This window comes from Bacillus sp. JZ109 (assembly GCF_053903135.1).
Genome location: NZ_CP096388.1, coordinates 2350914 through 2812286, shown reverse-complemented (window position 1 = coordinate 2812286; position 461373 = coordinate 2350914). Strand labels below are relative to the sequence as shown.

At 43.4% G+C, this 461373-nt stretch carries 475 protein-coding genes, 7 pseudogenes, 9 riboswitches and 2 other annotated features (1 of these 493 cut by a window edge); of the genes and pseudogenes, 384 read left to right on the top strand and 98 right to left on the bottom strand.

The features are described 5' to 3' along the window. Nucleotides 1-71 precede the first annotated feature (71 nt). The 4 genes and pseudogenes from manR (at nucleotide 72) to M1D94_RS14785 (ending at nucleotide 5731) form a co-directional block, all read left to right on the top strand. Nucleotides 72-2017, top strand: a pseudogene (manR, locus tag M1D94_RS14800) (mannose transport/utilization transcriptional regulator ManR). A gap of 148 nt (nucleotides 2018-2165) precedes the next feature. Continuing rightward, entirely contained in the window at nucleotides 2166-4118 is a 1953-nt protein-coding gene (manP, locus tag M1D94_RS14795) for a PTS mannose transporter subunit IIABC (RefSeq protein ID WP_103803749.1), read from the top strand. A gap of 14 nt (nucleotides 4119-4132) precedes the next feature. Further along, entirely contained in the window at nucleotides 4133-5080 is a 948-nt protein-coding gene (gene manA / locus M1D94_RS14790; protein WP_326243190.1) for a mannose-6-phosphate isomerase, class I, read from the top strand. A 168-nt stretch (nucleotides 5081-5248) separates the two neighbouring features. Continuing rightward, nucleotides 5249-5731 carry a YjdF family protein gene (locus M1D94_RS14785; protein ID WP_124048317.1) on the top strand — a complete coding sequence of 161 codons (483 nt, stop codon included), beginning with the start codon at nucleotides 5249-5251 and terminating at the stop codon, nucleotides 5729-5731. A gap of 45 nt (nucleotides 5732-5776) precedes the next feature. On the opposite strand, the gene M1D94_RS14780 is transcribed toward M1D94_RS14785, so the two are convergent. Together M1D94_RS14780 and M1D94_RS14775 are read right to left on the bottom strand one after the other, a co-directional pair. Beyond that, the gene (locus M1D94_RS14780; RefSeq protein WP_124048318.1) at nucleotides 5777-6283 is read right to left on the bottom strand and encodes a GNAT family N-acetyltransferase; all 507 of its coding nucleotides are present in this window, start codon (nucleotides 6281-6283) and stop codon (nucleotides 5777-5779) included. Nucleotides 6284-6501: 218 nt separating this feature from the next. Continuing rightward, nucleotides 6502-6897 carry a hypothetical protein gene (locus tag M1D94_RS14775; protein WP_009967031.1) on the bottom strand — a complete coding sequence of 132 codons (396 nt, stop codon included), beginning with the start codon at nucleotides 6895-6897 and terminating at the stop codon, nucleotides 6502-6504. A 228-nt stretch (nucleotides 6898-7125) separates the two neighbouring features. Between M1D94_RS14775 and ybaK the strand changes: the two genes are divergently transcribed. Further along, nucleotides 7126-7605 carry a Cys-tRNA(Pro) deacylase gene (gene ybaK / locus M1D94_RS14770; RefSeq protein ID WP_041850956.1) on the top strand — a complete coding sequence of 160 codons (480 nt, stop codon included), beginning with the start codon at nucleotides 7126-7128 and terminating at the stop codon, nucleotides 7603-7605. 41 nt (nucleotides 7606-7646) lie between these two features. On the opposite strand, the gene M1D94_RS14765 is transcribed toward ybaK, so the two are convergent. From M1D94_RS14765 to cotT, 4 genes are all read right to left on the bottom strand, one after another. Continuing rightward, complete coding sequence (locus M1D94_RS14765) at nucleotides 7647-7841, bottom strand: DUF4177 domain-containing protein (RefSeq protein ID WP_003232825.1); 195 nt, start codon at nucleotides 7839-7841, stop codon at nucleotides 7647-7649. Between the two features lie 131 nt (nucleotides 7842-7972). Then, complete coding sequence (locus M1D94_RS14760; RefSeq protein WP_003232822.1) at nucleotides 7973-8302, bottom strand: YjdJ family protein; 330 nt, start codon at nucleotides 8300-8302, stop codon at nucleotides 7973-7975. Between the two features lie 605 nt (nucleotides 8303-8907). Next, the gene (gene cyoE / locus M1D94_RS14755) at nucleotides 8908-9897 is read right to left on the bottom strand and encodes a heme o synthase (RefSeq protein ID WP_249852638.1); all 990 of its coding nucleotides are present in this window, start codon (nucleotides 9895-9897) and stop codon (nucleotides 8908-8910) included. Nucleotides 9898-10019: 122 nt separating this feature from the next. After that, entirely contained in the window at nucleotides 10020-10253 is a 234-nt protein-coding gene (gene cotT / locus M1D94_RS14750; RefSeq protein WP_014479515.1) for a spore coat protein CotT, read from the bottom strand. 252 nt (nucleotides 10254-10505) lie between these two features. Here cotT and pdaC point away from each other — a divergent pair, with 252 nt between their 5' ends. Then, the gene (gene pdaC / locus M1D94_RS14745; RefSeq protein ID WP_032725486.1) at nucleotides 10506-11909 is read left to right on the top strand and encodes a peptidoglycan-N-acetylmuramic acid deacetylase PdaC; all 1404 of its coding nucleotides are present in this window, start codon (nucleotides 10506-10508) and stop codon (nucleotides 11907-11909) included. A gap of 39 nt (nucleotides 11910-11948) precedes the next feature. Here pdaC and M1D94_RS14740 read toward each other — a convergent pair whose 3' ends face one another. Then, on the bottom strand, nucleotides 11949-12422 hold the full coding sequence (locus M1D94_RS14740) for a YjfA family protein (protein ID WP_014476498.1): 474 nt from the start codon (nucleotides 12420-12422) through the stop codon (nucleotides 11949-11951). A gap of 128 nt (nucleotides 12423-12550) precedes the next feature. Next, a complete protein-coding gene (locus tag M1D94_RS14735; protein WP_014476499.1) occupies nucleotides 12551-12718 on the bottom strand; it encodes a YjfB family protein in 168 nt (55 codons plus the stop codon). A 125-nt stretch (nucleotides 12719-12843) separates the two neighbouring features. Between M1D94_RS14735 and M1D94_RS14730 the strand changes: the two genes are divergently transcribed. Continuing rightward, complete coding sequence (locus M1D94_RS14730; RefSeq protein ID WP_249852639.1) at nucleotides 12844-13743, top strand: DUF2268 domain-containing protein; 900 nt, start codon at nucleotides 12844-12846, stop codon at nucleotides 13741-13743. Nucleotides 13744-13751: 8 nt separating this feature from the next. Here M1D94_RS14730 and M1D94_RS14725 read toward each other — a convergent pair whose 3' ends face one another. Both M1D94_RS14725 and M1D94_RS14720 read right to left on the bottom strand, forming a co-directional pair. After that, on the bottom strand, nucleotides 13752-14150 hold the full coding sequence (locus tag M1D94_RS14725) for a ribosomal maturation YjgA family protein (RefSeq protein WP_017697549.1): 399 nt from the start codon (nucleotides 14148-14150) through the stop codon (nucleotides 13752-13754). A gap of 100 nt (nucleotides 14151-14250) precedes the next feature. Continuing rightward, nucleotides 14251-14826 (bottom strand): YjgB family protein, encoded by a 576-nt coding sequence (locus M1D94_RS14720; protein ID WP_282627452.1) that lies wholly within the window; start codon nucleotides 14824-14826, stop codon nucleotides 14251-14253. A 145-nt stretch (nucleotides 14827-14971) separates the two neighbouring features. On the opposite strand from M1D94_RS14720, the gene fdhF reads away from it, so the two are divergent. The 4 genes from fdhF to M1D94_RS14700 all read left to right on the top strand — a co-directional run bounded on the left by fdhF (nucleotide 14972) and on the right by M1D94_RS14700 (nucleotide 20026). Further along, nucleotides 14972-17929, top strand: a complete 2958-nt coding sequence (fdhF, locus tag M1D94_RS14715; RefSeq protein WP_282627453.1) for a formate dehydrogenase subunit alpha — start codon at nucleotides 14972-14974, stop codon at nucleotides 17927-17929. After that, nucleotides 17922-18482 carry a DUF1641 domain-containing protein gene (locus M1D94_RS14710; RefSeq protein WP_003232799.1) on the top strand — a complete coding sequence of 187 codons (561 nt, stop codon included), beginning with the start codon at nucleotides 17922-17924 and terminating at the stop codon, nucleotides 18480-18482. Before fdhF ends, M1D94_RS14710 begins: the two co-directional genes overlap by 8 nt. A gap of 197 nt (nucleotides 18483-18679) precedes the next feature. After that, nucleotides 18680-19321 (top strand): DUF4352 domain-containing protein, encoded by a 642-nt coding sequence (locus M1D94_RS14705; protein ID WP_003244850.1) that lies wholly within the window; start codon nucleotides 18680-18682, stop codon nucleotides 19319-19321. 78 nt (nucleotides 19322-19399) lie between these two features. Then, entirely contained in the window at nucleotides 19400-20026 is a 627-nt protein-coding gene (locus M1D94_RS14700; RefSeq protein WP_085186244.1) for an NUDIX hydrolase, read from the top strand. Nucleotides 20027-20055: 29 nt separating this feature from the next. On the opposite strand, the gene M1D94_RS14695 is transcribed toward M1D94_RS14700, so the two are convergent. Continuing rightward, a complete protein-coding gene (locus M1D94_RS14695; protein ID WP_064671266.1) occupies nucleotides 20056-20334 on the bottom strand; it encodes a hypothetical protein in 279 nt (92 codons plus the stop codon). Nucleotides 20335-20722: 388 nt separating this feature from the next. Here M1D94_RS14695 and yjiB point away from each other — a divergent pair, with 388 nt between their 5' ends. Further along, the gene (gene yjiB, locus M1D94_RS14690) at nucleotides 20723-21913 is read left to right on the top strand and encodes a monooxygenase YjiB (RefSeq protein ID WP_103803751.1); all 1191 of its coding nucleotides are present in this window, start codon (nucleotides 20723-20725) and stop codon (nucleotides 21911-21913) included. Between the two features lie 22 nt (nucleotides 21914-21935). Continuing rightward, on the top strand, nucleotides 21936-23114 hold the full coding sequence (locus tag M1D94_RS14685) for a glycosyltransferase (protein WP_103803752.1): 1179 nt from the start codon (nucleotides 21936-21938) through the stop codon (nucleotides 23112-23114). 40 nt (nucleotides 23115-23154) lie between these two features. On the opposite strand, the gene M1D94_RS14680 is transcribed toward M1D94_RS14685, so the two are convergent. Continuing rightward, complete coding sequence (locus M1D94_RS14680; RefSeq protein ID WP_003232781.1) at nucleotides 23155-23343, bottom strand: hypothetical protein; 189 nt, start codon at nucleotides 23341-23343, stop codon at nucleotides 23155-23157. A gap of 173 nt (nucleotides 23344-23516) precedes the next feature. On the opposite strand from M1D94_RS14680, the gene M1D94_RS14675 reads away from it, so the two are divergent. After that, on the top strand, nucleotides 23517-24329 hold the full coding sequence (locus M1D94_RS14675) for a uroporphyrinogen-III synthase (RefSeq protein WP_003245334.1): 813 nt from the start codon (nucleotides 23517-23519) through the stop codon (nucleotides 24327-24329). 45 nt (nucleotides 24330-24374) lie between these two features. Here the strand turns inward: M1D94_RS14675 and M1D94_RS14670 are convergent, their stop codons facing one another. The 3 genes from M1D94_RS14670 to M1D94_RS14660 all read right to left on the bottom strand — a co-directional run bounded on the left by M1D94_RS14670 (nucleotide 24375) and on the right by M1D94_RS14660 (nucleotide 26973). Then, nucleotides 24375-25127, bottom strand: a complete 753-nt coding sequence (locus M1D94_RS14670) for an ABC transporter permease (RefSeq protein WP_049140748.1) — start codon at nucleotides 25125-25127, stop codon at nucleotides 24375-24377. Continuing rightward, nucleotides 25127-25879, bottom strand: a complete 753-nt coding sequence (locus M1D94_RS14665) for an ABC transporter ATP-binding protein (protein ID WP_424934972.1) — start codon at nucleotides 25877-25879, stop codon at nucleotides 25127-25129. Before M1D94_RS14665 ends, M1D94_RS14670 begins: the two co-directional genes overlap by 1 nt. A gap of 119 nt (nucleotides 25880-25998) precedes the next feature. Beyond that, nucleotides 25999-26973, bottom strand: a complete 975-nt coding sequence (locus M1D94_RS14660; protein WP_277709522.1) for a DMT family transporter — start codon at nucleotides 26971-26973, stop codon at nucleotides 25999-26001. 131 nt (nucleotides 26974-27104) lie between these two features. Between M1D94_RS14660 and M1D94_RS14655 the strand changes: the two genes are divergently transcribed. The 13 genes from M1D94_RS14655 to M1D94_RS14595 all read left to right on the top strand — a co-directional run bounded on the left by M1D94_RS14655 (nucleotide 27105) and on the right by M1D94_RS14595 (nucleotide 42189). Beyond that, complete coding sequence (locus tag M1D94_RS14655; RefSeq protein WP_029317652.1) at nucleotides 27105-27602, top strand: cupin domain-containing protein; 498 nt, start codon at nucleotides 27105-27107, stop codon at nucleotides 27600-27602. Between the two features lie 388 nt (nucleotides 27603-27990). Continuing rightward, nucleotides 27991-28413 carry a DUF1641 domain-containing protein gene (locus M1D94_RS14650; RefSeq protein WP_003220510.1) on the top strand — a complete coding sequence of 141 codons (423 nt, stop codon included), beginning with the start codon at nucleotides 27991-27993 and terminating at the stop codon, nucleotides 28411-28413. Nucleotides 28414-28452: 39 nt separating this feature from the next. Beyond that, complete coding sequence (locus M1D94_RS14645) at nucleotides 28453-29631, top strand: NAD(P)/FAD-dependent oxidoreductase (protein ID WP_003232765.1); 1179 nt, start codon at nucleotides 28453-28455, stop codon at nucleotides 29629-29631. Nucleotides 29632-29827: 196 nt separating this feature from the next. Then, on the top strand, nucleotides 29828-31249 hold the full coding sequence (gene uxaC, locus M1D94_RS14640) for a glucuronate isomerase (protein ID WP_456270267.1): 1422 nt from the start codon (nucleotides 29828-29830) through the stop codon (nucleotides 31247-31249). Nucleotides 31250-31316: 67 nt separating this feature from the next. Beyond that, complete coding sequence (locus M1D94_RS14635) at nucleotides 31317-32696, top strand: MFS transporter (protein WP_103803754.1); 1380 nt, start codon at nucleotides 31317-31319, stop codon at nucleotides 32694-32696. A 104-nt stretch (nucleotides 32697-32800) separates the two neighbouring features. Further along, entirely contained in the window at nucleotides 32801-33814 is a 1014-nt protein-coding gene (gene allD / locus M1D94_RS14630) for an ureidoglycolate dehydrogenase (RefSeq protein ID WP_456270266.1), read from the top strand. Nucleotides 33815-33819: 5 nt separating this feature from the next. Further along, nucleotides 33820-34839, top strand: coding sequence for a zinc-binding alcohol dehydrogenase family protein (locus M1D94_RS14625; RefSeq protein WP_128740266.1), 1020 nt, complete (start codon nucleotides 33820-33822; stop codon nucleotides 34837-34839). A gap of 24 nt (nucleotides 34840-34863) precedes the next feature. Beyond that, nucleotides 34864-35943 (top strand): mannonate dehydratase, encoded by a 1080-nt coding sequence (uxuA, locus tag M1D94_RS14620; protein ID WP_232567432.1) that lies wholly within the window; start codon nucleotides 34864-34866, stop codon nucleotides 35941-35943. Continuing rightward, nucleotides 35940-36776: an SDR family oxidoreductase gene (locus M1D94_RS14615; protein WP_072174213.1), complete on the top strand. Its 837-nt coding sequence runs from the start codon at nucleotides 35940-35942 to the stop codon at nucleotides 36774-36776. The genes uxuA and M1D94_RS14615 overlap by 4 nt, the downstream gene beginning before the upstream one ends. A 47-nt stretch (nucleotides 36777-36823) precedes the next feature. After that, nucleotides 36824-38092, top strand: a complete 1269-nt coding sequence (locus M1D94_RS14610; protein ID WP_072174215.1) for an MFS transporter — start codon at nucleotides 36824-36826, stop codon at nucleotides 38090-38092. Nucleotides 38093-38179: 87 nt separating this feature from the next. Continuing rightward, complete coding sequence (locus M1D94_RS14605) at nucleotides 38180-39181, top strand: LacI family DNA-binding transcriptional regulator (protein ID WP_021479486.1); 1002 nt, start codon at nucleotides 38180-38182, stop codon at nucleotides 39179-39181. A 75-nt stretch (nucleotides 39182-39256) separates the two neighbouring features. Then, a complete protein-coding gene (locus tag M1D94_RS14600) occupies nucleotides 39257-40699 on the top strand; it encodes a tagaturonate reductase (RefSeq protein WP_456270265.1) in 1443 nt (480 codons plus the stop codon). Then, nucleotides 40696-42189 (top strand): UxaA family hydrolase, encoded by a 1494-nt coding sequence (locus M1D94_RS14595; RefSeq protein ID WP_456270264.1) that lies wholly within the window; start codon nucleotides 40696-40698, stop codon nucleotides 42187-42189. The genes M1D94_RS14600 and M1D94_RS14595 overlap by 4 nt, the downstream gene beginning before the upstream one ends. Nucleotides 42190-42227: 38 nt before the next feature. On the opposite strand, the gene M1D94_RS14590 is transcribed toward M1D94_RS14595, so the two are convergent. Beyond that, a complete protein-coding gene (locus M1D94_RS14590) occupies nucleotides 42228-42992 on the bottom strand; it encodes a sulfite exporter TauE/SafE family protein (protein ID WP_014476525.1) in 765 nt (254 codons plus the stop codon). Between the two features lie 223 nt (nucleotides 42993-43215). Next, on the bottom strand, nucleotides 43216-43680 hold the full coding sequence (locus M1D94_RS14585) for a DinB family protein (protein WP_014479541.1): 465 nt from the start codon (nucleotides 43678-43680) through the stop codon (nucleotides 43216-43218). Between the two features lie 148 nt (nucleotides 43681-43828). On the opposite strand from M1D94_RS14585, the gene yjoB reads away from it, so the two are divergent. From yjoB to phrA, 3 genes are all read left to right on the top strand, one after another. Further along, complete coding sequence (gene yjoB, locus M1D94_RS14580) at nucleotides 43829-45100, top strand: ATPase YjoB (RefSeq protein WP_003245490.1); 1272 nt, start codon at nucleotides 43829-43831, stop codon at nucleotides 45098-45100. Nucleotides 45101-45244: 144 nt separating this feature from the next. After that, nucleotides 45245-46381, top strand: a complete 1137-nt coding sequence (rapA, locus tag M1D94_RS14575; RefSeq protein WP_015252291.1) for a response regulator aspartate phosphatase RapA — start codon at nucleotides 45245-45247, stop codon at nucleotides 46379-46381. Then, nucleotides 46371-46505 carry a phosphatase RapA inhibitor PhrA gene (gene phrA / locus M1D94_RS14570; RefSeq protein WP_003245487.1) on the top strand — a complete coding sequence of 45 codons (135 nt, stop codon included), beginning with the start codon at nucleotides 46371-46373 and terminating at the stop codon, nucleotides 46503-46505. Before rapA ends, phrA begins: the two co-directional genes overlap by 11 nt. 30 nt (nucleotides 46506-46535) lie before the next feature. On the opposite strand, the gene M1D94_RS14565 is transcribed toward phrA, so the two are convergent. Next, nucleotides 46536-46793 carry a YciI family protein gene (locus M1D94_RS14565; protein ID WP_003232731.1) on the bottom strand — a complete coding sequence of 86 codons (258 nt, stop codon included), beginning with the start codon at nucleotides 46791-46793 and terminating at the stop codon, nucleotides 46536-46538. A 120-nt stretch (nucleotides 46794-46913) separates the two neighbouring features. On the opposite strand from M1D94_RS14565, the gene M1D94_RS14560 reads away from it, so the two are divergent. Continuing rightward, nucleotides 46914-47867: an N-acetylmuramoyl-L-alanine amidase gene (locus tag M1D94_RS14560; protein ID WP_049140759.1), complete on the top strand. Its 954-nt coding sequence runs from the start codon at nucleotides 46914-46916 to the stop codon at nucleotides 47865-47867. A 39-nt stretch (nucleotides 47868-47906) separates the two neighbouring features. On the opposite strand, the gene M1D94_RS14555 is transcribed toward M1D94_RS14560, so the two are convergent. Next, nucleotides 47907-48284: a PH domain-containing protein gene (locus M1D94_RS14555; protein ID WP_049140760.1), complete on the bottom strand. Its 378-nt coding sequence runs from the start codon at nucleotides 48282-48284 to the stop codon at nucleotides 47907-47909. A 155-nt stretch (nucleotides 48285-48439) separates the two neighbouring features. Continuing rightward, nucleotides 48440-48814, bottom strand: a pseudogene (locus tag M1D94_RS14550) (PH domain-containing protein); the annotation flags it as partial. Nucleotides 48815-48918: 104 nt separating this feature from the next. Here M1D94_RS14550 and M1D94_RS14545 point away from each other — a divergent pair. Together M1D94_RS14545 and M1D94_RS14540 are read left to right on the top strand one after the other, a co-directional pair. Continuing rightward, nucleotides 48919-49521: a poly-gamma-glutamate hydrolase family protein gene (locus tag M1D94_RS14545; RefSeq protein WP_014479547.1), complete on the top strand. Its 603-nt coding sequence runs from the start codon at nucleotides 48919-48921 to the stop codon at nucleotides 49519-49521. 76 nt (nucleotides 49522-49597) lie between these two features. Beyond that, on the top strand, nucleotides 49598-50434 hold the full coding sequence (locus M1D94_RS14540) for a manganese catalase family protein (protein ID WP_003245071.1): 837 nt from the start codon (nucleotides 49598-49600) through the stop codon (nucleotides 50432-50434). 43 nt (nucleotides 50435-50477) lie between these two features. On the opposite strand, the gene M1D94_RS14535 is transcribed toward M1D94_RS14540, so the two are convergent. After that, the gene (locus tag M1D94_RS14535) at nucleotides 50478-51074 is read right to left on the bottom strand and encodes an ImmA/IrrE family metallo-endopeptidase (RefSeq protein ID WP_015715727.1); all 597 of its coding nucleotides are present in this window, start codon (nucleotides 51072-51074) and stop codon (nucleotides 50478-50480) included. A 162-nt stretch (nucleotides 51075-51236) separates the two neighbouring features. Then, nucleotides 51237-51578 (bottom strand): HTH-type transcriptional regulator Xre, encoded by a 342-nt coding sequence (gene xre / locus M1D94_RS14530; RefSeq protein WP_003232719.1) that lies wholly within the window; start codon nucleotides 51576-51578, stop codon nucleotides 51237-51239. Nucleotides 51579-51756: 178 nt separating this feature from the next. Between xre and M1D94_RS14525 the strand changes: the two genes are divergently transcribed. The 36 genes and pseudogenes from M1D94_RS14525 to M1D94_RS14350 all read left to right on the top strand — a co-directional run bounded on the left by M1D94_RS14525 (nucleotide 51757) and on the right by M1D94_RS14350 (nucleotide 79971). Then, nucleotides 51757-51936: a hypothetical protein gene (locus tag M1D94_RS14525; RefSeq protein ID WP_021479481.1), complete on the top strand. Its 180-nt coding sequence runs from the start codon at nucleotides 51757-51759 to the stop codon at nucleotides 51934-51936. Next, entirely contained in the window at nucleotides 51923-52759 is an 837-nt protein-coding gene (locus tag M1D94_RS14520) for a phage-like element PBSX protein XkdB (RefSeq protein WP_021479480.1), read from the top strand. Before M1D94_RS14525 ends, M1D94_RS14520 begins: the two co-directional genes overlap by 14 nt. Beyond that, on the top strand, nucleotides 52659-53459 hold the full coding sequence (locus tag M1D94_RS14515) for an ATP-binding protein (protein WP_015252287.1): 801 nt from the start codon (nucleotides 52659-52661) through the stop codon (nucleotides 53457-53459). Before M1D94_RS14520 ends, M1D94_RS14515 begins: the two co-directional genes overlap by 101 nt. After that, complete coding sequence (locus M1D94_RS14510; protein ID WP_003245588.1) at nucleotides 53459-53626, top strand: hypothetical protein; 168 nt, start codon at nucleotides 53459-53461, stop codon at nucleotides 53624-53626. Before M1D94_RS14515 ends, M1D94_RS14510 begins: the two co-directional genes overlap by 1 nt. 84 nt (nucleotides 53627-53710) lie before the next feature. After that, on the top strand, nucleotides 53711-54061 hold the full coding sequence (gene xkdD / locus M1D94_RS14505; protein ID WP_133953395.1) for a phage-like element PBSX protein XkdD: 351 nt from the start codon (nucleotides 53711-53713) through the stop codon (nucleotides 54059-54061). Further along, a complete protein-coding gene (gene xtrA, locus M1D94_RS14500) occupies nucleotides 54058-54264 on the top strand; it encodes a phage-like element PBSX protein XtrA (RefSeq protein ID WP_133953393.1) in 207 nt (68 codons plus the stop codon). Before xkdD ends, xtrA begins: the two co-directional genes overlap by 4 nt. A 115-nt stretch (nucleotides 54265-54379) precedes the next feature. After that, on the top strand, nucleotides 54380-54889 hold the full coding sequence (locus M1D94_RS14495; protein ID WP_014479550.1) for a sigma-70 family RNA polymerase sigma factor: 510 nt from the start codon (nucleotides 54380-54382) through the stop codon (nucleotides 54887-54889). 117 nt (nucleotides 54890-55006) lie between these two features. Further along, nucleotides 55007-55804 (top strand): phage terminase small subunit, encoded by a 798-nt coding sequence (gene xtmA, locus M1D94_RS14490; RefSeq protein WP_282627460.1) that lies wholly within the window; start codon nucleotides 55007-55009, stop codon nucleotides 55802-55804. Then, nucleotides 55801-57102, top strand: coding sequence for a PBSX family phage terminase large subunit (locus tag M1D94_RS14485; protein WP_282627461.1), 1302 nt, complete (start codon nucleotides 55801-55803; stop codon nucleotides 57100-57102). Before xtmA ends, M1D94_RS14485 begins: the two co-directional genes overlap by 4 nt. Before the next feature lie 3 nt (nucleotides 57103-57105). Continuing rightward, the gene (locus M1D94_RS14480) at nucleotides 57106-58593 is read left to right on the top strand and encodes a phage portal protein (RefSeq protein ID WP_003232695.1); all 1488 of its coding nucleotides are present in this window, start codon (nucleotides 57106-57108) and stop codon (nucleotides 58591-58593) included. Nucleotides 58594-58612: 19 nt separating this feature from the next. Further along, nucleotides 58613-59440: an XkdF-like putative serine protease domain-containing protein gene (locus M1D94_RS14475; RefSeq protein WP_282627462.1), complete on the top strand. Its 828-nt coding sequence runs from the start codon at nucleotides 58613-58615 to the stop codon at nucleotides 59438-59440. A 25-nt stretch (nucleotides 59441-59465) separates the two neighbouring features. Beyond that, the gene (locus tag M1D94_RS14470) at nucleotides 59466-60401 is read left to right on the top strand and encodes a phage major capsid protein (RefSeq protein WP_003232690.1); all 936 of its coding nucleotides are present in this window, start codon (nucleotides 59466-59468) and stop codon (nucleotides 60399-60401) included. A 21-nt stretch (nucleotides 60402-60422) separates the two neighbouring features. Then, nucleotides 60423-60806: a protein YqbG gene (gene yqbG / locus M1D94_RS14465; protein WP_021479474.1), complete on the top strand. Its 384-nt coding sequence runs from the start codon at nucleotides 60423-60425 to the stop codon at nucleotides 60804-60806. Continuing rightward, nucleotides 60803-61159: a YqbH/XkdH family protein gene (locus tag M1D94_RS14460; RefSeq protein ID WP_049140763.1), complete on the top strand. Its 357-nt coding sequence runs from the start codon at nucleotides 60803-60805 to the stop codon at nucleotides 61157-61159. The genes yqbG and M1D94_RS14460 overlap by 4 nt, the downstream gene beginning before the upstream one ends. Further along, the gene (locus M1D94_RS14455; RefSeq protein ID WP_049140764.1) at nucleotides 61156-61641 is read left to right on the top strand and encodes an HK97 gp10 family phage protein; all 486 of its coding nucleotides are present in this window, start codon (nucleotides 61156-61158) and stop codon (nucleotides 61639-61641) included. The genes M1D94_RS14460 and M1D94_RS14455 overlap by 4 nt, the downstream gene beginning before the upstream one ends. Nucleotides 61642-61653: 12 nt before the next feature. After that, nucleotides 61654-62094: a phage-like element PBSX protein XkdJ gene (locus M1D94_RS14450; protein ID WP_003232680.1), complete on the top strand. Its 441-nt coding sequence runs from the start codon at nucleotides 61654-61656 to the stop codon at nucleotides 62092-62094. 3 nt (nucleotides 62095-62097) lie between these two features. Beyond that, a complete protein-coding gene (locus M1D94_RS14445; RefSeq protein WP_003232679.1) occupies nucleotides 62098-62316 on the top strand; it encodes a hypothetical protein in 219 nt (72 codons plus the stop codon). Continuing rightward, entirely contained in the window at nucleotides 62313-63713 is a 1401-nt protein-coding gene (locus M1D94_RS14440) for a phage tail sheath family protein (RefSeq protein ID WP_003245369.1), read from the top strand. Before M1D94_RS14445 ends, M1D94_RS14440 begins: the two co-directional genes overlap by 4 nt. Nucleotide 63714: 1 nt before the next feature. Continuing rightward, nucleotides 63715-64158 (top strand): phage tail tube protein, encoded by a 444-nt coding sequence (locus tag M1D94_RS14435; RefSeq protein WP_003232677.1) that lies wholly within the window; start codon nucleotides 63715-63717, stop codon nucleotides 64156-64158. Between the two features lie 91 nt (nucleotides 64159-64249). After that, nucleotides 64250-64696 (top strand): phage tail assembly chaperone, encoded by a 447-nt coding sequence (locus tag M1D94_RS14430; RefSeq protein ID WP_014479556.1) that lies wholly within the window; start codon nucleotides 64250-64252, stop codon nucleotides 64694-64696. 41 nt (nucleotides 64697-64737) lie between these two features. Then, entirely contained in the window at nucleotides 64738-64878 is a 141-nt protein-coding gene (locus M1D94_RS14425) for a hypothetical protein (RefSeq protein ID WP_014479557.1), read from the top strand. After that, a pseudogene (locus M1D94_RS14420) lies at nucleotides 64879-70368 on the top strand (transglycosylase SLT domain-containing protein). Further along, the gene (locus M1D94_RS14415; protein ID WP_038828716.1) at nucleotides 70361-71020 is read left to right on the top strand and encodes a LysM peptidoglycan-binding domain-containing protein; all 660 of its coding nucleotides are present in this window, start codon (nucleotides 70361-70363) and stop codon (nucleotides 71018-71020) included. Before M1D94_RS14420 ends, M1D94_RS14415 begins: the two are co-directional and overlap by 8 nt. A 15-nt stretch (nucleotides 71021-71035) precedes the next feature. Continuing rightward, complete coding sequence (locus tag M1D94_RS14410; RefSeq protein WP_003245730.1) at nucleotides 71036-72013, top strand: phage-like element PBSX protein XkdQ; 978 nt, start codon at nucleotides 71036-71038, stop codon at nucleotides 72011-72013. Next, nucleotides 72013-72279, top strand: a complete 267-nt coding sequence (locus tag M1D94_RS14405; protein ID WP_046160310.1) for a DUF2577 family protein — start codon at nucleotides 72013-72015, stop codon at nucleotides 72277-72279. Before M1D94_RS14410 ends, M1D94_RS14405 begins: the two co-directional genes overlap by 1 nt. A gap of 57 nt (nucleotides 72280-72336) precedes the next feature. After that, a complete protein-coding gene (locus M1D94_RS14400) occupies nucleotides 72337-72762 on the top strand; it encodes a DUF2634 domain-containing protein (protein ID WP_014663657.1) in 426 nt (141 codons plus the stop codon). Then, nucleotides 72755-73801, top strand: a complete 1047-nt coding sequence (locus M1D94_RS14395; RefSeq protein WP_124048337.1) for a baseplate J/gp47 family protein — start codon at nucleotides 72755-72757, stop codon at nucleotides 73799-73801. Before M1D94_RS14400 ends, M1D94_RS14395 begins: the two co-directional genes overlap by 8 nt. Beyond that, entirely contained in the window at nucleotides 73785-74363 is a 579-nt protein-coding gene (locus M1D94_RS14390) for a YmfQ family protein (RefSeq protein WP_282627328.1), read from the top strand. Before M1D94_RS14395 ends, M1D94_RS14390 begins: the two co-directional genes overlap by 17 nt. Next, a complete protein-coding gene (locus M1D94_RS14385; protein WP_070548850.1) occupies nucleotides 74360-74632 on the top strand; it encodes a hypothetical protein in 273 nt (90 codons plus the stop codon). Before M1D94_RS14390 ends, M1D94_RS14385 begins: the two co-directional genes overlap by 4 nt. Before the next feature lie 2 nt (nucleotides 74633-74634). Beyond that, the gene (locus M1D94_RS14380; RefSeq protein ID WP_282627329.1) at nucleotides 74635-77076 is read left to right on the top strand and encodes a pyocin knob domain-containing protein; all 2442 of its coding nucleotides are present in this window, start codon (nucleotides 74635-74637) and stop codon (nucleotides 77074-77076) included. A 17-nt stretch (nucleotides 77077-77093) separates the two neighbouring features. Beyond that, nucleotides 77094-77420 carry an XkdW family protein gene (locus tag M1D94_RS14375; protein WP_144500803.1) on the top strand — a complete coding sequence of 109 codons (327 nt, stop codon included), beginning with the start codon at nucleotides 77094-77096 and terminating at the stop codon, nucleotides 77418-77420. Continuing rightward, on the top strand, nucleotides 77417-77581 hold the full coding sequence (locus M1D94_RS14370; RefSeq protein ID WP_014479563.1) for an XkdX family protein: 165 nt from the start codon (nucleotides 77417-77419) through the stop codon (nucleotides 77579-77581). The genes M1D94_RS14375 and M1D94_RS14370 overlap by 4 nt, the downstream gene beginning before the upstream one ends. A 46-nt stretch (nucleotides 77582-77627) precedes the next feature. Further along, nucleotides 77628-78467, top strand: a complete 840-nt coding sequence (xepA, locus tag M1D94_RS14365) for a phage-like element PBSX protein XepA (RefSeq protein ID WP_021479461.1) — start codon at nucleotides 77628-77630, stop codon at nucleotides 78465-78467. Between the two features lie 52 nt (nucleotides 78468-78519). Next, nucleotides 78520-78789 (top strand): hemolysin XhlA family protein, encoded by a 270-nt coding sequence (locus tag M1D94_RS14360; protein ID WP_014479565.1) that lies wholly within the window; start codon nucleotides 78520-78522, stop codon nucleotides 78787-78789. Between the two features lie 12 nt (nucleotides 78790-78801). Then, nucleotides 78802-79065 (top strand): phage holin, encoded by a 264-nt coding sequence (locus M1D94_RS14355; RefSeq protein WP_003232653.1) that lies wholly within the window; start codon nucleotides 78802-78804, stop codon nucleotides 79063-79065. Between the two features lie 12 nt (nucleotides 79066-79077). Then, the gene (locus M1D94_RS14350) at nucleotides 79078-79971 is read left to right on the top strand and encodes an N-acetylmuramoyl-L-alanine amidase (RefSeq protein WP_021479459.1); all 894 of its coding nucleotides are present in this window, start codon (nucleotides 79078-79080) and stop codon (nucleotides 79969-79971) included. A 36-nt stretch (nucleotides 79972-80007) separates the two neighbouring features. Here M1D94_RS14350 and spoIISC read toward each other — a convergent pair whose 3' ends face one another. The 6 genes from spoIISC to steT all read right to left on the bottom strand — a co-directional run bounded on the left by spoIISC (nucleotide 80008) and on the right by steT (nucleotide 84480). Continuing rightward, nucleotides 80008-80145, bottom strand: coding sequence for a three component toxin-antitoxin-antitoxin system antitoxin SpoIISC (spoIISC, locus tag M1D94_RS14345; RefSeq protein WP_003232648.1), 138 nt, complete (start codon nucleotides 80143-80145; stop codon nucleotides 80008-80010). A gap of 85 nt (nucleotides 80146-80230) precedes the next feature. Then, a complete protein-coding gene (gene spoIISB, locus M1D94_RS14340) occupies nucleotides 80231-80401 on the bottom strand; it encodes a three component toxin-antitoxin-antitoxin system antitoxin SpoIISB (RefSeq protein WP_003232646.1) in 171 nt (56 codons plus the stop codon). Beyond that, the gene (gene spoIISA, locus M1D94_RS14335; RefSeq protein ID WP_003244695.1) at nucleotides 80401-81147 is read right to left on the bottom strand and encodes a toxin-antitoxin-antitoxin system toxin SpoIISA; all 747 of its coding nucleotides are present in this window, start codon (nucleotides 81145-81147) and stop codon (nucleotides 80401-80403) included. Before spoIISA ends, spoIISB begins: the two co-directional genes overlap by 1 nt. 109 nt (nucleotides 81148-81256) lie before the next feature. Continuing rightward, nucleotides 81257-82258, bottom strand: coding sequence for an inorganic phosphate transporter (locus tag M1D94_RS14330; RefSeq protein ID WP_021479458.1), 1002 nt, complete (start codon nucleotides 82256-82258; stop codon nucleotides 81257-81259). A gap of 12 nt (nucleotides 82259-82270) precedes the next feature. Beyond that, a complete protein-coding gene (locus tag M1D94_RS14325) occupies nucleotides 82271-82888 on the bottom strand; it encodes a DUF47 domain-containing protein (RefSeq protein ID WP_003218470.1) in 618 nt (205 codons plus the stop codon). A gap of 275 nt (nucleotides 82889-83163) precedes the next feature. Beyond that, nucleotides 83164-84480 carry a serine/threonine exchanger gene (steT, locus tag M1D94_RS14320; protein ID WP_015252262.1) on the bottom strand — a complete coding sequence of 439 codons (1317 nt, stop codon included), beginning with the start codon at nucleotides 84478-84480 and terminating at the stop codon, nucleotides 83164-83166. Between the two features lie 388 nt (nucleotides 84481-84868). On the opposite strand from steT, the gene M1D94_RS14315 reads away from it, so the two are divergent. The 4 genes and pseudogenes from M1D94_RS14315 to M1D94_RS14300 all read left to right on the top strand — a co-directional run bounded on the left by M1D94_RS14315 (nucleotide 84869) and on the right by M1D94_RS14300 (nucleotide 89188). Further along, a complete protein-coding gene (locus tag M1D94_RS14315) occupies nucleotides 84869-85819 on the top strand; it encodes a ring-cleaving dioxygenase (RefSeq protein WP_282627330.1) in 951 nt (316 codons plus the stop codon). Nucleotides 85820-85883: 64 nt separating this feature from the next. Further along, nucleotides 85884-86029, top strand: a pseudogene (locus M1D94_RS14310) (hypothetical protein). A 7-nt stretch (nucleotides 86030-86036) separates the two neighbouring features. Further along, nucleotides 86037-88205 carry a glycosyltransferase family 39 protein gene (locus tag M1D94_RS14305; RefSeq protein WP_282627332.1) on the top strand — a complete coding sequence of 723 codons (2169 nt, stop codon included), beginning with the start codon at nucleotides 86037-86039 and terminating at the stop codon, nucleotides 88203-88205. 11 nt (nucleotides 88206-88216) lie between these two features. Continuing rightward, nucleotides 88217-89188 (top strand): glycosyltransferase family 2 protein, encoded by a 972-nt coding sequence (locus M1D94_RS14300; RefSeq protein WP_015715747.1) that lies wholly within the window; start codon nucleotides 88217-88219, stop codon nucleotides 89186-89188. Nucleotides 89189-89378: 190 nt separating this feature from the next. Here the strand turns inward: M1D94_RS14300 and M1D94_RS14295 are convergent, their stop codons facing one another. Both M1D94_RS14295 and htrA read right to left on the bottom strand, forming a co-directional pair. Continuing rightward, entirely contained in the window at nucleotides 89379-89549 is a 171-nt protein-coding gene (locus M1D94_RS14295; RefSeq protein ID WP_021479453.1) for a hypothetical protein, read from the bottom strand. Nucleotides 89550-89706: 157 nt separating this feature from the next. Next, nucleotides 89707-91065 (bottom strand): serine protease HtrA, encoded by a 1359-nt coding sequence (htrA, locus tag M1D94_RS14290; RefSeq protein ID WP_015715749.1) that lies wholly within the window; start codon nucleotides 91063-91065, stop codon nucleotides 89707-89709. 168 nt (nucleotides 91066-91233) lie between these two features. Here htrA and proG point away from each other — a divergent pair, with 168 nt between their 5' ends. From proG to M1D94_RS14240, 10 genes are all read left to right on the top strand, one after another. Continuing rightward, nucleotides 91234-92052: a pyrroline-5-carboxylate reductase ProG gene (gene proG, locus M1D94_RS14285; RefSeq protein WP_014479575.1), complete on the top strand. Its 819-nt coding sequence runs from the start codon at nucleotides 91234-91236 to the stop codon at nucleotides 92050-92052. A gap of 129 nt (nucleotides 92053-92181) precedes the next feature. After that, nucleotides 92182-93006, top strand: a complete 825-nt coding sequence (dppA, locus tag M1D94_RS14280) for a D-aminopeptidase DppA (protein ID WP_014479576.1) — start codon at nucleotides 92182-92184, stop codon at nucleotides 93004-93006. A gap of 16 nt (nucleotides 93007-93022) precedes the next feature. Then, nucleotides 93023-93949, top strand: a complete 927-nt coding sequence (gene dppB / locus M1D94_RS14275; RefSeq protein ID WP_003245446.1) for a dipeptide ABC transporter permease DppB — start codon at nucleotides 93023-93025, stop codon at nucleotides 93947-93949. Nucleotides 93950-93954: 5 nt separating this feature from the next. After that, nucleotides 93955-94917 carry a dipeptide ABC transporter permease DppC gene (gene dppC / locus M1D94_RS14270; RefSeq protein WP_014476568.1) on the top strand — a complete coding sequence of 321 codons (963 nt, stop codon included), beginning with the start codon at nucleotides 93955-93957 and terminating at the stop codon, nucleotides 94915-94917. A 4-nt stretch (nucleotides 94918-94921) separates the two neighbouring features. Beyond that, nucleotides 94922-95929 (top strand): dipeptide ABC transporter ATP-binding subunit DppD, encoded by a 1008-nt coding sequence (gene dppD, locus M1D94_RS14265; protein ID WP_153256708.1) that lies wholly within the window; start codon nucleotides 94922-94924, stop codon nucleotides 95927-95929. Nucleotides 95930-95931: 2 nt separating this feature from the next. Next, complete coding sequence (dppE, locus tag M1D94_RS14260) at nucleotides 95932-97581, top strand: peptide ABC transporter substrate-binding protein (protein ID WP_213407786.1); 1650 nt, start codon at nucleotides 95932-95934, stop codon at nucleotides 97579-97581. 87 nt (nucleotides 97582-97668) lie between these two features. Next, a complete protein-coding gene (locus M1D94_RS14255; RefSeq protein ID WP_424935197.1) occupies nucleotides 97669-98628 on the top strand; it encodes a S66 peptidase family protein in 960 nt (319 codons plus the stop codon). Then, nucleotides 98625-99725: an L-Ala-D/L-Glu epimerase gene (gene ykfB / locus M1D94_RS14250; RefSeq protein WP_456270263.1), complete on the top strand. Its 1101-nt coding sequence runs from the start codon at nucleotides 98625-98627 to the stop codon at nucleotides 99723-99725. Before M1D94_RS14255 ends, ykfB begins: the two co-directional genes overlap by 4 nt. Further along, nucleotides 99722-100612 (top strand): gamma-D-glutamyl-L-lysine dipeptidyl-peptidase, encoded by an 891-nt coding sequence (gene eepC / locus M1D94_RS14245; protein ID WP_167569069.1) that lies wholly within the window; start codon nucleotides 99722-99724, stop codon nucleotides 100610-100612. The genes ykfB and eepC overlap by 4 nt, the downstream gene beginning before the upstream one ends. A gap of 12 nt (nucleotides 100613-100624) precedes the next feature. Then, nucleotides 100625-101614 carry an ABC transporter ATP-binding protein gene (locus tag M1D94_RS14240; RefSeq protein WP_038829050.1) on the top strand — a complete coding sequence of 330 codons (990 nt, stop codon included), beginning with the start codon at nucleotides 100625-100627 and terminating at the stop codon, nucleotides 101612-101614. A gap of 43 nt (nucleotides 101615-101657) precedes the next feature. Here the strand turns inward: M1D94_RS14240 and pgl are convergent, their stop codons facing one another. Further along, nucleotides 101658-102707: a 6-phosphogluconolactonase gene (pgl, locus tag M1D94_RS14235; protein ID WP_072175407.1), complete on the bottom strand. Its 1050-nt coding sequence runs from the start codon at nucleotides 102705-102707 to the stop codon at nucleotides 101658-101660. An 89-nt stretch (nucleotides 102708-102796) separates the two neighbouring features. After that, on the bottom strand, nucleotides 102797-103657 hold the full coding sequence (locus M1D94_RS14230) for a dimethylarginine dimethylaminohydrolase family protein (protein WP_003232597.1): 861 nt from the start codon (nucleotides 103655-103657) through the stop codon (nucleotides 102797-102799). Between the two features lie 159 nt (nucleotides 103658-103816). Between M1D94_RS14230 and M1D94_RS14225 the strand changes: the two genes are divergently transcribed. Beyond that, entirely contained in the window at nucleotides 103817-104335 is a 519-nt protein-coding gene (locus M1D94_RS14225; protein ID WP_003232595.1) for an acyl-CoA thioesterase, read from the top strand. Between the two features lie 240 nt (nucleotides 104336-104575). Beyond that, nucleotides 104576-105775, top strand: coding sequence for an NO-inducible flavohemoprotein (gene hmpA, locus M1D94_RS14220; protein ID WP_038829047.1), 1200 nt, complete (start codon nucleotides 104576-104578; stop codon nucleotides 105773-105775). A 76-nt stretch (nucleotides 105776-105851) separates the two neighbouring features. On the opposite strand, the gene M1D94_RS14215 is transcribed toward hmpA, so the two are convergent. Then, nucleotides 105852-106076, bottom strand: coding sequence for a hypothetical protein (locus M1D94_RS14215; RefSeq protein WP_032725555.1), 225 nt, complete (start codon nucleotides 106074-106076; stop codon nucleotides 105852-105854). A 148-nt stretch (nucleotides 106077-106224) separates the two neighbouring features. Between M1D94_RS14215 and M1D94_RS14210 the strand changes: the two genes are divergently transcribed. The 9 genes from M1D94_RS14210 (at nucleotide 106225) to M1D94_RS14170 (ending at nucleotide 113191) form a co-directional block, all read left to right on the top strand. Beyond that, nucleotides 106225-106956, top strand: a complete 732-nt coding sequence (locus M1D94_RS14210) for a DUF421 domain-containing protein (RefSeq protein WP_015715759.1) — start codon at nucleotides 106225-106227, stop codon at nucleotides 106954-106956. A 91-nt stretch (nucleotides 106957-107047) separates the two neighbouring features. Then, a complete protein-coding gene (locus tag M1D94_RS14205) occupies nucleotides 107048-107575 on the top strand; it encodes a DinB family protein (RefSeq protein WP_049139777.1) in 528 nt (175 codons plus the stop codon). Then, on the top strand, nucleotides 107565-108083 hold the full coding sequence (locus M1D94_RS14200) for a GNAT family N-acetyltransferase (protein WP_021479443.1): 519 nt from the start codon (nucleotides 107565-107567) through the stop codon (nucleotides 108081-108083). The genes M1D94_RS14205 and M1D94_RS14200 overlap by 11 nt, the downstream gene beginning before the upstream one ends. Before the next feature lie 32 nt (nucleotides 108084-108115). Beyond that, nucleotides 108116-108227: riboswitch (guanidine-I (ykkC/yxkD leader) on the top strand. Between the two features lie 77 nt (nucleotides 108228-108304). Further along, nucleotides 108305-108643 (top strand): multidrug efflux SMR transporter subunit YkkC, encoded by a 339-nt coding sequence (gene ykkC, locus M1D94_RS14195; RefSeq protein ID WP_003232583.1) that lies wholly within the window; start codon nucleotides 108305-108307, stop codon nucleotides 108641-108643. Then, on the top strand, nucleotides 108643-108960 hold the full coding sequence (gene ykkD, locus M1D94_RS14190; protein WP_015252242.1) for a multidrug efflux SMR transporter subunit YkkD: 318 nt from the start codon (nucleotides 108643-108645) through the stop codon (nucleotides 108958-108960). Before ykkC ends, ykkD begins: the two co-directional genes overlap by 1 nt. Nucleotides 108961-109030: 70 nt before the next feature. Then, nucleotides 109031-109933 (top strand): formyltetrahydrofolate deformylase, encoded by a 903-nt coding sequence (gene purU, locus M1D94_RS14185; RefSeq protein WP_021479442.1) that lies wholly within the window; start codon nucleotides 109031-109033, stop codon nucleotides 109931-109933. Nucleotides 109934-110020: 87 nt separating this feature from the next. After that, nucleotides 110021-110231 (top strand) — a binding site (T-box leader). Between the two features lie 52 nt (nucleotides 110232-110283). Continuing rightward, nucleotides 110284-111381: a glutamate 5-kinase gene (gene proB / locus M1D94_RS14180; protein ID WP_017695098.1), complete on the top strand. Its 1098-nt coding sequence runs from the start codon at nucleotides 110284-110286 to the stop codon at nucleotides 111379-111381. An 11-nt stretch (nucleotides 111382-111392) separates the two neighbouring features. Then, nucleotides 111393-112640 carry a glutamate-5-semialdehyde dehydrogenase gene (gene proA, locus M1D94_RS14175; RefSeq protein WP_014476586.1) on the top strand — a complete coding sequence of 416 codons (1248 nt, stop codon included), beginning with the start codon at nucleotides 111393-111395 and terminating at the stop codon, nucleotides 112638-112640. Between the two features lie 125 nt (nucleotides 112641-112765). Continuing rightward, entirely contained in the window at nucleotides 112766-113191 is a 426-nt protein-coding gene (locus M1D94_RS14170; protein WP_003232574.1) for an organic hydroperoxide resistance protein, read from the top strand. A gap of 30 nt (nucleotides 113192-113221) precedes the next feature. Here M1D94_RS14170 and ohrR read toward each other — a convergent pair whose 3' ends face one another. Further along, nucleotides 113222-113665 carry an organic hydroperoxide resistance transcriptional regulator OhrR gene (ohrR, locus tag M1D94_RS14165; RefSeq protein ID WP_014476587.1) on the bottom strand — a complete coding sequence of 148 codons (444 nt, stop codon included), beginning with the start codon at nucleotides 113663-113665 and terminating at the stop codon, nucleotides 113222-113224. 142 nt (nucleotides 113666-113807) lie between these two features. On the opposite strand from ohrR, the gene M1D94_RS14160 reads away from it, so the two are divergent. Further along, the gene (locus M1D94_RS14160; protein WP_038829042.1) at nucleotides 113808-114218 is read left to right on the top strand and encodes an organic hydroperoxide resistance protein; all 411 of its coding nucleotides are present in this window, start codon (nucleotides 113808-113810) and stop codon (nucleotides 114216-114218) included. A 15-nt stretch (nucleotides 114219-114233) separates the two neighbouring features. Next, nucleotides 114234-114422: pseudogene (locus M1D94_RS14155) on the top strand (hypothetical protein). A 48-nt stretch (nucleotides 114423-114470) separates the two neighbouring features. Here the strand turns inward: M1D94_RS14155 and guaD are convergent. The 3 genes from guaD to isp all read right to left on the bottom strand — a co-directional run bounded on the left by guaD (nucleotide 114471) and on the right by isp (nucleotide 118776). Continuing rightward, nucleotides 114471-114941, bottom strand: coding sequence for a guanine deaminase (gene guaD, locus M1D94_RS14150; protein ID WP_038829040.1), 471 nt, complete (start codon nucleotides 114939-114941; stop codon nucleotides 114471-114473). Nucleotides 114942-115113: 172 nt separating this feature from the next. Continuing rightward, nucleotides 115114-117402 carry a 5-methyltetrahydropteroyltriglutamate--homocysteine S-methyltransferase gene (metE, locus tag M1D94_RS14145; protein ID WP_032725563.1) on the bottom strand — a complete coding sequence of 763 codons (2289 nt, stop codon included), beginning with the start codon at nucleotides 117400-117402 and terminating at the stop codon, nucleotides 115114-115116. A gap of 127 nt (nucleotides 117403-117529) precedes the next feature. Further along, nucleotides 117530-117685, bottom strand: a riboswitch (SAM riboswitch). A 131-nt stretch (nucleotides 117686-117816) separates the two neighbouring features. Then, nucleotides 117817-118776, bottom strand: a complete 960-nt coding sequence (isp, locus tag M1D94_RS14140) for a serine protease Isp (RefSeq protein ID WP_003232562.1) — start codon at nucleotides 118774-118776, stop codon at nucleotides 117817-117819. 222 nt (nucleotides 118777-118998) lie between these two features. On the opposite strand from isp, the gene rsbRB reads away from it, so the two are divergent. Next, nucleotides 118999-119832 (top strand): RsbT co-antagonist RsbRB, encoded by an 834-nt coding sequence (gene rsbRB / locus M1D94_RS14135; protein WP_003232560.1) that lies wholly within the window; start codon nucleotides 118999-119001, stop codon nucleotides 119830-119832. A 30-nt stretch (nucleotides 119833-119862) separates the two neighbouring features. On the opposite strand, the gene thiX is transcribed toward rsbRB, so the two are convergent. Genes thiX through thiU form a run of 4 tightly spaced genes read right to left on the bottom strand, consistent with a single transcriptional unit; the run spans nucleotide 119863 to nucleotide 123435 of the window. After that, nucleotides 119863-120627: an HMP/thiamine ABC transporter permease ThiX gene (gene thiX, locus M1D94_RS14130; RefSeq protein ID WP_424935196.1), complete on the bottom strand. Its 765-nt coding sequence runs from the start codon at nucleotides 120625-120627 to the stop codon at nucleotides 119863-119865. Continuing rightward, nucleotides 120602-122245: an ABC transporter ATP-binding protein gene (locus M1D94_RS14125; RefSeq protein WP_326352740.1), complete on the bottom strand. Its 1644-nt coding sequence runs from the start codon at nucleotides 122243-122245 to the stop codon at nucleotides 120602-120604. The genes thiX and M1D94_RS14125 overlap by 26 nt, the downstream gene beginning before the upstream one ends. Then, nucleotides 122232-122831 carry an ECF transporter S component gene (locus M1D94_RS14120; RefSeq protein ID WP_003232554.1) on the bottom strand — a complete coding sequence of 200 codons (600 nt, stop codon included), beginning with the start codon at nucleotides 122829-122831 and terminating at the stop codon, nucleotides 122232-122234. Before M1D94_RS14120 ends, M1D94_RS14125 begins: the two co-directional genes overlap by 14 nt. Nucleotide 122832: 1 nt before the next feature. Beyond that, on the bottom strand, nucleotides 122833-123435 hold the full coding sequence (thiU, locus tag M1D94_RS14115) for an HMP/thiamine ABC transporter substrate-binding protein ThiU (protein WP_411225724.1): 603 nt from the start codon (nucleotides 123433-123435) through the stop codon (nucleotides 122833-122835). A gap of 96 nt (nucleotides 123436-123531) precedes the next feature. After that, a riboswitch (TPP riboswitch) is annotated at nucleotides 123532-123644 on the bottom strand. 101 nt (nucleotides 123645-123745) lie between these two features. Between thiU and ykoG the strand changes: the two genes are divergently transcribed. From ykoG to mgtE, 7 genes are all read left to right on the top strand, one after another. Next, entirely contained in the window at nucleotides 123746-124432 is a 687-nt protein-coding gene (gene ykoG / locus M1D94_RS14110; protein WP_041850911.1) for a two-component system response regulator YkoG, read from the top strand. Nucleotides 124433-124435: 3 nt separating this feature from the next. Then, on the top strand, nucleotides 124436-125800 hold the full coding sequence (gene ykoH, locus M1D94_RS14105; RefSeq protein ID WP_072174121.1) for a two-component system sensor histidine kinase YkoH: 1365 nt from the start codon (nucleotides 124436-124438) through the stop codon (nucleotides 125798-125800). Then, nucleotides 125797-126477 carry a PepSY domain-containing protein gene (locus M1D94_RS14100; RefSeq protein ID WP_282627347.1) on the top strand — a complete coding sequence of 227 codons (681 nt, stop codon included), beginning with the start codon at nucleotides 125797-125799 and terminating at the stop codon, nucleotides 126475-126477. The genes ykoH and M1D94_RS14100 overlap by 4 nt, the downstream gene beginning before the upstream one ends. 91 nt (nucleotides 126478-126568) lie before the next feature. Next, entirely contained in the window at nucleotides 126569-127081 is a 513-nt protein-coding gene (locus M1D94_RS14095; RefSeq protein WP_282627348.1) for a PepSY domain-containing protein, read from the top strand. Nucleotides 127082-127163: 82 nt separating this feature from the next. Continuing rightward, nucleotides 127164-127301 carry a transcriptional regulator SplA domain-containing protein gene (locus tag M1D94_RS14090; protein WP_003218541.1) on the top strand — a complete coding sequence of 46 codons (138 nt, stop codon included), beginning with the start codon at nucleotides 127164-127166 and terminating at the stop codon, nucleotides 127299-127301. Between the two features lie 107 nt (nucleotides 127302-127408). Continuing rightward, nucleotides 127409-127574, top strand: a riboswitch (M-box (ykoK) riboswitch). 92 nt (nucleotides 127575-127666) lie between these two features. Then, the gene (locus M1D94_RS14085; protein WP_009967087.1) at nucleotides 127667-127789 is read left to right on the top strand and encodes a hypothetical protein; all 123 of its coding nucleotides are present in this window, start codon (nucleotides 127667-127669) and stop codon (nucleotides 127787-127789) included. Between the two features lie 17 nt (nucleotides 127790-127806). Then, nucleotides 127807-129162, top strand: coding sequence for a magnesium transporter (mgtE, locus tag M1D94_RS14080; protein WP_003232543.1), 1356 nt, complete (start codon nucleotides 127807-127809; stop codon nucleotides 129160-129162). A 42-nt stretch (nucleotides 129163-129204) separates the two neighbouring features. On the opposite strand, the gene tnrA is transcribed toward mgtE, so the two are convergent. Next, nucleotides 129205-129537 (bottom strand): MerR family transcriptional regulator TnrA, encoded by a 333-nt coding sequence (tnrA, locus tag M1D94_RS14075; protein WP_003232541.1) that lies wholly within the window; start codon nucleotides 129535-129537, stop codon nucleotides 129205-129207. A gap of 194 nt (nucleotides 129538-129731) precedes the next feature. On the opposite strand from tnrA, the gene M1D94_RS14070 reads away from it, so the two are divergent. The 3 genes from M1D94_RS14070 (at nucleotide 129732) to M1D94_RS14060 (ending at nucleotide 130754) form a co-directional block, all read left to right on the top strand. After that, nucleotides 129732-129887, top strand: a complete 156-nt coding sequence (locus M1D94_RS14070) for a hypothetical protein (RefSeq protein WP_003232538.1) — start codon at nucleotides 129732-129734, stop codon at nucleotides 129885-129887. An 87-nt stretch (nucleotides 129888-129974) separates the two neighbouring features. Next, on the top strand, nucleotides 129975-130157 hold the full coding sequence (gene ykoL / locus M1D94_RS14065; RefSeq protein ID WP_003245766.1) for a stress response protein YkoL: 183 nt from the start codon (nucleotides 129975-129977) through the stop codon (nucleotides 130155-130157). Between the two features lie 132 nt (nucleotides 130158-130289). Beyond that, a complete protein-coding gene (locus M1D94_RS14060; protein ID WP_003232536.1) occupies nucleotides 130290-130754 on the top strand; it encodes a MarR family winged helix-turn-helix transcriptional regulator in 465 nt (154 codons plus the stop codon). Nucleotides 130755-130768: 14 nt separating this feature from the next. Here the strand turns inward: M1D94_RS14060 and M1D94_RS14055 are convergent. Beyond that, a pseudogene (locus M1D94_RS14055) lies at nucleotides 130769-131889 on the bottom strand (MGDG synthase family glycosyltransferase). A 90-nt stretch (nucleotides 131890-131979) separates the two neighbouring features. Between M1D94_RS14055 and M1D94_RS14050 the strand changes: the two are divergent. Next, entirely contained in the window at nucleotides 131980-132531 is a 552-nt protein-coding gene (locus M1D94_RS14050; RefSeq protein WP_282627350.1) for a YkoP family protein, read from the top strand. A gap of 27 nt (nucleotides 132532-132558) precedes the next feature. On the opposite strand, the gene M1D94_RS14045 is transcribed toward M1D94_RS14050, so the two are convergent. Next, the gene (locus tag M1D94_RS14045; RefSeq protein WP_015483151.1) at nucleotides 132559-133371 is read right to left on the bottom strand and encodes a metallophosphoesterase; all 813 of its coding nucleotides are present in this window, start codon (nucleotides 133369-133371) and stop codon (nucleotides 132559-132561) included. Between the two features lie 192 nt (nucleotides 133372-133563). Between M1D94_RS14045 and M1D94_RS14040 the strand changes: the two genes are divergently transcribed. Both M1D94_RS14040 and M1D94_RS14035 read left to right on the top strand, forming a co-directional pair. After that, the gene (locus tag M1D94_RS14040) at nucleotides 133564-135258 is read left to right on the top strand and encodes a DUF6044 family protein (RefSeq protein ID WP_014479610.1); all 1695 of its coding nucleotides are present in this window, start codon (nucleotides 133564-133566) and stop codon (nucleotides 135256-135258) included. Nucleotides 135259-135270: 12 nt separating this feature from the next. Continuing rightward, nucleotides 135271-136284, top strand: a complete 1014-nt coding sequence (locus tag M1D94_RS14035; protein ID WP_015252230.1) for a glycosyltransferase family 2 protein — start codon at nucleotides 135271-135273, stop codon at nucleotides 136282-136284. Between the two features lie 25 nt (nucleotides 136285-136309). On the opposite strand, the gene M1D94_RS14030 is transcribed toward M1D94_RS14035, so the two are convergent. The 3 genes from M1D94_RS14030 to M1D94_RS14020 all read right to left on the bottom strand — a co-directional run bounded on the left by M1D94_RS14030 (nucleotide 136310) and on the right by M1D94_RS14020 (nucleotide 141523). Continuing rightward, nucleotides 136310-138145 carry a DNA ligase D gene (locus M1D94_RS14030; protein WP_424926188.1) on the bottom strand — a complete coding sequence of 612 codons (1836 nt, stop codon included), beginning with the start codon at nucleotides 138143-138145 and terminating at the stop codon, nucleotides 136310-136312. Nucleotides 138146-138148: 3 nt separating this feature from the next. After that, nucleotides 138149-139033 (bottom strand): non-homologous end joining protein Ku, encoded by an 885-nt coding sequence (ku, locus tag M1D94_RS14025; RefSeq protein WP_024572505.1) that lies wholly within the window; start codon nucleotides 139031-139033, stop codon nucleotides 138149-138151. Between the two features lie 87 nt (nucleotides 139034-139120). Beyond that, nucleotides 139121-141523 carry an EAL domain-containing protein gene (locus M1D94_RS14020; protein ID WP_041850903.1) on the bottom strand — a complete coding sequence of 801 codons (2403 nt, stop codon included), beginning with the start codon at nucleotides 141521-141523 and terminating at the stop codon, nucleotides 139121-139123. Between the two features lie 180 nt (nucleotides 141524-141703). On the opposite strand from M1D94_RS14020, the gene M1D94_RS14015 reads away from it, so the two are divergent. The 4 genes from M1D94_RS14015 (at nucleotide 141704) to rsgI (ending at nucleotide 145581) form a co-directional block, all read left to right on the top strand. Next, nucleotides 141704-142369 (top strand): DedA family protein, encoded by a 666-nt coding sequence (locus tag M1D94_RS14015; protein ID WP_026113618.1) that lies wholly within the window; start codon nucleotides 141704-141706, stop codon nucleotides 142367-142369. 256 nt (nucleotides 142370-142625) lie between these two features. Next, nucleotides 142626-143420, top strand: coding sequence for a TerC family protein (locus tag M1D94_RS14010; protein WP_003245669.1), 795 nt, complete (start codon nucleotides 142626-142628; stop codon nucleotides 143418-143420). A gap of 263 nt (nucleotides 143421-143683) precedes the next feature. Then, nucleotides 143684-144439 carry an RNA polymerase sigma factor SigI gene (gene sigI / locus M1D94_RS14005; protein ID WP_003245855.1) on the top strand — a complete coding sequence of 252 codons (756 nt, stop codon included), beginning with the start codon at nucleotides 143684-143686 and terminating at the stop codon, nucleotides 144437-144439. Then, the gene (rsgI, locus tag M1D94_RS14000) at nucleotides 144436-145581 is read left to right on the top strand and encodes an anti-sigma-I factor RsgI (protein ID WP_032725586.1); all 1146 of its coding nucleotides are present in this window, start codon (nucleotides 144436-144438) and stop codon (nucleotides 145579-145581) included. Before sigI ends, rsgI begins: the two co-directional genes overlap by 4 nt. A 10-nt stretch (nucleotides 145582-145591) precedes the next feature. Here rsgI and sspD read toward each other — a convergent pair whose 3' ends face one another. Then, complete coding sequence (gene sspD, locus M1D94_RS13995; RefSeq protein WP_003218568.1) at nucleotides 145592-145786, bottom strand: acid-soluble spore protein SspD; 195 nt, start codon at nucleotides 145784-145786, stop codon at nucleotides 145592-145594. Between the two features lie 130 nt (nucleotides 145787-145916). Then, the gene (gene htpK / locus M1D94_RS13990) at nucleotides 145917-146618 is read right to left on the bottom strand and encodes a transcriptional regulator HtpK (RefSeq protein WP_021479421.1); all 702 of its coding nucleotides are present in this window, start codon (nucleotides 146616-146618) and stop codon (nucleotides 145917-145919) included. A 170-nt stretch (nucleotides 146619-146788) separates the two neighbouring features. Between htpK and htpX the strand changes: the two genes are divergently transcribed. The 4 genes from htpX (at nucleotide 146789) to M1D94_RS13970 (ending at nucleotide 149693) form a co-directional block, all read left to right on the top strand. Then, on the top strand, nucleotides 146789-147685 hold the full coding sequence (htpX, locus tag M1D94_RS13985; RefSeq protein WP_003232513.1) for a protease HtpX: 897 nt from the start codon (nucleotides 146789-146791) through the stop codon (nucleotides 147683-147685). Between the two features lie 173 nt (nucleotides 147686-147858). Then, a complete protein-coding gene (ktrD, locus tag M1D94_RS13980) occupies nucleotides 147859-149208 on the top strand; it encodes a Ktr system potassium transporter KtrD (protein ID WP_159376780.1) in 1350 nt (449 codons plus the stop codon). Nucleotides 149209-149352: 144 nt separating this feature from the next. Beyond that, a complete protein-coding gene (locus M1D94_RS13975) occupies nucleotides 149353-149508 on the top strand; it encodes a hypothetical protein (RefSeq protein ID WP_003232510.1) in 156 nt (51 codons plus the stop codon). Between the two features lie 2 nt (nucleotides 149509-149510). Further along, complete coding sequence (locus M1D94_RS13970) at nucleotides 149511-149693, top strand: hypothetical protein (RefSeq protein ID WP_015715779.1); 183 nt, start codon at nucleotides 149511-149513, stop codon at nucleotides 149691-149693. A 41-nt stretch (nucleotides 149694-149734) separates the two neighbouring features. Here M1D94_RS13970 and M1D94_RS13965 read toward each other — a convergent pair whose 3' ends face one another. Continuing rightward, a complete protein-coding gene (locus tag M1D94_RS13965) occupies nucleotides 149735-150757 on the bottom strand; it encodes an acyltransferase family protein (protein WP_003245573.1) in 1023 nt (340 codons plus the stop codon). A gap of 252 nt (nucleotides 150758-151009) precedes the next feature. On the opposite strand from M1D94_RS13965, the gene kinE reads away from it, so the two are divergent. The 3 genes from kinE (at nucleotide 151010) to M1D94_RS13950 (ending at nucleotide 153935) form a co-directional block, all read left to right on the top strand. Continuing rightward, nucleotides 151010-153226 carry a sporulation two-component system sensor histidine kinase KinE gene (gene kinE / locus M1D94_RS13960; protein ID WP_046160326.1) on the top strand — a complete coding sequence of 739 codons (2217 nt, stop codon included), beginning with the start codon at nucleotides 151010-151012 and terminating at the stop codon, nucleotides 153224-153226. Then, nucleotides 153223-153720, top strand: coding sequence for a methylated-DNA--protein-cysteine methyltransferase (ogt, locus tag M1D94_RS13955; RefSeq protein ID WP_021479418.1), 498 nt, complete (start codon nucleotides 153223-153225; stop codon nucleotides 153718-153720). Before kinE ends, ogt begins: the two co-directional genes overlap by 4 nt. 89 nt (nucleotides 153721-153809) lie before the next feature. Further along, nucleotides 153810-153935, top strand: a complete 126-nt coding sequence (locus tag M1D94_RS13950) for a hypothetical protein (protein ID WP_003232500.1) — start codon at nucleotides 153810-153812, stop codon at nucleotides 153933-153935. A 33-nt stretch (nucleotides 153936-153968) separates the two neighbouring features. On the opposite strand, the gene mtnA is transcribed toward M1D94_RS13950, so the two are convergent. The 3 genes from mtnA to M1D94_RS13935 all read right to left on the bottom strand — a co-directional run bounded on the left by mtnA (nucleotide 153969) and on the right by M1D94_RS13935 (nucleotide 157343). Beyond that, nucleotides 153969-155030, bottom strand: a complete 1062-nt coding sequence (gene mtnA, locus M1D94_RS13945; RefSeq protein WP_021479417.1) for an S-methyl-5-thioribose-1-phosphate isomerase — start codon at nucleotides 155028-155030, stop codon at nucleotides 153969-153971. A gap of 7 nt (nucleotides 155031-155037) precedes the next feature. Beyond that, a complete protein-coding gene (gene mtnK, locus M1D94_RS13940) occupies nucleotides 155038-156231 on the bottom strand; it encodes an S-methyl-5-thioribose kinase (RefSeq protein WP_021479416.1) in 1194 nt (397 codons plus the stop codon). A 92-nt stretch (nucleotides 156232-156323) separates the two neighbouring features. Further along, nucleotides 156324-156480, bottom strand: a riboswitch (SAM riboswitch). 83 nt (nucleotides 156481-156563) lie between these two features. Then, on the bottom strand, nucleotides 156564-157343 hold the full coding sequence (locus M1D94_RS13935) for a carbon-nitrogen family hydrolase (RefSeq protein ID WP_038829015.1): 780 nt from the start codon (nucleotides 157341-157343) through the stop codon (nucleotides 156564-156566). Between the two features lie 94 nt (nucleotides 157344-157437). Here M1D94_RS13935 and mtnE point away from each other — a divergent pair, with 94 nt between their 5' ends. From mtnE to mtnD, 5 genes are all read left to right on the top strand, one after another. Beyond that, on the top strand, nucleotides 157438-158634 hold the full coding sequence (gene mtnE, locus M1D94_RS13930) for a methionine-glutamine aminotransferase (protein ID WP_003244774.1): 1197 nt from the start codon (nucleotides 157438-157440) through the stop codon (nucleotides 158632-158634). A gap of 38 nt (nucleotides 158635-158672) precedes the next feature. Continuing rightward, nucleotides 158673-158773: riboswitch (SAM riboswitch) on the top strand. A gap of 84 nt (nucleotides 158774-158857) precedes the next feature. Next, a complete protein-coding gene (gene mtnW, locus M1D94_RS13925) occupies nucleotides 158858-160075 on the top strand; it encodes a 2,3-diketo-5-methylthiopentyl-1-phosphate enolase (protein ID WP_015483161.1) in 1218 nt (405 codons plus the stop codon). Next, nucleotides 160072-160779 carry a 2-hydroxy-3-keto-5-methylthiopentenyl-1-phosphate phosphatase gene (mtnX, locus tag M1D94_RS13920; protein WP_003232486.1) on the top strand — a complete coding sequence of 236 codons (708 nt, stop codon included), beginning with the start codon at nucleotides 160072-160074 and terminating at the stop codon, nucleotides 160777-160779. Before mtnW ends, mtnX begins: the two co-directional genes overlap by 4 nt. Further along, a complete protein-coding gene (locus M1D94_RS13915; RefSeq protein ID WP_038829012.1) occupies nucleotides 160737-161366 on the top strand; it encodes a methylthioribulose 1-phosphate dehydratase in 630 nt (209 codons plus the stop codon). Before mtnX ends, M1D94_RS13915 begins: the two co-directional genes overlap by 43 nt. A gap of 14 nt (nucleotides 161367-161380) precedes the next feature. After that, a complete protein-coding gene (gene mtnD / locus M1D94_RS13910) occupies nucleotides 161381-161917 on the top strand; it encodes an acireductone dioxygenase (protein ID WP_003232483.1) in 537 nt (178 codons plus the stop codon). 40 nt (nucleotides 161918-161957) lie between these two features. On the opposite strand, the gene M1D94_RS13905 is transcribed toward mtnD, so the two are convergent. Continuing rightward, nucleotides 161958-162278 carry a YkvA family protein gene (locus M1D94_RS13905; RefSeq protein WP_003232481.1) on the bottom strand — a complete coding sequence of 107 codons (321 nt, stop codon included), beginning with the start codon at nucleotides 162276-162278 and terminating at the stop codon, nucleotides 161958-161960. Nucleotides 162279-162480: 202 nt separating this feature from the next. Between M1D94_RS13905 and spo0E the strand changes: the two genes are divergently transcribed. Continuing rightward, nucleotides 162481-162738: an aspartyl-phosphate phosphatase Spo0E gene (gene spo0E, locus M1D94_RS13900; protein ID WP_003218598.1), complete on the top strand. Its 258-nt coding sequence runs from the start codon at nucleotides 162481-162483 to the stop codon at nucleotides 162736-162738. A gap of 85 nt (nucleotides 162739-162823) precedes the next feature. Beyond that, nucleotides 162824-163255 carry a hypothetical protein gene (locus M1D94_RS13895; RefSeq protein WP_003245685.1) on the top strand — a complete coding sequence of 144 codons (432 nt, stop codon included), beginning with the start codon at nucleotides 162824-162826 and terminating at the stop codon, nucleotides 163253-163255. Nucleotides 163256-163282: 27 nt separating this feature from the next. Here the strand turns inward: M1D94_RS13895 and kinD are convergent, their stop codons facing one another. Continuing rightward, nucleotides 163283-164803 carry a sporulation kinase KinD gene (gene kinD / locus M1D94_RS13890; RefSeq protein ID WP_015252216.1) on the bottom strand — a complete coding sequence of 507 codons (1521 nt, stop codon included), beginning with the start codon at nucleotides 164801-164803 and terminating at the stop codon, nucleotides 163283-163285. A gap of 192 nt (nucleotides 164804-164995) precedes the next feature. Here kinD and mhqR point away from each other — a divergent pair, with 192 nt between their 5' ends. Further along, a complete protein-coding gene (gene mhqR / locus M1D94_RS13885; RefSeq protein ID WP_003232475.1) occupies nucleotides 164996-165433 on the top strand; it encodes a MarR family transcriptional regulator MhqR in 438 nt (145 codons plus the stop codon). A gap of 39 nt (nucleotides 165434-165472) precedes the next feature. Here mhqR and motB read toward each other — a convergent pair whose 3' ends face one another. The 3 genes from motB to clpE form a co-directional block, all read right to left on the bottom strand. Beyond that, entirely contained in the window at nucleotides 165473-166258 is a 786-nt protein-coding gene (motB, locus tag M1D94_RS13880; RefSeq protein ID WP_003232473.1) for a flagellar motor protein MotB, read from the bottom strand. After that, entirely contained in the window at nucleotides 166230-167042 is an 813-nt protein-coding gene (motA, locus tag M1D94_RS13875) for a flagellar motor stator protein MotA (RefSeq protein WP_003244739.1), read from the bottom strand. Before motA ends, motB begins: the two co-directional genes overlap by 29 nt. Nucleotides 167043-167424: 382 nt before the next feature. Then, complete coding sequence (gene clpE, locus M1D94_RS13870) at nucleotides 167425-169524, bottom strand: ATP-dependent protease ATP-binding subunit ClpE (RefSeq protein WP_029317717.1); 2100 nt, start codon at nucleotides 169522-169524, stop codon at nucleotides 167425-167427. Nucleotides 169525-169888: 364 nt separating this feature from the next. On the opposite strand from clpE, the gene M1D94_RS13865 reads away from it, so the two are divergent. The 5 genes from M1D94_RS13865 to queF all read left to right on the top strand — a co-directional run bounded on the left by M1D94_RS13865 (nucleotide 169889) and on the right by queF (nucleotide 173585). After that, complete coding sequence (locus M1D94_RS13865; protein WP_038829006.1) at nucleotides 169889-170932, top strand: YkvI family membrane protein; 1044 nt, start codon at nucleotides 169889-169891, stop codon at nucleotides 170930-170932. Between the two features lie 138 nt (nucleotides 170933-171070). Beyond that, a riboswitch (PreQ1 riboswitch) is annotated at nucleotides 171071-171115 on the top strand. Nucleotides 171116-171244: 129 nt separating this feature from the next. Further along, nucleotides 171245-171904 (top strand): 7-cyano-7-deazaguanine synthase QueC, encoded by a 660-nt coding sequence (gene queC, locus M1D94_RS13860; RefSeq protein ID WP_032725593.1) that lies wholly within the window; start codon nucleotides 171245-171247, stop codon nucleotides 171902-171904. Further along, on the top strand, nucleotides 171897-172346 hold the full coding sequence (gene queD / locus M1D94_RS13855; protein WP_003232462.1) for a 6-carboxytetrahydropterin synthase QueD: 450 nt from the start codon (nucleotides 171897-171899) through the stop codon (nucleotides 172344-172346). Before queC ends, queD begins: the two co-directional genes overlap by 8 nt. Continuing rightward, the gene (gene queE, locus M1D94_RS13850) at nucleotides 172339-173070 is read left to right on the top strand and encodes a 7-carboxy-7-deazaguanine synthase QueE (protein ID WP_003232460.1); all 732 of its coding nucleotides are present in this window, start codon (nucleotides 172339-172341) and stop codon (nucleotides 173068-173070) included. Before queD ends, queE begins: the two co-directional genes overlap by 8 nt. A gap of 17 nt (nucleotides 173071-173087) precedes the next feature. After that, nucleotides 173088-173585 (top strand): preQ(1) synthase, encoded by a 498-nt coding sequence (gene queF / locus M1D94_RS13845; protein ID WP_003218613.1) that lies wholly within the window; start codon nucleotides 173088-173090, stop codon nucleotides 173583-173585. Between the two features lie 498 nt (nucleotides 173586-174083). Here queF and M1D94_RS13840 read toward each other — a convergent pair whose 3' ends face one another. Further along, on the bottom strand, nucleotides 174084-174440 hold the full coding sequence (locus M1D94_RS13840; RefSeq protein WP_022553431.1) for a winged helix-turn-helix transcriptional regulator: 357 nt from the start codon (nucleotides 174438-174440) through the stop codon (nucleotides 174084-174086). A gap of 168 nt (nucleotides 174441-174608) precedes the next feature. On the opposite strand from M1D94_RS13840, the gene M1D94_RS13835 reads away from it, so the two are divergent. The 5 genes from M1D94_RS13835 (at nucleotide 174609) to M1D94_RS13815 (ending at nucleotide 179313) form a co-directional block, all read left to right on the top strand. Continuing rightward, complete coding sequence (locus tag M1D94_RS13835; protein WP_032725594.1) at nucleotides 174609-175355, top strand: SDR family NAD(P)-dependent oxidoreductase; 747 nt, start codon at nucleotides 174609-174611, stop codon at nucleotides 175353-175355. A 481-nt stretch (nucleotides 175356-175836) separates the two neighbouring features. Then, complete coding sequence (gene ykvP, locus M1D94_RS13830; RefSeq protein WP_072174112.1) at nucleotides 175837-177036, top strand: spore protein YkvP; 1200 nt, start codon at nucleotides 175837-175839, stop codon at nucleotides 177034-177036. A gap of 15 nt (nucleotides 177037-177051) precedes the next feature. Then, a complete protein-coding gene (locus M1D94_RS13825; protein ID WP_017695061.1) occupies nucleotides 177052-177279 on the top strand; it encodes a LysM peptidoglycan-binding domain-containing protein in 228 nt (75 codons plus the stop codon). A gap of 96 nt (nucleotides 177280-177375) precedes the next feature. Further along, the gene (locus M1D94_RS13820) at nucleotides 177376-178311 is read left to right on the top strand and encodes a glycosyl hydrolase family 18 protein (RefSeq protein WP_064671321.1); all 936 of its coding nucleotides are present in this window, start codon (nucleotides 177376-177378) and stop codon (nucleotides 178309-178311) included. A 711-nt stretch (nucleotides 178312-179022) separates the two neighbouring features. Next, a complete protein-coding gene (locus tag M1D94_RS13815; protein ID WP_003245399.1) occupies nucleotides 179023-179313 on the top strand; it encodes a YkvR family protein in 291 nt (96 codons plus the stop codon). Between the two features lie 119 nt (nucleotides 179314-179432). Here M1D94_RS13815 and M1D94_RS13810 read toward each other — a convergent pair whose 3' ends face one another. Further along, on the bottom strand, nucleotides 179433-179618 hold the full coding sequence (locus tag M1D94_RS13810) for a YkvS family protein (protein WP_003232446.1): 186 nt from the start codon (nucleotides 179616-179618) through the stop codon (nucleotides 179433-179435). Between the two features lie 165 nt (nucleotides 179619-179783). Between M1D94_RS13810 and M1D94_RS13805 the strand changes: the two genes are divergently transcribed. The 5 genes from M1D94_RS13805 (at nucleotide 179784) to pfeT (ending at nucleotide 185055) form a co-directional block, all read left to right on the top strand. Continuing rightward, nucleotides 179784-179978 (top strand): hypothetical protein, encoded by a 195-nt coding sequence (locus tag M1D94_RS13805; RefSeq protein WP_003218622.1) that lies wholly within the window; start codon nucleotides 179784-179786, stop codon nucleotides 179976-179978. 298 nt (nucleotides 179979-180276) lie between these two features. Next, nucleotides 180277-180903: a cell wall hydrolase gene (locus M1D94_RS13800; protein ID WP_015252205.1), complete on the top strand. Its 627-nt coding sequence runs from the start codon at nucleotides 180277-180279 to the stop codon at nucleotides 180901-180903. A gap of 117 nt (nucleotides 180904-181020) precedes the next feature. Next, the gene (ykvU, locus tag M1D94_RS13795) at nucleotides 181021-182358 is read left to right on the top strand and encodes a sporulation protein YkvU (RefSeq protein ID WP_038829000.1); all 1338 of its coding nucleotides are present in this window, start codon (nucleotides 181021-181023) and stop codon (nucleotides 182356-182358) included. A gap of 50 nt (nucleotides 182359-182408) precedes the next feature. Continuing rightward, on the top strand, nucleotides 182409-182906 hold the full coding sequence (gene stoA / locus M1D94_RS13790) for a sporulation thiol-disulfide oxidoreductase StoA (protein WP_003245444.1): 498 nt from the start codon (nucleotides 182409-182411) through the stop codon (nucleotides 182904-182906). 235 nt (nucleotides 182907-183141) lie between these two features. Beyond that, on the top strand, nucleotides 183142-185055 hold the full coding sequence (gene pfeT / locus M1D94_RS13785) for a metal-transporting ATPase PfeT (protein ID WP_273797368.1): 1914 nt from the start codon (nucleotides 183142-183144) through the stop codon (nucleotides 185053-185055). A 38-nt stretch (nucleotides 185056-185093) separates the two neighbouring features. On the opposite strand, the gene M1D94_RS13780 is transcribed toward pfeT, so the two are convergent. Beyond that, a complete protein-coding gene (locus M1D94_RS13780; protein WP_014476643.1) occupies nucleotides 185094-185297 on the bottom strand; it encodes a hypothetical protein in 204 nt (67 codons plus the stop codon). Nucleotides 185298-185462: 165 nt separating this feature from the next. Between M1D94_RS13780 and papB the strand changes: the two genes are divergently transcribed. The 8 genes from papB (at nucleotide 185463) to splB (ending at nucleotide 194574) form a co-directional block, all read left to right on the top strand. Further along, complete coding sequence (gene papB, locus M1D94_RS13775; RefSeq protein ID WP_121591735.1) at nucleotides 185463-186557, top strand: di/tri-peptidase; 1095 nt, start codon at nucleotides 185463-185465, stop codon at nucleotides 186555-186557. 282 nt (nucleotides 186558-186839) lie between these two features. After that, nucleotides 186840-187805, top strand: a complete 966-nt coding sequence (locus M1D94_RS13770) for a LacI family DNA-binding transcriptional regulator (RefSeq protein ID WP_038827528.1) — start codon at nucleotides 186840-186842, stop codon at nucleotides 187803-187805. A 62-nt stretch (nucleotides 187806-187867) separates the two neighbouring features. Further along, nucleotides 187868-188734, top strand: a complete 867-nt coding sequence (gene glcT / locus M1D94_RS13765) for a glucose PTS transporter transcription antiterminator GlcT (RefSeq protein ID WP_003218635.1) — start codon at nucleotides 187868-187870, stop codon at nucleotides 188732-188734. Nucleotides 188735-188962: 228 nt separating this feature from the next. Beyond that, a complete protein-coding gene (gene ptsG, locus M1D94_RS13760) occupies nucleotides 188963-191062 on the top strand; it encodes a PTS glucose transporter subunit IIABC (RefSeq protein WP_064671323.1) in 2100 nt (699 codons plus the stop codon). 97 nt (nucleotides 191063-191159) lie between these two features. Beyond that, on the top strand, nucleotides 191160-191426 hold the full coding sequence (locus M1D94_RS13755) for a phosphocarrier protein HPr (protein WP_003154654.1): 267 nt from the start codon (nucleotides 191160-191162) through the stop codon (nucleotides 191424-191426). Further along, a complete protein-coding gene (gene ptsP, locus M1D94_RS13750; RefSeq protein WP_003218638.1) occupies nucleotides 191426-193138 on the top strand; it encodes a phosphoenolpyruvate--protein phosphotransferase in 1713 nt (570 codons plus the stop codon). Before M1D94_RS13755 ends, ptsP begins: the two co-directional genes overlap by 1 nt. Before the next feature lie 90 nt (nucleotides 193139-193228). Continuing rightward, a complete protein-coding gene (splA, locus tag M1D94_RS13745; RefSeq protein ID WP_072174297.1) occupies nucleotides 193229-193468 on the top strand; it encodes a splAB operon transcriptional regulator SplA in 240 nt (79 codons plus the stop codon). A gap of 77 nt (nucleotides 193469-193545) precedes the next feature. After that, nucleotides 193546-194574 (top strand): spore photoproduct lyase, encoded by a 1029-nt coding sequence (gene splB, locus M1D94_RS13740; RefSeq protein WP_003232425.1) that lies wholly within the window; start codon nucleotides 193546-193548, stop codon nucleotides 194572-194574. Here splB and M1D94_RS13735 read toward each other — a convergent pair. Further along, the gene (locus M1D94_RS13735; protein WP_282627356.1) at nucleotides 194567-195268 is read right to left on the bottom strand and encodes a GNAT family N-acetyltransferase; all 702 of its coding nucleotides are present in this window, start codon (nucleotides 195266-195268) and stop codon (nucleotides 194567-194569) included. The two genes, splB and M1D94_RS13735, sit on opposite strands and share 8 nt — an antisense overlap. 134 nt (nucleotides 195269-195402) lie before the next feature. Between M1D94_RS13735 and mcpC the strand changes: the two genes are divergently transcribed. The 3 genes from mcpC (at nucleotide 195403) to M1D94_RS13720 (ending at nucleotide 199658) form a co-directional block, all read left to right on the top strand. Next, entirely contained in the window at nucleotides 195403-197370 is a 1968-nt protein-coding gene (mcpC, locus tag M1D94_RS13730) for a methyl-accepting chemotaxis protein McpC (protein WP_282627357.1), read from the top strand. A gap of 137 nt (nucleotides 197371-197507) precedes the next feature. Next, nucleotides 197508-198374 carry an NAD(P)-dependent oxidoreductase gene (locus M1D94_RS13725; RefSeq protein WP_015715802.1) on the top strand — a complete coding sequence of 289 codons (867 nt, stop codon included), beginning with the start codon at nucleotides 197508-197510 and terminating at the stop codon, nucleotides 198372-198374. A 393-nt stretch (nucleotides 198375-198767) separates the two neighbouring features. Then, nucleotides 198768-199658: a Vgb family protein gene (locus M1D94_RS13720; RefSeq protein WP_041850890.1), complete on the top strand. Its 891-nt coding sequence runs from the start codon at nucleotides 198768-198770 to the stop codon at nucleotides 199656-199658. Nucleotides 199659-199983: 325 nt separating this feature from the next. Here M1D94_RS13720 and M1D94_RS13715 read toward each other — a convergent pair whose 3' ends face one another. Then, entirely contained in the window at nucleotides 199984-200757 is a 774-nt protein-coding gene (locus M1D94_RS13715; protein ID WP_003232419.1) for a CAP domain-containing protein, read from the bottom strand. 336 nt (nucleotides 200758-201093) lie between these two features. Here M1D94_RS13715 and M1D94_RS13710 point away from each other — a divergent pair, with 336 nt between their 5' ends. Then, the gene (locus M1D94_RS13710) at nucleotides 201094-203208 is read left to right on the top strand and encodes a peptidoglycan D,D-transpeptidase FtsI family protein (RefSeq protein WP_125121328.1); all 2115 of its coding nucleotides are present in this window, start codon (nucleotides 201094-201096) and stop codon (nucleotides 203206-203208) included. A 163-nt stretch (nucleotides 203209-203371) separates the two neighbouring features. Next, nucleotides 203372-205192, top strand: coding sequence for a sporulation histidine kinase KinA (gene kinA, locus M1D94_RS13705; protein WP_015252197.1), 1821 nt, complete (start codon nucleotides 203372-203374; stop codon nucleotides 205190-205192). Between the two features lie 9 nt (nucleotides 205193-205201). On the opposite strand, the gene M1D94_RS13700 is transcribed toward kinA, so the two are convergent. Continuing rightward, nucleotides 205202-206383 carry an aminotransferase A gene (locus tag M1D94_RS13700; RefSeq protein WP_049139858.1) on the bottom strand — a complete coding sequence of 394 codons (1182 nt, stop codon included), beginning with the start codon at nucleotides 206381-206383 and terminating at the stop codon, nucleotides 205202-205204. Nucleotides 206384-206584: 201 nt separating this feature from the next. Next, nucleotides 206585-206746 carry a hypothetical protein gene (locus M1D94_RS13695; RefSeq protein WP_014476654.1) on the bottom strand — a complete coding sequence of 54 codons (162 nt, stop codon included), beginning with the start codon at nucleotides 206744-206746 and terminating at the stop codon, nucleotides 206585-206587. 203 nt (nucleotides 206747-206949) lie between these two features. On the opposite strand from M1D94_RS13695, the gene cheV reads away from it, so the two are divergent. Then, nucleotides 206950-207861 (top strand): chemotaxis protein CheV, encoded by a 912-nt coding sequence (gene cheV, locus M1D94_RS13690; RefSeq protein WP_014476655.1) that lies wholly within the window; start codon nucleotides 206950-206952, stop codon nucleotides 207859-207861. A 43-nt stretch (nucleotides 207862-207904) separates the two neighbouring features. Here cheV and M1D94_RS13685 read toward each other — a convergent pair whose 3' ends face one another. The 4 genes from M1D94_RS13685 to M1D94_RS13670 all read right to left on the bottom strand — a co-directional run bounded on the left by M1D94_RS13685 (nucleotide 207905) and on the right by M1D94_RS13670 (nucleotide 211274). Next, nucleotides 207905-208369, bottom strand: a complete 465-nt coding sequence (locus M1D94_RS13685; protein WP_003232406.1) for a YkyB family protein — start codon at nucleotides 208367-208369, stop codon at nucleotides 207905-207907. Nucleotides 208370-208494: 125 nt separating this feature from the next. Next, nucleotides 208495-209787 (bottom strand): MFS transporter, encoded by a 1293-nt coding sequence (locus M1D94_RS13680; RefSeq protein WP_014479656.1) that lies wholly within the window; start codon nucleotides 209785-209787, stop codon nucleotides 208495-208497. A gap of 75 nt (nucleotides 209788-209862) precedes the next feature. Beyond that, on the bottom strand, nucleotides 209863-210357 hold the full coding sequence (locus M1D94_RS13675) for a L,D-transpeptidase family protein (RefSeq protein ID WP_072174092.1): 495 nt from the start codon (nucleotides 210355-210357) through the stop codon (nucleotides 209863-209865). A gap of 56 nt (nucleotides 210358-210413) precedes the next feature. Beyond that, nucleotides 210414-211274, bottom strand: coding sequence for a metallophosphoesterase (locus tag M1D94_RS13670; RefSeq protein WP_049139861.1), 861 nt, complete (start codon nucleotides 211272-211274; stop codon nucleotides 210414-210416). A gap of 142 nt (nucleotides 211275-211416) precedes the next feature. Here M1D94_RS13670 and fadH point away from each other — a divergent pair, with 142 nt between their 5' ends. The 13 genes from fadH to M1D94_RS13605 all read left to right on the top strand — a co-directional run bounded on the left by fadH (nucleotide 211417) and on the right by M1D94_RS13605 (nucleotide 221152). Further along, the gene (gene fadH, locus M1D94_RS13665; protein ID WP_015383534.1) at nucleotides 211417-212181 is read left to right on the top strand and encodes a 2,4-dienoyl-CoA reductase; all 765 of its coding nucleotides are present in this window, start codon (nucleotides 211417-211419) and stop codon (nucleotides 212179-212181) included. A gap of 63 nt (nucleotides 212182-212244) precedes the next feature. Beyond that, nucleotides 212245-213468, top strand: coding sequence for an EAL domain-containing protein (locus M1D94_RS13660; RefSeq protein WP_021479390.1), 1224 nt, complete (start codon nucleotides 212245-212247; stop codon nucleotides 213466-213468). A gap of 616 nt (nucleotides 213469-214084) precedes the next feature. After that, complete coding sequence (locus tag M1D94_RS13655) at nucleotides 214085-214324, top strand: YkuJ family protein (RefSeq protein ID WP_003218671.1); 240 nt, start codon at nucleotides 214085-214087, stop codon at nucleotides 214322-214324. Between the two features lie 109 nt (nucleotides 214325-214433). After that, a complete protein-coding gene (locus M1D94_RS13650) occupies nucleotides 214434-214952 on the top strand; it encodes a ribonuclease H-like YkuK family protein (RefSeq protein WP_021479388.1) in 519 nt (172 codons plus the stop codon). A 133-nt stretch (nucleotides 214953-215085) separates the two neighbouring features. Further along, the gene (gene abbA, locus M1D94_RS13645; RefSeq protein WP_010886502.1) at nucleotides 215086-215283 is read left to right on the top strand and encodes an AbrB antirepressor AbbA; all 198 of its coding nucleotides are present in this window, start codon (nucleotides 215086-215088) and stop codon (nucleotides 215281-215283) included. A gap of 137 nt (nucleotides 215284-215420) precedes the next feature. Then, a complete protein-coding gene (gene cbpB, locus M1D94_RS13640; protein ID WP_003218674.1) occupies nucleotides 215421-215864 on the top strand; it encodes a cyclic-di-AMP-binding protein CbpB in 444 nt (147 codons plus the stop codon). A gap of 146 nt (nucleotides 215865-216010) precedes the next feature. Continuing rightward, entirely contained in the window at nucleotides 216011-216892 is an 882-nt protein-coding gene (ccpC, locus tag M1D94_RS13635; RefSeq protein WP_003232387.1) for a transcriptional regulator CcpC, read from the top strand. 113 nt (nucleotides 216893-217005) lie between these two features. Continuing rightward, nucleotides 217006-217482, top strand: a complete 477-nt coding sequence (locus M1D94_RS13630; RefSeq protein ID WP_041850883.1) for a flavodoxin — start codon at nucleotides 217006-217008, stop codon at nucleotides 217480-217482. Continuing rightward, complete coding sequence (locus M1D94_RS13625) at nucleotides 217472-218365, top strand: WD40/YVTN/BNR-like repeat-containing protein (protein ID WP_161985961.1); 894 nt, start codon at nucleotides 217472-217474, stop codon at nucleotides 218363-218365. Before M1D94_RS13630 ends, M1D94_RS13625 begins: the two co-directional genes overlap by 11 nt. 15 nt (nucleotides 218366-218380) lie before the next feature. After that, on the top strand, nucleotides 218381-218836 hold the full coding sequence (locus M1D94_RS13620) for a flavodoxin (protein ID WP_032721472.1): 456 nt from the start codon (nucleotides 218381-218383) through the stop codon (nucleotides 218834-218836). Between the two features lie 104 nt (nucleotides 218837-218940). Continuing rightward, entirely contained in the window at nucleotides 218941-219651 is a 711-nt protein-coding gene (gene dapD / locus M1D94_RS13615; protein ID WP_003218680.1) for a 2,3,4,5-tetrahydropyridine-2,6-dicarboxylate N-acetyltransferase, read from the top strand. Between the two features lie 69 nt (nucleotides 219652-219720). Further along, nucleotides 219721-220845: an N-acetyldiaminopimelate deacetylase gene (locus tag M1D94_RS13610; protein ID WP_015252188.1), complete on the top strand. Its 1125-nt coding sequence runs from the start codon at nucleotides 219721-219723 to the stop codon at nucleotides 220843-220845. A 61-nt stretch (nucleotides 220846-220906) separates the two neighbouring features. Next, nucleotides 220907-221152 (top strand): YkuS family protein, encoded by a 246-nt coding sequence (locus tag M1D94_RS13605; protein ID WP_003232382.1) that lies wholly within the window; start codon nucleotides 220907-220909, stop codon nucleotides 221150-221152. Between the two features lie 36 nt (nucleotides 221153-221188). Here the strand turns inward: M1D94_RS13605 and mscT are convergent, their stop codons facing one another. Next, nucleotides 221189-221992, bottom strand: coding sequence for a small-conductance mechanosensitive channel protein MscT (gene mscT / locus M1D94_RS13600; protein ID WP_003244994.1), 804 nt, complete (start codon nucleotides 221990-221992; stop codon nucleotides 221189-221191). Between the two features lie 236 nt (nucleotides 221993-222228). Between mscT and ahpA the strand changes: the two genes are divergently transcribed. The 3 genes from ahpA to rok all read left to right on the top strand — a co-directional run bounded on the left by ahpA (nucleotide 222229) and on the right by rok (nucleotide 224337). Next, complete coding sequence (ahpA, locus tag M1D94_RS13595; protein WP_003245371.1) at nucleotides 222229-222771, top strand: biofilm-specific peroxidase AhpA; 543 nt, start codon at nucleotides 222229-222231, stop codon at nucleotides 222769-222771. Between the two features lie 69 nt (nucleotides 222772-222840). Continuing rightward, entirely contained in the window at nucleotides 222841-223287 is a 447-nt protein-coding gene (gene ykuV / locus M1D94_RS13590) for a thiol-disulfide oxidoreductase YkuV (RefSeq protein WP_041850881.1), read from the top strand. Between the two features lie 465 nt (nucleotides 223288-223752). After that, nucleotides 223753-224337, top strand: a complete 585-nt coding sequence (gene rok / locus M1D94_RS13585) for a transcriptional regulator Rok (RefSeq protein ID WP_014113628.1) — start codon at nucleotides 223753-223755, stop codon at nucleotides 224335-224337. Between the two features lie 40 nt (nucleotides 224338-224377). On the opposite strand, the gene cse15 is transcribed toward rok, so the two are convergent. Beyond that, on the bottom strand, nucleotides 224378-225343 hold the full coding sequence (cse15, locus tag M1D94_RS13580; protein ID WP_021479381.1) for a spore protein Cse15: 966 nt from the start codon (nucleotides 225341-225343) through the stop codon (nucleotides 224378-224380). A 136-nt stretch (nucleotides 225344-225479) separates the two neighbouring features. Here cse15 and M1D94_RS13575 point away from each other — a divergent pair, with 136 nt between their 5' ends. From M1D94_RS13575 to sipT, 16 genes are all read left to right on the top strand, one after another. Then, the gene (locus M1D94_RS13575; RefSeq protein WP_021479380.1) at nucleotides 225480-226079 is read left to right on the top strand and encodes a molybdenum cofactor guanylyltransferase; all 600 of its coding nucleotides are present in this window, start codon (nucleotides 225480-225482) and stop codon (nucleotides 226077-226079) included. Between the two features lie 50 nt (nucleotides 226080-226129). Then, the gene (locus M1D94_RS13570) at nucleotides 226130-227149 is read left to right on the top strand and encodes a molybdopterin-synthase adenylyltransferase MoeB (RefSeq protein ID WP_041335765.1); all 1020 of its coding nucleotides are present in this window, start codon (nucleotides 226130-226132) and stop codon (nucleotides 227147-227149) included. A 17-nt stretch (nucleotides 227150-227166) separates the two neighbouring features. After that, on the top strand, nucleotides 227167-228459 hold the full coding sequence (locus tag M1D94_RS13565; protein WP_161985963.1) for a molybdopterin molybdotransferase MoeA: 1293 nt from the start codon (nucleotides 227167-227169) through the stop codon (nucleotides 228457-228459). After that, nucleotides 228420-228941 (top strand): molybdopterin-guanine dinucleotide biosynthesis protein B, encoded by a 522-nt coding sequence (gene mobB, locus M1D94_RS13560; RefSeq protein ID WP_172851023.1) that lies wholly within the window; start codon nucleotides 228420-228422, stop codon nucleotides 228939-228941. Before M1D94_RS13565 ends, mobB begins: the two co-directional genes overlap by 40 nt. Further along, nucleotides 228941-229414 (top strand): molybdenum cofactor biosynthesis protein MoaE, encoded by a 474-nt coding sequence (locus tag M1D94_RS13555; protein ID WP_172851022.1) that lies wholly within the window; start codon nucleotides 228941-228943, stop codon nucleotides 229412-229414. The genes mobB and M1D94_RS13555 overlap by 1 nt, the downstream gene beginning before the upstream one ends. Then, nucleotides 229407-229640 carry a molybdopterin converting factor subunit 1 gene (gene moaD / locus M1D94_RS13550; RefSeq protein WP_041850877.1) on the top strand — a complete coding sequence of 78 codons (234 nt, stop codon included), beginning with the start codon at nucleotides 229407-229409 and terminating at the stop codon, nucleotides 229638-229640. Before M1D94_RS13555 ends, moaD begins: the two co-directional genes overlap by 8 nt. A 223-nt stretch (nucleotides 229641-229863) precedes the next feature. Continuing rightward, nucleotides 229864-231621 carry an ABC transporter ATP-binding protein gene (locus tag M1D94_RS13545; RefSeq protein WP_038829592.1) on the top strand — a complete coding sequence of 586 codons (1758 nt, stop codon included), beginning with the start codon at nucleotides 229864-229866 and terminating at the stop codon, nucleotides 231619-231621. Nucleotides 231622-231632: 11 nt separating this feature from the next. Continuing rightward, entirely contained in the window at nucleotides 231633-233447 is a 1815-nt protein-coding gene (locus M1D94_RS13540; protein WP_151870255.1) for an ABC transporter ATP-binding protein, read from the top strand. 109 nt (nucleotides 233448-233556) lie between these two features. Then, nucleotides 233557-234252 (top strand): toxin SDP protection protein YknW, encoded by a 696-nt coding sequence (gene yknW / locus M1D94_RS13535; protein WP_122894577.1) that lies wholly within the window; start codon nucleotides 233557-233559, stop codon nucleotides 234250-234252. 4 nt (nucleotides 234253-234256) lie between these two features. Continuing rightward, nucleotides 234257-235390 (top strand): efflux RND transporter periplasmic adaptor subunit, encoded by a 1134-nt coding sequence (locus M1D94_RS13530; protein ID WP_038829597.1) that lies wholly within the window; start codon nucleotides 234257-234259, stop codon nucleotides 235388-235390. After that, nucleotides 235391-236083, top strand: coding sequence for an ABC transporter ATP-binding protein YknY (yknY, locus tag M1D94_RS13525; protein ID WP_072174084.1), 693 nt, complete (start codon nucleotides 235391-235393; stop codon nucleotides 236081-236083). Continuing rightward, nucleotides 236080-237273, top strand: coding sequence for a sporulation-delaying-protein transporter subunit SkiZ (gene skiZ, locus M1D94_RS13520; protein WP_015252177.1), 1194 nt, complete (start codon nucleotides 236080-236082; stop codon nucleotides 237271-237273). The genes yknY and skiZ overlap by 4 nt, the downstream gene beginning before the upstream one ends. Nucleotides 237274-237552: 279 nt before the next feature. Beyond that, complete coding sequence (locus M1D94_RS13515; protein WP_014476685.1) at nucleotides 237553-238308, top strand: DeoR/GlpR family DNA-binding transcription regulator; 756 nt, start codon at nucleotides 237553-237555, stop codon at nucleotides 238306-238308. Further along, on the top strand, nucleotides 238305-239216 hold the full coding sequence (gene pfkB, locus M1D94_RS13510; protein ID WP_003244923.1) for a 1-phosphofructokinase: 912 nt from the start codon (nucleotides 238305-238307) through the stop codon (nucleotides 239214-239216). Before M1D94_RS13515 ends, pfkB begins: the two co-directional genes overlap by 4 nt. Before the next feature lie 14 nt (nucleotides 239217-239230). Then, nucleotides 239231-241138: a PTS fructose transporter subunit IIABC gene (locus tag M1D94_RS13505; protein WP_038829599.1), complete on the top strand. Its 1908-nt coding sequence runs from the start codon at nucleotides 239231-239233 to the stop codon at nucleotides 241136-241138. A 144-nt stretch (nucleotides 241139-241282) separates the two neighbouring features. Continuing rightward, on the top strand, nucleotides 241283-241864 hold the full coding sequence (gene sipT, locus M1D94_RS13500) for a signal peptidase I sipT (RefSeq protein ID WP_003232348.1): 582 nt from the start codon (nucleotides 241283-241285) through the stop codon (nucleotides 241862-241864). A 33-nt stretch (nucleotides 241865-241897) separates the two neighbouring features. Here sipT and M1D94_RS13495 read toward each other — a convergent pair whose 3' ends face one another. Next, nucleotides 241898-242167, bottom strand: a complete 270-nt coding sequence (locus tag M1D94_RS13495; protein ID WP_003232345.1) for a hypothetical protein — start codon at nucleotides 242165-242167, stop codon at nucleotides 241898-241900. A 180-nt stretch (nucleotides 242168-242347) separates the two neighbouring features. Here M1D94_RS13495 and M1D94_RS13490 point away from each other — a divergent pair, with 180 nt between their 5' ends. After that, nucleotides 242348-243970, top strand: a complete 1623-nt coding sequence (locus M1D94_RS13490) for an ABC-F family ATP-binding cassette domain-containing protein (RefSeq protein ID WP_003232344.1) — start codon at nucleotides 242348-242350, stop codon at nucleotides 243968-243970. A gap of 57 nt (nucleotides 243971-244027) precedes the next feature. Next, nucleotides 244028-244939: a ketopantoate reductase family protein gene (locus M1D94_RS13485; RefSeq protein WP_103803558.1), complete on the top strand. Its 912-nt coding sequence runs from the start codon at nucleotides 244028-244030 to the stop codon at nucleotides 244937-244939. Nucleotides 244940-244972: 33 nt separating this feature from the next. Here M1D94_RS13485 and M1D94_RS13480 read toward each other — a convergent pair whose 3' ends face one another. The 3 genes from M1D94_RS13480 to mreBH all read right to left on the bottom strand — a co-directional run bounded on the left by M1D94_RS13480 (nucleotide 244973) and on the right by mreBH (nucleotide 247556). Then, a complete protein-coding gene (locus tag M1D94_RS13480; protein ID WP_003232341.1) occupies nucleotides 244973-246205 on the bottom strand; it encodes an aminopeptidase in 1233 nt (410 codons plus the stop codon). A 108-nt stretch (nucleotides 246206-246313) separates the two neighbouring features. After that, entirely contained in the window at nucleotides 246314-246448 is a 135-nt protein-coding gene (locus tag M1D94_RS13475; RefSeq protein WP_003238865.1) for a protein YkpC, read from the bottom strand. Nucleotides 246449-246548: 100 nt separating this feature from the next. Next, nucleotides 246549-247556 (bottom strand): cell shape-determining protein MreBH, encoded by a 1008-nt coding sequence (gene mreBH, locus M1D94_RS13470; protein WP_003245743.1) that lies wholly within the window; start codon nucleotides 247554-247556, stop codon nucleotides 246549-246551. Nucleotides 247557-247839: 283 nt separating this feature from the next. On the opposite strand from mreBH, the gene abhA reads away from it, so the two are divergent. The 5 genes and pseudogenes from abhA (at nucleotide 247840) to ade (ending at nucleotide 253053) form a co-directional block, all read left to right on the top strand. Next, entirely contained in the window at nucleotides 247840-248118 is a 279-nt protein-coding gene (gene abhA / locus M1D94_RS13465) for a transcriptional regulator AbhA (RefSeq protein WP_003244728.1), read from the top strand. 189 nt (nucleotides 248119-248307) lie between these two features. After that, nucleotides 248308-249594: a two-component sensor histidine kinase KinC gene (gene kinC, locus M1D94_RS13460; RefSeq protein WP_003232333.1), complete on the top strand. Its 1287-nt coding sequence runs from the start codon at nucleotides 248308-248310 to the stop codon at nucleotides 249592-249594. 15 nt (nucleotides 249595-249609) lie between these two features. Beyond that, on the top strand, nucleotides 249610-250437 hold the full coding sequence (locus tag M1D94_RS13455) for a gamma-glutamylcyclotransferase (RefSeq protein ID WP_085186118.1): 828 nt from the start codon (nucleotides 249610-249612) through the stop codon (nucleotides 250435-250437). A 62-nt stretch (nucleotides 250438-250499) separates the two neighbouring features. Next, nucleotides 250500-251165: a Ktr system potassium transporter KtrC gene (gene ktrC / locus M1D94_RS13450; protein ID WP_003222311.1), complete on the top strand. Its 666-nt coding sequence runs from the start codon at nucleotides 250500-250502 to the stop codon at nucleotides 251163-251165. A gap of 155 nt (nucleotides 251166-251320) precedes the next feature. Further along, nucleotides 251321-253053 (top strand): annotated as a pseudogene (gene ade, locus M1D94_RS13445) (adenine deaminase). A gap of 33 nt (nucleotides 253054-253086) precedes the next feature. Here ade and rnjA read toward each other — a convergent pair. After that, nucleotides 253087-254754 carry a ribonuclease J1 gene (gene rnjA / locus M1D94_RS13440; protein WP_003245660.1) on the bottom strand — a complete coding sequence of 556 codons (1668 nt, stop codon included), beginning with the start codon at nucleotides 254752-254754 and terminating at the stop codon, nucleotides 253087-253089. A gap of 5 nt (nucleotides 254755-254759) precedes the next feature. Beyond that, nucleotides 254760-254969, bottom strand: coding sequence for an RNA polymerase subunit omega 1 (rnpZA, locus tag M1D94_RS13435; protein WP_003222303.1), 210 nt, complete (start codon nucleotides 254967-254969; stop codon nucleotides 254760-254762). Nucleotides 254970-255355: 386 nt separating this feature from the next. Here rnpZA and M1D94_RS13430 point away from each other — a divergent pair, with 386 nt between their 5' ends. Further along, on the top strand, nucleotides 255356-256129 hold the full coding sequence (locus M1D94_RS13430) for a Cof-type HAD-IIB family hydrolase (RefSeq protein WP_021479366.1): 774 nt from the start codon (nucleotides 255356-255358) through the stop codon (nucleotides 256127-256129). A gap of 35 nt (nucleotides 256130-256164) precedes the next feature. Here M1D94_RS13430 and def (M1D94_RS13425) read toward each other — a convergent pair whose 3' ends face one another. Next, nucleotides 256165-256719 carry a peptide deformylase gene (gene def, locus M1D94_RS13425; RefSeq protein ID WP_003245474.1) on the bottom strand — a complete coding sequence of 185 codons (555 nt, stop codon included), beginning with the start codon at nucleotides 256717-256719 and terminating at the stop codon, nucleotides 256165-256167. A 109-nt stretch (nucleotides 256720-256828) separates the two neighbouring features. Then, nucleotides 256829-256987 (bottom strand): YjcZ family sporulation protein, encoded by a 159-nt coding sequence (locus tag M1D94_RS13420; protein ID WP_014476697.1) that lies wholly within the window; start codon nucleotides 256985-256987, stop codon nucleotides 256829-256831. Between the two features lie 213 nt (nucleotides 256988-257200). Here M1D94_RS13420 and M1D94_RS13415 point away from each other — a divergent pair, with 213 nt between their 5' ends. The 5 genes from M1D94_RS13415 to lpdA all read left to right on the top strand — a co-directional run bounded on the left by M1D94_RS13415 (nucleotide 257201) and on the right by lpdA (nucleotide 263252). Continuing rightward, nucleotides 257201-257872, top strand: coding sequence for a YkyA family protein (locus M1D94_RS13415; protein WP_021479365.1), 672 nt, complete (start codon nucleotides 257201-257203; stop codon nucleotides 257870-257872). Nucleotides 257873-258295: 423 nt separating this feature from the next. After that, the gene (gene pdhA, locus M1D94_RS13410; RefSeq protein ID WP_003222294.1) at nucleotides 258296-259411 is read left to right on the top strand and encodes a pyruvate dehydrogenase (acetyl-transferring) E1 component subunit alpha; all 1116 of its coding nucleotides are present in this window, start codon (nucleotides 258296-258298) and stop codon (nucleotides 259409-259411) included. Between the two features lie 3 nt (nucleotides 259412-259414). After that, complete coding sequence (pdhB, locus tag M1D94_RS13405) at nucleotides 259415-260392, top strand: pyruvate dehydrogenase complex E1 component subunit beta (RefSeq protein WP_014113660.1); 978 nt, start codon at nucleotides 259415-259417, stop codon at nucleotides 260390-260392. A gap of 114 nt (nucleotides 260393-260506) precedes the next feature. After that, complete coding sequence (gene pdhC, locus M1D94_RS13400; RefSeq protein WP_103803449.1) at nucleotides 260507-261835, top strand: pyruvate dehydrogenase complex dihydrolipoyllysine-residue acetyltransferase; 1329 nt, start codon at nucleotides 260507-260509, stop codon at nucleotides 261833-261835. A gap of 4 nt (nucleotides 261836-261839) precedes the next feature. Then, entirely contained in the window at nucleotides 261840-263252 is a 1413-nt protein-coding gene (gene lpdA / locus M1D94_RS13395; protein ID WP_003232309.1) for a dihydrolipoyl dehydrogenase, read from the top strand. A gap of 44 nt (nucleotides 263253-263296) precedes the next feature. On the opposite strand, the gene slp is transcribed toward lpdA, so the two are convergent. Then, nucleotides 263297-263671, bottom strand: a complete 375-nt coding sequence (slp, locus tag M1D94_RS13390; protein WP_003245672.1) for a peptidoglycan-associated lipoprotein Slp — start codon at nucleotides 263669-263671, stop codon at nucleotides 263297-263299. A gap of 418 nt (nucleotides 263672-264089) precedes the next feature. On the opposite strand from slp, the gene M1D94_RS13385 reads away from it, so the two are divergent. After that, nucleotides 264090-264209: a GapA-binding peptide SR1P gene (locus M1D94_RS13385; protein ID WP_003232305.1), complete on the top strand. Its 120-nt coding sequence runs from the start codon at nucleotides 264090-264092 to the stop codon at nucleotides 264207-264209. A 39-nt stretch (nucleotides 264210-264248) separates the two neighbouring features. Here the strand turns inward: M1D94_RS13385 and speA are convergent, their stop codons facing one another. Next, a complete protein-coding gene (gene speA / locus M1D94_RS13380) occupies nucleotides 264249-265721 on the bottom strand; it encodes an arginine decarboxylase (protein WP_014479695.1) in 1473 nt (490 codons plus the stop codon). A 184-nt stretch (nucleotides 265722-265905) separates the two neighbouring features. Between speA and M1D94_RS13375 the strand changes: the two genes are divergently transcribed. Then, entirely contained in the window at nucleotides 265906-266172 is a 267-nt protein-coding gene (locus tag M1D94_RS13375; RefSeq protein WP_014479696.1) for a UPF0223 family protein, read from the top strand. Between the two features lie 32 nt (nucleotides 266173-266204). On the opposite strand, the gene M1D94_RS13370 is transcribed toward M1D94_RS13375, so the two are convergent. Next, the gene (locus M1D94_RS13370) at nucleotides 266205-266843 is read right to left on the bottom strand and encodes a YktB family protein (RefSeq protein WP_014479697.1); all 639 of its coding nucleotides are present in this window, start codon (nucleotides 266841-266843) and stop codon (nucleotides 266205-266207) included. Between the two features lie 239 nt (nucleotides 266844-267082). Here M1D94_RS13370 and M1D94_RS13365 point away from each other — a divergent pair, with 239 nt between their 5' ends. The 3 genes from M1D94_RS13365 to M1D94_RS13355 all read left to right on the top strand — a co-directional run bounded on the left by M1D94_RS13365 (nucleotide 267083) and on the right by M1D94_RS13355 (nucleotide 268662). Next, a complete protein-coding gene (locus M1D94_RS13365) occupies nucleotides 267083-267271 on the top strand; it encodes a hypothetical protein (RefSeq protein ID WP_009967148.1) in 189 nt (62 codons plus the stop codon). Between the two features lie 139 nt (nucleotides 267272-267410). Next, a complete protein-coding gene (suhB, locus tag M1D94_RS13360; RefSeq protein WP_014476703.1) occupies nucleotides 267411-268208 on the top strand; it encodes an inositol-1-monophosphatase in 798 nt (265 codons plus the stop codon). 25 nt (nucleotides 268209-268233) lie between these two features. Further along, nucleotides 268234-268662 (top strand): GNAT family protein, encoded by a 429-nt coding sequence (locus M1D94_RS13355; RefSeq protein ID WP_072174091.1) that lies wholly within the window; start codon nucleotides 268234-268236, stop codon nucleotides 268660-268662. A 78-nt stretch (nucleotides 268663-268740) separates the two neighbouring features. Here the strand turns inward: M1D94_RS13355 and M1D94_RS13350 are convergent, their stop codons facing one another. Both M1D94_RS13350 and nprE read right to left on the bottom strand, forming a co-directional pair. After that, entirely contained in the window at nucleotides 268741-269655 is a 915-nt protein-coding gene (locus M1D94_RS13350; protein WP_049139907.1) for a class I SAM-dependent methyltransferase, read from the bottom strand. Between the two features lie 350 nt (nucleotides 269656-270005). Then, nucleotides 270006-271571 (bottom strand): neutral metalloprotease NprE, encoded by a 1566-nt coding sequence (gene nprE / locus M1D94_RS13345; RefSeq protein WP_456270262.1) that lies wholly within the window; start codon nucleotides 271569-271571, stop codon nucleotides 270006-270008. 284 nt (nucleotides 271572-271855) lie between these two features. Between nprE and M1D94_RS13340 the strand changes: the two genes are divergently transcribed. The 4 genes from M1D94_RS13340 to sigQ are packed head-to-tail and all read left to right on the top strand — an operon-like array spanning nucleotide 271856 to nucleotide 274866. Continuing rightward, entirely contained in the window at nucleotides 271856-273796 is a 1941-nt protein-coding gene (locus M1D94_RS13340) for a hypothetical protein (protein ID WP_120028054.1), read from the top strand. Then, complete coding sequence (locus tag M1D94_RS13335; protein WP_120028055.1) at nucleotides 273786-274055, top strand: hypothetical protein; 270 nt, start codon at nucleotides 273786-273788, stop codon at nucleotides 274053-274055. Before M1D94_RS13340 ends, M1D94_RS13335 begins: the two co-directional genes overlap by 11 nt. Then, complete coding sequence (gene ylaC / locus M1D94_RS13330; RefSeq protein WP_424926204.1) at nucleotides 274055-274576, top strand: RNA polymerase sigma factor YlaC; 522 nt, start codon at nucleotides 274055-274057, stop codon at nucleotides 274574-274576. Before M1D94_RS13335 ends, ylaC begins: the two co-directional genes overlap by 1 nt. Continuing rightward, nucleotides 274573-274866 (top strand): anti-SigP sigma factor SigQ, encoded by a 294-nt coding sequence (gene sigQ, locus M1D94_RS13325; RefSeq protein WP_286317547.1) that lies wholly within the window; start codon nucleotides 274573-274575, stop codon nucleotides 274864-274866. Before ylaC ends, sigQ begins: the two co-directional genes overlap by 4 nt. 38 nt (nucleotides 274867-274904) lie before the next feature. Here the strand turns inward: sigQ and M1D94_RS13320 are convergent, their stop codons facing one another. Further along, nucleotides 274905-275516 (bottom strand): hypothetical protein, encoded by a 612-nt coding sequence (locus M1D94_RS13320; protein WP_286317548.1) that lies wholly within the window; start codon nucleotides 275514-275516, stop codon nucleotides 274905-274907. Nucleotides 275517-275787: 271 nt separating this feature from the next. Further along, a complete protein-coding gene (locus M1D94_RS13315; protein ID WP_003245500.1) occupies nucleotides 275788-275976 on the bottom strand; it encodes a YlaF family protein in 189 nt (62 codons plus the stop codon). 112 nt (nucleotides 275977-276088) lie between these two features. Here M1D94_RS13315 and typA point away from each other — a divergent pair, with 112 nt between their 5' ends. Both typA and M1D94_RS13305 read left to right on the top strand, forming a co-directional pair. After that, a complete protein-coding gene (typA, locus tag M1D94_RS13310; protein WP_003232278.1) occupies nucleotides 276089-277927 on the top strand; it encodes a translational GTPase TypA in 1839 nt (612 codons plus the stop codon). 56 nt (nucleotides 277928-277983) lie between these two features. Further along, nucleotides 277984-278301, top strand: coding sequence for a YlaH-like family protein (locus M1D94_RS13305; RefSeq protein WP_456270261.1), 318 nt, complete (start codon nucleotides 277984-277986; stop codon nucleotides 278299-278301). Between the two features lie 55 nt (nucleotides 278302-278356). Here M1D94_RS13305 and M1D94_RS13300 read toward each other — a convergent pair whose 3' ends face one another. Next, nucleotides 278357-278566, bottom strand: a complete 210-nt coding sequence (locus M1D94_RS13300) for a YlaI family protein (RefSeq protein ID WP_003232271.1) — start codon at nucleotides 278564-278566, stop codon at nucleotides 278357-278359. An 82-nt stretch (nucleotides 278567-278648) separates the two neighbouring features. Continuing rightward, entirely contained in the window at nucleotides 278649-279278 is a 630-nt protein-coding gene (locus M1D94_RS13295) for a YhcN/YlaJ family sporulation lipoprotein (protein WP_038827801.1), read from the bottom strand. Nucleotides 279279-279432: 154 nt separating this feature from the next. Here M1D94_RS13295 and M1D94_RS13290 point away from each other — a divergent pair, with 154 nt between their 5' ends. Then, nucleotides 279433-280761 (top strand): PhoH family protein, encoded by a 1329-nt coding sequence (locus tag M1D94_RS13290; RefSeq protein WP_003245272.1) that lies wholly within the window; start codon nucleotides 279433-279435, stop codon nucleotides 280759-280761. Nucleotides 280762-280763: 2 nt separating this feature from the next. On the opposite strand, the gene M1D94_RS13285 is transcribed toward M1D94_RS13290, so the two are convergent. Then, on the bottom strand, nucleotides 280764-281249 hold the full coding sequence (locus M1D94_RS13285; protein WP_003245279.1) for a hypothetical protein: 486 nt from the start codon (nucleotides 281247-281249) through the stop codon (nucleotides 280764-280766). A 102-nt stretch (nucleotides 281250-281351) separates the two neighbouring features. Between M1D94_RS13285 and glsA the strand changes: the two genes are divergently transcribed. The 4 genes from glsA to pyc all read left to right on the top strand — a co-directional run bounded on the left by glsA (nucleotide 281352) and on the right by pyc (nucleotide 287598). Continuing rightward, a complete protein-coding gene (gene glsA, locus M1D94_RS13280; RefSeq protein WP_041850863.1) occupies nucleotides 281352-282281 on the top strand; it encodes a glutaminase A in 930 nt (309 codons plus the stop codon). 97 nt (nucleotides 282282-282378) lie between these two features. Then, nucleotides 282379-282660, top strand: a complete 282-nt coding sequence (locus M1D94_RS13275) for a YlaN family protein (protein ID WP_003245286.1) — start codon at nucleotides 282379-282381, stop codon at nucleotides 282658-282660. Nucleotides 282661-282865: 205 nt separating this feature from the next. Further along, nucleotides 282866-284077 (top strand): cell division protein FtsW, encoded by a 1212-nt coding sequence (gene ftsW, locus M1D94_RS13270; protein WP_021479353.1) that lies wholly within the window; start codon nucleotides 282866-282868, stop codon nucleotides 284075-284077. A gap of 74 nt (nucleotides 284078-284151) precedes the next feature. Beyond that, the gene (gene pyc / locus M1D94_RS13265; RefSeq protein WP_424935192.1) at nucleotides 284152-287598 is read left to right on the top strand and encodes a pyruvate carboxylase; all 3447 of its coding nucleotides are present in this window, start codon (nucleotides 284152-284154) and stop codon (nucleotides 287596-287598) included. 411 nt (nucleotides 287599-288009) lie between these two features. On the opposite strand, the gene ctaA is transcribed toward pyc, so the two are convergent. Beyond that, complete coding sequence (gene ctaA / locus M1D94_RS13260; protein WP_021479351.1) at nucleotides 288010-288930, bottom strand: heme A synthase CtaA; 921 nt, start codon at nucleotides 288928-288930, stop codon at nucleotides 288010-288012. A 354-nt stretch (nucleotides 288931-289284) separates the two neighbouring features. On the opposite strand from ctaA, the gene cyoE (M1D94_RS13255) reads away from it, so the two are divergent. The 6 genes from cyoE (M1D94_RS13255) (at nucleotide 289285) to ctaG (ending at nucleotide 295291) form a co-directional block, all read left to right on the top strand. Then, the gene (cyoE, locus tag M1D94_RS13255; RefSeq protein WP_003232250.1) at nucleotides 289285-290202 is read left to right on the top strand and encodes a heme o synthase; all 918 of its coding nucleotides are present in this window, start codon (nucleotides 289285-289287) and stop codon (nucleotides 290200-290202) included. Nucleotides 290203-290441: 239 nt separating this feature from the next. Continuing rightward, nucleotides 290442-291512 (top strand): cytochrome c oxidase subunit II, encoded by a 1071-nt coding sequence (gene coxB, locus M1D94_RS13250; RefSeq protein ID WP_014663859.1) that lies wholly within the window; start codon nucleotides 290442-290444, stop codon nucleotides 291510-291512. Between the two features lie 32 nt (nucleotides 291513-291544). Further along, nucleotides 291545-293413 (top strand): cytochrome c oxidase subunit I, encoded by a 1869-nt coding sequence (gene ctaD / locus M1D94_RS13245; RefSeq protein ID WP_021479350.1) that lies wholly within the window; start codon nucleotides 291545-291547, stop codon nucleotides 293411-293413. After that, nucleotides 293413-294036 carry a cytochrome c oxidase subunit III gene (gene ctaE, locus M1D94_RS13240; protein ID WP_038828405.1) on the top strand — a complete coding sequence of 208 codons (624 nt, stop codon included), beginning with the start codon at nucleotides 293413-293415 and terminating at the stop codon, nucleotides 294034-294036. Before ctaD ends, ctaE begins: the two co-directional genes overlap by 1 nt. Before the next feature lie 2 nt (nucleotides 294037-294038). Then, a complete protein-coding gene (gene ctaF, locus M1D94_RS13235) occupies nucleotides 294039-294371 on the top strand; it encodes a cytochrome c oxidase subunit IVB (protein WP_003232242.1) in 333 nt (110 codons plus the stop codon). 26 nt (nucleotides 294372-294397) lie between these two features. Beyond that, complete coding sequence (gene ctaG / locus M1D94_RS13230; RefSeq protein WP_015715837.1) at nucleotides 294398-295291, top strand: cytochrome c oxidase assembly factor CtaG; 894 nt, start codon at nucleotides 294398-294400, stop codon at nucleotides 295289-295291. Nucleotides 295292-295322: 31 nt separating this feature from the next. Here the strand turns inward: ctaG and M1D94_RS13225 are convergent, their stop codons facing one another. Then, nucleotides 295323-295685: a YugN family protein gene (locus M1D94_RS13225; protein WP_003232238.1), complete on the bottom strand. Its 363-nt coding sequence runs from the start codon at nucleotides 295683-295685 to the stop codon at nucleotides 295323-295325. 139 nt (nucleotides 295686-295824) lie between these two features. On the opposite strand from M1D94_RS13225, the gene M1D94_RS13220 reads away from it, so the two are divergent. From M1D94_RS13220 to coaD, 8 genes are all read left to right on the top strand, one after another. Then, nucleotides 295825-296271: a CBS domain-containing protein gene (locus tag M1D94_RS13220; RefSeq protein WP_003221362.1), complete on the top strand. Its 447-nt coding sequence runs from the start codon at nucleotides 295825-295827 to the stop codon at nucleotides 296269-296271. 83 nt (nucleotides 296272-296354) lie between these two features. After that, entirely contained in the window at nucleotides 296355-297395 is a 1041-nt protein-coding gene (locus M1D94_RS13215) for a CAP domain-containing protein (RefSeq protein WP_041850862.1), read from the top strand. Between the two features lie 230 nt (nucleotides 297396-297625). Next, nucleotides 297626-298024 (top strand): YlbD family protein, encoded by a 399-nt coding sequence (ylbD, locus tag M1D94_RS13210; protein ID WP_032725642.1) that lies wholly within the window; start codon nucleotides 297626-297628, stop codon nucleotides 298022-298024. Nucleotides 298025-298039: 15 nt separating this feature from the next. Further along, the gene (locus M1D94_RS13205) at nucleotides 298040-298279 is read left to right on the top strand and encodes a YlbE-like family protein (RefSeq protein ID WP_003232231.1); all 240 of its coding nucleotides are present in this window, start codon (nucleotides 298040-298042) and stop codon (nucleotides 298277-298279) included. 115 nt (nucleotides 298280-298394) lie between these two features. Next, on the top strand, nucleotides 298395-298844 hold the full coding sequence (gene ricF, locus M1D94_RS13200; protein ID WP_456270260.1) for a regulatory iron-sulfur-containing complex subunit RicF: 450 nt from the start codon (nucleotides 298395-298397) through the stop codon (nucleotides 298842-298844). A gap of 54 nt (nucleotides 298845-298898) precedes the next feature. After that, entirely contained in the window at nucleotides 298899-299171 is a 273-nt protein-coding gene (locus tag M1D94_RS13195; protein WP_009967171.1) for a YlbG family protein, read from the top strand. 322 nt (nucleotides 299172-299493) lie between these two features. Further along, nucleotides 299494-300048 carry a 16S rRNA (guanine(966)-N(2))-methyltransferase RsmD gene (gene rsmD, locus M1D94_RS13190; protein ID WP_124073195.1) on the top strand — a complete coding sequence of 185 codons (555 nt, stop codon included), beginning with the start codon at nucleotides 299494-299496 and terminating at the stop codon, nucleotides 300046-300048. 4 nt (nucleotides 300049-300052) lie between these two features. Further along, nucleotides 300053-300538 carry a pantetheine-phosphate adenylyltransferase gene (coaD, locus tag M1D94_RS13185; protein WP_003245283.1) on the top strand — a complete coding sequence of 162 codons (486 nt, stop codon included), beginning with the start codon at nucleotides 300053-300055 and terminating at the stop codon, nucleotides 300536-300538. Nucleotides 300539-300548: 10 nt separating this feature from the next. On the opposite strand, the gene spoVV is transcribed toward coaD, so the two are convergent. Next, nucleotides 300549-301775 carry a dipicolinic acid transporter SpoVV gene (gene spoVV, locus M1D94_RS13180; RefSeq protein WP_227057438.1) on the bottom strand — a complete coding sequence of 409 codons (1227 nt, stop codon included), beginning with the start codon at nucleotides 301773-301775 and terminating at the stop codon, nucleotides 300549-300551. A 180-nt stretch (nucleotides 301776-301955) separates the two neighbouring features. Between spoVV and M1D94_RS13175 the strand changes: the two genes are divergently transcribed. Further along, complete coding sequence (locus M1D94_RS13175) at nucleotides 301956-302738, top strand: patatin family protein (RefSeq protein ID WP_064671351.1); 783 nt, start codon at nucleotides 301956-301958, stop codon at nucleotides 302736-302738. A gap of 1 nt (nucleotide 302739) precedes the next feature. Continuing rightward, nucleotides 302740-303765 (top strand): protease DdcP, encoded by a 1026-nt coding sequence (gene ddcP / locus M1D94_RS13170; RefSeq protein WP_003245451.1) that lies wholly within the window; start codon nucleotides 302740-302742, stop codon nucleotides 303763-303765. 16 nt (nucleotides 303766-303781) lie between these two features. Here ddcP and M1D94_RS13165 read toward each other — a convergent pair whose 3' ends face one another. Then, a complete protein-coding gene (locus M1D94_RS13165; RefSeq protein WP_041850860.1) occupies nucleotides 303782-305029 on the bottom strand; it encodes a nucleotidyltransferase in 1248 nt (415 codons plus the stop codon). Beyond that, entirely contained in the window at nucleotides 305026-305211 is a 186-nt protein-coding gene (locus M1D94_RS13160; RefSeq protein ID WP_003232215.1) for a hypothetical protein, read from the bottom strand. Before M1D94_RS13160 ends, M1D94_RS13165 begins: the two co-directional genes overlap by 4 nt. 27 nt (nucleotides 305212-305238) lie before the next feature. Here M1D94_RS13160 and M1D94_RS13155 point away from each other — a divergent pair, with 27 nt between their 5' ends. The 3 genes from M1D94_RS13155 to gerR all read left to right on the top strand — a co-directional run bounded on the left by M1D94_RS13155 (nucleotide 305239) and on the right by gerR (nucleotide 306685). After that, the gene (locus M1D94_RS13155; protein ID WP_014479718.1) at nucleotides 305239-305757 is read left to right on the top strand and encodes a YceD family protein; all 519 of its coding nucleotides are present in this window, start codon (nucleotides 305239-305241) and stop codon (nucleotides 305755-305757) included. Nucleotides 305758-305778: 21 nt separating this feature from the next. Next, nucleotides 305779-305958 (top strand): 50S ribosomal protein L32, encoded by a 180-nt coding sequence (gene rpmF / locus M1D94_RS13150; RefSeq protein ID WP_003154457.1) that lies wholly within the window; start codon nucleotides 305779-305781, stop codon nucleotides 305956-305958. A gap of 145 nt (nucleotides 305959-306103) precedes the next feature. Further along, nucleotides 306104-306685 (top strand): sporulation specific transcriptional regulator GerR, encoded by a 582-nt coding sequence (gene gerR / locus M1D94_RS13145; protein ID WP_015383592.1) that lies wholly within the window; start codon nucleotides 306104-306106, stop codon nucleotides 306683-306685. A 56-nt stretch (nucleotides 306686-306741) separates the two neighbouring features. Here gerR and M1D94_RS13140 read toward each other — a convergent pair whose 3' ends face one another. Further along, entirely contained in the window at nucleotides 306742-307224 is a 483-nt protein-coding gene (locus M1D94_RS13140; RefSeq protein WP_014476736.1) for an N-acetyltransferase, read from the bottom strand. Between the two features lie 159 nt (nucleotides 307225-307383). Between M1D94_RS13140 and M1D94_RS13135 the strand changes: the two genes are divergently transcribed. The 53 genes from M1D94_RS13135 (at nucleotide 307384) to sirC (ending at nucleotide 366065) form a co-directional block, all read left to right on the top strand. After that, nucleotides 307384-308280, top strand: coding sequence for a 2-dehydropantoate 2-reductase (locus tag M1D94_RS13135; protein WP_003232206.1), 897 nt, complete (start codon nucleotides 307384-307386; stop codon nucleotides 308278-308280). A gap of 70 nt (nucleotides 308281-308350) precedes the next feature. Further along, nucleotides 308351-309970 (top strand): bacillithiol biosynthesis cysteine-adding enzyme BshC, encoded by a 1620-nt coding sequence (gene bshC, locus M1D94_RS13130; RefSeq protein ID WP_163117364.1) that lies wholly within the window; start codon nucleotides 308351-308353, stop codon nucleotides 309968-309970. Between the two features lie 125 nt (nucleotides 309971-310095). Further along, nucleotides 310096-310527: a division/cell wall cluster transcriptional repressor MraZ gene (gene mraZ / locus M1D94_RS13125; protein WP_003221402.1), complete on the top strand. Its 432-nt coding sequence runs from the start codon at nucleotides 310096-310098 to the stop codon at nucleotides 310525-310527. A gap of 69 nt (nucleotides 310528-310596) precedes the next feature. Next, the gene (gene rsmH / locus M1D94_RS13120) at nucleotides 310597-311532 is read left to right on the top strand and encodes a 16S rRNA (cytosine(1402)-N(4))-methyltransferase RsmH (RefSeq protein WP_014479723.1); all 936 of its coding nucleotides are present in this window, start codon (nucleotides 310597-310599) and stop codon (nucleotides 311530-311532) included. A 39-nt stretch (nucleotides 311533-311571) separates the two neighbouring features. After that, nucleotides 311572-311925: a cell division protein FtsL gene (gene ftsL, locus M1D94_RS13115; protein ID WP_003232200.1), complete on the top strand. Its 354-nt coding sequence runs from the start codon at nucleotides 311572-311574 to the stop codon at nucleotides 311923-311925. Between the two features lie 5 nt (nucleotides 311926-311930). After that, nucleotides 311931-314072, top strand: coding sequence for a penicillin-binding protein 2B (gene pbpB, locus M1D94_RS13110; RefSeq protein WP_069322578.1), 2142 nt, complete (start codon nucleotides 311931-311933; stop codon nucleotides 314070-314072). Nucleotides 314073-314188: 116 nt separating this feature from the next. Beyond that, a complete protein-coding gene (locus tag M1D94_RS13105) occupies nucleotides 314189-316129 on the top strand; it encodes a stage V sporulation protein D (protein WP_043940111.1) in 1941 nt (646 codons plus the stop codon). A 175-nt stretch (nucleotides 316130-316304) separates the two neighbouring features. Beyond that, the gene (locus M1D94_RS13100; RefSeq protein ID WP_041850857.1) at nucleotides 316305-317789 is read left to right on the top strand and encodes a UDP-N-acetylmuramoyl-L-alanyl-D-glutamate--2,6-diaminopimelate ligase; all 1485 of its coding nucleotides are present in this window, start codon (nucleotides 316305-316307) and stop codon (nucleotides 317787-317789) included. A gap of 111 nt (nucleotides 317790-317900) precedes the next feature. Further along, nucleotides 317901-318875, top strand: coding sequence for a phospho-N-acetylmuramoyl-pentapeptide-transferase (gene mraY, locus M1D94_RS13095; RefSeq protein WP_003232192.1), 975 nt, complete (start codon nucleotides 317901-317903; stop codon nucleotides 318873-318875). Continuing rightward, nucleotides 318876-320231: a UDP-N-acetylmuramoyl-L-alanine--D-glutamate ligase gene (murD, locus tag M1D94_RS13090; RefSeq protein ID WP_003232189.1), complete on the top strand. Its 1356-nt coding sequence runs from the start codon at nucleotides 318876-318878 to the stop codon at nucleotides 320229-320231. 60 nt (nucleotides 320232-320291) lie between these two features. Beyond that, the gene (spoVE, locus tag M1D94_RS13085) at nucleotides 320292-321392 is read left to right on the top strand and encodes a stage V sporulation protein E (protein ID WP_003244810.1); all 1101 of its coding nucleotides are present in this window, start codon (nucleotides 320292-320294) and stop codon (nucleotides 321390-321392) included. Between the two features lie 120 nt (nucleotides 321393-321512). Beyond that, on the top strand, nucleotides 321513-322604 hold the full coding sequence (murG, locus tag M1D94_RS13080) for an undecaprenyldiphospho-muramoylpentapeptide beta-N-acetylglucosaminyltransferase (protein ID WP_021479337.1): 1092 nt from the start codon (nucleotides 321513-321515) through the stop codon (nucleotides 322602-322604). Nucleotides 322605-322635: 31 nt separating this feature from the next. Further along, complete coding sequence (murB, locus tag M1D94_RS13075; RefSeq protein ID WP_021479336.1) at nucleotides 322636-323547, top strand: UDP-N-acetylmuramate dehydrogenase; 912 nt, start codon at nucleotides 322636-322638, stop codon at nucleotides 323545-323547. A gap of 129 nt (nucleotides 323548-323676) precedes the next feature. Then, complete coding sequence (gene divIB, locus M1D94_RS13070; RefSeq protein WP_021479335.1) at nucleotides 323677-324468, top strand: cell division protein DivIB; 792 nt, start codon at nucleotides 323677-323679, stop codon at nucleotides 324466-324468. Beyond that, the gene (locus M1D94_RS13065) at nucleotides 324465-325160 is read left to right on the top strand and encodes a DUF881 domain-containing protein (RefSeq protein WP_015483203.1); all 696 of its coding nucleotides are present in this window, start codon (nucleotides 324465-324467) and stop codon (nucleotides 325158-325160) included. The genes divIB and M1D94_RS13065 overlap by 4 nt, the downstream gene beginning before the upstream one ends. Before the next feature lie 22 nt (nucleotides 325161-325182). After that, on the top strand, nucleotides 325183-325890 hold the full coding sequence (locus M1D94_RS13060; RefSeq protein ID WP_282627365.1) for a DUF881 domain-containing protein: 708 nt from the start codon (nucleotides 325183-325185) through the stop codon (nucleotides 325888-325890). Between the two features lie 17 nt (nucleotides 325891-325907). Then, nucleotides 325908-326273: a small basic family protein gene (locus tag M1D94_RS13055; protein WP_003238683.1), complete on the top strand. Its 366-nt coding sequence runs from the start codon at nucleotides 325908-325910 to the stop codon at nucleotides 326271-326273. A 173-nt stretch (nucleotides 326274-326446) separates the two neighbouring features. Continuing rightward, nucleotides 326447-327769 carry a cell division protein FtsA gene (gene ftsA / locus M1D94_RS13050; protein WP_003232169.1) on the top strand — a complete coding sequence of 441 codons (1323 nt, stop codon included), beginning with the start codon at nucleotides 326447-326449 and terminating at the stop codon, nucleotides 327767-327769. Between the two features lie 35 nt (nucleotides 327770-327804). Next, entirely contained in the window at nucleotides 327805-328953 is a 1149-nt protein-coding gene (gene ftsZ / locus M1D94_RS13045) for a cell division protein FtsZ (protein ID WP_003232167.1), read from the top strand. Between the two features lie 302 nt (nucleotides 328954-329255). Then, a complete protein-coding gene (locus M1D94_RS13040) occupies nucleotides 329256-333557 on the top strand; it encodes a bacillopeptidase F (protein WP_424935191.1) in 4302 nt (1433 codons plus the stop codon). A 193-nt stretch (nucleotides 333558-333750) separates the two neighbouring features. Then, nucleotides 333751-334680 (top strand): sigma-E processing peptidase SpoIIGA, encoded by a 930-nt coding sequence (spoIIGA, locus tag M1D94_RS13035; protein WP_077670811.1) that lies wholly within the window; start codon nucleotides 333751-333753, stop codon nucleotides 334678-334680. Nucleotides 334681-334742: 62 nt separating this feature from the next. Further along, nucleotides 334743-335462 (top strand): RNA polymerase sporulation sigma factor SigE, encoded by a 720-nt coding sequence (gene sigE / locus M1D94_RS13030; RefSeq protein WP_003221446.1) that lies wholly within the window; start codon nucleotides 334743-334745, stop codon nucleotides 335460-335462. Nucleotides 335463-335601: 139 nt separating this feature from the next. Continuing rightward, on the top strand, nucleotides 335602-336384 hold the full coding sequence (sigG, locus tag M1D94_RS13025; protein ID WP_009967190.1) for an RNA polymerase sporulation sigma factor SigG: 783 nt from the start codon (nucleotides 335602-335604) through the stop codon (nucleotides 336382-336384). Nucleotides 336385-336531: 147 nt separating this feature from the next. Beyond that, nucleotides 336532-337326, top strand: coding sequence for an ABC transporter ATP-binding protein (locus M1D94_RS13020; RefSeq protein WP_077670714.1), 795 nt, complete (start codon nucleotides 336532-336534; stop codon nucleotides 337324-337326). Between the two features lie 12 nt (nucleotides 337327-337338). After that, a riboswitch (TPP riboswitch) is annotated at nucleotides 337339-337440 on the top strand. A gap of 87 nt (nucleotides 337441-337527) precedes the next feature. After that, nucleotides 337528-338808 carry an N-formyl-4-amino-5-aminomethyl-2-methylpyrimidine deformylase gene (gene ylmB / locus M1D94_RS13015; protein ID WP_046160531.1) on the top strand — a complete coding sequence of 427 codons (1281 nt, stop codon included), beginning with the start codon at nucleotides 337528-337530 and terminating at the stop codon, nucleotides 338806-338808. Between the two features lie 82 nt (nucleotides 338809-338890). Then, complete coding sequence (locus M1D94_RS13010; protein WP_003232153.1) at nucleotides 338891-339136, top strand: YlmC/YmxH family sporulation protein; 246 nt, start codon at nucleotides 338891-338893, stop codon at nucleotides 339134-339136. Nucleotides 339137-339298: 162 nt separating this feature from the next. After that, entirely contained in the window at nucleotides 339299-340135 is an 837-nt protein-coding gene (gene pgeF / locus M1D94_RS13005; RefSeq protein WP_015483207.1) for a peptidoglycan editing factor PgeF, read from the top strand. A gap of 6 nt (nucleotides 340136-340141) precedes the next feature. Next, nucleotides 340142-340834, top strand: a complete 693-nt coding sequence (locus tag M1D94_RS13000; protein WP_014479734.1) for a YggS family pyridoxal phosphate-dependent enzyme — start codon at nucleotides 340142-340144, stop codon at nucleotides 340832-340834. After that, nucleotides 340831-341286, top strand: coding sequence for a cell division protein SepF (gene sepF, locus M1D94_RS12995; RefSeq protein ID WP_015483208.1), 456 nt, complete (start codon nucleotides 340831-340833; stop codon nucleotides 341284-341286). Before M1D94_RS13000 ends, sepF begins: the two co-directional genes overlap by 4 nt. Nucleotides 341287-341292: 6 nt before the next feature. Next, nucleotides 341293-341565 (top strand): YggT family protein, encoded by a 273-nt coding sequence (locus tag M1D94_RS12990; RefSeq protein WP_014479736.1) that lies wholly within the window; start codon nucleotides 341293-341295, stop codon nucleotides 341563-341565. A gap of 60 nt (nucleotides 341566-341625) precedes the next feature. Further along, the gene (locus tag M1D94_RS12985; protein ID WP_038828187.1) at nucleotides 341626-342399 is read left to right on the top strand and encodes a YlmH family RNA-binding protein; all 774 of its coding nucleotides are present in this window, start codon (nucleotides 341626-341628) and stop codon (nucleotides 342397-342399) included. Nucleotides 342400-342492: 93 nt separating this feature from the next. Beyond that, nucleotides 342493-342987 carry a septum site-determining protein DivIVA gene (gene divIVA / locus M1D94_RS12980; RefSeq protein ID WP_003221468.1) on the top strand — a complete coding sequence of 165 codons (495 nt, stop codon included), beginning with the start codon at nucleotides 342493-342495 and terminating at the stop codon, nucleotides 342985-342987. Nucleotides 342988-343049: 62 nt separating this feature from the next. Beyond that, nucleotides 343050-343276, top strand: a binding site (T-box leader). A 52-nt stretch (nucleotides 343277-343328) separates the two neighbouring features. Further along, nucleotides 343329-346094 carry an isoleucine--tRNA ligase gene (gene ileS, locus M1D94_RS12975; protein ID WP_041850853.1) on the top strand — a complete coding sequence of 922 codons (2766 nt, stop codon included), beginning with the start codon at nucleotides 343329-343331 and terminating at the stop codon, nucleotides 346092-346094. Between the two features lie 143 nt (nucleotides 346095-346237). Next, on the top strand, nucleotides 346238-346612 hold the full coding sequence (gene ylyA / locus M1D94_RS12970) for a sporulation-related RNA polymerase-binding protein YlyA (RefSeq protein WP_014476755.1): 375 nt from the start codon (nucleotides 346238-346240) through the stop codon (nucleotides 346610-346612). A gap of 102 nt (nucleotides 346613-346714) precedes the next feature. Next, nucleotides 346715-347179: a signal peptidase II gene (lspA, locus tag M1D94_RS12965; protein ID WP_003245047.1), complete on the top strand. Its 465-nt coding sequence runs from the start codon at nucleotides 346715-346717 to the stop codon at nucleotides 347177-347179. A gap of 1 nt (nucleotide 347180) precedes the next feature. After that, nucleotides 347181-348092: an RluA family pseudouridine synthase gene (locus M1D94_RS12960; RefSeq protein WP_003245307.1), complete on the top strand. Its 912-nt coding sequence runs from the start codon at nucleotides 347181-347183 to the stop codon at nucleotides 348090-348092. Nucleotides 348093-348274: 182 nt separating this feature from the next. After that, a complete protein-coding gene (gene pyrR, locus M1D94_RS12955) occupies nucleotides 348275-348820 on the top strand; it encodes a bifunctional pyrimidine operon transcriptional regulator/uracil phosphoribosyltransferase (protein WP_003232127.1) in 546 nt (181 codons plus the stop codon). A gap of 173 nt (nucleotides 348821-348993) precedes the next feature. Continuing rightward, on the top strand, nucleotides 348994-350301 hold the full coding sequence (gene pyrP, locus M1D94_RS12950) for a uracil permease PyrP (RefSeq protein ID WP_003221479.1): 1308 nt from the start codon (nucleotides 348994-348996) through the stop codon (nucleotides 350299-350301). Between the two features lie 145 nt (nucleotides 350302-350446). Then, nucleotides 350447-351361: an aspartate carbamoyltransferase catalytic subunit gene (locus M1D94_RS12945; protein ID WP_003245123.1), complete on the top strand. Its 915-nt coding sequence runs from the start codon at nucleotides 350447-350449 to the stop codon at nucleotides 351359-351361. After that, complete coding sequence (locus tag M1D94_RS12940; protein ID WP_172849776.1) at nucleotides 351345-352631, top strand: dihydroorotase; 1287 nt, start codon at nucleotides 351345-351347, stop codon at nucleotides 352629-352631. The genes M1D94_RS12945 and M1D94_RS12940 overlap by 17 nt, the downstream gene beginning before the upstream one ends. Then, nucleotides 352628-353722 (top strand): carbamoyl phosphate synthase small subunit, encoded by a 1095-nt coding sequence (locus tag M1D94_RS12935; RefSeq protein WP_003232115.1) that lies wholly within the window; start codon nucleotides 352628-352630, stop codon nucleotides 353720-353722. The genes M1D94_RS12940 and M1D94_RS12935 overlap by 4 nt, the downstream gene beginning before the upstream one ends. Beyond that, nucleotides 353707-356922 carry a carbamoyl-phosphate synthase (glutamine-hydrolyzing) large subunit gene (gene carB, locus M1D94_RS12930; RefSeq protein ID WP_131227402.1) on the top strand — a complete coding sequence of 1072 codons (3216 nt, stop codon included), beginning with the start codon at nucleotides 353707-353709 and terminating at the stop codon, nucleotides 356920-356922. The genes M1D94_RS12935 and carB overlap by 16 nt, the downstream gene beginning before the upstream one ends. After that, the gene (gene pyrK, locus M1D94_RS12925) at nucleotides 356919-357689 is read left to right on the top strand and encodes a dihydroorotate oxidase B electron transfer subunit (RefSeq protein WP_032725668.1); all 771 of its coding nucleotides are present in this window, start codon (nucleotides 356919-356921) and stop codon (nucleotides 357687-357689) included. The genes carB and pyrK overlap by 4 nt, the downstream gene beginning before the upstream one ends. Continuing rightward, nucleotides 357689-358624 carry a dihydroorotate dehydrogenase gene (locus M1D94_RS12920; protein WP_103803460.1) on the top strand — a complete coding sequence of 312 codons (936 nt, stop codon included), beginning with the start codon at nucleotides 357689-357691 and terminating at the stop codon, nucleotides 358622-358624. Before pyrK ends, M1D94_RS12920 begins: the two co-directional genes overlap by 1 nt. Then, on the top strand, nucleotides 358593-359312 hold the full coding sequence (pyrF, locus tag M1D94_RS12915; RefSeq protein WP_003232107.1) for an orotidine-5'-phosphate decarboxylase: 720 nt from the start codon (nucleotides 358593-358595) through the stop codon (nucleotides 359310-359312). Before M1D94_RS12920 ends, pyrF begins: the two co-directional genes overlap by 32 nt. Further along, complete coding sequence (pyrE, locus tag M1D94_RS12910; protein WP_015715860.1) at nucleotides 359309-359941, top strand: orotate phosphoribosyltransferase; 633 nt, start codon at nucleotides 359309-359311, stop codon at nucleotides 359939-359941. The genes pyrF and pyrE overlap by 4 nt, the downstream gene beginning before the upstream one ends. Nucleotides 359942-360085: 144 nt before the next feature. Next, nucleotides 360086-360191, top strand: a riboswitch (SAM riboswitch). A gap of 164 nt (nucleotides 360192-360355) precedes the next feature. Further along, nucleotides 360356-361057 carry a phosphoadenylyl-sulfate reductase gene (locus M1D94_RS12905; protein ID WP_003221498.1) on the top strand — a complete coding sequence of 234 codons (702 nt, stop codon included), beginning with the start codon at nucleotides 360356-360358 and terminating at the stop codon, nucleotides 361055-361057. A gap of 11 nt (nucleotides 361058-361068) precedes the next feature. Then, nucleotides 361069-362133 carry a sulfate permease gene (cysP, locus tag M1D94_RS12900; protein ID WP_029317784.1) on the top strand — a complete coding sequence of 355 codons (1065 nt, stop codon included), beginning with the start codon at nucleotides 361069-361071 and terminating at the stop codon, nucleotides 362131-362133. Nucleotides 362134-362181: 48 nt separating this feature from the next. Further along, a complete protein-coding gene (gene sat, locus M1D94_RS12895; RefSeq protein WP_072174059.1) occupies nucleotides 362182-363330 on the top strand; it encodes a sulfate adenylyltransferase in 1149 nt (382 codons plus the stop codon). A gap of 12 nt (nucleotides 363331-363342) precedes the next feature. Next, nucleotides 363343-363936 carry an adenylyl-sulfate kinase gene (cysC, locus tag M1D94_RS12890; protein ID WP_015252120.1) on the top strand — a complete coding sequence of 198 codons (594 nt, stop codon included), beginning with the start codon at nucleotides 363343-363345 and terminating at the stop codon, nucleotides 363934-363936. Nucleotides 363937-364034: 98 nt separating this feature from the next. Then, nucleotides 364035-364808, top strand: a complete 774-nt coding sequence (gene cobA / locus M1D94_RS12885) for a uroporphyrinogen-III C-methyltransferase (protein ID WP_015715864.1) — start codon at nucleotides 364035-364037, stop codon at nucleotides 364806-364808. Nucleotides 364809-364810: 2 nt separating this feature from the next. Beyond that, complete coding sequence (sirB, locus tag M1D94_RS12880) at nucleotides 364811-365596, top strand: sirohydrochlorin chelatase (RefSeq protein WP_172849778.1); 786 nt, start codon at nucleotides 364811-364813, stop codon at nucleotides 365594-365596. Beyond that, the gene (gene sirC / locus M1D94_RS12875; RefSeq protein WP_120028081.1) at nucleotides 365577-366065 is read left to right on the top strand and encodes a precorrin-2 dehydrogenase; all 489 of its coding nucleotides are present in this window, start codon (nucleotides 365577-365579) and stop codon (nucleotides 366063-366065) included. The genes sirB and sirC overlap by 20 nt, the downstream gene beginning before the upstream one ends. A gap of 39 nt (nucleotides 366066-366104) precedes the next feature. On the opposite strand, the gene rqcH is transcribed toward sirC, so the two are convergent. Continuing rightward, nucleotides 366105-367817 carry a tRNA modification protein RqcH gene (rqcH, locus tag M1D94_RS12870; protein ID WP_021479315.1) on the bottom strand — a complete coding sequence of 571 codons (1713 nt, stop codon included), beginning with the start codon at nucleotides 367815-367817 and terminating at the stop codon, nucleotides 366105-366107. 121 nt (nucleotides 367818-367938) lie between these two features. On the opposite strand from rqcH, the gene M1D94_RS12865 reads away from it, so the two are divergent. The 17 genes from M1D94_RS12865 to spoVM all read left to right on the top strand — a co-directional run bounded on the left by M1D94_RS12865 (nucleotide 367939) and on the right by spoVM (nucleotide 385500). Next, entirely contained in the window at nucleotides 367939-370611 is a 2673-nt protein-coding gene (locus M1D94_RS12865) for a calcium-translocating P-type ATPase, SERCA-type (RefSeq protein ID WP_424935190.1), read from the top strand. Between the two features lie 82 nt (nucleotides 370612-370693). Continuing rightward, entirely contained in the window at nucleotides 370694-371569 is an 876-nt protein-coding gene (locus tag M1D94_RS12860) for a YicC/YloC family endoribonuclease (protein ID WP_009967215.1), read from the top strand. Between the two features lie 76 nt (nucleotides 371570-371645). Then, nucleotides 371646-371915, top strand: a complete 270-nt coding sequence (gene remA / locus M1D94_RS12855; RefSeq protein WP_003154355.1) for an extracellular matrix/biofilm regulator RemA — start codon at nucleotides 371646-371648, stop codon at nucleotides 371913-371915. A gap of 7 nt (nucleotides 371916-371922) precedes the next feature. Continuing rightward, nucleotides 371923-372537, top strand: coding sequence for a guanylate kinase (gene gmk / locus M1D94_RS12850; RefSeq protein WP_003232083.1), 615 nt, complete (start codon nucleotides 371923-371925; stop codon nucleotides 372535-372537). Between the two features lie 3 nt (nucleotides 372538-372540). Then, on the top strand, nucleotides 372541-372744 hold the full coding sequence (gene rpoZ, locus M1D94_RS12845; protein ID WP_003221520.1) for a DNA-directed RNA polymerase subunit omega: 204 nt from the start codon (nucleotides 372541-372543) through the stop codon (nucleotides 372742-372744). Nucleotides 372745-372824: 80 nt separating this feature from the next. Next, nucleotides 372825-374045: a bifunctional phosphopantothenoylcysteine decarboxylase/phosphopantothenate--cysteine ligase CoaBC gene (gene coaBC / locus M1D94_RS12840; protein WP_017694849.1), complete on the top strand. Its 1221-nt coding sequence runs from the start codon at nucleotides 372825-372827 to the stop codon at nucleotides 374043-374045. Then, nucleotides 374042-376459, top strand: a complete 2418-nt coding sequence (priA, locus tag M1D94_RS12835; RefSeq protein WP_172849782.1) for a primosomal protein N' — start codon at nucleotides 374042-374044, stop codon at nucleotides 376457-376459. Before coaBC ends, priA begins: the two co-directional genes overlap by 4 nt. A gap of 26 nt (nucleotides 376460-376485) precedes the next feature. After that, the gene (gene def / locus M1D94_RS12830; protein WP_015383630.1) at nucleotides 376486-376968 is read left to right on the top strand and encodes a peptide deformylase; all 483 of its coding nucleotides are present in this window, start codon (nucleotides 376486-376488) and stop codon (nucleotides 376966-376968) included. Nucleotides 376969-376972: 4 nt separating this feature from the next. Further along, entirely contained in the window at nucleotides 376973-377926 is a 954-nt protein-coding gene (gene fmt / locus M1D94_RS12825) for a methionyl-tRNA formyltransferase (protein WP_021479312.1), read from the top strand. After that, nucleotides 377913-379256 carry a 16S rRNA (cytosine(967)-C(5))-methyltransferase RsmB gene (rsmB, locus tag M1D94_RS12820; RefSeq protein ID WP_021479311.1) on the top strand — a complete coding sequence of 448 codons (1344 nt, stop codon included), beginning with the start codon at nucleotides 377913-377915 and terminating at the stop codon, nucleotides 379254-379256. Before fmt ends, rsmB begins: the two co-directional genes overlap by 14 nt. A gap of 3 nt (nucleotides 379257-379259) precedes the next feature. Then, the gene (gene rlmN, locus M1D94_RS12815) at nucleotides 379260-380351 is read left to right on the top strand and encodes a 23S rRNA (adenine(2503)-C(2))-methyltransferase RlmN (RefSeq protein ID WP_021479310.1); all 1092 of its coding nucleotides are present in this window, start codon (nucleotides 379260-379262) and stop codon (nucleotides 380349-380351) included. 6 nt (nucleotides 380352-380357) lie between these two features. After that, on the top strand, nucleotides 380358-381122 hold the full coding sequence (gene prpC / locus M1D94_RS12810) for a protein-serine/threonine phosphatase PrpC (RefSeq protein ID WP_014479762.1): 765 nt from the start codon (nucleotides 380358-380360) through the stop codon (nucleotides 381120-381122). Beyond that, nucleotides 381116-383062: a serine/threonine protein kinase PrkC gene (gene prkC, locus M1D94_RS12805; RefSeq protein WP_015252109.1), complete on the top strand. Its 1947-nt coding sequence runs from the start codon at nucleotides 381116-381118 to the stop codon at nucleotides 383060-383062. The genes prpC and prkC overlap by 7 nt, the downstream gene beginning before the upstream one ends. Nucleotides 383063-383076: 14 nt before the next feature. Then, nucleotides 383077-383973, top strand: coding sequence for a ribosome small subunit-dependent GTPase A (gene rsgA / locus M1D94_RS12800; protein WP_014479764.1), 897 nt, complete (start codon nucleotides 383077-383079; stop codon nucleotides 383971-383973). 4 nt (nucleotides 383974-383977) lie between these two features. After that, the gene (rpe, locus tag M1D94_RS12795) at nucleotides 383978-384631 is read left to right on the top strand and encodes a ribulose-phosphate 3-epimerase (protein ID WP_003232058.1); all 654 of its coding nucleotides are present in this window, start codon (nucleotides 383978-383980) and stop codon (nucleotides 384629-384631) included. Between the two features lie 72 nt (nucleotides 384632-384703). After that, entirely contained in the window at nucleotides 384704-385348 is a 645-nt protein-coding gene (locus M1D94_RS12790; RefSeq protein ID WP_172849784.1) for a thiamine diphosphokinase, read from the top strand. 71 nt (nucleotides 385349-385419) lie between these two features. Next, nucleotides 385420-385500, top strand: a complete 81-nt coding sequence (gene spoVM, locus M1D94_RS12785) for a stage V sporulation protein SpoVM (protein WP_003221545.1) — start codon at nucleotides 385420-385422, stop codon at nucleotides 385498-385500. A 72-nt stretch (nucleotides 385501-385572) separates the two neighbouring features. Here the strand turns inward: spoVM and rpmB are convergent, their stop codons facing one another. After that, the gene (gene rpmB, locus M1D94_RS12780; protein ID WP_003221548.1) at nucleotides 385573-385761 is read right to left on the bottom strand and encodes a 50S ribosomal protein L28; all 189 of its coding nucleotides are present in this window, start codon (nucleotides 385759-385761) and stop codon (nucleotides 385573-385575) included. A gap of 276 nt (nucleotides 385762-386037) precedes the next feature. Between rpmB and M1D94_RS12775 the strand changes: the two genes are divergently transcribed. The 13 genes from M1D94_RS12775 (at nucleotide 386038) to ftsY (ending at nucleotide 401103) form a co-directional block, all read left to right on the top strand. Next, nucleotides 386038-386400: an Asp23/Gls24 family envelope stress response protein gene (locus M1D94_RS12775; protein WP_003232054.1), complete on the top strand. Its 363-nt coding sequence runs from the start codon at nucleotides 386038-386040 to the stop codon at nucleotides 386398-386400. 15 nt (nucleotides 386401-386415) lie between these two features. Beyond that, nucleotides 386416-388077, top strand: a complete 1662-nt coding sequence (locus M1D94_RS12770) for a DAK2 domain-containing protein (protein WP_456270259.1) — start codon at nucleotides 386416-386418, stop codon at nucleotides 388075-388077. 138 nt (nucleotides 388078-388215) lie between these two features. After that, entirely contained in the window at nucleotides 388216-388878 is a 663-nt protein-coding gene (sdaAB, locus tag M1D94_RS12765; protein WP_072175954.1) for an L-serine ammonia-lyase, iron-sulfur-dependent subunit beta, read from the top strand. A gap of 25 nt (nucleotides 388879-388903) precedes the next feature. Next, nucleotides 388904-389806: an L-serine ammonia-lyase, iron-sulfur-dependent, subunit alpha gene (gene sdaAA / locus M1D94_RS12760; RefSeq protein ID WP_032725684.1), complete on the top strand. Its 903-nt coding sequence runs from the start codon at nucleotides 388904-388906 to the stop codon at nucleotides 389804-389806. Next, nucleotides 389784-391832: an ATP-dependent DNA helicase RecG gene (gene recG / locus M1D94_RS12755; RefSeq protein WP_032725686.1), complete on the top strand. Its 2049-nt coding sequence runs from the start codon at nucleotides 389784-389786 to the stop codon at nucleotides 391830-391832. The genes sdaAA and recG overlap by 23 nt, the downstream gene beginning before the upstream one ends. Before the next feature lie 108 nt (nucleotides 391833-391940). Then, the gene (fapR, locus tag M1D94_RS12750) at nucleotides 391941-392507 is read left to right on the top strand and encodes a transcription factor FapR (protein WP_003232044.1); all 567 of its coding nucleotides are present in this window, start codon (nucleotides 391941-391943) and stop codon (nucleotides 392505-392507) included. A gap of 13 nt (nucleotides 392508-392520) precedes the next feature. Then, a complete protein-coding gene (plsX, locus tag M1D94_RS12745; RefSeq protein WP_003232041.1) occupies nucleotides 392521-393522 on the top strand; it encodes a phosphate acyltransferase PlsX in 1002 nt (333 codons plus the stop codon). Nucleotides 393523-393540: 18 nt separating this feature from the next. Continuing rightward, complete coding sequence (gene fabD, locus M1D94_RS12740; RefSeq protein ID WP_172849786.1) at nucleotides 393541-394494, top strand: ACP S-malonyltransferase; 954 nt, start codon at nucleotides 393541-393543, stop codon at nucleotides 394492-394494. Beyond that, on the top strand, nucleotides 394487-395227 hold the full coding sequence (gene fabG / locus M1D94_RS12735) for a 3-oxoacyl-[acyl-carrier-protein] reductase (protein ID WP_003232035.1): 741 nt from the start codon (nucleotides 394487-394489) through the stop codon (nucleotides 395225-395227). Before fabD ends, fabG begins: the two co-directional genes overlap by 8 nt. Nucleotides 395228-395310: 83 nt before the next feature. After that, entirely contained in the window at nucleotides 395311-395544 is a 234-nt protein-coding gene (gene acpP / locus M1D94_RS12730) for an acyl carrier protein (protein ID WP_003154310.1), read from the top strand. A 139-nt stretch (nucleotides 395545-395683) separates the two neighbouring features. Beyond that, nucleotides 395684-396433: a ribonuclease III gene (rncS, locus tag M1D94_RS12725; RefSeq protein ID WP_003232030.1), complete on the top strand. Its 750-nt coding sequence runs from the start codon at nucleotides 395684-395686 to the stop codon at nucleotides 396431-396433. A 100-nt stretch (nucleotides 396434-396533) separates the two neighbouring features. After that, nucleotides 396534-400094, top strand: a complete 3561-nt coding sequence (gene smc, locus M1D94_RS12720; RefSeq protein ID WP_014479770.1) for a chromosome segregation protein SMC — start codon at nucleotides 396534-396536, stop codon at nucleotides 400092-400094. 19 nt (nucleotides 400095-400113) lie between these two features. Continuing rightward, complete coding sequence (gene ftsY, locus M1D94_RS12715) at nucleotides 400114-401103, top strand: signal recognition particle-docking protein FtsY (RefSeq protein ID WP_003232026.1); 990 nt, start codon at nucleotides 400114-400116, stop codon at nucleotides 401101-401103. Between the two features lie 35 nt (nucleotides 401104-401138). Here ftsY and M1D94_RS12710 read toward each other — a convergent pair whose 3' ends face one another. Next, a complete protein-coding gene (locus M1D94_RS12710; protein WP_003245834.1) occupies nucleotides 401139-401624 on the bottom strand; it encodes an Ig-like domain-containing protein in 486 nt (161 codons plus the stop codon). Between the two features lie 177 nt (nucleotides 401625-401801). Between M1D94_RS12710 and M1D94_RS12705 the strand changes: the two genes are divergently transcribed. From M1D94_RS12705 to M1D94_RS12395, 63 genes are all read left to right on the top strand, one after another. Continuing rightward, the gene (locus M1D94_RS12705; protein ID WP_021479302.1) at nucleotides 401802-402134 is read left to right on the top strand and encodes a putative DNA-binding protein; all 333 of its coding nucleotides are present in this window, start codon (nucleotides 401802-401804) and stop codon (nucleotides 402132-402134) included. 13 nt (nucleotides 402135-402147) lie between these two features. Beyond that, on the top strand, nucleotides 402148-403488 hold the full coding sequence (gene ffh / locus M1D94_RS12700; RefSeq protein ID WP_014113771.1) for a signal recognition particle protein: 1341 nt from the start codon (nucleotides 402148-402150) through the stop codon (nucleotides 403486-403488). A 105-nt stretch (nucleotides 403489-403593) separates the two neighbouring features. Continuing rightward, nucleotides 403594-403866, top strand: coding sequence for a 30S ribosomal protein S16 (gene rpsP / locus M1D94_RS12695; protein ID WP_003220815.1), 273 nt, complete (start codon nucleotides 403594-403596; stop codon nucleotides 403864-403866). Further along, on the top strand, nucleotides 403866-404111 hold the full coding sequence (locus M1D94_RS12690; RefSeq protein ID WP_014476792.1) for a KH domain-containing protein: 246 nt from the start codon (nucleotides 403866-403868) through the stop codon (nucleotides 404109-404111). Before rpsP ends, M1D94_RS12690 begins: the two co-directional genes overlap by 1 nt. A 121-nt stretch (nucleotides 404112-404232) precedes the next feature. Beyond that, on the top strand, nucleotides 404233-404619 hold the full coding sequence (locus M1D94_RS12685; RefSeq protein WP_014476793.1) for a YlqD family protein: 387 nt from the start codon (nucleotides 404233-404235) through the stop codon (nucleotides 404617-404619). A gap of 4 nt (nucleotides 404620-404623) precedes the next feature. After that, nucleotides 404624-405148: a ribosome maturation factor RimM gene (gene rimM / locus M1D94_RS12680; protein ID WP_003232013.1), complete on the top strand. Its 525-nt coding sequence runs from the start codon at nucleotides 404624-404626 to the stop codon at nucleotides 405146-405148. Further along, a complete protein-coding gene (trmD, locus tag M1D94_RS12675) occupies nucleotides 405145-405876 on the top strand; it encodes a tRNA (guanosine(37)-N1)-methyltransferase TrmD (RefSeq protein ID WP_003232011.1) in 732 nt (243 codons plus the stop codon). Before rimM ends, trmD begins: the two co-directional genes overlap by 4 nt. 139 nt (nucleotides 405877-406015) lie before the next feature. After that, entirely contained in the window at nucleotides 406016-406363 is a 348-nt protein-coding gene (gene rplS, locus M1D94_RS12670; protein ID WP_003220825.1) for a 50S ribosomal protein L19, read from the top strand. A gap of 142 nt (nucleotides 406364-406505) precedes the next feature. Then, nucleotides 406506-407354 (top strand): ribosome biogenesis GTPase YlqF, encoded by an 849-nt coding sequence (gene ylqF, locus M1D94_RS12665; RefSeq protein WP_014479772.1) that lies wholly within the window; start codon nucleotides 406506-406508, stop codon nucleotides 407352-407354. A 70-nt stretch (nucleotides 407355-407424) separates the two neighbouring features. After that, complete coding sequence (gene rnhB, locus M1D94_RS12660) at nucleotides 407425-408192, top strand: ribonuclease HII (protein WP_003245658.1); 768 nt, start codon at nucleotides 407425-407427, stop codon at nucleotides 408190-408192. A gap of 30 nt (nucleotides 408193-408222) precedes the next feature. Beyond that, nucleotides 408223-409953, top strand: a complete 1731-nt coding sequence (locus M1D94_RS12655; RefSeq protein WP_103803467.1) for a hypothetical protein — start codon at nucleotides 408223-408225, stop codon at nucleotides 409951-409953. Further along, nucleotides 409950-410231: a FlhB-like flagellar biosynthesis protein gene (locus tag M1D94_RS12650; protein WP_003232001.1), complete on the top strand. Its 282-nt coding sequence runs from the start codon at nucleotides 409950-409952 to the stop codon at nucleotides 410229-410231. Before M1D94_RS12655 ends, M1D94_RS12650 begins: the two co-directional genes overlap by 4 nt. Nucleotides 410232-410403: 172 nt before the next feature. Continuing rightward, the gene (gene sucC / locus M1D94_RS12645; protein WP_015715881.1) at nucleotides 410404-411561 is read left to right on the top strand and encodes an ADP-forming succinate--CoA ligase subunit beta; all 1158 of its coding nucleotides are present in this window, start codon (nucleotides 410404-410406) and stop codon (nucleotides 411559-411561) included. Between the two features lie 28 nt (nucleotides 411562-411589). Then, nucleotides 411590-412492 (top strand): succinate--CoA ligase subunit alpha, encoded by a 903-nt coding sequence (gene sucD / locus M1D94_RS12640; protein WP_003238566.1) that lies wholly within the window; start codon nucleotides 411590-411592, stop codon nucleotides 412490-412492. 60 nt (nucleotides 412493-412552) lie between these two features. Then, nucleotides 412553-413446 carry a DNA-processing protein DprA gene (gene dprA / locus M1D94_RS12635; protein ID WP_015715882.1) on the top strand — a complete coding sequence of 298 codons (894 nt, stop codon included), beginning with the start codon at nucleotides 412553-412555 and terminating at the stop codon, nucleotides 413444-413446. A 187-nt stretch (nucleotides 413447-413633) separates the two neighbouring features. Further along, complete coding sequence (topA, locus tag M1D94_RS12630; RefSeq protein WP_003245599.1) at nucleotides 413634-415709, top strand: type I DNA topoisomerase; 2076 nt, start codon at nucleotides 413634-413636, stop codon at nucleotides 415707-415709. 75 nt (nucleotides 415710-415784) lie between these two features. Further along, a complete protein-coding gene (trmFO, locus tag M1D94_RS12625; protein ID WP_015715883.1) occupies nucleotides 415785-417092 on the top strand; it encodes an FADH(2)-oxidizing methylenetetrahydrofolate--tRNA-(uracil(54)-C(5))-methyltransferase TrmFO in 1308 nt (435 codons plus the stop codon). A gap of 67 nt (nucleotides 417093-417159) precedes the next feature. Next, on the top strand, nucleotides 417160-418074 hold the full coding sequence (gene xerC / locus M1D94_RS12620; RefSeq protein ID WP_003231988.1) for a tyrosine recombinase XerC: 915 nt from the start codon (nucleotides 417160-417162) through the stop codon (nucleotides 418072-418074). Nucleotides 418075-418086: 12 nt separating this feature from the next. Next, on the top strand, nucleotides 418087-418632 hold the full coding sequence (gene clpQ / locus M1D94_RS12615; protein ID WP_003238555.1) for an ATP-dependent protease subunit ClpQ: 546 nt from the start codon (nucleotides 418087-418089) through the stop codon (nucleotides 418630-418632). Nucleotides 418633-418648: 16 nt separating this feature from the next. Continuing rightward, a complete protein-coding gene (hslU, locus tag M1D94_RS12610) occupies nucleotides 418649-420052 on the top strand; it encodes an HslU--HslV peptidase ATPase subunit (protein WP_043857494.1) in 1404 nt (467 codons plus the stop codon). Between the two features lie 39 nt (nucleotides 420053-420091). Then, the gene (codY, locus tag M1D94_RS12605; RefSeq protein WP_003220850.1) at nucleotides 420092-420871 is read left to right on the top strand and encodes a GTP-sensing pleiotropic transcriptional regulator CodY; all 780 of its coding nucleotides are present in this window, start codon (nucleotides 420092-420094) and stop codon (nucleotides 420869-420871) included. Nucleotides 420872-421250: 379 nt separating this feature from the next. After that, a complete protein-coding gene (gene flgB / locus M1D94_RS12600) occupies nucleotides 421251-421640 on the top strand; it encodes a flagellar basal body rod protein FlgB (protein WP_003245656.1) in 390 nt (129 codons plus the stop codon). Beyond that, nucleotides 421640-422092 carry a flagellar basal body rod protein FlgC gene (gene flgC / locus M1D94_RS12595; protein ID WP_021479294.1) on the top strand — a complete coding sequence of 151 codons (453 nt, stop codon included), beginning with the start codon at nucleotides 421640-421642 and terminating at the stop codon, nucleotides 422090-422092. The genes flgB and flgC overlap by 1 nt, the downstream gene beginning before the upstream one ends. A gap of 10 nt (nucleotides 422093-422102) precedes the next feature. Then, on the top strand, nucleotides 422103-422423 hold the full coding sequence (gene fliE / locus M1D94_RS12590; protein WP_003238544.1) for a flagellar hook-basal body complex protein FliE: 321 nt from the start codon (nucleotides 422103-422105) through the stop codon (nucleotides 422421-422423). Between the two features lie 45 nt (nucleotides 422424-422468). Beyond that, nucleotides 422469-424079 carry a flagellar basal-body MS-ring/collar protein FliF gene (fliF, locus tag M1D94_RS12585; RefSeq protein WP_043940114.1) on the top strand — a complete coding sequence of 537 codons (1611 nt, stop codon included), beginning with the start codon at nucleotides 422469-422471 and terminating at the stop codon, nucleotides 424077-424079. Nucleotides 424080-424091: 12 nt separating this feature from the next. Then, entirely contained in the window at nucleotides 424092-425108 is a 1017-nt protein-coding gene (fliG, locus tag M1D94_RS12580) for a flagellar motor switch protein FliG (protein ID WP_003231981.1), read from the top strand. Further along, complete coding sequence (fliH, locus tag M1D94_RS12575) at nucleotides 425101-425853, top strand: flagellar assembly protein FliH (RefSeq protein ID WP_003244804.1); 753 nt, start codon at nucleotides 425101-425103, stop codon at nucleotides 425851-425853. Before fliG ends, fliH begins: the two co-directional genes overlap by 8 nt. Further along, entirely contained in the window at nucleotides 425850-427166 is a 1317-nt protein-coding gene (fliI, locus tag M1D94_RS12570) for a flagellar protein export ATPase FliI (protein WP_032725698.1), read from the top strand. Before fliH ends, fliI begins: the two co-directional genes overlap by 4 nt. Before the next feature lie 2 nt (nucleotides 427167-427168). Then, entirely contained in the window at nucleotides 427169-427612 is a 444-nt protein-coding gene (fliJ, locus tag M1D94_RS12565) for a flagellar export protein FliJ (RefSeq protein WP_003231977.1), read from the top strand. Nucleotides 427613-427623: 11 nt separating this feature from the next. Next, complete coding sequence (locus M1D94_RS12560; protein WP_032725699.1) at nucleotides 427624-428238, top strand: MotE family protein; 615 nt, start codon at nucleotides 427624-427626, stop codon at nucleotides 428236-428238. 12 nt (nucleotides 428239-428250) lie between these two features. Continuing rightward, nucleotides 428251-429714, top strand: a complete 1464-nt coding sequence (locus M1D94_RS12555) for a flagellar hook-length control protein FliK (protein WP_032725700.1) — start codon at nucleotides 428251-428253, stop codon at nucleotides 429712-429714. Next, entirely contained in the window at nucleotides 429711-430133 is a 423-nt protein-coding gene (flgD, locus tag M1D94_RS12550; RefSeq protein ID WP_003231970.1) for a flagellar hook assembly protein FlgD, read from the top strand. The genes M1D94_RS12555 and flgD overlap by 4 nt, the downstream gene beginning before the upstream one ends. Before the next feature lie 21 nt (nucleotides 430134-430154). Continuing rightward, nucleotides 430155-430949, top strand: a complete 795-nt coding sequence (gene flgG, locus M1D94_RS12545) for a flagellar basal body rod protein FlgG (RefSeq protein ID WP_003231968.1) — start codon at nucleotides 430155-430157, stop codon at nucleotides 430947-430949. 39 nt (nucleotides 430950-430988) lie between these two features. Then, nucleotides 430989-431204 carry a swarming motility protein SwrD gene (gene swrD / locus M1D94_RS12540; RefSeq protein ID WP_003231966.1) on the top strand — a complete coding sequence of 72 codons (216 nt, stop codon included), beginning with the start codon at nucleotides 430989-430991 and terminating at the stop codon, nucleotides 431202-431204. Then, a complete protein-coding gene (fliL, locus tag M1D94_RS12535; protein WP_003231964.1) occupies nucleotides 431201-431623 on the top strand; it encodes a flagellar basal body-associated protein FliL in 423 nt (140 codons plus the stop codon). The genes swrD and fliL overlap by 4 nt, the downstream gene beginning before the upstream one ends. A gap of 33 nt (nucleotides 431624-431656) precedes the next feature. Continuing rightward, the gene (fliM, locus tag M1D94_RS12530) at nucleotides 431657-432655 is read left to right on the top strand and encodes a flagellar motor switch protein FliM (RefSeq protein ID WP_003220879.1); all 999 of its coding nucleotides are present in this window, start codon (nucleotides 431657-431659) and stop codon (nucleotides 432653-432655) included. After that, entirely contained in the window at nucleotides 432645-433781 is a 1137-nt protein-coding gene (fliY, locus tag M1D94_RS12525) for a flagellar motor switch phosphatase FliY (protein ID WP_014479788.1), read from the top strand. The genes fliM and fliY overlap by 11 nt, the downstream gene beginning before the upstream one ends. Nucleotides 433782-433806: 25 nt before the next feature. Continuing rightward, on the top strand, nucleotides 433807-434169 hold the full coding sequence (gene cheY / locus M1D94_RS12520; protein WP_014476812.1) for a chemotaxis protein CheY: 363 nt from the start codon (nucleotides 433807-433809) through the stop codon (nucleotides 434167-434169). A 14-nt stretch (nucleotides 434170-434183) separates the two neighbouring features. Continuing rightward, nucleotides 434184-434843, top strand: coding sequence for a flagella biosynthesis regulatory protein FliZ (gene fliZ / locus M1D94_RS12515; protein ID WP_038828244.1), 660 nt, complete (start codon nucleotides 434184-434186; stop codon nucleotides 434841-434843). Next, a complete protein-coding gene (gene fliP / locus M1D94_RS12510; RefSeq protein WP_003245692.1) occupies nucleotides 434836-435501 on the top strand; it encodes a flagellar type III secretion system pore protein FliP in 666 nt (221 codons plus the stop codon). The genes fliZ and fliP overlap by 8 nt, the downstream gene beginning before the upstream one ends. Nucleotides 435502-435515: 14 nt before the next feature. Continuing rightward, entirely contained in the window at nucleotides 435516-435785 is a 270-nt protein-coding gene (fliQ, locus tag M1D94_RS12505; RefSeq protein WP_003220888.1) for a flagellar biosynthesis protein FliQ, read from the top strand. Nucleotides 435786-435792: 7 nt separating this feature from the next. Next, a complete protein-coding gene (fliR, locus tag M1D94_RS12500) occupies nucleotides 435793-436572 on the top strand; it encodes a flagellar biosynthetic protein FliR (RefSeq protein ID WP_003245510.1) in 780 nt (259 codons plus the stop codon). Continuing rightward, on the top strand, nucleotides 436572-437654 hold the full coding sequence (flhB, locus tag M1D94_RS12495; RefSeq protein ID WP_014479790.1) for a flagellar biosynthesis protein FlhB: 1083 nt from the start codon (nucleotides 436572-436574) through the stop codon (nucleotides 437652-437654). Before fliR ends, flhB begins: the two co-directional genes overlap by 1 nt. Before the next feature lie 32 nt (nucleotides 437655-437686). Beyond that, entirely contained in the window at nucleotides 437687-439720 is a 2034-nt protein-coding gene (gene flhA, locus M1D94_RS12490; RefSeq protein WP_043940115.1) for a flagellar biosynthesis protein FlhA, read from the top strand. Continuing rightward, nucleotides 439720-440820: a flagellar biosynthesis protein FlhF gene (gene flhF / locus M1D94_RS12485; RefSeq protein ID WP_003231945.1), complete on the top strand. Its 1101-nt coding sequence runs from the start codon at nucleotides 439720-439722 to the stop codon at nucleotides 440818-440820. Before flhA ends, flhF begins: the two co-directional genes overlap by 1 nt. Further along, nucleotides 440811-441707 (top strand): flagellum location/number ATPase FlhG, encoded by an 897-nt coding sequence (flhG, locus tag M1D94_RS12480; RefSeq protein WP_072174242.1) that lies wholly within the window; start codon nucleotides 440811-440813, stop codon nucleotides 441705-441707. The genes flhF and flhG overlap by 10 nt, the downstream gene beginning before the upstream one ends. Nucleotide 441708: 1 nt before the next feature. Next, nucleotides 441709-442782: a protein-glutamate O-methylesterase CheB gene (gene cheB, locus M1D94_RS12475; RefSeq protein ID WP_003245823.1), complete on the top strand. Its 1074-nt coding sequence runs from the start codon at nucleotides 441709-441711 to the stop codon at nucleotides 442780-442782. Between the two features lie 5 nt (nucleotides 442783-442787). Further along, the gene (gene cheA, locus M1D94_RS12470) at nucleotides 442788-444806 is read left to right on the top strand and encodes a chemotaxis protein CheA (RefSeq protein WP_014476817.1); all 2019 of its coding nucleotides are present in this window, start codon (nucleotides 442788-442790) and stop codon (nucleotides 444804-444806) included. 21 nt (nucleotides 444807-444827) lie between these two features. After that, on the top strand, nucleotides 444828-445298 hold the full coding sequence (cheW, locus tag M1D94_RS12465) for a chemotaxis protein CheW (RefSeq protein WP_003231938.1): 471 nt from the start codon (nucleotides 444828-444830) through the stop codon (nucleotides 445296-445298). An 18-nt stretch (nucleotides 445299-445316) separates the two neighbouring features. Continuing rightward, nucleotides 445317-445946 carry a CheY-P phosphatase CheC gene (cheC, locus tag M1D94_RS12460; RefSeq protein WP_003231935.1) on the top strand — a complete coding sequence of 210 codons (630 nt, stop codon included), beginning with the start codon at nucleotides 445317-445319 and terminating at the stop codon, nucleotides 445944-445946. Continuing rightward, nucleotides 445943-446443 carry a chemoreceptor glutamine deamidase CheD gene (gene cheD / locus M1D94_RS12455; RefSeq protein ID WP_003244852.1) on the top strand — a complete coding sequence of 167 codons (501 nt, stop codon included), beginning with the start codon at nucleotides 445943-445945 and terminating at the stop codon, nucleotides 446441-446443. The genes cheC and cheD overlap by 4 nt, the downstream gene beginning before the upstream one ends. A gap of 22 nt (nucleotides 446444-446465) precedes the next feature. Beyond that, a complete protein-coding gene (gene sigD / locus M1D94_RS12450; RefSeq protein WP_032725704.1) occupies nucleotides 446466-447230 on the top strand; it encodes an RNA polymerase sigma-28 factor SigD in 765 nt (254 codons plus the stop codon). A 28-nt stretch (nucleotides 447231-447258) separates the two neighbouring features. Continuing rightward, complete coding sequence (gene swrB, locus M1D94_RS12445) at nucleotides 447259-447762, top strand: swarming motility protein SwrB (RefSeq protein WP_038828246.1); 504 nt, start codon at nucleotides 447259-447261, stop codon at nucleotides 447760-447762. 143 nt (nucleotides 447763-447905) lie between these two features. Further along, the gene (rpsB, locus tag M1D94_RS12440; RefSeq protein ID WP_003220918.1) at nucleotides 447906-448646 is read left to right on the top strand and encodes a 30S ribosomal protein S2; all 741 of its coding nucleotides are present in this window, start codon (nucleotides 447906-447908) and stop codon (nucleotides 448644-448646) included. Nucleotides 448647-448747: 101 nt separating this feature from the next. Then, complete coding sequence (tsf, locus tag M1D94_RS12435; protein ID WP_003231929.1) at nucleotides 448748-449629, top strand: translation elongation factor Ts; 882 nt, start codon at nucleotides 448748-448750, stop codon at nucleotides 449627-449629. 145 nt (nucleotides 449630-449774) lie between these two features. Continuing rightward, nucleotides 449775-450497 carry a UMP kinase gene (pyrH, locus tag M1D94_RS12430; RefSeq protein WP_003220923.1) on the top strand — a complete coding sequence of 241 codons (723 nt, stop codon included), beginning with the start codon at nucleotides 449775-449777 and terminating at the stop codon, nucleotides 450495-450497. A 1-nt stretch (nucleotide 450498) separates the two neighbouring features. After that, nucleotides 450499-451056, top strand: coding sequence for a ribosome recycling factor (gene frr, locus M1D94_RS12425; protein ID WP_003231927.1), 558 nt, complete (start codon nucleotides 450499-450501; stop codon nucleotides 451054-451056). A 130-nt stretch (nucleotides 451057-451186) separates the two neighbouring features. Continuing rightward, a complete protein-coding gene (locus M1D94_RS12420) occupies nucleotides 451187-451969 on the top strand; it encodes an isoprenyl transferase (RefSeq protein ID WP_003231925.1) in 783 nt (260 codons plus the stop codon). Nucleotides 451970-451972: 3 nt separating this feature from the next. Continuing rightward, complete coding sequence (gene cdsA / locus M1D94_RS12415) at nucleotides 451973-452782, top strand: phosphatidate cytidylyltransferase (RefSeq protein WP_072174243.1); 810 nt, start codon at nucleotides 451973-451975, stop codon at nucleotides 452780-452782. Between the two features lie 61 nt (nucleotides 452783-452843). Further along, nucleotides 452844-453995: a 1-deoxy-D-xylulose-5-phosphate reductoisomerase gene (dxr, locus tag M1D94_RS12410; RefSeq protein ID WP_003245155.1), complete on the top strand. Its 1152-nt coding sequence runs from the start codon at nucleotides 452844-452846 to the stop codon at nucleotides 453993-453995. 6 nt (nucleotides 453996-454001) lie between these two features. After that, nucleotides 454002-455270, top strand: coding sequence for an RIP metalloprotease RseP (gene rseP / locus M1D94_RS12405; RefSeq protein ID WP_085186057.1), 1269 nt, complete (start codon nucleotides 454002-454004; stop codon nucleotides 455268-455270). A gap of 32 nt (nucleotides 455271-455302) precedes the next feature. Then, a complete protein-coding gene (gene proS, locus M1D94_RS12400) occupies nucleotides 455303-456997 on the top strand; it encodes a proline--tRNA ligase (protein ID WP_003231918.1) in 1695 nt (564 codons plus the stop codon). 108 nt (nucleotides 456998-457105) lie between these two features. Then, nucleotides 457106-461373, top strand: partial view of a PolC-type DNA polymerase III gene (locus M1D94_RS12395; RefSeq protein ID WP_015715890.1) — the 5' portion only. Its footprint extends 46 nt past the window's final position; the window shows 4268 of its 4314 coding nt (coding positions 1-4268); its start codon is at nucleotides 457106-457108; its stop codon lies off the right edge, out of view.

The following is a 461373-nucleotide window of genomic DNA, read 5'->3' as shown; positions in this document are numbered from 1 at the left end:
GGTTTCTTATATAGTATACTTATACTATCAATTTGCTCAAGTAGATACTGACAGGAAGGATAGAAAAACAGATGGAATACATAAATACAAGACAAAAAGAGATTTTGTATCTGTTGTTATCTGAACCTGATGACTATTTAGTTGTGCAAGATTTCGCAGATAGGGTACAGTGTTCTGAAAAAACAATCCGAAATGATTTGAAAGTGATCGAGGATTATCTCAATGAGCATTCTCATGCACAGCTTATTCGAAAACCAGGGTTGGGCGTTTATTTACATATAGAAGAACAAGAAAGGACCTGGCTAAGCCAACAATTACATACTGAACATTTTTCTTCTAGGCAGCGGAGCGATGAAGAAAGAATGCTGCACATTGCTTATGACTTATTAATGAATCCGAAGCCTGTTTCCGCAAAAGACATTGCTGCTCGGCATTTTGTCAATCGATCTTCCATAAAAAAGGATTTATACGCAGTAGAAGAGTGGCTGAAGCGTTTTGATCTCACACTGGTTTCTAGGCAGCGGCTTGGATTAAAGGTTGAAGGGAACGAAAGAAATAAAAGAAAAGCATTGGCAAGAATATCTGATTTGATTCACAATACAACGTTTACGAGCCAATTTATTAAAAGTAAGTTTTTACATTATGAAGTAGACTTTGTGACGAAAGAAATCAAATCACTACAAAAAAAGCATTCCCTCTATTTCACAGACGAAACGTTTGAAAGTTTGCTGCTGCATACATTGTTAATGGTCCGCCGCATCAAAATGAAGCAGCTGATTTCATTGTCCCCAAAAGAAATGGCGGCAGTAAGAAAGAAGAAAGAATATCAATGGACATTTGCTTGTTTACAGCGGCTTGAACCGGTTTTTGCAATCCGCTTCCCTGAAGAAGAAGCCGTGTACTTAACATTACATATATTGGGCGGTAAAGTTCGTTATCCATTGCAGACAGAAGAGAATTTTGAAAATGCTGTGCTTCCTAAGGTTGTAGGGCATTTAATCAATCGTGTTTCAGAGCTGAAAATGATGGATTTTCATAAGGATCAGGATTTGATCAATGGTTTGAACATTCATCTCAATACTGTGCTACAACGGCTGAGCTACGATCTTTCTGTAGCAAATCCTATGCTCAATGACATCAAAAAGATGTACCCTTATTTGTTCCACCTCATCATTGATGTTTTGGAAGACATCAATCAAACTTTTGATCTTCATATTCCTGAGGAAGAGGCAGCATATTTGACATTGCATTTTCAGGCAGCGATCGAACGGATGCAGGGCAGCAGCGAGACACATAAAAAGGCGGTTATCGTCTGCCACATGGGGATTGGGATGTCACAATTGCTGCGGACAAAAATTGAACGGAAATATCACCAAATCGCTGTAATGGCTTGTATTGCAAAGGCCGATTTAAAGGATTATATCAAAAAGCATGAGGATATTGATCTTGTCATATCCACCATTGCGCTGGAGAATATAACGGTTCCCCATATTGTTGTGTCTCCGCTTTTAGAGCCTGGCGAAGAGAAGAAATTAAGTGCGTTTATATGTCAGCTGGGCGAATCACACCGCCAAAAACAAAAAACGTTTCAGATGCTGAACAATACGACTCCTTTTTTGGTTTTTTTGCAGCAGGAGGCAGAGCACCGCTACAAGTTAATCGAACAGCTGGCGACAGCTTTGTTTGAGAAAGGCTATGTTAATAAGGACTATGCGGTTCATGCGGTGATGAGGGAAAAAATGTCGGCGACAAATATTGGATCAGGCATTGCCATTCCTCATGCAAACGCTAAATTTATTAAACAATCAGCAATCGCGATTGCCACATTAAAGGAGCCGCTTGAATGGGGAAATGAAAAAGTTTCGCTCGTTTTTATGCTGGCTGTCAAACACGAGGATCAAACCATGACAAAGCAGCTGTTTAGCGAGCTTTCATATCTTAGCGAGCAGCCGGCCTTCGTCCAGAAGCTGACGAAGAAGCCAATGTCATGACATTTTTATCTCATTTGGATTATTAAAGCAGGGATTATTCCTTGCTTTTTTTTGTTATAGGGAAAAATGCCTTTATTACCGGAACCTATGGTAAAAAAAAGCGATTTTAATGAGCTGATTTCGGTATACAGTTGAGACAAGATCTTATTATTCACACTTTAAAGGAGGTTTCCTATGAAACTGTTAGCGATTACATCTTGTCCGAATGGAATCGCCCATACGTATATGGCAGCGGAAAATCTGCAAAAAGCTGCTGACAGACTGGGCGTTAGCATCAAAGTTGAGACCCAGGGAGGGATTGGTGTCGAAAATAAGCTAACCGAAGAGGAAATTCGCGAAGCGGACGCAATCATTATTGCTGCAGACCGCTCGGTAAACAAAGACCGGTTTATAGGCAAAAAACTGCTGTCTGTGGGGGTACAGGACGGCATCCGCAAACCGGAAGAATTGATTCAAAAAGCTCTTAACGGGGATATACCGGTCTATCGTTCCGCTTTAAAATCGGAATCCGGTAATCATCAGGAGAAGAAACAAAATCCAATTTACCGTCATTTAATGAACGGCGTTTCATTTATGGTTCCTTTCATTGTCGTCGGTGGATTATTGATAGCGGTTGCATTAACGCTTGGAGGGGAGAAAACACCTAAAGGCTTAGTTATTCCGGATGATTCCTTCTGGAAAACGATTGAACAGATCGGCAGTGCTTCATTTTCATTTATGATTCCGATTTTAGCCGGCTATATCGCCTATAGCATCGCTGATAAACCGGGGCTTGTGCCAGGGATGATCGGCGGTTATATTGCGGCGACTGGAAGTTTTTATGACAGCGCAAGCGGCGCCGGATTCCTCGGGGGGATTATTGCCGGGTTTTTGGCTGGATACGCGGCACTTTGGATCAAAAAATTAAAAGTTCCAAAAGCAATCCAGCCGATTATGCCGATTATTATTATTCCGGTGTTTGCATCACTGATTGTAGGTTTAGCGTTTGTGTTTTTGATCGGCGCGCCTGTAGCTCAAATTTTCGCCTCTTTAACAGTTTGGCTGGCGGGGATGAAAGGGTCGAGCTCGATCCTTCTGGCATTGATTTTAGGGGCGATGATCTCATTTGATATGGGCGGTCCCGTAAATAAGGTGGCGTTTCTGTTTGGATCGGCAATGATTGGAGAAGGGAATTATGAAATTATGGGACCAATTGCTGTCGCCATTTGTATCCCCCCGATTGGCCTTGGCATTGCGACGTTTTTAGGAAAAAGAAAATTCGAGGCATCTCAAAGAGAAATGGGGAAAGCGGCATTTACGATGGGGTTATTCGGCATTACTGAAGGAGCGATTCCATTTGCGGCGCAGGACCCTCTGCGCGTTATTCCAAGTATTATGGCAGGCTCAATGACAGGTTCTGTGATAGCCATGATTGGCAATGTGGGAGACAGAGTGGCGCACGGCGGACCTATCGTTGCAGTGCTTGGCGCAGTTGATCATGTCCTGATGTTTTTTATTGCTGTGATTGCAGGATCTCTTGTCACTGCTCTGTTCGTCAATGTACTAAAAAAGGATATTACGGCGTCTCCTGTGCTCAGTGAAACTGCACCGCCCTCCGCGCCAAGTGAAGCTGCGGCAGCAAATGAAATAAAGCAGCCAATTCAAAGCCAAAAAGCTGAGATGTCGGAATTTAAAAAACTGACAGACATTATCAGCCCGGAATTAATTGAACCAAATTTATCGGGGGAAACGAGGGATGACATCATAGATGAATTGATTCAGAAATTGTCCCGAAGAGGTGCGCTGCTTTCAGAGAGCGGGTTTAAACAAGCCATTTTGAATCGTGAACAACAGGGAACAACGGCGATTGGCATGAATATCGCGATTCCGCACGGAAAGTCTGAGGCGGTCAGGGAGCCGAGTGTTGCCTTTGGGATCAAACGATCAGGTGTTAATTGGAATAGCCTGGATGGATCAGAAGCTAAATTAATCTTTATGATTGCTGTACCGAAAGAGAGCGGGGGAAACCAGCATCTCAAAATACTGCAGATGCTATCTCGAAAGCTAATGGATGACAATTATAGGGAACGGCTGCTCTCCGTGCAAACAACAGAAGAAGCATACAAGCTGCTAGAAGAAATCGAATAAAGCGGGGGATTTTCATGACGATTGAACCGTTATTTTTCAAGCCTGTTTTCAAAGAAAGAATTTGGGGCGGGACCGCTTTAGCTGATTTTGGCTATACCATTCCGTCACAACGAACAGGAGAGTGCTGGGCTTTTGCCGCGCATCAAAATGGTCAAAGCGTTGTTCAAAACGGAATGTATAAGGGGTTCACGCTCAGCGAATTATGGGAACATAATAGACATTTATTCGGACAGCTTGAAGGGGACCGTTTCCCTCTGCTTACAAAAATATTAGATGCTGACCAGGACTTATCTGTTCAGGTGCATCCGAATGATGAATATGCCAACATACATGAAAACGGTGAGCTTGGAAAAACAGAATGCTGGTACATTATTGATTGCCAAAAAGATGCCGAGATTATTTATGGCCACAATGCAACAACAAAGGAAGAACTAACTACCATGATAGAGCGTGGAGAATGGGATGAGCTCTTGCGCCGTGTAAAGGTAAAGCCGGGGGATTTTTTCTATGTGCCAAGCGGTACTGTTCATGCGATTGGAAAAGGAATTCTTGCTTTGGAGACGCAGCAGAACTCAGACACAACCTACAGATTATATGATTATGACCGAAAAGATGCAGAAGGCAAGCTGCGCGAGCTTCATCTGAAAAAGAGCATCGAAGTGATAGAGGTCCCGTCTATTCCAGAACGGCATACAGTTCACCATGAACAAATTGAGGATTTGCTTACAACGACATTGATTGAATGCGCTTACTTTTCGGTGGGGAAATGGAACTTATCAGGATCAGCAAGCTTAAAGCAGCAAAAACCATTCCTTCTTATCAGTGTGATTGAAGGGGAGGGCCGTATGATCTCTGGTGAGTATGTCTATCCTTTCAAAAAAGGAGATCATATGTTGCTGCCTTACGGTCTTGGAGAATTTAAACTCGAAGGATATGCAGAATGTATCGTCTCCCATCTGTAACATGGCAGGGCTTGAGAAATAAATTTGCGAGTGAAGACGCCTATTCTCCAGCAATATCTAAATAAAATAAGAGTTTAATAGTCGGAGAAGAAATGTTACACTCTTTTCTGTATATGGTAAAGAATGAAAAAACACGATTCGGTTGGTAGTCCGGATGCATGATTGAGAATGTCAGTAACCTTCCCCTCCTCGGGATGTCCATCATTCTTTAATATCTTTTATGAGGAGGGAATCGTTATGAAATTAACGATTTACTACGATGGTCAGTTTTGGGTAGGCGTTGTTGAAGTTGTGGACAATGGAAAGCTAAGAGCCTTTCGTCATCTTTTTGGCAAAGAGCCGAGGGATTCTGAAGTATTAGAGTTTGTTCATAACCAACTCCTGAATATGTTGGCCCAAGCTGAGCAGGAAGGAGTGAGTTTACAAGGCAGACGTCAAAAAAAGATCAATCCAAAAAGATTGCAGCGCCAGGTTTCAAAAGAGTTGAAAAACGCCGGAGTAGCTTCTAAAGCTCAAGAGGCGATAAAGCTAGAGCTTGAAGCAAGAAAGCAAAAGAAAAAACAAATAATGAAAGAACAACGAGAACATGTAAAAGAGCAAAGGTATATGTTCAAAAAGCAAAAAGCGAAAAAGAAGCACAGAGGTAAATAATCCAAACAAAAGCAGGCGCAGTGCCTGCTTTTGTAATTAAGAACTCTACTTTGTAACATATATCCAATGCATATAATCCGCTGATTTATGATCCAATATAAACCCTAACTTCTCCAAAGTTTTTTGTGAACCTAGATTATCATGTTCGCATCTTGCGGTGATCCGGTTAACTGTTTCTTGGCTTAATGCCCAGTTTATTAGTCTTTGGGCGGCTTCCACACAATAACCCTTGCGGCGATGACTTTTATTTGTTGCAAAACCAATTTCAATCATGCCATTCTCGTCTGGATCACCTAAAAATCCAGTTCCTCCAACAATTTCATGATTGTCCTTCTTTACAATAATCCATGAATCAAATCCTTTTGTTCCATTGTTTTTAACTAAAATCTCGCGGAAATAAGGTATCGCTTCAAAAAAATCAGAATTTGGCCATTCACCATTTGTTTCATAACCTAAGTCTTTGATAGCCTGATGATCTTGTTTAGACGCGGCGTCAAGAAGGGGAATATCAATCGTTTTTAATCGTAATCGATTCGTCTCAAGGAGAACCATATATCTAATCCTCTTTTCTTTTTACTGGGAATAATGATAACATATAACAATTTTCTCTGATACCTTGGCAGTAGAGAAAGATGAAGAAATTGAGGGGAATTGAAAGAGTGACAGGTAAGAGTTTGCCCAGACCAAAAACGGGTAGGAAAATACCGATGTTAATGTGTCCCTACCCGTTTTTCTGTTCCTGAATGCAGGGTTTCTGATAACATGTTGTGCTACCTTTTCGCAATCAAATAAAGCGATATGGCTCTTTGGGTTTGCACAGGATTATGAATGATAATGACCCATTGGTTTCTTCGTCTTGGAAAGCTTGCTACAGCATACAATGGAGCAGTATCGCGCGGAGTGAATCCACCATTTATCACGTTGATATCTCTTCCTTCAAGATGACAAACTAAGTATTCACCTGGATTGATGACCTGTTGGTTCGTCCATGCGTAAGAATAAAAGCCGTCTCCAAGATCTTCGGTGGAAGATGGGGGGACAAAGCCATCTACAGTCAATGTGATTTCTCTTCTTCGCTGTCTTTCTGAGAAGTCTGGACTTCTTTGAGGGTTATGAGTATGTGAAAAGTAAGGAATTAACGCAGGGCCATAAAAGTAATGATACAAAGCAACCACTCCTTTATTTTCCATTCATACAAATTGTATGTGAGAGTTATTTGTTCATTCCTGTTTTGTTCCATGTAGTCTAATAATGGGCTATAGGCGTCCAAGGAAATCAATTTGTCCTTTCGTTGATTCAATGCTAGTAACCTTGAAAATGCAGGTTAGGATGATAGAATTTACATATTACTGCAAGAAGTTAGACATACATCATTTTGATAGTGGGTGAAAACAATGGCGAAAAAAATGGCGAAAACAAATGCGGTTCGTCTGATAGAACAGCAGAACATCTCTTATGAGGTATTAGGGTATAAAACAGACGGCCAGCCGGTAGATGGCATCTCTGTTGCGGAAAAAATCGGTTATCCTTTGAAATATGTATATAAAACGTTGGTTGCAGCAGCAGGAACAAATCATTATTATGTCTTTGTTGTACCCGTTGCAGAAGAGTTAGATGTAAAAAAGGCAGCAAAGGTGACAGGGGAAAAGAAAATAGAAATGATTGCAATGAAGGAGCTATTAGCGGTAACTGGCTATCTTCGCGGCGGCTGCTCGCCAATTGGCATGAAAAAATTGTTCCCGACCTATATTGATGCATCTGCAGAAACGCTTGATTTTATCATTGTCAGTGCAGGGAAAATCGGTATGCAGCTAAAGTTGGCGCCACAAGATTTAGCCAAATCATGTGATGCCGCATTTGCAGAAATTGTATAGATGCAGATATAGGGGGAAACAAAAAAGCTTAGTCATATCGATTAAGCTTTTTCCGCATCCCTTTCAAATATGATTTCAAAATAAGCAGCTGCCCCATACCCATCTATACTGGGAGCGAAAATCTGAACAAATCTCCAGCCTCTTTTCGCATAATCATGGATGATTTGCTGGTAGTCTTCTTTAGGCCTTCTTCTCATCGTACTCAGTTCAACTCTTACGAATTCATATTCTTTCATCGTTTGATCCCTCCTATTAAGGTATACGCATAATTGTGCAAGAAGTTCCAAAAACCTAGGTTAAGGTCTGCCTCACTAAACACAGGAACATCTTGAAGAGTTAAGGGGCTATAAAAACGAATTTCACCGGGTCAGCAGTCCAAATGAATCTCTTGCTTATTGCATTTGACTGAGTATATAAGTAAAAAAAGAGCGGCCAGAACATATAAGAAGGAGATGATCATTAACGCACTCATAACAGGGTAGTGTTTAGCGGAGTAAATGAAAAAATCAAGCTGTGAAATTTGTTTGGGGCTGCTGACGGCATCAATTCCATTAAGCAGTTTTGAGAGTTTAGCAGTATAGTTCCAATCAAATCGATCTGAAACAAGCTCGCTTCCTTGATACCAATTAACAGCAGCTAAAAACAGAAATACCATAATAGAAAATCCAAGCTGAACAACTAAAAATATTCCCTTCACTTTTGTATGACCTCCAAATCTATGAATATGGGAAAATCAAACAATATATTACCACCGTATGGGTTATTCTTGCAATTTCACTTCCATACAACTCAAACGCAAGTCTATTTTTTTGTTTGTTTTTGGCTTATAATACCTGATGATGGAAAAAGAGTGAGGGTTTATAGATTAGAGAAACAAATGTATTTATTTGTGGAGAGAGTATAGAAGCATTCGATTAATCTGCTTTTTCACAGAAACGGTTTTCATCTGTTTGCCTGAGCTTTACAATTGGCTGGCAAAAAAACAATGATTTCTTTCAATCAAAACATGCAACGATGCGACATATTTTATATCTTGATGACTTATCTCATTGCCTTTAAGTCATCCTATCGAGAAAGCGATGGTATTTTATGAACAAAGAAACCCTAAAAAACATACTCATGATTTTTTCAATATGCGCAATCCTCCGAGAAACCGATGGTATGCGCATAGCTGATAGCTGGATTTTGAGTGAGATTATACGATTTTTGATTTGCATGGTTGTGTTTTTTGCCATGACATTTCTATTAGATGCTGTTTTTCCAAACAAAAAAGAGTCACATTAATGTGTGGCTCTTTTTGCATCATCTGATCAGAAACATCATAAATGAATCGATCATCATGATGAAGAACAGCAAGCAAAAATAAATAAGTGAGTAGACAAACATATCCTTTGCCCACTTCACGTCATCGTCTGTTTTGAATCCTTTGATGCTTTTTTTGATCCATATGCCTCCGAGAACCAAGGCGGCTAAAAAATAAAATGGGCTTATATGGCCGGTGCCGAGAGAGAAAGGAAATAATAGCGTGACCGGCACCAGGACGGCAATATATTGCATCATTTTTATTTTTGTTACATGGTTGCCTTTGACTACTGGCAAGAGCGGAACGCCAGCGGCACGATATTCCTCTTTGCGTCTTATCCCAATCGCCCAAAAATGCGGCGGCTGCCACAGAAACATAATCGTGTACAACAGCACTGCTGTCATACTGAGGTCACCGGTTACGGCACAATACCCCATCAATGGCGGCGCAGCACCTGGAAAGCTCCCGACAAATGTGCTCCACACAGACGTTCGTTTCACCCATACCGTATAGATGATCGCATAAAAAATAAAGGCGGCCAGTCCGAGAAAGGCCGTTAATGGATTGAGGGAATAAAGCATGGCAAGACCTGCGATCCCTAAAACAGAGCCATATGTTAAGATCATGGCTGGCGGCATTTTCCCTGTGACCGAGGCCCTGCTGCGAGTGCGTGCCATTTTTGCGTCCATATGCCGATCAAAATAGTTGTTATAGACAGTGCCGGAAGCCATCACAAACGCGGTTCCCAACATTGCTGTTACCATTGTCATCAAAAAAGCCATGCCGGTTAACGTTTTTTCTGCGCTTGCAAACGCGATCCAAAACCCGCCGAAGGCTGCTATCGAGTTTGATATGATAATGCCGGGTTTTGCAAGTTTGATAAAATCGTAAATGGTTACCCGGTTCGAAGCTTTTATGTATTTTGTTTCAGATATGGCTGCAGAATCTCTTGTATTCTCCAAAAATAGACGCCTCCCCCAAAACTGCATGCTTTTGTTATCGTAACAAGAGGGGGGCGGAATCACAATTATTTCCTATATTTGTCATGATATTGTCATTTTTAAAACAAAAAAATGGGGAGCTGGACTGCCCCCATTTTGATATGCGGCGACTAGTAACCGTAACCTCCGCCATATCCTCCGCCATAACCGCCGCCGTAACCGTACCAAGGGTAGTAAGGCGGGCGCGGGCGCGGGTAGTAATAAGGCGGGCGCGGATAAAACGGGTAGAACGGATAATAATAAGGCGGATAAAATGGCCGTCTCGGGCGCGGATAATAATAGGGCTGTCTTTCATCATAAGGGGTAATTTGTTCAAATGGCTGTTCATTCAAAGGGTAATCCAAGAGGAAAACCTCCCTAGCTTTTTTTATTCCTTTTACCATATTCTTGATGCTTAAGTTGGGTGTATGTACATTTATGAAACTCGGTTTTTTTATGATGAAATTCCTTAAAAAGGATTGACATGAACTTCTAAATCTCATAGTATTACAAATGTGAAATAAATGTTACTACAATGTTACAAAAGCATTTCTAAATAGATACAGTTCCAACTGATGAAGAGTAAATCGAAATGGCTACGAAAGAAGGAGTTTTTGTTGTTGGCAAAAAGAATCAAATGGTTTCATGTATTAATAGCAGTTGTATGTGTGGTGGGCCTTATCGGCTTTTTCCATAATCATTCATTGAAAAAAGAAACGGTCATGAATAAAGTAAGAACTGATTCTCAATATGGGAATGTTGAGATCGCAACGCTTGTGAATGACGGGAAAACTTTTAATTACGCGGTTAACTATCCCGTTTTCAAAAATGAAAAAATGGATTCGGCATTAAAAAGATTCGCAGAAAAAGAGGTTCGTCAATTTCAAAAGGAAACAAAAGACGTTGACCAAGAGCATACGACAAAACGCAACGAATTAAATGTTGATTATAAAATTGTCCATTATGCCAAACAGACAGTGGCGATTGTATTTAATGAATATAAATACATCGGCGGGGCACACGGGCAAACCGTGAAAAAAACGTTTAACTATGATTTTAGTAAACAAGCGTTTCTTTCCATTGATGATATTTTCAAAGAGGACGCTGACTACTTACATAAGCTTTCGTTAATCGCTTATCACGAACTGAAAAAGAATAAGGACATTGCAGCGGACGATGCACTGTTAAAGGAAGGGACGGCTCCGAAAAAAGAAAATTTCAGCCGCTTTGCCATCAAGGAGGATTATATCGAACTTTACTTTGACACATATCAGGTTGCAGCAGGCTATCTTGGAGAGCAATCGATTGCCATTAAGAAAAGTCTTTTGAAAGACATTCTGAAAGAACAATATATTGATAAAGCAAAAAATAAAAATAAAATCAAAGAACAAAAGCCGAAGCATGAAGTGATTTCTTTACCCAAAGAGGAAACGGTTGATCCAAATCAAAAAGTCATTGCGCTTACTTTCGACGACGGCCCGAATCCTGCGACAACAAATCAGATTCTAGACTCCTTGAAGAAATATAAGGGTCATGCCACGTTTTTTGTTTTGGGGAGCAGGGTTCAATATTATCCGGAAACGCTAATAAGAATGCTGAAAGAAGGAAATGAGGTGGGGAACCATTCATGGAGCCATCCACTTCTCACAAGGCTTTCAGTGAAAGAAGCGTTAAAGCAGATCAATGACACGCAAGACATCATTGAAAAAATAAGCGGATACCGCCCGACGCTTGTAAGACCCCCATACGGCGGCATTAATGATGAACTGCGGAGTCAAATGAAAATGGATGTTGCGTTATGGGATGTTGACCCGGAAGATTGGAAAGACCGTAACAAAAAAACAATCGTTGACCGTGTCATGAGTCAGGCGGGAGATGGAAGAACCATTTTAATTCACGATATTTACCGCACCTCTGCTGATGCGGCCGATGAAATTATGAAAAAGCTCACCGATCAAGGATATCAATTGGTGACGGTTTCTCAGCTTGAAGAGGTTAAAAAACAAAGAGAAGCGAAATAAATTACAAAAGGCTGTCCGTACGGACAGCCTTTTTTCTATTTAATAAGAGCCTGTGGTGGCCCAAACATTTAAGTTTGGTCCTGAATACTTGCCAAAAGCGTAAGAAGTCCTTGGATCTAAATCATATACCATCGGTGTATAGCAAGACTTTTGGCCGGCCACCGCTTTTCCATTGCCGCCTGCAGAATCACAATTATATCTCTTGCCGTCCGTGTTTCGGGTAATCTCCGCATTTGCTTCAAAGCCAGACGTCAATGTATTATTCATCGTGATTTTTGCCCAAGCCGTTTTACATGTACTGCTGAATTTAAGCTCGACTACTCCGATGACTTGATTGCTGGCATTCACTAAGTTTGAGGATTTTTTTGTAGAGCCGGTGGACGCACAATCATTGTAATAAGGGCTTTTTCCATCGTAGGCATGGGTTTCCGCATTGGCGGGTACTCCTTTGACGGCAAAAACAAATACTACTGCGAATAACACCAATGAAGCCTTCGTAAACAGTCTTTTCATATCCTTTATGACCTCCTTAATATGGCAAACAATAAATCATACGGAGGAACAATCAAAACATGCATGCTTTTTTGTGAACAATAAAGGCGGCCGGGAGGATGGAGTTATTGGCCGCCTTTGGTGTGAGGTTAAGCTTTTACATCAATAGTTTGTCCGAGAGTCGGATGCTGAATCATCTTTAAGGTTTGATCGGCATTTTGCTGGGCGGTGTCCAGCATTTTTTTCGTTAAAGCAATATTAACATTCTGGGCAAGGGATGCTTGATGCATCGCAACTGATAAAGCAGGAATATCCATCGTTCCACCTCCTATGCCTTACCTATCGGCGGCTTTGTATCATTTTACAGTGAAAAATGGCTTAATTTCTCCTGTTGACCCTTACGCTAGAGCATACCGTATGTTTTTGACAAGGAGGGATCAGGATGAATCTTGTAATGGAAAAGACCTTTGAGCAATACGAAAAGCTGTTTTCAATGGAAGAACAGAAAAGAGAAGATGAATTTCGGTATACGATGATGAGGCCGTTTGAAAAGATGTGGACCGCCATCCAAGTTCCGCTGAAAGCGAAGGAGCCAAACGGCTATGATGTGATCATGGCTGCGAAAATGCTGGGCTATTTGGATGTCCGTGATGCTGAAAGCGGCCAGAAAGCACTGCAAATACTGAAAGAATCACATGTTTCAGAGACAGCTGAATCTGCACTTCGGCAATGCATATTTTTTGCTGAGCGCGAACAGCTGCGGGTGAATGCAGAGGAGATCAAATTCGGCCTTTATATCGCTGATCCAAATAAACTTCAGCTGCAAAAAGGCTACTGCGGGTTTGGCGGGATACCGGGCTTTATTCATGTATGGATTGATCCGAACCGTTATAACCTGCCAAGGATTCCTTCAATTATTGCTCATGAGTTTCATCATAATGTGCGGTTTTCGTATATAGATTTTCATCATGGCTCTGTAAGTGTCGGGGATTATCTTGTGATTGAAGGATTGGCGGAATCATTCGCCAGAGAGCTGTTTGGTACGGAACGATTGGGCCCTTGGGTAACTCGTTTTGATCATGAAGATTTGCAATATTCCATTGATGTGATCAATGAGGTGCTGGATGTGAAAGGATTTTCGGAAGTCAGCCGTTATATGTTTGGTGATCCAATTGCTAACGACCAAGGCTTTAAGCCTGCAGGTTTATCGGCTTTTGCAGGTTATGCGGTTGGATATCATGCCGTTCAGTTATTTATGAATCAACATCATATCACGATAAGCGAGGCCACGCGTTTGGATGCGAAGACCATTCTTTCTCAATGCGGGCTGTTTTCTACATGAAAAAAGCGTCACATACAGCGGCGCTTTTTGATTCCCAAAACCAGCAGTTCTATGGCGGCGCAGGCGGCAATTCCGATTGTATATGCTTCGATATCGCTCCATAAAAAACCGTACCCCAGTACAAGCCCGCCAAGAGAAGTATCCCTAATCTGGTCGATCCATTCGGCATGATAGAGCTGGCTGAATTCAATGACAAAACAGAAAGAAAGACTGATAATGCCCGTTATCATTGTCTTCAGCTTCCGAAATAGAAATCCGCATCCCGTAAAGATCATGGCGGCCCACAACGAGTCTCCCAGATAAGTATTGAGGGTATCAGGAAGAACACTGGAGAATGCTCTGGATCCAAGCCCCAGCCCAATGATCAGTACGGTGAAAACTGCATATATCCAACGATTTCGCTTCATTGCGAATTGATACCCCGTCTCTGCTTCATCTCCCTGTATTGTAAGGAATATAGCTTTTATTTGTCCACTAAAAAAGCGGCTGAATAGCCGCGTAGGGTGTTTATTTTGCTTTTAGGTTTACATGGTCGGCTGTCTGATCCGTGCCTATTACAAAATGGAGTTCATAGCGGCCTGTATCATATACATAATCGATTTCATCGGTAAACGGGACGGTTAACACCCGATTTGCTGGTCCTAATTGCTTCTGCAGCACTTCCGGCGTAACTCCGCCTAAATTCAGCTGCCGTTCCACACCGGTTCCAAAGTAGCGGATTTCTGAAATTGTCATGTCTTTATGATAGGAAAATCCGTAGCCCGGCTGTCCCATATTCCAGTGATATAAATCAAATCGATTGTCTCCCCCGACGGGTCTTTCCGGTTCCCCAAACGCAGCGTGGACATCCCCTTTTGTGCTTTTGTTAATGGTAAGGCCTTGCGCCTGCTGAGGCATTTCCCCTTTATAGGCGGTGTTATAGAGGTTTTTGACAAGCTCGGCGGCTGATTGATTCGTGTTTTCTGAGAGCGTGTTTGTTAGAGCTGCGGCCTTTGCCGGTGCTGAAAAGGACGCAGCCCCAAAGCCGGTAAAACAGCTTGTTACTGCTGCCGCAGCGGTAATAGCAGACATTGTCTTTTTCATGTTGATCCCTCCTTATTGATCTACCATCCCGTTTCCCGGTGTTAGTGCAATAAAACATGTGAGTGCGCTTTGTATGTTTTATTGAGTTGTTGTAAGGGAACTGAAATAGGTAATTCGGTATATAAAGCAAGAAAGGGGAATGGAGATGGCTGGCAAGAAAAAAATCACAATAAACGGCGTTGAAATGGAAGCGTCCGAGGAACAGACGGTGCTGCAGCTTTTGAATAACAGCTCGATTGAAGTGCCGCAAGTTTGCTATCATCCAAGCTTAGGGCCGATTGAAACATGTGATACGTGCATCGTCAGCATCAATGGTGAGCTGAAGAGGTCGTGCTCCGCTGAATTAAAGGATGGGGATATCATTGATACGCTCTCACCTGACGTGAAAAAAGCGCAGGTCATCGGGATGGACAAGATTTTATATAATCATGAGCTTTATTGTACAGTTTGCGATTACAACAACGGGGGATGCGAAATACATAATACGGTGAAGGAAATGAAAATCAATCACCAAAGCATCCCGTTTGATCACAAGCCCTACCACAAGGATGAATCCCATCCGTTTTACCGCTACGATCCGGACCAATGTATTTTGTGCGGCCGCTGTGTCGAAGCGTGCCAGGATGTTCAGGTAACTGAAACACTGACCATTGACTGGGAGCGGAAACGCCCGCGCGTCATTTGGGATAACGATGTGCCGATCAACGAGTCGTCATGTGTGTCATGCGGCCACTGTTCAACCGTCTGTCCATGCAACGCGATGATGGAAAAAGGAATGGAAGGGGAAGCCGGATATTTAACAGGCATCAATAATGAAACCCTGCGTCCGATGATCGAGATCACAAAAGGCGTAGAGACAGGCTACGGCTCGATTCTTGCCATTTCTGATATGGAATCGGCCATGCGTGATGAACGAATCAAAAAAACGAAAACCGTCTGCACGTATTGCGGCGTCGGCTGCAGCTTTGATGTCTGGACAAAGGGAAGAGACATTCTGAAAGTAGAGCCGCAGGAGGAGGCGCCAGCCAACGGTATTTCTACCTGTGTAAAAGGGAAGTTCGGCTGGGATTTCGTCAACAGTGAGGAACGCCTGACAAAGCCGCTGATCCGGGAAGGCGATCATTTCCGTGAAGCAGAGTGGGAGGAGGCGTTATCGCTGATCGCCAGCAAGTTCACTGAATTAAAAGAGGCGTTTGGCCCGGATTCTCTCGCTTTTATTACATCTTCTAAATGTACAAATGAAGAATCCTATCTTATGCAAAAGCTGGCCAGAGGGGTCATTGGCACAAATAATGTGGACAACTGCTCTCGCTATTGCCAATCTCCTGCGACTGCCGGCCTGTTCCGGACAGTCGGCTATGGCGGTGATTCAGGATCAATTACAGATATCGCGCAAGCGGACCTTGTTTTGATTATCGGTTCGAACACGTCTGAGTCGCATCCAGTCTTATCCACTCGGATTAAACGGGCTCATAAGCTGAGAGGGCAGAAAGTGATCGTCGCGGATATCAGAAAACACGAAATGGCAGAACGCTCCGATTTATTTGTCCAGCCGCGTGCCGGATCGGATATCGTCTGGCTGAATGCGATCGCCAAATATTTAATAGAAAACGGCAAGGCCGATGAACGATTTTTGAGAGAAAGAGTGAACGGACGGGATGAATATGTAAAAAGCATCGCGCCGTACACACTTGAATATGCTGAGGAGAAAACCGGGATTGATCGAGAAACCCTTATCCAAATGGCAGAGATGATCGGGCAAGCTGACAGTGTGTGCGCATTGTGGGCGATGGGCGTGACACAGCATATTGGAGGAAGCGACACGAGCACGGCGATCTCTAACCTGCTGCTTGTGACAGGAAACTACGGAAAACCGGGAGCAGGTTCTTACCCATTGCGCGGTCATAATAACGTGCAGGGAGCAAGTGACTTCGGAAGCATGCCTGACAGAATGCCAGGCTATGAAAAAGTGACGGATGAACAAGTCCGCCAAAAATACGAGCGTGTGTGGGGTGTGCCGCTGCCGAAAGAGCCGGGTATGACCAACCACGAAATGATTGAAAAAATCCATTCCGGACAGCTGAAAGCGATGTATGTAAAAGGTGAAGAAATGGGCCTGGTGGATTCCAATATCAATCATGTACACGCCGCATATGAAAAGCTTGATTTCTTTGTGGTGCAGGACATTTTCCTTTCACGTACAGCGGAGTTTGCTGATGTGGTTCTTCCTGCGAGCCCAAGCCTTGAAAAAGAAGGAACGTTTACAAACACAGAACGCCGGATTCAGCGTTTGTATCAGGTATTTGAACCGCTGGGTGAATCAAAGCCGGATTGGCAGATTATTATGGAGGTTGCCAATAAGCTTGGCGCCGACTGGCACTATAAGCATCCTGCAGACATTATGGAGGAAGCAGCCAAGCTGTCGCCGATTTATGCCGGTGTCACCTATGAACGTCTTGAGGGCTATAATTCCCTGCAATGGCCTGTAAATGCTGATGGAAAGGATTCGCCTTTACTCTTTACAGAGCGCTTCCCTTTCCCGGACGGCAAGGCCATTCTCTACCCTGTCCAGTGGACAGAGCCTGAGGAATTCGGTGAGGAATATGATATCCATGTCAACAATGGGCGGCTCTTGGAGCATTTCCACGAAGGGAATCTGACTTACAAATCAAAAGGGATTTCGGAGAAAACACCGGAAGTGTTCTTAGAAATTTCTCCTGAGCTTGCGGCAGAACGAGGGATTCAGGACGGAACCCTCGTCAGGCTCACATCGCCTTTCGGAAATGTCAAAGTGAAGTGCCTGATTACTGATCGAGTCAAAGGGAAGGAAGTATATCTGCCAATGAACGATTCAGGGGAAGCGGCGATCAACCTGTTAACAGGCAGCCATGCCGATAAGGATACCGATACGCCTGCTTACAAAGAAACATCGGCCAAGATGGAAATTTTGAAGCACGACGGAATCAGCCCGCTGCCTAAGATCAACCACCGCAACGGCAATCCGCAGCCGCAAATCGGTGTGCAGGTTCAAAAGAAATGGGCGCGGAAGGATTATATTTTCCCTGGTGACGCTGTGAAAAGGGGGATGGGCCATAATGGCTAAAGCGATTAAACGAATCCAAAAAATCGAGGTAACAGAAGAGGATCAGCGAAAGCGTGATTTGCGGGAAATTGAAGATGCTCTAATTGACCACAAAGAAGCGATTCTCGAAACCTTGCATATGCTGGGCCATATGAACGAGCGCGGTGTCCTGCCGTTGCTCCGCGGCCTTTTTGGCCAAGGAGATAAAGTTCTTGACATCTTAGTGAAAAAGGCTGATACAGAGGAAACGGCCAACACATTGAAAAATCTATTGCTTCTGTTTGGAACCCTCGGCATGCTGGACGTGAAGCAGCTGGAGCCCCTCATTTTGAAAGTGAATGCGGGTGTGGCAAGCGCTGTAGAGCAGAAAAACAGTGAAGAAAAGACAGGTTATTTTGATATTATCCGCTCGCTAAAAGACCCAGAAATCAACAAATCAATTACACTACTCTTTTCTTTTTTAAAAGGAATGGGACAAGATACAAAGGAGCTGGAACGCACGACGCAGCCTCCGGAACACCAAAAACATCATCAGGAACCCCGAGAGAAAAGAGGAATGAACAAGCGAGATTGACCTCCCGCCCGAGCCGGCTTCAGCCAGCTCGGGTTTTTTGATGAAAAGGTCTAATGGACTAGTAAAAAATATTCAAATACTAGGAAGAAGTAAGATTGTGATGAATGAGATAGAAATAATCGTTACTTTCTTACCTGTTAGGAAAAGGAAAAATCTGATTATAATAGAAATCGATTACTTTAGATGGGGGAACAATCATGAAAAAAGTCTTATTACTATTATTTGTCTTGACGATCGGGTTAGCGCTTTCAGCGTGCAGCCAATCGAGCGATGCGTCAGAGAAGGAAAAACCGAAAGAGAAAAAATCGCAAGAAGAGCTTGAAAAGGAACTTGATAAGGAATTGAAAAAAGGCGGTGAGCCGAAGACCAAAAAAGATGATCAAATACATAAAATAGGAGAAACATTTAAAGCAGGACATACGAATTTTACAGTGAATAAAGTTGATAGAGTGCAAAAAGGTGAATATATGAATGTTGGCGGAGCTGTAAATGAGGAGACAAAAACAATAAAAGATGATGAGGAACGGCTTATTATAGAAGTTACGATGGAAAATATAGGGGAAGATTCAATAAGCTACAATTTTATCGGGTTTGATTTAAGAGATAAGAATGATCAATCAGTACGGCCTGTTTTTTCTATAGAAGAGAAGGGCAGAATCCTTATGGGAGGAACACTAGTATCGGGGAAAAAGGTTACAGGTGTACTCAGTTATGTCATCCCTAAAGGAGAACAGAAACATTACACACTGGTATATAATCCGTTTTTAGCTGATACAAATAGCAGTAATACAGAAGAGAGAGTAAAGGACGATATTGATTACTTGGTGAAGTTAGATTAGAAGCTAATTTACAGTTGCACGTTTTTCATCTGTGGAAAACGTGCATTTTTTATAGCGAAACTTGACTTGAAAGGATGAGTGATAAAAGTGCAAACCAAATGGCTGGAACGGGCACAGCGGATTCGGGCGATCGCACAGGCGGGGCTTGCTTTTTCCAAGGATGTGTACGACAGGGAGAGGTATGAAGAGCTAATGAAGCTCAGCGCGGAAATGATGGCGGATTACTCACAGACGAACATTGAAGTTATCACTGATTTATGGAGTGGGGAGAGCGGCTATCCAACACCGAAAGCGGATGTGCGCGGCGCAGTATTCCGAGAGAATCAGATTTTGCTTGTCCGGGAGAAGCATGATGAGCTGTGGTCGCTGCCGGGTGGATTTTGCGAGATTGGTTTATCGCCAGCTGAAAACGTCGTCAAGGAAATCAAAGAAGAGTCGGGGTACGATACAGAGCCGTCTCGATTGCTGGCCGTGCTAGACAGCCATAAACACTCTCATCCCCCTCAGCCTTATCACTATTATAAAATCTTCATCGCATGCAGCATGACGGGCGGGCAGGGGGAAACAGGGATCGAGACGAATCATGCCGCTTTTTTTCCGGAAGACAGCCTCCCGCCGCTTTCTCCAAAACGAAACACACCCTCACAGCTTAGCATGCTGTTTGACTTTTTGCGCCATCCGGACAAGAAAACGATATTTGACTAAAAAGAAAGAGCCTATGGGCTCTTTCTTTTTTAAAATGTAATGTGTTTCTCGTTGGCGAGTTTCAGAAGGGTCAAAATAGAATCGGCTTGTTTATGGCCGAGTTTTTGCTTTAATTTGTTTTCTTCAACTAATCGGCTGCCATAAATTTTGACAGAGGCTTTGTCGACGACAGTATGCCAGTTTTCCTGTTTTTTTCCCTCAACAAGCGGTTTTTCATGTCTCTCAGAAAAAGAGAACACAAAGAGTACGAATGCAAGTGAAAGTAGGATTCCGACAACTTGTTTTTTGTAATCAGTCTGTGCTGCCACGTTGTTCTCTCCTTCACCTTTTACCTTCTATTTAATCATAGAACCAAATTATTTTACATAATGGGAAAGTCATTTTTGGAGTTAGTGCATTTGGTTGAAAACAGTGACGTTTTTTGAGCGGAGCGGTGCAATTGAATCCATATTGGATTTGCGTGCTTATGCCTAAGGTCACGTTGTGAGCCAAAACAGCAGTGCAGAATAGAAAAAAATTGAAAGATTATGGTAAGATGAACGAAATTCGAGGGGGAATATATGATGCCTGCATCGAACATCGTGATCGCCTGCCTGCTGTTATCAATTTAATTATTTGTGGTAGTCCCTCTCTTTTTCGAAAGCGGGAGGTGAAGTGGAACATTCATTGCTGAATTTTTTCAAGGGAGTGACCATAATGAGTGTGTTAAACCGCCGGCAAGCCTTGCAGCGAGCGCTGCTCAATGGGAAAAACAAACAGGATGCGTATCATCCGTTTCCATGGTACGAATCGATGAGAAAGGATGCGCCTGTTTCCTTTGATGAAGAAAACCAAGTGTGGAGCGTTTTTCTTTATGATGATGTCAAAAAAGTTGTTGGGGATAAAGAGCTGTTTTCCAGTTACATGCCGCAGCAGACAAGCTCTATTGGAAATTCCATCATTAACATGGACCCGCCGAAGCATACAAAAATCCGTTCAGTCGTGAATAAAGCCTTTACTCCGCGCGTGATGAAGCAATGGGAACCGAGAATTCAAGAAATCACAGATGAACTGATTCAAAAATTTCAGGGGCGCAGTGAGTTTGACCTTGTTCACGATTTTTCATACCCGCTTCCGGTTATTGTGATATCTGAGCTACTGGGAGTGCCTTCAGCGCATATGGATCAGTTTAAAGCATGGTCTGATCTTCTGGTCAGTACACCGAGGGATAAAAGTGAAGAAGCTGAAAAAGCCTTTTTGGAAGAACGAGATAAGTGTGAGGAAGAACTGGCTGCGTTTTTTGCCGGCATCATAGAAGAAAAGCGAAACAAACCGGCGCAGGATATTATTTCTATTTTAGTGGAAGCGGAAGAAACAGGCGAGAAGCTGTCCGGTGAAGAGCTGATTCCGTTTTGCACGCTGCTGCTGGTGGCCGGAAATGAAACCACTACAAACCTGATTTCAAATGCGATGTACAGCATATTAGAAACGCCAGGCGTTTATGAGGAACTGCGCAGCCATCCTGAACTGATGCCTCAGGCAGTGGAGGAAGCCTTGCGTTTCAGAGCGCCGGCCCCGGTTTTGAGGCGCATTGCCAAGCGGGATACGGAGATCGGTGGGCATCTGATTAAAGAAGGTGATATGGTTTTGGCGTTTGTGGCATCGGCAAATCGTGATGAAGCAAAGTTTGACAGGCCGCACATGTTTGATATCCGCCGCCATCCCAATCCGCATATTGCGTTTGGCCATGGCATCCATTTTTGCCTTGGGGCTCCGCTTGCCCGTCTTGAAGCAAATATCGCGTTAACGTCTTTGATTTCTGCTTTTCCTCATATGGAGTGCGTCAGTATCACTCCGATTGAAAACAGTGTGATATACGGATTAAAGAGCTTCCGTGTGAAAATGTAATAGATAAGGAGACTGGAGATTCATGAAAAAGTACCATATTTCGATGATCAATATCCCGGCATACGGACATGTCAATCCTACGCTTGCTTTAGTAGAGAAGCTTTGTGAGAAAGGGTACCGTGTCACGTACGCGACGACTGAGGAGTTTGCGCCCGCTGTTCAGCAAGCCGGTGGAGAAGCATTGATCTATCATACATCCTTGAATATTGATCCTAAGCAAATCAGGGAGATGATGGAAAAGAATGACGCGCCCCTCAGCCTTTTGAAAGAATCACTCAGCATTCTGCCGCAGCTTGAGGAGTTATATAAGGATGATCAGCCTGATCTGATCATCTATGACTTTGTTGCGCTGGCTGGTAAATTGTTTGCTGAAAAGCTTAATGTTCCGGTCATTAAGCTCTGTTCGTCATATGCCCAAAATGAATCCTTTCAGTTAGGAAATGAAGACATGCTGAAAAAAATAAGAGAAGCAGAGGCTGAATTTAAAGCCTACTTGGAGCAAGAGAAGTTGCCGGCTGTTTCATTTGAACAGTTAGCTGTGCCAGAAGCATTAAATATTGTCTTTATGCCGAAGTCTTTTCAGATTCAGCATGAGACGTTCGATGACCGTTTCTGTTTTGTCGGCCCCTCTCTCGGGGAACGGAAGGAAAAAGAAAGCCTGTTGATTGACAAGGATGATCGCCCGCTTATGCTGATTTCTTTGGGTACGGCGTTTAACGCATGGCCGGAATTTTACAAGATGTGCATCAAGGCATTTCGGGATTCTTCATGGCAAGTGATCATGTCTGTTGGGAAAACGATTGATCCAGAAAGCTTGGAGGATATTCCTGCTAACTTTACCATTCGCCAAAGTGTGCCGCAGCTTGAGGTGTTAGAGAAAGCTGATTTGTTCATCTCTCATGGCGGGATGAACAGTACGATGGAAGCGATGAACGCAGGTGTGCCGCTTGTCGTCATTCCACAAATGTATGAGCAAGAGCTCACTGCAAATCGGGTTGATGAATTAGGCCTTGGCGTTTATTTGCCGAAAGAGGAAGTGACTGTTTCCAGCCTGCAGGAAGCGGTTCAAGCTGTATCCAGTGATCAAGAGCTGCTCAGCCGCGTCAAGAATATGCAAAAGGATGTAAAAGAAGCTGGCGGAGCGGAGCGTGCGGCAGCTGAGATTGAAGCGTTTATGAAAAAATCCGCTGTCCCGCAGTAAAAACATAAAAACCGAAATCAATTTGATTTCGGTTTTCTGTTTAAATATTTTTTTTCATCCCGCATCTCCGGCATTCTCTAAGAAATTTTCCGCCTTTTACAGAGCTTTTGAACAGTGTGTAATCACAGTTGTCGCAGCGCCCGCTGCGGGCGTCCGGATATTCATTGAATTCGTAAACAATCGATGTATCGTAGCCTTTTGTTTCATATTCTTCTTTTTTTGTTTCCATGTCGATCCTCCGTTACAAGACGTGTCTGCTGTTTATCTTACAGCAAGCTTCCGGCGTATTCAATGGATTTTAGGAGGTGGGGTTTATCTTGATTTCTTCCTTGGTTTGCGCCAAAATAGCTTTATTAAGCTTATATACATAAAAAGCCTATGCAAAGAGGAGAGGAAACGGGTATGGGAAAAGGGTTACTTGGAAAACGCGTGGCAATCGGTGGCTCACGAAAAACGGAAGAAATTAGTACAATCATTGAAAAACAGGGCGGAATACCTGTCATCCGGCCTCTCCAAGGTACAGTTTACTTAGCAGAGAAGCAGGTGGAGCCGGATTTGCGGACGTTTGCGGAAGAAAAAGCTGACTGGGTCATTTTCACGACAGGCATCGGGTTGGAGACTCTTGTCGATATGGCAGAGAAAATTGGACTGAAAGATGAGTTTCTGCAGGCCATTCGCCAAGCGAAAGCGGCATGCCGGGGATACAAAACGCTGTCTGCGCTGAAAAAGCTTGGAATCACACCGGAAGCTTCGGATGAAGACGGGACAACAAGAGGCTTAATCCGTTCCTTGGAGCCTCACGACTTTTCAGGAAAAACAGTCATGGTGCAGCTTCATGGCGAAAAAGCGCCGGCTCTCATGGCATTTCTTGAAGAAAAAGGCGCGTCTGTCCTGCCGATTCTGCCTTATCAGCACATCCCGCCGGAGGAGGAAACGGTGGAGCGGTTATGCCGAGAGCTGATGAACGATGAGGTCGATGCCGTTTGTTTTACAACGGCCATTCAGGTTCGTTCCCTGTTTGATTTTGCCAAGGGGCGAGGTTATATCAATGAAGTGAAGAAGGTATTCGAAGAACGCGCCATCGCAGCTGCTGTCGGAAAAGTGACTGCTGAAGCACTGCGGGAAGAGGGCATTACGAGACTGCTTGCGCCAGAGATTGAGCGGATGGGTGCGATGATTGTTGAGCTGGCCAAGTATTATGAAGAAAAGGAATAACAAGTACAAAAAGCCGCTTTTCCCTCGGAAAGCGGCTTTTGTCTGTCATTCATTCTGCTTCAGCTGCAGATGAACGGTGAATAATGATGGGTATGTCAGCACGCTTAAGATTACACAAGTCAGCGCGGCTGAGGCCATCGTTGTAAACACGATTAAGAGTTGAAAGCGTACTGCCTGAATCGGGTCCGCGCCGGCTAGAATCTGGCCAGTCATCATGCCGGGAAGCTGGACAAGACCCAGTGTTTTCTGGCTTTCGAGCGTCGGGATCATACTCATTTTCATCGCTGAGGTAAGAATGCGCTGTATGGATTGCTTCGGTGTGCCGCCAAGTGACAATATTAATTGAATTTCTTCTTTGCGAACGCCGACTTCTGAGTTAAGCCGGTTTAGAAACAAACTTGAGAGCACCATCGAATTTCCGATGACCATCCCGCTGATCGGAATGACATATCGTGCCGTAAGCGGAATGATATGAAGAGACAGCAGAATTCCCTGCGTCACAATTTCTACGATTGCTAACGCGGCAAACACCCTCCAAAACGAACCGATAGTATTTTTCTTTCGCTTGATGACATTTTGCGCCGCCACCGCGAGCATTAACAGCACCATCAGCAGGATAAAAACAGGGTGGTCTCCGCGAAAAATCAGCGACAAAACATAACCGATGATAAGCAGCTGCACCGCGGCCCGGATGGTGGCGATGATCATGTCTTTTTCTACACCGGCTTTAAAGGATTTTGATAAAAACAAGGCGATCAATACAAAGATCATCGTTAAAGAGAGAGAAAGGTAATCCATTACCGGGTCCCTCCCTTCAAAAATTCTTTCGTTGCTTCATGCTGCGGAGCGGAGAAAAATGTGTCGGTTTCTGCGATTTCAAGCAGCCGGCCATCTGCCATAAACCAAATGGTATCGGCTACTCGTTTTGCCTGCTCCATATTATGAGTGACCCACATGACTGTCCATTTTTTCTCTTGATGCTGACGTTTGATCAGTTCTTCAATCTCAAGAGCAGAAACTGGGTCCAAGGCCGATGTGATTTCGTCCAACAATAGAATGGAGGAAGGATTTGAGAGCGTTCGGGCCAGTGACAGTCTTTGCCGCTGCCCGCCCGATAAGTCTCTGGCGCTTCTGTCTAACAGCTCTGGCGGCAGCCCTGCAAGCGAAGCCAGCTTTTCAGGAGAGTACAGCTGGGATTGATGCAGCCTTTGTACAAGACTTAAATTGTCACGCACTGTCCCGTCGAGCACGGGAGCCGATTGAAACGCGAGGGCTGCCGTTCGCCTCAGCTCATTGACATTCCATTCTCTGACTTCCTTTCCGTATATGTTGACTTCGCCGCTGTCAGGCGTTCTCATTAAATTACACATAGAAAGGAGGGTGCTTTTGCCTGAGCCGGAAGGACCTAAAACGGCTACGATTGCGCCCTGTTGAATGTCTCCGGTGACATCCTGCAGCACATCATAGGTTTGTCCATCTTGTTTATAGCTTTTTCTGACTGATCTGAAGGAGATGGCTGGTATGTTTTGTGTTTGATCGTTTGCTTCCATTACAATAATCACCTTTCAATATAAGTAGGCTGACATTATATTTAACTATAACGTGAAACAGATTCCTTTTGGTAGCACAAATAAAGGAGAACAGGCTTTCACCCATTCTCCTGCAGATGCTACGCAGTCAGATTTGACTGTGCTTTCTTTTTCGGTTTTCTCGGCTGTGAAGCGAAGGTATGTAACATCATCCCCGCTATTATAATGAACAAACCGGCAAATGATAAAAGAGATGGGAAAACGCCTGACAGCAGAACAATTTCACCAAGCAGCGCGAAAATCACTTCACCGGCTTGAGTGGCTTCAACAGCTGCGAGTTTTTGCGGATTGTCTCTTACCATATCAGTGGCCCAGAAAAATAAAACCGTCGCAATGATGCCTGAGCTGACGGCAACGATAAAGGATTGAACGGTTTGACTTGCTGTTGGAAGGCCATCTGACCACCAGCCGTAAGCTGCTAATATAAGCCAGAATGGAAGGCTTGCCAATGTCATTCCAAGCACGCGCTGAAATGTATCAAGCCGGCCTCCGTATTCTTCGAGCATTCTCCTGTTTCCTAACGGATAGGCAAAAGCCGCAATGACAACCGGCAGCACACTGAAAAGCAGCATCCTCCCAGAAAGCGATTCTGCATGCTGAAGCTGAATCAGAGCCGCTCCAATCAGGATGATCATGGAAGTGCCAAGTGAAACCAGGGGAATCTTTTGGCGAACGAGCTGCGGACCGCCCGGCATATCTTGTTTGACATAGAACAAAGGAGATAAGAGCACCCCGGCTACAATTGTAATTTGCCAGGTTCCGGCTATGAGCCACCCCGGACCGTATGTAGCCGCAAATGTAATCGGCGCGTAAAAAAGCACGAAGCCGACGAAGCTCCATTTGATCCAATAAAACGGCTTTTTCCTCATCTCTAGTAAGAGAGGCGTGAATGTCCCTCTCATGATGACAATCAAACATAAAAACGGCACCATAAAAATAAAGCGCAGCGAAGAGCTCCAAAGCCAGCTGCCTCCTGATAACTCCATCGCTCTGTTTAATATAAAGGTAACGGCGAAAAAGAGTGAAGCCAATATTCCGATAACGATAGCTTTCATGATATCCCTCATTCTGGCATTATTTTTTTATACTATACTATTCGGTATCATGCAGATCAATGGAATCATGAGAAAAACATCATGTTTTGCGAACCGCTATGTGTGGAAGACAAAAAAGGGAGGTGTAATTGATGGAAAAAGAGACACAGACATACTTCTTTCCGGATGACGGCAGGATTCCGAATCACCCTGATTTTCCGCTCGTGGTGTATCAAAACGCGCTTAAGGACACCGGACTGGCAGAGCGGATCGTCATCCGGCATGGCTGGTCAAACAGCTGGTCAGGGAGTGTTTTTCCATACCATCATTATCACAGCAATACGCATGAAGTCCTGATTGCCCTTAGGGGAGAGGCTGTGATTCAGTTTGGGGGAGAAAAAGGGGCTGCCATCCCTTTCAAATCAGGCGACGCAGTCGTGATTCCAGCCGGAGTCGGACATAAAAAGCTCAGCTCAAGCCCCGATTTTACTGTCCTTGGCGCCTATCCCGGAGGCGTTCAGTATGATATGAAGACGGGGAAGCCCAATGAGCGGGAGGAAGCGGTCAAACAGATTAAGCAGGCGGCGTTGCCGGCGAATGATCCGATCACAGGAAAAAGAGAGCCTCTATTGGAAATATGGGTAAAGTGAAGGGGAGAAATTGCTGGATTGTCAATAACTAGTGCCGCAGAAACGATATGACATGAGCTCCATATAAATTAATTTCATAATCGAAGCAATTCACGTTCAAATTTTGTTCAAAAAGTGTTATCATATAGAAGGTAATCGAATTGGAGTTTTTTGTGTTTGCTATTTTCAGAGAGAGTAAAGGATTTTGACTTATTCAATTGTTTATTTTTAGATAAAAATAATACTGAATATGGCAAGATGAAAAACTGGGTAGTAAACATTTATTTTTGTAAATGATTGTGCACGAATTCACAATCCTTATTCTTATGCCTTAAAAGCGTGAGACAGGGAGAGGCACTACCCTTTCCAAAAAAATCAGCAAACTGCTTATAGTAAAGGAGAATTGGATATGCCAGAAACAATCGATCAAACAAATGCGTCTGTCAGCCAAAGCCAGCAAGATCTTATTGATCAGCTATTAAAGCCAGAAGTTCAAGAATCATTGACTGTTTTAGTTGACCAGCTTCCGAAGCTGACTGAGTTAGTGAATATTTTAACGAAGTCTTATGATTTCGCTCAGTCTGTAGCGACTGACGAAGTGTTAAAAAGCGACACAGTCGGTGCGATCACTGAAATTCTTGAGCCTGTAAAAGAAACAGCGAAAGAAGTAGCTGCGACTGCGATCGAAGCAAAAGACCGCGCGGAAGCAAGCAACGAAACAATTGGTCTTTTCGGCCTATTGCGTATGCTGAAAGATCCTCAAGCTCAAAAGCTGTTCCGTTTTGCTAACAGCTACCTTGAAGTCATGAACGAACGCGAAAACCAAAAATAATCTCAGATTCAAATTGATATAAAGGACGGAGGATATACGATGTCAAAACATATTGTCATTCTAGGCGCTGGTTATGGCGGAGTTCTTTCTGCTCTAACAGTTCGCAAACATTACACAAAAGAACAAGCACGCGTGACAGTGGTAAACAAATACCCTACTCACCAAATCATTACGGAATTACACCGCCTTGCTGCAGGCAACGTGTCTGAAAAAGCGGTTGCAATGCCATTAGAAAAACTTTTCAAAGGCAAAGACATTGATCTTAAAATTGCGGAAGTAAGCTCTTTCTCTGTTGATAAAAAAGAAGTTGCGCTTGCTGACGGTTCTACATTAACTTACGATGCGCTTGTTGTAGGTCTTGGTTCTGTAACGGCTTACTTCGGCATCCCAGGTCTTGAAGAAAACAGCATGGTATTGAAATCTGCTGCTGATGCGAACAAAGTCTTCCAACATGTTGAAGATCGTGTGCGCGAGTACTCTAAAACGAAAAACGAAGCAGATGCAACAATCCTTATCGGCGGCGGCGGCTTAACAGGTGTTGAGCTTGTTGGTGAGCTTGCTGACATTATGCCGAACCTTGCGAAAAAATACGGCGTAGACCATAAAGAAATCAAATTGAAACTTGTTGAAGCAGGTCCGAAAATCCTTCCTGTTCTTCCGGATGATCTTATCGAACGTGCGACTGCAAGCCTTGAAAAACGCGGCGTTGAGTTCTTAACAGGTCTTCCTGTTACAAATGTAGAAGGAAACGTAATTGATCTGAAAGACGGATCTAAAGTTGTTGCCAACACATTTGTTTGGACTGGCGGCGTACAAGGTAACCCATTAGTCGGTGAATCAGGTCTAGAAGTGAACCGCGGACGCGCGACTGTAAATGACTTCCTGCAATCTACATCTCATGAAGATGTATTCGTTGCTGGAGACAGCGCAGTTTACTTCGGTCCAGACGGCCGTCCATACCCGCCAACTGCACAAATCGCATGGCAAATGGGTGAGCTGATCGGTTACAACCTATTCGCTTACCTGGAAGGCAAAACGCTTGAAACATTCAAGCCAGTAAACTCTGGTACACTTGCAAGCCTTGGACGCAAAGACGCGGTTGCCATCATTGGTGCTAATTCTACACCGCTTAAAGGTCTTCCTGCTTCCTTGATGAAAGAAGCAAGTAACGTACGCTACTTAACTCACATTAAAGGACTTTTCAGCCTGGCTTACTAATCCTTTTAATGAATCTGACATTGCCAAAAGCGTTCCTTACCGAGTGCTTTCTGGCAATGTCTTTTTTATGTTTATGACAGCGTTAACATTTCATTTTCAAAAAAGAGATTGATCCCAGAGGAATATAAAGGTAAAATAAAAACAAATCAAAATGTTAACGTTAACATTTTGAAATAGAATGAAAGACGGTGAGGACATGGAACCCTTCATGGGCGAAAACTTTTTATTGAAAAATGAAACCGCTGTCAGCCTCTATCATAATTATGCGAAAGACATGCCAATTATTGATTACCACTGCCACTTAAGTCCGAAAGAAATCTATGAAAATAAGACATTTCAAAACATCACGGAAGCCTGGCTGTATGGTGACCATTATAAATGGCGCATCATGAGAGCCAATGGAATTGAGGAGACATACATCACCGGAGATGCGCTTGATGAAGAGAAATTTATGGCTTGGGCGAAAACCGTGCCGATGGCGATTGGCAATCCGCTCTATAACTGGACTCACTTAGAATTGCAGCGTTTTTTTGGCATTTATGAGATTTTAAACGAGAAGTCTGGGCCGGCTATATGGAAACGGACAAATGAACTGCTCAAAGGGGAAGGCTTCGGGGCAAGGGATTTAATCGTGAAATCAAATGTAAAGGTCGTGTGTACAACAGATGACCCTGTCGATTCTCTTGAATACCATTTATTGTTAAAAGAAGACAAAGACTTTCCTGTCAGCGTGCTGCCTGGATTTCGGCCGGATAAAGGACTTGAGATCAATCGTGAAGGCTTTCATGAGTGGGTGCAGGCGCTTGAAGATGCCGCCGCCATATCGATTACAACCTATGATGAGTTTTTAAAGGCGTTGGAAAAACGAGTGCGATTCTTCCACTCAGCCGGCGGCAGAGTTTCTGATCACGCGATAGATTCAATGGTATTTGCCGAAACAACAAAAGAAGAAGCTGGACGGATTTTTTCTGACAGATTACAAGGAACAGAGGTTTCTTATGAAGATGAGAAGAAATTTAAGACACTTACGCTTCAGTTTCTTTGCGGTTTGTATGCGGAGCTTGATTGGGCGATGCAGTTTCATATCAACGCTTTAAGAAACACGAATACAAAAATGATGAAAAGGCTCGGACCTGATACAGGCTATGATTCAATGAACGATGAAGAAATTGCTAAGCCTTTATACAAGCTGCTGAACTCAGTTGAGATGAAGAACCAGCTGCCGAAAACGATTTTATATTCATTGAATCCAAATGATAACTATGTCATCGCCAGCATGATTAACAGTTTTCAGGACGGTATTACCCCAGGAAAAATACAATTCGGCACAGCCTGGTGGTTTAACGATACTAAAGACGGGATGCTCGACCAAATGAAAGCGTTATCAAATGTTGGCCTTTTCAGCCGTTTTATCGGCATGCTCACCGATTCCAGAAGCTTTCTTTCGTATACGCGTCACGAATATTTCAGGCGGATCGTCTGCAATTTGATTGGAGAATGGGTGGAAAACGGCGAAGTGCCGCGCGATATGGAACTTCTGGGAAGCATCGTTCAGGGGATTTGCTATGACAATGCGAAACACTACTTTCAATTTCAAGAAGAGAAAGTAAACGTGTAACAAAGTGTCCGCTCAGTATCGCTGAGCGGACCACTATCCGAAAATTCTTAAGGCACAGAGGTGGAACATGCGAACTGAACTGGCAAATAAGGTTGTGTCGGTCGAAACGGAAAAAAGGCTTTCATTGAAAGAGAAAATGTCCTATGGTTTTGGTGATTTTGGCAATGGTTTTATGTTTGATCTCGGCCAGATTTATTTATTGAAGTATTTCACTGATGTAGCGGGAATCCCCGCTGCGATGGCCGGCGGCATTTTTTTAGTCAGTAAGCTGTTTGCGGCGATAACAGATCCAATTGTCGGCTCATCAATCGATTATCGCAAAAATATCGGCAAACGGGGGAAATTCAGGCCTTATCTATTAATTGGCAGCATCGTGCTTGCGGTGCTTACTGTTCTTATTTTTCTGTCTCCCAATGTATCAACGACCGGAAAACTGATTTATGCATATGCATCCTATATGATTTGGGGCATCGGCTATTCATTTGTGAATATTCCGTACGGCTCATTAGGGGCAGCGATGACTCAAAATTCTGAGGACCGGACCTCCATTTCGACGTTCCGCCAAATCGGATCACTTGGCGCCTTGTTTATCACAAGTGTTGCCGTGATGCCGCTGCTCGTCAAGTTTGATAATCCGAAGGTCGGCTACCCGGTGGTCATGGGCTTATTCGCCGCGCTCGGTGTGATTTGGTTTTATATTTGCTACCGCAACTGCAAAGAGCGTATTGTCATATCGGAAGCACCAAAAGAAAAATTAACACTCTCATCTGTCGTCAAAACATTTATTACAAATAAACCGCTGTTAACCCTTGTCCTGATGACGATTTTTTCAATTTCCGCATACAACATTAAATCCGCCATGCTCGTCTATTTCGCACAATATAACTTGGGCAATGTTGAATTAATGGCTTATATGAACTTCATCATTATTGGTTCTTCCTTTTTGGGCGTCGTATTCCTTCCAAAGCTCGTCAAGATGTTTGGAAAGAAACGAACGGCAATGATCGGCTTCGGCATCAGTGTGGCCGCGGATCTGATCAACTTTATGCTTCCATCTAACGTTTATGTGTTTACAATTCTCGCCAGTATCGCCTTTATCGGAATCAGTATCCCAAATGGCATCACGTGGGCTCTTGTCTCCGATATTATCGACTATGGCGAATGGAAATCCGGTGAACGGAAGGAAGCAACGACATATTCACTTTTCAATTTCTCAAGAAAGCTTGCTCAATCTTTGTCTGGCTTTCTCTCAGGGATCGGTTTGGGGATTATCGGCTATGTGCCGAATGCAGTCCAGACAGCACAGGCGCTGATTGGCATCAAAGCGCTTCTGCTTCTGTATCCGGCCATTGCTTTGGCATTAGCGATGATCATTATCGGCTTTCTTTATAAACTCACAGACCAGCAGCATGCTCAGATCGTTCAGGATCTTCAGCAAAAGATCTGACAATATAATATAGAGAATATTTAAAATAATTTATAAATAAAATGTGTTTGTAGGGGGTTCGCTAGGAGAGTGCCCAAAAAACTGAAAAGGAAGGAGGCACTTGCTTGAGAACGATAACAATTGCAGCTAAAGAAGCAAAGGAACTCGTTCGGCAAAAGCTGGCCGGTGCCGGTTTGAATGAACGAGATGCTGAAAAAGTAGCAGATGTTCTCGTGCACGCTGATTTGCGCAATGTACATTCGCATGGCGTGCTGCGCACAGAACACTATGTGAACAGGCTTTTAGCGGGAGGGATCAATCCTGGGGCACAGCCTGTTTTTAAAGAAACGGGGCCTGTGACCGGGGTGCTTGACGGAGACGATGGTTTCGGTCATGTGAATTGCGACATGGCGATGGACCATGCAATTGACATGGCGAAGAAAAAAGGAGTCGGCATGGTCACGGCCGTAAACAGCAGCCATTGCGGAGCGCTAAGCTATTTTGTGCAAAAAGCGGCTGACGAAAAGCTGATCGGAATAGCAATGACGCATACAGACAGTATCGTTGTCCCGTTTGGGGGGAGGACTCCTTTTTTAGGGACAAATCCGATTGCTTACGGTGTTCCGGCTAAGCATAAAAAACCGTTTATCCTAGATATGGCGACATCCAAAGTGGCTTTTGGGAAGATTCTGCAGGCCCGTGAAGAGGGCAAAGAAATTCCTGAAGGATGGGGAGTCGATGAAAGCGGAGAAGCAGTAACTGATCCTGACAAGGTCGTCTCACTTTCAACATTCGGGGGCCCGAAAGGCTATGGACTATCGATTGTGGTGGATGTATTTTCAGGATTGCTGGCGGGCGCGGCTTTTGGCCCTCATATTGCCAAAATGTACAGCGGCCTTGATCAAAAAAGAAAGCTGGGGCATTACGTTTGTGCGATCAATCCAGCCTTTTTTACTGACTGGGATACGTTTTTAGAGCAGATGGATGCCATGATTGATGAACTGCAGCAATCACCGCCGGCTGTTGGATTCGAAAGAGTGTATGTGCCCGGCGAGATCGAGCAGCTGCATGAAGAAAGAAATAAGAAAAACGGAATTTCTATCGCCCGGAGCGTGTATGAATTCTTAAAAAGCAGGTGAGTAAAATGAAAGCGGTTCAAGTGCGAAAAGCGTATGATCTGGTGACAGCGGAGGTGAAGAAGCCAGTTCTTTCAAAGGAAGATGAAGTGCTCGTGAAAGTCAAGCGAGTCGGCATTTGCGGTTCAGACATGCACATTTATCATGGAACGAATCCGCTTGCTACCCTCCCGAGAGTTATCGGACACGAGGTAACGGGACTAGTGGAGGAAGTTGGTGCGAAAGTTCAGAGCCTAAAACCCGGTGACCATGTGGTGATTGAGCCGATTTCTTATTGCGGCACATGTTACGCCTGCCGCAAAGGGCGGCCGAATGTTTGCGCCAAGCTTTCTGTATTTGGCGTACATGAGGACGGAGGCTTGCGGGAATATATTGTGCTTCCGGAAAGGCAGCTTCACGCGGTCTCAAAGGACTTGCCTTGGGAGGAAGCGGTCATGGCCGAGCCTTATACGATAGGCGCCCAGGCAGTGTGGAGAGGCCAGGTGAAAAAAGGTGATACCGTCCTGATCCAGGGAGCGGGGCCCATCGGGATCTGTGTGTTGAAAATGGCAAAGCTGGCGGGCGCTGCTGTCATGATGACTGACTTGAACAACGAGCGGCTGGCATTTGCGAAAGAAAACGGCGCCGATGCTGTTGTAAATGTCCAAGCAGAACATGTTGCCGAGCGTGTCCTTGAATGGACTGGGAATGAAGGAGCAAACGTGGTCATTGATGCTGTTTGCCTGCCGGAGACTTTTGCACTTTCAATTGAGGCTGTGTCACCGGCGGGACATGTGGTTGTGCTTGGATTTGATGAAAGAGCGGCTCAGATTTCACAGCTGCCGATTACAAAAAAAGAAGTCACGATAACCGGATCGCGATTGCAGACCAATCAGTTTCCAAAAGTAGTAGAGCTTTTGAATGGAGGCCGGTTAGTGCATAACGGGCTGGTGACCCATACATTTTCAGTTGATGACGTTCATCACGCATTTCAGTTTATTAAGGAGCATCCAGATCAGGTGCGGAAAGCCGTCATCACGTTTGATTAAATGACTGAATCCGGAGGTGCGAGCATGAATATGACATTCCGATGGTATGGACGAGGCAACGATACAGTCACACTTGAACACGTGAAGCAAATTCCCGGAGTCAAAGGCATCGTTTGGGCTCTCCATCAAAAGCCTGTCGGCGACGTGTGGGAAAAAGAAGAAATCAGAGCCGAGACCGAATATATTCAATCCTATGGTTTTCATGCTGAAGTTGTAGAAAGCGTGAATGTTCACGAAGCGATTAAACTTGGGAACGAAGAACGCAGCCGGTATATTGAAAACTACAAGCAAACGATCCGCAACCTTGCCGGATTTGGCGTGAAAGTGATCTGCTATAATTTTATGCCGGTTTTTGACTGGACACGCACGGACATGTTCCGGCCGCTAGAAGATGGATCGACCGCTCTGTTTTTTGAAAAGGCCAAGGTGGAAAGCCTTGATCCTCAAGAGCTGATTCGGACGGTGGAGGAAGCATCTGACATGACACTGCCGGGGTGGGAGCCCGAAAAATTGGCTCGGATCAAAGAGCTTTTTGCTGCCTACAGAACGGTCGATGAAGAAAAGCTATGGGACAATTTATCATTCTTTTTGCAGGAAATTCTTCCTGTTGCTGAGGCCTATGGTGTTCAAATGGCCATTCATCCGGATGACCCGCCGTGGCCGATTTTCGGACTGCCGCGCATTATCACAGGAGAGGCAAGCTATAAGAAACTGCGGGCGATATCAGATTCACCGTCTAATTGTATCACCCTTTGTACAGGTTCAATGGGAGCCAATCCCGCTAACGACATGGTGGAGATCGCTAAAACGTATGCCGGCATCGCTCCATTTTCACATATTCGCAATGTGAAAATTTATGAGAATGGTGATTTTATTGAAACATCTCATTTAACAAAGGATGGTTCGATCAACATTCAAGGCGTGATGGAAGAACTGCATAAGCAGGATTACGAAGGATATGTCAGACCGGATCATGGGCGACATCTTTGGGGCGAGCAATGCCGCCCGGGATATGGCTTATACGATCGGGCACTTGGCATCATGTATTTGAACGGGCTGTGGGACGCCTATGAAGCAATGGCAAAAAAAGAGGTGGGCGTATGATCCCGCTGCATGAGAACCAGGCTGGTAAAACGGCTGTCATCACTGGCGGCAGCGGCGTGCTTTGCTCTGCGATGGCACGGGAGCTAGCCCGTCATGGCATGAAGGTGGCGATATTGAATCGGACGGCTGAAAAAGGCCAAGCGGTCGTGAAGGAGATAACGGCGGCTGGCGGCACAGCGTGCGCTGTTGCTGCGGATGTGCTGGACAGGATGTCACTGGAGCGGGCAAAGGAAGACATCCTTGGCCAATTTGGCGCTGTTGATCTGTTAATTAACGGGGCTGGCGGCAATCATCCTGCCGCGATAACCGATGTGGAGACATATGAAGAAGCGGGAGAAGGCCAATCCTTTTTTGATATGGATGAGAGGGGCTTTCTAACTGTATTCTCCACCAATTTCACCGGTGCGTTTCTGGCCTCGCAAGTGTTTGGAAAAGAGCTGCTGAAAGCCGATTCACCGGCGATTATCAATCTTTCTTCGATGAGTGCTTATTCACCTATGACGAAGGTTCCGGCATACAGTGCCGCCAAAGCATCGATCAATAATTTTACGATGTGGATGGCTGTTCATTTTGCCGAAACCGGGCTGCGGGTCAATGCGATTGCCCCAGGCTTCTTTCTGACAAAACAAAATCATGATCTGCTGATCAACCAAGACGGAACGTTCACCAGCCGATCTCACAAAATTATTGCGGGAACACCGATGAAGCGCTTCGGAAAACCCGAGGATTTGCTCGGTACGCTTCTTTGGCTGGCGGATGAATCCTATTCCGGTTTTGTCACTGGGATCACCGTTCCTGTCGATGGAGGATTTATGGCTTATTCAGGTGTGTAACGAAAGCGATGCAACAGAAACTGAACCAACATAGGGGTGAGGTTGAGATGTTTTCAAAAGATAAGCTTCCCGTTATCCTTTTTTTGTTCCTGGCAGGGGTGATTAATTACCTGGATCGCTCGGCGCTTTCCATTGCAGCTCCTTTTATTCAGGATGATCTCACATTGTCTGCAACGCAAATGGGCTTGATTTTCAGCAGTTTTTCGATTGGTTATGCGATTTTTAACTTTCTTGGGGGCGTGGCATCCGACCGCTATGGGGCAAAGCTGACCTTGTTTGTCGCGATGGTTGTTTGGTCGCTGTTTAGCGGAGCAGTCGCCCTTGCTTTTGGCTTTGTCAGTCTGCTGATTATACGCATTCTCTTCGGAATGGGAGAAGGCCCGCTTTCGGCGACCATCAACAAGATGGTGAACAACTGGTTCCCGCCGACCCAGCGGGCGTCTGTTATCGGTGTAACCAACAGCGGCACGCCGCTCGGGGGAGCCATTTCTGGCCCGATAGTCGGCATGATCGCAGTGGCGTTCAGCTGGAAGGTATCCTTCGTTCTCATTATGATTATTGGATTGATATGGGCAGTGCTCTGGTTCAAGTTTGTCAAAGAAAAGCCGCAAGAGACGATGAAGGAAGCACCGGCAATAAAAGCAGAAACGTCTCCCGGAGAAAAAATTCCGCTCACCTTTTACCTGAAGCAAAAAACGGTCCTGTTCACGGCGTTCGCTTTTTTCGCTTACAACTACATCCTCTTCTTCTTTTTGACGTGGTTTCCGAGCTATCTTGTCGACGAACGGGGATTAAGTGTTGAATCGATGAGTGTCATTACGGTCATCCCGTGGATTTTAGGCTTTATCGGGCTGGCTGCGGGGGGATTTGTTTCTGACTATGTGTACAAAAAAACGGCCCGAAAAGGTGTGCTGTTCTCGCGCAAGGTTGTGCTTGTCACGTGTTTGTTTTCATCAGCTGTCCTGATTGGTTTTGCCGGGCTTGTGGCAACGACTGCGGGGGCTGTCACTCTTGTCGCTCTGTCAGTGTTCTTTCTTTATTTGACCGGTGCTATCTATTGGGCTGTCATTCAAGATGTGGTTGATCAAAACAATGTCGGTTCTGTTGGCGGCTTCATGCATTTCCTCGCCAACACGGCAGGAATTATCGGCCCGGCTCTAACCGGATTTATTGTTGACCAAACAGGCACGTTTTCTGGAGCATTTTTGCTTGCCGGAGGGCTGGCTGTCTTGGCTTCACTTGCTGTGATTCGTTTTGTCCGTCCAATCATTGGCAAGCCAGCAGGAACAGAAGCTGAGAATCCTGTGTCTTATTAATCTGGAAATATAGTGGGAGAGGCGGTATGTTTGATGATACAATATACAGTAAATAATCGCAGCCGGTATGATAAGGAAGGGAATTAGATGGTAACCATAAAAGATATCGCAAAACTCGCAAACGTATCCCACACAACCGTTTCCAGAGCACTCAACAACAGTCCTTACATCAAAGAACATACGAAGAAAAAGATATTAGAGCTAGCAGAGCAGCTCAACTATACACCAAATGTAAATGCGAAAAGCCTGGCGATGCAAAAGTCGCATACGATCGGGCTATTCTTTACAAGCATTACAAACGGAACCTCACACAGCTTCTTTGCAGACACAATCAAAGGCGTCAATCAAGCCATAAGTGAGGATTACAATCTGTATGTGCGCGGCATTGATGATCTGAAAAACTATGACTCCGTTACACCGATGAGGTATGACGGCATCATTTTAATGAGCCAAAGTGACATTGATAATTCTTTCATTTACCATATTCGCGAAAAAAACATTCCGCTTGTCGTGCTGAATCGTGATATTGATGATCGCACCATCACGAATATTTTGTCCAATGACAAGGAAGGCTCTCAAGAAGCTGTAGAATACTTCATTCAGTCCGGCCATCAAGACATCGCCATCATCGAGGGAATCGAAGGCTTTAAATCCTCCCAGCAGCGAAAGGAAGGCTACTTATCTGCACTGATTCAACATCATATTCCGATCAAGCATGAATACAGTGTCAAAGGACAGTACGATATGGAAAGCGGCTTTCAAGCGATGGAGAGGCTGCTGGCACTGCCGAATCCTCCAACCGCTGTTTTTTGTTCGAATGATGACATGGCAATCGGAGCGATGAATGCGATATTCGCAAAGGGCCTGCGCGTTCCTGATGATATTTCGGTGATCGGGTTTGATGATATTGGGTTTTCACAGTACATCACGCCAAGACTTACAACAGTAAAGCGCCCAGTGGAGAAAATCAGCGTGCTCGGTGCGCAAAAACTCTTGTCTCTGATCAGCGAGCCCGAAACAAAAGCAGAAAAAATCTTGGAAAACACAGAATTCATGGTGCGTGATTCAGTCAGACGATTGACGACGTGATGCCCCGTTTTTCAGCGGGCATTCTTTTATAAAGAAAAATGTTAACGTGTGCATGAAAAGAGGGAGGCAATAAGGATGCAGAAACTGAATAAAAATGTGTACGATCACTATACTCGGTATCCAGAAAAAATTCTCCAATTCGGAGAAGGAAACTTTCTTCGGGGATTTGTCGATTGGCAGATTGATCAATTGAATCAACACACTGATTTTAATGGGAGCGTGGCAGTTGTCCAGCCAAGAGGCTCAGAAAAAATCAAACGATTAAATCAGCAAGATGGATTATATACGCTTTTTTTACAAGGAATGAAAGACGGAGAAGCGGTAAACGAGCATATGATTATCAACTCAATCAGCCGGGGAATTGACCTGTTTTCTGATTATAAAGCATACAAAGAATTGGCATCAAGCGAAAGGCTTCGGTTTATTATCTCCAACACCACTGAGGCTGGGATTGTATGTGATGAAAAAGATCGTTTAGAGGATAGGCCGCAAAAAACATTCCCTGGGAAATTAACTGCATTTCTCTACTTCCGCTATCAGGCTTTTAAAGGAGATCAGACAAAAGGGTGTGTCCTAATCCCATGTGAACTGATTGAGAACAACGGCGAAAAGCTGAAGGAAACGGTTCTTCATTATGCAGGTCTGTGGAAGCTGGAGGAAGGATTTACACAGTGGATTCATGAGGCCAATACATTCTGTAATAGTTTAGTAGACCGGATTGTTCCGGGTTTTCCCGTCGACAGCATTGATGAGATCACGGCGGATCTTGGCTATCAGGATGATTTGATAGTTGTGGGAGAGCAATATTATTTATGGGTTATCGAGGGGCCTGATTGGATTGGAAAAGAACTTCCCTTTGCGGCTGCAGGGCTCCATACAAAGATCGTCAGCGACCTCACCCCATACCGGACTAAAAAAGTAAGAATTTTAAATGGCGCTCATACAGCAATGACGGCAGTGGCTTTATTATACGGCTTAAAAACTGTTAGGGATGCTGTCGAGCATCCGGAAGTTGGGCGATTTATAAGAGAGCTGATTGACGACGAAATTCTTCCTGTTTTAAAAATGGAAGGTCTTTCTCAGTATGCTGACGATGTGCTGAACCGTTTTAAAAACCCGTATATTAAGCATTACCTGGAAAGCATTGCATTGAACTCCGTTTCCAAATTCAAAACGAGAAACCTGCCGACTCTTAAGGAATATGCTGAACAAAAGGGACAGCTTCCTGAACGCTTGGTGTTTTCTTTCAGCGCTCTTCTGTATTTTTATCATGATAACGAGACATTGCAGGATGATCCGGCAGTTCTTCAATTTTTCAAAGAGGTTTGGTGTCAGGAGGATGGCGACATGCTTCGGATTGCATCAAGAGTGTTAGGCGAACAGCGGATGTGGGGGGCAGATCTCAATGAGATACCGAAGCTGACTGATAGAGTCGCTGTTTACTTGAATCTTATTCATGAGCTGGGCATGCAGCGGGCTCTTGAACAATACTGCATACAAGGGGGAGAGGTACGTTGAAGTCGTTTATAAAGATTCATAAGCAAGATAATGTCCTTCTTGCTCTGCGGGATATCCAAAAGGGAGAGAGGCTGCATGCGGACGGCGTGTCGATTGAAGTAAAGGATGATATAAAAAGAGGCCATAAGATTGCATTGCAGCCTATTAAAGAAAACGACAGCATCATCAAGTACGGGTTTCCAATCGGTCATGCATCACAAGATATCTCGATCGGAGAGCATATTCATGTCCATAATACGAAAACAAACCTGTCTGAAATCCAATCATACAGCTATACACCAAGATTTGATGAAAATCCGTATACTAATGAGAACCGGATGTTTAAAGGTTTTAGAAGAGAAAACGGAGATGCGGGTGTACGGAATGAATTGTGGATTGTCCCAACTGTCGGCTGTGTCAATGGAATAGCAGAAAAAATGCTGCAGCGTTTTGTCAGAGAAACAGGGGATATCGCTCCATTTGATAACGTACTGGTGTTAAAGCATCAATACGGATGCTCGCAGCTTGGCGACGATCATGAAAATACGAAGCAAATCCTGCTGAATGCCATTCGCCATCCAAATGCCGGCGGCGTCTTGGTGTTAGGGCTTGGCTGTGAAAACAATGAGCTGGCAAGAATGAAGGAAGCACTGCAAGATGTGAACTTGAAGCGGGTGAAGTTTCTGGAATCCCAGTCGGTGACCGACGAAATGGAGGCAGGCGTTGCTTTGCTGAAGGAAATTCATGAAGCGGCCAAAGGAGATAAGAGAGAAGACATTCCGCTGTCTGAACTGAAGATCGGGCTGAAATGCGGAGGTTCGGACGGTTTTTCCGGCATAACCGCAAACCCGCTGCTTGGACGTTTTTCAGATTATCTCATTGCACAGGGAGGGAGCACGGTGCTGACGGAAGTACCGGAAATGTTCGGCGCAGAAACCATCCTGATGCAGCGGGCTGCCAATGAAGAAGTGTTTCATAAGATAGTCCAATTAATCAATGATTTTAAACAATATTTTATCAAACATGATCAGCCGGTGTACGAAAATCCTTCACCGGGCAACAAAGCAGGCGGCATTTCTACACTTGAGGATAAATCGCTGGGCTGTACGCAAAAAGCGGGGATTTCTCCTGTCACGGATGTCTTGAAATACGGGGAAGTGCTCAAGACAAGAGGGCTGACGCTTTTGAGCGCGCCAGGCAATGATTTGATCGCCTCCTCCGCATTGGCGGCGGCCGGCTGCCAAATTGTCCTCTTTACAACGGGGAGAGGCACGCCGTTTGGCACCTTTGTCCCGACGGTGAAAGTAGCGACAAACACCGAGCTGTATGAAGCGAAGCCGCATTGGATTGATTTTAACGCAGGCCTTTTAGCAGAGGATGATGTTCATGAGGAATATGTGCTGCGTGAGTTTATCCACTATATGGTTGAGGTGGCAAGCGGCCAGCTTGTGAACCATGAAAAAAATGATTTCAGAGAACTCGCCATTTTTAAATCGGGTGTGACGCTATAATAAGAAAAGGCTATCCTTCAAGCGGATAGCCTTCTTCATTAAATCAATTTTAAACCGCTGACTAAAATAATGGACGCCATAATAAATTGCAGCGGACGCGGGGAGAATCGAGGCGAAAGATGGCTTCCGATCAGCACGCCGGGAATTGAACCAATGAGCAGATTAGCTGCCAGCATGTAATCCACGCTTCCGAAGCTAGCGTTCAAAATGCCTGCTGCCGTAACAAGAAGAAATGCATGCGCGATATCGGTTCCGACAATCTGTGACGCTTTCATGTTAAATAAGTAAATCATGGCAATTGCAAATAATGAGCCAGAACCGATTGATGTTAAGCCGACGATAAACCCAAACACAACACCAATAAGAATCGTCAGCGCCCGCTTATTTTCAAGCGGCATCAGCTGCCAGCGGTTGGGACGAAGTTTTCTATCCAAAAACAAACGAACGATGATTGAAATGGCAACCAGCGTTAACACATATCCTAGAGCGTGCTTAATAATTTCTTCCTGATGCTGGTGAAAGGCGGGGAACAAATGCAAGATGCCAATGGCTAGCGAAGCACTCGGAATACTGCCGATGGCTAAGTATTTTACCAATTTAAAGTTAATCGTTTTCTGCCGCCAATGGGAGGCAACGCCAAACAGCTTTGTGATCGAGTTATATACAAGATCTGTACCGACCGCGATGGAAGGATTAATTCCAAGCACAATTAAAAGGGGAGTTAATAAGGCCGCTCCACCCACTCCCGTCAATCCGACTAAGGCTCCGACAAACAAACCCATCAATATGATGCTTACACTCATGATAAAGGCCTCCTGAAAACCCGACTATTTTTATCAGATTATAAATGATTAGGACGCGTTAATCAATTAAATTTTTTGAATTTTTGCACGTTAGCTGCTTGAAATTTTGGTATGCTCAATATCTCTATTCATTTGCCCTATAATGAGTGTCTGGACGAAATCGAGAAGTACTAAAGGCGCAAAAAAAGATACCTCTTAACAGGTATCTTTTTTCTTGTTTACGCTACATGCGCTGCTGATAGAAAGGAAGCTCAGTGTGACCCATTTCCCGCACATACACGAACAGGTTGCCTTTATGGTGAATTTCATGCTCCATTGCAAGCTGAAGCAGCGCGCGGCCTGTGACTTTTCTGCCGAAAGCGGATGTCAGATCAATTTCTCTGTCCAGCTGCTCTTCAGTCAGCTGTTCAAGGATAGCGGCCGTTTTTTCTGTATATGTTTTTGCCAGAACATTGAGATCTGTTTCTGTTTCTTCCTGCTTGTTTTGAAATGGTGAGGCATTGCCTTCCTTAATGACATTTGCGAACAAGTGGAAAGACGTAAGAATGTGTTTGACCAGCTCTTCTGCTGACATTGATGTTTCTGCCGGTTTGTAGCTGTAATGGTCTTTGCTGATTTTTTCGGCAAGCTCATTGGTCACGTTTCGATGGGATAAAAAATGGCTGACAATTTGATTGGATTGGCTCATTATGATCTCCTCCATATGTAAAAATAAATGGTGCAATGAAATCCTATATCAACGGTTACGAATTCACAAGTAATATGCTGTGTGATGAAACAAAATGCTATGTCAATCGTATATATAATGTTCACAAAACATGAAATGGAGTATAAACATGACTAACATACCTTTCATTTATCAGTACGAAGAAAAAGAGAATGAAAGAGCTGCGGCGGGCTACGGCACTTTCGGTTACCTTATCACACGGATTGAAGAAACGCTTTATGATCAATACGGTGTATTCTATGAGCTCTATGCCAGTGATGATCCAAATACGGAATACTGGGAGCTTCTTGTAGAAGATGTCCGCAGCGGTTCATTGGAGCCAGAGCATGTGGCATATATATTTGAAAAGCTTGAAAAGAAAACCTTTGCTTACGATGAAGATGAGAAAGAACCGGATTATACCGTCCATAAGTCTATAAGAAACAGTGTATACGCGTATCCTGAAAAGGGAGTTGCTTTTGCCAGAATTCCATATTTTCAAGATGGGAGCATTATGAGTTTTGATTGTCTGTTTGCGGTTAACGATGAAAAGATGCGTGCATTTCTGGAGGGAGTCAGACCGCGTCTTTGGGAAAAAAGCAAGCGGAAAGTGACCGTGTTTACGGATGGAGATGGAGGGACTTCAAGAGAGCAGGAAGCCATTGTCAGAGAGGTTCAGCGGAGTCAAGTCATCATGAATCCGCTATTGAAAAAGGAGATATACAGATCAATTGATCAGTTTTTTCATAGTGATAAATCGTTTTATCAAACATATGACATCCCTTACAAGCGCGGCATTCTGTTATATGGACCTCCTGGAAACGGAAAGACGACGTTAGTGAAGTCGATCGCAGGCAGTATCGATGCACCTGTTGCTTATTGGCAAATTACTGAATTTACGTCGAGCGAGACAATAGAAGAAGTCTTTCAGGCAGCGAGACGCCTCGCTCCTGCAGTTCTGGTCATCGAGGATATAGATTCGATGCCGGAAGATGTGCGGTCCTTTTTTCTCAATACGCTGGACGGCGCGACATCAAAAGAGGGGCTATTTCTCATCGGTACGACAAACTATCCCGAAGAGATCGATCCAGGTTTGATGAATCGTGCAGGGCGATTTGACCGTGCCTATGAAATCGGGCTTCCGGATGAAGAGCTGCGGCTGGAATATATGAAAATGAGAGGCTTTGGCATCTTTTTGAGTGAAGGAGAAATAAAAAACGCCGCAAAACTTACAGAAGGCTTTTCCTTTGCACAGCTGGGAGAATTATATGTATCTTCAGCCCTTCAATGGCACCAAGAAGGGAATCACCATATTGAAACCATGGTGAAAGACATGACAGGAGAGCAAAGAAAAAGCCAGCGGGGAAGCTGGATGGAAAGAAACAAAGTCGGTTTTCACTAAAAGAAAGCACGGGTGTTTGAAAAACCCGTGCTTTTTTGTTGCGGTTAGCCGAAATTCGACAATTGCGGTTATTTTGCGTTCTTCTTTTTCTTGTAAATATGATAAAATATGACATATCTCGGGTAATTCAAAAGGGGGGATTAATTGAGGATGAAGCAGACGATTCCGTCCTCTTATGTCGGGCTTAAAATTAATGAATGGTATACTCATATCCGGCAGTTCCACGTCGCTGAAGCCGAACGGGTCAAGCTCGAAGTAGAAAGAGAAATTGAGGATATGGAAGAAGACCAAGATTTGCTGCTGTATTATTCTTTAATGGAGTTCAGGCATCGTGTCATGCTGGATTACATTAAGCCTTTTGGAGAGGACACGTCGCAGCTAGAGTTTTCAGAATTATTAGAAGACATCGAAGGGAATCAGTACAAGCTGACAGGGCTTCTCGAATATTACTTTAATTTTTTTCGAGGAATGTATGAATTTAAGCAGAAGATGTTTGTCAGTGCCATGATGTACTATAAACGGGCAGAAAAGAATCTTGCCCTCGTCTCGGATGATATTGAGAAAGCCGAGTTTGCTTTTAAAATGGCTGAGATTTTTTATAATTTAAAACAAACCTATGTTTCGATGAGCTACGCCGTTCAGGCATTAGAAACATACCAAATGTATGAAACGTACACCGTCCGCAGAATCCAATGTGAATTCGTTATTGCAGGTAATTATGATGATATGCAGTATCCAGAAAGAGCATTGCCCCACTTAGAACTGGCTTTAGATCTTGCAAAGAAAGAAGGCAATCCCCGCCTGATCAGTTCCGCCCTATATAATCTCGGAAATTGCTATGAGAAAATGGGTGAACTGCAAAAGGCAGCCGAATACTTTGAGAAATCTGTTTCTATTTGCAAGTCGGAAAAGTTCGATAATCTTCCGCATTCTATCTACTCTTTAACACAAGTTCTGTATAAACAAAAAAATGACGCCGAAGCGCAAAAAAAGTATCGTGAAGGATTGGAAATCGCCCGTCAATACAGTGATGAATTATTCGTGGAGCTTTTTCAATTTTTACATGCGTTATACGGAAAAAACATAGACACAGAATCAGTCTCACACACCTTTCAATTTCTTGAAGAACATATGCTGTATCCTTATATTGAAGAGCTGGCGCATGATGCTGCCCAATTCTATATAGAAAACGGACAGCCCGAAAAAGCACTTTCATTTTATGAGAAAATGGTGCACGCACAAAAACAAATCCAGAGAGGAGATTGTTTATATGAAATCTAAATGGATGTCAGGTTTGTTGCTCGTTGCGGTCGGGTTCAGCTTTACTCAGGTGATGGTTCATGCAGGTGAAACAGCAAACACAGAAGGGAAAACATTTCATATTGCGGCACGCAATCAAACATGATGCATAAAAAAAGACCCTTAGGGGTCTTTTTTATTTCTTCAGCTTCCATTCTTTTATCGTCAGCTCAGAAGATCCACTTGCCACCAGCGGATCCGCATGGCCGATTTCTGCTGCCTCTTCCAGTGAATCTGCTTCGATGACATACGCTCCGCCTGTGGCGTCGCTAAATGGCCCAAACATTTTTAAACGTTTTTCTGCTTGTAAACGATCCAGAAATTCATAGTGCCCAGCCACATGCTCCTGATTAAATTTCTCCGTTCTCATTGTCAGCATTAAATATGTATACATATTTAGACCCTCCGTGAACTTCATTTTAACACATTTATCCATATTACGGTGATAGATGATATGAGCTTTTCGTCCTACGAATGCCACCTATTTATGAAAAAAGAAAAGGAGAGATGATAGGTGAGCATTCCAGTAAAGAAAAATTTGGTTTCTGAGGCGAAATACGCGTTGAAGTGTCCTAATGCAATGTCCGCTGAATACATTACCATTCACAACACGGCAAACGATGCATCAGCGGCCAATGAAATCAGCTATATGATCGGGAACACAAGCTCGACAAGCTTTCATTTTGCGGTCGATGATCAAGAGGTGATTCAAGGTCTGCCGCTTAACCGAAACGCTTGGCACACTGGTGACGGCACAAACGGTCCGGGAAACCGCAAATCAATCGGTGTTGAGATTTGCTACAGCAAATCGGGAGGCCCGAAGTATGAGGCAGCTGAAGCCTTGGCGATTTCATTTGTTGCACAGCTTTTGAAGGAGCGCGGCTGGGGCATCGATCGTGTGAGAAAGCACCAGGACTGGAACGGAAAGTATTGCCCGCACCGCATTTTATCAGAGGGGCGCTGGGATCAAGTGAAGGCGGCAATTGAAAAGGAATTAAACGGGGGCATATCAGCTAAAAAAGCTGCAGTCTCTTCTTCAGCGTCTGTATATCATGTGAAAAAAGGCGACACATTGTCAGGGATTGCCGCATCACACGGAGTCAGTGTGAAAACGCTGCAAAGCATCAATCATATTACTGACCCGAATTACATTAAAGTCGGACAAGTGATCAAACTGCCTCAGACGGCATCTGCTTCTAAAAGCCATGCCGCATTCTCATATCCGCTCCCATCCGGCGTGATCAAAGTGACAAGCCCGCTGACGAAAGGGACAAAAGTAAAGCAGGTGCAGACCGCTTTAGCCGCTCTTTATTTTTATCCTGATAAAGGAGCGAAAAATCACGGCGTTGACGGCGTTTATGGCCCGAAAACAGCAAATGCAGTGAAACGTTTTCAGTCTGTCAGCGGTTTAACGGCTGATGGGATTTACGGTCCGAAAACGAAAGCGAAGCTGGAGGAAAAGCTGTAAATGAAAAGACGGAAGCTGTGAAGCTTCCGTCTTTTTATCTTACATACAGACTGCGGCAAGCACCTTTTGAATATCATAAATGCTCTCATCTTTTTTAAACTGCTTTGAGACGGCAGGAAGTTCTGCGCCGGAGATCCAAATTTTCAGCTCTGAATCGAGATCAAAGCGGCCGGCCGTTTCCACGCTGAATCTGGAAATGCTTTTGTACGGAATCGATTGAAACTCCGTTTTCTTGCCTGTGATTCCCTGCTTGTCCACAAGAATAAGCCGCTTGTCAGTGAAGACAATCAAATCGCGAACCAGCTTAAACGCGGCTTCAACCTTCTCACCCTCAAGTAAAATATAAGCAAGCTCTTCTTTTACAGCAGCCGTTGACAGTGTTGACGCATTGCCGAGTAATCCATCAATAAACCCCATCATATACCTCCTCTGCGTATTCTATCAAATCATACTATAAAAAAGGTTTTCATTCATGGATGAGTAGAGTAAACTTGTGCTGACTGGTAAAGGGGGCGTTCAAAATGAAAGATATGTATGACAGCTTTGCAGCCCTTTCTGCTTCTGAGTCGGAACATACAGACTGCGGCAAGCACCTTTTGAATATCATAAATGCTCTCATCTTTTTTAAACTGCTTTGAGACGGCAGGAAGTTCTGCGCCGGAGATCCAAATTTTCAGCTCTGAATCGAGATCAAAGCGGCCGGCCGTTTCCACGCTGAATCTGGAAATGCTTTTGTACGGAATCGATTGAAACTCCGTTTTCTTGCCTGTGATTCCCTGCTTGTCCACAAGAATAAGCCGCTTGTCAGTGAAGACAATCAAATCGCGAACCAGCTTAAACGCGGCTTCAACCTTCTCACCCTCAAGTAAAATATAAGCAAGCTCTTCTTTTACAGCAGCCGTTGACAGTGTTGACGCATTGCCGAGTAATCCATCAATAAACCCCATCATATACCTCCTCTGCGTATTCTATCAAATCATACTATAAAAAAGGTTTTCATTCATGGATGAGTAGAGTAAACTTGTGCTGACTGGTAAAGGGGGCGTTCAAAATGAAAGATATGTATGACAGCTTTGCAGCCCTTTCTGCTTCTGAGTCGGAGTACCGGATTATTTATGAGGAGAAAAACGGAAGTGAGCTTATCGTCCTCGGTCCCCACGGCGGCAGAATTGAGCCTGGCGTCAGTGAACTGGTGCGGGCATTTTCGGATCGATGCTCCATCTATTTGTTTGAGGGTGTAAAACAGCGAAACAATCGTTCCTTGCATCTCACCAGCATTCGTTTTGATGAGCCGCTGGCTTTAGAAAAAGTGAATGCCCACCATTACGCATTAGCGTTTCACGGGTATTATGATCCAAACATCCCGCATACTTTGGTCGGCGGGGCTGATCGAAAAAAAGCCAAGCTCATTTGTGAGCGTCTGAATGAAGCGGGTTTTAGCGCCGAGCTAACTAATGAGAAAGACCGCCTGGCAGGTGTACACCCAAGCAATATTGTCAATCGGACGAAAAGAGAAATGGGGCTGCAATTGGAGGTGAGCACGGCACAAAGAAACGCGCTGTTCTGCAATTTTGGGTGCCGTGATAAAAGCTACATACAAAACGACTTGTTTGATCGATATGTGGAAGCCGTCAAGCTTGGCTTTTATACATAAAACGAAACGGGACCTGCACTGTCAGCCTATTCCTTCATACGCTGGGATTGTGCGAAAGTGTAGGGAGGAATGATTCATGTTTTATCATATAAAAGAGCTTCAATATCAAGCAAAGCCAGCTCATCCCGATCCGGTTTATGCGAAAAAACTTCAAGAGGTGCTCGGCGGCCAATTCGGTGAAATTAGCGTCATGATGCAGTATTTGTTTCAAGGGTTTAACTGCAGGGCGGATGCTAAGTATAAAGATTTGTTATATGATGTGGGTACCGAAGAGATCGGGCACGTAGAAATGCTGGCAACGATGATTTCCAGGCTTCTGGACAATGCACCCGCGGATGTACAGGAGGATGCTTATAAAAGCAATCCTGCTATCGCAGCAGTCATGTCAGGGATGAATCCTCAGCACGCGATTGTGTCCGGATTGGGGGCGATGGCATCAGATAGTGAGGGCTATCCGTGGAATGCAAAATACATTATCTCAAGCGGAAACCTGCTGGCCGATTTTCGCGCTAACTTAAATGCGGAGGCCCAAGGACGCCTTCAGGTGACACGGCTTTATGCCATGACCGATGATCCAGGGGTAAGAGATATGCTGTCATTTTTGATTGCAAGGGATACCTATCATCAAAATATGTGGTACGCGGCCATTAAAGAGCTGGAGGAAAGAGAACGGGATATTGTCGTCCCGACGACGTTTCCGCGTGAGCTCGAAAAGCAAGAAGTCTCCTATGATTTGTTTAACTTTTCCAGGGGGGATGAAAGCTCGCAAGGAAGATGGGCACATGGGGAAGCCTTTGACGGCCGGGGTGAATTCAGGTATATCCCGGCTCCGATTGCGTTCGCATCTGCGCCTCATCTTAAACCGGCGCCCATGTGGCTGCATAATACAGTTCCCCCAATGTCGAAATGTTAGGTTCTCTTCTGGGCTGAGGAATATATCCTTAGCCCGTATTTGATCAGATGTTTTTGCCAATATGATATAACGCTTTTTCCTCAGCGACCTGCAAGTGCTGCTGATCTCCTTCCTCGTACGCATGTGGCCGCTTGTGAGATAATAAATAAGCGAGCCGCTTCTGAAATTGAATACCTGCTTTACGCCGTTCAAACATGTCAAGCCTTTTATCAGCAAATTCCTTTGTTACCCGGAATACCGCCGCAATTGTGGCGAGTGCCTGGCTTCTCCATTGCGGCAGTTCCATCTGCAACAGCATAAAGGTTGGCACACAGAAGTGGTACATAAATTGATTTGCCTGGAATTCTTGAAGCTCTCTGAAGAGCTTGTTCATCTGAAAATGATTGCCTGCATGCTTTAACACGTGGCACAGCTCATGGCCAAAATCCTCCCATTGCTCTTCCCGTGACTTTTTTTGGTTCAATACGATACTGTACATGCCGTCGTATTTCACCATCATGCTCCCCATATCCTCAAAATGCACCCAAATATCCAGATCCTTTGCGATTTTCAGCATGTCAATGTGATGAGGGGATGTGATGCCCAGCCGGCCGTATAAATTTTTAACGTATTCTTCCAGATGTGATAAGTAATCGCCCAATTGAATACTCCCTTTCGAACATTTGTTCTGTTTTTAGCGAGAAAGAAAAGCCCGTATAGGACTGGAAAGTAGTGTAGAAATCTTTCCCTTTTCTTTAAAAAATAAACACTTTTTTCTTTATATCGGTCTACTTTTTATATGTTTTAGAGAACAGAGAACGATTTATTTATTTTTCGGTTTGCGGTTTTTCTCTTTTTCTTTTAAATAGTTGATAAATTCGATGGCCTGCTGTTTGCTTTCTGGGGAAAAATCCTGCATATCGCGGTATGCAAGCTGCAGGTCCGGATCTGAGAACATATCGTCATCGGATTTTTTGTCTTTTCCCGTTAATAAGTAATCAGTCGTTACTTGAAAGTAATCAGCCAGCTTTTGGAGTGTGTCGTAATCAGGTTCGCTTCGCCCATTTTCATAGTGGGAATATCGTGCCCGTGACACACCGATGTGTGATGCGATTTCTTCCTGTGTCCTTTTCCCTCTGAGACTCTTCAATCTGCCGCCTATCATACTATGACCTCTCTTTTTTAAACTCCCTACGTTACTTATGATTATAGATACAATATGTATCAAAATAAAGTTATGATAAAAAAAGTATCAAAAATAACTTGATGATACAGTTCGTATCGTTTATACTTGGTAACAGTTGATACGAAATGTATCGAAAACAAACCAGGAGAGTGATCACATGTATCCAATCCAAATTGTTTTTAGTGAAAATCCCATAGATCAGCGCCATCTCGGACAATCCGGCGGCACCATTTCGTTTACGGCATGCGGCCTTCCGGTGTTCCACTTTGAAACGCAAGAGCAGTTTCAAGCATACATGATGTTAAAGGGAGAAGCGGTGTACAATGAAAAACGATAAAAGCTATCCTTTTCCGACGTATTCAGGGTTATTGAATTCAGAACATTATGACAAAATGGGCCCGGCGCTATGGCTGTTTCTCTGGTTTATCAGCTCAACAACAAAAGAAATCGAAAAAGACGGCGTAAGCTGGGGCATCGTACTCGGCCATAAGCCGTTAAAAGCGAGAGAAATGGCGGCAGTCTTCGGCGTAAGTGAAAAAACCGTCAGAAGATGGCTGGAGCTTCTCGAAAACCATGATTACATAAAGGCCGTCCGTGCGCCATACGGACTGATGATTTCGGTCAAGCATTCCAAAAAATTCAGCTTCAGATCGGACAATACTGTACACGGGAGTCTAAAAGAACGGCCATTTTCGCCGCAGACACCGGACACAAACGACCGTACAGATATAGATAAAACAAACAAATATACTGCTGCTGATGATGCAGTGGATCACATTGCGAAGCGGTTTACACAATTACGGTCGGCTCAAGAAGGACGCACCGTGTATCCTTCCTCAAGAGATTATCAAGCCATCGCCCGCATTGTTGCCATCGGCGTTCCTGTCACGCAAACAATCAAATGGCTTGAAGAATGCTTTCAGGCTTTTGAAAACCGGCGGACCGCCGCTTCTGAAACAATCAAGGCTTTTCGCTACTGCTCGAAATTCATTGAAGACAGATTTTTCGCGCAGCAAGCCAAAAAGAATGCCGCAATTCAGCATGAGAGGATGAAAAAACATGACAAAACGAACAATCGAACAGATTTTGGACGAGCTGAGAAGAGGGAGACGTCCATTACTGGCGGACAAACCGGCCGAATCAGACGCAAGCAGGTATGATTGCCTGCGCTGCAAGGATCAGGGAGGTTATCTCGTCAGGCAGAATGGCCTGGAAGTCTGGACGATGTGCAGCTGCATGGCAGAACGGAAAGTGAAGCGGCTGCTGGGTGCAAGTGAGATTACCCACGCTTTCAGACAGCTCGGCTTCAAGGAATTCCGCACGGAGGGAAAGCCGCAGGCCATAAAAGACGCATTTGAGTGTACAAAAGAGTATGTTGCCGATTATGAACAAATCAAGGATTGCCGAAAAAACAGCATTGCCCTTTTAGGACAGCCCGGATCAGGGAAAACACACCTTTTGACTGCCGCTGCCAACGAATTAATGAGAACATGCTATGTGCCTGTCATTTATTTTCCGTTCGTGGAAGGCTTTACTGATCTGAAAAATGATTTTGCCCTATTAGAAGCGAAGCTGAACCGGATGAAGCAGGCGGATGTGCTGTTCATTGATGATCTGTTTAAACCGGTTAACGGCAAACCCCGCGCTACAGATTGGCAATTAGAGCAAATGTATTCGGTACTCAACTATCGCTACTTAAATCATAAACCGATTTTGCTTTCGAGCGAGCTGACAATTGAAGCACTTGTACGGGTCGATGAAGCGCTCGGCACGAGAATCTATGAGATGTGCAGTGACTATTTAGTGATTATCAAAGGAGCAGCCTACGAGCTTAACCATAGATTGGAGGGCGTCAGATAATGTGCAAGCTTTGTCAAACAAAGAAAGTCATTGTGGAACATACCGGTATTGGAGTCGTTTTTCATCCATGTCCGAACTGCCGATCCGGCACTGACTTAACGCCTGTCATTCAAAAGCTGGAGCAAATGCTGACAGCGGGAAAAGCGAGGCTGAATATCTATGATTAAACAGCTGACTGCTCTAATCACTTTGCTGTTTCGGGCAAAGCGAACAGAAAAAAACATTGAACAATGGTATAAGGACGACGGGAAGTGAAAGTGTTGGCAAAGACAAAACAGACAGAGAAAAGCCCTGCGCCGTGGCGTGCTGTCCCGTGCGGGGATACGAAACCGATCTATATTTATTCAGCTTACAGTGAAGAAGAAAAAGAAAGATTTCCGTACTCAAACGGGCGGCTGATTGCAGCTGTATTTGACCTCAGCTCTTATTCGCAAAAAAGCAATGCCGCTTTGATGGCCGCTGCGCCTGAATTGCTGGAAGCGTCTAAAGCAGCACTTGATTTTCTGAAAGGGAATTCTGTTCATTCAAAGGAGCGCATCATTCAGCTATTAGAAAAAGCTGAAGCAAGCGCTGCACCGAAAAGGGGAGGAAAAGAAACATGATTTATCCTAAAAAACTGCTGCATATCGATTCCATCACGCTTAAGAGCCAGCTGGAGGAAGGGAAAATCCGTGTCATTATTGTGGATGGCATCAAGCAAGAAGCATGGATCACAGAAGCGCCCGAGCATGGAAAAACGCTCGTCGAAACAAGAAAGGGCGATCTTGCCCGTGTGGAATTTGAAATCGGCTACAAATTAAATTAAAGCGAAAACAGAATACGTCCAAGACGGAAAGCCTGCGGACACTGATCAACTGCACAGCATTTGTGCGTTGATTGGTGTCCGTTTTTTATTTGCCAAAAATAAGGAGGATCATAGAATGCAAGACTTACTATTTGAATATAAACGCACGCTCAAACAAACAAGAATACAATATAAACCACTCGCTGAGGCAGATGAATCCGTGCTCTCAGCTGAAGAGCTGAAGGATAAAAAAATCATCAGAAATATGATTACTGATCTTGAATATGTAACAGAATGGCTTGAAAAAGGAAGGCAGCCCGGCATCAGACGGGCGATTGACCGGCGTGATGCCTACCAGCGGCTGATGATCAAAGACCCGAGAATCATCGAATCATTTTCCAGCGCTATGATGTTTGAGCCGGACGGACAGGTATCAGAAGAAGACAGAGAGAGAATTCGAGAAGCATTAGCCCTGTTAACGGACAGAGAAAAGGAAATGTTTTTGCTGCATAAGGTAGAATGTTTTTCTTATGAACGGATCGCCGATCTTCTCGGCGTAAAAAAATCGACAGTGCAAACGACGATTAAACGGGCGAGTTTAAAGATGCAAAGACAGCAGGAAGAAATGAATCGATCACTTGCCTGAAAGCTTGTCATACGTTTGCCACCTATAAGTGAATAGAGCATGACACATAAGCGGTTGGCATTATCAGCCGCTTTTATGAATAAACAACCATGCTGGAGGTGGCGGTGATGCCGTAGCATGAAAACACAACAGCGCGAACAAGCATTAGCAATCTATCAACAACATCAAGGAAAGATCACAAATCGGGCGATTGCGGACACAATCGGTGTTTCCGCGAAAACAATCGGCATCTGGAAAAAACAAGACAATTGGAAAGAGGCCCTGTTTTCTGCGTCCAAAAACGAACAAAAACAGCGCCCTATAGACAACGATGAATTAAATGAACGCCAGCGGCTGTTTTGCCTGTATTACGTCAAAAGCTTCAATGCCACACAGTCAGCAATCAAAGCGGGCTATTCTCCGGACAGCGCTCATGTGACGGGCAGCCGGCTCTTAAAAAACGAAAAGGTCGCTGCTGAAATCAGACGCATAAAAAAAGAAATGGTCAATGAGATGTTTATTGAAGCGATGGATGTGCTGCAGGTTTATATCAAGATCGCGTTTGCGGATATTACGGACTATGTGACCTTTGGAAAAAAAGAGGTCCAGGCTGTCGGGAAATCGGGTCCGCTGTTTGATGAAGATGATAACCCGATTATGAAGGAAATCAGCTTTGTCGATGTCAAAGACTCGGGGCTCGTGGACGGCACCATTGTAACGGAAGCAAAGCTTGGCAAAGAAGGCATTGCCATCAAGCTTGCAGATAAAATGAAGGCGCTTGAGAAGCTGTCCCTATATTTTGATTTGTTTCCAGATCAATTTAAACAAAAAATTGAAAATGAGAAATTGAAGCTTGCCAAACAAAAAGCGGAGAAAACAGATGACAGCCAGGAACCGATTGAAATTATGATCAAACGAAAAGAGGGCAAGTCATGATTTTAAAAGAAATCAACCCTCATTTCGAAGATTACGTGTTCAATTGGGAGCAGACGTACCAGTTTCTCGTCGGCGGCTACGGCTCATCCAAAAGCTATCATACGGCATTGAAAATCGTGCTAAAGCTGCTGAAGGAAAAACGGACGGCCCTTGTGATCCGGGAGGTGTTCGATACCCATCGGGATTCGACCTTCGCCTTGTTTCAAGAGGTGATCGAAGAGCTCGGTCTCACAAAGGCTGTGGCATCTCTTTCTTCCCCGCTGCAGCTGCGATTTCACAATGGCAGCCGGATCATGTTCAAAGGAATGGACAATCCGGCAAAATTAAAATCGGTTCATAACATTTCATTAATATGGATTGAAGAGTGCTCAGAGGTGAAGTATGAGGGGTTCAAGGAGTTAATCGGACGTCTTCGCCATCCTGAGCTGAAGCTTCATATGATCTGTACCACCAATCCCGTCGGCACCTCCAATTGGACGTATAGGCATTTTTTTCGGGATGAACGCAAGAAACGGTTTGTGCTGGATGACAGCGAACTTTACGAAAAGCGGACGATTGTGAAGGGAGATACGTATTACCATCATTCCACCGCTAACGACAATCTTTTTCTCCCGGAAAGCTATCTGAAACAGCTTGACGGACTCAAAGAGTATGATCCCGACCTGTACCGGATTGCCCGCAAAGGACGATTCGGCGTCAACGGGATCAGGGTGCTGCCGCAGTTCGAGGTACTCCCGCATAATCAAATGAAAAAATGTATCGCAGCCATCAGCAAGCCAATCTTTCGTACAGGCATGGATTTTGGATTCGAGGAATCCTATAATGCCGTCGTCCGGCTTGCTGTAGATCCTGAAAAAAAATACCTCTACATTTATTGGGAGTATTATCAAAACAAAATGACAGATGACAGGACGGCTGAGGAGCTGCGTGAGTTTATTGAGACACAGGAATTGATCAAAGCCGACTCGGCTGAGCCGAAAAGCATTCAATATTTCCGCCAGCAGGGCTTTCGGATGGTTGGAGCCAGAAAGTTTCCCGGCTCCAGGCTTCAATATACCAAAAAGGTAAAACGGTTCAAAAAAATCTTCTGTTCGGATCGCTGTGAAAATGTCATCTATGAGCTCAAGACACTTACGTATGCCAAAGATAAAAACGGAGCTCTGATTGAGGATGAATTCACGATTGACCCGCATACGCTTTCTGCCATTTGGTATGCGCTTGATGATTATGAGGTTGCTGATATGAAAGAGACAGCACACAAACGAATCCGGCCGAACAGAGAAAGGAGGAGGTCATAAATCATGCACAATCAAACAGTCAGAGCAACTGTATTTAAAGCCAATGCCGCGGCTCCACAAACAAAGCAAATCTATGAAGATGACTTTTCTGAGCTGTACGGAGAGGACATTATCGCTCCGCCCTACAATATCATCGAGCTCAAAACCATTGCCGAATACTCGACCATTCTTCAGCAATGCATTGATGCGTACAGAGTGAATATTACAGGCTTTGGATTCGATGTTGAGTACACATTTGATGTCAACGCAAGTGATGTCGATCAGGCAAAAAAGAAAAGAGCGGAAAAAGACTGGGCCAGACTCGAAGCCTTTTATAAATGTCTTCACTTTGATGAATCAGCTGAAATGATTTTAGGCTATGCCATCGAAGACAGAGAAAAAACAGGCAACGGATTTATGGAAGTGCTTCGCGACGGGGCGGGAAAACCTGCCGGCATCGAATATTTAGATGTGAAATATATGCGTGTATGCGGAGCAGGCGAGCCTGTAGAGGTTTCATTTGTATATGAAGAAAACGGGAAAATGAAAAGGATCAAAAGGCAAAAACGCTTCCGAAAATATGTGCAGATGATCAATGGAAAGAAAGTATTTTTTAAAGAATACGGCGATCCGCGAAAAATGGATATGCGCACAGGTGAATATGTAAACACATTGGCAGAGAAGTATCAAGCAAATGAAGCCATTCACCTCAAAATCGGAAGCGGCGTATACGGTGTACCCCGCTGGATTGGCAATATTGTCAATTTATACGGGGCCCGAAAAGCAGAAGAGCTCAATTTTATGTATTTTAAGCAGGGACGGCACGTCCCCGCTGCGATTACAGTGGAAAACGGGATGCTGTCTGAAGCTTCTTACCGGGAGCTGCAGGAATACATGAATGATCTTGAAGGCGTGGAAAACGCCCATAAATTTCTCCTGATCGAAGCGGAAGGAATCGCAAAAGAAAAGGATCTCCACGGAGGCGAGGATATTACGCCGGTTTCCGTGGAAATCAAATCCTTGGCTGAAATTCTCCAAAACGACGCCTTGTTTCTTGAATACGATGAAAAAAGCAGAAATAAGCTGCGTTCCGCGTTCCGTCTCCCGCCGCTGTATACAGGCGAGGCCCAGGAATACAACCGGGCGACAGCTGATACTGCTAGAAAAATTACGGAGGAGCAGGTTTTTCAGCCGGAGCGAAAAACGCTCGTGAATAAACTGAATACGCTGCTTTTGCCGGAGCTGAATATCCATGACGTCAGGCTGACATTAAAAGGACCGGACTTTCGTGATCCGCTTGAGATTGCGAAGGTGCTCGGTCCTTTTATTACAGCAGGAGCAGTCTCGCCGAATGATTTACGCGACCTTGCCGGACGGGTGCTTGGCAAAACACTGGAGGAGTGGCCGGAGGACATTTATAAACGGCCTGCAGGACAGGATGCGGAAAAGACAAACCTGACTGCGCTCATGCAGGAGTTGAAAGAAAGCATCGAAGATATCAAAACGTCCTGAAGGGAGGTGAATCAAACAGGTGGCGCGAGAATTAAGAAATGCCAAAATCAGCTTTGTCAGTTATGTGGACAAGGCGGCTAACCAGACAGAATTTTTCTTTACGAAGTCAGCCGAACCTCCGTCATTTGAAAAAAAGGTTCGGCTGTTTACAAAAAGTGAGCAGGATGAACAAAAGCTCGTGTACGGAATCGTGTATGAGCCTGATGTTCCTGATGCCCACGGCGATTTTATGACCGCCGAGGAAATTGAAAAAGCGGCGCACGGTTTTCTCGCGGAGGCACGGGAGATTGATATCAATCACAGCTTTGAGGGCGGAACCGGCGTCGTGGTCGAGTCCTATGTGGCGCCCGATGATTTTATGATCGGGCCAAAGCTGATTACAAAGGGCTCATGGGTACTCGTGACAAGAGCGTCTGACGAGGTGTGGGAACAGATTAAGGCTGGAATTATCACCGGCTACAGCATGGCTGGCACTGCAGATGTGTATGAAGAAGAACCGGTCGAAAAAGCAGGGTTCTTTAGTGTATTCAAGCAAATGCTTGCTGACAAAACAGGGAAGGAGACTGAAGAAATGAGAAAAGAAGACATGAAAGAATCATTCGAGCATGCGCTTTACCCTCTGCTCAAACGGCTTGAGCGGATTGAAAAAAACACAGACACGGAGGAAAAGCCGGAGCAGACGGGTGATGACGAGCGTCTGAAAAAGCTCGTTGAAGACATGCTTGCCCCGCTGATCGAACGCATCGAGGCTTTGGAAAAAGCGCGAGGCGCGTCTAAGCAGACAGCGGACGATACGGGCGGCAATACAGAGCAAGTCAAAAAAACAATCTGGAGCGGACTGCTGTAAAACCAGTCAAGGAGGAGGAAATCAATTGAGAAATCAAGAGATCATTCGGAAAGCGGAAATGTCGCTTTCTGCTTTAAAAAGCGGCGGGCTTATGAACCCTGCGCAAGCATCGGCTTTTATCCGCATGGTGCAAAACACGCCGACCATTTTCAGTGAATCCCGCGTGATTCAAATGGAAAATGACTCGCAAAAATTTGAGAAAATCGGCTTCGGCCAGCGTATTCTGCGGGCTGCGCAAGAAGGAAAAGCACTGTCAAACGACGAGCTGACAGTTCCAACGACAAGCACTGTCCAGCTGAACACGAAGGAAGTCATTGCGGAAATTAACATTACGTATGACACACTTGAAAACAATATTGAAAAAGACGGCCTGCAGCAGACAATCATGCAAATTTTAGCAGAGCGCGCAGCAGTTGATATTGAAGAGCTGATCGTTAACGGTGATACAGCATCAGCTGATCCGTATCTGGCACAGCTGGACGGCATCCGTAAACAGGCGGTTTCCCATATCGTTGACATGAACGGTGAAGAACTGTCCAGAGCGACATTCAAGAAAGGCTTAAAGGCAGTTCCGCCAAAATATTTGCGCATCCCTCAGGAATTCAGATTCTATACGTCTCACGGCTTAGAAGTTGAATGGAAGGACCGCGTGGCAGACCGCCAGACAAACCTTGGGGACCAGGCTGTTCAGGGCGGCTTGTCAACAGCATTCGGCGTACCGGTCAAAGGAGTATCCAATATTCAGCCGTACACAGTCGGTGAGGGAGACGCGCAATATGACGCTTCTGATATCATTCTCACACATCCGAAAAATATCATTCTCGGCTTCTCCCGCAATATCCGAATTGAAGTCGACAAAGACATCCGCTCCCGTAAATTCATTATTGTCTTAACGGCCAAGCTGGACAGCAAGTTCGAGGAAGAGGATGCCTGCGCGAAATTAATTAACGTAAAAGAATAATAGAAACGAGGTGGTCAGCTCATGCTCATTGAACCGACTGACGTAGCCTCCTATTCGGTCTATGATCGGGTGAAAAACAGGCCGGAAGAGCTGCTGGCGCAGGATATCATCGAGGCGGAAGCAGAAGCGGCTCTCATCACGGGCCACCGCTTTGAAGACAGCTTGTATGATCCGCTGCCCGGTAAGGTGAAGCTGGCTTTAGTAAAGCTTGCCCAGTATTTTGCGCTTGTCAACAGCGATGAATCTGCCTCATCAAGCTATCAGTCTGAGAAAATGGGGGATTATTCCTACACGGTTTCCGGAGAAGGCGGGATTCAGCGGCCTGAGGTGTATCATTTGCTCGAAGAGTTTATCAAGCCGGGCTACGTCCCTGAATCCTCCAGACTGAAGGTGAGATCTTTATGAGCTACAAGCAGATGCTCATTCACCGTTGCGACATTTATCATGAAGCAGCCCAAGCGCCGTCTGCAGGCCGATTTGGGATTCCGGCAGACAGGCTGCAGCCGGTGATTTCATATCCCGATACACCCGATGAACAAGATGTCCCTTGTTATTTTACCGAAAAAACACAGCAGCTGATTCAGGAGAAGCCGGATCAAACTGTATATCATAGCTTTCTCGTCCATTTTCCGTTGTCAGCGGACATCCGCGTGAACGATAAAATCATTTGGGAGAATCATAAATATATACTAAAGCTGCCGAATAGGATCAGGCATCATCATTGGGAGGTCGTCGCAGTCAGGGATGAAAGCCTATGAAAATAGCGGGATTGAAACAGCTGAACACGGCATTAAAAGAAGCGGCTTCAGGCGGTTTTTCCAGACAGGCGTCCCGGTGGCTTGAGGAGTGCGGGCAAGATTTTCTGGAGATCGTCCAATCTGAACTCATCAGCACACAAACAATTGATACAGAAAAACTGCTCAGTTCCTTTGAGAAAGGCGCAGAGGACAATCTCTGGATTGTGCAAAGCGGCGGGCTTTCGCTTGAGGTGGGGACACAGCTTGATTACGCCTCATTTCTTAATGACGGCCATTGGACGTCAAAACAAGATGTGAGATGGGTGCCGGGGCGTTTTCAAGGCTCACGGTTTATTTATGATCCGGCGGCTTCAACGGGAATGGCGCTCAAGAGAAAATGGATACCGGGCACGGGCTACTGGGATCATGCACTGCTTTTATATGAAAAGCTGTTTGAAAAATCGCTGGAAAGCAAACTGCGCCAGTGGCTGAAGAAGCTGTAAAGGAGGAGCAGGATGAACAGTGAAACAGGATCGATCATGGCGTTTTTGTACAGCCGGTGGTCTGTTCCCATTTATGAACGCGAGCTTCCTGATCACTTTCAGGTGCCGTCGTTATACGTCCCGCCACCATCTGTTTTCGAGGAAACAGATACGGTCTCCACATTTAAAAAAACCTACAGTCTCAATGTAAAACTGTTTCATCTGGACTCCGTTCAGGCGCTGGATGAAGCGGACAGGCTCGCGGATGCCATCAGAGAAGCGAGAAATATGATTCCGCTGCTGAGTGAATCCGGTGAGAAGACGGGGGATATGGTTCGCATCTCCCAAATCGAGACAAGGGTAGGAGACAGGGGCGAGGCGGCCATGGTGATCAGGTGGAGCAGCCGATATTATTATCACAAAACAGAACAGCCTGTCTTACAGGATATCGACATGAACAGCGGGGTGAAATAAACGGTGTCAAAGGACAAACAACAGAAGAAGGCTGTACATACAAAGAGCCGGGAAGCTCTATTTGATACAGCGGATTTGATTAAGCACGCGAAGGAACTGTTCGGCGTTAAGCCGGATATTCTTCAGGGGGCTTTATTTGGCGTGGATCAACCACGTATGACGAAATCAGAAGCCAACCAATTGATTCAAACATTTCTAACCAAGGAGGTCATGTCATCATGAATGGCGGAACATTTACAACAGGCAAAGAAAAAGAACGTGCAGGCATTTATTTTAACTTTAAAACGACGGCACAGGAGCGGGTATCACTCAGTGAACGGGGAACAGTCGCACTTCCGGTCGCATCAAGCTGGGGCGAAGCGAAAACGTTCGTCTCCATTTCCAGTGTTGAAGACCTAAACAAAAAAGTGGGCCTCAGCATTGATGACCCGTCTTTATTGCTGCTGCGTGAAGCGAAGAAAAATGCGAAAACGGTATTGATGTACCGTCTAACCGAAGGTGTCCGAGCGTCTGCTGATATTGCTGAAGGCGTCAAAGCAACTGCAGTATATGGCGGAACAAAAGGAAATGACATTATCATCCGCATCAATCAAAATGTGCTGGATGCTAATTCTTTCGATGTGACAACATATATGGACGAATCAGAGGTTGATAAACAGACTGTCAAAAAGGCTGAAGAATTAACAGCTAACGGCTATGTCACTTTTACCGGAACAGGCGATCTTTCTTCAACGATTCCTCTCACTGGATCAGAAGGAGACACTGCAGCTGAGACGCTGAATGCATCCGCGGGAATCCGTTTATCTGGCGGTACGGATAAAGCCCCTGTCAACTCCGACTATACAGATTTCTTAGCCGCGGCTGAAACGGAGAGCTTTGATGTGATTGCGCTGCCTGTTGCAGAAGGTGACCAGTTGAAGGCGACGTTTGCTGCTTTCATTAAACGCCTGCGCGACGGCCAAGGACAAAAAGTGCAAGGCGTCACAGCCAATTATGCCGGTGATTATGAAGGCATCATCAACGTAACCGAGGGTGTGCTGCTTGAAGATGGCACGGAAGTTACACCGGACAAAGCAACAGCTTGGGTAGCTGGAGCGAGTGCAGGAGCAACCTTTAACCAATCACTTACATTTGTAGAGTACGAAGGCGCAGTTGATGTGTTACACCGCCTTGACCACGATACGATTGTTGAACGTCTGGGCAAGGGTGAATTTTTATTCACATTCGACGCCCGTGATAAATCCGTCAGCGTAGAAAAGGACATTAACTCACTCGTGACGTTCACAGCTGAGAAAAACAAGAAATTTGCAAAGAACAAAATCGTTCGTGTCCTGGATGCTGTGAATAATGATTTAACACGCGAGCTGAAAGCCTTAATTAAATCAAGAAAAGGCAGCGGAAGCGATATCCCGGCATCTGAAGACGGACTGCAGTATGTAAAAACGATGATCACGCAATACATGACAACACTTCAGGATGCAGGCGGCATCACTGGCTTTGATTCCGATGAAGATATCACAATTTCAATGAATGAAGATCGTGACGGCTTCTTGATTGACCTGGCTGTACAGCCTGTCGACGCAGCAGAAAAATTCTACTTTAATGTGGAGGTAAACTAATATGGCATTAAAAGCACAAAACACAATTTCAGGAAAAGAAGGCCGTTTATTCCTCGATGGCGAGGAAATGGCGCACATCAAAACATTTGAAGCAAACGTTGAGAAAAACAAATCTGAAGTCAACATTATGGGCCGCCGCATGACAGGCCATAAAACAACAGGGGCAAATGGAACAGGGACCGCGACGTTTTACAAAGTCACATCAAAATTCGTGCTATTGATGATGGACTATGTCAAAAAAGGCAGCGACCCTTATTTCACGCTCCAAGCCGTGCTGGATGATCAATCCTCCGGCCGGGGCACAGAGCGAGTCACGCTGTACGACGTCAACTTTGACTCTGCCAAAATCGCAAGCCTTGATGTCGATTCAGAAGCGTTAGAGGAAGAAGTTCCATTTACATTCGAAGACTTCGACGTCCCTGAAAAGCTATCTGACACGTTTTAATCAAAGCTGAATCAAGCCCATACGCAGACCTTTCTCAGAAAGGTCTGTTTTTTAAAGATGAAACCAAACAATAGACAAGGGAGTTTTTTACATGAGCGAGAAGAACGAAAACGTATATGATCTTTCCTTTTTTATGCCGGGAAAAACAATTGAAGCTGAGGAAATCAAAGTGCCGATCTCAAAGCGTTTTGTTGATAAAAAAGGGAACATCGTGCCATTTATTTTTAAAGCGATCACGACGGAGCGCATTGATGAATTGGAGAAAGAAACAACAACGTATAAAAATGTCAAAGGCAGAGGCCGTGTAAAAGATTTAGACAGCCAACGCTTTTATGCCCGAATCGCAGTTGAATCAACCGTTTATCCGGACTTCCGTTCAAAAGAGCTTCGAGAAGCTTACAAAACGGCTGACCCGGTAGAAGTTGCGAAACGCGTGCTCTCAGTTGGAGGCGAGTATGCGAACTGGTTAAACAAAGCGATTGAGATTAATGGATTTGAAGATGAATTAGAGGATCTGGAAGACGAAGCAAAAAACTAATCAAGGATGGGCATAAAGAAGCCGTGTATCTCTACTATGCGATGCACGAGCTTCACTATTCCCCATCAGATTTATTGGCGCTCTACGAAGCGCCCAGAAACTATAAAGCGCTGTTGTATGGACTGATCGGATATAAGCTCGATCTCCTTGAAAAACAAGCAAAGAAAGGAGGGGCATCGTAATTGGCAAAGCTGACAGCAAGGTTTGAAATGGAAGACCGTGTAAGTAAAAAGTTAAGAAAGATCCAGAATGGGTTTAGAGCACTTGAAAAATTTAGAAAAATGGTGCAGCGAAAAAGCGCTATTGATGTACGAAAAGAAAGCAAAACTGTATTAAGGACAATTGATCGCATACAAAAATCATTAAAGAAAAAGCTTGGCTCCCAAATGATCTCCATTTCAACTGAGGATAAAGCCAGCAGTATCATTCAGCAGGTTAATGTTCAATTGCAGGGATTGCCGTCATCTGTATCTATTAAAATAGATGCTAGTGACCAAGCAACCGAAAAGTTTGAACGATTAAGAGAGCTCGTGGCAGGTTTTAAAGGCTTTACGATTATGCTGAGTGCAGAAGATCAAGTGTTGCCGGCTGTGCAAAAAATACAGCGCTATATGGAAACTGCACTTAAAAATGGTTACTCTGTTACGATACGCGTGATTGATCACGTCATGAAAACAGTCGGTCGTATTTCTGCTGGTATTGATGCCTTAACAGGAAAAGACAACAAACTTGAGCTCGCTATTAATGACAAGGTGTCAAATAAGCTGGATTCATTGCAGAAAAGAATTGACAGCATGGGAAGCTCAGGTCCCTCCGAGAAAGGAGCGCCTTCAGCAGGAGGAAATACAGGAGATATTGCGAGCATGTTTGATCCAGAAACGATTTTGACAGCACTGGACAAATTTGCTGCTTCATTCATGGAAAAGGTGGATGAAATCGCTACAAAGTTCAGCCCGGAAACAATCTTAACAGAACTGGATAAATTTACAACATCGTTCATGAATAAGGTGGATGAGATCGCCACAAAATTCAGCCCGGAAACAATCTTAACAGAGCTGGATAAATTTACAACATCGTTCATGAGTAAAGTGGACGCAATTGCAACGAAGTTCAGTCCAGAAACGATTCTGGCACAGCTGGATAAGTTCACAGCATCGTTCATGAGCAAAGTTGATGCGATTGCGACAAAGTTCAGTCCAGAGACAATTTTGTCGCAGCTGGATAAGTTCACAACATCGTTCATGAGCAAGGTGGACGCAATCGCGACAAAGTTCAGTCCAGAGACAATTTTGTCCCAGCTGGATAAATTCACAACATCGTTCATGAGTAAAGTGGACGCAATCGCAACAAAGTTCAGTCCAGAGACGATTTTGGCACAGTTGGATAAGTTTACAACATCGTTCATGAATAAAGTGGACGCAATCGCAACAAAGTTCAGTCCAGAGACGATTTTGGCACAGTTGGATAAGTTTACAACATCGTTCATGAATAAAGTGGACGCAATTGCAACGAAGTTCAGTCCAGAAACGATTCTGGCACAGCTGGATAAATTTACAACATCGTTCATGAGTAAAGTGGATGCAATTGCGACAAAGTTCAGTCCAGAGACAATTTTGTCGCAGCTGGATAAGTTCACAACATCGTTCATGAGCAAGGTGGACGCAATCGCGACAAAGTTCAGTCCAGAGACAATTTTGTCCCAGCTGGATAAATTCACAACATCGTTCATGAGTAAAGTGGACGCAATCGCAACAAAGTTCAGTCCAGAGACGATTTTGGCACAGTTGGATAAGTTTACAACATCGTTCATGAATAAAGTGGACGCAATTGCAACGAAGTTCAGTCCAGAAACGATTCTGGCACAGCTGGATAAATTTACAACATCGTTCATGAGTAAAGTGGATGCAATTGCGACAAAGTTCAGTCCAGAGACAATTTTGTCGCAGCTGGATAAATTCACAACATCGTTTATGAGTAAAGTGGATGCAATTGCAAGTAAATTCAGTCCAGAAGCGATTTTTAAGCAGCTTGACAAGTTTACAGATTCCTTTATGAAATAAGTGGATGATATCGCAAGCAAATTCAGTCCAGAAGCGATTTTTAAGCAGCTTGACAAGTTTACAGATTCCTTTATGAAAAAAGTGGATGATATCGCAAGCAAATTCAGTCCAGAAGCGATTTTTAAGCAGCTGGATAAGTTTACAGATTCCTTCATGAAAAAAGTGGATGATATCGTAAGTAAATTCAGCCCGGAAACAATCTTTAATGAGCTTGACAAGTTTACAGATTCCTTCATGAAAAAAGTGGACGATGTCGTAAGTAAATTCAGCCCGGAAACCATTTTTAACGAGCTTGACAAGTTTACAGATTCCTTTATGAAAAAAGTAGATGATGTCGCCAGCAAATTCAGTCCAGACGCCATTATTACTAAAGCGGAAGACTTTGTAACAAATATTGTTGACAAAATTTCAGAGAAATTTAATTTCCTGAATCCGGATAAAATCGCTAATAAAGCAGAAAAGTTTGTTGATAACATTGTTTCAAAAATCGCCAAGAAATTCGAGAAATTCAGCCCTGATAAAATTATTGAAAAAGTGGGAGAGTTTTTTGAAAAAATTATAAAAGGCATTGCTGAGAAGCTGGGGAATCTGGATATTGGCGGGTTGCTTGGCGGCAAATCCAGCGGAAGCAAAGGCAAACAAAAAGCTTCAAAAGCCAATACAAAGAACTCAACTTCTAACAATTCAAACCGCACTAAAAAACCTTCTATGAACCAAAAATCTTCAGGTTCAAAATCGAAAAAGTCAGGCGGCAAATGGGGCGGGGCTTGTGGTTGCTGCTGTGCCGGAATCAGTACAGGCAAAAGCAAAAAAGTCAAAAATAGAAACGGTTCATCAACAAAAGGGAATAAAACAAATCCTGTGAATACACCTAAATCTGCTAAAGGAGCATCAGGCAAAGGTTTTTCAGGCCTTCTGAAAACATTGGGTGAATCAAAAGGCTTAAAAGGCGGACTGAAGGGCTTAAAAGGAGCGGCAAAAGGAATACCAGGATTAGGCGAAATACTGTCCCTTACTGACTTAGCCGGTATCAATAAGGATAATGCTGGTGAAAAAGTAGGTTCAGCCGGCGGAGGTTTAGCAGGAGCCGCTGCAGGAGCGGCTATTGGAAGCGTTGTGCCGGGAGTCGGGACCGCTATTGGCGGTGTTGTAGGAGGAATTGCCGGTACTTTCGGCGGTGAAAGTTTAGGCAAGGCAATTGATGCTGGCGCTCTAGAAGATACATGGAACAGCATTACAGAGGGTGCGCAAAATGCCTGGTCAGCCATTCAGGATACTTGGGGAACTGTATCAACATGGTTTATGGACAATGTCTGGACGCCAGTATCAACTGCAGTTGTGGGTGTAGCAACAAGCATATGGTCCAACATCGTAAATGCATGGACAACGATTCAAACGATATTCAGCACGGTGGCAACATGGTTTATGGACAATGTCTGGACGCCGGTTTCATCAGCAGTTGTGGGTGTAGCAACAGCAATATGGTCTAAAATCGTAAATGCATGGACGACGATTAAAAATGTGTTCAGTACAGTTGCTTCATGGTTTATGAGTAATGTGTGGGGGCCAGTCAAATCTGCTGTAATAGGAGCGGCAACTACAATCTGGGATAAAATGACCGGTGCTTGGAATAAGATTAAGAGTGTTTTCAGTACGGTATCGGGATGGTTCATGGATACAGTTTGGAACCCGGTCAAAAATACAGTCTCAGATGTAGGCAAGGGAATCTCAGATGCTTTCAAAAAAGCGATAGACACCGTTAAGAACATTTGGAAAGGCCTGAGCGGCTGGTTTAAAAAGAATATTCAAGAACCTCTTACAAAGGTGGGAGAAGCGATTTCAGAAGCTTTTTCTAAAGCGTTCGGCTGGGTGAAGCAAATCTGGGATAAAGCTGGCGGCGTAGCTAGTAAAGTAATTAATTTTGTAACCGGCGGCGGTGATCCGAATAAAGGTAAGGATCCGGATAAAAATGCCACAGGCGGCTACATCACCAAACCAACCATCTCGTGGATCGGTGAAGCCGGCAAGGAATTCGTTATCCCGGTTGATAACAACCGAGGCCGGGGGAAGATGCTTCTTTCACAAGCGGCGTCTAAGCTGGGTATGCAAGTTGTAGACGACATGGGAGCAGCTTCGTCTTCTGGCGGAAGTCCAGCATCTGTTTCAGGAGGAGCAGCTGTCAGTCCTCTATCAGGCTCAGCCTCCCCAGCAATGAACACTGTAAATCTTACAGGCCAAGCGTCCACACTCGGACAGCAATTTTCAGAAGGCTTTGGTAAAGGCATCAGCGATCAGCCGGTCAAAATGGAAGACTGGAAAAAGAAAAACATCAATACGCCATTTACACAAATGATTTCTGCTTCACCAAATTACGGTAAACAAATGGTAAGCGGGTATGCCAAGGGCCAAAACGGTACAGCAACCGGAACGGACGGCTTTTTGCAATCAAAAGTTAAAACGCCGTATCAAGCCACTGTGAACAAATCGTCTTCATGGGGCACAGGAACGGTCAAAGGCTTTGCGCAAGGACAAAACTCAACCCAAACAGGGACTGCACAGTATGTGAGTACACATGTTGACAAACCGTTCCTGCGATCAAAAGACACATCGAACAGCTGGGGCTCCGGTTTGATCGGAAACTTTGTGACAGGTATGAATTCTAAATCCAGTGAAGTAAAACAAGCAGCAAAGGATATGGCCAAGAGAGTGGAGCAGGCTTTCCGTGAGGAGCTAGATATTCATTCACCTTCCCGTGTCATGATGAGCTTGGGGCGTTTTGCTTCAATTGGTGTTGTCAAAGGACTTGGCTCAGTAGATGTAAAGAAATATGCTGAAAAACAAGCTGGATCACTGGCGGCTGCCTATTCCGGAATGGGAGCCATGGGCGGGAACGTAAAACAATGGATTATGGCTGCTCTCATGGCCACCAAGACACCGATGAGCTGGCTTCCGGGACTCATGACGATTGCGCAGCATGAGTCCGGAGGCAATCCGAATGCAATTAACTTGTGGGACAGCAACGCAAAAGCAGGGCATCCGTCACAGGGGCTGATGCAGACGATCCCAAGTACCTTTAATGATCACAAAGCGCCGGGCATGGGTAACATTAGAAACCCGATTCACAATGCAGCTGCTGCGATCGGCTACATTAAAAGCAGATATGGGTCAATCAATAATGTGCCGGGTATTAAAAGCCTGAATCATGGCGGTCCGTACGTTGGTTATGCCAACGGCGGACTGATTACGAAAGAACAAATTGCACGTGTCGGAGAAGGAAACAAGCGGGAATGGATCATTCCGGAGGAGCGAGGCATCCGCGGCCGCTACCTCCTTCAGAGAGCTGCGCAAGCTCTTGGTATGGAAGTGACAGATCCGTCTCAATCCCAGCAGTCTGAGCTTTCTTCAGGACAAGTTTCAGCAGTTACATCCGGTACACGGCAAACGATACAAACAGCCGGAACGAAAGAAATAAAGATTGAGTTTAACGGCGATCAGCATTTCCATAATGGACAGGATGCTGATGGCCTGGTTGCGAAAATCAAGCAGGCATTACTTGATGAATTACAAAATGACATTAACACCGGAACAAAGGGGGTCGTGGCTTTTGACTAAGTCTATCTATGAATTTTGGATATCACAGGGGAAAGAAAAGCTGCGATTCCCTGTTCTTCCTGAAGCGATTGATATAGCGAATAGTGTACAAAATGACTCAGTAAAGATAACGGGATTGGGTGAACTAACTTTTATTGAAGAACCCGGAGCAAAAGAAATTTCATTTTCTTCTTTTTTTCCAAAAAAGTATACGCCGATAGCTGAATATCAAAATCTCCCGTCTCCGGAAAATGCCATTGCGAAAATTGAAAAATGGATGAAGGCAAAAAAGCCTGTTCAATTTTTAATTACGGGAACAAAAATCAATATGACATGCAGTATTGAAAGCCTTAAATATAGTGAGGGAGACAATGAAATAGGAGATCGGGATTTTGATATTGTATTAAAAGAATACAAAACCGCTTCCCCGCGGAAAATCAAGCAGAAGAAAAAAACAAAGGCAAAACGTCCGTCGAAGGCTGCGCCGAAGACGTACACAGTGAAAAAGGGAGACACGCTATGGGACATTGCAGGCAGATTTTACGGGAACAGCACTCAATGGCGCAAAATTTGGAACGCCAATAAAACAGCAATGATCAAACGAAGCAAACGGAACATCAGGCAGCCGGGCCACTGGATTTTTCCCGGCCAAAAATTAAAGATACCGCAATGAAACAGGTGATGTATGATGATAGAACTGTTCGTCATTAAAGACACAGAGTGGCTTGAGCTGGTTGCAGAAAGCGTATCGCTTGAAGGCCATCGTTATCAGGCGCCGCGCTCCATTGAAGCGACCATCGTCACCAAACAGGGCGACCAGACGTATTACAGTGTCTCAGAAGGAGATACGGTCTTGTTTAAATGGAAGGGAAAAGAGCTGTTTCGGGGCATTGTTTTTGCAAGAACCCCGGACGAGCATACGCTTGCCTTCAGCGCTTATGACATGCTGCAGTACCTGGTCAAAAACCAGGATATGTACGTGTTTTCCAATCAGCGGGCCGACCAGATCATCAGAAGGATTGCTAGTGACTTCCAGATACCGACAACCTCGATCGCAAACACAGGCCATACGATCAAAAGTCTTGTCATTAAAAATGATACGACATTGTATGACATTATATTAAAAGCGCTGAAACAGACGAAAAGCCAGACAGGACGACATTACCAGCTGTATTCGGAAAAAGGAAAGCTCGGTCTGCGCGCTTGGCCAGATCCGTCAGAGGTATGGGTGCTTGAAACGGGCGTCAATATCACAGGCTACCAATACAGCACTTCTATAAACGACACTGCTACTCGGGTGGTGCTTCGCCGGCAAAAGGACAATAAGACATATAAAGCCTCTGCTAAGGACAGTTCAGGCTTAAATAAATACGGTGTGCTTCAATATACGGAAACGGTCACGGATGACATCAACCAGGCACAGCTTCAGCAGCGGGCAGATGTACGCCTTGCTGAAAAAAAGGGCGTGAAAAAAGAACTGAAAAATATTCAGGCAGTGGGCATCCCGGAAGTGCAGAGCGGCTTGCCCGTCTATATTTCGATTCCAGAGGCCGGTATCAAGAAAACCTATTGGGTAGATACGGACCGGCATGAATTTAAAGGAACGAAACATACGATGACGATCGATGTTGTCGAAAAGAATACGATGCCGGAAGGAGTATCCTGATGAGATTAAGTGAGGCTATAAAACATTTGGCAGTCGGCGCAATTGACGCTGAGTCTCCGGTAGAACTGCTCCCGGCTGAAGTCGTTTCAGTTTCTCCTGTGGAAATCAAATTAAAAGAAAACAGCAAACTGATCATACCGGAAGACGCCATCATTATCCCAAAACGAATGCAGTCCGGAGGAGACGATGCACTCGAGCTGGGGGATCGCCTCATGACCGCGGCTCTGACTGGCGGGCAATCGTTTTTTATTTTAGATAAGGTATAGACAAAACCGCTTCAGTACGAAGGGGTTTTTATTTAGCATGTAAAAGGAGTGGGCATCATGGCCCTGACACCAGAAGTGGAGTTTGAGGATTTTGAAGATGAGAGCGAAGTCATTGAAACCTCGCAAACGTATAAAATAGATTTTGAAAACGGAAGAATTACGAATGAGCTGATTACAGGGCTTGAAGCGATCAGGCAGTTCGTGTATATCGCCTTACAGACAGAACGCTATGCGTATTCCGTATATAGCCATAATGTCGGTAATGAGCTTCAGGACGTGCTGACAGATCATGAGACGACGGATGCCTATAAAAAGATGGAGATTCCGAGGCTGATAGAAGAGGCGCTGGTTTATGATGACCGGATATCTGCTGTAACAGATTTTGAGATTGAAAAACAAGGCGATGCGTTTCATGTGTCCTTCGTGGTGGAGACGGATGAAGGAACGCTTGAGATTGAGGAGGTGATTGGCGAAGATGTTTGAAGATCAGACTTTTGAAGCGATTATGGAGCGTATGCTGAACAGCATTTCCGCAGATATTGACACAAGAGAAGGCAGCGTCATTTATAATGCGTTAGCCCCAGCAGCGGCCGAGCTTGCGAAGTCTTATATATGGCTGGATACTGTGCTTGAGCTAGTTTTTTCTGATACCGCACAAGGCGAATTTTTAGACAGGCGTGCAGCGGAAGCGGGAATTGAACGGACAGCCGCGACAAAGGCGGTCAGAGCGGGAGAGTTTACATCTGGAGTTACTATTCCTGTCGGCTCCCGCTTTTACGTGGATAATCTTTATTTTCAATATACGGCAGACGGGACGCTCATCTGTGAAACACCTGGTGAAGCGGGAAACGCCAATCTGACCGGACGCAATTTACTGTCATTGGATACCATTCCCGGTTTAGAAACGGCCATAGTCAAAGAAATCCTGATTCCGGGGCGCGAGGAAGAGAGAGATGACAGCTTGCGAGAACGGTATTTTACAAGGGTTCGGCGTGAGGCCGTCAGTGCCAATAAAATGCATTATAAAGAGTGGGCTGAGGAAGTGGACGGTGTGGGAAAGGCAAAGATCTTCCCGCTTTGGAACGGTGAAGGCACGGTCAAAATTGTCGTCACCAATGCGAATCTTGAGCCCGCTTCTCATATTTTAATTCAAAAAGTGAAAGATTATATCGACCCTGAACCAGGACAGGGAGAGGGACAGGCGCCAATCGGAGCCGTTGTCACAGTGGAGAGCGCGGTCTGGAAAGAAGTTGAGATTTCTGCCGAAGTGCTGCCTGAGATCAATCACTCAATTGATGAAGTGAAATCAGAAATTGAGGAAGGCGTTTTAAATCTCTTTAAGAAAATGGCGTTTGAAGATAACGTCATCCGCCTTTCTCAAATTAACAATATCGTCTATAATTCACCATCAGTCAGTGACTACTCCAATATTCAAATCAACGGCACGTCTGAAAATCTGGTGCTGAGCGACGTGGAAATTCCTAAGCTTGGGCAGGTGAAGATCATTGAGCAAACAAGATGACATGACAGCGTATCTGCCGCCGTTTCTTACCAGCCTTAAAGAAATGGCTGAGCTGCTGAAAGCGGAAGCGCCTGAGTTTGATAAACAAAATGACAGCATATTTGATCTGACGGATCAGTTATTCATACCGACGGCGACATGGGGGCTCAGCCGCTGGGAAAAGATTTTAAACGTACCGCGGGAATCAGGTGACACTGATAAGATCAGACGATTGAGGCTCATTTCCAAAATGTCGAACATCCCGCCAATCACATACAGGGCCATTGAGCAGGCGGTAAACCGTTTCTTGAAAAACCCGTCTGCACAGGTCCGCCTGATTCCCGGCGAATACCGATTTAACGTCGATATCAATGTTGATGACCTCCAGCACATGAATGAGCTGATCGAAGCGATAGAAAACATGAAGCCCGCTCATTTGGCGTATACGCTCAGAGGCGGATTAAATGAGACGCTTCAAATCAAAGATACTGTCATCCTGAATCACCGCAGATACCGAACAGCCAGTGAGCTCAAGGTCGGTTATTCTGTCACTCTTAACAACAATGAGGTGGTTTTAACTTGATTTCAAGCATATACAGAGAACGCACAGCGGCAGATCTGAAAAGCAGGATTGATCACGTGCTGCTCAACGGCCAAAAAACAGAAATAGTAGATCTCACCATTGACGGTGCGACCGTCACCGTTCTGACAAAACGTGAGGAAGACATCAAGCATATCGAAACGGTACAAATTTTTGACGAGCTGGGCAATGTGATCACAGAGAGAAAGACTGACCTGGACGTCAGCGAAAACAGAACACTCGATTTCAGATTTACCTTTGAGGTGGTGTAAACATGGCATACGAAGAAAAAACAGACTGGCTTCCGGACGACCCAATCAACGAAGATGACGTCAACCGTTGGGAAAAAGGAATAAAAGACGCCCACACCGACCTGGCCGCCCACAAAAACGACATGAACAACCCCCACAACACAACAAAGGCGCAAATCGGTCTGGGGAAAGTGGATAATGTGCAGCAGGCGGCGAAGAAGGATTTTGACAAGCATGAGCAAGATCAGGTGCGGCATGTTACTGAGGAAGAACGAGAGAAATGGAACGGCAGTCAGTTATCTAAGATTACGAAAGATGATGGTTCAGTCTTTATCACTATTGGTAATGGACAAGACTTTAACGAGGTAGCTGCTCAACAAAAGAGATCATTTACTTTTTATACAGCAAAAACAGGTCTGAATACACCTCCGCAACCTACTAAAGGCATTTACTTGTACTCTTCTGAAAAAGAAGGGGAAGCAGTTGCTATGACAAATGATGGGGGCATCTGGAGAAAGACTCTAACGGGGGGAGAATGGTCGGAGTGGAATGCTTTCGAGACAGAAAGTGGATCTAAACTGAAGGCTGATCAAGCTGAAACAAATGCTAAATCTTATACGGACAATCATACTACTAACAGTAGCATACACATAACAAATACTGAACGTACGAAATGGAACGGGGCTCAACTGACAAAGTTAACGAAAGATAACGGCAGAAGAACTTGGGTACCTGATGGGACGGATATTCTATCATTATCAACGGGGTATTATTATGGTGTAGGTAAGAATTTAGTAAACAATCCAGTTAATGATGATAATGCTTGGTATAACTACGATGTGATAGAGGGTGAGAGCGGCAGAAAAACAATTGTTGCTTACCAAAGCTTTGAAGTCACCATGTGGATTGGGATGGTGCATACCGATGGAGAATTCAGAGGATGGAAACGTCTGATCACATCAGAAGAATTGAATAGTGAAAATATCAATAAAATTGGCGATGAGTCACTTTATCAGGACGCATCATACTCTGGAAACAACTATCCTATTGGTATTACCACAGTCGGAATTCTTCAAGGGTCTACAGGATATCCTCATGAATACGGTGAAGTGCTGAATATAAAATCTAGTAAATACCGTTTTGCTCAGTTTTTCTTTTATGCTGGAAATACAGGCCAAAAGAAAATATTTATTCGTCATTGGTATGATAGTGTAGGCTGGACTGAGTTTATTACCATTCCTTCATCAGATGAACTAGAATCTGTTTTAAATACAGCAAGGCTTTATACTGACAGTCATGCGAATAACACGGAAATCCATGTTACGGAGAACGATAAAACAAAATGGAATAACAGCCAGATTTTCAAATTGACTCAAGATGACGGAACGTTGGGAAAATTCTACAATGAAGATTTAAATAATATTATTAAAACAGGATTTTATTATATTTATTCTTCTACGACTGAATTAAATGCTCCTATTAATAGAAATGGGTATTTGCTTGTATATAATGTTGGTACCTATCCGTATCAAGAATTTACTACTTATTCGGGAGAAACAGCTTCTATTCCAGACAACAGAAGAAAATTTATCCGAAATAAAAAGCAAGATTCAGAAGAATGGACTCCGTGGATGGAGATTGAAAATTCACAAGGAGCACAGGCAAAAGCAGACAAAGCTTTAGCTGATGCTAAAACCTATGTAGATACAAATTATACAAATCAAAAATTAACCAAACTTTCAGGTTCTGATGCAATAACAGATGCTAGAACTGGAGGGGATGAGTATCCTCAGGGATTAACTTTAATAGATATTGGTCAAGGAAATAATACCGGTTATCCGCTTCGTTACGGCTTCGTGAAAAATGAGAAACACAGTGATTTTAGATTTGTTCAATATTTTTATGGCACTGGAAATGAATCTGGCAGTTACATTGATAGTACTGGTACATGGATACGGCACTGGTGGAGTGGGTCAGGCTGGACAGCTTGGCATAAAATTTCTGGATTTGCTCACGCAAATATAGGAACTACAGGCATACAGTATTTGGATAAAAAAGCCCACACAAAAATTCAATTTAATCGCAAAAGAAAAGATAGTCACAATGCATTTGATACAAAAAATAGTAGATTCGTTGCTCCTAATGATGGAATGTTTTTAGTAGGAGTGGGGCTGTATATGATAAATACACCGGCTTACATCAATTTTCATCTGAAACTCTATCTAAATGGATCATTGTATAAACCAATTGACCATTTGAGGGGGGACTTTAATGATAAGGAAAGTGAAATGAACCTTGACTTAAATGGTACTGTAACCGTTCCTATGAACAAAGGTGATTATATAGAAATCTATTGCTATTGCAATTATAGCGGTGATGATAGAAGAGGTGTATCCGATTATAACGAGGCATACAACTATATAGACATTCAAGAACTTGGAGGGCTTAACTATCCTACAGTATAAGTATAGGAGGAAAAACGATGATCGCAGAAGCAATCATGTATAAATACCCCAATGCAGATCCAACAAAAGATTTTATCGTTCAGAATGACGGGGAAGGGTCTTATATAGCCGAGTGGAACCTGCGCGCCCCCATCCCAACCCAAAAAGAACTCGAAACCTGGTGGGAGGAGCTGCAAAAAAACCCGCCGTACGAGCCGCCCGATCAGGTAGAGCTTCTCGCTCAGGAGTTGTCGCAGGAAAAGTTGGCACGCAAGCAGCTTGATGAGCTGAACAAAACTTTGGGAAGCGAGCTGGCAGGTATTAAGCTTTCACTACTTTCTTTGAAAGGAGATTACTCTGAATGAATTATTGGGTGCTTGCCCTCTATTATGAGTGGGCGACAGCAGATATGGTAAAGCAAGCATTAGCATATAAAGACTGTTCAATTGAGGATCTGGCAGAGGGTGTGAACAAAAAGCTGATCACAGCTGACCAGTATAAAGAAATTACCGGTAAAGCCATGTAGTAAGGCTTTTTTATTTTGCCTGTTTTTAGATCAAAGGAGGATGAAGATGGTGAAGTATCAATATGAATTTCCTCTCGATAGGACTGGAAAAGCCGGCGCTGTAAAGCCCTATCGAGGAGAAAAAAATGATTTTGTGACACCTGTTTCGAATTTGTCAGGCGTAGCGGAGATTTTAACAAATGCTTCCTTAAAGGCGACTGAGGCATACAGTCAGCTCGGGCAGGACAGGCTTGGCGCAGTTCTGATTTCGAAAGTGAAGGGCTGGGCGTATGCAGATCGTGAAGGTACGCTCTTTATAGAAGAAAGCGACAACAACAATGTTTGGACAACGACAGCAGCAGTTAATGTCGCAGCAGGTGTCCTGACAGCGACGGACTGGGTATACCTTTCTAAACGCTATTACCGCTTCCGTTATGTGAACGGGAATCTTCAGCAATCTGAGTTTGTATTATACCAATCAGTCGGTGCGGGTGAGATGGATGTGCGTGTCAATGGAAAAACGCCTTTACAGATTGACTTTGCGGAGAATCAAACACACGATGGACGGCTGAAAGTCGAGGCTCGCAAAACATTTGACTTTGTCTTTCATGAAAATGCAGAGTCCGCCGGCGAGGGGACTGCCTTACCTGTTGACGGTGCCGCGCATTTACTCGTTGAAGTCTACGGCACAGCAGAAATGAGCGAAGTCAAATTTTGGGGCAAATCGGTGTCAGGACAGAAACTGCCGATCAGAGGCGTGAAAACTGATGATGCTACCACTGCCTCCAGTACATTAGGAAAAGCCGAGGCATGGGCCTTTGATATAAAAGGGTTTAAGGAGATTATCATGGAGATTATCAGTATCACCGGCGGTACTCTTTCGGTAAAAGGGACCGCGGTTTCATAACAGTCTCGGCCCTCGGAAGGGAGGTGATCTGCATGTGAAGGAGGAGTGAGAGATGCAGCAAGAGGCAGATGTGAATGTGTTTCAGCAAGATTTATTAGACATGAAAGGCGAGCACAAAGCACTTGAGCAGAGGGTTTCTGCATTAGAACGCGTGTCTGACCGGCAAGACCAGCAAATCATGACGCTGAACGAAAAATTAAACAAAATTGAAGAAAACACCACGTGGATTAAACGCACCATCACAGGTGCCATCATTACAGCAGTGTCTACAGGCATCATTGGCGGAGCCATCGCCATTATGTACAGCCTGCTGCAGCATTAAAGGGGGATTTTCATGAACACGTTTGACAAGGGCACGGTCATCAGGACGGTGCTTCTTTTAATTGCTTTAATCAACCAGACCATGCTGATGCTCGGCAAATCACCATTGGACATTCAGGAGGAGCAGGTCAATCAGCTCGCTGACGCTCTTTATTCAGCCGGTTCCATCGCATTTACAATTGGAACGACACTTGCCGCTTGGTTTAAAAACAACTATGTAACAGAAAAAGGGAAAAAACAGCGCGACTTGTTAAGGGACAATAATCTGACGAAATAAGGAGAGATGAAAATGGTTAACATTATTCAAGACTTTATTCCGGTTGGCGCAAATAACCGTCCAGGCTACGCAATGACGCCGCTCTACATTACGGTGCACAATACAGCGAATACCGCAGTAGGAGCAGATGCTGCGGCCCATGCCCGCTATTTGAAAAATCCTGATACGACGACAAGCTGGCATTTTACAGTTGATGATACAGAAATTTATCAGCATCTGCCTTTGAATGAAAACGGCTGGCATGCGGGAGACGGAAATGGCAGCGGCAACCGGGCTTCTATCGGAATTGAAATTTGCGAAAATGCCGATGGCGATTTTGCAAAAGCAACAGCAAATGCCCAGTGGCTCATCAAAACATTAATGGCTGAACAAAATATCAGTCTCGCCAATGTCGTCCCTCATAAGTATTGGTCAGGGAAGGAATGTCCGCGAAAATTGTTAGATACGTGGGATTCGTTCAAAGCAGGAATTGGGGGAGGCGGCAGCCAAACTTACGTCGTGAAACAGGGCGACACACTTACATCCATAGCGAGAGCATTTGGTGTTACGGTTGCTCAGCTGCAAGAGTGGAACAATATCGAAGACCCGAATCTTATTCGCGTTGGTCAAGTATTAATTGTAAGTGCTCCATCGTCCACTGAAGAACCCGAGCTCTATCCGCTCCCTGATGGTATCATTCAATTGACAACACCTTATACCTCAGGAGAACACGTCTTTCAGGTGCAACGAGCACTTGCGGCTCTGTATTTTTACCCTGATAAAGGCGCTGTCAACAACGGAATTGACGGCATTTACGGCCCGAAAACAGCTGACGCAGTCGCGCGTTTTCAGTCTGTTAACGGCCTGACTGCCGACGGTATTTACGGACCTGCGACGAAAGCGAAGATCGCAGCGCAATTAAGCTGATCACAGACCACAAAAATCCCGGAGCCGCTCCGGGATTTATTTTTTCTTCTTCAACTTTTTAATAATTCCAGCACTGCGCTCCCTCACCCGAAGCGAGTACCCGGAAAGCCCAAACCTTCCGTAATCAACAAACTTCACACGCCTCACCAATTTTTTCACTGTATCACCTGACATTATCCTCTGTTTGTATTTATTATATGTAACCCTTTAAGAAAAGGAATAAGGACAAGAGCTGTTTTCCCTTGTCCTTTTAGTGTGATCATGCTTTTTTTCGTTTATACTCGTCAATCAGCCGTTCGTTTTCTTTGAATATTCTTGCTGTATGCGGACTGACTTGATAGCTTGCGACACTGGTGGTTGAACGTTTTTTCAGGATTTTAAACGGCTTCGCCGCTCTGGGCTCGCATCTGTTTTGAAACGCACGTTCCATTATCCTTCACCTTCCTCCTCAATTGGCAGCACCAAATCATATATGCTCGTTAATGACGTAAATAGCAAATAATCAAATTCCGTGACAATGCTGTCAGACGTCAGCTTGATGACATAGTTCTGTGTCTCGATGGTAAAGGGGATGAGAACCACTTTTCCGTATTGGTCGTAATAAACATCCTTTCGATCGAGCCGTGTTTGTACATCTGCCGGATCATCCATATGCTCGGTTAACCGGTCTTTATCAGCCTGTGTCGAATAGTGGCAAAGAGAGGCCGTTAAGTTCATTTTATCAGCATAGGTTTTCAGCAGCTTATCAATACCTTCAGCATAAGCATCTATACTTCCATAATAAACATGGATCGGTTCGTTTTTCAATAGGTATTGGTATGTTTTCAGCCGATTGAGGTACATGTGGAGCATTTCGTTGTTTTCTTCAAGAATTTCTCTTGTGTCTGTTTCAAGCTCGCTGCCGGCCAGTTTTTTGACGTATGCACTTAAGAAGATAAAAGCATCAATCAAAGCAAAACTGACTGCGACAATGAGATACCGTTCCCAGTGGGTAAATAGGGAAGTGGGCTCATATGTCCAGTATACCATAGCGCCCAGAACAAACAGCAAATACCAAGTTTTCCGGATGGCGGACATTTTTTCTTTGACCTTCGCTTCGAAACGCCACGTGGCATACACGTATAACCCCAGTCCGGCCACGATGCACCAGACCATGATCTGAAAGAATAAAACCATATTCGAATCCCTCACATCTGAAATAGGTTCTGCTTATTGTATTCGAGAGATCCGGATGGTTTTCCTGTTCCATCAAAAAAACCGCTCCTTTGACAGAAGCGGTGTGACATTAAAATATCATATTTAAAATAAAGTAGGCGATGGCACCAAGTGTCGCTGAAATAGGAAGCGTGATGACCCATGTAATGAGCATTCGCTTGGCCGTACCCCAGTTTACGCCTTTTACGCGGTGGGACGCACCGACGCCAAGAATTGATGAAGAAATGACGTGGGTTGTACTGACCGGCAAATGAATAAACGTGGCGCCGAAAATAATGGCTGCTCCGGTTAAGTCAGCGGAAACACCGTTTACCGGACGGATTTTCATGATCTTTCCGCCAACGGTTTTGATGATTTTCCAGCCGCCGATTGATGTTCCGAGACCCATGGCTGTCGCGCAGGCGAATTGCACCCAGGTAGGAATATCATTAGCAGAAGTATGTAAATTCGCTGTGATGAGAGCCATTGTGATAATTCCCATTGCTTTTTGCGCATCGTTTGTTCCGTGTGTATACGATTGCAGGGCAGCTGTTACAATCTGCACTCTGCGGAATTGCTTATTCGTTTTCGCCAAGTTGCTGTCTTTGAAAATCAGCTTAACGATGCTATAAAGAATAAAACCAAGGACAAAGGCAATAATTGGTGATAGAATCAGTGCTTCAATGATTTTAATGAAGCCCTTATAGTTTAACGCTGTAAATCCGGCTGCCGCAATGGCTGCACCGGCAATAGCGCCGATGATGGCATGGGATGAGCTGCTTGGGATACCGTAGTACCATGTGATAAGGTTCCAGGCAATTGCAGCGAGTAGCGCAGCCAAAATGACAACAGAGCCATTTTCCAGCGTATAAGGATCTACGATGTCTTTCGTAATGGTTTTGGCAACACCTGTAAACGTCATTGCTCCGATAAAGTTCATCACAGCCGCCAATATAATGGCATGGCGCGGTTTCAACGCTTTTGTTGATACTGAAGTCGCAATTGCGTTTGCCGTATCATGAAACCCGTTGATGAAATCAAACGCCAGAGCACAAATGACTATTAGTATCGTTAATATTAATAGAATATCCATTTTTACCCCTCGTTACGCGTTTTTCATAATGATGGTTTCAAGATTATTGGCAACACTTTGACAAGAGTCGGCGATTTCTTCAAGCGTTTCGTAAATTTCACGATATTGAATGACTTTGATTGGGTCTGTTTCATTTCCGAAAAGATTCTTTAATGATTTTCTGTGCAAGTTGTCACAGCTGTGCTCATACTCTTTTATTTTGATTGCGTGAGGCTGAATATCCTTTAAGCGATTTTCTGCCAGCAGCTCGATCGTAATCAAAATCTCTTTCGCGCATTCTCTGATGTATCCGCTGAATTTATCGATATGCTCGTCTGATGAAGTAATTGAGAAAATCTCCATCATGGCAGAGAAATGTTCGATTCCGTCAAGCACATCATCCAAGCTGTTTGTCAGCTGAAGGATATCTTCGCGCTCAATAGGAGTGATGAACGCTTTGTTAAGCTCTTTAATCATGACATGAACATGATTGTCACCTTTTGTTTCATATTCCTTTAACGTATCTGCAAATTCTTTAAGAGTCGTTTGGTTAGTGACCTTAAAATTCACAAAATATTCTGCAGTTTCGTCTATGTTCTTTGCAATTTCTGTTAAAAGGAGTGAGAACTTATCTTTTTTTCTTCTTATCATTAAAAACCCTCCATAGTTTGAATGAACAATGCACACATCAAATTATTATATAGCCTTTTGTCGAAAAAAAACAGGTAAAGTCGAAAAAAACGTATCTTGACTTTTTTGATAAATCGTGTCTCCTTATTTTGACCTACTTCGCTTTAAAAAAACGACCCAAGTTTGCAAAAACTTTCTGCTTAACGTAAAAAGTATATCAAAAGTTGTGTTTTTCCTGTCAACTTTTATCTTCTGTTTCACCAAAAAACGGTTCCCTAAACAAGGGAACCGTTTTATCAGCTTGCTTTTCGTTTTTTCATCCCGTAATAGACAGGCAGTCCGGCAAGGCCGATGAGGATGGATAATCCGCAGCTCATTGTATCTGTAATGAGTGTGCTGCCTAACACAAAGAAGGAGCCCGCGATTGCCAGAATTGGCATAAATGGATAAAGCGGAACACTGTAGGCGCGCTTTTTTCCCTTTGCTCGCTTGCGGAGAATAAACACTGCAAAAAAGGCCATCACATAAAAGATGTAGATCATGAAAATGGAGATTTCTGAGAGCTTATCAGGGTTGCTGATCAGCATCATAATCAAAGCTAAAGCAATTTGAAAAGAAATTGCAATCCATGGTGTGCGGAACGACGGGTGTACATGTGACAGTTTTTCAGCAAATGGAAGCTGTTTGCGTTCCGCCATTGCAAATGAAACACGCGGGAAAGAAAGCACCTTTCCATTTAAGCACCCAAAGATGCTGACGATAATCCCTACACTGATCAGCTTTCCGCCAATTGACCCGAACAGCATGGTTGCCGCGGTGCTTGTCGCATTTTCACCAAGCGTGACAATTTCGTTCGCTGACAGGATGTGGAGCAATGCAAAATTAATGAAAATATAGATCGCCGTTACAATTAATAATCCGCCCGTCATTGCACGCGGCAGCAGCTTTTCGGGATTTTTCATTTCTCCGCCGAGAGCGGCAAGGAGAATCCATCCGTCATAAGCAAACAACGTAGCTAAAATAGCCGCCCCGAAGTTCATATCGGAAATGCTTTCGTTTACTGCTGTGAAGATGTGCTGATCGCCTTTCCAAAGGCCAAAGATGATGATGCAGGCAATCGGAATCAGTTTTCCGATTGTTGTCAGCGTTTGGACAAAACCGCCATATTTTGTACCAATAATATTAATGACGCATAAAAAGAGAACTGCTATGATTCCAATGACTTTTGATAGTCCAGATCCCCAGCCGAAAAGATTCGCCATTAAAGATCCAAAATATAAACCCAGCGCGCCGATAATCGCTGGACCGTAAATGATAATTTGCACCCAGCCGCATAAAAATCCCCAAAACTCGCCGTACACTTCTTCAAGGTACGTATAAAGCCCGCCGGTTTTTGGAATCTGCGTTCCGATTTCCGCGATTGTCAAACCGCCCGCCAGTGTTAAAATACCGCCTAACAGCCAGGCGAAAAGCGCCGTTTTTGAATCACCTGAATAAGCAAGCACAGCGCCGGGCTTCATAAAAACACCAGAACCGATAATGGTTCCGATGACAAGAGTAAGGGCAAACAAGAGGCCTATCTCTTTTTTCAAACCGTTGTCTTCAGTATGCATGTCCTTAACCTCCTATGATGTTGAAGCTTCATGTTGAAGAATCTATTTTTTCATATTGTAAACCCTATTTTAGAAAAGTGAAATAAAATAAATTTTCTGATTTTCGAAATTTGCTTTGTGTACAGCAGATAAAACTGTGGAAACACCTGTTTTAACAATCTATAAACGAATAAACTTCATGATTTTTATTTGTAAAGTTCGTGTTTTCTGTATTAGGATTTTAGCCGGTACAGAGGGGAGATGAGAATTCAGAAAATGAACGAACCTTCGGTGAAGCTGATATGTTGACTTTCTCATGCGAATAAAATACTTTGTTATTAGAACAATAAATATACAATTATGATATGATATCTCGAAATCGAGATAAAATAACCTGGAGGGACAGCATATGAAAGTTAACGGCATTCACCACGTATCGGCATTAACGGCCGACGCACAAAAAAACTTGGATTTCTATAAGAAAGTATTAGGATTAAAGCTCGTCAAAAAATCCGTCAATCAGGATGAACCGACAATGTACCATCTGTTCTACGGAGATGAAGTGGCAAACCCGGGAACTGAGCTGACGTTTTTCGAGATTCCCCGCATTGCACCGTTTCATGCGGGAACAAACAGTATTTCTTCTATTGGTTTGCGCGTCCCAAGCACAGAAGCCCTGCATTACTGGAAAGAACGTTTTGAAGAGCAGCAAGTAACGCACAGCGGCATCTCCAAAAGATCCGGACGTGACATATTGGCATTTCAAGATCATGAAGGGCAGCGACTTGTGCTGACTGCTGATGAGGAAGGAAAAGGATATGGCCTGCCTGTTAAACAGAGCGGCATTCCGGAAGAATTTTCGTTTCGCGGGTTAGGGCCGGTTGAACTGACTGTGCCATATGCTGAACCAACCTTACACGTATTGACGAATATTCTTGGATTTACAGAAATCAGCCGTGAACCAGTCGAAGGGCAAGGAACCGTCGTTATTCTGGAATCAGGAGAAGGCGGTGCTGCAACGGAAATCCATTTAATAGAAAGAAACGATCTTCCGCGCGAGCGTCAAGGCAAAGGAAGTGTCCACCACGTCGCATTTCGGGTAAGAGATGAAGAAGAACTTGCCGGGTGGCACCGGATCATCAGCCGGGAAGGCTTTAGCAATTCCGGCATTGTGGAGCGCTACTATTTCAAGGCGCTGTATTTCAGAGAACCGAACGGCATTTTGTTCGAGTTATCAACAGACGGACCGGGCTTTATGGTAGATGAAAATCTTGATGAGCTTGGCCAAACGATCGCTCTTCCGCCGTATCTTGAGCATCGAAGAGCTGAAATTGAAGCGAAATTGAAACCGATCCAGTAAATTGTGATTCATTTGCCTTCCGGCGCGCCGGAGGGCTTTTTTATTTTGGGAAAACGCATCGCCGATTACGATTTGGAGAAAGGGCTTGAAACCAGCTGTATATAGGATGATTGGCATGAAATGGCCTCGGCAAAAATATTGTCTTTGTTTATTAATAGTTTATTCATATTTGCTTGTTACACTATTTCAAAGTTAGACAAAAAGGAGTGAAAAATAAGTGGAAAAGAAAAAACGCGAGCTGGATATCGTCCTCCTCCTCATTTTGCTCGCATCTGCATTCTTAAATATCTATAACATTTGGAAGGACGACACGGTGAATCCTTATTACACCGCGGCAGTTACAAGTATGATGCAAAGCTTTCATAATTTCTTTTATGCTTCGTTCGATGCTGCCGGCTTTATAACAGTAGATAAACCGCCTGTTACATACCAAATCCAAACGATCAGCGCACTGATATTCGGTATGCACGGCTGGAGCGTCATTCTGCCTCAGGCATTGGCGGGTGTAGGTTCAGTCCTTCTTATGTACTTGCTGATAAAGCCGACATTCGGAAAAACGGCGGCGCGTATTGCCTCATTTGTTATGGCATGTACGCCGATAGCTGTAGCTGTAGCACGTACAAACAATGTTGATGCATTACTGGTATTTTTCTTATTGCTTGCTACATGGCTTCTCTTTAAAGCGATCAGAACAGGAAAGCTGATCTGGCTGTTAGCGGCGTTTTTCGTTGTTGGAGTAGGTTTCAATACAAAAATGCTGCAGGCTTACATGATTTTACCGGCCTTCCTATTGTTCTATTTGATTGCGGCAAATGCCGCGGTGAAGAAAAAAATCATTTCGCTGGTAAGTGCGTTAGCCGTATTAGCAGCCGTTTCGTTATCGTGGCCGCTCATTGTCGACAATATCCCTGCAAGCAAGCGGCCTTATATCGGAAGCAGCCAGACCAACTCTGTTTTGGAATTGGCTTTTGGCTATAACGGAATCCAGCGGCTGACAGGCCAAAATTCAGGCGGCGGCCAGGGTGCGCCAAACAAAGACGCTTCAAAAGAAATGTCTTCTTCTGATAACACTCAAGCACCGCCTAATCAGTCATCAAGCAGTAGCTCATCAAGCGATGGTAAATCCTCAAATGGCAATATGACGGCACCTCCATCCAATGGCCAAATGCCAAGCGGAGGAGAAATGCCAAGCGGCGGTCAAGGAGGCCCTCCAAGCGGCGGAGATGGCGGCCAAGGCGGACCCGGCGGAGACGGAGGGAAAGGCGGTACAGGAACCGGTTCGAAAATGCAATCAGGTTCAGGGATGTTTGGAACGGGAACACCTGGTCCACTGCGGCTTTTCCAACAAGAGTTATCTGATCAAATCAGCTGGCTTCTGCCATTTGCGATATTTGGAATCGCAGGCTTACTGATCGCTGGCGCAAGAGAAAGAAGAAGATTATCTATAGAGCAGAAGGAAACGGTGTTCTGGGTTGCGTGGCTTGTACCGATTGCCGGATTCTTCAGTGTCGCAGAATTTTTCCATCATTATTATCTCATCATGCTGGCACCGCCGATTGCGGCTCTTGTCGGTGCGGGATGGGTTGCTCTTGTTCATCTGTACCGCAATCAGACAGGCTGGAAAGCATGGCTTTTGCCGGGAGCAATTATTGCGACAACTGGATTTGAATTGTTTATTCTCAGAAACTACAACGATCAAATCGGTGCAGGCTGGAGCATCGGTGTAGGTGTTATCGGCGTGTTGTCAGCGATTGCTTTGCTGCTGTTTAAACAGCGCCAAAAACCGTTCAGTTATTATGTTTCACTTGCAGCTCTCCTCGCATTGCTGGTGATGCCGATTTATTGGGCAAGTACACCGCTTCTGTACGGAGGCAACAGCTCACTGCCTGAAACAGGCCCTCAGCTCGCATCAATGAGCGGAAAAGGCATGGGAATATCTGATGCGACTGTAAATGAAAAACTGATCAAATATCTAGAGGAGAATAACTCCGGAGCTGAATACCTATTCGCCACAACCGATTCGAACACAGCGGCACCATATATCATTAAAACGAAAAAAGCTGTCATGGCTATTGGCGGATACAGCGGTTCTGACCCGGCGATCACACTGACTCAATTCAAAAAGCTTGTAAAAGAAGGAAAAGTGAAATACTTCTTGGCTTCTGGAATGGGAAGAGGCGGAAACAATGACATTGTTGAATGGGTTGAGAAAAATGGAAAAGAAGTAGCATCAGAAAAATGGCAATCAAGTTCTGATCAAAAAACAGAAAATACTGATTCGGCTGATACATCAAGCAGCAAGGCTTCAGGTGAAAACGGCAAAATGGGCGGACCTGGCGGAATGAATCAGTTAGCAACATTATACGAACTACATGCTGATGAATAGGAGGCAAAAACATGAGCAGACATATTCAATATTCAATTGTTGTACCTGTGTATAATGAAGAGCTTGTCATTCATGAAACCTATCAGCGCTTAAAAGAGGTCATGGATCAAACGAAGGAAAACTACGAGCTGCTTTTTGTCAACGATGGCAGCAAAGACCGCAGTATTGAGATTTTAAGAGAGCACAGCCTGATCGATCCGAGAGTGAAAATTATTGATTTTTCAAGGAATTTTGGACACCAGATCGCCATTACGGCGGGTATGGATTATGCACAGGGGAATGCAATCGTCGTCATTGACGCCGATTTGCAGGACCCTCCTGAACTGATTTTAGATATGATTGAAAAGTGGAAGGAAGGCTATGAGGTCGTGTACGCCGTGCGGACTAAACGAAAAGGGGAAACCTTTTTCAAAAAACAAACCGCGGCTATGTTTTACCGGCTTCTCAGCGGTATGACAGATATTGATATCCCGATTGATACGGGGGATTTTCGTCTCATGGACAGAAAAGTCTGTGATGAAATGAAGAGATTAAAAGAAAAAAATCCATTTGTCAGAGGGCTAGTCAGCTGGGTGGGCTTTAAACAGACAGCGGTCGAGTATGTACGTGATGAAAGGCTTGCCGGAGAAACAAAGTACCCGCTCAAGAAAATGCTGAAGCTGTCAATGGACGGCATCACGACATTTTCACATAAACCGCTGAAGCTGGCAAGCTATGCGGGGATTTTAATGTCAGGTGCTGGATTTCTGTATATGTTTATCGTGCTGTATCTGAAGCTATTCACAGACAGCACGATTACCGGCTGGTCATCACTTATTGTGATCCAGCTCCTGTTCAGCGGCATTGTCCTTCTGATTTTGGGCGTGATCGGCGAATATATCGGCAGAATCTACGATGAAGCCAAAGACAGGCCGCTTTACATCGTCCAAAAATCGTATGGAATTGAAAATAAAAGACTCTATAGAGACCAGCATATGTCATAACCTTAAACCCCCTGTCCGTTACGGACAGGGGGTTTTTATGCTCTGAGCACGATCTAAAGCAAAAGATGCTGATAGATATATGGAAATTGGGTAAAGAAGAGATTGTGAGCTTGTACTGCGGTTCAGTCATGCTGAAATAAAAACAGCAAAACTTAAAGATTTCGTCATCGGCTTTGCTGCATGTCAGCTGTTAGATTGGGGGGGCTTTTAAGAAACGCATGATTAGAGCCGTACCAGTTATGTTTAATAGAATACTGGTACCCAATACAATTCCCCACGTCAACGTCGATTCAGAGAGAAGAAAGCTCAGCAAAAGAAAAGCCAATCCTGCGCAGATCATACTCAGTCCCACGGTTTTCATGTTCATGCCTCCTAGCAAACGATGTTTCTAGCGTCTGATGAGAATGATGTCAATCTGTATGATATACGGATATCTCGTCAGAAAGTTTCATAGAACAATTAGGTCTTTTATCTAATAAAAAGCCTCAGACCGCTTTTGCGGCCTGAGGCATTATGTCTTACGAAGTTTTCTCTTCTTTTTGATCAAGTTTAATTTTTTTCGTCATTTCTTTGCCGTTTCGGAGAATTTTCACTTCAACGGTATCACCGATCTTTGCGTCTTTATATAAGATATTGCGCAATTCACTGCCTGTATCAATTTCTTTACCTTTTAGGCCGATGATAATATCCTCCGCTTTTAATCCGGCCTTTTCAGCAGGAGAGCCTGAAGCGACCTCACGGATGTAAACACCTTTATTCAGCTGGCTGCCGAACAGGCCGAGTGTGCCTTCTTGGTAATTTTGCGGCACTTGTTCTAAATCAAGCATGCTGACACCGATATATGGACGTTCAATTTGTCCTTTAGACAGCAGTTCTTCAGCAATCGGTTTTACGTCATTGCTTGGAATGGCAAATCCGATGCCCTCAACATCATCCTCACTGATTTTCATACTGTTAATGCCGACAATTTTGCCGTCTGTATTTAACAAAGGACCGCCGCTGTTACCTGGATTAATTGCTGCGTCTGTCTGAATGACGTTAATGCTCGTTTCGCCGGCTGATGTAGACATTGAAACCGTTCTGTCCACGCCGCTAACAATTCCTTGTGTTACTGTGCGGGACAGATCTTTTCCAAGCGGATCCCCAATCGCAATAACGGTCTCGCCTGTTCTGAGATCAGATGAATCACCGAAGTTTGCCACTTTTGTGACGTGGTCATCACTGATTTGGAGGACGGCTAAATCAGTTAACGAGTCACTGCCTACCAGCTTTGCAGTAACCTCAGTGCCGTCATATAAAGATACCTTCAGTGATGATGCCCCTTCTACGACATGGTTATTTGTAATGATATAAGCCTTGCCATTCTCTTTTTTGAAAATGACACCTGACCCTGAACCGCTTTCTGTATCTTCGCTGGAATTAGAAGAACTAGAGCCGAACAAAGAGCTGTTTGATTGTGCCTGAAGATTTGTAATGCCGACAATCGCTGGTGAAAGGTCTTCTACCATATCTGAGATTTTAGAAGAGTCCTCGCTCTTGAATGCAGATGAACTGCTTGAGCTTGATGAGCTTTTTTTAGATTCAGAGGAGGTGCTTGTTGCTGTAACAGATTGCGTTTGCTGCTGGCTGGATGATTGTTTTGCAGTGTCCTGAGAATCATGGTCGCCAAGCGGTGTAAACGTGTAAATGCCAAGGGCAAGACTGCCGCCGATCACTCCGCCAAGCAACGGTCTGAACCATCCGAATCCTCGTTTTTTCTTCTCCTGATCATGAATGACATTGCGGGCCGAGTAGGAGGTGCTCTGATCGTTCTCTTTCGTTAAAAAGACCTCATTCTCATTACCTTTCGTTCTGTTTTCATCACGATAGTTATCCATCATGTTCACTCCGTTTCTCTATTTTCACATGTCTATTTATATTGATAGGTTTATGACTTGAGTTTATCATAAACAAAAACTGTGGGATAAAAATGAAAAGATTATGGGAAATTGTGAAAAAGTGCGGAAAACGGTACACTTCATATTGTATATGAAAGGACTGAGTCGATGGAACAGATTGGATTGATTGGATATGGCAGCATGGCGGATATGATCGCCAGACAGCTGTTGAAACATGAACAAATAAAAGAGAATGAGCTATTTATTGAGACGAGAACGAAGGGGGAGCGGCTGCGGGCACTCCTGTCAGATTATCCAAACGTATCGGCTGATCCGTTGGAGAATTGGGCAAATACGTGCCAATTGATTTTGATATGCGTCCCGCCGCTCCATGTCATCGAAACAATGCGCCGTCTGCACCCGTATGTGAACAGAAATACTCACATCGTATCCATAGCTGCCGGTGTGCCGCTGCGTCTTTTGGAGGCAGAAACAGAAGCGGGTATCTCACGTGTTATTCCTGCCATTACGTCCGAAGCAGAAGCTGGCATCTCACTTGTCGTTCACAGTGAAGCACTGGCTGCAGAGAAAAAAGAACGTCTGAATGAATTGTTATCGGTTTTCAGCCGTGTTCGAGAAATCAAAGAATCGAATGTTGATGCGGCCAGCAATTTAACGAGCTCGGCACCGGGATTCATAGCTGCAATCTTTGAAGAGCTGGCACTGTCTGCCGTCAGAAACAGCAGCCTGTCCAAAGAAGAAGCCTTTGATTTTCTGATTCATTCGCTATACGGAACTGGCAAGATGCTGATCGAAAAAAATATGTCTTTCGAGGAGACGCTGGAACGTGTTGCAACCAAAGGCGGAATAACGGGAGAGGGAGCTGAGGTGATACACGCCTCTGTGCCGGACGTTTTTGATGAGGTGTTTGAAAGAACCCTGAAAAAATATGAACTGCTTACAGAACAGGTTGGTAAACAAACATGAATCCTTGAAAGAGGATTCTTTTTTTTATCACTGAATGATTGAGATTTTTCCCAGTTATATTGCATTTTTCCTCTTTTTTTAATATAATTTGTTAGAATATTCATAATTTAGTAAAAAAGGAGGAGCGTTATGAAATTGTACATGTCAGTAGATATGGAAGGTATTTCGGGTCTTCCGGACGATACCTTTGTGGATTCCGGCAAGCGGAATTATGAACGCGGACGGCTTATCATGACTGAAGAAGCAAACTACTGTATTGCTGAAGCGTTTAACAGCGGGTGTACCGAGGTGCTGGTCAATGACAGTCATTCGAAGATGAATAATCTGATGGTTGAAAAGCTTCACCCTGAAGCAGACTTGATTTCTGGTGACGTCAAACCATTTTCAATGGTGGAGGGACTGGATGATACGTTTACAGGCGCTTTGTTTCTCGGTTATCATGCGAGAGCCTCGACTCCTGGTGTCATGTCACACAGCATGATTTTCGGCGTCCGTCATTTTTACATAAACGATCGGCCTGTCGGTGAGCTTGGATTAAATGCATACGTTGCCGGTTATTATGATGTCCCGGTATTAATGGTAGCCGGGGATGACCGGGCGGCGAAGGAAGCGGAAGAGCTTATCCCGAACGTGACGACAGCCGCAGTCAAACAAACCATTTCAAGATCCGCAGTGAAGTGCTTGTCCCCTGCGAAAGCCGGACGGCTGTTGACAGAAAAAACTGCGTTTGCCCTGCAAAACAAGGACAAAGTCAAGCCGCTCACCCCGCCTGACAGGCCAGTTCTGAGCATTGAATTCGCCAATTATGGCCAAGCAGAATGGGCGAATCTGATGCCGGGAACGGAAATCAAGACGGGAACTACAACCGTTCAATTTCAGGCGAAGGACATGCTTGAAGCCTATCAGGCGATGCTTGTCATGACTGAGCTTGCGATGCGGACATCATTCTGCTAAAGGGGTGTTTTAGGCTTTGGCGCGATACATGATAAAGCGTTTTTGGGCAATGGCAGCTACGATTTTGGTGATTACCACCCTGACTTTTGTTCTCATGAAGGTCATTCCCGGATCTCCTTTTAACGAGGAGAGAGGCACAAATGAAGCCGTTCAAAAAAATCTCGAAGCCTACTATCACTTAGACGATCCTCTCATTTTCCAATACATTTTCTACTTAAAATCCATCATTACATTCGATTTCGGACCTTCAATTAAAAAACCGTCGGACAGCGTAAATGATATGCTGGAACGCGGATTTCCCGTTTCCTTTGAGCTTGGGATGACAGCGATTGTCATTGCTGTGATTTCTGGGCTGGTGCTGGGCGTAATCGCTGCACTCCGCCGCAATGGCTTTTTGGACTACGCCGCGATGAGTCTTGCAGTACTCGGCATCTCCATCCCGAATTTTATTCTGGCAACATTGCTCATTCAGCAATTTGCTGTCAATCTCAAACTATTTCCCGCTGCGACATGGACGAGCCCGATTCATATGGTGCTTCCGACCGCAGCGCTTGCTGTAGGGCCAATGGCGATCATTGCCAGGCTGACACGGTCGAGCATGGTTGAAGTTCTGACACAGGATTATATCCGCACAGCAAAAGCAAAAGGGCTTTCTCCGTTCAAAATTATCGTAAAACACGCACTCAGAAATGCGCTCATGCCCGTCATTACCGTCCTGGGCACACTCGTCGCCAGCATCTTAACAGGAAGCTTTGTCATTGAAAAAATCTTTGCCATTCCGGGAATGGGAAAATATTTTGTTGAAAGCATTAATCAGCGGGACTACCCCGTGATTATGGGAACGACCGTTTTTTACAGCGTCATTCTGATTATCATGCTGTTTTTGGTCGATTTGGCCTACGGTCTCTTAGACCCGCGCATTAAACTGCATAAGAAAGGGTGAAGCGTGTGAATCTCCCTGTACAAACGGATGAACGCCAGCCAGAACAGCACAATCAGGTGCCTGATGAGTGGTTTGTCTCGAATCAGGAAAAAAATCGGGAAGCCGATTCGGTCAAGCGGCCGAGTTTATCATACACGCAGGATGCCTGGAGGAGGCTGAAAAAAAATAAATTAGCGATGGCCGGACTCTTTATTCTTTTATTTCTTTTTGTCATGGCAGTTATCGGGCCCTTTTTATCGCCCCATAGTGTCGTACGCCAATCGCTGACAGAACAAAATCTTCCGCCCTCAGCCGATCATTGGTTCGGCACCGATGAACTCGGCCGGGATGTGTTTACCCGAACATGGTATGGCGCGAGAATCTCGTTGTTTGTCGGCGTGATGGCAGCACTGATTGATTTTTTGATCGGTGTCATTTACGGAGGCGTTGCCGGCTATAAAGGCGGCAGGATTGACAGCATTATGATGCGGATTATCGAAGTGCTGTACGGACTGCCGTACCTGCTTGTTGTCATTTTGCTGATGGTGCTCATGGGACCGGGACTGGGCACGATTATTGTGGCGCTGACTGTGACCGGGTGGGTCGGCATGGCGAGAATTGTAAGAGGCCAGGTGCTTCAGATTAAAAATTATGAATATGTGCTCGCCTCGAAAACCTTTGGCGCGAAAACCTTTCGCATCATCCGAAAGAATTTGCTGCCGAATACTATGGGAGCGATCATCGTACAAATGACATTAACCGTACCTGCCGCCATATTCGCAGAATCATTTTTAAGCTTTCTCGGCCTCGGCATACAGGCTCCGTTTGCAAGTTGGGGCGTGATGGCGAATGACGGCCTGCCTACGATTTTATCTGGGCATTGGTGGCGCCTGTTTTTTCCGGCCTTTTTCATATCTCTGACGATGTACGCGTTTAATGTGCTGGGGGACGGATTGCAGGATGCGCTTGACCCTAAGCTGAGGAGGTAGCTGTATGGAAAAAGTTCTGTCAGTCCAAAATCTGCACGTGTCTTTTACGACTTACGGCGGGACGGTTCAGGCGGTCAGAGGGGTGAGCTTTGATTTGTATCAAGGAGAAACCTTTGCGATCGTCGGCGAATCCGGCTGCGGCAAAAGCGTTACCTCCCAAAGCATCATGGGCCTGCTTCCGCCTTATTCGGCGAAGGTGACAGACGGCAGCATTCTATTTAAAAACAAAGACCTTTGCCGTCTCTCTGACAAAGAAATGAGAGGTATCAGGGGAGCCGACATTTCTATGATTTTTCAAGACCCGATGACGGCGTTAAACCCTACGCTGACTGTCGGCGACCAGCTGGGGGAAGCGCTATTGCGCCACAAAAAAATGAGCAAAAAAGCGGCACGGAAAGAGGTGCTTTCCATGCTGTCATTGGTTGGTATTCCAGATCCCGAAGAGCGCCTAAAGCAATATCCCCACCAATTCAGCGGCGGCATGAGACAGCGGATTGTCATTGCGATGGCGCTGATTTGTGAGCCTGACATCTTAATTGCGGATGAACCGACCACCGCCCTGGATGTAACCATTCAGGCACAGATTTTAGAGCTGTTTAAAGAGATTCAGAGAAAAACGAATGTGTCTGTCATCCTGATTACACATGATTTAGGGGTCGTTGCCCAGGTATCTGACAGAGTCGCAGTCATGTATGCCGGGAAAATCGCGGAAATCGGCACGAGAAAAGATATTTTTTATCAGCCGCAGCACCCTTATACAAAAGGACTGCTGGCTTCTGTCCCGCGGCTGGATTTAGATGGCGCTGAGCTGATCCCAATCGACGGAACGCCGCCGGATTTATTTTCGCCTCCGCCGGGCTGCCCGTTTGCCGCCCGCTGTCCGAACAGGATGGTTGTGTGTGACAGGGTGTACCCGGGCCAGACGATCAGATCTGACTCGCACACCGTCAACTGCTGGCTGCAGGATCAACGAGCAGAGCATGCGGTGCTGTCAGGGGATGCGAAGGATTGAACATGAAAAGGGGGAAGAGGATGAAACGAGTGAAAAAGCTATGGGGCATGGGTCTTGCATTAGGACTTTCGTTTGCGCTGATGGGGTGCACAGCAAATGAACAGGCCGGAAAAGAAGGCAGTCATGATAAGGCAAAAACCAGCGGAGAAAAGGTGCTGTATGTAAATAATGAAAATGAACCGACTTCATTCGATCCGCCGATCGGCTTTAATAATGTGTCATGGCAGCCGTTAAATAACATCATGGAGGGGCTGACGCGTCTTGGCAAAGATCATGAGCCCGAGCCGGCAATGGCGGAGAAATGGTCTGTTTCGAAAGATAAAAAAACTTACACATTTACGATTCGGGAAAATGCGAAATGGACAAACGGAGATCCTGTAACAGCCGGAGACTTCGAATACGCGTGGAAGCGGATGCTTGATCCGAAAAAAGGCGCTTCATCGGCATTCCTAGGTTATTTTATTGAAGGCGGCGAAGCATATAACAGCGGGAAAGGGAAAAAAGATGATGTGAAGGTGACGGCAAAGGATGATCGAACCCTTGAAGTTACACTGGAAGCACCGCAAAAATATTTTCTGAGCGTTGTGTCCAATCCTGCGTATTTTCCGGTAAATGAAAAGGTCGATAAAGACAATCCAAAGTGGTTTGCTGAGGCGGATACATTTGTCGGAAACGGCCCGTTTAAGCTGACGGAATGGAAGCATGATGACAGCATCACAATGGAGAAAAGCGACACGTATTGGGATAAAGATACAGTGAAACTTGATAAGGTGAAATGGGCGATGGTCAGTGACAGAAATACAGATTACCAGATGTTTCAATCAGGGGAACTTGATACCGCTTATGTCCCTGCTGAGCTGAGTGATCAGCTGCTTGATCAGGATAACGTCAATATTGTTGACCAGGCGGGTCTCTATTTCTATCGATTTAATGTCAACATGGAGCCGTTTCAAAATGAAAACATCAGAAAAGCCTTTGCGATGGCTGTGGATCAAGAGGAAATTGTAAAGTATGTCACGAAAAATAATGAAAAACCGGCGCGCGCCTTTGTATCGCCTGGGTTTACGCAGCCTGACGGCAAAGATTTCCGTGAAGCAGGCGGAGACCTGATCAAGCCTAACGAAAGCAAAGCGAAGCAGCTGCTCGAAAAGGGCATGAAGGAAGAAAACTATAATAAGCTTCCTGCGATCACGCTTACTTACAGCACAAAGCCGGAGCATAAAAAGATTGCCGAAGCTATTCAGCAAAAATTGAAAAATAGCCTTGGAGTCGATGTAAAGCTGGCCAATATGGAATGGAACGTATTTTTAGAGGATCAAAAAGCGCTGAAATTCCAATTCTCTCAAAGCTCATTTTTGCCTGATTACGCGGACCCTATCAGTTTTCTGGAAGCCTTTCAAACGGGAAATTCGATGAACCGCACAGGCTGGGCCAATAAAGAATACGATCAGCTGATCAAACAGGCGAAAAATGAAGCCGATGAAAAAACACGGTTCTCTCTTATGCATCAAGCTGAAGAGCTGCTCATCAATGAAGCGCCGATCATTCCGGTTTATTTTTATAATCAGGTTCACCTGCAAAATGAACAAGTAAAAGGAATTGTCCGTCACCCTGTCGGCTATATCGATTTAAAATGGGCAGATAAAAACTGATGGCGGTGATTGAGGAAATACTGCTTCTTTATGCGAAGGAGCGGTATTTTTTCTCTTTCTTGCACGTATACGTAGGGTGCAGAGCAAATGAAAGGAGTGTTTTCGTTGAATTACAAGCCGAAAGCGCTGAAAAAGGGTGATACAGTCGGAGTGATCGCGCCCGCAAGTCCGCCGGATCCAAAAAAGCTTGACACCGCGCTTTTATTTTTAGAAGAGCTCGGTCTTCAGGTGAAGCTGGCCAAGGCGCTGAAAAACCAGCACGGCTATTTAGCGGGACAGGATGATGAGCGGCTGGCAGATCTCCATGAGATGTTCAGAGAAGAGGAGGTAAAAGCAGTGTTGTGCGCATGCGGGGGTTTTGGGACAGGACGTATCGCCGCGGGCATTGATTTCAGCTTGATCCGCAAACACCCTAAAATCTTTTGGGGATACAGCGATATTACGTTTTTACATACTGCCATTCATCAAAACACAGGTCTTGTCACCTTCCATGGCCCAATGCTCAGCTCGGATATTGGCCTTGACGACGTTCACCCGCTGACAAAAGCGTCATATAAGCAGCTCTTCCAGGAGACGGAATTCACCTATACAGAAGAGCTTTCTCCGCTGACCGCACTTGTTCCTGGAAAAGCGGAAGGCGAGCTTGTCGGGGGAAATCTGTCTTTGCTGACGTCTACACTGGGCACGCCATTTGAAATTGATACGAGAGGAAAGCTTCTGTTTATTGAAGATATTGACGAGGAGCCTTATCAAATCGACCGGATGCTGAATCAGCTGAAAATGGCGGGGAAGCTGACGGACGCTGCGGGAATTCTAGTTTGTGATTTTCACAATTGTGTCCCGGTGAAGCGAGAGAAGTCTCTCTCGCTTGAGCAGGTGCTGGAAGACTATATTATTTCTGCGGGCAGGCCTGCTCTGAGAGGATTTAAAATCGGCCACTGCTCCCCAAGCATTGCCGTTCCGATCGGTGCGAAAGCTGCTATGTATACAGCAGAAAAAACAGTCGTAATAGAGGCGGGGGTTTCAGAAGGGGCGCTGAAGACATGAAAATCATTCGAATCGAAACAAGCCGAATCGCCGTTCCACTGACAAAGCCGTTTAAAACCGCGCTTCGCACTGTGTATACGGCTGAATCAGTCATAGTAAGGATTACTTATGACAGCGGTGCAGTCGGATGGGGAGAAGCACCCCCGACGTTAGTGATTACAGGAGACAGCATGGATAGCATTGAAAGTGCCATTCACCATGTGTTGAAACCGGCATTGCTTGGAAAAAGCCTGTCCGGCTGTGAGGCCATTCTGCACGACATCCAGCATCTTCTTACAGGAAATATGAGCGCGAAGGCTGCTGTAGAGATGGCGCTATACGACGGCTGGGCGCAGATGTGCGGGCTGCCGCTTTATCAAATGCTTGGCGGATACCGGGATACGCTGGAAACAGACTATACCGTCAGTGTCAACTCACCTGAAGAGATGGCAGCTGATGCCGAGAATTATCTCAAACAAGGCTTCCAAACGCTGAAAATAAAGGTCGGAAAAGATGATATTGCAACTGATATCGCCCGTATCCAGGAAATCAGAAAACGTGTCGGATCAGCTGTGAAACTGCGTTTAGACGCTAATCAGGGGTGGACGCCGAAGGAAGCGGTAACTGCCATTCGGAAAATGGAGGATGCGGGTCTAGGCATTGAGCTTGTCGAGCAGCCTGTCCATAAAGATGATCTCGCTGGGCTTAAAAAGGTGACAGATGCAACAGATACGCCGATTATGGCTGATGAAAGTGTTTTTACACCGCGCCAGGCGTTCGAAGTTCTGCAAACCCGGAGCGCAGACTTGATCAATATTAAATTGACGAAAGCAGGCGGCATCAGCGGAGCAGAGAAAATTAATGCCATGGCGGAGGCCTGCGGGGTGGAGTGTATGGTCGGCAGCATGATCGAAACGAAGCTGGGCATTACGGCCGCGGCGCATTTTGCGGCAAGCAAGAGAAACATCACACGCTTTGATTTTGACGCGCCGCTGATGCTGAAAACAGATGTATTCAAAGGCGGCATAACATATAGCGGCAGCACGATTTCGATGCCTGGCAAACCGGGCCTCGGAATCACCGGGACTGCGCTTTTGAAAGGGGAAAAAAAGCAATGATGCACACTGTCATATCAGCAGTGGCCAACATCTGGACAGCGCCTGATTCACCGCGTCTGTCTGATCAATTCATGCTTCAACCGACTGTAAGGATCAGAGACTGGCTGGAGCGCATGACGTATGATGAACGGCTTGGATTATGTACAGACAATGTAATCCAAACTCAGGTTCTCTTTGGCGAAAAGGTACTTGTGATGGCAGAACAGGGGGAATGGGTTTCTGTGATCGTGCCTAGCCAGCCATCCCGAAAGGATCCGCGCGGATACCCAGGCTGGATGAAAAAGAACCAGCTGGAAAAATCTATGCCCATCCATTCACAACACGATGTGATGATCAGCAAACCTGCTGCCTTTTTGTACAAAAGCAATGGAGAAAAGGAGATCGAATTGAGCTTTTTGACAGTTCTCCCCCTTATTGCAGAAGAAAAAGGATATTTTAAGGTTTCGACCGTTTTGGGAGAAAGGTTTGTGAAGCAAAGTGATGCAGTGCCTGTCAGCCAACAGAAAGGGACTGCTGAAGACATCATTCAAACGGGTGCGTTTTTCCTTGGCCTTCCCTACCTGTGGGGAGGGATCAGCGGGTTTGGGTTTGATTGCTCCGGATTTATGTACAGTATATTTAAGGCAAATGGATATAGCATCCCCCGTGATGCGGGAGATCAGGCTAAGGCGGGGAAGGGTGTCCCGCTTGATGATATGAAAGCCGGTGACCTGCTGTTTTTTGCTTATGAGGAAGGAAAAGGAGCGATTCATCACGTCGGTCTCTCCGTTGGCGGCGGGAAAATGCTTCATTCTCCAAAGACAGGAAAATCAATCGAAATCCTTACATTAAAAGGCACAATCTATGAAAAAGAACTTTGTGCGGTGCGCCGCTGTTTTTCAGAATAAGGAGGGAGACAAATGACGCCACTGCCTTTGTTAGAGGTCAGCCAGCTGAAAATGCATTTTGACGCAGGGAAAAAGCGGACAGTCAAAGCCGTCGACGGGGTCACCTTTCAGATTCGTGAAGGAGAAACGTTCGGGCTAGTCGGGGAATCAGGGTGCGGGAAATCAACCTTGGGGAGAGTGCTGATGCGCCTTTATCAGCCGACAGAAGGAAGCGTGACATACCGCGGCACAAATCTTCATGCACTAAGTGAAAAAGAGCAGTTTGCCTTCAACCGCAAACTGCAGATGATTTTTCAGGACCCTTATGCTTCACTTAACCCGCGCATGACCGTTCGAGAAATTATTTTGGAGCCGATGGAGATTCACAATCTCTACAATACCCATAAAGCGCGGCTTCTCGTCGTGGACGAGCTGCTTGAGGCAGTTGGGCTTCATCCCGATTTTGGCAGCCGTTATCCGCATGAATTCAGCGGCGGGCAAAGGCAAAGAATCGGGATTGCGAGAGCACTGTCGCTGAATCCGGAATTTATCGTGGCGGACGAACCGATTTCTGCTCTTGATGTCTCTGTTCAAGCGCAGGTGGTCAACCTGCTGAAGCGGCTTCAAAAAGAGAAAGGGCTAACGTTATTATTCATTGCCCATGATCTTTCGATGGTGAAGCATATCAGTGACAGGATCGGTGTTATGTACTTAGGGCACATGATGGAAATTACAGAGAGCGGCACCTTGTATCGTGAACCGCTTCATCCCTATACAAAGGCGCTTTTGTCCTCGATTCCGATTCCGGATCCCGAATTGGAGGACAAGCGTGAGCGTATTCTCTTGAAAGGGGAGCTGCCGAGCCCAGTGAATCCGCCGAGCGGCTGCGTGTTTCGGACCCGTTGTCCGGAGGCGATGCCTGAATGTGGAGAATCTCGTCCCCAGCTTCAAGAAATCGAACCCGGCCGTTTTGTCGCTTGCCATTTGTATCGAAATGCTGAAACGAAGGAAAAAGTGAGATAAATAAAAAGAGTGGCTCCTTTTTACTAGAGCCACTCCATTTGTTTTATACTTGATGTAAAAACTTTACACAAACCGGGTAAGGGACAGAAACCGTTGATGGGAGGAGTGTCAATCGGCCGGTTTCTTTGTCTCTTTCAAACAAGACAAGGTTGCCTGTTTCTTCATTTGAAGCAACGAGGAACCCTTCCGTTGGGTCAAGTACAAAGTCACGAGGCCAGTTTCCTTCTGTCGACACTCTTTCTACGAAAGCCAGCTCTCCTGAATATTGATTCACTTCAAATACGGCGATACTGTCATGGCCGCGGTTTGCGACATAAACAAAACGTCCATCCTGCGTGACATGAATTGCGCTTCCCTGGCTGTTATCTGTAAAATCATCAGGGATGGCAGAAACGACTTGGATTTCTCTAAATTCGCCGGCTGTCGGGTTGTATTCAAGCGCAATCACTTCATTGCTTAATTCTGTCATGACATAAGCGTATTTTTCTTTCGGATGAAAAGCGATATGGCGAGGTCCTGCACCGGGAGCGAAGGAATGGCTTCCGGATTCAGTCAACACGCCGTCTTTCAGCTTATAGGTGTACAGCTTATCTATACCTAAATCAACCGCTACCACATAATTGTGTTCAGGTGTGAACCCCGCGTAGTGTGTATGCGGTTTTTCTTGTCTTTCGTGCGGCCCTTTTCCTGTGTGAGCGGCCTCTGAAACAGGTGATTGCAAGCTGCCGTCTTCCTGAACCGGAAAAACGTGTACCTTCCCGCTGTGATAATTGGCAGTCAGGACGAATTGATTTTGATCATCAATGCTTACGTGGCATGGCGAAGGGCCATCAATTAACTGATGATTCAGAAATGTCAACTCGCCGCTGTTTTTATCGATTTGATAGGTAGCAACTCCGCCTTGGCCGTCTGCTTTTTCGATGGAATAAAGGATGGTGTTGTTTTTATTCGGCGCCACATATGTCGGGTTGCCCAGCTTAGCGGCCAGCTTTGGCTCGCTGAGTGCTTTTTTCTCAGTATCAAGCTCAAATGAATAAATTCCTTCGCTTCCGCCTTTTGTATACGTCCCGACATATCCTATGTATTTTGTCATGCGATTTCCCCCTTAAAAATGATGTCACCTCTATATTAACGTATCTTGATAAAATAAGCTGTTCAAAACATGAAAAAGGGGAAGATTCTTCATTCGCCTCGAATCAGCGGCATTGTGCAGCACCTGAAGGAGCCGCCTGATTTAATAATTTCTGACAGGTCAATTTCGATAATGTGATAGCCTCTTTTCGATAGCTGTTGATTGACATGGCGGTTGCCAGGGAGACTGATGATCGTTTTTTTTCCGATTGAAAGGACGTTGGTGCCAAGCGTAAATTGTTCGTCCTCGGGCACCTCAATAAGATCATAACGTTTTGCCAGCATATCGGCTGCATCTGGCTCAATGGCCTGTGGATAAATTAACGCTTCGCTTTCAGATACAATGTTAAATACGCAGTCCAAATGCAAAAATTTTTCATGAAGCTTCACTGGAACGATCGTATATTCAGGAAGTGCCTCTTCCAGCTGGCCGATAGCTGAAATGTCGGTGCGCTGGCTGATTCCGACATAGACAATGTCATCATCGATAATGACGTCTCCGCCTTCAATACTCGTATCAAGCATGCGGGTGTAAGAGATACCTTGGCTGTGAAAAAAATCTTTTATAACGGCTTCTTCTCCTTGGCGAATCGGTTCAGTCATGCTTGACAGAAAGGCTTTTTCTCCGATGACAAATCCTATGTCCCTAGTAAAAACCTGCTCTGGTAGTCCGTCGCGAACGGGCAAAAGGACGACCTCAACGTTGTGTGACCTAAGTGCCTCCACTAAGCGGCTGTGCTGGTCGTTAGCGGTTTTTACATGAATATTGTCATCTTCAAAATGTTTTTGTGTTTCGTTTATAACATCTTTTATGGTCATGTGCTCAGGTTTGCATAAGATCACTTTCTGAAGTGTGCCGTATTCCGTTCGGCATACCGTTTTGTGCTGAGATTTCGGGATGGATACGTCCATTTGTTTTTCCTCCTAAAGTGTGAAGAATACATTTATTATTCCCTCATCATGAAAATCATTAAACCATTTTAAATTTTAGACAAATGGAAGAGAATATTGTTTAATAGGAGAATATAAGTGCATTTAGCTAAAAGATCAGACATCAAAGGGGAGAAAGGTATGGAAACACCGGAAACAAGATTTTGTAAAGAGTCAAAGGTTGTGAAAACCAGCAGGGTGTTCCCGCTTGACACGAACAACCATAATACGCTGTTTGGCGGAAAATTAATGAGCTACATAGACGACATTGCCTCTATTTCAGCGGCGCGCCATTGCAGACGTGAAACGGTAACAGCTTCAATGGATTCTGTAGATTTTTTAAAGCCGATCGGGCAAAAGGATTCTGTCTGCCTAGAGTCATATGTGACATGGGTCGGCACATCTTCCATGGAAGTATTTGTGAAAGTTATTAAGGAGCATTTGATGACTGGCGAACGGGAACTCGCTGCCACATCCTTTTTGACATTTGTCGCATTAGATTCAAATGGCAAGCCGGTGCCTGTACCGAGGGTTGTACCGGAAACAGAAGAAGAAATCATGCTGCATAATACAGCTGTACAGCGTGCTAATGAACGTAAGAACCGCAAGAAACACAGCCAGGCGCTTGCAAATGCGCTTGGAACTGATAAGCCTTGGTGAACGTTAAACCCAAAACATAAGTTGTTTTGGGTTTTTTTTTGTACTTTTCAATGGTGATTATTGCAATGGTTAGTCCGTATTTGCTAGGGGATTCTATAAAAAAGCAACAAATGTCATGTTAAATTGATAATTTTGTGACAACTTTATTAAAGATTCATTTTAGATATATCTTTTATTCGTAAGATCATGTATTTTAAAGATATATTATGAATACATCTTTTCGAAAGGATTGTTTATAAAATGTTAGATAACAAAACAATCGAAATTATTAAAAGCACTGTACCCGTATTGCAACAGCATGGAGAAACAATCACTGGCCGTTTTTACGATCGGATGTTTCAAGACCATCCAGAGCTTTTGAACATTTTTAATCAAACAAACCAAAAGAAAAAAACACAGCGAACTGCACTGGCAAATGCCGTTATTGCAGCTGCGGCAAACATTGACCAATTAGGAAACATCATTCCGGTTGTCAAACAAATCGGCCACAAGCACCGCAGTATCGGAATTAAGCCTGAGCACTACCCAATCGTCGGTAAATATTTGCTGATTGCGATTAAAGATGTATTGGGAGACGCTGCAACTCCTGACATTATGCAGGCATGGGAAAAAGCGTACGGAGTCATTGCTGACGCGTTCATCGGAATTGAAAAAGACATGTATGAACAGGCTGAAGAGCAAGCCGGCGGCTGGAAGGAGTATAAGCCATTCGTTATCGCAAAAAAAGAGCGGGAAAGCAAAGAAATTACATCCTTCTATTTGAAACCGGAAGACGGCAAGCCGTTACCTGAATTCCAAGCAGGGCAATATATCAGCATCAAAGTGCGGATTCCTGATTCTGAATATACGCATATCCGCCAGTACAGCCTGTCTGATATGCCGGGAAAAGACTATTATCGAATTTCAGTGAAGAAAGATGGTGTCGTGTCTTCTTACTTACACGATGGGCTGCAGGAGGGAGATTCAATAGAGATCAGCGCACCGGCAGGGGACTTTGTTTTAGATCATGCATCACAAAAAGATCTCGTTTTGATCAGTGCCGGAGTTGGCATTACACCAATGATCAGCATGCTTAAAACATCTGTTTCCAAACAGCCTGAACGGCAAATTCTGTTCATTCATGCGGCGAAAAACAGTGAATATCATGCATTGCGCCATGAAGTAGAAGAAGCAGCAAAACATTCTGCTGTTAAAACAGCATTTGTGTATCGCGAGCCGACAGAGGAAGACCGTGCAGGTGATCTGCATTTTCATGAAGGACAGATTGATCAGCAATTCCTCAAAGAACTGATTGCCAACACAGATGCGGATTACTATATTTGCGGTTCATCGTCGTTTATTACGGCAATGCATAAGCTTGTATCAGAGCTCGGATCAGCGCCGGAATCTATCCATTACGAGCTATTCGGCCCGCAATTAAGTTTGGCGCAGTCCGTTTGAACACATACATGAAACTCTTCTCCTTTCAGAGAAGAGTTTTTTATTGAGATATAAGAAGGTAGACAAGCGCCGGTTTCTACATCCGGACAATCACAGACCCGCCGCCATTTGTGCATACACGGTTTTGCTGTTCTTGCATTGTTCTCAGTAATTCATTGTTTACCTCAATCGCTCTAATTAGTTGCTCCATCCTTAGCTCCAAACCGGCCAGCCTGTCAATTGTTTGCTGCTGGTAGCCCGCGGGTTGGGGAGCCAATGGCAGATCAAAGGGCCAATGGGTATTCGACTTCTGATTTTTCATATTGCGTATTGCGCCTCCAATCGGTGTCACTTTCTATTATGTTATGTTCAGGCGATGTGCACGTTCGCCTATTTAGACACTGATGCATAGCGGGCCTGCCACGGGGCACAATAGGCTCAATATGACCAGCGGATGGAGGTAAAGATCGGTGTTATGGATGGTATGGGTATTTTTACTGAAGCCAGTTATCGTATTTTCGATTGCATATATTTTGTTTCGGCTTGCAGGTAAAAAAGCTGTGTCACAAATGAACAATTTTGATCTGCTTTTGACCTTCGCAATCGGAACCATTATCAGTGAGCCGATCCTTACATCCAAGCTGCCGATGTCAATTTATTATGCGGGTGCTTTTTTGGTGCTTTATCTTATCATGAGCAAGCTCTCTTTATCTAATAAATGGCGATGGCTCCTGGTCGTGAGCCCGACTGTCCTAATCCGAAACGGGGATATTGATGAACGCGGCCTTCGTAAAGAAAGGCTGACTGTTAATGAGCTGCTTGGAAAGCTGAGGGAAAAGGGCTATGCCGACCCGGCTGACATTGATCTTGCTATCATTGAAGAAACGGGAGAAGTAAGCGTCATCCCGAAAGAGGAAGCGAGAGCGGTGCAGGTGCGGGATTTGAATATGGAAGCTGAACGGAATTTTATCCCGATTCCGCTCATACTGGATGGCGAAATCCTTGATCATAATTTGAAATATCTCCAAAAAAACCGATCCTGGCTGTTTGAGAAGCTTGAGGAAAAAGGGTACAGCCCCAAACTGCTGTCTTCGATTACCCTTGGCACGATGAATGCACGCGGTGATATATCCCTTGATTTAAATACCGCTAATGAACCGCAGCATGATCCTTACTTATATAAACCGGGAAATAACAATTAAGATGGCTCTCTCTTGTAATGAGAGCTTTTTTCTTTTTTAAAGGGAATTTTTGTTTGGTGTCAAATGTACCTAGTTAGGAGGGGAACTGAACATGAAGGACTTATCCATAAGAAACGACATGGCGCCAACGGTCAGTTTGCTGTATTCCGCAGTGGAAGAAAACAGTCTCCGTCTGGCTTCCATCGTAAGCCATATGACACACAGTGAACTTTACTATAAGGGGCGCTGCCAAACAAAAAACAGCACGGCTCAGCTTTTGCACCATATCACAAATGTTGATATCAGATGGGTCTGGCGTATCAAGGAAAATCGGATACCGGACCATATTGAACAGGCATACGGCCCGATGACAGATGAAAGCGGACGGCTGCCTGAACCGGTGAATCAGCCAGACTTAGATGAACTCCTGAAAAGACATCAGCATGTAGTTGAGGAGTTGAAATCGGTATGCTTCACTTTAACTGAAAATGCTTTGAACCAGCCGCTTTCTTTTGAAGGTGACACCGCGACGATACGATGGGGAATTTGGCATATGGCAGATCATAACCGCTATCATCAGGCACATATTGAAGCTCTCAAAAAAGAATGGAAGCAGGATGTGGCGAAATATGAACGCTAAAACGAAGCTTGTGACTGATCGAATTCGTTTGCGCTGTATGGAAGATCGGGATCAAGCCACTTTGTTTGGGCTGCTTTTTAATGATCCTGACGTCATGAAATATTATTCCGGTTTAAAAGATAAGAGGCAAACCCGCGAGTGGGTCAATTGGAACCAACGAAATGAAAAAGGGTACGGCGTTAGTCTGTGGATCGCCGAAGATAAGCGGACAGGGGAGTTTTTGGGGCAATGCGGCATCGTTCCCCAGCAGATCGAAAATCAAACCGTAATGGAAATTGGCTATATGTTTGCCCGCCGCCACTGGGGGAACGGCTATGCCCAAGAAGCGGCTCGGGCCTGTCTGGACTATGGCTTTAACGAGCGGCAGTTCGGCAAAATGACGGCTTTGATTGATCCAGGTAACAAAGCGTCCATACGGGTAGCGGAGAAAATCGGCATGCATTACAGCAAAACGATCAGAAAATGGAATAAACCGATCGCGGTATATGAAAGAAAATCTTACAATTGAAAGATAGAGATGAGTTTAGTATCATGATATCATGTAAAGTTTTCTAGGGTTCCGCATGTCAATTGACATGGACTGGTCCGAGAGAAAACACATACGCGTAAATAGAAGCGCGTATGCACACGGAGGGAAAAAAGCCCGGGAGAGTCAATCTCATGTGAGACGACTGTCCGGGGTTTTTTTGTTTTCGGAGAATCCTAATAGATAGAAAGGAATGACTCAAAATGAAATGGGGATTGGTCGTGCTTGCCGCTGTTTTCGAGGTTGTTTGGGTGATAGGCTTAAAGCACGCTGACTCAGCCTTAACATGGAGCGGCACTGCCATCGGCATCATATTCAGCTTTTACCTTCTAATGAAGGCGACTCACAGTCTGCCTGTTGGTACCGTGTATGCCGTCTTTACCGGGCTCGGCACAGCGGGAACAGTACTTAGTGAAATCGTTCTCTTTCATGAACCGGTTGGATGGCCGAAGCTATTGTTAATTGGCGTGCTCTTAATCGGTGTAATCGGGTTGAAGCTTGTGACACAGGATGAGACAGAGGAAAAAGGAGGCGAGGCATAATGCTGCACTGGATCAGTTTATTGTGCGCGGGCTGTTTAGAAATGGCCGGCGTGGCCCTTATGAATCAATATGCGAAAGAAAAAAGCGTGAAATGGGTGCTGTTGATCATTGTTGGTTTTGCCGCTTCATTTTCCTTGCTGTCGTACGCAATGGAAACCATTCCGATGGGAACGGCTTACGCGGTCTGGACAGGAATTGGCACCGCCGGCGGGGCGCTTATCGGCATCCTCTTTTACAAGGAGCAGAAAGACGCCAAACGGATCTTCTTTATCGCGTTGATTTTATGCTCAGCAGTTGGTTTAAAAATTCTGTCATAAATTGATTTTTATCAAATCTTCAGTATAATGGATAAATAGTTTAGACTTACAAAGATAAGAGGGATTATTCATGAAATCATATATGACTCAGCGGTTGGACGAATACCGTGACGGAAATGAGGATAAAGGGCGGCTCTTGGTCAGCTGCCCCGATCAGCCGGGTATCGTCTCTGCAGTTTCCGCGTTTTTATTTGAACACGGTGCCAATATTATAGAATCAAATCAATATACGACAGACCCTGAAGGCGGCCGGTTCTTCCTGAGAATCGAATTCGACTGCGCAGGCATTCGTGAGAAAAAAACATCACTTCAGGCAGCGTTTGCCTCTGTTGCGGAAAAATTCGACATGACATGGAGCTTAACTTTGGCGAGCGAACTGAAGCGTGTCGCCATTTTCGTTTCAAAGGAGCTCCACTGCCTGCATGAGCTGATTTGGGAATGGCAAACCGGCAACCTGATGGCGGAGATCGCTGTTGTCATCAGTAACCATGAGGAAGCGAGAGAGCTGGTTGAGCGCCTGAACATTCCATTCCACTATATGAAAGCGAACAAAGACATCAGAGCGGAAGTCGAAAAGAAGCAGCTTGAACTGCTGGAGCAGTACGATGTTGATGTCATCGTTCTCGCACGCTATATGCAGATTCTAACTCCTGATTTTGTTTCGGCTCATCCGAATCGCATCATCAATATCCACCATTCATTCCTGCCAGCTTTTATCGGTGCGAATCCGTACAAACGGGCCTACGAGCGCGGCGTGAAACTGATCGGTGCGACATCTCATTATGTGACAAACGATCTTGATGAAGGGCCGATCATTGAACAGGATATTGAGCGTGTGGACCACCGCGATAATGCGGAAGCGCTGAAAAACATCGGAAGAACAATTGAGCGCAGCGTGCTTGCCCGTGCTGTGAAATGGCATTTGGAAGACCGTGTCATCGTTCATGAAAATAAAACAATCGTCTTTAACTAGACTGCAAGAGGCCCGCGCAATGCGGGCTATTTTTGATGACAAAAAACCTTGACAAGTGTCTTTTTTCTTTGCATAATATAAAAAAATCATTGAGCGTTGAAGAGGATTAGTAAGCAGACCTTTCTGTGACAGAGAGCAAAATGAATCGCTGAAACATTTTGCCGCATGAAACCTGCCGAACCTGCCTTGGAGTCCTAGGGGGAAAACCTAGGCGCATAACCTGGCGTTACAGGAGAGCGGAGCGTGCACAAGCGCGTTCAATCAAGGTGGTACCACGGAAACCCATTTCGTCCTTATGAATCAGGATGAAATGGGTTTTTTTATTGTAGAAGAGCCGCGGAGGAGAATAAATGAAAAAACAAAGAATAGTAGTGAAAATAGGAAGCAGTTCGCTCACGAATAGCAAAGGAAGCATTGATGAGGCAAAAATCAGAGAGCATGTTCAGGCGATTTCCGTGTTAAAAAAAGCGGGGCATGAAATGATTCTGATTACCTCGGGTGCCGTAGCGGCGGGGTTTTCCAGCCTCGGTTATCCATCTCGTCCCGTTACCATCAAAGGAAAACAGGCGGCGGCCGCGGTCGGACAAACACTGTTAATGCAGCAATATATGAATCAATTTAAACAATACTCACTGACTCCGGGACAAATCCTTTTAACGAGAAATGATTTTTCGAAAAGAGAACGGTACCGAAACGCGTATGCTACGATAATGGAATTATTGGAACGCGGCGTCATTCCGATTATCAACGAGAACGATTCTACGTCTGTTGAAGAATTGACATTCGGAGATAATGATATGCTTTCTGCGTTAGTCAGCGGATTGATTCACGCGGACCAGCTCATGATTCTCACCGACATTAACGGACTGTATGATGCCAATCCAAATGAAAATCCTGAGGCGAAACGATTTGATTATTTGCCGGAGATCACGCCTGAATTGCTTGGATATGCAGGTTCAGCTGGATCAAAGGTCGGCACCGGCGGAATGAAATCAAAGCTGTTAGCCGCACAAACCGCGCTGTCTCTGGGAGTGAAAGTATTCATTGGAACTGGCAGCGGAGAGCAAAAACTTGCGGACATTTTGGACGGCAGGGGAGACGGCACTTATATCGGAGACAAAGAACTATCTTCGGTTAACAACACAAGGCAGTGGATTCAGTTCCACTCGCCGATATCGGGAGAAATTATCATTGATGCGGGTGCCGAGGAGGCGATGATCCATAATGGAAGCAGCCTTTTGCCCGCTGGCGTTGTGGGTGTGAACGGAAGCTTTCCGAAAGGGGCGGTCGTGGAAGTCAGGGGACCGGGCGGCGTGATCGGCAAAGGCCAAACCCATTACTCCTCTGAGGAGATTATGGAAGCCAAAGGAAAACGCAGTGACGAACTTGATTTTGAGAAAACGTTTGAGGTTATTCATAGGAATGACTGGGTCAATGTAAACGACTAGGAGGCGGAAAAATGAGTGAAGTTTCTGTAAAAGCGAAGCTGGCGAAAGAAGCAGCAGCCGAAATGATCATGAAAACAACAGCCGAGAAGGATGAGGCGCTCAGCCTCATTGCAAACGGACTCCGCAAAGAACTTGATTTTCTCTTGGCGGAGAATGCAAAAGACATTGAGAACGGAAAAGAGAATGGTTTAACACCGGACATCATTGACCGTCTCACACTGGATGAGAAACGGATACGCGATATCGCGGACGCGGTGGAGCTCTTAATCGACTTAGCGGACCCAATCGGCGACTCTCTTGAAACGATTGAAAAAGAAAACGGCCTGTTTATTGAAAAAATCCGTGTGCCGCTCGGTGTCGTAGGAATGATTTATGAGGCGAGGCCAAACGTCACAGTTGATGCGGCTACCCTTTGCCTGAAGACAGGGAACGCGGTTGTGCTGCGGGGAAGCTCCTCAGCCATCCACAGCAACAAAGCGCTCGTCAGTGTCATTCACAGAGCACTTGAGCAATCAGCGCTTCCGATTCACGCTGTGCAGCTGATTGAGGATACGAGCAGAGAGACAGCAAAAGAGCTCTTTACGTTAAATGATGGCTTAGACGTATTGATTCCGCGCGGAGGCAAGAAACTGATTGATCTCGTTGTGAGAGAATCAACAGTTCCTGTATTAGAAACGGGAGCAGGAAACTGCCACATATTCATTGACGAAACAGCCAAACCGCAAATGGCAGAAAAGGTTGTCGTAAATGCCAAAACGCAACGCCCTTCCGTATGCAACGCGATTGAATCATTGCTGATTCACAAGGCTTGGGCAAGACAGCACGGGAAAGAATTGCTGGACCAGCTGGAAAACGCGGGAGTTGAAATTCGGGGTGATGAATTGGTGTGTGAACTTCATCCTTCAAGCAAACAAGCATCAAAAGAAGATTGGGAAACCGAATTTTTAGCGCCTGTCCTCAGTGTAAAGACGGTTGAAAACGTCCAAGAAGCTGTGAAGCATATCCAACAATACGGCACCAATCATTCAGAAGCGATTTTAACTGAAAATGACAAAAACGCGGCATATTTTCAAACGGCTGTCGATGCTGCCGCGGTCTATCATAACGCGTCAACCCGCTTTACCGACGGCTTTGAATTCGGCTACGGAGCCGAAATCGGCATCAGCACGCAAAAGCTTCATGCAAGAGGACCGATGGGGCTTCCTGCACTGACTTCTACAAAATACATCATTAAAGGAACTGGGCAAATCCGTGAATAGCGGGGCAATGTTCAATAAAAAAGCTTATCTCATTACGAGATAAGCTTTTTTATACGAGAAAAATTGACATTTCAAATTTAATTGTGTACAATTTAATTGTATAAAACGTATTGGGGGAATGAAAAATGAGTCAGCCATTATTTACAGCAACTGTTTCAGCGGTAGGAGGAAGAGAAGGAAAGGTCATTTCATCAGACCGCGTTCTTGAGCTTGATGTCGCAATGCCGGGGACACCGAGAGCCAAGAAATTAGAAAAAGCGACAAATCCAGAGCAGCTGTTTGCAGCAGGTTATGCAGCTTGCTTTGACAGTGCCCTGCAGCTTGTCGCAAGAACAGAACGGGTAAAAGTAGAGACAGAGGTTACAGCGAATGTTAGCCTGTTAAAGGATGAAGCGGACCAGGGCTATAAGCTGGGTGTGACGCTGCAAGTAAAAGGAGAAGGAGTCAGTGCATCAGAATTGGAGGCGCTTGTGAAAAAAGCGCACGGCGTCTGCCCGTATTCAAAAGCAACCTCCGGAAATATTGATGTGACACTTGAAGTTGCTGAATAAATAAAAAGAGGATGCCTGTACAAGGCATCCTCAATTTTTTTGATGAAGTGTTTCCAGCAATGTATATAGAGCGGATTTTAACTGTTTGAGATCCTCCCCAGACTGCTTTGAGAGCCCCAGAATTGTCTCTGGAATGTCAACCGCTTTTTCTTTTAATAACGCTCCGTCCTCTGTCAGGCTGATCAACACGGACCGCTCATCCTCTTCAGATCTTTTTCTCGTAATCAAACCCTGTTGTTCCATTCGTTTAAGCATCGGAGTGAGCGTTCCTGAATCTAAATACAGCTGTTCGCCCATTTTTTTGACAGTAAGCGTTTCATGTTCCCATAACAAAAGCAAAGCCAAATATTGAGGGTATGTTATATTCAGCTTATCAAGCAGCGGCTTGTATTGCTTTGTCATTTCCCGCGAACTCGCATATAGCAAAAAACAAAGCTGATTCTCCAATTTCATATGATCAAATTTATTTTCCATTTTGTTCACCAACTCTTTTTTGTCATTCGATTCTATTGTATCTGAAAAACCTCACTTTTCCTATTCTCGGCAAACATAGCATGTTTAAAAAGATCAGAAAGGGAAATATAACAACTAGATACAAATAAGGAGGTTGGGAAATATGGCACTATTTACAGCAAAAGTAACCGCGCGAGGCGGACGGGCAGGACATATTACATCAGATGACGGTGTTCTTGATTTTGATATTGTCATGCCAAATGCCAAAAAAGAAGGAGAAACTGGCACAAATCCGGAACAGCTCTTTGCGGCAGGGTATGCTGCATGCTTCGGCGGCGCGCTCGAACACGTAGCCAAAGAGCAGAATATCGAAATTGATTCGGAGATTGAAGGGCAGGTCAGCCTCATGAAGGATGAGAGCGACGGCGGGTTTAAAATCGGTGTCACACTTGTTGTGAACACGAAAGATTTAGATCGGGAAAAGGCACAAGAGCTTGTCAACGCCGCTCATGAATTCTGTCCTTACTCAAAGGCAACCAGAGGAAATGTTGATGTAAAACTAGAATTAAAATAATGACCGGCATCCTGAGTGTTCTCAGGATGTTTTTTTGGTGTCGGAGCATGCGGGGCGGGCACAGATTTTTGATAAAACGTCAGAGAAGCGATCACAGCGTTTAAAGCCTGCAAAAGTTACAGATGAAGGGGGCGGCTGGCTCGGTGTCTGCCAAGCTGAATTCCGGCGCGCATGATTGCTGTTTTGTATTTGCACAGGGCATAGCGCTACTTGGAGAAATAACAAGGACCAGGCCGCGCATGCCTGATCCTTTTAATATTCTTTCTTATTGGCGAAGTTCCGCCATGCTTGAAACGGGGATAAATGCTCTGTTAGTGTCACTTGATAAAAGGGGATCGATCTTTCTTCAGCAGGTTTATCAATTTCTTTATAAATGAATGAATCATCAAACCCGGCTTCGGCAGCGTCTGTGTGCTCAGCTGCATAGAAAACGGCTTTAGGCCGGGCCCAGTAGATGGCGCCCAAGCACATTGGGCATGGTTCACAGCTCGTATACAAAATGCAGTCATCAAGCTGGTATGCTCCTAGCACCTTACAGGCTTTTCGAATAGCTGTGACTTCCGCGTGGGCAGTCGGATCATTGCTTGTTGTGACGTTGTTCTGTCCCTCTGCAATAATGGCTCCGTCTTTCACGATAACGGCTCCAAAAGGCCCGCCGATTCCTGCATTCACTCCTTCACATGCGAGAGTGACAGCCCGTTTTAAGAACGTTTCATGATTCATCCCAATCCCTCCTGTCAATAGAGTGTTATTAGTATAGCCGAAAAGAATGCAAAGAACATTCTTAAAAAAGTGCAAAATAAACAAAGTAATTGGGGGATTTGCTAAAATAAGAAACTATTGTGGCTGTATTATAGAAAAAAACCATCTGCCAAATGCAGATGGTTTTTTCAAATTATACTAGCTGTGTCTGCTGTGCTCTTGCCTGTTTTGCAGCTTCAACCATGTTTTTCAATGCTGCAACCGTTTCTTCCTGCTGTCTTGTTTTCAATCCGCAGTCTGGATTTACCCAGAAGCGGTCAGTCGGACAGACGGCAAGCGCATCAACGATAATATTGTACATTTCTTCAGTTGACGGCACACGAGGGCTGTGAATGTCATATACACCAAGGCCAAGCCCTTTCAAATACGGGTGGTTTTTTAAGTAATCTAAAAATCCTCCGTGGCTTCTGCTATGTTCGATTGTAATCACATCGGCATCAAGATCATTGATTGTATCAACGATATCTTCGAAGTTGCTGTAGCACATATGTGTATGAATTTGTGTCTCGTTTTTCACGGAAGAAGTGGTTAATCTGAAAGCTTCTGCCGCCCAAGTCAAATACTCATCCCAATCGCGGGTTTTCAATGGAAGGCCTTCACGCAGCGCTGGTTCATCGACTTGAATGATTTGAATGCCTGCGTCTTCAAGCGCTTTAACTTCTTTGCGAAGGGCAAGCCCGATTTGGAAGGCGATTTCTTTCCTCGAGATGTCGTTTCGAGGGAAAGACCAGTTTAAGATTGTAACCGGGCCCGTCAGCATTCCTTTTACATGCTTGGAAGTCAATGACTGTGCGTAGACTGTGTCTTTCACTGTCATCGGTTCAATAAATTCAACATCTCCGTAAATGACTGGCGGGCGGACACAGCGTGAGCCGTATGATTGAACCCAGGCATATTTAGTGAAGGCGAAACCGGCCAGCTTTTCACCGAAGTATTCGACCATGTCTGTCCGTTCAAATTCGCCGTGAACAAGGACATCAAGCTCCAATTCTTCCTGAATATCAATCCATCTTTTTGTTTCCGCATTGATAAAGTTTTGATACTGTTCATCGGACCACTCAGCTTTCCGCCATTTTTGGCGTGCGCTCCGCACTTCAGCAGACTGCGGGAAGCTGCCGATCGTTGTCGTCGGCAAAAGCGGAAGGCCGAGAGATTCATTTTGCAGGGCTAAACGTTCTTCAAACGGAATCGGGCGCTTGAAGTCTTTATCAGTTAATTGCTCAAGCTCTTTCTTTTGTTCAGAATTGGCGCCTGTTGCAAACTGTTTAAGCGCCTGGATATCAGCCTTAGCCTGCTGAATCTCTTCGCTGATCGCCGCTTTTCCTGATACTAAGCCTTCTTTCAAAGCTGTCAGCTCGGCCAGCTTTTCTTTTGCGTAGGATAATCCGTTCAATAGGTCTTTTTCCAAATGCTCATCAGGGTGTTTCGCTACCGGAACATGCAGCAGGCTGCTGGAAGGCTGAATCCACAGTTCATCAACTTTTGCAATGCTGAGAATATCAAGAACGGCATCGAGACGCTCTTCAAGGTCCGCTTTCCAAATGTTGCGTCCGTCGATAACACCGGCTGCCAGCACTTTGTCTGTCGGAAAGCCATGTGTTTTAAGCTGTTCCAGGTTTCTGCCTTTGTCGTGAACGAAATCAAGGCCAATACCCTGAACCGGGTAAGAGATCAGCTCTTCATAAGCATCAACAGAATCAAAATACGTCTGCAAAAGCACATTCAAGGATGAAAGCTCACTTGTAATGCTTTCAAATAATTCTTTTGCACCGCGGACATCTTCACTAGAGGCGGTAACGAGCGCCGGCTCATCGATTTGAACCCATTTTACGCCTTCTTCTTCAAGCTCTTTCAATAGCTGTACATATAATGGCACAAGGCGTTTTTGGATCGCTTTTGCTTCAGACGGTTCATAGCCTTTAGCAAGCGTAACGAACGTATAAGGGCCGACAATCACAGGCTTTGTTTCCACACCGTATTCCTGTTTGATCCGGCGATAATCTTCGAGTTGTTTGTTTCTTATCAGACGGAACTCAATGCTCTCGTCATATTCCGGAACGATGTAATGGTAATTTGTATTAAACCATTTTGTCATTTCACTAGATACGGCGTCTTTGATTCCGCGGGCGATAGCGAAGTATGTATCGGTAGCGTCAGTCAAATGTCTGAAACGTTTTGGGATCCAGTTGAAGCTGACTGCTGTGTCGAGTACATGGTCATACTGTGTGAAATCAGAAACAGGCACAACATCAATCTGCTGGTCAATTTGTGTTTTTACTGCTGATAAAAATAGTTCGTCGATTTGCTTCAAAAACGTATCTTTATCAGTACTGCCTTTCCAATACGCTTCAAGTGCTTTTTTCCATTCCCGGTTCAGTCCGATTCTCGGAAATCCTAAATTCGATGTTTTGATGGTTGTCATTGTTTCTCCTCCTTTATATGTAAAACACTCTCTTTAACCCGCGGATACAGGCTGCTAAGAGGTTTTCTCACAACAAAAAGCCTCTTTCCCATGAGAGAAAGAGGCTTTTCTACGTAAAACACTGCCTCTCTCATCTCTCAGACACAATCTGATGGAATTAGCACCGTGCCTTATGAGACATCAGTCTCGGCGCGAAAAGCAGTGCGCCCCATTTCACAATGGTATTACGGTCGGTTGCTGTTGGGGTCAAAAGGCCAATCCCTCGCCCAACTCTCGATAAGAGAAAATGTTATTAATTTTTTGAAAAGTTGAATCATTTGTTGGTAATCTTAACAGTAATTCAAATTCATTGTCAACATAGAATTGAAATATTTATTTACATGATGTGGTGTATATTATATAAGAAAAATAATCTTATAGGGTCAACAAATGTGATTGCTCTGCTTTTTCTGCGAGCTCATCAGGAGCTGTTAAATACAGGAAGCCATTGCCTGCCAGCGTTTTTGCAATATCAAGAGGAAGTGTCCTGCGGATTAGCTGTGCGAAAACCTCAGATTCAGAAAGCTTTCTTTGAAATGATTCTTCTTCATAGCTTTTGATTAAAGCAAGCGCACCGCTGACATGAGGGGCAGCCATTGAAGTGCCGGTCAGCTTACCGTACTTCTTGTTGGGAAGGGTGGATAAGATGTTTTCTCCTGGTGCCACAAGGTCAATCTCTTTATTTGCGTTAGAAAATTCTGATAATTCTCGCGCTACAGAAACAGATCCAACTGCAATCACTTCATTATAAGCTGCGGGGTAGGAAAGCTCTTCTGTGCGTTCGTCGCCGTCACCTTCATTTCCCGCTGCACAAACGACAAGCACTCCGTTTTTCACTGCGTTTTTCACTGCTTCTTTTAGCTCTGGCACATCGCTTGGCCCTCCAAGGGACATTGAGATGATGTCGACTTTCTGTTCCACCGCGTAGTTGATGCCGTTAATTATCCATTCGTATTGTCCGCTGCCGTTCTCGCCGCCAAGAACCTTCACAATCAATAGGCTTGCCTCAGGCGCGACTCCGGCAATGCCTCCGTTTGAATCATTAGCTGCAATTGTTCCGGCGACGTGTGTGCCGTGTCCGTTGTAGTCGGAAATCGCATCTTCCTTGCCGCCGTCGTCATCCGTGAAGTTCTTTCCGCCGATGATTTGATTTTTTAAATCAGGGTGGCTTGTGTCGCAGCCCGTGTCTAATACAGCAACTTTAATATTTTTGCCTTTTACCCCTTTTGCCCACATTTCTGGCGCCTTAATCACTTTAATGCCCTCAGGAAGCTCGTTTACATCCATGATCTGCTCATTCGTCACATACGGGATCAAGCGGATTTCACCATTCATAAAAAAGCCCTCCTTTTTTATGCTTGCAAGTGGATTCAAGGGTGTTGCCTCATATTATATGAAAAAAGCAAGCGCTCGGACAGAGCCATTTGAAGCATTTTGAAAAAATAGGATACACACCAAAGAATTAGTAATCTTCAAAATATTGGATGGCTTCAACATGTATGACTGGGATTCAACTGTAAGTCAAGTTATAATAGTGTTGGGGAAAGGAGCAGTGTCATGAAACTGAATGAAAAATTATATGCATTTTTTTCAGAGCATGTGGAACAAATGGCCGAGGAATGGATTGAAACGATGGAGGAAAGTGATCCGAATTCGCTTTACGCCCTACATAATGCAACAGTAACGGAAGAATTGAAAGAGCAGGACAGAGAGTTTTACCGGCATCTGAATTACATGTATGTTTTACCGGAAAAACAATTTCTCGAAGAGTTTCAAGAGTGGGTCATTGAGCTGACCAACGATCAAAAACATCTCGACACACCGGTTCAGTATGTCATTCGGGAGTTTATGAGAAACAGGAGATTATATACGAAGTATTTTGAGAAGTTCGCAGAAGAAAATGAATCAGCGTTTGAACCGGGAGAGAAGCAAAAATGGGCAGATTTGATTGTAAAAGTATTTGATTTCACCATTTATACATTCGTTGATCACGCTGAAATGAATGCCAAGCAGCAATTAAACGCCCAAAGAGAAATGATATTGGAACTAAGCTCACCTGTCATTACCCTGAGCAAATCAACAGCTCTGCTGCCGCTTGTCGGTGACATTGATACCGAACGGGCGAAGTTTATTCTGGAAAACACGCTTCAAGCTTGTGCGAAAAGACGTGTGGAGCATCTGTTAATCGATCTGTCAGGTGTTGTTGTGGTGGATACGATGGTGGCGCACCAGATCTTTAAATTGATTGAGGCGCTTAATCTGATCGGTGTCCGGTCAACCCTGTCAGGAATCAGGCCTGAAATTGCGCAAACTGCTGTACAGCTGGGGATTGACTTTTCGAATATTACCATTAAAACCAACCTTGCCCAAGCATTAAACTATCATCAATAAAAAAATCCGCTATCTGTGATAGCGGATTTTTTATGATGCGAAACATAAAGATACGAGAAAGGATCCCGCGAATAATAAGAGGACGAGGCAAAAGAACACCCAGTCGCGCCGGTTCACGCTCAATGTCCTGTAGTATGTCCGGTTTCTGCTTCCTGTAAATCCTTTCGATTCCATCGCAAGCGCTGTCCGTTCCGCTTTTCTGATGGCGCTTGCCAATAGCGGTATGGTATATCGTTTTAACGCACTGATTTTATTCATGATGCCGCTCTCCGCCGCTCCTCCTCTGATTTTATGAGCCTGCTGAATCAGCTGGACCTCATCCTTTAACAGCGGAAGAAAGCGAAAGCCTGCAATGACACCGTACGCGAGCTTTGGTGAGAGCCTGCACTGCTGGACAAGGCTCAGCATAAATAAAATCGGATCGGTTGTAAAAACAAACATCATCGATAAGGCGGAAAAGCATAAAATACGAAACCCGAGAGAGATGCCGACAGACAAATTATCGCTGTTAATGGAGATAGGGCCTGCTTGAAACAAAAAATTATCCGGTGTTGTCGGCACCTTTCCAAAAACTGCGGCTGTCCACACGCACCCGAATGCTAAAATCAAAAACGGAACCGTAAACAACAACCATTTTTTCAATGGGATTCCGGCCGCCAGTAAAACGCCCGCAACGATGATGATATAAAAACATGCCGGAGTGTAAGGGTTGTAAATAAACGACAGCATGACGACACAACAAAAAACCGCCGCCGCTTTCACAGTCGGATTAATGAGATGTAACGGCTGCTTCATCACGCACCTCCTCTTGAAATGCCATCCATTCATATAGAAGGGGAAGGGTGAGCTTTGCTTTTTGAACAAGCCCTGTTTCTTGAGAAAACAACTGCGCTGGAGATCCGTCAAAGGCCAGGCCTGTATCGTGAAGCACAAGCACGCTGTCAGCATACGAAGAGACTAGCTCCATATCGTGTGTAATCATAAGGACAGCAGTTCCCTCTGCCTTGATACGTTGAATCATTTCCATGCATTCAGCCGCTGTGCGGGCGTCCTGGCCAAAGGTTGGTTCGTCTAATAATAAAACCTTTACGTCATGCATGAGCATAGTAGCAACGCTCAGTCGCCGTTTTTGCCCTTGGCTGATCGCAAACGGATGATGATCAGCCAAATGCGCAAGACCAAAACGCTGCAGCAGATGTTGCGCTTTTTTCTCAGTTTCAGCATTTGCTTTCTGGCCGAACAGAAGCTCGTCATACACCGTATCGGTGACGAATTGATGCTCGGGGTTTTGAAAAACAAATCCCATCCGTTTACGCAATTCTTTTTCTTTATATTTCTGCAGCGGCTGATCATAGAGAAGGATTTTGCCGCTTTGCGGTTTCATGAGACGAGCCAGAACTGATAGGAGCGTCGATTTTCCAGTTCCGTTCGGACCGACAAGCGCCGTTAAAGAGCCTTCACGCAACGAAAAGCTGATGTCTTTGAAAATCGCCTGCTGTCCTCTCGCGAACGAAAGGCTGCTGACTTCAAGCACACTCTCCCCAGAAGAAGCTTCCTTCTTTTTTGCATGCCCGGCAGGAATAGGCTCTTTGAACAGCATCTCTTTTGATAAAGTAAACGGCATACTCAGCTTTTCCTGCAGATGACAGACCTTTGGAATGGCGATGCCCAATTTCTTTAGTGTCTCCGCTTCATGCTGAAATAGATTTTTTGTCAGGCCATCCAGCGCCTTTTTGCCTGATTTGTCGAGCACGATCGTTCTCTCAATCCAAGGCGCCCATTCATCAAGCTGGTGCTCAATGACGAGGAGGCTGAAACCTTTTTCCCGCTGAAGATCCTTCATCAGATGAACGAACTCCCGCGCTGAGAAAGGGTCTAAAAGAGAGGTCGGCTCATCTAAAATAATAAGCTCAGGCTCCATCGCCAAAATACAGGCGAGAGCCACTTTCTGCTTTTGTCCTCCTGAAAGGGTTGAGATCATTTTTTCTTTTAAATGGATAATGCGTAATTTTTCTAATACGGCGTTGATTTTCTCTGTCATTTCTTCTTTTGGAATTTGCAGATTTTCCAGCCCGAACGCTATTTCGTCCTCCACCGTCAGCATGCAGAACTGCTGATCAGGATCCTGAAAAACGACCCCGGCATGCTGAGCAATCGTTTCGGAGGTTTCAGCATCTGTGACCGGCTTTTGAAATAGAAATACATGTCCGGACTGAATGCCGTCGCAAGCCTCCGGATATAGACCGTTTAAACAAAGGGCGAGCGAGCTTTTGCCGCATCCGCTCGGTCCTAATAATAAAACACATTCTCCTTTTTGAAGCTCAAACGAAATGTCTTGAAAAACCGGTTTCTCGTCTTCTTCATAAGAGAAGCTGAGCTGCTCAACCGTCAGAAGCTCATCAAAGGCTTGCATGTTCTGACGCCCGCTTCCGTTTCTTTTTCAGTTCCTTTCCGAGTGCCATTCCGTTTAACACACCTGTATAAGCGAGAGAGTCGCTGACAGCTTTTCCGAGAAGCCCCGCCAAAAGCGCGCCGGAAATGAGGCGGATCACAAGCATAATGAGCAGATAACCTGGTGAATAGGCTGCATAGCCAGAAACAAAGAGATCATAGATAAAGCTGGCTACTGAAGATCCCATACCGGCCAGCATAAGGACAGGGAGAGAGTATGCTTTCCAGCGTGTTGCAAGAAATACAGCCTCAGCCCCGAGTCCTTGAACAATGCCAATGACGATGACCATCGGGCCAGACGGATTTCCCAGCAGGCACTCAACGAGAGCGGCAATGATTTCAGAAACGAGCGCCGCACCCGGTTTTCGAATCATGTACGCGGCGATCACAGAAACGATAAACCAAATGCCGTAAATCGGTTCATAGGCGATTGGCCCAAACATACCTGCAAGCACGTTTCCGAAATGTGTAAATAATAAATAAACAACGGCAAATACGATACTGATAACGGACATGATGACAATTTCTTTAACTTTCCAGCTTTTCATTTTATCCCTGCTTTCTGTTTTTTCTTGATGGACTGTTAGCCGAAAGATTCACAGTCATGGTGATATGGTTTGTTTGCTGCTCGGCCATGCGGAAAACGGATTCCAATGTGCTGAATACGTCATGCGCATCCCCGTCAAGCTCGCTCGCGTAATGGACACCCTGTACGAAAGTGCCTTGGGCTTTTGCAATGTCGACAGCCTTCATAATCAATCCCATATAATCCGGCTCGTTCATTGGATAAAGGGCAAATTGGCACGGCGCTTCCGCCTTCAAGCCTCGGACAGCATCTTCATTGACACGCTTATCGCCTTTGGAAAGATATGTATCCCCCTGTGTGTCACCCGGGCATCCAATGGAAAACGTGCCGTTCATGACGATGTGTTTTTCGCTGTTTGCTGCATGAAGGTAAATGGCTTTTGCAGCATCGAATACATGATCAATCGATCCGCGTAACACCGTGCTGATATGGTCGGTTTTCGTCCAAACCTTGGATGTATCTGTTTTTTTCAGCGCAGACTTGATCACACTGATAAAATCATCCGTCATCGGATATAAAGAGAAGCGAAAACCGGCGATTTTGCTTGTACCGCAAATATGCTCCATTTCTCCGACCTCCTGTTTTTTTGGTAAAATAAAAAACTGCATATCCTAAGGGAATATGCAGTCATAGATCGATTAAGCGCACAAAAAAATACACCATTCGGTCAACCTGCACTTCCCCACGCTGGTATTATCCAGATCGGGTCATAAGGGATCAAAGCGCGTTTCTTTCGCGCTTTATCTCAGCCAAAACAGCACCCCTAGTGCTTTCCGTATACAATTTTTTATTTTGACATCATAATAGATGATAAGAATCATTTTGTAAACAACGAAATCATTTTTTTCATATAGGGACAGGAGAGGATGATCAAATTTGGAAAAAGGAAACATATTAATTGTGGAAGATGAAGAAAAAATCGCCAGGGTTCTTCAGCTTGAATTGGAATATGAAGGATACAGCGTCACCATCAAACACAATGGCACAGAAGGTCTTGATGCGGCAGCGGAAGGCGGGTATTCCTTGGTGCTTCTTGATGTTATGCTTCCGGGGCTTAGCGGACTGGAAGTGCTGCGCCGCTTGAGAAAAACGGATTCGCAGACACCGGTCATATTATTAACGGCGCGAGACAGTATTCCTGATAAGGTAACAGGTCTGGACATCGGTGCAAATGACTATGTCACCAAGCCGTTTGAAATCGAGGAATTGCTTGCGAGAATCAGGGCGGCGCTGCGACAAAATGGAACAAAAACTGAAGATATCGGCACCTTTCTTACATATGACGATTTGCGGGTGAACGAAAAAACCCGTGAAGTGAGACGCGGAGACAAAGAGGTGGAATTAACGCCGCGGGAATTTGATCTGCTCGTCTATATGCTAAAGCATCCGCAGCAAGTGCTGACACGGGAGCAAATTCTAAGCTCAGTATGGGGATTTGATTATATCGGTGATACAAATGTCGTGGACGTCTACATAAGATACATCAGAAAAAAACTGGACTATCCTTACGAAAAACAGCTGATCCATACGATTCGCGGGGTCGGCTATGCCATTAAGGGGTAAACGATGAAGCTGAAGACCAAGATTCATCTATACACTTCGATATCACTGTTGATTTTATTAATTTTGGTTCATACCGCAGTCTATCTCATTTTTTCGTCTGCGCTGACATCAAAGGATGCGGCCCGGCTTGCTGATGAGACGGATAACATTGCCGAAGCGCTGCGTGCCGCTGAAACAGAAGGAGTGGCTTTGCAGGATATGCTGCAGGCCTATCTTCCGGCAAATGGCATGGTGCGTGTAGTGAATGGTGATCAAAAAGCCGTTATGACGATCACAAAAGAAAAAGCCTATAAAGATTTTCCTCTCTCTTTTCATAGCGGCGAAACGGCAGATGTGAGGAAACATGACGGCAAGCTGTTTGCCGAGGCTGCTGTTCCGGTGATTTGGACCGATGGACAAGTCGTGTCTCTTCAGCTGGTTGAAAGATTGGAGAACACAGAAGAGAGTCTGTTTCTGCTGAAAATCATCTTAATCGCTGCAAGTGCTGCTGTCTGCATTGCTTCTTTTTTTGCAGGCAGCTTGCTAGCCCGCCGAATCATCAATCCGATCAGACGATTAATGATCACAATGAAAGACATACAGCGAGACAAAGAATTTAAAACGATTTCTTTAGAAGGACAGTCCAACGATGAATTGTATCAAATGGGGCTGACATTTAATGAAATGGCAATGATGCTGAAGGAGCACTATGATAAACAGCAGCAATTTGTTCAAGATGCTTCACACGAATTGAAAACCCCGCTCACTATTATAGAAAGCTACAGCAGCCTGATGAAGCGGTGGGGTGCAAAAAAGCCGGAGGTGCTTGAGGAGTCGATAGAAGCCATTCACTCAGAAGCGGTGCATATGAAAAAACTGACCAATCAGCTTTTGGCGCTGGCCAAAAGCCATCAAGGACTCGAGGTTGATCTGAAAACAATCGATCTGATTAAAGCGGCGCGCGCGGTTATGCAAACGCTCCAGTCCGTTTATCAGCGTGACATATTGCTTGAAACAGATAAAGAGAGCCTGCTTGTAAAGGCAGATGAAGAACGCATCAAGCAGCTGTTGACCATTTTGCTTGATAATGCAATAAAGTATAGTGAAAAGCCTATTGAGATGTCAGCCGGAACGAGGAATGGACGGCCATTTCTATCAGTGAGGGATGAAGGCATCGGAATACCTGAGGAGCATATCCCGCATTTGTTCGAACGGTTCTACCGGGCAGATGAGGCACGAAACAGAAAAACAGGCGGAACAGGTTTAGGCCTTTCCATTGCCAAGCAAATCGCTGATGAACATGGCATTGAGCTGTCTGTCAAAAGCAAGCCGGGACAAGGAACAGCTGTCACCATGCAATTCAGCGAACAGAATGGGGGAGGCCGATGACTAAAACAATAAAAACAGTATCTTTTGCTGCAGCAGCCATTTTAGTTGTCATCATCTGTACGTTTCTCATCATTCGGCAAACCCATGAGAACGTATTGTCAAAGGAGGCTGTCGTAAAAAAAGTCGAAGCCTCTTATGAAGGCAAGGTCACGAAAGCAACACAATCAAAGGATAAAAAAACATATGATATAACCCTTGAAAATCCAAAGGGAACTTACTTTGTAAAAGCAGACGCAATATCGGCTGACATTCTTTCAATGAATAGAGTAAAAGCAGTGAATCCATCTGCCATGACAGAAAAAGAAGCCGAGCATCTCGCGCTTGAGCGGGTGCCGGGAACGGTCAAAAAACAAACACGGCAAAGTCAAGTTGCCACTTATACCATACAAAAAGAAGACGGGAAAACATACGAAGTGAAGGTAGACATGCAGGCAAAAACAGTCTTGTCTGCCGATCAAATCAGCAGCAAAAATCAACAAAAAACGCCGATTACGAAAAAAGAAGCCAAAACAATTGCAGAGCGAAAAACGGGCGGAACAGCGGATGACGCAGATCTCGAAGAAAGTGAGGGCACTCTCATCTTTGAAGTAGACGTTGATCTTCCTGATAATAAGGAAGCGACAGTGAAAATCAATGCCTACACAGGAAAGGTAGCTAACATTGTGTATGAAGACTGACGGTTTCTCATCAAATTCTCATCTTGCTCTCGTTTTCCTTTCATGTTGAGTGTGTAAACTGTACTCATACAAAACAAAGGAGGACTCACAAATGCTCAAGAAAAAATGGATGGTCGGTCTTTTAGCAGGATGCCTAGCGGCCGGAGGATTCAGCTACAACGCGTTTGCCAAAGAAAACAATGAAAACAGACAGGCTTCTTCTAAGACGGATGCACTCACTGAACAAGATGCAGAAGCAATTGCTAAAACAGTTGTTGACGGCACAGTAGAAGACATTGACAGAGACCTTTACAACGGCAAAGAAGTCTATGAAGTGGAGATTGAAAAAGAAGGTGAAGACTACGACGTTTATGTAGATATTCATACAAAACAAGCGCTTAATGACCCGCTAAAGGAGAAAGCAGAACAAGTCGCCATAACCAAAGAAGAAGCTGAAGAAATTGCTTTAAAGCAAACAGGCGGAACCGTAACAGAAAGTAAGCTTGACGAAGATGACGGTGCTTACATCTATGAAATGGAAATCCAAACGAAACAAGGAACTGAGACAGAATTTGAAATTTCCGCAAAAGATGGACGCATTATCAAACAGGAGATAGATGACTAATCAAAACCCCCGCTGCAGCGGGGGTTTTTCATGATAAGAAACCTTCTTTTGGACAATCTAAGTAGAAAAGGAGGCGAAACGCATGGAAAAGAAAGAGGAGCAATACATCAATCAGGCTGAATATGTCCCTCATCCGACGAAGGAAGGAGAGTATGCCTTATTTCTTCATGAAACGTATCATTTGCTTTCTGAAGATGACGAGACACAAACAACAGAATAAGGGCTTAGGCCCTTGTTTTGTTCCGTAATTGTGATGTAAGCGTATTTATTACTTTTTTGAGTTGACACAGCTTGTTTTTTTCTGTAATCTCAGTGTGTCAATTCAATTAGGAACTTCGTTAGGTGAGGCTCCTGTATGGAGATACGCTGCTGCCCAAAAATGTCCAAAGACGCCAATGGGTCAACAGAAATCATCGACATAAGGTGATTTTTAATGCAGCTGGATGCTTGTCCTATGCCATACAGTGCTAAAGCTCTACGATTGAAGGCGCCCGCACGCTTTTTTTTGCCGTGCTTCTTTCACCTTCAATCCCGAAGGCTTTTTTTATGCCTTTAAAACGAAACCAATCAAAGGAGGTGCGGAGTATGGATTCTCCCCATTCGAGTCAATCTGAAGAAGTACCCATATACTATGACAGCAAGACAATTGATTACACGATGAGGAGACGAACTGCCGCACCTTCTGGCGAGGCCGGCACGTCTCCGTAGAGGAGGTACGAGTCCCGATGGTTCAAAACATGACCTATGACGAACTCATTTTACGCATCATTATTTTACTGCGAGACGGGAAAATCAGGGATTTCAGAAGTGTTATTGATGAGCTTCAGCCCTATGACATGGCATTTATTTTTAAAGAAATGCCGGAAAAACACCGCGCCCGCTATTTATCTTATTTAACTGTAGACGATATCACTGATATGATCGGGGAGCTGGAACGCGAATTTCAGCTTGTCGTCTTAAATAAAGTCGGAAAAACAAAAGCAACACTGGCGATGAACAAAATGGACAACGATGACCTCGCTCAATTGCTTGAAGAAATGGACGAAGAACTGAAGGAACAGCTTTTGTCCAGCATGGAAGCGTCAGAGTCAAAAGCTGTACAGCTCTTAATGAATTACCCGGCTGATTCAGCGGGACGCATGATGACAAACCGGTATGTGTGGATTCCTCAGCATTACACGGTAAAAGACGCGGTCGTCAAACTGAAAAGCTTCGCTGAAATAGCTGAATCGATCAACTACTTATATGTTATTAATGAAAGCAAACAGCTGGTTGGGGTTCTTTCCTACCGCGATTTGATTCTGGGTGAACCTGAAGAAAAGGTGCAGGATTTAATGTTTACCCGCGTCATATCAGCAGATGCTCTTCAGGACCAGGAAGAAGTTGCCCGCCTGATAGAACGTTACGATTTTTTGGCAATACCGGTTGTAGAAGAAAACAACGTGCTTGTCGGCATTGTGACGGTCGATGATATTATCGACGTCGTTATTCGGGAAGCTGATGAGGATTACGAAAAATTTGCAGCTTCCGGTAAAGACATCACCTTTGACACAAAAGCTTACGTGGCGGCATACCGGCGCCTGCCATGGCTGATTTTACTCTTGTTTATCGGACTGATTTCAGGAAGCATTATCAGCTATTTTGAAGACGCGCTGAAGCAGGTTGTCGCGCTTGCGTTTTTCATGCCGATGGTGTCAGGGATGACAGGAAATACGGGAACACAATCTCTCGCGGTTGTCATCAGAGGTTTGTCTAAAGAAGAAATGAACAAAAAAACGATTGTGCGCCTGATCTTCCGGGAGTTCAGAACAAGTATTTTTATCGGAGCGGTTTGTTCTGTGCTGATTGCGATTGTCTCCATCATATGGCAGGGGAATGCGCTTTTGGGATTTGTTGTCGCCTCTTCACTGTTCTTAACCTTAATCATCGGCACGATGTCAGGAACGATTATCCCTATTATTTTGCACAAACTGAAAGTAGACCCGGCGATTGCTTCTGGACCGCTGATTACAACGTTAAACGATATTTTATCTTTATTAATCTACTTTGGCATTGCCACTGCATTCATTCACTCATTATAAACGTAAAAAGTCCGTCTCAACTGCGAGCCGGACTTTTATTATTTAACGGTTTTTGTACCGAAAGTGAGCATTAAGCTGCCCCTCCAGCATTTTTTTCCGCACTTGCGGATCGTTTTTTAACATCTGTTCTTTTTTGCGCATATCCTTTAAAATCTCTGCCGTCTGTACGCCGTCTTCACGCTTATTGGCGATATCCATCAGCCGCTCCACATCGGCAAAAGAGTATTTTCTTGTCCCCCTTGAAGAACGCTGCGGGTAAATGAGCTTTCGTTCCTCATAATACCTGATCTGTCTTACGGACAATCCTGTCAATTCACTCACAATTCCGATTGAAATCACTTTTTTGTCTTTATAAGAATGATCTTCTGTGGTCATTTTTCCACCCCTGGATGTCTTTTGATAATAGTATATAAAAAACAAAGAGAAAAAACCTGACGCTTGTCATATTTTCTAACATCAAATAGAAGATTTTTGAAAAAATACGGAAGAAAAATTAACAAGAATAATGCGTAACACCCAAGCGCGTTTTATCCTTTATGTAACGAATCAAACGAGGAGGAAGGATAATCATGGAGGAAGAAAAAGCGGTCTCACTGGCAAAAGAAATTATAGAGTTGGATATCAAGCGTGATGAAATGCTGGAGACGTTTATGCAGCTTGCCGGAGAACAGGCTTTTCAATTATTAAGATCGGTTCAAAACGGACAATACCGAAAATCTTCGTAAACATAAATTCTTTACATTAGATTCATACCACGTTCATTTAAAAAGAGTATCTTTTGTATAGGATACCTCAAAATGAAGGAGGACGCTATGAGTAATTTATTGAAATCCGCTTTAGAAAAAGAACGACGCCATTATTCTGAAAAACTCTATCAGATTGGGGTTTATAATAAAGAGGTCATGAACAAAATGACGATTTCTGAGCTTCGGAAAGAATACGCTTATTTCTTTCGAAGCATTACAAATCATAAAAATTATCCTTATACAAGATAATGTATAAGGATTTTTTTGCTTTTAGAAGGAATTTCTCGAATTATAGCGAATACGTATAGTAAGGGACTGAACTCTTATTATATGTAAGGGTTTTCATTATTTTTTTATAAAAATCCTATATACGAGGTAGATATGATGAGATTATCGTTTAACGAAGAAGAAGTTGAGCGTGCGATGAATTTGTACAGAGTTTTTGCAAGGGCTTTCAAAAGTGTGTCCGAACATAGTATCCGTGATAGCAAAGAGCACGGTTTTAATCCCACTGAATTTGCTGTACTGGAGCTCCTGTACACAAGAGGCCCGCAAAAATTACAGCAAATTGGGTCGAGACTTCTGCTTGTAAGCGGAAACGTCACATATGTTATTGACAAACTAGAAAGAAACGGGTTTTTAGTAAGGGAGCAAGACCCGAAAGATAAACGCTCTGTTTACGCACATTTAACTGACAAGGGAAATGAGTATTTGGATAAAATTTATCCGATTCATGCACTGCGTATTGCGAGAGCGTTTTCAGGTCTTTCGCCTGATGAACAGGACCAGCTGATCGTCCTGCTCAAGAAAGCAGGCATACACAGCCAGCATTTGCTGTTTCGTTAACTATTCTACACTCTCTATTTCAGGAGAGTGTTTTTTGTTTCCATATGATTCTTTTTAAAACATCTTCAATCTTCCTATCAGACATTTCGCCAAGGTATCCATTGACGTGCTTTTTATACTCCTTCATTTGTTCGTTCGATTGAAAAAATACCGCGATATACTCTTCTGCTTTCTGCATGTCCCAGTTTCTCATATCTGTGACGAGCTTCCTTTCATGTAAAAGGTTTAAATTCATTTCCTCCTGTCCCGGGAGTGCATGATAAATAAATACCGGAAGCCGTTTCTGTAAGCATTCACTGATGGTCACGCCTCCGGGTTTAGTCATGATGCCTGTCGCCTGTTCGTACAAACGGTTCATCTCTGCTTTGCTGTGAAGGTAAGGAATCGCCTCAATCAAGGGGTGGTGTAAACTTTTGACATAGGAGTAGAGCTTTTCGTTTCTGCCGCATAATATTTTGTATAAGATCTTTCCGCCTGGGGACAGTTCCTGCACCCATTTTAAAATCCCACCGACCCCCATACTGCCCCCTGTGATGATGATGGTATATGGCGGGTGGTGCTGCAAGGTATCTGCTGATTCCATTTCAAAATTTCGGTGAACTGGAATACCGGTCAAGTATATGTTGTTCTGATCGATCCCCTCTGATATTAGCTGCTTCTTTACTTCCGTGCTCGGAACAAAATGGTAATCAATGTTCTTCCGTCCCCATAATTGATTCACGAAAAAATCAGTGTATACATTCACAACCGTCAGATTCGGATATTCAGGCTTTAATCGGTTCAGCAGATAAGAAGGCAGCGCATGTGTGCAGAAGGCGATATCAGGCTGTTTTTCTTGGAGGATGTGCCTCATTTCCTGTGTGAACAGCCATTCGTACATGAAATAGCGTTTGTCATGCTGAAATTCTCCGCAGGCGAGGAGCCTGTAAATGCCGCTGTACGTTTTCGGGAAATATTGAATCCATTTTAAATAAGCCACGGAGGACAATTTTTCTAAACGGCTATACGCATGTGAAAAGATATCAATCTTTTCAGCTGCCAGCCCTTGAGACTCTAATTCAGCCTGCAATGCATCAGCCACATGATGATGGCCGGTGGAAATGCTTAAAAAAGGAAAAATGAGAATGTTTTTCATGACGGTCCTCCTAAAAAATATGGCAACTATATTTTGAGGAGAACGTTCACAAAATATAAGGGTGTTTTTGATCATAAGGAAGGTGAAAAGATGAAAACTTGTTTCCTTTCCATATGGAGAGTGGTTGACCCGATTTATTTCTTTTTTTCAAGGCTGACCTTGGTTGACAAAGATCGTAAAAGCGTCTTTCGAGTCAGGCTGACGAAGTACAAAGGACATCATGTCGTGCTTAGCGACGGAACGCATATAAGAAAAAATGATGTGCTCGTTAAAATCCACCTGCATAACATAAAGCTGATCAGGGAGCTTCAAAGCATTGAGAGCGCAGTCAGAAAGGGAATCATTATTTATCAGAAAGTATATCAATCGATGCCGCTTCTTCTTGACTATATTAACAATCATAAAAAAAGCGAGAAAATCAAAGGAATCATTGGGATTACAATGCTTGACAAAGGTGTGGAAAGGCTCGGCTTTGATGTGATCACCCCGGTGAATCCTTTTTACAGATGTTTCAAAAAAGTGTCCCATGTGCCGATTTTATATTTGACTTCAAGGCCTGTGAGCTTGCGGCATTTACCGAATTCATCCTATTTGTTTATCTCAAAAGAAAAGCTGCAGAAAACCTATCAAAAAAAAGACTGATGCCTCGGTCAGCACAGTCTTTTTTGATTAAATCTGATGAAATGTCACTTCAGGACGGCTTCCGACACGGATATTTACGCCGGTTTGTCCCAAGCCCTCGCTGATATAAAATGGTTTATCGTGATGATAATGAAGACCTTTAATCATGTTCATTCGCACGAGCTTTCCCATTTTCACCAAATGATACGGTTTTGGCCAGTGAATTTGCCCGCCGTGAAAATGCCCTGACAGCAGGTAATCATAATGAACATCTTTCATATCCAGAATAATATTTGGGTCATGTGTTAAGACAAGATGATAGCCATTTTCCAGACTTTGATAAGAGCCGTTGATATTACTCCGATTCGTACTGTAATCATCAATGCCAATAATATTGACTGGCCCTGCAGCCGTCTCGATTCGAACATGTTCATTTTGCAGCGTGATACAGCCGTTTTCCTCTAAAACTCGCTTCAATCTCCGAAAGTCCTCTTCTTTCAATACATAATCGTGGTTACCGAACACCGCGTACATTCCATATGCAGGCTTTAGCTTTTGCAAGGCGTTCAAGTAACCTGCCAGCTTCGGAATATTACGTTTCCGATCAAGAAAATCCCCGGTAAGAGCAATGATGTCCACAGGCTGATCTTTTGTTAAATGATACAGCTCCTCAGGTGAGACAGAAATGTTTTCCAAGTGAAGATCTGATAAATGAAGGATATTTAATTTTTTTCTGGCTGGAAGGCCGTCTTTTTGGTCGATTGAAATGGTGTTGACTTTCACATCTTTTGTATTGCGGTTCGCTTTATATAGAAATGGCACAAATACGAGTATGGCCAATGAAAGTAAGATTGTAAACAAAATATATCCCCTCCCTTCTATCAGTATAGTAAGTGATCAAGCCCTATGGATAGCGGGAATTAATGGGTAGAGACAGGTTGAAAAACGGATTGTCATATGATGAATGATTTGGAAGGGAAAAGGGATAATAAATTTTGACACATGAGGCAGAACATGCCGACGGAGTCAGAATAACAAATGGATGTGTAAGCAATGTTACGATTGATGAGACAACAAAAAAAAGAAACATATTATCTCTGGATCGCATTATTTCTTCTTTTATTGTATGTATCCCCGCTTTTTATTTTAAAGGAAGATGCCCATATCCGGGTCCACGATAATTTAGATTCCAACATCGCTTGGTACAAGGTTCTGGCCGATAGCGGAGAAATCGTCGGCAAGGTTGACGCTGCCATTCCGCAAATCATTAACGGGCTGCCCCGTGATGCCTTTGGCACCGAGTGGAGCGGAATTGTTTGGCTCCATGCTTTCTTTTCTTCCATGACCGCCTATGCAATAAGCCAGACGGTTACAAGAGTTGTCGCTTTTTTTGGAATGTATGTGCTGCTGAAGAAACATATAATCCCGGAACCAAAAGCGGCTTTCATCCGAATTGGCGTATCGCTTGCATTTGCCTTAACACCGTTCTGGCCTTCGGGAATGCTGAGTACGCTTGGGTACCCTTTGGCACTGTGGGCTTTTTTAAATATCCGAAAAGGGGATATCTCATGGAGAGAGTGGCTGACGCTGGGCTTGCTCCCTCTATACTCAAGCTTTGTTCTAGGCTTCTTCTTTTTCCTGGCAGGGATGGCGTGTTTTTGGCTGTATGATGCCATTACAAAAAGAAGATGGAATTTGATGTTCTTAGGCAGTATTGCATTTATGACGAGTATCTATCTTTTCGTTGAATATCGGCTTGTCTATTCGATGCTGTTTGAACACGCACCGATGCATCGTATCGAATTTATCTCATCCAGGCATGACGTTTGGCATTCTCTTCGGCTATCCGTAAAAAACTTTGTCTATGGCCATAATCATGTGATGACCGTTCATACCGTTGTCATCCTTCCGATCCTGCTGGTCGTATTTGCTGCTCTGCTGTTCAAACGAAATCGGACAAAGCCAGAAAATGTTTATCTGTTTTTATGTGTGCTTAATTACGGATTGTCATTATGGTATGCGTTTTGGTTCAACAAAATTTGGGCTGTTCCAAAGCAGAAATTTGCCTTTTTAGCAGAATTTAATTTTGCCCGTTTTCATTTTCTTCGGCCGCTTGTTATATACGTGAGCTTTGCGCTTGCTTTATATCTCATTTGGCGGATGGGGAAAGGATGGAAATGGCTTGTGTACGCCGCAGTCGCTGCACAGCTGATGGTGTTGGCGCCTTTTAATGAAGAATATACGTATGGCGTTCATTACAACGCGCCGACATTCAAGGAGTTTTATGCATCGGAGCAATTCAAAGAGATTAAGGAATATATCGGACGTCCGCAGGATTCGTACAGGGTGGCGAGCATCGGACTGCATCCGTCTATCGCCCAATATAACGGGTTTTATACGTTAGATACGTATAACAATCTGTATCCGCTTTCATATAAATATGAATTTAGGAAAATCATCGAAAAAGAGCTGGAAAAAAATTCTCGGCTGAAACAATACTTTGATGAATGGGGCAGCCGCTGCTACCTTTTTGTCGATGAACTCGGTAAACGATATGATTTCAAAAAGAACTCGAAGAAAACGATCAACAACCTTCAATTAAATACAGATGTATTTAAAAAAATGGGCGGACGGTACATTTTTTCTTCAGTTCCGATCATGAATGCTGAACAAAACCATCTCGCGCTCGTAAAGACGTTTGACCATAAAGATTCCGCCTGGCGCATTTATTTATATGAAACAAGATAAGGAGGATATCGATTGAAACAGTCACAGCCAGTATTAACCATCGTCGTCCCGTGTTTCAATGAAGAGGAAGTGTTTCAAGAAACAAGCCGTCAGCTGACAGAGGTTGTAGATGATTTAATTGAAGAAAAATTAATTGCTGAAGACAGTAAAATTCTGTTTGTCGATGATGGCAGCAAAGACCGCACTTGGGCTTTAATTGCTATGGAGAGCATAAGAAACAAGAAGGTTACCGGCTTAAAATTAGCCTGCAATGTCGGCCACCAAAAAGCGCTTTTAGCCGGACTGCATAAAGCGAAGAATAGGTCAGACTGCGTCATTTCGATCGATGCTGATCTTCAGGACGACATCTCTGTGATCCGGGATTTTATGCTGAAATATCATGAGGGCTGCGAGATCGTTTACGGTGTACGCCGGAGCAGAAAAACCGATACCTTTTTCAAGCGCACGACAGCGTTAGGGTTTTATCGTCTCATGAATAAGCTTGGGATTAAATTAATTTATAATCATGCTGATTTTCGTTTAATGAATAAAAGGTCCCTTGAAGAGCTTGAGCGTTATCCGGAAGCGAATCTGTTTTTAAGAGGTATTGTCCCCATGATCGGCTTTAAATCGGCCGAAGTTTTGTATGACCGCAAGGAACGCTTTGCCGGCAAAACGAAATATCCGCTGAAAAAGATGCTATCCTTCGCTTTTAACGGGATTACTTCATTCAGTGTCGCACCAATTCGATTCTTTACGCTTTTAGGGTTTGTTTTGTTTTTCCTCAGCGCTGTGGCAGGGATTGGCGCGTTTATTCAAAAGCTGCTCGGCCATACGAATGCAGGCTGGGCGTCTCTCATCATATCCATTTGGTTTTTGGGCGGGCTGCAATTGATGGGAATTGGCATCATCGGAGAGTATATTGGAACGATTTTTTCTGAAGTGAAAAGACGACCGAAATACGCGATCGATATTGATTTGTATAATGAGCAGCTGAGCCCGCTTCAGCGCCAGGAAAAAGAGCGGTTAGAAAAAAAGTACAGTTAAACACGGAAAGAGCTGACTTCACTAGTCAGCTCTTTTTCTTCAACTGATGCAATATGGCGCTAAGCGGTTCGTCTTGCGGGTTGCGGTAAAAATCAAAAAATGGGCAGCCCTGCTTTTTAATTCGATCGATGACCGTATCAATTGTAAACAGAGCGGGTGTTAAAGATGATTGCACCTCATGCCAGTAGAGCGGGGCTGCAACAGTCCCAAGCTCATTTCCTCTCGTCGAATAGGGACAGATAATCGTTTTTCCTTCTGCATGCTGCAAATAATCAAGATACAATTTGCCGTGTCTGTTTTTAATCAAGCGTTCAGTGGTAAATAGCTCGGGAAATGCATTGGTGCAGTACTCTGCGATCAGCTGCGTAAATTGGCGTGTTTCTTCATACGTAAATGCCTCGGGAGACAAGGGAATATAAAGCTGGATGCCTTTGTTGCCGGACAGCTTCGGGTACGATGTGATGCCAAAGGAATCCAACAGCCGCTTCAGTTCATTTGCGGCCTGCACGGCCATAAGAAAGTCATCTCGCGAAGGCGGGTCTAAATCAATGACAATCTCAGCCGGACGCCTGCTTTTAATGGTTTGAAAAGGAACGTGAAACTCCAAAGCAAGCTGGTTGCAAAGCCATAGCAATGTAGACATATCCTCACAGACAATATGTTCATGGCTTCCATCATAGAAAGATTGAACAAAATCCGGCGCATAGTCCGGCTTGTTTTTTTGGAAAAATGATTCGCTCCTAGATCCATGCGGATAGCGGATGACGGTGACAGCCCGGTTTTTCAGAAATGGGAGCAGATAGTCACTGACTTCAATCATATACTGAATAAAATCTTCTTTTGTTTTTTTATTCTTTTCAAATATGATTTTATCCAGGCTTGTGAACTGGAGCTTTGGGTGAACCGGTTTGGAGTGTCGTATGACTTGCGCATATGTGCATTCGGTCCAGTCCATTTGGAATTCGAAACCGATAAACGATACCTCTCTTAATGTGCCTTGGAGAATTGTTAAGTATTGAACAGCTGCACAAATCGAAGGTTCAAGCGTAAATTCGCCTGAGGGTGTTTGATGTCCGTGCTGTTCCATAATCTCGCGTATAGCGCTTTTTTCCTCATCGCGCATTCCGTGCGAGACAGAGGCAATCGGTGTCATTATTCCGTTTTTTAACACAGATACCGTCAGAAACCCGTTGTTAGGGTTGAACCCTGTTATGCAAACATAAGCTTGTTTAAAGTTTTTATATTTGAGCCAATCGGACGACCGCTTCTTTTCAAGCCATTTGCTGTTTGTTTTCTTCGCTACAATTCCTTCTCCGTCATAGTTTATTACCATCTCCCAGAGTTGATCAAAATGATCATAACAGGGAATGGATTGAATGGTTTCTTTTGCGTAAGGATCTGGAGATGCAGGAAGCTTTGCTGCGGATATGAGTTTACGCAGAGATTTTTTGCGGTCCAAATACGAAAGAAGCGTTACATCTTCTCCGCTTCGCTCTAACAAATCAAAGGCGAGAAAGCAGCACGGCCGGGCGTTTGCCGATTCCTGAATCTTGTCTGGCCTTTTCAAACGCCCCCGCACTTGAAGGTGTTCAAAATCTGCACGACAAGGATTCACCAAACATACGATTTCACCATCAAGTGTCAGCGGAAGCTCTTTTTCCATGTGCTGAAAGGCAGTTTTGGCGAATTGTGTGATTTCAGGGAAGGTGCTGCTGAGCTCCACACCATTTCTGCTGGTTAAGGTCACACCTGAAGAATGGATGCGGAGAATACAGCGGTACCCATCATATTTTACTTCGTAACGCCATTCTGCTCCGATTGGCGGTGACGAAGTTAAGACCGGCTGCATGGTAAACGCCATGGGCTATGACGTGCCGGAGGCTTTTTTTCTAGTTGTTTTTTGTTTTTTATCTCCGGCTCCTTTCGGTTCAGCGGCTTGTGCAGGTGCGGCAGCCGGTGTCTCCCTGTTCGGCCTTCTGGTTCTGTCAATGCTGGCTTGCAGAGCGCTTACCAGGTCAATGACATCTTCACGAGGTGGCGCTTTATCAGGAGTGACGGCCGTTTCTTTATTTTCTAGCTTGTCGTTGACTCTTTGCAGCAGCGCCTGTCGGTACGTGTCTTCATATTTCTCAGGTTCAAACTCAGCAGTCAGTTCATCTATTAATGTGATAGCAGTTTGCAGTTCCTTATCGTTTACATTCGATTGATCAGGTACACCTGGGACATGAGCGGCGCTTCTGACCTCATCGGGATAATGGATAGACTCCATGACGATACAATTTTCATAAACGCGGAGAATCGCCAGCTGCTGCTTTGACCTGATTGTCATATTGGCGATACCGATCTTTCCGGTTGAGCGCAGCGCCTCACGCAGCAGGGTATAGGCCTTCGTCCCATTATCCCCGGGGCCGACAAAGTAGGAGCGGTTAAAGTAAATCGGATCAATTTCCTGAAGCTGAACAAAGTCAACAATTTCAACCGCTTTCTCCTCATGCTCCTGTTTTAAGCTTTTTAAATCTTCGTCCGTCAGCACTACATATTTCCCTTTTACATATTCATATCCCTTCACAATTTCATCAGGACTAAGAGTTTTTTCGCAATTTGTGCAAACTTTCTCGTATTTGATTGGTGCGTGATCCTCTTTATGGAGGCTGCGCAGTTTAATATCTTTATCTTCTGTGGCCGCATATAGCTTGATGGGGATGTTTACTAATCCGAAGCTGATCGATCCCTTCCACATTGTATGCATATCGATAAACCCCTTTTTTTCTTTAGTGTGAAGAGAAGGAGTACGATTCATGTGTAGTAACTTATGGGTGAAAAAAAGCCGGCGCTGTTATTGCGACGGCTGTTCAATAATGAATTGTTCGAATTGTTCCGGAGGTATTGGCCTGCTGAAAAAGAAGCCCTGCAAATGGTCACAGCCTTTTTCATATAGAAGCTGCTTTTGAGCTGCATTTTCCACACCTTCGGCAATCACCTGCAAAGACAGCTGATGCCCCATGGCAATAATAGCTCCGGTAATTTGCTCTGATTTAGGATGGGTCTGAATATCGTCAATAAATGATTTGTCAATCTTCAGCCTGTGAATCGGGAAGTCCTTCAAATAGCTAAGGGAGCTGTGACCAGTACCGAAATCGTCAATACTGATTCTGATTCCTAATTCTGTAAGGGATGACAAAACCTTTTTGGAGTGATCGAGATTGTCCATTGTCATGCTTTCCGTCACCTCCACTTCAAGAAGCTGCGGAGGAAGCTGGTATTTATTAAGCGTATCCTTGATGAGGGGAATCAGATCTTCGGATTGGAACTGTCTGGCGGAAATATTAATGGCGACAGAAAGATCATAGCCTTTGTCGTGCCAAATCCTTGCCTGCTTGCATGCTTCATCTATAATCCACTTTCCGATATCAATAATAAGTCCCGTTTCTTCTGCGACACCGATGAATTCTCCGGGCGGACGCAGTTGCCCGTCTGGTGTCACAAGGCGTATCAGTGCTTCTGCTCCTGTCATTTTTTGTTTTTTTACACTGAATTGCGGCTGATAATGCAAGACAAATCTATCGTTTTCGATTGCTTCTCTGAGTACCATCTCTTGGTTAAGCTTGACGGTTTCTTTGTTGCCAATTGAAAAAGAATAGTATCTGTATTTGCTTTTGTTTCGTTCTTTAGCCGCATACATCGCCATATCAGCCTTTTTCATCAATTCAAGGCCATCAGTCCCGTCTTTTGGAGATATCGCAATCCCGATACTGACAGATGTGACAAGGGTGTGATCTTGAATCTTGAAAGGTTTTTTGAATTTTTGGATAATTTTTCTTGCTAAAACATCTGCTTCGCCTGTTCCTGTATTGGCGTCTGTTAATATAATAATAAATTCATCACCGCCAAGACGGGCGATAAATCCGTTATCAGGGACTACAGATGACAAACGTTTAGCCGCAAACTGAAGCAGTTGATCGCCGACATTATGCCCTAATGCATCGTTAATCACTTTAAACCGGTTTAAGTCGAGAAAGAAAACAACGGTGTTATAATGCAAGGTATGCTCGCGATTCAGTACCTTTGTTAGATGAGAGATGGCATGCCTTCTGTTAGGTAAGTCTGTAAGCGAATCATAATGAGCCATTCTATGGATTTCTTTTTCTGCTTTGTACTGCTTCGTCATGTCTTTGCAAATGACATAAATGCTGTCCAGTTCTTGATTGACCTCAACAGGTATGAGCGTAATATTTAAGTGAAACTGGCCTTTTTCAGTGATAAGTTCGCTATCGCTGTTCATCGCTTGTTTATCTTTTTTAACTTGCTCAAAAAGGCGCTTAATCTTCTGTGATGTGTAATTCCTCCAGTCATGCATGCTGAAGCCAAATTTGCTGATCATTTCCTCACCAGCGTGATTGGAAGATATTATGTCTCCTTCTAATGATAAAATAAAGATTGCATCAATATTGTGGACGATTAAAGACTGAAATCGCTGTTCGTTATCCTTTATACGTTCGCTCTGTTTAATAAACTTTCGATCTGCATGGGAACTGAATAACAATAACGTTTGGATACAAAAAATAATTAAAGTAACAAAAATTGACCAATGAAACGTTTGCACCTCCATATGGCTTCCGGGCGGAGCCGTGTCCTTATGGAAAGTTGCCGCAAGCATCCCTGTGTAGTGCATGCCCGAAATCCCAATACCCATTACAATTGAACTGACGACTTTATAGAATATAAGATGCTCAGAATGTTTTTTTACGGCCAAGTCAAAGAATATTTTTAACGAGACGAAAGAGGCTGCAATCGCAATGATAATTGAAGCTGTAAATAAAATCGGTTCGTAAATAATCATTACCCGGGAAATGGCAGACATTCCGATATAGTGCATAGAAGCAATAGATGCACCAAGCACAACTGATCCGGTAAGCAGTCTGTAATATGTAAGTATGTGCCGGCTGACAAAATATAATGACACAAATGATCCCGAAACAGATGCGCCAATGGCTGCCATTAAAGGCATGAATTCATATTCCATCGGCATTTCCATATGGACGGCCATCATCCCTACAAAATGCATTGACCAAATACCGAATCCCATAATAAGTGAGCCGCCGATCAGCCAAATTTTACTTTTTAAGCCTGTATTGATGGTGACTTTCCTTGAAAGTTCAAGGGAAATATACGAGGCGGTACAGGCGATAAGAAAAGATAAACATATGAGCGTCGTATTATATGTAACGTGTATTTCCAAATGGAGATTCCCCCCGTATCGTGTGTTCCAGTCTTGTTGACTCTCTTTATTATCGGCTGCTTAACCGCAGAGTTTCAGCCTTCAAAACGATAGAAATACGAGGGAGATCTATTTTTAGTTCAACTGACCGTGAAAAATGTGTTAAAATCATCTTGACGTTTACCGAAAAAACAAAAATGTATGATACATAAACATGAAACAAGGGAGTTGGTGGCTATCGAAGAGCTGGTTATGTCATGGATAGAAGCATTTAAAAGCTTATCTTATTTTGGAATATTTCTAGCGCTCAGTATTGAGTTTATCCCGGCCGAAGTCGTCTTGCCGCTTGCGGGCTATTGGGTATCTAAAGGCGATATGACACTTGCCGGCGTTGTTTTGGCAGGATCGCTTGGGGGAGTGGCCGGTCCGCTTACGCTGTATTGGATAGGCCGGTACGGAGGAAGGCCGTTTCTTGAACGTTTTGGGAAGTATCTCTTTATTAAACCTGAAGCGCTTGATAAGTCAGATGAATTTTTCAAAAAACATGGAGGCTTTGTCGCCTTCAGCGGCCGTTTCTTGCCTGGCATCAGGACATTGATTTCCATACCGTGCGGAATTGCAAAAATGAATGTTTGGGTGTTTTCGCTTTATACATTCATTGCTATGCTTCCGATTACATTTGTATATGTTTATCTCGGTGTGAAGCTCGGTGAAAATTGGAAGGAAGTCGGCTCTATTCTTGATCAATATATGCTTCCGATCGGGATAGCCATTTTGGCGCTTTTCCTGCTCTACTTACTGATGAAAAAGAGGAAGAAACGCACGCACTCCGAACAATTATCTGTATTTTTGAAAAATAAACGTTGACAAATCATTGCGCTGCGCATATCATTGACGTATAAAATCATATTTCTTGAAATCCCAAAGGGGAGTAGCGTCCGGAATGTATTCCGGAAACAAAGTCGTCATTTCATGGATTGTATCCATCGGCTTTGTTGACATGCCTGAATTCATGTCTAGCAAGACCTTTGCCTTATGTCGGCAAAGGTCTTTTTTGCATGGTCCGGCCGGCATAAGATCGGATGAAGAGAAAGAAAACAACTTTTTTGGGAGGGTATCATTTATGGATGCAGCATTATTATTAGAGTATGGTTGGGTTCTTCTCGTCTTGATCGGGCTGGAAGGGATTTTAGCCGCCGATAACGCGCTGGTTATGGCGGTAATGGTAAAACATTTGCCGGAGGAAAAAAGAAAAAAAGCGTTATTTTATGGATTGGCAGGGGCTTTTGTTCTGCGATTTGGCTCTTTATTCGCCATTTCATTTTTGGTCAACGTATGGCAGGTTCAAGCGATTGGCGCGATCTATTTGCTGTATATCTCAGCAAGCCACTTATTGAAAAGATATGTATTTAAGAAAGAAGACACACATAAAGAGACGAAGCAAAGCGGTTTTTGGCCGACTGTTTTAAAAGTTGAACTGGCAGATATCGCGTTTGCTGTTGATTCCATCTTAGCAGCAGTAGCGCTGGCGGTTACACTTCCTGGGACATCACTCCCGAAGATCGGCGGACTTGACGGAGGACAATTTCTCGTCATTTTGGCCGGCGGTATCATCGGACTGGTGATCATGCGGTTTGCGGCTTCCATGTTTGTGAAGTTATTAAAGGAACGTCCAAGCCTAGAAACAGCAGCCTTTGTGATTGTCGGCTGGGTAGGAGTGAAGCTTGCTTTATATACGCTTGCCCATCGCGACATAGCGGTTGTTTCTGAGCACTTTATCCATTCTGGAACATGGAAACTGATATTCTGGGGTGTCTTAGCAGCAATCGCGGTTTGCGGCTGGTTTATGTCAGGTGGGAAAAAACAGCCGGAGGGCGCACAAAACGAACAAAAAAACAGCACCCGTGAACGGGCATAATCTGAACGACTCTGCTTAAAAGCAGAGTCTTTTTGTGTTTGAAGCGTTTTCATAAGCGAAATAAAATAACATTTTTATAACATCTTTGTTACAAAAAACACGCATAAAACCCCCTTAATTCTTTAGAAAGGCACGAAATCATGTATAGGACGTCAGAATGGTTTGTCATAATTGAGACATTGGAAATCAATATTTCTTTTTCTCCTTTGCGAATCCCTATCAAATTAGCTATCATTAATGAGTAGTTATAGGGAGGAACTGAGGTGAAACCAGTGCTTAGCCTTTTGTTTAAATTGGGAAAAAAGAAGCAAACACTTGAAAAAGCTGTTGAGAGTATACAAAAAGGCAATAAAGATCTGCAAAATGAATTAATACAGCAATATAAGCCATTTATCGCAAAGACGGTTTCATCCGTTTGTAAACGATATATAGATGAAAAAGACGATGAGTTCAGTATTGGACTGATCGCGTTTAATGAAGCTATAGAAAAATATTCACCTGAAAAAGGAAATTCTCTGCTCGCATTTGCTGAGCTTATTATAAAAAGAAAAGTCATTGATTACATTAGAAAAGAAGCCAGAAGCGCACAAAATATAAATATCGATTTACAGGAAGGAGACGATCAGGAGTCATCACAAAGCCTGATTGAAGCCGAACTTTCCATTGATGAATACCGTCGTCAGATTGAACAGGAGCAGAGGCGGGAGGAAATCCTCTATTTTCAAAAGCAGCTCAAGGATTATGGTTTATCGTTTAAAGAACTGCTTGAAAATTCTCCAAAGCACACGGATGCAAGGCAAAACGCCATAAAGGTGGCAATGACGCTTGTTGAACATGAAGAATTGGCCGCTATCCTGTATACAAAGAAGCAGCTTCCGGTCAAACAGCTTGAACAGCTTGTCTCTGTGAGCCGAAAAACGATTGAGAGAAACAGAAAATATATTATTGCGATGTGTATTATCATTACGGGTGATTATATTTATTTAAAAGATTATCTTAAAGGGGTGCTGCACTCATGAGAAGAGGGATTATAGTAGAGAAAAATAAAAAATTCGTCACGTTGCTGACCCCTGACGGACAATTTTTAAAAGCCAAAAATGATCGACACAGCTATGAAATCGGAGAAGAAATCATGCTTCCGAGTGAAACACGCATGGGCAGAAGGGCCAGCTTTTTTGATTTTTTTAAACTGCGCCCTTTCAAAATGGGGATTTTTACGATGACTGCTATTATGCTCTTTATTTTTATAGTTCTCCCCGTTTTTTCTAATAATAAGGCCTATGCGTATATGACAATCGATATCAATCCAAGCGTCGAAATGGCGTTAAACAGCGATTATGAAGTGATTGAACTGACGCCTCTAAACGATGAGGGACAGAAAGTCGTGAATGATATAGATGATTGGGAGAAGACTGATTTTAAAAAGGTGATTGACGATATTATAACCGACTGCAGTGAACACGGGTATGTAAAGAAATCGAAAGAAATATTGATTTCCACTGTTTATGAAAACACAGAAGACAATACATATAAAAAGGCTGTGAAAAAACAGCTGAATGATGTGACTGAAAAATATAAAACGACATACCGCATGGAATCTCTCGAGTCAGATATGCAAACGAGGGAAAAAGCGAAGAAAGAAGGCGTCTCAACAGGCAGCTACATCAAATCAAATGAAAAGAATGACAATAAAGATTTAAAAGATGACTCCAGCAAACCATCCGGGGAAGAGGATCAAAAGAGTGATGAAAATGAGGATGAAAACAACGATCAAACTGACACCCAGGACAGCAAGCAAGGAGATAATGAACAGCTGAATGATGCGGATTCCGGAGACCAGAAAGAAGATAAAGCGGATGACCAGATTGATGATAGTGACAAAGATAAAAAAATAAAGGAATCAGATGAAAATACAAATACCGAAAAAGATGGGGACCATGAGCAAACCCCAATACAAGATCCTCAAGATAAAGGAAATGAAAATAACGGCGCTGACAAGGGTCAAAGCCAATATCACAGGGACTGGAACAATGGTGAACAAGGCAAGAACCGTTCTTCGTCCAGAAGGGATAACGCTTCAGACCGACGTAATCCAAACGGCTACAGCAGTGATAATAATTCAGCTCAAAATGAAGATTCGCCGAGTGCCCCCGGCGAATAAAGACCTGAATTTATTTAGTTGTGCCATTTAATTGTGATTGTGCTTGCTGTACCAGCCGCTTTGTCATTTCTCCGCCTACAGAGCCGTTAGCGCGTGCGACTGTATCAGAACCAAGGTTCACACCGAATTCTTGAGCCACTTCGAGTTTAAATTGGTCTAGTGCCTGCTCCACCCCTGGAACAACGAGTTTATTTCTGCTCGCCATCTTTTTCATCTCCTTTTTCGATAAAGAAATTCTTAACGCGTATTTAGTTTGAAATATACGGGGTTTATTTATGCTGGCAATTGTTGTGGAGAAAAATAAAACCCCGGCCTCTGAGCCGGGGTGACGCAGACTATAGAATGTCTGCTGTCATTTTATGTGCGGTTGCCTGAATATGGAACGTCAAAATGGAGAGAACTGTAATGGCGATAATTTGTCTGATTTTAAGCCATTGGCCGTCATTCAGTTCTTCAAAACGGTGACGGAGACGCTCTGTCTCCTGTTCGGCGATCTCCTGTAGATTGGATTCTTTCATAGAAGGAGTATCTTGGTGATGGATGGCATCAAGCACATATGCGCAGCTTTCATAATAAGCAATCGGGCTGATGACATCATCAGATCTGTCTGAGATTGTGTTAAAGGCCACTTTTAAAATAGCCCGTATGTGTTCAAAGTCATAAATGGATTTTAAATCACGTACAATTAAAAGAATAACTGCCTGTTCAACTGAGTATTTTTTGCCCAGCTCAGGGTGTCCGATCAGATCTTTGATATCACGCTTTACCCAGTTTTGAATCGCGGTTGACTTTAACGAAGTCAGCTCGCATAAGTTGCCAAGCTCTACGATTTCATTTGTAGAAAGACCGTATTCTTTTTTCTGTTTTTTTCGTTCGTATCTTGTAAGAAATTCAGGAATTTCTAGATGATTGGCTGCTTTTTCTGCTGACATGTTCGCTGATTGGACGAGAATGTCGAGCGGGCTATGTTCTCCTTGTCCTTTTAGGGAATAGAGCAGCCGCACCATATCGGTTCGAGAGAGTTTAAAAATGTTCATTGTTCACCTCTTTAAACAATTTGACGCGGATATAGGTCTATGTATATATTCAAAGTTCAAGCGTCAGCAAATTACATTAACATCATACGTCGAATTCCTTGCATTTTCAAATGGATGTTTTATAATTTAAATATACGGGTTCTTTTGAACTTAAAATAACGGAGGTTGTTATGGCGAAAAGAATTTTTCTGTTTATTCTAACGAATATTTTGGTGCTTACAACAATCGGGATCGTTTTGTCTGTTTTAAGCTCTGTTACAGGAGTCGGGACGTATTTTACAGCTGATGGCGGTATCGATCCAATGGCGCTTCTTGTGTTCAGTTTAGTCGTTGGATTTGTCGGTTCCTTTACGTCTCTTGCGATGTCCAGATGGATGGCAAAGACGATGATGGGCGTCAGAGTGCTGAATCCGAAAAAACACTCGCTCAGCTATGAGGAACAGCAATTGGTTGATCGTGTTCACAGATTAAGCCGCTCTGCCGGTTTAACGAAAATGCCGGAAGTCGGGATTTACCGTTCACCTGAAGTAAACGCGTTTGCGACTGGACCGTCAAAACGCCGTTCACTTGTCGCAGTATCGTCAGGGCTGCTGGAGCAGATGGATGACGCAGCGGTTGAAGGTGTGCTTGCCCACGAGGTCGCGCATATCACAAATGGTGATATGGTAACAATGACGCTTTTACAAGGTATCGTTAATACCTTTGTCGTCTTTTTATCGCGTATCGCCGCTTGGATAGCAAGCCGTTTTGTCAAAGAAGATCTAGCGCCGATCGTTCATTTTATTGCAATGATTATTTTTCAGATTGTCTTTTCGATACTTGGCAGCCTGGTTGTGTTTGCGTATTCACGCCATCGTGAATTCCATGCTGACAGGGGAGGAGCGGATCTTGCCGGCAAGGACAAGATGATTCATGCGCTGCGGACGCTTAAAAGCTATTCTTCCCGGATTATGGAAGACGATCAGACAGCTGTCCAAACGTTAAAGATTAATGGCAAGAAGCGCTCTTCGCTTTTCTCTACTCACCCTGATTTAGATGAGCGAATCAGACGGCTGGAAGCTAAATAATACAAACACATTGTTCCTCTGAGAGAATTCTCAGAGGTTTTTTATTTTATCCATTGACTAAAATCATAAAAAAATAAGCAAGTTAAGAAAATGTTTCGTAAAAGCCTTTAAAAATGGACCTAATATCTTTAGAATAATTACCGTACTTAAAAAGAGAGGCAGAAGGATTTTACATGAGATTAAAGTTTGGAAAATTGATACAGGCCTTGTCACCGGCCCAGCTGATCGCATTATATTATTTTCTTGCAGTTACTGTGGCCGTTATATTGCTGAGTTTGCCGGCGGCCCATAAACCGGGGGCAGATTGGACGTTTATTGATGCGCTTTTTACAGCTGTCAGTTCAGTCAGTGTAACGGGGCTGACAGTTGTTGATACAGCTGATACATTCAGCACAATAGGGATTTTTATATTAGCATTTGTTCTGCAATTTGGCGGAATCGGAATTATGACGCTCGGAACGTTCATTTGGCTGATCATGGGAAAACGAATCGGGCTGAAAGAACGGAAGCTGATTATGGTTGATCAAAACCAATCCCAGTTTTCAGGAATTGTCAATCTGATGAAGCAGGTACTGTTTCTGATCTTGTGGATTGAATTTTTTGGCGGGCTGATACTCGGCACATATTTCTTAACCTACTATGACTCCTATCAGGAAGCCTATTTACACGGATTTTTTGCCAGTATCAGTGCAACGACAAACGGCGGATTTGATATTACCGGTAATTCGATGATTCCATTTCGCCACGATTACTTTGTGCAGTTTATTACAATGCTTTTAATTATATTTGGAGCGATTGGATTTCCCGTGCTTGTTGAAGTAAAGGATTTCCTGTTTTCAAAGCATCGGCGTTATCCATTTACGCTTTTTACAAAGATCACGACGATTACGTTCGGCTCACTTGTCTTGTTTGGAGCCATTGGCATCTTTGCCCTGGAAGCAAACCATGCGTTCGCAGGAAAATCATGGCATGATGTTTTGTTTTTGTCCCTGTTTCAATCAACGGCAACCCGAAGCGGGGGGCTGGCAACAATCGATATCAGCCAATTATCAGATTCCACACTCTTTTTTATTTGTGCGCTGATGTTTATTGGAGCGTCGCCAAGCTCAGTCGGGGGAGGCATACGGACAACGACTTTTGCTTTGAACCTTCTTGCGCTGTTTCATTTTGCCCGCGGCAATAAGGCCGTAAAGGTATTCAAACGGGAGCTTCACCCTGCTGACTTGATGAAGTCGCTTGTTGTCACGATGATGGCGATCCTGCTCGTTTTTGGCGCGACACTCATTCTGACCATTACAGAAAAGCATTCCCTGCTGGCGCTTTTGTTTGAAGTGTGCTCGGCATTCGGTACAACCGGCCTGTCGCTTGGAATTACGGCAGATTTGAGCAGTGTTGGAAAATGCGTCATTATGATTGTCATGTTTATCGGGCGAATCGGCATTCTAACCTTCCTGTATCTGATCGGAAGAAAGGAAATTGAAGCGAACTATCACTATCCGAAAGAAAGAGTGATTATCGGATAGGCAAAACACCGCATACTTTGCGGTGTTTTTTGATTGCCAAAAAAAAGATGTGTGCCTCCTGTTCAGATGGAGAACCTAACTTCGACAGGTGCAATTTACGCTCCTGCATCTTAAAATGTCTGAAAACTGGCGAGGAGGATTCGTATGAAGCGTAAAGCTGAAGTGAATGAAGCCATTAAAAATAACAATACACCTACCGAGAGCATGGACCCCAATTCATATAAGACACAATATCATGACGACCCCAATTTTAGAGGGGCAAACCGCAATTCCAAACAGGGCCAGCAGGGAGGCATGTAGTTGTGAAGAAAAACCGTCATAGCAGAGACATGCAAAATCATAAAAAGCCTATGAATAAAAAGGTGCTGGAGGAAGAGTTCTCAAGTGAACTTGGGGATTACAATGCCGGGAAGATCATCGAAACGCTGGAAGTCACCAAGCCTGAAAAGAAAAAAGAAAAAAACAAAAATAAAAAACAAAAATAAAAAAGACCTCTTAGGCGGCGTCCGCTTAAGAGGTGCTTTTTCTATTTTAAATAAGCATTTTTGCCCGTTCCTCTGACAAATTGCAATAAGCTGGTCATCCTCAGCTCAATGAAGGGCTGAGCGACTGTCTTAACAAAGTTGCTGGAGAGGACTGATGTCAGGGCTGCTGTTAAAAGCAAGAGGATCACTAAGCTTTGATAGTCAGTAAGCCAATCCTCAAGCCCGACCTGCCGTAATGTTTTAATAATAAACCCGTGAAGCAGATACACGTAAAATGTCCGGGTTCCCCATTTGGTAAAGAAATACCGTTTTTGCGGAACAAGCGCTAAAAAGCTGAAGGTTGCCCCAAAGGCGAGTACATACCAGCCGATTCGGGATAGTCCGCTTACCAGGGTAACGTCTCCAAATGAAGAATACGGTTTTGAACCAAACAGAAAAGAATAGTCAAAATCGATGCCCCAGCAGATGACGAATACTGCGGCAAGCACTCCGAGCGCAATTTGTTTGCCGCGTTTAGATCTCAATAAATCAAAATGATGTTTATTTAAATAAAAACCGACAAGGAACATCGGTAAGAATACGAATGTCCGTGACAAGCTCAGCGTGCTGCTGACAAAGTCCAGATAACCGATCAGCACGGCGATTCCGCAGCTGACAAACAGCGCCCACTGTTTTGAAAGCTTTGAAAAAGGATATAGGAGCAGGTTCCAAAAGAATAAGCTTACAAGAAACCATAACGACCATTGCGGATCAATCGGGTTCACATTTGCCATGCTTTCATCTTGCATAATGTAATAAAAGACGGAATAAATGATTTGGAAAATCAAATACGGAATAATCAGCTTGACCGCCAGCTTTTTTACATATCCCGCCCGTTTAAAGCCTTTCGCGAAATAACCGGATACAAGAATAAATGCAGGCATATGGAATGTGTAAATGAACTTGTAGAGGTAGAGCATAAAATGATTATCATTAATAAAGGAACGAAGGATATGACCGAATACAACAAGGAATATCAATAAAAATTTTGCGTTATCGAAATAACTGTCCCGCGATTTACTCATAGCATCACCTTCTCTTTCATCAATCACTAAGAGATTATTCCCTGCTGGTACATATTTTAAAATAAAAGATGAAAAAGGAATCTAAAAAAATGCTGATTGTTAGGTCGATGTAAAGTGACGGTAAGGATCGTAGAAAATGTCTTCGTAATGTAATGACGCTGAAATTTTCTGAAATTTATAGGGCAAATGAAGGAAGTTCCCGCATTTTGTAGAAATATTGAGGGATAGGTTTTGAAGAAGGAGTGTACATGCATGGAAACTCTTGGTGTCCAGACAAACTCGGAGCTGCGAGAGGAACTGAATCGCCTCAAAGAAGAAAACGCGCGACTGAAAAAGGAATTGAATCAGCATCAAGTGATTGTCAACAATACGCTCGATGCTATTTTTATTTGTGATAACGAAATGCGGATTGTTCAGGCAAATGAAGCAACAGAAAGGATGCTTCAAGTTGACTCGGAAGATTTGAAAAAGCGTTCTGTCTTGGATTTTTTGTTTTCCATCCCAAAGGATGAACTGAATCTTTCCGTAAAGAAGTTTTTTAAAAAAGGCTTTCTGTGGAAGGAGGTTCCGATCAGGCTTGATTGCGGGGCAACAAAATACATAGAGTTTCTGGCCAAAAGAGGTATTGGCGAGGATTTCTTTTTTGTTGTCATGAGGGACATATCTTCTAAGAAGATTCTGGAGCGGGAATTCTCTATGAATGAACAGCTTTTTAAGGACTTGTTTGACAGAGCAGTTGACGGAATCGTCCTGTTTGATAAAGATGGCGGTTTTATTGATGCCAATTTGTCCTTTTGTAAAAGCTTTGAAATCAATCATAATGAGCTGTCTCATTTATCTTTGTATGAGTTCATAGACAGCGGCTCACGAAAAGATTTCGACAATACCTGGAAGGCGCTCAACCGCAAGGGAAAAGCGAAGGGGGAGCTGCCTGTCAAGCTTCGTTCAGGAGTTCAAAAACTATTTGAATTCACGATTACATCAAACATCATCAGCGGTTTTTATATGTCCATTATGAGGGATATCACAGAGAAGCGGTCTATGGAGCTGCAGCTCTTTAAAAGTGAGGAGCGCTTCAGAGAAATCTTTGAAAATGCAATGGACGCCATCATCATCTGGTCGAATGACGGAAGAATCGTAAAAGCGAATCAATCAGCCTGTAAAATTTTTGAGCTGCCGATGAATTTGCTGTTGAAAAGAAAGCTGTGTGATTTTCTCGTTGACTCGCAGCAGAAATACAGCATAACGAAAAGGAAATACGCAAAATACGGAGAGATCAGAGAAGAGCTGCTGTTTCAAATGGGGAACGGGCAATTCAAAGAGCTTGAATTTACTTCAAAACGGACAATCCTTGAAAATCAGCATTTGACGATCTTAAGAAATGTAAGCGACAGAAAGCGGATGGAAAAGGAGCTTCGGGAAAGCGAGCTGAAATTCAGAAAAGTGTTCAACGGCTCAATGGACGGCAATGTATTGTTTGACAATCAATACAGGATCATCGACGCCAACCCATTAGCAAGCCATATTTTGGGACTGTCACATGAAGAGATCAAACAGCACAGCTTGTTAGATATTATTTCTGCTTATGAAATAGAAAATCTGGCATCACCGGCAAGGCAGATTAATTTTGATGAAATGGACAACGAAATTCCATTTTTGCTGAGCAGCGGTGATAACAGAAAACTCGAATTCTCATTTAAACGGAATATTATTCAAAATATGAACTTGGCTATCTTTAAAGACGTAACAGAGCGAAAAGAATTGGAGGAGCGCCTGCGCAAATCAGATACCCTTCATGTTGTCGGCGAACTCGCAGCAGGCATTGCTCATGAAATCAGAAATCCGATGACTGCTCTTAAAGGCTTCATTCAGCTTCTGAAAGGGAGTGTCGAGGGAGACTACGCCCTTTACTTCAACGTGATCACCTCAGAACTAAAGCGCATCGAATCCATCATCACCGAATTCTTGATTTTAGCCAAGCCCCAGGCCATTATGTATGAGGAAAAACATGTTACCCAAATTATGAGGGACACGATAGACCTACTAAATGCGCAAGCCAATCTCAGCAATGTACAAATGCAACTTGATTTAATTGACGACATTCCCCCGATTTACTGTGAACCGAATCAGCTGAAACAGGTTTTTATCAATATATTAAAAAACGCCATCGAAGTGATGCCTGACGGCGGAAATATTTTTGTAACGATAAAGGCATTGGATCAAGATCATGTTCTTATCTCCTTAAAAGACGAGGGAATCGGAATGACAGAAGATAAATTAAAGCGACTTGGTGAACCGTTTTATACGACAAAGGAACGGGGAACTGGACTTGGGCTTATGGTAAGCTATAAAATTATTGAAGAACATCAAGGCAAGATTATGGTAGAAAGTGAAGAAGGGAAGGGCACCGTTTTCCATATTACGCTTCCTGTCAGACAGAATGCTGAAGAAAGAAGGAATGATGAATGAACTACTATACGACAGCCGAAACGCCGCTCGGTGAACTTATCATTGCCGAAGAGGAGGACCGGATCACTCGTCTATTTCTCAGTCAGGAAGATTGGATGGATTGGAAAGAAACGGTTCAGAATACTGAGCATAAGGAAACACCTAATCTTGCAGAAGCGAAACAACAGCTTCAAGAATATTTCGCAGGCGAAAGGAAGACATTCTCCCTGCCGCTCAGCCAAAAGGGCACTCCTTTTCAGCAAAAAGTGTGGCAAGCGCTGGAGAGGATTCCATATGGCGAATCCCGAAGCTATGCGGATATTGCCGCTGCGGTCGGCAGTCCGAAAGCGGTGCGCGCTGTCGGGCAGGCTAATAAACGTAACGACCTGCCGATTTTTGTCCCGTGCCACAGAGTGATCGGCAAAAACAGTGCGTTAACAGGATACGCCGGAAGCAAAACGGAGATCAAAGCATTTTTGCTAAACATCGAGCGAATCTCCTATAAAGAAAAATAAAACATATGGCACGTTCCCTTTTTTCACAGCCGACATATCATTTTATTAAGTTAAAAAAGTTGGTCTGATGAAAAAGGAGGACAAAGCAATTGAAGCCGAGCCGCTCTGAGAAACTTGCCGTTTTTGCCGAACTGTTTGTGAAACTGCATATCTTATCAAGCGCTCAAAAAGATGAAATCATCAATGTTAACAAAAAGAAACAAAAAAACCGCTGACTCGGCTCCAAATGAGCAAAGTCCAGCGGTTTTTTAATGCACCTTTTCTCCTCTAAACAGCTGTTCAATCTCTTCTTCATAGTTTCCGGTCATAATCCCTTTTTCTGTGATGATTCCTGAAATGAGATCATGAGGTGTAATGTCGAAAGCGGGATTAAAGACAGGCACATTGGATGGAGCGGTCCGAACTCCGGAAATCTGCCTGACTTCCTCGGGATCTCGTTCCTCTATCGGGATATCAGCGCCGCATTTGACCTTTGTATCAAATGTAGATAAAGGTGCGGCGACAAAAAACGGAATGTCAAAGGCGTTTGCTAAAATAGCAAGACCGTATGTGCCGATTTTATTTGCCGTATCACCGTTCTTTGCAATTCGGTCGGCTCCGACGATAACAGCGGAAATTTGTTTTTCCTTCATCGTATGGGCGGCCATGCTGTCTGTGATCAGAGTGACATCAATGCCCCCCTGCATCAGCTCCCAAGCAGTAAGGCGTGAACCTTGCAGGACAGGCCTTGTTTCACAGGCATAAATGTGTAATCCCAAATCTTTTTGTTTGGCCAAGTAAAACGGAGCTAGCGCCGTTCCATAGCGGCTTGTCGCGATTGAGCCGGCATTGCAGATTGTCATAATCCTGTCGCCTTTTTTGAAAAGCTGCAGGGCGTTTTGGCCGATCAACCGGCAAGTTTCCTCATCCTCGACCTGAATCTGAATTGCTTCATGGACAAGGTTTGTTTTTGCTTCATTTACGGAAATCGCGTTTTCGACCGAATGACTCAGTCTCTCAAGCGCCCATGACAAATTAATGGCGGTAGGCCGTGAGCTGTTTAAATATTGTTTGATGTCTTCCAGTCTGCGGCGGAATTCCGTGACATTATCTGTTTCAATGTTTTTGGCAGCAAGCGCTAGTCCGAAGGCAGCCGTAATGCCGATCGCCGGAGCGCCCCTTACTTTGAGCGTGACAATCGCATCAAATACATCCTCTTTCGTCGTCAGCTCCAAATATTCCGTCTCATCAGGAAGCTTTTGCTGATTTAAAATGGTAATAGCTGTTTCTTTCCATTCAACAGAACGTGGAACAGCAAATGAATGGGTCATGAATAGATCATTCCTTTACAAGTAACTTAAATAATTCAATAACATCTGTTATCGTTTTGAATTCCGAACGTTTTTCGATAAAGGCTGTGCCGGTTTCGAGCGCCAAGCGTTTTCTGCCGATTCGTTTATCAAACGGCACGATCGTATCCAGGTCAGCTACATGGGCAAGGCCGATCGTGCGTCGTATCAGCTCACAGCCCGCAAATCCGATTGCTTCTTCAAAAATATGGCTGAGCGTATCAGTGAGGTAACCGTCGATGTTGGCGTAAACATCCAGACTGTCCTTCCGCCAGGCTTCACTAAACGTCTCTTCAAACGTTTCCCAGACCTGGTTGACATGTTCATATAACGGCTCTCTGTCAGCCCCGTCACGGCTGAGTGCGTTCAAAAATAAGTTGGCGATAAATTGCCCTACATCAAAGCCGATCGGTCCGTAAAAAGCAAACTCAGGATCAATCACCTTTGTTTCGTGCTCACTTGCGAAAATGCTTCCTGTATGCAAATCACCATGAATCAACGTTTCTGCAGACGTTAAAAATGACTTTTTCAGCTTAGCGGCTTCGATTTTAACGCTGTCATTATTCCAAAGCTTTTCGACAAAAGGACGAAGCTCTTCTTCAAAATCATTTGTGTCATGGTCGAAGAAAGGATCTGTAAAAACAAGTCTTTCCGTAATGTCGCATAGCTCTGGATTTGTAAACTGTTTAACAAGCTGTTTTTTCACCTTAGGTTCAAGCGCGTAATCTGATGAGTAGAAAAGTGTTTTTCCTAAAAATTCACCGATGTGCTGCGACAGATGAGGATAGTTTTCACCCTCAATGAGTCCTTTTCTTGCGATCTTGAGGTGAGAGAGATCCTCCATGACGGTAACCGCCATTTCCGTATCAGAATAAAACACTCTTGGAACCAGGTGAGGCACATGCTCGCCCTGACGGATGAGAGCGCTGCTTTCGATTCTTGCACGGTCGATTGTCAGCGGCCAGCTTTCTCCCACCACTTTTGCATACGGAACCGCCTGTTTAATGATCAATGCTCTGTCATGTTCTTGATCATAAATATGAAAAACGTAATTTAAGTTGCCGTCTCCGATCTCCTGGCATGTCAGCGTGCTTTTGCTTGGAAAAAGGCCAAGCTTCACCGCCAACGCCACAGCGGAGCTTTCATTTAACGTTTCGTATAAAGGTGTTTTTGTGACTCCCATCATCATAACCTCCAATTATGTAATCACTTAATATGTAGCCGTAAAAAAGCCTCCTTCTCAGAGAGAAGGAGGCTTAACATCTATGTCCGCCTCTCTTATCTCTCAGATCAGATCTGAATGGAATTAGCACCGTGCCTTAAGAGACCAGCGTCTCGGCGCGAAAAAGATGCGCCCCATTTCACAATGGAATTACGGTCGGTTGCTGTTGGGGTCAAAAGGCCAAATCCCTCGCCCAACTCTCGATAAGAGAATATATTCACTTGTTTGACAATTCTAATTTATCAGTTGATGAACATGGTAACAGGTAATTTAGTTAGTTGTCAATATATTTTTTAATATAAATCTTTTCTGATATCATCGAAAACAGGAATGCTCTCCCGAACTTCTGCGCTTTCTTGAAGGTCGATTTCCGCTCGGACTATGCCTTCTTCCCGACCGCCTTCAGCAAGTACACGCCCCCATGGATCAATAATCAGGCTATGTCCTGCAAATTCATTATCCGGATTTGAACCGGTACAATTGCAGGCTGCGACAAAGCATTGATTTTCAATGGCCCGCGCAATAAGCAGGCTTTTCCAATGATCAAGGCGGGGAAGAGGCCATTCCGCAGAAATAAACAGCACGTTGGCGCCTTTTGTCGTATGTTTTCTGATCCATTCCGGAAAACGGATATCGTAACAGATCAATCCTGAGCTTTTGACGCCGTCAAGCTCAAAGTATCCGTCTTCGGAACCGGCTGATAAATACAGATGCTCATCCATCAGCTGAAAAAGATGGGCTTTTCTGTACTCTTTAATGATTTGCCCTTCCTTATCCGCGATGTACATTGTATTATAAACATCAGAATTCTTCCTGACAGCGACCGACCCGGCGACAATATGAACACCATGTTTTTTTGCCGTTTTCTTCAGCCAGCTCTGAGCGGAGCGGCCGTCTTCGTCAGCGAGTTCATCAAGATTGGCCAGATCATATCCGGTCGTCCATAATTCAGGCAGAACAAGAACATCAGCATGTTTGCTTTCTTTTCCGATGAAAAATTCAGCCTTTTTTATATTTTCCGAAGGTTTGCCGTATGAAATATCAAATTGAAGACAAGATATCGTCCATTTCATCTTTTTAACACCCCAAATTTTTCTTTACTTTTTTCATTTAACCATATATGATGATGGACTATCATTTCAAGATTTTTTTAGAAGGTGAGAATAGATGAAATTTGAACAGTCTCATGTATTGAAGGAATTGCCTAAACAATTCTTCGCTTCTCTGGTGCAGAAAGTGAACCGAAAGCTCGCAGAAGGACATGACGTTATCAATCTAGGACAGGGAAATCCAGATCAGCCGACTCCTGAGCATATTGTTGAGGAGATGAAACGAGCTGTCGCTGATCCTGAGAATCATAAATATTCGTCTTTTCGCGGCTCATACCGTCTGAAGTCAGCGGCTGCTGCATTTTACAAAAGAGAATACGGCATTGATCTGGATCCGGAAACCGAAGTCGCTGTATTATTCGGCGGAAAAGCCGGTTTAGTCGAGCTCCCGCAATGCTTGTTGAATCCCGGTGATACGATTTTAGTTCCCGATCCGGGTTATCCTGATTACTGGTCGGGTGTCACACTTGCAAAAGCAAAGATGGAAATGATGCCGCTCGTAAAGGACAGGGCGTTTCTCCCTGATTACAGCAGCATAACCGCTGAAATAAGGGAACAGGCGAAATTGATGTATTTGAATTATCCGAATAATCCGACTGGAGCTGTTGCTACTTCCGAGTTCTTTGAAGATACCGTGCGTTTTGCGGCTGAAAACGGAATCTGCGTCGTTCACGATTTTGCTTACGGCGCTGTCGGATTTGACGGCTGCAAGCCTTTAAGCTTTTTGCAGACTGAAGGTGCGAAGGATATCGGAATTGAAATTTACACGCTGTCAAAAACGTATAATATGGCAGGATGGCGGGTTGGCTTTGCCGTCGGAAACGCTTCGGTCATTGAAGCGATCAATCTTTATCAAGACCATATGTTTGTCAGTCTTTTCAGAGCGACTCAGGAGGCTGCAGCAGAGGCACTGTTAGCCGATCAGACGTGTGTGGCAGAGCAAAATGCCAGGTATGAGAGCAGGAGAAACGCTTGGATCACGGCATGCCGGGAAATCGGCTGGGATGTAACAGCTCCCGCAGGTTCTTTTTTTGCATGGCTGCCTGTGCCTGAAGGCTATACTTCTGAGCAGTTCTCAGATCTTTTGCTGGAAAAAGCGAATGTGGCAGTTGCGGCTGGAAACGGCTTCGGTGAATATGGCGAGGGCTACGTCAGAGTCGGACTTTTAACAAGTGAAGAAAGACTTAAGGAAGCCGCTTATCGAATTGGCAAACTGAACCTGTTTACCCAAAAAAGCATTGACAAGACCTTATAACGATGGGATAATTCAAAATAATTTATAAAATCTATATTTTCTTATCAAGAGCAGGCAGAGGGACGAGCCCGATGAAGCCCGGCAACCGACTTATAAAGCACGGTGCTAATTCTTGCAGCTAGCGGCTGAGAGATAAGATTCGGACGAGAAACGAAACCTCTTTAGACGCGATTGCAGTTTGAAGAGGTTTTTTGATATGGATGAAAATGAAAGGAGCTCTGGCATGAGTGAGTTATTAGCGACATATCTCCTGACCGAACCGGGAGCCGATACAGAGAAGAAAGCAGAACAAATCGCAACAGGATTGACAGTAGGCTCCTGGACTGATCTGCCCCTTGTAAAACAGGAGCAAATGCAAAAGCACAAGGGGCGGGTGATAAAAGTTGAGGAGAGAGAGGGAACTGCTGCATCAGAAAAACAAGCGGTCATCACAATTGCCTATCCTGAAATCAATTTCTCTCAGGATATTCCGGCTTTGCTGACAACAGTGTTTGGCAAGCTGTCCCTGGACGGAAAAATCAAATTAATCGATCTTCACTTCTCTGAAGCATTTAAGCGTGCACTGCCGGGACCGAAGTTTGGCGTATACGGCATCCGGAAGCTGCTGGGAGAGTTTGAGAGACCGCTGTTAATGAGCATATTTAAAGGCGTAATCGGAAGGGACCTGAGTGATATTAAAGAACAGCTCCGGCAGCAGGCGCTTGGCGGAGTTGACTTGATTAAAGACGATGAAATTTTCTTTGAGACTGGTCTAGCGCCTTTTGAAACAAGAATTGCAGAAGGAAAGCAAATATTGAAAGAAACGTATGAGCAGACCGGACATAAAACGCTGTATGCGGTGAATTTGACCGGACGTACGGCTGATCTGAAAGACAAAGCGAGACGCGCCGCCGAGTTGGGAGCGGATGCGCTTTTGTTTAATGTCTTCGCTTACGGCTTGGACGTTATGCAAGGCCTTGCGGAAGATCCTGAAATCCCAGTTCCGATTATGGCGCATCCAGCAGTGAGCGGAGCGTTTACGTCTTCTCCGTTTTACGGTTTTTCTCACGCTCTTTTACTCGGAAAATTAAACCGATATTGCGGTGCTGACTTCAGCCTCTTTCCGTCTCCATATGGTTCGGTTGCGCTTCCAAGAGCAGATGCACTGGCGATTCATGAAGAATGTGTGAGAGAGGATGCTTTTAACCAAACATTTGCTGTTCCGTCAGCAGGCATTCATCCCGGCATGGTTCCGCTATTAATGCGTGATTTCGGCATAGACCACATTATTAACGCCGGAGGAGGCGTACATGGACATCCGAACGGTGCCCAAGGCGGGGGGCGAGCGTTCAGAGCCATTATTGATGCGGTCCTAGAGGCCCAGCCGATTGATGAAAAAGCCGAACAATGCAAGGATCTTAAGCTTGCGCTAGATAAATGGGGAAAGGTTGAAGCCGTATGACGACTCGAAAACCTTTTATTATTTGTGATTTTGACGGAACAATCACGATGAACGACAACATTATAAATATCATGAAAACATTTGCTCCCCCAGAGTGGGTGGCATTAAAAGACGGCGTACTTTCCAAAACGCTGTCGATCAAGGAAGGTGTCGGGCGGATGTTCGGCCTTTTGCCCAGCCGTTTAAAAGAAGAGATTACAAGTTTTGTATTGGAAGATGCAAAAATCAGGGAAGGCTTTCGGGAATTTGTAGCATTTATCAATGAGCACGAGATTCCGTTTTATGTCATAAGCGGTGGAATGGACTTTTTTGTATATCCTTTGCTTGAAGGCATTGTGGAGAAAGACCGCATTTATTGCAACCATGCTTCATTTGACAATGACTATATCCATATTGACTGGCCTCATTCCTGCAAGGGCACATGCAGCAATCAATGCGGGTGCTGTAAGCCGTCGGTCATCCATGAACTTTCTGAACCGAACCAATATATCATCATGATCGGTGATTCGGTTACAGATGTGGAGGCAGCAAAGCTGTCTGACCTATGCTTTGCAAGGGATTATTTATTAAACGAATGCCGGGAGCAAAACCTCAATCATCTTCCGTATCAAGATTTTTATGAGATCAGAAAGGAAATTGAGAATGTAAAGGAGGTACAGGAATGGCTGCAAAACAAGAACGCTGGCGAGAGCTCGCTGAAGTAAAACGGGAATTGGCAGAGAGAGATTGGTTTCCGGCGACTAGCGGTAATCTGTCAATTAAGGTTACAGATGAGCCTTTAACATTTCTCGTCACTGCAAGCGGAAAAGATAAACGTAAAGAGACGGTTGAAGATTTTCTGCTGGTCGATCAAAACGGAGAGCCTGCTGAAAGCGGGCATTCTCTGAAACCGTCAGCAGAAACGCTTTTGCATACACATTTGTACAATAAAACCAATGCCGGATGCTGCCTGCATGTCCATACGGTAAACAATAATGTGATTTCAGAGTTATACGGAGACCAAAAGAAAATCACATTCAAAGGCCAGGAAATTATAAAAGCACTCGGCTTGTGGGAAGAGAACGCAGAAGTGACCGTTCCGATTATAGAAAATGCGGCACATATCCCGACGCTAGCGGCACTGTTTGCGGAAGAGATTTCAGAAGATTCAGGAGCTGTTCTGATCCGAAATCATGGTATTACGGCTTGGGGGAAAACAGCATTTGAGGCAAAAAGAGTGCTTGAAGCGTATGAATTTTTGTTCAGCTACCATTTGAAATTGAAAACACTCCAGCATCAGCTGGTTAAATAAAAGGAGGAATTGAAATGGCTACAATTCGAATTCATGATGAGGCAAATACAACGATTGAAAATCAAGAGGAAGTGGCAAGCTTTCTGGACAGTCAAGAGGTTATTTATGAGCAATGGGATATCACGAAGCTTCCGGAACATCTCTCAGAGAAATATGACCTGACAGAAGAAGAAAAACAGCAAATTCTTGATACCTTCGAAACTGAAATTAAAGATATCTCAACCCGCCGCGGCTATAAAGCACAGGATGTTATTTCATTGTCAGACAGCAATCCGAAACTTGATGAACTGCTTGAAAACTTTAAAAGAGAGCATCACCATACAGACGATGAGGTTCGTTTTATTGTAAGCGGACACGGTATTTTTGTCATTCAAGGCAAGGACGGCACGTTTTTTGATGTCCGTTTAAACCCTGGAGATTTAATCTCCGTGCCTGAGAATATCCGCCATTACTTCACGCTTCAGGAGGACCGCAAAGTTGTCGCGGTGAGAATTTTTGTCACAACTGAAGGCTGGGTTCCTATTTATGAAAAAGACAGCGTGAATCAATAAGCATGAGATAGCCCCGTTCATCGAACGGGGCTTTTTATATTTATTGCAAACGCCACTTTTCATATTGTGACAGTTCTTTTTTAATCAGTGTCCAAATCAAACCTAAAACAGCTGCATCGTCAATGAATCCAAGACCGAGGATTACGTCTGGAATGATATCGAGCGGCATGACGATATACAGGATTGCGGCAGTTAACAGCAAAAGTGTTTTAACCTGTGAACGAGGGTAGTCGCCATTTCGCCAATCGCGAAGCATCTGAAAAAAAGTAGTAATGTGCTGGATACATTTTTTTCGGTTTTTCCTCTTTAAAATCGCTTTTCCGCCTGCCGCTCCGAGCATTATTGCTTTCTTTTTCTTCATTGGGCATACCTCCTGCCTGGCGGCGTGTTTAAGATATTCTTCACCTGGGTATTGTTCTTCTAATCCTATCAATATATCTATTATACCTGAAAAATTAACTTATTTAATGAAAATATGTTTACAAATAAAGTATAATCTGTAATAATGCACAATAACCCAATCAAACTTGTTTCCTATTTCTTAGCGGCGAGGGGTGAAGTGAATGGGCGGTTCTTCTGAACAAGAAAGATTGTTGGTGTCTATTGATGAAAAAAGAAAGTTAATGATAGATGCCGCTAGAAAGCAGGGATTTACAGGGCATGACACGATCAGGCACAGTCAGGAGCTGGATTGTTTAATAAATGAATATCATCAGCTTATGCAAGAAAACGAACATTCCCAAGGGATTCAAGGCCTTGTAAAGAAATTAGGCTTGTGGCCCCGCAGAGATGTTATGCCAGCATATGATGCAAATAAATAGCGGCCTATCAGATGCATATATAAAGAGAGAGCTTTTCGGAAGCGCTCTTTTTTTCTGGAAAAAATTCATATGAAAGAGGGAACTAATGAAGGAACTGGCGATTCTCATTACCGAAATGGTCAATCAATTTCATGATGCTTTTATTTCCTTATGCGGAATATTTGGCATTCATTTAACTGACAAAGAAATGCATTTTTGGGTGATCGGCATTTTTGGCATATTCTTTTTCGGCGTCACTCACGCTGTGTTTACATGGCTTTCTAAATGGAGTATGACCGCCTTGTCCTTTATCTATACTGTTACAGTCATCATTGTCATCGTATTTGCGATTGAGATTCAGCAAAAGGTGACGGGTAGAGGGAATATGGAGTTTTTAGATGCCACGGAAGGTATAAAGGGTTTTTTAGTATTTTTTATGTTTTTTTTGCTTTTGAAAATGCTGTTGCGTTTCATCAAAATCCTTTTTTCTGGAAGACCAGCAAGCAAATCGAATGGCAATGCCCGATCACGAAGATAAAAAACCCTCCTGACATGGTCAGGGGGGCTATGATGCGGATACGGGGAGGGTGATTGTCACCTCTGTGCCTCTTCGCACTTCACTTTCAATATGAATAGAGCCTCCGTACATCAGCACGATCCGTTTACAAACAACAAGGCCGAGACCGGTTCCTTTTTCTTTAGAAGTAACAAAGGGAAGGAAGATGTGATCCAGCATTTCCTGAGAAATCCCTTCACCGTTATCCACAACTTTGATTATGGCTTTTTTATCTAAAGCTCCTAGGGAGATTGTCAGTTTGCCTCCTTCAGGCATTGACTCGAGGCCATTTTTTGCTACATTTAAAATCACTTGTTTAATATGATCTTTTGTACATTTTACGAGTAAGGGCTGCTCGGTTAAATACTGTAATTCGACTTCAACATTGTATAGATTGCCCTCAGAATAAATGATCGGCATAATTTCTCCGATAATGTCCTGAAGTGAGTTCAGCTCCCATTTTTCAGCTGTCGGCTTGCCGAGAACAAGAAACTCACTCACTATTTGATTGATGCGTTTTATCTCCTGTTCGATAATGGAGAAGTAAAGCTGATCTTCCTCACCTTTATATTTCTTTTGCAACAGCTGAATAAAGCCGCTTATCCCGGTGAGGGGGTTACGGATTTCATGGGCTGTGCTGGCAGCAAGCGTCCCGATCAGCTCTAATTTTTGCGCCTCGTTTTCTGAGCGCTCCAGCTGGGTCTGCCGCTTCAGCAAATAATACAGCACGAGAATAAAAAGGATATTCAGCAGAACAATAATACATGAAAGCGGAAGCACAAGGCTTTTCGACAGTTCTTCTATTGTGACCGGGTTCGGATAGACTTTCATATTCCAGCTGATATCATCCAGATATCCGCTGACAGGTTTCTGATCCTCTGCATGAGAGGCTTGTCCGCTCGCAAAAATCATTTTCCCGTCTTGGTTCACAACTTCAATATAAACATCAGGGCTTAGTAAGTTAATGAGATTTTTCAAATAATCAATTTGAATTGCTGCGACAAGATAATCTGTCACATTACGTTTTGAGTCCAAAACAGGCACACAAATTGTGAAAATTGGCTGACCAGTAATTCTGCTAGAATAACTATCTGAAATGACTGTCTTTTTAGTTTCCTTTGCTTTTGTAAAAAAAGATCTGTCGGCCAGGTTTACTTTCGTTTTTAATTCGGTTGTGCTTGCGGTGACGTCTCCTTTGGCATTGAGAAAATAGAGACCGGAAAATCTCGGCTCTGAATCAAAGGTCTTTTCCAAAATTGACTGCATTTTCTTTATATCAACCGGTCTGTCGATGGCGATGGACAAGGAGGTCATTCTCGCCATTGTTTCTCCGATTAAATAATTGATTTTGTTGCGGTGAAGGTTTAGCAGGACACTTGCTTCTTGTTTATGTTCTGCAGCTATTGTATCTTTTTCTTTTTCATATACGAAAAAGCTGATGACGATTGCCGGAATCACGACCAGTATGATATAAAGTTTGACTCTCCCGCAGGCGCCTTTTAGTATTTTCAATTTGCATCGCTCCAACATACACCTGATTAGAGGTATTATATCATTGTTTCTTCTTCTTTAATAAGAAAAAATAACCAAAAAAATTAGAAAAAGGTGTTGGCAAGCTTACATTTTAAAAAAGAAGAGAAATATTGGAAAGATTTTTATTGACATTTTGGTCTTTGTTTATTAATGTTTCTCTGTAACGGTTTCTAAAAGGATGATTGAGACATGACAGAAAAATCACTGAAGTTATTTATCGTGCTGTCGCGCGCGTATCGGTCTATTAACGATCATATGAATAAGCATATTCATAAGCATGGGCTGAATCCGACTGAATTTGCTGTGCTAGAGCTTTTGTACCATAAAGGTGATCAGCCGCTGCAGCAGATAGGAGATAAAATTCTCTTGGCTAGCGGGAGCATCACATACGTTGTAGATAAGCTGGAGCAAAAAGAACTTCTCATTCGGAAAGCGTCTCCTACAGACAGACGAGTGACATTTGCGCAAATTACTGAAAAAGGCATCGGTCTTTTGAACGATATTTTCCCTGATCACGCTGCTGAAATTGATGAAATGATCAGCGTATTAAGCGAAGAAGAGGTAGAGATGTGCACCGAAATGTTAAAAAGAGTAGGATTAAACGCAAAACAGTTTCATAATAAGTAAAAAAAGGAAGCCTGATATGTCACAAGGCTTCCTTTTTTGCTATTTTTCATTTGTTTCCGCTGCGCCTCTTGGCAAAATGAGAACTTCAACCCGCCGGTTTTTGCTTCGGCCTTCCGCAGTTTTATTGGAAGCCACCGGTTTATACTCGCCATAACCCTTGGCGCTGAACACTTTTGCATCGAGCTTGGGGTTTTCAATCAGCAGCCCCATAAAGTTTACCGCTCTCATGACGCTTAAATGCCAGTTTGATTGGAATTCAGAATTTTTAATTGGCATATTATCAGTATGTCCGCTGATAATGATATTTCTTGGCGGGTTAATCACAAGAAGATTTGAAATCTCTTTTGCAAGCGGCACATCTTCCTTACGGATGGTCGCTTTTCCAGAATCAAAGAAGATGCTGTCTTTAATCGTAATCAGAAGGCCTTCACTAGTCATCTTCGTCTCCAGCTGATGTTCCAGCTTTTTATCTTTGATGAACTTTTCCACCTGGCTCTTCACATTTTCAAGTTCTTCTTGATCAGCTGCTTTTTCTTTTTCTTTCTTGTTTTTCTCTTTCTCTTCTTTTTCCTTTTTCACTTCATCGATGCCGTCTGACTCGTTTTCAGGAGGAGTGACACTGGAGTAGTCCAGTACACCGGTTCCGCCTGTAAAAACTTCATTAAATGATTTTGAGAGCATTTGAAACTTAGCTGCGTCAATCGAGCTGCTCGCGTACAGCACAATAAACAATGCCAGGAGAAGAGTAAGGATGTCGGCGTAAGGAACGAGCCATGATTCATCAACGTGCTCGTCCTCATGCTTCTTCTTCTTTTTTCTCGCCATTTTGCGCCTCTCCTTGTTCTGCAAATTTCAAGCGGTCCTTCGCAGGAAGATACATTAAAAGCTTTTGTTCGATGACTTTCGGTGCTTGTCCTTCTAAAACGGATAAAACACCTTCAATCATGACCTCACGCAGTTTTACTTCCTGTTTTGATTTTCGTTTTAATTTATTTGCGAAAGGATGCCATAACACATACCCTGTAAAGATACCGAGAAGTGTGGCAACAAAGGCAGCACTGATGGCGTGTCCAAGCTCATCTGTGTTATCCATATGAGAGAGAGCGGCAATCAGCCCGATTACAGCGCCGAGTACTCCAAGTGTCGGAGCGTACGTTCCTGCTTGTGTAAAAATAGCGGCTCCTGCTTGGTGCCTGTCCTCCATTGCTTCGACTTCCTCTGTCATAATATCTCTTATAAATTCCGCGCTTTGCCCGTCAACAGCCATGCTGAGCCCGTTTTTCAAGAAAGCATCATCTACATCCTCAATGCTTGCTTCTAAAGCAAGCAGACCTTCGCGGCGTGCAAGCTGAGCCCATTCAGAGAACATAGGAATGAGTTCCTCTATTGTGAGCTGTTTATTTTCCTTAAATAACACTCGAAACAGCGTAGGCACTTTTTTAATTTCTTTTGTTGGGAACGCAATAACGACTGCTGAGATTGTCCCGGCGATAATAATTAAAATGGCAGCGGGGTTTGCAAGGGCGCTGAAACTGACGCCTTTCAGAACCATCCCGACGCTCAATGCCACAAAAGCAAGAATAATACCGATTAACGAAGTTTTATCCATAGTTTTCACCAAATCCTTTTTTACTAGCTTGTCTATGGTTAATATCGGTTTTGGTGCCCGGAACTTTAGGGACATTGTGAATTTGTTCATGAAATATTCAAGGAAGAGGCATAGAAGGGAGAAATAAACAAAAACGGGCTCTCCAAAATTGAAAAGCCCGGGGGTCTACTGAAATTAGCAGCTTGCTTGCAAGCTGTCCTTCAGATGGTATTCATATAATAGTAGAAATACATATTCACTGTATATAAACATGTTCCATCCCTCCTTAAAAAAAGTGTAAAGGATGAAGGGAAGTAGCGCTTCAGGAGAAGGGACGGTAATTTCTAAGTCAAGAGTATGAAAGTATAAAAAAAGCGGCTTCCTAAAAGGAAACCGCTGATTGTTATTTTGCTCGCACTTTGATTTTATCATCTTCTAAAATCACGTGAAAACTGGTGATCTCGCCATTATCAAGCAGCAGATCGGTCATTTCATCCTCAACCCATTCTTGGATGGTTCTTCTAAGCGGACGTGCACCGAATGAAGGGTGGTAGCCCAGCTCAGCGATTTTTTCTTTCGCTTCATCTGTCACATTCAAGCTAATGCCCCGTTCAGCCAATGTTTCTTCAAGTTCTCCAAGAAGAAGGCTGACGATTTTGACAAGATGTTCTTTTTCCAATGAGCGGAACTCAATAATGCTGTCAAAACGGTTGAGGAACTCAGGTTTAAAGAACATGCTCAGTGAATCAATCAATGTTTGTTCTTCGATGACACTGTCATCTGATTGGAAACCGACTTTCGTTTGTTTCTCACCAGCACCCGCATTACTTGTCATGATGATCACTGTGTCTTTGAAGCTTACAGTTCTGCCTTGGCTGTCTGTCAGACGGCCATCTTCCATAATTTGCAGGAACATATGCTGAACGTCTGGGTGTGCTTTTTCAATCTCATCCAGCAACACAATGCTGTAAGGATTGCGGCGCACTTTCTCAGTTAATTGTCCAGCTTCCTCATGGCCGACATATCCAGGCGGTGAACCGATAATTTTAGATACGGCGTGTTTCTCCATGTATTCGCTCATATCGAGTCGGATAATAGCGTCTTTTGTGCCGAATAATTCATCTGCCAGTGTTTTAGAAAGCTCTGTTTTCCCTACGCCGGTAGGACCGACGAAGAGGAAGGAGCCGACTGGTCTGTTTTTGGATTTTAAACCGGCGCGGCTTCGTCTTACCGCCTTTGCCACTTTTTGAACAGCGGCTTCTTGTCCAATCACGCGTTCATGAAGTTTTGCTTCAAGCTCTTTCATTTTCGTTTGTTCGTCTGCCTGCAGTTTGCCGACAGGGATGCCTGTTTTTTGTTCAACAATTTCCTGAATGTGCTCAGCTTCCACAGTGACAGCGGTATGAGCGGAGGAGCTGTTCAGTTTTTTCTCCAATGCGAGTTCTTCATCACGGAGTTTTGCCGCCAGTTCGTAATTTTCTTCTTCCAGGGCTTTTGTTTTTTCGGCTTCAATTGCAGTTAAGCGTTCAGCGGCATCCTCATCATTCAGTTCATCAATTAACAGGTTGGCTTTTGAACCTGCTTCATCTAATAAATCAATTGCTTTATCCGGCAGGTGTCTGTCCTGAATGTAGCGGGATGATAAAGTGACACACGCTTTGATTGCTTCATCACTGAATGTTACGCCATGGTACGCCTCGTATTTGTCTTTAATCCCTTGCAGAATGAGGATAGCCTGTTCAATTGAAGGCTCCTGCACCATGACAGGCTGAAAACGTCTTTCCAGCGCGGCATCTTTTTCGATTTGACGATATTCTTTCAGTGTTGTCGCGCCAATGACTTGCAGTTCGCCTCTGGCTAGGGCCGGTTTGAGAATGTTGCCGGCGTCCATTGATCCTTCTGCAGAGCCTGCGCCGACGAGAAGGTGAATTTCATCAATGAACAGAATGACATTTTTTCGTTCCTTCAGCTCAGTGATCAGCTGTTTCATTCTCTCCTCAAATTGGCCTCTGATCCCTGTGTTTGCAACAAGGGATGCAACATCAAGCAAATATAGCTCTTTGTTTTTCAGTTTGTTTGGAACATCACCTTCAGCAATTTTTAAAGCGAGCCCTTCAGCGATGGCAGTTTTCCCTACACCCGGCTCACCAATAAGAACCGGATTGTTTTTGTTCCGGCGGTTTAGAATTTCGATCACTCGCGCCACTTCATCATCACGGCCGATGACGGGGTCAATGAGACCGGCTTTTGCACCGTTTGTAATATTTTGAGCCAGCTCATCAAGCAACCCTTTTTTTCCGCTTTGTTTTGCTGCGCTCTTTTCTTTCGGCTGGAATGCCTGTTCAAACGGAAATCCGAAAGATTGAGGACCCATACTCATTGAAGGTTTACGGGTCAGTTCGTTATAGCAAGTTTCACAAAGAACCATCTGTTTATGAACGGAATTTATTTGCATGTTAAGGCGAATCGTCGCCTCGTTTTGATGACAATGTTGACAACGCATTTGCCAAAACCTCCTTAATAATTTGACCTTCTTTGACCAATGAAAGTGAATAAAAAGGTCTATTGGATTCGACCTTCTTTGACTATTAGTATACGGCAAACTTAACGGCATTCAAACCAATATGCTCAAAGCAGACTGAAAATTTGACTATCTTTGACCAATTGATTTTTAAAAAAGGCCGGTTTGTTTGACCAACTTTGATTAATAGTATACTCTGACCATCTTTGACTTTCAAGTCTTTTGCACAACTTTTTTTAATTTGTTACAAAGTAAAACATGTTTTCTTCGTCTTTTCAAGGAACTTGTCTCATAGGTTATAAAAAGGCATCTATGGACAAAACTGCGGTTCGTTCGGAGGGGAGAAATGGAACAATCAAAAGGGTCTGCAAGTCAGCTTGCTTTTGTGTATGTCGGCACAGTAGTCGGAGCTGGATTTGCGACTGGCAGAGAAATTGTTGAGTTTTTTCTGAAGTTCGGCTGGTTCGGTTTATTCGGCATTCTCGTCAGCGGCGGAATGTTTACGTTTCTGGGCGCCAAGCTGATGATCATTTCAAAGCGAATCAATGCCAAGTCATATCAAGAAATGAACATCTTTTTGTTCGGGGCGGCGGCTGGGCGGATTATCAATGTATTTATGCTGTTTGTTCTCCTCGGAGTTACATCTGTCATGCTTTCAGGAGCAGGGGCGCTTTTTGAGGAACAATTGGGGATGTCCGCTCAGATTGGGATGCTCATTACAATCGGTCTGAGCTTAATTGTGATGACTAGAGGAGTAAAAGGCATTTTCGGTGTCAATGTGTTTGTTGTTCCCCTTTTAATCCTCTTTTCAATGATTGTAGTGGCCGACTCTTTTATATTCAGCGAATCACGAAACGCAGCTCAGTGGGTCTGGCCGCATCGCTGGGATTGGCTGTTATCAGCTGTTTCTTACGGGGCTTTGAATTTATCGCTTGCCCAAGCAGTTTTGGTTCCGCTGGCGAATGAAATGTCCTCGGAGAAAGTGATCAAAAAAGGCGCTTTAATCGGAGGGACGATGCTGACGATTGTGCTGTCCGCGAGTTTTCTGTCTTTGTCGACTCTTCCGGATGTATTTTTATATGATATACCGATGGCGCAAGTGGTTTATCTCTTTGCACGTTCTGTCCATTTGATTTATTTACTCATTATTTTCGGAGAAGTGTTCACATCAGTTATCGGTAATCTATATGGATTAGAAAAACAAGTGCAAAGCTTTCTTCCAGTGAAAAGCAAATATATCTTTACAGCTATTATGATCACGGCTTATATTACGAGCCAAATAGGGTATGGCAAGCTTATTTCAACGATTTATCCCTTGTTTGGCTATGTGAGCTTGGCCTTCATAGGCGCTTTGCTATGCAAAAAGGCTCCTCGACGGCGCAGTTTATAAATATATATAATGAAGCGAACCGTCACTATAGAGCGATAATTGATCTAGGAACCGGGGATTGACTTTTTTATTGTCATGAAAAACAACATTATGGTAAGATAGCAGAAGTGAAAAAATTGAAGAAAATCCGTGCGATATGCGGGAGAGGTTCTAGCTACACCCTCTATAAAAAACTAAGGACGAGCTGTATCCTTGGATACGGCCTTTTTTATGTTTTTCTAGAGCACCTTCCGAAAAAAGGTGTTTTTTTGCGTGAATTAGCTGTAGCGATGTCTCTCGCCGGCGTTTTTATTGCGGAGAAGGAGAGGAATCATGAAAAAAGAAAAAGCAATTGTCGTATTTAGCGGCGGTCAAGACAGCACAACATGCTTACTGTGGGCCTTAAAAGAATTCGAAGAAGTCGAAACGGTGACTTTTCATTATAATCAGCGACATTCGCAGGAAATTGAAGTGGCAAAATCCATTGCGGAAAAGCTTGGTGTGAAAAATCATTTGCTTGATATGTCACTTTTAAATCAGCTTGCACCGAATGCCCTGACTAGAAATGATATTGAGATAGAAGTAAAAGACGGCGAACTGCCATCCACATTCGTTCCAGGCCGCAATTTGGTATTCTTATCCTTTGCGTCTATCCTGGCTTACCAAATTGGCGCGCGCCACATTATTACAGGAGTTTGCGAGACAGACTTCAGCGGTTACCCTGACTGCCGTGACGAATTCGTGAAATCTTGCAATGTAACGGTGAATCTGGCGATGGAGAAGCCGTTTGTGATCCACACGCCTCTCATGTGGCTCAATAAGGCGGAAACGTGGAAGCTTGCAGATGAGCTTGGCGCGCTGGATTTTGTGAAAAACAACACGCTGACATGCTATAACGGCATCATCGCCGACGGCTGCGGCGAATGTCCGGCATGTCACCTTCGTTCAAAAGGTTATGAAGAATATATGATGATGAAAGGAGAGCGTGCATAAATTGTTATCTCAAATTTATCCGCAGGCCCAGCATCCTTATTCGTTTGAACTGAATAAGGACATGCATATCTCAGCCGCTCATTTTATCCCTCGGGAAAGTGCGGGAGCGTGCAGCAGGGTTCACGGACATACGTATACCGTAAATATAACTGTTGCCGGCGACGAACTTGACGATTCAGGCTTTCTTGTCAATTTCAGCGTACTCAAAAAACTGGTGCACGGAAACTATGATCACACGCTATTAAATGATCATGAAGATTTTTCTCAGGACGACCGGTATTCGCTGCCGACAACTGAAGTCGTGGCGAAAACGATTTATGATAACGTACAGGCTTATTTAGACACTTTGGAGAATAAGCCGACCTGTGTACAGGTGTTTGTCCGTGAAACACCGACAAGCTACTGTGTCTACCGTCCGAAAAAGGGTGGTTTGAATGGCTAAAGGAATTCCTGTATTAGAAATTTTCGGCCCGACGATTCAAGGAGAAGGCATGGTGATCGGACAGAAAACGATGTTCGTCCGGACAGCCGGCTGCGATTATTCCTGCAGCTGGTGTGACTCCGCTTTCACTTGGGACGGGTCTGCTAAAAAAGATATTCGCTGGATGACGGCGGAGGAGATTTTTGCGGAGCTTAAGGACATTGGGGGAGACGCGTTTTCTCATGTGACGATCTCAGGCGGTAACCCGGCTCTGTTAAAACAGCTGGATGCTTTTATTGAACTGCTGAAGGAAAATAACATCCGTGCAGCGCTTGAAACTCAAGGGACCGTTTATCAGGATTGGTTTACGCTGATTGATGACCTGACAATTTCTCCAAAACCGCCAAGCTCAAAAATGGTAACGAACTTTCAAAAGCTTGACCACATTTTAACTTCACTTCAAGAGAATGATAGACAGCATGCTGTCAGCTTGAAGGTTGTCATCTTTAATGATGAAGATCTGGAATTTGCCAAAACTGTGCACAAGCGGTATCCGGGAATCCCGTTTTATTTACAAGTCGGAAATGATGACGTGCATACGACAGATGATCAGTCACTGATTGCACATTTGCTTGGGAAATATGAAGCGCTTGTTGATAAGGTAGCTGTCGATGCGGAGCTGAATCTCGTCAGAGTGCTCCCGCAGCTGCACACCCTGTTATGGGGCAACAAACGCGGAGTATAATAGAAAGGAAGATGAACATGACGACAAGAAAAGAATCAGAATTAGAAGGTGTAACATTGCTAGGCAACCAAGGTACAAATTATTTGTTCGAATATGCACCGGACGTGCTGGAATCCTTCCCTAACAAACATGTAAACCGTGACTACTTTGTAAAATTCAATTGTCCGGAATTCACATCTTTATGTCCTAAAACAGGGCAGCCTGACTTTGCGACAATCTACATCAGCTACATTCCTGATGAAAAAATGGTTGAAAGCAAATCATTAAAGCTGTATCTATTCAGCTTCAGAAACCATGGTGACTTCCACGAGGACTGCATGAATATCATCATGAATGACTTGATTGAATTAATGGACCCGCGCTACATTGAAGTATGGGGCAAATTCACGCCAAGAGGCGGAATTTCCATCGACCCGTACACAAACTACGGAAAACCTGGCACGAAATATGAGAAAATGGCCGAGTACCGCATGATGAATCATGATTTGTATCCGGAGACGATTGATAATCGTTAATTATTCCGTTGTGTGATACGGTGTGTGAAACGAAGTGGAGTCACAGTAAAATCCGAACATGCAGCGTTAATTTTCAGCGGAAATGTGACCTGGTCACACACGAAGTGTTACCCGAAGTGACCGGAGTGTGACCTGAGGTGCAACCTGAACTGTGACTTTTATGCAGTGAAAAATTGATAGTACAGAAGCAGATTAAGGCGTACAATTTGTACGTCTTTTCTTTTTTATCCGAAAGAAAAAATGCCTATCTAGAGATCATAGGCATTAAATATTATTATCAATATCTTCATTATTTTTTGGCTAAGTTTCTGAATCTTCTCTTTAACATTTGAAACAGCTCTTTTTTGAATTTCATCAAAGTTCTCCTGAATATAATCGACACTTCTTATTAGAACTTCACTTTCAAAATTGAATATCTGATTTATTTCTGACTGTTCTTCATCTGTTAGGTGATGGTATTGAAGTTGTTTAGCATTTACTTCAGCAGCTACATCAATCCTAACTTAGTTGTTCTGGTTGTACAATTTCATATTCACCTTCTGCATACTCTTGCTCCGCATAATGGCTTCCCCATTGACAGAGCTCCTGCAAGATAGGTTTAAGAGATTCTCCAAGTTCGGTGGATGAATATTCAACCTTCGGCGGTACTTGATTATACATCTTTCTGCTCACAAGTCCACTGGCTTCAAGCTCTCTAAGTGTTTGAATCAGCATTTTCTGAGTTATATTTGGGATAATGCGCTTTAATTCACTCGTTCTCTTTGGTCCATTCATTAAAAAGTATAATACAAGGCCTTTCCATTTTCCTCCAATAACTTCCTTTGTCACTTCAAACCCACAGCTAAATTTTTTCATGTCTAAAGCTCTCCATTCCACATTTATTACTTTTTAGTTACTATATCACAAAAAAGTGGGTACTTCCGATAATGTGCTTACTGAAGGATACTATATCTTGTAAGTTGTTCTTCAAGTACTTAAAGGTACTAGACATAAAATAATATTAATTCTAAAGGAGTGTTAAGTATGGGTAAATTTGAAGGTAAAATAGCGCTTGTAACGGGTGGAACAAGTGGGATTGGTCTTGCTACAGCACAAAAATTTGTAAACGAAGGTGCATATGTTTATATCACGGGACGTAGACAAAACGAACTTGATAAAGCTGTTGACCAAATTGGCAAGAACGTAACCGGTGTTCAAGGTGATATTTCTAAGCTTGAAGACTTAGACAAACTATATGACATTATAAAGCAGGAAAAAGGTAAGTTGGACATTCTTTTTGCTAATGCAGGCATCGGCAACTTCCTTCCATTAGGTGAAATTACTGAAGAGCAGGTTGATAGAACGTTCGACATTAACGTTAAAGGAACCATCTTTACTGTTCAAAAAGCATTATCACTATTCCCAGACAAAGTAGGTTCTATTATTGTAACGGGCTCTACTGCTGGATCAATTGGCAACCCAGCGTTTAGTGTATATGGAGCATCTAAAGCAGCATTAAGAGCACTAGTTCGCAACTGGATTCTTGACCTAAAAGGTACTGAAATCCGTGTAAATGTGGTTAGTCCAGGAGGTATTCTTACACCTGCCTACGATGAGCTTTTTGGTGATGCACTTGAAGAGGTACTGGAAAATAGCAGAAATACTGTTCCAGCTGGAAAAGTTGGGACACCTGAAGAAGTAGCAAACGCTGTATCTTTCCTTGCTTCAGACGAAAGCAGTTACTTGACGGGTGTTGAATTGTTCGTAGATGGCGGGCTAGCACAGGTATAATTTCCCTGCGCAGAGATTACAAATAGTCCCCAAAAAAGGTTGATGGGGATTTACTTGAAGAAGTCGTATAAAAAAGTCGTTTTCCTTAAAGGACAGGGAATTCGACTTTTTTATGTTTGAATTTGATTAACGTTGTAAATTCGCATTTTCCTGGGGCTACCACTAAATGACCTGTAAAAAAGATTACTTTGTGAATAAATGTACTTAAAGTAACGGGGGCTCTTGACTTTTAATAAAAAATAATATCTCTGTCCTTGTATTCTAATACTTTTGAATATATTTAAAGGAATCCTTATGTCCTGAATAACCACATAGGAAAATATGTTGTAGGTTGCTTTCTTTTTTTGTAGGGCATCCCACACAAGCTATCACGTGATCTCACACCTGAACGTTTTTTTATAGACTAGTACCGCGACAAGTTATATTACATATACATACCAATAAAGTAGACATTAAAAAGTGAAAGAGAGGATGGAAATGTGTGAAAATTCTTTTCCTTGAGAGTCATCCCATGTGGCTCTATGGTTTACCGAATGGGTTTAGGGAAGCAGGACATACCGTAATGATTTCCGGTCCTGTAAGTCGGGAAAATATCACTGAAATGATAGACGAATTTAAACCAGATCTAATAGTATCTATGGGATGGACACCAGAGCATTCAAGGGAAAAGCAGGCCTGGATTCGCAACGCTACTAAAAAGGTGAATATCCCTCTCGTTTATTGGGCAACTGAAGACCCGCTGCACACTCAAAACTTTACTATCCCGTTAATTAAGAAGATGAAACCAGATTTTGTTTTCACGGTTACGCCTTCTCTGTGTAAAACTTATGAAAGCATGGGGATTAAAGCAGCTCACTTAGACTTTGCATTTCACGAAAGTATACATCACCAGATTAAACCACTAGCAAAATACAGTTGTGATATAGCAGTGGTGGCTAATGCTTACCCTAATTTTCTTGAAGAACATCCGGAAGTGTTCCGTTCGTCCTCTTTAAAAACGCTTATTCGTCCTCTTATACGGAAGGGTATTCGCATTGATTTTTGGGGGAGAAACTGGGAAAAAATGAGTAAATATATAGGAAGAGAAATTCCCCCCAATTGGATCCATGGATACCTTGATTATACTGAAGCATATAAAGTTTACAGTTCAGCAAAAGTCGTTATCGGTTTGCAAAACTGTGAAAGCCAACTTACGCAACGCACCTATGAGATTCTTGGTTCCGGGGGGTTTTTATTGACATCGGATACACCAGCAGTTCGAGATAAATTCAAACCTGGCCGCGATCTCATCGTTTCTTCCTCCCCAAAAGAAACTTTGGAAAAGGTTAAATACTATTTGAATCATGATAGCGAGAGAAAAAAGATTCAGATAAACGGTAAAAAGGCTGTAAAGAATGATTCCTATCGGCATAGAGCCGAGAGAATGCTTGAGGTGCTAAAAAGCAGAGGAATTATAAGAAACTTAGGGGAAACCATTCATTATGTAGATGTTCTCAAAGAAAAATACGTGATCCATCATGTTACTCCCGGTGAAACATTATCAATAATTGCCAGTAAGTATAATGTTTCCCTGCAGCAACTCATGGAGCTTAATCATTTCAAATCAGATCAAATATATGCTGGACAAATCATTAAGATTAGAGAGAAACGGTTTAGAAATATTAATAACAAATTTTTCTAAAGGAGAGTAATATGAATGAAGGGGAAAATACCTAAAATAAGAAATCAAGCGAATAAAGTAAAAAGAACGCCTCGTTATATGGAATTTCCCGTGACATACGAAGTATATCATGTGGAATCCGGCGATACATTATGGACGATTGCCAAATCCTTTAAAATTCCGGTACAACAACTTATGAATCTTAATAAGCTTTCTTCAGACAGAATTTATCCTGGACAAATTATAAAGATAAGAGAAAGGTAATCTTTGAGGTTTCGGAAGCGAATCAAATTGAAATGACAATCCTCATTTTTTTATTTGTGGGGAACTTGATATTTTTGGGGATGAAGGGGTTATGAGATGTTTCAAATGAGCTATTTCTATTCTGGATTAGGATGGGATTTTATTCAACACGTTGATCAAACGAACGGAGTATTAAATGTTGTGTCTCCTGATTTTTTCTATATCAGAAAAGATGGATCATTACTTCTCCGTTCAGCTAATCCCGATGTGATTAAAGCTCTTCATAGAAGAAAATTAAAAGTAGTTCCTTTTCTAAGCAATCATTGGGATCAGGATTTGGGACGATTTGCATTAATGAACCGAGTTCTTTTAGCTAAACAAATTTCTCATGCAATAGAAGAACTGGATTTGGACGGAGTTAATATCGATATAGAAAACCTTACAGAAAAAGATCGGAATCTATTTACAGATTTTGTTAGATTGGTAAGGGAAAGTATTCCTAGACATAAAGAAATATCAGTTGCAGTGGCGGCAAATCCTTTTGGCTGGACGAAGGGCTGGCACGGATCATATGATTACGAGTATTTAGCTAAATATGCAGATTATCTTATGGTTATGGCCTATGATGAAAGCCGCCTTGCTGGGCCTACCGCAAGTGTAGGATGGGTGGAAAAGTCCATTCAATATGTTCTGACCCAAAAAATCTCTCCTCAAAAACTAGTTTTAGGATTGCCATTCTATGGCCGTTGCTGGATGGAAGGCCAATCTGCCTCTCAGGCCATTCCCCTTTACCTTGTTGACTCATTAGTAAAAAGGCATAGCGGGACAATTATTTTTGACACCAAGAGTCAATCTCCAAAAGCTATTTTTACTGTCAATCACGATAACAAGGGGCCGTTGCCTTCGGGAACATATACATTATGGTTTGAAAATGAACAGTCACTCAGAGCAAAAATAAAACTCGCTCAAAAATATAATCTGAAAGGTCTTGGCAGCTGGAGTCTTGGACAAGAAGATGTGTCAGTCTGGAATACAGTGTTTAAAAATATATAATGATTTATAGTTCAGAACAAAATTCGAAGATAATTGCAATGAATCTCTAAATGGACATACTGAAAGGAGTTTATTACGGGTGCGGGTAAAACAGTGAGGGTATTCCATAGGCCCTTCTCCCGAAATGTTCTATACGAGGCATTACATTGGGCTTGAAATACACATTCAAACTTATGTTAAGTACGCATTTCAAGTAATTACGGATGTGTTGAATTTATTCTGCTTCCATGATTTAAGTCATACACATGTACCTTAATAGCAGGATTATTGCATTTCATTCAGAATTGTTCAGGATCGATATAGAAGCGCAAACTAGAACTTTAAAAGCATACACTCATATACTTCCTGAATGGATGCTGGTTTATCTAAAAAACATGATGAGAATTGATTGACCGCTCTCATTAAAGGATGGGGAAATTCAAGGCGCCAAGGTACGCATGGTGAAGCATGACTTGTTGATAATCGACCATATAGTTTCTCCTTTTTACATAAAAAAGACGAGCGAATCCGGGGGGAATTCCACTCGCCGCTTTCTAATGAAAAGACGGGATGCTGGATGGCAGCTCGTCTGTTTTATTATAATTTAACGAACGTATGTTTGTAAAGGTGTCTTTTCGAATGAATTGGTTCATATAACCGTTAAGAACAGATTCATTGTAAACATTCGCTAAGGTATGCTAAGATGCATGGACTATAAAGGAGTGATATGAAGTGAAGACATTGCGGTTAAACAATGTAACGTTAGAAATGGCTGCATATCAAGAGGAGAGCGAGCCGAAGCGAAAAATTGCATTTACCTTAAACGTTACGAGTGAGACTTACCATGATATCGCTGTCCTGTTGTATGAAAAAACGTTTAATGTCGAGGTTCCGGAACGCGATCTTGCCTTCCGGGGGGAAATGACAAATTATTCAACATCATTGACCAACCTGTACGAACCAGGGGCCGTCAGCGAGTTCTATATAGAAATAACGGAAATAGACAAAAACGCCGATTCATGATCGGTGTTTTTTATGTAAAAAAGCTGCCGGCCGGCAGCTTTTGAGAAAGCGAATTTCATATGTAAGGTGTTAAATTGTCCGTCTTGCAGTTTTTGAATAAATGTGGAAATAAGGAGGTTTTAATAGGAGTCTCTGATGATCTTATAATTTTTATGATTAACAACTGTCAATGAATCTAACTCAAGATCCCGATAGTTATCCATGATCGTCACATCAACGATAACAGAATTCTCATTTACTTTTTCAACAACACCGGTTAATCCGTTTTTAAATTCAATGACATTCCCAACCTTAGCGATTTTCACAAGCTTCCTCTCCTTTAAACATAATAATGCCTTTTGAAAGTATTTTGCAGTATTTTCATTGAGAAGTAAAGCGATAAGGAGTTTTATCTCCCTTATGAATTGTTCTGTCGCTATAAAGATGATATATTGATTTTCGTCGATAGAAAGAAAAGGGGGGAATTTTTGTTGCGTCCCGAAGAAATAACAGAAATGATTGAACAGCTGCGCACCGGCGCCATAAACGAACTGAGAGTCCAGAAAGAGCATTTTCTTGATTTCAGGGCCGTGTTATCTAAACAAGATGATTTTAAACATTTCCGAGGAATTGCCCAGCAAGGCGGAGATGTTATCTTTCAATACTTAGAACAGCCAAGAAGCTGAAGGTTTCTCATACGTGAGAAGCCTTTTTATCATATATGACAGAATACAAGTCTTTTATTACAGCTGTCTGTAACAGGCGTAAATAAAATGTAAAGTGTCAAAGATGGATAAACATGTTTTAATTTGACAATATTTATAGAATTTCAGACTGTTTTTTTGCCATTAAGCAGTGAGTCATCCTCTTTATTCCATCCTGATACCTCCTTGGGAGAGTTGGAAAATCTTTTTCCGTGAAAATGAATGGATCTCTTGTTAAGGTTATGAAGTGTTTTTTGGAGCACTTTAAGGAGGAAACTGTATGACAACGAAATTCACTGCTCTGGCTGTTTTTCTTCTTTGTTTCATGCCTGCAGCCAAAATTGAGCATACACAAGCTTCACTACTGAGCGCAAAGAAGACAAAACATGAAGAAGCGAAATGGCTTACACATATAGATCGAAATACGAATGAATCTTTCCCTTCACTGTCTGCTGATAAGGACAAGAAAATAAAACCGATTAAGCTATCAGCACACACTGAAAAGAAAGAGAAAGATAAACCGAACAAAACAAATGATGAGAAAGAAACATATACACAGTCTGAAAAAGAGTTGCTGTCCCGTCTCGTTCACGCAGAGGCCAAAGGAGAATCATATAAAGGCAAGGTCGCTGTAGCAAGCGTTGTACTGAACAGAACGGAGAAAAAAGGTTTTCCTGATACGATAAGAGGAGTTATTTATCAGAAAAACGCCTTTGAACCGGTCGCAAACGGGAGCATTAACCAAAAGCCTGATAAAGAATCGATTGAAGCTGCCGAAGAAGCGCTGTCCTCAAAAAATAGAGAAACAGATGCCATATTCTTTTATAATCCGAAAACAGCGTCAGATAATTGGATTCGTTCAAGAAAAATCGTAGAAAAAATCGGCAGACACGTTTTTGCCGTCTAAGCATAGAAGAGACAATTTGTCTCAGCTGTGCTTTTTTTCATATAAAGAGTAAAAATAAAATAATTTTTGAACTTGTCTCATATGATGTTGGTAGTACAAGAGACAAGGAGAGACATCATGAATCGATTTGTGAAAGGGATCATTCTTTTATCCATTGCCGCCTTTTTCGCTGAATGCCTTGAATTTGTCGTCAATATGATTTTGGCGCGGGAGCTTGGCGAGCATGGGATGGGGCTTTACATGAGTATTTTGCCCACGATCTTTTTAATTATTGTCATCGCGAGCCTGGAACTGCCGATATCCATTTCTAAATTCATTGCCGAGTCAAATCCTAAGCTTCATGAAAGCATGCTGAGGCACGCTTTCAGAATGACAGCCATTTTTACTGCTTTTTCTACTGTCGCCGCTAGTATTGCGCTTCCGTTTATTCCGGTATTTGATACATACCACCCGTTTATTAAAGGGATTGTCATCGGCTTAATTCCTGTTGTCGCCTTTACTTCAATCGCCAGGGGCTACTTTATGGGTGTGCAGAAAATGGGGAAGATCGCAATTGCCAATGTGCTGAAAAAAATCATCCAGCTCTTGTGCTTATTCCTCTTTTTTCAATGGTACTCATTTGAATTGGACATGGCTGTGCTGGTTTCCTTGTTTGTTCTAGTCGTGAGTGATGTGGTCGTGCTTGTTTACTTATATTCACAATTTATCATGGCAAGGCGGGCGTTATCCGGCCAGCAGCACATTCATTTGCGCGGAAAGGATGTAAGGAAAAGACTGCTTGCTGTTTCAATTCCTACAACAGGACTGCGTATTTTTCATGCGGTTGTCAATGCAATTGAACCCTTTTTAGTAAAAGGAGCTCTTTTGGCTGCGGGCGTTGCCGGGACAGCGGCGATCGATCAATACGGAATGCTGGCAGGAGTGGCTGTGACAATAGGGTCGTTCCCTGCTTTTATTGCCCATTCGTTAATGGTCGTCATGATACCGAGTATTTCGGAAGCTTATGCACTTTCTCAGTATGACATCGTGTTAAAAAGGCTGAAACAGTCGATTTTCATTACATTAGGTTACGGTATACCTGCCGTCTGGGTCATGTTCCAGTTTGCGGGACCTCTCACGCATTTGTTTTTTCACTCTCCTGAAGCGCAGTATTACTTGCAGCTGTTGTGGCCTTACTTTCTCTTTCATCTGTTTGTCATGCCGCTGCAGGCGTGCTTAATCGGGATGGGTTTTGTGAAAGAGGCTTTTTATCACAATGTATGGAGCCATATCGTTGCGCTAAGTATGATGTATGTACTGGGATCAATGGAGAATCTGCAAATGCTCGGGATTATCCTTGGAATGAACACTGGCATGATTCTTTTGACGAGCCTGCACTATGCCACGATCTGCAAAGCATTGAAGGTATCCGTATTTCTTACGGGAGGGACCAGAACGCCGCGAATTGAAGGATGATAAAGGAACTGCAGGGGCAAGCTAATTGAAAAGCATGAAAGGAAGATTCCATGTTGACGAAGCGCTTGCTTACTATATACATTATGTTATTAGGGTTGATTGCATGGTTTCCAGGTGCGGCACAAGCTGAGGAAAAACAGCCTGCTGTTCCCGCTGTTTTTCTTATGAAAACGATAGAAGGGGAGGACATCTCGATTCCGAATAAAGGGCAAAAAACAATTCTCCATTTTTGGACGTCATGGTGTCCGCCCTGCAAAAAGGAGCTTCCACAGTTTCAATCGTTTTATGATGCCCATCCATCCGACAGTGTAAAGCTGGTAACGGTGAATTTAGTGAATTCGGAACAAAATCAGCAAGTCGTTGAAGACTTTATTAAAGCAAATAAGCTGACGTTTCCAATTGTCCTTGACTCAAAAGGGGAATTGATGAAGGAGTATCATATCATCACGATCCCAACATCATTTTTGCTGAATGAAAAGGGAGAAATTGAAAAAACAAAAATTGGCCCGATGACGGCGGAACAACTGAAGGAATGGACGGAAGAATAGCTGAGAGCATCGACTCTCAGCTTTTTTCATATAGAGAAGAAGTGAATAAACATTAATGATAATTATTATCAAAAAGAAATTAAAATAATTATAATTGAAATTCTCTTCGTGCGTGCTATAATAAAGGAAGACATCAAGAAATAACTGACGATAAAGCTGCCTTTTGGGCAGCGATTTTGTTTTTATAAGAGAAATGAAGATGATTTACGTTCTCAATTAGAGAGGAGAATTCGATATGAATGAACAAGTTATCGTTCAACGCGACCCGCACGAGCCATTGAAAACAGACAAGAGGGAAAAAAACTGGGCACAGCACGCGGAGCTTATTGCTGCACTTGTATCAGGAGCTCTTATTTTGGCAGGCTGGCTCTTATCCGGATATCAGGTATTATCCATAATACTTTTCTTGCTGGCTTTTGTGATCGGCGGATTTGCTAAAGCAAAGGAAGGAATCGAAGAAACACTCGAATCCAAAACGCTGAATGTAGAACTTTTAATGATTTTCGCTGCCGTTGGTTCCGCCTTGATCGGATACTGGGCAGAGGGTGCTATTTTAATATTTATTTTTTCCTTAAGCGGAGCTTTAGAAACATACACGATGAATAAAAGCAGCAGAGATTTAACGTCTTTAATGCAGCTTGAGCCTGAAGAAGCGACATTGATGGTCAATGGTGAAACCAAAAGAGTTCCGGTTTCAGACTTGCAGGCCGGTGATATGATTATGATCAAACCTGGAGAACGCGTAGCGGCAGACGGTATCATTGAATCGGGCTCGACAAGTCTTGACGAGTCGGCTTTAACAGGTGAATCAATGCCTGTAGAAAAAAACACAGGCGACACTGTATTCACAGGAACGGTGAATCGCAATGGCTCCTTGACAGTCCGTGTCACGAAAGCAAATGAAGATTCGTTATTCAGAAAAATTATCAAACTGGTTGAATCAGCGCAAAATAGTGTTTCACCCGCGCAGGCTTTCATCGAACGATTTGAAAATGCTTATGTGAAAGGTGTGCTAATTGCGGTGGCGCTCCTTTTATTCGTCCCGCACTTTGCGCTGGGCTGGAGCTGGAGTGAAACCTTCTACCGCGCAATGGTGTTTATGGTTGTCGCGTCACCTTGTGCGCTTGTCGCCTCTATTATGCCGGCGGCGCTGTCCCTGATTTCAAATGGCGCCCGCAACGGTATGCTTGTGAAAGGAAGCGTCTTTCTTGAACAGCTGGGCTCAGTGCAAATGATCGCCTTTGATAAAACCGGCACTGTAACAAAAGGCCAGCCTGCCGTAGAGACGATTAGAATAGCAGAAGGATTCAGTGAAGCGGAAGTTCTTGAGGCTGTCTATGCCATCGAAATGCAATCAAGCCATCCGCTCGCCCAAGCCATAACTGCGTACGCTGACAGCCGCGGCGTGAATCAGTCCGGCTACATATCTATAGAAGAAACCTCAGGGTTTGGCGTTATGGCAGAAGTGTCGGGTGCGAAATGGAAGGTCGGTAAAGCAGGTTTTATCGGCGAGGAAATGGCAGCACAATTTTTGAAACAAACAGCATCAGATGTCATTCAAAGCGGTCATACAATTGTATTTGTGAAAAAGGATGATCAAATAGCAGGCTGTATCGCACTGAAGGACCAAATCAGGCCTGAAGCAAAAGAGGTCATGGAAGAACTGAACCGACTTGGGATTAAAACGGCCATGCTGACAGGAGATCACGAAGACACGGCTCAAGCGATTGCCAAGGAAGCCGGCATGACAACTGTCGTAGCAGAATGCCTGCCTGACCAAAAAGTGAATGAAATCAAACGGTTAAAAGAAGAATTCGGAACGATCGCAATGGTGGGTGACGGAATCAATGATGCGCCGGCACTCAAAGCGGCGGATGTCGGCATTGCGATGGGCGGCGGAACAGATGTAGCACTTGAGACCGCTGATATGGTCCTCATGAAAAACGATTTGAAAAAGCTCGTAAACATGTGCCGCTTGTCTCGGAAAATGAACAGGATCATCAAACAAAATATCGTGTTTTCTCTAGCTGTAATCTGCCTGCTGATTTGTGCAAATTTTTTGCAGGTGATGGAATTGCCATTTGGCGTGATTGGTCATGAGGGCAGCACGATTTTGGTCATACTAAACGGTTTAAGACTCCTAAAATAAAACCAGCAGCCCTAATCAGGCTGCTGGCTTTTTATGTATCAAGCTTTCCCTTCATTTTTGTCTTTATCAGATCTTTTCATAACCAGGATGAGAGCGAGGATGCAGCAAAGGAAACCCGCTGCACAGCCTATGATAGAGCTGTAATAATAAAAGCCCACCATCTTCATCCCGATAAAAGGAGCGGAAATTCCCAAAACCGTTAAGAGCATAACTGCTTTTCGTCTGAAAAAATTCATCAGCAAACGGAACAACCCCCCTGCGATTGAACGTTACTGTCAGTATACAGGAAGAGGAGCAGGAAATAAAATGCATTAGAAAATGAAGGCGTCGTGAAAGGCAAACACCGGTAAAACCTGTTACAATGGAAGACAGAACAATGCATTGCAAATGGCAGGGAGGAACAAGAAGTGAATAGAATACAACGCGTCTCTTCATGGCTGAAGGAAGCGGGGCATACTGCCGCATTTATTCATACAAAAGAAAATGTTTTTTACTTAACCGGTTTTTACACAGAGCCGCATGAAAGATTAATGGGGTTATTTGTTTTTCAAGAAGAGGAGCCTTTCTTTGTTTGTCCAGGAATGGAAGCAGGACAGGCCCGCAACGCAGGCTGGAATCATGAAATCATTGGCTATGCGGATCACGAAAATCCGTGGGAGCTGATAGAGAAGGCCTTGAAAAAGCGAAATATCAGCATACATACGCTTGCGGTAGAAAAGGATTCAATCTCCCTATCTCGTGCAGAACAGCTGAAGCACGCGACGGGCGGGGCTCAATTTGTTTCAGCAGAAGAAACACTCAATCAATTTCGCCTGATTAAAGATGACAATGAAATTCGTTTGCTGAAAGAGGCGGCAAAGCTTGCGGATTACGGTGTTGAAGTCGGCACAGCCGCTTTGCGTGAAGGCATCAGTGAAGTGGAAGTGCTCGCTCAAATTGAGTATGAGCTGAAGAAAAAAGGAATTCAGGGCATGTCTTTCTCTACAATGGTTTTATTCGGAGAAAAATCAGGCCAGCCACATGGAAATCCTGGTACAGCCACGTTGAAGAAAGGTGATTTTGTATTATTTGATCTCGGTGTTATTCTTGACGGCTATTGCTCTGATATTACAAGAACGTTTGCTTACAAAACCATCAATCCGAAGCAGGAGGCCATTTACGAGACTGTACTTCAAGCGGAAAAAGCCGCGATTGAGGCAAGCAAACCCGGTGTGAGAATCGGAGATCTGGACTTAACCGCCCGCGGAATCATTGAAAAAGCGGGATACGGTGACTATTTTCCTCACCGGCTTGGGCATGGACTCGGAATTTCTGTCCATGAGTATCCATCAATGAGCCAGGCCAACGATACACTGCTGCAGGAAGGCATGGTCTACACGATCGAACCGGGGATTTATGTGCCTGAAATCGGCGGCGTGCGCATTGAGGATGACGTTCACGTAACAAAGGACGGGGCAGTTGCTCTGACCCAATATCCAAAGGAATTAATCATACTGCCGTAATAAGAAATAAAAAAGGACTTTGTTCTCGACATCGTCCTTTTTTATCTGCATTAAATAAAAAAATCATCAAATGTTCGAAAGGGTTTAATTTCATGTTTTTGGTTGAGAGGTTTTACAGCAAGACAGCTGCCACCGAGAACAGTGAGACATAACCCAATTAAAATGAAGAAACCCATGTGATCTTCTCCTTTCAGCTAAAAACACAAAAAGATATCTGGTACGTCCATATCATATTGTATGAAACGCATTCCAGATCAAGGGGATTTAGAAAGAAGGGAATCTATGGCTAATATTAAAGACATTGCAGAGAAAGCCGGTGTCTCTGTTACAACGGTTTCCCGAGTCATAAACAATCATCCATACGTCAGTGAAGACAAACGAAAAAGAGTGTTTGAGGCAATGGAATCATTGGAGTACACGAGAAATATTCACGCTGTACATTTGTCGAAAGGATTTTCAAACATGATTGGTGTTGTCTTGCCGACGGTTAATCTGCCATATTTTGCAGAGCTGATTGCAGGAATAGCCGACGCAGCCGCGGAATCCGGGGTTCACCTCTCTTTATTCCAAACAAACTATGAGGTACAAAAAGAAATCTTTGCGCTGTCCCAATTAAAGCAGCGCCAGGTTGACGGCCTGATTTTTTGCTCAAAGGCGCTTGCTGATGAGAAACTCATGGAATGGGAGGGCCCGATTTTGCTTTGCCAGAATTCAGATATTGCCCGCTTCCCAACCATCAGCATTCCTCACCAAGAAGCATTTCGGAACGGCTTGGACTATTTAATTGCCAAAGGGCACAAAAAAATAGCCATCTGTTTGGCAAGAAAAAAAGGCATGAACAGTCATTTTCGAATCAAAGCCTACAAAGAGGCATTGGAAGAGATCGGGGAGGCATTTCGTGAAGACTGGGTAATTGAGAAAGCGATTACAATCAATGATGGGAAGGCGCTTTTTCATAAATGGAATACGTGGAAGGAAAAGCCGACGGCTATTTTTGTTGCCAATGACCAAGTCTCAGCAGGGCTTTTTCTTGAAGCAAAGAACCAGCGGGTGTCAGTACCGGATGAGCTTGCAATCTTAAGCGTTGATAACCACGAAATCAGCCAAGCGCTTGGAATCACAACGATCGATATTCAGACAAGGGAAATGGGAAAGCAGGCATTTGCCATACTGGAAAAAAGAATTCAAGGACAGCCGATTGAAAGGAAAGTTCTGGATTACCGTCTCGTCGAAAGATCGACTGTTTAGTGAATGCATTGAAAAAAGGTTTGACGTGCATTCTGTTCGTTATGTACGATATGAGGTATTGAATGACAAAGGAGCTGAGGATCGTGAATGGGTCCTTCACAGTGAAAAAGGTACTGAATAATAACGTATTAATTGCTTCTCATCATAAATACAGCGAAGTCGTTTTAATCGGAAAAGGTATTGGTTTCGGAAAAAAACAAGATGATGTCATTGAAGATAAAGGCTACGATAAAATGTTTATTTTAAAAGACGAGAAGGAACAAAAGCAGTTTAAAAAGCTCCTTGACTATGTTGATGAAAAGCTCGTTGATATTTCAAACGATGTCATCTATCACATAAGCAATAGGACTAATCACTCATTAAATGAACATATTCACATTGCGTTGACAGACCATATCGCATTTGCGATCAAAAGGCAGCAGCAGGGATTTGATATGAAAAATCCATTTCTAATGGAGACTCAGTCACTATATCCTGAGGAGTACCAAATTGCCAAAGAAGTCATAGATATGATCAATGAAAAAGCGGGAATCTGCCTTCCGGAAGGGGAGATTGGTTTTATCGCTCTGCATATCCATTCAGCGTTGACAAACCGTCCGCTGTCCGAGGTCAATCAGCACTCTCAGCTCATGGCGCAGCTTGTCGAGGTGATTGAAGACTCATTTCAAATGAAAGTAAATAAGGAAAGTGTCAACTATTTGCGGCTGATCAGGCATATCAGATTTACAATAGAAAGAATTAAAAAAGAAGAACCGACTAAAGAACCAGAAAAATTAATGTTGTTATTGAAAAATGAATATCCGCTATGCTACAATACAGCTTGGAAATTGATTAAAATCTTGCAGCAAACATTGAAGAAACCAGTTCATGAGGCGGAAGCGGTTTATCTGACGCTTCATCTGTACCGATTAACCAATAAAATTTCATAAATTCAGTTTATCCTTATAACGTGTTACTGATTCGATCAGGCATGAGTGATTGAGGGAAAAAAACGGGAAGTTCATTCTCGTTCTTTTGCGCACCCAATTTTGCTCATGCCTTTTTGTTGTGTAAAAGGGCAAATGTAAACGGTTAAACTGGAAGACTTACGCCTGTGAATTCGTTGTCATGATTTTTAGCTGTAAGGTCAGACTAGTAAAAAGAGGAGGTCAATTCTTATGTTTAAAGCATTATTCGGCGTTCTTCAAAAAATTGGGCGTGCGCTTATGCTTCCAGTTGCGATCCTTCCGGCTGCGGGTATTTTGCTTGCGATCGGGAATGCGATGCAAAATAAGGACATGATTCAGGTCCTGCATTTCTTGAGCAATGACAATGTTCAGCTTGTAGCAGGTGTGATGGAAAGCGCTGGGCAGATTGTTTTCGATAACCTTCCGCTTCTTTTCGCAGTAGGTGTAGCCATCGGGCTTGCCAACGGTGATGGAGTTGCAGGGATTGCAGCAATTATCGGTTATCTTGTAATGAATGTATCCATGAGTGCGGTTCTTCTTGCAAACGGAACCATTCCTTCGGATTCAGTTGAAAGAGCCAAGTTCTTTACGGAAAACCATCCTGCATATGTAAACATGCTTGGTATACCTACCTTGGCGACAGGGGTGTTCGGCGGTATTATCGTCGGTGTGTTAGCTGCATTATTGTTTAACAGATTTTACACAATTGAACTGCCGCAATACCTTGGTTTCTTTGCGGGTAAACGTTTCGTTCCAATTGTTACGTCAATTTCTGCACTGATTCTGGGTCTTATTATGTTAGTGATCTGGCCTCCGATCCAGCATGGATTGAATGCCTTTTCAACAGGATTAGTGGAAGCGAATCCAACCCTTGCTGCATTTATCTTCGGGGTGATTGAACGTTCGCTTATCCCATTCGGATTGCACCACATTTTCTATTCGCCGTTCTGGTATGAATTCTTCAGCTATAAGAGTGCAGCAGGAGAAATCATCCGCGGGGATCAGCGTATCTTTATGGCGCAGATTAAAGACGGCGTACAGTTAACGGCAGGTACGTTCATGACAGGTAAATATCCATTTATGATGTTCGGTCTGCCTGCTGCGGCGCTTGCCATTTATCATGAAGCAAAACCGCAAAACAAAAAACTCGTTGCAGGTATTATGGGTTCAGCGGCCTTGACATCCTTCTTAACGGGGATCACAGAGCCATTGGAATTTTCTTTCTTATTCGTTGCTCCAGTCCTGTTTGCGATTCACTGTTTGTTTGCGGGACTTTCATTCATGGTCATGCAGCTGTTGAATGTTAAGATTGGTATGACATTCTCCGGCGGTTTAATTGACTACTTCCTATTCGGTATTTTACCGAACCGGACGGCATGGTGGCTTGTCATCCCTGTCGGCTTAGGGTTAGCGGTCATTTACTACTTTGGATTCCGATTTGCCATCCGCAAATTTAATCTGAAAACACCTGGACGCGAGGATGCTGCGGAAGAAACAGCAGCACCTGGGAAAACTGGTGAAGCAGGAGATCTTCCTTATGAGATTCTGCAGGCAATGGGTGACCAGGAAAACATCAAACACCTTGATGCTTGTATCACTCGTCTGCGTGTGACTGTAAACGATCAGAAAAAGGTTGATAAAGACCGTCTGAAACAGCTTGGCGCTTCCGGAGTGCTGGAAGTCGGCAACAACATTCAGGCTATTTTCGGACCGCGTTCTGACGGGTTAAAAACGCAAATGCAAGACATTATTGCGGGACGCAAGCCTAGACCTGAGCCGAAAACATCTGCTCAAGAGGAAGTAGGCCAGCAGGTTGAGGAAGTGATTGCAGAACCGCTGCAAAATGAAATCGGCGAGGAAGTTTTCGTTTCTCCGATTACCGGGGAAATTCACCCGATTACGGATGTTCCTGACCAAGTCTTCTCAGGGAAAATGATGGGTGACGGTTTTGCGATTCTCCCTTCTGAAGGAATTGTCGTATCACCGGTTCGCGGAAAAATTCTCAATGTGTTCCCGACAAAACATGCGATCGGCCTGCAATCCGACGGCGGAAGAGAAATTTTAATCCACTTTGGTATTGATACCGTCAGCCTGAAGGGCGAAGGATTTACGTCTTTCGTATCAGAAGGAGACCGCATTGAGCCTGGACAAAAACTTCTTGAAGTTGATCTGGATGCAGTCAAACCGAATGTACCATCTCTCATGACACCGATTGTATTTACAAACCTTGCTGAAGGAGAAACAGTCAGCATTAAAGCAAGCGGTTCAGTCAACAGAGAACAAGAAGATATTGTGAAGATTGAAAAATAAGGGTGTTAGTACGCCGTGCTTGTCAGATGACAAGTACGGTTGTATGATATAATATTGTGAAGTAATAAAGCTTTAAGTTAAAAGGAGAATGATAAAAATGGCACAAAAAACATTTAAAGTAACTGCAGATTCTGGAATCCATGCTCGTCCTGCGACAGTTCTTGTACAAACTGCTAGCAAATACGACGCTGACGTTAATTTAGAATATAACGGCAAAACAGTTAACCTTAAATCTATTATGGGTGTTATGTCTTTAGGTATCGCTAAAGGCGCTGAGATCACAATCTCTGCTTCCGGAGCTGACGAAAACGATGCTCTTAACGCTTTAGAAGAAACAATGAAAAGCGAAGGACTCGGCGAGTAATGCAAGAATTAAAAGGGATTGGTGCTTCAGCCGGCATCGCGATTGCAAAAGCATACCGGCTTGAAGAGCCAGATTTAACGGTTGAAAAGAAAAACATCTCTGATTCTGAAGCGGAAGTAAGCCGTTTTGATGAAGCGATTGCACGTTCAAAAGAAGAGCTCGAAAAAATCAAAGAGCACGCTTTGAAAGAACTGGGTCAGGATAAAGCTGATATTTTTTCTGCTCACCTTTTAGTTCTCAGTGACCCTGAGCTTCTGAACCCTGTGAAAGAAAAAATCAGCACTGATTCAGTGAACGCTGAATTCGCTTTAAAAGAAACGTCTTCTATGTTCGTTACCATGTTTGAATCTATGGACAACGAATATATGAAAGAGCGTGCGGCAGATATCCGCGATGTAACAAAACGCGTAACCGGCCACCTGCTTGGCGTCGAAATTCCAAACCCAAGCATGATCTCAGAAGAGGTTATTATTGTAGCTGAAGACTTAACACCGTCTGACACAGCCCAATTAAACCGTGAGTTCGTAAAAGGATTCACTACTGATATCGGCGGACGCACATCTCACTCTGCCATCATGGCACGTTCTCTTGAGATTCCAGCAGTTGTTGGAACGAAAGCGGCTACAGGCACGATCCAAAACGGCGTGACTGTTATCGTTGACGGTATCAATGGCGATGTCATTATTGACCCATCTGCGGAAACTGTAAAAGAGTATGAAGAAAAACATAATGCTTATTTGGCTCAAAAAGCTGAGTGGGCGAAGCTTGTCAATGAACCGACTGTCTCAAAAGATGGACATCATGTAGAGCTTGCAGCGAACATCGGTACTCCTGATGATGTAAAAGGTGTTCTTGAAAACGGCGGAGAAGCAGTTGGCCTTTACCGTACAGAATTCCTTTACATGGGAAGAGATCAGCTGCCTACAGAAGATGAGCAGTTTGATGCTTACAAAACGGTTCTTGAGCGTATGGAAGGAAAATCAGTCGTCGTGCGGACACTTGATATCGGCGGAGACAAAGAGCTTCCTTACCTGCAGCTTCCTAAAGAAATGAACCCGTTCCTGGGATATAGAGCGATTCGTCTTTGCCTTGAAGAGCAAGAAATCTTCAGAACACAGCTTCGCGCGCTGCTTCGTGCAAGTACATACGGAAACTTGAAAATCATGTTCCCTATGATTGCGACAGTTAACGAATTCAAAGAAGCAAAAGCGATCCTTCTTGAAGAGAAAGAAAAGCTCGTAAAAGCGGGACAGGCTGTATCTGACGATATTGAAGTCGGAATGATGGTTGAGATTCCGTCAACTGCAGTCATCGCTGATCAGTTTGCTAAAGAGGTTGATTTCTTCAGTATCGGAACAAACGATTTGATCCAATACACAATGGCAGCTGACCGTATGAATGAACGTGTATCTTACCTGTATCAGCCATACAACCCGGCAATCCTTCGCTTAATTACACTGGTAATTGAAGCAGCACACAAAGAAGGAAAATGGGTTGGCATGTGCGGAGAAATGGCAGGAGACGAGATTGCGATTCCAATCCTTCTCGGCTTAGGCTTAGATGAGTTCTCAATGAGCGCAACGTCTATTCTTCCGGCAAGAACACAGATCAGCAAATTGTCTAAACAAGAAGCTGAGTCATTCAAAGAGAAAATCTTATCTATGAGCACGACAGAAGAAGTTGTCGCTTTCGTAAAAGAAACCTTCAAGTAATGTACAAAAACCAGACGGCCTCCGGCCTGTCTGGTTTTTTTCATAAGTAAGGGTATAGAAGGACACAATAACATGGCTAGGAGGGATAGTATGTCAAACCAATTTAACGCAGGAGATACTGTTTATGTGATCTACAGAAATCCGCACGCCGCCAATGTAGCCCACATAAAGGAAGCCAAAATTGTGCACCATCCATACCATGAAGGCGAGCTTTCCCTGTTTATTTATGAAACCTATCATCCGTTCGCAGAGGACGATGCTGTGTTTGCAAGCTATGAAGAAGCTAAATCGCTTTACAAAGAACTCTTTGATATTGATCCGTATGAGTAACAAGGAAATCATTACAACTCATATCCTTTCCGCCTAGTGAGAAAAGTAACGTTAGTAAAGGAAAAGGATGTGGCATCATGCAGAACCCATTTGTTCCGCAGCTTGTATATATAGAACCGAGGGCACTGGAATATCCGCTAGGCCAAGAATTACAAGAAAAATTTGAGAATATGGGCATTGAAATCAGAGAAACAACATCCCACAATCAGGTGCGTAATATTCCTGGGAAAAATCATCTTCAGCAATATCGCAATGCGAAATCAACTTTAGTTATCGGTGTCCGGAAAACATTAAAGTTTGATTCATCCAAACCCTCGGCTGAATATGCCATTCCGTTTGCAACAGGCTGTATGGGGCATTGTCATTACTGCTACCTGCAAACAACCATGGGATCAAAGCCGTATATCAGAACTTATGTAAACGTCGAAGAGATTTTGGATCAGGCAGATAAGTATATGAAGGAGCGCGCACCAGAGTTCACAAGGTTCGAAGCATCATGTACGTCAGACATTGTAGGAATTGATCATCTGACACACACGCTGAAGCGCGCCATTGAACATTTTGGCCAAAGTGATCTCGGAAAGCTCCGATTTGTAACGAAATTTCATCATGTCGATCACCTATTAGACGCAAAGCATAACGGGAAAACGAGATTCAGATTCAGTATTAATGCCGACTATGTGATTAAAAACTTTGAGCCGGGAACTTCACCTCTTGATAAGCGGATAGAGGCGGCAGTAAAAGTTGCAAAAGCAGGCTACCCGCTAGGCTTTATTGTTGCTCCGATTTATATTCATGAAGGCTGGGAAGAAGGATACAGACATCTGTTTGAAAAGCTTGATGCTGCTTTGCCGCAGGACGTTAGACATGACATAACGTTTGAATTAATTCAACACCGTTTTACAAAACCGGCCAAACGAGTGATAGAGAAAAATTATCCGAAGACGAAGCTCGAATTAGATGAAGAAAAGCGCCGTTATAAATGGGGACGCTACGGGATCGGAAAATATATTTATCAGAAAGATGAAGAGCATGCACTTCGAGAAGCACTTGAATCCTATATTGATACCTTTTTCCCTAACGCAAAAATTGAATATTTCACTTAAACGGGCTGTTGTGATCAACAGCTCTCTTTTTATAAAAAGGATTTTTCCATTCCATCAAAACGCCGTAATTCAATGATTCTTTATCCTCCAAATAATTGCTTACTACACGAATAGGTGAACGCCCGCAACGGAGGAGAAAGGACAGCACAGGGTCGTTTTTCCTGCCTTCCATCACATCTTCAACGTACTGAACAGCGCTGATCTCGTGTACGTATTTATGATATAAAGGAATGCGGCCGCCGCCGAGAAGGCGCTCCAGTCTCTTATCAACAGTCAGCTCATACATCGTATTCATCAGCCATTTTCCGATTCCAAGCTTTCGATAATGAGGAGAAACAGAAATATCCACTACATATAAAGTATTTCCATAAGGTTCATGGTTTTTAATCGATCCGTTGTCTGTTGCTTGTGCCCATGTATGGTCAGGAGATTCAGGCTCAAATTGTACAATAAGAGCAGTCATGGAACCGATAATTCTGCCATTGATGAGCGCGCATAAAGCGCCTTCTGGAAAGGTTTTGATATGGCTGGCAAGCTGGTCCTCTGACCACAGCAATTCCTGGGGAAACGGAGGAGGAAAACATTCTTTTTGAAGAGAAATCAGCCTCTCGATGTCAGTCTCAGTGTAGTTTCTGATGGTCAGAGCCTCAAATTTTCTGCCGTCGTGCACATACATTTGTTTTAGTATGATCATCACTCTCCTTATGTAGTTTCATTATAACGAAAATTGAATTTTCAGTAAATATATTCCGATTTTCTTATAATTTATTTTTTGATTATTCATTTTTCAAACGAAAGGGCCGATATAGAAATTAGGAGGGGATTGGTTTGTTTAAAAAACTTCACATGAAGATTGCTGTTTTTGTTTCGATTATGTTAATCGTCACAGTTGTTCTTTTAATGCTGTCTTCTTATTTGACGCTAAAACCGATGATTACAGAGGATGGGAAAAATACAACTCAAAACGTGACGCAGTCACTTGAACAAAATATTGAATTGCAATTAAAGAGTTATGCCATTTCGTTATCAAGATTGGCTAATGGGGAATTAACGCATACATTTGTAACGAAACCAAGTAAAGAAGCTGCTCGGCTGTTTCACGATGACATTAAGCAAATCAAAGACAACGATGATTATGTTGCGATGGCTTACATAGGCACCGCAAAAAAAGAAATGTTTACATATCCAAAAGCGGATTTCGCTGAGGATTACGATCCAACATCAAGACCATGGTATAAGCTTGCAGCTGAAACCCCGGATCAAGTTGTTTGGACGGAACCTTATAAAGATGTCGTGACAGGAGACATGATTGTTACTGCATCGAAAGCGATCTTAGACGGGCAAAAAGTGATAGGGGTTGCCAGCTATGACTTGAAACTCTCTGCTATCCAGAGTATGGTCAATAAACAAAAGGTGCCTTACAAAGGATTTGCCTTTTTAGCTGATGCGAGCGGCAATCTTTTAGCCCATCCGTCAAATCAAGGAAAAAATATATCAAAGGATCAAACACTGCAAACCATCACATCCGAGAAAAAAGGGATACAAGATGTGAATGGGAAAATGGTTGTGTACCAAACGATTGGCGAGACAGGCTGGAAGGTCGGAACGCAATTTGATACCGATCAATTAATGTGGATTTCAGATAAAATGAATCGGGCAAATCTTTGGATATCATTGATTGCGCTTATCATAACAATTATTCTCAGCTACTTCCTGGCCAAAACGATAACCGGTCCGATACAGCAGCTGATCGCAAAAACGAAAGCTGTTTCCGCAGGCGATTTAACAGTGCGCGCGGAATCAAAATCTAAGGATGAAGTCGGTATTTTAACAAGAGATTTCAATCTGATGGTTGAAAATATGAAGGAAATGGTTGAGCAAGTGAGACTCTCTTCAGGGAAAGTATCTGATACCTCTGAACAACTAACGGCTGTCTCTGCCGAAACTAATGAAACAAGCGGACAAATTGCAAAAGCGATTGAAGAAGTAGCCGCAGGGGCATCGGAACAGGCTTCTGAAGTTGAAACCATTAATGAAAAATCGGAAAGCCTGTCAACGAAAATCAGGCAAATCGCTGAGGAGGCAGGCGGAATTAAAGAACGTTCAAAATCGTCCGAGGATGCAAGCTATAAAGGACTTGACGCGCTCGGCCAGCTGCTGATGAAATCAAACGAAGCCAATATGGAAACGAAAAAGGTTGAAACGATGCTGCTGGATTTGGAAAATCAAACTAAGAATATTGAAGAAGTCGTTACAGCGATTTCAAACATATCTGATCAAACCAACTTGCTTGCCTTAAATGCCAGTATTGAGGCAGCCAGAGCCGGAGAAAGCGGGCGCGGTTTTGCCGTCGTAGCCGATGAAGTGCGGAAGTTAGCTGAGCAATCAGCCCTTTCTACAAAGCATATCAGCGAGACTGTGAAGCTTATCCAGCTTGAGACAAAAGAGGCCTCTCACGCGATGGTTGAGGCAAGCAGAATGAATGATGAACAAAACAGTGCCATTCACGAAACTGGAGAGGTATTAAATACGATAACTGCAGAAATGCAGTCACTGGTACAAGGTATTGATCACATTTACGCGGAAATTCAAAGAATGAGTGAAGAACAGCTTGCGATTTCTGAAGCTATTCAAAGCATTTCAGCCATATCACAGGAATCAGCTGCCGCAGCAGAGGAAGTGAACGCATCAACCGATGAACAGCTTGTCACCCTTGATAAAGTCAAACACTCAACGGAAACACTAAAGCATGCAAGCCAAGAGCTTATGAACACAATTGCAAAATTCACATTGTAATCCAATTACATCCCCAAACATCATTTGTTTTGGGGATTTTTTATGTTATAAGATGAATAGATATGGTAGTCTAAAAAATGAAGGAAAAATGATAAATTTTAACTAAAATCAAAACGAAACATCTGGGAGGAATGACCTTGAAAAAAACAATTGGTTTTATCGGTCTTGGAGTGATGGGAAAGAGCATGGCATCACATATTCTGAATGACGGCCACCCTGTTTTGGTGTACACCCGGACAAAAGAAAAAGCAGAAAGCATACTTCAAAAAGGCGCGATCTGGAAAGATACGGTCAAAGATCTTTCGAAAGAAGCGGATGTCATCATTACAATGGTCGGCTATCCCAGTGATGTTGAAGAAGTGTATTTCGGAAGCAATGGAATTATTGAAAACGCAAAAGAAGGCGCATATCTTATTGATATGACGACATCTAAGCCTTCGCTTGCGAAGAAGATTGCTGAAGCGGCCAAAGAAAAAGCATTGTTCGCTTTAGACGCTCCTGTTTCCGGTGGAGACGTCGGTGCACAAAACGGAACACTCGCGATTATGGTCGGTGGAGAAAAAGAAGCTTTTGAAGCCTGCATGCCGATTTTCTCTTTAATGGGAGAGAATATTCAGTATCAAGGACCGGCTGGAAGCGGACAGCATACCAAGATGTGCAATCAGATTGCAATTGCAGCCGGTATGATCGGTGTTGCTGAAGCGATGGCTTATGCCCAAAAATCAGGCCTAGAGCCAGAAAATGTTCTGAAAAGCATCACAACGGGCGCAGCCGGAAGCTGGTCATTGTCAAATCTTGCTCCCCGTATGCTGCAAGGCAACTTTGAACCGGGATTTTATGTGAAGCATTTTATTAAGGATATGGGAATTGCACTAGAGGAAGCAGAATTAATGGGGGAAGAAATGCCAGGCTTGTCGCTCGCAAAATCCTTATATGACAAGCTAGCTGCTCAAGGTGAAGAAAACAGCGGAACACAGAGTATATATAAGCTTTGGGTGAAATAAAAGGACTGCTTGTATCCTGCAGGCAACCATCAGGCTGTCGTGAAAATCTCGACAGCCTTTTTTTGGACTATAAGTGCGTAAAAGAGAAAAATACCACTTGTTTTAATTAATTGACAAAACGGAAGGGTGAAAATAAGAACATGATTCTATAATTCTAGCTTTAAGAAAGAATCAATAGCTTAACCTATACATTCAACATCAGTGACTATTTTTCTGATGATCTAAATGCTGATTTGTTTTGTTTATTGATTTATTCTCTGAGATAGGATTATGGGGTAATATTCTTATTACTAAAGCGGCTTTGGAGTGAAGTCGATTTAGCATTGCCTCCTATCTCAGAAAAGTGAGTATAGGAGGCTTTTTTTGTAGATTATTATTGATGGGGGTATTGATATGAAGCTTGAACAGCAAGAAATAAATATTTTACATTCTGATTCTGGTCCATACGGGATAGCCATTTCACCCGAAGGAAAGGTATGGTTTACTCAACATAAAGCTAACAAGATCAGCTGTCTTGATAAGACGGGCCAAATTCAAGAGTATATTGTCCCGACACCTGATGCTGGAGTCATGTGTTTAACGGTGTCTTCAGAAGGTGATATTTGGTTTACAGAAAATAGGGCTAATAAGATAGGGAAACTGACAGCAAAACGGCAATTTATAGAATATCCATTGCCGCATCAACATTCAGCCCCATATGGGATTACGGAAGGTCCAGACGGAGATATCTGGTTTACTGAGATGAATGGAAATCGTATAGGTAAATTGACATCAGAGGGCAAAATTCATGAATACGAACTGCCTAATGAAGGATCGTACCCTTCTTTTATTACGTTGGGTTCAGATCACTCACTTTGGTTCACTGAAAACCAGAATAATGCTATCGGCAAAATAACTGAATCAGGTGAGTTAACGGAGTTTCCGATTCCTACACCAGCAGCAGGACCGGTAGGCATTACAAAAGGGCATGATGATGCACTTTGGTTTGTAGAGATAGTGGGTAATAAGATAGGTAAGATTACGGTTTCCGGTGACATAACTGAATATGATATCCCTACACCAAATGCACGGCCTCACGCTATCGCTGCAGGTGTAAGATCTGATTTATGGTTTACCGAATGGGGGGGAAATAAAATCGGAAGGCTGACAAGTGATCAAACAATTGAAGAATATACAATCAACACACCTCATGCTGAGCCTCATGGAATAGGATGCGATAATGATGGCACAGTATGGTTTGCATTAGAATGTAACAAAATAGGGAAATTAAAATTAACTAAATAAAGGAAAAGAGGACCCTTTGCATCTCATGCGAAACCTATGCTGCTCAACCTGACCCAAACATTTCTCCTTTATTATAAAAAGTCAAATCTATCAATGGCATAAATCTGTTGCAGCAGCTTTGCTATTGAAGGTAAAAGAAAAACGGATTGTAGTGAATAAGTTCCCTTCGCAGCCGGGTGAAGAAGACTGCCGTAACTTGACCTTGCTTGGCTGGGGGTCTGGCAGCTTTTTTCTGTTTCTCCATACATTTAGATGAATACAAAAAAAGCTTGTAGAAAAAACATGGTTTTCTCTACAAGCTGAAGATTACCTGTATCGTACAGGATTATTTTCCGATGAATTGTTGTGTCCAGATGCTTCCAGACTCAACGTAGCCAACACCGATGTGAGTAAAGTTAGGGTTTAGAATGTTTTTTCTGTGTCCTTCACTGTTCATCCAAGCTTTTACTACTTCTTCTGGTGTCTTTTGGCCCTTCGCAATGTTTTCACCTGCTGTTTTGTAGCTGATTCCGAAAGATTTCATCATATCAAACGGTGAGCCGTATGTTGGGCTTTGGTGATCAAAGTAGTTTTTGTCCTTCATATCCTGAGATTTTGCTCGTGCAGATTTGCTTAACGTTTCATCAATTTGAAGCGGCTTTAATCCTTGTTTTTGTCTTTCTGCATTTGTAAGTTCAACAACTTTTTTCTCGTATGCACTTACAGATGAAGGTGCAGATGTTGTTGTGTTTGTTTTTTCAGCAGTTGCAGGTGCTTTAGAAGCAGTGTTTTGATCAGCAGCTGCTTTTTCAGTAGTCTTTTGTGCAGGTTTTGCCGTTTCTGTCTTTTGAACATCCTGAACTTTCACGTTAGATTGCTTCGCATGTTTTTGAAGAAACTGCTTAATCTCTTTTTCGTTTGCAGCGTTTAACGTTTTGATATTTGTGTTAATATGCAGTTTTTTCACTGCATCGTTAAGTGACATGTTTTGTACTGTGTTCCCCGTTTTTACTGTAACCACAGGCTGGCAGGAGAGTTCTTTCGCTGATGCTTGCTGTACGCCCCCGAATGTGAATAATCCAACCGCAGCGGCAGCAGATAAAATAAATGCTTTCTTCATTAGTTCGTAACCTCCTAGAGTTGTTTGTTTCTACAGAAAAATCATAACATAGCTTTTTTGTCATAAAGATTCCAGCACTTTCCTTTGACAAATAGAGATTGTCATTTTCGTAAAGTAAATCCGTTGAATCACTAAGAATAAGGGAATCAGCGGTATATATGATTTTATCGTACCGTTACATAGCTTCCTTTTTTTTGAACCGTTAGTTATATTTTAATGTGTTTTTATATTGACAGCTTTTTTTACTCCTTTTCGCTGTAACAACTATTACAAAGGTGTTACAATTAATCTCAGTATATGTAAATATATTGAATGATTTGAGAGGGGTAACCAGAAGTGACTGAAATAGGACGTGAACCAAAGAAAAAGAGCAAAGGAAACAGAGCAATCAGAATGAACCTTTTTTTCCTAGCTGTCTTTGTTCTATTCACTGCATTAATTTTTAAGCTCGGGGTTGTTCAAATTGTTGAAGGCGAACAGCATGAAGAAGACGCTGAGAAATCAAATGCAAAAACAGCTTACTATCCTGCGCCTCGCGGGAAGATGTACGACAGAAATCAGAAAGTTGCTGTCGATAACCAGAGCGTTCCAGAAATTGTGTATGTATCAACATCTAGCACAAAAACAGAAGATAAAATCAAAACAGCGAAGCGGCTTGCTTCTTTCATTCATATTGATACCGAATTTTTGAAGGAAAGGGATCTTCGTGATTACTGGATCGCAGCTCATCCGAAAAAAGCCGCCGCTCTGCTTAAGGAATCAGAAAGCAATCTGAAAGGAGACCAAGCTTACAAGCTTCAAATAGAGCGTGTTCCGGATCAAGAATTAAAGGCTATTCAGCAAGATGACGAAGAAATGGAAACTGCTGCGATATATACAAGGTTTTCAAGCGGAAATGCTTACGAACCTCAAATCGTAAAGGCAATGAATCCAAATAAGAGCAATAGGAATGGAAAAAACGGAGCGCTGCTTGATGAGAAGAAAAACTCCTCGCAAAGACCAAAAAATGACTTAACATATGATGAAATTTCCATTGTTTCTGAGCATTTAGAAGAACTTCCGGGAATCGATATCGTAAACGATTGGACACGAAAATATCCTTATGACAAAACCCTTTATTCTGTTTTCGGGGGCGTCACGACACCTGATCAGGGCCTGCTGAGCGACCGGAAAGATTTCTACTTAACAAGAGGCTATGCGAATAATGACAGGGTGGGAAAAAGTTATTTAGAGTATCAATATGAAGAATATTTAAATTCGCATAAAGAAAAAGTGGAATACGTAGAAGATAATAAAGGAAATGTCGTCAGCCAAAAAACCATTGATAAAGGCAGCAGGGGATACGATCTTCAGCTTTCTTTTGACATGGAGCTTCAGGCAAAGGTAGAAAAGATCATTGAAGAAGAAGTAAGAAACAGCCGTGCACGCGGAAATTACATGCTTGACAGAGCCTTTGTCGTGATGATGGACCCGAATAACGGCGATATTTTATCGATGGCAGGGAAAAAGATAGATTTAAAAACCAACAAAATTGAAGATTATGCGATAGGGGCATTTACCACCCAATATGAAATGGGATCAGCAGTAAAGGGGGCCACCGTGCTAGCCGGCTATCAGGACGGAATTCCGCATTATAAATATTATGTCGATGCTCCAATGCTTTTAGGAACGAATCTTATAAAAAAATCTTATACTAATATGGGAACCATCAATGAATTAACCGCATTGCAAAAAAGTTCAAACGTATATATGTTCAATGTTGCCATGCATATTGCAGGCGTAACATACAAGCCGCATGGATCTCTCCCGGCTGATCAGAACGATCTACTGAAAATGAGAAACTATTACAGCCAGTTTGGTCTGGGAGTAAAGACAGGTATTGATCTCCCGCAGGAATCAGCCGGAATGCAAACCACACCTAAAACTGTAGGAGGATTAATTTTAGACTTAGCAATTGGCCAATACGATACATACACACCGCTTCAAATGGCTCAATACATCTCAGTAATCGCCAATGGTGGCTATCGTGTTCAGCCTAGAATCGTTACAAGTATTCATAAGCCAGGAAAAAAAGACCAGCTGGGTAAGGCGATTGAACATAGGAAACCTAAAGTACTCAATAAGATTAATAATTCAGAGAGCGATTTGAAACAAGTACAAACAGGCATGAAATTAGTCACTTCTTCAGGGACAGCTAAAAATACGTTTACAGAAGATGTATCAGGGAAAACGGGAACAGCGGAAACATTTTACTACGGCACGAATCGCAACTGGTGGGGGAAAAAAACATACAATCTGACTTTTGTCGGCTATTACCCGTCGAAAAAAACAAAAGTGGCCTTTAGTGTTGTTGTTCCATCAGTAGATGATGATGATAAGATCAATAAAATTATTGCCAAAAGAGCTATCCACGCCTACGCAGAGCTCGAAAAAAAACACAGTAAAAAATAAAAAACAGGGTGCACAACGAAAAGATTGTGTGCCCTTTCTTTTATTCAAAAATTGACGTTCACCATAAGAATAGAAGGAGAATACTCATTTTCTAGCGAATCATACTAGGTAAAAGTCAATCTGTATATGTCGAAACACGATGATCATGCAAAGGAGGGATTCTGTGGAACAGGATACGCAGCATGTTAAACCACTTCAAACAAAAACCGATATTCATGCAGTCTTGGCCTCTAATGGACGCATCATTTATATATCTGCCAACTCCAAACTGCATTTGGGCTATCTCCAAGGAGAGATGATCGGATCATTCCTCAAAACGTTTCTGCATGAGGAAGACCAATTTTTGGTTGAAAGCTATTTTTATAATGAACATCATCTGATGCCGTGCACCTTTCGTTTTATTAAAAAAGATCATACGATTGTGTGGGTGGAGGCTGCGGTAGAAATTGTTACGACAAGAGCTGAGCGGACAGAACGGGAAATCATTTTGAAAATGAAGGTTCTTGAAGAAGAAACAGGCCATCAATCCCTAAACTGCGAAAAACATGAAATCGAACCTGCAAGCCCGGAATCGACTACATATATAACGGATGATTATGAACGGTTGGTTGAAAATCTCCCGAGTCCGCTATGCATCAGTGTCAAAGGCAAGATCGTCTATGTAAACAGCGCGATGCTCTCAATGCTGGGAGCAAAAAGCAAGGATGCTATTATTGGTAAATGGTCCTATGAATTTATTGAAGAAGAATATCATGATATCGTGAAAAACAGGATTATACGAATGCAAAAAGGAATGGAAGTCGGAATGATTGAACAGACGTGGAAAAGGCTTGATGGCACACCTGTTCATTTAGAAGTGAAAGCATCCCCGACCGTCTACAAAAACCAGCAGGCTGAGCTGCTGCTGCTGATCGATATCTCTTCAAGGAAAAAATTCCAAACCATCCTGCAAAAAAGCCGTGAACGATATCAGCTGCTGATTCAAAATTCCATTGATACCATTGCGGTGATTCACAATGGAAAATGGGTGTTTATGAATGAATCGGGAATTTCCCTGTTTGAAGCGGCTACATATGAGGATTTAATTGGCAAAAACATATACGATCAGCTGCATCCTTGCGATCACGAGGATGTAAAAGAGAGAATCCAAAACATCGCCGAGCAAAAAACAGAATCTGAAATTGTCAAGCAATCCTGGTTCACCTTTCAGAACAGGGTCATTTATACGGAGATGGTCTGCATTCCGACGACCTTTTTTGGTGAAGCGGCCGTCCAGGTCATTCTTCGGGACATTTCAGAGAGAAAACAAACAGAAGAATTGATGCTGAAATCGGAAAAATTATCAATCGCAGGGCAGCTCGCGGCGGGAATCGCCCATGAGATCCGCAACCCTCTTACAGCGATCAAAGGATTTTTACAGCTGATGAAACCGACAATGGAAGGAAACGAACATTACTTTGATATTGTGTTTTCTGAACTCAGCCGTATCGAATTAATACTCAGTGAATTGCTCATGCTGGCGAAACCTCAGCAAAATGCTGTCAAAGAATATTTGAACTTGAAAAAATTAATTGGTGAGGTTTCAGCCCTGTTAGAAACGCAGGCGAATTTAAATGGCATTTTTATCAGAACAAGTTATGAAAAAGACAGCATTTATATAAACGGGGATCAAAACCAATTAAAGCAGGTATTCATTAATTTAATCAAAAATGCAGTTGAATCAATGCCTGATGGGGGAACAGTAGACATTATCATAACCGAAGATGAGCATTCTGTTCATGTTACTGTCAAAGACGAAGGGGAAGGTATACCTGAAAAGGTACTAAACCGGATTGGAGAGCCATTTTTAACAACAAAAGAAAAAGGTACGGGGCTTGGATTAATGGTGACATTTAATATCATTGAAAACCATCAGGGAGTTATACATGTGGACAGCCATCCTGAAAAAGGCACAGCGTTTAAAATTTCATTTCCAAAAAAATAAAACAACGGCTTAAACGCCGTTGTTTATCGTCTGCATTGCTTCACGTTTTTTTAATACAAATAATTCTAAACGGTCCAGGCCTTCTCTCAGCGTGTCCATTGAGCATGCAAAAGACAGCCTTACATATCCTTCACCATATGTTGAGAACGAGCTGCCCGGCACGAGTGCCACGCCAGCGTCTTCCAAAAGAGCCATACTAAAATCAAATGAAGTCATTCCAAATGATTTAATAGAAGGGAAGATATAAAACGCACCGGATGGTTTAACAACATCAATTCCCATGGAAACAAGACGGTCATAAACATAGTCGAGACGTTTTTTGTATTGTTCTCTCATAATTAGGGCATCGTCAAAGCCATTTGTGACAGCTTCAAGCGCGGCTTTTTGAGAAATGGATGAGGCACATGATACATTGTATTGATGAACCTTTAAAATGTGCTTTGCAATGTCTTTCGGTGCGAATAAAAATCCAATTCTCCAACCAGTCATGCTGTGTGATTTTGACAAGCCGTTAATGACAATTGTTTGATCCCGCAAATGGTTTGCGATGGAGTAATGCGATCTGTCATATGTTAATTCACTGTATATTTCATCGGACAATACGAAGACATTTCTGCCTTTTAAAAGGGCTGCGATGCTTTTCAGTTCTTCTTCAGATAAAGTCACGCCGGTAGGATTTGACGGATAAGGAAGCACTACACACTTGGTGTTGGGTGTCAGAGCATCTTCAATCAGCCGGGCGGTAAGCTTAAAGCCGTGTGATGTAGTATCAACAATGACAGGCTTGGCCCCGCACAAATTGATAATAGGTTCATAGCCCGGATAAATAGGCCCTGGCATAATGACTTCATCACCGGGAGATAAAATCGTCCGGAATGCAGCATCAATGGCTTGGCTTGCGCCTGTTGTGATGATAATTTCAGATTCAGCATCATAGTTGAAATCCGCTTTTTTCTTCATATAAAGCTGCACAGCTTGTCTCAGCTCCAGGTAGCCGGCATTCGGAGTATATGACGTCACGTTTTCATCAATGGCTTTTTTTGCGGCAGCTTTCACATGATGCGGTGTGAAAAAATCAGGCTGGCCGATTGTAAGTGAAATGACGTCTTCGTGTTGGGCTACAAGATTCGAGAATTTGCGTATTCCTGAAATTTCGATCTCTCTTGCTTTCGGATTCAGCAAATGTTCCATAATTCATCACCTTAACAAATATAATGAGTTTATCCTATTTTACCACTAGCTGATCATTTGTCACCTTTTTAACTGATATATTTCGATTGTATGCGCCTTTTTTCTAAACATACCTTTCTTTTCAGAAAAAAAGAAGACAACCAGCGATTTGATTGTCTTTATTGTATCATGTTCTATTATTGTTTATATGTGCCAATTTCATTAATAGCCATAATCAAAATGAAGGTCTTCGTGCCAAATCAGATACGGAGGATGCTCTTCTCGAAGGTCAGCTGATTCTTTCTTCATATTCAGGTAAGTTTCTTCACTGATATCCTCTAAAACAGTCATTTCGTTTTCTTTAAATATTACTAAGGTACCCATTATTTACACCCTTCTTTGGAAAAATCCTTGACTATTTTATCACTGTTAGTTGGAAAGTCAATGGTTATTAGGAAAAAAGTTTCTTTTTTGAGGAACGCGGCTTGTTGCCTTCGGAATTCGATTTTGAAGAGCTGCCATTCACTTTTTACAAATTACGCCGATATATACAGTACAATACTGAATGCGAATAGCGAGGGATTGAATTGTCGTTACAACAATACGAAATTTTATTGGATTCTGGTACAAATGAATTAGAAATTGTGAAGTTTGGCGTGGGTGAAAATGCTTTCGGAATTAACGTCATGAAGGTAAGAGAAATTATTCAGCCTGTCGAGGTGACATCAGTACCTCACTCCCATCAGCATGTAGAAGGAATGATTAAACTCAGAGGAGAAATTCTCCCTGTGATCAGTCTCTTCTCATTTTTTGGAGTAGAGCCTGAAGGATCAAAAGATGAGAAATATATCGTGACTGAATTTAATAAACGGAAAATTGTTTTTCATGTCGGCTCTGTTTCTCAAATTCACAGAGTATCCTGGGAAGCGATTGAAAAGCCGACATCGTTAAATCAAGGAATGGAGCGGCACCTTACCGGGATTATTAAGCTCGAAGACCTGATGATCTTTTTGCCTGACTATGAAAAAATTATTTATGACATTGAATCAGATTCAGGTGTTGACACGTATAATATGCATACCGAGGGCTTCGATGAAAGAAGAACTGATAAAAAGCTTATCATTGTAGAGGACTCACCGCTTTTGATGCGCCTCTTGCAGGATGAATTAAAAGAAGCAGGGTACAACAATATCGCTTCGTTTGAAAATGGAAAAGAGGCATATGAATACATTATGAACCTTGCTGAAAACGAAACTGATTTATCAGAACAGATTGATATGATCATCACTGATATTGAAATGCCAAAAATGGACGGACACAGGCTCACAAAGCTGCTGAAGGAAAATCCGAAAAGCTCAGATGTGCCGGTTATGATTTTCTCATCGTTAATTACGGATGATCTGCGTCACCGCGGCGAAGTTGTAGGCGCAGATGAGCAAATCAGCAAGCCTGAGATCAGTGATTTGATTAAAAAAGTGGATACGTATGTTATTGAATAAATAAAAACAGCCGTTGCCAGAAAGAGGCACGGCTGTTTTTATTTTAAAAGTAACTCTCGCCAAGTTTTTTAAAGACCGGTTTATGGTAAGCTGGCTGCTGGCGATTTGGCACTAGCGGCTTTTCTTTCATGCCGACATATTCTTGCAATAGGTGTTTCGCTTTTGTTAAAGACATTTGAGCTTTAGGATTTCGGTACGATTGATTAAGTGTACCTAAATGCGGAAGATGTTCGAAGTCTTCTTTAGTTGGAGGCATGTGAAAATAGTAGTCTCCGATTGAGATAAGCACGTCCGATTGCTGTTGGCTGAACCTTGGATTTTTTGAAAAATGAAGCCCTATTTTCTTTCCTTTACCTTCTTTGACAAGCTTTTGCAAAGCCCGTTTTTTCAGCAGATATAGGTATTTAGGGTTGGGGGCGGTTTTTGCATGGCGGTTCACAGTGTAAACTGCTTTTGAAAGATTTTCTACGGTTGGCTGCAGATCTTTCGTATATGCATGGTCGTCCATTATTTCTCTCCTTTGCTCTTATCAATTTCTATATGTTTAGATTATACTTTTTTAAAGTTGAAATGCAAATATTGAATGTAAAAATGCGCTTTTTTCTAAGAAAAAAAGCGCATTTTTAACCTGCATTATACAGATCTTGCCTTCTTTTTCGGCTGTTCTTGAAATGCTTCCTGAACATTCACTTCCACAGCCTGAGCACTGTATTTTGGCAGTGCAATAAAATAAAAAATAAAAACGAGCAGGATAATAACACCCATGCCGTAATAAAGATAATCAATGTTTGAAACAAACTTAGGGAATAACAGTGCGACTAAGCCAAGTGTCAAAGACTGTGCAAACATCATAAAAGGGTCCTGCATGCCGCTTACACGTCCCATCAGTTTTGGATGAACAATTTTGGGCATCCACCCTCCGATTGCAATGTTGATCGGTCCGATGCACATTCCCAGTGCAAAAGCTGCCGCGTAATACACCCATAAAATATTGGTGTAGCCGAGGACGAAGATCAGCAAACCTGCAATGAAAATCGGTATCGACATTAAAAAGTGCGGCTTCACTTTTTTAGAGATGATCGTGCCGATTACGCTGCCTGCCAGCAGCCCAAACCCGAGTGCGATCGTAAATACAGACGTATGCCACTCATAACGGTCAGGCGCCAATCCATATTTCATTGTAAACATCGGCAATACAGCGAATCCTCCGTTGACAAATCCAAAAATGAAAAAGCCAAAAATAAGAGATGCCAGCAATTTGTTTTTTAAAATATAGAGGATGCCTTCTCTAAAGTCATTTATTGAATCCTTAACAGAAGTCTTTCTCCAGCTGAATGCACCGTTTGGCTGTCGGGCTTCTTTTGGAATCCGGCAGCTGCGGATCAGCAGCCCGGAAATGATAAAGCTGACAAAATCAAGAATAATGGCGCCTTCAATACCGATGGTGTTGTACATAAACGCGCCTATACCGACTCCAAACACCATAAAAATGCTAAAAAGCATCTGATTAAGCCCTGCCGCTTTCGCATAATGCTCCTTCGGCAGAATGGCTTGTACCAAACTGTTTTCTGCCGGAAAGAAAAACTTTGTTACAGCGCTTCTGATAAATAAGATACAAAAAACAAGAGGAATATTGCCGGTAAATAAAGTGAAAAAAAGCACGACAGTCAGGCCTGCTCTGATCCAATCACAATTTTCTGCCACCTTTTTTCTGTCAAACCGGTCCGCGACGACTCCCACGATCAGAAATACAAATATGGTCGGAAGAGAATACATCAGCTCCGCCAAGGTCGTATATGAAGGCTGGCTGCTGAATCGGTCCAGCAAAAAAAATGCAAAGGCCATGTTGCCTACTGTCGTGCCCATTTGAGAAGCGAGTGCTGCGAAAAATAGACGAACAAAATTACGATTTTTAAATATATCCATAAAAACGCTCCTTACCCTAAAGGTCCCACTTTATCATATTATAAACCGCCTGTTTTTGAAACAAATAAGAAAACATTACCGGTTAATCGTGACTCTTGTTCCGTTTGGCACAATTGAAGCAAGTTCAATCACGTCTTTGTTATGCATGCGAATGCAGCCTTTAGAAACAGCCTTACCAATCGAAGCGGGATTATTCGTCCCGTGTATTCCGTAGTGCTGCTTTGAAAGGCTCAGCCAATAAGCGCCAAATGGGCCGCCGGGATTGCGCTGGCGGTTAATAATGTAAAACTCGCCAGTAGGCGTTTGCGTTAGTATTTTACCAACGGCGATGGGATAGGTTTTCATTACCCGATTATTTAGGAACAGCGTAAGGGTCTTCGCTCCGATTGAGACTGCGATATGATACGGAATTGTATAAGGGTCCGGCAGTCCGGGGATGACTATGGACTGTCCCGCTGTGAGCCCTGCCTGCAGTGACGGATTAGCCTGGAGTAATGCAGCCGTGCTGATTCTGAAATCAGCCGCGATGCTGTTCAGTGTATCACCTTGCTTCACCTGGTACGTAAGCAGTTTCCTCATCCTCCTTTTTTACTTATAAGTATTGATGAGGAGCCCATCCTGCTACATTAATTTGTGCTTTTTAAGGTGAAGACAGTGATTTCAGGCTTGGCCAGAAACCGCAAAGGCAGCCTGGTCATCCCGAGGCCTCGGTTTACGTAAATATGAGTGCTGCCCGTTTGATACATTCCCTCTGTGTAGACTTTTCCATATGGAGGCGTAATAATCGGTCCGTAAAAAGGCAGCTGAATCTGGCCGCCGTGTGTATGGCCGGAAAGCTGAAGGTTCACGGGATAATCTGTTGTTTTCAAGGCCGCATCAGGTTCATGGACGAGAAGAATGGAAAAAAGTCTGTCGCTCAGCCTTGAAAGGGTGCCTTCATAATCTGGGTTTCCCAGCATTAAGTCATCAAGCGAAGCAATTTCGATTTTGCTGCCATCTGCGAGTGACAATGTTTGATAGCCATTGCGATATACCGTGAAACCTCCGGCCGTCATCAGGCTTTTGTAAACGGCAGTTCCAAAGCCTCCGTGATCATGATTGCCGTAAATACAAAGCTTGCCGAAGGGAGCATTAAGCTTTCTCAATAATGGAATGACTGCCTGGTGGTGCTGGTACGTATCAGGATTATCGATAATATCACCTGTAAAAACAATGAGATCAGGTTTAGATTCATTAATTGTAAGAATGACAGTTTTTAAATCTTCGAGAGTAAAGTAATCACTCAAGTGTGCATCGCTGAACTGCACGATTTTAAAACCGTCAAATCCGTGCGGGATGAGAGAGCTTTTTATTGTGTGTTCGGTTGTCTCGATCATATGCGGCTCGAGATACCTGGCATAGCCATATCCCCCGCCGGCCGTTAAAGCCCCGGCAGCAAGAGCGCCGAACATTCCTTTTAGAAATTGTCTTCTGGACATCTTTTTCATTTCAAACCAACCTTTAATAGAGTTTTTCTATTATATCATCTGTATCTGACAAAAATCTCATATGAGCATGTGCTGACAGAGGCAGGGATATAATGATAGAATATTATTGAATGAATACTCATTCACAATTGGAGGGATAAACATGGAAAAAAAAGCGGTAATTATTACCGGCGGGTCAAGCGGCATGGGAAAAGCGATGGCAAAAAAACAGGCTGAATTAGGGTGGCACGTTATGGTGACAGGGAGGAACCATGAAGCACTTGAGGAAACAAAAAAAGAAATTCAGACCTTTGAGGGACAGGTCGCTTGTTTTCAAATGGATGTCCGTTCCGATTCCGCTGCTTCAGACATGATAAAAGAAGCGATAAAAGCCTTTGGCCGGCTTGACGCGCTGATTAACAACGCGGCCGGAAACTTTATTTGTCCGGCAGAAAAGCTGACGCCCAATGGATGGAAAGCCGTTATTGAGATTGTTTTAAACGGCACATTTTTTTGCAGCCAAGCAGCGGCAAGGCATTGGATTGACCAGAAGCAGCAGGGTGTCATTTTAAATATGGCAGCCACGTACGCTTGGGGAGCGGGAGCGGGGGTCGTTCATTCCGCTGCAGCCAAAGCGGGGGTATTGTCATTGACAAGAACGCTGGCCGTTGAATGGGGGAGCAAATACGGCATTCGTACAAACGCTATAGCCCCCGGACCGATTGAACGAACAGGCGGTGCGGAGAAGCTATTTGAATCGGAAAAAGCGATGGCCCGCACGATGAACAGTGTGCCGCTCGGCCGATTGGGCACACCGGAGGAAATCGCCGCTTTGGCAGCGTTTTTGCTTTCTGATGAAGCATCCTATATAAACGGGGATTGTATCACAATGGACGGAGGGCAATGGCTGAATCCTTATCCGTTTTAAAGAATATTAATCTTTGGATTCAATGTGGTATAATCAGACAAAGATAGAGAAGCAGGTGATAACATGTTGGATCCACTTGATATTTTAACGAACATTGATGATGTCCTTCCATATTACCAGGCGATTTTCAGTGCCGAGGAACAGAAGGTTGTCGGATATGAGGTGCTTGGACGAATTTTGGCAGATTCAGAAATCCAAAGTCTCGGGCCCTTCTTTTTAGATGCGGGGATACCCGAAGAATATAAATTAGAGGTTGATAACAGAATTATCCGCCAGGCTCTTGACCGCTTTTTAGAGGCGGATTCTGATCTGCTGATTTTTATGAATCAGGATGCCAATCTGCTGATGCTGGATCATGGTGAAAGCTTTCTGGAGCTTCTGAAAGAATATGAAGCGAAGGGAATCGAACTCCACCGTTTTGTGCTTGAAATTACAGAGCACAATTTTGAAGGGGATATTGAGCAGCTCTACCATATGCTTGCATACTATCGTACATACGGAATTAAAATCGCAGTTGACAACATCGGAAAAGAAAGCAGCAACTTGGACAGAATCGCGCTGCTCTCACCAGATCTGTTAAAAATCGATTTGCAGGCGCTGAAAGTGTCACAGCCGTCACCGTCATATGAGCATGTGCTGTACAGCATATCTTTATTAGCAAGAAAAATCGGTGCGGCGCTGCTGTATGAAGACATTGAGGCGAACTTCCAGCTTCAGTACGCCTGGAGAAACGGAGGCCGCTATTTTCAGGGCTATTACTTAGTGTCTCCATCTGAAACGTTTCTAGAGAGAGATGTATTGAAACATAGACTAAAAACTGAATTTCACCAATTTATCACACATGAGAAAAAGAAACTGGAAACCGTCTATGAGCACTCTGAACAGTTTTACAAACGAGTGCATCAGGCTGTGACCTCTTTGAGAAAAAACAATCTGTCTTCTGATGATGACTTTATTAAAAAGCTGGCGGAAGAGCTGACAGATTGCAGCTTCAGGATTTACATGTGTGATGAAGAAGGCGATCAGCTGACGGGAAATGTGTTTAAGCAGGATGGGGAATGGATTTATCAGCCGGAATATGCGGAAAAGAACTGGAGCTGGCGTCCTTATTTTCTGGAGAACATTATGCGAATGAGAAATCTCAGAAAAGGTTTTTTCAGTGATCTGTACAGTGATTTGGAAACAGGTGAAATGATCAGAACGTTTTCATATCCGATGGATGATCAAATGTATTTATTTATAGACTTGCCTTATTCTTATTTATATGAGCAGGACGGACTGATTTAACGGCTGAAAGGCCGTTTTTTTTATGAAATGAAAAAAATATCAAAAAACGATTGACATTGATACTGAGAATCATTATCATTTAATTATAGAGAGAAGCTACTCTCTGTTCCCCAACCCCTCTATCAGATCAAGATCCGAAAAAACTTGGCGCTACCCCCGCCAAGTTTTTTATTTGTCAAAGCATAGGACAATCCAATGAAACAATAAACCTAACTAGTGGTAAACGTTTAACACAGGGAGAAACATTGAGTGCCGAACACCCCTGACACTGCTGCACGGGTGTTCAGTTCCGTTGTTTACCTCTATCCAGCATGACTCCCATTGATTATGGCCACGCGGAACTTCACCATAACATTCAAAAGAAGGTTTTGACAAAGTTGCAAAAAGGCATTCTTAATGCTGCCAAAGATTCGAAAAAAATTATAATTGTGTGCATGACATTCAAAAAAAGCCTCAAACTAAAGAAAAATAGTTTTTTTCACTTTTTTTCTTTGCTTAAATTCAGCAGTGAAAATGCCATCCTGTCCGACTTTATGGTATGATGCTCAATAGAACTTGTATTATAATAAATACTTGTTGATTTGAAGTTGCTTTTTGAAAGGAGTCTTTTTTTAGAATGTCACAATTAATGGGTATCATCACACGGCTGCAAAGTCTGCAAGAAACAGCGGAAGCGGCTAACGAGCCAATGCAGCGTTATTTCGAAGTGAATGGTGAGAAAATATGCAGTGTTAAATATTTCGAAAAAAATCAAACGTTTGAACTGACGGTTTTCCAAAAAGGTGAAAAACCTAACACATATCCGTTTGATAATATCGACATGGTTTCCATCGAAATCTTTGAACTTCTTCAGTAAGATTCCTGAAATAGGGGGAACAAGCTTCCGCCTTTGCAAAAGTAATCGAAATAAACGGTAAGGAACATACTTGTTTCATGGTTGTAAATCCTTGAAAAGGAGTGTCGTGATGGCTGATTCTTTTCTGTTTTATAATCTTTCAGAAGCACAGATGACCTTTCAAGATGTGATGGAACGGCTTAAAGCCTTTGTTCAAAAGGACCCCCGTTCTTCTTATGTGTTATCGATCGGAACCGATTCACAGGTTTACCGCGATTACACAAAGTTTATTACCGCATTGCATTTGCATCGTACAGGCAAGGGAGCTTGGGGCTGCTTGAAAAATCATACAGTCGACAGACCCATACATAGCCTTCGGGAGAAGATTTCGTTAGAAACGGCGTACAGCCAAGAAACGGCCGCTCATATTCTTGATGGACACTTAATGGATATTACCGATCTGCTCCTGCCCTTTACCGGTGAGGGGGCGGATCTTATCTTTGAAGTTCACTTGGATATTGGGAAAAAAGGGCTTACAAAAGATCTGATCCAAGAAATGACTGGACGTATTACCTCCATGGGGATTGAGGCCAAAATAAAGCCGGATTCATACACTGCCTTCAGCTATGCAAATCGTTTCACAAAATAATTTGGCTGAAAAAGCCAAGGTAAATGTCGAATTATGCGGTTGACGTTTGTTATCTGATTACTTATTCTAGCGGTAGAGCTGAAAGTAAGTTGTCTTGCTTTCAGAGGTATTCAGTATAAAACAGGGGGCCTGATTGCGAATGAGTCTTATCGGTGAACGATTTACAGAAGAAGAACAAAAACTTCTGCTGAATATCCTGATCAACCATGAGTATGCCATCGAGCTATTAAGCAGTGAGATCAACGATATAGAGACAGGGACCAAAAACGTTGACGGAACCACCTACAAAAAACTTGTAACGCTATACGACCGATTTCGATTTGAAAATTAATGGGACACCCTATAATTGATACTCCACAAAGAGTATCTTTTTTATTGAAAGGAAACTTTTCGACAAATACTGATAAAGTTTATATTATTGCAATATAGGGAATGTATTGATGATGAAAATGAAAAGGGGTCGAAAACATGATAAGCTTACAATCAGATCAACTTCTTGAGGCAACAGTCGGACAATTTATGATTGAGGCGGACAAAGTAGCGCACGTGCAAGTCGGAAATAACCTTGAGCACGCATTATTAGTATTGACAAAAACCGGATACACAGCCATCCCGGTTCTGGATCCTTCCTATCGTTTACATGGCTTAATCGGGACAAATATGATCATGAACAGTATTTTTGGACTTGAGCGAATTGAGTTTGAAAAGCTTGACCAAATCACTGTTGAGGAAGTCATGCTGACCGACATTCCGCGCCTTCATATCAATGATCCGATTATGAAGGGATTCGGCATGGTCATTAATAACGGATTTGTCTGTGTTGAAAATGACGAGCAGGTATTTGAAGGGATTTTTACGAGAAGAGTCGTTTTAAAGGAATTGAATAAGCATATACGCTCGTTGAATAAGTAGGCTGTACGGCCTATTTTTATTATATAGCCAGAGCGAAAAAGAAAGCGCATACATAATTTAAACGAGAATAGGGCTTGAATAAGAAACTAAGATTTTATTAGAATGGGAGATAAGAAAAACTTATTGATAACAAAAAGGAGGACGACATGCAGCTTCAAGAGCTTCATATGCTCGTAGTTTTAGCTGAGGAATTAAATATGAGAAAGGCGGCAGAACGGCTTTTTGTATCTCAGCCGGCTTTATCTCAGCGCTTACAAACCATTGAAAAGGCGTGGGGAACAAAAATCTTTTTAAGATCCCAAAAAGGATTAACGGTAACGCCCGCCGGTGAGAAAATCATTCAGTTTGCGAATGATGTGACATTAGAGCAGGAAAGAATAAGAGAAAATATTGACGAGCTTGAAGGTGAAATTCACGGCACATTGAAGCTTGCCGTCGCCTCCATAATCGGTCAGCATTGGCTCCCTAAAGTCCTGAAGACGTATGTGGAAAAGTATCCGAATGCAAAGATCTCGCTCATAACCGGGTGGAGCAGCGAAATGCTGAAAAGTTTGTATGAGGATCAGGTTCATATCGGCATTATAAGAGGCAACCCTGAGTGGAAGGGGCGCAAAGATTACTTAATGACAGATCATCTGTATTTAGTAGATACTGAAATTTCCTGCATCGAAGATATTGCCCATACAGAACGACCGTTTATCCAGTTTAAAAGTGACAGCACTTATTTTCAGGAAATTCAGCACTGGTGGCATCAAAAATTTAAAACGTCACCGAAACAGACGATATTGGTTGATCAGATTGAAACGTGCAAACAGATGGCGCTGCACGGAATCGGGTATGCCATTTTGCCGTCTGTTACCCTTCAAAATGAAGATAAAGTGAATAAAATGCCTCTTTTAGACATGAAAGGGCATCCGATCGGTCGGGATACATGGTTATTAGGCTATGAGCCTGCCTTTGAACTGAAACAAGTCCAAGCTTTTGTACAAGTGATAAAGGATATGCTGGATCAGGAAAATCCATTTTAAAGACAGCGAGGTGGTGCTGTCTTTTTTTATTTAACTATTGACAATGAAAATCATTATCATTTAAAGTGATACATATGATATTGAAAATCATTATCAATTAATGGGGTGATAACATGGCTAAAGCCTTGATTACATATGCCAGCATGTCAGGAAATACAGAAGACATTGCCTTCATAATAAAAGATACGCTTCAGGAATATGAGTTGGATATCGATTGTGTCGAGATAGATGATGTGGATGTGTCTTGTTTAACCTCCTATGATTATGTACTGATTGGCACCTATACATGGGGGGACGGCGATTTGCCCTACGAAGCGGAGGATTTTTTCGAAGAGGTCAAACAGCTTCAGCTTAATGGTTTAAAAACAGCCTGCTTCGGGTCTGGCGATTATTCTTATCCAAAGTTTTGCGAAGCGGTGAATTTGTTCAATGTCATGCTGCAAGAGGCGGGAGCTGCTGTTTACCAGGAAACACTAAAAATTGAATTAGCGCCTGAAACAGATGAAGATGTGGAAAGCTGCCGAGCGTTTGCGAGAGGTTTTCTTGCATGGGCAGATTATATGAACAAGGAAAAAAGCCATGTTTCATAAAGGAGCAACTGCTGTTACGGCATCGGCGTTTTCTGGATATTTTGTGGCGGTACAAAGAGAAGGCATTTTTCATTATTCTTTGGAGCAGGGCTGGAGAAAGCTTTTTCGTTTGAAAAGTAAGATACACTGTATCAGCTACATAGGGCCTTACTTATTTGGCGTTGGTGAAAAGGGAACAGTCATTCGTTCGGCTGATGAAGGGAAAACCTGGACGATGTCGAGCTTTCCGACAAATGCAACAGTGTGGGCGATTACCGGCAGAAACAACGGGTTTGTCTGCGCCCACGGTAAGCATTGTATTTATGTATCGGATGATTTTGGTGTCTCATGGCGCGTAGTCAAACCTTTTGCCGAATTTCATAATCCCCCTGTTATCCGGTCGCTATGCCTTCACGGGGGCAATCTTTTTATCGGCACGCAAATACACGCATATTTTGGCGGCATTTGGGCTTACGACATTAAGCGTGACACTGTCCAAGTTGTCAAAAAAGAAAAAAACCGGATGACGGCATCCATGCTAGTGTTCAATGAAAATTGGCTGGTGGCGGCGATGGGTTCTGTGAAAGGAAAGCACGGTGCTGTCACTGTACGGAATCTTTTGAATGGTGAAGAATTCATCATTCAATCCAGCATGATCAGAAAAGAAGATTCATTTCTTGATCTTTCAGAGGATGATGGCATTATATATGTCACTACAACACAAGATGAAAACGGTTTTTCGAGAATTTACCAGGCTGATCTCGAAGCCCGGTCGTTAAAATGGTTCGATACCATTAAGGGACATGGATGGAGAGTGGCCAATCAGAAAGAGAATTTCTTTTGCGCAGGCTTGTATGAATGTAAATTTGTCCAGCCGTACGAAGTTTCAGCAATGATTCATTAGAGGAGGAACAAGGAATTGGCGAAGATTTTGCTCGTTTATGCAACAATGTCAGGCAACACTGAAGCTATGGCAGATTTGATTGAAAAGGGGCTTCAGGAGGCGGAAGCAGAAGTAGACCGTTTCGAAGCAATGGATATTGATGATGCCCAGCTGTTTACCGATTATGACCATATCATAATGGGAACCTATACGTGGGGAGACGGAGATCTGCCTGATGAATTTTTAGATCTGGCTGAAGACATGGATGAGATTGATTTTTCCGGCAAAACATGCGCTGTATTCGGTTCCGGTGATACAGCATATGAATTTTTCTGCGGAGCGGTTGATACGCTAGAGGCAAAAATAAAAGAACGCGGTGGAGACATTGTGCTGCCTTCGGTAAAAATCGAAAATAATCCAGAAGGTGAAGAAGAGGAAGAATTAATAAACTTTGGGAGACAATTCGCAAAGAAAAGCGGGTGCGCTGTCTGATCACTCACTGGGAACTGCTAAAACGGCTGTTCCTTTTTTTCTTGTCTTTGTATCTTTCCTTTGATACAGTAATGAGGTAGAAAATCAGGAGGAGGACTATACATATGAAAATGATGGACGCAAATGAAATTATTTCATTTATTCAAAATAGTACAAAATCAACACCTGTAAAGGTTTACGTGAAAGGTGAGCTGGAAGGAATCAATTTCGGCGAATCTGCGAAAGCTTTTATCAACGGAAACACTGGTGTCGTTTTCGGTGAGTGGAGCGAAATCCAAACAGCAATCGAAGAAAACCAAAGCAAAATCGAAGACTATGTGGTTGAAAATGACCGCCGCAATTCTGCGATCCCAATGCTTGATCTTAAAAACATCAAAGCGCGTATCGAGCCGGGCGCGATCATCCGCGACCAAGTTGAAATCGGTGATAACGCAGTCATCATGATGGGTGCTTCTATTAATATCGGTTCAGTCATCGGTGAAGGCACAATGATTGATATGAACGTTGTGCTTGGCGGACGAGCTACTGTCGGAAAAAACTGCCATATCGGCGCGGGTTCTGTACTTGCGGGCGTTATTGAGCCGCCATCCGCTAAACCGGTTGTGATTGAAGACGACGTCGTAATCGGCGCAAATGCTGTTGTGCTTGAAGGTGTAACAGTAGGTAAAGGAGCTGTTGTTGCTGCGGGAGCGATCGTGGTAAACGACGTTGAGCCATACACTGTCGTTGCAGGCACACCAGCTAAAAAAATCAAAGACATTGATGAAAAAACAAAAGGCAAAACTGAAATCAAGCAGGAATTACGCCAGCTGTAAGGAAAAGTTTGATAAAAAAGGCGTGGATAATATATCCACGCCTTATTCGTATAGGCAGGAGGAATAGAAATGAAGAAAGAGGAGCTCATCGCAATTCGCAGAGATCTGCATCGTATACCGGAGCTTGGATTTCAGGAGTTCAAAACCCAGCAGTATTTATTAAATGTCTTGGAACAATATCCGCAAGACAGAATTGAAATTGAGAAATGGCGAACAGGGCTTTTTGTAAAAGTGAACGGGACGGCGCCGGAAAAAATGCTGGCGTACAGAGCGGATATCGATGCGCTTTCTATAGAAGAGCAAACTGGTCTTCCATTCGCATCAGAGCATCACGGCAACATGCACGCCTGCGGTCACGATTTGCATATGACGATTGCACTCGGCATTATTGATCATTTTGTTCACCACCCAGTCAAACAAGATTTGCTTTTTCTGTTTCAGCCGGCAGAGGAAGGGCCTGGCGGTGCGGAACCAATGCTTGAGAGCGATGTATTAAAAAAGTGGCAGCCTGATTTCATCACTGCGCTTCATATTGCTCCAGAGCTTCCGGTAGGCACCATTGCGACAAAAAGCGGCCTTCTATTTGCGAATACATCAGAGCTAGTCATCGATCTGGAAGGCAAAGGGGGACATGCGGCATATCCGCATTTGGCTGAGGATATGGTTGTAGCAGCAAGTACACTTGTCACCCAGCTGCAAACGATTATCTCTAGAAACACAGATCCGCTAGACAGTGCTGTTATTACAGTTGGTACCATTACCGGAGGCTCGGCACAAAATATCATTGCGGAAACGGCCCACCTGGAAGGCACGATCCGCACGCTTTCTGAAGAATCGATGAAACAGGTAAAGGAACGGATTGAAGATGTAGTGAAAGGAATCGAAATCGGATTCCGCTGCAAAGGAAAAGTGACATATCCGTCTGTATATCACCAAGTTTACAATACGAGCGGATTAACAGAAGAATTTATGTCTTTTGTTGCTGAACATCAACTGGCGACAGTAATTGAAGCAAAAGAAGCAATGACTGGGGAGGATTTTGGCTACATGCTGAAAAAATATCCCGGCTTCATGTTCTGGCTCGGCGCTGATTCTGAACATGGGCTTCATCATGCTAAGCTGAATCCCGATGAAAATGCGATAGAAACAGCGGTTAATGTCATGACAGGTTATTTTTCTGTTTATGCCAATTAAGTACAAATGAAAGAATAAAATTCCATAAAATGAGCACTCTAGTAAACGGAGGTGTTCAAAAATGGCTAAAAAAATTGGAATTGAACAATCGTTATCAGATGTAGAAGCTGCTTTAAAAGAAAAAGGATATGACGTTGTAATGATGAAAAGCCCTGCTGATGCTCAAGGCTGTGACTGCTGTGTCGTAACAGGTCTTGATAATAATGTGCAAGGGATAGCCGATACGGTAACACAAGCACCTGTCATTACAGCTTCCGGGATGACGGCTGAAGAAATTTGTAGCGAAGTTGAGAGCAGAATTCAGTAATAAAAAAACCGAAGCAAAAAGCTTCGGTTCTTTTATTTATTCTGTTTCTTTAGGGAAAGCGCGGTCGAACGCGTTCTTTATTTCTTTTCTCAACACTCGTTCGACTCGCCACTGTTCCATATTTTCTGTTTTGGCAATGACCCTGATTACAATTTCAGAAGTCCCCAGTTCTTGAATCCCGATGACATTTGGGCCTTCTTTTATTTGTGGAAGAGCCGCTGCCGTTTCATCACAAACCTGCTGTAAAATATGAATCATTTCATCAATATTTCTTTCAGCCGGCACTTTAATGTCAACAAGAGCCTGCATGGTACCACGAGAATGATTGCTCACGTTTGTGATGTTTCTGTTGGGGATGTAATGCAGTGTTCCGTCAAAGCTGCGGATTTGAGTTGTCCTTAAGCCAACCTGCTCGACAATTCCGTCAAAGGTGGAAACGGTAATATAATCTCCGACATCCAATTGTTTCTCAAGCAAAATAAAAAAACCTGTCACGATATCACTGACAAGCCCTTGGGCGCCAAATCCGACAGCCAGGCCGACGATTCCTGCCCCCGCTAAAAGAGCGCTTGGATCATAATGAAACAAATCTAGAACCATGACGAAAAATATGAAAATCAATGTATAAGCAAATATGTTAAGAGTCAGGCTTCGGAGCGTATGTGCACGTCCGATAGACAAGCTATTCTGCTCCTCGAATTTTGCAAACAGATGTTTAATGATTTTCATGCCTAATGATCGAACGATAAAATAGAGCAATATCATAATGGCGAGTTTAATGAGCAGAACACCGGCATTTGTAATCAGTCCCGCCCAATCATATTGTTTAATAAAGTCCATGTTGAGCTCCTTTTCTAATTGATTGCTGCACATTGAGACTAGTTACCCTGTACATGACCATGTTAAACGTTTTATTCAAAAATGTCGAAGCCAAAGACATACATGATTTGTTAAAAATTGACTCGGGAAATCTGCTTTTATATAATGGCATTGCAATATAACTAAAAATGGTTAATCACCCTTTATTTTCATGCGATTTTGACCTTTAAGCCAAACAATAAATTGGAGGGATACATATGGCAGAACGTATGGTAGGTAAACAAGCTCCTCGTTTTGAAATGGAAGCAGTCCTTGCAAGCAAAGAATTCGGTAAAGTAAGTCTTGAGGAAAACATGAAAAACGACAAATGGACAGTGCTGTTCTTCTATCCAATGGATTTCACTTTTGTTTGTCCGACAGAAATTACAGCAATGTCTGACCGCTATGACGAGTTCGAAGATCTTGATGCAGAAGTCATCGGGGTTTCAACAGATACCATCCATACTCATTTAGCTTGGATCAATACAGACCGCAAAGAAAACGGTCTTGGCCAGCTGAAATACCCGCTTGCTGCTGATACAAACCATGAGGTATCCCGGGAATATGGCGTTTTAATCGAAGAAGAAGGTGTGGCTTTGCGCGGATTGTTTATTATTAATCCTGAAGGGGAGCTCCAATACCAAACTGTTTTCCATAACAACATTGGACGTGATGTTGATGAAACGCTTCGTGTTCTCCAGGCGCTGCAAACTGGCGGACTCTGTCCGGCTAACTGGAAACCAGGCCAAAAAACACTTTAATTCTTTCCAAGAACGAAAAGCGGTCTAGCATATTCGTTAGGCCTTTCTGTTAAATAGGAGGGAAAAGCAATGAAATTACGTCAGCCCATGCCGGAATTGACGGGAGAAAAAGCTTGGTTAAATGGTGAAGTGACGAGAGAGCAATTGATTGGGGAAAAGCCGACGCTTATTCATTTCTGGTCCATCAGCTGCCACTTGTGCAAAGAAGCGATGCCGCAAGTGAATGAATTTCGTGATAAATATCAAGATCAACTGAATGTTGTAGCTGTGCATATGCCTCGTTCCGAAGATGATCTTGACCTTGGTAAAATTAAAGAAACAGCTGCTGAACACGATATCACCCAGCCGATTTTTGTTGACAGTGACCATACTTTAACCGATGCATTTGAAAATGAATACGTACCTGCATATTATGTGTTTGATAAAACAGGACAGCTCCGTCACTTCCAAGCCGGCGGGAGCGGTATGAAAATGCTTGAAAAACGTGTGAACCGCGTTCTGGCTGAAACGGAATAGGTATCTGACTAAATAGTATTTCCTAAAAACCTGATCACATCAGGTTTTTTATTTGTGCAAAAAGCAATGGAAGAAGAGTAAGAAGCTTATTTTTCCAAATTTGGGTATAGGAATTGATGGTTTGTTTGATTGATACGCTAGAAAACACAGCTAATTTTTGATGTTTTTCCTCAATTTTAGATAAATCTCATATCTCATAACTCGAAAATTGTAGATATTACACTAAATTCCTTTAAAGAAGTAAGTAAAATATATATTTTCAACATTATACCAAATAAACTAGAAAGCCCCTTAATCCCTTGAGAATAAAGGACTCTTTTGAAAAATAAAACATTTTCAGAAAATAAGGAATTTTTCATAGAGTAAATATAATAGTAAAATGCTAAAATAATAGTTGATAAAATTACTTTTGTAATCTAATATCTTAATTAAAGATGTTAATTTTGATAGGGGGTACATTGAGGAATGTTTAATGAAAGAGAAGCTTTGCGCTTGCGGTTAGAACAATTAAATGAAGCTGAAGTGAAAGTCATTCGTGAATATCAAATTGAACGTGATAAAATATACGCAAAATTAAGAGAGCTGGACAGAAATGGAAGCCCTTCCGAAATCAAAAAGGATTTCCGTTCTGAAAAAAAACCTGACTCTCTGCCGGTTCTCGCTGAGCTTGCGGCTCAGGAAATCAGAAGCTATCAGCCGCAATCACAGCAGCAGTCTGTCCAGCCTCAGCTTCAATCTATTTCCTCTCTTCCTGCCGGTATACCAGACGGAACAACACGAAGAAGAAGAGGAACGGCAAGACCGGGATCAAAAGCAGCGAAGCTGCGTGAAGCTGCTATTAAAACATTAAAACGCCACAACGCGGCGATTAAGAGCTCCGAGCTTCAAAAAGAGATTGAAAAAGAAAGCGGTCTTGAAATCCCTAATATGACAACGTTTATGCAAAGCTTAATTAAAATGTACCCGGAAGTGAAAAAACCATATCGCGGGCAGTACATTTTAGAGGGTGAAATCGAATCTGCAGAATCAGCTGAATCAGCTAATGAATAAATATAAAGAAAAACTGCTTGGCATCGCTCAAGCAGTTTTTTTATTGAGGTTTTTTCTGTGAAGGTTTGTTTTCTTTTTCAAGATTAAGCTTATACACCCACTTTTGATAAGGCTTTTCTTCAGCGGCTCTGTTTTTCAGCTCTTCGATTGTATGGCTCTTGGCCTGGTCTGATGATTGGGCGCGGGCAAGCTGTTTTTGGAGCACATGTATCTGTTTGGTGACATCTTCAAGGATGGTCTCTACATGATATGGCTGCGCGTAGGCCGCTGGAGCTTCTTCTTCCGTTTTTTCTTTTTGTTTTGTGCCGCCATCAATATCGGCAAAATGAGAAGCAATCCAGGCATCGCTTTCATCAAGCTGCCGTTTATACGATATAATAGTTTCGTGAAATAATTTTTCTTTCGTTTTTTCTATGTCTAGCAGTCTTTCTTTCGTTTCTATGATTCGATCTTTCATATGATCAACTTCTATTTTAATATGTTTTAGCTGATATTCTTTTTCTACCATTTGCTCTTTTAGACGCCCATTTTCGGCCTTTATCAATTCGGCTTGCTGTTTTGCCTGAAGCAGTGCATTTTGTTCTTGCTCAATTGAGGCTTGAAGTTCGCTGATCCGTTTATGAAGATTTTTATTTTCTTCTTCGATTTTGACTTTAGCAATATGAAGTTTATGTTTTTCTTCGATTTCGGCTCTGCGTTTATAGGTTTCAGCAGATAGAAGCTCCTGCAAAACAACGATTTTATCAAGCAGTTCAGCTCTTATTTGGTGCAGGGTTTGGCTGGTGTGGGAGGCATGTTTTTCTTTTGTTGACATATGTGTTAATTCGGCAGACAGCTGCTGGAGTTTTTCTTTCATATCGGTATTTTCTTTGAGCAATTTGTTATTTTTCTGATGAAAGTAGCTTGCTTCAAGTTCAGAAATCAGCTTATGGCACCTTGAAAGCTCGGATTTTAAATAAAGGTTCTCCTGAGACACGTCGTGGAAAAAAGGACCTGATCTTTTCATTCGAACCATCTCCCTCATGATGTTAACACTACAATATGCAAATACTGAACAGCTATTCCTCTTTAATAAACAGACAAGCAGTAGCGTTGAGCCTTTGCTTTTGCTATGCTTTTAACGAAACTAGAGGTGAGATGATATGAAGCATGTAAACGTACTGCTGGCAGGGGGAGCCTCGCGGCGATTTGGAGAACCGAAGGCGTTTGTCAAATGGAAGGGCAGGATGCTTTACGAATGCGCTAAAGAGGCACTTGGAGAACAAACGGTTATCATCAGCCGTCCCGAATTTATTGATAGATTTCAAGAAAACGGTGAAAATGAAGTGTATCAAGATGCTGAGCCATTTCAAGGCATGGGGCCATTGGCTGGTATATATACCGCTTTTAAAAAGACAGACGGTGATCTTTATACTGTTCTTTCCTGTGACACACCGCTGATACAAAGAAGGACGATACTGGAGCTCAAACGTCTGATGACTGCCGGTGCTGACGCGGTAGTCCCAATTTCAGACGGACAAGTGCAGCCATTGATTGCGATTTACCACAAACGTATCATGCCAGTTCTATACGATCAGCTTTCTGAGAAGAGGTTGAGAATATCAGATTTATTAGGCAGAATTTCGGTTTGTTACGTACAGGCTGAAAATATCGGAGCAAACCCGGCAGAGTTTATCAACATTAATACACGTGATGATTTTAGCTGTTTGGAAGAAAAATCGAACTCCCTCAAGCGGGACTGACGGGGCAATAACATGATAAGATGACATAAAAGATAAGGAGAACAGGTTTGATGGAGGAACGTTATTCACGGCAAATCAGATTTAAGCAAATTGGGGAAGAGGGCCAGAAAAGACTGGCAGACAGCCATGTGCTGATTGTCGGAGCGGGAGCGCTCGGCACTGCAGGAGCTGAAGGGCTTTCGAGAGCGGGAGTCGGTACTATTACCATTATTGACCGTGACTATGTGGAGTGGAGCAATCTTCAAAGGCAGCAGCTTTATACAGAAAGCGATGCCAAACTCCGCATGCCGAAAGCCATGGCTGCCAAAGAGCATCTATCAGCGATTAACAGCGAGATACATATTGAGGCGTATGTTACCGAAGGAACAGCCGAAACGCTTGAGCCGCTGATTGAAAAAGCAGATGTCGTGATCGACGCGACAGATAATTTTGAAACCCGCATGCTGATAAACGATCTTGCCCAGAAAACAAAGACACCTTGGGTCTATGGCGCCTGTGTAAGCAGCCAGGGAATGTTCATGACTGTCATTCCCGGAGAAACCCCTTGTCTGTCTTGTTTGTTTGAGCAAATTCCTGTTGGCGGGGCGACGTGTGATACTGCCGGCATTATTCCGCCTGCTGTGCATATCGTTTCAGCATATCAGCAGGCTGAGGCATTAAAGCTGTTAACCGGCCAAATAGAAGCAATACAGCGGGGTTTTGTGACATTTGATGTCTGGAACAATTCGCATATGAAGATTAACGTTAATCATGTACGCCGTGAGGAATGCCCATCTTGCGGAGCAAATGCGGTATATCCTTATCTTCAGGATTGGAACACACCAAAAGCTGCTGTACTATGCGGCCGTGATACAGTGCAGGTAAGGTCAGAATCATTAAAAAGAATCCCGAAACAGGAGCTCATTAAGCGGCTGAAAGCAATCGGCAAGGTCGAGGCTAATGCGTTTTTGCTGCATATTTTTTACGAGGATTTCAGAATTGTCATTTTCAATGACGGACGGGCACTGGTGCATGGAACAAATGATGTGAAAGAAGCCAACTCCGTGTTGGCAAGAGTGATTGGACTGTAACAACAGGAGGGGTCAGAATGCTGGAGAAACGAACACCGATACCGGTAGACGAGGCAGTTCGGCGTGTCTGCCATTTTCAAAAACAAGGTGAAACAGAATTGGTGGCGCTGGAAGAAAGCCTTCATCGGTTTTTAGCCGAAGATATAACTGCGGATCACCACGTACCTGCGTTTGATCGTTCGCCATACGATGGTTTTGCTGTCAGAGCGTGCGATACGGCAGAAGCTTCACGTGAAAACCCAGTTCGGTTTGAAGTTATTGACCATATTGGAGCGGGAGCAGTATCTGAAAAAGAACTTGGCCCGTTTCAGGCTGTGCGGATTATGACTGGCGCGCAAATCCCTGAAGGGGCAGATGCAGTCGTCATGATTGAACTGACTCAAACCTTTGAGGAGAATGGGAAGTCATTTATGTCTTTAAAACGCCGCTTTCAGACGGGGGATAATATTTCAAAAACAGGTGAGGACGCTCAAAAAGGGAGTGTTTTACTGAGAAAGGGTACCCGGGTGACACCAGGAGTGACGGCTCTTTTGGCAACATTCGGATACGCATCTGTGCCTGTCGTGAGAAAGCCTGTAGTCGGGATTATCGCAACCGGTACCGAATTGCTGAATGTCAGTGATCCGCTGGAACCGGGAAAAATCCGCAACAGCAATGCGAGTATGGTATATGCGCAAGCGATAGAAGCAGGCGCAACACCGCTTTATTTAGGGAAAATCTCTGATGAACTGGATAAAAGCTTTGCTGCAGTTAAAGAAGCGATGAAAAAGGTGGACTTCCTGATCACAACTGGCGGTGTGTCAGTCGGTGACTTTGACTTTTTGCCTGCGATCTATGAAAAACTCGGAGCGGACGTGCTGTTTAATAAAGTTGCCATGCGCCCGGGCAGCGTGACAACGGTGGCGCATGCAAACGATATGCTGCTGTTTGGCCTTTCAGGTAATCCGTCGGCATGCTATGTTGGTTTTGAACTGTTTGTCAAACCGATAATCCAGACATGGCTGCTCAATGAAACACCGCATTCAATTTGTGCGGAAGCTGTTTTGACCAAGGATTTTCCGAAGCCGAACCCATTTACCCGATTTGTTCGTGCGCTCGTGCACCATCAGGAAGGGAAGCTGTTGGCGACACCCGTTGGCTTAGATAAGTCGAGCTCTGTCACATCACTTGCAGATGCCAATGCATTTATTATCCTGCCGGGCGGCACGCGAGGCTACGAATCTGGCAGAACGGTTCAAGTACTGCTCATCAGAGAAGAGAATGGAAGTGAATGGCCTTGGTCCGTCCTTTCCCGATCGTCCAAGTTGTAGGATTTCAAAACAGCGGGAAAACAACGTTTATTGAGCGCATTCTTGAAAAAGCCTCTGAACAGGGAGTCCATTTGGGCTGCCTGAAGCATCATGGTCACGGCGGTGAACCGCAAACGCTCACGGAAGGAAAAGACACGGACCGTTACAAGGCGGCAGGTGCTGATGTAACAGCGGTAGAAGGTGCTGGTGTGTTACAGCTGACTGCCCGCCGCAATTGGGATTTGGCACGGCTGATTGAGTTATACCAATTTCTCGAAACAGACTGTCTTCTGATTGAAGGCTTTAAAAAAGCCCCTTATCCTAAAGTGGTTATCCTAAGTGAAAAGGAAGATCTGAAAGCGCTGCAAGCAGTAAATATAATCGCCATCATCTATAGAAAAAAAGAGCAAATGACAGAGCATCAGGGATTACCCGTTTTTCATGCGGATGATCCGGTTGCCGTGGATTTTGTGCTTTCACAGCTGAAGGGGGAATCTGCATAATGGAACGGTTTGAGATTACGAAAACACCCATTAATACTGAAGACATCATCAAAAAAGTGGAGAAACGGGAAGCAGGAGCCATTACGACATTTATTGGTACGGTTCGGGAATGGACAAACGGAAAAAGAACGGTTCGGCTTGAATATGAGGCATATGAACCGATGGCCGTGCAAATGCTTGCTCAAATCGGCGCTGAAATCGAAGAAAAATGGGAAGGTGCCTCAGCTGCGATCACGCACCGTATAGGTGTGCTCGATATCGGTGAAGCAGCGGTAGTGATTGCTGTATCTTCTCCCCATCGAAAAGCCGCATATGAAGCCAATGAGTATGCGATTGAACGCATTAAACAGATTGTGCCGATTTGGAAAAAAGAAATTTGGGAAGACGGTGAGCAATGGATCGGCGACCAGCTAGGAACAACAGCTTATCCGAACGGAAAACCAGACCTAAGCGAGGGAGAGCAGCATGATTAAAATTCTTTTATTTGCAGGACTGGCTGAACAGGCCGGTACACAAGCAATAGAAATAGATGTGGAACAAGCAACCACAGATGAAATAAAAGCGAGTCTAAAAGAACAATACGGTCTTGAATCTATTGATACGGCTATGATTGCCGTTAACGAAAGCTATGTAAAAGAAAATACCTCTGTATCTTCGGGTGAAACGGTAGCCATCATACCGCCGGTCAGCGGGGGATGAAAACCGGACGGCATTTCAGCCGTCCGGTTTTTCTGTATTTCATTGGCATATCCCCAAGTATCCTCAGCATACAATGATTTTCTGTAAGCGTTTATTCTACATATGTTACTCCCTATAAAGTAAGAGACTCACTCCATAATTAGACTGAAATTTTGAAAAATAATAGAAATTTATTTCGGGTATCGATATAGTGAAGATGATAAATGTTGGAAAGGTGCTGGATATGGAGACATTTAAAAGATTAAAAATGTATTATTGGCCGTACAGAAAAGTGTTTACGTGGTCGCTTCTAGCCATGCTTTTGATGACAGCAATTACTGTCGTTTATCCGATTATCCTGCAAATTACGATTGATGAGATCGTACTGGGACGGCAGTATCAGCTTGCGGCGTGGGTCAGCTTAGGATTTATTGCGGTAATGGTTTTGAAAGGAATGGCTACCTTTTTTCATCAGTATTTAGGTGATATGTTCGGGATCAAATCCGTTTATCGGCTGAGAAATGGTCTGTATGAAAAACTGCAGCGGCTTTCTTTTTCTTACTATGATAACGCGAAAACAGGAGATTTGATGTCCAGGCTGACTGCTGATGTTGAAGGGCTTCGTTTTTTCTTATCATACGGTCTCGCTGAGCTCATTCGCTTCGGCCTGCTGGTAGCCATCAGCCTGTCGGTTATGTTTTACTATTCTGTTCCTCTCACGCTTGTGACAATAGCTGTTCTGCCATTTCTCGCGGTTGCGGTATACCGGTTTGACAAAAGAGTCCATCCCGCCTTCAGAGGCATCCGCAAATCGTTTGCGAAACTCAATACAAAAGTTCAGGAAAATATCAGCGGCATTAATACGGTTAAATCTCTTTCAAGGGAAGATTTTCAGATCAGCACTTTCAATAAAGCCAATGCAGAATACAGGGCGCAGTATTTACAAACATCATCCATCTGGTCTGCGTATTTCCCTTTAATGGAGTTCATTGGTAACATTTGTATTGTAGCTCTTCTCTCATACGGCGGTTACTTGGTTATGCAAAATCAGCTCAATCCCGGCGAGCTTGTTGCTTTCTTCAGCCTTGTCAATTATATGATGTGGCCCATTATGAACTTAGGTTTTGTCATCAATATGTTCTCTCAAGCAAAAGCGTCAGGGGAACGCCTGCTCGACATTCTGGAAAAAGAAGAAGACATTACAGATCATCCTCATGCTTTGCATAAACAAAAATTAACCGGAGATGTCCATTTCAAAAATGTTTCTCTTGCATACGGGAAAGAACAAACAAACGCGCTGTGCAATGTAAGCTTTGAGGCAAACAGCGGGAAGGTAATCGGACTGTTGGGCCCGACAGGTTCAGGCAAAAGCTCAGTGACACAGCTTCTCACCAGATTTTACAGTCCTGTTAGCGGAATGATTACCATTGATCACAAACCCATCACAGATTATTCGTTAAAAACCCTTCGTTCCAATATCGGGGTCGTACTTCAAGAATCCTTCCTGTTTTCATCTACGATTAGATCAAATATTTCGTATGGGCGGCCGGATGCCTCAATGGAAGACGTCATCGAAGCGGCAAAAAGGGCGCAGGCTCATAACTTTATTATGGAGCTTCCTGATGGGTATGACACCATGCTGGGAGAGAGGGGAATGGGGCTTTCCGGCGGGCAGAAACAGCGAATTGCCATTGCGAGAGCCATCTGCTTGAACCCGAGCATTTTAATATTGGATGATGCCACAAGTGCAGTAGATATGCAAACGGAGCACAGCATACAGCTTGCCTTAAAAGAAGTCATGAAAAACCGCACAACCTTTATCGTCGCTCACCGCATTTCTTCACTGAAACACGCCGATGAAATTCTCGTTTTTAATAAAGGACGCATTCGTGAAAGGGGAACACATCATGAGCTTCTTGAAAAAGGCGGCTACTATAAAAAGATTTACGATTTGCAATACCGTGATGTCAAAATGATTAATGAGCCGCATGAGGTCGGATAGGGAGGGGCCAAATGAAACAAACGAAAAAACAGGGGATTTTAGAGCGTTTCTATTACTCTTCAGATGAAATCATTGAAAAGCCGTTTAACTGGGCTCAAATGTGGCGGCTGCTGAGCTATGTCAAACCATATCGAAAAACAATTTTGCCGCTTTCTTTTCTCACCGTATTGATTGGCACTGCTGTGAAGCTTGTGATCCCCATTCTGATCGGCGTTTATGTTCTTGATCAAGCGATTACAGGAAGAAACCCGGAGCTGCTGATTCAGCTCATTTTTATTATTAGCGGTTTATATGTCCTCAATTACGCCGCCAATGTGTTAAGAATCAGGTGGATGAATCAGCTTGGCCAGCATGTCATTTACGATTTGCGACAGCATTTATTTACCCATGTGCAGCGCTTATCCCATCGATTTTTTGATCAGCGGTCGGCGGGATCGATCTTAGTCAGGATCATGAATGATATTAACTCTCTTCAGGAGCTCTTTACAAGCGGAGTCATCAATTTGTTGACCGACTTGCTGCTTCTGGCCGGTGTGATTATCATTTTGTTTACGCTGAGCCCTGAGCTGACTATAGCCATCATGGTGACATTGCCGATTATGTTTTTTATTTCAACAAGTCTCAGAAAAAAAATACGCCGATCCTGGCAAACGGTACGGCTAAAGCAATCGAAGCTCAACTCTCATCTAAACGAAAGCATTCAGGGCATCCGGGTCACACAGGCATTTACGCAGGAAGAAGAAAACATGGCGTATTTTGACGGTGTCAATCAGGAGAACTACGAATCATGGCGGGAAGCAACTAGAAAAAATGCCATGTTCCGTCCGCTTGTAGAAATGACGAATGCGATTGGGACGGCTGTCTTGATTTGGTATGGAGCCACACTCATCATGAATGAAACCATTACGATTGGTGTCTTCGTTTCTTTTGCTTTCTATCTTGGAATGTTTTGGGAACCTATTTCGAGACTGGGTCAGGTCTATAATCAGCTGTTAATGGGGATGGCATCATCAGAACGGATTTTTGAGTTTCTGGACGAACAGCCAAATGTCAAGGAGAAGCCGAATGCCATTCATAATGAAAAGATAAATGGGGAGATCAGTTTTGAAGAGGTTGAATTTTCGTATGATGAAAAACGAAAAGCCCTTCACGCCGTTTCTTTCTCTATTCCGGCGGGCTCAACGCTTGCGCTTGTCGGGCATACAGGGAGCGGGAAGACGACGATTGCCAATTTAATCAGCCGTTTTTATGATGCGACCGGAGGCACCATTAAAATAGACGGTATACCGATTAAGGATCTTTCCCTTGCCAGTCTGCGCTCTCAAATCAGCATTGTCCTGCAAGATACATTTATTTTCTCTGGGACCATCATGGAAAATATTCGTTTTGGAAGGCCAAATGCTTCGGATGAAGAGGTGATGAAAGCGTCCCAAGCGGTCGGAGCGGATGAGTTTATTTCCGATTTAGCGGAAGGATACGCAACAGAGGTGGAGGAAAGGGGCAGCGTACTGTCTGCCGGTCAGCGTCAGCTCATTTCCTTTGCAAGAGCATTGCTCGCCGATCCGGCTATTATCATCCTTGACGAAGCAACGGCAAGCATTGATACAGAGACAGAAGTAAAAGTTCAGCAAGCGTTAAAAACGCTTCTGAAAGGGCGTACAGCAGTGATGATCGCTCACAGATTGTCTACGATCCGCGACGCCGACCGCATCATTGTTCTTGATCACGGCAGGAAAATAGAAGAAGGGAACCATGATCAGCTGCTTGCTAAAGGAGGCATTTATGCCGGGCTTGTGAAAGCGCAATACAGCACAGCGATAGAATAATATGAAAAGCCTTCAATATTGAAGGCTTTTGGAAATTTATTAGAAAAACATGAAACTTTTTGATATCCTTCCCGTACTATTTGTTAGATATTCTCAAGGAGGTTTTGAAATGGAAACGAATGTAGAAAAAAACAGCGGAACGGCGACTGAAAAGCCTTCACTTTTAGGAGTAATCACAAGTCCGTCCGTTCAATTTGAAAGAATAAGAGAAAGGCCGGCTGTGTGGGGACCGCTTTTGATTGTTGCAGCAATTATCATCGTCGGTGCCGTGCTGCAATCACTCGGTACGGATTATAGTGAGCTTTTGAAAAGCCAGGATACGCAAGGGCTATCTGCTGAACAAATGGAAACTGTCGCAACAATAACCAAAGTTGGCGGAATGGCAGGCGCTATTATCGGCGGTATCGCAGCATTATTTATTGCCCCTCTTATTTATTGGCTCTGTGTAAAAGTATCAGGCGGTGTTACGACATATAAAAAAATGCTTTCTCTCGGCCTGTTTGTCTCTTTGATTAGCAGTCTCGGATTATTGGTTAATGGAATCGTTGCTTTTACGACTGACGTGAATCCTCTTTACAGCACGACGTCACTGGCAGGGATTATCCCATCTGACGGGGCTCTTGCCAGCGTGTTAAATACCTTTGAAATTTTCAGCATCTGGAGCTTTGTATTATTAGCAATCGGACTTCACAAAACGGGAGGCATCTCCAAAAAAGCCGGATGGATTTCAGCAATCATTCTATTCGGAATTTTAGTTGTATTTTCGCTTTTTTCAGGTTTAATCAATTCTGTGGCGGGTGCATAAGCTCATGAAAAAAGTCTGGATCGGAATTGGAATCGCAGTTATAGTCGCTCTTTTTGTTGGAATCAATATATACCGGTCTGCCGCTCCGACAAGCGGCAGCGCCGGCAAGGAGATACAGACGGGGAGCGTTGAAGAAAATGAAATCTCATCAACGGTTATGGTTCCTGGCACGCTAAAATTTTCAAATGAACAGTATGTCTTTTATGAAGCGGATAAAGGGACATTAGAAGACATTAAAGTTAAGGAAGGCGATAAAGTTAAAAAGGGCACGCCTTTAGTCACCTATACAAATGAGCAGCTGAGCCTGGAAAAAGAACAGAACCAGTTAACGTCTGAATCCAACCGGCTTCAAATTGACCAAATTCAAGAAAAGTTAAAAGCCTTAGACAGCAAAGAAAGAGAACTGGAAAAACAGGTAGGAAAGAAAGAAGCAGAAAAACAAATCGAATCTGAACGGACAGAGCTTCAAATGCAGAAAAAAACAGCGGAGATCGAATTAAAACAAACCGAGCTTCAGCGGCAGTCACTTGCCAACCGGGTGTCAGATTTAGAAGTGAAAAGCGAAATTGAAGGCACCGTTATTTCTGTCAACCAAGAAGCGGCATCCAAAAAGTCAGATATTCAAGAGCCTGTCATACATATCGGCAACCCAAAAGACCTTGTCGTCTCAGGGAAATTGTCTGAATACGATACATTGAAAGTCAAAAAAGGCCAGAAGGTCACACTCACTTCAGATGTAATACAGGGTAAAACATGGAAAGGTACGGTTTCCGCAGTCGGGCTTGTTCCGGATCAGCAGGAGAGCGCTGCGGCACAAGGAACAGAACAGGCGGTCCAATACCCGCTTCAAGTGAAAATAAAAGGAAATCTTCCAGAAGGAAAGCCAGGCTTTAAATTTATCATGAATATTGAAACAGATAAACGGAAAGCAAATACGCTTCCTTCAAAGGCAGTCAAAAAAGAAGATGACCAATATTATGTGTATACAGTAAAAGACGGAAAAGCAAAGCGAGTTGATGTCAAAATCGGCGAAGTGACAGATGACCTGACAGAAATTAAAGAGGGGCTTACCCAAGATGATCAAGTCATTTTGAATCCATCTGATCAGGTGACTGACGGAATGGAAGTGAAATCTTAAATGATTCAGCTTTCTAATGTGCGAAAAAGCTACCAGATCGGAAAGGAAACGTTTGATGTTCTCCATTCTATTGATTTGGACATTCATCAAGGTGAATATGTCTCGATTATGGGACCGTCAGGATCAGGAAAATCGACGATCATGAATATTATCGGCTGTCTTGATCGGCCGACTTCCGGTACATATAAATTGGACGGCGAAGACATTTCTTCATATAAAGATAAAGAACTGGCGGCAGTCCGTAACCGGTCCATCGGTTTTGTATTTCAGCAATTTCAGCTTCTTCCGCGGCTGAACGCAAAAAAAAATGTCGAGCTGCCGTTGATTTACTCCGGAATAGGCAAAAAAGAACGTCAAGAGCGGGCTGAGAGAGCATTGGAAAAGGTCGGGTTAGCCGATCGAATGCTCCACATGCCCAACGAGCTGTCGGGCGGGCAGAAGCAGCGGGTGGCGATTGCGAGGGCGATCGTGAATGAGCCGAAATTGATTTTAGCTGATGAACCGACCGGCGCGCTGGATACGAAAACAAGCGAGGCGATTATGGATCAGTTTACAGCATTAAATGCCGAGGGAACGACAATCGTTCTGGTTACTCACGAGCCTGAAGTAGCAGATTGCACGAATCGGATCGTCATGGTGCGTGACGGAAACATTGTTCCTGCCAGCTCCGGACAAAGGAGTGTGGGAGAATGAGCCTGTTAGAAAACATCAGAATGGCTCTAAGCTCTGTCCTTGCCCATAAAATGCGTTCGATCTTAACGATGCTCGGCATTATCATTGGTGTAGGCTCTGTCATTGTTGTCGTTGCGGTAGGACAGGGCGGCGAGCAAATGCTGAAGCAGTCGATCAGCGGCCCGGGAAATACTGTGGAGCTGTACTATATGCCTAGCGACGAGGAGCTTGCAAGCAACCCGAACGCCGCAGCTGAATCTACGTTTACAGAAAACGATATTAAAGGTTTAAAAGGAATAGAAGGCATTAAACAAGTCGTTGCTTCGACTTCTGAAAGTATGAAAGCGCGTTATCACGAAGAAGAAACCGATGCTACGGTTAACGGAATAAATGATGGATACATGAATGTCAATTCTTTAGAAATCGAAAGCGGCAGAACATTTACCGACAATGACTTTCTTGCGGGGAATAGAGCCGGAATCATCTCTCAAAAGATGGCTGAAGAACTGTTCGATAAAACCTCCCCTTTAGGTGAAGTTGTCTGGATAAACGGACAGCCCGTTGAAATTATCGGTGTGCTGAAAAAAGAAACAGGCTTGCTTTCTTTCGGTTTAAGTGAAATGTATGTGCCATTTAATATGATGAAATCCTCTTTTGGCACAAGCGATTTCAGTAACGTATCATTGCAGGTCGAATCAGCAGACGACATAAAATCGGCAGGAAAAGAAGCAGCACAGCTGGTAAATGACAATCATGGCACAGAGGATTCGTATCAAGTGATGAATATGGAAGAGATTGCGGCCGGAATTGGCAAAGTAACTGCAATTATGACGACGATTATCGGCTCAATTGCAGGTATTTCCCTTTTGGTCGGCGGAATCGGTGTCATGAATATTATGCTCGTATCAGTCACAGAACGGACGCGGGAAATCGGAATCAGAAAATCACTTGGTGCGACGAGGGGACAGATTCTGACTCAGTTTTTAATTGAATCAGTCGTATTGACGCTGATTGGCGGTCTGGTCGGGATTGGTATTGGATACGGAGGGGCCGCGCTTGTTTCAGCCATTGCGGGCTGGCCGTCACTCATATCCTGGCAGGTTGTATGCGGGGGCGTGCTGTTCAGTATGCTCATTGGTGTTATTTTCGGTATGCTTCCTGCAAATAAAGCTGCAAAGCTTGATCCCATTGAAGCGCTGCGTTATGAGTAGCCTCATGCAACATGCATGAGGTTTTTTTATGTTTAGTGATTTCTACTATGAATATAAAAGACTTTTTTCATTAAAATAAGAAGAAAATGTCGTACAATTGTCCTTATTTTTGTCGAATTTACAGTTTACAAACCCTATAGACATACGTTAATATGGAGAAACGTGAAAGATTTTGATAGTTATTGAATGAATTTGAATGATTTTAGTTGCCTAAACCGAAAATAGCGTTTACAATGAAATTGCATTCAAAATGAATACGTTTTCATTAGGAGGTGAAGCATGCTAACTCCTGAACGGCATCAATTGATTATTGATCAAATAGAAAAGCATGATGTGGTAAAGATTCAAGAGCTTATAAATCTGACTAATGCTTCTGAATCAACAATCAGAAGAGATTTATCGACCCTTGAAGAACGCGGTTTTTTAAAGCGCGTTCATGGTGGAGCGGCCAAGCTTTCCGATATCAGACTTGAACCCGATATGCTTGAAAAATCATCCAAAAACCTTCACGATAAATTGAAGATTGCTGAAAAAGCAGCTTCTCTTTTAGAAGAAGGGGATTGCATTTACCTTGATGCAGGCACGACGACATTGCACATGATTGATTTTATGGATAAAACCAAAGATATTGTCGTTGTCACAAACGGGGTGATGCATATCGATGCCTTAATAAGGAAAGAAATTTCTTTTTATCTGCTTGGAGGATACGTAAAGCACAGAACGGGCGCGATTATTGGAGGCGCTTCACTGATTGCCATGGACCAGTACAGATTTGACAAGAGTTTTCTGGGGACAAACGGTGTCCATACAGAGGCTGGATTCACAACGCCGGACCCTGATGAAGCCCTTTTAAAACAGAAAGCGATCAAACAGGCAAAACACGCTTACGTCTTAGCAGACCCTTCGAAGTTCGGAGAAATTTCATTTTCGGCATTCGCCGGAATAGGCGACGCAACAATCATTACGACTGACGCTGAAGAGCTTACATTCGATAATTACCAAGAAAAAACTGTCGTAAAGGTAGTGAAACCATGATTTACACTGTAACACTTAATCCATCTGTCGATTATATTGTTCACGTTGAAGATTTTACTGTAGGAGGCCTGAACCGTTCTTCGTATGATACCAAGTATCCAGGGGGCAAAGGCATCAACGTATCGAGACTGCTGAAAAGACACCATGTGGCGTCTAAAGCGCTCGGATTCGTCGGCGGATTTACCGGAGAATATATCAAAACATTTTTACGGGAAGAAAACCTGGAAACAGCTTTTTCTGAAGTAAAAGGGGATACCCGTATCAATGTAAAGCTGAAAACTGGTGATGAAACTGAAATTAACGGGCAGGGACCGACAATTTCGGATGAAGATTTCAAAGCCTTTTTAGAACAGTTCCAATCTTTGCAAGAGGGAGATATCGTCGTTCTTGCAGGAAGCATTCCATCTTCACTCCCTCACGATACTTATGAAAAAATCGCAGAGGCCTGCAAACAGCAGAACGCACGAGTTGTTCTGGATATCTCAGGCGAGGCTCTTTTGAAAGCAACAGAAATGAAACCATTTTTGATGAAGCCAAATCATCATGAGCTTGGAGAAATGTTCGGCACGGCCATTACATCTGTTGAGGAAGCTGTTCCTTATGGGAAAAAGCTTGTAGAACAAGGCGCTGAACATGTAATTGTATCAATGGCCGGAGACGGAGCGCTTCTGTTTACGAACGAAGCTGTTTATTTTGCTAACGTGCCAAAGGGGAAATTGGTAAACTCAGTCGGAGCAGGGGATTCCGTTGTTGCAGGTTTCCTTGCCGGAATTTCCAAACAGCTGCCGCTTGAAGAAGCATTCCGCTTAGGAGTTACTTCAGGCAGTGCTACCGCGTTCTCTGAAGAACTTGGAACAGAAGAATTTGTCCAGCAGCTTCTTCCTGAAGTTAAGGTCACACGTCTATAGAGGAGGAAACACAAGTGAAAATAACTGAGCTTTTAACGAAGCATACGATAAAGCTTAATATTGAGAGCAAAGAAAAAGAAAATGTTATTGACGAAATGGTCACTGTTCTTGATAAGGCTGGAAAGTTAAATGACCGACAAGCCTATAAAGAAGCCATTTTAAATCGCGAAAGCCAAAGCTCCACGGGTATCGGTGAAGGAATCGCTATCCCCCATGCGAAAACGGCAAGCGTTATCAACCCGGCGATCGCGTTCGGACGTTCAAAAGACGGCGTCGATTATGAATCATTAGACGGCCAGCCGGCTCACTTAGTGTTCATGATCGCGGCGACTGAAGGCGCAAACAACACTCACCTTGAAGCATTGTCAAGACTTTCAACGCTGTTAATGCGTGAAGAAATCCGTAAGCAGCTCCTTGAAGCTGAGTCTGAAGATGCCATCATCGACATTATTAATCAGCACGATAAAGATGATGACGAAGAGGAAGAAGAAGAAGAAGCGGCACCAGCACCTGCCGGAAAAGGAAAAATTTTAGCGGTTACTGCATGTCCGACAGGTATTGCCCATACATTCATGGCTGCGGATGCCCTTAAAGAAAAAGCGAAAGAGCTTGGAGTGGAAATTAAGGTCGAAACAAATGGGTCAAGCGGCATTAAGCACAAGCTCACTGCCCAAGAAATCGAAGATGCCCCTGCAATCATTGTCGCAGCGGACAAGCAGGTTGAAATGGAACGTTTTAAAGGCAAGCGCGTACTTCAAGTTCCTGTAACGGCGGGTATCAGACGTCCGCAAGAGCTTATCGAAAAAGCGATGAATCAAGATGCGCCGATTTATCAAGGCAGCGGCGGCGGTTCAGCAGCTTCAAACGACGATGAAGAAGCGAGAGGCAAGTCTGGAAGCGGTATCGGAAACGCGTTTTATAAGCACCTGATGAGCGGTGTCAGCAACATGCTTCCGTTCGTAGTCGGCGGCGGTATTCTCGTTGCGATTTCATTCTTCTGGGGAATTCACTCTGCTGATCCGAATGATCCTAGCTACAACACGTTTGCAGCAGCATTAAACTTTATCGGCGGCGACAATGCATTAAAACTGATTGTTGCAGTTCTGGCCGGTTTCATTGCGATGAGTATTGCAGATCGTCCTGGTTTTGCGCCTGGTATGGTCGGCGGTTTTATGGCTACTCAAGCGAATGCTGGATTCTTAGGCGGCTTAATTGCCGGATTCCTTGCCGGTTATGTTGTGATTTTACTGAAAAAAGTATTTACGTTTATCCCTCAGTCACTTGATGGATTAAAACCTGTTTTGATTTACCCGCTGTTCGGTATTTTTATCACTGGCGTATTAATGCAATTTGTCGTCAATACACCTGTAGCGGCATTTATGAATTTCTTAACAAACTGGCTTGAAAGCCTTGGTACTGGAAACCTTGTGTTAATGGGTATTATCTTGGGCGGCATGATGGCGATCGATATGGGTGGCCCGCTTAATAAAGCAGCCTTTACGTTCGGTATCGCCATGATCGATGCAGGCAACTATGCGCCTCATGCAGCAATCATGGCCGGCGGTATGGTTCCTCCGCTTGGTATCGCACTTGCAACAACCATTTTCAGAAACAAATTCACTCAGCGTGACCGTGAAGCTGGTATTACATGCTATTTCATGGGAGCTGCTTTTGTAACAGAGGGAGCGATCCCATTTGCTGCGGCTGATCCGCTTCGCGTCATACCAGCTGCTGTAGTCGGTGCAGCTGTTGCCGGCGGATTAACTGAATTCTTCCGAGTAACGCTTCCGGCGCCTCATGGAGGAGTATTCGTAGCTTTCATTACAAACCATCCGATGCTTTACCTTTTAAGTATCGTGATCGGTGCTGTCGTGATGGCAATTATCCTCGGTATCGTCAAAAAACCTGTTACAGAAAAATAAGAAAAAAAGCGTCCTTGGTTCGAAAGGACGCTTTTTCTTATCCGGCCGGCAGGGAGCGCGGTTAAGTTATGTATTTTATTCTTTTTTATGATAAAGTAAAAGAAGAGAAACAACTGACATAGCAATTGTCTAGGAGGAAACACTTTGACCGAGGAAAAAAATACGAATACTGAGAAAACGGCGAAGAAAAAAACCAATACGTACCTGGAATGGGGTAAAGCGATTGTCATCGCTGTTCTGCTGGCTCTCCTGATCCGTCACTTTTTGTTTGAACCGTATTTAGTTGAAGGTTCATCTATGTATCCCACATTACATGACGGAGAAAGGCTGTTTGTGAATAAAACAGTCAACTATATCGGCGAGCTGAAGCGCGGAGATATCGTTATTATCAACGGTGAAACTTCTAAAATCCATTATGTAAAAAGATTGATCGGAAAGCCTGGAGAAACCGTTCAAATGAAGGATGACACGCTTTATATAAACGGTAAAAAAGTAGCCGAGCCTTACTTGTCTAAAAACAAGAAGGAAGCAGAAAAACTTGGTGTCAGTCTGACAGGAGACTTTGGACCGGTTAAGGTTCCGAAAGGCAAATACTTTGTCATGGGAGATAACCGGCTGAATTCTATGGACAGCCGAAACGGGCTGGGACTGATCGCGGAAGATCGAATTGTCGGCACATCGAAGTTTGTCTTTTTCCCGTTTAACGAAATGCGTCAAACAAAATAAAAACGCCTTGCTGGCCTAGGACAGCAGGCGTTTTTATTTTGAAAAAGAAGCGACCAATGCAATGCATAAAACCGTGATGAACACTGAACCGATAATAGCTAGCACACTGAAGAAAAGGTGAACCTGTTTGTTCTCTTTTCCGCGCTTTTCTAAAAGCCGTTTAGAAAAAATGTGTGAAAATATGTAAATAAGGGCTATGCCTATATATAAGCCGATATCTTTGGCGGTAAAGCCTGTTACGGCAAGGTAAAAGCCCGTAAAAAAGATCAGTAAGCAATATTCAGTAAGTGTTAAAAGCCTCAACGTGTTCCTCCATGAGAGTGTGTAATTTTCCGAGCGGATGCATTCTCTCTCTTTAATTGTAACACAGCTGGCTGGTTTGGGTGTATAAGTGTTTTCTCTCTGTTTTATCAGGGAATCATTTCTCTTGCCCTGCATTCATGGTATACTTTTATTGATGATAGACATGATGGAGGATAATAAATGATTGCTGTAAATAATGTAAGCTTGCGGTTTGCGGATCGCAAGTTATTTGAAGATGTTAATATTAAATTTACCCCAGGCAACTGCTATGGGTTAATTGGTGCAAACGGTGCCGGTAAATCAACGTTTCTAAAGGTGCTGTCAGGCGAAATCGAGCCTCAGACAGGCGACGTGCATATGAGTCCTGGCGAGCGTCTTGCCGTCTTGAAGCAGAACCATTTTGAGTACGAAGAGTATGAAGTGCTGAAAGTGGTCATTATGGGCCACAAACGCCTGTATGAAGTCATGCAGGAGAAAGACGCTATTTACATGAAGCCTGATTTCTCAGATGAGGATGGGATTCGTGCTGCTGAGCTAGAAGGTGAATTTGCGGAACTGAACGGTTGGGAAGCGGAAAGTGAAGCTGCGATCCTGTTAAAAGGCCTTGGTATCTCAGAAGATCTGCACACAAAAAAGATGGCAGACCTCGGCGGTTCGGAGAAGGTAAAAGTTCTCTTGGCACAGGCATTATTCGGCAAGCCGGATGTTCTGCTCCTCGATGAGCCGACGAACCACTTGGACCTTCAGGCAATCCAGTGGCTTGAAGAGTTTCTGATTAACTTTGAAAACACAGTTATTGTCGTATCCCATGACCGCCACTTCTTAAATAAAGTATGCACGCACATTGCCGACCTTGATTTTAACAAAATTCAAATCTATGTCGGAAACTATGATTTCTGGTACGAGTCAAGCCAACTGGCGTTAAAGCTTTCTCAAGAAGCGAACAAGAAAAAAGAAGAGCAGATTAAACAGCTTCAAGAGTTTGTCGCTAGATTCAGCGCCAATGCGTCTAAATCTAAGCAGGCTACATCAAGAAAGAAACTTCTCGAAAAAATCACGCTGGATGATATTAAACCGTCTTCCCGCCGCTATCCTTATGTTAACTTCACGCCGGAACGGGAAATCGGAAATGATGTTCTTCGCGTGGAAGGCTTAACAAAAACAATTGATGGCGTAAAGGTGCTTGACAATGTCAGCTTTATTATGAATCGAGAAGATAAAATTGCTTTCACTGGCCGAAACGAACTTGCTGTTACTACGCTGTTTAAAATCATTTCCGGGGAAATGGAAGCTGACAGCGGAACGTTTAAATGGGGTGTTACCACATCTCAGGCGTATTTTCCAAAAGACAACAGCGAATATTTCGAAGGCAGTGATCTGAACCTTGTAGACTGGCTTCGCCAATATTCTCCGCACGACCAAAGTGAGAGCTTTTTACGCGGCTTCTTAGGACGCATGCTGTTCTCTGGAGAGGAAGTCCACAAAAAAGCAAACGTACTCTCCGGGGGAGAAAAGGTCCGCTGTATGCTGTCGAAAGCGATGCTTTCTGGCGCCAATATTTTAATTTTGGATGAGCCAACTAACCATTTAGACCTAGAGTCCATTACAGCGCTCAATAACGGCTTAATCAGCTTTAAAGGCGCTATGCTGTTTACTTCCCATGACCATCAGTTTGTGCAGACCATTGCCAACAGAATTATAGAAATTACACCTAACGGCATCGTCGATAAGCAAATGAGCTATGACGAGTTCCTTGAAAATGCTGATGTGCAGAAAAAATTGACTGAACTATACGCGGAATAAAAAAAGCAGAGATTTCTCTGCTTTTTTTGATACCTAAATATGAAAGGAGATCACAACATGAAATTTTTAGTTGTCGGAGCAGGTGGAGTAGGTGGGTATATTGGCGGACGGCTTTCGGAGAAAGGAAATGATGTGACATTTCTCGTGCGCCAAAAACGAGCTGAGCAGCTGAAAAAAACCGGGCTTGTCATCCATAGTGAAAAAGGGAATGTATCATTTCAGCCCGAACTAATCAGTGCCGGAGAAACAGGGCAATTTGATGTCGTTATCATTGCTTCTAAAGCATACTCGCTTGGCCAAGTGATAGACGATGTCAAACCATTTATCCATCAGGAATCTGTCATTATCCCTTTTTTAAATGGGTACCGCCACTATGAGCAGCTATTTGCGGCATTTTCAAAAGAACAGGTGCTGGGCGGCCTGTGTTTTATAGAAAGTGCTTTAGACAACAAAGGAGAAATTCATCATACGAGCACATCGCATCGTTTTGTATTTGGAGAATGGAACGGCGAGCGTACGGAGCGGATAAGAGCGCTTGAAGAGGCATTTTCAGGTGTGAAGGCTGAAGTCATCATTAGCGGGCATATCGAGAAGGACATTTGGAAAAAGTATCTCTTTATTGCAGCGCAAGCGGGGATCACAACGTTATTTCAACGACCGCTTGGCCCAATCCTCGCCACAGAAGCCGGACGTCACACGGCCCAAACTCTTATTGGGGAAATTTGCGCTGTTTTACGAAAAGAAGGTGTTCCGGCTGATCCGGATCTTGAGGAAGAGAGCTTTCGTACGATGACCAGCATGTCTTATCATATGAAGTCCTCCATGCTTCGGGATATGGAAAACGGCCAAACGACAGAAGGCGACCACCTGCATGGATTTTTGCTTGAAAAAGCTAAACGTTTATCTCTCGCTGCACCAGTATTAGAAACAGTTTATGCGAATCTGCAAATGTATGAAGCAGAAAAATAAAAAAAGGAGGCGGAAAAGCCTCCTTTTATTTACTTAAAAAGCCCAATTTCCGTTTCTGAAGATAGGCTCTCTTTTCCCGTCTGCCGTAATTCCGTCAATATTCATATCCTTAGAACCGATCATAAAGTCCACGTGTGTAATGCTCTCATTTAGGCCTTCTTTGACAAGCTCTTCACGAGACATCTGCTTTCCGCCTTCAATATTAAAGGCATAGGCGCTTCCGATCGCCAAATGATTTGACGCGTTTTCATCAAACAGCGTGTTATAGAAAAGAATGTTTGATTGTGATATAGGCGAATCGTAAGGAACAAGTGCCACTTCACCTAAATAGTGAGAACCTTCATCTGTTTCCACCAGTTCTTTTAAAATATCCTCACCTTTTTCAGCTTTAATGTCGACTATACGGCCATTTTCAAACGTCAGGGTGAAATTTTCAATAATATTTCCGCCGTAGCTTAATGGTTTTGTGCTTGATACCACACCGTCAACCCCGTCTTTTTGCGGCAGCGTGAACACTTCTTCTGTCGGCATATTGGCCATAAACTCATGGCCGCTTTCATTCACGCTTCCCGCACCTGCCCAAACATGCTTCCTAGGCAGCTTAATTGTTAAATCAGTTCCTTCAGCTTGATAATGTAAGGCAGCGTAATGTCTCTCGTTCAAATGGTCAACTTTTTCATGAAGATTTTGGTCATGATTGATCCACGCCTGAACCGGGTTGTCTTCATTTACGCGCGTCGCTTTAAAAATTTCTTCCCACAGAAGGTGGATCGCTTCCTCCTCTGATTTGCCAGGAAACACCTTGTGAGCCCAGCCTGCTGATGCCGCACCTACGACAGTCCAGCTGACTTTGTCTGATTGAATATATTGTCTGTATGTATGTAATGCTTTGCCTGCTGCTTTTTGGAATGCCGCAATCCGTTTGGAATCTATACCTTTTAGCAAGTCTGGGTTTGACGACACAACAGAAATGAAAGCAGCTCCATTTTTGGCAAGCTCTTCTCTGCCTTTTGCTTCCCATTCAGGATATTCTTCAAATGCTTCAAACGGCGCAAGTTCGTATTTTAATTTGGCGACTTCGTCATCCTGCCAATTCACGGTGACGTTTTTTGCGCCCTTTTCATATGCGTGTTTTACAATTAAACGGACAAAATCCCGAACGTCTGTTGAAGCATTTACGACTACATACTGGCCTTTTTGAACATTAACGCCGACTTCTACCGCCAGCTGTGCATATGTATTTAATTTCTGTGAAAATGAATCCATGAATCATTCCTCCAAGCTTTTTTCTCATCATATCAAATATGATCCTATAAAGGAAAGAAGGAGCCCAAAGTGAAAAACCCAAAACGACACGTCTTGGGTTTTTCAATATTATGGATGATTCAGTTTTACAGTGCCGCCTGCAGGCGAATGAGGCATATTTGCCAAAGAAATGCTCATGCCTCCAAGAATAATTCCGCTTAAAATGGCTGCGATCGCTACTCTTCTTCCTAAATCTCTTAGCATCTGTTTCCTCCTTAACGTTTCTCCATTTCCTACAATATGAAGGAAGTGAGGAAAAAAGAAGCAAGAAATTTGCCGCGTGTGAGAATTTTGCGGGTAAAGACTATTTAATTGCCTTTTGCAGCTTATCAATCACTTCTAAAGAACGGCCTGTGCCGATTGCTACAGATTCAAGCGGGTTTTGCGCCACGTGTACAGGCACGACAATCTCTTCTGTGAGCCATTCTTTAATTCCATTAAGGAGCGCGCCGCCGCCTGTTAAAATAACGCCGCGATCAACAATATCTCCGCTCAATTCAGGCGGACAGTCCTCAAGTGTCGCTCTGATGGCTTCAAGAATATGCAGGAGGGATTCACGCATTGCATCTTGAATTTCGTTGGATTGAAGCATAATGGTTTTTGGAAGACCTGTCACGAGGTCGCGTCCCCGAATTTCCATTGCCTCTGGTATATGTTCAATCAGAGCATGGCCAATTTCCATTTTTACCTGCTCAGCTGTGCGTTCGCCGATCAGCAAATTGTATTTTTTACGGACGAAAGAAACGATATCCTCATCAAGCTGGTCTCCGCCGATCCTGATAGAATGGCAGGAAACAACGCCACCGAAGGAAATAATAGCGACCTCTGTCGTCCCTCCGCCGATATCTACTACCACATTGGCAACCGGCTCATCAACTGGTAAATCCGCTCCGATGGCGGCTGCAACTGGCTCTTCGATTAAATGAACGTTTTTCGCGCCGCAATTTTTCACCGCATCACTGATGGCGCGGCGTTCTACTGCTGTTGAGCCTGATGGTGTGCAAACGACTACGTTCGGTTTTCTGAACGACATGCCGATGCTTTTTGCGGCTTTTTTCATAATGTGCTTTAGCAGGTCAGTTGTCATATCATAGTCTGCGATCACGCCATCTTTCATCGGTCTGACAGCGACAATTTTTCCCGGTGTTTTACCGATCATGTTTTTCGCATCAGCTCCGATTGCAAGCACTGCTTTTGTCGTCGTATCCACTGCGACAACAGATGGTTCATTTAGGATAATCCCTTTATTTTTGCTGTAAACAAGTATATTAGCTGTTCCTAAGTCAATCCCGATTTCAGTTGATTGAAACATGTTTTCACCCAATCTCTATCCTAATTTAATATGATTCTACATTTAAAGTTTCTCAGAAATACTGCGATTTTTGGGGGTGTGCGTCGGTAAAGAAATGTTTTTGTAAAAAATCAAGGAACTGTGTAACAGAAGTAATACATTTTTCGGTTTTATGGAAAAAATATCTTGTAATTCTTATAGAAAGCGGGAAACTTTTTCAAAGTTTCATTCGTCTACGATATATTGAGGTACATCCTTAAAACATTACATGAGAAAAGAAACATTTAAAGGAAGAAGGGTTTTTATGAAATCAATAGGTGTTGTGAGAAAAGTAGATGAATTAGGCCGCATTGTCATGCCGATTGAGTTGAGACGGGCATTGGATATTGCCATAAAAGACAGCATTGAGTTTTTTGTTGACGGAGATAAAATTATCTTGAAAAAGTACAAACCTCATGGCGTTTGTTTAATGACTGGAGAAATCACTTCAGAAAATAAAGAATACGGCAACGGTAAAATTACGCTAAGCCCTGAGGGTGCACAGCTGCTTCTCGAAGAAATTCAAGCCGCTTTAAAAGAATAAAATTATGCTAAAAAAGGCGGAGTGATATCATCTCCGCCTTTTTTGCGTGCCAATTTTTGATTACCGCCGCCTAAGATAAGACATCAAGATATTTGGTAATGAATGATTTGGGATACTTTACATATTTTACTCAATTATTTGTCGAAGAATGGTACAATAAGTAGAGAAACACAAGCGGCAGGTGGTCATATGAGAAAATATCAAGCGCGTATCATTTCCATCATTTTGGCAATGATTTTTATAATGTTTTGGGATTATTTATTTTATTTTATAGGCAAAAACCCGATTAATTGGCCTGTTGATATTGTGTATACTGCAGTCACGCTGGTAAGTGTCTGGATGCTGGCTTATTATATTGATGAGAAACAGCAGCTGGTTAAGAAAATGAAGGATAACGAATGGAAGTATAAACAGCTTTCAGAAGAAAAAAACCGCATCATGGATAATTTGCAGGAAATCGTATTTCAAACGAATGCAAAAGGCGAAATTACATATTTAAACCAAGCGTGGGCATCAATAACCGGCTTTTCAATCAGTGAATGTATGGGAACGATGTATAATGATTACTTCATAAAAGAAAAGCACGTAGCCGACCACATTAACACCCAAATTCAAAACAAAGCGTCTTCTGGCATGTTTACGGCAAAATACGTGACAAAAAACGGCACGATTTTTTGGGGAGAAGTTCATTATAAACTTTACTATGACCGGGATGACCAATTTACAGGCAGCCTGGGTACAATGTCAGATATCACTGAGCGGAAAGAGGCTGAAGATGAGCTCATTGAGATTAATGAACGGCTGGCGAGAGAATCCCAGAAACTATCAATCACAAGTGAACTTGCCGCAGGTATTGCTCATGAGGTCAGAAACCCTTTAACATCTGTCAGCGGTTTCCTCCAGATTATGAAAACACAATATCCGGACAGAAAAGACTATTTTGACATCATCTTTTCAGAGATTAAAAGAATTGATTTAGTGCTCAGCGAGCTGCTGCTGCTTGCAAAACCGCAGGCAATCACATTTAAAACACACCAGCTTAATGAGATCTTGAAACAAGTCACGACATTGCTTGATACCAATGCAATTCTGTCCAATATCGTCATAGAGAAAAATTTTAAAGAGACAGATGGCTGTATGATTAATGGAGACGAAAATCAGCTGAAGCAGGTCTTTATCAACATCATTAAAAACGGAATTGAGGCAATGCCAAAGGGCGGTGTCGTAACCATTTCAACTGCTAAAACCGCCTCTCATGCAGTGATAAGCGTAAAGGATGAAGGAAACGGCATGCCGCAGGAAAAGCTGAAGCAGATTGGCAAACCTTTTTATTCAACAAAAGAAAAGGGCACTGGACTGGGACTTCCCATTTGTTTGAGAATCCTGAAGGAACATGACGGGGAATTGAAAATCGAAAGTGAAGCTGGAAAAGGCAGCGTCTTTCAAGTGGTTTTGCCTTTAAAATCAGACAGCTGAGAGGAGAAAAATAAAGTGAACTCGCTTCTGTTTGTATACGGGACATTAAGAAAGCATGAAAAAAACCATCATTTGCTGGCACAATCGGCATGTATTAATGAGCAGGCGAGAACAAAGGGAAGTTTGTTTGCTGCAAAAGAGGGGCCCACAGCTGTTTTAAATGGTGAAGGCTATATATACGGCGAAGTATATGAAGCAGATGAATTGTGTATACATAAGCTCGATCAATTTTTTCAAGGATATCATAAACAAACGGTGTTTGTAGAAACGGATGTCGGGATTAAAAATGCGCTTATTTATTTTATGAACAAAGACGGGTTTGCCGGCTTTACGAAAATAAGCAGCGGCGACTGGAAAGAACATCAGATGATCAGCAAATCGAAAAATCCCATTTATTATTTTGCCTATGGATCATGCATGGATAATGCCCGCTTTCAAAAAGCGGGAGTCGATCACTATTTTCAAGATCCAGTAGGAAGAGCTGTTTTAAAAGGATACACAACCCGCTTCACGCTAAAAAGGGATGACGGTTCAAGAGCGGACATGTTGGAAGACGGAGGAACAACAGAAGGCGTTTTATACCGTATCCCTTATTCTGCTCTCTCCTATCTATATAAAAGGGAGGGCGTCGAATCTCTTACGTATCGGCCGGCATTTGTAGACGTTGAAGCTGGCGGTAGGCACTACAAAGACTGCTTAACCTTTCTCGTCCTCCAAAAAGAAGCGGAAATTGCCCCGCCTCAGCACTATCAGATTGAAATCGAACGCGGAGCGGAGCTGTATTTGTCGCCTGAGTTTACTGAAAAGCTCAAGCGGCATATGAATTCGCTGCCAAAAGGATAACACTGTAACAAAAGAATATGATAAAATTTGATCAATATCATGTCATATAAAGGAGCACCACGATGAAAAAAGAATTTGCGGTAATTGGGCTGGGCCGTTTTGGTGGCAGTATTTGCAAAGCATTAAGCGAAGAAGGCGTCGAGGTTATGGCAATGGATATCGATGAAGATAAAGTCAACGAGTATGCCAAGATTGCATCTCACGCAGTTATCGGTGATTCGACAGACGAATCTGTCCTGAAAAATTTAGGCCTGCGAAATTTTGACCACGTTATTGTAGCAATCGGGGAAAATATTCAAGCGAGTATTTTAACGACACTCATTCTGAAAGAACTTGGCGTCCATACGATTACAGTTAAAGCGCAGAACGATTATCACGAAAAAGTGCTGTCTAAAATTGGTGCGGATCACATCGTCCACCCAGAACGCGATATGGCAAAACGAATTGCGCATAATATCGTGTCCAACAATGTACTTGACTATTTGGAGCTGTCTGAAGAGCATAGTCTTGTTGAAATCGTAGCTAACAGCCGCCTGGCTGGAAATACACTTCTCGATTTAGATATTCGCGCAAAATACGGTATTAATATCGTAGCCATAAAAAGGGGCAAGGAAGTCATCGTATCACCGCTTGCAACCGAAGTCATCCACCAAGAAGATATACTCATTGTTATTGGATCAGTTACAGACATCTCCCGTTTTGAAAAAAGAGTTCTTCATACTAAATAGCAGTCAAATAAGCCGTCCTCAAAGGGCGGTTTTTCATATTATCAGAATATAACAACTTTAATGAACTGAGCGCCAATTTCTTAAAATTTCATTGACTAAGCACAGGCGTTCCGATAGCATATTGTACCATATAATAAAAAAGAGGAGGGGCCTATTTGAATAAAGAAGCGCTAGTCAATAGGCTGAATGCTTCAGCAAAAAGACAAAAAGCTGATATCGTCATTAGGAACGGAAAAATCATGGACGTATATAATCAAGAATGGATATATGAAGATATTGCGATTACAGATGGAGTTATTGTAGGCCTCGGTGAGTATGAAGGCGAAAATATTATTGATGCAGAGGGACAAATGATTGTTCCGGGTTTTATTGATGGACATGTACATATTGAGTCATCAATGGTTACACCGATTGAGTTCGCTAAAGCAGTGTTGCCTCATGGCGTGACGACGGTTGTTACAGATCCGCATGAGATCGCAAATGTGTCTGGTGAAAGAGGGATTGTGTTTATGCTTGAACAAGCTCGGCATACACCTTTGAATATCCATTTTATGCTTCCTTCCAGTGTGCCTGCCGCAAGTTTTGAGCGATCAGGCGCAATTCTCAAAGCTGCCGATCTCAAGCCTTTTTATGAAGAAGAAGAAGTATTAGGGCTGGCTGAAGTTATGGATTATGTGTCGGTTCAGCAGGCTGAAAAAGACATGGTTCAGAAACTGCTCGATGCCCGTGTTGCAGGAAAACGGATAGACGGTCATTTAGCTGGTTTATCAACAGACCTCATTAACATTTACAGAACCGCATTTGTCTTAAATGACCATGAAGTAACATCGAAGGAAGAAGCCCTTGATCGTATCAGAAGGGGCATGTATGTCATGATGCGTGAAGGATCTGTCGCCAAAAACACGCTCAATGTGCTGCCGGCGGTGAATGAAAAGAACGCACGCCGGTTCTTTTTTGTACGGATGATAAGCATGTGGATGATTTATTGTCAGAGGGAAGTGTAAACCATCAGGTGAAAATGGCGATTCAAGCTGGACTTGATCCGTTTTTAGCCTATCAATTAGGAAGCCTCAATGCGGCCGAATGCTACGGATTAGATACAAAGGGAGCGATTGCCCCGGGTTTTGACGCTGATTTGCTCTTTGTATCTGATCTGGAAAATGTCACTGTCACAATGACGATGATAAAAGGGCAGACTGTTGCTGAAGACAGCAAAGCGGTCTATCAGGATCATGCTTCAACTGCAGCACCAGATCAGGCACTGCTTGATTCTGTTAAGCTTGCTGCTCCTCTTAACAAACAGGATTTTCATATGCCAATCGATTCAGAGCAGCAGATCAATGTCATTCAAATCATACCAAATCAGCTTGAAACAAGATTAGTACAAGTTCCGGCTCCTGTTGCCCGCGAATTTGAGCCTGACACTGAGCTTGATTTATTAAAGATTGCAGTTGTTGAGCGGCATAAAGGATTAAAAGAAACCGGACTTGGCGTTGTGAAAGGTTTTGGATTCAAGAGCGGAGCGATTGCCACAACCATTTCACACGACTCCCATAATATTATTGCTGTCGGAACGAATGATGAGGATATCGCGGCGGCAGTTAATAAGCTGCAGGAAATTGGCGGAGGATCAACGATTATAAAAAATGGGGAAGAGCTCCATTCAGTACCGTTGCCGATTGCAGGGTTATTATCCGACCAATCTGCAGAGCAAGTGAATCAAAGCTTGCTGACGCTTCATGATAAATTGCCGTTAATCGGTTTCACAGGCGGATTTAATCCATTTTTGACATTGTCGTTTTTAGCGTTGCCTGTCATTCCTGATATTAAAATGACGACTACGGGCTTATTCGATGTAAAATCATTTCAACACATATCACTGCAATAAAAAGAGGCACTCACTTAGGGAGTGCCTCTTTTTTTAAACCTCCATAATGATCGGCAGGATCATTGGACGGCGCTTTGTTTTTTCGTACAAGAAAGGTGCAAGCGTGTCTGTAATCTCGTTTTTGATTTCAGACCATTGAGTCGTTTTTCGTTCCATTACTTTTTGTAAGTGATTTGAAATGAGCTCTTGAGCGTCGTTGATCAAGTCGCCAGATTCTCTCATGTACACAAATCCTCTGGAAATCAAATCTGGGCCCGCTGAAATCTTGAAGTCGTCCATGTCAATGCTGACAACAACGATGACAAGTCCTTCTTCAGAGAGAATTCTGCGATCACGAAGTACGATATTGCCAATATCACCGATACCGCTTCCGTCAATGTACACTGAACCGGACGGGATTTTTCCTGCAACTGAAGCCTCGTCGCCTTTAAGCGCTAATACTTCACCATTATCCATGATAAAGCAGTTTTCCTCTGGGATGCCACAATCTGTTGCAAGTTTGACATGCATCTTTTGCATTCTGTACTCACCGTGAATCGGCATGAAGAATTTAGGTTTGATTAAACGAAGCATCAGCTTCTGTTCTTCCTGTCCGCCGTGACCGGATGTATGGATATCGTTAAGAGGGCCATGAATAACCTCAGCACCCGCACGATACAGCTGGTTGATTGTTCGACTCACGCTGATTGTGTTGCCTGGGATAGGGGATGAAGAAAATACGACTGTATCCCCAGGATTGATTGAAATTTGGCGGTGTGTGCCGTTTGCAATTCTTGATAACGCCGCCATTGGTTCTCCTTGGCTTCCTGTACATAAAATTGTTACTTTATTAGCAGGCATACGATTGATTTCGTTATGCTCAATAAACGTATTTTTAGGACAGTTAATATAACCGAGTGTCTGTCCAATTTCGATAGCCGATTCCATACTGCGTCCAAATACGGCAACTTTTCTTCCATTTTGTACAGCAGCTTCAATTACCTGCTGCAAGCGGTGAATATTCGACGCAAATGTAGCGAAGATAATTCGGCCGTCCACCTTGCGGAAAATGTCATGAATGCTTTCTCCTACACGGCGCTCAGACATGGTAAACTCCGGATTTTCACTGTTTGTGCTGTCTGAAAGAAGGCACAAAACGCCTTCTTTACCGATTTCGGCCATTTTCGTTAAGTTTGCCGGCTCGCCGACTGGAGTAAAGTCGAATTTAAAATCCCCAGTATGTACGATGTTTCCGGGCGGCGTTTTTACAACAATGCCGTAGGAATCCGGAATACTGTGTGTTGTTCTGAAGAATGACACAGCCGTTTTGCGGAACTTTACAATATCATCCTCGCCGATAATGTTCAGTTTCGTCTGTCTTAATAATCCATGCTCTTCAAGTTTATTCCGAAGTAAGCCGATCGCGAGTTTTCCGCCGTATACAGGAATATTCACTTGTCTGAGCAGGTATGGAATACCGCCGATGTGGTCTTCGTGCCCGTGGGTGATAAAAAGCCCTTTAATTTTATCTTCGTTTTTGACTAAATACGTATAATCAGGGATGACGTAGTCAATTCCGAGCAGTTCGTCCTCGGGAAACTTGATCCCCGCATCAATCAGTACAATTTCATCCTGGAATTGCACCGCGTACGTATTTTTACCGATTTCGCCCAAACCTCCGAGGGCGAAAACAGCAGTCTGATCATTTTTTACAAATTTCATACCGCTCATAACTCCAATACTTTAAAATTTTCGCTCTGTTGTTCATATTCTAAGAATGCACCATCAACAGGTGTAATAAACTCAATATTAAATTTCTTTTCTTTCAGCTTTGTTCTGACGTCACGCTCAGATACGCCTTCAATATAAAGTGAATCTGTCTTTTCCCGAACAGGTACTTCGTCAGCCTTCTCTTGATAAAATACCTTATAAATCATTCCAAATCTCTCCTTAAATGCCGTATGTTAGACTCGCTCATTCTATTATATTCGAAAACGGAATATAAGGAAAGCCTTGAGCAAAATAAGGATCTCTCAAAAAGTGAAAGATCCCTTGTCAGGCAATTGCTTTCTTACGGAGCATTCCGTTCCATTGTCTTCTGAGTTTCTTTCTTAATTTACGCAGCATTAGCCAGTCCCTCCTTTAAATGAAAAATTTGTCCCAGAGTTCTTTTATACAAATAGTATACGGAGATTGAGGAAGACTTTTCGTGGTTATTAATGGAATTTAATATGATTTTTGAACGAAATTGTTTGCTGAATGACAATCTTTTTGTATGATGAGGGTGGGAATTGCAGACCAAGACGATAAAGGGGAAGTTGCGATGGATTCTAAATTAATCTTTTTTGATATTGACGGCACAATATATGATCATGATAAGAATATACCGGAAAGTACGAGAAAAACCGTGGCGGAGCTGCAGCGCCAAGGGCATCATGTGTTTATTGCCAGCGGCCGGTCTCCATTTTTGGTTAAGCCGATTTTGGAGGAGCTGGGCATCCACTCATTTATTTCCTACAATGGACAGTTTGTTGTCTTTGAAAATCAAGTGATTTATAAAAATCCGCTGCCTGAAGATGCAATCAGACGATTATTAAAGCAGGCGGATGAAGGCAAGCATCCTGTTGTGTTTATGGCCGAGGACACGATGAAAGCGACTGTTGCGGATCACCCTCATGTTCTCGAGGGAATCGGCAGCCTTAAAACCGATTACCCAGAGGCCGATGACCTTTTTTATGAAGGAAAAGAAATTTTTCAGCTTCTTTTATTTTGTCAGGATGAAGAAGAAAAAGCTTATGCCGCTTTTCCTGAGTTTGATCTAGTTCGCTGGCATGAGCTATCGACTGATGTTCTGCCGCACGGAGGTTCGAAGGCAGAAGGAATCAAAAAAGTGATTGAGCGTCTTCCGTTTGATATCGGCGATACATATGCTTTCGGCGACGGATTAAATGATCTGCAAATGATTGAATATGTAGGGACAGGCGTAGCTATGGGAAATGCTGTTCCCGAACTGAAAGAAATCGCGGACTTTGTAACAAAGCCGGTGGATGAAGATGGAATTGCATACGCTGTCAAAGAATTGGGCCTTTTAAAATAAAGAAACGGCTGGCATTGTGCCAGCCGTTTTTTCTTTTAGCGCTCAATTGCGATTGCATTTTCAGGTTCTTTGAAAGGATTTTCCTTATCAATATGATCATAGAACATAACGCCGTTCAAATGATCGATCTCATGCTGAAACACAATAGCCGGAAATCCTTTTAAACGAATATCAATATTTTCGCCTTCTAGTGTTGTTCCTTTTACTCTGATGCGAGCATAGCGGGGAACATAACCGGGAATCGCTTCATCTACAGAGAGGCAGCCCTCGCCGCTTGTTAAGTAGCTTTTTTCAACTGAATGGCTGACGATTTTAGGATTAAACAGAGCATAGCTGTATAATTTACCGGAAGCATCTTCCGCATGAACGGCGATCATTCGTTTTTTGATATTAATTTGAGGAGCTGCGAGCCCTACGCCAGGGCGCAGCTTGTATTTTTCGGCTAATTCCGGATTTTGGCTGTTTTTAACAAATTCGATCATGTCGGCCAGCTGCTGTTTTTCTGCATCAGTTGGAGGCAGCTCAACAGGTTCGGCAGTCTCTCTGAGGGCTGGATGGCCGTCACGTACGATGTTTTCCATAGTAATCAAGAAACTTCACTCCTAAAGCTTAATATGTAAATTATATCGGATTTCTTCACAAAGGTGCAACGAAACGAATGACCAGCCGTATATGGCTGGTCAATTTCATGCTGTGTGGTTAGCAACAGCCTCCGCCTAAATAAGCAGCTCCGACAATGATTAACAGAATGAATAAAACAACGATTAGCGCAAAGGTGCGGCCGTAGCCATATCCGTAGCCACCATATCCGTAACCACCATAACTGCAGCAGCCTCCGCCGTAACCATATCCATACATATTACATAACCTCCTCTTTTAATTACGCCAGAGCCTTTATAAGTAGGCATAGCGTCTAATATAACCTATGTAAAAACAAAAAAGTTGTATGGTCATCTGTCCTGATTTTTCACTTTTTTGATTTAATTTCAGTATTGCATTAATACAGCACGACTATTGCCAAATGTCCCCATGGATTCTATAGTAGAAATTGTCAAGATTGGGGGATTTAACGTGAAAGACGCAATAAAACGGCGGCCTGGAATGAAGATCGGAGCTTTTTGTGCCATGGCACTGATATTAACAGGATGCATGGGACAGGACCCGGTTGATTCACTTCATCATTCATTAGAAAAAGCCGCGGAATCGGAAAAGCCGTTTCAAGAAGAACAAAAAACACTCAAAGAATTAGAGGCCAAAGAAAATCAGCTTTACGATAGTGTTATGAAGCTCAATATGGATGATTATAAAAAAATTGTTGCTTTATCTGATAAGGCGCTTGAAAATGTCAGCAAGCGCGAAGAACACCTAAAGCTTGAAAATGACAGCATGAAAAAATCGGAAACGGAATTTGAGGAAGCAAAAACGTCAGCGGAACATATTAAGGAAAAAGACATAAAAGAAAAGGCCGATGCCGCAGCAAACCATATGGAGAAAAGATATACATCATATGGCACTATGTATAAAGAGTATAAAAAAGCGCTTGAGCTTAATAAAAAACTGTATATGCAGCTGAAAGACAAAGATTTGACAAGAGATGATCTGGATCAGCAGATCGATAAAGTCAATGCTTCTTATGAAAAGATCCTTAAATATAGCGGAGAATTTAATGAACAAACCGAAAAATATAATAAAGCCCGGGAAGATTTATATGATGCTGCAGGCTATCGTGTGAAAAAGAGCTGATTCGATCAGCTCTTTTTTTGAATGAAATGCGATTCGGATTTCGTTCAAAATTTTCATTTCTATTGTAGTACAGCATAGTAAGGTATACTAGTACAGTTTTGGGTGCGGTTGGCATCTGTTTTTTTGTTGAAAATGTAAAGCGAATACATTTATTGAAAATCAGCGATGAAAACGATTGACGGTTCTTCTTTATTTGGTGTAAACTAATCCATGTTAAGCGGTGTTGTATTAGTTTTTTACAACTTCGAAATAATACAGTTCAAAGCAGAGTGTAACTATCCTACATAAAAGGTTTTGGCAAACTGGGGATCGGCTAAAATATAATACGACTTACTGCTGATACTTTAGGGTACCCTAAGTTTGTATGTATAAAAGGAATGCACGTCTAATGACTGTTTAAAAGAAAGGAAGAGGTGACTTAGTATGGCTGCAAAAACGAAAAAAGCTATCGTTGACAGTAAGAAGCAATTTGATGCCATTAAAAAGCAGTTCGAAACGTTCCAAATTTTAAATGAAAAGGGAGAAGTCGTGAATGAAGCGGCGATGCCTGATTTAACTGATGATCAATTAAAAGAGCTAATGCGCCGCATGGTATTTACGCGTGTGCTTGACCAACGCTCTATCTCATTAAACCGTCAAGGACGTCTCGGATTTTACGCTCCTACTGCGGGTCAAGAAGCTTCTCAGATTGCAACGCATTTCGCGCTTGAAAAAGAAGACTTTGTTCTTCCTGGATACCGTGATGTGCCTCAGTTAATTTGGCACGGCCTTCCATTATATCAAGCGTTTCTTTTCTCTCGCGGACATTTCAGAGGAAACCAAATGCCTGATGATGTGAATGCCCTTTCTCCACAAATCATTATCGGTGCTCAATACATTCAAACTGCCGGTGTTGCGCTAGGTCTTAAAAAACGCGGTAAGAAAGCTGTCGCAATCACTTACACTGGTGACGGCGGAGCTTCTCAAGGGGACTTCTACGAAGGAATTAACTTTGCCGGAGCTTATAAAGCACCTGCAATCTTCGTGGTGCAAAACAACCGTTACGCGATTTCAACTCCTGTTGAAAAACAATCTGCAGCTGAAACAATTGCACAAAAAGCTGTAGCTGCCGGTATTGTCGGCGTACAAGTAGACGGAATGGATCCGCTTGCTGTATACGCAGCAACTGCTGAAGCACGCGAGCGTGCAATCAACGGCGAAGGTCCAACACTAATTGAAACACTTACATTCCGTTATGGCCCGCACACAATGGCTGGTGACGATCCTACTAAATATCGTACAAAAGAAATCGAAAATGAGTGGGAACAAAAAGATCCGCTTGTACGTTTCCGTGCGTTCCTTGAAAACAAAGGCTTATGGTCTGAAGAAGAAGAAGCCAAAGTAATTGAGGATGCGAAAGAAGAAATTAAGCAAGCGATCAAAAAAGCTGATGCTGAACCGAAGCAAAAAGTAACTGATTTAATGAAAATCATGTACGAAAAAATGCCTCACAACCTTGAGGAGCAATTTGAAATTTATACACAGAAGGAGTCGAAGTAAGCCATGGCGCAAATGACAATGATTCAAGCAATCACGGATGCGTTACGCACAGAACTGAAAAATGACGAAAATGTCTTAGTTTTCGGAGAAGACGTTGGTGTAAACGGCGGCGTATTCCGTGCGACAGAAGGATTGCAAAAAGAATTCGGTGAAGACCGTGTGTTTGACACGCCACTTGCTGAATCTGGTATCGGCGGTCTTGCCCTTGGTTTAGGCTTAAACGGCTTCCGTCCGGTAATGGAAATCCAATTCTTCGGATTTGTTTATGAAGTAATGGATTCAGTTTCTGGCCAAATGGCTCGTATGCGCTACCGTTCTGGCGGACGCTGGACTTCACCTGTAACAATTCGTTCTCCATTCGGCGGCGGTGTTCATACTCCTGAACTTCACGCTGACAGCTTGGAAGGTCTTGTTGCACAACAGCCTGGTATCAAAGTTGTGATTCCATCAACTCCTTACGATGCCAAAGGACTTTTAATTTCTGCGATCAGAGATAATGATCCTGTTGTCTTCTTAGAACACATGAAGCTTTACCGTTCTTTCCGTCAGGAAGTTCCTGAAGAAGAATACACAATTGAGCTTGGAAAAGCTGACGTGAAACGTGAAGGTACTGATCTTTCAATCATCACTTACGGCGCAATGGTTCATGAATCATTAAAAGCTGCTGAGGAGCTTGAAAAAGACGGCATTTCTGCTGAAGTTGTCGACCTTCGTACAGTAAGCCCACTTGATATCGATACAATTATCGCTTCTGTAGAAAAAACAGGACGCGCGATTGTCGTTCAAGAGGCACAAAAACAAGCCGGTATTGCTGCAAACGTAGTAGCAGAAATTAATGACCGTGCGATCCTGAGCTTGGAAGCACCTGTACTTCGCGTTGCAGCGCCAGATACAGTATTTCCTTTCTCTCAAGCGGAGAGCGTATGGCTTCCAAACCATAAAGACGTTCTTGAAACAGCAAGAAAAGTACTTGAATTTTAATCAAACTGCATAATCGAGAGGGAAGATGAACGTTTTCCCTCTATTATATATCTGTTTTCAATGCTTACGATGTAAACTTTAAAATTGCTTAATCAAACTAGGAGGTCGAGAACTGTGGCATTTGAATTTAAACTTCCAGATATCGGGGAAGGTATCCACGAAGGCGAAATCGTAAAATGGTTTGTCAAGCCTAACGACGAGGTAGACGAAGATGATGTACTGGCTGAAGTCCAAAATGATAAAGCAGTAGTAGAAATTCCTTCACCTGTTAAAGGAAAAGTATTAGAATTAAAAGTTGAAGAGGGAACGGTTGCAACTGTTGGACAAACGATTATTACGTTTGATGCACCTGGTTACGAAGATCTTCAATTTAAAGGCAGCGACGAGTCTGACGATGCGAAAACTGAAGCACAAGTTCAGTCAACTGCAGAAGCTGGACAAGACGTTGCGAAAGAAGAGCAAGCTCAAGAGCCTGCAAAAGCTACTGGCGCAGGGCAGCAGGATCAAGCTGAAGTTGACCCGAACAAACGCGTGATCGCTATGCCTTCCGTACGTAAATATGCTCGTGAAAAAGGCGTAGACATCCGTAAGGTTACTGGTTCAGGCAACAACGGACGTGTTGTAAAAGAAGATATCGACAGCTTTGTAAACGGAGGAGCGCAAGAAGCTGCACCGCAAGAAACAGCTGCACCACAAGAAGCAGCTGCTAAACCGGCTGCTGCACCAGCTCCAGAGGGCGAATTCCCAGAAACACGCGAAAAAATGAGCGGTATCCGTAAAGCAATTGCAAAAGCGATGGTTAACTCTAAACACACTGCTCCTCACGTAACGTTAATGGACGAAGTGGACGTAACAAACCTTGTTGCACATCGTAAACAGTTCAAACAAGTTGCTGCTGATCAAGGAATCAAGCTGACTTACTTGCCTTACGTTGTAAAAGCTCTTACATCTGCACTGAAAAAATTCCCTGTTTTAAACACGTCAATTGACGATAAAACAGATGAAGTTATTCAAAAACATTACTTCAACATCGGTATCGCTGCTGACACTGAAAAAGGCTTGCTTGTACCGGTTGTGAAAAATGCAGATCGTAAATCTGTCTTTGAAATTTCTGATGAGATCAATGGCCTTGCAACAAAAGCTCGTGAAGGCAAGCTTGCTCCAGCTGAAATGAAAGGCGCATCTTGCACAATTACAAACATCGGTTCTGCCGGCGGACAATGGTTCACTCCGGTTATCAACCATCCAGAAGTTGCGATTCTTGGTATCGGACGCATTGCAGAAAAAGCGATTGTTCGTGATGGCGAAATCGTAGCAGCTCCAGTCTTAGCTCTTTCTCTCAGCTTCGACCACCGTATGATCGACGGAGCAACTGCGCAAAATGCATTAAATCACATCAAGCGTTTACTGAACGATCCACAATTAATTTTAATGGAGGCGTAATGTTATGGTAGTAGGAGATTTCCCTATTGAAACAGATACTCTTGTAATTGGTGCGGGACCTGGCGGCTATGTAGCTGCCATCCGCGCTGCACAGCTTGGACAAAAAGTAACAGTCGTTGAAAAGGCAACTCTTGGAGGCGTTTGTCTGAACGTTGGATGTATCCCTTCAAAAGCGCTGATCAATGCAGGTCACCGTTATGAGAATGCAAAACATTCTGATGACATGGGAATCACTGCTGAAAATGTAACAGTTGATTTCACAAAAGTTCAAGAATGGAAAGCTTCTGTTGTCAACAAGCTTACTGGCGGTGTAGCAGGTCTTCTTAAAGGCAACAAAGTAGATGTTGTAAAAGGTGAAGCTTACTTTGTAGACAGCAATTCAGTTCGTGTTATGGATGAGAACTCTGCTCAAACATACACGTTCAAAAATGCAATCATCGCTACTGGATCTCGTCCTATCGAATTGCCAAACTTCAAATATAGTGAGCGTGTCCTGAATTCAACTGGCGCTTTGGCTCTTAAAGAAATTCCTAAAAAGCTCGTTGTTATCGGCGGCGGATACATCGGAACTGAACTTGGAACTGCGTATGCTAACTTCGGTACTGAACTTGTTATTCTTGAAGGCGGAGATGAAATTCTTCCTGGCTTCGAAAAACAAATGAGTTCTCTCGTTACACGCAGACTGAAGAAAAAAGGCAACGTTGAAATCCATACAAACGCGATGGCTAAAGGCGTTGAAGAAAGACCAGACGGCGTAACAGTTACTTTCGAAGTAAAAGGCGAAGAAAAAACTGTTGATGCTGATTACGTATTGATTACAGTAGGACGCCGTCCAAACACTGATGAGCTTGGTCTTGAGCAAGTCGGTATCGAAATGACGGACCGCGGTATCGTGAAAACTGACAAACAGTGCCGCACAAACGTACCTAACATTTATGCAATCGGTGATATCATCGAAGGACCGCCGCTTGCTCATAAAGCATCTTACGAAGGTAAAATCGCTGCAGAAGCTATCGCTGGAGAGCCTGCAGAAATCGATTACCTTGGTATTCCTGCGGTTGTTTTCTCTGAGCCTGAACTTGCATCAGTTGGTTACACTGAAGCACAGGCGAAAGAAGAAGGTCTTGACATTGTTGCTGCTAAATTCCCATTTGCAGCAAACGGCCGCGCGCTTTCTCTTAACGAAACAGACGGCTTCATGAAGCTGATCACTCGTAAAGAGGACGGTCTTGTGATCGGTGCGCAAATCGCCGGAGCAAGTGCTTCTGATATGATTTCTGAATTAAGCTTAGCGATTGAAGGCGGCATGACTGCTGAAGATATCGCAATGACAATTCACGCTCACCCAACATTGGGCGAAATCACAATGGAAGCTGCTGAAGTGGCAATCGGAAGTCCGATTCACATCGTAAAATAATTTTCATATCAAAAACAGCCCCGCTTTGAGCGAGGGCTGTTTTTTTATTTTGACAGCACATGCTGTAATGGTTTAATGATGTCTTCTTTCTTTTTCACACATCCCTCGATTTTCACCACGACATGGCGCTGATCAACAACCATAAGGGTAGGGACAGTTTCAATCTCATCTTCCCAGCCTTCTTTTTTATCATAGACCTTCATTTTATCTATTTGCTCGGGATAATCTTTTTCTAAATCAAGCAGTGCATCGTAATAAGGCGCTTCCTGGTCTATTTGGTTCTCATCAGAAAAAAACAGGATTTGTGTATGATGAATGTTGTCAATCCGGCTTTTTTTCATCGGATTGATGGTGGAAAGCGTACAGCCCGATAAAGCAAATACTATTATCAGCATGGGGAATACCGCGCGATATCGCATCTATCTTCTCCTCTGTATAAACAGTAGTTAACTAGCTTTAGTTTATCACGAGAGGCGGCTTAATCTGCTTCTTGTTACCTAATTGTTATATAATTGAAACCGTTTTTAAAGTGAGATTACATATTATATCAATCGTTTAAAATAGCAACCTGGGGTATATTGAATTTTTTGCTGCATTCTTGGATGAAAGTTCAAGAAAACGTGCAATTACATTATGTGCTGTGGCATATATATCGAGTAAAGCTTCTGTATGAAGAAGATATTGTATGATGGAAAATGGAAAAACAAGGTGAATATGATGAGATGAAATAAAATGTGTTATACAGTTTGTTGTTGACATTTTAAATGTGACATATTAATATAATAACAACAAAAGAAATTAAGCGTTTTCAAATTTCAAAGAAATGGGGAATAAGAGATGGGTACGATTGTTTGCCAAGATTGCAACGAAGCCATTCATTACTTTGAAGATGAGAAAGTGACAACATTATACGGAACATGCTGCGGACAATGTCAATGTCCTGTTGATGAAGAGTAAAAAAAAGCATGCGGCTTAAAGCCGCATGCTTTTTATTTTTTATTGAATTGCTTTTTGTTCTTTGATGACTCGGATCATATGTAAAGTCGAGTCCTCAGGTCCTTGAACAGGGAGGCCTGCGTCAAGGTTTTTAAAAATGTAGCTGATGTTTTCTTCTGTAATAATTTCTCCTGGGATGAAGATTGGAATACCAGGCGGATATACCATGACAAATTCAGCAATAATCCGTCCGGATGCTTCTTTTAATGGGATGACTTCCGTATTTGCATAGAAAGCATCACGCGGAGTCATTGCCAATAAAGGTATTTCTGGAAGCAGAACCTCAGTTTGCTGATGTGTTACATCTTGTTCTGACATTTGCTGTGCGATCTCAGTTAAAGCCTCTACAAGCCGGTCTGCATCATTTTGGCTGTCACCAGGAGTGAAAATACACAAAATATTGTACAAATCAGAAAGCTCAACCTCAATATTAAAGGATTCACGAAGCCATTTTTCCACGTCATGTCCTGTCAGGCCAAGACTTTTCACAGAGATAATCAATTTTGTCGGATCATAGCTGTAAGCTGCTTTCGACCCAAGAATCTCAGAACCGACACAATAAATGCCTTCAATCTGGTTGAGGCGATCTCTCGTCTGATTGGCAAGCTTTAGTGTTTCCTCAGCAAGCTGGTGGCCTTCTGTTGCAAGGCGTTTTCTGGCAACATCCAAAGAAGCAAGAAGCAAGTAAGAAGTTGACGTAGTTGTCAGCATGCTCAGTATTGATTGCACTCTGTCTTTTGATACAAGGCCCTCTCTCATGTTTAAAATCGAACTTTGCGTGAGTGATCCGCCCAGCTTGTGTACACTTGTCGCTGCTATGTCCGCTCCTGCCTGCATAGCCGATAGCGGCAATTCGTCGTGAAAATGAATGTGAACGCCGTGTGCTTCATCGACAAGCACTGGCACATCAAACGAATGAGCGAGTTCTACGATGCTTTTTAAGTCGGCTGCAACACCGAAATATGTCGGGTTGATGACGAGAAGCCCTTTTGCATCCGGATGTTCGGTAAGCGCCCGTTTAGCAGATTCAAGTGTAATGCCGTGGGAGATGCCCAATTCATTGTCAATTTCAGGATGAATAAAAATTGGAACCGCTCCGGAAAATACAATAGCTGTCATAATTGATTTATGAACATTTCTTGGAATAATAATTTTATCACCAGGTCCGCAAACAGCCATTACCATTGTCATAATGGCGCCGCTTGTTCCTTGAACAGAAAAAAATGTATGATCCGCTCCAAATGCTTCAGCAGCCAGATCTTGTGCTTGTTTAATAATGCCTTTTGGCGCGTGCAGATCGTCTAATGGTTCAATATTAATTAAATCTATGCTTAACGCGTTTTCACCGATAAATTGTCTGAATTCTGGGTCCATTCCTGCCCCTTTTTTATGGCCGGGAATGTGGAATTGAACAGGCTGTCTGCTTGCATGCTTTTTCAGTCCTGTGTATAAGGGTGTTTCATGTTGCGACAATTGTTTTCCCACCTTTGTAATCATACCTATGCATAATAGTGTGTATTAAAATCAGTTTCTCAACCGTTTTTTAGACGTAAAACAAATGAATTATATTATGAACTTGAAAGAATGTAAAGAACAATTTATGATCAAATGAAGATGCTTTCTCTTAAGGGAAGTAAATCTACAAGGAGTGAAGAAAATGGAGTATCAATATCCGATGAATGAAGATTGGACAACCGAAGAAGCAGTGGATGTGATTGCATTTTTCCAGCAGGTTGAGCTTGCATATGAAAAAGGGGCGGATCGTGAAGAACTGCTTAAAGCTTACCGCCGTTTCAAGGAAATTGTACCGGGGAAGGCCGAGGAAAAAAAGCTATGCGGCGAGTTTGAGGAACAAAGTACATATTCTCCTTATCGCACGGTCAAACAGGCGAGAGAATCTGATATCGCGAAGATTAAGATGTAAGAAAAAGAGCCGGGGGATATCCCGGCTCTTTTTTATGCTTGTGATACTTTTTGGGTGAGACGGTACAGAAAAGCAAGCTGCTTAAAGGCATCGTCGATACGCTGAAGGAATTCCTGGTTATTCATATTCAGCACTTCTTCTTTTTGGAGCTGGATGCCGCATAACAGCTCAGCTTTCTTTACAGTCTGCAAACGCTCAAACAGTGTCTTCAGCTGTTCCTTGTCCATTTCAGACTGTTTATGTACTCCCGGTTTTGTGTGATCTGCAGACCAAACGAAGCTGTCAGGGATATTTTTCGTAATGGTTTCTTGGTTCATTTCAAGCAATTTGCCGTATTCTTCTTTGATAGGGGATTCATAAATAATCGCAAACCACACAAAGACATGGCTTTCCCATAAACCAATTTGGAAATGCGGCAGTTTTTTATAGCCTCTTTTGCTGTTTGCGAACGCCACCCAGCTGTCAGCAGGGGGATTGACGGATCTTCTTGCATGCTTTGCCACATGCGGAAACATTTCATCTCCGGTTAAAGCTGATAAAGTTGGGGCAAAATGTTCGCCTAGAGCTGTAAGCTTCGGACGGACCGTCTCTTTTAATACTTCCATGCGCGCGTCTAAGCCTTCTATTGTAAATGTGTTAAAGTCCTCTTCAGTGAAACGCATTTGTGTCATGATCTTCCTCCTTCATGCTAAGTATACATATTTTATCACAGTTCATACGAGCTTCAAAAAGATTGAGTGCGTTTGAAGTAAGGGGAAATGTGGTAATAAACGAATAGGTAAACACACAATTTTCAGAATCATGTTGCGCGTAAATAGAACAATCATACGATATAAGAAGTAATCATTGTTGAATGGCAAAATGGGATGCTTTTTTACAAACAAATGATCTCTGGAAGGGGCGAAAGACAATGAGGCAAGTTGTAAAAGAGGGATTTAAGGAAGAGAAAAACAATCGTGTTGCTGTCTGGAGACTAGAGGTTGATTATGAATTGGCAACCCTATATGAAGCAATGCAGAAAGAAAATGAAGAGCAGATTGAACAAAGCAAAAACAAACTTGAGCGACTTAGAAAAGAATGGATTCGTCTTAACGGGTAAAAAAGCGATAGTGAAAACGAACCGCATGAATGGTTCGTTTTTACGTGAGAAGGGATATTTTTCATTTTCCTTGCTTTTTCATTGCCGTTATCAGTATCCTATAAAATAAAAGGTCTACATAGAAGAGAGGTACGAACGAATGACAAATTGGACGGAAATTGATGAGATTGCAAAGAAATGGATAAGAGAAGCAGGCGCGAGAATTAAACAATCCATGCATGAAAGCCTGACAATTGAAACGAAATCAAATCCGAATGATTTAGTCACCAATATTGACAAAGAAACCGAAAAGTTTTTCATTGATCGAATTCAAGAAACATTTCCGGGACATCGGATACTCGGTGAAGAGGGGCAAGGAGACAAAATCCACTCACTTGAGGGAGTCGTATGGATTATTGATCCAATTGATGGGACGATGAATTTTGTGCACCAGCAAAGAAATTTTGCGATTTCCATTGGGATTTTTGAAAACGGTGAAGGGAAAATCGGTTTAATTTATGATGTGGTGCACGATGAGCTGTATCACGCATTTAGCGGCAGAGGAGCTTATATGAATGAAACGAAGCTGGCTCCATTAAAAGAAACCGTCATTGAAGAAGCGATTCTTGCCATTAATGCAACATGGGTAACGGAAAACAGAAGAATTGATCAAAGTGTGTTAGCGCCACTTGTGAAAAGAGTCAGAGGCACACGCTCATACGGTTCTGCCGCTTTAGAGCTGGCAAATGTCGCGGCAGGAAGAATAGATGCTTACATCACGATGCGCCTTGCGCCATGGGACTACGCAGCCGGCTGTGTGCTGTTAAATGAAGTAGGAGGCATCTATACGACCATTGAAGGAGAGCCGTTTACCTTTTTAGAAAACCACAGTGTGCTAGCCGGAAACCCATCTATACATAAAACGATATTTGAAGAGTATCTTCATGCTGGGAAGTAGGCCATTTGAGCAGGATGATCTCAGCTTGTTAGAAAAGCTCGCGGAGGCTCATCCTGTATGGAAAGAGGAGGAGTTTGGAGATAAAGATGCACAAGACTATATCATCTCCTATTCCATGTACAACGGGGTATGGCTTGTATGGGAAAAAGACGGTCTGCCTGTTGCCGTCAGCTACCATCTCGAGTGGTCTCCTTCAAACGGTAAGCCGTGGCTCGGAACGGTCCTGATTGACCCGGCTGAAGAAAAAAAGGGACATGCGAAGATGATCATTGAACAGATCAGCAAATTGCTTAGAGCCAAACACAAAGCGATGTTTGCGGGAGTTCCCATTGAGCGCAGTGAATGGATACTGTTTTTAAGCCAATGCGGCTTTGAACAGCTGAAAACGGAAAAAGATGAGAAAGGCAAATCATTTATGATCTTGGTGAAGCCTTTAGCAGAAGCTGCCGTATGATAACGACAGCTTATTTGCTGCATGCGGGTTCAATAAAAAGCCTCTCAAAACATTGAGAGGCTTCTGATGATTTGAAAATTATTTTTTTACCGCATGAATATAATGAATCGTTTCAAACGCTGACAAATTGTCTTTTCGATTACTAAAGAAAAGGTCATTGATGTCGTCTGGTGATAGATGTTCATAGATCAGTAAACCAGATGACTCTAACAGATGTTCAATCTCTTGATAAGTGAAACATGATTTCATCGGTTCCCCGCTTGCGGCAGCCATCTTCACCATATGTTCAACTCGATTCGACGTCCCCTTTGCTGTAAAAAGTGTTTCGTCCGCATAATCAAAAACAATAGAGCTTCCAGGCGGGACATGAGAAAATAAATTGCTTATCAAGCTTGCATTTTCTTCCTGTGTTACATAATAAGACACTCCGAGAAGGCTGAAGAATGTTTTTGTGTTCTTAAATCCTTCATCTAAAAGAGGATCATATGAAAACGTTTTGGTGAAATCCATAGGAACAAAATGAAGATGACCCGGAATTGTCAGATTTGCATCCTTCAGCTTATTTTTTTTGAATTGCTGTGTAGCCGGATGGTCAACCTCGAAAACCTGTAAGCTGTTTTCTAATTCTGGATGCCGAAAGCAGAAAGTATCCAGCCCCGCTCCAAGAATGACATACTGTTTTGCTCCCAGCATTAATTCGTTGTGCAAGACTTTTTCACAATAAGAAGCACGTGCTAGGGGCGTGGGAGACAGCTGGATTTGTGCAACCCATTTTAATATTTTTTCAGGATCATTTTGAAGACGTTCGGCGATCTCTTTGTTGAAAAACGATATTCCTTGAATCATATTTTTACTGATGTCGATAAACTCTTTTTCGTTAATGAGATCTTTTGCGATAAAATCATCAAAAATAAGAGGTGTGTCATATCGGCTGTGATATGCACGGGCAAAAGCTGAAATTAGAGACGTTAAGCTGGACTCATTTTTCCTCATGAAATGATCCTCCACAAAAAATAAGATTCCCCTGGCCAGGAGAATCTTATTATACATACAAATATATTAATAGTAAATTTTAGCATAAATAAATTTTTTTGTCAATGTTTTTGCTCTTAACTGGACGCGCGATCCTTCACATAGCCACGTGACCTGTAGCAGAATTCGTCTATCAATTATGTGGACTGAATCATTAGCTTTTATAAAATGCGCACTTGCGGCTGCATCCCTCTTTTTGCAAATCAGAAGCGGTTGCTGTCTCATGACAGCATCTTTTCGTTGTTTCTGCTGAAGAGAGAAATCAAGATATGTAACAAAAAAGCCTGAGGGATCTCAGGCTTTTCCTAATATTACAATCCAACAGCATTCCAGGCTGCTTCAACTTTAGCGGCATCAGTTGAGCCGTAGAGGTCACGGGCAGACTGAATGAGAGCTGCCTTGGCATCTTTGAACGTGGAAGAAGGCGTGAGGTACGTTGTTAACGCACGGTAATAGATTTGCTGTGATTTAGATACACCAAGTTTTGTGATGGTGTTGTAAGCGGCTTTGTTTGGAATTCCGCTGTTTGTGTGTACACCGCCATAATCGCCTTCATCTGTGTTTGGAAGGTTTCTGTAATTGGCGTAATTGTCAGGCTGGTTGTATTTTGTAGGGTTGGACAGGCTACGAAGAGCAGGCTGGCTGACCGTAATGTCTTCACCGATGTCCCAGTCTTCTGTATCGTTAAAATACCCGAATACGTCAGAGAAAGACTCGTTTAATGCACCTGGCTGATTTTCATAAATCAAGTTGGCTGTTTCTTGGGTGACGCCATGTGTCATTTCATGCGCTGTCACATCTAATGAGCCGGAAAGCGGAGAGAAGAATGAACCGTCGCCATCACCGTAAATCATCTGGTCTCCTGTCCATGCAGCGTTATTGTATTGAGTGCCGTAGTGAACGGAAGAAACGATTTTACTGCCTCTGTTATCATAGCTGTTTCGTTTAAAGTTTGAATAAAAATAATCGTACACTTTACCGAGGTTATAGTGTGCGTCAACGGCTGCCCGCTGTGATGAAGATGTAAATGTTTTCGTTGTGCTTGAGACAAGATTGCCCGGAAGGCGGCTTTGTCTGTTTTGCAAATCATATGTGATGATTTGGGTGCCTGTTGGTTTTGAAAGATCTCTTAGAACATATTTTCCGCCTTCATAAGAGATGTTCAAAGGAACAGTTGCGCCCTTTAGAGTTGTTCCGCTTCCAGTGGCGGCGGCATGTTCTACTTTATTTTGCTGTTTTAAAATGCTGCCTGTTTCAGCGTCAACTAAGACTTCCCAGTTTGCAGGTTCAGGCTCGACATAGCGAATCGTCACGTCGTAAGCAAGACGATAGCTGCCGTCCTTTGTTTCTATCGCTTTCAATTCGGCTTTATTGCTGTTTTTGGCCGCTCCGTTAGAAACAGCGTCTGGTGATTTGCCGATAGCTTTGAAAGCGAGTGCCAGCGCTTTTTCAGAAGAGACTTTTTGGCTGTTATCTGTTTTTGCAGCAGATTGATTGTGTAATTCACCATTGACCGCATAGACATTATCGGATTTATCGACGTGAACGATCACTTGCGAATCTTTAATTGGCACTCCGTTAACGACAGGCGCATATCGAAAGTGCTTGTATCCAAGGGCATCAGTCGTGCTTTCAACAAGCTTTAGCCTTTTGGAAGGGTCACCTTTAAAAATGTTGCTGTTCTTTTTCAAAAACTGCTTGACAGCCTTGTCATTTGGTGCAGAGAGTTCTGATTGCGCAATCGCGTTTTTGGAGAGGAAATTTGTTTGATTCTCTTTAAGCTGATGACCTTCAGCAGCCTGAACACCAGGAAGGCTGATTGATAAACTCATAAACGAAGCAGCGACAGCAACAGACAATTTCTTACCTAAACCCACAATAAATCCCCCTTTTTGAAAATACTGAAAACTTTATATTGTTATATTAAACTAGCATTCTGGAATACTCAACAAAAACTAACATAACTAGACAAAATTGATAGTATTGTCCTGTGTTTGTTTTTGTTGAATAATATCAAGATGAGTCAAGTGTCATGTGACGGTTCACTCAAGAGTTATGTTTTTTACATATCAAGGGGAAGATGAGATATTTTTGTTTCAACTTGAAACTTTTTGAAAAGTCCGCTGTCTAACCGAATGAGGCCTTAATAAGAAGTAAAGGATTGTTGTTCGTGTTGGAGTTATTCAGTCATTATGTATTGCATTTCGAACGTTATTTTATATTAAGCAGACAAAGCACCCTGCTGATTCAATGGTCAATTGTTGTTCTGGCGGGCTTATATCTTTTGGTGCATCATCCCAAAATAAACCTGCAGCGCACAATGTTCTTGGCGGGTGTTATGTTGCGGATTGTGCTGCTGGCGGGAGTGTCTGTTGAACTTATTCACCAGGTGCAATCAACAAACTTCACCAGCGCTTACTTAAGAGAGGACGGAAAAGAACTGTTGCCGCTGCTGCATTTTTTGTTATACGGATATGTGCTGCTGACGGCTTTTCACTATATGTTGATGCCGCGTGATCATGGCGGAAAGGGTAAGTTTTATACGTTCGACCTTGCCGTTGTCAGTTTGCCAATCGTACAAATGATATTCAGTTTCTTTACGTATTGGAAGGAAAATCCGGATGGAGTCGAGCCAGTTGCATTCGTGTTTCTGTTTTTCATTATTACTCTTTCTATTGTGTTGAATGTTGTGTTTTTCAAGCTGTATTGGAGAACAAATAAGATTTTACTAGGCTTATTTTATACGCTGATTATCGGACTGCTTGTCTTGCTGCTTGCGCCATATCCCAATCAAATCTCAAAAGATTATGGTGCAGTAATGCCATATACGATTTATTTGGCAATGGCGGGATTTTTGATGAGCTATCATCTGTTCCAAAAGTCAGGAAAGGTTTATGTGCGTGTGAATAAGTGGGTGACGATGGCTGTCATGGTGTTTTTTGTCCTGCTGTTAAATCCGATATATAACATAGGAACGGCTGCTTTCGCTGTATCAAAACCGATAAATGTCCATGATTCATTCAATTATGTCGGGGAGCACATTTCATCAGAAAAAGCGGAACAGATACTAAAGTCATTTTTTCCTACGGATGAAACACTTTATTTGCACGATACAAACATGGATGTGCATTATTTCTACTCATTTGAAAGCAAGAGTTATAAAGCTGAGGTAGATGAAGTATCGCAGCTGATTCGTAATTATGAATACTTACAAAAAGCGCATGGGAAAAAGCTAACGAATCAGGAGTACAAGCGAAAGTCCATCGCTTTCCTTGAGCGACACGGACGTGTGTTACATAAGGATCATATCGAAACAAAGGTATCTCAAGAAGACGGCCAGACAGTCGTACGTATTTACCTGAAAAATCAACTTCATAAAAAAGATCATGCTGATGATGGCGCGGTATTTTATTGGGAAAAGGAAACCTTAATGGGGTTTAGTGAAGATCCTTCGATTTATCAGCTTGACTCTCTTCTGCATGTTCATATAACAGAACAAAACATTCACGACAAAGTGGAACAAATGTTTACAGCGCTGAACATATCAAAACAGCCTTATCAGATCACTGATATTGAAAGCGACAGCCTGCTCGGAAGCATGGTGAGAGTTGAAACAAAAGATGGAATTGTATTGGAGTTTGATGGAGAATCCGGTAGTTTACACAGTCTCTCGATTCCAATGAAAAAGGAAATTTCACTGACTAACAGCCGGCTGCAGCGGCAGGTATTAACGGTCTTCGATGCTGATGTATCAGAAATGAAGAAAAAAAGCAGTCAGAGTGACATGGTGATGTATACTGATTCTTCTAAAACATATGAGTTTTTTGAAGATCAAGGTCAGCTAAACGTTTATGTATACAGCGATACACCTGATCAGTCATTCCCCTATACGTATCGTAATGGAACATTGGCTTACGAAAAGGTAGCTTCTCTATATCAGGATGTTATTTACAAAAAGCGTATGCGTCCGATTATCGTTCAAAGAGGGGATGAACGGCATTATGCATGGCTGATCATTATTCAGCCGTTTGGTTCAAATCGCCATGATGCCTATGTAGTGGATGGAGAAACACAAGAGGTGAAAAGTCTTTATGAATCATAAAGAAAAAGAGTCTGTTTTTTTAGACTTATACGACCTGTATAAAGAAGGAGAGCTAGAGGATGAATCAATGGAATGGATGAAACAGCATGAATCCCTATTTCAAAAGAATGCGGAAGACTTAAAGAGTAAAACTTGTTTAAAGAGAAGTCCCGGTGCTGAAGAAGAAAGCCAAATCAGATATATGAAAGTATACCTGTCTTCCATGTATATCTGTTTCATTTTATTGGCCATTTGGATGACGGTGTGGTTTTACTTTTAATGAAGCATAGGGATTCCATTGAGAACTTGTATCGGCAGTATTATCAAGAAATTTCAAATTATTTATTCAGAAGGACTCATCATCTTGAAACAGCCAAGGACTTAGCGCAGGACACGTTTGTGAAAGCTCTTAACGGTCTGGCTTCGTTTAGGGGGCATTCTTCCATCAGAACATGGCTCTACACCATTGCGCATCATACCTTTATCAATTGGTACCGCAGGGATGTCAAATACCAATTTACTGATATCAGCAAAAATGAAGGGGTAACGCAAACAACTTATGAGCAGCCTGAACAGTATCTGTCACGAACGGTGAAAAGCGAAACACTGCGGCAGGAGCTCCTGAAGTTAAAAGATCAGCATCAATCCGTTTTGATTTTAAGAGAATTCCAAGACCTTTCTTATGAAGAAATCGCTGAGATATTAGGATGGAGTCTTTCTAAGGTGAAAACCACATTGCACCGGGCTAGATTAGAGCTAAAGAAACACATGACGAAAAGTAGAGAGGAGGAGCGGATATGACCTGCTTTCTAGTAAGAGACCTGCTTCCTCTGTATCTTGAAAGTGATTGCAAAAGAGAAACGGAACACGTTATAGAAGAGCATTTAAAAATGTGCAGCAGCTGCAAAGACATGTATGACACGATGGCTGAGCCATTTGAATTGGAAAGCGAACAGGCCGTTGAGGAGGCTTTTCTGCCGGAAGAAGAACTGCGTTTTAAACAGAGGTACTATGGATTACTGATCATGAAAGCTGCCTGCTGGTTTGGAGCGGCGGTTGCCATGATGCTGATCATCAAATTGCTGATATAAGAAAGGCGCTTGTCCATTCAGGCAAGCGCTCTTTTACATTAAGCCTGGGGATGAATCATATCGTAAATAGCGGCAAGCTGTTCTTGTGACATGGCACTGAAGAGTTTTTCATAAACGTCAGCTTGCAGTGGCGTTGCACCTGCTTGTAGCGCTGCGTCTTTATCATAGCTGTACACATCATCTTGTAGCACAATGGCTGCTTGAAGAATGTGAATCTTGAGAGAAACAGCGGAGAAAAATTGTTCAAGTGCAAGTGCTTCTTTTTCTGTGAAGCCAAGTTCAACTGCTTTTTCTGTATCAAATTTGTAATTTCCATCCTCGAGATACACACATTGTGAAACAATGCTGAAAAATTCTGATGTCGATTCCCAGAGTGTAGCAATTACCTGAGCCTCTTCTTTTGTCATTCCTAACTCGACAGCTTTTTCGCTGTCAAAATAATATACACCGTCTTGTTCGTATATACATTGATTTAATATATCAATGAATGTATTGAGGTCTTCGTTAGTGCTCGCCTGATGCTGGAGTTGAACAGCAGTGTTATCAACCAGTGTTTTTGCGCTGGCTGCATCAGGACCGAACGTTAATAGAGCAGCTGATGTCATTGCGGCAGTCGTTAACATAGCTTTTTTTACAAATGTTTTATTCATGTTTCTTCTCTCCCTTTTATGAATTGTGCTACAAATTCCATTATAGGGAGTAGTTTCCGGTGGAGGAATAGGCGCTATGGTATTTTATGTGTATCGTTGCCGAACTACTTTTTGAAGGCTGCACGTGTGATCGTTAGAACGATTGTCTATGTATGAAGGCTGTTTTGCATCTTCCTGACTAAGAAACAGGGGAGATAAGGCTTAAGAAATGAAAAACACCGCTTTCTTTGCGGTGTTTTTTGATTACAATGTCGCCGGCGGGGCAATGCTTTTAATCAAGCAAGCCTTGTTCGCGCATTTTCTTTTTTAATGTAAATCCGCCGCCCATGACAGCGCAAACAAGTACAATGCTGGCGATAATGCCTGCAGGGCTTTTTTCAGCGATAAAGACGCCGATCAGCATAATGCTGAAAACCGCTGCAAATGCAAATAATAGTAAAAGCCAATTCATTTTTTTCATAAATTCCATCCCCTTTTACGTCTTATATTAAGTTTACAGAAAAACGTGACGCTTTTAAAGAGGATGTGTGATATAATATGAAAGTTATCTAATTTTTTTAGGAGATGAAAAAGTGAAACTTCGAAATGATCTTCGCAACATCGCGATTATTGCCCACGTTGACCATGGGAAAACGACTCTAGTCGATCAGCTTTTACATCAGGCTGGTACGTTCCGTGCCAACGAACAGGTTGCTGAACGCGCAATGGACTCTAATGATCTTGAACGCGAACGCGGCATTACAATATTGGCGAAAAATACTGCGATTAACTATAAAGATACACGTATCAATATTTTGGACACCCCTGGACACGCAGACTTTGGGGGAGAAGTAGAACGGATTATGAAAATGGTTGACGGCGTAGTGCTTGTCGTTGACGCATATGAAGGCTGTATGCCTCAAACTCGTTTTGTTCTGAAAAAAGCTCTTGAGCAAAACCTGAACCCTGTTGTTGTTGTAAACAAAATTGACCGTGACTTTGCTCGTCCAGAGGAAGTTATCGATGAAGTTCTGGATCTGTTCATTGAGCTTGATGCTAATGAAGAGCAGCTCGAGTTCCCAGTGGTATATGCTTCCGCGATTAATGGAACAGCGAGTCTTGATCCGAAACAACAGGATGAAAACATGGAAGCTTTATATGAAACCATTATTAAGCATGTTCCGGCACCTGTTGATAATGCAGAGGAGCCGCTTCAATTCCAAGTTGCCCTTCTTGACTACAACGACTATGTAGGCCGTATCGGAATCGGACGCGTATTCCGCGGCACAATGAAAGTCGGACAGCAGGTTTCTCTTATGAAGCTTGACGGGACGGCAAAGTCATTCCGTGTTACAAAGATTTTTGGTTTCCAAGGCTTAAAGCGTGTGGAAATTGAAGAAGCAAAAGCGGGAGACCTCGTTGCGGTTTCCGGGATGGAAGATATCAACGTTGGTGAAACGGTATGTCCTGTAGACCATCAAGATCCGCTTCCGGTGCTTCGCATTGATGAGCCGACACTTCAAATGACATTTGTCGTGAATAACAGTCCGTTTGCAGGCCGTGAAGGCAAATATGTAACGGCCCGCAAAATCGAAGAGCGTCTTCAATCACAGCTTCAGACGGATGTGAGCTTGCGTGTTGAGCCGACAGCTTCTCCTGATGCTTGGGTTGTTTCAGGACGCGGTGAACTGCACTTGTCAATTTTAATTGAAAATATGCGCCGTGAGGGCTATGAGCTTCAAGTGTCAAAACCTGAAGTTATTATCAAAGAAATCGACGGCGTACGCTGTGAGCCTGTTGAACGTGTGCAAATTGATGTTCCTGAAGAGCATACTGGCTCTGTCATGGAATCAATGGGTGCCCGCAAAGGCGAAATGGTTGATATGATCAACAACGGAAACGGCCAAGTCCGTCTCATCTTTACAGTTCCTTCCCGCGGATTGATCGGTTACTCTACAGAATTCCTATCATTAACACGCGGATTCGGTATTTTGAACCATACGTTTGACAGCTACCAGCCGATGCAGGCGGGCCAAGTCGGCGGACGCCGTCAAGGTGTACTTGTGTCAATGGAAAACGGAAAAGCAACATCATACGGTATTCAAGGAATTGAAGACCGCGGTGTCATCTTCGTTGAGCCGGGTACTGAAGTATACGAAGGAATGATCGTTGGAGAGCATAACCGTGACAATGACCTTGTTGTTAACGTCAGCAAAATGAAACAGCAAACAAACGTCCGTTCCGCGACAAAGGATCAGACAACTACAATTAAAAAAGCGCGCATCATGTCTCTTGAGGAGTCTCTAGAGTACTTAAACGAAGATGAATATTGTGAAGTAACACCTGAATCCATCCGTTTAAGAAAGAAGATCCTCAATAAGAACGAACGTGAAAAAGCAGCTAAAAAGAAAAAAACAGCAGGATTGTCTTAATCTCGTGCAGAATTTGAAAAGATAGAACCCGTACGTTTACAGGGGAGGGAATCTTTTTGAATGACGTAAGCGAACGTCTGTCGTTCTTCGCCGCTCTATATCAAGTAGACCGGCAGCCTGCGGCAGGCATGTGGCTGCTGTACGGCACGATTTTTGTGTTGGCCGTTATTGTATTTAAGCTTGGATTTGCTAAACGGCTTCCTGTATTAAAATCTGCAGTGGTGTATATATTTTTGGCGTTGGGCTGCACTGTTTTGACTTTTTTAGGGGTGTTTTTGCCCGTGGCAGAAGGATTGATCGTCGCTGCGCTGATTTTAATCATTTACAAAATCCGGCTGTATCAGTCGAAAAAAGGACAGTCTGCAAAATCATAAAAGACTCAGCTGAAAGCTGAGTCTTTTTTGTGTTCTGTATGGTTAAGCGGACGCTTTATTTTTTGACTTTTTCTTTTTTCTGCTGTCCCGGGTGAAAAGTAAATTTTCCCGTTTTCAGCCGTTCCTCTGTTTTTTTGGCAATCCGATCGTGGCATTCCTGGCACATATATGTATGGATCGGGCGGTTTCGAAGCCGTTTCGCGATCAGGGTATCATCATCAATTGTTTCAATTTTATCGCAAATAGAACATTTGACCCTCATCATATCACCTCTTTCACTAACATGTATTATAGCACGGATTAGAAGCTGTCCAAAATAAGAAAAAGCTAAAGCGCAAGGCTATAGCTTAGTCATTGTTGTTCTTTTTCATATGATGATCAGATTGATCGTTTTGCTCCTTCTCCATTTCCTGCTGCTGTTTTCTATTTAATTGGTCATTTTGCTGCTTTGTTTGCGGTTCGTCTTCATTGTCAATCACATCGTTAGGCACTTCGGGAAGCACTCGGCCGACAATTGCAGCTAATTCATCCAGTATGCCTGTTACCGGACGGCCCTCGCTGATTTCTCTGCTCATTTCGCGAAGGCGGCTGACCGTATCGGGATCAGCAATGACTACTGCGTTGGCGCCATATCGATCATTCTTTAGCGCCTGAGCTACAGAATATTTAATGGTTTCCACTTTGCTTCTGTCCAAAGTATCATCGACATCAATCCCAACAACAGCATAACCTCCCAGCACAACGGCTGTTGCATCCTTGACGTCGGGGTTTTTTTCAGCAACGCTGACAAGATGTTTGGCAATATCCGTTCTTGTTCCATTGTTTTTTGTTTCTTGAGTTGTGTCCTTTACGTGAATCGGTTTAGTCTCCTGCTGTCTTGTTGATTCTTTTTCAACATTCTGGCCCTGTTTTCCTTGTTGATAGGCACAAGCGGACAGGATAAGTGTCAGCTGTATGATAATGAAAAGAATTCGCACTTGCGGGTTCCCTCCTTAAAATGCTTTCATTAATTTTATTGTTGAATTAACCTTCTATCTTTATGCACAAAAACATATATTTTAGCAGGCATTCACCTTTTTCATCAAAAGAGAAGCAGGAAGAACTTTGACCCTTATATCAGGAGGCTGAGACTTGAGTAAAATTTATGTGTTAGATACGAATGTGTTATTACAGGATCCTAACGCGATATTTTCTTTTGAAGAAAATGAGGTTGTCATCCCTGCTGTCGTTTTAGAAGAGGTTGATTCAAAAAAACGGTATATGGACGAAGTTGGGAGGAATGCAAGGCACGTATCTAAGCTAATCGATGCGCTAAGACAAAAGGGCAGGCTGCATGAGCATGTACCGCTTGACACCGGCGGCACACTGAGAATTGAACTGAATCATCGTTCGTTTCACCAGCTGCAAGAGATCTTTATTGAAAAGACGAACGATAATCGCATATTAGCCGTTGCGAAAAACTTGAGCCTCGAGGAAGAAACCAAGGAAAATGGCAGGCCGGTTATCCTCGTCAGTAAGGATGTACTTGTCAGAGTTAAAGCCGACGCAATCGGACTGCTTGCTGAAGATTTCTTGAATGACCGGGTTGTGGACAATGATGAAATGTACAGCGGCTATAAAGATTTATATATCAGTCAGCAGCTGTTCAGCTCTTTTTACGGAAAAAATCAAATTTCAGTAAACGATGTGAAACAGCATGCGTTTTACCCGAATCAGTTTGCTTTAATGAAGGATGAGCTAGGAGGATCCTCTTCGGCAGTCGGAATTGCAGACAAAACCGGTACGGTATTAAAAAGACTCGTATTTGATGATGAACATATATGGGGAATCAGGCCGAAAAATGTACAGCAGACAATGGCATTAGAGCTTTTGCTGCGGGAAGATATTCCGCTTGTCACCCTGATCGGCAAAGCGGGAACCGGCAAAACGCTCTTAGCTTTGGCGGCAGGGCTATTACAGACAGAAGACTTGGGAATATACAAAAAGCTGGTCGTCGCAAGGCCGATTGTTCCTGTTGGCAAGGACATCGGATATTTGCCAGGCGAAAAAGAGGAAAAGCTAAAGCCTTGGATGCAGCCGATTTTTGACAACTTAGAGTTTCTGTTTAATGCGAAAAAACCAGGGGAGCTTGATGCTATTTTGGCGGGAATTGGCTCAATTCAGGTAGAAGCGCTGACTTATATCAGAGGGAGAAGCATTCCAGATCAATTTATTATCATTGATGAAGCGCAAAATTTGACCAGGCATGAGGTGAAAACTTTGCTGACGAGAGTCGGTGAAGGCAGTAAAATTGTCTTAATGGGTGACCCTGAACAAATTGATCACCCATATTTAGACAGTCTGAATAATGGTTTGGCCTATGTGGTTGAACGGTTTAAAGGACAACCCATCTCAGGCAGCGTGAAGCTGTTAAAAGGTGAGAGATCAGGTCTCGCCCAGCTCGCAGCTGATTTGCTGTAACATTAAATGATTTCGATCTCTTTTACATCGGTAATCGGCTGTTTGTGATGGACCGGGTCTTCAAAGTAAATATGCACGGGGCCGCCTTCTTGAATCGGCTTGCCTGCCTCACTGAAATGGACAATACTGTTCAGAGCGGTTTCCAGAGAAACGGCGGCCTTTCCCGAACTTGTGACAAATACACATTGTGTCGCAGAGCTGTTCGGCTCAGCATTTTTCAGGACAGTCCCAAGTCTCATTGCGAAACTGCCGTTCATCAGTTTTTGCTTCTCATATTGCTTTTCCGTCTTTAATGTAGGCGGCGCGATTCGCCCCTCTCTGATGACGCGTTCCGGATCAAGGTCTGATTCATCCCCGGCTGATTGTAAATATGTGTCTTGACTGTCCCCTTTGCGGTCAAACGAAAATTTGCGATCATCAAAAATCCATACGCTTGGATCAATGGTAATTGGATATGTAACATTGCCTTTTACTTGGATAACGCTCATGATATGACCCCCTTCTCTCAAAATTATAAAAGTTTTCGCATGAATTGTCACTTTGTGTACAAATTATGTGTATTGAAATGCTGAGGGAACGAGGGTGTTTGCATGGTATGCCGGCATAATGATGAGCTTGAAGCCTTAGTGAAAAAGGCGAAAAAAGTAACGGACAAGGGGGAGGTAGCCAGCTATATTCCCGCCTTGGCAAAAGCTGATAAACACGACCTGTCAGTGGCGATTTATTATTCCAATAATGTTTGTCTGTCAGCAGGTGACGTAGAAAAAACATTTACGCTTCAAAGTATATCGAAAGTCCTTTCCCTTGCTTTGGTGTTAATGGAATACGGCAAAGATAAGGTCTTCAGTTATGTTGGACAGGAGCCGACCGGTGATCCGTTTAATTCAATTATCAAGCTCGAAACGGTGAATCCGAGCAAGCCGTTAAACCCTATGATTAATGCCGGGGCATTGGTAGTGACAAGTCTGATAAGAGGAAGAACGGTGAAAGAGAGACTTGATTATTTGCTTTCTTTTATCAGAAGGCTGACAAACAACCAAGAGATTACATACTGCCGGGAAGTGGCTGAATCTGAATACAGCACTTCAATGATTAATCGGGCGATGTGTTATTATATGAAGCAGTACGGCATTTTTGAAGATGATGTAGAAGCAGTAATGGATTTATACACGAAGCAATGCGCGATTGAGATGAACAGCTTGGATTTAGCGAAAATCGGATCTGTATTTGCATTGAACGGCAGACATCCAGAGACTGGGGAGCAAGTCATCTCAAAAGATGTCGCTAGAATTTGCAAAACGTTTATGGTGACGTGCGGAATGTACAATGCAAGCGGGGAATTCGCAATTAAGGTCGGAATTCCTGCGAAAAGCGGCGTATCCGGCGGGATTATGGGCATTTCGCCTTACGATTTCGGGATCGGCATATTCGGCCCCGCATTAGACGAAAAAGGGAACAGCATTGCAGGTGTAAAGCTTTTGGAAATAATGTCTGAGATGTACAGCCTGAGTATTTTTTAATTTATGTCATATGCTTAAATCCTCTTGCATTTTCTGTTGATACCCTTTATGATAAATAGAAGAATTAGGTACTCGCCTGGGGAACGGAGGGATACTTTTGGCTTCAGAGATGATAGTTGACCATCGGCAAAAAGCTTTTGAACTCTTAAAAGTGGACGCTGAGAAGATTTTGAAGCTGATCCGAGTACAAATGGATAACTTAACGATGCCTCAATGTCCTCTATATGAAGAGGTTTTAGATACTCAAATGTTCGGGCTTTCGAGGGAAATCGATTTTGCTGTCCGCCTGGGATTGGTTGATGAAAAAGACGGTAAAGACCTTTTATACACATTGGAACGCGAATTGTCTGCTTTACATGACGCGTTTACAGCTAAATAAATGATAAAACTCAAACTTATTAACAGTTTGGGTTTTTTTATAACCGCTATTTTTCTCTCATCTCATAAAAGACGGTCTTTTTTTACACATTCCTTCCGAATCGTATAGAGATTCTTCGTCTCGTTTGATAAATTGTAGTAAAATAAAAAAGATAAATACATAAAAACCATAGATAATGGAAGTTAGAAGCAGGGAAGAGGATGTTATGTTAAAAAAAATGCTAAAATCTTATGATTACTCACTGATATTCGCAATCGTTTTATTATGCGGATTCGGTTTAGTGATGGTATACAGCTCAAGCATGATTACAGCTGTCTCCCGGTATGGAGTAAGCAGTAATTTTTTCTTCATGCGGCAGCTGTTTGCTTTAATTGCGGGTGGCGCTCTATTTATTCTCATGGCGTTGTTTCCTTACAAGGCACTGGCCCATCAAAAGTTTCAGAAGGGGATACTGCTTGTATCTGTTCTTGCGCTTATCTCACTGTTTGTTTTCGGGCATGTTGCCGGAAACGCGCAGAGCTGGTTTAAAATCGGGGGAATGAGTATTCAGCCTGGGGAGTTTGTGAAACTGGTCGTGATTTTATACCTTGCAGCCGTATATGCAAAAAAACAAAGTTATATCGACCATCTGTTAACGGGAGTAGCCCCTCCGGTAGTCATGACGCTTATAATTTGCGGGTTAATTGCCATGCAGCCAGATTTCGGTACAGCCATGATTATAGGGTTAATTGCGACGTGCATGATCTTGTGCTCCGGATTCAGCGGAAAGACGCTGGTGAGGCTGCTTTTGCTCGGCGGAATTGTTTTCATTTTAGTCAGCCCGATTCTCTATTTAAATCAGGATCAAATTTTAACTAAAGGCCGTTTGGCGCGTTTTGAGAGTCTTGAAGACCCATTTAAGTATGCAAATTCATCAGGTTTGCAAGTGATCAATTCTTATTATGCGATCAGCTCAGGCGGCATTTTCGGCCTGGGGCTCGGTGAAAGTATCCAAAAATACGGATATCTGCCTGAATCACACACTGACTTTATTATGGCTGTCATTGCTGAAGAGCTCGGCATTTTTGGGGTATTGTTTGTGATTTTCTTATTGGGTTTTGTCGTCATAAAAGGTTTTTATATTGCCAGAAAATGTGAGGACCCGTTTGGAAGTCTTCTGGCGATCGGCATTTCAAGCATGATTGCCATCCAGTCGTTTATTAACCTTGGCGGTGTCAGCGGATTAATTCCGATTACAGGGGTTACGCTGCCATTTATCAGTTACGGGGGCTCTTCTTTGGTGCTGCTGCTGGGGAGTATGGGGATATTAGCGAATATCAGCATGTTTGTGAAATATTCAGAGAATAAGAAAAAGAAAGAGCCCTTGGCGCCGAAGGGAATGAAAAAGAAACAGCTCAAAAAAACTGTTTATCTGTAAAAAACAAGTGTGTACAGGGGAAGGATATTCCGCTATGATAGATTATATTCCATTCGGGTAAGGGGGAGAAAAGTTTGTCTCAGCAATCGATACAAAAAGTATTAGTAGCAAACAGGGGAGAAATTGCAATCCGAATATTCCGGGCGTGTACCGAGTTGAATATTCGAACAGTTGCGGTCTATTCAAAAGAAGATTCCGGTTCCTACCATCGGTACAAAGCGGATGAAGCATACTTGGTCGGTGAAGGGAAAAAACCGATTGATGCTTACCTGGATATTGAAGGTATCATTGATATTGCGAAAAGAAACAAAGTCGATGCAATTCATCCGGGATACGGTTTCTTATCTGAAAATATTCATTTTGCGAGACGATGTGAAGAAGAAGGCATCGTATTCATTGGTCCAAAATCCGAGCATCTCGATATGTTTGGTGACAAGGTAAAAGCGCGTGAGCAGGCAGAAAAAGCGGGAATCCCCGTGATTCCGGGAAGCGACGGTCCTGCCGAAACGCTTGAAGCCGTCGAACAATTTGGACAAGCTAACGGTTATCCGATCATCATTAAAGCCTCGCTTGGCGGCGGCGGCCGTGGTATGCGGATTGTCAGATCTGAAAGTGAAGTTAAAGAAGCATATGAGCGTGCTAAATCAGAGGCGAAAGCAGCCTTTGGCAATGATGAAGTTTATGTAGAAAAATTAATTGAGAATCCGAAACATATTGAGGTTCAGGTCATTGGAGACAAGCAGGGAAATGTCGTCCATCTTTTTGAGAGGGATTGCTCCGTTCAAAGACGCCATCAAAAAGTCATTGAAGTGGCGCCGAGTGTCTCGCTGTCACCTGAATTAAGGGACCAAATTTGTGAGGCGGCAGTTGCGCTTGCCAAAAATGTAAACTATATAAATGCGGGGACGGTCGAATTCCTTGTTGCAAACAACGAGTTCTACTTTATTGAAGTAAACCCTCGCGTACAAGTTGAACACACGATAACAGAAATGATTACTGGTGTCGATATTGTTCAAACTCAGATCCTTGTTGCCCAAGGGCACAGCCTTCACAGCAAAAAAGTAAATATTCCTGAGCAAAAGGACATTTTTACAATCGGCTATGCCATTCAGTCACGGGTTACGACTGAGGATCCGCAAAATGATTTCATGCCTGATACAGGAAAAATCATGGCTTACCGCTCAGGCGGCGGTTTTGGTGTCCGTCTTGATACCGGAAACAGCTTCCAGGGCGCCGTGATCACACCTTACTATGATTCACTTCTCGTTAAGCTTTCAACTTGGGCTTTAACGTTTGAACAGGCAGCTGCCAAAATGGTGCGAAACCTTCAGGAGTTTAGAATCAGAGGCATAAAAACGAACATTCCATTCCTTGAGAACGTTGCAAAACATGAGAAGTTCCTGACAGGGCAATATGATACATCTTTCATTGATACAACGCCTGAATTATTTAATTTCCCTAAACAAAAAGACCGCGGAACGAAAATGCTCACTTACATCGGCAATGTGACAGTAAACGGTTTCCCCGGAATCGGGAAAAAAGAAAAACCGGCGTTTGACAAACCGTTAAGCGTAAAAGTAGACGTTGATCAGCAGCCTGCCAGAGGAACAAAGCAAATTCTCGATGAAAAAGGCGCAGAAGGGCTTGCAAATTGGGTTAAGGAGCAGAAATCTGTCCTTTTAACTGATACGACATTCAGGGATGCCCACCAATCGTTATTGGCAACTAGAATCAGATCGCATGATTTGAAAAAAATCGCAAATCCGACGGCTGCGTTATGGCCTGAACTATTCAGTATGGAAATGTGGGGAGGCGCGACCTTCGATGTAGCCTACCGATTCCTGAAAGAAGATCCGTGGAAGCGTTTGGAAGATCTTCGCAAAGAAGTGCCGAATACCTTATTCCAGATGCTGCTACGCTCATCAAATGCGGTCGGCTATACGAATTATCCGGACAATGTGATTAAAGAATTTGTGAAGCAATCAGCTCAATCCGGTATTGATGTGTTTCGTATTTTCGACAGCTTAAACTGGGTAAAAGGGATGACGTTAGCCATTGATGCTGTTAGGGATACCGGCAAAGTGGCAGAAGCTGCGATTTGTTATACGGGAGATATCCTTGACAAGAACCGGACGAAGTACGACCTTGCATATTATACATCGATGGCGAAGGAGCTTGAGGCGGCCGGAGCCCATATTCTCGGGATTAAAGATATGGCAGGGCTGTTAAAACCGCAGGCTGCATATGAGCTCGTTTCTGCGTTGAAAGATACGATCGACATTCCGGTTCACCTTCATACGCATGATACGAGCGGAAACGGTATTTATATGTATGCGAAAGCTGTTGAAGCCGGCGTTGATATCATAGACGTGGCGGTCAGCTCAATGGCGGGATTAACGTCACAGCCTAGCGCGAGCGGATTTTATCATGCGATGGAAGGCAACGACCGCCGTCCGGAAATGAATGTCCAAGGCGTTGAATTGCTGTCCCAATATTGGGAGTCGGTGCGTAAATATTATAGTGAATTTGAAAGCGGAATGAAGTCTCCGCATACTGAAATTTATGAACACGAAATGCCAGGGGGCCAATACAGCAACCTGCAGCAGCAAGCCAAGGGAGTAGGCCTTGGCGACCGCTGGAACGAAGTCAAGGAAATGTACAGACGCGTGAACGATATGTTCGGTGACATCGTCAAGGTAACGCCTTCCTCAAAAGTAGTCGGAGATATGGCACTCTACATGGTGCAAAACAATCTGACTGAAAAAGACGTTTACGAAAAAGGTGAATCTTTAGATTTCCCTGATTCTGTCGTGGAGCTTTTTAAAGGAAATATCGGCCAGCCTCATGGCGGATTCCCGGAAAAACTGCAAAAGCTGATCTTAAAAGGACAGGAGCCGATTACAGTCAGACCGGGCGAACTGCTTGAGCCGGTGTCATTTGAAGCGATCAAACAGGAATTTAAAGAGCAGCATAACTTGGAAATTTCAGATCAGGATGCTGTGGCATATGCCCTTTATCCTAAAGTCTTCACTGATTATGTGAAAACGACAGAAAGCTATGGAGACATCTCGGTATTAGATACACCGACATTCTTCTACGGTATGACATTAGGTGAAGAGATAGAAGTTGAAATTGAGCGCGGCAAAACGCTGATCGTTAAGCTGATTTCAATCGGTGAGCCTCAGCCTGATGCCACCCGCGTCGTTTATTTCGAACTCAACGGGCAGCCGCGTGAAGTAGTCATTAAAGATGAAAGCATTAAGTCTTCCGTTCAGGAAAGGCTGAAAGCAGACCGGACAAATCCAAGCCACATCGCAGCTTCCATGCCTGGAACAGTTATTAAGGTATTGGCTGAAGCAGGCACAAAAGTCAATAAAGGTGATCATTTGATGATTAATGAAGCGATGAAAATGGAAACAACGGTTCAGGCGCCTTTCTCAGGAACAATCAAGCAGGTTCATGTGAAAAATGGCGAACCGATCCAAACGGGAGATCTGCTTCTCGAAATTGAAAAAGCATAAAAAAACAAGAGTGTATATCAATGATATACACTCTTGTTTTTTTTATAGAAAATGTGGAGTGAAACAGATGGTTAGAAGAGATATAAGGGGACTTCAGAGATTATACAGTACTGTCACAAGTCCAAAATAAAAAGAGGCTTATATACCACCAATTTTTTAGATGCTTTGTAGTAGTCCATGCATATTTCTATAAGCACTATCTGATTTTCCAATGGCCAAAATGATTAATACTTATGTTCGCGGGCTATAGATGCATATGAAATTTCTATAATCACGATGAGAAAGGAGACAGCCTTAAGTGAGCCGCTCACTGATCATCAAGTTCAGCGAAGGCTGGCCATTGAAACAATAAAGCGCCAAAACAAGACATGAAAAAAGACCAAAGCCGCCTAAGGCTTTGGTCTTGAGTCCTTATGATTGCCTGGATTCGTAACGGAAACGAGCAATCAATAATAAGAAGTAGCATAGAACGCCAAACAGACAGGCAATAAAGAACGAGTGGGCAAGTGCAAAGCCCAGAGCCAGTTCAGAGTATACGATCATAATCCCGGACAGTGCCTGTAATGTAATGAAAATAAGACATGAGATCCATCCCCAAAAGATCTGTTTTTGATCTTTATAGGAGATAATAGCATGAACAGCGGCAACAATAATCCATACAAATAACAGTAAGGCTGCTGCTCTGTGGCCCATTTGCACCCATTCATGGAATTGGGTCGGAAGTCCATTGTTCAGCGGGCTGCACAGCGGCACATCAGGACATGCCAGACTTGATTCAGTGTGTCTTACATATGCGCCTGTATACACAACGATATAGGAATATATTAAAATTCCTATCATGTGAAATTGCATCTTTTTGCCGATTTGAAGCGGCTTAACCAGTGTTCTGACTGATTTATCAGCTTCAAATATGAGCAATGTCAAAATAAGCACTGAAGCAAAAGAAATTAATGAGATGCCGAAGTGAAGCGCCATAATCAGCGCGTTCGAACCGAATACGACAGCCAATGCGCCAAGCAATGCCTGAAGAAATAAAAAGATAATTGACATGATCGCGAGAAACGTTGTTTCACGGAAAATCGGCGTGATTTTTCTCCATGACCAAAACGCAAGGCTTAGCACAAGGACAATAGAGATTCCGCTTGCGAATCGGTGGCTCCATTCAATAATTGAAGCCGGATTCAGTTCAGGGAAAAAACGGCCGTGACACAGCGGCCACTGTCTGCCGCATCCTTGGCCGGAACCTGTTTTTGTAACGAGGGCACCCCCGATTAAAACAATTAGCATGACAAATGTCGTCAGAACACCGAGAGCTTTTAATGCTTTATTCATACAATATTCACCTTCTCAACATACTGCTGCAATTTTATATACGTTCCAAGTGTAAGCGAATATGTGTTTTGTGGCAATTCCCAGAGCCTTTTGTTCACAAAAATATAATAGAATGACGGCTTCTGGAAAATGTACACTTGATTATTCATGCCGGGTCTGATAGAAATAAGGTAAACGTAATGCCGATTTGGAGATTGCCTTCATCTTTGGTAAAATTCATAAAAAGTTCACAAATAAATTCCTGTTTGTCGTTTAATATTTAATAGGATGTTTTTTTACAAGATGTTATCTTGTATGATAGAGTTGCAGGTTATTTTATTCTCCTGCGTTAGGTTTGTAAGGGAGGTTTACGTTATGGCTAACTCCAGAATCTTAAATGATACAGCTATAGACGGACAAATTGAAGAAACAACGGCATGGAAAGATTTTCTGTCCCTTATTAAAATAGGGATCGTCAATTCTAACCTCATCACGACTTTCACTGGAATGTGGCTTGCACTGCATATTTCCGGTTTAAGTTTTTTAGGCAATATAAACACCGTTCTTCTTACGTTAATCGGGTCTTCACTGATTATTGCGGGCTCCTGTGCGATCAATAACTGGTATGACCGGGACATTGACCATCTTATGGAGCGTACGAAAGTAAGACCGACGGTTACGGGTAAAATTCAGCCGAGTCAGGCGTTATGGTCTGGAATTTTGCTGGTTGCTTTAGGATTGATCATGCTGCTGATGACAACTGTCATGGCTGCTGTTATCGGTTTTATCGGAGTCTTTACGTATGTTGTATTGTACACAATGTGGACGAAACGCCGCTATACGATTAACACAGTAGTAGGAAGCGTTTCCGGTGCAGTGCCGCCGCTTATTGGATGGACGGCAGTGGAAGGGAATATCGGTGTCGTAGCATGGGTGTTATTCATGATTTTATTTATTTGGCAGATTCCTCACTTCTTAGCATTGGCTATCAAGAAAACTGAGGATTACAGAGCTGCAAATATTCCGATGCTTCCTGTCGTATATGGTTTTGAAGTGACAAAAAGACAAATTATTGTGTGGGTTGCGTGCCTGATGCCGCTTCCGTTTTTCCTTGGTAGCCTGGGTCTTCCGATTGTCATTCTCGGCTTGCTGTTAAATATCGGCTGGCTGATTCTTGGCTTAATGGGATTCCGCTCCAAGAATATCATGAAGTGGGCAACGCAGATGTTCGTTTACTCGCTTAACTACATGACAATCTATTTCGTTGCCATGGTTGTCTTGACGCTTTTCTAAAAAATAGATATGATGCTTGTTTTATCGCTTCAAAATAAACGATGACAACTAGTAAATGCCGCCTTGACCTCTTGTTTAATCAGGCGGCTTTACTTTTATACATAGATGGCATTTTGAGTAAAAAAACTCATAATTTAAGAGAAGAGGAAATGTAAGTGCTTTATTGGTGATAGGTTGGATGGCGATAGATTTCGATCCGCTTTCCGCCTTTGTATTGACCAGAAAAGGGGTTGGGTGAAATGGTAAAGCATTGGCGTCTTATTTTATTATTAGCCTTAGTGCCGCTTCTATTAAGCGGATGTGGAAAACCTTTTTTATCCACGCTCAAGCCTGCTGGCGAGGTGGCTGATAAACAGTATGACCTGACAGTGCTCAGCACATTGATTATGGTGGTTGTTGTTGCAGTAGTATCTGTTATCTTCTTTTATGTGATTGTGAGATTCAGAAGATCACGGGTCGGTGAGAACACGATACCGAAACAGGTAGAGGGGAATAAATTTTTAGAAATCACATGGACCGTGATCCCGATTTTGCTGCTCATTATTCTTGTGATTCCTGTTGTATTATATACGCTGGAGCTAGCGGACACATCACCAATGGATAAGAAAGGCCGCAAAGCTGAGGATGCTCTTGTAGTCAATGTTAGGGCAAATTTATACTGGTGGGAGTTTGAGTACCCTGATTACGGCATTATCACAAGCCAGGAGCTGATTGTACCGACAGATCAGCGTGTATATTTTAATTTAAAAGCCTCTGATGTAAAACATTCCTTCTGGATTCCTTCAGTTGGAGGAAAACTTGATACGAATACGGATAATGAAAATAAGTTCTTCCTGACATTTGATTCAAAACGAAGCAAAGAGGCAGGAGATATGTTTTTTGGGAAGTGTGCAGAGCTTTGCGGCCCTTCACATGCCCTGATGGATTTTAAGGTGAAGACGATGTCTGCAAAGGAATTTCAGGGCTGGACAAAAGAAATGAAAAACTATAAATCTACAGCAGAGAGCGATTTGGCTAAGCAGGGTGAAGAACTGTTTAAAGAGAAAAACTGCCTGAGCTGCCATGCGGTAGAGCCGAATGATAAGCGTGCAGAAGCCGCTAGAACGGCACCTAACTTGGCGACCTTCGGTGAAAGGACAAAAGTGGCAGGGGTGAAAGAGGCCAACAAAGAAAATGTGAAGGCTTGGCTGAAGGACCCTGACAGCATAAAGCCGGGGAACAAAATGACAGGCACATATCCAAAGCTCTCAGACAGCGAAACAGATGCGCTTTATGAATACTTAAAAGGCTTAAAAGCGGAAAGCAAGTAGGGAAGAAAGGGAGATATTGGGGGAGGTCACATATGTTGAATGCGCTTACAGAAAAGCGGACGCGCGGATCTATGCTTTGGGATTATTTGACGACGGTGGACCATAAAAAAATCGCGATTCTTTATTTAGTAGCAGGGGGATTCTTCTTTCTTGTCGGGGGAATTGAAGCGATGTTTATCAGAATTCAGCTTGCAAAGCCGGAAAATGCGTTTCTCAGTGCTCAAGCGTACAATGAAGTAATGACTATGCACGGAACGACGATGATCTTTCTGGCTGCGATGCCGCTCTTATTTGCCTTGATGAATGCGGTTGTGCCTTTGCAGATCGGGGCTCGGGACGTTTCGTTTCCATTTTTAAACGCGCTTGGTTTTTGGCTCTTCTTTTTCGGGGGCATTTTCTTAAATCTAAGCTGGTTTTTGGGCGGAGCGCCAGATGCGGGCTGGACGTCATATGCCTCACTTTCGCTTCATTCTAAAGGGCACGGCATAGACTTTTTCGTCCTCGGACTCCAAATATCGGGGCTCGGGACGCTGATAGCCGGGATTAACTTTTTGGCCACGATTATCAACATGAGGGCTCCGGGCATGACGTATATGAGGCTGCCTTTGTTTACATGGACGACATTTGTGGCCTCGGCATTGATTTTGTTCGCGTTTCCGCCGCTTACGGTTGGATTGGCTCTCATGATGCTGGATCGGCTGTTCGGAACCAATTTCTTTAATCCGGAGCTTGGCGGAAATACGGTCATTTGGGAACATTTATTTTGGATCTTCGGCCACCCGGAGGTTTATATCCTAATTTTGCCTGCATTTGGTATTTTTTCTGAGGTCATCCCTGTGTTCGCCAGAAAGCGTTTGTTTGGCTATTCTTCAATGGTTTTTGCAATCGTGCTCATCGGCTTTCTGGGCTTTATGGTTTGGGTGCACCACATGTTCACGACTGGTCTCGGCCCGATTGCAAATGCGATTTTTGCGGTTGCAACAATGGCTATCGCGATTCCGACCGGGATTAAGATTTTTAACTGGCTGTTGACGATTTGGGGAGGAAATGTGAAGTATACAACCGCTATGCTGTATGCTGTCTCATTTATTCCATCCTTTGTGCTCGGCGGTGTGACGGGAGTCATGCTGGCAGCTGCTGCGGCTGATTATCAGTTCCATGATACGTATTTTGTGGTTGCGCACTTCCACTACGTCATTATTGGCGGCGTTGTATTCGGCCTTTTAGCCGGTGTTCATTTCTGGTGGCCGAAAATGTTCGGTAAAATTCTGCATGAAACGATGGGGAAAATTTCATTTGTATTGTTTTTTATCGGCTTTCACCTCACGTTTTTCATTCAGCATTTTGTCGGCTTAATGGGGATGCCGCGCCGGGTTTATACGTTTTTGCCAGGACAGGGTCTGGAAACCGGCAACTTGATCAGTACAATCGGGGCGTTTTTTATGGCGGCAGCTGTTATTCTTCTGCTGGTCAATGTCATATGGACATCGGTAAAAGGTGAATATGTAGGTGCTGATCCATGGCATGACGGACGTACGCTGGAATGGACCGTTTCTTCACCGCCGCCGGAGTATAACTTTAAACAGCTTCCTTTTGTCAGAGGACTTGATCCATTTTGGATTGAGAAGCAGGCAGGGCACGAATCAATGACGCCGGCGGAACCGGTTGATGATATTCATATGCCAAACGGCTCAATCCTGCCGCTCGTCATTTCCTTCGGCCTTTTTGTCGCAGCGTTCGGGCTGCTGTACAGAAGTGATTACGCTTGGGGCCTGCCGGTGATCTTTATCGGGCTCGGCATCACATTTATTACGATGCTGCTTCGTTCAGTAATTGATGATCACGGCTATCATATTCATAAAGAGGAACTGCCGAACGATGATAAAGGGGTGAAGGCATAATGCAAGTTCAAGAAAAATTCACCGCAGAAACCTTTCCAGCTTCTCCTGAAAAAGTAACCCTGGAAGGGAAAAATAAATTTTTAGGCTTTTGGCTTTTTCTTGGCGGAGAGACTGTTCTGTTTGCGTCTCTCTTCGCCACGTTTCTTGCGCTTCGGAATTCAAATGCCGGTGATCCGCCTACGACGGAAATGTTCGATGTGACACTTGTATTCATTGCCACAATGCTTCTATTAACGAGCAGTTTAACGAGTGTGTACGCGATGTACCACATGAAGAACTTTTCCTTCGGCAAGATGCAGCTTTGGCTGGGAATTACGATTTTATTGGGGGCGGGCTTTTTAGGACTGGAAATCTATGAGTTCAAGCATTACACCCATGAATTTGGCTTTACCATCACAAGCTCTGCCCTTGGTTCTGCGTTTTACACGCTTGTCGGTACACACGGCGCCCACGTGGCATTTGGGCTTTTGTGGATCAGCACGCTTATGATCCGCAATGCCAAGAGAGGGCTGAATCTGTATACGGCGCCTAAGTTTTACGTTGCCAGCCTTTATTGGCACTTTATTGATGTCGTGTGGGTCTTCATCTTTACCGTTGTATATTTAATGGGGATGGTGGGATAAACATGGTCGATAAAAAAAGCAGAGGGCATATCAATAGCGACCTTGAATTTAAGAAAAAAAAGCATGCCCGAGAGATGAAATATCAAGTCCTGTCTTTTGGTTTAATGATCGGTCTTACGATTGTTGCATTTCTGACTGTGGCCACGGACGGTGTCGGCAGCTGGTTTACGATTCCTTTCATTATTTTGCTAGCTGCAATTCAAGTCATCTTTCAGCTGTATTATTTCATGCATATGAATCAGAAAGGGCATGAGGCGCCGGCACTGTTTTTGTATTCAGGGGTGTTTGTCGCGTTTATCACTGTGCTTGCGTTTGTGACAATTATATGGTGGTAATTTGAACAGCCGCCGGAGGTGAAGAAATGAATCAGTTGGAGATATTTGGGTTTCGCGCGATGTGGAGCCCTTATCTTTTTTGTATCCTGTTAGGCATTACGGCGCTTTATCTCTATTTTTACAGGCGAATGTCTTCAAAGCCAAATCGAATAACTGGTAAAGAGATGGTATGCTTTCTGTCGGCGATGCTGTTTTTATATGCAGCCGAGGGAAGCCCGGTTGATCTGCTCGGACATATTATGTTCAGCGCACATATGGTGCAGATGGCCGTCCTGTATTTGGTTGTCCCGCCGCTGTTAATCGCGGGAATTCCTGCATGGCTCTGGGAAAAAATCATTTTCAGGCCTTCAATCAAACCGTTTTTTTCCTTTTTTACGACGCCTTTAATTGCTTTGCTTTTGTTTAACGGCATTTTTTCTTTATATCATGTACCGCTTATATTTGATACTGTCAAAACGGATCCGTTTTACCATACATTAATCACTTGGCTTATCTTTGTGCTTGCGTTCTTCATGTGGTGGCCGCTTGTTCATAAGGTTGAGCGTCTACGGCAGCTCAGCGGCTTGATGAAGCTGGGTTATATTATGGCGGACGGTATGCTGCTCACACCTGCTTGCGCCTTGATCATGTTCAGCGGTGCACCGTTATACGCCACCTATACAGATCCGGCTTTATGGGCTGAGGCAATGAGGCTTTGTGTGCCAGCGGATATGATGGGGCAGGTCCCATTAACAGGGCCAGAGATGTTGAATACACTGCCTTTGTTAGAGGATCAGCAGCTCGGAGCAGTCATGATGAAAATCATTCAGGAAATTGTGTACGGTACTTTTTTGGCCATTATTTTTTTCCAATGGGTGAAGAAAGAAAGGGAAAAGGACGGGCAGGAGGAGCCGCCGTATATTCAGCAGACGATATCATAAAAGGTACAGCGAAATATGCTGTACCTTTTCGTTACATTTGAACTGTTTTTAACATGTTGGCTATGTCCTGAATCAGTGCCTTGCTTTTTGTCACAACCTGTACGGGAAACTCTTCCGTTTCTCCATATTCTACTCCATGAGGGTAATAATGCTTTCCTAGGAGAGGGGACATTAATTGAATCACGGCGCGCCCGCTTCCGACATCGCCTTCTGCCGCAATACCTTGTATCCGCAGGTAAAACGTACCCTCAATCGTCGAAAACTTCTTGTCATAGGTGACTCTCTCGTAATCCCATTGACCCGCTCTGATAAGACCTTTGCTTTCCATTAAGTCGTCTAGCCAGCTGAGCTCAGCCTTAACCCCTTCAAGTCCGCTTTCAGTAAACTTCAACACTGACCCCTCCTTATAAAAATTACCTTTCCTGACAATCATAGTATGAAAGCGTTAAACTTTCAATGAATCTTCTTCTTTTGAAAGTATGCAAAAATTAAATTTTGACGACAATAGCACTAGACTAAAGGAGGTTAAACGGATGACAAAAATAAAAGATCTGATGACAGCCGACTTGCAATATTGCACGGTATTAGATAATGTATATGAAGCTGCAGTAAAGATGAAGGACGCAAATGTAGGAGCGATTCCGGTAGTTGATGAGGACGGGGAAACATTGGTCGGCATCGTAACCGACCGCGATCTCGTATTAAGAGGAATCGCCATCAAAAAACCGAACTCGCAAAAAATCACTGACGCGATGACTGAAAAACCTGTCAGTGTGGAGGAAGATGCTTCAGTCGATGAGGTTCTTCATTTGATGGCATCGCATCAGCTCAGAAGGATACCAGTTACAAAAAATAAAAAACTGACTGGAATTGTCACGCTTGGTGATCTTTCTTTATCTGAGCAAACGAATGAACGTGCCGGCAGCGCCTTATCGGATATTTCCGAAGGTGATAATAGAGAAGAAGGCTTTTTTCATTAACACATAAATCTTTGACATGTTAAATAGGCTGTATTGTAATGGGATGTAAACAAGAGATTGTGAATCGCCACGGGGGTGATAGATTGAAAAATATATTGAGAGCAATGGTTATCCTTTTGATTATCTGCGGAACTTATGTTCTGTTTATTCAATATGGATCTGTTCCTGAAAAGAAATCAAATGACAGCGAGCCTCAGGTGTCGAATGAGGAAGCGCAAAGCGGCAAACGAATACATATGCCGACTTCAGGGTTATTGTCCTTCATGGGCAAGCCCGCCGATGAAGTAACGAAAAAGCTTGGGGAACCTGAACGTATTGACCCTTCGGCTTATGATTACGATTGGTGGGTATACAATCAAGGTAAGGATCAATATATCCAAATCGGGGTATTAAACAATAAAGTGGTCACATTATTCGCGTCGGGTAATGATATTAACGCCAAGCCTTTCAAAATTGGAGAATCAACTGGCGATGTATTCAAGACCACCCAGGTGGCACCATTTGTGAATGTAGAGTATAAAGGAAATTCCTATCGGTTTGAATTTTCTGAAGAAGATATCAATACAAGACCGACTGTAAAGGTAGGAAAGATGTATGTCCAGCTGTATATGGACAAATTTGAGGGGAAGCTATCCAGCATTAGGGCGTTTGATGCGCAGACCTTTGTAAAGCAAAGACCTTATGAGGTAGTGTACCGCGGGGAATTAATTAAACCGAAAGCCGTTTCAGATGAGAAATGGAAAAAGATCCAAACAACGAGCGAAAAGCAAATCCTTGATTTGACGAATGTCATACGCGTTAAACATGGACTTGCGAAGCTTGAATGGGATCAGCCAACGGCGGAGGTGGCGTTTGGACATAGTGAGGATATGAAGGAAAATAATTATTTCTCCCATGTCTCTAAAAAATACGGCTCGCTGAAAGACCGCTTAGAAGAAGGGCATGTTGACTTTCAGCAAGCGGGAGAAAATATCGCATACAATTATGTGGACGGACCGGCCGCTGTAGAAGGCTGGCTGAATAGCGAAGGCCATCGAAAAGCGCTTCTGAATTCAGATTATACGCATCTTGGAGTAGGAGTAGACCGAAAATATTACACCCAAAATTTTATTAAACGATGGTAATGAAAGCCGCGGACGAATGGTCCCGGCTTTTTCTATTTCCATACAAACTGGTCTGAATGAATGTGCTGATAGCTTACAGATAAGGCCGTTTCCAATTCCTTCAGTCAGGCTTTTTCACCAGTGTATAGGGATATCGGTAAAAATTCATTTGGGAATGAATATAGGCGAACACAATGCCCGACAAAACGATACATTGTAGTAGGTAACGATTTTCGGAGGGGGTGAGGATTGTGGCGAATCAACATGCCAATCATTCAATCAATGACTTTAAACAATTCGTCAAAAAGCATCCCAAGCTGATAAAAGAAGTGCGCAAAGAACAAAGAAGCTGGCAGGACGTATATGAAAATTGGGTCCTCTTCGGGGAGAGCGACCCGATTTGGGATCCGTATCGGGAACCGGAAGCAGCTGCTGAAGCTGTGCCTGAAACACCGCAAAAAAATGATTTTGTCTCGAAAATGGTGACAGCGGTGAAAAAGATGGATGTCAATCAAATGAACGAACAAATCAATAAAATGAGCCAGTCGATCTCATCGTTGCAAAGCCTTCTTAATACATTTTCCGGAAGCGGACAGAAGCATTCTCAGCCAGGTTCTGGACAGCATCCTTTTTCTTTTCGAAAGGATTAAAAAAGGGGAGCTCATATGCGCAAAGAGGTTCAGGAATATATTTTAGCAAACGAAGAACGGAAACGATTCATCAGAGAACAGCCGATATGGTACCGCAGGCTTTCAAGAAAACCGGATGATCTGTCCTCCTTTCAGCTTGAAATGATGAATTTTTATGAAAAAACCATTCCGCATCGGGTGAATCAGTTTACGAACGGGATTCAAATGGCGCAAATGATGATGCAAATGTTTCAAGCGATGCGGACAAAAGATTAAAAGACCCTGAAAAAGGGTCTTTTTTCGTGCGGTCATAAGGTTTTGTTGGCGGCTGCGGTTAAGCATTTTCCAATTGGCTGGTTTCATGGTAAACTAACAACTGGAGGTGCATGTTATGTATGCGACGATGGAATCCGTGCTGCTTCAAAGTGAAGCTCAGCAGCTTGCCGAGATGATTCTGCAGTCGGAGACGGCTGAGAACTACCGCAATTGTTACAAGCGTCTCCAGGAAGATGAAGAGGCAGGTCGGATTATTCGTTCTTTTATCAAAATAAAAGAGCAGTATGAGGATGTACAGCGTTTTGGCAAATATCATCCTGACTATAGAGAAATATCCCGGAAAATGAGGGAGATCAAACGTGAGCTGGACCTGAACGACAAGGTGGCTGACTTCAAGAGAGCTGAAAATGAGCTCCAGTCCATTCTTGATGAGGTCAGCGTTGAGATTGGGACAGCTGTTTCGGAGCATGTGAAAGTTCCGACTGGGAACCCTTATTTTGACGGTTTGTCTTCATGCGGAGGCGGCTGCGGTTCAGGCGGAAGCTGCGGATGTAAAGTGTCCTGACGAGACTGGCCGTCTCGTCTTTTACATATAAGAGAAAACAGGCAGGTGATTGTATTGGAGAATAGGCGCCAGGGCATGGTTGTGTATCTGCACTCCCTAAAGCAGAGCAAAATGCTGAGGAAGTTCGGGAATGTGCACTATGTATCAAAACGATTAAAATATGTCGTACTGTACTGTGATATGGACCAAATTGAAAAAACAATGGACAAGATTGCGTCTTACTCATTTGTGAAAAAAGTGGAGCCTTCTTATAAACCGTTTTTAAAATTGGAATTCGAGTCAAAGCTTGATAAGGCAAAAGAATACGATTATAAAATCGGCATATAGCTATAAAAAAATCCCCGCAGGCATCTGCGGGGTCCTTCTATTCCTTAATATGTTAAGGAGAAGGCAAAGGGAGAGGAGAAACCGGAGGAAGAACTTATGGGGAAACGTAAGTCTTCTCCGCGGTTGGCAACAACATCCTCTAGATGCTGTTGCTTATAGTATGGACAAGGATGATTCTGCTTATACACCTGTTTATCAAGATTAGCGTTCATTGTTTGGAAGAATGCTTTATGTTAAGATAGGATTGATTTTTTTCTATGTACATAGCGGCGTCCGGCCGAATAAAGAAACAAAATAGCTTTTAGAAAAAGTGGTGTGGAACATGAGAGTAATTTCTGGATCAAAAAAAGGCCGTTCACTAAAGGCTGTACCCGGAACATCAACAAGACCGACAACCGATAAAGTGAAGGAATCCATTTTCAATATGATCGGCCCTTATTTTGACGGGGGCATGGGACTTGACTTATTCGCAGGGAGCGGAGGACTTGGAATCGAAGCGCTTTCACGCGGGTTTGAGCATTGTATATTCGTTGACCGTGATTTTAAAGCGATTCAAACGGTAAAATCTAATTTGAAAACGCTGGAGCTTACAAAACAAGCACAGGTATACCGCAATGATGCGGAACGTGCTTTGCACGCTGCTGCTAAAAGAGAAACCGGCTTTCGCGGAATTTTTCTCGATCCGCCGTATAAGGAACAAAAGCTGAACGCGCTTTTAACGATGATTGACGAATGTCAAATGCTGGAAGAAGACGGCTTTATCGTCGCTGAGCATGACAGAGAGGTCGAGCTTCCCGAAACCGTAGGAGATCTTGTGATGACAAGAAAAGAAACCTATGGGTTAACAGGTGTGACGATTTATAAAAAGAGGGGGTAGTGAGGTGGCGAGTATAGCTGTCTGTCCCGGCAGTTTTGATCCGGTGACCTACGGGCATTTGGACATCATCAAACGCGGGGCGCATATTTTTGAACAAGTGTATGTATGTGTGCTGAATAATTCTTCAAAAAAGCCTTTGTTCAGTGTGGAAGAACGGTGTGAGCTTCTGAGAGAAGTGACAAAAGACATTCCGAACATAACAGTTGAAACATCGCAAGGCCTGTTAATTGATTATGCAAAAAGAAAAAATGCGAAAGCGATTTTAAGAGGCTTGAGAGCTGTATCTGATTTTGAATACGAGATGCAGGGGACATCAGTAAACCGTGTGCTTGATGAATCCATTGAGACGTTTTTTATGATGACAAACAATCAATATTCGTTTCTAAGTTCAAGCATCGTAAAAGAAGTGGCGAGATACAACGGCTCAGTATCAGAGTTTGTACCGCCGGAAGTAGAGCTGGCGCTTCAGCAAAAATTCAGACAAGGATGAGGGTTTTGACTCATCCTTTTTTTGTTCCGTTTGTCAGTCTGTAAGAAAAAATGATAATGTACGTAAACAGCGCGCATAGTGTGACTGTAGGTCCGATCTGCACAAGCAGATTCCAGCCGTTTATAAAGGCAGTTGGCATGTCACTGCTGTTAAGAGATTTAAATACATACTGATATGGATCATGCCATGCCGTGTAAAGAGGTTTCCATAAAAGCATGACGAAGACAGCGGCATAAACGCCCTGCAGCAAACGTGCGATAAAGAATGGTTTAAATCTAATGTCGGTTTCCGATAAAATACCTGCCACCTGAGCTTGTACGGAAAAGCCGCTAAACCCGAGAATAAAGCTGACGATAATGGCTTTTTGCAGAAGAGAAACATCTGTCTCGCTGACAAGCTTGCTGCCTAATGTAATTTCAAACATCCCTGATAAAAGCGGAATGTCCAATTGAGTCGGAAGCTGAAACAAAGTCAGTGCTCCTTTTGTGAAAACAGACAAAACATCAGTCAGCTGGACCACTGACAACAGTCGATTGAAGACAGAAAATAAAATAATAAAGCCGCCTACCATAAGAAGCGTTTGAACAGAAGACGTCACGGCGTCGCCTAAAATTTTACCCAAGGGCCGTTTTTCTGCAAGTCTGGCGGTATGAAGAGCGTGTAAAGCATCTTTGACTGAAGGGAAAGGTATCGTTTTCTTTCTTCTGAGTTGCTGCTCTTCCTTGCGGCCATAGGAACGCATTGTTAAACCGACAGCCAGATTCCCTAAATAGTGTGCAGAAGCTAATAAAATGCCTAGTGATGCGTTTTGAAAGAAACCGACGGCAACAGCGCCGAAAATAAAGAGCGGGTTTGAAGAATTGGTAAACGACGCGAGCCGTTCTGCCTCTACTCTTGAAATCTGATTTTCCTGCCGCAGACGGGCAGTGAGTTTTGCTCCCGCTGGGTTTCCTGATGCCATTCCCATAGCAAGAACGAAGCCGCCGACACCCGGCACGCGAAAGATCGGCCGCATAAAAGGCTCAAGCAAAACACCGACAAATCGCACAATACCAAAGCCGATTAAGAGTTCGGACAGAATAAAAAATGGCAGCAATGACGGAAACACAACCTCCCACCACATAGACAGCCCGGTTTTAGAGGCTTCGAATGAGGCCTGTGGATGTGAGATGACAGTCGCTGTTAAAAAAAGAAAAAACGAGGCAATCAAAAGTGTATTAATCTTCGACAAGTTCATTCTTACCTCCCCGATGCTAAAAATGCCCAATGACATGTATATCATGATAAAATAATGTATGATGTAAAACGGCCAAGCAGTACCTGTCCTCTTGATTCTTTGTACTAATATACGAGCATAGGGGTTCAGTTTAGACCATAGAATTCGGTATACAGGGAATTCAGGCAGGAGGTTAACGCTTTGGCCAAACCTAAAATCGGGTTAGCGTTAGGATCGGGAGGGGCCAGAGGGCTTGCTCATCTCGGTGTGCTTTCCAGTTTACATAAGCACCAAATTGAAGTGGATATGATTGCAGGAAGCAGCATGGGCGCTTTGGTGGGCAGTTTTTACGCCGCCGGACATGACGTGGCAACGATGAAAAAAGTAGCCAAAGCCTTTAAACGAAGGCTTTATGCTGATTATACGGTTCCGAAACTCGGTTTTTTAAAAGGTGACCGCGTCAGACAGCTTGTGCATGCTTATACATTCGGAAAACCGATTGAAGAGCTCCAAATCCCGCTGGGCATTGTTGCGTGTGATCTACAGACGGGAGAAAAGATTGTGTTCCGAAAAGGATCAGTGTCAGATGCAGTGAGGGCCAGCATCAGCATCCCGGGTATCTTTATTCCGCAGCGGCTGGACGGACGCCTTCTTGTAGACGGCGCGGTCGTCGATCGAATTCCGGTTTCTGTTGTGAAAGACATGGGAGCTGATATTATCATCGCTTCGGATGTTTCCAGGGTTCGAAAAACTGAAACAGCAGTGCATATTTTTGATGTGATTATGCAAAGTATGGATATACTGCAAAATGAATTAGTGCGGCATCAAACAATTGCCGCAGATATCATGATTCGCCCTTCCCTTGAAACATACAGCTCAAGCTCGTTTGCCAATATTGAAGAAATGATATTGGCAGGCGAAGAGGCGACAAACCGAATGATCAGCAAGATAAGAAAAGAAATAGAGAATTGGGAGGGCTCATAATTTGCTACGTAAAAAACATTTTAGCTGGATGCTCGTCATCCTCATACTGATCGCCGTTTTATCATTTATAAAACTTCCATACTATATTACAAAACCGGGAGAAGCGACAGAGCTTGCTTCATTGATAAAAGTGGAGGGAGGCTACCCGGAAAAAGGAAGCCTGTCCTTAATGACTGTTAAAGTGGGACCGGCTAATCCGTTTACATATGTGTGGGCAAAGATGCACCCTTATTATGAAATTGTTCCTGATGAGAGCATTAAGGAGGAAGGCGAGTCAGATAAGGAGTATATGAAAAGACAGCTCCAAATGATGAAAAGCTCGCAAGAAAATGCGGTTATAGCCGCCTATCAAAAGGCAGGAAAAAAAGTCAGCTATTCCTTTAACGGCATATACGCAAGCTCTGTTGTAGAAAACATGCCGGCAAAAGGGAAAATAGAAGTCGGTGATAAAATCATCAGCGCAGACGGCAAAAACTATCAGTCTGCTGAAAAGCTAATTGATTATATCAGCAGCAAAAAAGCGGGAGATAAAGTCACGTTAAAGATCGAAAGAGAAGAAAAAGAAAAGCGTGTCACCCTTACGTTAAAACAATTTCCTGATGAGCCGGATCGGGCAGGAATCGGAGTTTCGCTTTATACAGACAGAAACGTGAAGGTAGAGCCTGATATTGATTTTGAAATTGAAAATATTGGCGGCCCGTCAGCAGGGTTAATGATGTCCCTTGAAATCTATAATCAGCTGACAAAACCAGACGAAACAAAAGGCTACGATATTGCGGGAACAGGTACCATTGATGTTGATGGGAAAGTAGGCCCGATCGGCGGCATTGATCAAAAAGTCGTCGCCGCAGACAAAGCCGGAAAAGACATTTTCTTCGCGCCAAATCAAAACGGCGCCAGCAATTCCGATTATAAGAACGCAGTAAAAACAGCAAAAGATATTGATTCAAATATGAAGATTGTGCCTGTTGATACCATGCAGGATGCGATTGATTATTTGAATAAGCTGAAAGCGAAAAGCACCTGATTCTCAGGTGCTTTTTCTATACATTTAAAAAGTGTTGTTCATCTTCATCATATCGAATCGGTGCATGTCCGTATTCCTGCAGGTCAAACTCAGTTCTCAGCGGCTCTTCTATTGGCAGGCTGTAAATCCTGCTTGCTTTTACGTCCAGATCGAGAGCTGGATGGGAGAAAGAGGACAGTTTGCTGACAAGCGGAACAGACAGTGCTTTTTTCTTTTCGGATAAATAAGCCTGTCCTTTTTTCGTCATGCCGAGAAGCCTGATATACGGCGCCTTATCGTTGTCAAGCAGCTTTTGCATATCCTGTTTTTTTGTTCTGGTTAAAATGTGTGTATTCATCCGCTGGAGCCTTGTCCACGTATAGCGTTTTGTTTTCAGCAGTTCCATAAATTCCTGATAGGAGCTGGATTTTCTGATCGAACGAAGAATTCTGTGCTCTAAACCTTCCTCCACCTCGTATACTTGCTGTAATTCCTGTGCCGTTACAGTTGAAAGGCTGTATTTTAAGTAAGAAAAGTAGCTCTCAGGTGTATGCCACAATCCGAAAGATTTGCGGTAAGCTGCTAATTCACGTGCAGATGCAGCAGGGAGAAAACGAAGGCAGGCTTCGAGATTCTGGCCAGTCATCGCTCTTCTGATGCTTGTGGCGCTTGCGATGTGGTTTTCGCCTTCAGGGAGATCGGCATCATGATAGTCCGAAGAGATGCGTGCCGTGGTATAAGGTTTCATAGGGTATCCCCCGGTTAGAATCGAAGTCACATACTGGTATCCCAAAATGTTATTTGGTTTTGACAAGTCAAGTGCACTTTCGGTATGCAAAATGGAGCTGAAGGCGCTAGCCGCCGCTGCTGGGTAACTCGTCCCCGTTTTAAGTTCTTCTTTAATTCGGTCATCAAATGTATGTTTATGCTCACCAATAAGCTGTGCTGTTTCTAAAAACGGCTTGATATCCCCATTTTCACTCCCGAAAAACAGCGCCTCACATTCAAGTTCGTTCAGGATGGAAACACTGCCGCGTGCAAAAATGTCTGCTTTTTGCACGGCATAAAGATAAGGCAGCTCAATAACAAGATCAACTCCGCTTTGCAGGGCCATTTTTGTTCGGGCCCATTTTGACACAACAGCCGGTTCCCCACGCTGTAAAAAATGCCCGCTCATGACCGCGACAGCCGTGTCACATCCGGTTTGCCGCTTTGCTGTTTGGGCATGATAAAGGTGACCGTTATGAAAGGGATTATATTCAACCACCAATCCGACAGCTTTCATATTTTTTCCGCCTTTCTTGCTATGTTTAAAAACGTATGGTACATTTGCAAATGAAAACTCTTACGCCTTATTTTTGTTTTAAGTGTATGCATAGCATATTCCGCTGTCAACGATACTTCAATGGCAGCATTATGCTGTAAAGAAAAAATATTGACAAAAACAATCTTAAAAGCTATAATCATGTTTGTTGCTTTCCTGAGGTGATACAAATGAAATGGACGATTTATCAGCTGCATCAAATGCCAAAACAAAGTTTTGAGTTTGATGAAACAGTTGAGTTAAATGAGCTGACAAAGCTGAATTCTGACATTCGCCGCATTTCTCCCGTCCGGGTGAAGGGCAGAGCGGATATCAAATCCAAACAGGTTTCGTTTGATTTTACAATTTCAGGCGAAATGATTTTGCCATGCTCAAGAACACTCGTTGATGTCCCGTATCCATTTGAAATTTCAACAAAAGAACTGTTTATATTTCATCACACGGATGATATAGAAGATGATGACGTTCATATTGTTGAGGACGATACTATCGACTTAACTCCGATCGTGAAAGAAGAAATTCTTTTAGAAATCCCTATGCAAATCTTTTGTGAATCTGAACAAGAAAAAGGAGCTGCTCCTCAAGAAGGAAAGGATTGGCAAGTCATTTCGGAAGAAGACAAGAAGAATCAAGTTGATCCGAGACTTGCAGCCCTTGAAAAGCTCTTAAAACAAGATGATGAATCTTAACTCTTTAAGGAGGTGGGAATAATGGCTGTACCTTTTAGAAGAACTTCTAAAATGAAGAAAAGATTGCGCCGTACACATTTCAAACTTAATGTACCTGGTATGACAGAATGTCCGTCATGCGGAGAGATGAAGTTGTCTCACCGTGTATGCAAAGCATGCGGATCATACAACGGCAAAGACATAAATGTAAAAAGTAACTAATAAGAAAAGCGCGGGGTGAAAGCCCTGCGCTTTTTCTTTTTCTCTTCCTGTCAGCTTGCGGAAAATTTGTGAGTGCAAATAGTCTATCTAATCTATTACCGGCATATGTATGAGATAAATAAGCTGACATGGAGGGAGATTGAATTTGACCATTACAAGACAAGATGCTTGGACTCAGGATGAGGATTTGCTGCTGGCAGAAGTGGTGCTTCGTCATATTCGAGAGGGAGGAACACAGCTTTCAGCCTTTGAGGAGGTTGGAAGGGCGCTGACCAGAACCGCGGCAGCCTGTGGTTTCAGGTGGAACTCGTATGTGAGAAAACAATACCAGTCAGGTATAGAGCTTGCAAAAAAGCAAAGGAAAGAACTGAGAAAGCAAATCGGCGTTCATTCGGTCAATATGCCGAATTCCATGAAGCAGACTGCCTCGGCATCGTCAGAAGGAAAACGAGATTTGTCCATTCAGGATGTCATTCAATTTCTCGAACAATTCAAAGAAGCGCCGTCTGCACAAGAATTTCAGCTTGAAAGGGAAAAATTGAAGGAGCAAATCCAATCGCTGCAAAAAGAGCTTGAGGATTTGCGGAGTGAAAATCAGACATTGCGGAATCAGCTAGAGATGACAGAAGAGGATTACAAGGCACTGATCGATATCATGGATCGGGCCAGAAAAATGGTTGTTTCTAAGGAAGACGGAAGAATGAAAAAAGCGGCTCAAGAAACGTAAAGAAACGCCTGAAATGAACCGGCCCTATAGTAAGAATAGGCCGGTTGTTTTGATTTCTATGCAGACTCTCCTGGTGTCATTTCGTGATCCATATCAGGATGCCAGATGAGCGGGTTTTCCCCTTTGTCCCTCGCCATATCATACTTAACAGTTTTAAAGTTCATTTTGTTCCAAAATTCCGCTGATTTCATTCTCGGATTTGTCCGGATCGGCATTTTGAATGATTTTGCAAATTCAACCAAGGCTCTCCCGTATCCCCTGTTCTGGTAGCCCGGAAGAACCTCAAGCTTCCACAGCTCCAAATAATCCTGGCGGTTGTCAAAATAGGGATTCGATTTGCCGTTAACTTGATACAGACTCATTCGTGCTACAAGTTTATCGCCAAAATAAATCCCGTAAAAAGGCGAGGTGCTGTCATTTTCAATAATATTATCCTGAAGTTCTTCAAGCATTGAAAGCTCCTGAATGCCGTATTCTTTGAATTTCTTGAATTCTTCCAGCGTTTTATAGTTGATAAGCAGACGTTCTACCTTTGTCAAACAAATCTCCCCCTTTGTTGTTTCTACATATATTGTAAACGCTTTATTTAAAAAATCCAAATATTTAAACTTTAATTTTAAGCACATGGAATCTTTGAGAAGTAATTTCTTCTTACTTCTGCTATGATAATACGTAAATGCTAAATTGGGTGTGACATCATGAAAATTGGAATTATCGGCGGAGGCTCCGTCGGTCTTTTATGCGCCTATTATTTGTCACTTTATCACGACGTGACTGTTGTGACGAGGCGGCAAGAACAGGCTGCGGCCATTCAGTCTGAAGGAATCCGGCTTTATAAAGGCGGGGAGGAATTCAGGGCTGATTGCAGTGCGGACACGAGTATCAATTCGGACTTTGACCTGCTTGTCGTGACAGTGAAGCAGCATCAGCTTCAATCTGTTTTTTCGTCGCTTGAACGGATCGGGAAGACGAATATATTATTTTTGCAAAACGGCATGGGGCATATCCACGACCTAAAAGACTGGCACGTTGGCCATTCCATTTATGTTGGAATCGTTGAGCACGGAGCTGTAAGAAAATCGGATACAGCTGTTGATCATACAGGCCTAGGTGCGATAAAATGGAGCGCGTTCGACGATGCTGAACCAGACCGGCTGAACATCTTGTTTCAGCATAACCATTCGGATTTTCCGATTTATTATGAGACGGATTGGTACCGTCTGCTGACGGGCAAGCTGATTGTAAATGCGTGTATTAATCCTTTAACTGCGTTATTGCAGGTAAAAAATGGAGAACTGCTGACAACGCCAGCTTATCTGGCTTTTATGAAGCTGGTATTTCAGGAGGCATGCCGCATTTTAAAACTTGAAAACGAAGAAAAGGCTTGGGAGCGGGTTCAGGCCGTTTGTGGGCAAACGAAAGAGAATCGTTCATCCATGCTGGTTGACGTCATTGGAGGCCGGCAGACGGAAGCTGATGCCATTATCGGATACTTATTGAAGGAAGCAAGTCTTCAAGGTCTTGATGCAGTCCACCTAGAGTTTTTATATGGCAGCATCAAAGCATTGGAGCGAAATACAAACAAAGTCTTTTGAGCTTTTTCGGTAACATGCTATACTCATTTCGGATCACTAACTATTTATTGGAGAAAGGAAGTTCTAGAAGATGCAGCTAACTGAACTTTCCATCAAAAATCAGAATGTGTTTGTACAGCACTATATAGATGGCAAAGAAGAAATGTCTTCTTTTTTTGATTACAGTATTCATCATAAGGACATGTGGCGAGAAAGACTGGAAGACTTATCTTCCCGGTTTTTCGCAAGAGAGGAATTGGCGGCGTACTTAACCTCTTACCATAATAAATTCGGTTCAAGTGCGATGCAGTCTGCTATTGAGAAGCTGAAGGACCCGTCAAGTGCCGCTGTAGTCGGCGGACAGCAGGCAGGACTTTTAACAGGACCGCTTTACACCATACATAAAATCATTTCAATCATTGTTTTAGCAAAGCAACAAGAAAAGGAACTGCAAGTGCCTGTCATACCAATCTTCTGGGTGGCTGGAGAAGACCACGATTTGGATGAGATTAATTTTGTTCACACATCTGAAGAGAATGGGCCTGTGAAAAAAAAGTTGCCTCAGTCTTATTGGAAGAAATCATCAGCAGCGAGTACATCGCTTGATCAGGAAAAGTGTGCCGCGTGGATAGATGATGTTTTTGCCGCTTTTGAAGAAACAGACCATACGAATACACTTCTCGACAATGTGAAACGATGTTTAAGGGAATCTGTTACGTTTACTGACTTCTTTGAACTGCTGATCGCGGATTTGTTCCAAGAAGAGGGCTTAGTTTTATTAAATTCTGGAGATCCGGGGATTAAAAAGCTGGAAACGGCCATGTTCCAAAAGATACTTCGAGAAAATGATGAACTCGCCCGGGCTGTATCAGATCAGCAGGCCTTCATGCGTCAAGCAGGCTACAAACCGATTATCGAGTCCGGAAAAGAGCAGGCGAATCTGTTTTATGAATACGAAGATGAGCGTTTTTTAATTGAAAAAGATAACGGCCGATTTGTCATCAAAGAGCTTGATCTAGGATGGACGATGGATGAACTTCATACACATATGGAAGAACATCCAGAGCGTTTCAGCAACAATGTTGTAACGAGACCGTTAATGCAGGAATTTCTCATTCCGACTTTAGCATTTATTGCAGGGCCTGGAGAAATCAATTATTGGGGCGAGCTCAAACAGGCTTTTGCGGTGATGGGCTTTAAAATGCCTCCTGTCATGCCAAGGCTGAACATTACGATACTTGAGCGGCATATTGAGAAAAAACTGGTTGAACGGAATATCTCATTACAAGACGCGATTGAGCGCGGAACGGAGAATCAAAGAGAGACATACTTCGAGCGCCAGATTCCGGAAGAGTTTACGGCGGTGATGGATCAGGCGAAAAGCCAAATTGAAGCGATTCACAAAACGGTCCGGCAGGAGGCGTTAAAGGTTGATCAAAGCATGGAACCTTTACTCCTGAAAAATGCCGCTTTTATTCAGGATCAGCTTCAATTCTTAGAGCGCACAGTGACGAAGCGAATTGAAGAAAAAGAAGGCTACGTTTTGAAGGATTATGAAAGAATTCAAAATAGCATTAAGCCGCTTCTTGCGCCGCAAGAACGGATTTGGAATATCATGTATTATTTGAACAGGTATGGTCCAAAATTCTTCACGACATTCAAGAATCTGCCATTTTCTTTTCAAAATCAACATCAAGTTGTCAAACTTTGAAATAAAGTTTTAAAGAACCCTGAATAGTTCAGGGTTTTTTTTTATGGGTAAACAGTGTAAAATGAAGTTGTGGAGCGAAGTGGTGAATAGTGGTGAGTTAAGGAGAGAAAGTGGGGCAAGAGATCATGTTTATGGGTGAATATCAGCATACCATCGATGCGAAAGGCCGCATGATCGTACCCGCTAAATTCAGAGAAGGCCTAGGTGAGCAATTTGTGCTGACTAGAGGACTTGACCAATGTCTCTTCGGCTACCCTATGCACGAATGGAAACAAATTGAAGAAAAACTAAAAGCTCTTCCTCTCACAAAGAAAGATGCCCGCGCGTTTACCCGTTTCTTCTTTTCAGGGGCGACTGAATGCGAGCTGGACAAGCAAGGCAGGGTAAATATCGCATCATCTCTATTGAATTACGCCAAACTGGAAAAAGAATGTGTTGTTATCGGGGTTTCTAATCGAATTGAATTGTGGAGTAAAGTAATTTGGGAACAATACACAGAAGAGCAAGAAGATTCATTTGCTGAAATTGCTGAAAACATGATTGGGTTTGATATATAATGATTCTTCGTGTATAACACTCTAAAAACAATTTCAATTCATCCTGATAAAAGGTGGGACCAACACAATATGTTTCAACACAAGACAGTACTTCTTCGTGAAACCGTAGACGGACTTAATATTAAACCAGACGGTACATATGTAGACTGCACACTCGGCGGAGCTGGGCATAGTACATACTTATTGCAGCAGTTATCCGAGAAGGGGCGTTTAATCGCTTTTGACCAAGATGATACGGCATTACAGCATGCTAAAGAAGTGTTGTCCGATTATAAAGGACAGCTCATTCTGATTAAAAGCAATTTCAGGTATTTAAAAGAATGTTTGAATGAACAAGGCATTACAGAAGTAGACGGTATTTTATTTGATTTAGGGGTGTCCTCTCCGCAGCTGGATACACCTGAGCGCGGATTCAGTTACCATCATGACGCACCGTTGGACATGAGGATGGACCAGTCGGCTACGCTTTCGGCGAAAGAAGTCGTTAATGAGTGGCGCTATGAGGATCTCGTCCGTATTTTCTTTAAATACGGAGAAGAGAAGTTCAGTAAACAGATCGCCAGAAAAATTGAGGAGGCAAGAATGAAGTCTCCTATTCAAACTACGGGCCAACTGGTCGATCTAATAAAAGACGCGATTCCCGCTCCAGCGAGAAGGAGCGGCGGACATCCCGCTAAACGCGTGTTTCAGGCAATCAGAATTGCCGTAAACGATGAACTTAGGGTGTTTGAAGAAGCTTTGGAGCAGGCAATTGAGGTTCTGAAGCCAGGGGGCAGGGTATCGGTCATTACCTTCCACTCGCTAGAAGACAGAATTTGCAAAACCACTTTTAAAGAAAAGTCGTCGCTTCCGGAACTTCCTCCGGGGCTTCCTGTTATACCGGAAGAGTTTGAACCGGAGCTGAAGCTCATCACACGAAAACCGATTACGGCATCTCAAGAAGAGCTTGAAGAGAACAACCGGGCTCGTTCTGCCAAGCTTCGGATTGCTGAAAAAAGAAAATAACGAAACGCGAACGCAAAATTAAAAGGAGGTCATCAGCCTATGAGCAATTTAGCTTACCAACCAGAGAAACAGCAGCGGCATGCGATCAGTCCTGAGAAAAAAGTGATTGTCAAGAAAAGGGCTTCCATTACTCTCGGAGAAAAAGTGCTTCTTGTCCTCTTTGCTGCGGCGGTGCTCAGTGTATCGCTTTTGATCGTATCGAAGGCGTATGCGGCATATCAAACCAATATTGAGGTGCAAAAGCTTGAGGAGCAAATTTCATCCGAAAATAAGCAAATTGGTGACCTCGAAAAAAGCGTTGCTGATTTAAGCAAACCGCAGCGCATTATGGACATTGCGAAAAAGAACGGCTTGAATTTAAAAGATAAAAAAGTGAAAAACATACAGGAATGATTCAAATGCCAAAAAAGAATAAATTTATGAATAGAGGAGCAGCGATTCTAAGTATTTGTTTCGCTCTCTTTTTCTTTGTCATCCTGGGGAGAATGGCATATATTCAAATAACCGGAAAAGCGAACGGCGAAGTGCTTGCGACAAAAGCGACAGAGCAGCATGAAAAGAAACGGACCATCGAAGCGAGCCGCGGCTCGATTTTAGACCGAAAAGGAAAAGTCATTGCAGAGGACACAGCGACGTATAAACTGATTGCGATTCTCGATAAAAAAATGACCACTGATGTCAAGCATCCTCAGCATGTTGTAAACAAAGAAAAAACGGCGGAAGCATTGTCTAAAGTGATAAACTTGGACAAGGCCGACATCCTTGATATCTTAAATAAAGATGCAAAACAAGTCGAGTTTGGCTCAGCTGGCCGGGATATTACGTATTCACAAAAGCAAAAAATCGAAAAAATGAAACTCCCGGGCATTTCATTTTTACGGGATACAAAACGCTACTATCCAAACGGAGTATTTGCATCTAATCTAATCGGCTATGCCGAGGTTGATGAAGAAACAAATGAAATTTCCGGCGCGATGGGATTAGAAAAAGTGCTGGATAAGTATTTGAAGGAGCGGGACGGATATGTGACATATGAAAGCGACAAATCCGGCTGGGAGCTCCCGAACAGCAAAAATAAAATTACAGCGCCAAAAAATGGTGACAATGTATATTTAACCATTGACCAGAAAATTCAAACCTTTTTGGAAGACAGCATGACAAAAGTGGCGCAAAAGTATAATCCAAAAAAAATCATGGCCGCAGTCGTTGATCCGAAAACGGGCAAAGTCCTTGCCATGGGACAGCGCCCAAGCTTTGATCCGAACAAGCGCGATGTGACAAACTACTATAATGATTTGATTTCATATGCGTATGAACCCGGGTCCACGATGAAGATCTTTACACTCGCTGCTGCGATGCAGGAAAACGTGTTTAATGCGAACGAAAAATATAAATCAGGGACATTTGAAGTTGGCGGAGCACCTGTTAAGGATCACAATAACGGTGTAGGCTGGGGTCCGACAACATATCATGACGGCGTCCTAAGGTCGTCGAATGTCGCTTTTGCGAAACTGGCGAAAGAAAAGCTGGGATATGACCGCCTCAATCAATATTTGCACAAATTCAATTTTTACCAGAAAACAGGTATTGATTTGCCAGGAGAAGTCTCCAGCAAAATCAACTTTAAATATGAATTTGATAAGGCGTCAACTGCATATGGCCAAGCGTCTGCGGTCACACCAATTCAGCAGATTCAGGCCGCAACGGCAATTGCAAATGACGGTAAAATGATGAAACCTTATGTCATTGACCATATCGTTGACCCTGATAAAGATAAAACTATTTATCAAAATAAGCCGGAATCAGCCGGAACTCCAATTTCTGCAAGTACTGCGAAAAAGGTGCGGGATATATTAGGAGAAGTCGTTACATCGAAGATCGGAACAGGGCAAGCTTATAAAATCGAAGGTTTTGATGTTGCCGGGAAAACAGGTACTGCGCAAATAGCCGGTAAAGGCGGATATTTAGACGGCACAGATAACTATATCTTTTCGTTTATGGGTATGGCACCAAAAGATGATCCTGAGCTTTTAATTTATGTTGCTGTACAGCAGCCACAACTAAAAGCAGGACAAAGCAGTTCAGAACCAGTATCTGAAATCTTCAACCCAACAATGAAAAACAGCCTGCACTACCTGAACATTGAACCAACTGAAAAATCTGACTCAGATAAGGAAGAAACAAAAGCGCAGACAATGCCTGATTTAACAGATCAAACGGTAGCTGCTGCTCAAAAGAAAGCAAAAGAGGAGAATCTCACACCAATTGTCATCGGCAGTGATGTCGCTGTAAAAGAACAGTATCCGAAAGCGGATGAGGAAGTTCTCACCAATCAAAAGGTCTTCCTGAAAACGGGCGGCAAAATCAAAATGCCTGATATGACAGGCTGGTCGAGAAGAGAGGTTCTGCAGTACGGCGAGCTCGCGGGAATTCATATTGAAGTAAGCGGACAAGGCTACGCTGTCAGCCAAAGTGTTAAGAAAGACAAAGAAATCAAAGACAAAACCGTAATCAAGGTTAAGTTTAAAAATCCTGATTAAAAAGAAAGCCTGCGTTATGCAGGCTTTCTTTTTTTATGCCTTCAGAGGAGCATCGTTCTACCTGTCCAATTTCAGGCATAAAATGAAACAAGCCTAAATAAGGAGTGAACGGTCTCTTGCGCGTCTCGAATGTAACGGTTAGAAAACGTTTATTATTTGTTTTGCTTTTTGGCGTGTTCGTGTTTCTGATCATTGATACAAGGCTGGGGTATGTTCAGTTTGTGATGGGCGAAAAACTGACTTCGCTGGCGAAAGATTCCTGGAGCCGTAACTTGCCGTTTGAGCCGGAGAGAGGCGAGATACTGGATCGGAATGGTGTGAAGCTCGCAACAAACAAAAGTGCGCCGACCGTATTCGTCGTGCCGCGCCAAATTCAGAATCCGATGAAAACGAGCAAGCAGCTTGCGGCGGTGCTCAATATGTCAGAAGAAAAAGTATATAAACATGTGACAAAAAAAGCGTCAATCGAAAAGATCACTCCTGAAGGGAGAAAAATTTCAAATGAGAAGGCGAAAGAAATCAAAGCGCTTGATTTAAAAGGTGTGTATGTTGCGGAGGACAGTATCCGTCATTACCCGTTCGGCAGCTTTTTATCTCATGTGCTTGGATTTGCAGGAATTGACAACCAAGGACTCCTTGGACTTGAAGCCTATTACGACGATGATTTAAAAGGGGAAAAAGGTTCTGTTAAGTTTTATACAGATGCCAAGGGTAAAAAAATGCCTGATGAAGCGGATGACTATACGCCGCCTAAGGATGGGCTTGATATGAAGCTGACGGTTGATTCAAAGGTTCAGACGATAATGGAAAGAGAGCTTGATAACGCTGAGGCCAAATATCATCCGGACGGCATGATTGCCGTAGCCATGAATCCGAAAAACGGAGAAATTTTGGGGATGTCTAGCAGGCCTGATTTCGACCCTGCTGATTACCAATCTGTTGATCCGTCCGTCTACAATCGAAATCTGCCAGTATGGAGCACGTATGAACCGGGATCTACCTTTAAAATTATTACACTTGCAGCAGCCCTTGAAGAGCAAAAAGTAAATTTGAAACGGGATCAATTTTATGATAAAGGGCATGCGGAAGTTGACGGAGCGAGACTGCGGTGCTGGAAAAGAGGCGGGCACGGGCTGCAGACGTATCTGGAAGTTGTGCAGAACTCCTGCAACCCAGGGTTTGTTGAATTAGGCGAGCGCTTAGGAAAGGAAAAGCTTTTCAAATATATCAAAGACTTTGGTTTTGGACAAAAAACGGGGATTGATCTCCAAGGCGAGGGAACAGGCATCTTATTCCCGCTTGAGAGAGTGGGCCCGGTGGAGCAAGCAACTACGGCTTTCGGACAGGGAGTATCCGTCACGCCGATTCAGCAGGTTGCAGCAGTATCCGCCGCTGTAAACGGAGGAACGCTCTACACACCTTATATTGCAAAGGAATGGATCGATCCTGTTACGAAGAAAACGGTCAAAAAACAATCACCAATCGCAAAGAAACAAGTCATTTCTGAGGAAACATCCAAACAAATCCGCTATGCTCTAGAAAGCGTCGTCGCAGAAGGAACCGGCCGCAATGCATTTGTAGAAGGATATCGTGTCGGAGGAAAAACGGGAACTGCACAAAAGGTTAAAGATGGAAAATACCTTGAAAACAACCATATTGTATCATTTATCGGTTTCGCGCCAGCTGATGATCCGAGTCTAGTCGTCTACGTTGCGGTGGATAACCCGAAAGGCACGATTCAATTTGGGGGAACGGTTGCAGCGCCTATTGTCGGAAATATTATGAGAGACAGTCTGCCGGAACTTGGTGTGAAGCCCCGGAAAAATCAAATCGAGAAAAAATACCAATGGAACGACACAAAAACAATAGAAGTTCCGAATGTTGTAGGGATGTCTGTCTCAGATCTTGAGTCACTATTGGTGAATCTCAATGTGGATGCTTCCGGGAAAGGGAGCAAAATCGTTAAACAATCGCCAGCTGCCGGAACGAAAGTAAAAGAAGGCTCAAAGATACGCGTGTATTTGACTGAAGAAGATGAAAAGGAGGCAGCCGATTGATTCGGGCTGCCTATTCTTTTATTGCAGAAAAAATGCTGATAACTTTCAAGATTAGCTGGATGTATCCTTTTATTTACGCTAAAATATGAACTGTATGCTTAAAATCATTACCACATCATTTGATGTGACTTCAATGATAAAAAGAACGAATTAGAATGTTGAGAGGTTTGATACGATGAAACTTACAAAGCTGCTTACATACTTAACAACCGAACCTTCTGTAAACGACTCACAAGACCCTGAAATAACTTCAATTGAGATGGACTCCAGAGAAGTAAAGAAAGGGAGTCTTTTTGTATGTGTAAAAGGGTATACGGTGGATGGCCACGATTTTGCGCAAAAAGCAGTAGAAAACGGCGCAGCGGCTATTGTGGCAGAAAGAAAGGTCGATGTGGATGTTCCTGTTATTATTGTCCGGCAGTCCCTTCGCGCGCTCAGCGTTTTGTCTGATGCGTTTTACGGACAGCCGACGAAGAAGCTTCAGCTGATTGGGATAACGGGAACAAACGGCAAAACATCAACGACCCACATGGTCGATGAGATTCTGAAAAAAGCGGGAAAACGCACAGGCTTGATCGGTACAATGTACATGAAAATCGGAGACGAAACACTTCCTGTTAAAAACACGACTCCGGAAAGCGTCACGCTGCAGAAAACGTTTAAGAAAATGAATGACAAGCACGTTGACACTGCAATCATGGAGGTTTCTTCCCACGCTTTGTCTTTAGGGCGCGTCCATGGCTGTGATTATGATATTGCCGTGTTTACGAATTTAACACAGGACCATCTGGACTATCATAAAACGATGGATGAGTACCGGCATGCAAAAAGCTTGCTCTTTTCCCAACTTGGCGGGGCTTTCAACCACGAACATCCAAAGCGTGCCGTACTGAATGCTGACGATGAGGCGAGCGCTTATTTTGAAAAGGTAACAGCTGCGCATATCTCTACATACGGAATTAAAAACGATGCTGATGTGATGGCGAAGAACATCAGTATCACTGCACAGGGCACAAGCTTTGATCTCGTGACAAACAAAGGCACGAAGCACATCACGATGTCTCTCGTCGGACAATTTAATGTGTATAACGTGCTGGCCGCTGTTGCAACATGTATTGCAGCAGGCATACCGTTTGAAATCATCACTGAGGCTGTTGAAGAATTGCATGGTGTAAGAGGCCGTTTTGAATTGGTCAATCAGCAGCAGGAGTTTCCTGTCATTGTAGACTACGCGCACACACCGGACAGCCTTGAAAATGTGCTGGAGACATGCAGAGATATGACGGAAGGAAAGCTATTTGTCGTTGTCGGCTGCGGAGGAGACAGAGATAAGACGAAGCGCCCGAAAATGGCTAAAATTGCTGTGGAGCTGGCTGACGAGCCGATTTTCACGTCAGATAACCCGAGAAGCGAAGATCCTCGCGCGATTTTAAGAGATATGGAAGCCGGAGTAGAGAACGCATACTATCACAGTATTGCAAACCGCGAGCAGGCGATCTTTTTCGCAATTGCCAATGCCAAAAAAGGCGACGTTGTCCTCATTGCCGGAAAAGGACATGAAACCTATCAGCAGATCGGAAATGAAACTTTCGATTTTGATGATGCTGAAGTAGCGGCGAGAGCCATTGTTGAACTCAATAAGAATAAGACGAATTCATAGGAAAGAGATGTTACTGAATAATGGAGCTTGAAAAGATTTTTCATATGGAAAAAAATCATGAATATGATAACTACGTATGTCGTTTGAAAGAAACAGGAGGAGAAAAGGACAATGCTTGAGCAAGTCATTCTGTTTACAATTTTAATGGGGTTTTTAATTAGTGTTCTGCTCTCTCCGATTCTTATTCCGTTTTTAAGAAGATTAAAATTCGGCCAGAGTATTAGAGAAGAAGGACCGAAATCACATCAGAAAAAATCAGGGACACCCACAATGGGCGGGGTCATGATCATACTTTCTATCATAGTGACAACAATTGTGATGACACAGAAGTTTTCAGAAATAAGCCCCGAAATGGTGCTGCTTCTGTTTGTTACGCTAGGCTACGGTTTGCTTGGCTTTTTAGATGATTACATCAAGGTTGTCATGAAGCGCAATCTTGGGTTGACATCAAAGCAAAAGCTGATCGGACAAATTATTATTGCAGTTGTATTTTACGCCGTGTATCATTACTACAATTTTGCGACTGATATTCGCATTCCTGGAACTGACTTATCATTTGATCTTGGCTGGGCTTACTTTATCCTTGTGCTCTTTATGCTAGTCGGCGGATCAAACGCAGTTAACCTGACTGACGGCCTTGACGGGTTATTATCCGGTACTGCGGCGATTGCCTTTGGCGCCTTTGCCATTCTGGCATGGAATCAGTCTCAATATGACGTAGCGATTTTCTCAGTTGCCGTTGTCGGTGCAGTTCTGGGCTTCCTTGTATTTAATGCTCATCCGGCCAAAGTTTTTATGGGAGATACGGGATCGCTTGCATTGGGAGGAGCCATCGTTACCATTGCCATTTTAACGAAATTAGAGATCCTGCTGGTTATCATCGGCGGTGTATTCGTTATCGAGACATTATCTGTTATTTTGCAGGTCATCAGCTTTAAAACGACAGGTAAACGAATCTTTAAAATGAGTCCGCTTCATCACCATTATGAGCTTGTCGGCTGGTCTGAATGGAGAGTAGTCGTGACGTTTTGGGCTGCGGGACTTTTGCTTGCCGTTTTAGGAATTTACATCGAGGTGTGGTTATAAGTGGAAAATGATCAATTTTTACAGAAACAGCATTTTTTAATCCTTGGGCTTGCGAAAAGCGGATATGCGGCGGCCTCCATTCTTCATGAAAAAGGCATTTATGTTGCAGTCAATGATCAAAAGCCTTTTGAAGAAAATGAACCGGCACAAAAGCTTTCTGAAAAAGGAATCGAAGTTGTTTGCGGAGAGCATCCAGTTTCTCTGTTCGATCAGCATCAAATCACGATTCTGATCAAAAACCCGGGAATTCCTTATGAAAATATTATGGTTCAGGAAGCGGAGAAAAGAGGCATTCCGGTTTGGACGGAAATTGAGCTCGCTTACTACCTGACCAGCGCCAAGTTTATCGGGATTACCGGATCGAACGGTAAAACGACCACGACAACGCTAATTTACGAAATGCTCAAAGCTGACTCGCAAAAAGCACTGATTGCCGGAAACATCGGCACAGTCGCAAGTGAGGTTGCCTATCATGCTGATGGAGATGAATGGATCGTTACTGAACTGTCTTCGTTTCAGCTGATGGGAACACACGCTTTCAGACCGGAAATCAGCCTGATTTTAAATGTATTTGACGCCCATCTGGATTATCACCATACGCGCGAAAACTATGAAAAAGCGAAACAGAAAGTATACCTTCATCAGACTGCTTCAGATAAAGCTATTGTCAACCAGGATGATGAAACCGTCGTGCGTCTTGCTGAAGCCGGAAAAGCCGAAATCGTCCCGTTTTCAGTCAGCAAAACGCTTGAACAGGGCGCATATGTAAAAGACAGTATGATTATGTTTAACGGCGAAGCCATTCTTCCTCTGGAAGAGGTTGTACTGCCCGGTGCTCATAACCTGGAGAACATTTTAGCAGCTATTGCAGTTGTGAAAACGGCAGGAGCTTCCAATGAGGCGGTTAAAAAGGTGCTGACAAGCTTTACTGGTGTGAAGCACCGCCTCCAATATGTCACAACTGTGAATGGCCGCAAATTTTATAACGACAGTAAAGCAACAAACATTCTGGCGACAAGCAAGGCGCTTTCAGCTTTTGATAAGCCGGTCATTCTGCTTGCGGGCGGACTGGATCGCGGAAATGGTTTTGATGACTTGAAACCTTATATGAAGCATGTCAAAGCAGTGCTTACATTTGGCCAGACGGCGCCAAAACTTGAGAAACTCGGCAATGAACTGGGAATACAACATGTCAAACGTGTCGATAATGTTGAACAAGCAGTATCTGCGGCGTTTGCGCTCTCAAATGAAGGAGATGTCATCCTGCTGTCACCCGCGTGTGCGAGCTGGGATCAATTCAAAACATTTGAAGAACGCGGTGACATGTTTATAGATGCCGTGCATATGCTTAAGTAAGGGCTTGTCTTGAAGTAAATCGGCAGCCCTAATGACTTTAAGCTTGGGGTGTCGATTGCTTTGACTACTAAAAAAACATCGCCTGATTTGTTATTGGTCATCATTACGTTATTATTATTAACAATCGGATTAATTATGGTGTACAGTGCGAGTGCGGTATGGGCGGATTATAAATTTGACGACTCATTCTTTTTCGCGAAACGGCAGCTTTTGTTTGCGGGAATCGGCGTCATTGCTATGTTTTTTATCATGAATGTCGATTATTGGACTTGGAGGACATGGTCCAAATTGCTGATGGTTATCTGCTTTTTCCTTCTGGTGCTTGTTTTGATACCGGGCGTCGGAATGGTGCGGAACGGTTCAAGAAGCTGGATCGGAGTCGGAGCATTCAGCATACAGCCTTCAGAGTTTATGAAGCTTGCGATGATTGCATTCCTTGCTAAATTTCTCTCTGAAAAACAAAAAAACATCACATCGTTCAGACGGGGGTTCGTCCCCGCACTTGGCATCGTGTTTTCAGCATTTTTGATTATCATGTGCCAGCCTGACCTCGGAACGGGGACAGTAATGGTGGGAACTTGTATTGTCATGATTTTTGTAGCCGGCGCGCGGATCGCCCATTTCGTCTTTCTCGGACTGATCGGCCTCAGCGGATTTGTCGGGCTCGTACTATCGGCTCCATATCGGATTAAGCGGATTACCTCATACTTAAATCCATGGGAAGATCCGCTCGGAAGCGGATTTCAGATCATTCAATCGCTTTATGCAGTGGGGCCCGGCGGGTTGTTCGGAATGGGGCTCGGACAAAGCAGACAGAAGTTCTTTTATCTGCCTGAGCCGCAAACAGACTTTATTTTCGCCATCTTGTCAGAGGAGCTGGGCTTTATCGGGGGAACACTTATTTTGCTCCTCTTCAGCGTCCTGCTGTGGAGAGGAATCAGAATTGCGCTTGGTGCCCCTGATCTGTACGGAAGCTTTGTCGCAGTCGGCATTATTTCAATGATTGCCATTCAAGTCATGATAAATATCGGCGTAGTCACGGGCCTGATTCCTGTAACGGGCATCACGCTCCCGTTTCTGAGCTACGGAGGCTCTTCATTGACTCTAATGCTGATGGCAGTTGGTGTGCTGCTGAATGTAAGCCGCTACTCGAGGTATTAACGAATGTATGTCCAAGCTTCCTGTCTAACATGAAGCTTGGAAACAATTGATGCGATAACCCTGTCCAACAAAACAGGGTTATCGTTATGTTATAGAGAAACTTAGACTGGGGGAAAAGAAATGCGAATTGCAATAAGCGGAGGCGGTACAGGGGGACATATTTATCCTGCGCTTGCTTTTATTAAAGAAGTGCAAAGACGTCATCCTAATGTGGAATTTTTATATATCGGAACAGAAAACGGGCTGGAGAAAAAAATTGTTGAGCGGGAGAATATACCGTTTCGTTCAATTGAAATTACAGGATTTAAAAGAAAATTGTCATTTGAAAATGTCAAGACTGTGATGCGTTTTCTGAAGGGCGTCAAAAAGAGTAAATCGTATTTAGCGGAATTTAAGCCCGATGCCGTAATTGGAACGGGCGGTTATGTATGCGGGCCGGTTGTTTATGCCGCTGCGAAAATGGGAATTCCGACTATTGTCCATGAACAAAACAGCCTGCCGGGCATCACGAATAAGTTTCTTTCAAAATATGTTAATAAAGTAGCGATTTGTTTTGAAGAAGCGAAATCACATTTTCCTAGCGAGAAAGTTGTATTTACGGGAAACCCGAGAGCCTCTGAAGTCGTCTCAATAAAGACGGGACGATCAATGGCTGAATTTGGGCTTTCTGAAGACAAAAAAACGGTCTTAATTTTCGGCGGAAGCCGAGGCGCTGCACCGATTAACCGCGCTGTCATTGACATGCAGAATGCGCTGAAAACAAGAGACTATCAAGTGCTGTATATCACCGGTGAAGTTCACTATGAAAAAGTAATGAATGAGCTGAAAAGCAAGGGTGCCGCTGATAATATGGTCACAAAGCCGTTTCTTCATCAAATGCCTGAGTATTTAAAGGCCATTGATGTCATTGTGGCCAGAGCCGGTGCGACAACGATTGCCGAAATTACTGCTCTCGGAATCCCAAGTGTTCTGATCCCGAGTCCATATGTGACAGCGAATCACCAGGAGGTCAATGCGAGATCTCTTGGCCAGCATGATGCGGCGATTGTACTGAAAGAAACAGAGCTCAGCGGGGAGAAGCTGATTGAAGCGCTAGACCGGATTGTACTGAATGAGCAAACGTTAAAGGAAATGAGCGAACGAACAAAGTCACTCGGTGTTCCTGACGCGGCTGCCCGTTTATACAGCGTACTCGAGGAATTAAAAAAATAGTAGAAAAGCAAATGGAATGCGGAGGTTTACGATGGAGAAAGTGATACAGGAATTAAAAGAACGCGAAGTCGGCAAGGTTCTTGCAAATGAACCGCTCGCGAATCATACAACGATGAAAATCGGCGGACCTGCGGATGTATTGGTCATTCCAAGCAGTGTAGATGCTGTTAAAGACATCATGGACGTGATTAAAAAATATGATGTGAAGTGGACAGTCATCGGCCGCGGATCAAATCTTCTTGTTTTAGATGAAGGAATTAGAGGCGTAGTAATCAAGCTGGGTGCGGGTCTTGACCATTTGGAGCTTGAAGGGGAGCAAGTAACAGTCGGAGGCGGTTATTCAGTGGTCCGCCTTGCTACATCATTGAGCAAAAAAGGCCTGTCCGGTTTGGAATTTGCTGCCGGCATTCCAGGATCAGTCGGCGGAGCGGTTTATATGAATGCCGGCGCTCACGGTTCTGATATGAGCGAGATCCTCGTCAAAGCGCATATTTTGTTTGAAGACGGAACGATTGAGTGGCTGACAAATGAGCAGATGGATTTCAGCTACAGGACATCTGTACTGCAAAAGAAACGCCCGGGCGTTTGCCTTGAAGCTGTTTTGCAGCTGGAGCAGAAGGATAAGGAATCAATCGTTCAGCGAATGCAAAGCAATAAAGACTATAGAAAAAATACACAGCCGTATTCAAGTCCTTGTGCGGGAAGCATATTCAGAAATCCGCTTCCCAATCATGCCGGGAACCTTGTAGAAAAAGCAGGCTTGAAAGGATATCAAATCGGCGGTGCAAAGATATCGGAGATGCACGGAAACTTCATCGTCAATGCGGGGGGAGCATCAGCAAAAGATGTGCTTGATCTCATTGACCATGTGAAAAAGACAATCCGTGAAAAATACGAGATTGATATGCACACAGAGGTTGAAATCATCGGCGGAAATCGCTGATTCAAGTTCTGACTGAAGCTGTTCATATGATATACTGTAAGCAAACGACAAACGGCATCATAGTATGCCGTTTGTTTTGGAATAGACAGACTTTTAACAGCTGTTTCATTTGAATGAGGTGAACAGGCAATGAACCCGGGTCATGACCGAGAAAAAATCGTTAACATTGAAGAGCGGATCCCTAAAATTAAAGAGCAGAGGAAACAAAAGGCAAACCGCCGTCTCATTTCATTTATTATGCTCTTTTTTATTATGGTGCTGATCATTGTGTACCTGCAAACACCAATCAGTAAAGTATCAACAATCTCTGTTACAGGGAATGAAAATGTATCAAAAAAGGAAATTATCGACCTTTCCGATATTAACAGCGGAGATACTGAGTTTTGGAGTTTGGACAAGCAAAAAACAGAAAAGAAGATTCAGCAAAATAAATTAGTGAAAAAAGCGGAGATCAGCAAATCGCTTCCTAATAAAATCAACATTGCAATCGAAGAATATAAAGCGATTGCTTATTTAGAAAAAGACGATGTGTACTATGAAGTGCTTGAAAACGGCTCAGTTCTGCCAAACGAAGTAACGCCGGATGATGCCGGACCGATTTTAGTGAATTGGACAAACGCGAAGAAGCGGTCTCAAATGGCCAAGCAGCTCGATGCGTTGTCAAATTCGTTAAAACAGTCGATTTCAGAGATTTATTATACGCCTGTAAAAATGGATGAAAACCGTATTAAGTTGTACATGAACGACGGTTATGTTGTCACTGCATCTATTAAAACGTTTGCAGACCGAATGAAGACGTATCCTTCTATCATTTCTCAGCTAAGCAGCAATAAAAAAGGAATCATTCATTTAGAAGTTGCCACCTATTTTGAAGAGTTTGGGAAAAACGATAAAGCTGCTAAAAAGGAAGATGAAAATTGAGGGGCAAATCAGCAGTCCTTCTTTCCTTGATTATGCTTATCGCAGGCTTTTTGATTTCATTTTCTTTTCAAATGACAAAAGAAAACAACAAAAGCGCGGCTGAGACGGAAGAGTGGAAAAAAGAATATGCGCTGAGAGATGAACTTCTGAAACAAGAGAAAGAAAATAAGAAGCTTGAAAAAGAATTATATCAAAAGCAAAACAAAGTCCGCCAGGCGGAAAATAAGCTGAAGAAAGAGAAGTCGGAATACTATAATGTCCTCGAAGATACAGAAAAATACAGGATGTATATTGGGGAAGTCGGTGTGCAGGGAGAAGGCGTTGAGGTGACATTGGAAGATGCGTCATACATACCGGAAGGGGAGAATGTGAATAGTTACATCGTTCACGAAAGCCATATCTTCCAAGTAGTAAACGAACTGTATATCTCAGGAGCGGCAGCTGTCGCCGTTAATGGACAGCGTTTGACGCATGATTCGTATATCAAATGCAATGGTCCTGTGGTAACGGTAGACGGGGTGCAGCATCCCGCTCCGTTTACGGTATCCGCTATTGGAGATCCAGATGTCCTGCTGCCCTCGTTAAATATCGCAGGAGGCCTAATTGATCAGCTGTCAATGGATCATATTTCTGTGTCGGCAGAAAAAGAGAAAAACGTACAAATGAAACCGATTCTGAAAACGAAGGAATGACTGAAAAAGCGGGTGAAATAGATTGAAAATAAAGCGTTCCTTCATAAGCATCAGTGTGCTTATGGTCATCTTCGGCCTGATGATATCTGTTCAGTTTAATTCGTTAAAGCACCCCAAAGTCCGGGATACAAGAGATATGTGGGATATTAGGGAAGAGCTGACATCAGAGCAGAAGAAGCAGGAAAAGCTGCTGGCTGAAATAAACAAATATGACAAACTGCTGAATAGCTATTCGCAAACGAAAGAAATGACAAAAGAAACCGCGCTAAATAATACCTTGCAATCCTTAAAAAAAACAACCGGCATGACCGATATAACAGGTAGCGGAATTGTCATTACGATTTCCCCGCTTTTTTCTGAAAGCTTAACAGGAGAGCCGGTCGAAAATCCGCCTCCGGATTTGCTGAAAAAGCTGATTAATGAACTCAACTCCTACGGTGCAGAGCATATCTCGATTAACGAGCGAAGAGTTGTGAATCATACAGTCATCAGAGATATAAACGGCACTACAAAAATAGACGGATACGCCCTTGACGATTATCCTTTAACAGTAAAAGTGCTTGCCAAAGATCCGGACATGTTACACAGCAGAGTGAAGGGGTCAGGCCTTGAGGATCTTTTTGCATCTGAAAATTTAGCATTAAAAGCCGGTAAATCTGAAAGCAAACTAACATTAAAAGCATATGACAGACCACTGGACGTACAACAGCTGAAACTGCTTAAAGACTGAAAAGGAGGAGAATTGTCATGTGGCTGCCCGTGTTGGGACTGGTGCTCGGAATAGCGATTGGACTAATGACAAACTTAACGATACCGAGTGAATACTCAAACTATTTATCGCTTGCGGTGCTTGCCGCACTTGATACATTAATCGGCGGAATCAGGGCGCATTTACAAGGTACATATGATGAAATGGTATTTGTTTCCGGTTTCTTTTTTAATATTATATTGGCAATAAGTTTAGCTTTTCTGGGAGTCCATCTTGGTGTAGACTTGTATTTAGCAGGTATATTCGCATTTGGAGTCAGATTATTTCAGAATATAGCCGTTATCAGAAGAAATCTACTAACAAAGTGGACTCTTTCTAAAAAAAATAAAAAAAATGTGATATAAAAGAGGATATACATAGGATATAACGAATATTTTCAATAAACATAAAATGTGAAAAGCACATAAAAATATTCTGTTGTTATTTTTTGTTACACACTTGTAAAGCCACATTCATTGTATTGTTGTTCCGCAAATAATAGAATAGAAATGATCGAAATGTGAGGAGGTGCCATAGAATGAACAACAATGAACTTTACGTCAGTCTTGACATCGGTACGTCCAATACAAAAGTGATCGTCGGAGAAATGACAGATGATTCCCTTAATATTATCGGTGTGGGAAATGTACCGTCTGAAGGGTTGAAAAAAGGCTCAATCGTTGATATAGATGAGACCGTTCATTCTATAAGAAAAGCGTTTGACCAAGCTGAAAGAATGGTAGGTTTTCCGCTTAGAAAAGCTATTGTCGGCGTTAATGGAAATTATATCAATATTCAAGATACAAACGGTGTTGTAGCAGTTTCCAGTGAAAATAAAGAAATTCAGGTTGAAGATGTACGCCGTGTCATGGAGGCGGCACAGGTTGTTTCCGTACCGCATGAACAGCTGATTGTTGACGTCATTCCTAAACAGTTTATCGTAGATGGAAGAGATGAAATCACCGACCCGAAAAAAATGCTGGGTGTGCGTTTAGAAGTAGAGGGCACCTTGATCACCGGTTCAAAAACAATCTTACATAACTTACTCCGCTGCGTTGAAAGAGCTGGTATTGAAATAACTGATATTTGCCTTCAGCCGCTGGCAGCCGGTTCTGCTGCATTATCAAAGGACGAGAAAAACCTTGGTGTGGCTCTCATTGATATAGGGGGAGGGTCAACAACCATTGCCGTATTCCAGAACGGACATCTCACTTCTACCCGTGTCATTCCTCTCGGAGGCGAAAATATCACCAAAGATATCTCCATCGGATTGAGAACGTCAACAGAAGAAGCAGAACGCGTGAAAAAGCAATTTGGACATGCCTACTATGACGAAGCCTCGGAAGATGAAATATTTGAGGTAACCGTTATAGGCACCAATCAAAAACAAACATTTACACAGCAAGAAGCAGCGAATATCATTGAAGCGAGAGTAGAGGAAATTCTTGAAATTGTTTCAGAAGAGCTTCGCAGTATGGGAATTACCGATCTGCCGGGAGGTTTCGTGCTGACAGGAGGACAAGCAGCTATGCCGGGTGTCATGTCTTTGGCACAGGATGTGCTGCAAAACAATGTCAGAGTGGCAAGCCCGAATTATATCGGTGTAAGAGATCCTCAATATATGACGGGAGTGGGCCTGATCCAATTCGCCTGCCGGAATGCAAGAATCCAAGGCAGAAAAATAGGCTTTAAGATGCCTGAAGAAGCGATACAGGAAATCGCAGTCTCATCATCTGAGGAACAAGAGCAGCATCATCACCAAAATGAGGTGCAGCAGCGGCCAAAAGGAAAACAAAAAACACAAGCCGAACATAATAAACAGAGCAAAATGAAAAAACTATTAAGCATGTTTTGGGAATAGATAGATAGTCATTCGGCAGATTAGGAGGATTTAGCATGTTGGAGTTCGAAACAAACATAGACGGCTTAGCATCAATTAAAGTAATCGGAGTAGGAGGCGGCGGTAACAACGCCGTTAACCGAATGATTGAAAATGAAGTGCAAGGAGTAGAGTATATCGCGGTAAACACGGACGCTCAAGCTCTTAACCTGTCAAAAGCAGAAGTGAAAATGCAAATCGGCGCAAAGCTGACTAGAGGATTGGGAGCAGGTGCGAATCCGGAAGTCGGGAAAAAAGCCGCTGAAGAAAGCAAAGAGCAGATTGAAGAAGCACTTAAAGGTGCTGACATGGTATTCGTGACAGCTGGTATGGGCGGCGGAACAGGAACAGGTGCCGCACCGGTTATCGCACAAATCGCGAAAGACTTAGGCGCATTAACAGTCGGCGTTGTGACAAGACCGTTTACCTTCGAAGGACGCAAAAGACAGCTTCAGGCTGCAGGCGGAATCTCGGCAATGAAAGAAGCGGTGGATACACTGATCGTGATCCCGAACGACCGTATCCTTGAAATTGTTGATAAAAACACACCGATGCTTGAAGCATTCCGTGAAGCGGATAACGTACTTCGCCAAGGGGTTCAAGGTATTTCTGACTTGATTGCTACACCTGGTCTTATCAACCTTGACTTTGCTGATGTGAAAACAATCATGTCAAACAAAGGATCTGCTTTGATGGGTATCGGTATTGCTACTGGGGAAAATCGCGCGGCAGAGGCAGCAAAAAAAGCAATTTCCAGCCCGCTTCTTGAAGCGGCCATTGACGGTGCGCAAGGCGTCCTCATGAACATCACTGGAGGAACAAACCTCAGCCTATATGAGGTTCAGGAAGCAGCAGACATTGTCGCTTCGGCGTCTGATCAAGACGTAAACATGATTTTCGGTTCTGTTATTAATGAAAATCTAAAAGATGAGATTGTGGTGACAGTGATTGCAACCGGCTTTATCGAACAAGAGAAGGACGTGACGAAGCCTCAGCGTCCAAGCTTAAATCAAAGCATCAAAACACACAATCAAAGTGTTCCGAAGCGTGAGCCAAAACGTGAGGAACCTCAGCAGCAGAACACAGTAAGCCGTCATACTTCACAGCCGGCTGATGATACGCTTGACATCCCGACATTCTTAAGAAACCGTAATAAACGCGGCTAATGTAAAGGACAAAATCGTTTTCGATTTTGTCCTTTTTTGTTTTTCTCTTCACACTTTCCTTCTTATAAAGTCTTTTTCCCTATTGCTTCCTTCGTTTAGTAACAAAACAGATAATTAGACCTATTTATTTTTGTGACATTTTTATCATTTTCATATATATGGAAATTGAATGACATGAAACGACAATATCTGTAATTCAGATTGTCTACAGTTAATATACAGCGATGTTCTGACAAACCATTCATTATTAAAAGGAGGGACGACACTTTTTTTAAAAAGCATGTTGAAAAAGGGGGATGAAAATGAGGAAAAAAACGAAAAACAGACTCATCAGCTCTGTTTTAAGTACAGTTGTCATCAGTTCACTGCTGTTTCCGGGAGCAGCCGGGGCAAGCAGTAAAGTCACCTCACCTTCTGTTAAAAAGGAGCTTCAATCTGCGGAATCCATTCAAAACAAGATTTCGAGTTCATTAAAGAAAAGCTTTAAAAAGAAAGAAAAAACTACTTTTCTGATTAAATTTAAAGATCAGGCTAACACAGATAAAGCGGCAAAAGCGGCTGTTAAAAAAGCGAAATCGAAGAAGCTGTCTGCCGCTAAGACGGAATATCAAAAGCGTTCTGCTGTTGTGTCATCTTTAAAAGTCACAGCCGATGAATCGCAGCAAGATGTCCTAAAATACTTGAACACCCAGAAAGATAAAGGAAATGCAGACCAAATTCATTCTTATTATGTGGTGAACGGGATTGCTGTTCATGCCTCAAAAGAGGTCATGGAAAAAGTGGCGCAGTTTTCCGAAGTGGAGAAGGTGCTTCCTAATGAGAAACGGCAGCTTTTTAAGTCATCCTCCCCATTTAATATGAAAAAAGCACAGAAAGCTATTAAAGCAACTGACGGTGTGGAATGGAATGTAGACCAAATCGATGCCCCAAAAGCTTGGGCACTTGGATATGATGGAACTGGCACGGTTGTTGCGTCCATTGATACCGGGGTGGAATGGAATCATCCGGCATTAAAAGAGAAATATCGCGGATATAATCCGGAAAATCCTAATGAGCCTGAAAATGAAATGAACTGGTATGATGCCGTAGCAGGCGAGGCAAGCCCTTATGATGATTTGGCTCATGGAACCCACGTGACAGGCACGATGGTGGGCTCTGAACCTGATGGAACAAATCAAATCGGTGTAGCACCTGGCGCAAAATGGATTGCTGTTAAAGCGTTCTCTGAAGATGGCGGCACTGATGCTGACATTTTGGAAGCTGGTGAATGGGTTTTAGCACCAAAGGACGCGGAAGGAAATCCCCACCCGGAAATGGCTCCTGATGTTGTCAATAACTCATGGGGAGGGGGCTCTGGACTTGATGAATGGTACAGAGACATGGTCAATGCCTGGCGTGCGGCCGATATTTTCCCTGAGTTTTCAGCGGGGAATACGGATCTCTTTATTCCCGGCGGGCCTGGTTCTATCGCAAATCCGGCAAACTATCCAGAATCGTTTGCAACTGGGGCGACTGATATCAATAAAAAGCTCGCTGACTTTTCTCTTCAAGGGCCATCTCCATATGATGAAATAAAGCCGGAAATATCTGCACCGGGCGTTAATATTCGTTCATCCGTTCCCGGTCAGACATATGAGGATGGTTGGGACGGCACATCAATGGCAGGGCCGCATGTATCCGCTGTTGCTGCACTGCTGAAACAGGCGAATGCCTCACTTTCTGTCGATGAGATGGAGGATATATTAACCAGCACGGCTGAACCGCTCACGGATTCAACATTTCCTGATTCACCGAATAACGGATATGGCCATGGTCTGGTGAATGCTTTTGATGCTGTATCCGCTGTTACAGATGGATTAGGGAAAGCGGAGGGACAAGTTTCTGTAGAGGGGGATGACCAAGAGCCTCCTGTCTATCAGCATGAGAAAGTAACTGAAGCTTATGAAGGTGGCAGCCTGCCACTGACTTTGACAGCTGAAGACAATGTGAGTGTGACATCTGTAAAGCTGTCCTACAAGCTTGATCAAGGTGAATGGACAGAAATAACGGCGAAACGAATCAGCGGTGATCATCTAAAAGGAACGTATCAAGCAGAGATCCCAGACATAAAAGGAACTAAACTAAGCTATAAGTGGATGATTCACGATTTTGGCGGTCATGTCGTTTCGTCTGACGTATACGATGTAACAGTGAAACCAAGCATCACGGCGGGATATAAGCAGGACTTTGAAACTGCACCCGGCGGCTGGGTTGCGAGCGGAACAAATAATAACTGGGAATGGGGAGTTCCGTCAACTGGCCCAAATACAGCAGCATCCGGAGAAAAAGTATATGGAACGAATTTGACAGGAAATTATGCCAACTCAGCAAACATGAACCTTGTTATGCCTCCTATTAAAGCACCTGATTCAGGAAGTCTGTTCCTTCAATTTAAAAGCTGGCACAATTTAGAGGATGATTTTGATTACGGCTACGTTTTTGTTCTTCCGGAAGGTGAAAAGAATTGGGAGCAGGCTGGTGTCTATAACGGAAAGACATCAAGCTGGACGGAGGAAGAAATTGATTTATCGGCTTATAAAGGCCAAAACATTCAAGTGATGTTTAACCTTCAATCTGATGAAAGCATTGCAAAAGAGGGCTGGTATATTGATGATGTAGTGCTTTCTGACAAATCAGCCGGAAAAACAGTCAAAAAGAATAAGCTGGGCGTCGAAAAGCCGTCGGGAAAGCAAAAGAAAAAGCCAGTAAATCCGAAAAAGGCTAAGCCATCTGCAAACACAGCGGTAAAACATCAGAACAAGGCTATACAGCCTCAAGTTTTGCCGCTCAGGGCACAAGTCAGTGTAGTGGAAACAGGAAAATCAACATATTCAGATCAATCCACAGGGCAGTACACGCTGAAGCACAAAGCGGGAGACTATACGCTTATGGCAGAAGCATATGGTTATCAGTCGAAAACACAAAAAGTATCTTTAAAGACGGATCAGACGACACAAGCTAATTTTACGTTAGAAGAGATGAAGAAGGGCACATTAAAAGGCACGGTCATCAATAAAACGACAGGAGAGCCGGTAAAAGGCGCTTCCGTTTATGTTGTAGAGGATGCTGCGGTGGAACCGGCTATGACAAACGACAAAGGTGAATATACGCTGGAGGCCTATGAAGGCGCTTATACGATTAAAGTCGCTGCACCGGGTTATTACAGTGATGAATTTTCCGTTGAGTTAAAAGGTGATGTAACAAAAGAAACTGCATTGAAGCCTTTTGTCGGTTACCCGGGTGAAATTGCATATGATGACGGAACAGCGGAGAATGCCAATTCCTATTTTGCTGCCGGGAACGGATGGGCGGTAAAAATGACGCTCGCTGACAGCAAGGACAAAGGCATGCTTACAGGAGGGCTGTTCAGATTCTGGGATACAGAGTTCCCTGATCCCGGCGGCACAGAGTTTAAGGTTGAGGTATATGATGCTACAGGAAAAGACGGGGCACCGGGCAAGAAAATTGCCGGGCCATTTAATGCTGAAGCTCTTCGCAATGGCGAGTGGACTAAGGTAGATCTCAGTTCAAAAGGGATTATGGTCGATAAAGACTTTTATCTCGTATATATCCAGTCAAAACCTGATCCGTATTCACCTGGATTGGCAATGGATGAAACCGGCCAGAATTCCGGCCGCAACTGGCAGTATATAGATGGAAAGTGGCAGCCAGGTGACAAAGCGGACGGCAACTATATGATTCGCGCATTAGTTAATTATGAAGCTGCTGTACCTGAGATTACTTCACCGACAGACAAATCATACACAAATAAGGATAGCGTCACTGTAAAAGGAAAAGCTTCTCCTGGTACAACGGTACACATTTATAATGGAGAGAAAGAAGCAGGAGAAACGAAAGCTGCTGCGGATGGCACGTTCCATGCAGGCATCACACTCAACAAGGGTGAAAATGAGCTGACGGCAACCGCATCAACTGACAACGGAACAACGGATGCCTCCAGCCCAATCACGGTCACGCTTGATCAAGAAAAGCCTGAGTTAACGCTGGACACTCCAAAGGATGGCGGGAAAACAAATAAAGAAACGCTGACTGTCAAAGGGGCTGTATCCGATGACAATCTGAAAGACGTCAAGGTGAATGGCAAAAAAGCAACAATAACTGATGGTTCATACTCAGCCCGTATTCTTTTGGAGAATGGAAGCAATGAAATCAAGGTGATTGCTACAGACTTAGCAGGCAACAAAACGACGAAAAAGGCTGTCATTGATGTCAATTTTGACAAGCCTGTCATTTCCGGCTTAATTCCGGGAGAGGATAAAAACTTAAAAGCCGGTGAATCTGTGAAAATCGCTTTCTCAAGCGCTGAGGATTTAGATACAACGTTTATCATTCGTATGCCGCTGACAAATGCAAGAGCGAGTGTGCAAAACGCCACCGAACTCCCGTTAAGAGAAATTTCTCCGGGAAGATATGAAGGCTATTGGACAGCCACTTCTTCTATTAAAGCAAAAGGAGCAAAAGTAGAAGTGATCGTCCGAGATGATTATGGAAATGAAACAAGAAAAACTGCGAATGGAAAACTTAATATCAACACAGAAAATTAAGTGGAAAAAAGCTGCCGTCATTGGCAGCTTTTTTTATATCCTCTCATTATACTTCCTCGACAAATTAAGCAGATTTCCCTGAAAAATTGTATTTTCCTCTCAACATTAATTGACAGACTTTCCCACAGAGCTTGCTTTATACTTATGAAGCAAGAAGGGGAACAGCGTGAGGCAAGAAAGAAAGGAGTCAGATGTGAAAATCTATTTAGATGTCATTTGGCTGTTAAACTTTTGTTTTGATGCACTTTTGCTTTTGCTCACGGCATTTATTTTAAAACGGCATGTAAAAAAAAGAAGACTGGTAGGCGGAGCGTTCATCGGTTCCAGTATTGTCCTTTTGATGTTTACTCCTTTTTCGCCGATTGTTGAACATCCGGCTGGGAAGCTAGCTTTTTCAGTTGTGATTGTGGTGGTGACATTTGGCTTTAAAAGATTTCGGTTTTTCTTTCAAAATTTGTTTTCCTTTTATTTTGCCACTTTTTTAATGGGGGGAGGAATTATCGGAGCCCATTCTTTGCTGCAGTCAAATTCTATTGTTCAAAACGGTGTTATGATTACCAATCAAACAGGGTTTGGAGACCCGATCAGCTGGTTGTTTATTGTTGGGGGCTTTCCAGTATTATGGTTTTTTTCTAAAAGAAGAATTGAAGATATTGAAACAAAAAACATTCAATATGAGGAACGAGTCAGCGTGCAGGCAGATTTGGGCAGCCAAACACTTCATGTCAGAGGCCTGATTGATTCCGGTAACCAGCTGTACGATCCTCTTACAAAAACACCGGTAATGATCATTTACATTGATAAACTGGAGCCGATTTTCGGAACAGCCGAAACGATGATCATTCGAAACACAGACCCATTGGAAGCCATCGAACAGCTCGATGAATCCTTTCGCTTTTTAGATAAAATGAGGTTGATTCCATACAGGGGAGTTGGTCAGCAAAATCAATTTTTATTATGCGTTAAACCGGATCACGTAACGATTATGACAAAAGAAGAAATGATTTCTGCAGATAAATGTTTAATCGGCATCAGCACAACAAAGCTGTCGGCAGATGGAGAGTTTGACGCGATTATTCATCCGAAAATGCTTTCGGGAAAGGCTGTCAAACACGTTTCATAATGTTCGCAAATGTCCGTTACTTATCATACTCAAACGGCGTGACATTTAGAAGGGAGAGGAAGATGAAAAAACTGAAATTACGGTTGACGCACCTCTGGTATAAGCTGCTGATGAAACTTGGGCTGAAAAGTGATGAAGTCTATTACATAGGCGGGAGTGAAGCCCTGCCGCCTCCATTATCTAAAGATGAGGAGCAGGTTTTGTTAATGAAGCTCCCAAACGGCGATCAGGCGGCGCGCGCCATTCTAATTGAACGCAATTTGCGTCTGGTCGTATATATCGCCCGTAAATTTGAAAATACGGGAATTAATATAGAGGATTTAATCAGCATCGGTACCATCGGTCTAATCAAAGCTGTGAATACATTCAATCCAGAAAAGAAAATCAAGCTTGCTACCTATGCCTCCCGGTGTATAGAAAATGAAATCCTGATGTATTTAAGAAGAAATAACAAAATCCGTTCAGAGGTTTCCTTTGATGAACCGCTTAATATTGATTGGGACGGCAATGAGCTTTTGCTTTCTGATGTGCTCGGCACTGACGATGACATCATCACTAAAGACATAGAAGCTAACGTCGATAAAAAGCTCTTGAAAAAAGCGCTTGAACAGCTTAATGAGAGAGAAAAGCAAATCATGGAGCTGCGGTTTGGGCTTGTCGGTGAAGAAGAAAAAACCCAAAAGGATGTAGCGGATATGATGGGGATTTCTCAGTCTTATATTTCGCGGCTTGAGAAAAGAATTATAAAAAGATTGAGAAAAGAGTTCAACAAAATGGTGTAAAAAATTTTATGGTTAGAACCCCTTGATTTTACAGGGATTTCCTGATTTCGACAGTTTTTCGGTCTGAGTGAAGTGCATATTTTTCCCACCCAAGGAGATACTTAACGTTGTACAGCAGCTCCTGTAGGGAGGGAAAAAAGTGTCGAGAAATAAAGTCGAAATCTGCGGGGTGGATACCTCCAAATTACCAGTACTCAAGAATGAAGAGATGAGAAAGCTGTTTAGGCAGCTGCAGGATGAAGGCGATGATTCAGCAAGAGAAAAGCTTGTAAACGGGAACTTGCGTCTTGTCTTAAGTGTCATTCAACGATTTAATAACAGAGGGGAGTATGTTGATGACTTATTTCAAGTCGGCTGCATCGGACTAATGAAATCCATTGATAATTTTGACCTAAGCCACAATGTTAAGTTTTCAACATACGCTGTACCTATGATTATCGGAGAGATCCGCAGGTATTTACGTGATAATAACCCGATCCGTGTCTCAAGATCACTCCGGGACATCGCTTACAAGGCGCTTCAGGTAAGAGAGCGGTTAATCAGTGAGACAAGCAAGGAGCCGACTGCAGAAGACATCGCAAAAGTTCTTGAAGTACCGCATGAGGAAATTGTATTTGCGCTTGATGCCATCCAGGATCCGGTTTCTCTATTTGAACCGATCTATAACGACGGCGGAGACCCGATCTATGTGATGGACCAAATCAGTGATGAGCGTAATACAGATTCACAATGGATTGAAGAGCTGGCTTTAAAAGAGGGCATGAGAAGGCTGAACGATAGGGAAAAAATGATTTTGAGAAAGCGATTCTTCCAAGGGAAAACCCAAATGGAAGTCGCCGAGGAAATCGGAATTTCTCAAGCGCAGGTGTCCAGACTTGAAAAAGCGGCTATCAAACAAATGAATAAAAATATTCATCAATAATGAAAAGCCTTTAAAACGATGTTGTTTTAAAGGCTTTTCTATTGATTACGGATGGTTTACGTTTTGGGAAAAGTAAGGTATCCTAGTTCGTACAAAGTTTTATGAAAATTAAAACAATTATAAAAGGCAATAAAGAGGAGGACCACGATGATTTTGCAGCTTGACAATGTCTCACTAAAACGGAATGGGAAATGGATACTGAGAGATATTCATTGGAAGGTGGAAGAAAAGGAAAATTGGGTGCTTTACGGCCTAAATGGCGCCGGGAAGACAGCGCTGTTAAATATGCTTTGCTCTTATTATTTTCCAACATCAGGCGAGATGCAGGTGCTTGGCCATGAATTTGGCAAAACAGAGCTTGGGGAAAAGCTCAGACGTAAAATTGGCCTCGTCTCAGCAGCTCTTCAGCAAAAATTGTATCCGGGAGATTCAGCCTTTGAAATTGCTTTGAGCGGAGCTTACGCTTCGATTGGGTTATATGAAACGCCAAGTAAGAAAACCAGGGAAAAAGCGATTGGTTTGTTAGAGGACTTGGGAGCAATTGAATATGCCGATCGCCGCTATGAAACCCTTTCTCAAGGGGAAAAACAAAGAGCGTTGATTGCTAGAGCACTAATGGCCGATCCAGAGTTGCTGATACTGGATGAACCAGTCACAGGACTGGATTTTATTGCCCGGGAAAAGTTGTTAGATACGATTACATACATTGCAAACAAAGAAAATGCACCATCTATCCTTTATGTGACTCATCATGCTGAAGAAATTTTGCCTGTCTTTGATAAAGCCCTTTTATTAAAACAGGGAGAGGTCTTTGGATCCGGAGAAATAAAGGAAATGCTTACTGATCAAATACTTTCCGCTTTTTTTGATACGCCAATCCATGTATTATGGAATCAGGATCGGCCGTTTTTAACTAGAGCTGAGCCGATAACGAATGCCTGACAAATATATATATATTCATCCTAGGGGTGCTTTGCGAAGCTGAGAGAGACTTTGTCTCAACCCTTTTGACCTGATCTGGATCATGCCAGCGGAGGGAAGCGGTGAAAAGCGGAGTACATCGGACTCCGTTTGTTTTTATTAAGCCGTTTCATCACATTTGAAACGGCTTTTTTGATTTTAAAGAATAGGAGCGGATTTACATTGGATCAACAAATAGACTCTTTGCAAAAAAAAGTGGAAGAACATAAGGAGGAGCTTATTCAGCTTGCGAAAACGCTGATTTCTTATCAAACACCTGCTCCGCCTGCAAGAAATACAGAGGGCATTCAGTCATGGATTGCGGGATATTTAAATGAATTGGGATTCTCGATCGACAAATGGGATGTGTACCCTGGAGATCCCAATGTTGTAGGGAAGCTAAAAGGAACAGATTCAGCAGATTATTATAGCCTGATTATCAATGGCCACGTAGATGTGGCAGAGGTAAAAGAGGATGAAGAATGGGAGCATGATCCATTTCATCCAATTGAAAAAAACGGTCTCTTAATCGGTCGAGGCGCTTCCGATATGAAGGGCGGAATGGCGTGTGTGTTGTTTGCTGTCAAATTAATTCGTGAAGCCGGCATTGAGCTTCCCGGTGATCTGATTCTGCAATCGGTTATCGGGGAGGAAGTTGGAGAAGCCGGCACGCTTGAATGCTGCAAGAGGGGCTACCACGCTGATTTTGCAATTGTCGCTGATACGAGCGATATGCATATTCAAGGCCAAGGCGGTGTTATTACAGGCTGGATCGAAATCAAAAGCAGTCAAACATTTCACGATGGAACGAGACGGAATATGATTCACGCAGGCGGAGGAACATTCGGAGCAAGCGCAATTGAAAAAATGGCGAAAATCATTGCGGGGCTCGGTGAACTTGAGCGCCACTGGTCTATTATGAAAAGTTATCCCGGCTTTAAACCTGGAACAAATACAATTAACCCGGCTGTTATAGAAGGCGGCAGACATGCGGCTTTTATAGCGGACGAATGCCGGCTGTGGATCACTGTCCATTTTTATCCAAATGAAACCCATGACCAAGTGGCAGCGGAAATAGAAGATTACGTCAATCGGCTGAGTGACAGTGATATTTGGCTTAGGGAAAACCGCCCTGTATTCAAGTGGGGAGGCTCATCTATGATAGAAGACAGAGGAGAAATTTTTCCGGCATTGGAAGTTGACCCTGGCCACCCAGGCGTCTTAGCGCTAACTGCCTCTCATCAGAAAGTGAAACGGGAGTGTCCAATTATTGACGTTTCTCAATCAGTTACAGATGGCGGATGGCTGTATGATGCCGGTATTCCATGCGTAATATACGGTCCTGGAGATCTGCACAATGCACACTCTGTGAACGAGAAGGTATCGATTGAGCAGCTAGTAGAGTATACAAAAATTATACTCGATTTTATCATCAGCTGGTGCAGCCGGAAAAAAGAGCAATGACATGAAAATTTCTTCTTGCTGACAAGGTTCAGCCTGCCCGTTCATATACTTGAACAAAAGGACGGAAAAAGGACGTGATGGAATGATCAGCATTTCAGAATTTCAGGTAAAGGATGTCGTCAATGTCTCAAACGGAAAAAAGCTGGGGAGTATTGGTGATATTGATATCAATGTGACCACTGGTAAAATTCAGGCGATCATACTAGGAGGAAATGGGAAAGTTCTCGGATTTTTTGGAAAAGAAGAGGAATTGGTCATTCCATGGCGAAATATAGTAAAAATCGGGGAAGATGTAATCTTGGTCCGATTAAGTGAACCACATGCATAAACCTGCTTGTCTGCCGCAGATTGGCAAATGCCGGAAGTCTCGATTCTTCCGGCACATTTCATTTAGAAATATGCAAATCGGCGCTCAACGTATGCAGTAAGATGTGGTAAAATAAGTGGGAAATTCCGCTTTTTTAAATGTTTGTCGAAAGGTTGGATCATCATGAATACATATCACCCATTCAGTCTTACCACACCCTCGACACTCATGATACAAGACTGGGCTCAAACGAATCAAAACAACAAAGAGGTCATTGCCGGATTTACGACAAAAAACGGCGGTGTCAGCCAAAAGCCTTTTGAATCGTTAAATACAGGATTGCACGTTCATGACAAAGATGCAGATGTAGTTAAAAATCGTGAATATATTGCCGATATGTTTAATACTGATTTGCAGTCTTGGGTATTCGCTGATCAGACACATGATAATCGCGTTCAGAAAGTGACGCAGAGGGATAGGGGAAAAGGCGCCCGTGAGTATCACACGGCTCTAAAAGCAACGGACGGGCTCTATACAAATGAAAAAAATGTATTTTTGGCATTATGCTTTGCTGATTGTGTGCCTCTTTTCTTTTATGATCCGGTTAAGTCGCTTGTCGGAGTCGCCCATGCCGGGTGGAAAGGCACCGTCAAACAGATTGGCAGAGAAATGGTGAAGCAATGGACTGAGAAGGAAGGTTCAAATCCCTCAGATATTTACGCTGTTATTGGCCCGTCTATCAGCGGAGCATGCTATACGGTAGACGACCGCGTAATGGATGCTGTCCGCGCATTGCCGGTTTCAGCAGACCTTGCCGTTAATCAGACGGCAAAGGCACAATATCAGCTTGATCTGAAAGAGCTGAACCGTCTTATACTGATGGACAGCGGTTTGGCAAGTGAACAAATTTCTGTCAGCGGTTTATGCACGGAAAGCGAGCCGTCTCTTTTCTATTCTCACCGCCGCGATCAGGGGAAAACTGGACGGATGATGTCCTTTATCGGAATGAAGGAGGCATAAAAGATCTTGCGTGTTGTTGATAATTTACGACATATAAACGAACGAATAAACGAAGCATGTAACAGATCGGGCCGCAGCTCCGATGAAGTTACGGTTATTGCAGTCACTAAATATGTATCGCCTGAAAGAGCACAGGAGGCAGTAGATGCTGGCATCACCTGCCTCGGAGAGAATCGGGATGCGGAACTGCTCCGCAAACAGGAATTGATGAAAGGGAATCCGGAATGGCATTTTATCGGCAGTCTGCAATCAAGAAAAGCAAAATCTGTCGTCAATGCGGTTTCCTATATCCATTCCCTAGACCGGCTCTCATTAGCGAAAGAAATTGAAAAACGGGCTGAAGGTACTGTACGATGCTTTGTGCAGGTCAATACCTCTCTTGAGCCTTCTAAACACGGCATGAAAAAAGAAGAAGTCATTCCATTCATACAGGAGCTTTCCGGTTTCGAACATATCCTTGTTGCCGGGCTGATGACAATGGCTCCGCTGACTGATGATCAAGATCAGATCAGAAGCTGTTTCAGGTCGCTGAGAGAACTCCGTGACCAGGTTCAGAAGCTGAACCAGCCGAACGCTCCGTGTACTGAACTGTCGATGGGCATGTCAAATGATTTTGAAATTGCAATTGAAGAAGGAGCTACTTATATTAGAATCGGCTCATCGTTAGTCGGAAATGAAACAGGGGGTGTACAGCAATGAGTATGAAAAATAAACTGAAAAACTTTTTCTCAATGGAAGATGAAGAATACGAATATGAATATATTGAGACAGAGCGGGAATCACATGAGGAGCATGAGCAAAAAGAAAAGCCGCCTTACAACGGGAATAAACCAGCGGGCAAACAGAATGTAGTGAGCTTGCAAAGTGTTCAGAAATCCTCTAAAGTGGTGTTGAGTGAGCCGCGCGTTTATGCGGAGGCGCAGGAAATAGCCGACCATTTGAAGAACCGGCGGGCAGTTGTCGTCAATCTTCAGCGGATACAGCATGACCAGGCGAAGCGGATTGTTGACTTTTTAAGCGGAACCGTTTATGCCATTGGCGGCGATATTCAAAGAATCGGCTCAGATATTTTCCTCTGCACGCCTGACAACGTAGATGTATCAGGCACAATTTCTGAGCTCATATCTGAAGACGAACATCAGAGGTGGTAAAGCGAGATGATCCTTTATCAAGTTTTTTCGGTTTTAAACTTATTAATCACAATATACTCATTTGCCCTGATCATATATATTTTTATGTCATGGGTGCCGAGTACGAGGGAAACAGCAGTCGGGCGTTTTTTGGCTTCGATTTGTGAACCATATCTCGAACCATTCAGAAAAATCATTCCTCCGATTGCAATGCTGGATATTTCACCAATCGTAGCAATACTTGTGCTTCGGTTTGCGACAACCGGCTTGTGGGGGCTTTATCGCATGATTGCGTTTTAATGTGACAGTTTGATAGGGGCTTGGCAGCAGCCAAGCCTCTTTACATAGAAGGGAAAGACGATGAGCGATATATATCAGCACTTCAGAAAAGACGAGCGGGCCTTTATTGATCAGGCGCTCGAATGGAAAAGAATTGTCCAGGAGCAGTACCGGATGAAGCTGACCGACTTTTTAGATCCCCGAGAGCAGGTCATCCTCTCTGCTGTTACGGGACAGGCTGACGTCGGGCTTGCTTTTTCCGGCGGCTATGACAGAGCGGAGCGGAAACGGGCGATTCTGTATCCAGAGTACATTACTCCGGAAGAATCGGATTTTGAATTGCAGGCGTTTAACGTCCGTTATGCTGACAAGTTTGTCTCAGTAGATCATCGTTCTCTGCTTGGTGCATTAATGGGCATAGGATTAAAGCGGCAAAAATTCGGTGACATCGTGTTTTCTGAGACAGCAGTGCAATTGATTGTCTCAGCCGATACCGCTGATTTTGTGGCTGCACAGCTGACCCAAGCAGGCAAAGCGGCGGTCAGCCTAGAGAAAATCGACTTGTCAGACCTTAACATTCCAGCAGTTGATGTCGAAATAAGAGATGACACGGTTTCTTCTTTAAGGCTTGACGCCGTCTGCGCCGCTATGAGCAGGCAATCCCGCCAAAAATCACAGACGCTTGTGAAAAACGGCCTTGTGAAAGTGAACTGGAAGGTGGTTGAAGATCCTTCATACATAGTCGCGGAAGGGGACATGCTGTCAATCAGAGGTTTTGGCCGGTGCAGCTTAACAAAAATCGAAGGGAAAACCAAAAAAGACAAATGGAGAGTTACGTTTGAACGACAAAAATAGTCGGTTTTTCAGTTTTTTTCTCCATCTGTGCGAAATTTGTTTTATAATGTGAACTAGATAACCGTACTGAAATGTAAAAATGGAGGTGGCATCATGCCATTAACGCCAAATGATATTCACAACAAGACGTTTACAAAAAGTTTTCGCGGATATGATGAAGATGAAGTAAATGAATTCCTAGCCCAAGTCAGAAAAGATTACGAAATTGTTCTCCGCAAGAAAACTGAGCTTGAAGCGAAAGTCAATGAGCTTGATGAAAGAATCGGACACTTTGCAAATATTGAGGAAACATTGAATAAATCAATTTTAGTTGCTCAAGAAGCGGCTGAAGACGTAAAACGCAATTCTCAAAAAGAGGCAAAGCTGATTGTTCGGGAAGCGGAGAAAAACGCTGATCGCATTATCAACGAATCGTTATCAAAATCAAGAAAAATTGCAATGGAAATTGAAGAGCTGAAAAAACAGTCTAAAGTGTTCAGAACACGTTTCCAAATGCTGATTGAAGCTCAGCTTGATCTTCTGAAAAATGACGATTGGGATCATCTCCTTGAGTATGAAGTCGACGCTGTATTTGAGGAAAAGGAATAAATTCTCTGATTATCTTGACATTTTCTTAGCTTGTCGAATATAATACGTTCATAAATTCAGATGAAAAAACGGTTGAAAGGGACAGTCATGTTTCCTTCAGGCCTTCATAGCGACCCGGAGATGGTGAGAGTCCGGGATGGCCGGAATCATGTAGATCAGCCCTTTAGTTTCCTTGCTGAACTCACAGTAGGTTAGGACGTTCATCACGTTACGATGCTCAAGAGGAAAAAGTGTATGCTTGCTTTTTCTAAAAGGGTGGTACCGCGAGATAAGCTTTCTCGTCCCTTATGGGATGAGAGGGCTTTTTTTATTTTCTGAAAAAATGCAGTGGAGGAATGAAAATGGATTTTAAAGACACGCTCTTAATGCCGAAAACAGATTTCCCGATGCGTGGAAATTTGCCAAACCGGGAGCCTGACATTCAAAAAAAATGGGAGGAAGAGGATATCTACCGTCTTGTTCAGGAACGGACGAAAGACCGCCCGAAATTTGTTTTACATGACGGACCTCCGTATGCAAACGGCGACATCCATATGGGCCATGCACTTAACAAGATTTTGAAAGACTTCATTGTCCGCTATAAATCAATGAGCGGCTACAACGCACCGTATGTGCCGGGCTGGGATACACACGGATTGCCAATTGAAACAGCTCTGACAAAAAACAAAAAGGTCAACCGCAAAGAAATGTCAGTAGCGGAATTCCGCAAACTATGCGAAGAGTACGCTTGGAAGCAAATCGAGGGACAGCGTGAGCAATTCAAACGTCTTGGTGTCCGCGGTGACTGGGAAAACCCATATGTGACATTAAAACCGGAATACGAAGCGCAGCAAATCCGCGTATTTGGTGAAATGGCAAAACGAGGCTACATTTACAAAGGCCTTAAACCGGTTAACTGGTCACCTTCAAGTGAGTCTGCTCTGGCTGAAGCCGAGATCGAATATCAAGACAAACGTTCAGCATCAATTTACGTCGCTTTTGGTGTAAAAGACGGAAAAGGCGTTCTTGAAAACGGCGAGCGCATCATCATTTGGACAACAACGCCTTGGACAATTCCGGCGAACCTCGGAATCTCAGTGCACCCTGATCTTGAGTACAGCGTGATTGCAGTAGGTGAAGACCGCTTTGTCGTAGCAAGTGCCTTAGTCGAAAATGTTGCATCGGCATGCGGATTTGATCAGTATGAAGTGACAAGAACGGTCAAAGGAAAAGACCTTGAGAACATTATCGCTGAACACCCGCTATATGGCAGAGACTCTCTCGTTATGCTTGGTGAACACGTAACAACTGATGCCGGAACAGGCTGTGTTCATACAGCGCCAGGACATGGGGAAGATGACTTTATCATCGGCCAAAAATACGGTTTAGATGTGCTTTGCCCGGTCGATGAAAAAGGTGTAATGACAAGCGAAGCTCCTGGCTTTGAAGGCATGTTTTATGATGATGCAAACAAAGCGATCACACAGCAGCTTGATGAAAAAGGCGCACTTGTGAAGCTTGAATTCATTACTCACTCTTATCCGCATGATTGGAGAACAAAAAAACCAACCATTTTCAGAGCGACAGCGCAATGGTTTGCGTCTATTAAAGATTTCAGATCAGACCTGCTGGATGCCATTAAAGAAACCAAATGGGTTCCTGAATGGGGCGAGCAGCGTTTGCACAACATGGTTCGGGACCGCGGAGACTGGTGTATTTCCAGACAGCGTGCGTGGGGCGTGCCGATTCCGGTATTTTATGCCGAAAATGGAGAACCAATTATTACGGATGAAACCATTGAACATGTTTCTGAATTGTTCAGACAGCACGGATCAAACATTTGGTTTGAAAAAGAAGCAAAGGATCTTCTTCCGGAAGGCTTTACGCATCCTGGCAGCCCGAACGGCACATTTACAAAAGAACAGGATATCATGGATGTTTGGTTTGATTCAGGCTCTTCACATCAAGCAGTGCTTGAAGAACGTGATGACCTCGTTCGCCCGGCTGATCTATACCTAGAGGGATCTGACCAATATCGCGGCTGGTTTAACTCTTCTCTTTCTACAGCAGTAGCCGTAACAGGGAAAGCGCCGTATAAAGGTGTGCTCAGCCATGGGTTCGCACTGGATGGAGAAGGACGCAAGATGAGTAAATCAATCGGTAACGTTGTTGTTCCGGCTAAAGTTATGAAACAGCTTGGTGCCGACATCTTAAGATTATGGGTATCTTCAGTGGATTATCAGGCGGACGTTCGCGTGTCTGACGCCATTCTAAAGCAGGTTGCGGAAGTATATCGTAAAATCCGCAACACGTTCCGTTTCCTTCACGGCAACCTTTTCGATTTTGATCCAAAAACAAATGCGGTGGCTGTCGAAGATCTTCGTGAAGTGGATCAGTATATGCTGATTAAGCTGAACAAGCTGATTGATAAAGTGAAAAAAGCGTATGATGAGTACGAATTTGCGGTTGTGTATCACAGCATTCATAATTTCTGCACAATCGAATTGAGCTCATTCTACCTTGATTTTGCAAAAGATATTGTCTACATCGAGCATGCGGATCATCCGGATAGACGCAGCATGCAGACAGTATTCTACGAAACGCTTCTTGCATTAGTGAAGCTTTCAGCGCCTATCCTTCCACATACGGCAGACGAATTGTGGTCTCATTTAACATTTGTTGAAGAGCAGAGCGTTCAGCTGACCGATATGCCGGAAACAATCGCGGTTCCAAACAGTGAAGTGACTGAAGAAAAATTTGACCGCTTTATGGCTCTTCGTGATGACGTGCTAAAAGCGTTAGAAACTGCGCGAAATGAAAAAATTATCGGTAAATCTTTGGAAGCAAACCTGAAATTGTATCCAAACAAAGAAAACAAAGAGCTCTTGGCTTCCATAAAAGAAAACCTTTCTCAGCTGTTTATTGTGTCTGAACTGACAATCAGCGAAGAAAATGATGCGCCGAACGATGCGCAAAGCTTTGCGACGGGTAAAATCGCTGTCGAGAAAGCGGAAGGCGAAATGTGTGAGAGATCACGTGTGATTTCAAAAGATGTAGGTGCAAATCCGAAATATCCTACACTTTCATTACGCAACGCTGAAATCGTTGAAAAATACTATCAAAAATAATGAAAAGGGCCCGGCGTAAAAGCCGGGCTTTTTTTGTGCCAAGAGTGACATCCTTTAGAACGGCAGGAAAAATCTTATGGGCTTTAGATCATCATTCATAGGCAACAATAAAGGTACTACGTTAAGAGCAGGAGTTGTGAAGAATGAATGATCAACTGACCGCAATTTATACGGAACTTCTTCTGATGAAAGAAGAATTACAGTCGAGATTATTTGAGTATTCTTGCTTTCAGGTTTCTACAAGCCCGCAAGCAGCAATCAATCATAAACAAAAAGCAACTCTGATCTATCATATTAAAGAAGAGCTTCAAGACGTTCTCCTTGCATTGTCAAAAATCGAAAACGGCACATTCGGATACTGTGAAGAAACAGGGGCCCCCATTCCTCTTTCAAAGCTGGCGGTGCTGCCGACGGCCCGAACAGCAAACGATTTTCTTTATTCTGTCCAATTTGAGAAAAAAACGCTTCCGATATGGAAATCAACGGATATCGAATATGGTCAGGCACTGTATGAATAACAGTGTCTGGCTGGTTAATATGCCTGATATTTCTTTACTCCAGTGCTTTTTATTGATAAAATGCATAATGGATTAAAGTAACCGTAAACTGGAGGAACGTTTGTGCTGTATTATATGATTGCACTACTTATTATTGCAGCCGATCAATTGACAAAATGGCTAGTTGTTAAGAACATGGAACTTGGCCAAAGCATTCCGATCATTGATCAGGTATTCTATATCACCTCCCATCGCAATACGGGTGCTGCATGGGGGATATTAGCGGGTCAAATGTGGTTTTTCTACCTCATAACAACCGCTGTTATTATTGGTATTGTTTATTACATACAGCGTTATACAAAGGGACAAAGGCTTCTTGGCGTTGCCCTCGGACTTATGCTTGGCGGTGCCATCGGCAACTTTATCGATCGGGCTGTCAGACAGGAAGTTGTGGATTTTATCCATGTTATTATTGTCAATTACAATTACCCGATATTTAACATCGCGGACTCTTCACTATGTGTCGGCGTAATGCTTTTATTTATACAAATGCTGTTGGACAGCGGGAAAAAGAAAAAGGAGCAATAGCATGAATCAAATTGATATAACCGCTTCAGAAGAACAAAAAAGTGAGCGGATTGATAAATTTTTGGCATCGACTGAGAATGATTGGTCAAGAACCCAGGTTCAGCAATGGGTAAAAGACGGACAGGTTGTCGTGAACGGAAGCGCGGTGAAAGCGAATTATAAAATTCAGCCGGGTGATCAGGTGACCGTCACTGTACCCGAACCGGAAGCGCTCGACGTCCTGGCAGAGCCTATGGATCTGGATATTTATTATGAGGACCAGGATGTGCTGGTCGTCAACAAACCTCGCGGAATGGTTGTTCACCCAGCACCCGGGCATCTTACGGGCACACTTGTAAACGGCCTTATGGCTCATTGCACAGACCTTTCCGGAATAAATGGCGTGATGCGTCCGGGTATTGTTCACAGAATCGATAAGGACACGTCCGGTTTATTAATGGTGGCGAAAAATGATATGGCGCACGAGTCACTTGTAAACCAATTGGTCAACAAAACGGTCACGCGGAAATATACGGCAGTTGTCCACGGGCTTATTTCTCACGATGATGGCACAATTGACGCGCCGATCGGACGAGATAAGAAAGACCGTCAAAGCATGACTGTGACACGTGATGGCAAAAACGCTGTCACTCATTTTCATGTACTAGAGCGTTTTCAGGATTTTACGTTAGTGGAATGCCAGCTTGAAACAGGGAGAACCCATCAAATTCGTGTTCATATGAAATATATCGGATTCCCATTAGCAGGCGATCCGAAATACGGCCCAAGAAAAACAATCGACTTTAATGGCCAAGCGCTTCACGCGGGAGTTTTAGGTTTTGACCATCCACGAACAGGAGAATATGTCGAATTTGAAGCGCCGCTTCCTGAGGATATGGCAGAATTAATCGAAAACCTCAGAAAAAACGGTTGACAGAGGGTTTCTTTTCTGAAATAATAAACGAAGCTGAATAGATTCTTTAAAACAGTCCAGAGAGGCTGAGAAGGATAACGGATTGACGGGATGCGTGTATAGGCGCGCACCTTGTCCTAAAACCCCTCTATGCTCTGGCAGGAGGGGTTTTTTCTTCTATATGAACTGTGAGGTGTCACACATTGAATCAAAAAGCTGTCATTCTCGACGAACAGGCAATCAGACGGGCGCTGACCAGGATTGCTCACGAAATGATCGAACGCAATAAAGGAATGAATAACTGCATCCTTGTCGGCATTAAGACAAGAGGGATTTACCTGGCAAAACGCCTTGCGGAACGCATTGAACAGATTGAGGGAAATCCTGTTACAGTCGGTGAAATTGATATTACTCTTTACAGAGACGATCTTTCTAAAAAAACGAGCAACGATGAACCGCTTGTAAAAGGTGCAGATATTCCGGTAGATATTACAGATCAAAAAGTCATTCTCGTTGATGATGTTCTGTATACCGGAAGAACAGTCAGAGCAGGAATGGATGCGCTTGTTGATGTAGGCAGACCTTCCTCCATTCAGCTTGCAGTGCTTGTGGACAGAGGACACCGGGAGCTGCCGATCCGAGCGGATTATATCGGGAAAAACATCCCGACATCAAAGTCTGAAAAGGTTATGGTTCAGCTTGATGAGGTAGACCAAAACGATCTCGTCGCCATTTATGAAAACGAATAATAGATCACCTTTTTAAGGGCAATCCAGAGAGGTTGCAAAGAGGTGCACAACAAAGGCCCAAAAAGCATTCGGCAGGTCTTTGTATGCCTCTTTGCGTAAAAAAGCAAAGAGGTTTTTTTATACAGTCATTGAGTCATCCTAAAATGAAAGTCAACAATCAGGGGGAAATCATCATGAGTAAGAAAAAAGTAAATTTAGGGGTCAGGGATGTCCCGACACCTTTCTCTTGGGTTTCATTCAGCCTTCAGCATTTGTTTGCCATGTTTGGCTCAACCATTTTGGTTCCGAAGCTCGTCGGAATGAGTCCTGCTGTGGCGTTGGTGACAAGCGGCATCGGAACACTGGCGTACCTTCTTATTACCAAAGGACAAATTCCGGCGTATCTCGGTTCATCCTTCGCCTTTATTTCTCCGATCATTCTGGTAAAAGCGACCGGCGGGCCGGGAGCGGCAATGGTTGGAGCGTTTCTTGCAGGGCTGGTGTACGGGCTGATTGCCTTATTGATTAGGCAGCTTGGAACAGGATGGCTGATGAAGATTCTCCCGCCTGTAGTCGTAGGGCCTGTTATTATCGTCATCGGGCTGGGACTGGCAAGCACTGCGGTAAACATGGCGATGTATGCTGATCCAAACGCGAGTGAGTTGGTCTATAGCTTAAAGCACTTTAGTGTCGCAGGAGTTACGCTGGCAATTACGATTATTTGTGCGATTTTCTTACGAGGGTTTCTAAGCCTGATTCCGGTTCTGATTGGAATCATTGGCGGATACCTGTTCGCCCTTACTCAAGGGATTGTCAACTTCCAGCCGGTGCTTGACGCGAAATGGTTTGCAGTGCCTGAATTTATCATTCCGTTCAAAGATTATTCACCGTCAGTTACACTCGGCATCGCAGCCGCAATGGTTCCTGTCGCATTTGTCACAATGTCAGAGCATATCGGCCACCAAATGGTGCTGAGCAAGGTTGTCGGACAAGACTTCATTAAAAAGCCAGGTCTTCATCGCTCTATTATGGGTGACAGTGTGGCGACAATCCTCGCTTCCCTGATCGGCGGCCCTCCGACAACGACTTACGGAGAAAACATTGGCGTGCTGGCCATCACAAGAGTATTCAGCGTCTTTGTCATCGGGGGCGCGGCAGTGATTGCCCTTTGCTTCGGCTTTATCGGCAAAATTTCAGCGCTGATCAGTTCAGTGCCGTCAGCGGTCATGGGAGGCGTCTCCTTCCTGCTGTTCGGAATCATTGCTTCAAGCGGCCTGAGAATGCTGATTGACAACAAAATTGATTATGAAAACAACAGAAACCTCATTATTACATCAGTTATCCTTGTCATCGGTGTAGGAGGCGCTTTTATCCAAGTGTCTCAGGGCGGATTCCAAGTGTCAGGAATGGCGCTTGCCGCAATTGTCGGTGTCATCTTAAACCTGATTCTTCCGCAGGCGAAGGAAGAGCAGGCAGACACATCTGAACAACATCATATTTAAAACCTTTTAATGAAAGTCCAGAGAGGCTTGGAAGGGTTATGAAGAGAAGGAAGCTTCAATGCTGCCCTCTATTTAACCATACCCCGAGTCTATCTTAGACCGGGGTTTTTTTTCAGCCTTAAGTTGAAAAGAGAGGGGAAAGAACATGAAGCATTTAACGACGATGAGTGAACTTAGCACTGAGGAAATCAAAGATTTGCTTCAAACAGCACAAGAGCTCAAAAGCGGAAAAACAGACAATCAGCTTACAGGAAAGTTTGCAGCAAACCTGTTTTTCGAACCGAGCACGAGAACGCGGTTCAGCTTTGAGGTCGCAGAAAAAAAGCTGGGCATGAATGTGCTTAACCTTGATGGAACAAGCACAAGCGTGCAAAAAGGCGAAACCTTATATGACACGATCCGGACGCTTGAATCAATCGGTGTGGACGTCTGCGTCATCAGGCACAGTGAGGATGAGTATTATGAAGAGCTTGTCAGCCAGGTGAACATTCCGATTCTGAATGCGGGAGACGGGTGCGGCCAGCATCCAACACAATCACTGCTTGATTTAATGACGATTTATGAAGAGTTCAATACGTTTAAAGGGCTTACCGTCTCCATTCACGGCGACATCAAGCATAGCAGAGTGGCAAGGTCAAATGCGGAAGTGTTGACAAGATTGGGTGCCCGGGTCCTATTTTCCGGCCCTTCGGAATGGCAGGATGAAGAAAATACATTCGGCACGTATGTCTCAATGGATGAAGCAGTTGAGTCTTCCGATGTTGTCATGCTGCTGCGCATTCAAAATGAACGACATCAGTCCGCTGTCAGTCAGGAAGGCTATTTAAACAAATACGGCTTGACCGTAGAACGGGCTGAGCGTATGAAGCGGCATGCGATCATCATGCATCCTGCTCCGGTAAACAGAGGAGTGGAGATTGATGACAGCTTAGTAGAAAGCGAAAAATCAAGAATCTTCAAGCAAATGAAAAATGGCGTATTTATCAGAATGGCAGTGATACAGCGTGCCTTACAAACCAATGTGAAAAGAGGAGAAGCAGCGTATGTCATATCTCATTAAAAACGGCTGGATACTAAACGAAAATGGTGAAAAAACACAAGCGGATATCCGAGTGACTGGAGAAACCATCACCGCAATCGGCAAGCTTGATGCAACGGATAATGAAACGGTAATTGATGCAAAAGGTTTGCTCGTTTCACCTGGGTTTGTTGATCTCCACGTGCATTTCAGAGAGCCGGGCGGAGAGAAAAAAGAAACTATTGAAACCGGGGCAAAAGCAGCGGCACGCGGCGGCTATACTACAGTAGCAGCAATGCCGAATACGCGGCCGGTTCCTGATACAAAGGAGCAGATGGAATGGGTGCAAAACAGAATTAAAGAAACATCATGCGTAAGAGTTCTTCCATATGCATCCATTACGATCAGACAAATCGGCGATGAAATGACAAACTTTGAAGCGTTAAAAGAAGCCGGGGCATTTGCTTTTACAGATGACGGCGTTGGTATACAGACAGCAGGAATGATGTATGAAGCGATGAAACGGGCAGCCGCAATTGACAAAGCGATTGTTGCACATTGCGAGGACAACTCCTTAATTTACGGAGGGAGCGTACATGAGGGGACATTCTCCAAAGCGAACGGACTAAACGGCATTCCTTCTGTGTGTGAATCGGTTCATATTGCTCGCGATGTGCTGCTGGCTGAGGCGGCAAACTGCCATTATCATGTATGCCATATCAGCACAAAAGAATCTGTCAGAGTTGTACGCGATGCGAAAAAAGCGGGAATCAGAGTGACAGCAGAAGTATCGCCGCATCATTTGCTGCTTTGTGATGAGGACATCCCGGGGCTGGACACAAACTATAAAATGAATCCTCCGCTCCGCAGCCCAGAAGACAGAGCTGCTTTAATTGAAGGTCTTTTAGACGGAACAATTGATTTTATCGCAACAGACCATGCACCGCATACGGAAGAAGAGAAGAACACAGAAATGAAGCTGGCGCCATTCGGAATTGTCGGCTTAGAAACAGCATTCCCGCTTCTTTACACACACTTTGTCAAAAATGGCAGCTGGTCACTGAAGCAGCTGATTGACTACATGACAATCAAGCCATGCGAAGCGTTCGGTCTCCCATATGGAACATTACAAATGGGGCAAGCTGCGGACATTACGTTAATCGATTTAGAAAAAGAAGCAGTTATAGACAAAGAGACATTTTTATCAAAAGGAAAAAATACACCATTCAACGGCATCAGTTGCACCGGCTGGCCGGTCGCTACAATTGCGGCAGGGAAGCTTGCTTATGAAGAGGGGAGACTTGTCAAATGAAGAGACGATTAGTACTGGAAAACGGAGCGGTATTCGAGGGAGAAGCCTTCGGAAGCTTAGAACACAACATGGGAGAAGTCGTTTTTAATACTGGGATGACAGGCTATCAGGAAATTTTATCTGATCCTTCTTACTGCGGACAGATCGTAACATTAACATACCCGCTTATCGGAAATTACGGCATTAACCGTGATGATTTTGAATCTATTACCCCTTTTGTCAAAGGGCTGATCATCAAAGAATTATGTGAGCTGCCTTCCAACTGGCGTTCAGCATACACCTTAGACGAGTATTTAAAAATGAAAAATATTCCCGGACTCCAGGGGATTGATACAAGGAAGCTGACAAGAATGATCCGCACGGCAGGCGCGCTAAAAGGAACATTCGCTTCATCTGATGAAGATATCGAAGCAGTGCTGAAAAGACTGAACGAAACGGAATTGCCAAGAAATCAAGTATCCCAAGTATCAGCAAAAACAGCATATCCGAGCCCGGGAAGAGGCAAACGCATTGTCTTGGTTGACTTCGGCATGAAACACGGGATTCTAAGAGAGCTGAACAAACGGAAATGTGACGTCATCGTTGTGCCTTACAACATTACAGCGGAAGAGGTGCTTCAGCTGAAACCGGACGGTATCATGCTTTCTAACGGACCTGGAGACCCGAAGGATGTGCCTGAAGCGATTGAAATGATTAAAGGTGTTCTTGGAAAAGTGCCATTATTCGGAATATGTCTTGGCCACCAATTATTCGCGCTGGCGTGCGGGGCGAATACTGAAAAAATGAAATTCGGCCACAGGGGCTCAAACCACCCGGTAAAAGAGCTGGCTACAGGAAAAGTTGCCTTAACATCTCAAAACCATGGATATACAGTTTCGTCTATCAGTAAAACAGAACTGGAAGTGACGCATATCGCAATTAACGACGATACGATTGAAGGGCTGAAGCATAAAACATTGCCGGCATTTACGGTTCAATATCATCCCGAAGCCTCACCTGGTCCTGAGGATGCCAACCATCTATTTGACAGATTCATCGAAATGATCGAAACAACAGAGAAAGAAGGGGAAGCGGTATGCCAAAACGCGTAGACATTAACAAAATTTTAGTAATCGGATCTGGACCGATCATCATCGGTCAAGCAGCAGAATTTGACTATGCGGGAACACAAGCCTGTCTTGCTTTGAAAGAAGAAGGCTATGAAGTCATCCTTGTCAACTCAAACCCTGCCACGATCATGACAGATACAGAAATGGCTGACCGGGTTTATATCGAACCGCTCACACCTGAATTCCTGACACGAATCATCAGAAAAGAGCGCCCAGATGCCATTCTTCCTACACTCGGAGGCCAAACCGGTTTGAATCTTGCGGTTGAGCTTTCTGAAAGAGGTGTTCTGGCAGAATGCGGCGTCGAAGTGCTTGGCACAAAACTGTCTGCGATTCAGCAAGCTGAAGACCGTGACTTGTTCAGAACATTAATGAATGAACTGAACGAACCGGTGCCTGAAAGTGAGATTATCCACTCCCTTGAAGAAGCAGAAAAATTCGTCAGTCAAATTGGATTCCCTGTCATTGTCCGCCCGGCATATACATTAGGCGGAACAGGCGGAGGCATCTGCTCGAATGAGACAGAGTTAAAAGAAATCGTTGAGAACGGCTTGAAATTAAGCCCGGTACACCAATGTCTGCTTGAAAAAAGCATCGCCGGCTATAAAGAAATCGAGTATGAAGTCATGAGAGACAGCCAGGATCACGCCATTGTCGTTTGTAACATGGAAAACATTGATCCAGTTGGAATCCATACTGGAGACAGTATTGTTGTCGCGCCGAGCCAAACGCTCAGCGATCGCGAGTATCAGCTCTTGCGGAATGTATCGTTAAAACTGATTCGCGCGCTTGGGATCGAAGGCGGATGTAACGTCCAGCTCGCCTTAGATCCAGACAGCTTCCAATATTACATTATTGAAGTAAATCCGCGTGTCAGCCGTTCATCTGCTCTTGCATCAAAAGCAACGGGATACCCGATAGCAAAGCTCGCTGCTAAAATTGCAGTCGGACTTTCATTAGATGAAATGATGAACCCGGTGACAGGAAAAACATATGCAGCATTTGAACCTGCTCTTGACTATGTCGTATCCAAAATTCCGCGCTGGCCGTTTGATAAATTTGAATCAGCAAACAGAAAGCTTGGCACGCAAATGAAAGCGACAGGTGAGGTCATGGCAATCGGCCGCACGCTTGAAGAGTCATTGCTGAAGGCAGTGCGTTCGCTGGAAGCGGATGTGTATCATCTTGAATTGAAGGACGCCGCTGACATTTCAGATGAGCTTCTTGAAAAGCGAATTAAAAAGGCCGGTGATGAACGCTTATTCTACTTAGCTGAAGCGTACAGAAGAGGCTACACGGTAGAAGACCTCCATGAATTTTCCGCTATCGATGTCTTCTTCTTGCATAAGCTGTTCGGAATCGTACAGTTTGAAAAAGAATTGAAGGCCAATGCGGGCAATACGGATGTGCTGAGACGGGCAAAAGAACTCGGCTTCTCTGATCAGTACATTAGCCGCGAGTGGAAAATGAAAGAATCTGAGCTTTACAGCTTGAGAAAACAAGCGGGGATTGCGCCGGTATTCAAAATGGTAGATACGTGCGCGGCGGAATTCGAGTCAGAAACGCCATACTTCTATAGCACATACGAAGAAGAAAATGAATCTGTCGTTACAGATAAGAAAAGTGTGATGGTGCTTGGTTCGGGTCCGATTCGAATCGGTCAGGGTGTCGAGTTCGACTATGCGACGGTTCACTCTGTATGGGCAATTAAACAAGCAGGCTATGAAGCCATTATTGTCAACAACAACCCGGAAACCGTTTCAACAGACTTCAGCATCTCAGACAAGCTGTATTTTGAACCGCTTACGATTGAAGATGTTATGCACATCATTGACCTCGAACAGCCAATGGGCGTTGTCGTACAGTTCGGCGGACAAACTGCGATTAACCTTGCTGACGAGCTTTCTGCGCGCGGAGTGAAAATCCTTGGAACTTCATTAGAAGATTTAGACCGTGCAGAAGACCGGGATAAATTTGAACAAGCGCTTGGAGAACTTGGTGTTCCGCAGCCGCTTGGCAAAACAGCCACATCAGTTGATCAGGCGGTAAGCATCGCGAGCGATATCGGTTACCCGGTATTGGTACGCCCTTCCTATGTACTTGGCGGCCGGGCAATGGAGATTGTGTATCATGAAGAAGAGCTGCTTCATTACATGAAAAACGCAGTTAAAATCAATCCGCAGCACCCTGTATTAATTGACAGATACTTGACAGGAAAAGAAATTGAAGTCGATGCAGTATCCGACGGTGAAACAGTCGTCATTCCGGGAATTATGGAGCACATTGAACGTGCGGGCGTTCACTCCGGAGACTCAATCGCTGTTTATCCGCCTCAGTCTCTCACAGAGGACATCAAGAAAAAAATTGAACAATACACGATCGCATTGGCTAAAGGGCTGAATATTGTCGGTTTGCTCAATATTCAATTCGTCTTGTCGCAAGGCGAGGTGTACGTGCTAGAAGTGAATCCGAGATCAAGCAGAACCGTACCGTTTTTAAGCAAAATTACGGGTATCCCAATGGCGAATCTCGCAACAAAAATCATTCTTGGTCAAAAGCTGGCTGCGTTTGGCTATACAGAGGGCCTTCAGCCTGAACAGCAAGGTGTATTTGTAAAAGCGCCGGTCTTCTCCTTTGCCAAGCTGAGAAGAGTGGACATTACGTTAGGGCCTGAAATGAAATCAACAGGTGAAGTCATGGGGAAAGATTCGACACTTGAAAAGGCGCTCTACAAAGCCTTGATTGCTTCAGGTATTCAAATCCCGAACTACGGTTCCGTGCTTTTAACAGTAGCTGATAAGGACAAAGAAGAAGGGCTTGCCATTGCTAAGCGGTTTCACGCGATCGGCTACAACATTTTAGCGACGGAAGGAACGGCAGGCTACTTGAAAGAAGCTTCCATTCCAGCGAAGGTCGTCGGGAAAATCGGTCAGGATGGCCCGAACCTGCTTGACGTCATCAGAAACGGAGAAGCGCAGTTTGTCATCAATACGCTGACAAAAGGAAAGCAGCCGGCAAGAGACGGTTTTAGAATCAGACGTGAATCAGTAGAAAATGGTGTTGCCTGCCTAACATCTTTAGATACGGCAGAGGCGATATTGCGAGTGCTGGAAAGCATGACATTCCGTGCTGATCAAATGCCGGAAGTCAACACAAATCAGGAGGCGGCAGTCACTATATGAAAAAAGCGTATTTGACAGTATGTTCTAACCAGCAAATTGCAGACCGGGTGTATCAAATGGTTCTGAAAGGGGAGCTTGTCCAAGGGTTTACAACCCCTGGACAGTTCCTTCATCTTAAAGTGAGCGAAGCGGTTACGCCTCTTTTGAGAAGACCAATCAGCATCGCAGACGTCAACTTTGAAAAAAATGAAGTCACCATCATTTATCGGGTAGATGGGGAAGGGACAAGACTCTTGTCACTGAAGCAGCAGGGAGAATTTGTGGATGTCCTCGGGCCTTTGGGAAATGGCTTTCCTGTTAATGAAGTTCAACCCGGAAAGACGGCTTTGCTGGTAGGAGGCGGAGTAGGTGTGCCGCCTCTCCAAGAGCTGTCGAAACGCTTGAATGAAAAAGGGGTAAATGTCATCCACGTTTTAGGATTCCAATCGGCAAAGGATGTTTTTTACGAGGAAGAATGCCGGCAGTACGGAGACACGTATGTGGCAACAGCTGACGGAAGCTACGGGGAAACCGGATTTGTCACAGATGTGATTAAACGGAAAAATCTAGAGTTTGATATCCTCCTCAGCTGCGGGCCGACACCGATGCTCAAGGCGTTAAAACAGGAATATGCCCATAAAGAAGTATATCTGTCCATGGAGGAACGAATGGGCTGCGGAATCGGCGCATGCTTCGCGTGTGTGTGCCATACAAACGAAAGTGAGACATCCTATGTAAAAGTATGTCTCGACGGGCCTGTATTTAAAGCTCAGGAGGTGGCGCTGTAATGCTAGAGGTGAAATTGCCGGGACTTGATTTGAAAAACCCAATCATTCCTGCATCAGGCTGCTTCGGTTTTGGAAAAGAATTTTCACGTTTTTATGATTTGTCTTGTCTTGGAGCCATCATGATTAAGGCTACGACAAAGGAGCCGCGCTTTGGGAATCCGACGCCGCGGGTAGCTGAGACTGGTGCTGGAATGCTCAATGCGATCGGTCTCCAAAATCCGGGGCTGGATAGCGTGTTGCATAATGAGCTGCCGTGGCTTGAGCAGTTTGATACGCCGATCATTGCCAATGTCGCAGGTTCTCAAGTCGAGGATTATGTTGAAGTTGCAGAGCATATCAGCAAAGCGCCTAATGTTCATGCTCTTGAATTGAATATTTCCTGCCCGAATGTGAAAACAGGCGGAATCGCTTTTGGCACGAATCCTGAAATGGCTGCCGATTTGACAAAAGCGGTGAAAGAGGTTTCGAATGTACCCGTTTATGTGAAGCTTTCTCCGAACGTGGCCAATATCACAGAAATTGCATTAGCGATCGAGGAAGCGGGAGCGGACGGTCTTACGATGATCAACACACTAATTGGCATGAGACTCGATTTAAAAACCGGCAAACCGATATTAGCGAATAAAACAGGGGGACTTTCGGGTCCTGCTGTGAAGCCGGTTGCCATTCGCATGGTGTATGAAGTCAGCCAGATGGTCAATATCCCGATTATCGGAATGGGAGGCGTGCAAACGGCTGAAGATGCCCTGGAATTTCTTCTCGCGGGAGCAAGCGCAGTCGCTGTCGGAACAGCAAACTTTGTGAATCCTTTTGCATGTCCAGAGATTATTGAACAGCTCCCATCTGTTTTGCGCCAATACGGCTATCAATCAATTGAAGAATGCATCGGAAGGAGCTGGAATCATGAAAAACAACCTGCCCATCATCGCGCTTGATTTTGCATCAGCTGAAGAAACACTCGCGTTCTTAGCTCCTTTTCAGCAAGAACCGTTATTTGTAAAGGTTGGAATGGAGCTTTTTTATCAAGAAGGGCCATCGATCGTGAAACAATTAAAAGAAAGAAACTGCGAGCTGTTTTTAGATCTAAAGCTTCATGACATCCCGACTACTGTAAACAAAGCGATGAAGCGCCTTGCCAGTCTCGGAGTAGATCTCGTCAATGTTCATGCTGCCGGGGGCAAAAAAATGATGCAGGCAGCTCTCGAAGGCTTAGAAGAAGGTACGCCGGCTGGAAAAAAACGTCCGTCACTGATCGCGGTAACCCAGCTGACAAGCACATCTGAACAAATCATGAAAGATGAACTGCTAATCGAAAAATCTCTGATTGATACGGTTGTGCACTACAGCAAACAGGCGGAAGAGAGCGGACTGGATGGAGTGGTCTGCTCTGTTCATGAAGCAAAAGCCATTTATCAAGCGGTGTCGCCTTCATTTCTGACGGTCACTCCGGGGATCAGAATGTCTGAGGACGCTGCGAATGACCAAGTCCGCGTAGCGACGCCTGCTATTGCAAGAGAGAAAGGTTCATCAGCGATTGTAGTAGGACGCTCGATTACAAAAGCGGAAGACCCGGTAAAAGCCTATAAGGCTGTCAGACTTGAATGGGAGGGAATTAAATCTTGAAACAAATCATCGCAAAACATCTATTAGACATCCAAGCTGTATTTTTACGCCCGAACGAGCCGTTCACATGGGCAAGCGGCATTTTATCTCCAATCTACTGTGACAACCGCCTTACGCTATCTTTCCCAGAGGTCAGAAATGATGTCGCCTCAGGCATCAGCAAGCTTGTCAAAGAGCATTTTCCCGAAGCTGAAATGATTGCGGGAACAGCAACCGCGGGTATTCCTCATGCTGCTCTTGCGGCTGACCGTTTGAATCTTCCGATGTGTTATGTGAGGAGCAAGCCGAAGGCGCACGGTAAAGGCAATCAGATTGAGGGAGCTGTGCAAGAAGGGCAAAAAACAGTCGTCATTGAAGACTTAATCTCCACAGGAGGCAGCGTGCTTGAAGCTTGTGCAGCTTTACAAGCGGCCGGCTGTGAAGTGCTTGGTGTCGTCTCAATCTTTACGTACGGACTTCCTAAAGCGGAGGAAGCCTTCGCAAAGGCAGAACTGCCATACTACTCATTAACTGATTATGATACGCTCACAGAGGTCGCGCTTGAAAACGGAAATATTCATTCAGATGATCTAAAAAAGCTGCAAACATGGAAACGAAATCCCGAGTCAAAAGATTGGTTTAAAAAATAAAAAATAAATTCAAATGATGTAAAGAGGCTTCAAAGCCTTGCTGTACTTGAAAACAGGCTGTGGGGCCTGTTTTTTTATTAATCCTATAAAAAAAGTCGGGTTGACTTATGTTAGAATTGTGCTAAAATTTACTACAAATCTAAAAACTTATCAAGAGCGGCTGAGGGACTGGACCTATGAAGCCCGGCAACCTGCATAGTTTGTAAGGTGCTACTTCCAGCAAAATGAATTCCATTTTGAAAGATAAGGGCTGCATGCTGTTCCTGTCTTTCTTTCCGCCGGATTGAAAGTTTTTTATTTTAAGAGGAAAAAAGGCTGTCTGTGATATCAGCAGCCGCGAATCACATTACAATTGGGAAAAGACAACCGGCAGAAAGCTACTGTTTGTTTGTCTCCGAAAGGAGGAAAGAAGAAATGTTAACGTACGATAATTGGGAAGAACCAACGATTACATTTCCGGAAGACGATCCTTACAAAGGAGCGCTGTCAGTTTTAAAATGGGCATACGGCCATTACGGCAATCAGCTTGTTTATGCCTGCAGTTTCGGAATTGAGGGAATCGTTCTGATTGACTTAATTTATAAAGTGAAAAAAGACGCAGAGATTGTGTTTCTTGATACAGGACTTCATTTTAAAGAAACCTATGAAACAATTGAACGAGTGAAAGAGCGTTATCCGGGTCTTAATATCATCCTGAAAAAACCAGACCTCACCCTTGAGGAACAAGCCGAAGAACATGGTGACAAACTGTGGGAAAGAGAGCCGAATCAGTGCTGCTATCTTAGAAAGGTCGTTCCTTTAAGAGAGGCGCTTTCAGGACATCCAGCCTGGCTTTCCGGCCTGCGTCGTGATCAAGGGCCAAGCCGTGCCAATACGAATTTCTTAAACAAAGATGAAAAATTCAAGTCAGTAAAAGTTTGCCCGCTTATCCATTGGACTTGGAAAGACATTTGGAGATACACATCCCGGAATGAACTGGACTACAATCCGCTTCATGACCAAGGATATCCAAGTATTGGCTGTGCGCCTTGCACTGCTCCCGCTTTTACAGCAGAGGATTTGCGCTCAGGCAGATGGAATGGTATGGCGAAAACAGAATGCGGACTGCATGAATAAGGAGCTGCAAAATGGAATTAGCCGCTATTTTATTTAGCTTGTTTTTCGCGATGAATATTGGTGCAAGCGGCGCTGCAGCTTCGATGGGGGTTGCTTACGGCTCCGGAGCCATCAAAAAGAAAACCTACGCTTTGATCCTATGCGCAGTCGGTGTCTTTGCCGGGGCGGTCATTGGCGGAGGCGAGGTTGTAAAAACAATCAGCTCCGGCATTATTCCTGAGCAGACGATTACACTGACGATTGTTTGCATCATTATTGGAGCTGCTGCCCTGTCGCTCTTTACTGCTAATCTGCTCGGCATTCCTTTGTCGACAAGTGAAGTAACAGTCGGCGCGGTTGTCGGCGTGGGAGTGGCTTATAAAGTATTGTTTGTGAACAATCTTCTGATCATTGTGTCATTTTGGGTTTTTGTCCCGCTGTTCGCTTTCGGCTTCACCTATTTCGTATCTAAGCTGTTTCGTTATTTTAAGATTGAAGTAAAATCTTCTAAAAAGCAAAAAATCCTCGGTATTGTTTTGTTAGTTGCCGGATTTTTCGAAGCATTCTCTGCAGGCATGAATAACGTGGCGAATGCTGTTGGCCCGTTAGTAGCTGCCGGTGTGCTTGATGTCGGAAAAGGAACCTTGTATGGAGGAGCTTTTGTTGCTCTTGGCGCACTGTTATTAGGCCGGCGTGTGTTAGAAACAAACGGGAAGAAAATTACAAGATTCTCCAAAGGAGAAGGCATTCTCTTATCCGGTACAGGAGCGGGACTGGTGATCATCAGTTCTGTATTTGGGATGCCGGTGCCCTTGGCGCAAGTCACGTCATCGTCTATTATCGGAATAGGCATGGCAAAAAACGGGCCGAACGTGTTCCATAAACAAGTTGTTCAAACGATGCTGAAGGTATGGATCGTATCGCCGTTTTTATCTTTATCGATTTCTTATCTGCTTGTATCCTTGTTTTTAAAAGCAGATTATTATTCGATCTTTATCATGGTAAGTGTGCTTTTAGCGGCGGGGGGTGCCGTCAGCCTGACAAAGGCCATTCGTAAAGAGAGACGCTCAGTCCACGAACAAGGCGGGGGAATCTGATCATTAATCTGAGTAATTTTATAAGTTAACTAGGAGGAGATGGATATTATGAGCTTAGCACCACACGGAGGAACATTAGTAAACAGAGTAGATGAATCATATGATGTGAGCGGCATCCAAAAAGAAATTGAACTTGATTTAATTTCTTTCGCGGATTTGGAATTGATCGGTATCGGTGCATACAGCCCGATTGAAGGTTTCTTTAATGAAAAAGATTACGTATCTGTAGTCGAAAACATGCGTCTTTCTTCCGGCGTTGTCTGGTCTCTTCCGATCACGCTTCCGGTCGATGCGCAAAAAGCAGCGGAACTGTCACTTGGTGAAAAGGTAAAGTTAACGTATGAAGGAGAAACATACGGCGTTATCCAAATCGAAGACCTGTACGTGCCTGACAAACAAAAAGAAGCTGTCAATGTGTACAAAACAGATGAACAGGAGCATCCGGGTGTTAAAAAGTTGTTCAGCCGCGGCAATACATATGTCGGCGGGCCGATTACGTTGATTAAAAAAGCTTCAAAACAGTTCCCTGAATTTACATTTGAACCGTCAGAAACGAGACGCCAGTTTGCGGAAAAAGGCTGGGAAACCATTGTCGGTTTCCAAACAAGAAACCCTGTTCACAGAGCGCATGAATACATTCAAAAAACGGCTCTTGAAACAGTAGACGGCTTGTTCTTGAATCCGTTAGTAGGTGAAACAAAATCTGATGACATTCCAGCTGATGTACGGATGGAAAGCTACCAAGTGCTTCTTGATCATTATTACCCGAAAGATCGCGTTTTCCTTGGTGTCTTTTTAGCGGCGATGCGTTATGCAGGCCCGAGAGAAGCAATTTTCCACGCGCTTGTCAGAAAGAACTACGGCTGCACACATTTCATCGTCGGCCGTGATCATGCAGGTGTAGGCGACTATTACGGAACATACGAAGCACAGGAACTGTTTGACACATTTAAACCTGAAGAACTCGGAATTACACCGCTGAAATTTGAGCACAGCTTCTTCTGTAAAAAATGCGGAAATATGGGAACAGCGAAAACATGCCCTCATGGCAGAGAGCATCACGTCATTTTATCAGGCACTAAGGTAAGAGGCATGCTGAGAGACGGTGTGCTGCCCCCTGCTGAATTCAGTCGAAAAGAAGTCGTAGAAGTGTTAATCAAAGGGATGAAGAAAAAAGAAGAAGTAGGCGTATCTTAAGGAGGACTGGCAGTGACAAATCGCGATATTGTATGGCATGAAGCCTCTATCACAAAAGAAGAGTATCAGCAAAAAAACAAGCATAAAAGCTCCATTCTCTGGCTGACAGGGTTAAGCGGCTCAGGCAAATCAACCATTGCCAACGCCGCTGCGAGAGAATTGTTTGAGCAAGGCTACCAAGTGATTGTGCTGGACGGGGATAATATCCGTCACGGCCTAAATAAGGATCTTGGTTTTTCTGATGAAGACCGAAAAGAAAACATCCGCCGGATCGGAGAGGTGGCGAAGCTTTTTGTTCAGCAGGGAACCATTGTGATTACTGCTTTTATCTCTCCTTTCCGCGAGGACAGACAACAGGTTCGCGAGCTTGTGGAAGCGGGCGAATTTAATGAAGTCTACATTAAATGCGACCTTGATATTTGTGAACAAAGAGATCCGAAAGGGCTTTACAAAAAAGCAAGAAACGGAGAGATTCCGTTCTTTACAGGAATTGATTCACCTTATGAAGAACCGGAAGCTCCAGAGCTCGTTCTTGATTCAGGACAGCATGACCGTGAAGCGTGTAAAAATCAGCTGATCGAGTTTGTTAAACAAAAATTGAGCTGAATATGATCTGCTGCGTTCTTCTCAGGTGCCGGAATGCAAGCGAGAACATCATCACAGCGAATGCTCTGGAAGAACTCGAATAGATCGGGGGAAATACGATGGGGAAAGTATATATTGTAGGAGCGGGTCCCGGTGACCCTGATCTGCTGACAATTAAAGCGCTGAAAGCCATTGAAAAAGCTGATGTCATCTTATACGACAGATTAGTAAATAAAGAGATTTTACAATATGCCAAAGAGCAAGCAGACCTGATCTACTGCGGGAAGCTTCCGGATTTTCATACGATGAAGCAGGAAACCATCAATCGGTTTCTTGTAAAGTATGCGCAAAAAGGGAAAACCGTTGTCAGGCTGAAAGGCGGAGACCCTTTTGTGTTCGGCAGGGGGGGAGAAGAAGCGGAATGCCTCTCTGAAAACGGAATTCCGTTTGAAATCATCCCCGGCATTACGTCTGGAATCGCGGCAGCCGCTTATGCCGGGATTCCTGTTACTCATCGGGAGGCGGGCTCTAACGTCGCTTTTGTAACGGGTCACTATAAAAAAGAAGAAGATTTTGAGGAAAAGTGGAAAGCGCTGGCTACAGGAATTGATACACTTGTCATCTATATGGGTATCAAAAACGTGCAGCAGATTGAGAGAAAACTCCTTGAAAATGGCCGGGACGGTTCTACGCCGGCAGCCTTTATTCATTGGGGAACAACGGACAAGCAAAAATCTGTTTTTTGTACAGTTGACACCCTTTCAGAAACGGTGATAAAAGAAAATATTACAAATCCGAGTTTAATTGTCATTGGAAATGTTGTAAATTATCACTATAAGCTGGAATGGTTTGAATCTGAACTGAAAAAACAAGATTTAAGCGAGGCGTTGTAAAAATGAAACAAGCAATTTTATATGTCGGCCACGGCAGCCGGGTCAAAAAAGCGCAGCAAGAAGCCGCAGCCTTTTTGGAAGGATGTAAGGCCCACATCTCTGTGCCAGTACAAGAAATCAGCTTTTTAGAGCTTCAGGAGCCGGCAATTGAGACAGGATTTGAAGCATGTGCGAAGCAAGGCGCCACTCATATCGCAGTGGTGCCTCTGCTTCTTTTAACAGCTGCGCATGCAAAACATGATATTCCGGAAGAAATTGCCCGTGCTGCATCTCGATATCCATCAGTCCGTATTTCATACGGAAAGCCGATCGGGATTGACGAAGAAGTAGTCAAGGCTGTATATCACCGAATGAAAGACATAGGTGTTCCGTATGAAAATGCCAGAGTGGTGCTCATCGGAAGGGGAAGTTCAGATCCAGATGTCAAAAGAGACGTAACCGGAATTGCTAATCTTCTTCAGGAAATGGTTCCAGTGAAGGAAGTCATTCCGTGCTTTTTGACAGCATGCGGCCCGAATTACAAAGAGGTTTTTTCAGAACTTGAAAAAGATGACGGCATAACAACCTTTATCGTTCCATATTTGCTGTTTACGGGTATGCTGATGAATGAAATCGAACGAGAGGTTCAGAAATTAAAAGCCCATAATCCGAACGTCTACCTCTCTTCCTATATCGGTTTTCATCCTCATGTGAAAAACGCATTTTTGAACCGTGTTAGAGAAACTGCGGCAAATTCTGAGGGACAATTTGATTTTGATGGAGGTTCATATGCTTCCGCTGCACATTAGCCTGGAAAAGAAGAAGGTTGTCATTGCGGGGGGCGGCAGCATCGCTCTCAGAAGGCTGAAAATGGTGATTTCTGAGGGAGCTGATATAACGCTCGTCAGTCCAGATGTTGAACCGGAAATCAAGCAAATGGCAGAAGAGCGACGTATCAAATGGGAAAAACGGACAATTGAAAAAGAAGATTATCTCAATGCTTTCTTAATTATTGCTGCGACGGATAATGCGGCAGTGAACAAAGAAATTGCCCAATCCGCTTCGCCTTTTCAGCTTGTCAATTGTGTCAGTGACGCTGAGCTTGGCAATGTATATATGCCGAAAATCGTAAAAAGAGGGCATGTCACTGTGTCTGTTTCTACAAGCGGAGCCAGTCCAAAGCACACGAAAGAGCTTGCTGAAAACGTGGATAAGCTGATTGACGGCGATTTTGTTGCTGAAGTGAACAGGCTTTATCAGGTGAGAAGAAAGAAATAAGCCAGAGCATACAAATGCTCTGGCTTTTCTTTATGCGGCTCAGCTTTTTTTGAGCTTGATGACAGTATCAGCATCAGGCGTGACAAAGACGGTATGCTGGCTGTCATAGGTGACGAAACCGGGTTTCGCGCCGTTTGGTTTTTTGACATGCCTGATTTTTGTATAATCTACAGGCACTGAACTTGAATCTTTAGCTTTTGAAAAATAAGCTGCAATTGTCGCGGCTTCCATGATTGTTTGCTCATCCGGTTCGCTGCTTCTGATCACAACGTGGGAGCCGGGAATGTCCTTCGTGTGAAGCCAGATATCGTCTCTAGCCGCCGCTCTGGTCGTTAAATATTCATTTTGACGATTGTTCTTACCCACTAAAATTGTCAGGCCTGAGGTGGATTCATATGTTTCTAACACCGGATTGTGCGGTTTTTGCTTTTTCTGGCCTTTTTGCTGCTTAGGGCGCAAATATTTGCCCTCAACAAGCTCTTCCCTGATTTCGCTGATATCCCGGGGAGAAGCGGACGAAAGCTGCTGAATCAGCTGATCAAAATATTCGATCTCTTCCTGTGCCAGCCTGATTTGCTCCTCGACAACTGCGACCGAATTTTTCGCTTTCTGATACTTCGTGAAATAGGCCTGTGCGTTTTCAGAAGGCGTTTTGTTCGGGTTTAAAGGAATCGTGATTGTCGGGCTTTCTTCATCATAATAATTGATGACCTCAGCCTGTTTATCACCTTTTTTCAGCATATATAAATTAGCGGTTAAAAGCTCCCCGTAAAGCTGAAATTCCTTCGCGTTTTCCGAATACTCCAGGGTTTTCTCTAATTTTTTGATTTTGTTGGCATTCTTCTTCCGTTCGTTCACAACAAAACGCTCAAGATCCTGAGCCTGCTGTTTGACTCGGTCTCGTTCAGCTTTTCCGAAATAAAAACGGTCGAGCAGTTCGCTTAATGAATCAAAACGGCGCGCTTCGCCCTTTAGATGAGTCAGCTCCAGTAAATAAAAATATTCCTTTCCGTTTACAGTCGTAATGTTGGGAATGAAACGGTGCTCTTTCACTTCGGCAAACAGTGCCAGCAACGCTTTTGGCAGTGTGACTTTGTTGGCAAGGCCTGCTCTGTGAACCGCTTCTTTGGCGAAAAGCGGAGACACCCCTGAAAAGTGGTCGACAATTTGTTTATCAAGCCTTCCTTCTTGAAAGCTGAGGTGACGCAAAATATCATCTTCTGACGCCTCAAGAGGCGATATTTTGTCCTGAGCAGGCGGAAGCTTATAATCTTGGCCGGGCAGTACTGTACGGTAGCTGTTCATTGACGGTGATAAATGCTTAAGTCCGTCGATAATCACATTTTCTGCTGCGTCAGTCAAAATGATATTGCTGTGACGGCCCATAATTTCTACATAAAGCTTTCGTACGGTTTCATCGCCAATTTCGTTTCGGCTTTTGATATGAAAAATCATAATGCGGTCTAAGCCCGCTTGTTCAATTTTCTCAATGAATCCGCCTTCGATATGCTTTCTCAGCAACATGCAAAACATTGGCGGTTCGCTTGGATTTTCATAAGCTTGTGCCGTGATATGCACCCGTGAATAGCTCGGATGTGCCGATAATAATAGTTTTTGGTTTTTTCCCTTGGCACGGATGTGGAAAATCACATCGTGCTTATATGGCTGATGGACTTTTGTAATTCGTCCGCCCATTATTTTCTCGTTAAGTTCGTGTGTCATTCCGTATGTAAACATGCCATCAAACGACATATGCAATACACCCTCTCATTCTTCCTGCATTCGATAATTATAGCATGAAATGGGACGAGTCAGAATAAGCATGCTTATAGAGTGATATCTCTATAAGAGAGCAGGGGAGTGGACGAGCGGAATGAAGTTTCATGAAATGGGACAAACAGATTTACTAGAGGCAACCAATACGTCCATGAAACAAGGATTAACAGAAAAAGAGGTAAAAAAACGCCTTGACAAGCATGGACCAAACGAGCTGCAAGAAGGGAAAAAAACTTCAGCGCTTCTCTTGTTTTTCGCGCAGTTCAAAGATTTTATGGTGCTTGTGCTTCTGGCGGCAACGTTAATCTCAGGATTTCTTGGTGAATATGTAGATGCGGTTGCGATTATTGCGATTGTGTTTGTGAATGGCATACTTGGTTTCTTTCAAGAAAGGCGTGCTGAGCAATCTCTTCAGGCTTTAAAAGAGCTTTCAACACCGCATGTCATGGCACTCAGAGAAGGAAACTGGACAAAGATTCCTTCTAAGGAACTGGTGCCGGGGGATATTGTGAAATTTACGAGCGGGGACAGAATTGGCGCAGACGTTCGAATTGTTGAAGCGAGAAGCCTTGAAATAGAAGAATCAGCGCTGACCGGGGAATCAATCCCGGTTGTGAAGCATGCTGATAAATTGAAAAAACCGGATGTTTCACTTGGCGATATTACCAATATGGCATTTATGGGAACGATTGTGACCCGCGGCAGCGGTGTCGGGGTTGTCGTCGGGACAGGAATGAATACGGCTATGGGGAAAATTGCCGACATGCTTGAATCGGCAGGGACATTGTCAACCCCGCTGCAAAGAAGACTGGAGCAGCTCGGAAAGATTTTGATTGTTGTTGCATTGCTTCTGACCGTACTTGTCGTTGCTGTCGGTGTTATTCAGGGTCATGATCTGTACAGTATGTTTTTAGCAGGTGTCTCGTTAGCGGTAGCCGCTATTCCGGAGGGGCTGCCGGCGATAGTGACAGTGGCGCTTTCGCTTGGTGTACAGCGGATGATTAAACAAAAATCCATTGTTCGAAAGCTTCCTGCTGTTGAAACGCTTGGGTGTGCGTCTATTATTTGTTCAGATAAAACAGGGACAATGACCCAAAACAAAATGACGGTGACACATGTCTGGTCCGGAGGGAAAACATGGAGAGTGGCAGGGGCCGGCTATGAACCGAAAGGAAGCTTCACACTAAACGAAAAAGAGATCAGTGTCAATGAACATAAGCCGCTTCAGCAGATGCTTCTGTTCGGAGCGCTTTGTAACAACTCCAATATCGAGAAAAGAGACGGCGAATATGTGCTTGACGGAGATCCGACAGAGGGGGCGCTGCTCACCGCGGCAAGAAAAGGCGGTTTTTCAAAGGAGTTTGTTGAATCAAACTACCGGGTGGTCGAAGAATTTCCGTTTGATTCTGCACGGAAAATGATGACTGTCATCGTAGAGGATCAAGACAGAAAGCGCTATATCATTACAAAAGGTGCACCGGATGTACTGATGCAGCGATCTTCCCGTATTTATTATGACGGCTCAGCGGCTCTTTTTTCAAATGAAAGAAAAGCAGAAACAGAGGCGGTATTAAGACATTTGGCATCACAGGCGCTCAGAACGATAGCGGTCGCCTACAGGCCGATAAAAGCAGGCGAAACACCGTCAATGGAGCAGGCGGAAAAAGATCTGACCATGCTTGGCCTTTCAGGTATCATTGATCCCCCGCGGCCGGAAGTCAGGCAGGCGATAAAAGAATGCCGTGAAGCAGGAATTAAGACCGTTATGATTACAGGTGATCATGTAGAAACCGCTAAAGCGATAGCGAAAGACTTGCGCCTCCTTCCGAAAAGCGGCAAAATCATGGATGGCAAGATGCTGAATGAACTTTCTGAAGAAGAGCTTTCTCATGTGGTGGAGGATGTGTATGTATTTGCCCGCGTTTCCCCTGAACATAAACTAAAAATCGTAAAAGCCTATCAGGAGAACGGGCATATTGTGGCGATGACGGGAGACGGCGTCAATGATGCTCCTGCCATTAAACAAGCTGATATCGGCGTCTCTATGGGCATTACCGGGACAGATGTGGCCAAAGAAGCATCATCTCTTGTTCTCGTAGATGATAATTTTGCGACGATTAAATCAGCGATAAAAGAAGGCAGGAACATCTACGAAAATATTAGGAAGTTTATCAGATACCTGCTGGCGTCTAACGTCGGAGAAATCCTTGTCATGCTGTTTGCGATGCTGCTCGCCCTTCCTTTACCGCTCGTTCCGATTCAGATTTTGTGGGTCAACTTGGTGACGGACGGATTGCCGGCAATGGCGCTCGGCATGGATCAGCCGGAAGGAGACGTCATGAAGCGCAAGCCCCGTCATCCGAAAGAAGGGGTATTTGCCCGCAAGCTAGGATGGAAGGTCGTTTCCAGAGGATTTTTAATCGGAGTTGCCACTATTTTAGCGTTTATCATTGTGTACCACCGCAATCCGGAAAACTTGGCTTATGCCCAGACGATCGCGTTTGCCACATTGGTGCTCGCTCAGCTTATTCACGTGTTTGACTGCCGCAGCGAAACTTCTGTTTTCTCTAGAAATCCGTTTCAAAACCTGTATTTAATCGGCGCGGTATTGTCATCCATTTTGCTGATGCTTGTAGTAATCTACTATCCGCCGCTTCAGCCGATTTTCCATACTGTAGCCATCACGCCGGGGGACTGGATGCTCGTCATCGGTATGTCCGCCATCCCTACTTTTTTGCTGGCGGGGTCACTTTTAACAAGAAAAAAATAAATTCATATGATATAATCTTAGGGGTAATAGCGTGTCTATTGCCCTTTTATTATGAGAACAGGGAAGAATTGGGTGTTTTAAAATGATACGAAGTATGACAGGCTTCGGCAGTGCAAGCAAAACACAAGACGATCTCTCTGTAAGCGTTGAACTTAAATCTGTGAACTACAGATTTAAAGAAGTGAACGCTCGTTTGCCAAGGCCTTTGCTATATTTTGAAGATAAGCTGAAACAGACCATTCTGCAGCATATTCAGCGCGGAAGAATTGAGCTTTTCGTATCCGTTGACAGCGATATGCTTGTTGAGAAAAGGCTTGAAATTGATTGGCCGCTGCTCGATGAGTTTGTCGCAGCCGCGAGAGATATGAAGAAGCGGTATCAATTGTCTGCAGAGCCCGATGTAATGGATTTCTTTAAGCTTGATCATGTCGTCCAGGTTCATGAAGAACAGACGCAAAATGACAAGCTGGAGGCGTTGATCATCGATGCTGCAGAAGAAGCGGTAAAAGGTCTCTGTGAAATGCGTGAAAAAGAGGGGCTGCTCTTAGCGAAAGACTGCCTGATGCATATTGACCAGCTTGAAGAGCTGGTGAGAGAAACTGAATTGCTGGCTGCAGATGTCGTATCTCGTTACCGGGAACGGCTGTACGCCAGAATCAAAGAATGGACTGAAGATGTATTAGACGAGAGCCGGCTTGTAACAGAATGCGCTATTTTTGCAGACCGCTCTGATATCACTGAAGAGATTACAAGGCTGAAGAGCCACTTCGCCCAGTTTCGTGATATATTAGCTAGTGGCGGAGCTGTCGGGCGCAAACTCGACTTTCTTGTTCAGGAGCTCAATCGGGAAGCAAATACGATCGGCTCAAAAGCAAATGATCATCAGATCACAAAGCTTGTCGTTGAAATGAAAAGTTCTATTGAAAAAATAAAAGAACAAGTGCAAAATATAGAATAGTGACTGTGCGTATTGTTTACAGACGGTCTTACTAGGCTAAACTAGAGACGTCTATTTTACAGGGGGAACGTAGAAGATGACGATTAAACTGATTAATATCGGATTTGGCAATATCATCTCCGCCAATCGGATGATTTCGATTGTCAGCCCGGAGTCTGCGCCAATCAAACGGATGATTCAGGATGCAAGAGACCGCGGAATGCTAATTGACGCTACATACGGACGAAGAACCCGTGCAGTTGTCGTCATGGATAGTGATCACATTATCTTATCTGCCGTCCAGCCTGAGACAGTTGCACACAGACTTTCTGTTAAAGAAGAAATTATGGATGAAGGGCAGGGGTAATTGCCGCATGAAAGAAAGAGGGTTATTAATCGTTCTCTCAGGTCCCTCAGGAGTTGGTAAAGGAACGGTTCGACAAGCGATCTTTTCGCAGGAAGACACAAAATTTGAATATTCGATTTCAGTAACCACAAGAAGTCCAAGAGAGGGCGAAGTGAACGGAGTCGATTATTTTTTCAAAACAAGAGACGAATTCGAGCAAATGATTGCGGACAACAAGCTGCTTGAATGGGCAGAGTATGTCGGCAATTATTACGGCACGCCAGTCGATTATGTTGAACAGACGCTTCAAGATGGAAAAGACGTCTTTTTAGAAATTGAAGTTCAAGGGGCTCTTCAAGTGAGAAATGCTTTCCCGGAAGGCCTATTTATTTTCCTTGCGCCTCCAAGCCTTTCTGAACTGAAAAACAGAATCGTGACACGAGGCACAGAAACAGACGCTCTGATTGAAAATCGAATGAAAGCCGCAAAAGCTGAGATCGAAATGATGGATGCTTATGACTATGTCGTTGAAAACGATAATGTCGAAACGGCTTGCGATAAAATCAAAGCAATCGTTCTTGCTGAACATTTGAAGCGTGAACGCGTTGCACCAAGATATAAGAAAATGCTGGAGGTTGAATAATCAATGTTAGATCCGTCAATTGATTCTTTAATGAATAAATTAGATTCAAAATATACGCTGGTGACTGTTTCTGCGAGACGCGCACGTGAAATGCAAATCAAAAAAGACCAAATGATTGAACATACGATTTCACACAAATATGTAGGCAAAGCTTTAGAAGAAATTGATGCAGGCCTGCTTTCGTTTGAAAAGGAAGACCGCGAATAGTAGCACAAGTAGCAACCTATATCATGTAGGTTGTTATTTTTTTCCGTGCGGTTTTGTAAAGTGCAGAGGGGGAGAATTCATTGCTTAACAATCGAAATGTGTTACTTTGCGTGAGCGGAGGCATCGCTGTTTATAAAGCCTGTGCGTTAACGAGCAAGCTGGTTCAGGCAGGAGCAAATGTCAAAGTGATTATGACTGAATCCGCTTGCCGATTCGTTTCACCGCTGACATTTCAGGCATTGAGCCGCCACGAAGTCTATACAGATACATTTAAAGAACAAAATCCAAGCGTTATTTCTCATATTGATGCTGCAGACTGGGCCGACTTGATTATCGTAGCGCCGGCTACTGCAAATGTGATTGGAAAACTGGCAAACGGCATCGCTGATGATATGCTGACGACAACATTGTTGGCAGCAACGGCTCCCGTTTGGATCGCGCCGGCAATGAACGTTCATATGTATGACCACCCGGCAGTCAAACGAAACATTTCTGTTCTTTATCAGGACGGTTATCGTTTTATTGAGCCAAGTGAGGGCTATTTAGCATGCGGTTACGTAGGAAAAGGCAGATTGGAAGAGCCGGAAAACATCGTAAAGCTGGCCGAAAAACATTTTGCTGAAGAAACATCCGCTCCTTTAGAAGGCAAGCATGTGGTCATTACAGCCGGTCCAACGCGGGAAGCGGTTGATCCTGTCCGGTTTTTTACCAATAAATCGACGGGCAAAATGGGCTACGCGCTAGCGGAGGCTGCTGTTCAGCTCGGCGCACGGGTAACCTTAATTTCTGGGCCTGTTTCACTTGATCAGCCTAAAGGCCTTGCTGAGTTTATCCCGGTTCAATCGGCTGCGGATATGCGCGAAGCTGTGCTCTCTGTGTATGACGCAAGCGATATAGTCATTAAAACAGCTGCGGTAGCCGATTTTACGCCGAAAACAGTATTTGACCATAAAATGAAAAAACAAGACGGCGGCATGACCTTAGAACTGAAAAGAACAGTCGATATTTTGAAAGAATTGGGCGAGAAAAAGAAAGAGCAAATCTTGGTCGGATTTGCCGCCGAAACACAAGACATTGAACACTATGCACGTAAAAAGCTCGCCGCTAAAAACCTTGATTTGATTGTGGCAAATGATGTGAAAGCAAATGGGGCCGGTTTTGGTGCTGATACGAATATCGTGACAATCTTTTTCAAAGACGGGCATAAACGCGAACTCCCGATTATGTCTAAGCTCGATGTTTCTTTTGAAATCCTTCAGGAGATCGCAGCCCTCTCAAAACAAACCGGAGAGCGCTCATGAATTTTGCAGAAGTCATCGTTGATGTCAGCACCAAAAATATAGACAGGCCTTTTGATTATAAAATCCCAGACCATCTGAAGGGCATGATCAAAACGGGGATGCGGGTCATTGTTCCGTTTGGCCCCCGTAAGATTCAAGGGTTTGTGACAGCAGTCAAAGAAGCATCTGACCTATCGGGAAAATCTGTCAAGGAAGTAGAGGATTTATTAGATCTTACACCTGTTCTGACAGAGGAGCTTATGGATCTGTCATCATGGCTGTCAGACAAAACGCTGTCTTTTAAAATAACGGCGCTTCAAGCAATGCTGCCTGCCGCCTTAAAGGCGAAATATGAAAAAGAATTAAAAATTGTACACGGCGCCGATCTTCCGCCGCAAGTGGAACGGCTGTTTTCTGAAACAAAGACGCTGCTGTATTCAGATATACCCGATCATGATACGCTGAAACTGATTCAAAGGCATGTTCAAAAAGGGGTCATTGACGTGACGTATAAAGTCGCGCAAAAAACCAATAAAAAAATGGTCAGGCATATTCAGGCAAATGCGAGTAAAGAAGAGCTTGCTAAGCAGGCTGAGGGATTGTCCCGACAAGCAGCAAAACAGCAGGCGATTCTTCACTTTCTCATCTCTGAGCCGGAAGGTGTGAAAATTCCTGCAGCGGAATTGTGCAAAAAAACGGACACGAGCTCTGCAACCATCAAAACCCTTATCCAAAAAGGGCTTTTGAAGGAAAGCTATGAAGAGGTTTACAGAGATCCCTATCAGGACAAAATGTTCAAAAAAACAGAGCCCCTGCCGCTGACAGACGAACAGAGGGCTGCCTTCGAGCCCATACGCGAGACATTGGACAGCGATGAGCATAAAGTGTTCCTCCTTCACGGCGTGACAGGAAGCGGAAAAACCGAAATTTATCTGCAATCAATTGAAAAAGTACTGGCGAAAGGAAAAGAAGCCATCGTCCTCGTACCGGAAATATCGCTGACGCCGCAAATGGTCAACCGCTTCAAGGGCCGCTTCGGCTCCCAGGTGGCAGTCATGCACAGCGGTTTATCCACAGGAGAAAAATATGACGAGTGGCGTAAAATCCACCGGAAGGAAGTACGGCTTGTCGTCGGTGCCAGATCCGCGATTTTTGCTCCGTTTGAAAATCTCGGAATGATAATCATCGATGAAGAGCACGAGTCTTCCTATAAACAGGAAGAAATGCCGCGCTATCATGCGAAAGAGGTGGCAATCAAGCGGGCTGAGCATCACAGCTGCCCGGTTGTATTAGGGAGTGCTACGCCGACATTAGAGTCATATGCAAGAGCGCAAAAGGGCGTATACGAGCTTCTATCACTGAAGCACCGTGTTAACCACCGGATGATGCCTGAGGTTTCGCTTGTCGATATGAGAGAGGAGCTTAGAAACGGCAATCGCTCGATGTTTTCAGTTGAATTGATGGAAAAGCTTGAAGAAACGATTGCCAAGGGTGAGCAGGCAGTGCTGTTTTTAAATAAGAGGGGCTATTCTTCCTTTGTGATGTGCAGGGATTGCGGCTATGTCCCGCAATGCCCGCACTGCGACATTTCCATGACGTATCATCGTTACGGCCAAAGGCTGAAATGCCATTATTGCGGACATGAAGAGCCTGTTCCGCACACTTGTCCTGAATGCGCAAGCGAGCATATCCGCTTTTTTGGAACGGGAACACAGCGAGTGGAGGAAGAGCTTACAAAAGTGCTGCCAAGTGCGAGAGTGATTCGGATGGATGTTGACACGACATCACGGAAAGGCGCCCATGAAAAATTACTGTCAGCTTTCGGAGAAGGAAAAGCGGATATTCTTCTCGGAACGCAAATGATCGCGAAAGGGCTTGATTTTCCGAATGTCACGCTTGTCGGAGTGTTAAGTGCTGATACAACACTTCATATTCCTGATTTCAGATCGGCTGAAAAAACATTTCAGCTGTTAACGCAAGTCAGCGGCCGGGCAGGCAGGCATGAAAAGCCCGGCCATGTCATCATTCAAACGTATACACCGTCTCATTACAGTATCCAGCTGACGAAAACACACGATTATGAAACGTTCTATCAGCATGAAATGGCGCACAGGAGAGAGCAATCCTATCCGCCATACTACTATTTGGCTCTTGTGACTGTTTCTCATGAGGAAGTGGCGAAAGCAGCGGTTACAGCTGAAAAGATCGCTCATTTTTTGAAAGCAAACTGCGGAGCTGACACGAAAATTCTCGGACCAAGCGCGTCGCCGATAGCCAGGATCAAAGATAGATATCGCTATCAATGCGTGATAAAATACAAACAGGAAACCCAGTTATCCGCTTTATTGAAGAAGATACTGGAACATTATAAACGCGAAATTGAACAAAAACATGTAATGATTTCAATTGATATGAATCCTTATATGATGATGTAAGATCTCACGTCTTGGAGGGTAACAAATTGGCAGTAAAAAAGGTCGTCACACATCCTGCGGAGGTTTTGGAAACACCTGCGGAAACCGTGACTGTTTTTGATAAAAAGCTAAAAAAACTGCTTGATGATATGTACGACACCATGCTTGAAATGGATGGTGTCGGACTGGCAGCGCCGCAAATCGGCATTTTAAAAAGAGCGGCAGTTGTAGACATCGGGGATGACAGAGGGAGAATTGATCTCGTTAATCCTGAAATTTTAGAAAAAAGCGGCGAGCAAACCGGAATTGAAGGATGCTTGAGCTTTCCTGGCGTCTATGGTGATGTCACACGTGCCGATTATGTCAAAGTGCGTGCGTTTAACCGTCAGGGAAAACCGTTCATTCTGGAAGCGCGAGGCTTTTTAGCAAGAGCCGTGCAGCATGAAATGGACCACTTAGACGGTGTGTTGTTTACATCTAAAATAAGTAAATACTATACAGAAGATGAACTAGCGGATATGGAAGGATGATTTGATGACGAGAATCGTATTTATGGGAACGCCAGATTTTTCAGTTCCTGTTTTAAGAACCCTGATTGAGGACGGATATGAAGTAGTGGGGGTCGTCACACAGCCGGACCGTCCGAAGGGCAGAAAAAAAGTCATGACACCTCCTCCGGTAAAGGAAGAGGCATTGCGCCACGGCATCCCGGTTCTTCAGCCGGAAAAAGTCAGATTGACAGAAGAAATTGAGAAAGTGCTGGCATTAAAGCCTGACCTGATTGTAACGGCGGCATTCGGACAAATTTTGCCTAAAGAGCTTCTCGACAGTCCAAAATACGGCTGCATTAACGTTCACGCCTCTCTTTTGCCGGAACTGCGCGGCGGGGCACCGATCCATTATTCCATTCTGCAGGGAAAGAAAAAAACCGGGGTTACCATTATGTATATGGTAGAAAAATTGGATGCCGGGGACATGATCTCAAAAGTGGAAGTGGACATTGAAGAAACCGACAATGTCGGAACACTGCACGATAAATTAAGCGTTGCTGGCGCGAAGCTGTTGTCTGAAACGGTTCCAAACGTTATTGCCGGCAGCATTTCACCTGAAAAGCAGGATGAAGAGAAAGCGACGTACGCGCCTAATATCAAAAGAGAGCAAGAGCTGCTCGACTGGTCCAGAACGGGCGAAGAGCTTTACAACCAGATCCGCGGCTTAAATCCATGGCCTGTTGCCTATACGACTCTAAACGGACAAAACTTGAAAGTATGGGCGTCGAAAAAAATACCGGCACCAACAACAGCTGAGCCCGGCACAGTCGTTGCGGTTGAAAAGGAAGGGATTATCGTTGCCACAGGTAACGATACGGCTCTGTTATTAACCGAACTCCAGCCGGCAGGCAAGAAACGAATGAAAGGCGAAGACTTTGTGCGAGGAGCTCATGTTGAAGCCGGTGATGTGTTAGGAGTAAACAATGAAAAAAACTAGTGTTCGTGACATCGCCCTTGAGGCGCTGATCAAATTAGAACAAAACCAGGCATACAGCAACCTGCTGCTGAAATCGGTCATTAAATCAAATGAACTGAGTGATCAGGACAGAGGGCTTTTGACTGAACTTGTCTATGGTACATTACAAAATAAGATCGCGCTTGATTATATGCTTAAACCGTTTATCAATAAGCCTCAAAAGGTAAAGCCGTGGGTGATTCAGCTTCTTCGCCTATCCTTATATCAAATGGAGTATTTAGAGAAGATTCCAGACAGGGCAGCCATCCATGAAGCGGTTGAGATTGCTAAAATCCGCGGACACAAAGGCATTGCTTCTTTTGTCAATGGCGTGCTTCGTTCTATCCAGCGCGAAGGTGTTCCATCCTTTGACGCCATCGAAGATCCTGTACGCAGGCTGGCGACAGAAACAAGCCATCCGGAATGGCTTGTGAAAGAGTGGGCGGATGCGTATGGGTTTGACGCGGCCGAAAAGATTTGCCGTATCCACCTCATTCCGCCGAAGCAGACGCTGCGTGTCAATCAAATGAAAGCAGACAGAGCTGAGCTGCTTGACCAAATGGCTGCTGAGGGAATCGAAGTTGAAAAAGGCGATCTCGCTGAAGATGCTGTGAAGCTCTTAAAGGGATCAATTGCCGGAACTCATTTCTTCCAAAACGGCGAAGTATCCATCCAGGATGAGAGCTCCATGCTCGTCGCCCGCGCCCTTGATCCTAAGCCTGATGAAACAGTGCTTGACGCGTGTGCGGCGCCTGGCGGCAAGTCAGCTCATATCGCAGAATTAATGAAGAACAAGGGGAGCGTTACGTCGCTTGATCTTCACAAACATAAAGTGAAGCTGATCAAAGAAGCGGCAAACCGTCTTGGCCTGACAATCATTCATGCGGAGACAATGGATGCGAGAAAAGCGGGGGAAACGTTTGAAAACGAACAGTTTGACCGGATATTGGTTGATGCTCCGTGCTCAGGTTTCGGTGTTATCAGAAGAAAGCCGGACATGAAATACACGAAAAAGCCTGACGACAGCGCGCGTCTAGCTGAAATCCAGCTGTCGATCCTGAGGGAAATCGCACCATTAGTAAAAAAAGGTGGCACTCTTGTCTACAGTACGTGTACAATGGACCGGACAGAAAATGATGAAGTAATACATGCGTTTATACAAGAACATCCTGATTTTGAACCCGATTTGTCTCTTGAAAAGCGGCTGCCTGAAAAGGTGAGACCCTTTGTTCGGGATGGAAGGCTTCAAATCCTTCCTCATTATTTCGGAACAGATGGTTTCTTTATTTGCAGCATGAGAAAGAAGGGATAAGCAATGGCAGAACTTAATAAAACAAAAGTAAGAAAAGAATTGCGGACAGATCGTCCGTCGATTTATTCTTTTGAATTAGACGAAATTAAACAATGGCTGACAGACAACGGAGAGAAACCGTTCCGTGCGGCTCAGATTTTTGAATGGCTATATGAAAAACGCGTATCTTCTTTTGAAGAAATGACAAACCTCTCAAAGGATCTGCGTGAGAAATTAAACACTCACTTTGTGTTAACAACGCTGAAAACGGCTGTTAAACAAACCTCTCAAGACGGTACGATGAAGTTTTTGTTTGAGCTTCATGACGGTTATACCATCGAAACCGTTTTAATGAGACACGAGTATGGCAATTCTGTATGTGTAACGACACAAGTCGGCTGCCGTATTGGCTGCACATTTTGCGCGTCAACGCTTGGAGGCTTAAAACGAAACCTTGAAGCGGGGGAAATTGTCGCTCAAGTAGTTAAAGTGCAAAAAGCTCTTGATGAAACGGATGAACGCGTCAGCTCTGTCGTGATCATGGGAATCGGTGAACCTTTTGATAACTTTAACGAAATGCTCGCTTTCTTGAAAATCATTAACCATGACAAGGGCCTGAATATCGGTGCTCGCCATATTACGGTCTCTACGAGTGGAATCATCCCGAAAATTTACGAATTTGCTGATCAGCAAATGCAGATTAACTTTGCAATTTCTCTGCACGCGCCGAACACAGAAATCAGAAGCCGTTTGATGCCGATTAACAGAGCATATAAACTGCCTGATCTAATGGAAGCCGTTAAATATTATATTAATAAAACAGGACGCCGTATCAGCTTTGAATACGGGCTGTTCGGAGGCGTAAACGACCAGGTGGAACACGCCGAAGAGCTTGCCGACTTGCTGGAAGGAGTCAAATGCCACGTGAACTTGATTCCGGTAAACTACGTGCCTGAACGGGACTATGTGCGCACACCGCGTGATCAGATTTTTGCTTTTGAAAAAACGCTGAAATCCCGCGGAGTAAATGTCACAATCCGAAGAGAGCAAGGACATGACATTGACGCAGCCTGCGGTCAGCTTCGCGCGAAGGAGCGTCAAGACGAGACGAGGTGATGAGGGTTGTTAACAGCCTTAAAAACAGATACAGGAAAAATCCGCCAGCATAATGAAGATGATGCGGGGATATTCAAGGGGAAAGATGAATTTATATTAGCGGTTGTCGCTGATGGCATGGGCGGCCATCTTGCTGGAGATGTTGCGAGCAAGATGGCTGTGAAAGCCATGGGGGAGAAATGGAATGAAGCAGAGACGATTCCAACTGCGCCCTCGGAATGTGAAAAATGGCTCATTGAACAGATTCTTTCGGTAAACAGCAAAATATACGATCACGCTCAAGCCCACGAAGAATGCCAAGGCATGGGGACGACGATTGTATGTGCACTTTTTACGGGGAAAACGGTTTCTGTTGCCCATATCGGAGACAGCAGATGCTATTTGCTTCAGGACGATGATTTCGTTCAAGTGACAGAAGACCATTCGCTTGTAAATGAACTGGTTCGCACTGGAGAGATTTCCAGAGAAGACGCTGAACATCATCCGCGAAAAAATGTGTTGACGAAGGCGCTTGGAACAGACCAGTCAGTCAGTATTGACACACGTTCTTTTGATATAGAACCCGGAGACAAACTGCTTCTATGTTCTGACGGACTGACGAATAAAGTGGAAGGCACTGAATTAAAAGACATCCTGCAAAGCGATTCAGCTCCTCAGGAAAAAGTAAACCTGCTTGTGGACAAAGCCAATCAGAATGGCGGAGAAGACAACATCACAGCAGTTTTGCTTGAGCTTGCTTTACAAGTTGAAGAGGGTGAAGATCAGTGCTAATCGGCAAGCGGATCAGCGGGCGTTACCAAATTCTCCGCGTTATAGGCGGCGGGGGAATGGCCAACGTGTATTTAGCTGAGGATATCATTCTAGACCGTGAAGTCGCAATTAAAATCCTGCGGTTTGACTATGCAAATGACAATGAATTTATCAGACGTTTCCGCAGAGAAGCCCAATCCGCATCAAGCCTCGATCACCCGAATATTGTCAGCATTTACGATTTGGGCGAGGAAGATGATATTTATTATATTGTCATGGAATACGTTGAAGGCATGACGCTTAAAGAATACATAACAGCAAATGGGCCGCTTCACCCTAAAGAAGCGCTGAACATCATGGAGCAAATAGTCTCAGCCATCGCTCATGCCCATCAAAACCAGATTGTTCACAGAGACATCAAGCCGCATAACATTTTGATTGATCATATGGGAAATATCAAAGTAACGGATTTTGGAATTGCGACGGCACTAAGTTCGACCACAATCACCCATACCAATTCAGTTCTGGGCTCGGTCCATTACTTATCACCTGAACAGGCCCGGGGCGGCTTAGCCACAAAGAAATCGGATATATATGCGCTTGGAATCGTTCTATTTGAGCTTTTAACCGGCCGTATTCCGTTTGATGGAGAGTCAGCAGTCAGCATCGCTTTGAAGCATCTTCAAGCGGAAACTCCTTCGGCAAAAAGGTGGAATCCATCGGTCCCCCAAAGCGTTGAAAACATCATACTCAAGGCAACTGCCAAAGATCCTTTTCATCGCTACGAAACGGCTGAAGACATGGAAGCAGACATAAAAACAGCTTTTGATGCCGACAGACTCAATGAAAAGAGATTTACGATTCAAGAAGATGAAGAAATGACAAAAGCGATACCTATCATTAAAGATGAAGAACTTGCTAAAGCTGCTGGCGAAAAAGAAGCTGAAGTGACAACCGCACAAGAAAACAAAACAAAGAAGAACGGCAAAAGAAAAAAGTGGCCGTGGGTTTTGCTCACGATATGCCTCGTTTTTATCACAGCTGGAATTCTTGCTGTCACTGTTTTTCCGTCGCTTTTCATGCCTAAGGATGTCAAAATACCTGATGTCTCCGGAATGGAATACGAAAAAGCCGCAGGGCTCTTGGAAAAAGAAGGTTTACAGGTTGATTCCGAGGTGTTGGAAATCTCAGATGAAAAAATTGAAGAGGGCCTGATGGTAAAAACGGATCCTAAAGCGGATACCACAGTCAAAGAAGGCGCCACGGTCACCCTTTATAAGAGCACCGGAAAAGCAAAAACGGAGATCGGTGATGTGACAGGCCAAACGGTCGACCAGGCAAAAAAAGCGTTGAAGGACCAAGGGTTTAAACATGTAACAGTAAATGAAGTGAATGACGAGAAAAATGCGGGCACTGTCATTGACCAAAATCCTTCAGCAGGGACTGAGCTTGTCCCGAGTGAAGATCAAGTCAAACTTACAGTCAGTATCGGACCCGAAGACATTACGCTTAGAGACTTGAAAACCTATAGTAAAGAAGCAGCGTCTGGATATCTGGAAGACAACGGATTGAAGCTTGTAGAAAAAGAAGCATACTCAGATGATGTTCCAGAAGGACAGGTTGTCAAACAAAAACCAGCAGCAGGTACGGCAGTAAAGCCGGGAAACGAAGTTGAAGTGACATTCTCTCTCGGACCAGAGAAAAAACCTGCGAAAACAGTGAAAGAAAAGGTCAAGATCCCCTACGAACCAGAAAATGAAGGGGACGAGCTTCAAGTGCAAATCGCGGTTGACGATGCAGATCACAGCATCTCTGACACTTACGAAGAATTTAAGATAAAAGAGCCGACTGAACGAACGATCGAACTAAAGATTGAACCCGGCCAAAAAGGGTACTATCAAGTAATGGTAAACAATAAAGTTGTCAGCTACAAAACCATTGAGTATCCGAAAGATGAATAACAAGGAGGGAAAATATGCCTGAGGGCAAAATTATTAAGGCGCTAAGCGGCTTTTACTATGTACTGGATGAATCAGAGGATTCAGATAAAGTAATACAATGCAGAGGAAGAGGCATTTTCAGAAAAAACAAAATTACCCCTCTTGTCGGTGATTATGTTGTGTATCAAGCTGAAAATGACAAAGAAGGATATTTAATGGAAATTAAAGAAAGAACCAACGAGCTTATCAGGCCGCCAATTTGCAACGTTGATCAAGCGGTCCTTGTTTTCTCAGCGGTTCAGCCTTCTTTCAGCACGGCATTGCTCGACCGCTTCCTGGTTCTCGTTGAGGCCAATGATATTCAGCCGATTATATGCATTACTAAAATGGATCTGATTGAAGATCAAGATACAGAAGATACGATACAAGCCTATGCAGAAGACTATCGGAATATTGGTTATGACGTATACCTTACCTCCTCTAAGGACCAAGACAGTTTAACGGACATCATCCCGCATTTTCAGGATAAAACAACGGTATTTGCCGGTCAGTCCGGTGTTGGAAAATCCTCGCTTCTCAACGCGATCAGTCCGGAGCTCGGATTGAGAACAAACGAGATTTCCGAGCATTTGGGCCGCGGGAAACACACAACCCGCCACGTGGAGCTGATTCACACGTCCGGAGGTTTGGTTGCAGATACGCCGGGATTCAGCTCGCTTGAATTTACAGACATTGAGGAAGAAGAGCTGGGCTATACCTTCCCAGATATCAGAGAAAAAAGCGCTTCATGCAAATTTAGAGGCTGTTTACATCTGAAAGAGCCGAAATGCGCGGTGAAACAAGCTGTTGGAGACGGGGAATTAAAGCAGTATCGCTATGACCATTATGTTGAATTTATGACGGAGATTAAAGACAGAAAGCCGAGGTATTAGCATAATGATAAAGGTTGCACCATCTATTCTTTCCGCTGATTTTGCCGCTTTAGGCAATGAGATTAAAGATGTAGAAAAAGGCGGAGCCGATTGTATTCATATTGATGTTATGGACGGCCATTTTGTCCCGAATATCACAATCGGTCCGCTGATTGTAGAAGCAGTCCGGCCGGTAACGGATCTGCCGCTTGATGTCCATTTAATGATAGAAGAGCCGGATCGTTATATCCCGGCTTTTGCGAAAGCAGGCGCAGATATCCTGTCTGTACATGCTGAGGCATGTCCGCACCTGCACCGTACCATCCAGCTCATTAAAGAGCAAGGAGTGAAGGCCGGAGTAGTTCTAAACCCGCATACTCCTGTTCAAGTCATCGAGCATGTTTTCGACGATCTTGATCTTGTTCTTTTAATGACGGTGAACCCGGGCTTCGGCGGCCAGAAATTTATTCATTCAGTCCTTCCTAAGATAAAAGAGGTTAAGCGAATGGCGGATGAAAAAGGAAAAAAAGATCTGTTAATTGAAGTAGACGGCGGCGTCAACAAAGAAACCGCTCCGCTCGTCATTGAAGCGGGCGCAAATTTACTCGTTGCCGGTTCAGCTGTTTATGGGCAGTCTGACCGCAAAAAAGCAATTTCTGAAATCAGAGGAAGCAAATAAGCAGCTTTAGAAAAGAGCTGGGCATACAATAGCCTAAGCTCTTTTTCCTGTATGCAGAGAAAGGAATCAGAGATGAAAACAATTAATATCGTTGCGGGAGGCCCGAAAAATCTCATTCCCGATCTAACCGGCTATACGGATGAACACACGCTTTGGATCGGTGTTGACAAAGGCACCGTCACTCTCTTAGATGCCGGGATCATTCCTGTTGAAGCCTTCGGAGATTTTGACAGCATAACAGAGCAAGAACGCCGGCGAATAGAAAAAGCCGCTCCCGCCCTTCATGTGTATCAAGCAGAAAAAGATCAAACAGATTTAGACCTCGCCCTTGATTGGGTGCTGGAAAAGCAGCCGGATATTATTCAGATTTTCGGCATTACAGGCGGCAGAGCTGATCATTTTTTAGGAAACATTCAGCTTCTGTATAGAGGTGTAAAAACGAACATAAAAATTAGGCTGATAGACAAACAAAATCATATTCAAATGTTCCCTCCTGGTGAATATGATATTGAGAAGGATGAAAATAAGCGATATATCTCCTTCATACCGTTTTCCGAAGACATACATGAGCTGACCCTGACCGGTTTTAAATATCCTCTAAATAATTGTCATATTACGCTCGGTTCAACACTATGTATTAGTAACGAACTCATTCATTCACGAGGTACTTTTTCGTTTGCAAAAGGCATATTAATAATGATAAGAAGCACGGATTAAGCATGTGCTTTCATTCAATTGCTGAAAACAATGAACAAGGCGGTTACGGGACGTTATAGGAGGGGACAAAAATGAAATTTTACACCATTAAATTGCCGAAGTTTTTAGGAGGAATTGTCCGGGCGATGCTGGGCTCATTTAGAAAAGATTAAGGCCCAGGGGTTCAAAGCCCTCTTTCACCACATAAAAACGCCTGCCACATATCGGGGCAGGCGTTCATTTTGTTATACACGCTCAACTTTACCGGATTTCAAAGCTCGAGCAGATACATATACTTTTTTAGGTTTTCCGTTCACAAGGATACGAACCTTTTGAAGATTCGCGCCCCAAGTGCGCTTAGAAGCGTTCATTGCGTGAGAACGGTTATTCCCAGCTGTTGTTTTTTTACCTGTGATAACGCATTTACGTGCCATTTGTTTCCCTCCTCACTTGCACAAAACATCTACTTTTTAACATTCATATAATCTTAGATGCTTTCGATATGGATACTTTAAATAATTTACCACAGCTAAAAAACGTTTGCAACTATTGTTTCATCATCTTTCAAGAAAATTCACTTGACATCTTGCGGAAACAGCAGCGCTATAGTATATGTAGAGGTACGGCCAGCGATTATTGCCTGGTCTTTTCATAATGGAAACCATATAGTAGAATAGCTGTAACTCTATGCATTCGAAGGAGGAACTAGTGTGTCCATTGAATTAAGAACGAAGTACGGACAGATTGATATATCTAATGAAGTCATCGCGATGGTTGCAGGAGGCGCGGCGGTTGACTGTTACGGCATTGTCGGCATGGCCTCTAAAAACCAGATTAAAGACGGACTGACTGAAATCCTTCGGAAAGAGAATTTCAGCAGGGGTGTCCAAGTTCGCCAAGAAGGAGAACAGATACATATCGACATGTATATCATTGTCAGCTACGGCACGAAAATTTCTGAAGTGGCACATAATGTCCAAACAAAAGTAAAGTACACAGTAAATCAAACCATCGGACTGGCAGTGGATTCTGTCAATATTTATGTCCAAGGCGTACGAGTGACGAACCCGTAGTTAGGAGGAGTAGGATTGTCTATCAGAACATTAGACGGCAGAACCTTTGCCGAGATGATTCTTGCGGGAGCGCAGAATCTGTCTCAAAACGCCAGTGCAGTTGATGCACTGAACGTGTTTCCGGTGCCGGACGGTGATACGGGAACAAATATGAACCTGTCGATGACTTCCGGAGCAAGAGAAGTTGAACAAATGGATACGGATGATATCGGGATGGTGGGCTCCGCGTTATCTAAAGGGCTGCTCATGGGAGCACGCGGAAATTCAGGAGTTATCCTATCCCAATTGTTCCGCGGATTTAGCAAAAACATTGAAACGAAAAAAGAAATTAATGCACTTGAGTTTGCCGCTGCGCTGCAAGCAGGTGTAGACATGGCGTATAAAGCTGTCATGAAACCTGTAGAGGGCACCATTTTAACAGTTGCAAAAGACGCTGCAAAAAAAGCAATGATCTTAGCAGAAAAAGAAACCGATATCACTGCGCTGATGACTGCAGTGACAGAAGAAGCAGAGGCGTCTTTAAACCGCACCCCTGAATTGCTACCTGTCCTAAAGGAAGTAGGAGTTGTCGATAGCGGGGGCAAAGGCCTGCTCTGTGTGTATGAAGGTTTTCTTGCTTCATTAAAAGGTGAAACTGTACCTCAGAAAGCAGTTCTTCCGTCACTTGACGACATGGTCAGCGCAGAGCATCACAAGAGCGCGCAAAGCATGATGAATACCGAAGATATTGAATTTGGATTCTGTACCGAAGTGATGGTTAGGCTTGATCAGACAAAAAGAGAGTTCGACGAAGGCACGTTCAGGCAAGACCTCAGCCAGTTCGGAGATTCTCTGCTTGTGATTGCGGATGAATCGCTGGCGAAGGTTCATATTCATGCTGAAGAGCAGGGAAACGTGTTAAACTACGCCCAGCATTACGGTGAATTGATCAAAATAAAAATAGAAAATATGAGAGAACAGCATACCTCTATCATCAGTCAAGAAAGCAAACCTGCAGACAACGAAACACCGCCGGCAAAACAGCCGTATGGCATTGTGACTGTAGCGATGGGAGAAGGAATTGCAGACCTATTTAAAAGCATTGGCGCTTCTGTTGTGATTGAAGGCGGCCAGACCATGAACCCAAGCACTGAGGATATTGTTGATGCCGTGAAGTCTGTAAATGCAGATACGGTATTTATCCTGCCTAACAACTCCAACATTATCATGGCTGCTAACCAAGCGGCCAGCGTAGTGGATGAACAGGTTTTTGTCATTCCTGCTAAAACGGTTCCGCAAGGGATGTCAGCTCTGCTGGCTTTTAACCCGGATCAAGAAGCTGAAGCGAACGAGGCCAATATGCTAAGCGCCATTCAGCAAGTAAAAAGCGGACAGGTGACGTTCTCAGTCAGAGATACTCATATTGACGGTAAAGACATTAAAAAAGGCGACTTTATGGGCATTCTGAATGGAACGATTATCGGCACTTCTGAAAATCAGCTGTCAGCCGCGAAAATGCTGCTGTCAGAAATGATCGGAGAAGATGATGAAATCGTGACCATTCTATATGGTGAGGATGCGTCTCAGGAAGAAGCTGAGCAGCTTGAAGCGTTTCTCAGTGAAAAGTACGAGGAGATTGAGGTTGAGATCCACAATGGGAAACAGCCTCTGTATTCGTATATAGTTTCAGCAGAATAGAAGGGCAATTTGCCCTTCTATTCTTATGTCTGCTTTTAAGTGCGGCAGCGCTGTAACGCGCCCGCTTGCCATTTTATATCTGATCAATTAGTCTAGAAGCAAAGCGCTAATAAGCTCTGGTTCATAAGGAGGAATAGCATGAAATACAGAAGCGTTTTTGATATTATCGGCCCGGTTATGATCGGTCCGTCCAGCTCTCATACAGCGGGAGCTGCTAGAATCGGGAGAGTGGCCAGAAGTTTATTTGGCAGAGAGCCTGAGCGCATCATTGTATCTTTTTACGGCTCGTTTGCGGAAACGTATAAGGGCCACGGCACAGATGTCGCGATTATCGGCGGATTGCTTGATTTTGATACATTCGATGAACGGATTAAAACCGCTATACAAATTGCAGAAACTAAAGGAATTGATATAGAGTTTCGGGTAGAAGACGCAGTCCCGGTCCATCCGAACACAGCAAAAATCACCATTTCTGATGAAAAGGGTGAGCTTGAACTGACGGGTATTTCGATTGGCGGAGGAAAGATTGAAATCACAGAATTGAATGGTTTTGAGCTCCGGCTGTCAGGAAATCATCCGGCCATACTAGTTGTTCATAATGACAAGTTTGGCACAATTGCCGGTGTTGCCAATGTTCTGGCGAAATTTTCAATTAACGTAGGACATATGGAAGTAGCCCGGAAAGATATCGGCCAGCTTGCGCTGATGACAATAGAGGTCGACCAAAATATTGACGACCACATTCTCGACGAGCTGTCGAAACTGCCGAATATTATTCAAGTGACAAAGATTGCTGACTAGCGAAAAGGGTCAGGAGGAGCCAGTTATGTTTCGTAATGTAAAAGAATTAATTGAGATTACTAAAGAAAAACAAATATTGATCTCTGATGTGATGATAGCTCAAGAGATGGAAGTAACAGAAAAAACAAAAGAGGACATTTTTCAGCAGATGGATCATAACCTGTCTGTTATGGAAGCGGCGGTTCAGAAAGGACTCGAGGGAGTTACGAGCCAAACGGGCTTAACAGGCGGAGATGCCGTTAAATTGCAGGCCTATATTCGATCAGGAAAAAGCCTGTCTGGCCCGCTGATTTTAGATGCTGTATCGAAAGCCGTTGCAACAAATGAAGTAAATGCAGCCATGGGAACCATCTGTGCGACACCGACTGCAGGTTCTGCCGGTGTGGTGCCCGGTACGTTATTTGCTGTAAAAGAAAAGCTGAATCCAACAAGAGAACAAATGATCCGCTTTTTGTTTACAGCCGGGGCTTTCGGATTTGTCGTGGCTAATAACGCAAGCATTTCCGGCGCCGCCGGAGGATGTCAGGCAGAGGTTGGATCAGCTTCAGGCATGGCGGCTGCGGCCATTGTTGAAATGGCAGGAGGAACACCCGAACAAAGCGCGGAAGCCATGGCCATTACATTAAAAAATATGCTAGGCCTCGTGTGCGACCCTGTTGCAGGGCTTGTTGAGGTGCCTTGCGTGAAACGGAATGCGATGGGCGCGTCAAATGCGATGATTGCCGCTGATATGGCATTGGCGGGCATTACAAGCCGTATTCCATGTGATGAGGTTATCGATGCCATGTATAAAATAGGCCAAACTATGCCAACTGCACTTAGAGAAACAGGCCAGGGCGGTTTAGCGGCAACACCGACAGGAAGAGAATTAGAGAAAAAAATTTTCGGAGGAGCGCTAGGTTCACGTGATACAACATCAGCAAACTAGTATAGCTAACATTAAGGGTATTGGGCCGGAAACAGAAAAAACATTGAATGAACTCGGTATTTATGACATTTCTGATCTTCTGAATTATTTCCCTTATCGTTATGATGACTACGAGCTGAGGGATTTAGAAGAAGTAAAGCATGATGAAAGAGTCACAGTCGAAGGGAAGGTTCATTCAGAGCCTTCTCTTACCTATTACGGAAAAAAACGAAACAGGCTGACATTCAGGCTTCTGGTCGGCCACTATTTAATTACAGCCGTATGTTTTAACCGGCCTTATTTGAAGAAGCAGCTTTCGCTCGGCTCTGTGGTGACGGTCTCAGGTAAATGGGACAAGCACCGCCAAACCATCTCTGTTCAGGAGTTGAAAAACGGGCCGCATCAAGAAGATCAAAGCATTGAACCAGTGTATTCTGTGAAAGAAAATGTTACCGTCAAAATGATGAGGCGCTTTATTCAGCAGGCGCTGACCCAATATGCAGACTCACTTCCTGATCCTCTTCCGGAAAAGCTAAGAAAAAGCTATAAACTGCCTGACTATTATCAAGCGTTAAAAGCAATGCACCAGCCTGAAACAAGAGAAGCATTAAAGCTTGCCAGACGGCGGTTTGTTTATGAAGAATTTTTGTTGTTTCAGTTGAAAATGCAGGCGTTCCGAAAGGCGGAAAGAGAGCAGACACAAGGGATACGGCAGCGTTTTTCAAACGAAGAACTCATGAGATTTATCAAAAGCCTCCCGTTTCCCCTCACAAACGCCCAGTCACGCGTTCTTCGCGAAATAACAGCAGACATGTCTTCTCCATACAGAATGAACCGTCTTCTTCAAGGGGACGTTGGATCAGGAAAAACAGCAGTCGCCGCCATTGCACTGTATGCCGCGATCCTATCCGGATACCAAGGAGCGCTCATGGTGCCGACAGAAATTCTGGCCGAGCAGCATGCTGATTCGCTCGTTTCGCTATTTGAAAAATGGGACGTCAGCGTTGCTCTTTTGACAAGCTCTGTTAAAGGGAAGCGGCGAAAAGAACTGCTTGAGCGTCTTGCGGCGGGTGAGATTGATATTCTTGTAGGAACCCACGCTTTAATCCAAGACGAGGTGGAGTTTAAGGCGCTGAGTCTCGTTATTACAGATGAACAGCACAGATTTGGAGTTGAGCAGCGCAAAAAGCTTCGGAACAAAGGGCAGGATCCCGATGTTCTCTTTATGACAGCCACTCCAATCCCAAGAACATTAGCGATCACAGTGTTCGGTGAAATGGATGTATCTGTCATTGATGAGATGCCGGCTGGACGAAAGCGAATTGAAACCTATTGGGTAAAACATGACATGCTGGATCGTATTTTGGCATTTGTCGAAAAAGAATTAAAGCAAGGCAGGCAGGCTTATATCATCTGTCCGCTGATTGAAGAATCAGACAAGCTTGATGTGCAAAACGCCATTGACGTGTACAATATGCTTTCTGATATTTTTCGGGGAAAATGGAATGTCGGCCTTATGCATGGAAAGCTGCATTCCGATGAAAAAGACCAGGTCATGAGAGAATTCAGCGCAAATCACTGTCAAATTCTCGTATCAACCACTGTTGTGGAGGTTGGCGTGAATGTTCCGAATGCAACGATTATGGTGATTTATGACGCCGACCGTTTCGGACTATCACAGCTTCACCAGCTGCGCGGCCGTGTTGGACGGGGTGAGCATCAATCTTTCTGTATTCTGATGGCTGATCCAAAATCAGAAACAGGGAAAGAACGGATGAGGATCATGTCGGAGACCAATGACGGTTTCGAGCTGTCTGAAAAGGATCTGGAACTGAGAGGTCCCGGTGATTTCTTCGGAAAAAAACAAAGCGGAATGCCGGAATTTAAAGTGGCGGACATGGTTCATGATTACAGAGCGCTTGAAACGGCAAGGCAGGATGCTGCGAATCTTGTGGCTTCTGACGCGTTCTGGAAGGAGCCGGAATACGCTGTGTTAAGAGATGAATTGCTGAAGAGCGGAGTAATGGACGGGGAAAAATTAAGCTGAGTATCAGAAGTTTTTGGTGTTCAGCCAGAAACAATCGTTGCATTCCAATCTATGAAATTATATACTACTATTAGTACCTAGTCTTAATTGTCCGGATGGTGTTTAGATATGAGAAGAAATAAGAGAGAACGCCAGGAATTACTTCAGCAGACGATTCAAGCAACCCCCTTTATTACAGATGAAGAACTAGCGGGTAAATTCGGGGTGAGCATCCAGACGATACGTTTGGACCGCTTAGAGCTTTCCATACCTGAACTGAGAGAAAGAATTAAGAACGTGGCAGAGAAAACACTTGAGGACGAAGTGAAGTCCCTGTCACTTGATGAAGTTATCGGAGAAATTATTGACCTTGAGCTGGATGATCAGGCGATATCCATTTTAGAAATAAAACAGGAGCACGTGTTCAGCCGGAATCAGATTGCGAGAGGACACCATTTATTTGCACAGGCGAATTCTTTGGCCGTTGCAGTCATTGATGACGAGCTGGCGCTGACTGCAAGTGCAGACATCCGCTTTACAAGACAGGTAAAGCAGGGTGAACGTGTCGTAGCAAAAGCGAAAGTGACGGCTGTCGAAAAAGAAAAAGGTAGAACGGTTGTCGAAGTGAACAGCTACGTTGGCGAAGAAATTGTTTTTTCTGGACGCTTTGACATGTATCGTTCAAAACATTCATAAAGGTGGAGCATGCATGAGAATAGCTGTAGATGCAATGGGAGGAGACCACGCTCCCAAAGCTGTTATTGACGGAGTTATAAAAGGTATAGAGGCATTTGATGATCTCCATATCACACTTGTCGGTGACAAAACAACGATAGAATCACATTTAACAACTACATCAGATCGCATCACGGTGCTGCACGCAGATGAAGTGATTGAGCCTACGGATGAACCGGTCCGTGCCGTGCGAAGAAAAAAGAACTCATCTATGGTTCTTATGGCGCAGGAGGTTGCGGAAAACAGAGCTGACGCCTGCATTTCCGCAGGAAATACCGGTGCATTAATGACAGCCGGTCTCTTTATTGTCGGAAGAATTAAAGGAATTGACCGTCCGGCGCTTGCCCCGACACTTCCGACTGTTTCGGGAGACGGATTTCTTCTCCTTGATGTCGGCGCCAATGTCGATGCCAAACCGGAGCACCTCGTTCAATACGCCATCATGGGTTCTGTTTATTCTCAGCAAGTGCGCGGTGTCACTTCACCGAGAGTCGGACTTTTAAATGTCGGAACAGAAGATAAAAAAGGAAACGAACTGACGAAGCAGACGTTTCAAATTTTAAAAGAAACAGCAAACATCAATTTTATCGGAAACGTGGAAGCGCGAGACCTTTTAGATGATGTGGCGGACGTTGTAGTAACAGACGGCTTTACCGGGAATGTTACACTCAAAACGCTGGAAGGCTCTGCGTTGTCTATTTTTAAAATGATGAGAGACGTAATGACGTCTACTTTGACATCCAAGCTTGCAGCAGCTGTGCTGAAGCCAAAATTGAAAGAAATGAAAATGAAAATGGAGTATTCGAATTATGGCGGAGCAAGTCTTTTTGGCTTAAAAGCGCCTGTGATCAAGGCGCACGGCTCTTCAGATTCAAATGCTGTATTCCATGCGATTCGGCAAGCAAGAGAGATGGTCAGCCAAAATGTGGCTGCGCTCATTCAGGAAGAAGTGAAAGAAGAAAAAACAGATGAGTAGTCTGGAGGTTTTTACATCATGAGTAAGATTGCATTTTTATTCCCTGGTCAGGGATCACAATTTATCGGCATGGGAAAAGAGCTTTATGAGCAGGTGCCTGCTGCAAAGCGTCTGTTTGATGAAGCTGATGAAACGTTGGAAACAAAACTCAGCTCGCTTATTTTTGAGGGGGATGCTGAAGAATTAACACTTACATACAATGCGCAGCCTGCTTTGCTTACGACAAGCATCGCTGTTCTTGAGAAATTTAAAGAATCTGGCATTACACCTGATTTCACAGCAGGACACAGCCTTGGTGAATATTCTGCACTGGTTGCGGCTGGCGCTCTGTCTTTCAAAGATGCTGTTTATACCGTCAGAAAACGCGGAGAGTTTATGAATGAAGCGGTACCGGCTGGCGAAGGAGCAATGGCTGCGATTCTCGGCATGGATGCTGAAGCATTAAAGCAAGTAACCGATAAAGTCACAGAGGAAGGCAACCTTGTACAGCTTGCGAATCTCAACTGTCCTGGCCAAATCGTCCTTTCCGGAACAGCTAAAGGGGTTGAGCTTGCATCTGAACTGGCAAAAGAGAACGGCGCAAAACGCGCAATTCCGCTTGAAGTAAGCGGTCCGTTCCATTCTGAACTGATGAAACCGGCTGCTGAAAAGCTGAAAGAGGTATTGGACGCCTGTGACATAAAAGACGCTGACATTCCGGTCATCTCAAATGTTTCTGCTGACGTGATGACTGAAAAAGCAGATATCAAAGAAAAACTTATTGAGCAGCTTTACTCTCCGGTTCGTTTTGAGGAAAGCATTAACAAGCTGGTCGCAGAGGGTGTTACGACTTTTATTGAAATCGGTCCCGGAAAAGTGCTTTCAGGCCTTGTGAAAAAAGTAAATAGACGGTTAAAAACAATTGCTGTATCAGATCCGGAAACGATCGAGCTGGCAATTCAAACGCTTAAGGAGGAGAATGATAATGCTTAATGATAAAACGGCTATTGTCACTGGCGCATCCCGCGGAATCGGCCGCTCAATCGCCCTTGATCTGGCAAAAAGCGGCGCCAATGTTGTCGTGAACTACTCCGGCAATGAAGCGAAAGCAAATGAAGTGGTAGATGAAATCAAATCTATGGGCAGAAAAGCAATTGCTGTAAAAGCGGATGTATCAAATCCCGAAGATGTACAAAACATGATAAAAGAAACATTGTCTGTTTTTTCTACGATTGACATTCTAGTTAATAATGCGGGAATTACAAGAGACAATCTCATCATGAGAATGAAAGAAGACGAATGGGATGACGTCATTAACATTAACCTGAAGGGTGTTTTCAACTGCACAAAAGCTGTTACAAGACAAATGATGAAACAGCGTTCAGGCCGCATTATTAACGTATCGTCTATCGTCGGCGTCAGCGGAAACCCTGGACAGGCCAACTACGTGGCTGCAAAAGCCGGCGTCATCGGTTTAACCAAGTCTTCTGCTAAAGAGCTCGCCAGCCGAAATATTACGGTAAACGCAATAGCGCCAGGATTTATCTCAACTGATATGACAGATAAACTTGCAAAAGACGTTCAAGACGAAATGCTGAAACAAATTCCGCTCGCGCGCTTTGGTGAACCTAGCGATGTCAGCAGTGTTGTCACGTTCCTAGCTTCAGAGGGAGCCCGTTATATGACAGGCCAAACGCTTCATATTGACGGCGGAATGGTGATGTAAGTTTTTTCTCGAAAATTTCATCATAGTTTCTCTAGTTTTTTAAAAACGAATCCACTATAATACTTGAGGGGAGGTGAATTGCTATGGCAGACACATTAGAGCGTGTAACGAAAATCATCGTAGATCGCCTTGGCGTTGATGAAGCAGACGTCAAACTTGAAGCTTCTTTCAAGGAAGACTTAGGTGCTGATTCCCTAGATGTAGTTGAGCTTGTTATGGAACTTGAAGACGAGTTTGATATGGAGATTTCTGACGAAGATGCTGAAAAGATTGCAACAGTCGGCGACGCTGTGAACTACATACAAAACCAGCAATAAGCTGATGCTAAAAGTCCCGCCGAAACGCGGGGCTTTAGCCCTTTATTCGTGCAGTTATTACAGCATGCCGCTTTTACGCGCGTTGTATCCGGTTTAGTCAGAGAAGCGCGGTGAACCTGATGTGCCTATGGAGGTTACTATGTCAAAACACTCACATTATAAAGATAAAAAAAAGTTCTATAAAAAAGTAGAACAATTTAAAGAGTTTCAAGAACGGATTTCGGTTCACTTTCAAAATGAAAAGCTTTTGTATCAAGCATTTACACATTCATCTTATGTGAATGAGCATCGGAAAAAGCCGTATGAAGATAATGAAAGGCTTGAATTTTTAGGTGACGCTGTTTTGGAACTGACGATCTCCAGATTCTTATTTGCCAAATACCCGGCTATGAGTGAAGGAGATTTGACGAAATTGAGAGCCGCAATTGTTTGCGAACCGTCTCTCGTTTCATTGGCTCACGAGCTGTCATTCGGCGATCTTGTCCTGTTGGGTAAAGGCGAGGAAATGACAGGCGGAAGAAAGCGTCCTGCTCTATTGGCGGATGTTTTTGAGGCATTTATCGGAGCCTTGTACCTTGACCAAGGATTAGAGCCGGTCGAAAGTTTCTTAAAAGTTTATGTGTTCCCTAAAATTAACGATGGTGCTTTTTCTCATGTGATGGATTTCAAAAGCCAGCTGCAGGAATACGTGCAGCGGGACGGCAAAGGCTCTCTGGAGTATAAAATCTCTAACGAAAAAGGACCTGCGCACAACCGTGAATTTGAAGCCATCGTATCTCTAAAAGGTGAACCACTCGGAGTCGGAAACGGCCGTTCAAAGAAAGAAGCCGAACAGCACGCTGCTCAGGAAGCTTTAGCTAAATTGCAAAAACACCATACGAAACAATAAAATCCCCCTTATGACTCAGGGGGATTTCAGTATGTATGCCGTCTTATTTCACCAATGTTTATGATAGAATTGAAATACTTATTACATAAGGAGGATCGCTATGTTCCTCAAACGTTTAGACGTTATAGGATTTAAATCATTTGCAGAACGGATTTCCGTAGACTTCGTTAAAGGCGTGACAGCGGTTGTCGGGCCGAACGGAAGCGGAAAAAGCAACATCACGGATGCCATTCGCTGGGTTCTCGGCGAACAATCGGCACGCTCTCTTCGCGGCGGAAAAATGGAGGACATTATTTTTGCCGGGAGTGATTCAAGAAAGCGATTAAATCTAGCTGAAGTTACGCTTACTCTTGATAATGATGATCATTTCTTGCCAATTGACTTCCACGAGGTGAGTGTCACAAGACGTGTGTACAGATCAGGTGAGAGTGAGTTTCTGATTAACAATCAGCCGTGCCGCTTGAAGGATATTATTGATTTATTTATGGATTCTGGCCTTGGTAAAGAAGCATTTTCTATTATCAGCCAAGGGAAAGTGGAAGAGATCCTGAGCAGCAAAGCGGAGGATCGCCGCAGTATCTTTGAAGAAGCGGCCGGGGTGCTTAAATATAAAACGAGAAAGAAAAAAGCAGAAAATAAACTGTTTGAGACACAGGACAATCTAAATCGGGTAGAAGATATATTACATGAGCTTGAAGGACAGGTTGAACCTCTAAAAATTCAAGCTTCAATAGCGAAAGACTACCTTGAGAAAAAGAAAGAGCTGGAGCATGTTGAAATTGCGCTGACTGCCTATGATATCGAAGAGCTGCATGGTAAATGGTCGACTCTTAAAGAGAAAGTGCAGATGGCAAAAGAAGAAGAGCTTGCTGAATCGTCTGCTATTTCTGCGAAAGAAGCAAAGATTGAGGATACAAGGGACAAAATACAAGCGCTTGATGAGTCAGTAGATGAGCTCCAGCAAGTTTTACTGGTAACTAGTGAGGAGCTGGAAAAGCTTGAAGGCCGTAAAGAAGTCCTGAAAGAACGAAAGAAAAACGCTGTGCAAAACCAAGAACAGCTTGAAGAAGCCATCGTTCAGTTTCAGCAAAAAGAAACGGTTCTGAAAGAAGAGCTTTCGAAGCAGGAAGCTGTCTTCGAAACGCTTCAGGCTGAGGTGAAGCAGTTAAGGGCGCAAGTAAAAGAAAAACAGCAGGCTCTCAGTCTTCACAATGAAAATGTCGAAGAGAAAATCGAGCAGCTGAAAAGTGATTATTTTGAGCTGTTAAACAGCCAGGCTTCGATACGCAACGAACTCCAGCTTCTTGATGACCAGATGTCCCAATCCGCTGTCACATTGCAGAGACTCGCGGACAACAATGAAAAGCACCTGCAGGAACGGCGTGATATTTCTGCGCGTAAAGCCGCATGTGAAACGGAATTTGCCCGAATTGAGCAGGAGATTCACAGTCAAGTCGGTGCATATCGTGATATGCAGACAAAATATGAGCAGAAAAAGCGTCAATACGAAAAAAATGAATCCGCTCTGTATCAGGCATACCAATACGTTCAGCAAGCGAGATCAAAAAAGGACATGCTTGAGACGATGCAGGGAGATTTTTCTGGCTTTTATCAAGGTGTTAAAGAAGTGCTGAAAGCGAAAGAGCGCCTTGGTGGAATTCGCGGAGCGGTTCTTGAGCTGATTTCTACAGAACAGAAGTATGAAACGGCCATTGAAATAGCGCTCGGCGCTTCTGCTCAGCATGTCGTGACCGACGATGAACAATCTGCCCGAAAAGCGATTCAATATTTAAAGCAGAATTCCTTCGGCCGGGCGACGTTTCTGCCTCTTTCTGTTATTAGAGACCGCCAGCTTCAAAGCCGTGACGCGGAAACAGCCGCCCGACATTCATCATTTCTCGGGGTTGCCAGTGAACTTGTCACATTTGATTCTGCGTATCGAAGCGTCATCCAGAATCTTCTTGGAACCGTTCTGATCACAGAGGACTTAAAGGGTGCAAACGAGCTTGCGAAGCTTCTCGGGCACCGGTACCGCATCGTAACCCTTGAGGGAGATGTTGTGAACCCCGGTGGTTCAATGACGGGCGGCGCGGTTAAAAAGAAAAATAACTCCCTCCTTGGAAGAAGCCGGGAGCTAGAAGATGTGACGAAACGGCTCGCTGAAATGGAAGAGAAAACAGCACTGCTTGAACAAGAGGTCAAAACCCTTAAGCAATCCATTCAGGATATGGAGAAAAAACTGGCTGACTTAAGAGAAACCGGGGAAGGCTTAAGGTTAAAGCAGCAGGATGTGAAAGGCCAGCTGTACGAACTTCAAGTTGCCGAGAAAAATATCAATACCCATTTAGAGCTCTATGACCAAGAAAAATCTGCTCTGTCTGAAAGCGATGAAGAGAAAAAAGCGCGCAAACGCAAGCTTGAAGAAGAGCTCTCTGCCGTATCTGAAAAGATGAAACAGCTTGAAGAGGACATAGACAGACTGACAAAACAAAAACAAACGCAATCCTCAACGAAAGAGTCTCTCTCCAACGAGCTGACTGAGCTGAAGATCGCTGCGGCCAAAAAAGAGCAGGCTTGCAAGGGGGAAGAGGACAACCTTGCCAGATTAAAGAAAGAGCTCACTGAAACAGAGCTTGCGTTAAAAGAAGCAAAAGAAGACTTAAGCTTCTTAACGTCAGAGATGTCATCTAGCACCAGCGGCGAAGAAAAGCTGGAAGAGGCAGCAAAACATAAATTGAATGACAAAACGAAAACGATCGAACTGATTGCATTAAGGCGCGATCAGCGCATCAAGCTTCAGCATGGGCTTGATACGTATGAGCGTGAGCTGAAAGAAATGAAACGTCTGTATAAACAAAAAACAACGCTCTTAAAAGACGAAGAAGTCAAACTCGGACGGATGGAAGTCGAGCTTGATAATTTACTCCAATACTTACGGGAGGAATACAGCTTGTCCTTTGAGGGGGCAAAAGAGAAATATCAGCTTGAAACTGATCCAGAGGAAGCCAGAAAGCGCGTGAAGCTGATTAAACTCGCAATTGAAGAGCTGGGTACCGTGAACCTCGGAAGCATAGATGAGTTTGAGAGGGTCAACGAACGGTACAAGTTTCTGTCGGAACAAAAAGAAGATTTAACAGAAGCGAAAAATACCTTGTTCCAAGTGATTGAAGAAATGGATGAAGAAATGACGAAGCGCTTTAACGACACATTTGTCCAAATCCGCTCACACTTTGATCAAGTTTTCCGCTCCTTATTCGGAGGAGGGCGAGCTGAACTGAGGCTCACCGATCCTAACGATCTGCTTCATTCAGGAGTCGAGATTATCGCTCAGCCGCCGGGGAAAAAGCTGCAAAACTTAAACCTCCTGTCAGGCGGAGAGCGTGCGCTTACTGCTATAGCGCTCTTATTCTCAATCCTAAAGGTTCGTCCAGTGCCGTTTTGCGTCCTTGACGAAGTAGAGGCTGCGCTCGACGAAGCGAATGTGTTCCGATTTGCGCAGTATTTAAAAAAATACAGCAGTGATACCCAGTTTATTGTGATTACCCACAGAAAAGGAACGATGGAGGAAGCGGATGTGCTTTATGGCGTAACCATGCAGGAATCCGGTGTTTCCAAGGTAATCTCCGTTAAGCTGGAAGAAACAAAAGAATTCGTTCAGTAACGAGGAAAGAGGTTAAATGATGAGCTTTTTTAAAAAATTAAAAGAGAAAATCACAAAACAGACAGATTCCGTATCTGAAAAGTTTAAGGATGGCCTTGAAAAAACAAGAAACTCCTTTCAAAACAAAGTGAATGATCTTGTATCCCGTTACCGTAAAGTGGATGAGGATTTCTTCGAAGAGCTTGAAGAGGTTCTTATCAGCGCGGATGTCGGTTTTACGACCGTTATGGAATTAATAGATGAGCTGAAAAAAGAAGTCAAACGCAGAAATATTCAAGATCCAAAGGAAGTCCAGTCAGTGATTTCTGAGAAACTGGTCGAGATTTATAACAGCGGAGATGAGCAAATTTCAGAACTGAACATCCAGGATGGGCGTTTAAACGTAATCCTTCTGGTAGGTGTAAACGGCGTCGGGAAAACAACAACGATCGGAAAGCTTGCCCATAAAATGAAACAAGAAGGAAAATCTGTCGTACTTGCCGCCGGAGACACTTTTAGAGCGGGAGCCATTGAACAGCTGGAAGTATGGGGAGAGCGTACAGGAGTGCCTGTCATTAAGCAGACGGCCGGAAGCGATCCGGCAGCTGTCATCTACGATGCTGTTCATGCTGCGAAAGCAAGAAATGCCGATGTATTAATTTGTGATACGGCAGGTCGTCTCCAAAACAAAGTAAATCTCATGAAAGAGCTTGAAAAAGTAAAACGTGTTATCGAAAGAGAAGTTCCTGAAGCTCCGCATGAGGTGCTGCTTGCCCTTGATGCCACGACCGGCCAAAATGCAATGGCTCAGGCAAAAGAGTTCTCGAAAGCAACAAATGTTACCGGCATTGCTTTAACGAAGCTTGACGGTACGGCAAAGGGCGGTATCGTCCTTGCGATTCGCAACGAGCTTCACATCCCGGTTAAACTAGTCGGTTTAGGAGAAAAAGTTGATGATCTTCAGGAATTTGATCCAGAATCCTATGTGTACGGACTCTTTTCAGATTTAGTGGAAAAAGCCGACGATTAAGAAAAAGGCCCCAACATCTTGGGGCCTTTTCTTTTTTATCTTCTTACTTGATAGGCGAAATGATAAAGGCTGTTATCAGTGGATACCAGTCTTGACTCACCAGAAAAAACTCTGAATGGGATGATGTCATAGTAATGAACGGAAACAGATGTGTAATACGTGTAATACCCAGCAGCTGGCCCCAAATACATTGGAACCTCAAATGTTCCGTTTGCATCAGTCGTTCCTGAAGCAGTTTGTGTTGTGTTTCCGACCTTCGTGTCCGCTTCAAATCTTACGGGCGCGTTTGGCACTGGCTGTCCGTTTTGGTCGAGTAATTTGCCGCTTACTGTAATATTGTACTTGACTCGCCAATATTGACCTTGTCCGTAATTGATTTTACCGTATACCCCTCCATCTGTGCTGATATTTGTGATTGAGGCCTTATAAGGTGCCTCAGCAGCGTCTGCTTGCTGTGCCGGGAAACCTATTGTAAACAGGGCTGCCAGACACAACATAAACAATAAACCGATTTTTTTCATAAAAATCCTCCTTTAAATAGGGTTCATATACAATATCGGAATAAATTGGATGACATTTAGCGTTTTTTGGAAAAAGTTAATCGCCGCTTTGACAAGATAAAAACTTGACAGTCTCAACAAAACCGTGTAAACTAAGTTATCGTAAAGGGATTTGACTTAACAAAGGGGAGAGCTCAAATGTCACTCGAAAAGACAACGAGAATGAATTATCTGTTTGATTTTTATCAGTCGTTGTTGACGTCAAAACAGAAGAGCTATATGTCGCTTTATTATTTGGACGATTTCTCCCTAGGCGAAATAGCCGAAGAATATGAGGTTTCAAGACAAGCTGTTTATGATAACATCAAACGAACAGAAGCGATGCTTGAACAATATGAAGATAAGCTGCTCCTTTTGAAAAAGTTTCAGGAGCGTAAAGAGATGTTTAATAAGCTGAAGGAGCTTGCTTCCGGTTCAAAAGAAGAGGAAGAAATTACAGCTCTGATTGAAGCGCTTGAGAAATTAGATTAGGAGGCGGCAAACTATGGCATTTGAAGGATTAGCCGACCGACTGCAGCAGACGATTTCTAAAATCCGCGGAAAAGGGAAAGTCAGCGAACAAGATGTAAAAGATATGATGCGTGAGGTTCGTCTTGCGCTGCTTGAGGCTGACGTTAACTTTAAAGTAGTCAAAGATTTTGTCAAAAAAGTAAGTGAACGCGCTGTAGGCCAAGACGTCATGAAAAGTCTGACGCCCGGCCAGCAGGTCATTAAAGTTGTTAAAGAGGAACTGACTGAGCTGATGGGCGGCGAAGAGAGCAAAATCGCCGTCGCAAAAAGGCCGCCGACTGTTATTATGATGGTCGGTCTCCAAGGTGCCGGTAAAACGACAACAAGCGGTAAGCTTGCGAATCTGCTGCGCAAAAAGCATAATCGCAAACCGATGCTGGTTGCTGCCGATATTTACCGCCCAGCCGCAATTAAACAGCTGGAAACACTCGGCAAACAGCTTGATATGCCTGTTTTCTCTCTTGGCGATCAGGTCAGTCCTGTAGAAATAGCTAAACAGGCTATTGAGAAAGCCAAGGAAGAACATTATGACTATGTCATTTTGGATACGGCAGGCCGCTTGCATATCGACCATGAACTGATGGATGAACTGACCAACGTCAAAGAAATCGCGAATCCGGAAGAAATTTTCCTGGTTGTCGATTCAATGACCGGTCAGGACGCTGTGAATGTTGCCAAAAGCTTTAATGAACAGCTCGGTTTAACCGGTGTTGTGTTAACTAAGCTGGATGGAGACACACGCGGCGGGGCTGCGCTTTCTATTCGCGCTGTCACAAACACGCCAATTAAGTTCGCAGGTTTGGGCGAAAAGCTTGATGCGTTAGAGCCGTTCCACCCTGAACGCATGGCATCAAGGATTCTCGGCATGGGCGACGTGCTGACATTGATTGAAAAAGCACAGGCCAGCGTTGATGAAGACAAAGCCAAAGAGCTGGAACAAAAAATGAGAACGATGAGCTTCACATTGGACGATTTTCTGGAGCAGCTCGGGCAAGTCAGAAACATGGGGCCGCTTGATGAGCTTCTGCAAATGATGCCGGGTGCAGGTAAAATGAAAGGCCTGAAAAACATCCAAGTTGATGAAAAACAGCTGAATCATGTGGAAGCAATCATTAAATCAATGACTGTTCTTGAAAAAGAACAGCCGGATATCATCAATGCCAGCCGGCGGAAACGGATTGCAAAAGGAAGCGGGACATCCGTACAGGAAGTCAACCGTCTGCTTAAGCAGTTTGATGAAATGAAAAAAATGATGAAGCAGATGACAAACATGTCAAAAGGCAAGAAAAAAGGGTTTAAGCTACCTTTTATGTAATCGGTTATACATGATAAAACCGTTGTTAAGAAAAAACACTTTACAAACACTTTTATCATTGTTAATATACTATCTTGTTGAAATATTTTCGGAGGTGCTAGTAAAATGGCAGTAAAAATTCGTTTAAAACGTATGGGAGCAAAAAAATCTCCTTTCTATCGTATTGTTGTAGCAGATTCTCGTTCACCACGTGACGGCCGTTTCATCGAAACAGTCGGAACTTACAACCCGGTTGCAAAACCAGCGGAAGTAAAAATTGACGAAGAGCTTGCTCTTAAATGGCTTCAAACTGGAGCGAAACCATCTGATACAGTTCGCAACTTGTTCTCTAGCCAAGGAATCATGGAAAAATTCCACAACGCTAAACAAGGCAAGTAATGACTGATCAACACTTGGAAGATTTGATTGTCCACATTGTGACGCCGCTTGTTGATCATCCAGATGACATTCGCGTCATAAGAGAAGAAACCGATCAAAAGATTGCGCTGCGCTTATCTGTCCATAAGTCAGATACCGGTAAAGTTATCGGAAAGCAAGGCCGGACTGCAAAAGCGATTCGAACAGCTGTATTTGCAGCTGGCGCACAGTCTTCTAAGAAAGTTCAATTTGAAATATTTGACTAAAAGGGAGAGGGCCGGCACCTCCCCTTTTTTTACACGCAAAAAAAGGGTAAACTGATAGAAGCTTAGGCAAAATAGAAAAGCCTGGGCGAGTAAAAGTTTTAAAAGCGGGGAGCTTGGTGCGATGCAAATTATTCACCGTGTAGCCGTTATGCAAGTCTTAACCGAGCGCAGCAAAGAAAAGCTTTTAGCTTCTTTTGCCGAAAAGAAACAAATGCTTGAACGAGAATGCAGCCAGCTCTATTTTCAGCTTAGAAAACATGAGAAAGAACAGCAAAACCCTGATATGATTGAACAATTTAAAAAGGCAATAGAAAAGCGAAAAGATGATATAAAAATCATCGATTTTCAAATTGCCCAAGTACATACATTGCCGCTTGGCAGTGAGTTGAAAGAAAAGGAAGTCGATGCGCTGCTGACGATTGAAGCCGGGGATGACTGGCATGAGAAAACAGCAGCGAACACCATCGTCATAAAAGACGGAAAAGTAATTGAAATTCGCCAGAGGTGATCATATGACAAAGCGATGGTTTAACGTAGGCAAAATCGTAAATACCCACGGAATCAAAGGCGAAGTGCGGGTGATTTCAAAAACAGATTTTGCCGAAGAACGATACAAGCCGGGAAACACGCTGTATTTGTTTATGGACGGCCGTAACGAACCAGTGGAGGTAACGGTAAACACACATAGACTGCATAAGCAATTTCATCTCCTGCAGTTTAAAGAAAGACAAAACCTAAATGAAGTAGAAGAGCTGAAAAACGCAATCATTAAAGTTCCTGAAGAAGAATTAGGAGAGCTGAATGAGGGTGAATTTTATTTCCACGAAATTATTGGGTGTGAAGTATTTACTGAAGAAGGCGAACTCATCGGAAAGGTCAAAGAAATTTTGACGCCTGGAGCCAATGACGTTTGGGTCATCGGACGAAAAGGAAAAAAAGACGCACTCATTCCTTACATTGAATCAGTGGTTAAACATATCGATGTCAGGGAAAAGAAAATTGAGATTGAACTCATGGAAGGGTTAATAGACGAATGAAAATCGACTTTTTGACGCTGTTTCCCGAAATGTTTGAAGGCGTGCTCGGCTCATCAATTCTTCAAAAAGCCCAGGAAAAAGATGCGGTGCAGTTTCAAGTCGTAAATTTCCGGGAGTACTCTGATAACAAGCACAATACTGTTGATGATTATCCTTATGGCGGCGGGGCAGGCATGGTTCTCAAGCCTCAGCCTGTTTTTGACGCGGTCGAGGACCTGACATCAAAGGCAGCCGCTGCTCCGCGTATTATCCTCGTATGCCCGCAAGGTGAGCGTTTTACCCAAAAAAAAGCCGAGCAATTAGCAAAGGAAGAGCATTTGCTGTTCATTTGCGGCCACTATGAAGGCTATGATGAACGCATTCGCGAGCACTTGGTAACGGATGAAATATCAATTGGCGATTTTGTTCTGACGGGCGGTGAGCTCCCTGCAATGATGATCGCAGACAGTGTGGTCAGACTGCTTCCGGGTGTACTGGGTAAAGAGGCTTCCCATATTGAGGATTCCTTCAGCACCGGACTTTTAGAGCACCCGCATTATACAAGACCGGCAGATTACAAAGGTTTAAAAGTGCCTGAAACACTCTTGTCAGGAAACCATGCAAAAATTGAAGAATGGCGGAATAAAGAATCGATCAGAAGGACCTACCTAAGACGTCCGGATCTGTTGAAAGACTACCCGCTTACAGAGCAGCAAAGAAAGTGGATTTCTGAATGGGAAAAAGAATAGATTTTATTGCATAGGCTATGAAATTGTGATAAGATACTACTTGTGGCTTAAGCGGGCTTATCCGCTGCAAGCTTGAAAACGATGTTCCGCTGTGCCGGTTTTTGTGGCCAAGAGCATCTGTTGGAAGGAGTTGAAAACGATGCAAAAACTAATTGAAGATATCACAAAAGAACAGCTTCGTACTGATCTTCCTGCGTTCCGTCCTGGTGACACTTTACGTGTACACGTTAAAGTTGTTGAGGGTAACCGTGAGCGTATCCAGATCTTTGAAGGTGTTGTGATTAAGCGTCGTGGTGGTGGAATCAGCGAAACGTTCACAGTTCGTAAGATTTCTTACGGTGTTGGCGTTGAACGTACTTTCCCAGTACACACACCAAAAATCGCGAAAATCGAAGTTGTACGTTACGGTAAAGTACGCCGTGCTAAACTTTACTACCTGCGTGAACTTCGCGGAAAAGCGGCTCGTATTAAAGAGATCAGACGATAATGATAACGAACGAAAAGAGCTTGTTACCTGTAACAAGCTCTTTTTTTATACAGAATTTGAAAATGCCGGACAGGCATCGTAAAATACATAAAGGACAACAATGAATCATGCATACTGAAGATAAAGGCGGTGTTCGTGTCACATGACAATTCAATGGTTCCCGGGCCATATGGCAAAAGCAAGAAGGGAAGTAACCGAAAAATTAAAATTAATCGATATCGTATATGAATTGGTAGATGCCAGAATTCCAATGTCATCAAGAAACCCAATGATTGAAGATATTCTAAAAAACAAGCCGCGAATTATGCTGTTAAACAAGGCTGACAAAGCAGATGCGGCAGTTACACAGCGGTGGAAAGAGCACTTTGAGAAGCAGGGGATCCGCTCTCTGTCTATTAATTCTGTAAATGGACAAGGGTTAAATCAAATTGTGCCTGCATCAAAAGAGATCCTCCAAGAAAAATTTGACCGGATGCGTGCGAAAGGTGTGAAGCCGAGAGCGATTCGCGCTTTGATTATCGGCATTCCAAACGTCGGAAAATCAACGCTCATCAACCGGCTTGCAAAGAAAAACATAGCAAAAACGGGAGACAGACCTGGTATTACGACTTCTCAACAGTGGGTCAAAGTTGGGAAAGAATTAGAGCTATTAGATACACCGGGAATTTTGTGGCCTAAATTTGAGGATGAGCTTGTCGGTTTGAGACTGGCAGTCACCGGGGCTATTAAAGACTCGATTATCAATTTGCAGGACGTGGCCGTGTTTGGTCTTCGTTTTCTCGAAGAACATTACCCAGAACGGCTTAAAGAGCGTTATGGCCTTGATGAGATCCCAGAGGACATTGCCGAGCTGTTTGATGCAATAGGTGAAAAGCGGGGCTGTCTCATGAGCGGTGGGCTCATCAACTACGATAAGACGACTGAAGTCATCATTCGCGATATTCGCACTGAAAAGTTCGGCAGGCTGTCATTTGAACAGCCGACGATGTAAAGGCGCGCAGAAATGCGGGTCTTTATTTTTTCTTGGCTGAACCGATACATACAGTAAGGGAGAAGAGAAAGTGAATACATTAACCGTAAAGGACATTAAAGACCGTTTGCAGGAAGTGAAGGATGCACAAGACCCATTTATTGCCCAATGCGAAAACGACCCGAGAAAAAGTGTTCAAACGCTTGTAGAGCAATGGCTTAAAAAGCAAGCGAAAGAAAAAGCGCTGAAAGAACAATGGGTGAATATGACTTCCTATGAAAGGCTGGCAAGAAACAAGGGATTTCGCTTGATTGCAGGTGTTGACGAGGTCGGCCGGGGGCCATTGGCAGGACCAGTTGTCGCCAGCGCAGTCATCCTTCCAGAGGAATGTGAAATACTTGGGCTGACAGACTCCAAAAAGCTTTCAGAGAAAAAACGCGAGGAATATTACGAGCTTATTATGAAGGAAGCACTGGCGGTCGGGATAGGAATTGTAGAAGCTACTGTGATTGATGAGATCAATATATATGAAGCTTCAAAAATGGCAATGGTGAAAGCGATACAAGATTTGTCGGATACACCTGATTATTTGCTTGTTGACGCAATGACACTTCCCCTCGACACGGCTCAGGCGTCAATTATAAAAGGCGATGCCAAAAGCGTGTCTATTGCGGCAGGTGCGTGTATCGCAAAAGTGACGAGGGACCGAATGATGAGCGCTTATGCCGAAACGTATCCCATGTACGGCTTTGAAAAAAATAAAGGCTATGGGACAAAAGAACATTTAGAAGCTCTCGCTGCATACGGCCCAACTGAATTGCACCGCAAAACTTTCGCTCCTGTTCAATCTTTCAGATAAATCACATGGACAAGGAGGCACCTTTTTAAAATGAACATACGAAATGATGTGCAAAAGGCGCTGCAGCACCTTTTTGGGCGTACAGCCGTCCCGCAGGAAACATCAAAAGTAAACGAAGCGCTAAACGGGGAGAAGCGTCTCCTCTTAGGAAAAGTGCTTCGCTTACTAGGAGATCAGCATGCCCTGATCCAAGTCGGCAATCAAACTGTTCAGGGAAAACTTGAAACCCAGCTTCGTCCTCAGGCATACTATTGGTTTTCCTACGAAAAAAAAACGGCAGAACAAGCAGGCCGTCTTCAAGTCGTTCAAAGCTTTGATCAAAATCCTAAAACCATTCAGGATGCAGCTGGCAAGCTTTTAAATGCCTTGTCAGTGAAGACGTCAAACGCAGCTCTCATGATGATAGGAGCGATGCTGAAAAGCAAAATACCTGTAACAGAAAATGATATCAAAACAGCTGTCCGGTGGATGGACACGCTGCCTTCACAAAACACAAAAAAAGCAGTTGAAACGGTTCTCTTCGCTTTAAAGCGTGATCTTCCCATTCACTCCGAGATTTTGAATGGTGTTCACGCGGTGAAATCGCCTGTTCCGTTGCATCAGCACGTATCCCAGCTGCTTCAGGCAATCGACCAAAACCCTCAGCAGAGCCAAATGATGTCAAAGCTAAAGGAAGCAGTCACGGTGCTTTTAAATAGTGAAATCGATGTCCATGCAGAACGGCTGATTGATAAGCTTATTTCTTTAACCGACAATACGAAAGCACCTTCTCAGGCGAATACAGCTGGAAGCAGGGAGCTTAGCACACCAGCTGGCTCCCCCGGAAAAGCCAGCCTGCCGATTGCAAATCACACAGCAGAACAGAGAAGCATACAAGAAGAGTCTGTTAAAACAGCAGCAGACATTCCAATTAAAGAAGCCCGCCAGCTGCTGGTGAAGCTGACGGAATCTGCTGAAAAAAACAGTCTCCAAATTGTGAAAGAAGCAGCAAATTGGATTAAAGCGGCTGCTTCATCGGGTGATAGTAAGTCACTTGCAGCTTCAGCTGTTTTACAGGCGGCACAAGTCACAGACCAGGAAGCCGAAGTCTTTTTAAAGGCTGTTCAGCAGACAGCACCCCATTTGGCGGATAAGGCAGATGTTCTTTCTTTCTTATCCAAAGTGAAAACGGCAATCGGCGCAAGGGACGAGGTTGCGTTCATTAAAGCGTTTGAACAAGGAAGCGCAGTCACATCTGGCGAAATGCAATCCATCAAGCTGGCTCTTTCTGCCTTAAGAGCATCGCATGAGGTAGCCGAACCAGTCAAACAAGAAGCCGATCAGCTTTTTCATAAATTAAATGGCCAGCTTTTCATGCAGCAGGACCATCCATCATACAGCCAAATTGTAATGTCATTTCCGATGTTTTCGAAGTCAGGGGTTCAGGACATGACTGTTCTGTTTAAAGGAAAGAAAGAAGCGGATGGAAAGCTTGATCCTTCCCATTGCCGCCTTTTGTTTTTGCTGCAGCTTGATACACTAAAAGAAACCGTCGTTGATTGCTTGGTACAGCAAAAAGTCATGACCATTACAATAGAGACTGATTTCGAGCTGCAGGCTGCGATCGATCCGATGGTGCCCGCGCTTAAACAGGGGCTAAAGGAAATGGGGTACAGCCTTTCAGGGGTAAACGCTAAAAAAAGGGTTCACACCGAAGAAAAGGCTTCAATCGATCAATATATAACAAGTATCAGTGATCAGGAAGTGGATGTGAAAATATGAAAGAGCAGACACCGATCAGAAAAGCTGTTGCTCTCCATTATGACGAACAAAAAGACAAGGCGCCGAGAGTGATTGCCACAGGGAAGGGCCATGTAGCTGACAACATTATCAAAGAAGCGAAAAAAGCAGGGGTCCCGATTCAAGAAGATCGGACCCTTGTCGAATTAATGCGCCATTTGACGGTAGATGATCAAATTCCTGAAGCTCTTTATGAAACGGTAGCCGAGATTTTTTCATTCATTTACAAATTGGACGAAAGCGTAAAAAACAAAAAATAGCTAAAATATTCCCCATCCTTCTTTGAAATTTATGTTTTTAATAAAGTAAAAGTTTGAATGTTTAGAAGGATTAAAAGATTTTGCATCGAACTGTAGACAATTCTTCCAGTATTATTATAGAATGAAAGCGCAGTCTATTTTAGTTTTGTTACATAAGTTAGGAGGATGGGAAATGAATATCCATGAGTACCAGGGAAAAGAAGTCCTCAGAAAATATGGGGTATCTGTTCCTGAAGGTAAAGTGGCTTTTACAGCAGAAGAAGCAGTTGAGAGTGCAAAGAGCTTATCCAGCTCGGTTTATGTCGTAAAGGCTCAAATTCATGCTGGCGGTCGAGGCAAAGCTGGTGGGGTAAAAATAGCAAAATCATTAGACGAAGTAAAAGCGTATGCCGAAGAACTATTAGGGAAGACCCTAATTACACATCAGACGGGTCCGGACGGCCAAGTAATAAAACGCTTACTTATTGAAGAAGGCTGCGATATTAAAAAAGAATATTACATCGGTCTAGTGCTTGACCGCGCCACTTCAAGAATCGTTTTAATGGCTTCTGAAGAAGGCGGAACGGAAATTGAAGAGGTTGCGGAGAAAACACCAGAAAAAATCAAAAAAGCTGTCATTGATCCGGCTGTTGGCCTTCAAGGCTATCAAGCCAGAGAAATTGCATTCGCTATTAATATTCCAAAAGAGCTCGTGGGAAAAGCTGCTAAATTTATGCTTGGACTATATAAAGCGTTTGTTGAGAAAGACTGCTCAATCGCCGAAATCAATCCGCTTGTTGTGACTGGCGACGGAAATGTGATGGCGCTTGATGCAAAATTGAATTTTGACAGCAATGCGTTGTACCGACAAAAGGACATTATGGAATACAGAGATTTGGATGAAGAAGATCCGAAAGAAATTGAAGCGTCCAAATATGATCTAAGCTACATTTCCCTTGATGGAAATATCGGCTGTATGGTAAACGGCGCGGGACTTGCAATGTCTACGATGGATATTATCAAGCATTATGGAGGAGAACCGGCCAACTTCCTTGATGTGGGCGGCGGTGCAACCGCGGAAAAAGTCACGGAAGCATTTAAAATCATTCTTTCTGATCAAAACGTTAAAGGGATTTTTGTCAACATTTTCGGCGGCATTATGAAATGTGATGTCATCGCAGAAGGGGTTGTTGAAGCGACTAGACAAGTTGGTTTGACATTGCCGCTTGTCGTCCGTCTTGAAGGCACAAACGTGGATCTAGGGAAGAAAATCCTTAGTGAATCAGGATTAAACATTACATCTGCGGAATCAATGGCTGACGGCGCGCAGAAAATCGTATCCTTAGTTTAAGAAAGAATGAAAGGCAGGGGACCAAATAATGAGTGTTTTCATTAATAAAGATACAAGAGTTATTGTGCAAGGGATTACAGGTTCTACCGCTTTATTTCATACGAAGCAGATGCTCGAATACGGCACAAATATCGTTGGCGGTGTAACACCTGGAAAAGGCGGAACAGAAGCGGAAGGTGTTCCTGTATTTAATACAGTGGCTGAAGCAGTTCAAACGACCGGCGCTAACGCGTCTGTTATATATGTGCCCGCACCGTTTGCAGCTGATGCGATTATGGAAGCGGTAGATGCGGAGCTGGATCTCGTGATTTGTATCACAGAACATATCCCGGTTTTGGATATGGTGAAGGTCAAACGCTTCATGGAAGGCAAGAAAACGAGACTGATAGGGCCGAACTGTCCTGGTGTCATTACGCCTGAAGAATGTAAAATCGGCATTATGCCCGGATACATCCATAAAAAGGGTCATGTAGGCGTTGTATCACGTTCAGGAACATTAACATACGAAGCGGTGCACCAGCTCTCAGAAGCGGGTGTAGGGCAATCTACAGCTGTTGGAATCGGCGGCGACCCTGTAAATGGAACAAACTTTATTGACGTTTTAAAAGCGTTTAACGAAGATCCTGACACACACGCAGTCATCATGATTGGCGAAATCGGCGGTACTGCCGAAGAGGAAGCGGCAGAGTGGGTAAAAGCCAACATGACAAAACCGGTAGTCGGTTTTATCGGCGGTAAAACAGCACCTCCTGGGAAGCGCATGGGGCATGCAGGCGCCATTATTTCCGGCGGAAAAGGGACAGCTGATGAAAAAATCAAAACCCTTAATGCATGCGGAATCGAAGTTGCAGAGACACCTTCTGTCATGGGTGAAACCTTAATCAAGGTGCTGAAAGAGAAGAACTTGTTCGAAACTTGCAAAACGCATTAATAAAAAAGGGACAGCCGTCAAGGCTGTTCCTGCTTTTTCTAACAAAAGGAGGTCAATCTATTGGATCAGGCCGCTGCCTGCCTAACGATTTGCAGAATCAATCAATTATTATCCCCATCCCTTCTATTAAAATGGTGGAAAGCCGATCCGTCTATGTCGCTGACATCACCTGTGTTACAAACGGTTACTCGTGATCAAATAAAAGCAGCTGCATTAAAAAACGAAATAGAACAACTTTATCCAAAGCTCCAGCGTGTACTTGCTGCTTATCGTGAGCAAGGCATTAACACCATCCCTATTTCTTCAAAGCAATATCCTTTCTGGCTTAAAAGCATTTATGATCCCCCCGCCGTACTGTTTGCAAAAGGTGATATGACTCTTCTTTCGAAAGGGAGAAAAATTGGAATTGTAGGGACAAGAAATCCAACAGCTTATGGGAAACAAGTTGTCAATCATCTTACAAAAGAGATCTGTCGTAAAGGTTGGGTGATTGTCAGCGGACTGGCGTCTGGGATAGACGGAATGTCCCATGCTGCAAGTATTAAGGCGAAGGGGCGGACAATTGGCGTCATTGCAGGCGGATTTCAGCACATTTATCCCCGAGAAAACCTTCAGTTAGCAGATCACATGGCTAAACACCATATCCTGCTGTCAGAGCACCCACCTGAAACTAAACCCCAAAAATGGCATTTCCCTATGAGAAACCGTATTATCAGCGGACTAAGTGAAGGCGTTATTGTCGTTCAGGGCAAAGAAAAAAGCGGTTCGCTGATTACTGCCTATCAAGCATTGGAACAAGGGAGAGAGGTATTTGCCGTACCCGGTTCATTGTTTGATCCTTACGCCGGAGGTCCTATAAAACTGATCCAGCAGGGGGCTAAAGCCATATGGTCAGCAGAGGATATTTTCGAGGAACTTCCTGAGAGAAACGTTCAATATACGGAACCCTTTTGAATTATCGTTTGACAAACGGTATTGTAATATTTAATAATAGTGAGGATTTAAAGTTGCATATTGTTTTCTATTTAATTAATGACGTTCATGATAAAGAATGAAATGTTGAAAGCCAAATAAAGACAGCTGCAAAAATAAAATTGAAATATCTTGAAAAGAGAGAGAACACCTCTTGAGGGGGATGAAAATGTCTGATTATCTAGTCATCGTGGAATCGCCCGCTAAGGCGAAAACGATTGAACGTTACTTAGGTAAAAAATATAAAGTAAAAGCATCAATGGGACATGTCCGGGATCTTCCAAAAAGTCAAATGGGAGTTGACATAGAACAGAATTTTGAACCGAAATATATTACCATTCGAGGTAAAGGCCCGGTATTAAAAGAGCTGAAAACGGCTGCGAAAAAAGCCAAAAAAGTGTATCTCGCAGCCGACCCCGACAGAGAAGGGGAAGCGATTGCATGGCATTTGGCACACAGTCTTGATTTAGATCTCAACTCAGACTGCCGTGTGGTGTTTAACGAAATTACAAAAGACGCTATTAAGGAATCGTTTAAGCATCCCCGCATGATCAATATGGATTTAGTGGATGCACAGCAAGCGAGACGTATTTTAGACAGGCTTGTCGGATATAAAATCAGTCCGATCTTATGGAAAAAAGTCAAAAAAGGGCTTAGCGCAGGACGCGTGCAATCCGTTGCCCTCCGTTTGATTATTGACCGTGAAAAAGAGATTAACGACTTTAAGCCTGAGGAATATTGGACAATTGACGGTACGTTCTTAAAAGGTCAAGAAACCTTTGAAGCGAGCTTTTTCGGGAAAAACGGCAAAAAACTTCCTTTAAATAGTGAAGCTGATGTAAAAGAGATTCTTTCTCAGCTCAAAGGGAATCAATATACAGTTGAAAAAGTAACCAAAAAGGAACGCAAACGTAATCCCGCTTTGCCTTTTACCACTTCTACCCTGCAGCAGGAAGCGGCTCGCAAGCTCAATTTCAGAGCGAAGAAAACGATGATGATTGCACAGCAATTATATGAAGGAATTGATTTAGGAAGAGAAGGAACGGTTGGTCTGATCACGTATATGAGAACGGATTCAACCCGTATTTCAAATACGGCTGTTGATGAAGCAGCTGCATTTATTGATCAGACTTATGGAAAAGAGTTCCTAGGCGGAAAACGGAAGCCTGCGAAAAAGAATGAAAATGCCCAGGATGCCCACGAAGCAATTCGGCCGACATCAGTTCTTAGAAAACCAAGTGAATTAAAAGCAGTCCTCGGCAGAGACCAAATGAGACTGTATAAATTAATTTGGGAGCGTTTTGTTGCCAGCCAAATGGCACCGGCTGTTCTCGATACAATGAGTGTCGACCTGACAAACAACGGTTTGACATTTCGTGCAAATGGAAGTAAAGTCAAGTTTTCCGGGTTTATGAAGGTGTATGTTGAAGGAAAAGACGATCAAATGGAAGAAAAAGACCGGATGCTGCCTGACTTACAAGAAGGCGACACGGTATTATCAAAAGATATAGAACCTGAGCAGCATTTTACCCAGCCGCCTCCGCGATATACTGAGGCCCGGCTTGTTAAAACCCTTGAAGAACGCGGTATCGGCCGTCCATCCACATATGCTCCGACACTTGATACTATTCAGCGGCGCGGCTACGTGGCATTGGATAATAAACGTTTCGTTCCGACTGAATTAGGTCAGATCGTTCTTGACTTGATCATGGAGTTTTTCCCTGAGATCATTAACGTTGAGTTTACAGCTAAAATGGAGAGAGATCTTGATCATGTTGAAGAAGGAAATACCGAATGGGTCAAGATTATCGATAATTTCTACACCGATTTTGAAAAACGCGTGAAAAAAGCCGAATCGGAAATGAAGGAAGTTGAGATTGAACCAGAGTATGCTGGAGAGGATTGTGAATTGTGCAGTTCTCCAATGGTATATAAAATGGGACGGTACGGTAAATTCTTAGCTTGCTCCAACTTCCCTGACTGCCGGAACACGAAACCGATTGTGAAACAAATTGGTGTGAAGTGCCCGAGCTGCGGAGAAGGAAACATTGTTGAGCGAAAATCGAAAAAGAAACGGGTGTTTTACGGCTGTGACCGTTATCCGGACTGTGAATTCGTATCATGGGACAAACCAATTGAACGAAAATGCCCGAAATGCGGAAAAATGCTCGTCGAGAAAAAACTCAAAAAAGGCATACAAGTCCAATGCGTGGAATGCGATTATAAGGAAGAACCACAGAAGTAGCGGTGAGCAGGGTCTTGCTCACCTTCTTTGTGTGTTAAAAGAAGGCCTTGAATAATAAACTAGGAGATGTGAAAGATGAACCAACGAACAGTGAATGTAATCGGAGCCGGACTTGCAGGAAGTGAAGCAGCATGGCAGCTTGCCAAACGGGGGATTCAAGTCAAATTGTATGAAATGCGTCCAGTTAAACAAACGCCTGCGCACCATACAGATAAATTTGCAGAGCTTGTCTGCAGCAACTCTCTTCGCTCTAATACGCTTGCTAACGCTGTCGGTGTATTAAAGGAAGAAATGCGTGCACTTGATTCAGCTATTATCGCTGCGGCTGACGAATGTTCGGTGCCTGCCGGGGGCGCTCTTGCAGTAGACCGTCATGAATTTGCCGCAAGTGTGACAAATCGGGTGAAAAATCATCCAAACGTAACCGTTATTAATGAAGAAGTGACTGAAATTCCTGAAGGCCCTACTATCATCGCAACGGGTCCGTTAACATCTGAATCGCTGTCTGCCCAGCTGAAGGAGCTGACTGGAGAGGACTATTTATATTTTTATGACGCAGCGGCGCCGATTGTAGAAAAAGACAGCCTTGATATGGATAAAGTGTATCTGAAATCCCGTTATGATAAAGGTGAAGCAGCATATTTGAACTGCCCGATGACAGAAGAAGAGTTTGACCGTTTTCATGAAGCATTAACATCAGCAGAAACAGTGCCGTTAAAAGAATTTGAAAAAGAGATTTTCTTTGAAGGCTGCATGCCGATTGAAGTCATGGCAAAACGGGGTAAGAAAACAATGCTTTTCGGTCCGATGAAACCGGTTGGTCTAGAGCATCCTGTTACAGGAAAACGCCCTTATGCCGTCGTTCAGCTCAGACAGGATGATGCTGCGGGAACACTTTATAATATTGTAGGATTCCAGACTCATTTAAAATGGGGAGACCAAAAGGAAGTTCTCAAGTTGATTCCAGGACTTGAAAATGTAGAAATCGTCAGATATGGCGTGATGCATAGAAACACATTTATTAACTCTCCTAGCCTGTTAAAGCCGACTTATCAATTTAAAAACCGCAGTGATCTGTTCTTTGCAGGCCAAATGACGGGAGTAGAAGGATATGTGGAATCAGCTGCCTCAGGACTTGTAGCAGGCATTAATGCGGCGAAGCTTGTATTGGGAGAAGAGCTTGTGATCTTCCCTCAGGAAACAGCAATTGGCAGTATGGCACATTATATTACAACAACAAACCAGAAGAACTTCCAGCCGATGAATGCAAACTTTGGGCTTTTGAAAGAATTGCCAGTTAAAATTAAAAATAAAAAAGAACGAAATGAACAATACGCGAACCGTGCGATTGAAACAATTCAAACAATTTCGAAAACAATATAGGTATTGATTGCAACCTGAGCGCGATTTGTGATACCATTTAAAAGCCCTTCCTGGGGAGGTATTAGGCATGGAGAATGTTAAGAATTTCGTAAAGTTATTCGTTGAATATTTACAAATTGAAAAAAATTATTCACAATATACTATTGTGAATTATGTGGATTCAATTGAAGAATTCGAGACTTTCCTGCGCGTTCAAGGTATAAATGGATTTGAAGAAGCTGCATATCAAGATACTAGGATTTTTTTGACAGAAGCCTATGAAAAAGGTTTATCGAGAAGAACAATAAGCAAAAAGATATCTGCATTAAGAAGCTTTTATAAGTTTCTGATGCGGGAAAAGCTTATTGAAGAAAATCCGTTTCAGCTTGTTCATCTGCCAAAACAGGAGAAACGGATACCGAAGTTTCTATATCAAAAAGAGCTTGAGGAGCTGTTTGAAGTTTCAGATATAAGCCAGCCGGCCGGAATGAGGGATCAAGCGCTGTTAGAGCTGCTCTATGCCACCGGAATGAGGGTCAGTGAATGCTGTTCCATAACTATTAACGACGTTGATTTATTTATGGACACTGTGCTTGTTCACGGCAAAGGCAAGAAGCAGCGCTATATCCCCTTTGGGTCTTATGCCCGCGAAGCGTTGAAGGTATACATGAATAGCGGAAGACAGTGCTTGCTGATGAAGGCAAAAGAACCTCATGATCTATTATTCGTAAATCAAAGAGGCGGACCGCTTACAGCCCGTGGCATCAGACATATTTTAAGCGGGCTTGTTCAAAAAGCGTCAAGCACTTTACATATCCATCCGCATATGCTTCGACATACGTTCGCCACGCATCTGTTAAATGAAGGAGCGGATTTGAGAAGCGTTCAAGAACTGCTCGGGCATTCCAATCTGTCTTCTACACAGATATACACGCACGTTTCGAAGGAAATGTTGAGAAACACATATATGTCTCACCATCCAAGAGCATTTAAGAAAAATTAAAGGAGGCCCTTTATGTCATCTTTTCATGCGACCACAATATTTGCCGTACAGCATAAAGGACGAAGCGCTATGTCCGGAGACGGCCAAGTAACATTTGGTCAGGCTGTTGTCATGAAACACACGGCACGGAAAGTGAGAAAACTGTTTAACGGCAAAGTTCTTGCTGGCTTTGCGGGATCTGTTGCAGACGCTTTCACTTTATTCGAAAAGTTTGAAGCTAAGCTTGAAGAATATAACGGCAACTTAAAACGGGCGGCTGTTGAGCTTGCGAAGGAATGGCGCAGTGATAAAGTGCTAAGAAAGCTCGAAGCCATGCTGATTGTTATGAATCAGGATACTTTGCTTCTCGTATCGGGAACAGGCGAGGTGATCGAACCAGATGACGGCATTCTCGCGATTGGATCAGGAGGCAATTACGCTTTGGCAGCGGGAAGAGCTCTGAAAAAGCATGCCGGGGAAAGCATGTCTGCAAGTGAGATTGCCAGAGCCGCGTTAGAAACAGCAGGCGAAATTTGTGTTTACACGAACGATCAAATCATACTGGAAGAGCTTGAATAGAAAGGACTTGAGGCGCATGGAAAAAAAAACGTTAACTCCGAGACAGATTGTAGATCGGTTAGACCAATATATTGTCGGTCAGCAAAATGCGAAAAAAGCTGTCGCCGTGGCATTAAGAAACCGCTATAGAAGAAGTCTTCTGGATGAAAAGCTGAAGGACGAGGTCGTTCCGAAAAACATTTTAATGATGGGTCCTACCGGCGTCGGGAAAACTGAAATTGCCAGACGAATCGCTAAGCTTTCAGGTGCGCCATTTATCAAAATTGAAGCTACTAAATTTACCGAAGTCGGCTATGTAGGCAGAGATGTTGAATCAATGGTCAGAGATCTTGTGGAGACTTCTGTTCGGCTTATCAAAGAAGAGAAAATGAATGAAGTAAAGGAACAGGCAGAAGAAAATGCAAATAAACGCATTGTTCGTCTGTTAGTTCCCGGGAAGAAAAAACAATCTGGCGTTAAAAATCCGTTTGAAATGTTTTTTGGAGGCAGCCAGCCGAATGGTGAAGATGAGGCGGAGAGCCAGGAAGAAGCAAACATCGAAGAAAAAAGAAAACGAATGGCACATCAGCTGGCTTTAGGAGAGCTCGAAGACTACTATGTAACAGTAGAAGTCGAAGAGCAGCAGCCTTCTATGTTTGACATGCTGCAGGGCTCGGGTATGGAGCAGATGGGTATGAACATGCAGGATGCGCTGAGCGGATTAATGCCAAAGAAAAAGAAACGGCGCAAAATGACAGTCAGAGAAGCCAGAAAAGTCCTGACGAATGAAGAAGCAAGCAAACTCATCGATATGGATGAAGTCAGCCAGGAAGCTGTTCAGAGAGCAGAAGAGAGCGGGATTATCTTTATCGATGAGATTGATAAAATCGCAAAGAACGGCGGTGCATCTTCTTCTGCCGATGTTTCAAGAGAAGGCGTTCAGCGGGATATCCTGCCGATTGTTGAGGGCTCAACCGTTGTCACAAAATATGGTTCTGTAAAAACAGACCATGTATTATTTATTGCAGCAGGAGCGTTTCATATGGCCAAACCGTCTGATTTGATTCCTGAGCTGCAGGGGCGTTTCCCGATTCGTGTAGAACTGAACAAACTCACGGTAGACGACTTCGTGAGAATTTTGGTTGAGCCGGATAATGCGCTGCTGAAACAATATCAGGCATTATTGCAGACAGAAGGTATATCTCTTGAATTTTCTGACGAAGCTATTCATAAGATTGCTGAAGTTGCTTATCATGTGAACCAGGACACAGATAATATCGGTGCGAGACGCCTTCATACAATACTTGAACGCCTATTAGAAGATTTGTCGTTTGAAGCTCCAGATGTAACGATGGAGAAAATAACGATTACACCACAGTATGTCGAAGAAAAGCTCGGAACGATAGCCAAAAACAAAGATTTAAGTCAATTTATATTGTGAAAAATTTAATATGAGGAATGTTTAGGAGGATTATTTATCATGGCTTTATTACAAAAAACAAGAATTATTAACTCCATGCTGCAAGCTGCGGCAGGGAAACCGGTAAACTTCAAGGAAATGGCAGAGACGCTGCGGGATGTAATTGATTCCAATATTTTCGTTGTAAGCCGCAGAGGGAAACTCCTTGGGTATTCTATTAACCAGCAAATTGAAAATGATCGTATGAAAAAAATGCTTGAGGATCGTCAATTCCCTGAAGAGTATACGAAAAATCTGTTTAATGTCCCTGAAACATCTTCTAACTTGGATATTAATAGTGAATATACTGCTTTCCCTGTTGAGAACAGAGATCTGTTCCAAGCTGGTTTAACAACAATTGTGCCGATCATCGGAGGCGGGGAAAGATTAGGAACACTTATTCTTTCACGTTTACAAGATCAATTCAATGACGATGACTTAATTCTAGCAGAATACGGCGCAACAGTTGTCGGAATGGAAATCCTAAGAGAAAAAGCAGAAGAAATTGAAGAGGAAGCAAGAAGCAAAGCTGTCGTACAAATGGCTATCAGCTCGCTTTCTTACAGTGAGCTTGAAGCAATTGAGCACATTTTTGAGGAGCTTGACGGAAACGAAGGTCTTCTTGTTGCAAGTAAAATTGCTGACCGTGTCGGCATTACCCGTTCTGTTATTGTGAACGCACTCAGAAAGCTGGAGAGCGCCGGTGTTATCGAGTCTAGATCATTAGGAATGAAAGGTACTTATATCAAGGTACTAAACAACAAATTCTTAATTGAATTAGAAAATCTAAAATCTCATTAATCACAAAAAGAACCCTTTTTGAGGGTTCTTTTTTTATTTCAAATAAAGGAAATCAATAAGCTTTATTTCCTGGGTTGAAAGTCTTTCTATGTAATAATTTTAATAAATTTTGCATTTTTCTTCAAAAAGTTTCAAAAATGCCGAAAAGAAAGGAGAAAAAACAGAAATTCTGCTATTTTCAGGCTTATATCAAGGCGAGAAATGTAGTTCTAACAATCTAGGACTTTATACCTAGTTGTAAAATAGATAATTGTGAGGACATTTTTTTACACGAACTTCATAGACTTTATGCCTGTTATTTCTTACAATAAGCATATAGTTTTACAATTCTCGACAAGGATATTGAGGGTGAAAAAAACTGAAATGGAGGTAAGTGGATTTGAGCTTATTTTCTGGAACGATACAAAATCTTGAAAATGCCTTGAGTAGAGCGGATATTAAGCAAAAAGTCATAACTAATAATATCGCCAATATAGATACACCGAACTATAAGGCAAAAAAAGTCTCTTTCCAAAATTTATTAGATCAAGAATCCTCGCGTCTTGAAGCGATAAAAACAGACTATCGTCATGTTGATTTTTCTGATACTGATTCGAATTATTCAATTGTTGCGAGCGGAGATACATCGTATCAGCAAAACGGAAACAATGTTGATGTTGACAAAGAGATGACAGAATTGGCGCAAAATCAAATCAACTATCAAGCTTTGGTTGAAAGAATGAACGGTAAATTTAATTCGCTGAAGACCGTATTAACAGGAGGAAAATGATGACAGCTTTTCATAGCTTAAATGTTTCAGCATCGGCTTTAACAGCTCAGCGAGTCAGAATGGACGTTGTATCATCTAACTTAGCAAATATGGATACGACAAGAGCTAAGCAGGTGAATGGAGAGTGGGTGCCTTACAGACGGAAAATGGTCTCCCTTCAGTCAAAAGGTGAATCGTTCTCTTCCATTCTCAATTCTCAAATGAGCGGAAGCGGTAGTGCTGGAAACGGTGTGAAGGTTTCAAAAATTACGGAGGATGATTCGGATTTTAATCTTGTCTATGATCCGACAGACCCTGATGCAAACGCTGAAGGATATGTACAAAAGCCTAATGTTGATCCATTAAAGGAAATGGTTGATCTTGTCAGCAGCACCAGATCATATGAGGCGAATGTCACGGCGATGAATGCTACAAAGGGAATGCTGATGAAGGCGTTAGAAATCGGAAAGTAGGTGAATGAATGTGATTAATGCAATTTCTCCTTTTCAGGTTCAAAATACTCAAAACACTCAAAATGCAACAAATCAAGTAAACAATAGCCAAAAAACAGATTCTTCAAATCAAACAAGCTTTTCGGAGCTTTTAAAAAACTCTATTAGTTCGTTAAATGAGTCCCAAGTAGCTTCTGACAACATGACTAATGCCTTGGCTGCAGGAAAAGATGTAAATCTTGATGAGGTCATGATCGCTGCTCAAAAAGCTAGCATCTCTCTAACTGCAGCAACAGAGTTCCGCAATAAAGCTGTGGAAGCTTATCAGGAGATTATGAGAATGCAAATGTAGGGGGTCTGACGATTTAGAGAAAGAGTGGAATGACCGGGGGTTAACATGAATCGTACTCTAATGCAAATGAAAAACAAAACGAGTGAGTTTTGGAAAAATAGATCTAAACTACAAAAGATTTTAATGGTTAGTGCTTTAGCGGCAATTATTATTATTGGAATTATTATTAGTGTTTTTGCTTCAAATTCTAAAATGGCGCCGCTGTACAAAGATTTGTCTGCTGAAGAAGCAGGACAAATCAAAAAAGAATTGGATGCAAAAAAAGTTCCAAACGAACTTTCGAATGGCGGTACAGTGATTAGTGTTCCGGAGGATCAGGTTGATTCTTTGAAAGTGCAGATGGCTGCAGAAGGACTTCCTAAAACGGGATCAATTGATTATTCGTTTTTTGGACAGAATGCCGGCTTTGGTTTGACAGACAATGAGTTTGATATGGTGAAAGTGAAAGCTACACAGACAGAACTGTCAAACTTGATCAATGAAATGGACGGTATTAAAAATTCAAAAGTAATGATTAATCTCCCGAAAGACGCTGTGTTTGTCGGTGAGGAGCAATCTGCAGCATCTGCATCAATCGTTCTGCAGATTCAACCGGGTTATACACTTGATCAAAGCCAAATCAACGGATTATATCATCTGGTATCTAAAAGCGTGCCAAACCTAAAAGAAGATAACATCGTCATCATGGACCAAAATTCTACATACTACGACAAATCAGACAGCGATGCAGGGTCCTACGCGGATAGTTATTCTTCTCAGCAAGGAATTAAGTCTCAAGTTGAAAAAGACATTCAAAAACATGTACAGTCACTGCTGGGTACGATGATGGGCCAAGATAAAGTCGTTGTCTCCGTTACAGCAGACATTGATTTCACAAAAGAAAATCGGACAGAAGACATTGTCGAACCTGTGGATAAAGAAAACATGGAAGGTATTGCAGTCAGCGCTGAAAAGGTATCTGAAACATATCAGGGCGACGGTGCAGCCAACGGCGGAACTGCCGGAACCGGCGAGGAAGATGTTACAAATTATAAGGCTGACGGTGAAAATACCGAAAGCGGGAACTACGAAAAAAACAGCAACAAAATCAATTACGAGGTTAACCGAATTCATAAAGAAATCGCTGAAAGTCCTTATAAGGTCAGAGATTTAGGGATTCAAGTAATGGTAGAGCCGCCTGATGCCAAAAACACTGCGTCGCTATCAACTGAAAGACAGGATGATATACAAAAAATCCTTTCAACTGTAGTCAGAACATCTTTGGATAAAGATGAAACGCAAAATCAGAATTTATCTGATGCTGATATCAATAATAAGATTGTTGTTTCTGTTCAGCCATTCGACGGAAAAGTCAATTTGGATACAAATACGGAAGAATCCTCAGGTATCCCGCTGTGGGCATATATTGTAGGCGGTGTTTTAATCGCAGCGATCATTGTTCTGATCATTATGCTTATCAGAAAGAAACGGGCGCAAGAGGATGAATTTGAGGAATATGAGTATGAGGTTCCTCAAGAACCAATCAATTTGCCTGATATCAACGAAGAGGAAAATGAAACAGCGGAATCAGTCAGACGAAAACAGCTTGAAAAGATGGCGAAAGACAAGCCGGAAGATTTTGCAAAACTGCTGAGAAGCTGGCTGGCCGAGGATTAGGAGGAATTAGAAATGGCGAGACGTGATCAAGATAAGCTTACAGGAAAACAAAAAGCAGCCATTCTCATGATTTCCTTGGGGTTAGATGTGTCAGCTTCTGTCTATAAGCACTTAACCGATGAAGAAATTGAAAGGCTTACTCTGGAAATATCAGGTGTTCGAAGCGTCGATCATCAAAAAAAGGATGAAATCATAGAAGAATTTCATAATATAGCCATTGCGCAAGATTATATTTCTCAAGGCGGTTTAAGCTATGCAAGACAAGTTCTGGAAAAGGCGCTTGGAGAGGATAAGGCGGAGAACATTCTAAACAGGCTGACTTCTTCTTTGCAGGTTAAGCCATTTGATTTTGCCAGAAAAGCGGAGCCTGAACAAATTTTGAATTTTATCCAGCAAGAGCATCCGCAGACGATGGCGTTAATCTTGTCTTATTTAGATCCAGTGCAGGCTGGGCAAATTTTATCCGAGCTGAATCCTGAAGTACAGGCTGAGGTTGCGAGAAGAATCGCGGTCATGGATAGAACGTCTCCAGAAATAATTAATGAGGTAGAACGGATTCTGGAACAAAAATTATCTTCTGCATTTACTCAGGATTATACACAAACAGGCGGAATTGAAGCTGTTGTGGAAGTGTTAAACGGGGTAGACAGAGGGACAGAGAAGACGATCTTGGATTCATTGGAAATTCAGGATCCCGATCTTGCTGAAGAGATTAAAAAGCGGATGTTTGTCTTCGAAGATATTGTCACACTTGATAACCGTGCCATTCAGAGAGTCATTCGCGATGTTGAGAACGACGATTTGCTCCTTTCATTAAAGGTTGCAAGCGAGGAAGTCAAAGAAATTGTATTCAACAATATGTCACAGCGTATGGTTGAAACCTTCAAAGAAGAAATGGAATTTATGGGCCCTGTACGCTTGAAAGATGTTGAAGAAGCTCAATCGAGAATTGTAAGCATCGTCAGAAAGCTTGAAGAAGCCGGTGAAATTGTGATAGCAAGAGGCGGAGGGGATGATATTATTGTCTAATATCATTAAACAAGAATCATCTATTTCTCCACAAAAGGAAAAAAGAAAACTTTCTATACAAGAGGTGCGTATTGATCATTCTCACCTTTTGCAGGCTGAAGAGAACCCGGAGGCGCTTATGGCCCGAGTGAAAGAGGAAGCTGACCGGATTTCTGAGCAGGCAAACAGTCATATAGAAAATATTCGCCGTCAAATTGAACAGGAGAAAAACGATTGGGCGGCTGAAAAACAGAAGCTTATTGAAGAAGCAAAAGCCGAGGGCTTTGAACAAGGAGTAGCGCTGGGCAAAGCTGAGGCAATGAAACAGTATGCCGAACTGATCGGCCAAGCAAACAGTATAACTGAAATGTCCAGAAAAGCTGTTGAGGACAAGCTTGAAGACGCTAATGAAGAAATCGTTGAGCTTGCCGTTGCCCTAGCAAAAAAAGTTTGGCAGCAAAAGTCTGATGATAAAGAGGCTTTCCTCCTGCTTGTACAACAGGTTATAAACGAAGTTAAGGAATATGACGATATATCAATTTATGTTGATCCATATTACTATGAGACAATCTTTCAGCAAAAAGATGAAATCCAGCAGCTTCTTTATAAAGAATGCCGGCTTGGCATATATGCTGATGAAAAAGCTCAAAAAGGAACCTGTTATATTGAAACTCCTTTTGGCAGGGTAGATGCGAGTGTTGACACACAATTGATGCAATTGAAAGATAAACTTCTGACAGCGCTGGAAGCAGGTGCAGCTGAATGAAGACACAGAGTCTGATAGATTGTATAGAAATGACAGACTCGTATAAACGGTACGGAAAAGTCAAGCGGGTAATCGGCCTGATGATTGAATCAAAAGGGCCAGCAAGCTCAATTGGCGACGTGTGCCTGATTTATGCAAAAGGACAATCTGGGAAAGTCATTAAAGCTGAGGTAGTCGGCTTCCAGGAAGAAAATATTTTGCTTATGCCTTATTTAGAGGCTGCGAGCATTGCACCTGGCAGCATTGTAGAAGCTACTGGGGAATCACTTCGGGTTAAAGTTGGAACCGGACTGATCGGACAAGTCATCGATGCTTTTGGAGAACCGCTTGACGGAAAACTTCTGCCGAAAGGGCTTTCGCCTGTATCGACGGAGCAATCACCGCCCAACCCGATGAAACGGCCGCCTATCCGTGAAAAGATGGGTGTTGGAGTCAGATCAATTGACAGCTTGCTGACAGTCGGGAAAGGCCAGCGGATTGGAATTTTTGCAGGAAGCGGTGTCGGAAAAAGCACATTAATGGGGATGATCGCCAAGCAGACAGAGGCTGACTTAAACGTCATTGCACTTGTCGGAGAACGCGGACGAGAGGTTCGGGAGTTTATTGAAAAAGATCTTGGGAAAGAGGGGCTGAAACGATCGATTGTAGTTGTTGCCACCTCAGACCAGCCAGCATTAATGAGATTGAAAGCGGCATATACAGCGACTGCAATTGCCGAGTATTTCCGAGATAAAGGCCAAAATGTCATGTTTATGATGGATTCTGTTACAAGGGTGGCAATGGCGCAGCGAGAGATTGGATTGGCTGCCGGAGAGCCTCCGACAACAAAAGGCTATACACCTTCAGTGTTCGCTATTTTACCTCGTTTACTAGAACGAACAGGTGCAAACGAGCATGGAACCATTACGGCATTTTATACAGTGTTGGTAGACGGGGATGACATGAATGAGCCGATTGCCGATACTGTACGCGGAATTTTAGACGGACATATTGTGCTGGACAGGGCGCTTGCCAATAAAGGTCAGTTTCCAGCAGTTAACGTACTAAAAAGCATCAGCAGGGTGATGTCAAACATATCGACAAGACAGCATCTGGATGCGGCAAATAAATTCCGTGAACTTTTATCGACATATCAAAATTCGGAAGATCTCATTAATATCGGAGCTTACAAAAGAGGATCATCCAGAGAAATTGATGAAGCGATACAGTTTTATCCGCAGCTTATTCAATTTTTAAAGCAGGGAACAGACGAACCGGCTTTATTGGAAGAAAGCATTGCTGTATTAACTAGTTTGACAGGAAATGAGGAATAAACGTGGCTTATCAATTTAGATTCCAAAAGCTACTGGAACTAAAAGAAAATGAAAAAGACCAATCCTTATCCGAGTATCAGCAATCAGTTTCTGAATTTGAAAACGTTGCTGAAAAATTATATGAAAATATGAGCAAAAAAGAATTGCTAGAACAAAATAAGGAAAAGAAATTAAAAAGCGGCATGAGTGTACAAGAAATGAGGCACTACCAACAATTTGTCTCAAATCTTGATAATACGATCTATCACTATCAAAAGCTTGTCATTATGAAAAGAAATCAAATGAATCAAAAACAAGAAATTTTGACAGAGAAAAACATTGAAGTGAAAAAGTTTGAAAAAATGCGTGAAAAACAGTTTAAAATGTTTGCTCTTGAAGATAAAGCTGCAGAAATGAAAGAAATGGACGATATTTCGATTAAGCAGTTTATGATTCAAGGCCATTAGGAGCGAATGTAATGTCCGGCAAAAAGAAAGAATCAGGTAAGTTCCGTTCGGTTTTGCTTATCATTATCCTCCCGCTGATGTTTCTACTAATCGCAGGGGGGATTGTTCTTTGGGCTGCTGGTATCAATGTCTTAAAGCCGATACAGGATGCTGCGGCAAAAACGCCGGTTCTTAAGGAATTGGTCCCTGAAACCGAAAATAAAAAAGACACAGCATCAAATAAGGATAGCAGTAATACGGCAGCTCTGGAAAAGACCATTAAGGATCAAAAAAGTGAAATCGGTATATTGAATAAAGATTTAGAAACAAGTAAATCGGAAATCGATAGGCTCAATCAAAAGATCCGTTCACTTGAAAAGACAGCTGAGGATCAAAAAAAGTCATCAGAAGATCATACTGAAGGATCAGCAGACTCGAAAGCTTCATCTGAAAATGACAAAGTGATCAGTGTGTACAAAAGCATGGACAGCGGAAAGGCTGCTAAAATTATTGCCCAATTAAAGGAGAAAGAAGCACTGAAAATATTGAATGGCCTAAGCAAAAAGCAGCTTGCTGACATATTGGCGAAAATGACTCCTGAGCAAGCAGCAACCTATACAGAAAAAATTGCTGCCAGCCAAGAATAGGGGGAATGAAAGGTGAAGCTGCTTGAATTAGCGGGACCTTTGCTGCAAACCACAACGGGTTCTGCCGCTAAAAACATGAAAAGTAGCCGGGGAGTTTTTCAAAACTGGCTTATTTCTGAGGCAGGATTGAAGGAACTCTCAGAACAAGGAAAGGGAACTCCTAATTCCGAAGATCAGCTTTTAGCAGATGCGCTTAAAAAGATCGGTGAATGGCTAAATGCAAGTCCTGAAGACCAAGACAAACAAAATGCGGATCTTTTGCAAACATTAAGCAAACTGACAGGGAAGCAATTGGATGCGAATGCTCTGCAAATATTGCAAAATCTTTTGCAAGCAGTTGAATCAAAAATGTCAGACGGGACGGATCAATTGCTCACAGAAACGGAGAAAATCTTTTCAGAAGCTAAAACGGCTCGGAATGCCAATGATTCTGTTTCTGACATTAATGGAGCACTGAAGTCGGATACAGAGCAATCAAATCAGGAAAATGAAGTATCCGATGCTGCTAAAGAGCTTATCTATATCCAGATGTTCATTAGCCAGCTCGTAGAAGGGAATAAGCTGACTGATCGCGGGAATGGCAATGAAGCTCATGCCATTTACCAAAATGGAGATCAATTCCTATCTGCATTAGAAAAAAAGGGTGTATCTCAACAACTCATTCAGGATCTTAAACAGCAAATATTCACTAAAGCTGAGTCAAGTTCAAAACTTTACTCCATGACAGCGTCAGAGCTGAAAAGTTTTCAAAGCTTAATGGACCAAATGTCTATGCTTCCTCAAAAAGGGACCAAAGAATGGAGTCTAGCTGAAAGCCAGCTGAAAGCCTTCTTGTTATCGAAATCATCCGAATCATCACAAGACTTTGGGAAGCGTGTTCTCACACCGCTTTCGCAGAGTTCATCCAGCAAAAATGCATCGGATGTTTCTGGAAGTATTCAGCCTGTAGATAGTAAATCAGGACTCCAAATGCTGTTTTCGGGGCATCGGAGCATAGGAGGAGTTCAAACACTAGATCTGCAGCAGATGTCATCTGATATACCAAATGCCGAAACAAAAACGGTGGCTGATCAAGTGATTAATGCGTGGAAGCAGATGAAATATACGCCTTTCGGCAGATCGACGGGAAGTTTCACTATTCGGCTGAACCCTGAACATTTAGGATTTGTCACAATCAAGCTGACAAATGAAAATGGAATGTTTCAGAGTAAAATCATAGCATCTAGCCAATCAGCAAAAGAATTGCTTGAACAGCATCTTCCTCAGCTGAAGCAATCATTGCCGAATATGGCCGTCCAAATTGACCGTTTTACTCTTCCGGTCCAAAGCGGGGATCAGCCGATATACGGCCAGCTTGCTGATGAACAGAAACAGCAGCAAGAGGGGCAGAGACAGCAAAGACAGAAAAAGCAATCAAATGATTTTGGCGATCTGCTCGATGAAGTGTCGATGGTTGAAATGGAGGAAGAAGAATGACTTCTATAAGTTCAGAATATAAACTGCCTGAAAAAACGAACACTGTGTCGACGAACAACAGCAGCTTGGGGAAAGACGAGTTTTTAAAAATATTAATGACTCAAGTTCAAAACCAAGATCCGCTTAACCCGATTGACGATAAAGAATTTATCAGCCAGATGGCGACTTTTTCAAGCTTGGAGCAAATGATGAATCTGAATACGACAATGACTCAATTCGTTGAAAACCAAGATCCGTTTACAACGTATGTTGATTGGATGGGAAAAGAAGTATCTTGGACTGATGGTAAAAGTGCAACAGATAAAACAGGCACAGTAAGCTCTGTTAAACATTTTAAAGGAAATTATTATCTCGTTCTTGATGATGGGACCGAGATCAGTCCTGCGAATGTCATGTCTGTGGGACAATCATCTAAATAAAAACATCTGGGGGAATATATTATGTTACGTTCACTTTATTCTGGAATCAGCGGTATGAAGAACTTTCAAACAAAGCTTGACGTAATCGGTAACAACATTGCCAACGTAAATACAGTAGGATTCAAAAAGAGCCGTGTGACCTTTAAAGATATGGTAAGCCAAACGATTGCCGGCGGTTCTGCTGCTGGTGCAACAATCGGCGGAACAAACTCTAAGCAAATCGGTTTAGGTTCATCATCTGGCACAATTGATACAATTCATTCAACAAGCGCGACACAAAGTACAGGAAGAACACTTGATTTAGCAATTGACGGCGACGGTTACTTCCGAATTGATACAGGTGACGGGACAGCTTATACAAGAGCAGGGAACTTCTATTTAGATAATACCGGAACACTGGTTACAGGTGATGGCTACCATGTGTTAAATATGAATGGGGGAACAATTAAAATTCCTACTGATGCTCAAAGCTTTAGCATTGGTTCTGATGGAAAGGTGTCAATTGTTGATGCTGAGGGGAAAACACAAGACGGGGGACAAATCGGGATTGTTACTTTTGCCAACAGTGATGGATTGGATAAAATCGGAAGCAACCTATACCGTGAATCTTTAAACTCTGGAACGGCCAGTGCAGCGAACCAGCCTGGTGACGGCGGAACTGGTGCTCTTAAATCAGGATTTCTCGAAATGTCTAACGTCGATTTAACTGACGAATTTACTGAAATGATCGTAGCCCAGCGCGGATTCCAATCAAACTCAAAAATTATTACAACATCTGATGAAATCCTTCAAGAACTGGTTAACCTTAAACGTTAAGGAGGGAGGGGAGGCGAGTAATCGCTTCTCCGCTGTTTTATGATTAAAGTAACCCGTTTGAACGGGCAGCCCTTTACACTGAATGCGCTATTTATTGAACAGATTGAATGTTTTCCGGATACTACAATTACTCTGTCAAATGGTAAGAAGTTTGTAGTAAAAGAAGATGAAGAAGCTGTTCTGGAAAAGATCGCAGCTTTCTACCGAAAAATACAAATATTTGCAATGGATCAAGGAATAGAGGAACCGGAATGAAGAAAAAGTTAATGATCATATTACTAATTATTCTTATCGTAATTGGTGCTCTCGGGGCGGCGGCTTATTTTGTTTTAGGCGGAAAGTCCGAAAAAAGTGAAGCGAAAAAAAGTATTGATGAAATCGTTGCGTCTTCTGTTGATGTAGAAGAGATCACAACAAATTTAAAGTCTGATAACATTATCCGTCTTGCTATTAAGCTTGAAACTGATTCTGATAAATCAAAAGAAGAACTTGAGAAACGTGATTTCCAAGTGAAAGACGCTGTTATATCACTGCTGGCTGATACGAATGCTGATCAGATTGAGGGAGACAAGGGAAAAGAAACCTTTAAGAAGGAACTAAAAGATAAAATAAATAGCTACCTCCAAGAAGGAAAAGTAGAAAAAGTGTATATTACCTCCTTTAATCTGCAATAAAGCATAATTTGACAGAATACGGAGGTGAGGAAAATGTCAGGAGAAGTTCTCTCCCAAAATGAAATAGATGCACTGCTTTCTGCAATATCAACAGGTGAAATGGACGCTGAAGAGCTGAAAAAAGAAGAAAAAGAGAAGAAAGTCAAGGTTTATGATTTCAAACGTGCGCTGCGGTTTTCTAAGGATCAGATCCGCAGTTTAACGAGAATTCATGACAATTTTGCAAGACTTCTTACCACTCATTTTTCTGCTCAGCTCAGAACCTATATTCACATATCTGTCAGTTCTGTTGACCAGGTCCCGTATGAGGAATTTATCAGATCGATCCCGAACATGACGATTCTGAATCTATTTGATGTCCATCCGATGGAAGGCAGAATTATGATGGAGGTCAACCCCACGATAGCTTATACGATGATGGATCGGGTCATGGGCGGGATTGGAATCAGTCATAACAAGGTTGACAGTTTGACAGAAATTGAAACAAAAATCATTTCTAATTTATTTGAAAATGCACTGGGTAATTATAAAGAAGCTTGGCAGTCAATTGCTGATATTGAACCGGAAATGACTGAGTTTGAAGTGAATCCGCAATTTGTTCAGATGGTATCTCCTAATGAAACAGTCGTGGTGATCTCGCTCAATACTCAAATTGGTGAAATCAGCGGTGTCATTAATCTCTGTATCCCGCATATCGTACTCGAGCCGCTCATACCGAAGCTTTCAGTCCACTATTGGATGCAATCAGACCGAAATGAGCCAAAGCCTGAGGAAACAAAGTCGCTTGAAAAACGTATCATGACAGCACAAATACCTGTCGTGGCCGAGCTCGGCACATCTGAACTGACGATAGAAGAGTTTTTAAGTTTAGAAGTCGGAGACTGCATAACTTTGGACAAATCAGTCACGGATCCTCTTACTGTATTGGTCGGAGATAAGCCGAAATTTTTAGGACAAGCCGGCCGGGTGAATCGAAAACAGGCAGTGCAAATTTTAGATCACGACATAAGAGGTGAACAAGATGGAGAATAATAGATTATCTCAAGATGAGATTGACGCGCTTCTTAACGGTACTGGCAGCACGCTTGATGAGCCAGAGGTTCCGGAAGTAGATGACTTATCGGAAATGGAGCGTGATGCGATCGGTGAAATCGGTAATATTTCATTCGGCAGTTCTGCGACAGCACTTTCAACGCTTTTAAATCAAAAGGTCGATATTACGACTCCAAGCGTAACGGTCATTCCAAGAAGTAAAATCAGCGATGCGTTTCCTGAACCGTATGTAGCGATTGAAGTGAATTATACGGAGGGCTTCAGCGGAAGCAACCTGTTAGTCGTGGAACAAAGTGACGCGGCGATCATTGCTGACTTAATGATCGGGGGAGACGGAAAAGGTGCGGACCCTTCACTGGGTGAAATCCATTTAAGTGCGGTTCAAGAAGCAATGAACCAAATGATGGGATCGGCTGCCACATCAATGTCTACTGTATTCAGTAAAAAAATTGATATTTCACCTCCTCGGGTTGAATTGTTGGATGTTACTGAAGAAAAGGGTACAGACCGTATTCCTGATGATGAAATGCTGGTGAAAGTTTCTTTCAACTTAAAGGTGGGAGAATTAATAGACTCCAGCATTATGCAGCTTTACCCATTGACATTTGCGAAAGATTTAATTTCAAGCCTTATGAACTCAGAAAGTGCAGAGGAAGAAGAAACGGTGCAGCCTGAAGTTACATACGAACAGCCGAAAGAGCCTGTGACGCCAGAGCCGCGTATTGAACCGAAGCAACAGCAGCAGCCGCCAAAAAGGCAGGGAACAGCAAAAAAAGCAGCGCCAGTTCAGGTTTCACCGGTGGAATTTTCCGCGTTTGATCCAAACGAAGCTGTACAAGCCCCTATTCATAATCTGGATATGCTTTTGGATATCCCGCTTTCGATTACTGTTGAGCTTGGCAGAACGAAGAGAAGCGTAAAAGAGATTTTAGAGCTTTCTGCCGGAAGTATTATCGAGCTTGATAAATTAGCTGGTGAGCCTGTAGATATTTTAGTTAATCAGCGTATCGTTGCCAAAGGCGAGGTCGTTGTCATTGAAGAAAACTTCGGAGTAAGAGTCACTGACATTTTAAGCCAGGCAGAGCGCATTAATAATTTAAAATAACGAAACACAAGGAGAGAGATAGATTATGGCACATAGAATTTTAATTGTAGATGACGCAGCATTTATGAGAATGATGATTAAAGATATTTTAGTTAAAAATGGTTTTGAAGTTGTGGCGGAAGCTGAAAATGGAGCACAAGCGGTAGAGAAATATAAAGAGCATTCACCTGACCTTGTTACTATGGATATCACGATGCCAGAAATGGATGGTATTACAGCATTAAAAGAAATTAAACAAATTGATGCGCAGGCAAGAATCATCATGTGTTCTGCTATGGGACAGCAATCAATGGTTATTGATGCCATTCAGGCCGGCGCTAAGGATTTCATTGTGAAACCTTTCCAAGCTGACCGTGTGCTTGAAGCAATCAACAAAACATTAAGTTAAAGGGTGTACGACTGTTGAAAAAGAGTCAATATTTTATCGTTTTTATTTGTTTTTTCGTTTTATTGAGTGTACATCCGATTGCTGCTGCCGCGGCAGACTCTGATAATTCAACTGTAAACGAATGGTTTCAAAAGAAAGATGAAAAAACTGCAGATCAATCAGAGCAAAAGAAAGAAAAAACAACAAAAACTGCTGATGAGACGGAGGGAGCGGCTGCTCCTTCTGTCTCAGCTTTTGATTTTGTAAAGATGATTTTCGCTTTATTGTTTGTTATCGTGCTGATTTACGGGCTAGTTAAGCTCATGAACAAAAGAAATCGGCTCCTAAAGCCTTTTCAATATGTTGAAAATATTGGCGGCACATCGGTCGGCCAGAACAGATCCATACAATTGATCAAGGTCGGGAAAAGTGTGCTCGTCGTCGGTGTAGGAGAGACGATCCAGCTGCTGAAAGAAATTGAGGATGAAAAAGAGATTGAAGTCATTCTCAGTCAGCATGAAGAGGCAATGTCAAGCAAAATAGAGTGGCAAAAGTTTGTGAAGCCGCATAAGAGTTCTGAACATCAGCCGCAGCAAAAACTGCCTTCATTTTCAAAAGCATTAAAAGAGCAACTTGAAGAGTTAAAACAAAACCGTTCTGAAGGAAAGAAGAAAGGCCCACGTCATCATGAATGAGTTTATAAATATTTTCAGTTCAAGCGATCCGGAAAACGTAAGTTCAACTGTTAAATTACTATTATTGTTAACTGTATTTTCAGTGGCGCCTGGAATATTGATTCTTATGACTTGTTTTACTCGCATCGTCATTGTTCTGTCATTTGTCAGAACTTCACTTGCGACGCAATCTATGCCCCCAAACCAGGTTCTTATCGGGCTTGCGCTGTTTTTAACATTTTTTATTATGGCTCCTACTTTTTCAGAAATTAATAAAGAAGCGCTGACCCCATTAATGGACAACAAAATCAGCTTGGATGAAGCGTATACGAAAGCTGAGGAACCGATTAAAGAATTTATGAGTAAACACACAAGGCAGAAGGATCTGGCGCTGTTTATGAATTACGCGAAAATGGATAAACCTGAATCATTAAAGGATATTCCGTTAACAACAATGGTTCCGGCTTTTGCCATATCGGAGCTTAAAACAGCATTTCAAATAGGTTTTATGATTTTTATCCCTTTTTTAATTATAGATATGGTAGTGGCGAGCGTCTTGATGTCAATGGGGATGATGATGCTGCCTCCAGTTATGATTTCTCTGCCCTTTAAAATATTACTTTTTGTTTTGGTAGACGGCTGGTATTTAATTGTGAAATCTTTGCTTCAGAGCTTTTAGGGTAGGTGCTAAACGTGAGTTCAGAATTTGTAATTTCTATGGCGGAAAAAGCCGTATACGTAACGCTGATGATCAGCGGGCCATTATTGGCTATTGCTTTACTGGTCGGTTTAATTGTCAGCATATTTCAGGCGACAACTCAAATCCAGGAACAGACTTTGGCGTTTATTCCGAAAATCGTGGCGGTTCTCCTGGCTCTCATTTTTTTTGGTCCGTGGATGCTGTCGACGATTCTTTCATTTACAACAGAGCTGTTTTCTAATTTAAATCGTTTTGCAGGGTAATGTAGAGATGAATTCAATTATTGACTTATTTCCTGCTTTTTTATTGGTTTTTATTAGAATCTCTGCTTTTTTTGTAACAATTCCGCTATTTGGACATCGAAATGTGCCAGCTGTTCATCGCATAGGTTTTGCTTTTTTTCTTGCGGTCATTTGTTTCAGCACCATTGATAAACCGCCCTCTTTGGAGATAGATGAGCACTATATGCTTTTGGCGTTTAAAGAAGCTTTGGTCGGCCTATGTCTGGGTTTAATTGCTTATATGATGATTGCCGCAGTGCAGATTGCCGGCTCGTTTATTGATTTTCAAATGGGATTTTCAATAGCAAACGTTATTGATCCGCAAACCGGTGCACAAAGTCCGTTGATTGGCCAGTTTATCTATACGATGGCACTTTTGTTTATGCTGAGTGTCAATGCCCACCATTTGTTGCTGGATGGTATTTACTACAGCTTTCAGTATATTTCAGTTGATCAGGCATTTCCGAATTTCGGCGATGAAAAGTTTGCCTATTTTATTGCGAAAAGCTTTAATGCAATGTTTATTATCGCTTTTCAAATGTCAGCGCCGGTTGTGGCCAGCTTGTTTCTAGTTGATTTAGCATTAGGTATCGTGGCTCGAACTGTTCCGCAGTTAAATGTATTTGTGGTCGGTCTGCCTTTAAAGATCGCTGTCAGTTTCATCATGCTCATTGTATGTATGTCCGTTATCTTCGTCGTTGTCCGGAATGTTTTCAGTTTAACGATTGAAACGATGCGGAATCTTTTAGCATTGGTCGGTGTTTCTTAATGAAGCTTAGAGTTGACCTGCAGTTTTTTGCGGGAGAGAAGACAGAAAAAGCCACTCCGAAAAAACGGAAGGATACGCGAAAAAAAGGGCAGGTAGCCAAAAGCTCGGATGTCAATACCGCCGTTTCTTTACTGGTAATATTCCTTTCGCTTATTGCAATTGGTCCGTATATGAGAGACAGGCTGCTGTCATTCATAGAAACATTTTATACCGAATCGCTCACAATGAAGCTCTCAGAATCAAATGTGCATACATTGTTTGTCAGCTTATTAAAGGATATGGGCATAATACTCGCACCGATTTTGCTTGTTGCTCTTGTTGCAGGAGTCGTAAGCAACTATATGCAGGTTGGGTTCTTATTTTCTGCTGAAGTGATACAGCCTAAGCTTGAAAAACTGGATCCGATCAAAGGCTTTAAACGAATATACAGTATGAGGGCGATTGTAGAGCTGATTAAATCAATTTTGAAAATCGTAGTCGTCGGTTTTGCGGCTTTTGCTGTGCTTTGGCTGCATTATGGAGAAATTCTCCGGCTTCCTCTCCTGACACCCGAAGAGGCACTATCTTTCGTTTCAAAACTCACTTTGTGGATGGGACTGAGCGGTGCAGGCGCTTTATTAATTCTTGCTGGTCTTGACTATTTATATCAGAGATTTGATTATGAGAAAAATATCAAAATGTCAAAACAAGATATAAAAGACGAGTACAAAAAATCTGAAGGTGACCCGATTATTAAGTCTAAAATTAAACAAAGACAGCGGGAAATGGCGATGAGGCGGATGATGCAGGAAGTTCCAAAAGCAGATGTCATTATCACAAACCCGACTCACTATGCGATTGCTTTGAAATATGATGAAGAAAAAATGGACGCTCCTTATATTGTTGCAAAAGGTGTCGACCACCTGGCGTTAAAAATCAGGAAAATTGCTAAAGAGCATGATGTCATGATGGTAGAAAACAGACCGCTTGCCCGTGCGTTATATGATCAGGTGGAAATTGACCAGGCAGTGCCGGAAGAATTTTTTAAAGTTTTAGCAGAAATTCTGGCTTACGTATATAAAACAAAACAAAAAGTATATTGAATTTTTCGATTTAAAAGGAGAGAAAAAACAGCATGTCAACAAGAGATTTATCCGTTTTAATAAGTGTTGTCCTCATTGTGGCGATGCTGGTGATTCCATTTCCTCCATGGCTGTTAAGTATTTTGATCATTATTAATATTTCTCTTGCGTTGATCGTGCTTCTCACCACAATGAATATGCAGGAAGCGCTTCAGTTTTCGATTTTTCCGTCACTGTTGCTGCTTTTGACCCTATTTCGTTTGGGCTTGAACGTCTCAACTACCCGTTCAATTCTTTCACACGGTGAAGGAGGGAAAGTCGTCGAGACTTTCGGAAATTTCGTTGTCGGCGGAAATGTATTAGTTGGACTCGTTGTATTCATCATCCTTATTATTATTCAGTTTATCGTCATTACAAAAGGTGCTGAACGTGTTTCCGAGGTTGCAGCAAGGTTTACGCTGGACGCAATGCCGGGGAAGCAGATGAGTATTGATGCTGATTTAAACGCAGGGATGATTACCGAACAGGAAGCGAAGCATCGCCGCGAAAAAGTGGCAAGAGAAGCAGACTTTTATGGAGCAATGGACGGTGCCAGTAAATTTGTAAAAGGTGACGCCATTGCCGGAATCATCATTGTGATGATCAATATTATTTTCGGAATCGTGATCGGAATGCTTCAGCAGGGCATGTCCATTCAAGAGGCTGCTTCACACTTTACGATGCTGACTGTAGGGGATGGAATTGTTTCGCAAATCCCGGCACTGTTAATTTCTACGGCTACGGGTATTGTGGTCACAAGAGCTGCCTCTGAAGGAAACTTAGGGCATGACATTACAGGCCAGCTGTTTGCGTATCCAAAGCTTTTATACGTCGCAGCAGCTACGATCATGCTTTTAGGTATTTTCACTCCGATCGGCATCCTTCTGACGGGGCCGCTTGCGGGATTGCTTGCTTTTGGCGCATATACACTATCTAAATCAGGTAAGGAAAAAGAAGAAGTGGATGAGATTCTTGAGGAAGAGGCTGAGGTGGACGAGCTTAAAAGCCCTGAAAGTGTTGTTCAGCTTCTGCATATAGATCCGATAGAATTTGAGTTTGGATATGGCCTGATACCGCTTGCTGATGCCAATCAAGGCGGTGATTTATTAGACCGAATTGTTATGATACGCCGTCAGTTGGCTTTGGAACTCGGGCTTGTCATTCCTGTCGTGCGAATCAGAGATAATATAGCGTTGCAGCCTAATGAATACCGATTGAAAATTAAAGGAAACGAAGTAGCAAAAGGCGAGCTGTTGCTTGATCATTATTTAGCGATGTCGCCTACTCCTGAGGACGATCTCATTGAAGGGATTGAAACAGTGGAGCCTTCATTCGGGCTGCCGGCTAAATGGATTAGCGAAGCGGTAAAGGATGAAGCCGATATGCTTGGTTATACAGTAGTTGATCCTGCATCAGTCGTTTCAACGCATATTACGGAGAAAATTAAGCAGCATGCCCACGAATTGATCGGAAGGCAGGAGACAAAACAGCTGATCGATCACTTGAAAGACACGTATCCAGTCCTGGTTGAAGAGGTTACGCCGAATCCATTGTCTGTCGGTGATATTCAGAAAGTGCTTGCTAAGCTTTTAAAAGAAAAAGTTTCAATTCGAAACTTAGTAACGATTTTTGAAACACTTGCTGACTATGGGAAATTAACAACAGATTCTGATCTCTTGACAGAGTATACAAGACAAGCGCTTGCTAAACAAATTACAGCCCAGTTTGCCAAAGAAAATGAAGTGTTGAAGGTTGTTACTTGTTCCGGCCGTGTAGAAAAAGCAATAGCAGACGGTGTGCAGCAGACGGAACACGGGAACTATTTATCACTTGAACCAGATATTTCAGAAAGTATAGTGCGCTCTGTCGCTAAAGAAGCTGAACAGCTCTCATTACGTCAGGAAACCGCGATTCTTCTTTGCTCGCCGCCTGTCAGAATGTATGTGAAGCAGCTTCTGGAACGGTACTTCCCTGATCTTCCGGTACTCTCTTATAACGAACTTGAGGCGAATGTTGAGGTACAAAGCATTGGAGTGGTGGATATTTAATGAAAATAAAAAAATTTACTGCTGCTTCAATGCAAGAAGCGGCACTTCTCATCAGAAAAGAGTTAGGTAATGAAGCGGTCATATTAAATTCAAAAAAAATTAAAAAGCGAAAATGGTTTGGCCTCGTCAACAAGCCTGCTGTTGAAGTAATCGCTGTATTGGATCAGGACTTTCTTGAGAAAAAAACGCCTCAGAAGGCAGCTGAACCGAAACAAACATTAAAAACTCCGGTCAGCAGTCCGAAAATAGAGGAGAGAACATATCCCCCTCAAATTCCGGCGCAACAGGAGCTAGGTGATTTTTCAGCATATCAATCTGTACTTCCTGAGCCGCTGCGAAAAGCAGAAAAGCTTTTGCAAGAAACAGGGATCAAAGAGTCTACGAAAACGAACACTCTGAAAAAATTGCTTCGCTTCTCTGTTGAAGCAGGCGGCTTGACTGAAGAAAATGTTGTCGGCAAACTTCAGGAAATACTATGCGATATGCTGCCCTCAGCAGACAAGTGGCAGGAGCCAATTCATTCAAAATATATCGTTCTCTTTGGTTCAACAGGGGCTGGTAAAACAACTACACTGGCTAAACTCGCAGCCATATCTATGCTTGAAAAACATAAAAAAATCGCTTTTATTACAACAGATACGTATCGTATTGCAGCTGTTGAACAGTTGAAAACATACGCTGAACTGCTGCAGGCTCCTCTGGAAGTTTGCTATACAAAAGAAGAATTTCAGCAGGCGAAGGAGTTATTTTCTGAGTATGATCATGTGTTTGTTGATACAGCCGGAAGAAACTTCAAGGACCCGCAATACATTGATGAACTGAAAGAAACGATTCCTTTTGAGAGCAGCATTCAGTCATTTCTTGTTTTATCCGCGACTGCAAAATATGAAGATATGAAGCATATTGTCAAACGGTTTTCATCCGTCCCTGTCAATCAGTATATTTTTACGAAAATAGATGAAACGACTTCCTTAGGTTCTGTATTTAATATACTGGCAGAATCAAAAATAGGTGTCGGGTTTATGACAAACGGACAGAATGTGCCTGAGGATATACAGACTGTATCTCCACTTGGTTTTGTGAGGATGCTGTGCAGATGAACAGATATGACCAAGCAGCAACTTTACGGGCGAAAATGGAAAAACGTGAGCGCGTTCTGCCAATGGTTTATTCACAAAAAGCGAAGACACTTGCTGTCATCAGCGGCAAGGGCGGTGTCGGAAAATCCAATATTACCTTAAATATGGCACTTGCGCTGCAGGATAAAGGTAAGAAGGTGCTGCTCATCGACCTTGATATCGGGATGGGGAACATTGATATATTAATAGGAAATTCATCGTCTGCCACGATAATTGATGTTTTAACCGATCGTAAGCCTTTGCTCCAGTCATTATCCATTGGCCCAAAGGGTTTGCGGTATATATCAGGGGGAACCGGTCTTGATGTGATGTTTCAGCTCGATCAGAGAAAATGGACGTTTTTTGCCAATGAACTTTCTCATGCATTAAGCCAGTTCGATTATGTGCTGTTTGATATGGGAGCGGGCTTATCAAAAGATCAACTGCCTTTTATTTTATCAGCAGAAGATATTTTGATTATAACAACTCCCGAGCCGACGGCCATTATGGACGCATACAGCGCTGTCAAGCACTTGGTTTTGACAGAAAATAAGCTTTCAATGAAGGTGGCTGTCAATCGGTGCCGTGACCAAAAGGAAGGGCTTGACGCTTTTGCCCGCCTCTCCCGTACAATTCATATGTTTTTGGATGTTCAGGTTCAGTTTGCCGGTTCCGTTTCTGACGATGTGATCGTGAGCAAAGCGGTTGTCGAACAGGTTCCTTTTTTCATAAAAAGCCCTCAGGCAAAAGCCAGCCGGTCAGTCCGTATTTTAGCGGACGCCTTGTTTGGAAGAGAAGAAACGAGACACAAAGAAGACAAACAGACATTTATTGAGAAATTATCTTCTTTTTTAATGAGGAGGGCTTAATTTGATTCGTGTGCTTGTAGTTGATGATTCAGCTTTTATGAGAAAAATGATAAGTGATTTTCTGACCGAGGAAAAGCAGATAGAAGTAATCGGAACTGCGAGAAACGGAGAAGAAGCGCTTAAGAAGATTGAATTATTAAAACCGGATGTTATTACTCTTGATGTTGAAATGCCGGTCATGAATGGGACAGATACGCTCCGCAAAATTATTGAGATTTATAACTTGCCGGTCATTATGGTGTCTAGCCAGACCGAGAAAGGTAAAGAATGCACAATTAATTGTTTGGAGATCGGTGCCTTTGACTTTATCACAAAGCCATCAGGCTCAATATCTCTGGATCTATACAAAATTAAAGAACAATTAGTTGAGCGTGTCGTCGCGGCAGGACTTTCCGGCAAGCGGAAACGTCCTGTTTCCCAGACAGTTCGGCCCGAACCTATTGTGCGTGCTGTCGTTAAGCCTGAATTAAGCAAACCGAAACCTGGCACGGGCAGACAAATTGTGTGTATCGGCACATCAACAGGCGGTCCACGAGCGTTACAAAAGGTGATACCGAAGCTCCCTAAAGATTTGAACGCACCAGTGGTTGTCGTTCAGCACATGCCTGAGGGGTTTACTGCTTCTTTGGCTGATCGGCTGAATCATTTATCTGACATTCAGGTAAAAGAAGCAAAAGATGGTGAAGCAGCTCTTAACGGCTGTGTTTACATAGCACCGGGCGGAAAAAACATATCCGTTATTAAAAACAGCGAAGGACTCCAGGTTGTGCTTGATAACCATGACACACCAAGCCGTCATAAACCATCTGCTGATTATTTATTCCGTTCTGTCGGGAAACTGACAGATTATGAAAAAGTAGCGGTTATCATGACCGGAATGGGCAGTGACGGCACTGCTGGGCTAAAGGACATGCTAACAGCCGGCAATGTGAAAGCCATTGCGGAGTCTGAAGAATCTTGTGTCGTATACGGGATGCCAAAAGCTGCTGTTAAAGCGGGTCTCATTCATGAGATTAAACATGTGGAAGATATCGCAGCATCCATCACAAGCTGTGTGAAAAAAGAGAGGGTGTGATTCAAATGGATATGAATCAGTATTTAGATGTCTTTATTGATGAGAGTAAAGAACATTTACAAACATGTAATGAAAAGCTTCTTCTTTTAGAGAAAGACCCGACTGATCTTCAGCTCGTACATGATATATTCAGGGCTGCCCATACATTAAAAGGAATGAGCGCAACGATGGGCTACACGGATTTAGCACATCTTACCCATCTGCTTGAAAACGTGCTGGATGCAATCCGAAACGGAGACATGGAAGTCACCTCAGACTGGCTGGATATTTTGTTTGAAGCTCTGGATCACCTGGAAGCAATGGTTCAGTCTATTATTGATGGCGGGGATGGTAAAAGAGATATCTCAGAAGTGAGTGCCAAGCTTGATGTGAATGGTGCGCACGCTGAATCCGCTGCCTCCGCTGAACCTGCAGAAGCACAGAGTTCAGCATCTGATTGGGAATATGATGAATTTGAACGCACAGTTATACAAGAAGCGGAGGAGCAAGGCTTCAAACGATATGAAATTAAGATTTCTCTGAACGAAAACTGTATGTTAAAAGCAGTTCGTGTCTATATGGTGTTTGAAAAACTAAATGAAGTCGGAGAAGTAGCCAAAACAATTCCAAGTGCTGAAGTGCTTGAAACAGAAGATTTTGGAACTGACTTTCAAGTTTGTTTCTTAACACATCAATCAGCGGAAGACATTGAACAATTAATCAATGGCGTGTCGGAAATTGAGCATGTTGAAGTCATTCAAGGGGCTCCTTTAACATCAGCTGAAAAGCCTGAAGAATCTAAGCAAGAAGATTCACCAGCAGCAGCTGTACCTGCGAAGCAGGAGAAACAAAAACAGCCTGCTAAAAACGATGAACAGGCGAAGCATTCAGCCGGCGGATCTAAAACAATTCGTGTCAACATTGACAGGCTTGATTCTTTAATGAACTTATTTGAAGAGCTTGTCATTGACCGCGGGCGTCTCGAGCAGATTGCGAAAGAGCTTGAGCACAATGAACTGACTGAAACGGTTGAAAGAATGACGAGAATTTCCGGAGATTTGCAATCGATTATTCTGAATATGAGAATGGTCCCGGTTGAAACCGTTTTTAACAGATTCCCGAGAATGATTCGCCAGCTTCAGAAAGAGCTGAATAAAAAAATTGAACTCTCGATCATCGGTGCGGAAACTGAACTGGATCGTACAGTAATTGATGAAATCGGAGATCCACTCGTTCACTTGATCAGAAACAGTATTGACCATGGTATCGAGGCGCCGGAAACACGTTTGCAAAAGGGAAAACCGGAATCAGGAAAAGTTGTGCTTAAAGCTTATCACAGCGGCAACCATGTCTTTATCGAAGTAGAGGATGACGGCGCAGGCCTTAATCGAAAAAAAATTCTGGAAAAAGCGCTTGAGCGCGGGGTCATAACGGAAAAAGAAGCTGAAACCTTAGAAGACAACCAAATTTACGAATTGATTTTTGCTCCGGGGTTCTCAACTGCTGACCAAATTTCTGATATTTCCGGCCGCGGTGTAGGACTTGACGTTGTAAAAAACAAACTGGAGTCTCTTGGCGGTTCAGTCAGTGTGAAATCAGCCGAGGGTCAAGGCTCTCTATTCAGCATCCAGCTGCCGCTTACCTTGTCTATTATTTCAGTTCTGCTGATTAAGTTGGAAGAAGAGACATTTGCCATTCCGATTTCTTCAATCATTGAGACAGCAGTTATTGACAGAAAAGACATTTTGCAAACGCATGACCGTGAAGTGATTGACTTTAGAGGGCATATTGTCCCTGTCGTTTATTTAAAAGAAGAGTTTAAAATAGAAGATACAAGAAAAGATGCGGAACAGCTCCATATCATTGTCGTGAAAAAAGGCGACAAACCTACTGCATTTGTGGTGGACTCCTTTATTGGCCAGCAGGAAGTTGTGCTGAAATCACTCGGAGATTATTTAACAAACGTCTTTGCAATTTCCGGAGCTACTATTTTAGGAGACGGAGAAGTAGCGCTCATTATTGATTGTAATGCACTGATTATTTAACCATTCGAGGAGGTGTCTCACATGACTGCAGAAATTAAAACAGGCGAAAAAATGATAGTCTTTATGGTAAATGGCAAAGAATATGCCATTTCCGTCACTCAGGTGAAATCAATTGAAAAATGGCAAAAGCCAACGAGGGTACCTGGCGTCGAACCATATATTTGCGGGGTAATCAATTTACGCGGGGTGGTGACTCCGGTTATTGATTTAAGAAAACGCCTGAATTTGCCAGAGTATGAAATTACCGATGAAACACGAATTATCATTATTGCTTATCGTGATATTGAAGTCGGCTGGATTGTGGATGAAGCGAACGATGTGATTACCGTACACGAAAGTGAAATAGAATCTGCTCCAGAAGGCGTTCAGAAAGATACGGATGTGTCGATCGAACAGATTGTGAAACAAGAGAACAGACTCTTAAATATTATTGATGCGAACGCGGTTTTGGATAAAGAATCATCTCAGTCCGCTGTGCCCGATCAAGCTTAATCTTAAAGGGGTTATGACATGAGTATTTTTAATGGAATCAAAGAAGAGCAGATGGACATTTTGCGGGAAGTCGGCAATATAGGCGCCGGCCACTCCGCCTCTGCAATGGCCCAGCTGTTAAATAGAAAGATAGATATGGAAGTCCCATTTGCAAAGCTGCTGTCTTTTGATGAGCTTGTTGATTTTTTCGGCGGCGCCGATGTCCCGGTTGCCAGCATCTTTTTAAGAATGGAAGGCGATTTAACGGGTTCAATGTTCTTTATAATGCCTTTTTTTCAGGCGGAGCAGTTTATCAGAGAGCTGATTGGAAACCCCGATTTTGACATAGAGGACTTAGGTGAAGACCACATGAGCTCATCCGCTTTGCATGAACTGGGCAATATTTTAGCGGGGTCATATTTAACAGCTTTGGCGGATTTGACGAAACTCCAGCTCTATCCAAGTGTTCCTGAAGTCTCATTGGACATGTTCGGAGCTGTGATCAGCGAAGGGCTGATGGAGCTCAGTCAGGTTGGAGAACACGCCATTGTTGTCGACACGTCAATTTTTGACCAAAGCCATCAGCAGGAGCTGAAAGCGCATATGTTTATGCTGCCGGACTATGATTCATTTGAAAAGCTCTTTGTCGCTTTAGGTGCATCATTATGAGTACAACTGAGGCTGTTGTTATAAAGGTTGGGATTGCTGACGTGAAGATCGCCCGCTTCCCGGATACCATCCGGACCTCTGGTTTGGGCTCATGTGTGGGGCTGGTGCTTTATGATAAAGAAAAGCAAACGGCGGGTCTTGTTCATGTCATGCTTCCGGATTCGACGTTATCGAAAACTGCCGAGCTCAACCGGGCTAAGTACGCTGACACCGCCGTACAGACCACGATTGATATGCTGATAGAAGCGGGATGCCGGAAATTTGCATTAAAAGCAAAGCTGGCCGGCGGATCAGAGATGTTTAAATTTAAATCGACAAATGATTTGATGAAGATCGGACCGAGAAATGTATTAGCGATAAAAGAACAGCTGTCTTTATTTAATATTCCTATTATTAGTGAAGATACGGGCGGCTCAAGCGGCCGGACAATAGAATTTGAACCGAAGTCCTGCATGCTGCATATTCGAACTGTTAAACAAGGTGAAAAAACGATTTAATTAAGGTATTAGGGGGATAACAATGCAATCCTTGAATTATGAAGATCAGGTGCTTTGGACGCGCTGGAAAGAGTGGAAAGATCCTAAAGCCGGTGACGACTTAATGCGCCGTTACATGCCGCTTGTCACATATCATGTAGGCAGAATTTCTGTCGGACTGCCGAAATCAGTGCATAAAGACGATCTTATGAGCCTTGGTATGCTTGGTTTATATGATGCCCTTGAAAAATTTGACCCCAGCCGGGACTTAAAATTTGATACCTACGCCTCGTTTAGAATTCGCGGCGCAATCATAGACGGGCTTCGCAAAGAAGATTGGCTGCCCAGAACCTCGCGCGAAAAAACAAAAAAGGTTGAAGCAGCAATTGAAAAGCTTGAACAGCGGTATCTTCGCAATGTATCGCCCGCGGAAATTGCAGAGGAACTCGGAATGACGGTACAGGATGTCGTGTCAACAATGAATGAAGGTTTTTTTGCAAATCTGCTGTCAATTGATGAAAAGCTCCATGATCAAGATGACGGGGAAAACATTCAAGTCATGATCAGAGATGACAAAAATGTTCCGCCTGAAGAAAAGATTATGAAGGATGAACTGGTTGCACAGCTTGCGGAAAAAATTCACGAACTCTCTGAAAAAGAACAGCTGGTTGTCAGTTTGTTCTACAAAGAGGAGTTGACACTGACAGAAATCGGACAAGTATTAAATCTTTCTACGTCCCGCATATCTCAGATCCATTCAAAGGCATTATTTAAATTAAAGAATCTGCTGGAAAAAGTGATACAATAATGAATTTCATGGTTAGCGAGTGAAAAACATGTCAACACTATTATGGCTTTTAAGCTTTACGCTCCACGGCGTTCTTCTGTACGCTGTCATTATCCTGTATACGAGGCTCGCTGCAGTGAAAGAAACAGAAAAACAGCAAAAACAGATACTTGAAGAGACGGAAAACACCTTGGCGGCATTTCTGCTTGAATTAAAAGAAGAAAATGAGAAACTGATAGAAAATAAAGCTTCATCTGCAAGTCAATCAGATGAAGAATCCCAAAAGCCAGGCCTTCAGACCTCTGAAACATATCAAGAGCGGGATCCAGTCCAAGAGGCAGAGAATCTTCCTGAACATATTGAAGGTCTGATTACAGAGGTTGACCGTCGGGAAGAGATCGTAAACAGTGAGGTCCAATCATTTGAAGACCAGGTCATAGAATTATATGAACAGGGATATTCGGCAAGTCAAATTGCCCAGAAAATGAAGAGCGGAAAGACAGAAATCGAGCTATTTTTAAAATTTCGCTCCAAAGGTGTAAAGGATTCTTGATTGTCGGATAAAGCTGTGTTATATTATGTCTTGGTGTTAAATACACACGCTTAACGATTTATGCAGAGGGTGCTGCAGGCGGCAGTTCTGCACAAAAATGACCTAAGCGGAGGAAAAAAACCATTATATTAGGAGGAAATAACATGTCAGTCATTTCTATGAAGCAATTGCTTGAAGCTGGTGTTCACTTCGGTCACCAAACACGCCGTTGGAACCCAAAAATGAAGCGTTACATTTTCACGGAGCGTAACGGAATCTACATCATTGACCTTCAAAAAACAGTCAAAAAAGTAGAGGAAGCTTACAACTTCACTAAAAATCTTGCTGCTGAAGGCGGAAAAATCCTTTTCGTCGGAACAAAAAAACAAGCTCAAGATTCTGTTAAAGAAGAAGCTCAACGCTCTGGCATGTACTATGTCAACCAACGCTGGTTGGGCGGTACATTAACAAACTTTGAAACAATCCAAAAACGTATTAAACGTCTTAAAGACATTGAAAAAATGCAAGAAAACGGTACGTTTGATGTACTTCCTAAAAAAGAAGTCGTTCAATTGAAAAAAGAATTAGAACGTCTTGAAAAATTCCTAGGCGGAATTAAAGATATGAAGGATCTTCCTGATGCATTATTCATCATCGATCCTCGCAAAGAGCGCATCGCTGTTGCGGAAGCTCGCAAATTAAACATCCCTATCATCGGTATCGTAGATACTAACTGTGATCCAGATGAAATCGATGTTGTTATCCCAGCGAACGATGACGCTATCCGCGCTGTTAAACTTCTAACTTCTAAAATGGCAGATGCAATCTTAGAAGCGAAGCAAGGCGAAGAAGAAGCGGAAGTTGCTGAAGAAACTGCACCAGAAACAGAAACAACAACTGCGTAACCTATTCAAAAGGTGATAAGAGGGACTGCCTTTTATCACCTTTTTTCAAGAAAAATGTGTAATATACATACTCTTGTTTAAACATATAAGGAGGAATACAAATGGCAATTACTGCACAGCAAGTAAAAGAACTGCGTGAAAAAACTGGCGCGGGCATGATGGATTGTAAAAAAGCGTTAACTGAAACTGACGGAGATATGGACAAAGCAATTGACCTTTTAAGAGAAAAAGGGATTGCAAAAGCAGCGAAAAAAGCTGACCGTATCGCAGCAGAAGGTTCTACTCTTATTAAAACTGACGGCAACAAAGGCGTTATCCTAGAAGTAAACTCTGAAACTGATTTCGTTGCGAAAAACGAAGGCTTCAAAGAGCTTCTTAACACTTTAGCTGACCACCTTCTTGCAAACACGCCAGCAGATGTTGAAGAAGCAATGGGTCAAAAAATGGAAAATGGCTCAACTGTTGAAGAGTACATCACAAGCGCAGTTGCTAAAATCGGTGAGAAAATCACTCTTCGCCGCTTTACAGTTCTTACAAAAGACGACAGCTCTGCATTCGGTGCCTACCTTCACATGGGCGGCCGCATCGGTGTATTAACTGTTCTCAACGGTACAACTGATGAAGAAACTGCGAAAGATATCGCAATGCACGTTGCTGCGGTTAACCCTCGTTACATTTCTCGTGATCAAGTATCTGAAGAAGAAACAAATCATGAGCGTCAAATCTTAACTCAGCAAGCCCTCCAAGAAGGCAAACCTGAAAACATCGTAGCGAAAATGGTTGAAGGCCGTCTGAACAAATTCTTCGAAGAAATTTGTCTATTAGACCAAGCGTTCGTTAAAAACCCAGATGAAAAAGTGAAACAAGTTATTGCAGCGAAAAACGCTACTGTTCAAACTTTTGTCCGCTATGAAGTTGGAGAAGGCATCGAAAAACGTCAAGAAAACTTTGCTGAAGAAGTAATGAACCAAGTGAAAAAATAATGGTGAAAAGATTTCGCGGCTAAGTCGCGTCTTTTCAGGCAGTATAGGGGACACATTTTGTGTTCCCTATTTTTAAAACTATATTTACAAACCTTTTTTTCTCTTGCATAATAGAAAACGGCAATGTTTACACTTGGAGGTTATCATGGAAAAACCAAAATACAAACGTATCGTATTAAAGCTTAGCGGGGAAGCATTGGCAGGAGAACAGGGAAATGGAATTAACCCGACTGTCATTCAATCCATTGCAAAGCAAGTGAAGGAAATCGCTGAGCTTGAAGTCGAAGTGGCTGTTGTAGTAGGCGGCGGCAACTTATGGCGCGGAAAAACAGGAAGTGATCTGGGCATGGACCGCGCGACTGCTGACTATATGGGAATGCTGGCGACAGTAATGAATTCGCTTGCTCTTCAAGACAGCTTGGAAACACTCGGAATCCAGTCCAGAGTGCAAACATCCATTGAAATGAGACAAGTTGCTGAACCGTACATAAGAAGAAAAGCGATACGCCACTTAGAGAAAAAACGTGTCGTTATTTTCGCTGCGGGTACAGGAAACCCATATTTCTCAACTGATACGACAGCTGCACTGCGGGCTGCTGAAATTGAGGCAGACGTTATTTTAATGGCTAAAAATAACGTTGACGGTGTGTATAATGCTGATCCTAGAAAAGATGAATCAGCTGTTAAGTATGAATCACTTTCTTATCTTGACGTTCTTAAAGACGGCCTGGAAGTCATGGATTCAACAGCTTCCTCTTTATGCATGGACAATGACATTCCGCTTATCGTCTTTTCTATTATGGAAGAAGGAAATATCAAACGTGCCGTTATCGGTGAATCAATCGGAACGATCGTGAGGGGGAAATAACGTGTCAAAAGAAGTATTAACTCAAACAAAAGAAAAAATGGAAAAAGCAATTGCTGCTTATCAGCGCGAATTGGCTACTGTACGCGCAGGCCGTGCAAATCCATCATTATTAGATAAAGTAACGGTTGAATATTACGGAGCGCAGACACCTTTAAATCAGTTGTCTTCTATTAACGTGCCTGAAGCTCGTATGCTCGTTATCACACCATACGACAAAACAGCAATTGGCGATATCGAAAAAGCGATTTTAAAAGCTGATTTAGGTCTTACACCAACAAGTGACGGCAATATGATTCGAATTGCAATTCCGGCACTAACAGAAGAGAGACGGAAAGAATTAGTGAAAGTTGTAAAAAAATACGCTGAAGAAGCAAAAGTCGCTGTTCGTAACGTTCGCCGTGATGCTAACGATGATCTCAAAAAACTTGAGAAAAACGGAGACATTACTGAGGATGAACTGCGTGCTTCCACTGAAGACGTTCAAAAACTGACAGATGAATATGTGTCAAAAATTGACAGTGTCACAAAAGACAAAGAAAAAGAAATCATGGAAGTTTAATGAAAAACTATGTACAATAGATAATAGTGAAAAGACCCTCTCATGTTTACAGGGGGTTTTTTTGTTAATACTGTTGATTACATTGATTATCAGCAGGGAATGTAACCTTTTTGGGTGACGGAGGAATCTCATGCTCAACATACTCAAAAATTGGAAGAATCAGCAAACAGCGGCTTCCAACTTAGAACGTTATACAAAAGAAGACATACTTAAGGGAGAAATTCCCGAACACATCGCCATTATCATGGATGGAAATGGCCGTTGGGCTAAAAAACGCTCTCTTCCCAGAATTGCAGGCCACCATGAAGGGATGAAGGTGGTAAAAAGGACCACGAAGCTCGCAAACGAATTAGGTGTCAAAGTACTGACATTGTATGCATTTTCAACAGAAAACTGGAAAAGACCGAAAATGGAAGTCGATTTTTTAATGAAGCTTCCGGAAGAATTTTTGAATACGTATCTTCCAGAGCTTGTTGAGGAAAATGTACAGGTTCGGATCATTGGGGATGAAACGGCTTTGCCGGCGCACACATTACGTGCGATTGAAAAAGCTGTACAGGACACGGCGCAAAACGACGGAATGATCCTTAATTTTGCTCTTAACTATGGAGGCCGTACTGAAATTGTCAGTGCTGCAAAATCACTCGCGGAAAAAGTGAAGGAAGGCTCTTTGAATATTGAAGACATTGATGAATCGCTTTTTTCTACTTATTTGATGACTGAATCTTTGCAGGATCCTGAACTTTTAATTCGAACGAGCGGCGAGATAAGGCTGAGTAATTTTATGCTATGGCAGGTTGCCTACAGTGAATTTGTCTTTACTGACGTCTTGTGGCCTGACTTTAAAGAAGATCACTTCTTGCAGGCGTTAGGAGAGTTTCAGCAGAGAGGCCGGAGGTTTGGCGGAATTTAGAGGATGGTGGACATGAAACAAAGAATTTTGACAGGTGTTCTGGCAGCAATTGTATTTTTATTTTTGGTTATTGTCGGGGAATTGCCGTTCACCATATTAATTTATGCTATGGGCAGTGTGGCGCTTTTTGAACTTTTACGGATGAAAAAGCTGAAGCTGGTTTCACTGCCGGGTTTGATCGGTCTTTTATTGTTGTGGATGTTCTTATTGCCAAGCCAGTATTCGTTTTTTGAAGCGGACGGAATTTCCAAAATGGAAATCGCTTTATTTGCGGTACTGCTATTGCTGACTTACACAGTGTTGGTCAAGAACACCTTTACTTTTGATGAAGTCGGGTTTATTACGCTTGCAGCAATTTACATCGGAATGTGTTTTCATTATTTTATCGAAATCAGAAATCTTGACCAATACGGATTAACATACATTTTTTATGCGTGTGTTGTCATTTGGTCCACCGATTCCGGTGCCTATTTTGTCGGTAAATCGCTTGGGAAGCGGAAACTGTGGCCTGAAATCAGTCCGAATAAAACAGTGGAAGGGTTTGCAGGCGGAATTGTCATCGCACTTGTATTGGCGACGATTTTTCAGCTTGTTGCACAACTTCCGATCCCGTATATCTATCTGCTGTTGATCACGCTGTTTTTGTCTGTTTTCGGACAACTTGGAGATTTAGTGGAATCCGCCTTGAAAAGACATTACGATGTAAAGGATTCTGGGAATATTCTTCCCGGGCATGGCGGTATATTAGACCGTTTTGACAGTTTCTTGTTTGTCATGCCTTTCTTGTACTTTCTGCTTGCCCTTTTTTCATAAAAAAGTCTAATATGAATATGAGACTGATCATGCAGCAATAAGAATAGGAGTAGTGGCAACTTTGAAAAATATTTGTCTTTTAGGAGCAACAGGATCAATCGGCGAACAGACTCTTGATGTACTGCGTGCACATCAAGATCAATTTCAGCTGGTATCTATGTCGTTTGGCAGAAATATTGATAAGGCCGTTCCAATGATTGAGGTCTTTCAGCCGAAGTTTGTCTCTGTCGGTGATCTGGATACATATCATAAATTAAAACAAATGTCTTTTTCTTTTGAATGCCAAATCGGGCTGGGAGAAGAAGGACTGATAGAAGCAGCAGTAATGGAGGAGGTTGACATTGTTGTCAACGCTTTGCTTGGAAGCGTCGGTCTTATCCCGACGTTAAAGGCAATTGAACAGAAAAAAACAATTGCGCTTGCAAATAAGGAAACTCTTGTCACTGCAGGGCATATAGTAAAAGAACATGCTAAGAAATATGATGTTCCGCTGCTGCCTGTTGACAGTGAGCATTCAGCCATTTTTCAAGCTCTTCAAGGCGAACAGGCTAAAAACATTGAACGCCTCATCATTACGGCATCCGGAGGAAGTTTTCGGGACAAGACACGGGAGGAGCTCGAATCAGTAACGGTTGAAGATGCATTAAAACATCCAAACTGGTCAATGGGTGCAAAAATTACAATTGATTCGGCTACAATGATGAATAAGGGATTAGAGGTGATCGAGGCACACTGGCTTTTCGATATACCTTATGAACAAATTGATGTGGTTTTACATAAGGAGAGCATCATCCATTCAATGGTTGAGTTCCATGATAAAAGTGTGATCGCACAGCTCGGAACTCCGGATATGAGAGTCCCCATTCAATATGCGCTCACTTATCCTGACCGATTGCCATTACCAGATGCGAAAAGGCTTGAATTATGGGAAATCGGCAGCCTTCATTTTGAGAAAGCTGATTTTGACAGGTTCCGATGCTTACAATTTGCTTTTGAATCAGGTAAAATAGGAGGAACAATGCCGACAGTGCTAAATGCGGCAAACGAAGTAGCTGTCGCTGCCTTTTTAGCTGGCAAGATACCGTTTTTGGCTATTGAAGACTGTATCGAAAAGGCACTAACCCGCCATCAATTACTGAAAAAACCGAGCCTGGCGGACATTCAAGAAGTGGACAAAGATACCCGGGGATACGTCAATTCAATACTCACATAAGGTGGTATGTTCGTGAATACAGTTATAGCGTTTATCATTATTTTCGGAACGCTCGTTTTCTTCCATGAACTGGGCCATTTATTGCTAGCCCAAAGAGCGGGAATTCTCTGCCGTGAATTTGCGATCGGCTTCGGTCCAAAGATTTTTTCTTTCAAAAAAAATGAAACAGTTTATACGATCAGGCTGCTTCCGGTCGGCGGATTTGTTCGTATGGCCGGCGAAGATCCGGAAATGATTGAGGTGAAACCCGGATACACGGTCGGGCTTCTGTTTAATAAGGAAGATCAAGTTGAGAAAGTCATCATCAATCAAAAGGAAAAATATCCGGATGCTTTAGTCATTGAAGTGGAAACAGCGGATCTAGAGCATGACATGAAGATCACCGGTTATGAACAGGGGAAAGAGGACGAACTTTCCAGCTTTACTGTCAGCGAAACATCCTTTTTTATTGTAGACGGAGAAGAAGTGCAGATTGCGCCGTATAATCGCCAATTTGGTTCCAAACCTGTGTGGCAGCGGATTAAAGCAATTGCTGCAGGGCCGATTATGAACTTTATTTTAGCTTACGTCATTTTAGTGATGCTTGGGCTGATTCAAGGCGTACCGTCAAATGAACCTATGCTCGGGCAGCTGACAGACAATGGACGGGCGGCTGAAGCAGGGCTAAAAGAAGGGGATTATATCCAAAGCATTAACGGAGAGAAAATGAGGTCTTGGACTGACATTGTCTCCGCTGTAAAAGAAAACCCGGAGAAAGAAATGGACGTTGCGGTAAAAAGAGATAACAAAACGCTTCATATTTCGGTGACTCCGGAAGCTGTTAAAGATGAGAACAAAAAAACAATCGGCCGTTTCGGTTCCTATGCGCCGACTGAAAAAGGCGTACTCTCAGCGGTTGCTTACGGCGCGACATCAACAGTTGACATTGGCAATCAAATCTTAGAAACGTTTGGTAATTTAGTAACAGGACAATTTAAAATAAATATGTTGGCGGGACCAGTTGGTATTTATGATATGACAGACCAAGTGGCGAAAACCGGGTTAGTTAATTTGGTTCGTTTCGCTGCGTTTTTAAGCATTAATCTTGGGATTGTCAACCTGCTTCCGATTCCGGCACTTGACGGAGGAAGACTGTTGTTTCTATTTATTGAAGCGATTCGGGGCAAACCGATTAACAGGGAAAAAGAAGCATTTGTTGTGTTTATCGGAGTAGCTTTCTTAATGCTTCTTATGCTGGTTGTCACATGGAACGATATCCAGCGGCTGTTTTTGTAAACGAAAAGTAAATCAATCAGAGGTGCGAAGAAATGAGACAAAGCTTGACGCTTATTCCTACGCTCCGTGAAGTTCCAGCTGATGCCGAAGCAAAAAGTCATCAGCTTCTTCTGAGAGCAGGATTTATCAGACAGAATACGAGCGGGGTATACAGCTATATGCCTCTTGCGTATAAGGTGATTCAAAACATTCAGCAGATTGTTCGAGAAGAAATGGAGAAAATTGATGCCGTAGAAATGCTCATGCCTGCGTTGCAGCAGGCAGAGACATGGCAGGAATCAGGCAGATGGTATACGTATGGTCCCGAACTGATGAGACTAAAAGACCGTCATGGCCGTGAATTTGCTTTAGGGGCAACGCATGAAGAGGTTATCACTTCGCTTGTTCGCGATGAGGTTAAATCTTATAAGCGTCTCCCTCTGACTCTTTATCAAATTCAGTCTAAGTTCAGAGATGAAAAACGTCCTCGCTTCGGTTTGTTAAGAGGCCGCGAATTTATTATGAAGGATGCGTACTCTTTCCATGCATCTGCAGAGAGCCTGGATGAAACGTATCAAAAAATGTACGAGGCCTATTCTAATATTTTTGCCCGCTGCGGCATTAATGTAAGACCTGTTATCGCTGATTCAGGCGCAATGGGAGGAAAGGATACGCACGAATTTATGGCACTTTCTGCGATCGGAGAGGATACGATTGCGTATTCTGATGAATCACAGTACGCGGCTAATATCGAGATGGCTGAAGTTCTTCACCAGGAAGTTCCTTCAGATGAAGAGCCTAAAGCTCTAGAGAAGGTTCATACGCCTAACGTGAAAACAATCGAAGAACTGACTGCGTTCTTACAGGTTTCGGCTGAAGCGTGCATTAAGTCAGTATTGTTTAAAGCTGATGACCGTTTTGTCTTAGTGCTTGTAAGAGGGGATCATGAAGTTAACGATATTAAAGTGAAAAACTTGCTTCATGCAGAAGTTGTAGAGCTTGCTACACATGAAGAGGTCATTCAGCAGCTCGGAACAGAGCCAGGTTTTGTAGGCCCTGTTGGTATTCATCAGGATGTGGAAGTATATGCCGATCAAGCTGTGAAAGCAATGGTTAATGCTGTTGCCGGGGCAAATGAAGGAGATCATCATTATAAAAATGTCAATGTGAATCGTGACGCGCAAATTAAAGAATTTGCTGATCTTCGTTTTATTAAAGAAGGTGATCCTTCACCAGACGGCAAGGGAACGATCCGTTTTGCTGAGGGAATCGAAGTCGGACAAGTCTTTAAGCTCGGAACACGCTATTCAGAAGCGATGAATGCGACATATTTAGATGAAAACGGACGCGCGCAGCCAATGCTGATGGGCTGTTACGGAATCGGTGTGTCAAGAACGCTTTCTGCTATTGCTGAACAGCATCACGACGAAAAAGGATTAATATGGCCAAAAAGCGTTGCCCCGTACGATCTTCATATTCTTGCATTGAACATGAAAAACGATGGGCAAAGAGAGCTTGCTGAAAAGCTGTATGCCGATTTAAAAGCGGAAGGCTATGAAGTGCTCTATGACGACCGTGCTGAGCGTGCCGGTGTAAAATTCGCTGATTCAGATCTAATCGGCCTTCCAATCCGCATCACTGTCGGAAAACGGGCTGACGAAGGAATCGTCGAAGTGAAAATTCGTCAAACTGGTGAGTCAACTGAGATTTCAGTAGACGAATTATCTGCGTTTATCAGCAAGCAGTAATCACCATAACGATTTATCAAAAAACATGTTAAAATAGAAATAATAGAAGGTACCTCATTGCCTGAGGTACCTTCACTTATGATGTTTTTAGGGAGGGATACTGTCTTAATGGAACAGTTATCAGTAAACAGAAGGCAGTTTCAAATTCTTCTGCAGCAGATTAATATGACAGATGATACCTTCATGACATACTTTGAACATGGCGAGATTAAAAAGCTGACAATTCACAAAGCTTCTAAATCTTGGCATTTTCATTTTCAATTTAAATCTTTGCTGCCTTTTCAAATATATGACACATTAACAACGAGGCTGACGCAATCGTTTGCCCACATAGCAAAAGTGACATCTTCAATTGAAGTTCAGGATGCCGAGGTCAGTGAAAGTATCGTTCAAGACTACTGGTCACGCTGCATTGAAGAACTGCAGGGCATTTCGCCGCCGATCATCAGTCTTTTAAACCAGCAAAAACCGAAGCTGAAGGGCAATAAACTGATTGTCAAAACCAAAACGGATACAGAAGCGGCTGCGCTAAAGAACAAATACAGTTCCATGATACAAGCAGGCTACCGTCAATTTGGCTTTCCAGATCTTCAGCTTGATGCTGAAATATTTGTATCCGAGCAGGAAGTTCAAAAGTTTCGGGAGCAAAAGCTTGCAGAAGACCAAGAGCGGGCTATGCAGGCCTTGATTGAAATGGAGAAGAAAGATAAAGAAAGTGATGAAGACCAAGCACCATCTGGTCCTCTTGTTATCGGTTATCAAATTAAAGATAACGAGGAAATTCGGACACTTGACAGCATCATGGACGAAGAACGGAGAATTACGGTCCAAGGTTATGTGTTTGATGTGGAGACGCGCGAGCTGAAGAGCGGGCGCACGCTGTGTATCTTCAAAATTACAGACTATACAAATAGTATTTTGATCAAAATGTTTGCACGTGAAAAAGAAGATGCGGCACTGATGAAGTCTCTGAAAAAAGGAATGTGGGTAAAAGCACGCGGAAGCATTCAAAATGATACATTTGTCAGAGACCTTGTCATGATCGCAAATGACGTAAACGAAATAAAAGCAAAAACCCGTGAAGATTCAGCACCTGAAGGAGAAAAAAGAGTGGAATTGCATCTTCATTCCCCAATGAGCCAAATGGATGCTGTTACGGGTATTGGAAAGCTTGTCGAACAGGCGAAAAAATGGGGGCATGAGGCCATCGCTTTGACTGACCATGCTGTCGTTCAATCCTTCCCTGATGCGTATTCTGCGGCCAAAAAGCATGGAATTAAAATGATTTACGGGATGGAAGCGAATCTCGTGGATGATGGCGTGCCAATTGCTTATAATGCCGCACATCGTCTGCTCGAAGAAGAAACATATGTTGTTTTTGACGTTGAGACGACAGGATTGTCTGCTGTATACGATACCATTATTGAGCTGGCTGCAGTAAAAGTAAAAGGCGGAGAAATTATTGATAAATTTGAGGCGTTTGCGAACCCGCATCGTCCGCTTTCCGCCACAATCATAGAGCTGACAGGGATCACTGATGATATGCTACAAGACGCTCCGGATGTCGTAGATGTAATAAGAGATTTCAGAGAATGGATTGGCGATGATATCCTTGTCGCTCATAATGCAAGCTTTGATATGGGATTCTTAAATGTAGCCTATAAAAAGCTTCTTGAAGTCGATAAAGCTAAAAACCCAGTCATTGACACGCTAGAACTAGGACGTTTTCTCTATCCGGAATTTAAGAACCACCGGCTGAACACACTTTGTAAAAAGTTTGATATCGAACTCACACAGCATCACCGTGCGATCTATGATACTGAGGCAACCGCTTATTTGCTTCTGAAAATGCTGAAAGACGCGGCTGAAAAAGGTATTCAGTACCATGATGAGTTGAATGAAAATATGGGTCAGTCCAATGCTTATCAAAGATCAAGACCGTATCATGCAACATTACTTGCCGTGAACAGCACGGGACTTAAAAATTTATTTAAGCTTGTGTCACTTTCTCATATTCATTATTTTTACAGAGTGCCGCGTATTCCGAGATCTCAGCTTGAGAAATACAGGGAAGGGCTGCTGATCGGTTCTGCCTGTGACAGGGGAGAGGTTTTTGAGGGAATGATGCAAAAATCGCCTGAAGAGGTGGAAGATATCGCGTCATTCTATGATTACCTTGAGGTTCAGCCGCCTGAAGTGTATCGTCACTTGCTGGAGCTTGAACTGGTCCGTGATGAAAAAGCGCTGAAAGAAATTATTGCGAATATCACGAAGCTGGGGGAAAAGCTTAATAAACCGGTTGTTGCTACGGGAAATGTTCATTACTTGAATGATGAGGATAAAATCTACAGAAAGATTTTAATATCCTCACAAGGCGGGGCAAATCCGCTGAATAGGCATGAACTGCCGAAAGTGCATTTCAGAACGACAGACGAAATGCTTGAAGCTTTTTCTTTCTTAGGTGAAAAAAAAGCGAAGGAGATCGTAGTCACCAATACCCAAAAGGTTGCTTCTTTAGTTGATGACATCAAGCCGATTAAAGATGATTTATATACGCCGAAAATCGAAGGCGCTGATGAAGAGATCAGAGAAATGAGCTATCAGCGTGCAAGAAGCATTTACGGGGAAGAGCTGCCTGAAATTGTCGAAGCGCGGATTGAAAAAGAGTTAAAGAGTATTATTGGCCACGGATTTGCTGTTATTTACTTGATCTCTCACAAACTTGTAAAACGTTCACTAGATGACGGGTATCTCGTTGGTTCCCGTGGTTCCGTAGGATCTTCATTAGTTGCGACACTTACTGAGATTACTGAGGTAAACCCGCTGCCGCCGCACTATGTTTGTCCTGAGTGCCAGCATTCTGAGTTCTTTAATGACGGTTCTGTCGGTTCCGGTTTTGACCTGCCTGACAAGACATGCCCTCATTGCGGAACGCCTTTGAAAAAAGACGGCCATGATATTCCATTTGAAACGTTCTTAGGATTTAAAGGGGACAAAGTACCTGATATCGATTTGAACTTCTCAGGGGAATATCAGCCGCAAGCACACAATTACACAAAAGTATTGTTCGGGGAAGACAATGTATATCGTGCGGGAACAATAGGCACGGTGGCAGAAAAAACAGCCTACGGTTATGTAAAAGGCTATGCCGGAGACAACAATCTTCATATGCGCGGTGCCGAAATAGATCGGCTCGTACAGGGATGCACAGGTGTAAAACGTACAACTGGACAACACCCTGGCGGTATTATCGTAGTTCCGGATTATATGGATATTTATGATTTTTCACCGATCCAGTTCCCGGCAGATGCCACAGGTTCAGAGTGGAAAACGACTCATTTTGATTTCCACTCCATCCATGACAACCTGTTAAAACTTGATATTCTCGGACACGATGACCCGACTGTTATTCGGATGCTTCAAGACTTAAGCGGAATAGATCCGAAAACAATTCCGACGGATGATCCTGAAGTGATGAAGATCTTCCAGGGAACCGAATCACTCGGTGTGACTGAAGAACAGATTGGCTGTAAAACGGGCACTCTTGGAATTCCTGAATTCGGAACCCGATTTGTCCGGCAGATGCTTGAAGATACAAAGCCGACCACTTTTTCTGAGCTCGTTCAGATTTCAGGCTTGTCTCACGGAACTGATGTATGGCTTGGCAATGCACAGGAGCTCATCCACAATAATATTTGTGAGCTGAGTGAGGTTATCGGCTGCCGTGATGACATTATGGTTTATTTAATCTATCAAGGCCTTGAACCGTCCCTTGCCTTTAAAATCATGGAATTCGTGCGTAAAGGAAAAGGATTAACGCCTGAATGGGAAGAAGAAATGAAAAATAACAATGTCCCAGACTGGTATATTGATTCTTGTAAAAAGATTAAATACATGTTCCCGAAAGCCCACGCCGCGGCATATGTCTTAATGGCAGTCCGCATTGCTTACTTTAAAGTGCATCATGCTCTTTTGTATTATGCGGCTTATTTTACCGTTCGTGCAGATGACTTTGATATTGATACAATGATCAAGGGCTCTACAGCAATCAGAGCGGTAATGGAGGATATAAACGCTAAAGGACTCGATGCTTCACCGAAGGAAAAGAACCTTCTGACTGTTTTAGAATTAGCGCTTGAGATGTGTGAGAGAGGCTATTCATTCCAAAAAGTCGATTTATATCGCTCCAGCGCTACAGAGTTTATTATTGACGGCAACAGTCTTATTCCGCCGTTTAACTCTATTCCAGGGTTAGGGACGAACGCTGCTTTGAACATTGTAAAAGCTCGCGAAGAAGGCGAATTCCTCTCAAAAGAAGATTTGCAAAAGAGAGGGAAAGTATCAAAAACGATTTTAGAGTACTTAGATCGCCATGG

Coding starts and splice junctions, on each gene's coding strand:
- fdhF (WP_282627453.1), top strand. CDS start 14,972: ATGGCTGGCAAGAAAAAAATCACAATAAACGGCGTTGAAATGGAAGCG.
- flhF (WP_003231945.1), top strand. CDS start 439,720: ATGAAAATAAAAAAATTTACTGCTGCTTCAATGCAAGAAGCGGCACTT.
- M1D94_RS12705 (WP_021479302.1), top strand. CDS start 401,802: ATGTCACTCGAAAAGACAACGAGAATGAATTATCTGTTTGATTTTTAT.
- cyoE (WP_249852638.1), bottom strand. CDS start 9,897: ATGCAGTTTTGGGGGAGGCGTCTATTTTTGGAGAATACAAGAGATTCT.
- rsmH (WP_014479723.1), top strand. CDS start 310,597: ATGTTTCAACACAAGACAGTACTTCTTCGTGAAACCGTAGACGGACTT.
- M1D94_RS13475 (WP_003238865.1), bottom strand. CDS start 246,448: ATGCTAAGAGATTTAGGAAGAAGAGTAGCGATCGCAGCCATTTTAAGC.
- M1D94_RS12985 (WP_038828187.1), top strand. CDS start 341,626: ATGAGCGATATATATCAGCACTTCAGAAAAGACGAGCGGGCCTTTATT.
- fliI (WP_032725698.1), top strand. CDS start 425,850: ATGAAGACACAGAGTCTGATAGATTGTATAGAAATGACAGACTCGTAT.
- cheW (WP_003231938.1), top strand. CDS start 444,828: ATGACTGCAGAAATTAAAACAGGCGAAAAAATGATAGTCTTTATGGTA.
- ykuV (WP_041850881.1), top strand. CDS start 222,841: ATGAAATTACGTCAGCCCATGCCGGAATTGACGGGAGAAAAAGCTTGG.
- cdsA (WP_072174243.1), top strand. CDS start 451,973: ATGGTGGACATGAAACAAAGAATTTTGACAGGTGTTCTGGCAGCAATT.
- M1D94_RS13975 (WP_003232510.1), top strand. CDS start 149,353: ATGAAGCGTAAAGCTGAAGTGAATGAAGCCATTAAAAATAACAATACA.
- M1D94_RS14380 (WP_282627329.1), top strand. CDS start 74,635: ATGGCATACGAAGAAAAAACAGACTGGCTTCCGGACGACCCAATCAAC.
- M1D94_RS13655 (WP_003218671.1), top strand. CDS start 214,085: ATGTCACAATTAATGGGTATCATCACACGGCTGCAAAGTCTGCAAGAA.
- yjiB (WP_103803751.1), top strand. CDS start 20,723: ATGAGTGTGTTAAACCGCCGGCAAGCCTTGCAGCGAGCGCTGCTCAAT.
- flhB (WP_014479790.1), top strand. CDS start 436,572: ATGAAGCTTAGAGTTGACCTGCAGTTTTTTGCGGGAGAGAAGACAGAA.
- kinD (WP_015252216.1), bottom strand. CDS start 164,803: ATGTTGGAGCGATGCAAATTGAAAATACTAAAAGGCGCCTGCGGGAGA.
- ktrD (WP_159376780.1), top strand. CDS start 147,859: ATGAGATTAAAGTTTGGAAAATTGATACAGGCCTTGTCACCGGCCCAG.
- M1D94_RS14460 (WP_049140763.1), top strand. CDS start 60,803: ATGAGCTACAAGCAGATGCTCATTCACCGTTGCGACATTTATCATGAA.
- M1D94_RS13515 (WP_014476685.1), top strand. CDS start 237,553: ATGCTAACTCCTGAACGGCATCAATTGATTATTGATCAAATAGAAAAG.
- M1D94_RS13430 (WP_021479366.1), top strand. CDS start 255,356: ATGGATTCTAAATTAATCTTTTTTGATATTGACGGCACAATATATGAT.
- xtrA (WP_133953393.1), top strand. CDS start 54,058: ATGATTTATCCTAAAAAACTGCTGCATATCGATTCCATCACGCTTAAG.
- fliY (WP_014479788.1), top strand. CDS start 432,645: ATGGAGAATAATAGATTATCTCAAGATGAGATTGACGCGCTTCTTAAC.
- guaD (WP_038829040.1), bottom strand. CDS start 114,941: ATGAATCATGAAACGTTCTTAAAACGGGCTGTCACTCTCGCATGTGAA.
- M1D94_RS13135 (WP_003232206.1), top strand. CDS start 307,384: ATGAAAATTGGAATTATCGGCGGAGGCTCCGTCGGTCTTTTATGCGCC.
- M1D94_RS14785 (WP_124048317.1), top strand. CDS start 5,249: ATGTCAGTAACCTTCCCCTCCTCGGGATGTCCATCATTCTTTAATATC.
- suhB (WP_014476703.1), top strand. CDS start 267,411: ATGACAAATTGGACGGAAATTGATGAGATTGCAAAGAAATGGATAAGA.
- M1D94_RS13965 (WP_003245573.1), bottom strand. CDS start 150,757: ATGAGTAAATCGCGGGACAGTTATTTCGATAACGCAAAATTTTTATTG.
- ctaE (WP_038828405.1), top strand. CDS start 293,413: ATGCAAGTTCAAGAAAAATTCACCGCAGAAACCTTTCCAGCTTCTCCT.
- ktrC (WP_003222311.1), top strand. CDS start 250,500: ATGAAAAAAGAATTTGCGGTAATTGGGCTGGGCCGTTTTGGTGGCAGT.
- M1D94_RS13055 (WP_003238683.1), top strand. CDS start 325,908: ATGTGGCTGCCCGTGTTGGGACTGGTGCTCGGAATAGCGATTGGACTA.
- fabD (WP_172849786.1), top strand. CDS start 393,541: ATGAGTAAGATTGCATTTTTATTCCCTGGTCAGGGATCACAATTTATC.
- proA (WP_014476586.1), top strand. CDS start 111,393: ATGAGTGAAGTTTCTGTAAAAGCGAAGCTGGCGAAAGAAGCAGCAGCC.
- proS (WP_003231918.1), top strand. CDS start 455,303: ATGAGACAAAGCTTGACGCTTATTCCTACGCTCCGTGAAGTTCCAGCT.
- pbpB (WP_069322578.1), top strand. CDS start 311,931: ATGCCAAAAAAGAATAAATTTATGAATAGAGGAGCAGCGATTCTAAGT.
- swrB (WP_038828246.1), top strand. CDS start 447,259: ATGTCAACACTATTATGGCTTTTAAGCTTTACGCTCCACGGCGTTCTT.
- divIVA (WP_003221468.1), top strand. CDS start 342,493: ATGCCATTAACGCCAAATGATATTCACAACAAGACGTTTACAAAAAGT.
- M1D94_RS14430 (WP_014479556.1), top strand. CDS start 64,250: ATGAGCGAGAAGAACGAAAACGTATATGATCTTTCCTTTTTTATGCCG.
- M1D94_RS14395 (WP_124048337.1), top strand. CDS start 72,755: ATGTTTGAAGATCAGACTTTTGAAGCGATTATGGAGCGTATGCTGAAC.
- M1D94_RS13625 (WP_161985961.1), top strand. CDS start 217,472: ATGTTTCATAAAGGAGCAACTGCTGTTACGGCATCGGCGTTTTCTGGA.
- rplS (WP_003220825.1), top strand. CDS start 406,016: ATGCAAAAACTAATTGAAGATATCACAAAAGAACAGCTTCGTACTGAT.
- lpdA (WP_003232309.1), top strand. CDS start 261,840: ATGGTAGTAGGAGATTTCCCTATTGAAACAGATACTCTTGTAATTGGT.
- spoIISB (WP_003232646.1), bottom strand. CDS start 80,401: ATGGAACGTGCGTTTCAAAACAGATGCGAGCCCAGAGCGGCGAAGCCG.
- M1D94_RS12990 (WP_014479736.1), top strand. CDS start 341,293: ATGATCCTTTATCAAGTTTTTTCGGTTTTAAACTTATTAATCACAATA.
- ahpA (WP_003245371.1), top strand. CDS start 222,229: ATGGCAGAACGTATGGTAGGTAAACAAGCTCCTCGTTTTGAAATGGAA.
- ku (WP_024572505.1), bottom strand. CDS start 139,033: ATGCATACAATGTGGAAGGGATCGATCAGCTTCGGATTAGTAAACATC.
- M1D94_RS14590 (WP_014476525.1), bottom strand. CDS start 42,992: ATGAGTGTAAGCATCATATTGATGGGTTTGTTTGTCGGAGCCTTAGTC.
- M1D94_RS14740 (WP_014476498.1), bottom strand. CDS start 12,422: ATGAAAAGACTGTTTACGAAGGCTTCATTGGTGTTATTCGCAGTAGTA.
- ricF (WP_456270260.1), top strand. CDS start 298,395: ATGTATGCGACGATGGAATCCGTGCTGCTTCAAAGTGAAGCTCAGCAG.
- M1D94_RS14710 (WP_003232799.1), top strand. CDS start 17,922: ATGGCTAAAGCGATTAAACGAATCCAAAAAATCGAGGTAACAGAAGAG.
- spo0E (WP_003218598.1), top strand. CDS start 162,481: ATGGGCGGTTCTTCTGAACAAGAAAGATTGTTGGTGTCTATTGATGAA.
- M1D94_RS13365 (WP_009967148.1), top strand. CDS start 267,083: ATGAGGCAAGTTGTAAAAGAGGGATTTAAGGAAGAGAAAAACAATCGT.
- M1D94_RS14435 (WP_003232677.1), top strand. CDS start 63,715: ATGGCATTAAAAGCACAAAACACAATTTCAGGAAAAGAAGGCCGTTTA.
- fliF (WP_043940114.1), top strand. CDS start 422,469: ATGAATCGTACTCTAATGCAAATGAAAAACAAAACGAGTGAGTTTTGG.
- ftsL (WP_003232200.1), top strand. CDS start 311,572: ATGAGCAATTTAGCTTACCAACCAGAGAAACAGCAGCGGCATGCGATC.
- M1D94_RS12945 (WP_003245123.1), top strand. CDS start 350,447: ATGAAGCATTTAACGACGATGAGTGAACTTAGCACTGAGGAAATCAAA.
- M1D94_RS14660 (WP_277709522.1), bottom strand. CDS start 26,973: ATGAAAGCTATCGTTATCGGAATATTGGCTTCACTCTTTTTCGCCGTT.
- rsmD (WP_124073195.1), top strand. CDS start 299,494: ATGAGAGTAATTTCTGGATCAAAAAAAGGCCGTTCACTAAAGGCTGTA.
- M1D94_RS12710 (WP_003245834.1), bottom strand. CDS start 401,624: ATGAAAAAAATCGGTTTATTGTTTATGTTGTGTCTGGCAGCCCTGTTT.
- sepF (WP_015483208.1), top strand. CDS start 340,831: ATGAGTATGAAAAATAAACTGAAAAACTTTTTCTCAATGGAAGATGAA.
- acpP (WP_003154310.1), top strand. CDS start 395,311: ATGGCAGACACATTAGAGCGTGTAACGAAAATCATCGTAGATCGCCTT.
- M1D94_RS14495 (WP_014479550.1), top strand. CDS start 54,380: ATGCAAGACTTACTATTTGAATATAAACGCACGCTCAAACAAACAAGA.
- proB (WP_017695098.1), top strand. CDS start 110,284: ATGAAAAAACAAAGAATAGTAGTGAAAATAGGAAGCAGTTCGCTCACG.
- M1D94_RS13160 (WP_003232215.1), bottom strand. CDS start 305,211: ATGATTATAGCTTTTAAGATTGTTTTTGTCAATATTTTTTCTTTACAG.
- M1D94_RS13840 (WP_022553431.1), bottom strand. CDS start 174,440: ATGAAAAAATTTAGCTGTGGGTTTGAAGTGACAAAGGAAGTTATTGGA.
- M1D94_RS14355 (WP_003232653.1), top strand. CDS start 78,802: ATGAACACGTTTGACAAGGGCACGGTCATCAGGACGGTGCTTCTTTTA.
- M1D94_RS13490 (WP_003232344.1), top strand. CDS start 242,348: ATGATTGCTGTAAATAATGTAAGCTTGCGGTTTGCGGATCGCAAGTTA.
- thiU (WP_411225724.1), bottom strand. CDS start 123,435: ATGGAGCATATTTGCGGTACAAGCAAAATCGCCGGTTTTCGCTTCTCT.
- sigD (WP_032725704.1), top strand. CDS start 446,466: ATGCAATCCTTGAATTATGAAGATCAGGTGCTTTGGACGCGCTGGAAA.
- mraY (WP_003232192.1), top strand. CDS start 317,901: ATGCTTGAGCAAGTCATTCTGTTTACAATTTTAATGGGGTTTTTAATT.
- pdhB (WP_014113660.1), top strand. CDS start 259,415: ATGGCGCAAATGACAATGATTCAAGCAATCACGGATGCGTTACGCACA.
- divIB (WP_021479335.1), top strand. CDS start 323,677: ATGAACCCGGGTCATGACCGAGAAAAAATCGTTAACATTGAAGAGCGG.
- M1D94_RS12905 (WP_003221498.1), top strand. CDS start 360,356: ATGTTAACGTACGATAATTGGGAAGAACCAACGATTACATTTCCGGAA.
- splA (WP_072174297.1), top strand. CDS start 193,229: ATGTCAAACCAATTTAACGCAGGAGATACTGTTTATGTGATCTACAGA.
- M1D94_RS13575 (WP_021479380.1), top strand. CDS start 225,480: ATGAAGCATGTAAACGTACTGCTGGCAGGGGGAGCCTCGCGGCGATTT.
- M1D94_RS14170 (WP_003232574.1), top strand. CDS start 112,766: ATGAGTCAGCCATTATTTACAGCAACTGTTTCAGCGGTAGGAGGAAGA.
- M1D94_RS14655 (WP_029317652.1), top strand. CDS start 27,105: ATGGAAAAAGAGACACAGACATACTTCTTTCCGGATGACGGCAGGATT.
- tnrA (WP_003232541.1), bottom strand. CDS start 129,537: ATGACCACAGAAGATCATTCTTATAAAGACAAAAAAGTGATTTCAATC.
- ccpC (WP_003232387.1), top strand. CDS start 216,011: ATGCAGCTTCAAGAGCTTCATATGCTCGTAGTTTTAGCTGAGGAATTA.
- rpe (WP_003232058.1), top strand. CDS start 383,978: ATGATAAAGGTTGCACCATCTATTCTTTCCGCTGATTTTGCCGCTTTA.
- M1D94_RS13155 (WP_014479718.1), top strand. CDS start 305,239: ATGAAATGGACGATTTATCAGCTGCATCAAATGCCAAAACAAAGTTTT.
- ftsY (WP_003232026.1), top strand. CDS start 400,114: ATGAGCTTTTTTAAAAAATTAAAAGAGAAAATCACAAAACAGACAGAT.
- M1D94_RS12560 (WP_032725699.1), top strand. CDS start 427,624: ATGTCCGGCAAAAAGAAAGAATCAGGTAAGTTCCGTTCGGTTTTGCTT.
- ohrR (WP_014476587.1), bottom strand. CDS start 113,665: ATGGAAAATAAATTTGATCATATGAAATTGGAGAATCAGCTTTGTTTT.
- xre (WP_003232719.1), bottom strand. CDS start 51,578: ATGATAGGCGGCAGATTGAAGAGTCTCAGAGGGAAAAGGACACAGGAA.
- sigQ (WP_286317547.1), top strand. CDS start 274,573: ATGACCTGCTTTCTAGTAAGAGACCTGCTTCCTCTGTATCTTGAAAGT.
- fliR (WP_003245510.1), top strand. CDS start 435,793: ATGAATTCAATTATTGACTTATTTCCTGCTTTTTTATTGGTTTTTATT.
- murB (WP_021479336.1), top strand. CDS start 322,636: ATGGAGAAAGTGATACAGGAATTAAAAGAACGCGAAGTCGGCAAGGTT.
- M1D94_RS12865 (WP_424935190.1), top strand. CDS start 367,939: ATGAAGTTTCATGAAATGGGACAAACAGATTTACTAGAGGCAACCAAT.
- splB (WP_003232425.1), top strand. CDS start 193,546: ATGCAGAACCCATTTGTTCCGCAGCTTGTATATATAGAACCGAGGGCA.
- yknY (WP_072174084.1), top strand. CDS start 235,391: ATGATTCAGCTTTCTAATGTGCGAAAAAGCTACCAGATCGGAAAGGAA.
- hmpA (WP_038829047.1), top strand. CDS start 104,576: ATGTTAGATAACAAAACAATCGAAATTATTAAAAGCACTGTACCCGTA.
- mtnE (WP_003244774.1), top strand. CDS start 157,438: ATGAAATTTGAACAGTCTCATGTATTGAAGGAATTGCCTAAACAATTC.
- M1D94_RS14615 (WP_072174213.1), top strand. CDS start 35,940: ATGATCCCGCTGCATGAGAACCAGGCTGGTAAAACGGCTGTCATCACT.
- glsA (WP_041850863.1), top strand. CDS start 281,352: ATGGTATGCCGGCATAATGATGAGCTTGAAGCCTTAGTGAAAAAGGCG.
- ykkC (WP_003232583.1), top strand. CDS start 108,305: ATGAAATGGGGATTGGTCGTGCTTGCCGCTGTTTTCGAGGTTGTTTGG.
- clpQ (WP_003238555.1), top strand. CDS start 418,087: ATGTCATCTTTTCATGCGACCACAATATTTGCCGTACAGCATAAAGGA.
- M1D94_RS14510 (WP_003245588.1), top strand. CDS start 53,459: ATGTGCAAGCTTTGTCAAACAAAGAAAGTCATTGTGGAACATACCGGT.
- moaD (WP_041850877.1), top strand. CDS start 229,407: ATGATTAAAATTCTTTTATTTGCAGGACTGGCTGAACAGGCCGGTACA.
- M1D94_RS14625 (WP_128740266.1), top strand. CDS start 33,820: ATGAAAGCGGTTCAAGTGCGAAAAGCGTATGATCTGGTGACAGCGGAG.
- M1D94_RS14720 (WP_282627452.1), bottom strand. CDS start 14,826: ATGAAAAAGACAATGTCTGCTATTACCGCTGCGGCAGCAGTAACAAGC.
- mtnD (WP_003232483.1), top strand. CDS start 161,381: ATGGCTACAATTCGAATTCATGATGAGGCAAATACAACGATTGAAAAT.
- ctaG (WP_015715837.1), top strand. CDS start 294,398: ATGAATCAGTTGGAGATATTTGGGTTTCGCGCGATGTGGAGCCCTTAT.
- uxaC (WP_456270267.1), top strand. CDS start 29,828: ATGGAACCCTTCATGGGCGAAAACTTTTTATTGAAAAATGAAACCGCT.
- M1D94_RS12920 (WP_103803460.1), top strand. CDS start 357,689: ATGCTAGAGGTGAAATTGCCGGGACTTGATTTGAAAAACCCAATCATT.
- pyrK (WP_032725668.1), top strand. CDS start 356,919: ATGAAAAAAGCGTATTTGACAGTATGTTCTAACCAGCAAATTGCAGAC.
- stoA (WP_003245444.1), top strand. CDS start 182,409: ATGTTGACGAAGCGCTTGCTTACTATATACATTATGTTATTAGGGTTG.
- M1D94_RS14555 (WP_049140760.1), bottom strand. CDS start 48,284: ATGGGGTTTATTGATGGATTACTCGGCAATGCGTCAACACTGTCAACG.
- dapD (WP_003218680.1), top strand. CDS start 218,941: ATGAAAATGATGGACGCAAATGAAATTATTTCATTTATTCAAAATAGT.
- M1D94_RS13220 (WP_003221362.1), top strand. CDS start 295,825: ATGACAAAAATAAAAGATCTGATGACAGCCGACTTGCAATATTGCACG.
- M1D94_RS14670 (WP_049140748.1), bottom strand. CDS start 25,127: ATGGATTACCTTTCTCTCTCTTTAACGATGATCTTTGTATTGATCGCC.
- M1D94_RS13755 (WP_003154654.1), top strand. CDS start 191,160: ATGGCACAAAAAACATTTAAAGTAACTGCAGATTCTGGAATCCATGCT.
- M1D94_RS14665 (WP_424934972.1), bottom strand. CDS start 25,879: ATGGAAGCAAACGATCAAACACAAAACATACCAGCCATCTCCTTCAGA.
- cheC (WP_003231935.1), top strand. CDS start 445,317: ATGAGTATTTTTAATGGAATCAAAGAAGAGCAGATGGACATTTTGCGG.
- M1D94_RS14300 (WP_015715747.1), top strand. CDS start 88,217: ATGAGCAGACATATTCAATATTCAATTGTTGTACCTGTGTATAATGAA.
- M1D94_RS13820 (WP_064671321.1), top strand. CDS start 177,376: ATGTTTCAAATGAGCTATTTCTATTCTGGATTAGGATGGGATTTTATT.
- M1D94_RS14455 (WP_049140764.1), top strand. CDS start 61,156: ATGAAAATAGCGGGATTGAAACAGCTGAACACGGCATTAAAAGAAGCG.
- M1D94_RS14200 (WP_021479443.1), top strand. CDS start 107,565: ATGAACGCTAAAACGAAGCTTGTGACTGATCGAATTCGTTTGCGCTGT.
- pyrH (WP_003220923.1), top strand. CDS start 449,775: ATGGAAAAACCAAAATACAAACGTATCGTATTAAAGCTTAGCGGGGAA.
- pyrP (WP_003221479.1), top strand. CDS start 348,994: ATGAGTAAGAAAAAAGTAAATTTAGGGGTCAGGGATGTCCCGACACCT.
- flhA (WP_043940115.1), top strand. CDS start 437,687: ATGTCAACAAGAGATTTATCCGTTTTAATAAGTGTTGTCCTCATTGTG.
- mtnX (WP_003232486.1), top strand. CDS start 160,072: ATGACGACTCGAAAACCTTTTATTATTTGTGATTTTGACGGAACAATC.
- M1D94_RS14585 (WP_014479541.1), bottom strand. CDS start 43,680: ATGAGCCAATCCAATCAAATTGTCAGCCATTTTTTATCCCATCGAAAC.
- M1D94_RS14330 (WP_021479458.1), bottom strand. CDS start 82,258: ATGGATATTCTATTAATATTAACGATACTAATAGTCATTTGTGCTCTG.
- ykoL (WP_003245766.1), top strand. CDS start 129,975: ATGAGTAATTTATTGAAATCCGCTTTAGAAAAAGAACGACGCCATTAT.
- purU (WP_021479442.1), top strand. CDS start 109,031: ATGAAATCATATATGACTCAGCGGTTGGACGAATACCGTGACGGAAAT.
- M1D94_RS13300 (WP_003232271.1), bottom strand. CDS start 278,566: ATGATGAGGGTCAAATGTTCTATTTGCGATAAAATTGAAACAATTGAT.
- ykfB (WP_456270263.1), top strand. CDS start 98,625: ATGAAAATCATTCGAATCGAAACAAGCCGAATCGCCGTTCCACTGACA.
- pyrF (WP_003232107.1), top strand. CDS start 358,593: ATGAAAAACAACCTGCCCATCATCGCGCTTGATTTTGCATCAGCTGAA.
- eepC (WP_167569069.1), top strand. CDS start 99,722: ATGATGCACACTGTCATATCAGCAGTGGCCAACATCTGGACAGCGCCT.
- sdaAB (WP_072175954.1), top strand. CDS start 388,216: ATGAAATACAGAAGCGTTTTTGATATTATCGGCCCGGTTATGATCGGT.
- M1D94_RS13770 (WP_038827528.1), top strand. CDS start 186,840: ATGGCTAATATTAAAGACATTGCAGAGAAAGCCGGTGTCTCTGTTACA.
- M1D94_RS14240 (WP_038829050.1), top strand. CDS start 100,625: ATGACGCCACTGCCTTTGTTAGAGGTCAGCCAGCTGAAAATGCATTTT.
- slp (WP_003245672.1), bottom strand. CDS start 263,671: ATGCGATATCGCGCGGTATTCCCCATGCTGATAATAGTATTTGCTTTA.
- M1D94_RS13895 (WP_003245685.1), top strand. CDS start 162,824: ATGAAGGAACTGGCGATTCTCATTACCGAAATGGTCAATCAATTTCAT.
- M1D94_RS13555 (WP_172851022.1), top strand. CDS start 228,941: ATGGAACGGTTTGAGATTACGAAAACACCCATTAATACTGAAGACATC.
- yqbG (WP_021479474.1), top strand. CDS start 60,423: ATGCTCATTGAACCGACTGACGTAGCCTCCTATTCGGTCTATGATCGG.
- M1D94_RS13865 (WP_038829006.1), top strand. CDS start 169,889: ATGGAACAATCAAAAGGGTCTGCAAGTCAGCTTGCTTTTGTGTATGTC.
- M1D94_RS13700 (WP_049139858.1), bottom strand. CDS start 206,383: ATGGAACATTTGCTGAATCCGAAAGCAAGAGAGATCGAAATTTCAGGA.
- murG (WP_021479337.1), top strand. CDS start 321,513: ATGCGAATTGCAATAAGCGGAGGCGGTACAGGGGGACATATTTATCCT.
- spoIISA (WP_003244695.1), bottom strand. CDS start 81,147: ATGGTTTTATTCTTTCAGATCATGGTCTGGTGCATCGTGGCCGGACTG.
- M1D94_RS13010 (WP_003232153.1), top strand. CDS start 338,891: ATGATCAGCATTTCAGAATTTCAGGTAAAGGATGTCGTCAATGTCTCA.
- sat (WP_072174059.1), top strand. CDS start 362,182: ATGAGCTTAGCACCACACGGAGGAACATTAGTAAACAGAGTAGATGAA.
- M1D94_RS13285 (WP_003245279.1), bottom strand. CDS start 281,249: ATGAGCGTTATCCAAGTAAAAGGCAATGTTACATATCCAATTACCATT.
- xepA (WP_021479461.1), top strand. CDS start 77,628: ATGGTGAAGTATCAATATGAATTTCCTCTCGATAGGACTGGAAAAGCC.
- M1D94_RS14325 (WP_003218470.1), bottom strand. CDS start 82,888: ATGATAAGAAGAAAAAAAGATAAGTTCTCACTCCTTTTAACAGAAATT.
- trmFO (WP_015715883.1), top strand. CDS start 415,785: ATGAACCAACGAACAGTGAATGTAATCGGAGCCGGACTTGCAGGAAGT.
- mtnA (WP_021479417.1), bottom strand. CDS start 155,030: ATGACCCATTCATTTGCTGTTCCACGTTCTGTTGAATGGAAAGAAACA.
- cheD (WP_003244852.1), top strand. CDS start 445,943: ATGAGTACAACTGAGGCTGTTGTTATAAAGGTTGGGATTGCTGACGTG.
- M1D94_RS13205 (WP_003232231.1), top strand. CDS start 298,040: ATGCGCAAAGAGGTTCAGGAATATATTTTAGCAAACGAAGAACGGAAA.
- dppA (WP_014479576.1), top strand. CDS start 92,182: ATGAAATTGTACATGTCAGTAGATATGGAAGGTATTTCGGGTCTTCCG.
- remA (WP_003154355.1), top strand. CDS start 371,646: ATGACGATTAAACTGATTAATATCGGATTTGGCAATATCATCTCCGCC.
- M1D94_RS14125 (WP_326352740.1), bottom strand. CDS start 122,245: ATGCAAGCCTTTGATGAGCTTCTGACGGTTGAGCAGCTCAGCTTCTCT.
- gmk (WP_003232083.1), top strand. CDS start 371,923: ATGAAAGAAAGAGGGTTATTAATCGTTCTCTCAGGTCCCTCAGGAGTT.
- flgC (WP_021479294.1), top strand. CDS start 421,640: ATGACAGCTTTTCATAGCTTAAATGTTTCAGCATCGGCTTTAACAGCT.
- M1D94_RS14085 (WP_009967087.1), top strand. CDS start 127,667: ATGGATTCTCCCCATTCGAGTCAATCTGAAGAAGTACCCATATACTAT.
- M1D94_RS12960 (WP_003245307.1), top strand. CDS start 347,181: ATGAATCAAATTGATATAACCGCTTCAGAAGAACAAAAAAGTGAGCGG.
- rnpZA (WP_003222303.1), bottom strand. CDS start 254,969: ATGATTTATAAGGTATTTTATCAAGAGAAGGCTGACGAAGTACCTGTT.
- rimM (WP_003232013.1), top strand. CDS start 404,624: ATGACAAAGCGATGGTTTAACGTAGGCAAAATCGTAAATACCCACGGA.
- yjoB (WP_003245490.1), top strand. CDS start 43,829: ATGACTAACATACCTTTCATTTATCAGTACGAAGAAAAAGAGAATGAA.
- fliL (WP_003231964.1), top strand. CDS start 431,201: ATGAAGAAAAAGTTAATGATCATATTACTAATTATTCTTATCGTAATT.
- fabG (WP_003232035.1), top strand. CDS start 394,487: ATGCTTAATGATAAAACGGCTATTGTCACTGGCGCATCCCGCGGAATC.
- M1D94_RS13480 (WP_003232341.1), bottom strand. CDS start 246,205: ATGGATTCATTTTCACAGAAATTAAATACATATGCACAGCTGGCGGTA.
- ogt (WP_021479418.1), top strand. CDS start 153,223: ATGAACTACTATACGACAGCCGAAACGCCGCTCGGTGAACTTATCATT.
- M1D94_RS13660 (WP_021479390.1), top strand. CDS start 212,245: ATGTTGGATCCACTTGATATTTTAACGAACATTGATGATGTCCTTCCA.
- M1D94_RS13915 (WP_038829012.1), top strand. CDS start 160,737: ATGGCTGCAAAACAAGAACGCTGGCGAGAGCTCGCTGAAGTAAAACGG.
- htpK (WP_021479421.1), bottom strand. CDS start 146,618: ATGAACATTTTTAAACTCTCTCGAACCGATATGGTGCGGCTGCTCTAT.
- M1D94_RS13610 (WP_015252188.1), top strand. CDS start 219,721: ATGAAGAAAGAGGAGCTCATCGCAATTCGCAGAGATCTGCATCGTATA.
- rpsB (WP_003220918.1), top strand. CDS start 447,906: ATGTCAGTCATTTCTATGAAGCAATTGCTTGAAGCTGGTGTTCACTTC.
- sucD (WP_003238566.1), top strand. CDS start 411,590: ATGAGTGTTTTCATTAATAAAGATACAAGAGTTATTGTGCAAGGGATT.
- M1D94_RS14680 (WP_003232781.1), bottom strand. CDS start 23,343: ATGGAAACAAAAAAAGAAGAATATGAAACAAAAGGCTACGATACATCG.
- M1D94_RS14010 (WP_003245669.1), top strand. CDS start 142,626: ATGGATGCAGCATTATTATTAGAGTATGGTTGGGTTCTTCTCGTCTTG.
- yknW (WP_122894577.1), top strand. CDS start 233,557: ATGGAAACGAATGTAGAAAAAAACAGCGGAACGGCGACTGAAAAGCCT.
- ykoH (WP_072174121.1), top strand. CDS start 124,436: ATGAAGCTGAAGACCAAGATTCATCTATACACTTCGATATCACTGTTG.
- htrA (WP_015715749.1), bottom strand. CDS start 91,065: ATGGATAACTATCGTGATGAAAACAGAACGAAAGGTAATGAGAATGAG.
- M1D94_RS14520 (WP_021479480.1), top strand. CDS start 51,923: ATGAAAAACGATAAAAGCTATCCTTTTCCGACGTATTCAGGGTTATTG.
- swrD (WP_003231966.1), top strand. CDS start 430,989: ATGATTAAAGTAACCCGTTTGAACGGGCAGCCCTTTACACTGAATGCG.
- M1D94_RS13695 (WP_014476654.1), bottom strand. CDS start 206,746: ATGGGTACCTTAGTAATATTTAAAGAAAACGAAATGACTGTTTTAGAG.
- M1D94_RS14735 (WP_014476499.1), bottom strand. CDS start 12,718: ATGGATATTCCTGCTTTATCAGTTGCGATGCATCAAGCATCCCTTGCC.
- M1D94_RS14650 (WP_003220510.1), top strand. CDS start 27,991: ATGCCAGAAACAATCGATCAAACAAATGCGTCTGTCAGCCAAAGCCAG.
- mtnK (WP_021479416.1), bottom strand. CDS start 156,231: ATGGGAGTCACAAAAACACCTTTATACGAAACGTTAAATGAAAGCTCC.
- M1D94_RS12860 (WP_009967215.1), top strand. CDS start 370,694: ATGATACGAAGTATGACAGGCTTCGGCAGTGCAAGCAAAACACAAGAC.
- M1D94_RS13485 (WP_103803558.1), top strand. CDS start 244,028: ATGAAATTTTTAGTTGTCGGAGCAGGTGGAGTAGGTGGGTATATTGGC.
- cheY (WP_014476812.1), top strand. CDS start 433,807: ATGGCACATAGAATTTTAATTGTAGATGACGCAGCATTTATGAGAATG.
- sspD (WP_003218568.1), bottom strand. CDS start 145,786: ATGGCGAGCAGAAATAAACTCGTTGTTCCAGGGGTGGAGCAGGCACTA.
- kinE (WP_046160326.1), top strand. CDS start 151,010: ATGGAAACTCTTGGTGTCCAGACAAACTCGGAGCTGCGAGAGGAACTG.
- spoIISC (WP_003232648.1), bottom strand. CDS start 80,145: ATGTCAGGTGATACAGTGAAAAAATTGGTGAGGCGTGTGAAGTTTGTT.
- phrA (WP_003245487.1), top strand. CDS start 46,371: ATGAAATCTAAATGGATGTCAGGTTTGTTGCTCGTTGCGGTCGGGTTC.
- proG (WP_014479575.1), top strand. CDS start 91,234: ATGGAACAGATTGGATTGATTGGATATGGCAGCATGGCGGATATGATC.
- thiX (WP_424935196.1), bottom strand. CDS start 120,627: ATGAAGCAGCCGTTACATCTCATTAATCCGACTGTGAAAGCGGCGGCG.
- M1D94_RS14225 (WP_003232595.1), top strand. CDS start 103,817: ATGGAAACACCGGAAACAAGATTTTGTAAAGAGTCAAAGGTTGTGAAA.
- fliM (WP_003220879.1), top strand. CDS start 431,657: ATGTCAGGAGAAGTTCTCTCCCAAAATGAAATAGATGCACTGCTTTCT.
- fadH (WP_015383534.1), top strand. CDS start 211,417: ATGGAAAAAAAAGCGGTAATTATTACCGGCGGGTCAAGCGGCATGGGA.
- M1D94_RS14015 (WP_026113618.1), top strand. CDS start 141,704: ATGATACATAAACATGAAACAAGGGAGTTGGTGGCTATCGAAGAGCTG.
- M1D94_RS14030 (WP_424926188.1), bottom strand. CDS start 138,145: ATGGCGTTTACCATGCAGCCGGTCTTAACTTCGTCACCGCCAATCGGA.
- htpX (WP_003232513.1), top strand. CDS start 146,789: ATGGCGAAAAGAATTTTTCTGTTTATTCTAACGAATATTTTGGTGCTT.
- M1D94_RS14120 (WP_003232554.1), bottom strand. CDS start 122,831: ATGAAAAGCTGGAAAGTTAAAGAAATTGTCATCATGTCCGTTATCAGT.
- M1D94_RS14295 (WP_021479453.1), bottom strand. CDS start 89,549: ATGAAAACCGTGGGACTGAGTATGATCTGCGCAGGATTGGCTTTTCTT.
- rpmB (WP_003221548.1), bottom strand. CDS start 385,761: ATGGCACGTAAATGCGTTATCACAGGTAAAAAAACAACAGCTGGGAAT.
- M1D94_RS13680 (WP_014479656.1), bottom strand. CDS start 209,787: ATGGATATATTTAAAAATCGTAATTTTGTTCGTCTATTTTTCGCAGCA.
- ylqF (WP_014479772.1), top strand. CDS start 406,506: ATGACAATTCAATGGTTCCCGGGCCATATGGCAAAAGCAAGAAGGGAA.
- coxB (WP_014663859.1), top strand. CDS start 290,442: ATGGTAAAGCATTGGCGTCTTATTTTATTATTAGCCTTAGTGCCGCTT.
- M1D94_RS13670 (WP_049139861.1), bottom strand. CDS start 211,274: ATGAAAAAGATGTCCAGAAGACAATTTCTAAAAGGAATGTTCGGCGCT.
- rsgI (WP_032725586.1), top strand. CDS start 144,436: ATGAGAAGAGGGATTATAGTAGAGAAAAATAAAAAATTCGTCACGTTG.
- ykkD (WP_015252242.1), top strand. CDS start 108,643: ATGCTGCACTGGATCAGTTTATTGTGCGCGGGCTGTTTAGAAATGGCC.
- topA (WP_003245599.1), top strand. CDS start 413,634: ATGTCTGATTATCTAGTCATCGTGGAATCGCCCGCTAAGGCGAAAACG.
- M1D94_RS14215 (WP_032725555.1), bottom strand. CDS start 106,076: ATGAAAAATCAGAAGTCGAATACCCATTGGCCCTTTGATCTGCCATTG.
- abhA (WP_003244728.1), top strand. CDS start 247,840: ATGAAATCAATAGGTGTTGTGAGAAAAGTAGATGAATTAGGCCGCATT.
- fliP (WP_003245692.1), top strand. CDS start 434,836: ATGAATGAGTTTATAAATATTTTCAGTTCAAGCGATCCGGAAAACGTA.
- M1D94_RS13530 (WP_038829597.1), top strand. CDS start 234,257: ATGAAAAAAGTCTGGATCGGAATTGGAATCGCAGTTATAGTCGCTCTT.
- rpoZ (WP_003221520.1), top strand. CDS start 372,541: ATGTTAGATCCGTCAATTGATTCTTTAATGAATAAATTAGATTCAAAA.
- pgeF (WP_015483207.1), top strand. CDS start 339,299: ATGAATACATATCACCCATTCAGTCTTACCACACCCTCGACACTCATG.
- M1D94_RS13320 (WP_286317548.1), bottom strand. CDS start 275,516: ATGAATAAAACATTTGTAAAAAAAGCTATGTTAACGACTGCCGCAATG.
- rlmN (WP_021479310.1), top strand. CDS start 379,260: ATGGCAGAACTTAATAAAACAAAAGTAAGAAAAGAATTGCGGACAGAT.
- codY (WP_003220850.1), top strand. CDS start 420,092: ATGGCTTTATTACAAAAAACAAGAATTATTAACTCCATGCTGCAAGCT.
- M1D94_RS13735 (WP_282627356.1), bottom strand. CDS start 195,268: ATGATCATACTAAAACAAATGTATGTGCACGACGGCAGAAAATTTGAG.
- sirB (WP_172849778.1), top strand. CDS start 364,811: ATGAAACAAGCAATTTTATATGTCGGCCACGGCAGCCGGGTCAAAAAA.
- M1D94_RS14440 (WP_003245369.1), top strand. CDS start 62,313: ATGAATGGCGGAACATTTACAACAGGCAAAGAAAAAGAACGTGCAGGC.
- M1D94_RS14400 (WP_014663657.1), top strand. CDS start 72,337: ATGGCCCTGACACCAGAAGTGGAGTTTGAGGATTTTGAAGATGAGAGC.
- sucC (WP_015715881.1), top strand. CDS start 410,404: ATGAATATCCATGAGTACCAGGGAAAAGAAGTCCTCAGAAAATATGGG.
- mreBH (WP_003245743.1), bottom strand. CDS start 247,556: ATGTTTCAATCAACTGAAATCGGGATTGACTTAGGAACAGCTAATATA.
- M1D94_RS13165 (WP_041850860.1), bottom strand. CDS start 305,029: ATGAAAGCTGTCGGATTGGTGGTTGAATATAATCCCTTTCATAACGGT.
- xerC (WP_003231988.1), top strand. CDS start 417,160: ATGGAGAATGTTAAGAATTTCGTAAAGTTATTCGTTGAATATTTACAA.
- M1D94_RS14050 (WP_282627350.1), top strand. CDS start 131,980: ATGAAAACTTGTTTCCTTTCCATATGGAGAGTGGTTGACCCGATTTAT.
- manA (WP_326243190.1), top strand. CDS start 4,133: ATGACGATTGAACCGTTATTTTTCAAGCCTGTTTTCAAAGAAAGAATT.
- mscT (WP_003244994.1), bottom strand. CDS start 221,992: ATGGACTTTATTAAACAATATGATTGGGCGGGACTGATTACAAATGCC.
- M1D94_RS13545 (WP_038829592.1), top strand. CDS start 229,864: ATGGAGACATTTAAAAGATTAAAAATGTATTATTGGCCGTACAGAAAA.
- cysP (WP_029317784.1), top strand. CDS start 361,069: ATGGAATTAGCCGCTATTTTATTTAGCTTGTTTTTCGCGATGAATATT.
- ylaC (WP_424926204.1), top strand. CDS start 274,055: ATGAAGCATAGGGATTCCATTGAGAACTTGTATCGGCAGTATTATCAA.
- rnjA (WP_003245660.1), bottom strand. CDS start 254,754: ATGAAATTTGTAAAAAATGATCAGACTGCTGTTTTCGCCCTCGGAGGT.
- M1D94_RS14095 (WP_282627348.1), top strand. CDS start 126,569: ATGCTCAAGAAAAAATGGATGGTCGGTCTTTTAGCAGGATGCCTAGCG.
- M1D94_RS14705 (WP_003244850.1), top strand. CDS start 18,680: ATGAAAAAAGTCTTATTACTATTATTTGTCTTGACGATCGGGTTAGCG.
- M1D94_RS12940 (WP_172849776.1), top strand. CDS start 351,345: ATGTCATATCTCATTAAAAACGGCTGGATACTAAACGAAAATGGTGAA.
- M1D94_RS14765 (WP_003232825.1), bottom strand. CDS start 7,841: ATGAAAGAATATGAATTCGTAAGAGTTGAACTGAGTACGATGAGAAGA.
- M1D94_RS12935 (WP_003232115.1), top strand. CDS start 352,628: ATGAAGAGACGATTAGTACTGGAAAACGGAGCGGTATTCGAGGGAGAA.
- M1D94_RS13605 (WP_003232382.1), top strand. CDS start 220,907: ATGGCTAAAAAAATTGGAATTGAACAATCGTTATCAGATGTAGAAGCT.
- M1D94_RS13715 (WP_003232419.1), bottom strand. CDS start 200,757: ATGAAGAAAGCATTTATTTTATCTGCTGCCGCTGCGGTTGGATTATTC.
- M1D94_RS13540 (WP_151870255.1), top strand. CDS start 231,633: ATGAAACAAACGAAAAAACAGGGGATTTTAGAGCGTTTCTATTACTCT.
- isp (WP_003232562.1), bottom strand. CDS start 118,776: ATGAATGGTGAAATCCGCTTGATCCCGTATGTGACGAATGAGCAGATC.
- mobB (WP_172851023.1), top strand. CDS start 228,420: ATGGCCTTGGTCCGTCCTTTCCCGATCGTCCAAGTTGTAGGATTTCAA.
- M1D94_RS14100 (WP_282627347.1), top strand. CDS start 125,797: ATGACTAAAACAATAAAAACAGTATCTTTTGCTGCAGCAGCCATTTTA.
- M1D94_RS13935 (WP_038829015.1), bottom strand. CDS start 157,343: ATGAAATGGACGATATCTTGTCTTCAATTTGATATTTCATACGGCAAA.
- M1D94_RS14780 (WP_124048318.1), bottom strand. CDS start 6,283: ATGGTTCTCCTTGAGACGAATCGATTACGATTAAAAACGATTGATATT.
- M1D94_RS14370 (WP_014479563.1), top strand. CDS start 77,417: ATGAATTATTGGGTGCTTGCCCTCTATTATGAGTGGGCGACAGCAGAT.
- M1D94_RS12650 (WP_003232001.1), top strand. CDS start 409,950: ATGAAAGAGCAGACACCGATCAGAAAAGCTGTTGCTCTCCATTATGAC.
- cyoE (WP_003232250.1), top strand. CDS start 289,285: ATGGCTAACTCCAGAATCTTAAATGATACAGCTATAGACGGACAAATT.
- trmD (WP_003232011.1), top strand. CDS start 405,145: ATGAAAATCGACTTTTTGACGCTGTTTCCCGAAATGTTTGAAGGCGTG.
- rseP (WP_085186057.1), top strand. CDS start 454,002: ATGTTCGTGAATACAGTTATAGCGTTTATCATTATTTTCGGAACGCTC.
- M1D94_RS14545 (WP_014479547.1), top strand. CDS start 48,919: ATGAAAGATATGTATGACAGCTTTGCAGCCCTTTCTGCTTCTGAGTCG.
- M1D94_RS14725 (WP_017697549.1), bottom strand. CDS start 14,150: ATGAAGCGAAATCGTTGGATATATGCAGTTTTCACCGTACTGATCATT.
- smc (WP_014479770.1), top strand. CDS start 396,534: ATGTTCCTCAAACGTTTAGACGTTATAGGATTTAAATCATTTGCAGAA.
- dppE (WP_213407786.1), top strand. CDS start 95,932: ATGAAAAGGGGGAAGAGGATGAAACGAGTGAAAAAGCTATGGGGCATG.
- M1D94_RS13720 (WP_041850890.1), top strand. CDS start 198,768: ATGAAGCTTGAACAGCAAGAAATAAATATTTTACATTCTGATTCTGGT.
- sdaAA (WP_032725684.1), top strand. CDS start 388,904: ATGTTTCGTAATGTAAAAGAATTAATTGAGATTACTAAAGAAAAACAA.
- priA (WP_172849782.1), top strand. CDS start 374,042: ATGAATTTTGCAGAAGTCATCGTTGATGTCAGCACCAAAAATATAGAC.
- pdhA (WP_003222294.1), top strand. CDS start 258,296: ATGGCTGCAAAAACGAAAAAAGCTATCGTTGACAGTAAGAAGCAATTT.
- M1D94_RS14675 (WP_003245334.1), top strand. CDS start 23,517: ATGGGAAAAGGGTTACTTGGAAAACGCGTGGCAATCGGTGGCTCACGA.
- M1D94_RS14350 (WP_021479459.1), top strand. CDS start 79,078: ATGGTTAACATTATTCAAGACTTTATTCCGGTTGGCGCAAATAACCGT.
- ptsG (WP_064671323.1), top strand. CDS start 188,963: ATGTTTAAAGCATTATTCGGCGTTCTTCAAAAAATTGGGCGTGCGCTT.
- hslU (WP_043857494.1), top strand. CDS start 418,649: ATGGAAAAAAAAACGTTAACTCCGAGACAGATTGTAGATCGGTTAGAC.
- mraZ (WP_003221402.1), top strand. CDS start 310,096: ATGTTTATGGGTGAATATCAGCATACCATCGATGCGAAAGGCCGCATG.
- M1D94_RS13565 (WP_161985963.1), top strand. CDS start 227,167: ATGCTGGAGAAACGAACACCGATACCGGTAGACGAGGCAGTTCGGCGT.
- M1D94_RS13375 (WP_014479696.1), top strand. CDS start 265,906: ATGGAGTATCAATATCCGATGAATGAAGATTGGACAACCGAAGAAGCA.
- M1D94_RS12685 (WP_014476793.1), top strand. CDS start 404,233: ATGCAAATTATTCACCGTGTAGCCGTTATGCAAGTCTTAACCGAGCGC.
- rok (WP_014113628.1), top strand. CDS start 223,753: ATGTTTAATGAAAGAGAAGCTTTGCGCTTGCGGTTAGAACAATTAAAT.
- M1D94_RS12690 (WP_014476792.1), top strand. CDS start 403,866: ATGACTGATCAACACTTGGAAGATTTGATTGTCCACATTGTGACGCCG.
- clpE (WP_029317717.1), bottom strand. CDS start 169,524: ATGCGTTGTCAACATTGTCATCAAAACGAGGCGACGATTCGCCTTAAC.
- M1D94_RS13020 (WP_077670714.1), top strand. CDS start 336,532: ATGATTTTGCAGCTTGACAATGTCTCACTAAAACGGAATGGGAAATGG.
- mgtE (WP_003232543.1), top strand. CDS start 127,807: ATGGTTCAAAACATGACCTATGACGAACTCATTTTACGCATCATTATT.
- rpmF (WP_003154457.1), top strand. CDS start 305,779: ATGGCTGTACCTTTTAGAAGAACTTCTAAAATGAAGAAAAGATTGCGC.
- M1D94_RS14645 (WP_003232765.1), top strand. CDS start 28,453: ATGTCAAAACATATTGTCATTCTAGGCGCTGGTTATGGCGGAGTTCTT.
- sirC (WP_120028081.1), top strand. CDS start 365,577: ATGCTTCCGCTGCACATTAGCCTGGAAAAGAAGAAGGTTGTCATTGCG.
- M1D94_RS13800 (WP_015252205.1), top strand. CDS start 180,277: ATGACAACGAAATTCACTGCTCTGGCTGTTTTTCTTCTTTGTTTCATG.
- M1D94_RS14685 (WP_103803752.1), top strand. CDS start 21,936: ATGAAAAAGTACCATATTTCGATGATCAATATCCCGGCATACGGACAT.
- M1D94_RS14090 (WP_003218541.1), top strand. CDS start 127,164: ATGGAAAAGAAAGAGGAGCAATACATCAATCAGGCTGAATATGTCCCT.
- spoVV (WP_227057438.1), bottom strand. CDS start 301,775: ATGAACTTGTCGAAGATTAATACACTTTTGATTGCCTCGTTTTTTCTT.
- flgD (WP_003231970.1), top strand. CDS start 429,711: ATGACTTCTATAAGTTCAGAATATAAACTGCCTGAAAAAACGAACACT.
- M1D94_RS14160 (WP_038829042.1), top strand. CDS start 113,808: ATGGCACTATTTACAGCAAAAGTAACCGCGCGAGGCGGACGGGCAGGA.
- pgl (WP_072175407.1), bottom strand. CDS start 102,707: ATGACAAAATACATAGGATATGTCGGGACGTATACAAAAGGCGGAAGC.
- M1D94_RS13385 (WP_003232305.1), top strand. CDS start 264,090: ATGGGTACGATTGTTTGCCAAGATTGCAACGAAGCCATTCATTACTTT.
- M1D94_RS14600 (WP_456270265.1), top strand. CDS start 39,257: ATGCAGAAACTGAATAAAAATGTGTACGATCACTATACTCGGTATCCA.
- M1D94_RS14525 (WP_021479481.1), top strand. CDS start 51,757: ATGTATCCAATCCAAATTGTTTTTAGTGAAAATCCCATAGATCAGCGC.
- flgG (WP_003231968.1), top strand. CDS start 430,155: ATGTTACGTTCACTTTATTCTGGAATCAGCGGTATGAAGAACTTTCAA.
- M1D94_RS13630 (WP_041850883.1), top strand. CDS start 217,006: ATGGCTAAAGCCTTGATTACATATGCCAGCATGTCAGGAAATACAGAA.
- manP (WP_103803749.1), top strand. CDS start 2,166: ATGAAACTGTTAGCGATTACATCTTGTCCGAATGGAATCGCCCATACG.
- ileS (WP_041850853.1), top strand. CDS start 343,329: ATGGATTTTAAAGACACGCTCTTAATGCCGAAAACAGATTTCCCGATG.
- mhqR (WP_003232475.1), top strand. CDS start 164,996: ATGACAGAAAAATCACTGAAGTTATTTATCGTGCTGTCGCGCGCGTAT.
- M1D94_RS14205 (WP_049139777.1), top strand. CDS start 107,048: ATGAAGGACTTATCCATAAGAAACGACATGGCGCCAACGGTCAGTTTG.
- M1D94_RS13370 (WP_014479697.1), bottom strand. CDS start 266,843: ATGACACAAATGCGTTTCACTGAAGAGGACTTTAACACATTTACAATA.
- M1D94_RS12790 (WP_172849784.1), top strand. CDS start 384,704: ATGAAAACAATTAATATCGTTGCGGGAGGCCCGAAAAATCTCATTCCC.
- fapR (WP_003232044.1), top strand. CDS start 391,941: ATGAGAAGAAATAAGAGAGAACGCCAGGAATTACTTCAGCAGACGATT.
- rpsP (WP_003220815.1), top strand. CDS start 403,594: ATGGCAGTAAAAATTCGTTTAAAACGTATGGGAGCAAAAAAATCTCCT.
- ykvU (WP_038829000.1), top strand. CDS start 181,021: ATGAATCGATTTGTGAAAGGGATCATTCTTTTATCCATTGCCGCCTTT.
- M1D94_RS14070 (WP_003232538.1), top strand. CDS start 129,732: ATGGAGGAAGAAAAAGCGGTCTCACTGGCAAAAGAAATTATAGAGTTG.
- M1D94_RS13100 (WP_041850857.1), top strand. CDS start 316,305: ATGAAACTTACAAAGCTGCTTACATACTTAACAACCGAACCTTCTGTA.
- rsmB (WP_021479311.1), top strand. CDS start 377,913: ATGAAAAAAACTAGTGTTCGTGACATCGCCCTTGAGGCGCTGATCAAA.
- M1D94_RS14730 (WP_249852639.1), top strand. CDS start 12,844: ATGAATCTTGTAATGGAAAAGACCTTTGAGCAATACGAAAAGCTGTTT.
- sigE (WP_003221446.1), top strand. CDS start 334,743: ATGAAAAAACTGAAATTACGGTTGACGCACCTCTGGTATAAGCTGCTG.
- M1D94_RS13905 (WP_003232481.1), bottom strand. CDS start 162,278: ATGAAGAAAAAGAAAGCAATAATGCTCGGAGCGGCAGGCGGAAAAGCG.
- M1D94_RS14375 (WP_144500803.1), top strand. CDS start 77,094: ATGATCGCAGAAGCAATCATGTATAAATACCCCAATGCAGATCCAACA.
- motA (WP_003244739.1), bottom strand. CDS start 167,042: ATGGATAAAACTTCGTTAATCGGTATTATTCTTGCTTTTGTGGCATTG.
- M1D94_RS13420 (WP_014476697.1), bottom strand. CDS start 256,987: ATGTATGGATATGGTTACGGCGGAGGCTGCTGCAGTTATGGTGGTTAC.
- tsf (WP_003231929.1), top strand. CDS start 448,748: ATGGCAATTACTGCACAGCAAGTAAAAGAACTGCGTGAAAAAACTGGC.
- xtmA (WP_282627460.1), top strand. CDS start 55,007: ATGAAAACACAACAGCGCGAACAAGCATTAGCAATCTATCAACAACAT.
- glcT (WP_003218635.1), top strand. CDS start 187,868: ATGACAAAGGAGCTGAGGATCGTGAATGGGTCCTTCACAGTGAAAAAG.
- M1D94_RS12420 (WP_003231925.1), top strand. CDS start 451,187: ATGCTCAACATACTCAAAAATTGGAAGAATCAGCAAACAGCGGCTTCC.
- M1D94_RS14410 (WP_003245730.1), top strand. CDS start 71,036: ATGATAGAACTGTTCGTCATTAAAGACACAGAGTGGCTTGAGCTGGTT.
- bshC (WP_163117364.1), top strand. CDS start 308,351: ATGCAGCTAACTGAACTTTCCATCAAAAATCAGAATGTGTTTGTACAG.
- ctaA (WP_021479351.1), bottom strand. CDS start 288,930: ATGAATAAAGCATTAAAAGCTCTCGGTGTTCTGACGACATTTGTCATG.
- cbpB (WP_003218674.1), top strand. CDS start 215,421: ATGATAAGCTTACAATCAGATCAACTTCTTGAGGCAACAGTCGGACAA.
- M1D94_RS14480 (WP_003232695.1), top strand. CDS start 57,106: ATGCACAATCAAACAGTCAGAGCAACTGTATTTAAAGCCAATGCCGCG.
- cobA (WP_015715864.1), top strand. CDS start 364,035: ATGGGGAAAGTATATATTGTAGGAGCGGGTCCCGGTGACCCTGATCTG.
- M1D94_RS13685 (WP_003232406.1), bottom strand. CDS start 208,369: ATGGACGACCATGCATATACGAAAGATCTGCAGCCAACCGTAGAAAAT.
- fmt (WP_021479312.1), top strand. CDS start 376,973: ATGACGAGAATCGTATTTATGGGAACGCCAGATTTTTCAGTTCCTGTT.
- M1D94_RS13335 (WP_120028055.1), top strand. CDS start 273,786: ATGAATCATAAAGAAAAAGAGTCTGTTTTTTTAGACTTATACGACCTG.
- M1D94_RS13350 (WP_049139907.1), bottom strand. CDS start 269,655: ATGAGGAAAAATGAGTCCAGCTTAACGTCTCTAATTTCAGCTTTTGCC.
- ftsW (WP_021479353.1), top strand. CDS start 282,866: ATGTTAAAAAAAATGCTAAAATCTTATGATTACTCACTGATATTCGCA.
- rncS (WP_003232030.1), top strand. CDS start 395,684: ATGTCAAAACACTCACATTATAAAGATAAAAAAAAGTTCTATAAAAAA.
- pfeT (WP_273797368.1), top strand. CDS start 183,142: ATGAATGAACAAGTTATCGTTCAACGCGACCCGCACGAGCCATTGAAA.
- rsgA (WP_014479764.1), top strand. CDS start 383,077: ATGCCTGAGGGCAAAATTATTAAGGCGCTAAGCGGCTTTTACTATGTA.
- M1D94_RS13315 (WP_003245500.1), bottom strand. CDS start 275,976: ATGAAAAAAATGAATTGGCTTTTACTATTATTTGCATTTGCAGCGGTT.
- M1D94_RS14485 (WP_282627461.1), top strand. CDS start 55,801: ATGATTTTAAAAGAAATCAACCCTCATTTCGAAGATTACGTGTTCAAT.
- M1D94_RS14040 (WP_014479610.1), top strand. CDS start 133,564: ATGTTACGATTGATGAGACAACAAAAAAAAGAAACATATTATCTCTGG.
- skiZ (WP_015252177.1), top strand. CDS start 236,080: ATGAGCCTGTTAGAAAACATCAGAATGGCTCTAAGCTCTGTCCTTGCC.
- M1D94_RS14425 (WP_014479557.1), top strand. CDS start 64,738: ATGCACGAGCTTCACTATTCCCCATCAGATTTATTGGCGCTCTACGAA.
- M1D94_RS13570 (WP_041335765.1), top strand. CDS start 226,130: ATGGAGGAACGTTATTCACGGCAAATCAGATTTAAGCAAATTGGGGAA.
- M1D94_RS14255 (WP_424935197.1), top strand. CDS start 97,669: ATGAAAGGAGTGTTTTCGTTGAATTACAAGCCGAAAGCGCTGAAAAAG.
- M1D94_RS14360 (WP_014479565.1), top strand. CDS start 78,520: ATGCAGCAAGAGGCAGATGTGAATGTGTTTCAGCAAGATTTATTAGAC.
- cse15 (WP_021479381.1), bottom strand. CDS start 225,343: ATGAAAAGATCAGGTCCTTTTTTCCACGACGTGTCTCAGGAGAACCTT.
- M1D94_RS12655 (WP_103803467.1), top strand. CDS start 408,223: ATGAACATACGAAATGATGTGCAAAAGGCGCTGCAGCACCTTTTTGGG.
- M1D94_RS14060 (WP_003232536.1), top strand. CDS start 130,290: ATGATGAGATTATCGTTTAACGAAGAAGAAGTTGAGCGTGCGATGAAT.
- spoVM (WP_003221545.1), top strand. CDS start 385,420: ATGAAATTTTACACCATTAAATTGCCGAAGTTTTTAGGAGGAATTGTC.
- ptsP (WP_003218638.1), top strand. CDS start 191,426: ATGCAAGAATTAAAAGGGATTGGTGCTTCAGCCGGCATCGCGATTGCA.
- M1D94_RS14610 (WP_072174215.1), top strand. CDS start 36,824: ATGTTTTCAAAAGATAAGCTTCCCGTTATCCTTTTTTTGTTCCTGGCA.
- M1D94_RS13040 (WP_424935191.1), top strand. CDS start 329,256: ATGAGGAAAAAAACGAAAAACAGACTCATCAGCTCTGTTTTAAGTACA.
- M1D94_RS14230 (WP_003232597.1), bottom strand. CDS start 103,657: ATGGACGTATCCATCCCGAAATCTCAGCACAAAACGGTATGCCGAACG.
- M1D94_RS14635 (WP_103803754.1), top strand. CDS start 31,317: ATGCGAACTGAACTGGCAAATAAGGTTGTGTCGGTCGAAACGGAAAAA.
- motB (WP_003232473.1), bottom strand. CDS start 166,258: ATGGCGAGAAAAAAGAAGAAGAAGCATGAGGACGAGCACGTTGATGAA.
- steT (WP_015252262.1), bottom strand. CDS start 84,480: ATGCATACTGAAGACAACGGTTTGAAAAAAGAGATAGGCCTCTTGTTT.
- M1D94_RS14540 (WP_003245071.1), top strand. CDS start 49,598: ATGTTTTATCATATAAAAGAGCTTCAATATCAAGCAAAGCCAGCTCAT.
- ybaK (WP_041850956.1), top strand. CDS start 7,126: ATGGCGAAAAAAATGGCGAAAACAAATGCGGTTCGTCTGATAGAACAG.
- M1D94_RS13835 (WP_032725594.1), top strand. CDS start 174,609: ATGGGTAAATTTGAAGGTAAAATAGCGCTTGTAACGGGTGGAACAAGT.
- queF (WP_003218613.1), top strand. CDS start 173,088: ATGACGACAAGAAAAGAATCAGAATTAGAAGGTGTAACATTGCTAGGC.
- queE (WP_003232460.1), top strand. CDS start 172,339: ATGGCTAAAGGAATTCCTGTATTAGAAATTTTCGGCCCGACGATTCAA.
- M1D94_RS14405 (WP_046160310.1), top strand. CDS start 72,013: ATGAGATTAAGTGAGGCTATAAAACATTTGGCAGTCGGCGCAATTGAC.
- ctaD (WP_021479350.1), top strand. CDS start 291,545: ATGTTGAATGCGCTTACAGAAAAGCGGACGCGCGGATCTATGCTTTGG.
- M1D94_RS14450 (WP_003232680.1), top strand. CDS start 61,654: ATGAACAGTGAAACAGGATCGATCATGGCGTTTTTGTACAGCCGGTGG.
- rqcH (WP_021479315.1), bottom strand. CDS start 367,817: ATGTCGTTTGATGGCATGTTTACATACGGAATGACACACGAACTTAAC.
- M1D94_RS14565 (WP_003232731.1), bottom strand. CDS start 46,793: ATGTATACATATTTAATGCTGACAATGAGAACGGAGAAATTTAATCAG.
- M1D94_RS14515 (WP_015252287.1), top strand. CDS start 52,659: ATGACAAAACGAACAATCGAACAGATTTTGGACGAGCTGAGAAGAGGG.
- ctaF (WP_003232242.1), top strand. CDS start 294,039: ATGGTCGATAAAAAAAGCAGAGGGCATATCAATAGCGACCTTGAATTT.
- pfkB (WP_003244923.1), top strand. CDS start 238,305: ATGATTTACACTGTAACACTTAATCCATCTGTCGATTATATTGTTCAC.
- queC (WP_032725593.1), top strand. CDS start 171,245: ATGAAAAAAGAAAAAGCAATTGTCGTATTTAGCGGCGGTCAAGACAGC.
- cheA (WP_014476817.1), top strand. CDS start 442,788: ATGGATATGAATCAGTATTTAGATGTCTTTATTGATGAGAGTAAAGAA.
- M1D94_RS14315 (WP_282627330.1), top strand. CDS start 84,869: ATGAAAGTTAACGGCATTCACCACGTATCGGCATTAACGGCCGACGCA.
- carB (WP_131227402.1), top strand. CDS start 353,707: ATGCCAAAACGCGTAGACATTAACAAAATTTTAGTAATCGGATCTGGA.
- fliG (WP_003231981.1), top strand. CDS start 424,092: ATGGCGAGACGTGATCAAGATAAGCTTACAGGAAAACAAAAAGCAGCC.
- dppD (WP_153256708.1), top strand. CDS start 94,922: ATGGAAAAAGTTCTGTCAGTCCAAAATCTGCACGTGTCTTTTACGACT.
- M1D94_RS13825 (WP_017695061.1), top strand. CDS start 177,052: ATGAAGGGGAAAATACCTAAAATAAGAAATCAAGCGAATAAAGTAAAA.
- mtnW (WP_015483161.1), top strand. CDS start 158,858: ATGAGTGAGTTATTAGCGACATATCTCCTGACCGAACCGGGAGCCGAT.
- ffh (WP_014113771.1), top strand. CDS start 402,148: ATGGCATTTGAAGGATTAGCCGACCGACTGCAGCAGACGATTTCTAAA.
- rsbRB (WP_003232560.1), top strand. CDS start 118,999: ATGAAACTGAATGAAAAATTATATGCATTTTTTTCAGAGCATGTGGAA.
- metE (WP_032725563.1), bottom strand. CDS start 117,402: ATGACAACCATCAAAACATCGAATTTAGGATTTCCGAGAATCGGACTG.
- uxuA (WP_232567432.1), top strand. CDS start 34,864: ATGAATATGACATTCCGATGGTATGGACGAGGCAACGATACAGTCACA.
- M1D94_RS14605 (WP_021479486.1), top strand. CDS start 38,180: ATGGTAACCATAAAAGATATCGCAAAACTCGCAAACGTATCCCACACA.
- ftsZ (WP_003232167.1), top strand. CDS start 327,805: ATGTTGGAGTTCGAAACAAACATAGACGGCTTAGCATCAATTAAAGTA.
- kinC (WP_003232333.1), top strand. CDS start 248,308: ATGAGAAAATATCAAGCGCGTATCATTTCCATCATTTTGGCAATGATT.
- plsX (WP_003232041.1), top strand. CDS start 392,521: ATGAGAATAGCTGTAGATGCAATGGGAGGAGACCACGCTCCCAAAGCT.
- M1D94_RS13650 (WP_021479388.1), top strand. CDS start 214,434: ATGGCTGATTCTTTTCTGTTTTATAATCTTTCAGAAGCACAGATGACC.
- ylyA (WP_014476755.1), top strand. CDS start 346,238: ATGAATGATCAACTGACCGCAATTTATACGGAACTTCTTCTGATGAAA.
- ftsA (WP_003232169.1), top strand. CDS start 326,447: ATGAACAACAATGAACTTTACGTCAGTCTTGACATCGGTACGTCCAAT.